The sequence below is a fragment of the Streptomyces sp. SLBN-31 genome, assembly GCF_006715395.1.
Lineage (GTDB): Bacteria > Actinomycetota > Actinomycetes > Streptomycetales > Streptomycetaceae > Streptomyces.
Window position 1 is genome coordinate 1,016,403 of sequence record NZ_VFNC01000001.1, and the last position, 461,373, is coordinate 1,477,775.

373 protein-coding genes, 6 tRNA genes, 3 rRNA genes, 11 pseudogenes and 2 riboswitches (2 of these 395 running past the window's edge) are annotated in these 461,373 nt (G+C 70.7%); of the genes and pseudogenes, 262 read left to right on the forward strand and 131 right to left on the reverse strand.

Annotated features, from left to right (window positions below):
• Positions 1-695 carry the end of a phosphoglycerate dehydrogenase gene (gene serA, locus FBY22_RS04850; protein ID WP_142142652.1) on the forward strand. The gene continues 895 nt to the left of window position 1, outside the view, so 695 of the gene's 1,590 nt are visible here — the last part of the coding sequence; its start codon lies beyond the left edge, outside the window; it ends in the stop codon at positions 693-695.
• 115 nt (positions 696-810) lie between these two features.
• Here the strand turns inward: serA and FBY22_RS04855 are convergent, their stop codons facing one another.
• Entirely contained in the window at positions 811-2,319 is a 1,509-nt protein-coding gene (locus FBY22_RS04855; protein WP_142142653.1) for an MFS transporter, read from the reverse strand.
• A gap of 98 nt (positions 2,320-2,417) precedes the next feature.
• On the opposite strand from FBY22_RS04855, the gene FBY22_RS04860 reads away from it, so the two are divergent.
• Positions 2,418-2,990, forward strand: a complete 573-nt coding sequence (locus tag FBY22_RS04860; RefSeq protein ID WP_142142654.1) for a TetR/AcrR family transcriptional regulator — start codon at positions 2,418-2,420, stop codon at positions 2,988-2,990.
• Here the strand turns inward: FBY22_RS04860 and FBY22_RS04865 are convergent.
• Positions 2,977-4,182, reverse strand: coding sequence for an MFS transporter (locus FBY22_RS04865; RefSeq protein ID WP_142142655.1), 1,206 nt, complete (start codon positions 4,180-4,182; stop codon positions 2,977-2,979). The genes FBY22_RS04860 and FBY22_RS04865 overlap by 14 nt on opposite strands.
• A 47-nt stretch (positions 4,183-4,229) precedes the next feature.
• Here FBY22_RS04865 and FBY22_RS04870 point away from each other — a divergent pair, with 47 nt between their 5' ends.
• Entirely contained in the window at positions 4,230-5,639 is a 1,410-nt protein-coding gene (locus FBY22_RS04870; RefSeq protein WP_142142656.1) for a PLP-dependent aminotransferase family protein, read from the forward strand.
• Between the two features lie 10 nt (positions 5,640-5,649).
• Here the strand turns inward: FBY22_RS04870 and FBY22_RS04875 are convergent, their stop codons facing one another.
• The gene (locus tag FBY22_RS04875) at positions 5,650-6,870 is read right to left on the reverse strand and encodes a CdaR family transcriptional regulator (protein ID WP_142142657.1); all 1,221 of its coding nucleotides are present in this window, start codon (positions 6,868-6,870) and stop codon (positions 5,650-5,652) included.
• Positions 6,871-6,977: 107 nt separating this feature from the next.
• Here FBY22_RS04875 and FBY22_RS04880 point away from each other — a divergent pair, with 107 nt between their 5' ends.
• Positions 6,978-7,904: a proline dehydrogenase family protein gene (locus tag FBY22_RS04880; protein ID WP_142142658.1), complete on the forward strand. Its 927-nt coding sequence runs from the start codon at positions 6,978-6,980 to the stop codon at positions 7,902-7,904.
• A 62-nt stretch (positions 7,905-7,966) separates the two neighbouring features.
• A complete protein-coding gene (gene pruA, locus FBY22_RS04885) occupies positions 7,967-9,598 on the forward strand; it encodes an L-glutamate gamma-semialdehyde dehydrogenase (RefSeq protein WP_142142659.1) in 1,632 nt (543 codons plus the stop codon).
• Positions 9,599-9,652: 54 nt separating this feature from the next.
• On the opposite strand, the gene FBY22_RS04890 is transcribed toward pruA, so the two are convergent.
• Both FBY22_RS04890 and FBY22_RS04895 read right to left on the reverse strand, forming a co-directional pair.
• On the reverse strand, positions 9,653-9,859 hold the full coding sequence (locus FBY22_RS04890; RefSeq protein ID WP_142142660.1) for a DUF5988 family protein: 207 nt from the start codon (positions 9,857-9,859) through the stop codon (positions 9,653-9,655).
• 48 nt (positions 9,860-9,907) lie between these two features.
• On the reverse strand, positions 9,908-10,855 hold the full coding sequence (locus tag FBY22_RS04895; RefSeq protein WP_142142661.1) for an NADP-dependent oxidoreductase: 948 nt from the start codon (positions 10,853-10,855) through the stop codon (positions 9,908-9,910).
• Positions 10,856-11,223: 368 nt separating this feature from the next.
• Here FBY22_RS04895 and FBY22_RS44685 point away from each other — a divergent pair, with 368 nt between their 5' ends.
• On the forward strand, positions 11,224-11,355 hold the full coding sequence (locus tag FBY22_RS44685; RefSeq protein WP_142142662.1) for a hypothetical protein: 132 nt from the start codon (positions 11,224-11,226) through the stop codon (positions 11,353-11,355).
• A 52-nt stretch (positions 11,356-11,407) separates the two neighbouring features.
• On the opposite strand, the pseudogene FBY22_RS04905 reads toward FBY22_RS44685, so the two are convergent.
• Positions 11,408-11,892: pseudogene (locus FBY22_RS04905) on the reverse strand (phosphoesterase); the annotation flags it as partial.
• A gap of 104 nt (positions 11,893-11,996) precedes the next feature.
• Between FBY22_RS04905 and FBY22_RS04910 the strand changes: the two are divergent.
• A complete protein-coding gene (locus tag FBY22_RS04910) occupies positions 11,997-13,040 on the forward strand; it encodes a 3-isopropylmalate dehydrogenase (RefSeq protein ID WP_142142663.1) in 1,044 nt (347 codons plus the stop codon).
• 252 nt (positions 13,041-13,292) lie between these two features.
• Positions 13,293-14,381, forward strand: coding sequence for a branched-chain amino acid aminotransferase (locus FBY22_RS04915; protein WP_142142664.1), 1,089 nt, complete (start codon positions 13,293-13,295; stop codon positions 14,379-14,381).
• 104 nt (positions 14,382-14,485) lie between these two features.
• On the opposite strand, the gene FBY22_RS04920 is transcribed toward FBY22_RS04915, so the two are convergent.
• Positions 14,486-15,928 carry a cytosine permease gene (locus tag FBY22_RS04920; protein WP_142142665.1) on the reverse strand — a complete coding sequence of 481 codons (1,443 nt, stop codon included), beginning with the start codon at positions 15,926-15,928 and terminating at the stop codon, positions 14,486-14,488.
• A 116-nt stretch (positions 15,929-16,044) separates the two neighbouring features.
• On the opposite strand from FBY22_RS04920, the gene ureA reads away from it, so the two are divergent.
• The 6 genes from ureA to cimA all read left to right on the forward strand — a co-directional run bounded on the left by ureA (position 16,045) and on the right by cimA (position 23,100).
• Positions 16,045-16,743: an urease subunit gamma gene (gene ureA / locus FBY22_RS04925; protein WP_142142666.1), complete on the forward strand. Its 699-nt coding sequence runs from the start codon at positions 16,045-16,047 to the stop codon at positions 16,741-16,743.
• Positions 16,740-18,449, forward strand: coding sequence for an urease subunit alpha (locus FBY22_RS04930; protein WP_142142667.1), 1,710 nt, complete (start codon positions 16,740-16,742; stop codon positions 18,447-18,449). Before ureA ends, FBY22_RS04930 begins: the two co-directional genes overlap by 4 nt.
• Before the next feature lie 12 nt (positions 18,450-18,461).
• Positions 18,462-19,496: an agmatine/peptidylarginine deiminase gene (locus FBY22_RS04935; protein WP_142142668.1), complete on the forward strand. Its 1,035-nt coding sequence runs from the start codon at positions 18,462-18,464 to the stop codon at positions 19,494-19,496.
• 9 nt (positions 19,497-19,505) lie between these two features.
• On the forward strand, positions 19,506-20,117 hold the full coding sequence (locus FBY22_RS04940) for a TetR/AcrR family transcriptional regulator (protein ID WP_142142669.1): 612 nt from the start codon (positions 19,506-19,508) through the stop codon (positions 20,115-20,117).
• Positions 20,118-20,149: 32 nt separating this feature from the next.
• Positions 20,150-21,190, forward strand: coding sequence for a PD40 domain-containing protein (locus tag FBY22_RS04945; RefSeq protein WP_142142670.1), 1,041 nt, complete (start codon positions 20,150-20,152; stop codon positions 21,188-21,190).
• Positions 21,191-21,495: 305 nt separating this feature from the next.
• On the forward strand, positions 21,496-23,100 hold the full coding sequence (gene cimA, locus FBY22_RS04950) for a citramalate synthase (RefSeq protein WP_142142671.1): 1,605 nt from the start codon (positions 21,496-21,498) through the stop codon (positions 23,098-23,100).
• Between the two features lie 30 nt (positions 23,101-23,130).
• On the opposite strand, the gene FBY22_RS04955 is transcribed toward cimA, so the two are convergent.
• Both FBY22_RS04955 and FBY22_RS04960 read right to left on the reverse strand, forming a co-directional pair.
• A complete protein-coding gene (locus FBY22_RS04955; protein WP_142142672.1) occupies positions 23,131-24,498 on the reverse strand; it encodes an oxidoreductase in 1,368 nt (455 codons plus the stop codon).
• A 66-nt stretch (positions 24,499-24,564) separates the two neighbouring features.
• Entirely contained in the window at positions 24,565-26,430 is a 1,866-nt protein-coding gene (locus FBY22_RS04960) for a ricin-type beta-trefoil lectin domain protein (RefSeq protein WP_142142673.1), read from the reverse strand.
• A gap of 126 nt (positions 26,431-26,556) precedes the next feature.
• Here FBY22_RS04960 and FBY22_RS04965 point away from each other — a divergent pair, with 126 nt between their 5' ends.
• Both FBY22_RS04965 and FBY22_RS04970 read left to right on the forward strand, forming a co-directional pair.
• Positions 26,557-29,571: a carbohydrate binding domain-containing protein gene (locus tag FBY22_RS04965; RefSeq protein ID WP_142142674.1), complete on the forward strand. Its 3,015-nt coding sequence runs from the start codon at positions 26,557-26,559 to the stop codon at positions 29,569-29,571.
• A 46-nt stretch (positions 29,572-29,617) separates the two neighbouring features.
• Positions 29,618-30,970, forward strand: coding sequence for a hypothetical protein (locus FBY22_RS04970; RefSeq protein WP_142142675.1), 1,353 nt, complete (start codon positions 29,618-29,620; stop codon positions 30,968-30,970).
• A 9-nt stretch (positions 30,971-30,979) separates the two neighbouring features.
• Here FBY22_RS04970 and FBY22_RS04975 read toward each other — a convergent pair whose 3' ends face one another.
• Together FBY22_RS04975 and FBY22_RS44690 are read right to left on the reverse strand one after the other, a co-directional pair.
• The gene (locus FBY22_RS04975; protein ID WP_260844961.1) at positions 30,980-31,363 is read right to left on the reverse strand and encodes a MarR family winged helix-turn-helix transcriptional regulator; all 384 of its coding nucleotides are present in this window, start codon (positions 31,361-31,363) and stop codon (positions 30,980-30,982) included.
• A pseudogene (locus FBY22_RS44690) lies at positions 31,346-31,634 on the reverse strand (response regulator transcription factor); the annotation flags it as partial. The gene FBY22_RS04975 and the pseudogene FBY22_RS44690, both read right to left, overlap by 18 nt.
• Positions 31,635-31,947: 313 nt before the next feature.
• Here FBY22_RS44690 and FBY22_RS04985 point away from each other — a divergent pair.
• Positions 31,948-32,532, forward strand: coding sequence for a YdeI family protein (locus FBY22_RS04985; RefSeq protein WP_142142676.1), 585 nt, complete (start codon positions 31,948-31,950; stop codon positions 32,530-32,532).
• 92 nt (positions 32,533-32,624) lie between these two features.
• Here FBY22_RS04985 and FBY22_RS04990 read toward each other — a convergent pair whose 3' ends face one another.
• Entirely contained in the window at positions 32,625-33,176 is a 552-nt protein-coding gene (locus FBY22_RS04990; RefSeq protein WP_142142677.1) for a YceI family protein, read from the reverse strand.
• A gap of 155 nt (positions 33,177-33,331) precedes the next feature.
• On the opposite strand from FBY22_RS04990, the gene FBY22_RS04995 reads away from it, so the two are divergent.
• The 3 genes from FBY22_RS04995 to FBY22_RS05005 all read left to right on the forward strand — a co-directional run bounded on the left by FBY22_RS04995 (position 33,332) and on the right by FBY22_RS05005 (position 37,637).
• Entirely contained in the window at positions 33,332-35,638 is a 2,307-nt protein-coding gene (locus FBY22_RS04995) for a polysaccharide lyase 8 family protein (protein WP_142142678.1), read from the forward strand.
• A 154-nt stretch (positions 35,639-35,792) separates the two neighbouring features.
• On the forward strand, positions 35,793-37,388 hold the full coding sequence (locus FBY22_RS05000; RefSeq protein WP_142142679.1) for an acyl-CoA carboxylase subunit beta: 1,596 nt from the start codon (positions 35,793-35,795) through the stop codon (positions 37,386-37,388).
• Between the two features lie 57 nt (positions 37,389-37,445).
• Positions 37,446-37,637 carry an acyl-CoA carboxylase subunit epsilon gene (locus FBY22_RS05005; RefSeq protein WP_142142680.1) on the forward strand — a complete coding sequence of 64 codons (192 nt, stop codon included), beginning with the start codon at positions 37,446-37,448 and terminating at the stop codon, positions 37,635-37,637.
• Between the two features lie 153 nt (positions 37,638-37,790).
• Here FBY22_RS05005 and FBY22_RS05010 read toward each other — a convergent pair whose 3' ends face one another.
• The 8 genes from FBY22_RS05010 to FBY22_RS05045 all read right to left on the reverse strand — a co-directional run bounded on the left by FBY22_RS05010 (position 37,791) and on the right by FBY22_RS05045 (position 48,501).
• Positions 37,791-38,372, reverse strand: coding sequence for an ATP/GTP-binding protein (locus FBY22_RS05010; RefSeq protein ID WP_026248371.1), 582 nt, complete (start codon positions 38,370-38,372; stop codon positions 37,791-37,793).
• Positions 38,353-38,946, reverse strand: a complete 594-nt coding sequence (locus FBY22_RS05015) for a DUF742 domain-containing protein (RefSeq protein ID WP_142142681.1) — start codon at positions 38,944-38,946, stop codon at positions 38,353-38,355. The genes FBY22_RS05010 and FBY22_RS05015 overlap by 20 nt, the downstream gene beginning before the upstream one ends.
• A gap of 97 nt (positions 38,947-39,043) precedes the next feature.
• Entirely contained in the window at positions 39,044-39,457 is a 414-nt protein-coding gene (locus FBY22_RS05020; RefSeq protein ID WP_004983065.1) for a roadblock/LC7 domain-containing protein, read from the reverse strand.
• 10 nt (positions 39,458-39,467) lie between these two features.
• Positions 39,468-42,758 carry a nitrate- and nitrite sensing domain-containing protein gene (locus FBY22_RS05025; RefSeq protein WP_174267092.1) on the reverse strand — a complete coding sequence of 1,097 codons (3,291 nt, stop codon included), beginning with the start codon at positions 42,756-42,758 and terminating at the stop codon, positions 39,468-39,470.
• 387 nt (positions 42,759-43,145) lie between these two features.
• A complete protein-coding gene (locus FBY22_RS05030) occupies positions 43,146-43,721 on the reverse strand; it encodes an ATP/GTP-binding protein (RefSeq protein ID WP_058922977.1) in 576 nt (191 codons plus the stop codon).
• Positions 43,702-44,097 (reverse strand): DUF742 domain-containing protein, encoded by a 396-nt coding sequence (locus FBY22_RS05035; RefSeq protein WP_016432454.1) that lies wholly within the window; start codon positions 44,095-44,097, stop codon positions 43,702-43,704. The genes FBY22_RS05030 and FBY22_RS05035 overlap by 20 nt, the downstream gene beginning before the upstream one ends.
• Positions 44,098-44,208: 111 nt before the next feature.
• Complete coding sequence (locus tag FBY22_RS05040; RefSeq protein WP_023546525.1) at positions 44,209-44,622, reverse strand: roadblock/LC7 domain-containing protein; 414 nt, start codon at positions 44,620-44,622, stop codon at positions 44,209-44,211.
• Between the two features lie 9 nt (positions 44,623-44,631).
• Positions 44,632-48,501 (reverse strand): nitrate- and nitrite sensing domain-containing protein, encoded by a 3,870-nt coding sequence (locus FBY22_RS05045; RefSeq protein ID WP_142142683.1) that lies wholly within the window; start codon positions 48,499-48,501, stop codon positions 44,632-44,634.
• A 567-nt stretch (positions 48,502-49,068) separates the two neighbouring features.
• Between FBY22_RS05045 and FBY22_RS05050 the strand changes: the two genes are divergently transcribed.
• From FBY22_RS05050 to FBY22_RS05095, 10 genes are all read left to right on the forward strand, one after another.
• Positions 49,069-49,257 carry a hypothetical protein gene (locus tag FBY22_RS05050; protein WP_142142684.1) on the forward strand — a complete coding sequence of 63 codons (189 nt, stop codon included), beginning with the start codon at positions 49,069-49,071 and terminating at the stop codon, positions 49,255-49,257.
• Between the two features lie 175 nt (positions 49,258-49,432).
• Positions 49,433-50,218, forward strand: coding sequence for a fumarylacetoacetate hydrolase family protein (locus FBY22_RS05055; RefSeq protein WP_142142685.1), 786 nt, complete (start codon positions 49,433-49,435; stop codon positions 50,216-50,218).
• Positions 50,211-51,686 (forward strand): glutamate--tRNA ligase, encoded by a 1,476-nt coding sequence (gene gltX, locus FBY22_RS05060; protein ID WP_399210528.1) that lies wholly within the window; start codon positions 50,211-50,213, stop codon positions 51,684-51,686. The genes FBY22_RS05055 and gltX overlap by 8 nt, the downstream gene beginning before the upstream one ends.
• 111 nt (positions 51,687-51,797) lie before the next feature.
• A complete protein-coding gene (locus tag FBY22_RS05065; RefSeq protein WP_142142687.1) occupies positions 51,798-52,472 on the forward strand; it encodes a DUF4241 domain-containing protein in 675 nt (224 codons plus the stop codon).
• A gap of 50 nt (positions 52,473-52,522) precedes the next feature.
• Entirely contained in the window at positions 52,523-53,254 is a 732-nt protein-coding gene (locus FBY22_RS05070) for an HAD family hydrolase (RefSeq protein WP_142142688.1), read from the forward strand.
• Positions 53,255-53,345: 91 nt separating this feature from the next.
• A tRNA-Gln gene (locus tag FBY22_RS05075) sits at positions 53,346-53,417 on the forward strand.
• A 49-nt stretch (positions 53,418-53,466) separates the two neighbouring features.
• A tRNA-Glu gene (locus FBY22_RS05080) sits at positions 53,467-53,539 on the forward strand.
• A gap of 29 nt (positions 53,540-53,568) precedes the next feature.
• Positions 53,569-53,641 (forward strand) — tRNA-Glu (locus tag FBY22_RS05085).
• Between the two features lie 21 nt (positions 53,642-53,662).
• Positions 53,663-53,734: transfer RNA gene (locus FBY22_RS05090), tRNA-Gln, on the forward strand.
• A gap of 28 nt (positions 53,735-53,762) precedes the next feature.
• A tRNA-Glu gene (locus tag FBY22_RS05095) sits at positions 53,763-53,835 on the forward strand.
• 51 nt (positions 53,836-53,886) lie between these two features.
• Here FBY22_RS05095 and FBY22_RS05100 read toward each other — a convergent pair.
• On the reverse strand, positions 53,887-54,531 hold the full coding sequence (locus tag FBY22_RS05100) for a MerR family transcriptional regulator (protein WP_142142689.1): 645 nt from the start codon (positions 54,529-54,531) through the stop codon (positions 53,887-53,889).
• 87 nt (positions 54,532-54,618) lie between these two features.
• Here FBY22_RS05100 and FBY22_RS05105 point away from each other — a divergent pair, with 87 nt between their 5' ends.
• Complete coding sequence (locus FBY22_RS05105) at positions 54,619-55,137, forward strand: DUF4188 domain-containing protein (protein ID WP_142142690.1); 519 nt, start codon at positions 54,619-54,621, stop codon at positions 55,135-55,137.
• 90 nt (positions 55,138-55,227) lie between these two features.
• On the opposite strand, the gene ndgR is transcribed toward FBY22_RS05105, so the two are convergent.
• Entirely contained in the window at positions 55,228-55,944 is a 717-nt protein-coding gene (gene ndgR / locus FBY22_RS05110; protein WP_026278050.1) for an IclR family transcriptional regulator NdgR, read from the reverse strand.
• Between the two features lie 188 nt (positions 55,945-56,132).
• Here ndgR and leuC point away from each other — a divergent pair, with 188 nt between their 5' ends.
• From leuC to FBY22_RS05130, 4 genes are all read left to right on the forward strand, one after another.
• The gene (gene leuC / locus FBY22_RS05115; RefSeq protein WP_142142691.1) at positions 56,133-57,557 is read left to right on the forward strand and encodes a 3-isopropylmalate dehydratase large subunit; all 1,425 of its coding nucleotides are present in this window, start codon (positions 56,133-56,135) and stop codon (positions 57,555-57,557) included.
• A gap of 6 nt (positions 57,558-57,563) precedes the next feature.
• Entirely contained in the window at positions 57,564-58,157 is a 594-nt protein-coding gene (leuD, locus tag FBY22_RS05120; RefSeq protein ID WP_142142692.1) for a 3-isopropylmalate dehydratase small subunit, read from the forward strand.
• A gap of 254 nt (positions 58,158-58,411) precedes the next feature.
• Complete coding sequence (locus FBY22_RS05125) at positions 58,412-58,642, forward strand: hypothetical protein (RefSeq protein WP_058922967.1); 231 nt, start codon at positions 58,412-58,414, stop codon at positions 58,640-58,642.
• Between the two features lie 137 nt (positions 58,643-58,779).
• Positions 58,780-59,421, forward strand: coding sequence for an HU family DNA-binding protein (locus FBY22_RS05130; RefSeq protein WP_142142693.1), 642 nt, complete (start codon positions 58,780-58,782; stop codon positions 59,419-59,421).
• A gap of 62 nt (positions 59,422-59,483) precedes the next feature.
• On the opposite strand, the gene FBY22_RS05135 is transcribed toward FBY22_RS05130, so the two are convergent.
• Entirely contained in the window at positions 59,484-59,675 is a 192-nt protein-coding gene (locus FBY22_RS05135) for a hypothetical protein (protein WP_142142694.1), read from the reverse strand.
• Between the two features lie 10 nt (positions 59,676-59,685).
• Entirely contained in the window at positions 59,686-60,324 is a 639-nt protein-coding gene (cofC, locus tag FBY22_RS05140) for a 2-phospho-L-lactate guanylyltransferase (protein WP_142142695.1), read from the reverse strand.
• A 182-nt stretch (positions 60,325-60,506) separates the two neighbouring features.
• Between cofC and FBY22_RS05145 the strand changes: the two genes are divergently transcribed.
• The 3 genes from FBY22_RS05145 to FBY22_RS05155 are packed head-to-tail and all read left to right on the forward strand — an operon-like array spanning position 60,507 to position 63,504.
• Positions 60,507-61,283, forward strand: a complete 777-nt coding sequence (locus FBY22_RS05145) for a 1-acyl-sn-glycerol-3-phosphate acyltransferase (protein ID WP_142142696.1) — start codon at positions 60,507-60,509, stop codon at positions 61,281-61,283.
• A complete protein-coding gene (locus tag FBY22_RS05150; protein WP_142142697.1) occupies positions 61,280-62,290 on the forward strand; it encodes an NAD(P)H-dependent glycerol-3-phosphate dehydrogenase in 1,011 nt (336 codons plus the stop codon). Before FBY22_RS05145 ends, FBY22_RS05150 begins: the two co-directional genes overlap by 4 nt.
• Positions 62,291-62,349: 59 nt before the next feature.
• Positions 62,350-63,504, forward strand: a complete 1,155-nt coding sequence (locus tag FBY22_RS05155; protein ID WP_142142698.1) for a D-alanine--D-alanine ligase family protein — start codon at positions 62,350-62,352, stop codon at positions 63,502-63,504.
• Positions 63,505-63,517: 13 nt separating this feature from the next.
• On the opposite strand, the gene FBY22_RS05160 is transcribed toward FBY22_RS05155, so the two are convergent.
• Both FBY22_RS05160 and FBY22_RS05165 read right to left on the reverse strand, forming a co-directional pair.
• Positions 63,518-64,006 carry a DUF3515 domain-containing protein gene (locus FBY22_RS05160; RefSeq protein ID WP_142142699.1) on the reverse strand — a complete coding sequence of 163 codons (489 nt, stop codon included), beginning with the start codon at positions 64,004-64,006 and terminating at the stop codon, positions 63,518-63,520.
• Positions 64,007-64,026: 20 nt separating this feature from the next.
• On the reverse strand, positions 64,027-64,260 hold the full coding sequence (locus FBY22_RS05165) for an Lrp/AsnC family transcriptional regulator (protein WP_003997603.1): 234 nt from the start codon (positions 64,258-64,260) through the stop codon (positions 64,027-64,029).
• 206 nt (positions 64,261-64,466) lie between these two features.
• Here FBY22_RS05165 and FBY22_RS05170 point away from each other — a divergent pair, with 206 nt between their 5' ends.
• The gene (locus FBY22_RS05170; protein ID WP_058922959.1) at positions 64,467-65,432 is read left to right on the forward strand and encodes a thiamine-phosphate kinase; all 966 of its coding nucleotides are present in this window, start codon (positions 64,467-64,469) and stop codon (positions 65,430-65,432) included.
• Complete coding sequence (gene thiD / locus FBY22_RS05175; RefSeq protein WP_142142700.1) at positions 65,429-66,223, forward strand: bifunctional hydroxymethylpyrimidine kinase/phosphomethylpyrimidine kinase; 795 nt, start codon at positions 65,429-65,431, stop codon at positions 66,221-66,223. The genes FBY22_RS05170 and thiD overlap by 4 nt, the downstream gene beginning before the upstream one ends.
• Here thiD and FBY22_RS05180 read toward each other — a convergent pair.
• From FBY22_RS05180 to rpmB, 3 genes are all read right to left on the reverse strand, one after another.
• Positions 66,204-67,400 (reverse strand): FAD-dependent monooxygenase, encoded by a 1,197-nt coding sequence (locus FBY22_RS05180; protein ID WP_142142701.1) that lies wholly within the window; start codon positions 67,398-67,400, stop codon positions 66,204-66,206. The two genes, thiD and FBY22_RS05180, sit on opposite strands and share 20 nt — an antisense overlap.
• A gap of 34 nt (positions 67,401-67,434) precedes the next feature.
• Positions 67,435-70,416, reverse strand: coding sequence for a BTAD domain-containing putative transcriptional regulator (locus FBY22_RS05185; protein ID WP_142142702.1), 2,982 nt, complete (start codon positions 70,414-70,416; stop codon positions 67,435-67,437).
• 146 nt (positions 70,417-70,562) lie between these two features.
• The gene (rpmB, locus tag FBY22_RS05190; protein ID WP_003993230.1) at positions 70,563-70,748 is read right to left on the reverse strand and encodes a 50S ribosomal protein L28; all 186 of its coding nucleotides are present in this window, start codon (positions 70,746-70,748) and stop codon (positions 70,563-70,565) included.
• A gap of 258 nt (positions 70,749-71,006) precedes the next feature.
• On the opposite strand from rpmB, the gene FBY22_RS05195 reads away from it, so the two are divergent.
• The gene (locus FBY22_RS05195; protein WP_142142703.1) at positions 71,007-72,710 is read left to right on the forward strand and encodes a DAK2 domain-containing protein; all 1,704 of its coding nucleotides are present in this window, start codon (positions 71,007-71,009) and stop codon (positions 72,708-72,710) included.
• 10 nt (positions 72,711-72,720) lie between these two features.
• On the opposite strand, the gene FBY22_RS05200 is transcribed toward FBY22_RS05195, so the two are convergent.
• Entirely contained in the window at positions 72,721-75,660 is a 2,940-nt protein-coding gene (locus FBY22_RS05200) for a tetratricopeptide repeat protein (protein WP_142142704.1), read from the reverse strand.
• Positions 75,660-77,540: an HSP90 family protein gene (locus tag FBY22_RS05205; RefSeq protein ID WP_142142705.1), complete on the reverse strand. Its 1,881-nt coding sequence runs from the start codon at positions 77,538-77,540 to the stop codon at positions 75,660-75,662. The genes FBY22_RS05200 and FBY22_RS05205 overlap by 1 nt, the downstream gene beginning before the upstream one ends.
• A 164-nt stretch (positions 77,541-77,704) precedes the next feature.
• Here FBY22_RS05205 and FBY22_RS05210 point away from each other — a divergent pair, with 164 nt between their 5' ends.
• From FBY22_RS05210 to mutM, 8 genes are all read left to right on the forward strand, one after another.
• On the forward strand, positions 77,705-80,926 hold the full coding sequence (locus FBY22_RS05210) for a helicase-related protein (RefSeq protein ID WP_142142706.1): 3,222 nt from the start codon (positions 77,705-77,707) through the stop codon (positions 80,924-80,926).
• A gap of 53 nt (positions 80,927-80,979) precedes the next feature.
• Entirely contained in the window at positions 80,980-81,618 is a 639-nt protein-coding gene (rsmD, locus tag FBY22_RS05215; protein ID WP_260844712.1) for a 16S rRNA (guanine(966)-N(2))-methyltransferase RsmD, read from the forward strand.
• A 26-nt stretch (positions 81,619-81,644) separates the two neighbouring features.
• Entirely contained in the window at positions 81,645-82,124 is a 480-nt protein-coding gene (gene coaD / locus FBY22_RS05220; protein ID WP_222127789.1) for a pantetheine-phosphate adenylyltransferase, read from the forward strand.
• A 58-nt stretch (positions 82,125-82,182) separates the two neighbouring features.
• The gene (locus tag FBY22_RS05225; protein WP_142142709.1) at positions 82,183-83,226 is read left to right on the forward strand and encodes an ATP synthase F0 subunit B; all 1,044 of its coding nucleotides are present in this window, start codon (positions 82,183-82,185) and stop codon (positions 83,224-83,226) included.
• 132 nt (positions 83,227-83,358) lie between these two features.
• The gene (locus FBY22_RS05230) at positions 83,359-84,003 is read left to right on the forward strand and encodes a DUF177 domain-containing protein (RefSeq protein ID WP_142142710.1); all 645 of its coding nucleotides are present in this window, start codon (positions 83,359-83,361) and stop codon (positions 84,001-84,003) included.
• A 2-nt stretch (positions 84,004-84,005) separates the two neighbouring features.
• Positions 84,006-84,179 (forward strand): 50S ribosomal protein L32, encoded by a 174-nt coding sequence (gene rpmF / locus FBY22_RS05235; RefSeq protein ID WP_003951102.1) that lies wholly within the window; start codon positions 84,006-84,008, stop codon positions 84,177-84,179.
• A 7-nt stretch (positions 84,180-84,186) separates the two neighbouring features.
• Positions 84,187-85,038: a ribonuclease III gene (rnc, locus tag FBY22_RS05240; RefSeq protein ID WP_174267093.1), complete on the forward strand. Its 852-nt coding sequence runs from the start codon at positions 84,187-84,189 to the stop codon at positions 85,036-85,038.
• A 96-nt stretch (positions 85,039-85,134) separates the two neighbouring features.
• On the forward strand, positions 85,135-85,995 hold the full coding sequence (gene mutM / locus FBY22_RS05245; RefSeq protein ID WP_142142712.1) for a bifunctional DNA-formamidopyrimidine glycosylase/DNA-(apurinic or apyrimidinic site) lyase: 861 nt from the start codon (positions 85,135-85,137) through the stop codon (positions 85,993-85,995).
• On the opposite strand, the gene FBY22_RS05250 is transcribed toward mutM, so the two are convergent.
• Positions 85,968-86,369, reverse strand: a complete 402-nt coding sequence (locus FBY22_RS05250) for a helix-turn-helix domain-containing protein (RefSeq protein ID WP_142142713.1) — start codon at positions 86,367-86,369, stop codon at positions 85,968-85,970. The genes mutM and FBY22_RS05250 overlap by 28 nt on opposite strands.
• 107 nt (positions 86,370-86,476) lie before the next feature.
• Between FBY22_RS05250 and FBY22_RS05255 the strand changes: the two genes are divergently transcribed.
• The 3 genes and pseudogenes from FBY22_RS05255 to FBY22_RS05265 all read left to right on the forward strand — a co-directional run.
• Positions 86,477-87,058, forward strand: coding sequence for a flavodoxin family protein (locus FBY22_RS05255; RefSeq protein WP_142142714.1), 582 nt, complete (start codon positions 86,477-86,479; stop codon positions 87,056-87,058).
• A gap of 707 nt (positions 87,059-87,765) precedes the next feature.
• A pseudogene (locus FBY22_RS05260) lies at positions 87,766-87,882 on the forward strand (ATP-binding protein); the annotation flags it as partial.
• Between the two features lie 630 nt (positions 87,883-88,512).
• Positions 88,513-88,830: pseudogene (locus tag FBY22_RS05265) on the forward strand (tyrosine-type recombinase/integrase); the annotation flags it as partial.
• Positions 88,831-88,842: 12 nt separating this feature from the next.
• On the opposite strand, the gene FBY22_RS05270 reads toward FBY22_RS05265, so the two are convergent.
• Positions 88,843-90,024: a CAP domain-containing protein gene (locus tag FBY22_RS05270; protein ID WP_142142716.1), complete on the reverse strand. Its 1,182-nt coding sequence runs from the start codon at positions 90,022-90,024 to the stop codon at positions 88,843-88,845.
• A gap of 168 nt (positions 90,025-90,192) precedes the next feature.
• On the opposite strand from FBY22_RS05270, the gene FBY22_RS05275 reads away from it, so the two are divergent.
• From FBY22_RS05275 to FBY22_RS05290, 4 genes are all read left to right on the forward strand, one after another.
• Positions 90,193-90,474 (forward strand): acylphosphatase, encoded by a 282-nt coding sequence (locus tag FBY22_RS05275; protein WP_142142717.1) that lies wholly within the window; start codon positions 90,193-90,195, stop codon positions 90,472-90,474.
• Between the two features lie 386 nt (positions 90,475-90,860).
• Complete coding sequence (locus FBY22_RS05280; RefSeq protein ID WP_058922942.1) at positions 90,861-91,064, forward strand: hypothetical protein; 204 nt, start codon at positions 90,861-90,863, stop codon at positions 91,062-91,064.
• Positions 91,065-91,268: 204 nt separating this feature from the next.
• On the forward strand, positions 91,269-94,856 hold the full coding sequence (gene smc, locus FBY22_RS05285; RefSeq protein WP_142142718.1) for a chromosome segregation protein SMC: 3,588 nt from the start codon (positions 91,269-91,271) through the stop codon (positions 94,854-94,856).
• Between the two features lie 285 nt (positions 94,857-95,141).
• Positions 95,142-96,467: a sugar porter family MFS transporter gene (locus FBY22_RS05290; RefSeq protein ID WP_399211436.1), complete on the forward strand. Its 1,326-nt coding sequence runs from the start codon at positions 95,142-95,144 to the stop codon at positions 96,465-96,467.
• A 155-nt stretch (positions 96,468-96,622) separates the two neighbouring features.
• Here the strand turns inward: FBY22_RS05290 and FBY22_RS05295 are convergent, their stop codons facing one another.
• Entirely contained in the window at positions 96,623-97,594 is a 972-nt protein-coding gene (locus FBY22_RS05295; RefSeq protein WP_142142720.1) for an LLM class flavin-dependent oxidoreductase, read from the reverse strand.
• Between the two features lie 175 nt (positions 97,595-97,769).
• Here FBY22_RS05295 and ftsY point away from each other — a divergent pair, with 175 nt between their 5' ends.
• Positions 97,770-98,972 carry a signal recognition particle-docking protein FtsY gene (ftsY, locus tag FBY22_RS05300; RefSeq protein WP_142142721.1) on the forward strand — a complete coding sequence of 401 codons (1,203 nt, stop codon included), beginning with the start codon at positions 97,770-97,772 and terminating at the stop codon, positions 98,970-98,972.
• 93 nt (positions 98,973-99,065) lie between these two features.
• On the opposite strand, the gene FBY22_RS05305 is transcribed toward ftsY, so the two are convergent.
• Positions 99,066-99,725 carry a bifunctional DNA primase/polymerase gene (locus FBY22_RS05305; RefSeq protein WP_142142722.1) on the reverse strand — a complete coding sequence of 220 codons (660 nt, stop codon included), beginning with the start codon at positions 99,723-99,725 and terminating at the stop codon, positions 99,066-99,068.
• Positions 99,726-100,172: 447 nt separating this feature from the next.
• On the opposite strand from FBY22_RS05305, the gene FBY22_RS05310 reads away from it, so the two are divergent.
• From FBY22_RS05310 to ffh, 5 genes are all read left to right on the forward strand, one after another.
• Positions 100,173-101,657 carry a hypothetical protein gene (locus FBY22_RS05310; RefSeq protein ID WP_142142723.1) on the forward strand — a complete coding sequence of 495 codons (1,485 nt, stop codon included), beginning with the start codon at positions 100,173-100,175 and terminating at the stop codon, positions 101,655-101,657.
• A 322-nt stretch (positions 101,658-101,979) separates the two neighbouring features.
• Positions 101,980-103,320 carry an ammonium transporter gene (locus FBY22_RS05315; protein ID WP_142142724.1) on the forward strand — a complete coding sequence of 447 codons (1,341 nt, stop codon included), beginning with the start codon at positions 101,980-101,982 and terminating at the stop codon, positions 103,318-103,320.
• On the forward strand, positions 103,317-103,655 hold the full coding sequence (locus FBY22_RS05320) for a P-II family nitrogen regulator (protein WP_054235369.1): 339 nt from the start codon (positions 103,317-103,319) through the stop codon (positions 103,653-103,655). The genes FBY22_RS05315 and FBY22_RS05320 overlap by 4 nt, the downstream gene beginning before the upstream one ends.
• A gap of 24 nt (positions 103,656-103,679) precedes the next feature.
• On the forward strand, positions 103,680-106,127 hold the full coding sequence (locus FBY22_RS05325) for a [protein-PII] uridylyltransferase (protein WP_142142725.1): 2,448 nt from the start codon (positions 103,680-103,682) through the stop codon (positions 106,125-106,127).
• A gap of 93 nt (positions 106,128-106,220) precedes the next feature.
• Entirely contained in the window at positions 106,221-107,774 is a 1,554-nt protein-coding gene (ffh, locus tag FBY22_RS05330; RefSeq protein WP_142142726.1) for a signal recognition particle protein, read from the forward strand.
• Positions 107,775-107,859: 85 nt separating this feature from the next.
• Here the strand turns inward: ffh and FBY22_RS05335 are convergent, their stop codons facing one another.
• Complete coding sequence (locus FBY22_RS05335; RefSeq protein ID WP_142142727.1) at positions 107,860-108,723, reverse strand: class I SAM-dependent methyltransferase; 864 nt, start codon at positions 108,721-108,723, stop codon at positions 107,860-107,862.
• A gap of 533 nt (positions 108,724-109,256) precedes the next feature.
• On the opposite strand from FBY22_RS05335, the gene FBY22_RS05340 reads away from it, so the two are divergent.
• The 17 genes from FBY22_RS05340 to FBY22_RS05420 all read left to right on the forward strand — a co-directional run bounded on the left by FBY22_RS05340 (position 109,257) and on the right by FBY22_RS05420 (position 122,398).
• A complete protein-coding gene (locus FBY22_RS05340) occupies positions 109,257-109,853 on the forward strand; it encodes a hypothetical protein (RefSeq protein ID WP_058922931.1) in 597 nt (198 codons plus the stop codon).
• 375 nt (positions 109,854-110,228) lie between these two features.
• A complete protein-coding gene (rpsP, locus tag FBY22_RS05345) occupies positions 110,229-110,648 on the forward strand; it encodes a 30S ribosomal protein S16 (RefSeq protein ID WP_142142728.1) in 420 nt (139 codons plus the stop codon).
• Positions 110,649-110,650: 2 nt separating this feature from the next.
• Positions 110,651-110,890: an RNA-binding protein gene (locus tag FBY22_RS05350; RefSeq protein ID WP_003973401.1), complete on the forward strand. Its 240-nt coding sequence runs from the start codon at positions 110,651-110,653 to the stop codon at positions 110,888-110,890.
• An 83-nt stretch (positions 110,891-110,973) separates the two neighbouring features.
• The gene (gene rimM / locus FBY22_RS05355) at positions 110,974-111,516 is read left to right on the forward strand and encodes a ribosome maturation factor RimM (protein WP_142142730.1); all 543 of its coding nucleotides are present in this window, start codon (positions 110,974-110,976) and stop codon (positions 111,514-111,516) included.
• A gap of 3 nt (positions 111,517-111,519) precedes the next feature.
• Entirely contained in the window at positions 111,520-112,353 is an 834-nt protein-coding gene (gene trmD, locus FBY22_RS05360) for a tRNA (guanosine(37)-N1)-methyltransferase TrmD (RefSeq protein WP_142142732.1), read from the forward strand.
• Positions 112,354-112,487: 134 nt separating this feature from the next.
• Positions 112,488-112,838: a 50S ribosomal protein L19 gene (rplS, locus tag FBY22_RS05365; protein ID WP_058922928.1), complete on the forward strand. Its 351-nt coding sequence runs from the start codon at positions 112,488-112,490 to the stop codon at positions 112,836-112,838.
• A gap of 45 nt (positions 112,839-112,883) precedes the next feature.
• Positions 112,884-113,594 carry a signal peptidase I gene (gene lepB, locus FBY22_RS05370; protein WP_142142733.1) on the forward strand — a complete coding sequence of 237 codons (711 nt, stop codon included), beginning with the start codon at positions 112,884-112,886 and terminating at the stop codon, positions 113,592-113,594.
• Positions 113,587-114,717 carry a signal peptidase I gene (gene lepB / locus FBY22_RS05375; protein ID WP_142142736.1) on the forward strand — a complete coding sequence of 377 codons (1,131 nt, stop codon included), beginning with the start codon at positions 113,587-113,589 and terminating at the stop codon, positions 114,715-114,717. Before lepB (FBY22_RS05370) ends, lepB (FBY22_RS05375) begins: the two co-directional genes overlap by 8 nt.
• Entirely contained in the window at positions 114,608-115,588 is a 981-nt protein-coding gene (gene lepB / locus FBY22_RS05380; RefSeq protein WP_142142738.1) for a signal peptidase I, read from the forward strand. Before lepB (FBY22_RS05375) ends, lepB (FBY22_RS05380) begins: the two co-directional genes overlap by 110 nt.
• A gap of 114 nt (positions 115,589-115,702) precedes the next feature.
• Positions 115,703-116,479 (forward strand): signal peptidase I, encoded by a 777-nt coding sequence (gene lepB, locus FBY22_RS05385; RefSeq protein WP_142142740.1) that lies wholly within the window; start codon positions 115,703-115,705, stop codon positions 116,477-116,479.
• Positions 116,469-116,996 (forward strand): NUDIX hydrolase, encoded by a 528-nt coding sequence (locus FBY22_RS05390; RefSeq protein ID WP_142142742.1) that lies wholly within the window; start codon positions 116,469-116,471, stop codon positions 116,994-116,996. The genes lepB (FBY22_RS05385) and FBY22_RS05390 overlap by 11 nt, the downstream gene beginning before the upstream one ends.
• A 72-nt stretch (positions 116,997-117,068) precedes the next feature.
• A complete protein-coding gene (locus tag FBY22_RS05395) occupies positions 117,069-117,377 on the forward strand; it encodes a DUF2469 domain-containing protein (RefSeq protein ID WP_142142743.1) in 309 nt (102 codons plus the stop codon).
• A gap of 150 nt (positions 117,378-117,527) precedes the next feature.
• Positions 117,528-117,890, forward strand: a complete 363-nt coding sequence (locus FBY22_RS05400; protein WP_142142745.1) for a YraN family protein — start codon at positions 117,528-117,530, stop codon at positions 117,888-117,890.
• A 1-nt stretch (position 117,891) separates the two neighbouring features.
• Entirely contained in the window at positions 117,892-119,517 is a 1,626-nt protein-coding gene (locus tag FBY22_RS05405) for a YifB family Mg chelatase-like AAA ATPase (RefSeq protein WP_142142747.1), read from the forward strand.
• On the forward strand, positions 119,514-120,707 hold the full coding sequence (gene dprA / locus FBY22_RS05410; RefSeq protein WP_142142749.1) for a DNA-processing protein DprA: 1,194 nt from the start codon (positions 119,514-119,516) through the stop codon (positions 120,705-120,707). The genes FBY22_RS05405 and dprA overlap by 4 nt, the downstream gene beginning before the upstream one ends.
• Positions 120,708-120,916: 209 nt before the next feature.
• The gene (whiG, locus tag FBY22_RS05415; protein WP_142142751.1) at positions 120,917-121,759 is read left to right on the forward strand and encodes an RNA polymerase sigma factor WhiG; all 843 of its coding nucleotides are present in this window, start codon (positions 120,917-120,919) and stop codon (positions 121,757-121,759) included.
• 84 nt (positions 121,760-121,843) lie between these two features.
• Positions 121,844-122,398 carry a TetR/AcrR family transcriptional regulator gene (locus tag FBY22_RS05420; protein ID WP_142147374.1) on the forward strand — a complete coding sequence of 185 codons (555 nt, stop codon included), beginning with the start codon at positions 121,844-121,846 and terminating at the stop codon, positions 122,396-122,398.
• Here the strand turns inward: FBY22_RS05420 and FBY22_RS05425 are convergent.
• A complete protein-coding gene (locus tag FBY22_RS05425; RefSeq protein WP_142142753.1) occupies positions 122,378-122,974 on the reverse strand; it encodes a murein hydrolase activator EnvC in 597 nt (198 codons plus the stop codon). The genes FBY22_RS05420 and FBY22_RS05425 overlap by 21 nt on opposite strands.
• A 270-nt stretch (positions 122,975-123,244) precedes the next feature.
• Here FBY22_RS05425 and rpsB point away from each other — a divergent pair, with 270 nt between their 5' ends.
• From rpsB to FBY22_RS05480, 11 genes are all read left to right on the forward strand, one after another.
• Complete coding sequence (gene rpsB / locus FBY22_RS05430) at positions 123,245-124,183, forward strand: 30S ribosomal protein S2 (RefSeq protein WP_142142755.1); 939 nt, start codon at positions 123,245-123,247, stop codon at positions 124,181-124,183.
• A 158-nt stretch (positions 124,184-124,341) separates the two neighbouring features.
• The gene (tsf, locus tag FBY22_RS05435) at positions 124,342-125,178 is read left to right on the forward strand and encodes a translation elongation factor Ts (RefSeq protein ID WP_142142757.1); all 837 of its coding nucleotides are present in this window, start codon (positions 124,342-124,344) and stop codon (positions 125,176-125,178) included.
• 171 nt (positions 125,179-125,349) lie between these two features.
• Positions 125,350-126,108, forward strand: a complete 759-nt coding sequence (gene pyrH / locus FBY22_RS05440) for a UMP kinase (protein WP_142142759.1) — start codon at positions 125,350-125,352, stop codon at positions 126,106-126,108.
• A gap of 142 nt (positions 126,109-126,250) precedes the next feature.
• A complete protein-coding gene (frr, locus tag FBY22_RS05445) occupies positions 126,251-126,808 on the forward strand; it encodes a ribosome recycling factor (protein ID WP_142142761.1) in 558 nt (185 codons plus the stop codon).
• Positions 126,808-127,974 (forward strand): phosphatidate cytidylyltransferase, encoded by a 1,167-nt coding sequence (locus FBY22_RS05450; protein WP_142142763.1) that lies wholly within the window; start codon positions 126,808-126,810, stop codon positions 127,972-127,974. Before frr ends, FBY22_RS05450 begins: the two co-directional genes overlap by 1 nt.
• 111 nt (positions 127,975-128,085) lie before the next feature.
• Complete coding sequence (locus FBY22_RS05455) at positions 128,086-128,535, forward strand: SRPBCC family protein (protein ID WP_142142765.1); 450 nt, start codon at positions 128,086-128,088, stop codon at positions 128,533-128,535.
• An 85-nt stretch (positions 128,536-128,620) separates the two neighbouring features.
• Positions 128,621-129,727, forward strand: coding sequence for a 23S rRNA (adenine(2503)-C(2))-methyltransferase RlmN (gene rlmN, locus FBY22_RS05460; RefSeq protein ID WP_142142767.1), 1,107 nt, complete (start codon positions 128,621-128,623; stop codon positions 129,725-129,727).
• A 23-nt stretch (positions 129,728-129,750) separates the two neighbouring features.
• Positions 129,751-129,858, forward strand: a riboswitch (TPP riboswitch).
• Positions 129,859-129,926: 68 nt separating this feature from the next.
• Positions 129,927-131,006 (forward strand): thiamine ABC transporter substrate binding subunit, encoded by a 1,080-nt coding sequence (locus tag FBY22_RS05465; RefSeq protein WP_142142769.1) that lies wholly within the window; start codon positions 129,927-129,929, stop codon positions 131,004-131,006.
• A 44-nt stretch (positions 131,007-131,050) separates the two neighbouring features.
• Positions 131,051-132,649: an iron ABC transporter permease gene (locus FBY22_RS05470; protein ID WP_142147376.1), complete on the forward strand. Its 1,599-nt coding sequence runs from the start codon at positions 131,051-131,053 to the stop codon at positions 132,647-132,649.
• Positions 132,650-133,669 carry an ABC transporter ATP-binding protein gene (locus tag FBY22_RS05475; RefSeq protein ID WP_142142771.1) on the forward strand — a complete coding sequence of 340 codons (1,020 nt, stop codon included), beginning with the start codon at positions 132,650-132,652 and terminating at the stop codon, positions 133,667-133,669.
• A 24-nt stretch (positions 133,670-133,693) separates the two neighbouring features.
• The gene (locus FBY22_RS05480; protein WP_142142773.1) at positions 133,694-134,482 is read left to right on the forward strand and encodes a maleylpyruvate isomerase family mycothiol-dependent enzyme; all 789 of its coding nucleotides are present in this window, start codon (positions 133,694-133,696) and stop codon (positions 134,480-134,482) included.
• Between the two features lie 64 nt (positions 134,483-134,546).
• Here FBY22_RS05480 and FBY22_RS05485 read toward each other — a convergent pair whose 3' ends face one another.
• The 7 genes and pseudogenes from FBY22_RS05485 to FBY22_RS05515 form a co-directional block, all read right to left on the reverse strand.
• Positions 134,547-135,245 (reverse strand): LAETG motif-containing sortase-dependent surface protein, encoded by a 699-nt coding sequence (locus FBY22_RS05485; RefSeq protein ID WP_142142775.1) that lies wholly within the window; start codon positions 135,243-135,245, stop codon positions 134,547-134,549.
• Between the two features lie 160 nt (positions 135,246-135,405).
• Positions 135,406-136,527: an LOG family protein gene (locus tag FBY22_RS05490; protein WP_142142777.1), complete on the reverse strand. Its 1,122-nt coding sequence runs from the start codon at positions 136,525-136,527 to the stop codon at positions 135,406-135,408.
• Positions 136,528-136,554: 27 nt separating this feature from the next.
• A complete protein-coding gene (locus FBY22_RS05495; RefSeq protein ID WP_142147378.1) occupies positions 136,555-136,962 on the reverse strand; it encodes a VOC family protein in 408 nt (135 codons plus the stop codon).
• A gap of 97 nt (positions 136,963-137,059) precedes the next feature.
• A complete protein-coding gene (locus FBY22_RS05500; RefSeq protein WP_142142779.1) occupies positions 137,060-138,442 on the reverse strand; it encodes a hypothetical protein in 1,383 nt (460 codons plus the stop codon).
• 365 nt (positions 138,443-138,807) lie between these two features.
• A pseudogene (locus FBY22_RS44695) lies at positions 138,808-139,524 on the reverse strand (ABC transporter ATP-binding protein); the annotation flags it as partial.
• 189 nt (positions 139,525-139,713) lie between these two features.
• Positions 139,714-141,078: an aspartate aminotransferase family protein gene (locus FBY22_RS05510; RefSeq protein ID WP_142142783.1), complete on the reverse strand. Its 1,365-nt coding sequence runs from the start codon at positions 141,076-141,078 to the stop codon at positions 139,714-139,716.
• Between the two features lie 2 nt (positions 141,079-141,080).
• The gene (locus tag FBY22_RS05515) at positions 141,081-141,599 is read right to left on the reverse strand and encodes an Lrp/AsnC family transcriptional regulator (RefSeq protein WP_142142785.1); all 519 of its coding nucleotides are present in this window, start codon (positions 141,597-141,599) and stop codon (positions 141,081-141,083) included.
• A gap of 176 nt (positions 141,600-141,775) precedes the next feature.
• Here FBY22_RS05515 and FBY22_RS05520 point away from each other — a divergent pair, with 176 nt between their 5' ends.
• Positions 141,776-143,215: a gamma-aminobutyraldehyde dehydrogenase gene (locus FBY22_RS05520; protein ID WP_142142787.1), complete on the forward strand. Its 1,440-nt coding sequence runs from the start codon at positions 141,776-141,778 to the stop codon at positions 143,213-143,215.
• 265 nt (positions 143,216-143,480) lie between these two features.
• Positions 143,481-143,687: pseudogene (locus tag FBY22_RS05525) on the forward strand (spermidine/putrescine ABC transporter substrate-binding protein); the annotation flags it as partial.
• A gap of 10 nt (positions 143,688-143,697) precedes the next feature.
• Here FBY22_RS05525 and FBY22_RS05530 read toward each other — a convergent pair.
• Complete coding sequence (locus FBY22_RS05530) at positions 143,698-144,378, reverse strand: YceI family protein (protein ID WP_142142789.1); 681 nt, start codon at positions 144,376-144,378, stop codon at positions 143,698-143,700.
• A gap of 282 nt (positions 144,379-144,660) precedes the next feature.
• Between FBY22_RS05530 and FBY22_RS05535 the strand changes: the two genes are divergently transcribed.
• The 5 genes and pseudogenes from FBY22_RS05535 to FBY22_RS05555 all read left to right on the forward strand — a co-directional run.
• Positions 144,661-145,035, forward strand: a complete 375-nt coding sequence (locus FBY22_RS05535) for a Tat pathway signal sequence domain protein (protein ID WP_142142791.1) — start codon at positions 144,661-144,663, stop codon at positions 145,033-145,035.
• A complete protein-coding gene (locus FBY22_RS05540; RefSeq protein WP_142142793.1) occupies positions 145,032-145,640 on the forward strand; it encodes a class F sortase in 609 nt (202 codons plus the stop codon). The genes FBY22_RS05535 and FBY22_RS05540 overlap by 4 nt, the downstream gene beginning before the upstream one ends.
• Positions 145,641-145,733: 93 nt before the next feature.
• Positions 145,734-146,225, forward strand: coding sequence for an RNA polymerase sigma factor (locus tag FBY22_RS05545; RefSeq protein WP_142142795.1), 492 nt, complete (start codon positions 145,734-145,736; stop codon positions 146,223-146,225).
• On the forward strand, positions 146,209-146,709 hold the full coding sequence (locus tag FBY22_RS05550; RefSeq protein ID WP_142142797.1) for a hypothetical protein: 501 nt from the start codon (positions 146,209-146,211) through the stop codon (positions 146,707-146,709). The genes FBY22_RS05545 and FBY22_RS05550 overlap by 17 nt, the downstream gene beginning before the upstream one ends.
• Positions 146,710-146,780: 71 nt before the next feature.
• Positions 146,781-147,278, forward strand: a pseudogene (locus FBY22_RS05555) (hypothetical protein); the annotation flags it as partial.
• Positions 147,279-147,281: 3 nt separating this feature from the next.
• On the opposite strand, the gene FBY22_RS05560 reads toward FBY22_RS05555, so the two are convergent.
• Positions 147,282-148,427, reverse strand: a complete 1,146-nt coding sequence (locus FBY22_RS05560; protein ID WP_142142799.1) for a serine hydrolase — start codon at positions 148,425-148,427, stop codon at positions 147,282-147,284.
• A 279-nt stretch (positions 148,428-148,706) separates the two neighbouring features.
• Between FBY22_RS05560 and FBY22_RS05565 the strand changes: the two genes are divergently transcribed.
• Positions 148,707-150,386: an RNA polymerase sigma factor gene (locus FBY22_RS05565; protein ID WP_142142801.1), complete on the forward strand. Its 1,680-nt coding sequence runs from the start codon at positions 148,707-148,709 to the stop codon at positions 150,384-150,386.
• On the opposite strand, the gene FBY22_RS05570 is transcribed toward FBY22_RS05565, so the two are convergent.
• Both FBY22_RS05570 and FBY22_RS05575 read right to left on the reverse strand, forming a co-directional pair.
• On the reverse strand, positions 150,368-151,069 hold the full coding sequence (locus FBY22_RS05570) for a glycerophosphodiester phosphodiesterase (protein ID WP_142142803.1): 702 nt from the start codon (positions 151,067-151,069) through the stop codon (positions 150,368-150,370). The genes FBY22_RS05565 and FBY22_RS05570 overlap by 19 nt on opposite strands.
• Positions 151,070-151,104: 35 nt before the next feature.
• Positions 151,105-152,198, reverse strand: a pseudogene (locus FBY22_RS05575) (adenosine deaminase).
• Between the two features lie 178 nt (positions 152,199-152,376).
• Here FBY22_RS05575 and FBY22_RS05580 point away from each other — a divergent pair.
• A complete protein-coding gene (locus tag FBY22_RS05580; RefSeq protein ID WP_260844714.1) occupies positions 152,377-153,219 on the forward strand; it encodes a DUF4190 domain-containing protein in 843 nt (280 codons plus the stop codon).
• Between the two features lie 303 nt (positions 153,220-153,522).
• Here the strand turns inward: FBY22_RS05580 and FBY22_RS05585 are convergent, their stop codons facing one another.
• A complete protein-coding gene (locus tag FBY22_RS05585) occupies positions 153,523-154,092 on the reverse strand; it encodes an NADAR family protein (protein ID WP_142142809.1) in 570 nt (189 codons plus the stop codon).
• Positions 154,093-154,303: 211 nt separating this feature from the next.
• Here FBY22_RS05585 and FBY22_RS05590 point away from each other — a divergent pair, with 211 nt between their 5' ends.
• The 8 genes from FBY22_RS05590 to FBY22_RS05625 all read left to right on the forward strand — a co-directional run bounded on the left by FBY22_RS05590 (position 154,304) and on the right by FBY22_RS05625 (position 163,954).
• Positions 154,304-155,839 carry a gamma-aminobutyraldehyde dehydrogenase gene (locus FBY22_RS05590; RefSeq protein WP_142142811.1) on the forward strand — a complete coding sequence of 512 codons (1,536 nt, stop codon included), beginning with the start codon at positions 154,304-154,306 and terminating at the stop codon, positions 155,837-155,839.
• A 55-nt stretch (positions 155,840-155,894) separates the two neighbouring features.
• Positions 155,895-157,142, forward strand: coding sequence for a PotD/PotF family extracellular solute-binding protein (locus tag FBY22_RS05595; protein WP_142142813.1), 1,248 nt, complete (start codon positions 155,895-155,897; stop codon positions 157,140-157,142).
• On the forward strand, positions 157,139-158,305 hold the full coding sequence (locus FBY22_RS05600; protein WP_142142815.1) for an ABC transporter ATP-binding protein: 1,167 nt from the start codon (positions 157,139-157,141) through the stop codon (positions 158,303-158,305). The genes FBY22_RS05595 and FBY22_RS05600 overlap by 4 nt, the downstream gene beginning before the upstream one ends.
• Positions 158,305-159,234 (forward strand): ABC transporter permease, encoded by a 930-nt coding sequence (locus FBY22_RS05605; protein ID WP_142142817.1) that lies wholly within the window; start codon positions 158,305-158,307, stop codon positions 159,232-159,234. The genes FBY22_RS05600 and FBY22_RS05605 overlap by 1 nt, the downstream gene beginning before the upstream one ends.
• The gene (locus tag FBY22_RS05610; protein WP_142142819.1) at positions 159,235-160,035 is read left to right on the forward strand and encodes an ABC transporter permease; all 801 of its coding nucleotides are present in this window, start codon (positions 159,235-159,237) and stop codon (positions 160,033-160,035) included. It abuts the gene before it with no gap.
• Positions 160,036-160,072: 37 nt separating this feature from the next.
• Positions 160,073-161,491: an FAD-binding oxidoreductase gene (locus FBY22_RS05615; protein WP_142142821.1), complete on the forward strand. Its 1,419-nt coding sequence runs from the start codon at positions 160,073-160,075 to the stop codon at positions 161,489-161,491.
• Between the two features lie 123 nt (positions 161,492-161,614).
• Positions 161,615-162,064: a hypothetical protein gene (locus tag FBY22_RS05620; protein WP_142142823.1), complete on the forward strand. Its 450-nt coding sequence runs from the start codon at positions 161,615-161,617 to the stop codon at positions 162,062-162,064.
• 84 nt (positions 162,065-162,148) lie between these two features.
• Positions 162,149-163,954, forward strand: coding sequence for a chitinase (locus FBY22_RS05625; RefSeq protein ID WP_142142825.1), 1,806 nt, complete (start codon positions 162,149-162,151; stop codon positions 163,952-163,954).
• Here FBY22_RS05625 and FBY22_RS45880 read toward each other — a convergent pair.
• A complete protein-coding gene (locus FBY22_RS45880) occupies positions 163,942-164,478 on the reverse strand; it encodes a phosphatase PAP2 family protein (protein ID WP_399210560.1) in 537 nt (178 codons plus the stop codon). The two genes, FBY22_RS05625 and FBY22_RS45880, sit on opposite strands and share 13 nt — an antisense overlap.
• Before the next feature lie 449 nt (positions 164,479-164,927).
• Positions 164,928-166,262 (reverse strand): 4-aminobutyrate--2-oxoglutarate transaminase, encoded by a 1,335-nt coding sequence (gene gabT, locus FBY22_RS05635; RefSeq protein WP_142142829.1) that lies wholly within the window; start codon positions 166,260-166,262, stop codon positions 164,928-164,930.
• Between the two features lie 299 nt (positions 166,263-166,561).
• Between gabT and FBY22_RS05640 the strand changes: the two genes are divergently transcribed.
• The 3 genes from FBY22_RS05640 (at position 166,562) to FBY22_RS05650 (ending at position 172,061) form a co-directional block, all read left to right on the forward strand.
• Positions 166,562-168,676, forward strand: coding sequence for an ATP-binding protein (locus FBY22_RS05640; RefSeq protein WP_142142831.1), 2,115 nt, complete (start codon positions 166,562-166,564; stop codon positions 168,674-168,676).
• Between the two features lie 147 nt (positions 168,677-168,823).
• Complete coding sequence (locus tag FBY22_RS05645) at positions 168,824-170,485, forward strand: PucR family transcriptional regulator (RefSeq protein WP_142142832.1); 1,662 nt, start codon at positions 168,824-168,826, stop codon at positions 170,483-170,485.
• Between the two features lie 130 nt (positions 170,486-170,615).
• Positions 170,616-172,061 (forward strand): aldehyde dehydrogenase family protein, encoded by a 1,446-nt coding sequence (locus FBY22_RS05650; RefSeq protein ID WP_142142834.1) that lies wholly within the window; start codon positions 170,616-170,618, stop codon positions 172,059-172,061.
• 108 nt (positions 172,062-172,169) lie between these two features.
• Here FBY22_RS05650 and FBY22_RS05655 read toward each other — a convergent pair whose 3' ends face one another.
• Complete coding sequence (locus FBY22_RS05655) at positions 172,170-175,028, reverse strand: glycoside hydrolase family 3 C-terminal domain-containing protein (RefSeq protein ID WP_142142836.1); 2,859 nt, start codon at positions 175,026-175,028, stop codon at positions 172,170-172,172.
• 328 nt (positions 175,029-175,356) lie between these two features.
• On the opposite strand from FBY22_RS05655, the gene FBY22_RS05665 reads away from it, so the two are divergent.
• The 6 genes from FBY22_RS05665 to FBY22_RS05690 all read left to right on the forward strand — a co-directional run bounded on the left by FBY22_RS05665 (position 175,357) and on the right by FBY22_RS05690 (position 184,093).
• Positions 175,357-177,060: an extracellular solute-binding protein gene (locus tag FBY22_RS05665; RefSeq protein ID WP_142142838.1), complete on the forward strand. Its 1,704-nt coding sequence runs from the start codon at positions 175,357-175,359 to the stop codon at positions 177,058-177,060.
• Between the two features lie 27 nt (positions 177,061-177,087).
• Complete coding sequence (locus FBY22_RS05670) at positions 177,088-178,119, forward strand: sugar ABC transporter permease (protein WP_142142840.1); 1,032 nt, start codon at positions 177,088-177,090, stop codon at positions 178,117-178,119.
• A complete protein-coding gene (locus FBY22_RS05675; RefSeq protein ID WP_142142841.1) occupies positions 178,116-179,051 on the forward strand; it encodes a carbohydrate ABC transporter permease in 936 nt (311 codons plus the stop codon). The genes FBY22_RS05670 and FBY22_RS05675 overlap by 4 nt, the downstream gene beginning before the upstream one ends.
• A gap of 97 nt (positions 179,052-179,148) precedes the next feature.
• Positions 179,149-181,143, forward strand: a complete 1,995-nt coding sequence (locus FBY22_RS05680; RefSeq protein ID WP_142142842.1) for a beta-galactosidase — start codon at positions 179,149-179,151, stop codon at positions 181,141-181,143.
• Positions 181,140-183,338 (forward strand): glycosyl hydrolase family 95 catalytic domain-containing protein, encoded by a 2,199-nt coding sequence (locus tag FBY22_RS05685; RefSeq protein WP_142142850.1) that lies wholly within the window; start codon positions 181,140-181,142, stop codon positions 183,336-183,338. Before FBY22_RS05680 ends, FBY22_RS05685 begins: the two co-directional genes overlap by 4 nt.
• A 38-nt stretch (positions 183,339-183,376) precedes the next feature.
• Positions 183,377-184,093, forward strand: a complete 717-nt coding sequence (locus tag FBY22_RS05690; RefSeq protein ID WP_142142852.1) for a GH12 family glycosyl hydrolase domain-containing protein — start codon at positions 183,377-183,379, stop codon at positions 184,091-184,093.
• Positions 184,094-184,149: 56 nt separating this feature from the next.
• Here FBY22_RS05690 and FBY22_RS05695 read toward each other — a convergent pair whose 3' ends face one another.
• Together FBY22_RS05695 and FBY22_RS05700 are read right to left on the reverse strand one after the other, a co-directional pair.
• Positions 184,150-186,189 carry a TIM-barrel domain-containing protein gene (locus FBY22_RS05695; protein ID WP_142142854.1) on the reverse strand — a complete coding sequence of 680 codons (2,040 nt, stop codon included), beginning with the start codon at positions 186,187-186,189 and terminating at the stop codon, positions 184,150-184,152.
• A gap of 72 nt (positions 186,190-186,261) precedes the next feature.
• Positions 186,262-187,278, reverse strand: coding sequence for a LacI family DNA-binding transcriptional regulator (locus FBY22_RS05700; protein ID WP_142142856.1), 1,017 nt, complete (start codon positions 187,276-187,278; stop codon positions 186,262-186,264).
• 349 nt (positions 187,279-187,627) lie between these two features.
• Here FBY22_RS05700 and FBY22_RS05705 point away from each other — a divergent pair, with 349 nt between their 5' ends.
• The 7 genes from FBY22_RS05705 (at position 187,628) to FBY22_RS05735 (ending at position 197,260) form a co-directional block, all read left to right on the forward strand.
• On the forward strand, positions 187,628-189,571 hold the full coding sequence (locus tag FBY22_RS05705) for an acyl-CoA dehydrogenase family protein (protein WP_142142858.1): 1,944 nt from the start codon (positions 187,628-187,630) through the stop codon (positions 189,569-189,571).
• 95 nt (positions 189,572-189,666) lie between these two features.
• Positions 189,667-190,980, forward strand: a complete 1,314-nt coding sequence (dxr, locus tag FBY22_RS05710) for a 1-deoxy-D-xylulose-5-phosphate reductoisomerase (RefSeq protein ID WP_260844716.1) — start codon at positions 189,667-189,669, stop codon at positions 190,978-190,980.
• 8 nt (positions 190,981-190,988) lie between these two features.
• Complete coding sequence (locus tag FBY22_RS05715) at positions 190,989-192,281, forward strand: RIP metalloprotease (RefSeq protein ID WP_142147382.1); 1,293 nt, start codon at positions 190,989-190,991, stop codon at positions 192,279-192,281.
• Positions 192,282-192,448: 167 nt separating this feature from the next.
• Positions 192,449-193,606, forward strand: coding sequence for a flavodoxin-dependent (E)-4-hydroxy-3-methylbut-2-enyl-diphosphate synthase (gene ispG, locus FBY22_RS05720; protein WP_142142860.1), 1,158 nt, complete (start codon positions 192,449-192,451; stop codon positions 193,604-193,606).
• A 223-nt stretch (positions 193,607-193,829) separates the two neighbouring features.
• On the forward strand, positions 193,830-194,678 hold the full coding sequence (locus tag FBY22_RS05725; RefSeq protein ID WP_142142862.1) for a GNAT family N-acetyltransferase: 849 nt from the start codon (positions 193,830-193,832) through the stop codon (positions 194,676-194,678).
• 54 nt (positions 194,679-194,732) lie between these two features.
• Entirely contained in the window at positions 194,733-195,305 is a 573-nt protein-coding gene (locus FBY22_RS05730; RefSeq protein WP_142142864.1) for a GNAT family N-acetyltransferase, read from the forward strand.
• A 251-nt stretch (positions 195,306-195,556) separates the two neighbouring features.
• Positions 195,557-197,260, forward strand: a complete 1,704-nt coding sequence (locus tag FBY22_RS05735) for a proline--tRNA ligase (RefSeq protein ID WP_142142866.1) — start codon at positions 195,557-195,559, stop codon at positions 197,258-197,260.
• A 131-nt stretch (positions 197,261-197,391) separates the two neighbouring features.
• Here FBY22_RS05735 and FBY22_RS05740 read toward each other — a convergent pair whose 3' ends face one another.
• From FBY22_RS05740 to FBY22_RS05750, 3 genes are read right to left on the reverse strand one after another with little or no spacing between them, the layout of a single operon-like run.
• Positions 197,392-198,285: an aminoglycoside phosphotransferase family protein gene (locus tag FBY22_RS05740; RefSeq protein ID WP_142142868.1), complete on the reverse strand. Its 894-nt coding sequence runs from the start codon at positions 198,283-198,285 to the stop codon at positions 197,392-197,394.
• A 26-nt stretch (positions 198,286-198,311) separates the two neighbouring features.
• Complete coding sequence (locus tag FBY22_RS05745; RefSeq protein ID WP_142142870.1) at positions 198,312-198,770, reverse strand: ferritin-like domain-containing protein; 459 nt, start codon at positions 198,768-198,770, stop codon at positions 198,312-198,314.
• Positions 198,767-199,297 carry a hypothetical protein gene (locus tag FBY22_RS05750; RefSeq protein ID WP_142142873.1) on the reverse strand — a complete coding sequence of 177 codons (531 nt, stop codon included), beginning with the start codon at positions 199,295-199,297 and terminating at the stop codon, positions 198,767-198,769. The genes FBY22_RS05745 and FBY22_RS05750 overlap by 4 nt, the downstream gene beginning before the upstream one ends.
• A 201-nt stretch (positions 199,298-199,498) precedes the next feature.
• Here FBY22_RS05750 and rimP point away from each other — a divergent pair, with 201 nt between their 5' ends.
• From rimP to FBY22_RS05800, 9 genes are all read left to right on the forward strand, one after another.
• Positions 199,499-200,011: a ribosome maturation factor RimP gene (rimP, locus tag FBY22_RS05760; RefSeq protein WP_142142875.1), complete on the forward strand. Its 513-nt coding sequence runs from the start codon at positions 199,499-199,501 to the stop codon at positions 200,009-200,011.
• Positions 200,012-200,013: 2 nt separating this feature from the next.
• Entirely contained in the window at positions 200,014-201,000 is a 987-nt protein-coding gene (gene nusA, locus FBY22_RS05765) for a transcription termination factor NusA (RefSeq protein ID WP_142142876.1), read from the forward strand.
• A gap of 90 nt (positions 201,001-201,090) precedes the next feature.
• A complete protein-coding gene (locus FBY22_RS05770; RefSeq protein ID WP_142142878.1) occupies positions 201,091-201,372 on the forward strand; it encodes a YlxR family protein in 282 nt (93 codons plus the stop codon).
• A gap of 162 nt (positions 201,373-201,534) precedes the next feature.
• Complete coding sequence (infB, locus tag FBY22_RS05775) at positions 201,535-204,642, forward strand: translation initiation factor IF-2 (RefSeq protein WP_142142880.1); 3,108 nt, start codon at positions 201,535-201,537, stop codon at positions 204,640-204,642.
• Positions 204,643-204,786: 144 nt separating this feature from the next.
• Positions 204,787-205,080: a DUF503 domain-containing protein gene (locus tag FBY22_RS05780; RefSeq protein WP_142142882.1), complete on the forward strand. Its 294-nt coding sequence runs from the start codon at positions 204,787-204,789 to the stop codon at positions 205,078-205,080.
• 35 nt (positions 205,081-205,115) lie between these two features.
• On the forward strand, positions 205,116-205,562 hold the full coding sequence (gene rbfA, locus FBY22_RS05785; RefSeq protein ID WP_142142884.1) for a 30S ribosome-binding factor RbfA: 447 nt from the start codon (positions 205,116-205,118) through the stop codon (positions 205,560-205,562).
• Entirely contained in the window at positions 205,559-206,464 is a 906-nt protein-coding gene (gene truB, locus FBY22_RS05790) for a tRNA pseudouridine(55) synthase TruB (RefSeq protein ID WP_142142886.1), read from the forward strand. Before rbfA ends, truB begins: the two co-directional genes overlap by 4 nt.
• 291 nt (positions 206,465-206,755) lie before the next feature.
• Positions 206,756-210,406, forward strand: a complete 3,651-nt coding sequence (locus FBY22_RS05795; protein ID WP_260844717.1) for a serine protease — start codon at positions 206,756-206,758, stop codon at positions 210,404-210,406.
• A 127-nt stretch (positions 210,407-210,533) separates the two neighbouring features.
• Complete coding sequence (locus FBY22_RS05800) at positions 210,534-211,487, forward strand: bifunctional riboflavin kinase/FAD synthetase (protein WP_142142888.1); 954 nt, start codon at positions 210,534-210,536, stop codon at positions 211,485-211,487.
• A 103-nt stretch (positions 211,488-211,590) separates the two neighbouring features.
• Here the strand turns inward: FBY22_RS05800 and FBY22_RS05805 are convergent, their stop codons facing one another.
• The 3 genes from FBY22_RS05805 to eccE all read right to left on the reverse strand — a co-directional run bounded on the left by FBY22_RS05805 (position 211,591) and on the right by eccE (position 217,184).
• Complete coding sequence (locus FBY22_RS05805; RefSeq protein WP_142142890.1) at positions 211,591-214,650, reverse strand: SCO5717 family growth-regulating ATPase; 3,060 nt, start codon at positions 214,648-214,650, stop codon at positions 211,591-211,593.
• A gap of 375 nt (positions 214,651-215,025) precedes the next feature.
• A complete protein-coding gene (locus FBY22_RS05810) occupies positions 215,026-215,868 on the reverse strand; it encodes a hypothetical protein (RefSeq protein WP_142142892.1) in 843 nt (280 codons plus the stop codon).
• On the reverse strand, positions 215,868-217,184 hold the full coding sequence (gene eccE, locus FBY22_RS05815) for a type VII secretion protein EccE (RefSeq protein WP_174267094.1): 1,317 nt from the start codon (positions 217,182-217,184) through the stop codon (positions 215,868-215,870). Before eccE ends, FBY22_RS05810 begins: the two co-directional genes overlap by 1 nt.
• 480 nt (positions 217,185-217,664) lie before the next feature.
• Here eccE and eccB point away from each other — a divergent pair, with 480 nt between their 5' ends.
• From eccB to FBY22_RS05855, 8 genes are all read left to right on the forward strand, one after another.
• A complete protein-coding gene (gene eccB, locus FBY22_RS05820; protein WP_142142894.1) occupies positions 217,665-219,239 on the forward strand; it encodes a type VII secretion protein EccB in 1,575 nt (524 codons plus the stop codon).
• 268 nt (positions 219,240-219,507) lie between these two features.
• Positions 219,508-219,819 (forward strand): WXG100 family type VII secretion target, encoded by a 312-nt coding sequence (locus FBY22_RS05825; protein WP_142142896.1) that lies wholly within the window; start codon positions 219,508-219,510, stop codon positions 219,817-219,819.
• Between the two features lie 93 nt (positions 219,820-219,912).
• On the forward strand, positions 219,913-220,197 hold the full coding sequence (locus FBY22_RS05830; protein ID WP_374192155.1) for a WXG100 family type VII secretion target: 285 nt from the start codon (positions 219,913-219,915) through the stop codon (positions 220,195-220,197).
• A 213-nt stretch (positions 220,198-220,410) separates the two neighbouring features.
• The gene (gene mycP / locus FBY22_RS05835) at positions 220,411-221,712 is read left to right on the forward strand and encodes a type VII secretion-associated serine protease mycosin (RefSeq protein WP_260844718.1); all 1,302 of its coding nucleotides are present in this window, start codon (positions 220,411-220,413) and stop codon (positions 221,710-221,712) included.
• Between the two features lie 55 nt (positions 221,713-221,767).
• A complete protein-coding gene (locus FBY22_RS05840) occupies positions 221,768-222,106 on the forward strand; it encodes a hypothetical protein (RefSeq protein ID WP_142142900.1) in 339 nt (112 codons plus the stop codon).
• Positions 222,107-222,147: 41 nt separating this feature from the next.
• Positions 222,148-223,683, forward strand: coding sequence for a WXG100 family type VII secretion target (locus tag FBY22_RS05845; protein ID WP_142142902.1), 1,536 nt, complete (start codon positions 222,148-222,150; stop codon positions 223,681-223,683).
• A gap of 121 nt (positions 223,684-223,804) precedes the next feature.
• Positions 223,805-225,118: a type VII secretion-associated serine protease mycosin gene (mycP, locus tag FBY22_RS05850; protein WP_260844962.1), complete on the forward strand. Its 1,314-nt coding sequence runs from the start codon at positions 223,805-223,807 to the stop codon at positions 225,116-225,118.
• A gap of 716 nt (positions 225,119-225,834) precedes the next feature.
• Positions 225,835-226,404 carry a hypothetical protein gene (locus tag FBY22_RS05855; RefSeq protein ID WP_142142904.1) on the forward strand — a complete coding sequence of 190 codons (570 nt, stop codon included), beginning with the start codon at positions 225,835-225,837 and terminating at the stop codon, positions 226,402-226,404.
• Positions 226,405-226,415: 11 nt separating this feature from the next.
• On the opposite strand, the gene FBY22_RS05860 is transcribed toward FBY22_RS05855, so the two are convergent.
• Together FBY22_RS05860 and FBY22_RS05865 are read right to left on the reverse strand one after the other, a co-directional pair.
• On the reverse strand, positions 226,416-227,156 hold the full coding sequence (locus FBY22_RS05860; protein WP_142142906.1) for a hypothetical protein: 741 nt from the start codon (positions 227,154-227,156) through the stop codon (positions 226,416-226,418).
• A gap of 23 nt (positions 227,157-227,179) precedes the next feature.
• The gene (locus tag FBY22_RS05865) at positions 227,180-227,449 is read right to left on the reverse strand and encodes a hypothetical protein (RefSeq protein WP_142142908.1); all 270 of its coding nucleotides are present in this window, start codon (positions 227,447-227,449) and stop codon (positions 227,180-227,182) included.
• A gap of 133 nt (positions 227,450-227,582) precedes the next feature.
• Here FBY22_RS05865 and FBY22_RS05870 point away from each other — a divergent pair, with 133 nt between their 5' ends.
• Complete coding sequence (locus FBY22_RS05870) at positions 227,583-227,981, forward strand: hypothetical protein (protein WP_142142910.1); 399 nt, start codon at positions 227,583-227,585, stop codon at positions 227,979-227,981.
• Positions 227,982-228,559: 578 nt separating this feature from the next.
• Positions 228,560-228,823 carry a hypothetical protein gene (locus FBY22_RS05880; protein WP_142142912.1) on the forward strand — a complete coding sequence of 88 codons (264 nt, stop codon included), beginning with the start codon at positions 228,560-228,562 and terminating at the stop codon, positions 228,821-228,823.
• A 50-nt stretch (positions 228,824-228,873) separates the two neighbouring features.
• On the opposite strand, the gene FBY22_RS05885 is transcribed toward FBY22_RS05880, so the two are convergent.
• Together FBY22_RS05885 and FBY22_RS05890 are read right to left on the reverse strand one after the other, a co-directional pair.
• A complete protein-coding gene (locus tag FBY22_RS05885) occupies positions 228,874-229,455 on the reverse strand; it encodes a hypothetical protein (RefSeq protein ID WP_142142914.1) in 582 nt (193 codons plus the stop codon).
• A gap of 121 nt (positions 229,456-229,576) precedes the next feature.
• Complete coding sequence (locus tag FBY22_RS05890; RefSeq protein ID WP_142142916.1) at positions 229,577-230,155, reverse strand: hypothetical protein; 579 nt, start codon at positions 230,153-230,155, stop codon at positions 229,577-229,579.
• 130 nt (positions 230,156-230,285) lie between these two features.
• On the opposite strand from FBY22_RS05890, the gene FBY22_RS05895 reads away from it, so the two are divergent.
• The 7 genes from FBY22_RS05895 (at position 230,286) to FBY22_RS05925 (ending at position 235,864) form a co-directional block, all read left to right on the forward strand.
• Positions 230,286-230,621: a hypothetical protein gene (locus FBY22_RS05895; RefSeq protein ID WP_260844719.1), complete on the forward strand. Its 336-nt coding sequence runs from the start codon at positions 230,286-230,288 to the stop codon at positions 230,619-230,621.
• 29 nt (positions 230,622-230,650) lie between these two features.
• Complete coding sequence (locus FBY22_RS05900; protein WP_186363008.1) at positions 230,651-231,826, forward strand: PE-PGRS family protein; 1,176 nt, start codon at positions 230,651-230,653, stop codon at positions 231,824-231,826.
• A 67-nt stretch (positions 231,827-231,893) separates the two neighbouring features.
• Entirely contained in the window at positions 231,894-232,289 is a 396-nt protein-coding gene (locus FBY22_RS05905; protein WP_142142920.1) for a hypothetical protein, read from the forward strand.
• A 245-nt stretch (positions 232,290-232,534) separates the two neighbouring features.
• The gene (locus tag FBY22_RS05910; RefSeq protein WP_142142922.1) at positions 232,535-234,196 is read left to right on the forward strand and encodes an alpha/beta hydrolase; all 1,662 of its coding nucleotides are present in this window, start codon (positions 232,535-232,537) and stop codon (positions 234,194-234,196) included.
• Between the two features lie 47 nt (positions 234,197-234,243).
• Positions 234,244-234,726 (forward strand): hypothetical protein, encoded by a 483-nt coding sequence (locus FBY22_RS05915; RefSeq protein ID WP_142142924.1) that lies wholly within the window; start codon positions 234,244-234,246, stop codon positions 234,724-234,726.
• Between the two features lie 46 nt (positions 234,727-234,772).
• Positions 234,773-235,339, forward strand: coding sequence for a hypothetical protein (locus FBY22_RS05920; protein WP_142142926.1), 567 nt, complete (start codon positions 234,773-234,775; stop codon positions 235,337-235,339).
• 39 nt (positions 235,340-235,378) lie between these two features.
• Positions 235,379-235,864 carry a type VII secretion target gene (locus FBY22_RS05925; RefSeq protein WP_142142928.1) on the forward strand — a complete coding sequence of 162 codons (486 nt, stop codon included), beginning with the start codon at positions 235,379-235,381 and terminating at the stop codon, positions 235,862-235,864.
• Between the two features lie 15 nt (positions 235,865-235,879).
• On the opposite strand, the gene FBY22_RS05930 is transcribed toward FBY22_RS05925, so the two are convergent.
• The 7 genes from FBY22_RS05930 to FBY22_RS05960 form a co-directional block, all read right to left on the reverse strand.
• Positions 235,880-236,482 carry a hypothetical protein gene (locus tag FBY22_RS05930; RefSeq protein WP_142142930.1) on the reverse strand — a complete coding sequence of 201 codons (603 nt, stop codon included), beginning with the start codon at positions 236,480-236,482 and terminating at the stop codon, positions 235,880-235,882.
• Between the two features lie 70 nt (positions 236,483-236,552).
• Positions 236,553-237,074 (reverse strand): hypothetical protein, encoded by a 522-nt coding sequence (locus FBY22_RS05935; RefSeq protein ID WP_260844720.1) that lies wholly within the window; start codon positions 237,072-237,074, stop codon positions 236,553-236,555.
• Positions 237,075-237,427: 353 nt separating this feature from the next.
• The gene (locus FBY22_RS05940) at positions 237,428-238,435 is read right to left on the reverse strand and encodes a hypothetical protein (RefSeq protein ID WP_174267095.1); all 1,008 of its coding nucleotides are present in this window, start codon (positions 238,433-238,435) and stop codon (positions 237,428-237,430) included.
• 160 nt (positions 238,436-238,595) lie between these two features.
• Positions 238,596-240,050, reverse strand: coding sequence for an NAD(P)/FAD-dependent oxidoreductase (locus tag FBY22_RS05945; RefSeq protein ID WP_260844721.1), 1,455 nt, complete (start codon positions 240,048-240,050; stop codon positions 238,596-238,598).
• A 354-nt stretch (positions 240,051-240,404) separates the two neighbouring features.
• Positions 240,405-242,483 (reverse strand): ATP-binding protein, encoded by a 2,079-nt coding sequence (locus tag FBY22_RS05950; protein WP_142142936.1) that lies wholly within the window; start codon positions 242,481-242,483, stop codon positions 240,405-240,407.
• A gap of 70 nt (positions 242,484-242,553) precedes the next feature.
• On the reverse strand, positions 242,554-248,049 hold the full coding sequence (locus FBY22_RS05955; protein WP_260844963.1) for a toxin glutamine deamidase domain-containing protein: 5,496 nt from the start codon (positions 248,047-248,049) through the stop codon (positions 242,554-242,556).
• A gap of 204 nt (positions 248,050-248,253) precedes the next feature.
• On the reverse strand, positions 248,254-248,814 hold the full coding sequence (locus tag FBY22_RS05960; protein WP_142142940.1) for a hypothetical protein: 561 nt from the start codon (positions 248,812-248,814) through the stop codon (positions 248,254-248,256).
• A gap of 198 nt (positions 248,815-249,012) precedes the next feature.
• Between FBY22_RS05960 and FBY22_RS05965 the strand changes: the two genes are divergently transcribed.
• A complete protein-coding gene (locus FBY22_RS05965; RefSeq protein ID WP_142142942.1) occupies positions 249,013-249,447 on the forward strand; it encodes a hypothetical protein in 435 nt (144 codons plus the stop codon).
• 21 nt (positions 249,448-249,468) lie between these two features.
• Here the strand turns inward: FBY22_RS05965 and FBY22_RS05970 are convergent, their stop codons facing one another.
• The 6 genes from FBY22_RS05970 to eccCa form a co-directional block, all read right to left on the reverse strand.
• Positions 249,469-249,771 carry a hypothetical protein gene (locus tag FBY22_RS05970; protein ID WP_142142944.1) on the reverse strand — a complete coding sequence of 101 codons (303 nt, stop codon included), beginning with the start codon at positions 249,769-249,771 and terminating at the stop codon, positions 249,469-249,471.
• Between the two features lie 48 nt (positions 249,772-249,819).
• Positions 249,820-250,884: an SUKH-4 family immunity protein gene (locus FBY22_RS05975; protein ID WP_142142946.1), complete on the reverse strand. Its 1,065-nt coding sequence runs from the start codon at positions 250,882-250,884 to the stop codon at positions 249,820-249,822.
• Positions 250,885-250,932: 48 nt separating this feature from the next.
• Positions 250,933-252,861, reverse strand: a complete 1,929-nt coding sequence (locus FBY22_RS05980; RefSeq protein ID WP_142142947.1) for an ATP-binding protein — start codon at positions 252,859-252,861, stop codon at positions 250,933-250,935.
• 103 nt (positions 252,862-252,964) lie between these two features.
• A complete protein-coding gene (locus FBY22_RS05985) occupies positions 252,965-253,255 on the reverse strand; it encodes a DUF397 domain-containing protein (RefSeq protein WP_142142949.1) in 291 nt (96 codons plus the stop codon).
• Between the two features lie 79 nt (positions 253,256-253,334).
• A complete protein-coding gene (locus FBY22_RS05990) occupies positions 253,335-253,721 on the reverse strand; it encodes a hypothetical protein (protein ID WP_142142951.1) in 387 nt (128 codons plus the stop codon).
• A 128-nt stretch (positions 253,722-253,849) separates the two neighbouring features.
• Positions 253,850-257,794 carry a type VII secretion protein EccCa gene (gene eccCa, locus FBY22_RS05995; protein WP_142142953.1) on the reverse strand — a complete coding sequence of 1,315 codons (3,945 nt, stop codon included), beginning with the start codon at positions 257,792-257,794 and terminating at the stop codon, positions 253,850-253,852.
• Positions 257,795-257,900: 106 nt separating this feature from the next.
• Here eccCa and FBY22_RS43835 point away from each other — a divergent pair, with 106 nt between their 5' ends.
• The 8 genes from FBY22_RS43835 (at position 257,901) to FBY22_RS06030 (ending at position 266,844) form a co-directional block, all read left to right on the forward strand.
• Positions 257,901-258,068 (forward strand): hypothetical protein, encoded by a 168-nt coding sequence (locus FBY22_RS43835; RefSeq protein WP_160159859.1) that lies wholly within the window; start codon positions 257,901-257,903, stop codon positions 258,066-258,068.
• 26 nt (positions 258,069-258,094) lie between these two features.
• Positions 258,095-259,552 carry a type VII secretion integral membrane protein EccD gene (eccD, locus tag FBY22_RS06000; RefSeq protein ID WP_142142955.1) on the forward strand — a complete coding sequence of 486 codons (1,458 nt, stop codon included), beginning with the start codon at positions 258,095-258,097 and terminating at the stop codon, positions 259,550-259,552.
• A 131-nt stretch (positions 259,553-259,683) separates the two neighbouring features.
• Entirely contained in the window at positions 259,684-261,204 is a 1,521-nt protein-coding gene (locus tag FBY22_RS06005) for a PQQ-like beta-propeller repeat protein (protein ID WP_260844722.1), read from the forward strand.
• Positions 261,205-261,382: 178 nt separating this feature from the next.
• Positions 261,383-261,670, forward strand: coding sequence for a 30S ribosomal protein S15 (rpsO, locus tag FBY22_RS06010; protein ID WP_067301615.1), 288 nt, complete (start codon positions 261,383-261,385; stop codon positions 261,668-261,670).
• A gap of 326 nt (positions 261,671-261,996) precedes the next feature.
• Positions 261,997-264,213, forward strand: coding sequence for a polyribonucleotide nucleotidyltransferase (locus FBY22_RS06015; RefSeq protein WP_142142957.1), 2,217 nt, complete (start codon positions 261,997-261,999; stop codon positions 264,211-264,213).
• Positions 264,210-265,589: a pitrilysin family protein gene (locus tag FBY22_RS06020; RefSeq protein ID WP_142142959.1), complete on the forward strand. Its 1,380-nt coding sequence runs from the start codon at positions 264,210-264,212 to the stop codon at positions 265,587-265,589. Before FBY22_RS06015 ends, FBY22_RS06020 begins: the two co-directional genes overlap by 4 nt.
• Before the next feature lie 37 nt (positions 265,590-265,626).
• Positions 265,627-266,379 carry a 4-hydroxy-tetrahydrodipicolinate reductase gene (gene dapB, locus FBY22_RS06025; protein WP_142142961.1) on the forward strand — a complete coding sequence of 251 codons (753 nt, stop codon included), beginning with the start codon at positions 265,627-265,629 and terminating at the stop codon, positions 266,377-266,379.
• Between the two features lie 12 nt (positions 266,380-266,391).
• Positions 266,392-266,844: a hypothetical protein gene (locus FBY22_RS06030; RefSeq protein ID WP_142142963.1), complete on the forward strand. Its 453-nt coding sequence runs from the start codon at positions 266,392-266,394 to the stop codon at positions 266,842-266,844.
• Between the two features lie 172 nt (positions 266,845-267,016).
• Here FBY22_RS06030 and FBY22_RS06035 read toward each other — a convergent pair whose 3' ends face one another.
• The 3 genes from FBY22_RS06035 to thyX all read right to left on the reverse strand — a co-directional run bounded on the left by FBY22_RS06035 (position 267,017) and on the right by thyX (position 268,894).
• Positions 267,017-267,568, reverse strand: a complete 552-nt coding sequence (locus FBY22_RS06035) for a PH domain-containing protein (protein ID WP_142142965.1) — start codon at positions 267,566-267,568, stop codon at positions 267,017-267,019.
• A gap of 91 nt (positions 267,569-267,659) precedes the next feature.
• Positions 267,660-267,896, reverse strand: a complete 237-nt coding sequence (locus FBY22_RS06040; RefSeq protein WP_142142967.1) for a hypothetical protein — start codon at positions 267,894-267,896, stop codon at positions 267,660-267,662.
• A gap of 212 nt (positions 267,897-268,108) precedes the next feature.
• A complete protein-coding gene (thyX, locus tag FBY22_RS06045) occupies positions 268,109-268,894 on the reverse strand; it encodes an FAD-dependent thymidylate synthase (protein WP_142142969.1) in 786 nt (261 codons plus the stop codon).
• Positions 268,895-269,228: 334 nt separating this feature from the next.
• Between thyX and dapA the strand changes: the two genes are divergently transcribed.
• From dapA to FBY22_RS06085, 7 genes are all read left to right on the forward strand, one after another.
• Positions 269,229-270,128, forward strand: coding sequence for a 4-hydroxy-tetrahydrodipicolinate synthase (gene dapA, locus FBY22_RS06050; protein ID WP_142142971.1), 900 nt, complete (start codon positions 269,229-269,231; stop codon positions 270,126-270,128).
• Between the two features lie 145 nt (positions 270,129-270,273).
• Positions 270,274-271,959 (forward strand): ribonuclease J, encoded by a 1,686-nt coding sequence (locus tag FBY22_RS06055; RefSeq protein ID WP_142142973.1) that lies wholly within the window; start codon positions 270,274-270,276, stop codon positions 271,957-271,959.
• 496 nt (positions 271,960-272,455) lie between these two features.
• Positions 272,456-273,981: ribosomal RNA gene (locus tag FBY22_RS06065) — 16S ribosomal RNA — on the forward strand.
• Positions 273,982-274,283: 302 nt separating this feature from the next.
• Positions 274,284-277,408: ribosomal RNA gene (locus FBY22_RS06070) — 23S ribosomal RNA — on the forward strand.
• 69 nt (positions 277,409-277,477) lie between these two features.
• Positions 277,478-277,594, forward strand: a 5S ribosomal RNA gene (rrf, locus tag FBY22_RS06075).
• The 16S, 23S and 5S rRNA genes sit together here, the layout of an rRNA operon.
• Before the next feature lie 112 nt (positions 277,595-277,706).
• On the forward strand, positions 277,707-278,369 hold the full coding sequence (locus FBY22_RS06080; RefSeq protein WP_142147391.1) for a DegT/DnrJ/EryC1/StrS family aminotransferase: 663 nt from the start codon (positions 277,707-277,709) through the stop codon (positions 278,367-278,369).
• Positions 278,370-278,445: 76 nt separating this feature from the next.
• Positions 278,446-278,518, forward strand: a tRNA-Thr gene (locus FBY22_RS06085).
• A 45-nt stretch (positions 278,519-278,563) separates the two neighbouring features.
• Here the strand turns inward: FBY22_RS06085 and FBY22_RS06090 are convergent.
• Positions 278,564-281,317: a SpoIIE family protein phosphatase gene (locus FBY22_RS06090; protein ID WP_142142975.1), complete on the reverse strand. Its 2,754-nt coding sequence runs from the start codon at positions 281,315-281,317 to the stop codon at positions 278,564-278,566.
• 377 nt (positions 281,318-281,694) lie between these two features.
• Here FBY22_RS06090 and FBY22_RS06100 point away from each other — a divergent pair, with 377 nt between their 5' ends.
• From FBY22_RS06100 to FBY22_RS44700, 10 genes are all read left to right on the forward strand, one after another.
• Positions 281,695-287,175 carry a HAMP domain-containing protein gene (locus FBY22_RS06100; protein WP_142142979.1) on the forward strand — a complete coding sequence of 1,827 codons (5,481 nt, stop codon included), beginning with the start codon at positions 281,695-281,697 and terminating at the stop codon, positions 287,173-287,175.
• A 244-nt stretch (positions 287,176-287,419) separates the two neighbouring features.
• The gene (locus tag FBY22_RS06105; RefSeq protein ID WP_142142981.1) at positions 287,420-288,103 is read left to right on the forward strand and encodes a two-component system response regulator; all 684 of its coding nucleotides are present in this window, start codon (positions 287,420-287,422) and stop codon (positions 288,101-288,103) included.
• 124 nt (positions 288,104-288,227) lie between these two features.
• A complete protein-coding gene (locus FBY22_RS06110; protein ID WP_142142983.1) occupies positions 288,228-290,939 on the forward strand; it encodes a DNA translocase FtsK in 2,712 nt (903 codons plus the stop codon).
• A gap of 244 nt (positions 290,940-291,183) precedes the next feature.
• A complete protein-coding gene (locus FBY22_RS06115; protein ID WP_142142985.1) occupies positions 291,184-292,023 on the forward strand; it encodes a RodZ domain-containing protein in 840 nt (279 codons plus the stop codon).
• 85 nt (positions 292,024-292,108) lie between these two features.
• Entirely contained in the window at positions 292,109-293,578 is a 1,470-nt protein-coding gene (gene rimO / locus FBY22_RS06120; protein ID WP_142142987.1) for a 30S ribosomal protein S12 methylthiotransferase RimO, read from the forward strand.
• Entirely contained in the window at positions 293,575-294,297 is a 723-nt protein-coding gene (gene pgsA, locus FBY22_RS06125; RefSeq protein ID WP_142142989.1) for a CDP-diacylglycerol--glycerol-3-phosphate 3-phosphatidyltransferase, read from the forward strand. Before rimO ends, pgsA begins: the two co-directional genes overlap by 4 nt.
• Positions 294,294-294,839, forward strand: coding sequence for a CinA family protein (locus tag FBY22_RS06130; protein WP_142142991.1), 546 nt, complete (start codon positions 294,294-294,296; stop codon positions 294,837-294,839). The genes pgsA and FBY22_RS06130 overlap by 4 nt, the downstream gene beginning before the upstream one ends.
• A 109-nt stretch (positions 294,840-294,948) precedes the next feature.
• Entirely contained in the window at positions 294,949-295,317 is a 369-nt protein-coding gene (locus FBY22_RS06135) for a helix-turn-helix domain-containing protein (protein WP_058922588.1), read from the forward strand.
• 164 nt (positions 295,318-295,481) lie between these two features.
• Positions 295,482-295,952 carry a Dps family protein gene (locus FBY22_RS06140; RefSeq protein ID WP_142142994.1) on the forward strand — a complete coding sequence of 157 codons (471 nt, stop codon included), beginning with the start codon at positions 295,482-295,484 and terminating at the stop codon, positions 295,950-295,952.
• A gap of 88 nt (positions 295,953-296,040) precedes the next feature.
• Positions 296,041-296,319 carry a hypothetical protein gene (locus FBY22_RS44700; RefSeq protein ID WP_142142996.1) on the forward strand — a complete coding sequence of 93 codons (279 nt, stop codon included), beginning with the start codon at positions 296,041-296,043 and terminating at the stop codon, positions 296,317-296,319.
• On the opposite strand, the gene FBY22_RS06150 is transcribed toward FBY22_RS44700, so the two are convergent.
• Genes FBY22_RS06150 through FBY22_RS06160 form a run of 3 tightly spaced genes read right to left on the reverse strand, consistent with a single transcriptional unit; the run spans position 296,267 to position 302,825 of the window.
• Positions 296,267-297,031, reverse strand: a complete 765-nt coding sequence (locus FBY22_RS06150) for an SDR family NAD(P)-dependent oxidoreductase (RefSeq protein ID WP_142142998.1) — start codon at positions 297,029-297,031, stop codon at positions 296,267-296,269. The two genes, FBY22_RS44700 and FBY22_RS06150, sit on opposite strands and share 53 nt — an antisense overlap.
• A 32-nt stretch (positions 297,032-297,063) precedes the next feature.
• The gene (locus FBY22_RS06155) at positions 297,064-297,900 is read right to left on the reverse strand and encodes an Fpg/Nei family DNA glycosylase (protein WP_142143000.1); all 837 of its coding nucleotides are present in this window, start codon (positions 297,898-297,900) and stop codon (positions 297,064-297,066) included.
• A gap of 53 nt (positions 297,901-297,953) precedes the next feature.
• Positions 297,954-302,825, reverse strand: a complete 4,872-nt coding sequence (locus FBY22_RS06160) for an ATP-dependent helicase (RefSeq protein WP_142143002.1) — start codon at positions 302,823-302,825, stop codon at positions 297,954-297,956.
• Positions 302,826-303,027: 202 nt separating this feature from the next.
• Here FBY22_RS06160 and FBY22_RS06165 point away from each other — a divergent pair.
• The 3 genes and pseudogenes from FBY22_RS06165 to FBY22_RS06175 all read left to right on the forward strand — a co-directional run.
• Positions 303,028-303,989, forward strand: a pseudogene (locus FBY22_RS06165) (AraC family transcriptional regulator); the annotation flags it as partial.
• Entirely contained in the window at positions 303,893-304,639 is a 747-nt protein-coding gene (locus tag FBY22_RS06170; RefSeq protein ID WP_142143007.1) for an AzlC family ABC transporter permease, read from the forward strand. The pseudogene FBY22_RS06165 and the gene FBY22_RS06170, both read left to right, overlap by 97 nt.
• Complete coding sequence (locus FBY22_RS06175; RefSeq protein ID WP_142143009.1) at positions 304,636-304,944, forward strand: AzlD domain-containing protein; 309 nt, start codon at positions 304,636-304,638, stop codon at positions 304,942-304,944. Before FBY22_RS06170 ends, FBY22_RS06175 begins: the two co-directional genes overlap by 4 nt.
• A gap of 10 nt (positions 304,945-304,954) precedes the next feature.
• Here FBY22_RS06175 and FBY22_RS06180 read toward each other — a convergent pair whose 3' ends face one another.
• Entirely contained in the window at positions 304,955-305,899 is a 945-nt protein-coding gene (locus FBY22_RS06180; protein WP_142143011.1) for a hypothetical protein, read from the reverse strand.
• A 79-nt stretch (positions 305,900-305,978) separates the two neighbouring features.
• Between FBY22_RS06180 and FBY22_RS06185 the strand changes: the two genes are divergently transcribed.
• The 4 genes from FBY22_RS06185 to recX all read left to right on the forward strand — a co-directional run bounded on the left by FBY22_RS06185 (position 305,979) and on the right by recX (position 309,891).
• Positions 305,979-306,173 (forward strand): DUF3046 domain-containing protein, encoded by a 195-nt coding sequence (locus tag FBY22_RS06185; protein WP_142143012.1) that lies wholly within the window; start codon positions 305,979-305,981, stop codon positions 306,171-306,173.
• A 126-nt stretch (positions 306,174-306,299) separates the two neighbouring features.
• Positions 306,300-307,583 carry an AI-2E family transporter gene (locus FBY22_RS06190; protein ID WP_174267096.1) on the forward strand — a complete coding sequence of 428 codons (1,284 nt, stop codon included), beginning with the start codon at positions 306,300-306,302 and terminating at the stop codon, positions 307,581-307,583.
• Positions 307,584-307,890: 307 nt separating this feature from the next.
• Positions 307,891-309,015: a recombinase RecA gene (gene recA / locus FBY22_RS06195; protein WP_142143014.1), complete on the forward strand. Its 1,125-nt coding sequence runs from the start codon at positions 307,891-307,893 to the stop codon at positions 309,013-309,015.
• A 3-nt stretch (positions 309,016-309,018) separates the two neighbouring features.
• A complete protein-coding gene (recX, locus tag FBY22_RS06200; RefSeq protein WP_142143016.1) occupies positions 309,019-309,891 on the forward strand; it encodes a recombination regulator RecX in 873 nt (290 codons plus the stop codon).
• Positions 309,892-309,960: 69 nt separating this feature from the next.
• Here the strand turns inward: recX and FBY22_RS06205 are convergent, their stop codons facing one another.
• The 8 genes from FBY22_RS06205 to FBY22_RS06235 form a co-directional block, all read right to left on the reverse strand.
• On the reverse strand, positions 309,961-310,362 hold the full coding sequence (locus FBY22_RS06205) for a rhodanese-like domain-containing protein (protein ID WP_174267097.1): 402 nt from the start codon (positions 310,360-310,362) through the stop codon (positions 309,961-309,963).
• On the reverse strand, positions 310,359-310,919 hold the full coding sequence (locus FBY22_RS06210; RefSeq protein WP_142143020.1) for a cysteine dioxygenase: 561 nt from the start codon (positions 310,917-310,919) through the stop codon (positions 310,359-310,361). Before FBY22_RS06210 ends, FBY22_RS06205 begins: the two co-directional genes overlap by 4 nt.
• Positions 310,920-311,006: 87 nt before the next feature.
• Positions 311,007-311,093 (reverse strand): putative leader peptide, encoded by an 87-nt coding sequence (locus tag FBY22_RS45885; protein ID WP_313960178.1) that lies wholly within the window; start codon positions 311,091-311,093, stop codon positions 311,007-311,009.
• A gap of 357 nt (positions 311,094-311,450) precedes the next feature.
• Positions 311,451-313,061, reverse strand: coding sequence for an FAD-dependent monooxygenase (locus tag FBY22_RS06215; RefSeq protein WP_142143021.1), 1,611 nt, complete (start codon positions 313,059-313,061; stop codon positions 311,451-311,453).
• 180 nt (positions 313,062-313,241) lie between these two features.
• Entirely contained in the window at positions 313,242-314,141 is a 900-nt protein-coding gene (locus tag FBY22_RS06220) for an amino acid ABC transporter permease (protein WP_142143023.1), read from the reverse strand.
• The gene (locus tag FBY22_RS06225) at positions 314,138-314,803 is read right to left on the reverse strand and encodes an amino acid ABC transporter permease (RefSeq protein WP_142143025.1); all 666 of its coding nucleotides are present in this window, start codon (positions 314,801-314,803) and stop codon (positions 314,138-314,140) included. The genes FBY22_RS06220 and FBY22_RS06225 overlap by 4 nt, the downstream gene beginning before the upstream one ends.
• A 132-nt stretch (positions 314,804-314,935) precedes the next feature.
• Positions 314,936-315,775 carry a glutamate ABC transporter substrate-binding protein gene (locus FBY22_RS06230; RefSeq protein WP_142143027.1) on the reverse strand — a complete coding sequence of 280 codons (840 nt, stop codon included), beginning with the start codon at positions 315,773-315,775 and terminating at the stop codon, positions 314,936-314,938.
• Positions 315,776-315,835: 60 nt separating this feature from the next.
• Positions 315,836-316,612: an amino acid ABC transporter ATP-binding protein gene (locus FBY22_RS06235; protein WP_142143029.1), complete on the reverse strand. Its 777-nt coding sequence runs from the start codon at positions 316,610-316,612 to the stop codon at positions 315,836-315,838.
• A 286-nt stretch (positions 316,613-316,898) separates the two neighbouring features.
• On the opposite strand from FBY22_RS06235, the gene FBY22_RS06240 reads away from it, so the two are divergent.
• Positions 316,899-317,585 carry a response regulator transcription factor gene (locus tag FBY22_RS06240; RefSeq protein WP_142143031.1) on the forward strand — a complete coding sequence of 229 codons (687 nt, stop codon included), beginning with the start codon at positions 316,899-316,901 and terminating at the stop codon, positions 317,583-317,585.
• A gap of 9 nt (positions 317,586-317,594) precedes the next feature.
• Entirely contained in the window at positions 317,595-318,998 is a 1,404-nt protein-coding gene (locus tag FBY22_RS06245) for a HAMP domain-containing sensor histidine kinase (RefSeq protein WP_142143033.1), read from the forward strand.
• Here FBY22_RS06245 and FBY22_RS06250 read toward each other — a convergent pair.
• Entirely contained in the window at positions 318,988-319,986 is a 999-nt protein-coding gene (locus FBY22_RS06250; protein ID WP_142143035.1) for a TAXI family TRAP transporter solute-binding subunit, read from the reverse strand. The two genes, FBY22_RS06245 and FBY22_RS06250, sit on opposite strands and share 11 nt — an antisense overlap.
• A gap of 95 nt (positions 319,987-320,081) precedes the next feature.
• Between FBY22_RS06250 and FBY22_RS06255 the strand changes: the two genes are divergently transcribed.
• Positions 320,082-320,486, forward strand: coding sequence for a MazG nucleotide pyrophosphohydrolase domain-containing protein (locus tag FBY22_RS06255; RefSeq protein WP_142143037.1), 405 nt, complete (start codon positions 320,082-320,084; stop codon positions 320,484-320,486).
• Positions 320,487-320,498: 12 nt separating this feature from the next.
• Here the strand turns inward: FBY22_RS06255 and FBY22_RS06260 are convergent, their stop codons facing one another.
• On the reverse strand, positions 320,499-323,408 hold the full coding sequence (locus tag FBY22_RS06260) for a SpoIIE family protein phosphatase (RefSeq protein WP_142143039.1): 2,910 nt from the start codon (positions 323,406-323,408) through the stop codon (positions 320,499-320,501).
• A gap of 181 nt (positions 323,409-323,589) precedes the next feature.
• On the opposite strand from FBY22_RS06260, the gene FBY22_RS06265 reads away from it, so the two are divergent.
• The 3 genes from FBY22_RS06265 to FBY22_RS06275 all read left to right on the forward strand — a co-directional run bounded on the left by FBY22_RS06265 (position 323,590) and on the right by FBY22_RS06275 (position 326,403).
• Positions 323,590-324,024 carry a plastocyanin/azurin family copper-binding protein gene (locus tag FBY22_RS06265; RefSeq protein ID WP_142143041.1) on the forward strand — a complete coding sequence of 145 codons (435 nt, stop codon included), beginning with the start codon at positions 323,590-323,592 and terminating at the stop codon, positions 324,022-324,024.
• A gap of 68 nt (positions 324,025-324,092) precedes the next feature.
• Positions 324,093-325,622, forward strand: coding sequence for a tRNA (N6-isopentenyl adenosine(37)-C2)-methylthiotransferase MiaB (gene miaB / locus FBY22_RS06270; RefSeq protein WP_142143043.1), 1,530 nt, complete (start codon positions 324,093-324,095; stop codon positions 325,620-325,622).
• 67 nt (positions 325,623-325,689) lie between these two features.
• Positions 325,690-326,403, forward strand: coding sequence for a class III extradiol dioxygenase subunit B-like domain-containing protein (locus tag FBY22_RS06275; protein WP_142143045.1), 714 nt, complete (start codon positions 325,690-325,692; stop codon positions 326,401-326,403).
• A gap of 119 nt (positions 326,404-326,522) precedes the next feature.
• Here FBY22_RS06275 and FBY22_RS06280 read toward each other — a convergent pair whose 3' ends face one another.
• Complete coding sequence (locus tag FBY22_RS06280) at positions 326,523-326,795, reverse strand: antitoxin (protein ID WP_142143047.1); 273 nt, start codon at positions 326,793-326,795, stop codon at positions 326,523-326,525.
• A 62-nt stretch (positions 326,796-326,857) separates the two neighbouring features.
• Complete coding sequence (locus FBY22_RS06285; protein WP_142143049.1) at positions 326,858-327,127, reverse strand: hypothetical protein; 270 nt, start codon at positions 327,125-327,127, stop codon at positions 326,858-326,860.
• 183 nt (positions 327,128-327,310) lie between these two features.
• Between FBY22_RS06285 and miaA the strand changes: the two genes are divergently transcribed.
• From miaA to hflX, 6 genes are all read left to right on the forward strand, one after another.
• Entirely contained in the window at positions 327,311-328,249 is a 939-nt protein-coding gene (miaA, locus tag FBY22_RS06290; RefSeq protein WP_142143051.1) for a tRNA (adenosine(37)-N6)-dimethylallyltransferase MiaA, read from the forward strand.
• Between the two features lie 108 nt (positions 328,250-328,357).
• Positions 328,358-328,861 carry a hypothetical protein gene (locus FBY22_RS06295; protein WP_142147393.1) on the forward strand — a complete coding sequence of 168 codons (504 nt, stop codon included), beginning with the start codon at positions 328,358-328,360 and terminating at the stop codon, positions 328,859-328,861.
• A gap of 150 nt (positions 328,862-329,011) precedes the next feature.
• On the forward strand, positions 329,012-329,887 hold the full coding sequence (gene dapF / locus FBY22_RS06300) for a diaminopimelate epimerase (protein WP_142143053.1): 876 nt from the start codon (positions 329,012-329,014) through the stop codon (positions 329,885-329,887).
• 296 nt (positions 329,888-330,183) lie between these two features.
• Complete coding sequence (locus FBY22_RS06305) at positions 330,184-332,289, forward strand: bifunctional (p)ppGpp synthetase/guanosine-3',5'-bis(diphosphate) 3'-pyrophosphohydrolase (protein ID WP_142143055.1); 2,106 nt, start codon at positions 330,184-330,186, stop codon at positions 332,287-332,289.
• Positions 332,290-332,376: 87 nt separating this feature from the next.
• Positions 332,377-333,852, forward strand: a complete 1,476-nt coding sequence (locus FBY22_RS06310; RefSeq protein ID WP_142143057.1) for a M1 family metallopeptidase — start codon at positions 332,377-332,379, stop codon at positions 333,850-333,852.
• 135 nt (positions 333,853-333,987) lie between these two features.
• Positions 333,988-335,481 carry a GTPase HflX gene (gene hflX, locus FBY22_RS06315; protein WP_142143059.1) on the forward strand — a complete coding sequence of 498 codons (1,494 nt, stop codon included), beginning with the start codon at positions 333,988-333,990 and terminating at the stop codon, positions 335,479-335,481.
• Positions 335,482-335,545: 64 nt separating this feature from the next.
• On the opposite strand, the gene FBY22_RS06320 is transcribed toward hflX, so the two are convergent.
• Positions 335,546-336,769, reverse strand: a complete 1,224-nt coding sequence (locus tag FBY22_RS06320; protein WP_142143061.1) for a serine protease — start codon at positions 336,767-336,769, stop codon at positions 335,546-335,548.
• A gap of 289 nt (positions 336,770-337,058) precedes the next feature.
• Here FBY22_RS06320 and FBY22_RS06325 point away from each other — a divergent pair, with 289 nt between their 5' ends.
• The 4 genes and pseudogenes from FBY22_RS06325 (at position 337,059) to FBY22_RS06340 (ending at position 343,486) form a co-directional block, all read left to right on the forward strand.
• Positions 337,059-338,309, forward strand: a complete 1,251-nt coding sequence (locus FBY22_RS06325) for an aminotransferase class III-fold pyridoxal phosphate-dependent enzyme (RefSeq protein WP_399210603.1) — start codon at positions 337,059-337,061, stop codon at positions 338,307-338,309.
• Between the two features lie 33 nt (positions 338,310-338,342).
• A complete protein-coding gene (locus FBY22_RS06330) occupies positions 338,343-340,355 on the forward strand; it encodes an IucA/IucC family protein (protein ID WP_399210605.1) in 2,013 nt (670 codons plus the stop codon).
• 13 nt (positions 340,356-340,368) lie between these two features.
• A complete protein-coding gene (locus FBY22_RS06335; protein ID WP_142143065.1) occupies positions 340,369-341,247 on the forward strand; it encodes a GNAT family N-acetyltransferase in 879 nt (292 codons plus the stop codon).
• Positions 341,248-341,525: 278 nt separating this feature from the next.
• Positions 341,526-343,486: pseudogene (locus FBY22_RS06340) on the forward strand (ATP-dependent DNA helicase).
• A 127-nt stretch (positions 343,487-343,613) separates the two neighbouring features.
• Here the strand turns inward: FBY22_RS06340 and lexA are convergent.
• The gene (gene lexA / locus FBY22_RS06345) at positions 343,614-344,393 is read right to left on the reverse strand and encodes a transcriptional repressor LexA (RefSeq protein ID WP_142143067.1); all 780 of its coding nucleotides are present in this window, start codon (positions 344,391-344,393) and stop codon (positions 343,614-343,616) included.
• A 602-nt stretch (positions 344,394-344,995) separates the two neighbouring features.
• Here lexA and nrdR point away from each other — a divergent pair.
• From nrdR to FBY22_RS06360, 3 genes are all read left to right on the forward strand, one after another.
• Positions 344,996-345,556 carry a transcriptional regulator NrdR gene (gene nrdR, locus FBY22_RS06350; RefSeq protein ID WP_142143068.1) on the forward strand — a complete coding sequence of 187 codons (561 nt, stop codon included), beginning with the start codon at positions 344,996-344,998 and terminating at the stop codon, positions 345,554-345,556.
• A 165-nt stretch (positions 345,557-345,721) separates the two neighbouring features.
• On the forward strand, positions 345,722-348,628 hold the full coding sequence (locus FBY22_RS06355) for a vitamin B12-dependent ribonucleotide reductase (RefSeq protein WP_142143070.1): 2,907 nt from the start codon (positions 345,722-345,724) through the stop codon (positions 348,626-348,628).
• A gap of 172 nt (positions 348,629-348,800) precedes the next feature.
• Complete coding sequence (locus FBY22_RS06360; RefSeq protein WP_260844966.1) at positions 348,801-349,511, forward strand: DUF6215 domain-containing protein; 711 nt, start codon at positions 348,801-348,803, stop codon at positions 349,509-349,511.
• Positions 349,512-349,517: 6 nt separating this feature from the next.
• Here the strand turns inward: FBY22_RS06360 and FBY22_RS06365 are convergent, their stop codons facing one another.
• Entirely contained in the window at positions 349,518-350,051 is a 534-nt protein-coding gene (locus FBY22_RS06365) for a TerD family protein (RefSeq protein ID WP_142143072.1), read from the reverse strand.
• 159 nt (positions 350,052-350,210) lie between these two features.
• On the opposite strand from FBY22_RS06365, the gene FBY22_RS06370 reads away from it, so the two are divergent.
• The 3 genes from FBY22_RS06370 to FBY22_RS06380 all read left to right on the forward strand — a co-directional run bounded on the left by FBY22_RS06370 (position 350,211) and on the right by FBY22_RS06380 (position 352,514).
• Complete coding sequence (locus tag FBY22_RS06370) at positions 350,211-350,816, forward strand: YdbC family protein (protein ID WP_142143073.1); 606 nt, start codon at positions 350,211-350,213, stop codon at positions 350,814-350,816.
• Between the two features lie 108 nt (positions 350,817-350,924).
• On the forward strand, positions 350,925-351,584 hold the full coding sequence (locus FBY22_RS06375) for a histidine phosphatase family protein (protein WP_142143074.1): 660 nt from the start codon (positions 350,925-350,927) through the stop codon (positions 351,582-351,584).
• A gap of 12 nt (positions 351,585-351,596) precedes the next feature.
• On the forward strand, positions 351,597-352,514 hold the full coding sequence (locus FBY22_RS06380; protein ID WP_142143075.1) for an ADP-ribosylglycohydrolase family protein: 918 nt from the start codon (positions 351,597-351,599) through the stop codon (positions 352,512-352,514).
• A gap of 377 nt (positions 352,515-352,891) precedes the next feature.
• Here the strand turns inward: FBY22_RS06380 and FBY22_RS06385 are convergent, their stop codons facing one another.
• Positions 352,892-354,439, reverse strand: coding sequence for an MFS transporter (locus FBY22_RS06385; protein WP_142143077.1), 1,548 nt, complete (start codon positions 354,437-354,439; stop codon positions 352,892-352,894).
• A 190-nt stretch (positions 354,440-354,629) separates the two neighbouring features.
• On the opposite strand from FBY22_RS06385, the gene FBY22_RS06390 reads away from it, so the two are divergent.
• The 3 genes from FBY22_RS06390 (at position 354,630) to FBY22_RS06400 (ending at position 356,880) form a co-directional block, all read left to right on the forward strand.
• Positions 354,630-355,253: a TetR/AcrR family transcriptional regulator gene (locus tag FBY22_RS06390; RefSeq protein ID WP_142143079.1), complete on the forward strand. Its 624-nt coding sequence runs from the start codon at positions 354,630-354,632 to the stop codon at positions 355,251-355,253.
• Positions 355,254-355,477: 224 nt separating this feature from the next.
• A complete protein-coding gene (locus FBY22_RS06395) occupies positions 355,478-356,179 on the forward strand; it encodes a ribonuclease HII (protein WP_142147399.1) in 702 nt (233 codons plus the stop codon).
• A gap of 68 nt (positions 356,180-356,247) precedes the next feature.
• The gene (locus FBY22_RS06400; protein ID WP_142143081.1) at positions 356,248-356,880 is read left to right on the forward strand and encodes a hypothetical protein; all 633 of its coding nucleotides are present in this window, start codon (positions 356,248-356,250) and stop codon (positions 356,878-356,880) included.
• Positions 356,881-357,532: 652 nt separating this feature from the next.
• Here FBY22_RS06400 and FBY22_RS06405 read toward each other — a convergent pair.
• Entirely contained in the window at positions 357,533-358,168 is a 636-nt protein-coding gene (locus tag FBY22_RS06405) for a hypothetical protein (RefSeq protein WP_142143083.1), read from the reverse strand.
• 311 nt (positions 358,169-358,479) lie between these two features.
• Complete coding sequence (locus FBY22_RS06410) at positions 358,480-360,645, reverse strand: ATP-dependent DNA helicase RecQ (RefSeq protein ID WP_142143086.1); 2,166 nt, start codon at positions 360,643-360,645, stop codon at positions 358,480-358,482.
• A gap of 207 nt (positions 360,646-360,852) precedes the next feature.
• On the opposite strand from FBY22_RS06410, the gene FBY22_RS06415 reads away from it, so the two are divergent.
• The 7 genes and pseudogenes from FBY22_RS06415 (at position 360,853) to FBY22_RS06445 (ending at position 369,907) form a co-directional block, all read left to right on the forward strand.
• A complete protein-coding gene (locus FBY22_RS06415; RefSeq protein ID WP_142143088.1) occupies positions 360,853-362,532 on the forward strand; it encodes a DUF4192 domain-containing protein in 1,680 nt (559 codons plus the stop codon).
• 66 nt (positions 362,533-362,598) lie between these two features.
• Positions 362,599-362,917, forward strand: a pseudogene (locus tag FBY22_RS06420) (glycogen debranching protein); the annotation flags it as partial.
• Between the two features lie 131 nt (positions 362,918-363,048).
• Positions 363,049-363,807, forward strand: a complete 759-nt coding sequence (locus FBY22_RS06425; protein WP_142143090.1) for an NUDIX domain-containing protein — start codon at positions 363,049-363,051, stop codon at positions 363,805-363,807.
• A 159-nt stretch (positions 363,808-363,966) separates the two neighbouring features.
• A complete protein-coding gene (locus FBY22_RS06430) occupies positions 363,967-365,895 on the forward strand; it encodes an ABC transporter ATP-binding protein (RefSeq protein ID WP_142143092.1) in 1,929 nt (642 codons plus the stop codon).
• 162 nt (positions 365,896-366,057) lie between these two features.
• The gene (locus FBY22_RS06435) at positions 366,058-366,945 is read left to right on the forward strand and encodes a FadR/GntR family transcriptional regulator (RefSeq protein WP_142143093.1); all 888 of its coding nucleotides are present in this window, start codon (positions 366,058-366,060) and stop codon (positions 366,943-366,945) included.
• Between the two features lie 430 nt (positions 366,946-367,375).
• Entirely contained in the window at positions 367,376-368,911 is a 1,536-nt protein-coding gene (locus FBY22_RS06440) for an RNA polymerase sigma factor (RefSeq protein ID WP_260844724.1), read from the forward strand.
• Positions 368,912-369,046: 135 nt separating this feature from the next.
• The gene (locus tag FBY22_RS06445; RefSeq protein ID WP_142143097.1) at positions 369,047-369,907 is read left to right on the forward strand and encodes a serine protease; all 861 of its coding nucleotides are present in this window, start codon (positions 369,047-369,049) and stop codon (positions 369,905-369,907) included.
• Between the two features lie 114 nt (positions 369,908-370,021).
• On the opposite strand, the gene FBY22_RS06450 is transcribed toward FBY22_RS06445, so the two are convergent.
• Positions 370,022-370,252 carry a hypothetical protein gene (locus tag FBY22_RS06450; protein WP_142143099.1) on the reverse strand — a complete coding sequence of 77 codons (231 nt, stop codon included), beginning with the start codon at positions 370,250-370,252 and terminating at the stop codon, positions 370,022-370,024.
• Between the two features lie 442 nt (positions 370,253-370,694).
• Between FBY22_RS06450 and FBY22_RS06455 the strand changes: the two genes are divergently transcribed.
• The 6 genes from FBY22_RS06455 to FBY22_RS06480 all read left to right on the forward strand — a co-directional run bounded on the left by FBY22_RS06455 (position 370,695) and on the right by FBY22_RS06480 (position 377,970).
• The gene (locus FBY22_RS06455) at positions 370,695-372,818 is read left to right on the forward strand and encodes a type IIA DNA topoisomerase subunit B (RefSeq protein ID WP_142143101.1); all 2,124 of its coding nucleotides are present in this window, start codon (positions 370,695-370,697) and stop codon (positions 372,816-372,818) included.
• Positions 372,819-373,404: 586 nt separating this feature from the next.
• Entirely contained in the window at positions 373,405-373,929 is a 525-nt protein-coding gene (locus FBY22_RS06460) for a DUF1453 family protein (protein WP_142143103.1), read from the forward strand.
• Positions 373,926-375,077 (forward strand): sensor histidine kinase, encoded by a 1,152-nt coding sequence (locus FBY22_RS06465; RefSeq protein ID WP_142143105.1) that lies wholly within the window; start codon positions 373,926-373,928, stop codon positions 375,075-375,077. The genes FBY22_RS06460 and FBY22_RS06465 overlap by 4 nt, the downstream gene beginning before the upstream one ends.
• Positions 375,074-375,757: a response regulator transcription factor gene (locus FBY22_RS06470; protein ID WP_142143106.1), complete on the forward strand. Its 684-nt coding sequence runs from the start codon at positions 375,074-375,076 to the stop codon at positions 375,755-375,757. Before FBY22_RS06465 ends, FBY22_RS06470 begins: the two co-directional genes overlap by 4 nt.
• A 69-nt stretch (positions 375,758-375,826) precedes the next feature.
• Positions 375,827-376,381 carry a DUF485 domain-containing protein gene (locus FBY22_RS06475; RefSeq protein WP_142143108.1) on the forward strand — a complete coding sequence of 185 codons (555 nt, stop codon included), beginning with the start codon at positions 375,827-375,829 and terminating at the stop codon, positions 376,379-376,381.
• A complete protein-coding gene (locus FBY22_RS06480; protein WP_142143110.1) occupies positions 376,378-377,970 on the forward strand; it encodes a cation acetate symporter in 1,593 nt (530 codons plus the stop codon). The genes FBY22_RS06475 and FBY22_RS06480 overlap by 4 nt, the downstream gene beginning before the upstream one ends.
• Positions 377,971-378,107: 137 nt before the next feature.
• On the opposite strand, the gene FBY22_RS06485 is transcribed toward FBY22_RS06480, so the two are convergent.
• Together FBY22_RS06485 and FBY22_RS06490 are read right to left on the reverse strand one after the other, a co-directional pair.
• Positions 378,108-378,752, reverse strand: a complete 645-nt coding sequence (locus FBY22_RS06485; RefSeq protein ID WP_142147401.1) for a dihydrofolate reductase family protein — start codon at positions 378,750-378,752, stop codon at positions 378,108-378,110.
• 216 nt (positions 378,753-378,968) lie between these two features.
• A complete protein-coding gene (locus tag FBY22_RS06490; RefSeq protein ID WP_142143111.1) occupies positions 378,969-379,661 on the reverse strand; it encodes a response regulator in 693 nt (230 codons plus the stop codon).
• A gap of 161 nt (positions 379,662-379,822) precedes the next feature.
• On the opposite strand from FBY22_RS06490, the gene FBY22_RS06495 reads away from it, so the two are divergent.
• The 3 genes from FBY22_RS06495 to FBY22_RS06505 all read left to right on the forward strand — a co-directional run bounded on the left by FBY22_RS06495 (position 379,823) and on the right by FBY22_RS06505 (position 382,645).
• On the forward strand, positions 379,823-380,638 hold the full coding sequence (locus tag FBY22_RS06495) for an ABC transporter ATP-binding protein (protein WP_142143113.1): 816 nt from the start codon (positions 379,823-379,825) through the stop codon (positions 380,636-380,638).
• A complete protein-coding gene (locus FBY22_RS06500; RefSeq protein ID WP_142143115.1) occupies positions 380,628-381,485 on the forward strand; it encodes an ABC transporter permease in 858 nt (285 codons plus the stop codon). Before FBY22_RS06495 ends, FBY22_RS06500 begins: the two co-directional genes overlap by 11 nt.
• A 98-nt stretch (positions 381,486-381,583) precedes the next feature.
• A complete protein-coding gene (locus FBY22_RS06505) occupies positions 381,584-382,645 on the forward strand; it encodes an ABC transporter substrate-binding protein (protein ID WP_142143117.1) in 1,062 nt (353 codons plus the stop codon).
• 55 nt (positions 382,646-382,700) lie between these two features.
• Here FBY22_RS06505 and FBY22_RS06510 read toward each other — a convergent pair whose 3' ends face one another.
• The 4 genes from FBY22_RS06510 to FBY22_RS06525 all read right to left on the reverse strand — a co-directional run bounded on the left by FBY22_RS06510 (position 382,701) and on the right by FBY22_RS06525 (position 387,423).
• Positions 382,701-383,381 (reverse strand): response regulator, encoded by a 681-nt coding sequence (locus FBY22_RS06510; RefSeq protein ID WP_142147403.1) that lies wholly within the window; start codon positions 383,379-383,381, stop codon positions 382,701-382,703.
• Positions 383,381-385,057: a sensor histidine kinase gene (locus tag FBY22_RS06515; RefSeq protein ID WP_142143118.1), complete on the reverse strand. Its 1,677-nt coding sequence runs from the start codon at positions 385,055-385,057 to the stop codon at positions 383,381-383,383. The genes FBY22_RS06510 and FBY22_RS06515 overlap by 1 nt, the downstream gene beginning before the upstream one ends.
• 116 nt (positions 385,058-385,173) lie before the next feature.
• On the reverse strand, positions 385,174-386,115 hold the full coding sequence (locus tag FBY22_RS06520) for a sucrase ferredoxin (protein WP_142143120.1): 942 nt from the start codon (positions 386,113-386,115) through the stop codon (positions 385,174-385,176).
• 63 nt (positions 386,116-386,178) lie between these two features.
• Positions 386,179-387,423 (reverse strand): multidrug effflux MFS transporter, encoded by a 1,245-nt coding sequence (locus tag FBY22_RS06525; protein ID WP_222127747.1) that lies wholly within the window; start codon positions 387,421-387,423, stop codon positions 386,179-386,181.
• Between the two features lie 35 nt (positions 387,424-387,458).
• Between FBY22_RS06525 and FBY22_RS06530 the strand changes: the two genes are divergently transcribed.
• Complete coding sequence (locus tag FBY22_RS06530; protein WP_142143122.1) at positions 387,459-387,929, forward strand: MarR family winged helix-turn-helix transcriptional regulator; 471 nt, start codon at positions 387,459-387,461, stop codon at positions 387,927-387,929.
• 86 nt (positions 387,930-388,015) lie between these two features.
• Here the strand turns inward: FBY22_RS06530 and FBY22_RS06535 are convergent, their stop codons facing one another.
• Entirely contained in the window at positions 388,016-389,272 is a 1,257-nt protein-coding gene (locus FBY22_RS06535) for a citrate synthase (protein ID WP_142143124.1), read from the reverse strand.
• A 140-nt stretch (positions 389,273-389,412) separates the two neighbouring features.
• On the opposite strand from FBY22_RS06535, the gene FBY22_RS06540 reads away from it, so the two are divergent.
• Positions 389,413-390,579 carry a citrate synthase/methylcitrate synthase gene (locus FBY22_RS06540; RefSeq protein WP_142147407.1) on the forward strand — a complete coding sequence of 389 codons (1,167 nt, stop codon included), beginning with the start codon at positions 389,413-389,415 and terminating at the stop codon, positions 390,577-390,579.
• A 167-nt stretch (positions 390,580-390,746) separates the two neighbouring features.
• On the opposite strand, the gene FBY22_RS06545 is transcribed toward FBY22_RS06540, so the two are convergent.
• Both FBY22_RS06545 and FBY22_RS06550 read right to left on the reverse strand, forming a co-directional pair.
• Entirely contained in the window at positions 390,747-390,986 is a 240-nt protein-coding gene (locus FBY22_RS06545) for a hypothetical protein (protein WP_142143126.1), read from the reverse strand.
• Positions 390,987-391,252: 266 nt separating this feature from the next.
• Entirely contained in the window at positions 391,253-391,810 is a 558-nt protein-coding gene (locus FBY22_RS06550) for a DUF6082 family protein (RefSeq protein ID WP_142143128.1), read from the reverse strand.
• Positions 391,811-392,133: 323 nt separating this feature from the next.
• On the opposite strand from FBY22_RS06550, the gene FBY22_RS06555 reads away from it, so the two are divergent.
• Positions 392,134-393,210: a GTP-binding protein gene (locus tag FBY22_RS06555; protein ID WP_142143130.1), complete on the forward strand. Its 1,077-nt coding sequence runs from the start codon at positions 392,134-392,136 to the stop codon at positions 393,208-393,210.
• Here the strand turns inward: FBY22_RS06555 and FBY22_RS06560 are convergent.
• Positions 393,207-395,660 (reverse strand): DNA topoisomerase (ATP-hydrolyzing) subunit A, encoded by a 2,454-nt coding sequence (locus FBY22_RS06560; RefSeq protein WP_142143132.1) that lies wholly within the window; start codon positions 395,658-395,660, stop codon positions 393,207-393,209. The two genes, FBY22_RS06555 and FBY22_RS06560, sit on opposite strands and share 4 nt — an antisense overlap.
• Before the next feature lie 319 nt (positions 395,661-395,979).
• Between FBY22_RS06560 and FBY22_RS06565 the strand changes: the two genes are divergently transcribed.
• The 4 genes from FBY22_RS06565 (at position 395,980) to FBY22_RS06580 (ending at position 400,784) form a co-directional block, all read left to right on the forward strand.
• On the forward strand, positions 395,980-397,374 hold the full coding sequence (locus FBY22_RS06565) for a pitrilysin family protein (protein WP_142143134.1): 1,395 nt from the start codon (positions 395,980-395,982) through the stop codon (positions 397,372-397,374).
• Positions 397,371-398,759, forward strand: a complete 1,389-nt coding sequence (locus FBY22_RS06570; protein ID WP_142143136.1) for a pitrilysin family protein — start codon at positions 397,371-397,373, stop codon at positions 398,757-398,759. The genes FBY22_RS06565 and FBY22_RS06570 overlap by 4 nt, the downstream gene beginning before the upstream one ends.
• A 202-nt stretch (positions 398,760-398,961) precedes the next feature.
• Positions 398,962-399,126: riboswitch (cyclic di-AMP (ydaO/yuaA leader) on the forward strand.
• Between the two features lie 12 nt (positions 399,127-399,138).
• On the forward strand, positions 399,139-399,912 hold the full coding sequence (locus tag FBY22_RS06575; protein WP_142143138.1) for a M23 family metallopeptidase: 774 nt from the start codon (positions 399,139-399,141) through the stop codon (positions 399,910-399,912).
• 188 nt (positions 399,913-400,100) lie between these two features.
• Entirely contained in the window at positions 400,101-400,784 is a 684-nt protein-coding gene (locus FBY22_RS06580; RefSeq protein WP_142143139.1) for a GntR family transcriptional regulator, read from the forward strand.
• Between the two features lie 138 nt (positions 400,785-400,922).
• Here the strand turns inward: FBY22_RS06580 and FBY22_RS06585 are convergent, their stop codons facing one another.
• Complete coding sequence (locus FBY22_RS06585) at positions 400,923-401,204, reverse strand: HPr family phosphocarrier protein (RefSeq protein ID WP_067441040.1); 282 nt, start codon at positions 401,202-401,204, stop codon at positions 400,923-400,925.
• A 189-nt stretch (positions 401,205-401,393) separates the two neighbouring features.
• Between FBY22_RS06585 and FBY22_RS06595 the strand changes: the two genes are divergently transcribed.
• From FBY22_RS06595 to FBY22_RS06610, 4 genes are read left to right on the forward strand one after another with little or no spacing between them, the layout of a single operon-like run.
• Positions 401,394-404,222 carry a bifunctional GNAT family N-acetyltransferase/acetate--CoA ligase family protein gene (locus FBY22_RS06595; RefSeq protein WP_142143141.1) on the forward strand — a complete coding sequence of 943 codons (2,829 nt, stop codon included), beginning with the start codon at positions 401,394-401,396 and terminating at the stop codon, positions 404,220-404,222.
• A gap of 54 nt (positions 404,223-404,276) precedes the next feature.
• Positions 404,277-404,873, forward strand: a complete 597-nt coding sequence (locus tag FBY22_RS06600) for a DUF5998 family protein (protein WP_142143143.1) — start codon at positions 404,277-404,279, stop codon at positions 404,871-404,873.
• On the forward strand, positions 404,873-406,117 hold the full coding sequence (locus FBY22_RS06605; RefSeq protein ID WP_142143145.1) for an alkaline phosphatase family protein: 1,245 nt from the start codon (positions 404,873-404,875) through the stop codon (positions 406,115-406,117). Before FBY22_RS06600 ends, FBY22_RS06605 begins: the two co-directional genes overlap by 1 nt.
• A gap of 52 nt (positions 406,118-406,169) precedes the next feature.
• On the forward strand, positions 406,170-406,817 hold the full coding sequence (locus FBY22_RS06610) for a thymidine kinase (protein WP_142143146.1): 648 nt from the start codon (positions 406,170-406,172) through the stop codon (positions 406,815-406,817).
• Between the two features lie 18 nt (positions 406,818-406,835).
• Here the strand turns inward: FBY22_RS06610 and FBY22_RS06615 are convergent, their stop codons facing one another.
• Entirely contained in the window at positions 406,836-407,639 is an 804-nt protein-coding gene (locus FBY22_RS06615; protein ID WP_142143148.1) for a VOC family protein, read from the reverse strand.
• A gap of 297 nt (positions 407,640-407,936) precedes the next feature.
• Between FBY22_RS06615 and FBY22_RS06625 the strand changes: the two genes are divergently transcribed.
• Positions 407,937-408,776 (forward strand): sulfurtransferase, encoded by an 840-nt coding sequence (locus FBY22_RS06625; protein ID WP_174267098.1) that lies wholly within the window; start codon positions 407,937-407,939, stop codon positions 408,774-408,776.
• A gap of 256 nt (positions 408,777-409,032) precedes the next feature.
• Here FBY22_RS06625 and sepH read toward each other — a convergent pair whose 3' ends face one another.
• The 3 genes from sepH to FBY22_RS06640 form a co-directional block, all read right to left on the reverse strand.
• Positions 409,033-410,073 carry a septation protein SepH gene (gene sepH, locus FBY22_RS06630; RefSeq protein ID WP_142143153.1) on the reverse strand — a complete coding sequence of 347 codons (1,041 nt, stop codon included), beginning with the start codon at positions 410,071-410,073 and terminating at the stop codon, positions 409,033-409,035.
• A 412-nt stretch (positions 410,074-410,485) separates the two neighbouring features.
• The gene (locus FBY22_RS06635; RefSeq protein ID WP_142143155.1) at positions 410,486-411,805 is read right to left on the reverse strand and encodes a D-arabinono-1,4-lactone oxidase; all 1,320 of its coding nucleotides are present in this window, start codon (positions 411,803-411,805) and stop codon (positions 410,486-410,488) included.
• A complete protein-coding gene (locus tag FBY22_RS06640) occupies positions 411,765-413,003 on the reverse strand; it encodes an MFS transporter (protein ID WP_142143157.1) in 1,239 nt (412 codons plus the stop codon). The genes FBY22_RS06635 and FBY22_RS06640 overlap by 41 nt, the downstream gene beginning before the upstream one ends.
• A gap of 161 nt (positions 413,004-413,164) precedes the next feature.
• On the opposite strand from FBY22_RS06640, the gene FBY22_RS06645 reads away from it, so the two are divergent.
• Positions 413,165-414,292, forward strand: a complete 1,128-nt coding sequence (locus FBY22_RS06645) for a ferrochelatase (protein ID WP_142143159.1) — start codon at positions 413,165-413,167, stop codon at positions 414,290-414,292.
• Between the two features lie 8 nt (positions 414,293-414,300).
• The gene (locus FBY22_RS06650; RefSeq protein ID WP_142143160.1) at positions 414,301-415,116 is read left to right on the forward strand and encodes an inositol monophosphatase family protein; all 816 of its coding nucleotides are present in this window, start codon (positions 414,301-414,303) and stop codon (positions 415,114-415,116) included.
• Positions 415,117-415,255: 139 nt separating this feature from the next.
• Here the strand turns inward: FBY22_RS06650 and FBY22_RS44105 are convergent, their stop codons facing one another.
• On the reverse strand, positions 415,256-415,420 hold the full coding sequence (locus FBY22_RS44105) for a hypothetical protein (RefSeq protein WP_174267099.1): 165 nt from the start codon (positions 415,418-415,420) through the stop codon (positions 415,256-415,258).
• 447 nt (positions 415,421-415,867) lie between these two features.
• On the opposite strand from FBY22_RS44105, the gene FBY22_RS06655 reads away from it, so the two are divergent.
• The 4 genes from FBY22_RS06655 (at position 415,868) to FBY22_RS06670 (ending at position 419,435) form a co-directional block, all read left to right on the forward strand.
• Positions 415,868-416,521, forward strand: coding sequence for a response regulator transcription factor (locus FBY22_RS06655; RefSeq protein WP_003993508.1), 654 nt, complete (start codon positions 415,868-415,870; stop codon positions 416,519-416,521).
• Between the two features lie 6 nt (positions 416,522-416,527).
• Positions 416,528-417,760, forward strand: a complete 1,233-nt coding sequence (locus tag FBY22_RS06660) for a HAMP domain-containing sensor histidine kinase (protein ID WP_142143162.1) — start codon at positions 416,528-416,530, stop codon at positions 417,758-417,760.
• Between the two features lie 405 nt (positions 417,761-418,165).
• A complete protein-coding gene (locus FBY22_RS06665) occupies positions 418,166-418,462 on the forward strand; it encodes a DUF4193 domain-containing protein (protein WP_005481602.1) in 297 nt (98 codons plus the stop codon).
• Positions 418,463-418,475: 13 nt separating this feature from the next.
• Complete coding sequence (locus FBY22_RS06670) at positions 418,476-419,435, forward strand: hypothetical protein (RefSeq protein WP_142143164.1); 960 nt, start codon at positions 418,476-418,478, stop codon at positions 419,433-419,435.
• Between the two features lie 16 nt (positions 419,436-419,451).
• Here FBY22_RS06670 and FBY22_RS06675 read toward each other — a convergent pair whose 3' ends face one another.
• Entirely contained in the window at positions 419,452-419,925 is a 474-nt protein-coding gene (locus FBY22_RS06675) for a DUF3093 domain-containing protein (protein ID WP_142143166.1), read from the reverse strand.
• A 58-nt stretch (positions 419,926-419,983) separates the two neighbouring features.
• Between FBY22_RS06675 and FBY22_RS06680 the strand changes: the two genes are divergently transcribed.
• The 9 genes from FBY22_RS06680 (at position 419,984) to FBY22_RS06720 (ending at position 428,575) form a co-directional block, all read left to right on the forward strand.
• Positions 419,984-420,568 (forward strand): PaaI family thioesterase, encoded by a 585-nt coding sequence (locus FBY22_RS06680; protein WP_142143168.1) that lies wholly within the window; start codon positions 419,984-419,986, stop codon positions 420,566-420,568.
• The gene (gene dut / locus FBY22_RS06685) at positions 420,565-421,116 is read left to right on the forward strand and encodes a dUTP diphosphatase (protein ID WP_142143170.1); all 552 of its coding nucleotides are present in this window, start codon (positions 420,565-420,567) and stop codon (positions 421,114-421,116) included. Before FBY22_RS06680 ends, dut begins: the two co-directional genes overlap by 4 nt.
• Position 421,117: 1 nt before the next feature.
• Complete coding sequence (locus FBY22_RS06690; RefSeq protein WP_142143172.1) at positions 421,118-421,885, forward strand: DUF3710 domain-containing protein; 768 nt, start codon at positions 421,118-421,120, stop codon at positions 421,883-421,885.
• Between the two features lie 154 nt (positions 421,886-422,039).
• Entirely contained in the window at positions 422,040-423,218 is a 1,179-nt protein-coding gene (locus tag FBY22_RS06695) for an alginate lyase family protein (protein ID WP_142143174.1), read from the forward strand.
• 61 nt (positions 423,219-423,279) lie between these two features.
• Positions 423,280-423,975, forward strand: a complete 696-nt coding sequence (locus tag FBY22_RS06700; RefSeq protein ID WP_142143176.1) for an ABC transporter ATP-binding protein — start codon at positions 423,280-423,282, stop codon at positions 423,973-423,975.
• Positions 423,976-424,097: 122 nt separating this feature from the next.
• A complete protein-coding gene (locus FBY22_RS06705; RefSeq protein ID WP_142143178.1) occupies positions 424,098-426,659 on the forward strand; it encodes a sensor histidine kinase KdpD in 2,562 nt (853 codons plus the stop codon).
• Positions 426,656-427,342: a response regulator gene (locus FBY22_RS06710; protein WP_142143180.1), complete on the forward strand. Its 687-nt coding sequence runs from the start codon at positions 426,656-426,658 to the stop codon at positions 427,340-427,342. Before FBY22_RS06705 ends, FBY22_RS06710 begins: the two co-directional genes overlap by 4 nt.
• 90 nt (positions 427,343-427,432) lie before the next feature.
• Positions 427,433-427,831, forward strand: a complete 399-nt coding sequence (locus FBY22_RS06715; RefSeq protein ID WP_142143182.1) for an OB-fold nucleic acid binding domain-containing protein — start codon at positions 427,433-427,435, stop codon at positions 427,829-427,831.
• A 3-nt stretch (positions 427,832-427,834) separates the two neighbouring features.
• The gene (locus FBY22_RS06720; protein ID WP_142143184.1) at positions 427,835-428,575 is read left to right on the forward strand and encodes a DUF3159 domain-containing protein; all 741 of its coding nucleotides are present in this window, start codon (positions 427,835-427,837) and stop codon (positions 428,573-428,575) included.
• A gap of 169 nt (positions 428,576-428,744) precedes the next feature.
• On the opposite strand, the gene FBY22_RS06725 is transcribed toward FBY22_RS06720, so the two are convergent.
• Both FBY22_RS06725 and FBY22_RS06730 read right to left on the reverse strand, forming a co-directional pair.
• A complete protein-coding gene (locus FBY22_RS06725; protein WP_058922491.1) occupies positions 428,745-429,422 on the reverse strand; it encodes a TrkA family potassium uptake protein in 678 nt (225 codons plus the stop codon).
• Positions 429,422-430,093: a TrkA family potassium uptake protein gene (locus FBY22_RS06730; protein ID WP_142143186.1), complete on the reverse strand. Its 672-nt coding sequence runs from the start codon at positions 430,091-430,093 to the stop codon at positions 429,422-429,424. Before FBY22_RS06730 ends, FBY22_RS06725 begins: the two co-directional genes overlap by 1 nt.
• 392 nt (positions 430,094-430,485) lie before the next feature.
• Between FBY22_RS06730 and FBY22_RS06735 the strand changes: the two genes are divergently transcribed.
• On the forward strand, positions 430,486-432,549 hold the full coding sequence (locus FBY22_RS06735; protein WP_142143187.1) for an APC family permease: 2,064 nt from the start codon (positions 430,486-430,488) through the stop codon (positions 432,547-432,549).
• Between the two features lie 93 nt (positions 432,550-432,642).
• Complete coding sequence (locus FBY22_RS06740) at positions 432,643-433,971, forward strand: class I SAM-dependent RNA methyltransferase (RefSeq protein WP_142143189.1); 1,329 nt, start codon at positions 432,643-432,645, stop codon at positions 433,969-433,971.
• A gap of 81 nt (positions 433,972-434,052) precedes the next feature.
• Here FBY22_RS06740 and FBY22_RS06745 read toward each other — a convergent pair whose 3' ends face one another.
• Positions 434,053-435,489 carry an endo-1,4-beta-xylanase gene (locus FBY22_RS06745; protein WP_142143191.1) on the reverse strand — a complete coding sequence of 479 codons (1,437 nt, stop codon included), beginning with the start codon at positions 435,487-435,489 and terminating at the stop codon, positions 434,053-434,055.
• A 594-nt stretch (positions 435,490-436,083) separates the two neighbouring features.
• On the opposite strand from FBY22_RS06745, the gene FBY22_RS06750 reads away from it, so the two are divergent.
• Both FBY22_RS06750 and FBY22_RS06755 read left to right on the forward strand, forming a co-directional pair.
• Positions 436,084-437,508, forward strand: a complete 1,425-nt coding sequence (locus FBY22_RS06750; protein WP_142143193.1) for a non-reducing end alpha-L-arabinofuranosidase family hydrolase — start codon at positions 436,084-436,086, stop codon at positions 437,506-437,508.
• A 251-nt stretch (positions 437,509-437,759) separates the two neighbouring features.
• On the forward strand, positions 437,760-440,729 hold the full coding sequence (locus tag FBY22_RS06755; protein ID WP_142143195.1) for a glycosyl hydrolase: 2,970 nt from the start codon (positions 437,760-437,762) through the stop codon (positions 440,727-440,729).
• Positions 440,730-440,818: 89 nt separating this feature from the next.
• Here the strand turns inward: FBY22_RS06755 and katG are convergent, their stop codons facing one another.
• Both katG and FBY22_RS06765 read right to left on the reverse strand, forming a co-directional pair.
• A complete protein-coding gene (gene katG / locus FBY22_RS06760) occupies positions 440,819-443,008 on the reverse strand; it encodes a catalase/peroxidase HPI (RefSeq protein WP_142143197.1) in 2,190 nt (729 codons plus the stop codon).
• A gap of 23 nt (positions 443,009-443,031) precedes the next feature.
• On the reverse strand, positions 443,032-443,469 hold the full coding sequence (locus FBY22_RS06765) for a Fur family transcriptional regulator (RefSeq protein WP_142143199.1): 438 nt from the start codon (positions 443,467-443,469) through the stop codon (positions 443,032-443,034).
• Positions 443,470-443,714: 245 nt separating this feature from the next.
• Between FBY22_RS06765 and FBY22_RS06770 the strand changes: the two genes are divergently transcribed.
• Both FBY22_RS06770 and FBY22_RS06775 read left to right on the forward strand, forming a co-directional pair.
• Positions 443,715-447,857: a bifunctional nitrate reductase/sulfite reductase flavoprotein subunit alpha gene (locus FBY22_RS06770; protein WP_142143201.1), complete on the forward strand. Its 4,143-nt coding sequence runs from the start codon at positions 443,715-443,717 to the stop codon at positions 447,855-447,857.
• Positions 447,858-447,870: 13 nt separating this feature from the next.
• Positions 447,871-448,824 carry an XdhC family protein gene (locus FBY22_RS06775; RefSeq protein ID WP_142143203.1) on the forward strand — a complete coding sequence of 318 codons (954 nt, stop codon included), beginning with the start codon at positions 447,871-447,873 and terminating at the stop codon, positions 448,822-448,824.
• A 58-nt stretch (positions 448,825-448,882) separates the two neighbouring features.
• Here the strand turns inward: FBY22_RS06775 and FBY22_RS06780 are convergent, their stop codons facing one another.
• Positions 448,883-449,509, reverse strand: a complete 627-nt coding sequence (locus FBY22_RS06780; RefSeq protein WP_142143205.1) for a DUF305 domain-containing protein — start codon at positions 449,507-449,509, stop codon at positions 448,883-448,885.
• 85 nt (positions 449,510-449,594) lie between these two features.
• Positions 449,595-449,987, reverse strand: a complete 393-nt coding sequence (locus FBY22_RS06785; protein WP_260844725.1) for a DUF6153 family protein — start codon at positions 449,985-449,987, stop codon at positions 449,595-449,597.
• A gap of 903 nt (positions 449,988-450,890) precedes the next feature.
• Between FBY22_RS06785 and FBY22_RS06795 the strand changes: the two genes are divergently transcribed.
• The 3 genes from FBY22_RS06795 (at position 450,891) to FBY22_RS06805 (ending at position 453,059) form a co-directional block, all read left to right on the forward strand.
• Positions 450,891-451,634: a YcnI family protein gene (locus FBY22_RS06795; protein WP_142143207.1), complete on the forward strand. Its 744-nt coding sequence runs from the start codon at positions 450,891-450,893 to the stop codon at positions 451,632-451,634.
• Positions 451,635-451,749: 115 nt separating this feature from the next.
• The gene (locus tag FBY22_RS06800; protein WP_142143209.1) at positions 451,750-452,412 is read left to right on the forward strand and encodes a hypothetical protein; all 663 of its coding nucleotides are present in this window, start codon (positions 451,750-451,752) and stop codon (positions 452,410-452,412) included.
• A 44-nt stretch (positions 452,413-452,456) separates the two neighbouring features.
• Positions 452,457-453,059, forward strand: a complete 603-nt coding sequence (locus FBY22_RS06805) for a sigma-70 family RNA polymerase sigma factor (RefSeq protein ID WP_142143211.1) — start codon at positions 452,457-452,459, stop codon at positions 453,057-453,059.
• Positions 453,060-453,354: 295 nt separating this feature from the next.
• On the opposite strand, the gene FBY22_RS06810 is transcribed toward FBY22_RS06805, so the two are convergent.
• Together FBY22_RS06810 and FBY22_RS06815 are read right to left on the reverse strand one after the other, a co-directional pair.
• Complete coding sequence (locus FBY22_RS06810) at positions 453,355-456,477, reverse strand: FAD-binding and (Fe-S)-binding domain-containing protein (RefSeq protein WP_142143213.1); 3,123 nt, start codon at positions 456,475-456,477, stop codon at positions 453,355-453,357.
• Between the two features lie 73 nt (positions 456,478-456,550).
• Entirely contained in the window at positions 456,551-457,054 is a 504-nt protein-coding gene (locus tag FBY22_RS06815; RefSeq protein WP_142143215.1) for a MarR family winged helix-turn-helix transcriptional regulator, read from the reverse strand.
• A gap of 125 nt (positions 457,055-457,179) precedes the next feature.
• Between FBY22_RS06815 and FBY22_RS06820 the strand changes: the two genes are divergently transcribed.
• A complete protein-coding gene (locus FBY22_RS06820; RefSeq protein WP_142143217.1) occupies positions 457,180-457,695 on the forward strand; it encodes a YceI family protein in 516 nt (171 codons plus the stop codon).
• Positions 457,696-457,701: 6 nt separating this feature from the next.
• Here FBY22_RS06820 and FBY22_RS06825 read toward each other — a convergent pair whose 3' ends face one another.
• The gene (locus FBY22_RS06825) at positions 457,702-459,459 is read right to left on the reverse strand and encodes a hypothetical protein (protein WP_142143219.1); all 1,758 of its coding nucleotides are present in this window, start codon (positions 459,457-459,459) and stop codon (positions 457,702-457,704) included.
• 218 nt (positions 459,460-459,677) lie between these two features.
• Here FBY22_RS06825 and FBY22_RS06830 point away from each other — a divergent pair, with 218 nt between their 5' ends.
• Together FBY22_RS06830 and FBY22_RS06835 are read left to right on the forward strand one after the other, a co-directional pair.
• Entirely contained in the window at positions 459,678-460,067 is a 390-nt protein-coding gene (locus tag FBY22_RS06830) for a cell division protein SepF (protein WP_174267101.1), read from the forward strand.
• A gap of 505 nt (positions 460,068-460,572) precedes the next feature.
• Positions 460,573-461,373 carry the 5' portion of an ATP-binding protein gene (locus tag FBY22_RS06835; RefSeq protein ID WP_142143223.1) on the forward strand. The gene runs 378 nt beyond the window's last position, so 801 of the gene's 1,179 nt are visible here — the first part of the coding sequence; the start codon lies at positions 460,573-460,575; the stop codon falls past the right edge of the window.

The window sequence follows — 461,373 nt, forward strand, 5'->3', positions numbered from 1 at the left end:
CGGTGCGCCTCGCCCTCGCCGGTGAGCTCGTGCCCGACGCGGTGAACGTCCAGGGCGGTGTCATCGCCGAGGACGTCAAGCCGGGTCTGCCGCTCGCGGAGCGCCTCGGCCGCATCTTCACCGCGCTCGCCGGCGAGGTCGCCGTCCGCCTGGACGTCGAGGTCTACGGCGAGATCACCCAGCACGACGTGAAGGTGCTGGAGCTGTCCGCCCTCAAGGGTGTCTTCGAGGACGTCGTCGACGAGACCGTCTCCTACGTCAACGCCCCGCTGTTCGCCCAGGAGCGCGGCGTCGAGGTGCGGCTGACGACCAGCTCGGAGTCGGCCGACCACCGCAACGTCGTCACCGTCCGCGGCACCCTCGGCAACGGCGAGGAGGTGTCGGTCTCCGGCACCCTGGCCGGCCCCAAGCACCTGCAGAAGATCGTCGCCGTCGGTGAGTACGACGTCGACCTCGCGCTCGCCGACCACATGGTGGTGCTGCGATACGAGGACCGTCCCGGTGTCGTCGGCACGGTGGGCCGCATCTTCGGCGAGGCGGGCATCAACATCGCGGGCATGCAGGTCTCCCGCTCGGTCGCCGGCGGCGAGGCGCTGGCCGTGCTGACCGTCGACGACACGGTGCCCTCCGGGGTGCTGGGTGAGGTGGAGACGGAGATCGGAGCGACGTTCGCTCGATCCGTGAACCTCGTCTGAGGTTGCGGTAGTTCTGGGGGCTGCCGCCCCCAGGCCCCCGCTTTCGGCCCTGAAGGGGCCTCGTCCTCAAACGCCGGACGGGCTGAGAGTGCCCGTCCGGCGTTCGTGCGTTCCGTCATTCGTCGTCGACGCGGATTCCGCGCAGCGCCCGCGCCGCCAGCACCGCCGCGCCCGCCAGCAGCAGCGCCCCCGCGATCGCCGCGCCCTGCATTCCGCTGGTGAAGGCCTCCCGTGCCGTGGTCGCCAGTCCCGGGATCCGGTCGGCGACCGCGAGCGCGCCGCCCAGGGTCTCGCGGGCCGCGTCCGGTGCCGAGGCCGGCATGTCGTGGCGGTAGATCGCCGTGCCGATCGAGCCGAGGATCGCCATGCCCAGCGCCCCGCCGAACTCGCCGCCGGTCTCCATCAGGGAGGACGCCGAGCCCGCGCGTTCCACCGGGGCGCTGCTCAGCGCCAGGTCCGTGATCTGGGAGATGACCATGACGATGCCGGAGGCGAGGACGCCGCAGGCGACCAGGACCAGCCAGAGGGAGTCCGTGTCCGCGAGGGAGAGCAGGGCGTAGCCGCAGGCCCCGATGGCGAAGCCGGCGGTGACGACATGGGCGCGGTCGACTCCCTTGTGGACCAGGGAGGTCGCCATCGGGGCCGCCATGCCGATCGGCACCGAGGGAAGCAGTGCCCACAGGGCCGCCTCCATCGCGCTCTTGCCGAGCACCGACTGCAGGTACTGCGTGGTGAAGTACGCCGAGCCCATCATGGCGAACGAGCCGATGAGGTTGAGGACCACGGAGGGGGCGAAGCCGCGGCCGCGGAAGAGGGCCGGGTCGATCATCGGTGAGGCCGTGGTGCGCTGGCGGTGGACGAACGCGGCCGCGAAGAGCAGGCCGACGGCGACCGAGACGACGTACTGCGCGTGCCAGCCCTCGGACGGGATCTCCTTCAGGCCGTAGATCACCGGGAGCACGCCCGCCATCGACAGCGGGACGCTCGGCCAGTCGAAGCGGCCGGGGTTCGGGTCCTTCGACTCCGGCAGCAGGAACGGGCCCAGGATCAGCAGCAGGGCCATCGCCGGCAGGTTGACCAGGAAGACCGAGCCCCACCAGAAGTACTGGACGAGGACCCCGCTCATCACCGAGCCGAGCGCGATGCCCGCGGTCATCACGCCGGACCACAGGCCGATCGCCTTCGCACGCTGGGCGGGGTCGGTGAACATGGTGCGGATCAGCGCCATCGTTGAGGGCATCAGGGTGGCGCCGCCGATGCCGAGGACCGCGCGGGCCGCGATCAGGGTCTCGGCGCTGTCGGCGTAGGCGGCGATCACGGAGGCCGTGCCGAAGGCGGCGGCGCCCAGTAGCAGGAGCCGGCGGCGGCCCATGCGGTCGCCCAGCGAGCCCATCGTCATCAGCAGGCCCGCCAGGACGAAGGCGTAGATGTCGAAGATCCACAGCTGCTGCGTGCCGCTCGGCTCCAGGTGCGCGCCGATCGCCGGGATCGCGAAGTAGAGGACCGACACGTCCATCGAGACCAGCAGCAGCGGGAGCATCAGCACGCCCAGGGCGGTCCATTCGCGGCGGCCGGCGCGGGCGGTGCCGGTCGCGGTCGCGGTGGTGCTCGTCGTGTTCGTCATGCCGAGGAATGTACGCACGTATTAAACGTCTGTCTAGAACGTTTGTATAGATCAATCGTCTAGGACGGTTGTATGGATCGGGCGGTAGGGTGGTCGGCATGGGACACCGTGAGGATCTGCTCGAGGGCGCCAAGCGCTGCCTGCTTCAGAAGGGGTTCCTGCGTACGACCGCGCGGGACATCGTCAAGGAGTCGGGGACCAACCTCGCCTCCATCGGCTACCACTACGGCTCGAAGGACGCGCTGCTGGCCCAGGCGTACATCGCGCTGGTGGAGGACATGTCCTTCGAGGGGGACGCCGGCATCGAGGGTGCGCCCGGGTCGCTGGAGCGCTTCCGGGAGGTCTGGTCCAACATCGTCGACTCCATGCGGGAACCCGGGTCGATGTGGCGGCTCAGCATGGAGATCATGGGCATGGGCGACCGGCTCCCCGAGGTGCGCGAGCAGCTGTCCCGCGCGCAGCGCGAGGGCGGCCGGGGGCTGGTCTCGCTGCTGCAGGGCGTGCCGGAGGAGGAGGTGTCGGACGAGACCGCCGACAGCCTCGGCCGGTTCTACATGACCCTGATGTCGGGGCTCATCTCGCAGTGGACGTTCGACCCGAAGACCGCGCCCGACGCCGACTCGCTCACCGACGGACTGCGCCAGGTGATCGAGGGAGTCAGGAACGGCTGAGCCGCGCCGGGCGAAGGTCCCGCAGGGCCGGGGCCAGCGCGACCGACATCAGGAACGCCGTCATCGTGAACGCCCACGGGTAGCCGGTCGCCCCGGCGAGTACGCCGAAGCCCGCGGCGCCGACGCCCATCCCGCCGTCGTACGCCAGGTTCCACAGCGCGCTGACCGTGCCGTACGAGGACGGCGAGACCCGGGCGTACATGAGCGCGAGGGTGGAGTTCTGGGCAATGCCGAACCCGGCGCCGAACAGGGCGGTTCCGGCGACCACGGCGGCCGGGGTGCCGGTCGTCGCGGTCACGGCGACGCCCGCCGCCGACAGGAGCAGGCCGGGCACCACGAGCCGGGCGCTGCCGTGCCGGTCGCCGTGACGGCCCGCCAGCCAGCGGGTCGCCGTCGCGGCCGCGGGCTGCACGAACAGGGCCAGCGTGACGACACCGGAGTGCGCCTTCGGAACGGCCAGCGGCAGGAAGGTGACCATGATCCCGGCGGCCGTCGCGGTGGTCGCGAAGACGAGGACCGGGCGGAGCAGGGCGCCGGTGCGCAGGCCGCGCAGGACGCCGACGGGCCGGTCCTCGCGGGGCGCTCCCGTCTTCCGCGCGTCCGCGGCCGGCAGTCCCAGCACCGAGACCGTCGCGGCGAGCGCGGCCGTCCCCCCGGTCACGGCGACCGTCCCGTATCCCGCGTGCGTCACCAGCCACAGGCCCAGCGGCAGCGCGACCAGGGACGGCACCCCGGAAACCACGCCCACCAGGGCCAGCCCCTCGCCCCGGCGCTCGGCGGGAATGAGGGTCGCGGTCAGCGCACCGCCCGCGACGATCGTCAGCGCGAAGCCCAGACCGCGCAGCAGGCACACGGCGACGACCCACGCGATGTCCGACGAGAGAGTCAGCACCAGGGCCGGGGCGCCGAGCAGGACCAGGCCGGCCATCAGGGTCGGACGGTAGCCGTGGCGGGCGACCAGACGCGGGGTGACCAGTTCGCCGAGGACGGTGGCCAGCATCAGGGAGCCGGTGGCCAGACCCGCCGCGTTCCCGCCGCCCGACCCGGCCGCGTAGGCGGGGACGACCGACAGCAGCAGGAAGAAGCTGACGCTCGCGCCGACCAGACTCACGAAGCGCAGCAGCAGGGGCCGGGTCAGCAGCGACGGCCGTGCAGGGGCCGTCCGGGGAGGGCAGTTCGCCGAAGTCGTCATACCGTCGACGGTAGAGACGTACCGGCCCTCCGCTAAGCTCCAATTCCATGCCAGTGCAGTGGGCCGGTTTGTCACCCGAGCTGCTTTTGAACCTCGACCGGGAGAGCGGGCAGCGGCTGTCCGCGCAGCTGGAGGGCCGGCTGCGGGACGCCATCCGGTCGGGGCGGCTGCGGGCGGGCGAGCGCCTGCCGTCCTCGCGGGAACTCGCGCGGATGCTGAGCGTGTCCCGGGGACTCGTCCAGGACTGCTACGCCCAGCTCCAGGCCGAGGGCTACCTCGTCACCCGGGTCGGCTCGGCCACCCGCGTGGCGGCCTGCGCGCAGGTGCCGCAGGCACCCGTGCCGTCGCCGTCCGACGCCGGTCCCCGCATGATCGCCGACTTCCGCCACGGCGTACCGGACCTGACCTCCTTCCCCGTCTCCGACTGGCTCTGGGCGACCAGGGAGGCGGCGCGGCGCATGCCGACCGCCGAGCTCGACTACGGCGATCCACAGGGAAGTCGGGCGCTGCGCGAGGTCGTGGCCGGGTATCTGGGCCGGGTCCGGGGCGCCGCGGCCGACCCCGCAGGTACCGTCGTCTGCTCCGGCTACGCCCAAGGGCTGAGCCTCGCCCTGCGCGCCCTGGCCCGTGCCGGAGTGCGGGTCGTGGCCTACGAGGATCCGGGCGGTCCTGCCACGGCGACGGCGGCCGCGGAGGCGGCGGGGCTGACGGCGGTACCGGTCCCGGTGGACGAAGAGGGCCTCGACGTGACGGAGTTGGACGCCACCGGCGCTCGGGCGGTGATCGTCACCCCGGCCCACCAGTGGCCGACGGGCGTGGTGCTGGCACCCTCCCGCCGCCATGCGCTGATCGAGTGGGCGGCGCGCCGGGACGCCTACGTCGTCGAGGACGACTACGACGCCGAGTTCCGCTACGACCGCGGACCCGTGGGCGCGCTCCAGGGGTTGGCCGCGGACCGGGTGATCTCCATCGGCACCGTGAGCAAGTCCCTCGCGCCCGCGCTCCGTCTGGGCTGGCTGCTGTGCCCGTCCGCCCTCCTGGAGGCGGTCGTCGAGCACAAGCGCGTCGCCGACCGCGGCTCACCCACCCTCGATCAGCTGGCCCTCGCCCGCCTGATCGAGTCCGGCCGCTACGACCGCCACCTGCGCCGCATGCGCACGGTGTACGCCGTCCGCCGCACCACCCTCGTCGCCGCCCTCGCCCGACACGCCCCCGCGGTACGGCTGTCGGGCCTGGCGGCCGGGTTCCACGCGGTGGCCCATCTGCCCGAGGGCGCACAGGAGTCGAGGGTCGTGGCGCAGGCCCGCGGCCGGGGGGTCGGTCTGTACGGCATGAGCGCCTGCCGGACCTCCGGCGCCGCGGTTCCGCCGCAACTCGTCCTGGGCTTCGGCCATGTGACGCAGAGCGCGATCACCGAGGGCGTGGCGGCCGTGGCGGACCTTCTCCGCGAGACGTGAGGGAGAGGGGCTACAGCCGCGCCCCTTTGAGCGCCATGTGCAGCAGCAGCCGGTCCTCGCCGTCGTCCAGGTCGAGGCCGGTGAGCTTCTCGACGCGGGAGAGACGGTAGTAGAGGGTCTGGCGGTGGATGCCCAGTTCCGCCGCCGTGCGGCCCGCCTGGCCGGCGCGGTCGAGGTACACCTCGGCGGTGCGGGCCAGTTCGCGGTGGGCTGGGGAGAGCAGGGCCTGTACGGCGGGATCGTGCGCCGTCTCCGGGGGCAGTGCGGTCAGCAGCCGGAACGGGCCGATGTGCGCCCACTCGGCGACCGGGCCGAGCCGGGGCTCGGCCAGGGTCGCCCGCGCCGCGGCCGACGCCTCCCGCCAGGACGTGCCCAGTTCCGCCAGGCCGGCGCGCGCGGTGGCGATCCCCGCGGCCGCCCGGGCCGGGCCCAGCCGCCCCGCCCGCTCCAGCAGCCGCCCCGCCGCCGACGTCGCCGGCGTCGGCACGTCCGCCGAACGCAGCCGCACCAGCAGGGCCAGGCACTGGTCGGCGGCCGCCCACGGCAGTGTGCACAGCGCCGTCGCGCCCGGCACCGTACGCACCGAGGGCGCGTCGTCCGGGTCGGCGGAGGGCCAGGGGGCCACGCAGACCATCGTGTGGGGGCCGTCGGCGCGGGAGCCGAGAGCGGTGCGCAGCTCGGCCACCGCCATCTCCCGCCGCCAGTCCCGCTCGGCGGTCAGCACCGCGCGCAACTCCCGGGTCAGGTCCGCGCCGTGCTGGGCCTCGTCGGCGAGCAGGGCGCCGATGCGGACCGTGACCTCCATGGCGGCCGTCAGCTGCCGGTCGGTCGGGCCGGGGTCGGAGTCCAGCAGCCAGACATAGCCGAGGACGATGCCACGGTGGCGTACGGGCAGACAGATCCGCCCCCGGTACACGCCCGCCTCGGGCGTCGGCGGGATACGGACCGGGCCCGTCGCCCGGGTGATGCCGAAGCCCTCGAACCAGGTGCGGACGGCCGCGGTGGAGCGCCGGGTGAGGATCGAGCGGGTGCGCACGGGGTCCAGCGCCGACGCGTCCAGCTCGTCCTCGCTGTCGTACGCCCCGAAGGCGATCAGCTCGAAGTCGCGGTTCTCCAGCGTCGCGGGGGCGCCGAGGAGCTCCGAGATCTCGTCGACCAGTTCCTGGTAGTCACCTGTGTTGTCGGCCGTCACACCGGCATTCTCCCGCACGACCGCAGCCTCTTCATACATCTGTCTGAGATCTGCGGCACGGATGCGTGACAGCTGTCGATGGCTGACGATCGGAGGGATCCTTAGGTTTCACGGTGGTTCTATCTGCTGGTTTGTGGAGGTGCCCCGTGCTGGGTCCCGTGATTCTTGCCGCGTCGCGCAGCGACCGGATGCGACGCCTGATCTCGGCGGCCCCGGTGACCAAGCAGGTCGTCGAGCGCTTCATCCCGGGCGAGACGGTCGACCAGATCGTGCCGATCGTCCGCGAGCTCACGGGCAGGGGCCTGGAGCTGACCATGGACGTCGTGGGCGAGGACATCACCCGGCCGGAGCAGGCCGCCGCCGCCCGCGACGCCTACCTGGAGCTCGTCGAGCGGCTGGGCGAGCTGGAGCTGGGCGACCGCGCCGAGATGTCGGTGAAGCTGTCGATGTTCGGCCAGGCGCTGCCGGGCGGCCACGAACTCGCCCTCGCCAACGTCCGTCCGGTCGTCGAGGCGGCCGCCGCCATCGGCACGACCGTCACCCTCGACGCCGAGGACCACACCACCCTCGACTCGATGTTCGCCATCCACGAGGAGCTGCGGAAGGACTTCCCGCAGACCGGCTGCGTCATCCAGGCCTACCTCTTCCGCACCGAGGCCGACGCCCGCCGCCTCGCCGCGGCCGGCAGCCGGGTGCGGCTGGTCAAGGGCGCCTACAAGGAGCCCGCCGAGGTCGCTTACCAGCAGAAGCACGAGATCGACAAGGCGTACGTGCGGATCCTGCGGATTCTCATGGAGGGCGAGGGGTATCCGATGATCGGCTCCCACGACCCGCGTCTGATCTCCATCGGGCAGGAACTGGCCCGCCGGGCCGGCCGCAAGCCCGACGAGTACGAGTTCCAGATGCTCTACGGCATCCGCGGCGACGAGCACCTCCGGCTCGCCGCCGAGGGCCACCGCATGCGCGTGTACACCGCGTACGGCACCGACTGGTACGGCTACTTCATGCGCCGACTCGCCGAGAAGCCCGCCAACCTGCGGTTCTTCCTGCGCAGCATGATCACCAAGGGCTGAGGCAGCCCCCTCCCGCCCCCCTCCCCGCGACACCCGCTCACGTACAAGGAGTTACGGAACCCATGGACGCTGTGACCCAGGTCCCCGCCCCCGTCAACGAGCCGGTGCACGGCTACGCCCCCGGTTCGCCCGAGCGTGCCCGGCTGGAGGCCAAGCTCAAGGAGCTCGCCGAGAACCCGATGGACCTGCCGATGACCATCGGCGGCGAGAAGCGGATGGGCGGCGGCGAGCCGTTCCAGGTCGTCCAGCCGCACAACCACAAGGCCGTCCTCGGCACCCTGCGCCACGCCACCCACCAGGACGCGCGCGACGCCATCGACGCGGCCCTGGCCGCCGCCCCGGCCTGGCGTGCGATGACCTTCGACGACCGCGCCGCGATCATCCTGCGCGCCGCCGAACTGCTCGCCGGCCCGTGGCGCGAGACCATCGCCGCGTCCACCATGCTCGGCCAGTCGAAGACCGCCCAGCAGGCGGAGATCGACAGCCCCTGCGAGCTCGTCGACTTCTGGCGCTTCAACGTCCACTACGCCCGCCAGATCCTGGCCGAGCAGCCCCCGGCCAACTCCCCGGGCGTGTGGAACCGCCTCGACCACCGGCCGCTGGAGGGCTTCGTCTACGCGATCACGCCCTTCAACTTCTCGGCGATCGCGGCCAACCTGCCCACCGCCCCCGCCCTCATGGGCAACGTCGTGGTGTGGAAGCCCTCCCCGACCCAGACCCACGCCGCCGTGCTGCTGATGGAGCTGCTGGAGGAGGCGGGTCTGCCCAAGGGCGTCATCAACCTCGTCACCGGCGACGGCATCGCGGTCTCCGAGGTCGCCCTGGAGCACCGCGATCTCGCCGGCATCCACTTCACCGGCTCCACCAAGACCTTCCAGTACCTGTGGAAGACGGTCGGCAACAACATCGAGAAGTACCGCTCCTACCCGCGGCTGGTCGGCGAGACCGGCGGCAAGGACTTCCTGGTCGCCCACCCGAGCGCCGACCGCGCGGTGCTGAAGACCGCCCTCACCCGCGGCGCCTTCGAGTACCAGGGCCAGAAGTGCTCGGCCACCTCCCGCGCCTACATCCCGGCGTCCATCTGGAACTCCGGCTTCAAGGAGGAGTTCGCGGCCGAGGTCGACTACCTGACCATGGGTGACGTCACCGACCTGGCCAACTTCATCGGCGCCGTCATCGACGACCGCTCCTTCGCCAAGAACAAGGCCGCCATCGACCGCGCCAAGTCCGACCCGACCTGCACGATCGTCGCGGGCGGCACCTACGACGACTCGGTCGGCTACTTCGTCCGCCCCACCGTCGTCGAGTGCACCGACCCGGAGAACGAGGTCTTCCGCACCGAGTACTTCGGCCCGTTCCTCGCCGTGTACGTCTACGAGGACGACAAGTACGACGAGATGCTGACGCAGATGGAGTCCGTCTCCGACTACGCGCTCACCGGCTCGGTCATCTCCAACGACCGCGCGGCGGCGGCGTACACGATGGAGAAGCTGCGCTACGCGGCAGGCAACTTCTACATCAACGACAAGTCGACCGGCGCCGTCGTCGGTCAGCAGCCCTTCGGCGGCGGCCGCGCCTCCGGCACCAACGACAAGGCCGGCGCCCCGCAGAACCTGCTGCGCTGGACGCTGACCCGCGCCATCAAGGAGACCCTGGTCCCGCCGACCGACTACACCTACCCGCACATGGGCTGACACCCGCGGACACACGGACGGGCCGGGTCGCGGCGACCCGGCCCGTCCGCGTGCTCAGCCGGGCATCTCCGTCCGCTCCCACCACTCGTACACCGGCAGGGTGCCCTCCGCGGTGTCGGCCTGCCGCGGAGTGGGGCGGAAGTGCTCGTAGCCGTTGCGGAGTTCGATCTTCAGGTCGGCGCCGGGTGTGGTGACCGCGACGATGCGCGCGGGCAGGTCCCGCGGACCGCCTTCGAGAAGTGCCTTGACCTTGTCGTTCATGACCTCACCGTTCCCTGTGTCGGATCGGATGCTCCTGCCGGCCGGGAGTCAGTCCGGCAGGACGAGTACGAGGCCGCCCTTGGCGTGCTGGGCCTCGCCCAGTTCGTGTGCCTTGGCCGCCTCGGCGAACGGCACGGCCGCCTCGACGTGGACGCGGACGCGGCCGCTCGCGAGGAGGGCCGCGACCTTGGCGAGGCGTTCCCCCGAGGGCTCCGCCTGGACGATCGCGAAGCGCATCCCGCGGGCCTCCACGTCCTCCGGGGACAGGCCGAGGTCGCCCGGGACCGCCGAGAGCAGCAGGCCGTTCGGGCGGAGGGTGTTCAGGGTGCGCGGCCCGAAGTCGCCGCCGACCAGGTCGAGGGCCGCGTCGATGTCGTGGACGGTGTCGGAGAAGTCCACGCTCGTGTGGTCGACGAGTTCGTCGGCGCCCAGGTCGTACAGGAAGCCGTGGCAGTCGGCGCGTTCCGTCGCGACGACGTACGCGCCCTCCGCCTTGGCGAGCTGGACTGCGGTGTGACCGGTGCCGCCGGCCGCCGCGTGGATCAGCACCCGGCTGCCGGGACCGATCCGGGCGATGTCGATCAGGGCCTGCCAGGCGGTCAGGGCCGCCGTCGGCGCGGCGGCCGCGTGGACGTGGTCGACGCCGGCGGGCTTCGCGGCGAAACGGTCGGCGGCAGCGGTGACGTGGCCGGCGTATCCGCCGCCGTCGATCATGCCGAAGACCTCGTCGCCGGGGCGGAAACGGGTGACGGACCCGCCGACGGCCTCCACGGTGCCGGAGACGTCCCGGCCGAGGACGAACGGGGGCTCCCCGAGGAGCGGGGCGGTGCCGGAGCGCACCAGCAGGTCGACGGGAGCGATCCCCGCGGCCCGTACCCGCACCAGCACCTCGTCCGGGGCCGGCGCGGGGCGGGGGCGGTCCTCGACGGTCAGGACCTCCGGTCCGCCGAAGCGGTGCTGCGTGATCACAGTTGTGCGGGGTTGTTCCGTGGCCATCGGGTCTCCCTCCCGAGTACGGACCGAGTACGGACCTGCGGCCGACCCGCACGGTCCGTCCATCGTGGCCCCCGGGCTCCGACCCGTACATCGTCCCAGACTTCCCCGGCGTCCGCCGCCTCGAAAGCGCAGCTCAGAGCCGTGTGACCCAATCCACCGTCTCAGATAGTAGGAAGTCCGAGTAATTGTGGAGACAGACACGGTCGGCTCCCTTAGCTTTGTAGGAGCCGAACGTCTCGCTCGACAAGCGAATGGCGGTCCGGAGCCGGGCCCCGAGCAGGTCACCCCTGCGGCACCGCTCCCCGCCCCTTCCGGCGTCTCGTAACCCCCTTTATGGCACTCCCCGATGTCGAAGGAGTCGATTTCCCATGGCCGAGACGACCGCCCGCCGCCGAGTCCGTCACACCTCCCGTACGAGCGAGTCCGACCGCAAGGCCGCCGCAGCCGCCCTCCAGCGCGCCCTTGACCGCAGGGACAACGGCGGTTCGACCGGCCACTGAGCCGGGCATCATCCACCAGCCGGGAGCCGCCCGTACGGGGTGCGGCGCGGACTCACACTCCGCGCCGCACCTCGAAGTGGTCGATGCGCTCGCCGTTCTGCGCCAGCGCCGACACCCTCAGGACCGGCCGGAGGCCGTTCACCGCCTCCACCGACAGCAGCGAGAAGCCGCGGTAGCGCACCCTCGACCACTCCACCGTCTCCTTGGCGGCCGACCGTGATCCGGTCCACGGAAGGTGCCGACGGGCTCGTGGCGCGTCACGAGCGGCTCGTAGCTCTCCCGCACCCCGGACGGGAAGCCGTACAGGTCCCGGCCCCCGCCGCCCGCGGTGACGTAGACCGTCCCGTCGCGCGTGGGGTCCGTCGAGGCGCCGATGGGGACCGCGCGTCCCACCGCGCCGCCCCGGACGGCGTCCGTCCGCTCGTAGACGTGGTTGTGCCCGTTGATCACCAGATCCACCTGGTGCCGGGCGAACAGCGGCAGCCACTCGGCGCGCACCCCGCCGTCGGAGGCGTGCGTGGACGTCGAGTAGGCGCAGACACAGAGGTGAACGAGGGATGACGCGTTGACGTGGGCGTCCTCCGATGTCCGTATCGCGGACAAGCCATGTCATCCCATGGGACGAGGAGTAGGGTGCCGACATGTCTCGCAGCATCGATCTCGCAGTGATCCCCGGTGACGGCATCGGGCAGGAAGTCGTGGCCGAAGGCCTCAAGGTCCTCTCCGCCGTCCTCCCGCAGGATGTGAAGCTGGAGACCAAGGAGTACGACTTCGGCGCCAAGCGCTACCACGCCACCGGTGAGACCCTCACCGACGCCGACCTCGACTCCCTCAAGGGGCACGACGCCATCCTGCTCGGCGCGATCGGTGACCCGTCCGTGCCGTCCGGCGTCCTGGAGCGCGGCTTCCTGCTCAAGCTCCGCTTCGCCTTCGACCACCACGTCAACCTGCGGCCGAGCAAGCTGCTCCCGGGTGTGGCGACCCCCCTCGCCGGTGAGCCGAGCATCGACTTCGTCGTCGTCCGCGAGGGCACCGAGGGCCCGTACACCGGCAACGGCGGCACCATCCGCAAGGGCACCGAGCACGAGGTCGCCACCGAGGTCTCCGTCAACACCGCCTTCGGTGTGGAGCGCGTGGTCCGTGACGCCTTCGCCCGCGCCCAGGCCCGCCCGCGCAAGAAGCTCGCGCTGATCCACAAGAACAACGTGCTGACCTTCGCGGGTCACCTGTGGACGAACGTCTTCAACAAGGTGGCCGCGGAGTTCCCCGACGTCACCACCGAGTACATGCACGTGGACGCGGCGACCATCTACCTGGTCACCCAGCCCGAGCGCTTCGACGTGATCGTCACCGACAACCTCTTCGGCGACATCATCACCGACCTCGCCGCGGCCGTCTCCGGCGGCATCGGCGTCGCCGCGAGCGGCAACATCAACCCCTCCGGCGAGTTCCCCTCGATGTTCGAGCCGGTCCACGGTTCCGCGCCCGACATCGCCGGCCAGGGCAAGGCCGACCCCACCGCCACGGTCCTGTCCGTCGCCCTGCTCCTGCGCCACCTCGGCTACGAGGCCGAGGCCGCCCGCATCGACGAGGCGGTCTCCGCCGACCTGGCCGAGCGCACCGGCAAGCCCGCTCGCAGCACGTCGGAGATCGGCGACGCGCTGGCCGTACGAGTAGCCGGCTGACCGGGCGGATCACTCGAAAAGATTCGAAGCCGCCGGGTCACTCGCACCCGGCGGCTTTCGCATGTCCCCCGCCGGGTGCCACCATCATCCCCTGGGTCGCATTCACGCCGTTTTCTTCCCCGGCTCCCCGCTTGCGATAATCGACCGCGGAGCCGCGGATTGAGGGAATGCTCGGACGTCCTAGCACTGGCCACTGGCAGTGAGGGGCGTGGCGCGGCCCGTCACTACACAACCGGTGAAGGACAACCACTCATGACGACGCCCACGATCGAGCTCAAGCCCTCCGCCAGCCCGCTCTCCGACGCCGAGCGCGCGGCGATCCTGGCGAACCCCGGGTTCGGCCGCCACTTCACCGACCACATGGTGACGATCAAGTGGACCGAGGGCCGCGGCTGGCACGACGGCCAGCTCGTCCCGTACGCCCCGCTCTCCCTCGACCCCGCCACCATGGTCCTGCACTACGCGCAGGAGATCTTCGAGGGCCTGAAGGCCTACCGTCAGCCCGACGGCTCCGTCGCCACCTTCCGCCCCGAGAAGAACGCCGAGCGCTTCCAGCGCTCCGCGCACCGGCTCGGCATGCCCGAGCTGCCGGTCGAGACGTTCATCGAGGCCTGTGACGCCCTGGTCCAGCAGGACAAGGCGTGGGTGCCCGCGCACGGCGGCGAGGAGTCGCTCTACCTCCGCCCGTTCATGATCGCGACCGAGGTCGGCCTGGGCGTCAAGCCCGCCAACGAGTACCTCTTCCTGGTCATCGCCTCCCCGGCCGGCGCCTACTTCCCCGGCGGCGTCAAGCCGGTCACCATCTGGCTCTCAGAGAACCGCGTCCGCGCCGTCCCCGGCGGCACCGGCGACGCCAAGACCGGCGGCAACTACGCCGCCTCCCTGCTCGCCCAGGCCGAGGCCGCCGCCAAGGGCTGCGACCAGGTCTGCTACCTCGACGCGGTCGAGCACAAGTGGGTCGAGGAACTCGGCGGCATGAACCTGTACTTCGTGTACGGCAACAAGATCGTCACGCCCACCCTGACCGGCTCCATCCTGGAGGGCGTCACCCGCGACAGCCTCCTCGCCGTCGCCCGCGACCTCGGCTACGAGTCCGAGGAGGGCCGCGTCTCCATCGACCAGTGGCAGGCCGACGCCGAGAACGGCACCCTGACCGAGGTCTTCGCCTGCGGCACGGCGGCCGTCATCACCCCCGTCGGCACGGTCAAGCGCGAGAGCGCCGAGTGGCAGCAGGCGGGCGGCGAGCCCGGCGAGGTCACCATGAAGCTGCGCGAGGCCCTGCTGAACATCCAGCGCGGCACGTCCGAGGACAAGCACGGCTGGATGCACCGCCTCGGCTAGTCCGCGAACCCACCGGCCGGCGGTGCGCGTCGGGCACCGCCGGCCCTGTGCGAGGTGGTTCAGGTGGCCGCTGGGGGCTGCCGTCCCCAGGCCCCCGCTTCGGCCTATACGGCCTCGTCCTCAAACGCCGGACGGGCTGGAACATCTGACGTCTGCTCAGAGCGAGCCCTCGGTTGCAACAGCAGGTACACCGCGCCGCCCACCAGGCCCGACAGGACGAAGCTGCAGTCCACCCCGCCCGTCAGTGACAGCAGTGGCCCCTCGTACGACGGGAGGGACACCGCCAGCAGGCCGACCGCGGCGCCCACCGCCCAGGAGACCGTCGCGGGGATGTTCCAGCCGGAGCGGTACCAGTAGATCCCGCCCCGCGAACGGCGGTTGAAGACCTGGAGCGCGTCCGCGTCGTACACCCCGTGGCAGCGCGCGAAGCCGATCAGGGTGATGACCGCCCACGGGGTGCCGATCGCGGTCAGCAGCAGGACGAAGGACGTCATGGCGTCCTGGGCGGACGAGTAGAAGTGGCCCACGAAGACACAGGCCGTCGCGACGACGGCGACCGTGCAGGTGGCGCGGGCCCGGGACGCGCGCGGCAGGATCGCGTCCAGGTCGAGGCCCATGGAGTACAGCATCAGACCCGCGTTGCCCACCGAGCCCGCCGAGGCCGCGAGCAGCAGCGGGGGCAGGTACCAGGCGGGGGACGCCGCCACCAGCGGGCCCGCGTAGTCCGTCGCCGCCCGTGCCGCGTACGCGGTGAAGGTGCCGAAGAGCTGGGGGACCAGCAGGCCGAGGATCAGCCCGAGCCAGGTCGCATGCAGCACCCGGCGGGAGGAGTGGCGGGCCGGTGAGATGTAGCGGGTGTAGTCGCCGAGCAGCGTGATGAAGGCGATCGGACCGGACAGACCTGCCGCCACCGTCGCCAGGAACCACGTCGGCCAGAAACCGCCCAGCAGATAGCCGCCGGTCTGCGGGAGCGCGGCGGTGGTGAAGTGCGGGGCGTAGGCGACGACACCGAGCGCCAGCAGAGCGGTCATTCCGATCGCGAGGACCCGGGACATCGCGAGCAGCACCCGGTAGCCGTACACCGCGCCCGCGACGGTGGCCCCGGCGAGCAGCGCGTAGACGAGGGCGTACGCCACCGAGTCCACCGGCAGCCCGAACATCCGCCGCAGGACGCCCACCATCACGTCGCCGCCGATCCACACGGTCAGCGCGGTGTAGCCGAGGGCGAGGAGCAGGCCCACCACCGAGCCGACCAGGCGCCCCCGCACGCCGAACTGGGTGCCGGAGGAGGTGGACAGGTTGGTGGCGGTGCGCAGGGAGATCAGGGCGAGCGGCGCGGTCAGGGCCGTGCCGGCCAGGGTGCCCACGACGATCGAGCTCAGCGAGGCCCACCAGTCCAGGCCGAAGGACGGCGGCAGCCAGCCGAAGATGATCACCCCCAGGCAGAGGTTGGAGCCGAGCAGGATCGAGACGAGGTCACGCGGCCCGCTGGTGCGTTCCTCTTCGGGGACGGTGTCGACTCCGCGCTGTTCCATCGCGATCGGCATGGTGGGTCTCCCTCGGTTTGAGTGCCGCTCAATGTGAACCGGACCCAGACGCCGCGTCAAGCGTTTCATCTCGGGGATTCATTGTTTAGAGTGTCGCTCTAAAGGAGGGATGCGAGATGAGACTCACCCCCACGGAACGCGACCGCCTGCTGCTGTTCGGGGCCGCCGAGCTGGCCCGCGCCAGGCGCGCCCGCGGCCTCAGGCTCAACGTGCCGGAGGCGACCGCGCTCATCGCGGACACCGTCTGCGAGGCCGCCCGGGACGGCGCCCGTCTCGCCGAGGCCGTCGAGCGCGCCCGGTCGGTCCTCGGGCCGGCCGACGTGCTGCCCGGCGTCGCGGACGTCGTCACCGAGGTGCACGTGGAGGCGGTCTTCGACGACGGCTCCCGGCTGGCGGTCGTCAGCGACCCGATCGGTGGCGGCGCGCTGGGGGAGGATGCGCCGGGCGCCCTGCTGCCCGGGCCCGAGCACAGCGAGCCCCCGGCGCGGCTGCGGCTGACGGTCACCAACACCGCGACCGTGCCCGTCTCCGTCACCTCCCATTTCCATTTCTTCGAGGCCAACCCGCGCCTGGACTTCGTACGGGAGAAGGCCTACGGGATGCGGCTCGCCGTGCCCGCCGGGTCGTCGGTGCGGTTCGGGCCGGGGGAGTCGCTCGAGGTCGGCCTCGTGCCGATCGGGGGCGCCCGGATCGCCATCGGCTTCGCCGGGCTCGTCGACGGGCCGCTGGACGCCCCCGGCGCCCGCGAGGAGGCGCTGCGCCGCGCCGCGGCCTGCGGCTACCTGGGCGTCGGTGCCGAGGGGGCCGCGCGATGAGCCGCCCCGGAGGACACCCCGCCGAGGCCCGCCGCCTCACCCCCCACGAGTACGCCGCCACCCACGGACCCCGCGCCGGGGACCGCATCCGCCTCGGCGACTCGGGGCTCGTCGTCCGCGTCGAGTCCGACTCGCAGCGCCCGGGGGAGGAGTTCCTGGCCGGGTTCGGGAAGACCGCCCGCGACGGACTGCACCTGAAGGCCGCCGCCGTGCGCGAGACCTGCGACGTGGTCGTGTCCAACGTCGTCGTCATCGACGCCGTGCAGGGGATCCGCAAGGTGTCGATCGGTATCCGCGAGGGCCGGATCTGCGCCATCGGCCGGGCCGGGAACCCGGACACGCTCGACGGGGTCGACGTCGTCGTGGGGACCGGGACGTCCATCGTGTCCGGCGAGGGGCTGATCGCCACCGCCGGTGCCGTGGACACGCACGTCCATCTGCTGTCACCGCGGATCATGGAGGCCTCGCTGGCCTCCGGAGTGACCACGATCATCGGCCAGGAGTTCGGGCCGGTGTGGGGCGTCGGCGTCAACTCGCCGTGGGCGCTGGGGCACGCGTTCAGCGCCTTCGACGCCTGGCCGGTCAACATCGGCTTCCTGGGCCGGGGTTCGTCCTCGCACGAGGCGCCGCTGGTCGAGGCGCTGGCGGAAGGTGGTGCCTCGGGGTTCAAGGTGCACGAGGACATGGGCGCCCACACGCGGGCGCTGGACACGGCGCTGCGGGTCGCCGAGGAGCACGACGTCCAGGTCGCCCTGCACAGCGACGGGCTGAACGAGTGCCTCTCGGTCGAGGACACCCTGCGGGTACTTGAGGGGCGCACCATCCACGCCTTCCACATCGAGGGCTGCGGCGGCGGACACGTCCCCAACGTCCTGAAGATGGCCGGAGTGCCGAACGTCATCGGCTCCTCCACCAACCCCACCCTGCCCTTCGGCCGGGACGCGGTCGCCGAGCACTACGGCATGATCGTCTCCGTCCACGACCTGAAGACCGACCTGCCCGGCGACGCCGCCATGGCCCGCGACCGCATCCGCGCCGGGACCATGGGCGCCGAGGACGTCCTGCACGACCTGGGCGCGATCGGCATCACCTCGTCCGACGCGCAGGGCATGGGGCGGGCCGGCGAGACCGTGCGCCGTACCCTCGCCATGGCCGGGAAGATGAAGGCCCAGTTCGGCGCCCCGGACGAGCACGACAACGAGCGCGTCCTGCGCTACATCGCCAAGCTGACGATCAACCCGGCCATCGCGCACGGTCTTTCGCACGAGGTCGGCTCGATCGAGGTCGGCAAGCTCGCCGACATCGTGCTGTGGCGGCCGGAGTACTTCGGGGCCAAGCCGCAGCTGGTGCTGAAGGCCGGATTCCCGGCGTACGGCGTGGTCGGCGACCCGAACGCGGCCACCGACACCTGCGAACCCCTCGTCCTGGGACCGCAGTTCGGGGCGTACGGCGCGACCCCGGCGGACATCTCCGTCGCGTTCGTCGCACGGGCGGCCCTGGAACAGGGCGACGACCGCATGCCGACCCGGCGCCGGCGGGTGGCCGTGCGCGGCACCCGCGGCATCGGGCCCGCCGACCTCCGGCTCAACTCCCGTACCGGCGCCGTGGACGTCGACCGGCGCACCGGCCTGGTCACCCTCGACGGCGAGCCGATCGGGTCGGAACCCGCCGACTCCGTCTCCCTCAACCGCCTCTACTTCCTCTGACAAGGACCCACCATGTCCGCTGCCGCCGACGGTTTCCGCATGCCCGCCGAATGGGCCCCGCACGAGCGCACCTGGATGGCCTGGCCCGGCCCCAACCCCACCTTCGACGACCCGGACGACCTCGCCGCCGCCCGGATCGCCTGGGCGTCCGTCGCCCGTGCCGTCCGCCGCTTCGAGCCGGTGACGGTGGTGTGCGGCCCGGGGCAGTCGGCGGACGCCCGCGCCCTGCTCGGCCCGGGCGTCGACACCGTCGAGCGCGACCTCGACGACGCCTGGATGCGCGACATCGGCCCGACCTTCATGACCGACGGGCGTGAACTGGCCGCCGTGGACTGGACGTTCAACGGCTGGGGCGCCCAGCACTGGGCCCGCTGGGAGCACGACGCGAAGATCGCCGCGCATGTGTCGGACCTCGCGGGCGCGCGGAGTTACGCCTCGAAGCTCGTCAACGAGGGCGGCGCGATCCATGTCGACGGCGAGGGGACGGTGCTGCTGACGGAGACGGTCCAGCTCGGTCCGGAGCGCAACCCCGGCTGGACCCGGGAGCAGGTCGAGGCGGAGATCCACGGGATGCTCGGCACCCGCAAGGCGATCTGGCTGCCGCGCGGACTCACCGGCGACTACCCACCGCACGGCTTCGGCACCCTCGGCCACGTCGACATCGTCGCCGCCTTCGCCGGCCCCGGGGTCGTGGTCGCGCACTCCCAGCCGGACCCCGCCCACCCCGACCACGAGGTGACCGAGGAGGTCATCGGTCTGCTGCGGTCCCAGACCGACGCCCGGGGCCGCCGGCTGGAGGTGGTCGAGGTGCCGGCCCCGACCGTCCTGGAGGCCGACGGCCACTGGGCCGACTACTCCTACATCAACCACTACCTCTGCAACGGCGGCGTCGTCCTGTGCGGCTTCGACGACCCGCGCGACGAGATCGCCGCCGGGATCTTCCGCCGGCTGTTCCCCCGTCGGACGGTGACGCTCGTCGACGCCCGTACGATCTTCTCCGGTGGCGGTGGCATCCATTGCATCACCCAGCAGCAGCCGAGGATCTAGGAGCAACTCATGGCCGGTGGGCGCAGACAGGCCCCGCCCCGGGAGGACGTCCTCGCCGCCGCCATGGCCATGATCGCCGAGGGCGGTCTGGAGCAGCTGACCATGGCGGCGCTCGGCCGCGAGGTCGGGATGAGCAGCGGACACCTGCTCTACTACTTCCACTCCAAGGACGAACTGCTGCTGCGGACCCTGGAGTGGAGCGAGGGCCGGCTGGGCGCCGAGCGCAGCCGGCTGCTGGCCCGCCGGGGCACGGTCCGCGAGCGGCTCGACGCCTATGTCGACCTGTACGTCCCCGACGGCCACCGCGACCCGCACTGGACCCTCTGGCTGGAGGTCTGGAACCGGTCGCGGGGCGCCGACGAGGACGCCCGCGACCGCCAGGCCGCCATCGAGGGCGCCTGGCACCGCGACCTCGTGGCGCTGGTCGCGGAAGGCGTCTCGCGGGGCGAGTTCCGCCGGGTCGACCCCGACCGCTTCGCCTCCCGGCTGCGGGCGCTGCTGGACGGCTTCTCCATCCATGTGGCGATCGGCCTGCGGGGCACCGACCGGGACCAAGTTCTCGGCCATGTAAGGGAGTTCCTGGACGACTCGCTACCATCGCCGGGACTCGCGGACGACTGATTAGCCGCCCGGGTTGTACGTAATGGGGCGGATTGACCCGAGGTGCGATCTGCGCACCGGCCGCACGGAGCGGGTCGCAGAGGGCCCGGCGAGTCGTCCGGCGCTCAGCGGCGACGGCCGGTCTTCGCGACCTCGGCGGCGCTCGCCCGGGGGGACGACAACGACGCCGACGACATCTACGTCCTGGACCGCCGCACCCACCGCACCGAACGGGTCAGCTTCGGCCACCCCGCCGGCTGGGGCGCCAACGCGATGCCGACCATCAGCGCGACGGCCGCGTCGTCGCCTACGTCACCTCCGCCCCGGACGTCGTCCCCGGCGACGACAACGGACGCAACGACGTCGTCGTCCACGACCGCAGGACGGGCAGGGACGAACTCGTCCAGTACGCGACCTCCGGGGCCCTCGGCTCCGCCGACGCCTTCTTCCCCTCCCTCAGCGCGGACGGCCGCTACGTCTCCTTCGACACCCCGGCCCCGCTCGTCCCGGATATCGTCGTGTCCAAGACCAGGCCGGTCTACCTGCGCGACCGGCGCACTCGGACCACGGACCTGATCAGCCGGCCGACGAAGTACGACTACAAGTCCTACGCCGACGCCTCCCCCCTCATCGGCGACGGCGGCAGGATCGCCTTCGAGTCCAGCCTGTACTCCCTCGTCCCCGACGACACCAACAAGGCCCCCGACGTCTTCGTGTACGACCGGGCGGCGCGGACCACCGTCCGCGCCAGCACGGCGGCCGACGGCACCCAGGCCGACGGGCCGAGCGTCGGCGCGAGCCTGAGCGCCGACGGGCGCCAGGTGGCGTTCACCTCGACCGCCGACAACCTCGTCCCCGGCGACACCGACGGCGTCGCCGACGTCTTCGTCAAGGACCTGGCCACCGGCGCGGTCACCCGCGTCAGCCTCGGAGCCGACGGCGCCCAGGCCGACGGCGCCCAGGCCGACGGCGCCTCCACCGCCGCGTCCCTCGACGCCCACGGTCGCCGCGCCGCCTTCCCCTCCACGGCCACGAACCTCGTCCCGGACGACACCGACGGGGTCGCCGACGTCTTCGTGAGCCGCCCGCGTTGACCACGCGGAGTTCGCATACTGAGACGACCGGTGAGCGCGGGGGCGGTCTGTGCCAGACTTCCCCCGTGCTCTCGTTCGCCACGATTATTGGCAGCAGGCGCGCCGGTCCGCAGTGACCGCCACGTACGACCAGGTACGGGCGGACACCGTCGTCCTCGACCCGCGCGCAGACCTCTCGCACCCGCGAGAGGTTTTTCGCATTTCTGGCCCACCTGCAGCCGGAGGCCCAGCGCGAGGGATCATTGGAGGACGGTGGAGCCGGTCATTCCGGTACGACCGAGATCCAACACAGGAGCCTTGACACCATGACCGAAACCAGCGAGCTCGACGATTCGTTCCACGTCTTCGACACGACCCTGCGCGACGGCGCGCAGCGTGAGGGCATCAACCTCACCGTCGCCGACAAGCTCGCGATCGCACGGCACCTGGACGAGTTCGGCGTGGGCTTCATCGAGGGCGGCTGGCCCGGCGCCAACCCGCGGGACACCGAGTTCTTCGCCCGCGCCCGGCAGGAGATCGACTTCCGTCACGCCCGGCTCGTCGCCTTCGGCGCCACCCGCCGGGCCGGAGCCAAGGCGAGCGAGGACCCGCAGGTCAGGGCGCTCCTGGAGTCGGGCGCCGAGGTGATCACTCTGGTCGCCAAGTCCCATGACCGCCATGTCGAGCTGGCGCTGAGGACGACGCTGGAGGAGAACCTGGAGATGGTCCGCGACACCGTCTCCCACCTGGTCTCCGAGGGCCGCCGTGTCTTCGTCGACTGCGAGCACTTCTTCGACGGCTACCGCGCCAACCCCGAGTACGCCAAGTCGGTGGTACGGGCGGCCTCCGAGGCCGGCGCCTCCGTCGTGATCCTGTGCGACACCAACGGCGGCATGCTGCCGGCTCAGGTCCAGGCCGTGGTCTCCACCGTGCTGGCCGACACCGGCGCCCGGCTCGGCATCCACGCCCAGGACGACACCGGCTGCGCGGTCGCCAACACCCTCGCCGCCGTGGACGCGGGCGCCACCCACGTGCAGTGCACCGCGAACGGCTACGGCGAACGCGTCGGCAACGCCAACCTCTTCCCGGTCGTGGCCGCCCTGGAGCTGAAGTACGGCAAGAAGGTCCTGCCCGAGGGCAAGCTGCGCGAGATGACCCGCATCTCGCACGCCATCGCCGAGGTCGTCAACCTCACCCCCTCCACCCACCAGCCCTACGTCGGCGTCTCCGCGTTCGCCCACAAGGCCGGCCTGCACGCCTCGGCCATCAAGGTCGACCCGGACCTGTACCAGCACATCGACCCCGAACTGGTCGGCAACACCATGCGGATGCTGGTATCCGACATGGCCGGCCGCGCCTCCGTCGAGCTCAAGGGCAAGGAGCTCGGCGTCGACCTCGGCGGTGACCGCGAGCTGGTCGGCCGGGTCGTGGAGCGGGTCAAGGAGCGCGAGCTCAAGGGCTACACGTACGAGGCCGCCGACGCCTCCTTCGAACTGCTGCTGCGCGGCGAGGTCGAGGGCAGGCCGCTGAAGTACTTCGAGGTCGAGTCCTGGCGCGCCATCGTCGAGGACCGCCCCGACGGCACCCACGCCAACGAGGCCACGGTCAAGCTCTACGCCAAGGGCGAGCGCATCGTCGCCACCGCGGAGGGCAACGGCCCGGTCAACGCCCTCGACCGCGCCCTGCGCGTGGCCCTGGAGAAGATCTACCCGCAGCTGGCCAAGCTCGACCTCGTCGACTACAAGGTCCGCATCCTGGAGGGTGTCCACGGCACCCAGTCCACCACGCGCGTGCTGATCGCCACGTCCGACGGAAGCGGCGAGTGGTCCACGGTGGGCGTGGCCGAGAACGTCATCGCGGCATCCTGGCAGGCGCTGGAGGACGCGTACACCTACGGTCTGCTGCGGGCCGGGGTCGAACCCGCCGAGTGACTGTCCCGGTGGCGGGCGCGGCGCCGGACGTCAGCCGCGGCTGAGCGTGCGCGTCACACCCGCCACCACCGCAGTCGTCAGGATCCAGCCGATGCCCACCAGCCCGTACGCGAGCGCCTGCACGCCCGCCTGGTTCCAGTGCCAGTCGCCGCGCATCCCCAGTCCGCCGACCGGCACCAGCAGATCGAGGGCGTACACGACCGGGTTGAACGGCCCTCCCTCGCCGGGCTTGTTCCGTACGGGCCGGTGCGCGTTGAAGACAAGCGAGCCGATCAGGGTGAGCAGCGCCAGCCACAGCCCCGCGAGCCACGGCCGGTAGCCGTACCCGACCACGCCGTCCAGCAGCCAGCCCCACAGCCGCCCCGCCGGTCCCAGCGTCGCCCGCCGGCACCGCTCCCGTACGAGCAGCACGCGCCGCGCCTCGTCCTCGTGCCCGGACCGGCGGTAGTGCGAGGCGAGCTGCTCATAGGGCTGGGGCGCGTAGACCGGCTGGCGGCGCAGCCAGGCGAGGCGGTTGGTGACGTCCTCGCGCCGGGTGGCGGCGGTCTCGCCGAGCCAGTCGTACGTCAGCCCGTCCAGCCCCAGCGACAGCGGCCAGGTCGCCGGGTCGTCCTGGAGGCGGGCCGCGTGCGCGGTACGCAGGTTCACGCTCCCCGCCGGTCTGCGCGCGAACCGCAGGTCGAGCGCCCCCACCTGCATGCCCACGCACATCAACGACGAGCCGGAGCCGAGGAGTTCGGCGTCGTTGAACGACACCAGGTCCTCCGCCCGCACCCCGCGCAACCGCACCCTGCCGTCGGCCCGGAACCCGTGCGACAGCCGTACAGTGGACGCCTTAAGGGCGTCGCCGTGGAACGCGAACCGCTCCGGATCCCCGACCGTGATCCGCGCCCCGCGCATCCACACCCCGCCCGCCAACTCGGCCCCGGGAAAACTCACTTCGCCCTCGGCGACGAAACCGTCCTCGCAGAACACCCCGCCCCGCGTCACCAGACCGCCGCCTTCGAGCGCCGTCCGCCCCGGTGCGATCAGGTGCGCACCGTCGAGTCGCGCTCCGCCGGCGATGTCCGCGTGCACCAGGTCGACGGCACTGCCGAGGCCGTCGGTCTCGCCGACGGTCGACCGGCGCAGGTCGAGCCGGCCGCCGACATGGGCGGTCGAGGCCCGCAGCCCCGGCAGTACGCAGTCCACCAGCTCGAAGGCGAGCGTGCTCGCCCCCTCCAGCGTCACCGGCCCGTCGAACCGGCACCCCTCGAACCGCACGGCCCGCCGTATCCCGGCCCCGTCGAGCCGTAGCTCCCCGGTGACGCGGGCGTCGCTCAGCAGGTACGGCCGCCCGTCCGCGCCCTCGTCGAGGATCTCCCGCCTGACGCGGTCGGCGTCGACTGCGCTGCTCACGGCTCTCCTCGCGGCGGTCCGATGGGCCTCAAGACTATGCCGGGGACGTGGACGCGGGCCGGGTCCCTACTGAAGTCTCCACTTCTGGTTGGCGGCGCCCGTGCAGCTCCAGATCTGCGTACGGGTGCCGTTCGCCGATGAGTTGTCGGTCACGTCCAGGCACTTGTTCGCCGCGGTGTTCACGACGTCCCCCGTGGAGGAGTTGTACGACCACTGCTGGGCGCCGGTGCCGTTGCAGTCGTACAACTGCACCTTGGCGCCGTCCGCGGTCGAGGCGGAGGTGACGTCGAGGCACTTGCCCAGGGCGCGGATCGACCCGTCGCCCTGCACGGTCCACTGCTGGGCGGTGGAGCCGTTGCAGTCGTAGAGCTGGACGGCCGTGCCGTTCGCGCTCGAACCGCCCGCCACGTCCAGGCACTTGCCGGCCAGGCCCACGAACGCGCCGCTCGCGCTGCCTCCGCCGGACTGGGTGCCGTTCCAGGTGAAGGTGGCCGAGGTCTTGCCGGGCAGCGAGTAAGTGGCGTGCTGCGAGCCCCAGTTGATGGTCACCGTCCTGGCGCTGAAGGCGTCGTTGTAGGCGATCAGCGCCTTGGAGCCGTCGGGGTTGCGCCAGGCCACGTTCGGCACGTTCGTGGACGCGGTGGAGGCGATGCGCTGGGCGCCGGGCCGGACGAACTTCGTCAGCTGGCCCATCGTGTAGTACTCGACGGTGTAGTCCACGGTCCCGCTCGCGCCGTCGCCGTTGTGCACGGTGATCAGGCCGGTGCAGGTGCCGCAGCCGCCGTTGTGCGGGCCCATGTTCTGGTCCACAGCGAGGGACCACTTGGTCACCGACTTCGCCCAGTTGCGGGTGTAGTCGATGATGTTGTTCATGTCCTCGCGCTGCTGGTTGGCGATCCAGGTGCCGCCGGAGTGCTCGGTGCCGAACGCGTCCAGGTTCGGGTACTGGTTGTGGACCGAGGTCTGCTTGGAGACGTCACCGCCGTAGCCGTGCCAGGCGATGCCGCCGAAGTTGGGGTGGTTGCGGATCGCCGTGTCGTCGACGGACGCCGCCGCGTAGGAGTCGTAGACGTCCCAGTTCCAGTCGTGCGCCAGGACCTTGGTGGACAGGCCGGCGGACTGCAGCTTCGGCAGCAGCTCGCTCTTGAGGAAGTACTGGATGCCGGAGGCGTTCCAGCTCATCGAGGGATAGCCGGAGCAGCAGGTCGGCTCGTTCTGCGGGGTGACGTAGGAGACGTTCACGCCCTGGCTCCTGTACGCCTGGAGGTACTTGACGAAGTAGTTCGCGTAGGCGCCGTAGTCCTCCGCCTTCAGCCAGCCGCCGTTGAGCGAACCGCTGTCCTTCATCCAGGCCGGAGCCGTCCACGGCGAGGCCATGACCGTCACAGAGGGGTTCAGCTGGAGCGCCTGCTTGGTCAGCGGGACGACGTCGGCGAGGTCGTGCGCGATGGAGAAGCTCGTCAGGTTCGGGTCGGTCTGCCCGGCCGGCACGTCGTCGTAGGTGTAGCCGTAGCGCGCGAGGTCCGAGGCCCCCATCGGATTGCGCAGGAACGACAGGCCGATGCCGTCCGTCGGCGAGAACAGCTTCCGCATGGTGGCGTCGCGTGTGGCCTGCGACAGCGCGCCGCTGGAGTTCATCAGCCAGGCCGCGGTGTCCGTGAAGGACGCGCCGCCGCCGGTGAAGGTCTGGTACCGGGTGTTCTCGTCGACGGTGATGTTCTCGCCGCCGCCACCCGTCCCGGACTGGAAGGCGAACGGCGTCTGCGGCTGGAGCCCGCGCGTGACATGGCGTCCGGCGGAGTCGTCGGTGGTGGTGAGCCAGGCGGTGACCTGTTCACCGGCCGCGTGTGCGGGGGGAACGGCCGCGGTGAAGCCGGCCGCCGAGAGCACTCCGGCCAGCAGCAGCCGGAGTGTGTGGGGGGTTTTTCTCATGGGGGTGCATCCCTTCCTGACGAGACGTCTTGACGGGTCTGCGGGGCCTTAGTTAACTCACGGCGTGATCTAAGTCATGAGTGAACAGCTCGAGCCAGAGTGAACCAGAGAGTCGAGGGAAGGTCCATGCCAAGAACCGCCCTGCTCGTCTCCGCGGCAGTGCTCGCCGCACTGCTCTCGCCGACCGTGTCCCAGGCGGCCGACGACCCCGCACCCGTCCCCGTCGACCGCTTCGAGGGCGAGGTCCCCTTCGCCTCCCAGCCGGCCGAGGGCATCTTCACCTGGGGCGGCGACAGCGACGATCCGCCCGCTCTGCAGCTGACCGGCAGACCCGACGCCCCCGAGGGCGCCAAGGTCCTCACCGGCACCTACGACATCAGCGGCTACGGCGGCTTCACGCACGACTTCGCCGCCACCGAGCCGGGCCACGACTGGTCCGCGCACAAGGGCATCCGCTTCTGGTGGGACGGCCAGGGCAACGGCAAGAAGATCGCCTTCGAGATCAAGGACGGCGGCGCGAACGGTGAGGCCTCCGAACTGTGGACGACGTCCTTCACCGACGACTTCACCGGCTGGAAGCAGATCGAGATCCCGTTCACCGACTTCCAGTACCGCACGGACTACCAGCCCGTCGGCGGCATCGACCACGTCCTCGGGCTGACCTCGATGTGGGGCTACGCCCTCACCCTCCCGGTCGGCGTCCAGGGCCGGTTCGCCATGGACGACGTGGAGCTGTACGGCAAGGCCGACCAGTCGCTGCGCGCCTCGGTCACCGCCGACTCCGCCGTCCACCCGGTGCGCGAAGGCGGCACGGCCACCGTCCGGTTCACCGTCGCCACCACGGGCTCCGCCCCGCTGGACGAGCCCGTCACCGTCACCTACGAGACGGCCGCGACGGGCACCGCCGAGCCCGGCAAGGACTACACCCCGGTCTCCGGCACCCTCACCTTCCCCGCGGGCACCGCCTCCGGCGCGACGCGGACCGTCAAGGTGGCCACCCTGCGCGACAAGTCCGCCGGGACCGCCGAGACGATCCCGCTCAAGCTCACGGTCACCGGCGCCAAGGCCCCGGCGGAGAACCCGCAGATCGTCATCGACGCGCACGGACTGCCGTATCTCGACGCCAAGTTGCCCGTGAAGAAGCGCGTCGCCGACCTCCTCTCCCGCATGTCCTTGGCGGAGAAGGCCGGGCAGATGACCCAGGCCGAGCGCGGCGCGGTGGGTGAGGGCGCCGACGTCACCGGCTACGACCTCGGCTCACTGCTCTCCGGCGGCGGATCGACCCCCACGCCCAACACCCCCGCGGCCTGGGCGAAGATGATCGACGCCTTCCAGCTCCGGACGCAGGCCACCCGCCTGCAGATCCCCCTGGTCTACGGCGTCGACGCCGTGCACGGCCACAACAACCTGGCCGGCGCCACGATCATGCCGCACAACATCGGCATCGGCGCCACCCGAGATCCCCAACTCACCCAGCGGACCGGCGAGGTGACGGCCAGTGAGGTCCGTGCCACCGGCGTCCCCTGGGACTTCGCCCCCTGCCTGTGCGTCTCCCGCGACGAACGCTGGGGCCGCGCCTACGAGTCCTTCGGCGAGGACCCCGCCCTCGTGGAGTCCATGGAGACGATCATCCAGGGCCTCCAGGGGCGCGCGGACGGCAGGGACCTGAGCCGCGACGACAAGGTTCTCGCCACGGCGAAGCACTTCGTCGGCGACGGCGGCACCGAGTACGGCTCCTCGACCACCGGCACGTACACCATCGACCAGGGCGTCACCAAGGTCACCCGGCAGCAGCTGGAGGCCGTCCACCTGGCGCCGTACCGGACGGCCGTCGACCGCGGTGTCGGCACGGTCATGCCGTCCTACTCCTCGCTGGACGTCCTCGGCGACGGACAGGGCCCGGTGAAGATGCACGCCCGCGCCGACATGATCAACGGCGTGCTCAAGGGCCGTATGGGCTTCGACGGGTTCGTCATCAGCGACTGGAACGCCATCGACCAGCTCCCCGGCGACTACCCGGCGCACGTCCGCACCGCGGTGAACGCGGGCGTCGACATGATGATGGTGCCGTACTCCTACAAGGACTTCACCGCCACCCTCGTCGACGAGGTGAAGGCCGGCCGGGTGAGCGGGAAGCGGATCGACGACGCCGTGTCGCGCATCCTCACCCAGAAGTTCCGGCTCGGACTCTTCGAGCACCCCTACGCCGACACCGCCAACGCCTCCCGGATCGGCTCCGCCGCACACCGGGCCGTGGCCCGGCAGGCGGCCGCCGAGTCGCAGGTGCTGCTGAAGAACGCGCACGGCGTGCTGCCGCTGAGGAAGAACCAGAAGGTCTACGTCGCCGGGTCCAACGCCGACGACCTAGGCAACCAGACCGGCGGCTGGACCATCACCTGGCAGGGCGCGTCCGGCACCCACACCAAGGGCACCACCATCCTCGACGCGATGCGCAAGGACGGGGACGTCACCTACTCCAAGGACGCCTCCGCGCCCACCTCCGGCTACGACGTCGGCGTGGTCGTCGTCGGTGAGACGCCCTATGCCGAGGGTGTCGGAGACGTCGGCAACGGCCACGACCTCCAGCTCTCCGCCGCCGACAAGGCCGCCGTCGACAAGGTGTGCGCCGCCATGAGGTGCGCGGTGCTGATCGTCTCCGGGCGCCCCCAGCTGATCGGCGACCGGCTCGGCGCCATCGACGCCCTGGTGGCGTCCTGGCTGCCCGGCACCGAGGGCGACGGCGTCGCCGACGTGCTCTACGGCAAGCGGCCCTTCACCGGCCAACTGCCCGTCACCTGGCCGAAGTCGGAGGCCCAGCTGCCGATCAACGTCGGTGACGCCTCCTACGATCCGCAGTTTCCCTACGGCTGGGGCCTGACCACCCTGACCAAGGTGCCGCAGGGCGGCGCGGGCACCCTCAGGGCCCTCGCGGCGGCAGCGGCCCTCGCCGAGCGGGCCGGCGCGGACAAGGCCGGCCGGGCACTGGTGGCCAAGGCCCGGCTGATCGTCCAGCAGAAGGCGGGCCAGAACATCACGCAGGCGCTCGCGAAACCCTTCGCCGACGCCGACCACCTCTCGCTCACCGGGCGCTATGGGGCGGCCGTCCAGCGCCTGGCGGCGGCCTGGAAGGCGGTGGACTGACCCGCGCCGATAACCTGATTTGGGAGGCTTCGGGTAGCTTCGAACCATGAAGGCCGTCGTACGGACCCGAAGCCTCCCCGGGCTGCTGCTGGCCCTGGTGATCGTCCTGCTGACCGTGACAGCCCCTCGGGCACAGGCCACGACCGGCATCTCGACGATCGCCGACGCCCTGCGCAGGAGTCCGGTCTACGTCGACCCGGCGGCCTCCGCCCAGCTGTCCGCCGGTGACGCCGACGCCCTGGCCAAGAAGATCAGAGACGCGGACAAGCCCCTGTTCATCACCGTCCTGCCCGCCGACTACCCGACCCGGAACCTCTTCACGAACCTGCGCACCGCCACCGGCATCACCGGCCTCTACGGCATCCGCCTCGGCGACCGCTTCGACGCCCGCGCCGACTCCTCGGTCCTGCCGCGCAGCGCCGTTCAGAACCTGGTCGGCAGCGTGCAGAGCGAGGACGCGGCGGCCCAGCTGAACGACTTCGCCGACCGTGCCCTGGCCAACATGGGCGGTTCGGCTCCGAGCAGCTGGGGCTCCTCCGGCGGCGGAGGCGGACTGTCGTCCACCGCGCTGATCACCGTCGGCGTGGTCCTGGTCGCCGGGGGCGGTGGCGCCTACGCGCTCGTACGCCGAAACAGGCGCCGCCGGGCCGAGGAGCAGCGGGCCGCGCTGGAGCGGCTGAGGGTCGTCGTCGACGAGGACATCACGGCCTTCGGCGAGGAGCTGGACCGGCTCGACTTCCACCCGGCGGAGGCCGGCGCGGACGACGCCATGCGCGCCGACTACGAACGCGCGCTGGACTCCTACGAGCAGGCGAAGTCGTACATGGCAGCCGCGACGAAACCCGAGGACGTCCGGTCCGTCACCCAGGCGCTGGAGGACGGCCGCTTCAGCCTCGCCCAGCTCGCCGCCCGCCGCGAGGGCCGCCCGCTGCCCGAGCGCCGGCCGCCCTGCTTCTTCGACCCGCGCCACGGCCCGTCCGTCGCGGACGCCACCTGGACGCCGCCCGGCGGCGCCGCGCGCGAGGTGCCCGTCTGCGCCGCCGACGCCACCCGCCTCGCCGACGGCCGCGACCCCGTCGTCCGCGAGGTCGACACGGACTACGGCCGCCGCCCGTACTGGGATGCCGGCCCGGCCTACGGCCCCTGGGCGGGCGGCTACTTCGGCGGCGGACTGCTCCCCGGCCTCCTCGTCGGCACCCTCCTCGGCAGCATGATGGCCACCCCGTCCTACGCGGCCGACTACGGCTCCGGCTACGGCGACTTCGGCACCGGCGGCTACGACGGCGGCGACGTCTCCGGCGCGGACTTCGACCCCGGCGACTTCGGCGGCGGCTTCGGCGACGGAGGCGGAGGCGGAGGCGACTTCGGGGGAGGCGGGGACTTCGGCGGGGGGTTCTGAGGTCTCGCCTCAGCCGTCTTCCGGCAGCGGGACCTCGGCGTTCGCCAGCCGTTCCATCACCCCCGCCGCCAGCGCCAGCACCCCCCGCTCGGTCTCGCTCAGCGTCTCCAGCGCCACTGCCAGCCACGCGTCACGCTCGGCCATGTCGTGTTCCAGGGCCCGGCGCCCGTCCTCGGTCAGCGAGAGCACGGACCGCCGCCGGTCCGTCGCACCGGGCTCGCGGACGATCAGGCCCTCCGCCTCCAGCTCCGCGAAGACCCGGGTCAGCGACTGCGGCCGCTGCCGCTCGGCCGCCGCGACCTCACCGGGCGTGGACGGCCCGTGCCGGTACAGAAGCCCGAGAACCGACAGCTGGTTGGGACTGAGGCTTCCGTCGCCCAGCTTGGACAGAATGCGGCTGACGTGCTTCTTCACGGTCTCCTCGCCCACCCGCAGGCGCTCGGCGAGCTCCGGGTTGGACAGGCCCTCCGCGAGCAGCCGCAGCACGTCCGTCTCGCGCGGGGTGAGGACGTCGAGGGCGCCCCCGGGCCGGTGCCCGGGGGCGCAGCCGTGCGAACTCGGCGATCAGCCGCCGGGTGATCGCGGGCGCGAGCAGGGCCTCGTCGGCGGCCTCGACCCGCACCGCGTCGAACGGCCGCTCGGCAGTCACGTCCTTGAGCCGGAAAGGGGCAAGGCGGGAACATCACCGCGGGCCTGGGCCTGCTCTACGTCGTCCCGCTCCTGGCGGACCTCCTGCACTCCCACACCTGGCAGCACCGCCTCCAGCGCTGCCCCCCATGCCTGCCGCCCTCTTCGTCCAGGCGACCCGCGACCTGGCCTCCTCCCGATCGGCCCATGGGCGGGACTGGGCGTCCTGGCGGCCTACGCGGTGGGGCTGCCGGCGGCGGGGGCGCGCTGTTCGGACTGCGGGACGCCCAGGGGCGGGCCCGGGCCGATGGAGGACAGAAACCGACCTACTTCGCTCCTACGGTGTCGCCATGACCCCGAGCGACGACGCCGAATCCCGTGCCTTCGCCTCCGCCGCCGCCCTCGACGCCTGGCTGGCCGCCCGCCCCGCCCCGCATCCCGGCCTGTGGGTGAAGGTCGCCAAGAAGGGCTCGGGGATCGTCTCCGTGAACTGGGCGGAGGTGAACGACGTCGCCCTGTGCCACGGCTGGATCACCGGGCAGCGCAAGGCGCTCGACGCCTCGTACTTCCTGCAGAGGATCACCCCGCGCAGGCCGGGGAGCCTGTGGTCGATGGTCAACGTGCGGCGCGTGGCGGAGCTGACCGAGGCCGGCCGGATGCGGCCGGCGGGGCTCGCCGAGGTGGCGGCCGCGCGGGCGGACGGACGGTGGGCCGCAGCGTACGCCTCCCAGCGGGAGGCCGAGGTGCCGGACGACCTCGAGGCGGCGCTGGCAGGCGACCCGCGGGCCAGGGCCGCCTTCGACGGCCTCGGGCGGACCGACCGCTACCAGGTGATCCTCGCGCTGCTCACGGCCCGTACCCCGAAGGGACGGGCGGCCCGGCTGGCGGCCGCCGTCGCCCGGCTCGGCCGGGAGGCTCCGCCCCTGCGCACCTGACCGGAACGGACCGAGCGCCCGCCTCCCTGGCCAGGGTCGGCGGGCGCTCTCGGGTGCGCGTGCGGGGAGACCCCGCACGGTACGGCGACGCGTCAGGCGTTGCGGATCGCCGAGATGTCGAAGTTCAGCTTGATCTTGTCGGAGACCAGCACGCCACCCGTCTCCAGCGCGGCGTTCCAGGTCAGGCCCCACTCGGAGCGCTTGATCTCCGCCTTGCCCTCGAAGCCGACGCGCTCGTTGCCGAAGGGGTCCCTAGCGGCGCCGTTGAACTCCAGGTCGATGGTGACCGGCCGGGTCGTGCCCAGGATCTCGAGGTCACCGGTGATGCGGTAGTCGTCGCCGCCCAGGGATTCCGCCTTGGTGGAGCGGAAGGTCATGGTCGGGAACTCCTCGGTCTTGAAGAAGTCCGCGCTCCGCAGGTGCCCGTCACGGTCGGCCGACCCGGTGTCGATGCTCTCCATCTTGACGTCGATGGAGGCGGTGGAGGCCGACGGGTTGCTGCCGTCCAGGTGCAGCGAGCCGCTGAAGTCGCCGAACTTGCCCTTGACGTTGGTGACCATGGCGTGCCGGACGGTGAAGCCGATCGTGGAGTGCGCCGCGTCGATCGTGTAGTCGCCGGTCAGGGTGGTGAGGTCGGTGCTCATGAGGTGCTCCTTCGAGGGGATGTTGAATGTTGAACTACTCAACGCGCACGACGGTAGTCCTATTCCGTTCAACTTTCAACATCATCCGTGAAGTGTTGGCGGGCCGACCGGAAGGTGGTAGATGCCCAGGGCATGACCTCCGTCGTAGAGACCTCATGAGACCCACCCGTCGCGCCGTCCTGCTGGCCGCCGCCTTATGCGCCACGACCGCGCCCCCCGCCCGCGCCACCGCCCCGGACGCCTACGAGAACCTCCGCCTGCGCTGGCTCGACATCGCCCTCGGCACCGGCTACGACCCCACCGCCGAGCCGTACGCTTCCCGCCTCGCCCGGACCGGCGAACTGGCCCGCGCCTTCCGGGCCGCCATGACCCCCACCCCCACCTCCCTGTGGCCCGGCTACCCCTACGACCCGCCCGCCGGCATCACCCAGAGCTACAGCCGCCTGTGGACCATGACCCAGGCCTACGTCCAGCAGGGCACCGGCTCCACCGGCGACCCGGCCCTCCTCGCGGACGTCCTGCGCGGCCTCGACCACCTCTCCGCCACCGTCTACAACCCCTCCACCACCCGCTACGGCAACTGGTGGGAGTGGCAGATCGGCAGCCCGCGGCTGCTGATGGACATCACCGCCACCCTCTACGACCTGCTCGGCGACGCCCGGCGGCAGGCGGCCTGCGCGGCCGTGGACCACTTCGTCCCCGACGCGATGCTGACCGACTACTCCGGCACCTCCACCGGCGCCAACCGCGTCGACCTGTGCCGCTCGGTCACCCTGCGCGGCATCCTCGGCCGAGCGGACACGAAGATCGCCCTCGCCCGGGACGCCCTCTCCCCGGTCTTCCCCTACGTCACCCACGGCGACGGGCTCTACGCCGACGGGTCCTTCGTCCAGCACACCTGGGTCGCCTACTCGGGGACGTACGGCCAGGTCGTGCTCGACGGCCTGGGCCGCCTGTTCAGCCTGCTGGCCGGATCCCCCTGGGAGGTCACCGACCCGAACCGGCAGATCGTCCTCGGCGGCGTCGAGCACGCCTACGCGCCGCTCATCCACGACGGGTTGGTGATGGACAGCGTCAACGGCCGTGCCATCAGCCGTGGTTACCTCAAGAACGACGACCTGCACGTGATGCGCGGCGACCACTTCCACGGCCAGAACCTCATCGCCGCCATCGCCCTGCTGACGGGCGGCGCGAGCGCGGCGGAGAGCGCCCGCTGGTCGTCGTACGTCAAGGGGTGGATCGAACGGGACACGGTGGCACCGATCCTGACGGCGCCTCAGTTCGACGTGGCCGACCTGGCCCGGCTGCACGCCGTCGCCGACTCACCGGTCCCGGCCGCCCCCGAACCCGTGGGGCACCGCCTCTTCCCGGCCATGGACCGCGCTGTCCACCGCCGACCCGCGTTCACCGCGAACATCTCCATGTGCAGCGACCGCATCACGTACTACGAGTGCGGCAACGGCGAGAACCCGCGCGGCTGGCACACCGGCGCCGGCATGCTCTCCTGGTGGGCCGCCGGACGGCCCGCCGACCAGTACACCGACTGGTACTGGCCCACCGTCGACCCCTACCGGCTCCCCGGCACCACCGTCTCCACGCTCCGCCTGCCCGACCGCGCCGGCGGCGAGTGGGGCGCTCCCAAGCCGGACGTCCGCTGGGTGGGCGGCACCACCGACGGCGAGTACGCGGCCGTCGGCCAGCACCTCAAGGGCCTCGGCTCCACGCTGCGGGCCCGCAAGTCGTGGTTCTGTCTGGCGGACGCGGTGATCTGCCTGGGCGCCGGCATCGGCTGCGCCGACGGCGTCCCCGTGGAGACCGTCGTCGACAACCGGAACCTGGGGGAGGGTGGCACGCAGGAGTTCGTACGGGGACCAGGCTGGGCCCACCTGGAGGGGCACGGCGGCTGGGTGGTCCCACGCGGCGACCTGCGCACGCTGCGCGAGGACCGCACCGGCGCCTGGTCCGACATCAACGCCACCAGTACCGGCGAGCGGGCCACCCGCCGCTGGCAGACCCTCTGGCTCGACCACGGCACCGACCCGGAGGACGCCTCCTACCTCTACGTCCTCATGCCCGGCGCCTCCCGGCACGCGGTCGCGGCCCGCGCCGCCGACCGGCACTGGCTGACCCTCCTCGCCAACGACGCCGGCCGCCAGGCCGTCCACGTCCCCTCCCTCGGCGTGACGGCCGCCAACTTCTGGCAGCCCGGCACGGCGGGGCCCCTGACCGCCTCCGCGTCCGCGAGCGTCCTCCTGCGCCGGCGCGGCCGCACCGCTACCCTCTGCGTGAGCGAGCCCACCCGAACGGGCGAACCGCTGGAGATCACCTGGGATCATCCGGTGCGCGGGGTGATCGGGGCCGACGATTCCGTCCGGGTGCTGGTGACGGGCCGCCGTGCGACCCTCCGCATTACCCCGGGCGTGTCATGTGCGACGCACCGATGTGAGCTGACTCTCGGTTGACGACTTTGTAAGCCCCCTACAAGCCGGACGCCCTCTGAGCAGTCGGAACGGCTGCATGTGGCTCAGGTTCTGTTCAGTGCTACCAGGAAAACGGGCCGGAGACTGTACGGAGTCGACGGCTCGCTTTCCCCGGTGTCCTTCGTAAGGTCACTACATGACCGTTTTGGATGAGGCGCCGGGTGAGTCGACGGGTGAGCCGACGGACGCGCGTGGACGGGTGGCCGAGCTGCACGAGATCCGTGCGCAGGCACTGGCCGGACCGAGCGAGAAGGCGACCCAGGCGCAGCACGCCAAGGGAAAGCTGACCGCCCGGGAGCGCATCGAGCTGCTGCTGGACGCCGGTTCCTTCCAGGAGGTCGAGCAGCTGCGCCGGCACCGCGCCACCGGCTTCGGCCTGGAGGCGAAGAAGCCGCACACCGACGGTGTCATCACCGGCTGGGGCACGGTCGAGGGCCGCACCGTCTTCGTCTACGCCCACGACTTCCGCATCTTCGGCGGCGCTTTGGGCGAGGCCCACGCCACGAAGATCCACAAGATCATGGACATGGCCATCGCGGCCGGTGCCCCGCTGGTCTCCCTCAACGACGGCGCCGGCGCCCGCATCCAGGAGGGCGTCTCGGCGCTGGCCGGCTACGGCGGCATCTTCCAGCGCAACACCAAGGCGAGCGGGGTCATCCCGCAGATCTCCGTGATGCTCGGCCCGTGCGCGGGCGGCGCGGCCTACAGCCCCGCCCTGACCGACTTCGTGTTCATGGTCCGCGAGACCTCGCAGATGTTCATCACCGGCCCCGACGTCGTCAAGGCCGTCACGGGTGAGGAGATCACCCAGAACGGCCTGGGCGGCGCCGACGTGCACGCGGAGACCTCCGGCGTCTGTCACTTCGCCTACGACGACGAGGAGACCTGCATCGCGGAGGTCCGCTACCTCCTGTCGCTCCTCCCGCAGAACAACCGGGAGAACCCCCCGCGGGCGGAGAGCGCGGACGCGGTCGACCGCCGCAGCGACGTCCTGCTCGACCTGGTCCCGGCGGACGGCAACCGCCCGTACGACATGGCCAAGGTCATCGAGGAGATCGTCGACGACGGTGAGTACCTGGAGGTCCACGAGCGCTGGGCGCGCAACATCATCTGCGCCCTGGGCCGCCTCGACGGCCAGGTCGTCGGCATCGTCGCCAACCAGCCGCAGGTCCTCGCCGGTGTACTGGACATCGAGGCGTCGGAAAAAGCTGCGCGCTTTGTCCAGATGTGTGACGCTTTCAATATCCCGATCGTCACGTTCCTGGACGTCCCCGGGTTCCTTCCCGGCGTCGACCAGGAGCACGGCGGAATCATCCGCCACGGCGCCAAGCTGCTCTACGCCTACTGCAACGCCACCGTCCCGCGGATCTCCCTGATCCTGCGCAAGGCCTACGGCGGTGCCTACATCGTCATGGACAGCCAGTCCATCGGCGCCGACCTCACCTACGCCTGGCCGACGAACGAGATCGCCGTCATGGGAGCGGAAGGCGCCGCGAACGTCATCTTCCGCCGTCAGATCGCCGGTGCCGAGGACCCCGAGGCCATGCGGGCCCGCATGGTCAAGGAGTACAAGTCCGAGCTGATGCACCCCTACTACGCGGCCGAGCGCGGCCTGGTCGACGACGTCATCGACCCGACCGAGACCCGCGAGATCCTCATCCGCTCCCTCGCCATGCTGCAGACCAAGCACGCCGACCTGCCCTCCCGCAAGCACGGCAACCCCCCGCAGTAACCCAGCGGACCCTCCGCGACACCCTCGCGGAAACCTCTCTCACGGAGACTGAGACCTATGAGCACCCCTGACATCCGCGTCGAGAAGGGCCACGCCGACCCCGAGGAAGTGGCCGCCATCACTGCCGTCCTCCTCGCCCGCGCGGCCGCCCAGCCCGCCGCCGAGCCGGCCCACCGCGGTCGCCCGAAGGCCGGCTGGCGCCGCCTGGAGCGCGAGAACGGCTTCCGCGCCCCGCACAGCTGGCGCTGAGCGCAGTTCGGTACGCATGACTGAGGGCCCCTCCATCCGGAGGGGCCCTCAGTCATGCGCGGGGGCGCGGGGAACTGCACAACAAGCCACTGGGCCACCCGCAGACGGCATCGAACCGTCCGAGGCAGCCCAGTGGCCGCACGAACCGTCCACCTACCGCAGGCGAGCCATCAGCGCGTGCTCGACCAGAGTGATCAGCGCCGACTTCGCGTCCGCCCGATGCCGCGCGTCCGTCGTGATGATCGGGGTGTCGGGACCGATCTGCAGGGCCTCGCGGACCTCGTCGGGGTTGTACGGCTGGTTGCCGTCGAAGCCGTTGAGGGCGATCACGAACGGCAGACCCGAGTTCTCGAAGTAGTCGACCGCCGGGAAGCAGTCGGCCAGGCGCCGGGTGTCGACCAGCACGATGGCGCCGATCGCGCCGCGCACCAGGTCGTCCCACATGAACCAGAAGCGGTCCTGGCCCGGCGTACCGAAGAGGTACAGGATCAGGTCCTGGTCCAGGGTGATGCGGCCGAAGTCCATGGCGACCGTGGTGGTCGTCTTGTCTCCGGTGTGGGTGAGGTCGTCGATGCCTGCCGAAGCGGACGTCATGACGGCCTCTGTGCGCAGCGGGTTGATCTCCGAAACGGCCCCGACGAACGTGGTCTTGCCCACGCCGAAGCCACCCGCCACCACGATCTTCGCCGAGGTGGTGGAGCGGGAAGGACCGCCGCTAGAGCTTGCGAAGTCCACTGAGCACCCTTTCGAGCAGTGTCACGTCTGGCTGGCCGCCGGCGTTCTCGTCGCCGCCGGGCTGATGAATGGCGACCAGTCCTGCCTCCGCCAAGTCGGCGACGAGGATCCTGGCCACGCCGAGAGGGATCGTGAGCAGGGCCGAGATCTCGGCCACCGACTTGATTTCCCGGCAGAGGTTGCAGATCCGCTGATGCTCGGGCAGCTGGCCCTGCATCTGGTGCGGCTGCGCGGTGGTGTGCACCAGCGCCTCGATGGCGAGCTGGTAGCGCGGGCGCGTCCGGCCGCCGGTCATGGCGTACGGACGCACCAACGGGTTGTTCGACGCCCCCGCGGGCGCCGGCTCGGGGGAGCGTCGCTGCGGCTGCACGGGCTGGATGCGGGGAGCGGGCGGCTGGTCGTACGGCGACGGCCCGGGACCCTGGGGGCCCTGGGGCGCGTACGGCTGGTGACGCCGCTGGTTCGGTGCGGAGGGGAAGTTGTAACGGTTCGGGTTCTGGGAACCGTCGCCCTGGCCCTGGGCAGGGCCGTACGACCAGTTGCCCGTATTCGAACCGCCTGGTGGTGTTGCCACTCTCTTCTCCTCCTCCGACCGTGCCGGGCACCCATCCCTGTGGAGCCGCGTCCCGAAACCTTACGGCCCCGGGACGCCAAAACGCACCGTCCGTCTGTCAGTTGAGCAGGCTGCCCTGGAGCTCGGCCCGCAGATCGGGTGTCAGGACCGTACCGGCACGGTCCACCAGAAGCGCCATCTCGTACCCGATGAGGCCGATGTCCGCCTCCGGATGTGCGAGGACGGCGAGCGAGGAACCGTCGGAGATGGACATGATGAACAGGAATCCCCGCTCCATCTCCACAACCGTCTGGTTCACGCTGCCACCCTCGAAGATCCGCGAGGCTCCGGCGGTCAACGACGTCAGACCGGAGGCGACGGCCGCCAGCTGGTCGGCGCGGTCGCGCGGAAACCCTTCGGACATCGCCAGAAGGAGTCCGTCGGCGGAGACCACCACCGTGTGGGACACCCCCGGGGTGTTGTCCACGAAGTTGGTGATCAACCAGTTCAGGTTCTGTGCCGCCTGGCTCATCGGGCTCACACTAACGCTCCTGGTTGTAGGTGCTGTCAGGACCGAAGCCCTGGCCGTTCGTTTCTCCGCCTGCGGTGCGGGCCCGCTGGACGCCGCGCCGCAGGTTGCTCAGTCGTCCCCGGACGTCCTCCGGGGCTCGGGAGACCTGTGGGCCTCCCTGGGGGGTGGGCTCGGCGGCCCCGTCGACCAGGTTGGCCTTCGGTATCCGCCGCGGCAGGCCGGAGGAGGTGACCCCGCCTGCCTTGGGCTTCTTCAGCTGCGAAGCCTGCTGCCAGCGCTGGTCGTTCGCCGAGCGCCAGTCGCCGGAGCCGTTGCCGTCCGAAGCCGGAGCCGATGCCGGAGCCGACGTCTCCTGGTGCGCGTGCCGCGTGCCGTTCGAGCCGTTCGTACCGCTCGCGAAGGATCCGCGGCGGGGCAGCCCGGCGTCGGTCAGCTGGTGGGCGGCGGAAGGAGCCGGTCCCGGACGCTCGAAGCCTACGCGGTCGCGCTCACTCACGTCAGCGGCCTGTGCAGGTTCCGCTTCCGGAGCGTACTGGTCCGGGTAGCCGTTCTGGTAGCCGTCCTGCTGCGGCCAGTCGTCCTGGTAGCGGCGCTGCTCGAAGGCCGAGTAGGTCTCCGGGGCGGCGGCGTGGGCGACCGAGGGCTCCTCCTGCGCCGGCTCCGCATAGCCGGGCTCGGGGTAGCCGCCGTTCGACGAGAAGGTGTCGTTCTGCGGCAGGGAGCCGTTCTGCGCGAAGTACGGGTCCTGGTACGACGGCTGCTGGGCGGTCTCCTCGTATGCCGGAGCGGCCTGCTCCTCGTACGGGTTCTGCTGCTGCTCCTCGTACGCCGGGCGGGGGTCGAAGGAACCCGTCTGCTGCTCGGGGAAGCCGTTGTCGTAGGCCGGCTGCGCGTCGAAGGCGTCCGCGTACGACGAGGTCTCGGCGGCCGCCTCCTGCCCCTGCTGGTCCGGCGACTGCTGGGCCTCCATGGCCGCGCGGCGCTCCTCGCGCATCAGCGAGCGGCCGACCGGGTCGAGCTCGCGGATGTCGTCCGGGACCTCGGAGTAGCGGGTGTCGTCGAAGCCGAGCTCCGCCGCCGTGCGCATCGGCTGGCTGAAGTCCTCACCCTGGAAGCTCTGCTCCGGGATGATCTGCGAGACGGTGAACTCGTCGCGCTGCATCTGCTGCTCGCCACCACCACCGTGGGTGATCGCGTCCGGCAGCATGACCAGCGAGGTGGTGCCCGCCTGCTCGCCGGAGGGACGCAGCTGGACGCGGATGCCGTGCCGGTCGGACAGGCGGCCGACCACGAACAGGCCCATGCGCTGCGAGATCGCGGCGTCCACGGTCGGCGGGTTGGCCAGCTTGTGGTTGATGTCCGCGAAGTCCTCGGCGGTCAGGCCGATGCCCTTGTCGTGGATCTCGATCATGATGCGGCCGTCGGGGAGACGGGTCGCGGTGACGCGGACCTTGGTCTGCGGGGAGGAGAACGTGGTGGCGTTCTCCAGCAGCTCGGCGAGCAGGTGGACGAGGTCGGTCACGGCACGGCCATGGATCTCGGCCTCCGGGACGCCCGACAACTCGATGCGCTCGTACTGCTCCACCTCGGAGGAGGCGGCGCGCAGCACGTCGACCAGCGGGACCGGCTGGTCCCAGCGGCGGCCGGGCTCCTCGCCGGCGAGGACCAGGAGGTTCTCGCCGTTGCGGCGCATACGGGTCGCGAGGTGGTCCAGGCGGAAGAGGTTCTCCAGCTGGTCCGGGTCGGCCTCGTTGTTCTCCAGGTCGGTGATCAGGGTCAGCTGGCCCTCGATCAGCGACTGGTTGCGCCGGGAGAGGTTGGTGAAGATCGCGTTGATGTTGCCCCGCAGCAGGGCCTGCTCGGAGGCGAGCCGGACGGCCTCGCGGTGGACCTGGTCGAAGGCGCGGGCGACCTCACCGATCTCGTCCTTGGTGTGGATCGGGATCGGGGCGACCCGGGTGTCGACCCGGCCGGGGTCGGTGCGGGAGAGCTGGTCGACCAGCATCGGCAGGCGCTGCTCGGCGATGCCGAAGGCGGCGTTGCGCAGCTGGCGCATCGAGCGGGACATCTGCCGGGCGACGGCACCGGCCAGGATGAACGCGAGCAGCAGGGCGACGATGACGATGGCGCCGGTGATCAGCGCGTCCCGCTTGGCGTTGTCGGCGATGGTCGACGCCTCGCTCACCGCGGTGTCGGCCTTGTCCTTCTCCAGCTTGCGGTACGCGTCGAACTTGAGGGTCGTCAGACCCCACCAGTTCTGCGCGCTGATGCCCTCCGCGGCCAGCGCCTCACGGGCGGCCGGAGCCGTCGTCTGCAGCTGGGACATCCCGGCGATCATGTCGGTGGGCTTGGCCGGCGGCGGCACGTACTTCTGGTTCTGGGCGGCCGCCTGCGCGGCGGCCTGCTTGACCATCGTCGCGCCGTCGACCTTGATCTGGTTCTCGGCCGTCTTGAGCTTGGCGAGGTCCTCGTCGGTGCCGCCGGCCTGGTACTCCTGCAGGGCGATGCCCTCCAGGTAGGCGTACGAGGTCAGGGCGGTGCGCTGGCGCGCCAGGTCGGTGTCCTTGGGACCGGGGTTGACCAGCAGGTGCATGCCGATGGCGCGGTCGAGGGAGAGCGCGCCCTTGGCGAGGGCGATGGCGTAGACCGAGCGGCCGTAACTGGTGATGTTGCCGGTGCCGAGGCCGAGCTCGTTGGAGAACTCCAGCAGCGGGTGCTCGATGTCGACGTAGGTCTCTTCGGTCTGCACCCCCTTGAACTTGGAGGTGTAGGCCTTCGCCCGGATCGTCGCCAGCTCCGGCTCGACCTTGCGGAAGCGCTCCAGGCGGCGGACCAGGTTGGGCCGGTCCGGCATGTTGCGGGCTGCGGCGTCGAATTCGTCGGCGGCCTGGTCGGTCTGCTTGCGGAGCTTGGCGACCAGGGCCTTGTCGGCCGCGGTCTGGCTCTTGCCCTTCAGCAGCGGCGCGGCGGTGGTGTCACGCTCGACGAGGATCGCGTTGCTGTAGGTGAGGGCGGCCGCCACCAGACGGGCGGTGTTCTCCGCGTCCTGCGCGTCCTGCCAGGTGTCGATCGAGTTCTTCACCTGGAAGCCGCCCATGACCAGGCCGACGGCCACGGGTATGAGCAGGATCGCGTTCAGCCGGGTGGGCACCCGCCAGTTGCGAGGGGAGAAACGGCCGCCGCTCGGAGCGGGCGCGGCCGTGGGCTCGGATACGGGCACAGGGGCGGACGCCGCTCCGCGCGGCGGCGGGGTGAAGTTGCCCCGGGCCGACGGCTCGGGACCGTTCTTGCTTCGCCTCACTCGACCAACAACCTCTCGGCGGCGGGCACCAACGTCGTGCCGCAGTGTCTCAGAGCCCAGTACGTCATTGAGTACGCAGTACTACGGAGTACGTCTTTGACTAATAGGCAGTTCAGGCATTCCAGCACGACGGCCTGCGCTCTTCCAAACAGTGGAAAGCGCTGATTGCGTGTGATGTAAGCCCCAGATAAAACGGTCATAAAGAGCGAGCCCCGTCAAAAGACGGGGCTTTCGTGTGCGCAGCGACATCAGTTGGCAACGACCCGTGGCCGTACCACCCGATTCCTCTGCCGAAACGTTATGAACACCGGGGCCGACCGTGTCAAAGGCCACAGCCGGCTCCGATGCGTCTACGACAACTGCCGTACGACATGGCTGATTTGAGTGCTATCGCAGCCGTGCCATGAGCGCGTGCTCGACCAGCGTGATCAGCGCACTCTTGGCATCCGCGCGGTGGCGGGCGTCCGTCGTGATGATCGGCGTGTCCGGGCCGATCTGCAGCGCTTCCCGAACCTCCTCGGGGGCGTACGGCTGGTGCCCGTCGAAGCCGTTGAGGGCGACCACGAAGGGCAGACCGCTGTTCTCGAAGTAGTCGACCGCCGGGAAGCAGTCGGCCAGGCGCCGGGTGTCCACGAGCACCACCGCGCCGATCGCGCCACGGACCAGGTCGTCCCACATGAACCAGAAGCGGTCCTGGCCGGGCGTGCCGAACAGATACAGGATCAGGTCCTGGTCGAGCGTGATACGTCCGAAGTCCATGGCCACCGTGGTGGTGGTCTTGTCCCCGGTGTGCGTGAGGTCGTCGATGCCCGCGGACGCGGACGTCATGACGGCCTCGGTGCGCAGCGGGTTGATCTCGGAGACGGCACCCACGAACGTGGTCTTGCCGACGCCGAACCCTCCCGCCACGACGATCTTCGCGGAGGTGGTCGCCCTACCTCCGTCAGAGCTTGCGAAGTCCACTGAGCACCCTTTCGAGCAGGGTCACGTCCGGTGCACCGGTCGTCTCGTCGCCACCCGGCTGGTGGATGGCGACGAGCCCGGCCTCGGCCAGGTCCGCGACGAGAATCCGGGCCACACCCAGCGGCATGGCGAGGAGTGCCGACACCTCGGCCACCGACTTGACCTCACGGCACAGGTGGCAGATGCGCTGGTGCTCCGGGAGCAGCCCCATGAGTGCTGCCGGGTCGGCCGTGGTGCTGATCAGTGCCTCTATGGCGAGCTGATAGCGCGGCCGGGTCCGGCCACCGGTCATCGCGTAAGGACGTACCAGCGGCTGGTCGCCCTCATCCTCGTACGGCTCCGCGTACGGATCATGAGAGGCGGTGGGCGGGGTCATGAATCCTCCGGGCGGGACAGCAAGTCGGTCGGGCAAGCCGTCTGACGGGGCCGGTGGGGGGATTGTGGCGGCCGGACGGTGGTTTGGTGAGACAGGTGGTGCCGGTGAGGGTCAGTGGAGCAGACTGCCTTGGAGTTCGGCGCGCAGGTCGGGCGTGAGGACCGCGCCCGCGCGGTCGACCAGCAGCGCCATCTCGTAGCCGACCAGGCCGATGTCGCACTCCGGGTGCGCGAGCACGGCGAGGGACGAGCCGTCCGAGACGGACATCAGGAACAGGAAACCCCGCTCCATCTCGACGACCGTCTGCGCCACGGTGCCGCCCTCGAAGATCCGGGAGGCCCCGGCCGTCAGCGAGGTGAGTCCGGACGCGACGGCCGCGAGCTGGTCGGCGCGGTCACGCGGGAAGCCTTCGGACATCGCCAGAAGGAGTCCGTCGGCGGATACGACGACGGTGTGGGACACCCCTGGGGTGTTGTCCACGAAGTTGGTGATCAACCAGTTGAGGTTCTGTGCCGCCTGGCTCATCTGGCTCAACTATCGCTCCTGCTGGTGAGTGGGGCTGGGGAAACTGCCGGTCTGGCCGGTACCCGTACCGGCCTGTCGACCCTGTGCGATGCCCCGACGGAGATTGGTCAGCCGGCCGCGTACGTCGTCAGGCGCACGCGAGACCTGCGGACCCGCTTGGTGCTGTTGCTGCTGAGCCGTGCCCGGGACGAGGTTCGCCCGGGGCACCCGGCGCGGCAGGCCGGAGGTGGTGACGCCGCCCGCGGCCGGCTGCCGTACGCGCTCCGCCTGCCGGACGAGGTCGTCGTTCGGAGAGGTGCGCCAGGAAGAGGTCGCGGGACGCTGAGGTGCAGCCGCCTGCGGCTGCTGCTGGGTGGGAGCGGAACCGTTGCCGTCGTCCGGCCGGCCCTCGCCGCCCGGACCGCCGTGGAACCAGTTGGTCTCCAGCGTGTCGTACAGCGGAGTACGGCCGTCGCCCGGACCGGTCGCCGGCGGCAGGGCCTCGGGCTCCTGCCGGACGGGCCGCTGCGGACGCGGCGGGACGGGCTGACGCGGGGCGCCGAAGTCGGCGCCGCCGTTCTGCGGACGCTCGAACTGCCCGTTGCCGGACGGGTTCTGACGCCCCGGCAGGGAGTGCTGCCCGGTCGAGGAACCGTCGTAGCCCGGCACCGCGAACTGACCGGTGGAGCCGGCGTCGAACGACGACGGGCTCGCGTACTGGCCGGTGTTCTGCGGGTTGCCGACCTGGCCGTTCGAGCTGCCGAAGACGTCGGGCCGGACGAACGAGCCCTGGCCCTGCGCGGCGCCGTTCTGCGGAACGCCGTAGTCCTGACGCGGGTACTCGCCGGAGTTCTGCGAACCGTTCGCACCGGGACGGGCGTACTGGCCGGTGTTCTGCGGCGAGTCCATGCCCGGGCGGCCGAAGTCACCGGTGTTGTACGGCGAGTCCATGCCGGGACGGGCGAACTGGCCCGTGTTCTGCGGGTCGTTGCCGAAGGCGGGCCGCTCGAAGTCGGCGGCCGGACCGAGGCCCTGACGGTCGTCGCCGCGCCCGATGGCCGGCATCTCCGTCGTGGCGCCCGGACCCTGGTGGTCGTCGAAGCGCGGCATCCGCGAGGTCTCGTCGTGGCCGCGCGGGGTGTCCAGCGAAGCACGCGGCACCGGCGGCTGGGCGTTCTCGTCGCTCCAGCTCGGCGTGCGCGGCTGCGCGTCGCCACCGGGCAGCTCGGCGCGCGGACCGCCACGGCCCGGCAGCTGCGGCCGACGGCCACGGCGGCCGCGACCCTCGTTCTCGGCGGGAGCCTGGGGCTGGGACTGCGGCGGTACGGCGCCACGAGCGCCGCCGAAGCTGTCCTGGCCCGTGGCCTGCATGCCCTGCGGCGCACTCGGCACCTGACCGAACGCGGCACCGGCGCCCGCGGGGGCCGGCCGGCCCTGCTGCGGAGCGTTCGGAGCCTGCGGTCCGCGCGCGCCACCCGGCCCACCGGGGCGGCCGTTGCCGCCCTGGCCGGTGCCCGGCAGCGCGGCCCGCGGCCCCTGACCGGCCCCGAGCCGACCGCCACCCGTCGCGCCGGCACCCAGCGCACCGGCACCCGGAGCGCCACCGAGGGCGGGACCGCCCTGGGCGCCCGCACCGGTCGCCTGACGGCGGGCCGCAGCCGCACCGGCGGCGGCCTGCGCGGCGGCCGGACCGCCGGCGGCACCGGCACCCTGACCGGGCTTGCCCTGTGGCTTCTTGCCGCCCTGCGCGACATCGACGGGCAGCATGACCAGCGCGGTCGTACCACCGGAGTCGGACGGGCGCAGCTGGATGCGGATGCCGTGCCGCTGGGACAGCCGGCCGACCACGAACAGACCCATGCGGCGGGAGACGGAGACGTCCACGGTGGGCGGCGAGGCGAGCCGCTCGTTGATCGCCGCGAGGTCCTCGGGGGAGAGGCCGATACCGGTGTCGTGGATCTCGATCAGGACGCGGCCGTCGGGCAGCGCGTGACCGGTGACCTTGACCTTGGTCTGCGGCGAGGAGAAGGAGGTCGCGTTCTCGAGCAGCTCGGCGAGCAGGTGCACGAGGTCGTTGACCACGCGGCCGGCGACCTCGGTCGTCGGCACGGCGGCCAGCTCGATGCGCTCGTACTGCTCCACCTCGGACGCGGCGGCGCGGAGCACGTCGACCAGCGGGACCGGGCGGGTCCAGCGGCGGCCGGGCTCCTCACCCGCGAGGACGAGGAGGTTCTCACCGTTACGGCGCATACGCGTCGCGAGGTGGTCGAGCTTGAACAGCGAGGACAGCTGGTCCGGGTCGGCCTCGCGGGACTCCAGTTCGGAGATGAGCGAGAGCTGACGCTGGATGAGGCCCTGGGAGCGGCGCGAGAGGTTGGTGAACATCGCGTTGACGTTGCCCCGCAGCAGGGCCTGCTCGGCGGCGAGGCGGACCGCCTCGCGGTGCACGTCGTCGAAGGCCGCGGCCACCTGGCCGATCTCGTCCCGGGAGTGCACACCGACGGACTCGACGGAGGTGTCGACGTCCTGCGGGTCCGACTCCGACAGCTGGGCGACCAGCTCGGGCAGGCGGTCCTGGGCGACCTTGTTTGCGGTCTCCTGCAGGCGGCGCAGCGAGCGGATCATGGAGCGGGCGATGACGAAGGCGCCGACGAGCGAGACACCGAGCACGAGCAGGATCAGCGCACCGGAGATGATCGCTTCCTGCTCGGAGGAGTTGCGCAGCTCGCGGGCCTTCTGCTCCATGTCCTCGAGCAGCGAGTGCTCGATCTTCTTCATCTGCTCGATCTTGGTCGAGCTGTCGTCCACCCAGTCCTGGTACGACCGCTTCTGCAGGTCGTCCAAACCGTTCTGGGCGGCGAGCGCACGGCTGGCGTAGGTGTCGGACGCCTTGATGGTGGCGTTGTTCTCCTCGACGGGCTTGAGGAGAGAGGTCGCCTTGTCCGTGCCGTAGATGCTCCGGAAGCTGCGCAGCTCGGACTTCTGGCTCTCCAGAGCGGACTGGGCGTAGAGCCGGTCGTTCTCGGAGAGCTGGCCGACCGTGGTGTTGTTCGCGGGCAGGGCCGCCGCGAGGACGGCGCGCTGCATGGACGCGTACTCCTTGGCCGAGGAGAAGGCGGCCAGGGAGCGCGTGCGCTGGATCATCTCGGGGTTGCTGGTGGCCTCCGCCATGTCCTGGGAGAGGTCCAGCAGGTGCGTGATCAGGCGGTGGTAGGCCTCGACCGTCTGCGAGGAGTTGAGCTTGGCCTCGTACGCGGTGGAGCGGACCTTCGACAGCGTCTCGAGGTCGCCGACGACGCCGACGAGGCTCTCGCGCACACCGAGGAGCGAGCCGTCCTTGTTGGAGGTGTCGATCTCCTCGGCGGCGTCGATGAAGTTCTGCTTGGCCCGGTCCGTCTTGTCCCGGTAGCCCTTGACCGTGTAGTCGCTGACCTTCGAGCCGTGCGCCAGCGGACCGGCGGACTGGTCGCGCTCGTCCTGCAGCGCGGCGGCGAGCTCGGTGGCCTGCTTGGTCATCTCCGTCAGCAGCCGCATGTTGTCGAGCTGCTGGATGTCGTCCATGTTGTCGCTGATGCGCAGGGCGCCCAGCGAGGTGGCCGCGACCACGGGGAGGGCGAGCAGCGAGACAAGGCGCGTGGAGATACGCCAGTTGCGCAGCGCTATTCGCGACCCCGGGCCGCTCGGGCCCTGGACCGGCTTGATGGGCGGAGCCGCGGGGCTCGGCGACCCGGCGGGTGCCGACGCGCCGGGGCGCCCGGAGCGCTCACCGCCGTCGCCGGACGCTGCCGGGCCCGGGTTCTGGGCGTGCTGGGGGGAGGGACTGCCGGCATTGGGGCCAGTCCCGCCGTGCGGCTCCGGCTCCGCCGAAGCACTGCCATCCCTCTTGAAACGTCCCTGCACTAGCGTCGCAACCTCTGGACCAGGCGCCCCTCCGCGTGAACGGAAAGACACGGTGTCGGCGTTTTCGAGGGCGCCCTGAACGCGCCCCCTGGTGGTCGTGAGTGACCGGCGCTGGCTCCCCCTTCTCGCCGCCACCCGGCGCTCGTAGCGCCCCCTGTGCGCCGGCTCGATCCTGCGGCGGTCCGTGGCATTCCAGCACAGTGCAGGATCTCCAACAAGGCTCGTACGCCATGCCGTGACCTACGTGACAGCAAGTGAGTGCCGAGTCACCTGCCGTAGAAAGATAACTCCCGCATAAGGGGCGTATGCCCATGAGTTCCACGGGATCGGACGCTGCCCCAGTCGCCATGATCAGGAGCGGAATGGTGGCTTCAGGGGGCCAATGTCCGTTTCGCTAGGATGGGTTGGGGGCCGGAATTGGCCGGTTTGTCCATCAGGCCGTGAGCAAACTCACACGGTGATCATGGGGTCTTCACGACTTCGCCGGGGAATCCGATGTTTAGCCTGGCGCTTTACAAGACGTAGGCAACTGCCAACCTCCGACGGACGACAGGGTCGAGTACAACCGTGAAGACGACGATGATGTTCCGCAACATAGCCAACCCGCGGCGCACGACGCTGGCCCACCTCGAGGACGCCGGCGAACTGCAGACCCCGGAGCAGCCGGAGCACTCCCTCGATCTTCCCACCCAGACCGCCAATCCCAGGCGCACCGTCCTCGTGGAGGTCCCCGTCGCGGCCTCCGTCGCCGAGTAGTACGCACGCCGACGGCTGATCATTCAGCCCGTCCGGCAGAAGATCCTTCGAGGCGCCCCGCGCGGTAATGCGCAAGTCGGCGCCCTTGGGGGTGCCCCGAGGCTCTGGGCACCCCCTGCCGCGTTAGCCTGGAGCGTCAGACTCCAGCCGGCCAAGTGAGGGGCGCAAGGATCCCGTGCGCATCGCCAGATTCTCCATCGACGGGAACGTCGCCTTCGGCGCGGTCGAGGGCGACAAGCCGGACGAGCTCGTCCTCGACATCATCAAGGGCATCCCGTTCGCGGACTTCGAGCTCTCCGGTACGAAGGTCCCGCTGAGCAAGGTCAGGCTGCTGCCGCCGGTGCTCCCCAACAAGGTCGTGGCCTTCGGCCGCAACTACGCGGAGCACGCCCGCGAGCTGGGCAACGAGGTGCCCGACGCCCCCTTCGCCTTCTTCAAGCCGTCCACCTCCGTGATCGGCCCCGGCGACGAGATCCGCTACCCGTCCTTCACCGAGGACCTGCACCACGAGGCCGAACTCGCCGTGGTCATCGGCCGCATGTGCCGAGAGGTCCCGCGCGAACGGGTCGCCGACGTGATCTTCGGCTACACCTGCGCGAACGACGTCACCGCCCGTGACGTGCAGAAGCGCGAGAAGCAGTGGGCCCGGGCCAAGGGCTTCGACACCTCCTGCCCGCTCGGCCCCTGGGTGGAGACCGGCCTGGACCTTCAAACGGCCTCGGACCTGACCGTCCAGCTCACGGTCAACGGCGAACAACGCCAGCTCGGCCGCACCAGCGAGATGATCCACTCGATCGAGGACCTGATCGTCAACATCACCGAGGCCATGACGCTGCTCCCCGGCGACGTGATCCTCACGGGCACCCCGGCAGGCGTCGGACCGCTCACCGTCGGCGACGAGGTCGCCGTCACCATCGAAGGCATCGGCACTCTCACCAACAAGGTTGTCAAGCGTGGCTAGCGCACCCGTCCGCGTACGTTTCTGTCCCTCGCCCACCGGTAACCCCCATGTGGGCCTGGTCCGCACCGCCCTGTTCAACTGGGCCTTCGCCCGGCATCACCAGGGCACCCTGGTCTTCCGCATCGAGGACACCGACGCGGCCCGCGACTCCGAGGAGTCGTACAACCAGCTCCTCGACGCGATGCGCTGGCTGGGCTTCGACTGGGACGAGGGCCCCGAGATCGGCGGCCCGCACGCGCCGTACCGCCAGTCGCAGCGCATGGACATCTACGCGGACGTCGCGCGGAAGCTGCTGGACGGCGGTTACGCCTACCACTGCTACTGCTCCCAGGAGGAGCTGGACACCCGCCGCGAGGCCGCCCGCGCCGCCGGCAAGCCGTCCGGCTACGACGGCCACTGCCGCGACCTCACCGACGCGCAGGTCGAGGAGTACAAGGCCCAGGGCCGCGCCCCGATCGTCCGCTTCCGCATGCCAGACGAGACGATCACCTTCACGGACCTGGTCCGCGGCGAGCTGACGTTCACCCCGGAGAACGTCCCGGACTACGGGATCGTACGAGCCAACGGCGCCCCGCTGTACACGCTCGTCAACCCGGTCGACGACGCCCTGATGGAGATCACCCACGTCCTGCGCGGCGAGGACCTGCTCTCCTCCACCCCCCGCCAGGTCGCCCTGTACAAGGCGCTGACCGAGCTGGGCATCGCCAAGCAGACCCCGCACTTCGGCCACCTGCCCTACGTCATGGGCGAGGGCAACAAGAAGCTGTCGAAGCGCGACCCGCAGTCGTCGCTGAACCTCTACCGCGAGCGCGGCTTCCTCCCCGAGGGCCTGCTCAACTACCTCTCGCTGCTCGGCTGGTCGCTCTCGGCGGACCAGGACATCTTCTCCACCGAGGAGATGGTCGCCGCCTTCGACATCGCCGACGTCAACCCCAACCCGGCGCGCTTCGACCTGAAGAAGTGCGAGGCGATCAACGCCGACCACATCCGGCTGCTCGACGTGAAGGACTTCACCGAGCGCTGCGCCCCCTGGCTGAAGGCCCCCTTCGCCCCCTGGGCGCCGGAGGACTTCGACGAGGCGAAGTGGCAGGCGATCGCCCCGCACGCGCAGACCCGTCTGAAGGTCCTGTCGGAGATCACGGACAACGTCGACTTCCTGTTCCTGCCGGAGCCGGTCTTCGACGAGGCGTCCTGGGCCAAGGCGATGAAGGAGGGCAGCGACGCCCTGCTCCGCACGGCCCGCGAGAAGCTGGAGGCGGCCGACTGGACCTCCGCGGAGTCGCTGAAGGAGGCCGTCCTGGCCGCCGGCGAGGCCCACGGCCTCAAGCTCGGCAAGGCCCAGGCCCCGGTCCGTGTCGCCGTCACCGGCCGCACGGTCGGCCTGCCCCTCTTCGAGTCCCTGGAGATCCTGGGCAAGGAGCGCACGCTGGCCCGGATCGACGCGGCACTGACGAAGCTGACGGCGTAGCGCACACGCGCGTGAAGGGGCGGCGGCCGTTGCGGCCGCCGCCCCTCGGCGTTGTCAGTGGGGCGCACTAGGGTTCCGGCATCACAATCAAGATCCGGAAGGGCACCCGTCATGCCGATGTCCCCTCGTGACTACGCCTGGCTGTTCACGCCGGGCAGCACGTTCACCTACGAGTCCGGGCAGACCGGTGTGATCCACGTGGCCGACGGCGGGGCGCTCGACCTGCCCACCGGGCGGGTCGTGGCCTGCGACCCGTTCGTCTACCTCGGGTCCGGCGACATGGAGCCGTTCACCGTCACCGTCGCCCCCGGCCGCTACCGCGTCGAGGCGGCCGTCGCGACCCTCACCCGCCCCGGCGAGCCCCCGGCCGAGCACCCCCACCGTCGGGTGGCGGCGGCCCGCCTCGTCATCCGTGACGAACCCACGGCGACCTGGGAGTTGGCCCTCGGCCCGGAACAGGACCCGGCCGGACTCGGGGACGACGAGTTCTTCGGCTACGGCGTCGACGCCGGCACCGGCTGCTTCTACGACGCCTCTGCCGAGGAGGCCTTCCCCGGTACCGAGGACGAAGAGGGCCCCCTGTGGGAGGCCTTCGAGAACAGCGACTGGTCGGAGGGGCCCCACCTGGTCACATCCGCCGGCACCGGCCACACGCTGGCCGCGTTCACCTCCGGCTGGGGCGACGGTTTCTACCCCACCTGGATCGGCCGTACCGCCTCCGGCGAGGTCACCTGCTACCTCACCGACTTCTTCGTCGCCCCGGCCCCTGCCGACGCCCCGGTGTGACAATCGCCGATCCGCGGACGCGCCCCCGACCTCCGGGTTACCGTCGGATCATGAGCATTCGCGCCGTGGTCTGGGACGTCGACGACACCCTCTTCGACTACACCACCGCGGACCGCGAGGGCATGCGGTCCCATCTCTCGGCCGAGGGCCTGCTCGCCGGGGGCGAGACCCCGGAGGAGGCCCTCGCGCGCTGGCGGGAGATCACCGACCGGCAGTGGGCGCGGTTCTCGGCGGGTGAGCTGTCCTTCGAGGAGCAGCGCCGCGAGCGCATACGGGTGTTCCTGGGCACACCTCTGGAGGCCGCCGAGGCCGACGCCTGGTTCCGGCGGTACATGACGCACTACGAGGCCGCGTGGGCCCTCTTCCCGGACGTCGTGCCCGTCCTGGACGCGCTCGCCACGAGTCACCGGCACGCCGTGCTGTCCAACTCCAGCCTCACCGTCCAGGACCACAAGCTGCGCACCCTCGGGGTGCACGACCGCTTCGAGACCATCCTGTGCGCCGCGGAACTCGGCATCTCCAAGCCCCAGGCCGGCGCCTTCCTGGCCGCCTGCGCGGCCCTGGACCTCGCGCCGCACGAGGTGGCGTACGTCGGCGATCACCCGGAGATCGACGGGCGGGGGGCCGCCGACGCCGGACTGCTGTCGGTGTGGATCGACCGCAACGGCGTGTACACCGACGGCACCGCCCCCTTCGGGCCCCACCGGATCGCCTCCCTCGCCGAACTCCCCGCGATCCTCGGCGCGGATACCCGTTTTGGAGCCCCGTCCACCTTCGGGTAATGTTCTTCCTGCGCCGCCGGGAAGCGGGCCGAAAGGCCGGGAACCGGGGGAGCGAACTAGAACGAGATCCCCGCAGGGGCTTGCGTTCCAGTGGCCTATGGTGTAATTGGCAGCACGACTGATTCTGGTTCAGTTAGTCTTGGTTCGAGTCCAGGTAGGCCAGCTCGCGGATGTTTCACCACAGCATCCGCACCGCGGATCCCATCCGCAAAGCCCCCGTTGTGTAGCGGCCTAGCACGCTGCCCTCTCAAGGCAGTAGCGCCGGTTCGAATCCGGTCGGGGGTACTGGTTCCGATCAACTCGGAATCGCTAGGGCCCCCGTTGTGTAGCGGCCTAGCACGCCGCCCTCTCAAGGCGGTAGCGCCGGTTCGAATCCGGTCGGGGGTACTGACTGGTCTAAACCATCATTGGTCTATGGTGTAATTGGCAGCACGACTGATTCTGGTTCAGTTAGTCTTGGTTCGAGTCCAGGTAGACCAGCTCGGACCTGCGGAAACGCAGAGTCCAGGCCCCCGTTGTGTAGCGGCCTAGCACGCCGCCCTCTCAAGGCGGTAGCGCCGGTTCGAATCCGGTCGGGGGTACAAACCGGGAAGGCCCTCCACTTCGGTGGGGGGCCTTCCTGGCGTCCGGGCTCACTCGAAGCCGTACCGCCGTGCCGACTCCTCCTCCTGGGCCAGCCGGTGCAGCGCCCGTAGCACCGGCTCGTTGAGGATCGCCCCCAGGACGGCGAACTCCACCCGCTCGGGCTCCGACGGGTACGCCTCCATGTTGTCCAGGTCGAGGACGGCCGTCCGGTGCATCAACTCCGCGTACGGGGCGAGCTGTTCGGCACCCCAGCCGTAGCCGAGCCGGCGGAACGCGGCCACCGCCACGACCAGTGAGCGGTACGCGGGGGAGATGGTCGAAAGCCGCTCGGCGTTCCGCCAGCCCAGTCGGTCCAGGAGTGCGCCGATCTCCCGGTGCGCGGCCTGGACGAACTCGTCCTCCTCGTCCGGCTCCGGCACCTGCGGCAGCGCCCACAGGGCCGCGCCCAGGCGGATCGTGCGGCCCAGGGAGTCGTCGTCGACGTGTCCGAGCACCTCGCGGACCGTCGTCACCGGGATGCGGCCGACCTGGATCATCGCCCGCACCAGCCGCAGCCGGCGCAGGTGCTCCTCGTCGTACTCGGCGGTCGTCGCGTTGAGCTGGCGGCCGGGCGGCAACAGGCCCTCGCGCAGGTAGTACTTGATCGTCGCGGTGGACACCCCACTGCGTTCGCTGAGCTCCGCCAGCCGCATCTCTTGCGCCTCTCCTTGGGAAGTGCCACTATCCAAGCATCGACCAGAAGGATAGTGCCGCTATCCGACGGAGCGCAGGGGGCTGCCATGTTCACGAAACCGGTGCCGGGTCGCACGACCGCGGATGCCGAGGGGGACGTGGTGGTCCTGCTCATCGGGATGCGGGTCAACCGCTTCTGGGCGGTGCACCAGTGGCTGCCGGTCATGCTGGCGATGTTCCGCATGCTGGGGGAGCTTGCGCGGGACCGTGACCGGGGGCTGCTGGGGCACGTGATGCTGACGGCCTCACCGCGGACGTACTACGTGGTCCAGTACTGGGAGTCCAAGGAGAAGCTGTACGCCTACGCGCACTCGCCCGAGATGTTCCACCACCGGGCGTGGGCGATCGTCAACCGCAAGGAGCGCGCGGGCGGGATGCGCGGGCACGTGGGGCTGTGGCACGAGGCGTACGTGGTGCCCGAGGGGTCCTACGAGGCGATCTACCTCGACATGCCGGCGTTCGGACTGGCCCGGGCCCACGGGCAGGTGCCGGTGGAGCGGCGCGGCCGCCGTGCCGAGGACCGGTTCGCGCACCGGTCGGGGCGGAAGGCGGCCGGACGGGCCTAATGAACGGGGGGATCGGGGATCGGGGAGGGCCTGCCGCGGCGTTGGGGCGGGCCCTCCCCGATGACGTTCCCGTGGGGAGCTGCCGGGGGGTCAGCCCGAGCGGCGCAGGGCCTCCGAGAGGCGGGCGGCGGCGTCGATGACCGCCTGGGCGTGCATACGGCCGGGGTGGCGCGTCAGGCGCTCGATGGGGCCGGAGACCGAGACGGCGGCCACCACGCGGTTGGACGGGCCGCGCACGGGCGCCGAGACGGACGCGACGCCCGGCTCGCGCTCGCCGATGGACTGGGCCCAGCCGCGGCGCCGTACGCCCGACAGGGCCGTCGCCGTGAAGCGGGCGCCCTGCAGGCCGCGGTGGAGGCGCTCGGGCTCCTCCCAGGCCATCAGGATCTGCGCGGAGGAACCGGCCTTCATGGTGAGCGTCGAGCCGACCGGGACCGTGTCCCGAAGGCCGGACAGGCGCTCCGCCGCGGCCACGCAGATGCGCATGTCGCCCTGGCGGCGGTAGAGCTGGGCGCTCTCGCCGGTGACGTCCCGCAGGTGCGTGAGCACCGGGCCGGCCGTCGCGAGCAACCGGTCCTCGCCGGCCGCCGCCGCGAGTTCGGCAAGCCGCGGGCCGAGAATGAAACGGCCCTGCATGTCGCGTGCCACCATGCGGTGGTGCTCCAGGGCCACGGCCAGTCGGTGGGCCGTTGGTCGTGCCAGTCCGGTGGCCGCCACCAGTCCCGCGAGGGTGGCCGGGCCGGACTCCAGGGCGCTCAGGACAAGGGCTGCCTTGTCCAGAACGCCGACGCCGCTACTGTTGTCCATGAAACGATACTCACGTCTCACTCTGTGAAACGCAAGTTCCTTTTTCCGTGAGACGCGCAACCCTTGTATGCACAGCGGCCCGCTGACCGAACGGGCCTGGTGGCGGGTGCCCGTGAACACGGGCCGGGCACCGTCTCCTCAAGATCTCTAGTTGGGCCGGTGGACGTTCGCCGGCCGAAGGGAAAGCGATGGGTAGGACACTCGCGGAGAAGGTCTGGGACGACCATGTCGTCCGGCGCGCCGAGGGCGAGCCCGACCTCCTCTTCATCGATCTGCACCTGCTGCACGAGGTGACCAGCCCGCAGGCCTTCGACGGCCTGCGCCTCAGCGGTCGCAAGGTGCGCCGCCTCGACCTCACCATCGCCACCGAGGACCACAACACCCCCACCCTCGACATCGACAAGCCGATCGCGGACCCGATCTCCCGGGCCCAGCTGGAGACGCTGCGCAAGAACTGCGCCGAGTTCGGCGTCCGGCTGCACCCGCTGGGCGACGTCGAGCAGGGCGTCGTGCACGTCGTCGGCCCGCAGCTGGGGCTGACCCAGCCGGGCACCACCGTCGTCTGCGGCGACTCCCACACCTCCACCCACGGCGCCTTCGGCGCGCTGGCGTTCGGCATCGGCACCTCGCAGGTCGAGCACGTGCTGGCCACCCAGACGCTGCCGCTGGCCCGCCCGAAGACCATGGCCATCACGGTCGACGGCGAACTGCCCGACGGCGTCACCGCCAAGGACCTGATCCTGGCGATCATCGCCAAGATCGGTACGGGCGGTGGCCAGGGCTACATCCTGGAGTACCGCGGCTCCGCCATCGAGAAGCTCTCGATGGAGGCCCGGATGACCATCTGCAACATGTCGATCGAGGCCGGCGCCCGCGCGGGCATGATCGCCCCCGACGAGACCACCTTCGAGTACCTCAAGGGCCGCCCGCACGCCCCCGAGGGCGAGGACTGGGACGCCGCGGTCGCGTACTGGAAGACGCTCAGGACGGACGAGGACGCCGAGTTCGACGCCGAGGTCGTCATCGACGCCGCGTCGCTGTCTCCGTTCGTCACCTGGGGCACCAACCCCGGCCAGGGCGCGCCGCTTTCGGCGTCCGTCCCCGATCCCGCTTCGTACGAAGACGCTTCGGAGCGCCTCGCCGCCGAAAAGGCCCTGGAATACATGGGGTTGGAGGCCGGGCAGCCGCTGCGCTCGATCAAGGTGGACACCGTCTTCGTAGGCTCGTGCACCAACGGCCGCATCGAGGACCTGCGCGCCGCCGCCGAGCTCGTGAAGGGCCGCAAAGTCGCCGACGGCGTACGGATGCTGGTCGTCCCCGGCTCCGCCCGCGTCGGTCTGCAGGCCGTCTCCGAGGGCCTGGACGTCGTCTTCAAGGAGGCCGGCGCCGAGTGGCGGCACGCCGGCTGCTCGATGTGCCTGGGCATGAACCCCGACCAGCTGGCCCCGGGTGAGCGCTCCGCGTCCACCTCCAACCGCAACTTCGAGGGCAGGCAGGGCAAGGGCGGCCGTACGCACCTGGTCTCGCCGCAGGTCGCCGCCGCGACCGCCGTGCTGGGTCACCTGGCCTCGCCCGCCGACCTGTCCGAAGCCCCCGCGCCCGCTGGAGTCTGATCAGTCATGGAAGCATTCACCAAGCACACCGGCCGGGCCGTCCCGCTGCGTCGCTCCAACGTCGACACCGACCAGATCATCCCTGCTCACTGGCTCAAGAAGGTGACCCGGGACGGCTTCGAGGACGGTCTGTTCGAGGCCTGGCGCAAGGACGCGGACTTCATCCTCAACCGCCCCGAGCGGCAGGGCGCCACGGTCCTGGTCGCCGGCCCCGACTTCGGCACCGGCTCCTCCCGCGAGCACGCGGTCTGGGCGCTGCAGAACTACGGCTTCAAAACCGTGATCTCCTCCCGCTTCGCGGACATCTTCCGCGGCAACTCGCTCAAGAACGGCCTGCTCACGGTGGTTCTGGAGCAGAAGATCGTGGACGCGCTGTGGGACCTCACCGAGAACGACCCCACTGCTGAGGTCACTGTGGACCTTGAGGCGCGTGAGGTGCGTGCCGAGGGCATCACCGCCGCCTTCGAGCTCGACGAGAACTCCCGCTGGCGGCTGCTGAACGGGCTGGACGACATCTCCATCACCCTCCAGAACGAGGCCGACATCGCCGCGTACGAGGCGAAGCGGCCGTCGTACAAGCCGCAGACGCTCCGGGTCTGATCCCCGGCAGCCGGGCAAGACCAGTTTCAGCCACTCAGTACCCCCGATCGGCTCCGATCGGGGGTACTGCCGTGTCTGCACCCGAACGGTCCCGCACGAAGGCTGGCCTTCGTTCAACTTCCCACGTTAAAACGGTTGTTGCCGGGGTACGCGAGGTCCGTAGCCGTGACTTCCGCAGACGCCCGGACGGCCGTTTGAGGTGGCAGTTGCACCCTGGGCAGGCGACAACTCGCCCCAGATGGCACAATCTGTGCATGGAACACGACGGCCAACTCGAGCTCTATGCGGCAGTCGCGGACCGACTCAAAGAAGCGCACTCAAGGGTGCGTGCACTGCAAGTCCCGGAGGGCGTACGGATGGCGCTGACCCGGAAGCTGCTGGTCATTACGGCCGCGGCCAAGCACGATCTCGCCGACGCGGCAAGGCGACTGGAGGCGTTCACCGCGGACCTCGACGAGGGGCGAATCCCCGAAGAGGACCGTTGATCGCAGCCGGGACAGCCGAGTTCGTTGCGGCGCATGGGTGATAAGCCCGTTTCGTGTTTGATTTGCGGTATATATCTGCCTAACGTGCGAAAAAGCTTGAACACTTTCGTTCTGGCGATGTCTCCGAAGGGGAAGACGTGAACAAGGCGCAGCTCGTAGAAGCGATTGCCGACAAGCTGGGCGGCCGCCAGCAGGCCGCCGAGGCTGTCGACGCGGTCCTGGACGCCATCGTCCGCGCGACCGTCGCCGGAGACCGGGTCTCGGTCACCGGCTTCGGTTCGTTCGAGAAGGTCGACCGTCCGGCCCGCTACGCCCGCAACCCGCAGACGGGCGAGCGGGTTCGGGTCAAGAAGACCTCCGTTCCGCGCTTCCGCGCGGGCCAGGGCTTCAAGGACCTGGTCAGCGGCTCGAAGAAGCTCCCGCGCGGCGGCGAGGTCGCCGTCAAGAAGGCCCCCAAGGGCAGCCTGAGCGGCGGCGCGACCGCGACCGTGAAGAAGGCCGCGGCGAAGAAGACCACGGGCGCCGCGAAGAAGACCACCGCGAAGAAGACGACGGCCAAGAAGACCACGGCCGCCGCCGCGAAGAAGACCACCGCCAAGAAGGCGACGGCGAAGAAGACCACGGGCGCCGCCAAGACCACCGCGGCGAAGAAGACCACCGCCAAGAAGGCCGCGGCCAAGAACGCCCCGGCGAAGAAGGCGACGGCCAAGAAGGCCCCCGCCAAGAAGTCGACGGCTCGCACCACCACCGCCAAGAAGGCCACGGCCCGCAAGAGGTAACGGGCACAGGGGCACTCACGCGCCGGGCCGGACTCCGTGACGGAGTCCGGCCCGCGGCGTGTTCAGAACGTCTGGAGCGTGATCAGGGTGATGCGCCGGCCGCTGGTCTCGACACGGACCCGCTGCCCGGGGCGCAGCAGCCGCAGACCGCCCGCGTCGAACGCCTCCCTGTCGAAGGCCATCGGGGTGCCGTCGTCCAGGAGGACCTGTCCGCTGCGGGTCTCGGGGTCGTACGTGTATGCGGTGGCCTGCATGATGGGCAGCCTACTGCCCGGGGATCAGCACCTGCGCGGCCACCGCGGCCGTCCGGCGGCCCACCCCGAGCGCCAGCGCCGCGCGCAGGTCGTCGCCGGTGTCCACGTCCTGGCGTACGGAATCCACCTCTGTGAGCGCCAGTTCCGCGGCGCCGGACGCGCGGTGCCGGGCCCGGGAATCCGGACCGAAAGCGGGGCGCAATTCCCGGCCCGGTGACGCGGCCAGCAAGGTGGTGCCGATTGCGGCCGCATCGGCCAGGAAAGCGCGGGGGAATTCCGCGGCCGCGTCCAGGACCCGGCACAATTCCAGCGGACGCAGCGCCGGCAGATCGGCGTTCAGGGCGGCCAAGGCGCTGTCGGGGCGGTCGGCGCGGACGGCGGCCGCGCCGTGCGCCAGGGCCGCGTTGAGGCCGCCGTGCGGCTCGTCGGTGACGATGCGGGCGCCGAGCGAGGCCAGCTCGCGGCCCGCCAGGGCGTCGTCCGTGACGACCGCCACATCCTTCACCGCCGGGCAGGCCAGCGCGGCTGCCACGGTGTCCTGCGCGAACGCCAGGGCGAGACTCGGGCGGACTCCGGCATGAGCGGTGTCCGAGAGCCTGCTCTTGGCCCGCGCCAAGGGTTTCAGGGGTATGACCAACGTCCACTGCACGAGCGTTCCGCCCCTCTCCTGTCGCGGTCATTGTCACTCAGCCGTCACCCGGGCCATCTGGCGGTCGTGCCGTCGGGGCGTACGGTGTTCTCGACAGACCGGCGGCCTGGGGCGACACTTGTGCGGCCCCCAGGTCCGATGTACCGGGCCGACGTCCTTGGCCCCTAGAGGAAGGTGCGCGCGTGCCCCGCCGCAGAATCGGCTTCTGGTACCGCTTCGCCGCGGTGATCTGCAAACCGCCGCTGGTGGCTCTGATCAAGCGGGACTGGCGCGGAATGGAGCACATTCCGGCCGAGGGCGGATTCATCACCGCGGTGAACCACAATTCCCACGCGGATCCCTTCGCGTACGCGCACTATCAGTACAACACCGGACGGGTTCCGCGATTCCTCGCGAAGAGCGGCCTTTTCAAGAAGGGATTCGTCGGAGCCGCGATGCGCGGCACCGGACAGATCCCCGTCTACCGCGAGTCCACGGACGCGCTCAGCGCGTTCCGCGCCGCCGTCGACGCCGTGGAGCGCGGTGAGTGCGTCGTGTTCTACCCCGAGGGAACGATCACCCGGGACCCGAACGGCTGGCCCATGACGGCCAAGACGGGCGCCGCCCGGGTCGCCCTGCAGACCAAGTGCCCGGTCATCCCCGTCGCCCAGTGGGGAGCCAACGAACTGCTGCCGCCGTACAGCAAGAAGGCTTACGTCCTGCCGCGCAAGACCCACCATGTGCTCGCGGGCCCGCCCGTGGACCTCTCGCGCTTCTACGACAAGGAGATGACCGCGGAGGTCCTCAGGGAGGCCACCGAGGTCATCATGGCCGCCATCACCCGCCAGCTGGAGGAGATCCGCGGCGAGAAGGCGCCCGAGACCCCCTACGACCCGCGCCGCGAGCGGATCGAGCAGCGGCGCAGGACGCAGGCGCAGACGCAGACCAAGGCAGAGCAGGAAGAGGGGCAGGGCACGTGAGCAAGCCCGTCAAGGCGGCCGTCTTCAGCGCCGGTTCGTGGGGCACCGCGTTCGGGATCGTGCTGGCCGACGCGGGGTGCGAGGTCACCCTGTGGGCCCGGCGTCCGGAGGTGGCCGAGGCCATCAACTCCCGCCGTACGAACCCCGACTACTTCCCCGGCGTGGAGCTTCCGGAGAACGTGCGGGCCACCACCGACCCCGCCGAGGCCGCCGCGGGCGCCGACTTCACGGTCCTGTCCGTGCCCTCCCAGACCCTGCGCGCCAACCTCGCCGAGTGGGTGCCGCTGCTCGCGCCCGACACGGTCCTGGTGTCGCTGATGAAGGGCGTCGAACTCGGCTCCACCATGCGGATGAGCGAGGTCATCGAGGACGTCGCCAAGGTCGGCGCCGACCGTATCGCCGTCGTCACCGGGCCCAACCTGGCGCGGGAGATCGCCGCCCGGATGCCGGCCGCCGCCGTGGTCGCCTGCACCGACGAAACGGTCGCCCGGCGACTGCAGGCCGTCTGCCACACCCCGTACTTCCGGCCGTACACCAACACCGACGTCGTGGGCTGCGAACTCGGCGGCGCCGTGAAGAACGTCATCGGTCTCGCCGTCGGCATCGCCGACGGCATGGGCCTCGGTGACAACGCCAAGGGCTCGCTCATCACGCGCGGGCTCGCGGAGACCACGCGGCTCGGTGTCGCGCTGGGCGCCGACCCGCTGACGTTCGCCGGACTCGCGGGCCTCGGCGACCTGGTCGCGACCTGCTCCTCGCCGCTGTCGCGCAACCACACCTTCGGCACCAACCTCGGCAAGGGCATGACCCTGCAGGAGACCATCGCGGTCACCAAGCAGACCGCCGAGGGCGTCAAGTCGTGCGAGTCCGTGCTGGGTCTGGCCCGCCGGCACGGCGTCGACATGCCGATCACCGAGACGGTCGTCGCCATCGTGCACGAGGGCAAGCCGCCGGTCGTCGCCGTCAAGGAGCTGATGTCGCGCAGCGCGAAGCCCGAACGACGCTGAGCGACGCCGCCGGTGGCACGCTGTCTCAGGGCACTACCACCGGGTACTCTCAACGCGATATGAGCACCGAGAACCTTCCCCAGAGCCCTGAGCAGCCGCCTCGCAAGCCGCGCGTGGCCGTCGTGTTCGGCGGGCGCAGCTCCGAACACGGGATCTCCGTGGTCACCGCGGGCGCCGTCCTCAAGGCCATCGACCGGACCAAGTACGACGTCCTGCCGATCGGCATCACGCGGGAAGGACGCTGGGCCCTCACCGCCGACGAACCGGAACGCATGGCGATCACCGACCGCCGTACGCCCGAGGTCGAGGACGTGGCCGAGTCCGGCGAGGGCGGCGTGGTGCTCCCGCTGGACCCCGGCAACCGCGAAGTCGTCGTCAGCGAGCCCGGATCGGTGCCCAAGGCGCTCGGTGAGGTCGACGTCGTCTTCCCCGTCCTGCACGGCCCCTACGGCGAGGACGGCACCCTTCAGGGCCTGCTGGAGCTCTCCGGTGTGCCGTACGTGGGCGCGGGTGTGCTCGCCTCGGCCGTCGGCCAGGACAAGGAGTACATGAAGCGGGTGTTCACCTCCTTCGGGCTCAAGGTGGGCCCGTACGTGGTGATCCGGCCGCGCGAGTGGGAGCGGGACGAGGCCGCGGCCCGCAAGAAGGTCGTCGACTTCGCCGGGGAGCACGGCTGGCCGCTGTTCGTGAAGCCCGCCCGCGCCGGCTCGTCGATCGGCATCACCAAGGTCGACGACATCGCCGGGCTCGGCGACGCGATCGCCGAGGCCCAGCGGCACGACCCGAAGATCCTCGTCGAGGCCGCCCTGCGGGGCCGTGAGATCGAGTGCGGGGTGCTGGAGTTCGAGGACGGCCCGCGGGCCAGCGTCCCGGCCGAGATCCCGCCGCCGCAGGAGCACGCGTACTACGACTTCGAGGCTAAGTACATCGACTCCACCCCCGGGATCGTGCCCGCGCCCCTGACCCCCGAGGAGACGGCCGAGGTCCAGCGCCTCGCGGTGGAGGCCTTCGAGGCGGCCTCGTGCGAGGGACTGGTCCGCGCGGACTTCTTCCTGACCGACGAGGGCTTCGTGATCAACGAGATCAACACGATGCCCGGCTTCACGCCCATCTCGATGTACCCGCAGATGTGGCAGGCGACCGGAGTCGGCTACCCGGAACTCGTCGACCGCCTCATCCAGGCGGCCCTCCGCAGGCCGACGGGCCTGCGCTGACCATCGCGGTGCACTAGTCGGCGATCCCCTCGGGGATCGCCTTCTTCACGGCCGGCGCCAGGTCGACGAGCGGGGACATGCCGTCCGCGGTGCGGGCCTTGGGGATCGTGACCTCGACGTACGCCCTGCGCAGTGTCGTCGTGAAGCGGAACGAGCCGTCGCCCCGCTTCTCCAGCAGCCACCCCACACCGTTCACCTCGACCCCGTCGGCCTCCGGATCACCCATCTTCGCGGGCCGGTCGACGCCGCAGCGCAGTATGATCGCCGGGTTCCCCCAGCCCGCGGTCAGCGCGGACGCGGGCGTGGGATCCCGGCGATCCTGTCCGTCGACCTCGGACGGCAGGGCCTTGTCCAGCTTCATGCACAACCCGGTGACCTTCGCGCCCGGCGAGGGAACCGTCGCCGACGCCCCGTCGTCTGCTGATGAGCAGCCCACGGCAGTGAGCAGGGCGAGTGCGGGCAGCCCGGCAAGGGTGCGGCGCCGGTGACGAAAGAAGTTCACCGGCCAAGGGTAGACGGGGGCTACAGATGGACGACCGGGCAGGTCAGGGTGCGGGTGATGCCGTCCACCTGCTGGACCTTCGCGACCACCATGCGGCCGAGGTCGTCCACGGTGTCGGCCTGCGCCCGCACGATCACGTCATAGGGTCCTGTCACGTCCTCGGCCTGGATCACCCCAGGGATCTTGCTGATCGTCTCGGCGACGGTCGACGCCTTGCCGACCTCCGTCTGGATCAGGATGTACGCCTGTACCACGGAACCTCCAGGGCGGCCACGAGGATCATGTGGGGAAAAGGAACGCCACGGTATCGCGTCGCCGCTCGCCACGGGGAGACCCGCGGCGACGGTGGTCCCCGCGCCGGGGTGCGGGCAGGACACAGGTTGACGGACAACTCGACCGTATCGAGGACACTGATGACGCGCGACCGGGAACGGCAAGGGACAGAAGGGGAGCAGAGGCAATGAAGGGCACTGTTGGTGAGCTCGGGGAGTTCGGGCTCATCAGGGAGCTCACCTCCCGTCTCACCACCACCCCGGCGGTCCGGGTCGGCCCCGGCGACGACGCCGCGGTGGTCGCCGCGCCCGACCGGCGGGTCGTGGCCTCGACCGACATCCTGCTGGAGGGCCGGCACTTCCGCCGCGACTGGTCCACGGCGTACGACGTGGGCCGCAAGGCCGCCGCGCAGAACCTCGCGGACATCGCCGCCATGGGCGCCGTCCCGACCGCGCTGCTGCTCGGCCTGGTCGTGCCCGCCGAACTCCCGGTGACCTGGCCCAGCGAGCTGATGGACGGCCTGCGCGACGAGTGCCAGGTCGCGGGCGCCTCGGTGGTGGGCGGGGACGTCGTACGGGGCGACACGATCGTGGTGTCGATCACCGCGCTCGGCGATCTGCGCAACCAGGAACCCGTCACCCGGGCCGGAGCCCAGCCCGGCGACCTCGTCGCGGTCACCGGCTGGCTGGGCTGGTCGGCCGCCGGGTACGCCGTGCTGTCCCGGGGGTTCCGATCGCCGCGCGCCTTCGTGGAGGCGCACCGGCGCCCGGAGCCGCCGTACCACGCGGGACCGGCCGCGGCCGGGCTCGGCGCGACCGCGATGTGCGACGTCAGCGACGGGCTGATCGCCGACCTCGGGCACATCGCGGAGGCCAGCAAGGTCCGCATCGACATCCGCTCCGGCGCGATCGACATCCCGTCCCAGATGAACGACATCGGGCAGGCCGTCGGCGTCGACCCGATGCAGTGGGTGCTCAGCGGGGGAGAGGACCACGCGATCGTGGCGACCTTCCCGCCCGACGTGAAGCTGCCCGCCCGCTGGAAGGTGATCGGCGAGGTCCTCAACCCCTCGGCGCTGCCCCAGGTGACGGTCGACGGGGCGCCGTGGACCAGCAAGGGCGGCTGGGACCACTTCGGGGACATCGAGTCGTGAGGCCGCGGGTGCTGACGGTCGCGGGCTCCGACTCCGGCGGAGGCGCCGGGATCCAGGCCGACCTGAAGACGATGCTCGCGCTCGGTGTGCACGGCATGAGCGTCGTCACGGCCGTCACCGCCCAGAACTCCCTTGGCGTACAGGGGGCTTGGGAGCTGCCCGCGGAGGCGGTGCGCGCGCAGTACCGGAGCGTCGTCGACGACATCGGCGTCCAGGCGGTGAAGACCGGGATGCTGGCCTCGGCCGAACTGGTCGCCCTGGTGGCCGAGTTGGTCGCCGGGACGGACGCACCGGCGGTGGTGGACCCGGTGGGCGTCTCCAAGCACGGGGACCCGCTGCTCGCCCACTCCGCCCTGGACTCGATGCGCGAGCGGCTGCTCCCGGTCGCCACCGTCGCCACCCCGAACCTCGACGAGGTCGCCCAACTCACCGGTGTGCGCGTGCAGTCGGAGGACGAGCTGCCGCAGGCGGCGGCGGCCGTCCTGGCGTACGGGCCGAAGTGGGTGCTGATCAAGGGCGGCCATCTGCCCGGCGACGCCGTGGACCTGCTCACCGACGGCTCCCAGGAGCACTGGCTGCGCGCCCCCCGGTACGACAACCGGCACACGCACGGCACGGGCTGCACCCTCGCGTCCGCGATCGCGTCGCAGCTCGCGAAGGGGCAGTCCGTGCCGGAGGCGGTGCGGGCCGCCAAGGAGTACGTCACCGGGGCGATCGCGGCCGGCTTCGCGCTCGGTGGCGGGATCGGGCCCGTCGACCACGGCTGGGCCCTCAGTACGGGTAGTCCCTGAGCGTGATGCCCGTCGCCGCCTTCTCGGTCATCCGCTTGAAGAAGCGGGCCAGCGGGCGGGAGGCGAGGATCCGGTACATGCGGTCCCGGCTGCGGATGCGCCGCTCGGTAGGCGGCGCGAAGAACGGGCCCGCGTTGCCGGAGATCTTCTGGCAGCCCTTCGCGAAGTCCCGCACCCGGGTCTCGTACTCGGCGAAGGCGGTACGGAAGTCGCCTTCCGCGAGGGCGAGTTCACCGGCGAGGACGTACGCCCCGACGATCGCCACCCCCGTCCCCATGCCGCCCATGGTCGCCCCGTAGCCCGCGTCCCCGAGGAGCGCCACGCGTCCCTTGGTGAGGCGGTCGACGTGGATCTGGGCGATGGCGTCGAAGTACAGGTCGTCGGCCTGTTCGAGGGCCTTGAGGGCGGTCGGGGCATCCCAGCCCATCCCGGCGAAGCGTTCCATGAGGATCCGCTTGACCGCCGTGACGTCCCGGCGGTCGTACGACAGTTCCGCGGACCGGAAGACCAGCAGCGCGTGGCAGCGGTCCGGGTCGCCGTCGTAGTTGGCCATGACGATCGCGCGGCCCGGCTCGCTGTAGACGCGGCCGGTGCGGTCCAGGCCGAGATGGTTGGGGACGTCGAAGCCGGCGACGTAGTGGTCGAAGAAGCGCAGGTGGCGGGACTCGTCGCCGAAGACCAGCCGACGGGTGTGGGAGTGCAGTCCGTCCGCGCCGACGACCAGGTCGAAGCGGCGGGGCGCGCCCATGCCGAAGGTGACGTCGACGCCGTCCGCGTCCTCGGCCAGGGAGGCGACCGAGTCGCCGAAGACGTACTCGACGTCGTCCTTCGTCCGCTCGTACATGATCTGCGCGAGGTCGCCGCGGAAGATCTCCACGTCGCCGCTCATCAATTCGGCGGGCAGGTCCACGCGCGGGTTGCCGTCCGCGTCGACCACGATCTGACGGCCCATGTGGGTCTGGCGGGCGTGGATCTCGTCCCAGATGCCCATGGAGGTGAGGACCCGGCGGTGGACATGGCCGCGGAAGTCGACCGCGAAGCCGCCGCCGCGCAGTTCCGGGGCCTTCTCCACGACGGTCACCCGGGCGCCGAGGCGGGCCAGGTTCAGGGCGAGGGCGGGACCGGCGACGCTCGCGCCGGAGATCAGGACACGGAGGCCGCTGAGGTTCTTCGTCATGCGACGAGCCTCGGCTCGGGCGCTGACCGCTCTCCTACCGTTCGCTGACCGCCGCCGCCCGCAGGGCGCACCCCTGCTCGAAGGCCTTGTCGTACGCCGTCGCGGACAGTTCCGCGCGCGCCTGCTGTTCGGTGCGTACGACGTCGGGGTCGACGGTGTTGCCCGCGCCCCGCAGGGCCGCCGCGGCGCCGAGCAGTTCGGCGGCCCGCTCCGGGGCGGCGACGGACGCCAGGGCCTCGGCGGCGTCGGCGAGTTCCAGGTCGCCCGGCCCCTCGCCGGCGAGTCCGGCGGCCTGCCCGAACCAGTCGGCGGCCTCCTCGGTGTGCCCCTCGGCGGCGGCCGTGCGGCCGAGCCCGATGAGGGCACGGACGGTCTCGCCGACGCTGAACCAGTTGGCGGCGCACTCCCGCAGGGCGCTCTCGTAGTGCACGCGCGCGCGTGCCGTGTCCCCGGACAGCCGGGCCGCGTCGCCGAGGCCGCGCCGGGCGGCCGCCACCTTGTCGGGCAGCCCGGCGCCGCGCGCGAGCGCCAGCGCCTCCTCGAAGTGGCCCACGGCACAGGCCGTGTCGCCCCTGTGCAGCAGCACGGTGGCCCGGCTGCGCAGCAGGTCGGCGGTCTCCTCCGGCGCGGCCAGCTCCCGCACGTACGCCAGTCCCTCGTCGAGCAGCCGCAGGGCGCGCTCGGTCTCACCGCGCGCGTGGGCGAACATGCCGAGCGGGTCGAGGCAGTTGGCCAGACCCCAGCGGTCCCCGGTGGTGCGGTAGCCCCGCAGCGCCCGGGTGAAGAACTCCTCGGCCTGACGCGGCCGCCCCGCGAACTGCGCCCGGAAGCCCAAGCCCACGTCGAGCAGGGCATGCGCCCAGGAGGAGCCGCCGGCCAGGGCGAGGGCCCGGTCGTCGGTGGCGGGCCGCGGACCGGCCGCGACCGCCCACAGCACGAGGACGTACGGCAGCCGCAACGGCCCCCTGTACGTCCCGAGGACCTCGTCCACGCGCGCGATGAGCTCCGGTTCCTCACCCGCCCCGGAGAGCGCGTTGATCTCGCACAGCACGTACTCCTCCTCCAGCCCGGGCGGCGGCTCCTCCCCGACGGCTGCCAGCAACTCCCGTGCCGTCGCGACCCGTTCGCCGTGCACCCCGCGCAGCCGCCAGAACCAGGACAGGGGCCCCATCAGGCGCAGGGCACCGGCGGGGTCGTGGCGTACGAGGTGGCTCAGTGCCGTGTCGAGATCGGCGCGCTCGGCGGCCAGCCGGGCCAGCCAGGGCAGCTGCTCGGCGCCGCGCAGGTGCGGTTCCGCCCGCTGGGCCAGCCGCAGGAAGTAGGCGGCGTGGGCGTCCCCGAGGTCCGGCGCCTCCTCCGCCGCGAACGCCCGGATCGTCTCCAGCATCCGGTAGCGCCCCTCGGACACCTCCACCAAAGACTTCTCGACCAGCGAGGCCAGCACGTCCTCCGGATACGGCAGCCCGCACACCGCCTCGACGGCCTCCAGGCTCGCGCCCCCGGCGAACACCGTCAGCCGCCGCGCCAGCTCCCGCTCCTCCTCGTACAGCAGGCCCCAGCTCCATTCGACGACCGCGCGCAGGGTGCGGTGCCGGGGCGCCTTGGAGCGGTCGCCGCGCGAGAGCAGCCGGAACCGGTCGTCGAGGCGGTCGGCCAGCTCGTCCGGGGTCAGGGTGCGCAGCCGGGCCGCCGCGAGCTCGATGGCGAGGGGCAGCCCGTCGAGGGCGGCGCAGACATCGGCCACGCGCGCGTGCCCGTCGAAGTCCGGGCGCACCGCCCGGGCCCGGTCGAGGAAGAGCCGGACGGCCGGCTCCGCAGGCAGCGGCGGCACGGGGACCAGCACCTCACCGGTGATCCCCAGGGACTCACGGCTGGTGGCGAGGATCCGTACGCCGGGGCAGGTGGACAGCAACAGCGAGGCCAGCCGGGCGGCGTCCTCGACGAGGTGCTCGCAGTTGTCGAGGACGAGCAGCAGCTCACGGTCCTCCAGGGCGGTCAGCAGACGGTCGGTGACGTCGGTGGCGGGCGACCGGAACCCGTCCCGCATGCCGAGGGCGGCCAGCACGGCGTAGACGATCCGCCCGCCCTCGGTGACGGGGGCGAGCTCGACGAAGCAGGCGGCGGGGTCTGACGCCAGTGCGGCGGCCGCCTCGATCGCCAGCCGGGTTTTTCCCGCTCCGCCCGGGCCGGTGAGGGTGAGCAGGCGGGAGTCGGGGAGGAGGGCGGCGATGCGGGCGAGTTCGGGCTCGCGGCCGACGAACCGGGTGAGCTGGGCCGGGAGGCGCGGGCGCTCCGGCTCCGCGCCCCGGAGCAGCTCCAGGTGCAGCGCAGCCAGCTCGGGCGAGGGGTCGGCGCCCAGCTCGTCGGCGAGTGTCCGCCGGGCCTGCTCGTACACCGCCAGTGCCTCGGCGGGCCGTCCGTCGGCCCGCAGGGCCCGCATGAGCTGCCCGTACAGCCGCTCGCTCAGCGGATGGGCGGCGAGCAGCGTCCGCAGCTCCGGTACGAGCCCGGGGCCGCCCCCGAGCGCCAGCTCGGCCTCGATCCGGTCCTGCGATACGGAGAGCCTCAGCTCCTCCAGCCGCGCGGCCTCGGCCCGCGCGTCCGGGAGGTCGGGCAGCGCGGGCCCCCGCCACAGGGCCAGGGCGTCCGCGAGTCGCGCCGCGGCCTGCCGGGGATCCGCGGCGGCGGCACGCCCCTGCGCGGCCAGTTGTTCGAACAGGTGGGCGTCGACCGTGTCCGGAGCCGTGACGATGCGGTACCCGGCGGGGGTCGCCTCGATCTCGGTGTGCGGGGCGAGCCGGCGGCGCAGGCGGGAGATCTGCGACTGGAGCGCGTTCGCCGCCCCGGCGGGCGGCCGGGCCCCGTACAGGCCGTCGACCAGGCGCTCGGCGGAGACCGTACGGCCCGCGTCGAGGAGCAGGAGCGTGAGCAGGGCGCGGGGACGGGGGCCGCCGGGGTCGACGGGGGTGCCGTCGTCGGTGCGAACCTCCAGCGGGCCCAGGATCCCGAAACGCATGCGCCCAGCTTGTCAGGTCCATCGCCGGGCAAGGCTCCATCGCCGGGCAAGGCTCCATCGCCGGGCACGGCAAAAAGCCGGCCCACCTCTCGGTGGACCGGCTCAGTGCAGCGAACCAGCAGTGGCCGCGCGCTCAGCTGTGGGCGTCAGCGCGAGACCTTGCCGGCCTTGATGCACGAGGTGCAAGCGTTCACGCGCTTCGGCGTCCCGCCGACCACAGTACGGACGCGCTGGATGTTCGGGTTCCAGCGACGGGACGTACGGCGGTGCGAGTGCGAGATGTTGTTGCCGAAGCCCGGCCCCTTGCCGCAGACGTCGCAGTTGGCAGCCACGGGTCACTCCAAAGACTTCAGATGCACTTACGGTTGGGCCCCGGCATGCCGGGATCGAGATCGCAGGATCAGTGATCTGGGTGGCGTTGCCAGGGTGGGAAAGCCCGATCTGCATCGGGCAACCGGAGCAGCATACAACGACTGCGCCAGTACAACGAAACTACCATGGCTGCTCAGGGGCCCGCCCCCGGCCCTCTTCCGGCGGACACCGGTCCGCGGTCTACGCTGCGTCCAGTCCAGCAGCTACAGGAGGCGCAGGTGGCGCAGGTGCCGCAGACATTCCTCGATGCTCTCGCGGTGCGCACCTGGTGCGGCCTCGCGCTGGAGGCGCTCGGCAGCGCGCGCGAGGAGATCGACGCGATCAACGTGTACCCCGTGGCCGACGGGGACACCGGCACCAACCTGTACCTGACCGTGGAGTCCGCCGTCGCAGCGGTCGAGGCCGTCTTCGCCGCCCACGAGGTGGACTCCCGGGCCCCGGGGAAGCCGGCGCTGGCCGACGCCGTGCGCGCGATGGCGCACGGGGCCCTGATAGGCGCCCAGGGCAACTCCGGGACGATCCTCGCCCAGTTGCTGCGCGGCATGACCCAGATCCTCGCCGCCGACGGTGAGAGGCCTCACACCGACGGCGACGGCCTGCGGCTCGCCCTGCGGCACGCCGCCGACGCCGCCCGCCAGGCCGTAGCGCATCCCGTCGAGGGCACGGTCCTGTCCGTCGCCGCGGCCGCCGCGGACGCGGCCCACGCCGTCGAGGGCGACTGCGGGACGGTGGCGCGGGCCGCATACGAAGGCGCGCGCGCCGCCCTCGCCGCGACCCCGGGGCAGCTGGCCGTGCTCAGGCGCGCCGGAGTGGTGGACGCCGGCGGCCGGGGGCTGGTGGCGGTGCTCGGGGCGCTGGTGGAGACGTTCACGGGGGAGACGCCCAGGCCGGCCGCGGGTGCCGCGGGACTCACGGACACGGTGTGCGAGCCCGGGCGCATGGAGGGCGGCGCCGACGACGTCGGTGCGTGCGCGGTAGCCACCTCCGTCGTGGAGGAGGACGGCCCCGCCTTCGAGGTGATCTATCTCCTGGAGGCCGAGGACACGGCCGTCGCGCGGCTGCGGGAGCGGCTGGACGCGCTCGGGGACTCCCTGGTCGTCGTCGGCGGCGACGGGCTGTGGAACGTGCACGTGCACGTGGACGACGCGGGCGCCGCCGTGGAGGCGGGCGTCGAGGCCGGGCGGCCGTACCGCATCCGGATCACCCACTTCGGCGTCGGGGACGTCCACACGGCCCGCGGCGAGCGGCCGCCGCGGCCCAGGGTCCAGCGCGCGGTGGTGGCCGTCGTGCCCGGGGAGGGCCTGGCCGGGCTGTACGGCGAGGCCGGAGCCACCACGGTCCTGGCCCGCCCCGGGGAGCCGCCCGCGAGCGGGGAGCTCGTGGAGGCCGTACGACGGGCCCACGCGCGCGAGGTCGTGCTGCTGCCCAACGACGCGGAGCTGCGGCACACCGCGGCCGCGGCCGCCGAGCAGGCCCGCACCGAGGGCATCCGGGTGGCCCTGATCCCGACCCGCTCCGCGGTCCAGGGCATCGCCGCGCTCGCCGTGCACGAGCCGGAGCGCCGCTTCGACGAGGACGTCGTGTCGATGACCTCGGCGGCCGGCGCCACCCGCTATGCCGAGGTCTGCGTCGCCGAGCGCCAGTCCTGGACGATGGCCGGCATCTGCCAGGCCGGTGACGTGCTCGGCCTCATCGAGGGGGACGTGGCCGTGATCGGCGCGGACGTCACCGCGGCCGCCGAGACCGTCCTGGACCGCATGCTCCAGGCCGGCGGCGAGCTGGTCACCCTGGTCCTCGGCGACGACGCGCCCGAGTCCATCGCCGACCACCTGGAGGCACGCGTGCGCGAGACGCACCTCGCCGTGGACACCGTCGTGTACCGGGGCGGGCAGGGGGCCCTGCTGCTGATCGGCGTGGAGTGACGGCCGCTCCCTACCGAGCCCCCTGCTCCTCCGCCACCTGCAGCATCTGCTCCGCCTCCACCCGCCGCGCCTGCGCCGTCTCGTCGGCGCCGTCCGCGCCGTCGTAGGCGGCGAGCACCCCACGCGCGCGTGCCGCCGCCCGCGCGGAGCGGCCGAGGTCGCTCTCCAGCCAGCCCGCGGCGAGTTCGGCGCCGGTACGGCTGTCCAGCGCGCCGTCCCCGAGGGAGGCGAACACGGCGGCCGCCTCGACGACCTGGGACAGCGCCTCCTCCAGGGTGGCCCGGATCGCGTCGTCGTCGGCGTCCTCCGCGGCCGAGCGGGCCAGCAGGTCGCCGAACTGGCGGCGGGTGTGGCCGAGTTCGGCGACCAGCCGCTCCCGCGCCTCCTCGTCGGCCGTGGCGCCGGCCGCCGCCTCGCACTCGTGGACCGCGCCCGCCATGAGCTCCCGCGCCGCGTCCGTCCCGCCGTCCGCCCGCAGCGCAAGCCACGCCCGGGCACGCAGAGACCGCACCAGCCCGTGCACATTGCCGACCTCGCGCCACAGTTCGCCCGCGCGCGCGTACGCCCGTTCCGCCTCCGCCGGCAGCCCCGCCGCTCCCAGTGACTCGGCGGCGAGGTGGGCGAGCGTGGCGTGGTCGTGCTGCTCGGGCCAGTGCCGGGCGATCTCCGCGGCCCGCAACCGCCGGTCGGCCGCCTCCCGGTGCTCGCCCAGCTCGCTCAGACAGTCGCCCAGCCACCACTGAGCCTGTACGACCGCCCCGTCGCCGTGCGTCTCCACGCTCAGGTCGGGCAGCGCCGACTCCAGCACCTCCGCGGCCTCGGCCCACCTGCCCTGCCGCAGCAGCAACCCGCCCAGCTGATGCCGCGCCCACGCGCCCAGCGTCGGGCCCTCACCGGCCTCGTCGGCCCAGTGCGCGGCCTCCAGGGCGTGCTCGGCGGCCTCCACGGCCTGTCCCCGGCCGCCCAGCACCTCGGCCAGCTGAAGATGCAACTGGGCCCGTCCGACCGCCTCCAGATACGGCCCGCCGTGCGCGAGAGCCGCCCGCAGCGCCCGCTCCGCCTCGGCGATGTCACCCAGGTGGTGCGCCAGCCCGGCCAGCCGCGCCTCGTACTCCACCGCGAACCACGGCAGCCCCGCGCCCACGAACCCGGCCGAGGCCCGCCCGAACAACGCGACGGCTTCCTCGAGATCCCCGCGCCGCACCGCCAGCTCCGCGAGCATGGCCCGCGCCTCCGCGTCCCGGGACACGATCCGCACGTCGTCGCCGTCGTACCCACCGACGAACGCGAGCACCTCACGGACAGCGGCCTCGGCATCGCCCAGAACCGTCTCCCCGTCGCCCTGCGGGACCTCGTCCGCCGCCACCACCCGGCGCATCAGAATCCGTGCCCGCCCCATCAGGACCGACGCCGTCTGGTGCACGCCGGTGGCGCCGTCGGCGTACAGCGCGAGGATCTCGTCGTACGGCTCGGCGACCGCCGCAAGAGCCTCGTCCACCCGACCGGTCAGGGCGCGTACGTACGCCGCACGCGTGCGTGCCGCCAACGCCTCACCGGGGTCGCCCGCCAGCGCGTAGAGCTCGGCGGCCCGCTCGAAGAGTTCGGCGCCCTCGGGGCCCCGGTCCATCGCCTCGTGGTCGACGATCTCCGCGCGCTCACGCGCGTCCAGCTCGACGCCCTCGGCGGCCCGGGCGACCGCCGCCCACGCCTCGACGGCGTTCGGCTGCAGGGTGTCCGACAGGCGCCGCGCCTCGGCCAGCAGCGCGGACAGGTCCGGCACGTCTTCCGGCGCCGCCACCGGCACCGGGGCCTGCGGCACGGGCACGGAGACCGGGCGCACCGCGCGCACGCCGAGCGGCAGCCGGTCCGCCAGCGGGCGCTGCCCCATACGCGCGCGTGCCCGCTCGCTCACGTACGCCGTGCCGTTGCGCTCGTCGAAGCGGGCCGCCAGCGCGAGGGCCTCCGCACGCGCGTGCGTGGCCAGTTCGCCCGCGCGCCACGCCCGGCCGGCGGGCCCGGGGACCTCCCTGTCGCCGAGCCCCAGCTCGGTCAGCCGGTCCATGAGCAGCGCCACCACGGCCAGGAAGTCCAGCCGGCTGCGCGGATGCCCGGTGTCGGTGAAGTACGCCGGCCGCTCCGCGAGCAGCTCCAGGCCGCGCGCCTCGTTGCCGGTCAGCGCGCAGAACTCCACGTGGTCCGCGTACGCGGCCCGCATGCTCTCCATCGGCCGCACGAGCCGGAAGCCCCGCAGGTGGTTGGCGCGCGCCTCGTCCATGCGGCCCAGCCGCAGCAAGGGCACCAGCGACGACGCGAGCACCGTGTGCGGCTCGTGCGCACAGGTGAACTCGCCCTCCAGGACCGGCCGCCACAGCAGCAGCGCCTCCGCGTCCCGCCCCCGCTCCGCCTGCCACCAGCCCTGCCCGTGCAGCTCGCACGCGTGGCAGTCCGCCATGCTGTCCCGGTCCGCCGCCAGCCAGGCGGCATACGCCCGCTCCGCGCGCGGAATGTCACCGACGTGCGCGGCGACACTGAACTCGGCGCCGCGCACGGCCCGCTCCGAGTGCCCCGCCAGCCGGTAGCGGTGCTCCATCTCGCCGAGCCACTTCTCGATCGAGGCGAGCGGAACGTGCGGCTGGTCGAGCATGCCGGACGACATCCACTTGAACACCCAGTGCAGCGAGTGCGTCTCGTACTCGTCGAAGTCCTCCGGCCGTTCGTCCCACATGCGCAGCAGGCGCGCGAAGGGGACGAACATCTTGTCCTTCTCGGAGCTGTAGTTGTAGACCTTCAGCTGGTGCCCGAGCGCCTCGATCACGGCGAGCGGGATGCCCAGCCCCTCGGCCTCGGCGAGCAGCTGCTCCGCGCGCGCGTTTCGGGCGGGACCCTCCGGCCGTTCGGAGTTGGCCGCCATCTCCCGGCGCAGGGAGTCGAAATCCGTGATCTCAGCCATCAGCGGCCGTCCTCCCCGTGTGCGGACTCTCCGGGCCTGGACTGTCCGTGCGCGGACTCCCCGAGGGTGGCCCATTCCAGAAGGCCGATGAACGCCCGGTTCAGCAGGGCGGTGTCCGCCGGCCTCAGCGGCCGCTGCGCCATCAGCAGCGCCTGCCCGTACAGGGACTCGACGGCGGTGCCGATCAACTCGGCGTCGCCCAGCGAACCGATCCTGCGGACCAGCGGGTTGAGGTGGTTGAGCACCAGACGCGCGCGCGGGGCGCTGCCGCGCAGCGAGCCGAGGATGCCCGCCCACAGGTCGTCGGCCTGCTCCTCCGCCTCGGCGCGGGCCTGTTCATGGCGGGCGGAACGGTCGTCGAGGTGGAGGGCGGGGACGGAGATGGGATGGAAGGCGCGCAGTACAATGTCACATTGCACCGAATCCAGCTTCGCCCGTGCCGCCGCCAGGAACCCCGACAGCGCCAGCTCCTCCACCGGGTCCACCGCGTCCAGATGAGCCGTCACGGTGTCCGCGTCCAGCTCCGCGACCACCGTCCCCGGCCGCACCGAGGGCAGCGCCTCGACCAGCTCGCTGTCGTACGTGTAACCGCCGTTGATCACCCCGACGCCCTGCGCGGACGCGATCGGCGCCACCTGCCGGTACTCCTCGACCGTCCGCGTGAAGTGCACCACCGCGTGCCGCTGCGCGAACTCCTCCAGCGACAGCCGCCCGTCGCTCGTCTCGAACGGCAGCCACGGCAGCATCGTCCGCAGCATGTCCTTGTCGTGCCGCGCCAGCGACTTCACGCCCAGGTGGTGCACCGACAGGAAGGCCGCCAGCCGCTCCGGATCACCGGCCGCGAGGCCGGTCAGCCACGAACGTATCCGCTCCCCGAGCGCCTCCCGCACGGCGGCCAGCGTCTCGTCCTCGTACAGCGACTCGCGTGAGGCCGTCGGCCGCAGGCTGTCCGTGTCCAGCACGCACCGCACGAAGAACGCCCAGTCCGGCAGCAGCTGTTCGGCCCGCTCCGTCAGCAGCATGCCCTTGAGATGCACGCGGTGCGTCGCCCGCTGGGCGGGGCTGACCGCCGAGGGCAGCACGTACGCCACCCCGCGGATGCCGGCGAGCGGCACGTCCAGCTCGATCGAGTCCAAGGGGGTGAAGCCGAACAGCTCGTGGCAGTGCCGGGCGAGCGCCACCCGCCGGCCCGCGGGGGAGACGTACGAGCGGTCCCAGGGCGCCGGCAGGTCGGTGACCGCCTCCTCGCCGACCCGCACGTCGTACGGCAGCAGCGACCCGAAGTCCCGCGCCAGCGCCAGCACCCGCTCCGGCGCCAGCCACTCCCCGGCACCGGCCCGCGCCACCAGGTGCACGGTGGTGCCCGGCTCCGGCCGCGCCTCGGGACCCAGCGTCCGCACGGTGTACGAACCGTCGTCGCTCGCCGTCCACTCCACGGGCGCCGCGTCCGGCGTACGGGCGCTGCGGCTGACCACGCGGATCCGCTCGGCCACCACGAAACAGGCCAGCAGACCGATGCCGAACTGCCCGAGGAAGTCCGAACGGGCCGCTTCGAGACCCTCGGCGCGCTTGGAACTGCGGCCGATGGTCGCCAACAGGCTGTGCACGTCCGCCTCGGTGAGCCCCACCCCGGTGTCCTCGACCCGCAGCGCCCCGCCCTCCGCGTACAGCCGCACCCGCGCCGGGGCGCCGGGCTGCTCGGCGCGCCGGGCGGTGATGGCGTCCACGGCGTTCTGCAGCAACTCGCGCAGGTAGACCCTGGGACTGGAGTACAGATGGTGCGAGAGCAGGTCCACCAGGCCGCGCAGGTCGACCTGGAAGGTGTGGGACGGCTGGGGTGACTGGGACGGCTGGGATGACTTCGAGGTCTGGGAGTCCATCGTCGCAGCGCCGGTGGGGGACTTCGGACGGCGCGGGGTCGGGCGGTCCCTGGTGGGGAGGTGACCGCGGGGATGGCCGGAGCGCGCCATCCTAGAGCCCCAACAGCCCGGCTGACCAGGGGTTTCCCCAGACGTTTACGGCAATGTCAGTGGGGTGGTGTGCAATGGATCTCGTGCCCGCACTGGAAGAACCACTGAAAAAGGTGCTCGGCCCCGCCACCGCGAAGGTGATGGCCGAGCACCTCGGCCTGCACACCGTCGGCGACCTCCTGCACCACTACCCGCGCAGATACGAGGAGCGGGGCCAGCTCACCCACCTCGCCGACCTCCCCATGGACGAGCACGTCACGGTGGTCGCCATGGTCGCCGACGCCCGCCTGCACACCTTCGCCTCCGCCAAGGCCCCCCGGGGCAAGGGCCAGCGGCTGGAGGTCACGATCACCGACGGCAGCGGCCGCCTCCAACTGGTCTTCTTCGGCAACGGCGTGCACAAGCCCCACAAGGAACTCCTGCCGGGCACCCGCGCGATGTTCTCCGGCAAGGTCTCCGTCTTCAACCGACGCCTCCAACTCGCCCACCCCGCCTACGAACTGCTGCGCGGCGACAGCGAGGAGGCGGTCGAGAGCTGGGCCGGCGCGCTGATCCCCATCTACCCCGCCACCGCCAAGCTGGAGTCCTGGAAGATCGGCAAGGCGATCCAGACGGTCCTGCCCGGCGCCCAGGAAGCCGTGGACCCCCTCCCGCCCGCCCTGCGCGAGGGCCGCGGCCTGGTCACCCTTCCCGAGGCCCTGCTCAAGATCCACCGGCCGCACACCAAGGCCGACATCGAGGACGCCCGCGCCCGCCTGAAGTGGGACGAGGCATTCGTCCTTCAGGTCGCCCTCGCCCGCCGCCGCCACGCCGACGCCCAACTCCCGGCGGTGGCCCGCCGCCCCAGCCCCGACGGCCTGCTCACCGCCTTCGACGACCGCCTCCCCTTCACCCTCACCGAGGGCCAGCGAAAGGTGTCGAAGGAAATCTTCGACGACCTCGCCACCGAGCACCCGATGCACCGGCTGCTGCAGGGAGAGGTCGGTTCGGGCAAGGCCCAGCCCTTGGACTCGCTCGTGCTCACGCCCGCCGGATTCCGCCGGATGGGGGACATGCGGGTGGGAGACGAGGTCGTCGTGCCGGACGGGGAGATCGCCCTGGTCGACGGTGTCTTCCCGCAGGGAGAACGCGATGTCTGGCGGCTGGTGCTCTCCGACGGAAGTTCCGTGGAGTGCGACGACGAACACCTCTGGATCGTCGGCACGAGTTGTGGGTGGCATCGAGGCCAGGCACCCAAGGTCATGACGACCCGGGAGATCCGGCTCGACACGTTCAAGGCCAACGGATCCTCGAAGTGGTACATCCCCGCAGCGGCTCCTGTCGATCTCGGGGGCGACGCGGGGCTGCCGCTCGATCCATACCTCTTCGGCCTCCTGCTGGGCGACGGTTCCTTCCGCCACAATCTGCGTCTGTCCACGATCGACGACGAGATCCGAGAGGCCGTCGCCGCAGCCGTGGCGCCCGACTGCCACCTCGCTCCGGTGAAGGGTTCGCGGTGCGACTTCACCATCCAGCTGACACAGCGTGCCGGGGGCCTGCGCAACCCCGTGATCCAGACTCTGCGGGACATGAACCTGTGGGGCGCGACGTCGCACGGCAAATTCATCCCCGACCGGTTCAGGAACACCTCGGTCAAGAACCGTCTGGCCCTGCTGCAAGGCCTTCTGGACACCGACGGCACCATCCACGCGGACGGCATGAGCGTCTCGTTCTGCTCGGCCTCACAGAGGCTCGCGGACGACGTCGCCTGGCTCGTGCGGTCACTCGGTGGCCGGGCGCGGGTCCTGCCGAAGAAGGCCGCTTTCAACGTCTCGGTGGCTCTGCCTGACGAGTACGCCCCGTTCCGGCTGACACGCAAGGCAGCACGGGTCCGTCCCCGGCCGAAGTACAACACCTTCCGGCGTGGAGTCAGGGCCGTCGAGTACGTGGGGCGGAAGCCGGTCCAGTGCATCAGCGTGGCTCACCGCAGCCACGCCTACGTCACGGACAACTTCACGGTCACCCACAACACCATGGTGGCCCTGCGGGCCATGCTCGCCACCGTCGACGCCGGGGGGCAGGCGGCCATGCTCGCTCCCACCGAGGTGCTCGCCCAGCAGCACCACCGTTCCGTCGTGGAGATGATGGGCGAGCTGGCCGAGGGCGGCATGCTCGGGGGCGCGGAGCATGCCACCAAGGTCGTGCTGCTCACCGGGTCCATGGGCATGGCCGCCCGGCGGCAGGCGATGCTGGACCTGGCCACCGGCGAGGCAGGCATCGTGATCGGCACGCACGCGCTGATCGAGGACAAGGTCCAGTTCCACGACCTCGGCCTGGTCGTCGTCGACGAACAGCACCGCTTCGGCGTCGAGCAGCGCGACGCCCTGCGCGGCAAGGGCAAGCAGCCCCCGCACCTGCTGGTGATGACGGCCACCCCCATCCCCCGCACGGTCGCGATGACGGTCTTCGGCGACCTGGAGACCTCCGTCCTCGACCAGCTCCCCGCCGGCCGCTCACCCATCGCCTCCCACGTCGTCCCGGCCGCCGACAAACCCCACTTCCTGGCCCGCGCCTGGGAGCGCGTCCGCGAGGAGGTGGAGAAGGGCCATCAGGCCTACGTCGTCTGCCCCCGCATCGGCGACGAGGAGGACGACCCGAAGAAGTCCGGCAAGAAGAAGTCCCCGGAGGACGAGGCGGAGAAGCGCCCGCCGCTCGCCGTCCTCGACGTCGCGGGCCAGCTCGCCCAGGGCCCCCTCCAGGGCCTGCGGGTGGAGGTCCTGCACGGCCGTATGCACCCCGACGACAAGGACGGGGTGATGCGCCGCTTCGCCGCCGGCGACACCGACGTCCTGGTCGCCACGACCGTCATCGAGGTCGGCGTCAACGTCCCCAACGCCACGGCCATGGTGATCATGGACGCCGACCGCTTCGGCGTCTCCCAGCTCCACCAGCTGCGCGGCCGCGTGGGCCGCGGCTCGGCCCCCGGCCTGTGTCTCCTGGTCACCGAGATGCCGGAGGCCAGCGCGGCCCGCCAGCGCCTGAACGCGGTGGCGTCGACCCTGGACGGCTTCGAACTCTCCCGCATCGACCTGGAGCAGCGCCGCGAGGGCGACGTCCTGGGCCAGGCCCAGTCGGGCGCCCGCACCAGCCTGCGGGTCCTCGCGGTGATCGAGGACGAGGAGGTCATCGCGGAGGCGAGGGACGAGGCCGCGGCGGTCGTGGCGGCGGACCCGGAGCTGACCGGCCTCCCGGGCCTGCGGACGGCCCTGGACGCCCTCTTGGACGAGGAGAGGGAGCAGTACCTGGAGAAGGGCTGAGGGAGACTTCCCCCAGGGGCGCGGGGCAGCATGGAACATGCGGCTGTCGCCGCGTGCGCGCGACCAGCCACACTGAACGTAAAGCCGCTCACCATCAAGGACCGAAGATGACCCGCGTGATCGCCGGCACGGCCGGCGGACGCCGCCTGGCCGTGCCGCCTGGCAATGGCACCCGCCCCACCTCCGACCGCGCGCGCGAGGGCCTCCTCTCCACCTGGCAGTCCCTCCTCGGCGGCCCCCTCGACGGCGAACGCGTCCTGGACCTCTACGCCGGCTCGGGAGCCGTGGGCCTGGAAGCCCTCTCCCGAGGCGCGAGCCACACCCTCCTGGTCGAGGCCGACGCGCGGGCCGCCCGCGTCATCCGGGAGAACGTCAGGAGCCTCGGGCTTCCCGGCGCCGAGGTCAGGTCCGGCAAGGCCGAGCAGATCATCCAGTCGGCGCCGACGGCCCCGTACGACCTCGTCTTCCTGGACCCGCCGTACCGTGTGACAGATCACGATCTTCGCGAGATCCTGCTCACACTCCGCACTGAACACTGGCTCGCGCCGGAGGCGATCGTCACCGTGGAGCGCAGCACCAGAGGCGGAGAATTCAGGTGGCCCGAGGGTTTCGACGCGGTCAAGGCCCGTCGCTACGGCGAGGGAACGTTTTGGTACGGTCGCGCCGCCTCTACGTGCGAAGACGCACGATGACCGGACCGGAGAGCGAGGGATCTCAAGTGCGCCGCGCCGTCTGTCCCGGGTCGTTCGACCCCATCACCAACGGACACCTCGACATCATCTCCCGCGCCTCCCGCCTCTACGACGAGGTCTATGTCGCGGTGATGATCAACAAGTCCAAGAGGGGCTTGTTCGAGATCGACGAGCGGATCGACCTGATCCGCCAGGTCACCGCCGAGTACGGCAACGTGATCGTCGAGGCCTTCCACGGCCTGCTCGTGGACTACTGCAAGGAGCGCGACATCCCGGCCATCGTCAAGGGCCTGCGCGCGGTCAGCGACTTCGACTACGAGCTGCAGATGGCCCAGATGAACAACGGCCTGTCCGGCGTGGAGACCCTCTTCGTGCCGACGAACCCCACCTACAGCTTCCTGTCCTCCTCGCTCGTCAAGGAGGTCGCCACCTGGGGAGGCGACGTCTCCCACCTCGTACCGCCGACCGTCCTCGAAGCCCTCAACGAGCGCCTCCGCCAGGACTGATGGGACTACAGTCGTCCCGTCCGTCTCCAACACATCGGTAGAGAGTGGCGAGCACACGGTGGACGTGCAGAAGAAGCTCGACGAGATCGTGGCCGCGGTCTCCGGCGCCCGGTCGATGCCCATGTCGGCCTCGTGCGTGGTCAACCGCGCCGAACTGCTCTCGATGCTGGAAGAGGTGCGCGCGGCGCTGCCCGACTCCCTCGCCCAGGCCCAGGAGCTGATCGGCGACCGTGCGCAGCTGGTCGAGCAGGCCCGCCAGGAGGCCGACCGGATCATCCAGGGCGCGCACGCCGAGCGCGGCTCGCTGATCTCCGACACCGAGATCGCCCGCCGTTCCCAGGCGGAGGCCGACCGGATCCTCGCCGAGGCACGCCAGGAGGCGGAGGAGGTCCGCGCCGAGGCCGACGACTACGTCGACTCCAAGCTGGCCAACTTCGAGGTCGTCCTCACCAAGACCCTCGGCTCCGTCGGCCGCGGCCGCGAGAAGCTGCTCGGCACCGGCCCGGGCCTCGACGAGCAGGGCTACGAGGACGAGGACGCCCCCGAGCGCAGCCACGACCCGGAGACCCTGCGCAAGGACGCCGACGCCTACGTCGACGCCAAGCTGGGCGCCTTCGAGGCGGTGCTGGCCAAGACGCTGGAGGCGGTCGGCAAGGGCCGGTCCAAGCTGCACGGCCGTATCGCCACCGACGACCTGGGCGCCCTCGCCGACGACACCACGTCCTTCCAGCACTCCAGCGACGCCGACTACCTCGCCGACCTCGCCGCGCTCACGCAGCAGGACGCCGCGGCCGAGCAGCAGGCCGCCCGGCAGCAGGACTACGCCGAGCCGCAGCCGGCGTACGGCTACCAGCAGCAGACGGACCCGTACGCGGGCCAGTACCAGCAGCAACAGGGCTACGGTCAGCAGGACGCCTACGGCTACCAGCAGGCCGACCCCTATGCCTACCAGGGCTACGACACCCAGCAGTACGACCAGAACCAGGTCCAGCAGGCCCAGCAGCCGCAGCAGTCGTACGCCCTCGACGAGACCAGCCTCTTCGACACCGGCATGATCACGCCGGAGCAGCTGAGGGCGTACGAACAGGGCCGGGGCCAGTAAGGGACCACCGGATTGGGCCGTGAGCGAAAGGTCCAGTATCCTGGCTCTTCGGTCGCGCGTACGTCCGCGATCAACGCTGCCCGGGGACACCGAAGGGCAGTGTCCCTCTGAGTTCGAAGATCGAAAGCAGGAATGGCTCCCAACGCTCGCCTCGACCATCGGAACCCTCTCGTGTTCGACACACACGAGCTGGGTCGGCGTCCTGGTGCGCTGCAGCGGCTGACCCGTTCGATCGACGCTCCCAAGGACCTCGGAATCCAGGGAGTCGTCGGAGTGCCGGAAGGCGCCCCGGTGGAGCTCGAACTCCGGCTCGAGTCGGTCATGGAAGGGGTGCTTGTCACAGGCACCGCCCGTGCACAGGCCGAGGGGGAGTGCGTAAGGTGTCTGGAGCCGCTTCAGCTGGACGTGGAAGCGGACTTCCAGGAGCTGTTCACGTACCCTGACGCCGACGACCGGGGCCGTGTGATCGCGGAACCGGGCGACGACGCCGAGGACGACGAGGACAGGTTCTTCCTCGAGGACGGACTTTTCGACCTCGAACCTCTGCTGCGCGATGCGGTGGTGCTCGCACTGCCGATGCAGCCGGTGTGCCAGGAAGACTGCCCGGGACTGTGCGCCGAGTGCGGAGCACGTCTCGCGGACGACCCGGACCACCACCACGACGCCGTCGACATCCGTTGGGCGGCTTTGCAGGGACTCGCCGGCACCATGCAGGACGGCGAGAAGGACGAGATGAGCGGCGCCGAACCGGGCGTCGACGAGAAGCAGGAGAAGTAGCCGTGGCTGTTCCGAAGCGGAAGATGTCGCGCAGCAACACGCGCCACCGCCGGTCGCAGTGGAAGGCTGCGGTCCCCACCCTGGTTGCGTGCGAGCGCTGCCACGAGCCCAAGCAGCAGCACATCGCGTGCCCGTCTTGCGGCACCTACAACAAGCGCCAGGTCCTCGAGGTCTGAGCGGCTGGTGAGAGGCACCGTGTCCACTGCCAAGAAGGCGGATGACGCCAAGGCGGACCCACCCGCCAAGAAGAAAGCGGACAACACGGCCTCGTCCCACACGCTTCTGGAAGGGCGGCTCGGGTACAAGCTCGAGTCCGCCCTTCTGGTGCGAGCGCTGACCCACCGTTCCTACGCGTACGAGAACGGCGGTCTGCCGACCAACGAGCGGCTGGAGTTCCTCGGGGACTCCGTGCTCGGCCTGGTCGTCACTGACACGCTGTACCGCACCCACCCCGACCTGCCCGAGGGCCAACTGGCCAAGCTGCGGGCCGCGGTGGTCAACTCGCGTGCGCTGGCGGAGGTCGGTCGTGGCCTGGAACTGGGCTCCTTCATCCGGCTCGGCCGTGGTGAAGAGGGCACGGGCGGCCGGGACAAGGCGTCCATCCTCGCCGACACCCTGGAAGCGGTGATCGGCGCGGTCTATCTCGACCAGGGTCTCGATGCGGCGAGCGAGCTCGTCCACCGGCTCTTCGACCCGTTGATCGAGAAGTCCTCCAACCTCGGAGCCGGCCTGGACTGGAAGACCAGTCTCCAGGAGCTCACCGCGACCGAGAGCCTCGGCGTGCCCGAGTACCTGGTCACGGAGACCGGCCCCGACCACGAGAAGACCTTCACTGCTGCCGCCCGCGTCGGAGGCGTCTCGTACGGCACCGGCACCGGCCGCAGCAAGAAGGAGGCGGAGCAGCAGGCAGCCGAGTCCGCATGGCGGTCCATCCGGGCCGCGGCGGACGAGCGCGCCGAGAAGGCGGCCGTTGAGAAGGCGGTCGCCGAGAAGGCCGCCCACGACGGCGAAGGCCCCACCTCCGTCTCTGCCTGACAGAAGAGTCTTGTCCGACGTACAGCGCGTCCCGAGCGCCCGTCCCCGCCGTGGGGCGGGCGCTCGGACCGTTCACCGGTAGTCACGGGGGAGCGCATGCCCGAGTTGCCCGAGGTCGAGGTCGTCCGGCGCGGACTGGAGCGGTGGGTCGCCCACCGCGTCGTCGCCGACACCGAGGTCCTGCACCCGCGCGCCGTGCGCCGGCACATCGCCGGGGCGGAGGACTTCGCGCACCGGCTCAAGGGTCATCGCGTCGGCGTCCCCAGCCGCCGCGGCAAGTACCTGTGGCTGCCCCTGGAGGACACCCACCAGTCGGTCCTGGCCCACCTCGGCATGAGCGGCCAGCTGCTGGTCCAGCCGGACACGGCCGCCGACGAGAAGCACCTGCGCATCCGCGTCCGCTTCGCCGACGAACTGCACACCGAACTCCGGTTCGTCGACCAACGCACCTTCGGCGGACTGTCGTTGCACGACAACACCCCCGAGGGCCTGCCCGACGTCATCGCGCACATCGCCCGTGATCCCCTCGACCCGCTGTTCGACGAGGACGCCTTCCACCGGGCGCTGCGTCGCAAGCGCACGACGATCAAACGGGCCCTGCTGGACCAGTCGTTGATCAGCGGGGTCGGCAACATCTACGCGGACGAGGCCCTTTGGCGCTCCCGCGTCCACCACGAACGCCCGACGGCCGGCTTCACACGCCCGCGCACGGCCGAACTCGTGGGCCACATCAGGGACGTGATGAACGCGGCCCTGGCCGTCGGCGGCACCAGCTTCGACAGCCTGTACGTCAACGTCAACGGGCAGTCGGGATACTTCGACCGGTCCCTCGACGCGTACGGCCGTGAGGGCCTGCCGTGCAAGAGGTGCGGTACGCCGATGCGCCGACGGCCGTGGATGAACCGGTCCAGCTACTTCTGCCCGAAGTGTCAGAGGGCGCCGCGCGTCTCGTCGTAACGGGCCCGGGCGGCCAGGACGTCGTCCATGCGCCCCTCCACCAGGTGGATGAGGCCGAGCAGCCGCTCGGCGACGTCCCGGCCGAGGGGGGTGAGCTCGTAGTCCACACGCGGCGGGTTGGTTGGCTGCGCCTCACGGTGCACCAGGCCGTCGCGCTCCAGCGCGTGCAGCGTCTGGGACAGCATCTTCTCGCTCACGCCGTCGACACGGCGGCGCAACTCGTTGAAGCGCAGCGAGCCCTCGTGCAGGGCGCCCAGCGTGAGCGCGCCCCAGCGGCCCGTGACGTGCTCCAGCGTGCCGCGCGAGGGGCAGGCCTTGGCGAACACGTTGAAGGGGAGGTCCCGCGCCTCCGCGCGCTCCTGCGTGATGTCCATACCGCAAGCGTACTCGAAAGCAGCGCTAACCGGCAGGTTGCACTAACTCGAAGTTAGTGCTTTCCTTTCGTCATCGTTACTGACCTGCTGATCCAGGAGTTCGCATCGTGACCACCCCTGTTGTCTCCATCGCCTACCACTCCGGCTACGGCCACACCGCCGTGCTCGCGGAAGCCGTCCGAGCCGGTGCCGCCGAGGCGGGCGCCGAGGTGCACCTGATCAACGTGGACGAGATCACCGACGAGCAGTGGGCGACGCTGGACCGCTCCGACGCGATCGTCTTCGGCTCGCCCACCTACATGGGCACCGCGTCCGGCGCCTTCCACGTCTTCGCCGAGGCGTCCTCGAAGCGCTGGTTCGGCCAGGACTGGAAGGACAAGCTGGCCGCCGGCTTCACCAACTCCGGCTCCAAGAGCGGCGACAAGCTGCACACCCTGCAGTTCTTCCAGATCCTCGCCGGGCAGCACGGCATGCACTGGGTCAACCTCGGTCTGCACCCCGGCTGGAACAACAGCGAGGGCAGCGAGCACGACCTCAACCGCCTCGGCGTCTTCGCGGGCGCGGCAGCCCAGAGCAACGTCGACGAGGGGCCGGACGCCGTCCACAAGGCCGACATCCAGACCGCCGAGCACCTCGGCCGCCGTGTGACGGACACGGCGCGGGTGTTCCTCCAGGGCCGCGCCGCCTGACCGCCGTGGCGGACGAGTAGCCGAAGACGTGAAGGGCCGGGTCTCCGACCTGCGGCCCCGCAAGCGATCAACGCTGCGGCCTGCGACTTAGCCGTCGGTGGTTGTCAGCGTTGGTCGTCGTTGAGCACCCTCCGACGGCCCCGGGACGGCCCCAGCCGATGTTCTTGGAACACCCTGTCGTGCTCAGGATCGCCGGGCACCACACCGTGTATGGCGGCTTCCCGCGCTCGGCGGACGGCGCGAAAGTAATCAAGCGCTGGCTGGACAACAGCGTTCGGTGCTGGACGATCACGGGCCTGCCCTGCGGACTTCATGTCTTGGGCACACTCCGAGGGAACTCACCGCTGCTGCCCCCGGTTTCCCGTGAGTCCCCGTCCGTTCTGGCGCGGGAGTGGCACGGCCGGCGGGCAGCGCCACCCCCCTCGATGTGAATTACGGGCGGGGAGGTCACGGAGGTCTCCCGCCCTGGTCACGGGGACGTCATCGGTTCGGGGCGGTGGCCTGCGGTCACCACGGCTGCTGCACTTCGCTGCTGTACCGCACTCGAAGCCCGGATTGGCTTTCTCGACTCTGCCGTTCTCGCAGCGCCTTTAGCTCCTCCGGGGTGAAGACTCGGGAGCAGTCAGGGCAGTAACGGTCACCGCTGGGCTTCCCCATCACGACCTCGCGGACCGTGCGCTCATGCCGACAGGTGATGTGCAGCCCACCTGGCCACCGGTACGTTCGTCGCGAAGGCGGAGAACCTGATCCTCCTCGGCCCGCCCGGGATCGGCAGGAGACACCTGGCCATCGGCATCGGCGTCAAAGCCACCCAGGCCGCCCACTCCGCGACTGAACAAACGCCAGGGGGTCAATTTTCCGGGAGCGGCAGGGGGTCAATTTTCGCGGAGCGTTGACGCGGGCATGGCAGTCTCACGAAACACCGAAGCTCCGTTAGGGGTAAGCGACCCCACAGGTCACTCGCCCCAACGGAGCTACGGTCTTTCTGGTCACGCACACCCTGACCTGGCCCTCGCAAGATCACCTCGACCTTGCAACAGCCCTGGTCAGGACACCCCTTCGGGGGCCCCCGTATTGCTCAGAAGAGGGCGCCGATGACGAGTTCCAGAAAATTGCCAACAGAACCGAGGACATTGGTCAGCATTTCAAGCTCCCTGTAGAGAAGAGAACGGGTAGGTATGAGTAGAACTACCTGTTCTCTCCCGGGTGCGCATGTTAAGGCCGATTTCAGGGTGAATCCGGTCCGCCCGCAAGCGTTTCGGTCGAAACGCTTGGCGCTGATGTTCGAGTCTCGCCTCGTCGTCCCACGAAGGCGGTTCGACCGAACCACCTTGGACGCGCATTCGACCGGCGGCTGAGCGTTCACCGGAACGGCAGCACCACTCTCCGCCCGCCCGTGCCTTCCCGAAACTCCCACTCCGACCGACGGCCTTCCCCCTCGGTAGCGCGCTTCGGCGCTGTACCGGAACCGCTTCAACGATCGCGTCTGGGGTCCTGCGCTTCGGGCCGTGGGTGTCGAGGCAGGCCGCGACAACGGGATGCATGCACTGAGGCACTTCTACGCCTCGGTGCTCCTGGACGCGGGGGAGAGCATAAAGGCGCTGAGCGAGTACCTGGGTCACCATGACCCCGGATTCACGCTGCGCACCTATACGCATCTGATGCCGTCGAGTGAGACCCGGACCCGGGCCGCCGTGGACCGCGTCTTCGAGGACGACGAACCTGCGGATGACGGCCCCGAGACGGCCCAGGGGAGTTCTTTAGGTGTCTGACCTGCGGTTGGCTCAGTAGCCGAAGTCCTGCGTCCACCAGGGACCGCCGGTCCCGAAGTGGACGCCGACCCCCAGGGTCTTGAAGTCGCAGTTCAGGATGTTCGCCCGGTGGCCCGGGCTGTTCATCCAGGCGTCCATCACGGCCGCCGCGTCCGCCTGGCCCCGGGCTATGTTCTCCCCGCCCAGGCTGGATATGCCGGCCTTCGCCGCCCGGTCCCACGGGGTGGCGCCGCTGGGGTCGGTGTGGTCGAAGAAGTCCTGCGCGGCCATGGCGTCGCTGAAGTTCTCGGCGAGGTCCGAGAGCGCGCTGTTGGCAGCCACGGGGCTGCAGCCGACCTTGGCCCGCTCCACGTTGACCAGGCGCAGCACCTCCGCCTCGGCGGCGGCCTGCGTGGACACCGTCACCGCGGCGGAGGCCGCCGGCGCGGAGGTCCTCTCCTTCTTCGGGGGCGCGGTCGCCTTCGGCTTCTTGCTCGGCGTGGTCTTCGGCTTCTTCGTCGGGGTGTGGGTCGGCGCGGCCGTGGAGTCGGACACGCTCGGCGCGGGCGAGGCCGCGCGGCCGGCGCCGCGGCTCGTGGAGGAGCCCTCGTCACGGCTGTCGGCACTGTCCGAGGTGCCGCCCTGCTCACTGGCCGAGTTGGTCGGCGAGCTCGCGGCCTGCACCTTGTCGCCGCCCGAGCCGCCGCCGAGCTTGTAGTTGTCGAGCCCGGGCATCGCGCCCGTGGCCATCGCGACGGTGCCGATGGCGACGGCGGCAGAGACACCGAGCAGCCCGGTCTTCACCGGAGTCGCGGCGCGCTTCTTGCGCCGGCGCGAGCCGCCCCGCCGTGCGTCCTTGCCGGCGCCCGGCCCGTGCTCGGGGAAGACCGTGCGGTAGTCGTCCTCCGTGGCGAACAGGTACGCGGCGCTGCGCGCGGAGGCCTCGGCGTACTCCTCGGTGTTCAGATACGGGGCGCTCCCCATGGCGGCCGTGGAGCCTCCCGTGAAGGACTCCTGCACGTCGTGAGCCAACGGCTCCCGCACGTCGTGAGCGAACGGCTCCCGCGCGTCGTGGGTGAACGACTCCGGCGGGTCGTAGCTGTACGAGTACTGCTGAGGGTCGTAGCCGCCCGCGTACGAGCCGTCCGTTCCCGTGACTGTCGTGGCGCGGCCCGTGGCGGCGCGGCCGGCGGCGGAGCGTCGGTGGCGTCCCATGTCCTGGCCTTCCTCGTCCTGGCGGTCGACACGTCCCCCCGGTCAACCATGATCACAAAACTCACACCTTCGAGTGAGTTTCGTGTGAGATTGCTTGGCAGGGGACGGTACCGCATGGCGCCAGGGGAGGAAGCGTCCGGAGGGACATTGGCCGGTTAGGTTGCACCCATGAGCGAGGATGTACGGATGGTCGCCTGGGTGCGAGGGCGGGTCCAAGGTGTGGGTTTCCGCTGGTTCACGCGGGCCAAGGCCCTGGAGCTCGGCGGCCTGAGTGGCTTTGCTCTCAATTTGGGCGACGGACGGGTCCAGGTGGTTGCAGAGGGGGCCCGGGAGCGGTGCGAAGGGCTACTCGAGTGGCTCCAGGGGGACGACACGCCCGGTCACGTGGACGGCGTCACCGAGATCTGGGACACACCTCGCGGGGGCTACGACGGCTTCGCCATCCGCTGAGCCGTTTCCATGCAGCGAGCCGGGCGCAACCGGAGGCGGAGGCCTCCGACGGCCCGCCCCGAGCAGAAAATTGCCTGGTGGTTGCCAAGAACAGGCTTGCTCTGGCAGGCTCCGCACGCAAGGATGATCGTCTCGCCCCGAGAGGCCCGCGGGAGTCGCAACGCCGCCAGTTGAAGGCCGCGTTCCCCCCGGATGCCCGCCAATACGGGGCGTGATCGTGTTGACCGTCAAACTTTTTGGTGAGACGCTGAAAGCACCCCGCGCACCTTCGCTGTTTGGCATGGATGAACAGCAGCACGAACTCAACAGTGTCAAGCACCGCGGGTGCGAATCCCTCACGACCCACACCGCTTAGGTCGGTCACTCAGTGTGGAGGACCATCCATCATGGCAAAGGCGCTTCTCGGTTACGTCGGCGGCTCCGACCCTCGACTCCTCGCCGAGATGCGACGGCTCCAGCAGCGCGTCCAGGACCTGGAATCCGAGCTCGTACGCATCCAGGCCGAGAACGACGCCCTGACGGCTGCCGCTTCTCACGACAGGATCATGGAGAGCATCGACGCACACCAGGCGGAGCCTGCGCTCACCTGATCACTGCATCACACCATGACAGCAGGGGTTGGGCTGCCCGTATCAACCGCTGAGTTGTCAGATTTGCAAGGGACGCTTCGGCGTCCCTTCTTTCTTTCCCCCGCACCCTTTCACTCTCTTTAACGTTTGGTGTGCCCTGCACGTTCAAGGGCGAAACCGCGGGTTCATGGAGTGAGACACCGGCGGGAGGTAGAGTCCGGCGGCGTGCACCTCAAGGCCCTGACCCTCCGGGGGTTCAAGTCGTTCGCCTCGGCGACCACGCTCCGGTTCGAGCCCGGCATCACGTGTGTCGTGGGGCCCAACGGCTCGGGCAAGTCCAACGTCGTCGACGCCCTCAGCTGGGTGATGGGCGAACAGGGTGCCAAATCGCTGCGCGGCGGCAAGATGGAGGACGTCATCTTCGCCGGCACCACCGGCCGCCCGCCACTGGGCCGCGCCGAGGTGTCCCTGACCGTCGACAACTCCGACGGCGCCCTGCCCATCGAGTACGCCGAGGTCACGATCACGCGGATCATGTTCCGCAACGGCGGCAGCGAGTACCAGATCAACGGCGACACCTGCCGCCTGCTGGACATCCAGGAACTCCTCTCCGACTCCGGCATCGGCCGCGAGATGCACGTCATCGTCGGCCAGGGCCAGCTCGACTCCGTCCTGCACGCCGACCCCATGGGCCGCCGCGCCTTCATCGAGGAGGCGGCAGGCGTCCTGAAGCACCGCAAGCGCAAGGAGAAGGCCCTGCGCAAGCTGGACGCGATGCAGGCCAACCTCGCGCGCGTGCAGGACCTGACCGACGAACTCCGCCGCCAGCTCAAGCCCCTGGGCCGCCAGGCCGCCGTGGCCCGCCGGGCCGCCGTCATCCAGGCCGACCTCCGCGACGCCCGGCTGCGCCTGCTGGCCGACGATCTCGTACGACTGCGCCAGGCGCTGCAGACCGAGGTCGCGGACGAGGCCGCGCTGAAGGAGCGCAAGGAGGCCGCGGAGCAGGAGCTGAGGAAGGCCCTGCAGCGCGAGGGCCTGCTGGAGGACGAGGTCCGCCGGCTCGCCCCGCGCCTGCAGAGGGCCCAGCAGACCTGGTACGAGCTCTCCCAGCTCGCCGAACGCGTCCGCGGCACGATCTCGCTGGCCGACGCCCGCGTCAAGAGCGCCACCTCCGCGCCCCCTGAGGAGCGGCGCGGACGCGACCCCGAGGACATGGAACGCGAGGCGGCCCGCATCCGGGAGCAGGAGGCCGAACTCGAAGCGGCCCTGGAGGCGGCCGAGCGCGCCCTGGAGGACACCGTCGCGCACCGCGCCGAGCTGGAACGCGAACTCGCGCAGGAGGAGCGGCGCCTGAAGGACGTCGCCCGAGCCATCGCCGACCGCCGCGAGGGCCTCGCCCGGCTGGGCGGACAGGTCAACGCGGCCCGCTCGCGCGCCGCCTCGGCCCAGGCCGAGATCGACCGCCTGGCCGCGGCGCGGGACGAGGCCCAGGAGCGTGCCGTCGCCGCGCAGGAGGAGTACGAGGCCCTGAAGGCCGAGGTCGACGAACTCGACGCCGGCGACACGGAGCTGGCCGAGCGGCACGAGGCGGCGAAGGCCGCGCTGGCCGAGGCGGAGACACAGCTGGGCGCGGCCCGCGAGGCGGCCACGACGGCGGAACGCAGGCGCGCGGCGACCCGGGCCCGCCACGAGGCGCTCGCACTCGGCCTGCGCCGCAAGGACGGCACGGGCGCGCTGCTGGAAGCGAAGGATCGTCTCTCCGGCCTGCTGGGCCCGGCCGCCGAACTGCTGACGGTGACACCGGGGTACGAGGTGGCCCTGGCGGCGGCGTTCGGTGCGGCGGCGGACGCACTGGCGGTCACCTCCCCGTCCGCGGCGGCGGAGGCGATCCGCCTGCTGCGCAAGCACGACGGCGGACGGGCGTCATTCCTCTTGGCAGGGGCTGGCGAAGACGCGCCGCAAAGGGGCGCGGGGAACTGCGCGACCAGCCACGACGGACCCGAAGACGCCACACACTCGCACGCCGCAGACCTGGTTCGCGCCCCCTCCCACCTCCTGCCCGCCGTCCGCCGCCTCCTCCACGGCATCGTGATCGTCGCCACTCTCGAAGACGCCCAAGACCTCGTTTACGCCAACCCCCACCTCACCGCCGTCACCGCCGAAGGCGACCTCCTCGGAGCACACTTCGCCCACGGCGGCTCCGCGGGCGCTCCGAGCCTGCTGGAAGTACAGGCCTCCGTGGACGAGGCAGCCGCGGAACTGGAAGAGCTGGAAGTCCGCTGCGAGACCCTCACCGAGGCCCAGCACGCGGCGCAGCAACGCCGCAGGGAGTGCGCCGCCCTCGTGGAGGAACTCGGTGAGCGCCGCCGGGCCGCCGACCGGGAGAAGTCGGCCGTGGCCCAGCAGCTGGGCCGCCTCGCCGGCCAGGCCAGAGGCGCGGCCGGCGAGGCGGAGCGCTCCGCCGCGGCGGCGGCCCGTGCCCAGGAAGCCCTCGACAGGGCCCTGGAGGAGGTCGAGGAACTCGCCGAGCGCCTCGCCGTCGCGGAGGAGATGCCGGTCGAGGAGGAGCCCGACACCTCGGTCCGCGACCGCCTCGCCGCCGACGGCGCCAACGCCCGCCAGACCGAGATGGAGGCCCGCCTCCAGGTCCGTACGCACGAGGAGCGGGTGAAGGGGCTGGCCGGCCGTGCCGACTCCCTCGACCGGGCCGCCCGAGCGGAGCGCGACGCACGCGCGCGTGCCGAGCAGCGGCGGGCGCGGCTGCGGCACGAGGCGGCCGTCGCCGAGGCCGTCGCCGCCGGTGCGCGCCAGCTGCTCGCGCACGTCGAGGTGTCCCTGCGCCGCGCCGAGGAGGAGCGCACGGCAGCCGAGGCCGCCAAGGCCCGCCGGGAGCAGGAGCTCACAGCGGCCCGCACCGCCGGCCGCGACCTCAAGGCCGAGCTCGACAAGCTCACCGACTCCGTCCACCGGGGTGAGGTCCTCGGCGCCGAGAAGCGGATGCGGATCGAGCAGCTGGAGACCAAGGCGCTGGAGGAGCTGGGCGTGGAGCCGGCGGGGCTCGTCTCCGAGTACGGCCCCCACCAGCTCGTACCGCCCTCCCCGCCCGCCGAGGGCGAGGAGCTGCCCGAGGATCCCGAGCACCCGCGCAACCGGCCGAAGCCGTTCCACCGGGCCGAGCAGGAGCGGCGGCTCAAGGCGGCCGAGCGGGCCTACCAGCAGCTCGGCAAGGTCAACCCGCTGGCGCTGGAGGAGTTCGCCGCGCTGGAGGAGCGCCACAAGTTCCTCAGCGAGCAGTTGGAGGACCTGAAGAAGACCCGCGCCGACCTGCTGCAGGTCGTCAAGGAGGTCGACGAGCGCGTCGAGCAGGTCTTCACCGAGGCCTACCGGGACACCGCCCAGGAGTTCGAGGGCGTCTTCAGCAGGCTCTTCCCCGGGGGTGAGGGCCGGCTCGTCCTGACCGACCCGGACAACATGCTCACCACGGGCGTGGACGTGGAGGCGCGTCCGCCGGGCAAGAAGGTCAAGCGGCTGAGCCTGCTCTCCGGTGGCGAGCGCTCGCTCACCGCCGTGGCGTTGCTGGTGTCGATCTTCAAGGCCCGGCCGAGCCCGTTCTACGTCATGGACGAGGTCGAGGCGGCGCTCGACGACACCAACCTGCAGCGGCTGATCCGGATCATGCAGGAGCTGCAGGAGGCCTCCCAGCTGATCGTGATCACCCACCAGAAGCGCACGATGGAGGTCGCCGACGCGCTCTACGGCGTCTCCATGCAGGGCGACGGCGTGTCGAAGGTCATCAGCCAGCGGCTGCGCTGAGCGCCGCCCGCCACCGCATCTCTTCAAGACTTGAACACTTGACCATTACGCCTGCGCAAAAAACTCACACCTGGGCCCTTTGACTTCGAAACTTGAAGGCATAGTCTCGGCAACGTTGCTTTTACCTTCAGGTGGCACCTACCTGGAAGGGTCCCCCACCCGGCAGCGTTGCCGGTGGCCCGAGGAGTTGAACGCGTGACCACAGCGCAGACACAGAAGTCCGGAGCCGCAACGGCTCATCCCGATCATCTCGGGCATGTCATCTTCATCGCGGCCGCGGCCGCGATGGGCGGTTTCCTCTTCGGCTACGACAGTTCCGTGATCAACGGCGCCGTCGAAGCCATCCGTGACCGCTACGACATCGGCTCCGCGGCGCTCGCGCAGGTCATCGCCATCGCCCTGATCGGCTGCGCCATCGGCGCCGCGACCGCCGGCCGCATAGCCGACCGGATCGGCCGCATCCGGGTCATGCAGATCGCCGCCGTGCTGTTCACGGTCAGCGCCGTCGGCTCGGCGCTGCCCTTCGCGCTGTGGGACTTCGCCTTCTGGCGGGTCGTCGGCGGCTTCGCCATCGGCATGGCCTCGGTCATCGGCCCCGCCTACATCGCCGAGGTCGCCCCGCCGGCCTACCGCGGCCGGCTCGGCTCCTTCCAGCAGGCGGCGATCGTCATCGGCATCGCCATCTCCCAGCTGGTCAACTGGGGCCTGCTCAACGCTGCCGACGGCGACCAGCGCGGCAAGCTGATGGGCCTGGAGGCCTGGCAGGTCATGCTCGGCGTCATGGTGGTCCCGGCCGTCCTGTACGGCCTGCTCTCCCTCGCCATCCCCGAGTCCCCCCGCTTCCTGATCTCCGTCGGCAAGCGCGAGAAGGCCCGGGAGATCCTCGCCGAGGTCGAGGGTGAGAACACCGACCTGCACGCCCGGGTCGCCGAGATCGAGCACGCCATGAAGAGCGAGCACCAGTCCACGTTCAAGGACCTGCTCGGCGGCGGCTTCTTCTTCAAGCCGATCGTCTGGGTCGGCATCGGCCTGTCGGTCTTCCAGCAGTTCGTCGGCATCAACGTCGCGTTCTACTACTCCTCGACGCTGTGGCAGTCGGTCGGCGTCGACCCGACGGACTCGTTCTTCTACTCCTTCACCACGTCGATCATCAACATCATCGGCACCGTCATCGCGATGATCTTCGTGGACCGCGTCGGCCGCCGTCCGCTCGCCATCATCGGCTCCGTCGGCATGGTGATCGGCCTCGCGCTGGAGGCCTGGGCCTTCTCCTTCGACCTCGTCGACGGCAAGCTGCCGGCCGCGCAGGGCTGGACCGCCCTGATCGCCGCCCACGTCTTCGTCCTCTTCTTCGCCCTGTCCTGGGGTGTGGTCGTCTGGGTCATGCTCGGCGAGATGTTCCCGAACAAGATCCGTGCCGCCGCGCTGGGCGTGGCCGCCTCCGCGCAGTGGATCGCCAACTGGGCCATCACCGCGAGCTTCCCGTCGCTGTCCGACTGGAATCTCTCCGCGACCTACGTGATCTACACGGTCTTCGCCGCGCTCTCCGTGCCGTTCGTCCTCAAGTTCGTCAAGGAGACGAAGGGCAAGACGCTGGAGGAGATGGGCTGAACGCCCTCACCGACTCGGGGAGAAGGGCCAAGTCCCCGCTGCCCCTCTCCCCGTATCGTCGCCGCCCCCGCCCGGACCCACCGTCCGGACGGGGGCGGCGGTGCGTGGCGCACGGGACGCCGCCCCGGCCCGGGGATGGCGGGATGTCGCCCGGCTCAGTCCTCCAGCCCCGGCAACACCCGCTCCGCGAACAGGCGCAGGCTGCGCCACCCCTCCTCCAGCGGCATCCCGCCCACCAGCGGATGCAGGACGAGGTTGTCCAACCCCTGCTCCACGCACTGGTCCGGCGTCAGAATCCGGTACACGCCCTCCGCGCGCAGTTCGTCCACGGTCGTCGCCGCCGACTTCACCGCCGAGCGGATGTCGCCGGACTGCCAGGAGGCGTAGGTCCGCGCCTCGTGCAGGAAGTGCTCGCCGTAGGTCCCCCATGCCCGGTCGGGGTCGTCGGCGATGTGCAGGAGCGGGGTCTCGGAGGTCGGCATCATGGTCCAGCCCTCGGTGCCGTACTCGACGAGCCGTTCCTTGTAGTACGTCTCCAGCTCGGGGAGGTGGGCGCTGGGGAAGAAGGGCAGGCCGAGACGGGCGGCGCGGCGGGCGGCGGCCTTGGAGGAGCCCCCGACCAGCAGCAGGGGGTGCGGCTCGGTGAAGGGGCGCGGGGTGACCCGTACCGTACGGCCCCGGTACTCGAACTCCTCGCCGCTCCAGGCCTTCAGCAGCGTCTCCAGCAGCTCGTCCTGGAGCTTTCCGCGGCGCTTCCAGTCGACGTCGAAGAGCGCGTACTCCTCGGGGCGGTAACCGATCCCGGCGACCGTGACCAGCCGTCCGCCGCTCAGCAGGTCCAGTACGGCGATCTCCTCCGCCATCCTGAGCGGGTCGTGCAGCGGGCCGATCACCGCCGAGACCGTCACCGCGATCCGGCTGGTCGCCCCGAACACGGCGGCCGCGAAGGCGAACGGCGACGGCAGCCAGTTGTTCGCGACGCCGTGGTGCTCCTCCGTCTGCACGGTGGTGATCCCCTGCCGGTCCGCGTAGGCGGCCATCTCCAGGGCGGCCCGGTAGCGGGCGCCCAGGTCGGCGGGGGTGGCACCGGGCGCGACGAGGTTGAAGCGTACGACCGTGACGGGCATGGGGGTCCCCTTCGCCGGGCGGATGTGCGGGGGACGTTAGCTGACACAGCGTCAGATCGCCATGGGTGCGCAAGCCGCCTCCGCCCCGGACGGGCGGCTCTTTGGAGGAACCCACGAGACCGGCACGCAATCCGCTCTGGGCCCGGCCTGGGCCATGGCCGATACTGGACGGGTTATGGAAACCGTCATCCTTGCTGTAGTCATCGCCGTGGTCGTGCTCGGCGCGCTCGGCGGGCTCGTCGTCGGCAGCCGGCGCAAGAAGTCGCTGCCCCCGCCACCGCCCGCCGCGCCCGACATCACCGCCCCGCCGGCCGAGCCGCACGTCGGCGACGAGGCCGAGACGCCGCGCGACGAACCGCGCCGGACGATAGAGGAGGTGGATCTTCCGGACGGCTCGGCGCCGGTCGTCGTCGAGGAACCGCCGGCTCTGGAAGTCCCCGAGATCGAGGTGCCCGAGCCGACCGCCGGCCGGCTCGTGCGCCTCCGCACCCGACTCTCCCGCTCCCAGAACGCGCTCGGCAAGGGTCTGCTCACGCTCCTGTCGCGCGAGCACCTCGACGAGGACACCTGGGAGGAGATCGAGGACATCCTGCTCGCCGCCGACGTCGGTGTGCAGCCCACCCAGGAGCTGGTCGAGGGCCTGCGCGAGCGCGTGAGGGTGCTCGGCACCCGTACCCCCGAGGAGCTGCGCGGCCTGCTGCGCGGTGAGCTGCTGAAGCTGGTCGGCCCCGACATGGACCGTACGGTGAAGACCGAGCCGGCGACCAGCAAGCCCGGCATCGTCATGGTCGTCGGCGTCAACGGCACCGGCAAGACCACCACCACCGGCAAGCTCGCGCGCGTCCTGGTGGCGGACGGCCGCTCCGTCGTGCTCGGCGCCGCCGACACCTTCCGTGCCGCCGCCGCCGACCAGTTGCAGACCTGGGGCGAGCGGGTCGGCGCCTACACCGTGCGCGGGCCGGAGGGCGGCGACCCCGCCTCCGTGGCCTTCGACGCGGTGAAGGAGGGCAAGGAGATGGGCTCGGACGTCGTGCTCATCGACACCGCCGGCCGCCTGCACACCAAGACCGGCCTCATGGACGAGCTCGGCAAGGTCAAGCGGGTCGTGGAGAAGCACGCGCCGCTCGACGAGGTGCTGCTCGTCCTCGACGCCACCACCGGGCAGAACGGTCTCGTCCAGGCCCGCGTGTTCGCCGAGGTCGTCGACATCACCGGCATCGTCCTGACCAAGCTGGACGGCACGGCCAAGGGCGGCATCGTGGTCGCCGTGCAGCGCGAGCTGGGCGTGCCGGTCAAGCTGATCGGGCTGGGGGAGGGCGCCGACGACCTGGCGCCGTTCGAGCCGGAGGCGTTCGTTGACGCCCTTATCGGGGAGTGACCCCACCACCTGCCGAGTCCGGTACGTGGTCCGAGAAGCGCCCGTCTCCCGAGGTACGTTCCGGGAGGCGGGCGCTTCGCCGTGCGCGGGGGGCTACGCCCGTGACCGGTGTGCCACGTAGGCCAGTGTTCCCAGCAGCAGGCGGGCCGCCGGTGGCCGGGTCGCCGAGTCCAGGGCCGGGGGTCGCAGCCAGCGCACCGGACCCAGCCCGCCCCGGTCCGACGGCGGGGCCGTGATGTACGTGCCGGGGCCGAGGCCGCGCAGGTCGAGGGCGGCGGGGTCGTCCCAGCCCATGCGGTACAGCAGGTCGGGGAGTTCGGCCGCGGCGCCCGGGGCGACGAAGAAGTGCGCGCGGCCGTCCGGCGTGGCGGCGACCGGGCCGAGGGGGAGGCCCATGCGCTCAAGGCGGACCAGGGCGTTGCGGCCGGCGGTCTCGGCGAGCTCGATGACGTCGAAGGCCCGGCCGACGGGGAGCATCACCGCCGCCCCGGGGAACTCGCCCCAGGTCTTGGTGACCTCGTCGAGGGTGGCGCCGGCCGGGACATGGGGCGCGAACTCGAGCGGGTGCGCCCCCGGCGCCCCACAGTCCGCCCGGCCGCAGGAGCAGGCGCCCGCGGCGGCCCGTGCCCCCGCCACGACGTCCCAGCCCCACAGGCCGGTGAACTCGGCGACCGCGGTGGTGCACTCCGAGGAACGACCGCGCCTGCGTGTGCCGGAGCGGATTTCCCGGATGCCGCCGATCGTGAAGCCCATACCTCCTCCAACGTGTCCGACGCGTCGGTGGTTACGACGCGGATGCGGAACGTGACTCTGCGTGTTTCCGAGTCACCGGATCCGCTCGGTCCAGGCGGCGCTCCGAAGTGCCCCGGGTGGTGAACTCGGCGGCGTGCGCCCCTGAGTGCATCGCTCCGCCTACTCCCGGCCGTCCTATGTCAAGTGAATCGCGTGAAGGCCACCGTTAGTTCATTCGATGGGGTGGCGAATGGTGGCGTTTCCGGGATCGCCATGGCTGAACGCGTGATCGTGGGATTACTTTGAGTGTGCGAGGCCTGGGGGCACATGCACTCGTGGGTATGCCGGAGGCAAGTCGGCTTTCCGTTCGAAGGGTGACAACCGGCGGACGCGAGGCCCTATTTACCGGCATTCTGATAGGGCTTGGCGCACTCAGCGACAAGTGGTCTCAGGGATGGGGGCGTTCCAGTGAGCGGCAACGGCGGAAGCGGGACAACCGCGACCAGCACGGACAAGCGCCCGAACGAGCTGCTCACATCCTGGTTCGTGCGCAGCGGCTGGTCGAAGGGTGAACTCGCCCGCCAAGTCAACCGCAGGGCACGCCAGTTGGGTGCCAACCACATCTCCACCGACACCTCCCGGGTCCGCCGCTGGCTGGACGGCGAGAACCCGCGCGAGCCCATCCCCAGGATCCTGTCCGACCTGTTCTCCGAGCGCTTCGGCTGCGTGGTCTCTGTCGAGGACCTCGGCCTGCGCGCCGCACGCCAGTCGCCCTCCGCGACCGGCGTCGACCTGCCCTGGACGGGTCCCCAGACGGTGGCGTTGCTCAGCGAGTTCTCGCGCAGCGACCTGATGCTGGCGCGGCGCGGCTTCCTCGGGACCTCGCTGGTGCTGTCCGCGGGCCCGTCCCTCATCGAGCCGATGCAGCGCTGGCTGGTGCCCGGCCCCCAGGCCCCGCAGCCGGAGGCCGAGCAGTCCGCCGCGAGCCGCCGCCCCGGCCGGCTGTCCAAGCCCGAGCTGGACCTCCTGGAGTCCACCACGGTGATGTTCCGCCAGTGGGACGCCCAGTGCGGCGGCGGCCTGCGCCGCAAGGCGGTCGTCGGTCAGCTGCACGAGGTCACCGACCTCCTCCAGGAACCCCAGCCCGAGACCACCACCCGCCGGCTGTTCAAGGTCGCCGCCGAACTGGCGGAGCTCGCGGGCTGGATGTCGTACGACGTCGGCCTGCAGCCCACCGCGCAGAAGTATTTCGTCCTCGCCCTGCACGCCGCCAAGGAGGCCGGCGACCGGCCGCTCGGCTCGTACATCCTCTCCAGCATGAGCCGCCAGATGATCCACCTCGGCCGGCCCGACGACGCCCTGGAGCTGATCCACCTCGCGCAGTACGGCAGCCGCGACTGCGCGAGTCCGCGCACCCAGTCGATGCTGTATGCGATGGAGGCCCGCGCCTACGCCAACATGGGGCAGCCCGGCAAGTGCAAACGGGCGGTGCGGATGGCCGAGGACACCTACGGCGAGGTCGACGAGTGGGACGAGCCGGACCCCGACTGGATCCGCTTCTTCTCCGAGGCCGAGCTGTACGGCGAGAACAGCCACTCCTACCGCGACCTCGCCTACGTCGCCGGCCGCAGCCCCACCTACGCGTCCCTGTCCGAGCCCCTCATGCAGCGGGCCGTCGAGCTGTTCGCCCAGGACTCCGAGCACCAGCGGTCGTACGCGCTCAACCTGATCGGCATGGCCACCGTGCACCTGCTGCGACGCGAGCCCGAGCAGAGCGCGGTGCTGGCCGGGCAGGCCATGCACATCGCCAAGAAGGTCCGCTCGGAGCGAGTCAACACTCGTATCCGAAAGACCGTCGACACGGCTGTACGCGACTTCGGCGACCTCGCCGAGGTCGTCGATCTCACGGAGAAGCTCGCGATCGAGCTCCCCGAGACCGCCGAAGCGGTCTGATCTCCCTGAACCCCGGCCGCGGCCGGCCCTCCCGAACTGCCCGACTCGGCTCCCCCGTGCCAGGTCATCGGAAGGCCTGCCGCGGCCGGTTTTCGCCTTCCTCGAAGGTTGCGCCACGATAACGATCGCCCGGCCGGGCATCCGGCAATTCATCGATCCGTAACACGCAGGGCGTCTTCGTCACTCCGGTGAAACAACCAGGGGCTTCCACCGAAACCGCGCTGCGCCAATCTCATGGCGCATAACCGGCCCACCCCTCACGACCGGACCGCTCACACGCTCCGACCCGCACGGGGCCGTACCAACCGACGAGGAGACGCCGATGGCATCAGCCGCCATCACGCTTGCCGCGGAGGCACCCAAGCTGTCATCCGCGAACACGGGCTTCATGCTCATCGCATCCGCGCTCGTGCTGATCATGACCCCCGGTCTTGCCTTCTTCTACGGAGGCATGGTCCGCGTCAAGAGCACCCTGAACATGCTGATGATGAGCTTCATCAGCATGGGTGTCGTGACCATCCTGTGGGTGCTCTACGGCTTCTCCATGAGCTTCGGCACCGACAAGGGCTCACTGATCGGCTGGACCGGCGACTACGTCGGCTGGTCCGGCATCGACAAGATGGACCTCTGGCCGGGCTACACCATCCCGGTGTTCGTCTTCGCCGTCTTCCAGATGATGTTCGCGATCATCACGCCCGCCCTGATAAGCGGCGCGCTCGCGGACCGGGTGAAGTTCAGCGCCTGGACCCTCTTCCTCGTCCTGTGGGCCACGATCGTCTACTTCCCGGTCGCGCACTGGGTCTGGGGCACCGGCGGCTGGGCCTTCGAGCTCGGTGTGATCGACTTCGCCGGTGGTACCGCGGTCCACATCAACGCCGGCGCAGCGGCGCTCGGCGTCATCCTGGTCATCGGCAAGCGCGTCGGCTTCAAGAAGGACCCGATGCGCCCGCACAGCCTCCCGCTGGTCATGCTCGGCGCCGGTCTGCTGTGGTTCGGCTGGTTCGGCTTCAACGCCGGCTCCTGGCTCGGCAACGACGACGGCGTCGGCCCGCTGATGTTCGTCAACACCCAGATCGCCACCGGCGCCGCCATGCTCGCCTGGCTCGCCTACGAGAAGATCCGCCACGGCGCGTTCACCACGCTGGGCGCCGCCTCCGGTGCCGTCGCGGGCCTCGTCGCCATCACCCCGTCGGGTGGTGCCGTCTCCCCGCTCGGCGCGATCGCCGTCGGCGCCATCGCCGGTGTCCTGTGCGCCGCGGCCGTGGGCCTGAAGTTCAAGTTCGGCTACGACGACTCGCTCGACGTCGTCGGTGTCCACATGGTCGGCGGTATCGCGGGCTCCCTGCTGATCGGTCTGTTCGCCAGCGGCAAGGGCCAGTCCGACGTCAAGGGCCTGTTCTACGGCGGCGGCATGCACCAGTTCTGGATCCAGTGCGCCGGTGTCTTCGGTGTCCTCGCCTACTCGCTGATCGCCTCCGCGATCCTCGCCTTCATCCTCGACAAGACCATCGGCATGCGGGTCAGCGAGGACGAGGAGGTCTCCGGCATCGACCAGGCCGAGCACGCCGAGACCGCATACGACTTCAGCGGCGCCGGTGGCGGCGCGGTCAAGAGCACGGTTCCGGCCGGTGTCGGTGCCGCGAGCAAGAAGGTGGACGCATGAAGCTCATCACCGCCGTCGTCAAGCCCCACCGGCTCGACGAGATCAAGGAGGCCCTCCAGGCCTTCGGAGTCCACGGCCTGACGGTCACCGAGGCGAGCGGCTACGGTCGTCAGCGCGGCCACACCGAGGTCTACCGCGGTGCCGAGTACACCGTCGACCTGGTACCCAAGATCCGCATCGAGGTACTGGCCGAGGACGACGACGCCGAACAGCTGATCGACGTCGTCGTGAAGGCGGCCCGAACGGGCAAGATCGGTGACGGCAAGGTCTGGTCGATCCCGGTCGAGACGGCCGTCCGGGTCCGGACCGGCGAGCGCGGCCCCGACGCGCTCTGACAGAAGAAGAACAGGAGCTGCCGGGTGTCGAGTACGGACGTGCACAACGAAGCAGAGGACTCGGGACCCAGCGGCTACGCGGCGGCCCGGCTGCGTCTCCTCACGGAGGAGGCGCGGTCCGGGCCGCCGCGCCGTACGGGCCTGTCGGAGCTGACGGACGAATGGCTGACCGGCCTGTTCGCCGCCGGCGCCGAGGGACTGCGCGGCGCCTCGCTGGTCGCCGTCGGCGGCTACGGCCGCGGCGAACTGTCCCCGCGCAGCGACCTCGACCTGCTCCTCCTCCACGACGGCGGCGACCCCAAGGCGGTCGCCGCCCTGGCCGACCGCATCTGGTACCCCGTCTGGGACCTCGGCCTCTCCCTGGACCATTCCGTGCGCACCCCGGCGGAGGCGCGCAAGACGGCCGGAGAGGATCTGAAAGTCCAACTCGGCCTCCTGGACGCCCGCCACATCGCCGGCGACCTGGGCCTGACGGCCGGCCTGCGCACGGCCGTCCTCGCCGACTGGCGCAACCAGGCGCCCAAACGCCTGCCCGAACTCCAGGAGCTCTGTTCCGAGCGCGCCGAACGCCAGGGCGAGCTGCAGTACCTCCTCGAACCCGACCTGAAGGAGGCCCGCGGGGGCCTGCGCGACGCCACCGCCCTGCGCGCCGTCGCCGCATCCTGGCTCGCCGACGCCCCCCGCGAGGGCCTCGACGACGCCCGGCGCCGGCTCCTCGACGTCCGCGACGCGCTCCACCTCGCCACCGGACGCGCCACCGACCGGCTCGCCCTCCAGGAACAGGACCAGGTCGCCGCCGAGCTGGGCCTGCTGGACGCCGACACCCTCCTGCGCCAGGTCTACGAGGCCGCACGCGTCATCAGCTACGCCAGTGACGTCACCTGGCGCGAGGTGGGGCGTGTGCTGCGATCGCGCGCCGTGCGGCCGCGGCTGCGCGCCATGCTGGGCGGCGGAAAGCCGGTCGCCGAGCGCTCGCCCCTGGCGGAGGGCGTTGTGGAGCAGGACGGCGAGGTGGTGCTCGCTCGCGCTGCACGCCCCGAGCGCGATCCGGTCCTGCCGCTGCGCGCCGCCGCGGCCGCCGCGCAGGCCGGACTCCCGCTCTCCCTGCACGCCGTACGGCGCATGGCGTCCGTCGCGCGCCCCCTGCCCGCGCCCTGGCCCGCCGAGGCGCGCGAACAGCTGGTCACCCTGCTCGGCTCGGGCCGCCCGACCGTCGAGGTGTGGGAGGCGCTGGAGGCGGAGGGCCTGATCACCCGGCTGCTGCCCGACTGGGAGCGGGTGCGCTGCCGCCCGCAGCGCAACGCCGTGCACATCTGGACCGTCGACCGGCACCTGATCGAAACGGCCGTGCGCGCCTCCGAGTTCACCCGCCGCGTCCACCGCCCCGACCTCCTCCTGGTCGCCGCGCTCCTGCACGACATCGGCAAGGGCTGGCCCGGCGACCACTCCGTGGCCGGCGAGATCATCGCCCGCGACGTCGCCGCCCGCATCGGCTTCGACCGCGACGACGTCGCCGTACTCGCGGCCCTGGTACGCCACCACCTGCTGCTCGTCGACACGGCCACCCGGCGGGACCTGGAGGACCCGGCCACCGTGCGATCGGTCGCCGACGCGGTCGGCTCGCAGGGCACGCTGGAGCTGCTGCACGCGCTCACGGAGGCGGACGCGCTGGCCACCGGGCCGGCGGCCTGGTCGTCCTGGCGCGGTTCGCTCGTCGCCGACCTCGTCAAGCGCGTCTCCGCGGTGCTCGCCGGGGACGCGCCGGAGGAGCCCGAGGCCGCCGCGCCCACGGCCGAGCAGGAACGGCTCGCCATCGAGGCCGTCGCCACCGGCAGCCCCGTGCTGTCCCTGCGCGCGCAGACCGAGCCGCCGGCCGACGACCAGCCGTCCGGCGACCCCGAACCGCTGGGCGTGGAGCTGCTGATCGCCGTACCGGACCAGCCGGGTGTGCTGCCGGCGGTCGCCGGGGTCCTCGCCATGCACCGGCTGACCGTCCGCACGGCCGAGCTGCGCGCCCTGGACCTGCCCGACGGCGTCGAGGGCTCGGTCCTGCTGCTGGACTGGCGGGTCGCCGCCGAATACGGCTCGCTGCCCCAGGCCGCCCGTCTGCGGGCGGATCTCGTACGGGCCCTGGACGGCTCCCTGGACATCGCCGGACGCCTGGCCGAGCGGGACGCCGCGTACCCGCGCCGCCGGGGCGTGGTCGCGCCGCCGGCGCGGGTCACGGTCGCCTCGGCGGCCTCCCGGCACGCCACGGTCATCGAGGTACGGGCACAGGACGCACCCGGCCTGCTGCACCGCATCGGGCGGGCGCTGGACGACGCGAAGGTGCGGGTGCGCAGCATGCACGTCTCCACACTCGGCGCGAACGCCGTGGACGCCTTCTACGTCACCGGCCCCGAAGGAGCGCCGCTGCCCGGCGAGGAGGCGGCCACTGTGGCCCGGAAGCTGGAGGAGACCCTGCGGGGGTGACCTGGAAGATGCCGGGTGGGGACGATTGTCTTGCGCGTCCGGATACCCTGGAAGACGCTCACACTGCCCCCGACTCCGAGGACCGACGCCGCCGTGTTCGACACTCTCTCCGATCGCCTCTCAGCGACCTTCAAGAATCTGCGCGGCAAGGGGCGTCTGAGCGAGGCGGACATCGACGCCACCGCGCGCGAGATCCGCATCGCGCTGCTCGAGGCGGACGTGGCCCTGCCCGTCGTGCGCACCTTCATCAAGAACGTCAAGGAGCGCGCTCTCGGCGCCGAGGTCTCCCGCGCGCTGAACCCGGCGCAGCAGGTCCTGAAGATCGTCAACGACGAACTCGTCACGATCCTCGGCGGCGAGACCCGGCGACTGCGCTTCGCCAAGCAGCCGCCGACCGTGATCATGCTGGCGGGTCTGCAGGGTGCCGGTAAGACCACCCTCGCGGGCAAGCTGGGCCACTGGCTGAAGGAGCAGGGCCACTCGCCGCTGCTGGTCGCCGCCGACCTCCAGCGCCCGAACGCCGTGAATCAGCTGAGCGTCGTCGCCGAGCGCGCGGGCGTCGCCGTGTACGCGCCCGAGCCGGGCAACGGCGTCGGCGACCCGGTGAAGGTCGCCAAGGACTCCATCGACTTCGCGAAGTCCAAGGTCCACGACATCGTGATCGTGGACACCGCCGGCCGCCTCGGCATCGACCAGGAGATGATGCAGCAGGCCGCGGACATCCGCGACGCCGTCTCCCCGGACGAGATCCTCTTCGTCGTCGACGCGATGATCGGCCAGGACGCGGTCAACACCGCCGAGGCCTTCCGCGACGGCGTCGGCTTCGACGGCGTGGTGCTGTCCAAGCTCGACGGCGACGCCCGAGGCGGTGCCGCCCTCTCGATCCGCCAGGTCACCGGCAAGCCGATCATGTTCGCGTCGAACGGCGAGAAGCTCGAGGACTTCGACGCCTTCCACCCGGACCGGATGGCCTCCCGCATCCTTGACATGGGTGACCTGCTCACCCTGATCGAGCAGGCGGAGAAGACGTTCAGCCAGGAAGAGGCCCAGAAGATGGCCTCCAAGCTGGCGTCGAAGAAGGGCCAGGACTTCACCCTGGACGACTTCCTGGCCCAGATGGAGCAGGTCAGGAAGATGGGCTCCATCTCGAAGCTGCTCGGGATGCTGCCCGGCATGGGCCAGATCAAGGACCAGATCAACAACCTCGACGAGCGGGACGTCGACCGGACGGCCGCCATCATCAAGTCGATGACGCCGGGCGAGCGCCAGGACCCGACGATCATCAACGGCTCCCGCCGCGCGCGTATCGCCAAGGGCTCCGGCGTCGAGGTCAGCGCGGTGAAGAACCTCGTCGAGCGGTTCTTCGAGGCCCGCAAGATGATGTCCCGCATGGCCCAGGGCGGCGGCATGCCCGGGATGCCGGGCATCCCGGGCATGGGCGGCGGCCCCGGCCGCGCGAAGAAGCAGCCGAAGAAGGCCAAGGGCAAGCAGCGCTCCGGCAACCCGATGAAGCGCAAGCAGCAGGAGCAGGAGGAGGCCGCCCGGCGGGCCGCCGCGGCTCAGGGCGGCAACGCCTTCGGCGTGCCCGGCCAGCAGGCCCCGCAGGACTTCGAGCTGCCGGACGAGTTCAAGAAGTTCATGGGCTGACCGTGCGTCGTACCGGGGTCGGCCGGCGTCGCGACATTCCGTCGCGACGCCGGCCGACCCCGCTGCTTTCGGCCAATCGCGTCGCCTAGGGGACGCGCGCGATCAGGTACCGGAAGACGTTGTGCATCCACACCGTGCCGTCGCCGCGCACATACGGGTGCAGCGCTTCCGTCAACTCCTTGTTGACCTGCGTGCGGTCGGTGGCCGTGATCGCCGCGTCGAACAGACCCGTCGACAGCAGCCCCCTGAGCGCGCTGTCCGTGTCGGCGTACCCGAAGGGACAGGCGACCCGCCCCGAGCCGTCCGGCCGCAGACCGGACCGCTGGGCGACCTCCTCCAGGCCGTCGCGCAGGGCCGGACGCGTGCCGCCCGCGCCGCGCAGCGGATCCGCCAGCTTGCCGGCCACCCGCAGCACGGACGCCGTGGCACAGCGCTCCGGCGGGCCCCAGCCGGTGAGCACCACGGGCGCCCCGCGCTCGGCGAGCGGTATCGCCGCCCGCAGCAGCCCCCCGACGCCCTCCGAGTCGCCCGCCCACCCGATGGGCTCGAAGGCGGTCACCAGGGTGTACGGGGGCGTCTCCGCGCCGCCCGCGGCACCCAGGTCACCGGGCGGACCGTCGACGATCCGGACGTCCGCACGCGCGCGTGCGCCCCAGGTGTCCGGCAGCAGCCGCTCCCGCGCCAGGGCGAGCCGTTCGGGGGAGGAGTGCTCGACACCGGTGACGGCCGCGCCTCTGGAAGCGGCCATCAAAAGGGAGAGCCCGCTGCCACAGCCGAGGGCCAGAAGGCGCGTGCCGGTCCCGACCTCGAGTCGCTCGTAGACGGCCTCGTAGAGCGGCACCAGCATCCGCTCCTGGATCTCGGACCAGTCACGCGCGCGTGCACACAGGTCCACACGGGGTTTCGCGCCCGCGTGAGTCCGGTGCTGCCGCACGAGCGTAGGTGTCATGTAAAGCGCCCCAATCCGCCGACAGTTGCAGCTGTGCCCGATTCCTTGGCCCCCGTGACGTGCGCTCGCACTCCCCCCGTATGCCAGGTAACTCCGCACTCGACCGCTCGTCCAGTGCTCGTGGGCCCCTGCTTGAGGGTTCGGCGTCCGAGTGGCGAGATTTCACATCCCGGCAACCTGGGCCCGTAGGGTGTCTGCTCTGCGCCGACCGGCCGGTGACGGGGGGTGCTCACGCGCCCGGTAACGTCGCGGCCCTCGCGGGCGCTTACTGAGGCAGGGCCGTTCCGGCGCGAGAGCGACCGAAACGCCTCTTGCGCATCTGCCGAGTACTGCCGCACCCGCGCGTGGACACGATCTACGTGCCGGGGCGTACGTCAGGCTACGTACCGGCTTGTTACGAGCTGTGAGGCTTCTCCGCAGATCAGCGCACCCGCCCTCGTCTCCACGCATCAGCGGCAACTGACGGGTACGTGCAAATTATTTGGGATGCCCCGGAATAGGAACACAGCGGCACCCCCGCTCGTTGTCATTACGTGAGCACGACACAGACACCACCTGTTCTCGCCGCGGAGCTGGCACAGGCGTGGGCCGACATTCAGCGGTACCACCCCGAGCTGCCCGATCTCGCCGCGCCAGAGTCCCTGATCGGAGAGTCGTCGTCCGCGTGCGGGCACGAACTCTCCTTCGAGCGACTGCTCCATGAGGCAGTCCACGGCATCGCCGCCGCGCGCGGCGTGCGCGACACCTCCCGCGCCGGCCGGTACCACAACCGCCGATTCCTCGCCATCGCCGAGGAGCTGGGCCTGGACCACCCCGAGGAGCCGCATCCCAGCAGCGGCTTCTCGCTGGTCACGCTCAACCCCGAGGCCAAGCGCCGTTACCGCCCGACCATCGACCGCCTCCAGCGCGCGCTGAAGGCCCACACGGTGGCGACGGCGGCCGACACCCCGAAGAGCTTCCGCGGTCCCGCCGCCCGCCACGGCTCCTCCGGGGGCGGGGTGCGGGTGAAGGCCGTCTGCGACTGCGGCCGCAACGTCCGGGTCGTCCCCTCCGTCCTGGCCCAGGCCCCGATCGTCTGCGGCGGCTGCGGCAAGCCGTTCCGGATCCCGGAGGTCGTCGGGGCGGCCTGACCGCGCGCCCCGGAGCGCCGGCAACTCGTGGCTGCCGGGATCCGGGCATCGTGGGCAGGGGAGCCGACCGCCGCCCGCGGGATCCGTGCCGCCGTCCGCGGCACGGGTCGACCGCGGGCGGCACCCGGCAGCGCCGGGCCGCGCGGGCGCCGTGACGGCGCGTGCGACGCCGGGCGCCGCTTCGGCATGCCCCGTGCCGGGAACCGCCGGTCCGAAGCGACCCACAGGGTGTGGCACAATGGCTAGCTGTACTCGACAGCCGCAAAGGACCCCTCTCTCCTCCGGCTGACGCGTCCATCGGGCACTCGGGTACCGCAACCCCACGCGGCTCTCTCGCCGTGCCCAACCACGTCAAATCCAGGAGAACCCACTCCCGTGGCAGTCAAGATCAAGCTGAAGCGTCTGGGCAAGATCCGTTCGCCTCACTACCGCATCGTCATTGCCGACTCCCGCACCCGTCGTGACGGCCGTGCGATCGAGGAGATCGGCAAGTACCACCCGACCTACAACCCGTCGGTCATCGAGGTGGACGCCGAGCGCGTGGCGTACTGGCTGGGTGTCGGCGCGCAGCCGACCGAGCCGGTTCTCGCCATCCTGAAGAAGACCGGCGACTGGCAGAAGTTCAAGGGCGAGCCCGCCCCGGCTCCGCTGCTCGTGGCCGAGCCCAAGAAGGCGCGCCCGTCGTTCGAGGCCCTGGGTGGGGACGACGAGGGCAAGGGTGAGGCCATCACCCAGAAGAAGAAGGCGGAGAAGAAGGACGAGGCCGCTGCCGAGTCCGCGTCGGCCGAGGCCTGAGCATGCTCGAGGAGGCTCTCGAGCACCTCGTGAAGGGCATCGTCGACAACCCTGACGATGTGCAGGTCGCTTCGCGCAACCTGCGCCGCGGACGCGTCCTCGAGGTCCGGGTCCACCCCGACGACCTCGGCAAGGTGATCGGCCGCAACGGCCGCACCGCGCGCGCTCTGCGCACCGTCGTGGGCGCCATCGGCGGCCGTGGTGTCCGCGTCGACCTCGTCGACGTCGACCACGTCCGCTGACGTCAAACGCAGCACCGGCTCGGGCCGGGGAGGGCCGCTGGGCCGTCCCCGGCCCGTAGTCGTATGACAGGAGATCCTGAGAAGTGCAGCTCGTAGTCGCGCGGATCGGCCGCGCCCACGGCATCAAGGGCGAGGTCACCGTCGAGGTCCGTACCGACGAGCCCGAACTGCGGCTCGCCCCCGGCGCCGTCCTGGCCACCGACCCGGCCTCCACCGGTCCCCTCACCATCGAGACCGGCCGCGTCCACAGCGGCCGGCTCCTGCTGCGGTTCGAGGGAGTGAACGACCGCAACGGCGCCGAGGCCCTGCGCAACACCCTCCTCATCGCGGAGATCGACCCGGACGAACTGCCCGAGGAGGAGGACGAGTACTACGACCACCAGCTCATCGACCTCGACGTGGTCACGGCCGACGGGGTCGAGGTCGGCCGGATCACCGAGATCTCGCACCTGCCGTCCCAGGACCTCTTCATCGTGGAGCGCCCGGACGGCAGCGAGGTGATGATCCCCTTCGTGGAGGAGATCGTCACCGAGATCGACCTCGCCGAGCAGAAGGCCGTCATCACGCCGCCGCCCGGTCTGATCGACGACAAGGCCGAGGTCGTCTCCTCGCGGGAAGAGTCGTAAGCGATGCGCCTCGACGTCGTCACGATCTTCCCCGAGTACCTCGAACCCCTGAACGTCTCCCTCGTCGGCAAGGCACGCGCGCGTGGACAGCTCGACGTCCACGTGCACGACCTGCGTGAGTGGACCTACGACCGCCACAACACCGTCGACGACACCCCCTACGGCGGCGGTCCCGGCATGGTCATGAAGACCGACCCCTGGGGCGACGCCCTGGACTCCGTCCTCGCCGACGGCTACGAGACCGGCTCCCGTGCTCCCGCGCTGATCGTCCCCACCCCCAGCGGCCGCCCGTTCACGCAGGAACTCGCCGTCGAACTCTCCGAGCGGCCCTGGCTGGTCTTCACGCCGGCCCGCTACGAGGGCATCGACCGGCGGGTCATCGACGAGTACGCGACCCGGATGCCCGTGTACGAGGTGTCCATCGGCGACTACGTCCTCGCCGGCGGCGAGGCGGCCGTCCTGGTGATCACGGAGGCCGTGGCCCGGCTACTGCCCGGCGTCCTCGGCAACGCCGAGTCGCACCGCGACGACTCCTTCGCGCCCGGCGCCATGGCCAACCTCCTGGAGGGCCCCGTCTACACCAAGCCGCCCCAGTGGCGCGGTCACGGCATCCCGGACGTGCTGCTCAGCGGGCACCACGGGAAGATCGCCCGCTGGCGCCGCGACGAGGCCCTGCGGCGTACGACGGCCAACCGGCCCGACCTGATCGAGCGCTGCGACCCCAAGGCCTTCGACAAGAAGGACCGCGAGATGCTCTCCATCCTGGGCTGGACGCCCGACCCGGAGGGGGAGCCGTACGGGCGATTTTGGCGCAGGACCGAGGGCGTGGAAGAATAGGCCGCTGTTGTGCGTCGTCCGGCGCGCGCCCCTGCCACAGGGGGACACGACGCCCGCCCCGACACGGACAGCATCCTCCTGAAGCACCTAGCTCCCGTTGATGACCTGTGGCATCAGCGAAGAAAGCAGACGAAATGTCTCACCTGCTCGACACCGTCGACTCCGCGTCGCTGCGCAGCGACATCCCGGCCTTCCGCCCGGGTGACACCGTCAACGTCCACGTTCGCGTCATCGAGGGCAACCGCTCCCGTGTGCAGCAGTTCAAGGGCGTTGTGATCCGCCGCCAGGGCGCCGGTGTCCGCGAGACCTTCACGGTCCGCAAGGTCTCCTTCTCCGTCGGCGTCGAGCGCACCTTCCCGGTGCACACCCCGATCGTGGAGAAGATCGAACTCGTCACCCGCGGTGACGTGCGTCGCGCCAAGCTGTACTACCTGCGCGAGCTGCGCGGCAAGGCCGCGAAGATCAAGGAGAAGCGCGACAGCTGAGCTCGCGCGGGTGTTCACATCGGGGCCGGATAACATTCCGCCCCGATGGACACCGAAGCACAGCACACGGAGCGCGACCGCTCCTCCCGCCCTGAACAAGAGGCTGTGGAGGGACGGTCGCGTTTCGCGTTGGTGGCGCGGATCACCGAGTGGCTGCCCGGCGGGCGGATCTCCCTGACGCTGTTGGTCTGCCTGGTGTTCTTGCTGATCCTCAACGCCTTCGTGGTCCAGCCCTTCCAGATTCCCAGCGGATCCATGGAAGACGGATTGAGGATCGGGGACCGCGTTCTCGTAAATAAGTTGGCGTACCGTTTCGGTGCCGAGCCGCGGCGCGGCGATGTTGTGGTGTTCGACGGAAGTGGGTATTTCGGGAACGCCGACTACATCAAGCGCGTCGTGGGAGTGGGGGGAGACCGGGTGGTCTGCTGTGACAAGGAGGGGAGGATCGAGGTGAACGGCCGGTCGGTCGACGAGTCGGCGTTCCTGTACCCCGGGGACAGCCCCTCGACGGTTCCCTTCCGTGTCGTCGTACCCGACGGCACCCTCTTCGTCCTCGGCGACCACCGCAGCGACTCCAGCGACTCCCGCGATCACCTGGGCTCACCCGGTGGCGGCATGATCCCGGTCGTCGACGTCATCGGACGGGCCGACTGGATCGTCTGGCCCACCGCCCACTGGACCCGCCTGAACCGGCCCGGTGCCTACGCGCGCGTGCCCGCGTCCGCTTCCGCGACGGCCGGCGGTGGCCATGGGTAACCGCGGCAAGCCGCGCCGCCCCGAGCCGAGCGGCGGCGGCCACGGCACCTACGGCACCGAGAACCTGCTGCCCACCGGTTCCCGCCGCGCCTCCGGACCGGCCTCGGGCTCCGCGCCCAGTGGCGGCCGCACCCGCGCCGAGCGGCGCAAGCTGCAGCGCAAGGTCAAGCGGAAGCGCCGGCGCAGCGCGGTCAAGGAGATACCCCTCCTCGTCGGCGTGGCCGTCCTCATAGCCCTCGTCCTCAAGACCTTCCTGGTGCAGGCGTTCGTCATCCCGTCCGGGTCCATGGAGCAGACGATCCGGATCGGCGACCGCGTCCTGGTCGACAAGTTCACGCCATGGTTCGGCTCCAAGCCCGAGCGCGGCGACGTCGTCGTCTTCAAGGACCCCGGTGGCTGGCTCGCGGGCGAGCAGACCACCACGACGAAGGACGACCCCGTCGTCGTCAAGCAGATCAAGGAAGGGCTCACCTTCATCGGCCTGCTGCCGTCGGCCGACGACAAGGACCTCATCAAGCGGGTCATCGGTGTCGGCGGTGACCACGTCAAGTGCTGTGACGCGCAGGGGCGGGTGACCGTCAACGGGGTGCCCCTGACCGAGGGCGACTACCTGTATCCCGGCAACGCACCGTCCACTCAGCAGTTCGACATCACGGTCCCCCAGGGGCGGTTGTGGGTGATGGGCGACCACCGTGGCAACTCCGCGGACTCCCGCGCCCACATGAACACCGCGTACGGCGGCACCGTCTCCGTCGACTCCGTGGTGGGGCGGGCGAAGGTCATCGCCTGGCCCCTCGGGCACTGGACCTCGCTCGACGAACCTAAAACTTTCGCTTCCGTTTCCAACTCCGTGTCGGGGACGACCGCGACGCCCGAGCTGTCGCATAGGGTTGCCCCAGACGATCTGAAGACAGCGATCCAGCTCCCGAGCCCTGCGGAACTCCCGCTCGTTATGGGAGTGGTGGGCCTGCGCCGCGCATGGGGCAGGCGGCGGCACGGAGTAAGGAGTTGGCGTGGGGGATGTGGCGGTTGGCGCACGGTCCGGACACGACGGCGAGGAGCATCGCGGGCGCCCCGCGGAAGCCATCCCGGCCGCGGACAGCGCCGTGACCTCCGGGAGTGACTCCGGTACCGGCGAGGACGGCACCGTGCCCGGCGAGCAGACCAGGACGGACGGCGACGGGCCGGGCGACTCGACGCCCAGGGCGAAGAAGCAGCGCTCCTTCTGGAAGGAGCTGCCCATCCTGATCGGCATCGCGCTGGTCCTGGCGCTGCTGATCAAGACCTTCCTCGTGCAGGCGTTCTCGATCCCCTCGGACTCGATGCAGAACACCCTCCAGCAGGGCGACCGGGTCCTGGTCGACAAGCTCACCCCCTGGTTCGGCTCCGAGCCCGAGCGCGGCGAGGTCGTCGTCTTCCACGACCCCGACAACTGGCTGGCCGGTGAGCCCACGCCCAACCCGAACCCGGTGCAGAAGGTCCTCAGCTGGATCGGCCTGATGCCGTCCGCGGAGGAGAAGGACCTCATCAAGCGCGTCATCGGCGTCGGCGGCGACACGGTCTCCTGCAAGGGCACCGGCCCGCTGAAGGTCAACGGCAAGGCGCTGGACGACAAGTCGTTCGTCTACGCCGGCAACACCCCGTGCAGCGTCGACGACCAGGGCGGGCAGTTCTCCGTGAAGGTCCCCAAGGGCTACATCTGGGTCATGGGCGACCACCGCCAGAACTCGCGCGACTCCCGTTACAACCAGAACGACAAGCACCACGGCATGGTCCCGGTGAAGGACGTCGTGGGCCGCGCCATCGTCATCGCCTGGCCGCTCAACCGCTGGGACACCCTGCCGATCCCGGACACCTTCGACCAGACCGGCATCAACGACAAGTCCTCGGCCTCCGCCGCCCTCACGGTCGCGCCGAACGCCGTCGCCCTCGTCGGCGTCGTGCCGGTCGCGCTGTGGCGTCGTAGGAAGGCCTCGGCGGCCGAGACCCGCTGAGCGCGTCCACGGATTCGCCGCGCGGCGGCTTGGTGAAGCCCTGGTGCAGTTGTGACCGGGGTGCGGCCCGGAGGGGCTGACCGGGTCAGGTACCGCCGGGTAGGGTGCGGGTCCATGGGTGGCGAGAGCACGACACGTACGGCACCGCGCAGCGGTGGCAAGAGCACGGGCCCGGTGGGCAGCAAGGCCGGACAGCGACTGTCCGGACTGGCCGTCGCACTGGGCATCGTGCTGTTCCTCGGCGGCTTCGGCTGGGGAGCGGTGGTGTACCGGCCGTACACGGTGCCCACCACCTCGATGACACCGACCATCGACGCCGGTGACCGGGTGCTGGCCGAGCGCGTCGACGGCGGCGAGGTACGCCGGGGCGACGTCGTCGTCTTCAACGACAAGAGCTGGGTGACCAACGCCTCCGTGGTCAAGCGCGTGGTGGCCGTCGGCGGTGACACCGTCTCCTGCTGCACCGACGGCAAGCTGACCGTCAACGGCAAGCAGATCGACGAGGGGTACCTCAAGGGCGGCGCCGTCGAGGACAAGAAGATCCCGGCCGTGAAGGTCCCCCAGGGCCGCCTGTTCCTGCTCGGCGACGAGCGCTCGGGCTCCCTGGACTCCTCCGCCCACCTCAGCGACGCCGCCCAGGGCACCGTCGCGCGCTCCGCCGTGACCGCCCGCGTGGACGCCGTCGCCTGGCCCATGAAGGGCATGCTGGAGCGCCCGACCGGCTTCGAGACGCTCGGCGCGCTGTCCACGCCGGGACCGCTGCGGGTGATCGCCACCCTCATCGTCGTCGGGGGCGTCCTGGTCCTCGGTGGCGGGGCCTACGGCCCGATCGCCAAGCGGCTGGGCAACCGCCGCGCCCGCACACGGACGGAGCCCGTGGGTGCCCGCTGAGGCGACCGACGCGCACGAGGACTCCTCCCCGGGCGGACTGCGCAGGGTCGCCCGGGTCGTCCTGCTGGACCCCGAGGACCGCATCCTGCTGCTGCACGGCCACGAGCCGGACGATCCGGCCGACGACTGGTGGTTCACGCCGGGCGGCGGACTGGAGGGCGAGGAGAGTCGTGAAGAGGCCGCCTTGCGGGAACTCGCCGAGGAGACCGGAATCACCGAGGTCGAGCTCGGACCGGTGCTGTGGCGGCGGATGTGCTCGTTCCCGTTCGCCGGACGACGCTGGGACCAGGACGAGTGGTACTTCCTGGCCCGTACGGACCGGACGGAGACGCGGGCCACGGCCCTGACGGAGCTGGAGCGGCGCAGCGTGGCCGGTGCGCGGTGGTGGACGTGTGCGGAACTGAGCCGGGCACATGAGACGGTGTATCCGACCAGACTCGCCGAGCTGCTGAGCCGGCTGCTCGACGAAGGTCCCCCGGCCAGGCCCGTGACCCTCGATCCGGAAGTCGTTCAGTGACCCGGAAATCGACTGGGGGCACACGGGACTGGCGCACAATGGGGGGATCGCACGGCTGAAGGGGAACATGCCATGAGCGCCGAGGACCTCGAGAAGTACGAGACCGAGATGGAGCTGAAGCTCTACCGGGAGTACCGCGATGTCGTCGGTCTGTTCAAATACGTGATCGAGACCGAGCGGCGCTTCTATCTGACCAACGACTACGAGATGCAGGTGCACTCGGTTCAGGGCGAGGTGTTCTTCGAGGTGTCGATGGCGGATGCCTGGGTGTGGGACATGTACCGGCCGGCGCGCTTCGTGAAGCAGGTCCGCGTGCTCACCTTCAAGGACGTGAACATCGAGGAGCTCAACAAGAGCGACCTCGAGCTGCCGAGCAACTGAGCCGTTCCCCCGTTCACCCGTGTTCAGTGGTCACAAGTGTTCCGTGTCCACCCGTGTGGGTGGCGGAGTTTTCCACAACCGGTGAGTAGTCCACCAAGATCCACTTGACCCGGGTGGATGCGTGACGGTTGGCGCCGGAGGTGGTGCGACATGAACGCACGGAGCGCACTCGGCAAGTACGGAGAAGACCTCGCCGCCCGCCGGCTGACCGAGGCCGGGATGACGGTGCTGGAGCGCAACTGGCGCTGCGGCAGGTCCGGAGAGATCGACATCGTGGCGCGGGACGGCGAGGTGCTGGTCGTCTGCGAGGTGAAGACGCGGCGGGCCGGTTCCTTCCAGCACCCCATGGCCGCGGTCCCGCCCGCGAAGGCCCGGCGACTGCTCAGTCTCGCCGAGCGCTGGATCCACGCACACGGAGGTGCGCCGCCGGGAGGGGTCCGCATCGACCTGGTCGGCGTCGTCCTGCCGAGGCGCGGGGCCGCCCGCGTCGAGCATGCGCGGGGGGTGGCCTGACATGGGCTTCGCGCGTACGTGTTCGGTGGCGCTGGTGGGCGTGGAGGGAGTGGTCGTCGAGGTCCAGGCCGACCTGGAACCGGGAGTGGCCGCGTTCACGCTGGTGGGACTGCCGGACAAGAGCCTCACGGAGAGCAGGGACCGGGTCCGGGCCGCGGTCGTCAACTCCGGCGGCGAGTGGCCGCAGAAGAAGCTCACGGTCGGGCTCAGCCCCGCCTCGGTGCCGAAGGCGGGAAGCGGCTTCGACCTCGCCGTGGCCTGCGCGGTGCTCGGCGCCTCCGAGCGGATCGATCCTCGGGTGCTCGCCGACATCGTCATGATCGGGGAGCTCGGGCTGGACGGCCGGGTGCGCCCGGTACGGGGCATCCTGCCGGCGGTGCTCGCCGCGGCGGACGCCGGATACGAGCAGGTGGTCGTGCCCGAGTGCGCGGCCGCCGAGGCCTCGCTGGTGCCCGGCGTCTCCGTGCTCGGGGTGCGCAGCCTGCGGCAGCTGATCGCCGTCCTGGCGGACGAGCCGGTGCCCGAGGAGGAACCGGACGACCTGGGCCGCCCGGATCCCCTCCTCGCCGGTCTGCGGGTACCCGGCACGGGCGCGGCCACGGGGATGCACAGCCTCGGTGCCGCCCAGCACGAGCAGGGCCACGACCTCGCCGACGTCGTCGGCCAGATCTCGGCGCGGACGGCGGTGGAGGTCGCCGCGGCGGGCGGACACCACCTGTTCCTGGAAGGGCCGCCGGGGGCCGGCAAGACGATGCTCGCGGAACGGCTGCCGGCCATCCTGCCCCGGCTCACCCGCGAGGAATCGCTGGAAGTCACCGCCGTCCACTCGGTGGCGGGCCTGCTGCCGCCGGGCAAGCCGCTGATCGACATCGCCCCGTACTGCGCCCCGCACCACTCGGCGACCATGCAGGCGCTCGTGGGCGGCGGTCAGGGAGTCGCGCGACCGGGGGCCGTGTCCCTGTCGCACCGCGGTGTTCTCTTTCTGGACGAGACCCCCGAATTCAGCAGCCGGGCTCTCGACGCGTTGCGGCAGCCGCTGGAGGCCGGCCATGTCGTGATCGCCCGCAGCGCCGGGGTCGTGCGGTTCCCGGCGAAGTTCCTGATGGTGCTCGCCGCCAACCCCTGCCCCTGCGGCCGCTTCTCGCAGACCGACGACTTCTGCGAGTGTCCGCCCTCGGCCGTCCGCCGCTACCAGGCACGGCTGTCCGGGCCCCTGCTCGACCGCGTCGACCTCCGGGTCGAGGTGGACCGGGTCACGCGCGCCGAACTGACGCGGCGCGGCGCACGCGGCGAGTCGACGGCGACGGTCGCCGACCGGGTGCGGGCGGCCAGGCAGCGGGCGGCGGCCCGGCTCGCCGGCACACCGTGGCTCACCAACAGCGAGGTCCCCGGCCGGGAGCTGCGCAGCCGCTGGCACGCGGCGAGCGGCGCGATGGACGAGGCCGAGCGCAACCTGGAGCGGGGCGTGCTGACCGCTCGCGGACTCGACCGCGTCCTGCGGGTCGCCTGGACGGTCGCCGATCTCGTCGGTCACGACAGGCCCGACGGCACGGACGTCGCCCTCGCGCTGCAGCTGCGCACCGGAGTGCCGAGGGGCGTGCCCATGGCCATCGGGGCGCTGACATGAGCGCGGAGGAGGACCTGGACGACGAACTGCTCGCGCGGGTGCTGCTCTGTCGGGTCTTCGAACCCGGGGATCCCGTCGCGGGGCGGTGGGTTCGGGAGTGGGGGGCCGTAGAGGTGGCGCGGGTTCTGCGGAACGAGGGGCCGCAGCCGGCCGGTGTCAGCGACAGACGGTGGGCGGGGATGCTGGGGCGGGCCCGGGAGGCCGACGTCGGACGGGACCTGAAGGCCGCGCGGGAAGTCGGTGTGCGGTTCGTGGTGCCCGGCGGCCCGGAGTGGCCCGGCCAGCTCGACGACCTCGGGGACGCCCGCCCCCTGGGGCTGTGGGTGCGGGGCCGGCCCAGCCTGCGGATGTGGGCGCTGAGATCCGTCGCCGTCGTCGGCGCCCGTGCCTGCACCGAGTACGGCGCCCACATGGCGGCCACGCTCGGCGCGGGTCTCGCCGAGTACGGCTGGGTGGTCGTCTCCGGCGGCGCCTACGGGGTCGACGGCGCCGTGCACCGGGGCGCGCTCGGCGCGGGCGGCGCCACCGTCGCCGTACTGGCCTGCGGGGTCGACCGGCCCTACCCCCGCGGGCACACCGAGCTGATCAACCGGATCGCGGAGCAGGGACTCGTGGTCGGGGAGCTGCCACCCGGCGAGCACCCGACGGCGGGCCGGTTCGTCGTCCGCAACCGGGTCATCGCAGCCCTGACGAGGGGCACCGTCGTCGTCGAGGCCGCCCACCGCAGTGGCTCGCTGGTCACGGCCCGGGCGGCGCAGCGGCTCGGCCGGCACACGATGGGGGTGCCCGGCCCCGCCACCAGCGCCCTGTCGGCCGGGGTGCACGAACTCCTGCGGGGCGACGCCGTACTCGTCACCGACCCGGCGGAAGTCGTCGAAGTGGTCGGCGACATGGGCCAGCTGGCACCCGAACGGCGCGGACCGGTGCTGCCCAGGGACCTGCTGGAGGCCGCCGCCCGGCGTGTGCTCGCCGCGCTGCCCGGGCGTGGCACGGCCTCGGCCGCAGCCATTGCGCGGGGCGCGCAGACCTCGCCGGAGGACGCGGTCGCGCGACTGTACGAACTCCGAGCACTTGGTTACGTCGAACGACACGGCGACGGCTGGAAGTTGACGCGCCAGGCCGTGACCTCCGGACGGGAGGGGGTGGTGGATGTCGACGGAGCGTGTTCGGCCGTCCGGGGGAACGCCTGACACCTGGGCAAACGCCCCGAGGAATGGTTCCTTTCGGTCACGCACGGCGATCGCCGGGAGGGGGCGAGGTACCCCTCGGAACGTACCCGCGTACCCGTTCCCCGGCGTCCCTCGCTCAACGCGACGCTCCAGTCACGCTACGCTCACGGGGATTCCGACGCACTTCACGTAGAACGCGTACTTCACGGCAGAACGGCACAAGGCGACGAATGCCCCAGCACACCTCCGGGTCCGACCGGGCGGCGATCCCCCCAGCCGCCCGTGACGGTGGCAGAGTGCGGCCGCCCGCCCCCTCGACGCTCGACGAGCTGTGGCGGTCGTACAAGGCGACGGGCGACGAGCGGCTGCGGGAGCAGCTGATCCTGCACTACTCGCCGCTCGTCAAATACGTGGCGGGACGGGTGAGCGTCGGTCTGCCGCCCAACGTCGAGCAGGCCGACTTCGTCTCGTCCGGCGTCTTCGGGCTGATCGACGCGATCGAGAAGTTCGACGTCGACCGGGAGATCAAATTCGAGACGTACGCGATCACCCGGATCCGCGGCGCGATGATCGACGAGCTCCGGGCGCTGGACTGGATCCCGCGTTCGGTGCGGCAGAAGGCGCGCAACGTCGAGCGGGCGTACGCGACGCTGGAGGCGCGGCTCAGACGGACGCCGTCGGAGGGGGAGGTGGCCGCCGAGATGGGCATCGCCGTGGACGACCTCCACGCCGTGTTCAGCCAGTTGTCGCTGGCCAACGTGGTGGCGCTGGAGGAGCTGCTGCACGTGGGGGGTGAGGGCGGCGACCGGCTGAGCCTGATGGACACCCTTGAGGACACCGCCGCGGACAACCCCGTGGAAGTCGCCGAGGACCGGGAGCTGCGACGGTTCCTGGCGCGGGCCATCAACACCCTTCCCGAGCGGGAGAAGACCGTCGTCACGCTGTACTACTACGAGGGACTGACGCTCGCCGAGATCGGCAATGTGCTCGGGGTGACCGAGAGCCGGGTGAGCCAGATCCACACCAAGTCGGTGCTGCAGCTGCGGGCGAAGCTGGCCGGCTTCGGGCGGTGACGGCCCGCCGGAGGGCGTGACTCGCCCCGTCAGGGGTGGCGCGTCCGTAAAGTGGTTGACGTGCCAAGGATTCGAGCGGCCTCCGTGGCCGAACACCGGTCGATGCAGCGAGCCGCCCTGCTGGACGCGGCTCGGTCCCTGTTGTCCGACGGCGGGACGGAGGCGCTGACGTTCCCGGCCCTCGCCGAGCGGACGGGGCTGGCGCGGTCGTCCGTGTACGAGTACTTCCGGTCGCGGGCCGCGGTGGTCGAGGAACTGTGCGAGGTCGACTTCCCCGTGTGGGCGGCCGAGGTCGGGGCGGCCATGGAGCGGGAGACCGCGGCCGAGGACCGGATCGCGGCCTATGTGCGGCGGCAGCTGGAGCTGGTCGGGGACCGGCGGCACCGGGCCGTGGTCGCGATCTCGGCGAGCGAGCTGGACGCGGGGGCGCGGGAGCGGATCCGGGCCGCCCACGGCGGGCTCGTCGCGATGATCGTCGAGGCGCTGGCGGAGATGGGGCACGCCGAGCCCCGGCTGGCCGCGATGCTGGTGCAGGGCGTCGTGGACGCGGCCGTGCGGCGGATCGAGCTGGGCGCCGAGGACCCGGCGGTGGTCGCGGACGCGGCGGTGGGCATGGCGCTACGGGGCGTTCGCGGCTGAGGCAGGCCGGGGCAGCGGCACCCCGAGCACGGGCAGCAGTCTCGACGGCCCGCCGCGCAGCAGCCACGGCGGGAGCAGCGACAGGGGATCCAGATAGGTCCGCCCGCTGAGCAGGCCCCAGTGCACGCACGTGACGGCGCAGTGCGCACCCGTCGGCTCCACCGCCCCCACCACCTCGCCCGCCGTCACCTCGTCGCCCTTGCGCACGGACGCGCGCACCGGTTCGTACGTCGTGCGCAGATCCGTTCCGCTCAGCTCCACCGAGACCACGCCCCGGCCCGCCACCCGGCCCGCGAAGGAGACCCGGCCCGCCGCCACGGCGCGCACCGGTGCCCCGGCCGGCGCCGCCAGGTCCACGCCGCGGTGACCGGGTCCGTAGACCGTCGCCGGGGGCTCCCAGCCCCGTAGCACCACGGGGTGGTCGCCCACCGGCCAGGCGCGGCCGATCGCGGGGGCGCCGGGGGAGGGGACGGACGGGACGGGTGGGGGCTGCGCCCAGGCCCACGGGGTCAGCACGGCCCACGCCACAACCGGCAGCGCCGCCACCGTCAGGCGTCCGTATCGCTTCGCTCGCATGGGGAAACCGTCCCGCACCCCCGCCGATCATGGCCGGGATCTGTGGACAACTCCCGGGTTGTGGACAGCGGCGTCACCCGGTGCCCCGCCGGTCCCGTACACTTCTTCTGGCGATCCGGGTCACCGGGTCGACTTCGCACGCCCCGACATCAGGTGGTCACAAGCCGGTGTCAGCGCCTCTCGGTCCTTCGCGGCAAGGCGCACGCGGGCGTCAGGCGCGGGTGCCCTCCGGTACCCGCGGTACAACCGAGAAAACCAAGGAGAACGGCCATGGCCGTCGTCACGATGCGGGAGCTGCTGGAGAGCGGCGTCCACTTCGGTCACCAGACCCGTCGCTGGAACCCGAAGATGAAGCGCTTCATCTTCACCGAGCGCAACGGCATCTACATCATCGACCTGCTCCAGTCGCTGTCGTACATCGACCGCGCCTACGAGTTCGTCAAGGAGACCGTCGCCCACGGCGGCACGGTCATGTTCGTCGGCACGAAGAAGCAGGCGCAGGAGGCCATCGCCGAGCAGGCCACCCGCGTCGGCATGCCCTACGTCAACCAGCGCTGGCTGGGCGGCATGCTCACCAACTTCTCCACCGTCTACAAGCGTCTGCAGCGCCTCAAGGAGCTCGAGCAGATCGACTTCGAGGACGTCGCCGCTTCGGGTCTGACCAAGAAGGAGCTTCTCGTGCTCTCGCGCGAGAAGGCCAAGCTGGAGAAGACCCTCGGTGGTATCCGCGAGATGTCCAAGGTTCCCAGCGCCGTCTGGATCGTGGACACCAAGAAGGAGCACATCGCGGTCGGCGAGGCCCGGAAGCTCAACATCCCGGTCGTCGCCATCCTCGACACGAACTGCGACCCCGACGAGGTCGACTACAAGATCCCGGGCAACGACGACGCGATCCGCTCCGTCACCCTGCTCACCCGTGTGATCGCCGACGCCGTCGCCGAGGGCCTCATCTCCCGCTCCGGCGTCGCCACCGGTGACAAGGGTGAGAAGGCCGCGGGCGAGCCCCTCGCCGAGTGGGAGCGCGACCTGCTCGAGGGCGAGAAGAAGGCCGACGAGGCTCCGGCCGCCGAGGCCGAGAAGCCGGCCGAGGCCGCTGCTGAGGCCCCCGCTGCCGAGGTCCCGGCTGCCGAGGCTCCGGCTGCCGAGGCCCCCGCGGCTGAGGCTCCGGCCGCCGAGGCCGCTCCGGCCGCGGACGCCGAGCAGGCCTGACCCGTCAGCGTCAGAAGTTGACGGCGGGAGCGGGGCATCGAACCCGCTCCCGCCGTTCACCCGTAGGTCGGCGGTGAGTCAGCGGCCCCCGACCACAGGGGGGCCACAGACCCCGTAGATCTTCGATCTTCCAGACTTCGAGAAAGATTCACAGACTCATGGCGAACTACACCGCCGCCGACGTCAAGAAGCTTCGTGAGCTCACCGGCGCCGGCATGATGGACTGCAAGAAGGCACTGGACGAGGCCGAGGGCAACGTCGAGAAGGCCGTCGAGGCGCTGCGCATCAAGGGCCAGAAGGGCGTCGCCAAGCGCGAGGGCCGCTCCGCCGAGAACGGCGCCGTGGTCTCCATCATCGCCGACGACAACTCCTCCGGCGTCCTGGTCGAGCTGAAGTGCGAGACGGACTTCGTCGCCAAGGGCGAGAAGTTCCAGGCCGTCGCCACCGCGATCGCCGAGCACGTCGCGAAGACCTCCCCGGCCGACCTCGACGCCCTGCTCGCCTCCGAGATCGAGGCCGGCAAGACCGTCCAGGCGTTCGTGGACGAGGCCAACGCCAACCTGGGCGAGAAGATCGTCCTGGACCGCTTCGCGCAGTACGCCGACGGTTACGTCCTGGCGTACATGCACCGCACGATGCCCGACCTGCCCCCGCAGATCGGTGTTCTCGTCGAGCTCGACAAGCCGAACGCCGAGGTCGCCAAGGGCGTCGCCCAGCACATCGCCGCCTTCGCGCCGAAGTACCTCTCCAAGGAGGACGTGCCGGCCGAGGTCGTCGAGTCCGAGCGTCGCATCGCCGAGGAGACCACCCGCGCCGAGGGCAAGCCCGAGGCCGCCCTGCCGAAGATCGTCGAGGGTCGCCTCAACGGCTTCTTCAAGGACGCCACGCTGCTCGGTCAGCCGTACGCGCTCGACAACAAGAAGTCCGTCCAGAAGGTCCTGGACGAGGCCGGTGTCACCCTGAAGCGCTTCGCGCGCATCAAGGTCGGCATCTGAGTCCGTACCGCGATCGGCGCACGACCCCGATAGGGTCGTACGCAGTTGTCAGCGGGTGACGGACGACAGCGGATCTGACGAGGAGGCCATTGCCGAGCATGGGAGCGAAATGCCACCCCAGCGGCAATGGCCTTCTTCGTATGTGCAACACGTGAAAGAGGCGGGATCTCCATGACCACCAAGCCCCAGAAGAGCGACGACGGCAAAGTACACGGCCGGTTTCTGCTGAAGCTGTCCGGTGAGGCCTTCTCCGGTGGTGGGGGCCTGGGGGTCGACCCCGACGTGGTGCACAAGATCGCCCGTGAGATCGCGGCCGTCGTCCGCGACGGCGCCCAGGTCGCGGTCGTCATCGGCGGCGGCAACTTCTTCCGCGGCGCCGAGCTCCAGCAGCGCGGCATGGACCGGGCCCGCTCCGACTACATGGGCATGCTCGGAACCGTGATGAACTGCCTCGCCCTGCAGGACTTCCTGGAGAAGGAAGGCATCCAGTCCCGGGTGCAGACCGCCATCACCATGGGGCAGGTCGCCGAGCCCTACATCCCGCTGCGTGCCATCCGGCACCTGGAGAAGGGCCGTGTGGTCATCTTCGGCGCCGGTATGGGCATGCCGTACTTCTCCACCGACACCACCGCCGCCCAGCGGGCCCTGGAGATCGACGCCGAGGCGCTGCTGATGGGCAAGAACGGCGTCGACGGGGTCTACGACTCCGACCCCAAGCGCAACCCGGACGCCGTCAAGTTCGACTCCCTCGGCTACGGCGAGGTCATCACCCGCGACCTCAAGGTCGCCGACGCCACCGCCGTCACGCTGTGCCGCGACAACAAGCTCCCGATCCTCGTCTTCGAGCTTCTGGCCGAGGGCAATATCGCCCGCGCCGTCAAGGGTGAGAAGATCGGCACGCTTGTGGGTGACCAGGACAGCCGGGACTGACAGGCAACACCTACGGACCCTGACCGGGGGATGGACAATGTCCCGCAGGTCGGGAACCGTGCAGGAAGAAGACGCGACGCAGCCGGCCGCCGCCCCACAGGAACCGCAGCCGGGCCTCACTCAAGACACGCAGGAGCAAGTGGTGATCGAAGAGACCCTCCTCGAGGCCGAGGAGAAGATGGAGAAGGCCGTCGTGGTCGCCAAGGAGGACTTCGCCGCGATCCGTACCGGTCGTGCGCACCCGGCGATGTTCAACAAGATCGTGGCCGACTACTACGGCGCGCCGACGCCGATCAACCAGCTGGCTTCGTTCTCCGTGCCGGAGCCGCGCATGGCGGTGGTGACCCCGTTCGACAAGACGGCCCTGCGCAACATCGAGCAGGCCATCCGCGACTCCGACCTGGGTGTCAACCCGAGCAACGACGGCAACATCATCCGGGTGGTGTTCCCCGAGCTCACCGAGGAGCGCCGCCGCGACTACATCAAGGTCGCCAAGCACAAGGCGGAGGACGCGCGCGTGTCCATCCGTTCCGTGCGCCGCAAGGCCAAGGACGCCATCGACAAGCTGATCAAGGACGGCGAGGTCGGTGAGGACGAGGGCCGCCGTGCTGAGAAGGAACTCGACGACTCCACCCACAAGTACGTGGCACAGGTGGACGAGCTCCTGAAGCACAAGGAAGCGGAGCTGCTCGAGGTCTGATGAACGACTCTTCCTGGGGAGCGCCGCCACACACCGGGTCGCGGGGCGGCTACTGGGGGCCCACCGACCAGGGGCCTGTCCAGGGGGCTGCCCCGGCGGGTCCCGCGTACGATGCGCCCAAGGCGCAGCACACTCGCCCCATGCCCATCGTGCCCGACGGACCCGTACCTCCACACGGCGAAGACCAGGATGACGACCGGGGGGCCGCTCGGCTGAGCGGCCCCTTGTTCCGCGACGAATCGCCGCGGGCGCAGACCTACGACATGCCGCAGGCACCGCCCCACCCGGCGGCGCAGCAGAATCCGGAGCCCATGCCCGACGCCCCCCAGCCGGCGCCGCAGCCGCAGAAGAAAAGCGCGGGGCGCGACCTGGGCGCGGCCATAGGCGTCGGCGTCGGGCTCGGCGTGGTGATCATCGCGTCGCTGTTCGTCGTCAAGGCCGTCTTCGTCGGCGTCGTCGCGGTCGCGGTGGTCGTCGGCCTGTGGGAACTGACCAGCCGGCTGCAGGAGCGCAAGGGCATCAAGGCGCCCCTCGTTCCGCTGGCGCTCGGCGGCGCCGCGATGGTCGTCGCCGGGTACGTGCGCGGCGCCGAGGGCGCGTGGGTGGCGATGGCGCTGACGGCGCTCGCGGTCCTCGTCTGGCGCATGACGGAGCCGCCGGAGGGTTACCTCAAGGACGTCACGGCGGGTGTCTTCGCGGCCTTCTACGTCCCGTTCCTGGCGACCTTCGTCGCCATGATGCTGACGGCCGACGACGGCCCCTGGCGGGTGCTGACCTTCCTTCTCCTGACGGTGGTCAGCGACACGGGCGCGTACGCCGTCGGCTGGCGCTTCGGCCGGCACAAGCTGGCGCCGCGCATCAGCCCGGGCAAGACCCGTGAGGGCCTGTTCGGCGCGGTGTCGTTCGCGATGGTGGCGGGCGCGCTGTGCCTGCAGTTCCTGATCGACGACGGCGCCTGGTGGCAGGGTCTCGTCCTCGGTTTCGCGGTCGCGGCCAGCGCCACACTGGGCGACCTCGGCGAGTCGATGATCAAGCGGGACCTGGGCATCAAGGACATGGGCACGCTCCTGCCGGGCCACGGCGGCATCATGGACCGCCTGGACTCGCTGCTGCCGACGGCTCCCGTGGTGTGGCTGCTGCTGGTGCTGTTCGTGGGATCCGGCTGACGGTCCGGCCGACAGTCCTCGCAGTCCCGCTCGCTCGATGGCGCGGTCGTCGGGCGAGTGGGACGATCCCGGTGTAAGCCCTCAAAGGGAATGTCCCGAAGAGGAGGCGCCATGTCCGCCATCCATGAAGAGTTCGACGTGGACCGCCGTCCCGAGGATGTCTGGGCGTATGTCACCGACCCCTCCCACCTGCCGGAATGGCAGCTGAGCGCGGTCTCCGCCGAACAGCTCGACGACCGCCCCTTCGGCCTTGGGTCCAAGGTCCGCGTCACCCGCCACATGGGCCGGCGCGAGATGCCGATGACCATGGAGTGCACCGAGTACACACCGCAGCACTCCTGGTCCGTCCGAGGAATCGACGGCCCGGTCAGGGGCCGGTTCCACGCCGAGCTCACCCCCATCGACGACGGCCGTCGCACCCACGTGACGATGGACCTCGACTTCGAGGGCCACGGCATCGGCAAACTCCTGCTGCCCCTCGTCGTCCGCCCCCAGGCCCGCAAGGAGATGCCGCGCAACGAACGCCTGCTGAAGGACAAGCTGGAACACGCGGCCGCTTGACGCGAACTCCACGGCGGGGCCCCGGGCCGCCCCACCGGGCCGGGCAGCCCGGGGCACCGAATTGATCTGCGACACTGGTTGAGCCATGCCTAAGCCCGGAGAACTCACTTTCGTCGCCCCCCGCGGAGCCAAGAAGCCGCCGCGGCATCTCGCCGATCTCTCGCCCGCCGAGCGCAAGGACGCGGTGGCCGAGATCGGGGAGAAGCCGTTTCGCGCCAAGCAGCTCTCGCAGCACTACTTCGCGCGGTACGCGCACGACCCGGCGGAGTGGACGGACATCCCGGCCGGCTCGCGCGGGAAGCTGCAGGAGGCGCTGCTGCCCGAGCTGATGACCGTCGTACGGCATCTGTCGACCGACCAGGGCACGACCCGCAAGACGCTGTGGCGGCTGTTCGACGGCACGCTCGTCGAGTCCGTGCTGATGCGGTACCCGGACCGGGTGACCATGTGCATCAGCTCGCAGGCCGGCTGCGGGATGAACTGCCCGTTCTGCGCCACCGGGCAGGCGGGACTGGACCGGAATCTGTCCACCGCCGAGATCGTCCACCAGATCGTGGACGGGATGCGGGCGCTGCGGGACGGGGAGGTCCCGGGTGGACCGGCGCGCCTGTCCAACATCGTCTTCATGGGGATGGGCGAGCCGCTCGCCAACTACAAGCGCGTGGTCGGGGCCGTGCGGGCGCTGACCGACCCCGCCCCGGACGGGCTCGGGCTCTCCCAGCGCGGGATCACCGTCTCCACCGTCGGGCTCGTGCCCGCCATCCACCGGTTCGCCGACGAGGGCTTCAAGTGCCGGCTGGCGATCTCCCTGCACGCCCCCGACGACGAGCTGCGCGACACACTCGTCCCCGTGAACACGCGGTGGAAGGTGCGCGAGGTGCTCGACGCCGGGTTCGAGTACGTGGAGAAGAGCGGGCGGCGGCTGAGCATCGAGTACGCCCTCATCCGCGACATCAACGACCAGGCCTGGCGCGGCGACCGGCTCGGGCGGCTGCTGCGGGGCAAGCCCGTGCACGTCAACCTGATCCCGCTCAACCCGACGCCCGGTTCGAAGTGGACCGCCTCCCGGCCCGAGGACGAGAAGGCGTTCGTCGAGGCCATCGCCGCGCACGGGGTGCCGGTGACCGTCCGGGACACCCGCGGACAGGAGATCGACGGTGCCTGTGGTCAGCTCGCGGCCACCGAGCGGTAACCTGAGCCCGTCCATACATATTCATATTCCGACAGGGGAGCGCCACAGCGCTGAGAGTGCGGCAACCGGGCCGCAGACCCTCTGAACCTTGCCCAGGTCATTCTGGGTAGGAAGTTCGGTCATCACTCAAGCTGTTGCGCCCCGCCCAGATCTTCTGGGCGGGGCCGCGTCTCTTCCTGGTCACCCAGGAGGAACTTCAGTGCACACCAAGACGTTCGTCGCCGCGGCCGTAGGCCTCGGCCTGATCACCTTGTCCGCCTGCGGATCGTCGTCGTCCGGCGGCCAGTCGTCCGGCGATTCCAAGACCGTCACGCTCGTCAGCCACGACTCGTGGGCCGTCTCCAAGAGCGTCCTCGCCGACTTCGAGAAGCAGTCCGGCTACAAGGTCAGGGTCCTCAAGAGCGGCGACGCCGGCCAGGCCGTCAACAAGGCCCTGCTCACCAAGGACAACCCGCAAGGCGACGTCTTCTTCGGCGCCGACAACACCCTGCTGTCGCGGGCCCTCGACAACGGACTGTTCCAGGCCTACGAGGCCAAGGGCGCCGACACCGTGCAGCCGCAGTTCCGCGTCGACCCGGGCAAGCACCGGGTCACCCCCATCGACTACGGCGACATCTGCGTCAACTACGACAAGGCGTACTTCAGCAAGCACAAGCTGACCCCGCCGCAGTCCTTCGACGACCTGGTCAAGCCCGCCTACAAGAACCTCCTCGTCACCGAGAACGCCTCCACCTCCTCGCCCGGCCTCGGCTTCCTGCTCGGCAGCGCCGCGAAGTACGGGGACGGTGGCTGGCAGGGGTACTGGAAGAAGCTCAAGGCCAACGGCGTGAAGGTCGTCGACGGCTGGGAGCAGGCCTACAACCAGGAGTTCTCCGGCTCGGCCGGCGGCAAGAAGGCCAAGGCCGACCGGCCGCTCGTCGTCTCCTACGCCTCCTCGCCGCCCGCCGAGGTCGTCTTCGCCGACCCGCGTCCCTCGACCGCGCCGACCGGGGTGTCGTACGGCACCTGCTTCCGGCAGATCGAGTACGCCGGTCTGCTCAGCAACGCGAAGAACACCAAGGGCGGCAAGGCGTTCATCGACTTCCTGCTCGGCAAGGAGTTCCAGCAGGACATGCCGCTGAACATGTTCGTCTACCCGGTGGTCGAGGGCGCGAAGGTGCCCAAGGAGTTCACCGAGTACGGCCCCGCCGCCAAGGACCCGGAGGCCATGGCCCCGACGAAGATCGCCGCCAACCGTGACCAGTGGGTCAAGTCGTGGACGTCACTCGTACTGAAGTAGCCGCGCGCCCGGAGCGGCGGGGGAGCGCGGCGCGGCTCGGCCTCATGGGCCTGCCCGTCGCGTTCTTCGCCTTGTTCTTCGCCTGGCCCGTCGCCGCGATCGTGGCGCGCGGGCTGCGGGCGGACGGGACGTGGCACCTCGGCCGGATCGCGGACGTGGTCGCGCGGTCCGACATTCGGCACGTCCTGTGGTTCACCACCTGGCAGGCGCTCGCCTCCACCGCGCTCACGCTGCTGATCGCACTCCCCGGCGCGTACGTCTTCGCCCGCTTCGACTTCCCCGGCAGACAGGTCCTGCGGGCCGTCGTCACCGTCCCCTTCGTACTGCCGACCGTCGTCGTCGGTACGGCGTTCCTGGCGCTCGTCGGACGAGGCGGACTGCTGGACGAACTGTGGGGCGTACGGCTGGACACGACCGTGTGGGCCATCCTGCTGGCGCACGTCTTCTTCAACTACGCCGTCGTCGTGCGCACCGTCGGCGGGCTGTGGGGGCAACTGGACCCGCGGCAGGAGGAGGCGGCGCGGATGCTCGGCGCGTCCCGCCTCCGGGCCTGGCGCACGGTCACCCTGCCGGCGCTCGGGCCCGCCGTGGCCGCCGCCGCGCTGATGGTCTTCCTCTTCACCTTCACCTCCTTCGGCGTGGTGCAGATCCTGGGCGGGCCCACCTTCTCCACCCTGGAGGTCGAGATCTACCGGCAGACGTCCGAGATCTTCGACCTGTCCACCGCCGCCGTCCTGACGATCGTGCAGTTCGTCGCGGTGGGCGCGATCCTCGCCGTGCACGCGTGGACGGTACGGCGCCGGGAGAGCGCCCTGCGGCTGGTGGACGCGGGCGGCACCGCCCGGCGGCCGCGCGGGGCGGGGCAGTGGGCCCTGCTGGCCGGTGTCCTCGCCACCGTCGCCGTACTCCTGCTCCTCCCGCTCGCCGTACTGGTCCAACGCTCGCTCGGTGGCTCGGACTTCGGCTACTACCGGGCGCTGACGAAGGACGACGACACCTTCCTCGTCCCGCCGATCGAGGCGATCGGCAACTCCCTGCAGTACGCCCTCGCCGCCACCGCCATCGCCGTGGTGATCGGCGCTCTGGCCGCGGCGGCCCTCGCCCGCAGGGACGCCGGCCGGCTGGTCCGCGGCTTCGACGCGCTGCTCATGCTGCCGCTGGGCGTCTCCGCGGTGACCGTCGGCTTCGGCTTTCTGATCGCCCTGGACCGGCCGCCGCTGGACCTCAGGTCGTCGTGGATCCTGGTACCGCTCGCCCAGGCGCTCGTGGGCGCCCCCTTCGTCGTACGGACCATGCTGCCCGTGCTGCGGGCAGTGGACGCGCGGCTGCGGGAGGCGGCGGCCGTGCTGGGGGCCTCGCCGTGGCGGGTGTGGCGCGAGGTCGATCTGCCCCTGGTACGGCGGGCGCTGCTGGTCGCGGCCGGATTCGCGTTCGCCGTGTCGCTCGGGGAGTTCGGGGCGACCGTGTTCATCGCGCGGCCCAACAACCCGACGCTGCCGGTCGCCGTGGCGCGGCTGCTCGGCCGCCCCGGTGATCTCAACTACGGGCAGGCGATGGCCCTTTCGACGATTCTGATGGTGGTGTGCGCGGTGGCGCTGCTGGTGCTCGAGCGGCTCCGCACCGACCGGAACGGGGAGTTCTGAATGCTGCTGAGCCTGCAAGACGCCACCGTCCGCTTCGGTGGGCGGGCCGTGCTCGACGCTGTCGGCCTCGACGTCGCCGAACACGAGGTCGTGTGCGTACTCGGGCCGAGCGGCAGCGGCAAGTCGACGCTGCTGCGGGTGGTGGCGGGGCTGCAGGAGCTGGACTCCGGACGGGTCTCGCTCGACGGGCGGGATCAGACGGGCGTGCCCGCGCACCGGCGGGAGGTGGGGCTGATGTTCCAGGACCACCAGCTCTTCCCGCAGCGGGACGTGGGCGGCAACGTCGCCTTCGGGCTGCGCATGCACGGGGCATCGAAGGCCGAACAGGCCGAGCGGGTAAGGGAGTTGCTGGAGCTCGTCGGCCTGCCGGGGGCCGCTCGCCGGGCCGTCGCCTCGCTGTCCGGCGGCGAGCAGCAGCGGGTGGCGCTGGCGCGTGCCCTGGCGCCCCGGCCGCGGCTGCTGATGCTGGACGAGCCGCTCGGCCAGCTCGACCGCTCGCTGCGGGAGCGGCTGGTCGTCGAACTCCGGGAGCTGTTCGGCCGGTTGGGCACGACCGTGCTGGCCGTCACGCACGACCAGGGAGAGGCCTTCGCGCTGGCCGACCGGGTCGTGGTGATGCGGGACGGGCGGATCGCCCAGTCCGGTACGCCACTTCAGGTGTGGCAGCGGCCCGCGGACGAGTTCGTGGCCCGCTTCCTCGGCTTCGACAACGTGGTGGAGGGCACGGTCGCGGGGGAGGCGGCGGACACCCCCTGGGGCAAGGTGCCGGTGCCCGAGGACGCCCCCCAGGGCACGCGCACCCTGCTCGTCCGTCCCGCCGGCGTCCGGCTCGTCCCGGCCGACGAGGGGCTGCGCTGCACGGTCGCCGCCCGAACCTTCAAGGGCACCCACGTCGCCGTACACCTGCAGCCGCGGGAGGCGCCCCGGCTGGAGGCGGCGTGCGCGCTGCGGGAGGCGCCGGAGGTCGGGGACACGGTCGGGGTGGCGTTCGACGCGGCGGAAATCGTGGTGCTGAACTGATCATTCCCTCCGTATGGTGCGGGCATGACACTCCTCCCGCATGACCGCTACTGTGCCGAGATCGCCCACCAGGTCGAACAGCTGAGAGCGGTGGTGACCTCCGGGGCCGACCTGGCCGCGACCGTCCCCACCTGCCCCGACTGGACCCTGGAGCAGCTCGTGCTGCACATGGGAGGCGTCCTGCGCTGGTCGGGGACGCTGGTGCGGACGCGGGCGCAGGAGAACATCGACGACGAACTGGTGCCGCGCGGCGACGGCCCCGAGACCCCGGGCGACGCGGCCGCCCTCGACGCCTGGCTGGCGGAGGCCGGCGAACTGGTCGTGGACGCGCTGCGCGAGGCCGGGCCGGACGCGAAGGTGTGGAGCTGGGCCGAGTCCCCGAACGCCGGCTTCTGGGCCCGCCGCATGGCCCACGAGATCACCGTCCACCGCGCCGACGCCACGCTCGCCGCGGGACTGCCGTACGAAGTGGCACCCGACATCGCCGCCGACTCGATCGACGAGTGGCTGGAGCTGGTGGAGCTGATGGGCCGGCGCAAGGAGACGGAGCAGCCGCTGCGGGCCGGCGGCAGCATTCACCTGCACGCCACCGACGCCGCGCCGGAGTTGAACGCCGAGTGGTTCGTCCAGGGCACCGAGGAGGGCTTCGTCCGGCGCCGCGGCCACGAGAAGGCGACCGTCGCCCTGCGTGGCCCGCTCACCTCGGTGCTGCTCGCCTTCTACCGCCGACTGCCCCTGGATGCGCGGGAGTTGGAGGTCGTCGGCGAGCGGGAGCTGCTGGAGTCCTGGCTGGAGCGGGCGACGTTCGGCTGAACGCGACCGTGGCCCGTCCCCCGGGGATACGGGGACGGGCCACGGTGCGTTGCGAAGTGAGGCGTCAGCGCGAGCTGTTCGCCCCGCGACGGCGCATGCCGAAGTAGACGGCGCCGCCGCCCACGACGACCAGGCCGCCCGCGATACCGGCGATCAGACCGGTGTTGGAGTTCGCACCGGTCTCGGCGAGGTTGGAGTCACCGGCCGCCGGGGACGGCTCGTTGTCGGTGCTGCCGGCCGGAGCGGTGCTGCTCTCCGAGGCCGACGGGGCCGGGCTCTGGGAATCCGAGGCCGGGGTGGAGGCGGACTCCGACGGCGAGGGGGTGGCCGGCGGGGTCGACTCGTCCTTGGCGCAGCCCTTGGCGGGCGTGCTCAGGTTCGGCTTGATGTCCTTGTCGACGATCGGGTGGTCCTTGTCCTTCCCGGCCGTGACGTGGACGCGGTACTCGGCCTTCGGCTGCCAGTCCTCGTTGAACGTGACGGTGACACCCTCGCGCGAACCGGTGACGTCCTGCTCACCGATCTGCTTCGCGTCGGCGCCGTTGCTCTCGAGGAACACGGTGATCGTGGCCGGGGTGCCGGAGGCGTCCTTGTCGGTGACGACGATGACACCCTTGCCGCCGTCGCACTTGGCTTCGGCGGAGAACTCACTGATGTTGCAGGCGAGCGCGGAGCCCGCGGCGCTCACGGCGAGCGCGGTGGAGGCGGCGGCGACGCCCAGGATCTGCGCTGAACGACGCGCGGTGCGGCGAGTTATGGACACGTTTGCCCTTCACGGGATGGCACAACTGCGGGGGGTTGCAGGGGAGGTGACGCGACGGTGAGGTGAGGCTTCACCATCCCCATGAGGCTCACAGGTCTATAAGCGTTCCATAAGAGTGTCAATCCAAAGGCCTGTACCGCGGGTTGGCTTTACTCTCTTATTAACCACCGAGACGTTTCAATGCCGCCGGGGCTTGCTCGATCCGGTCAACGAGGGCGATACGGGACTCCATCGAGCGTTCCCGCGCGAGTGCCTGCAAGAGGGGCCAGGTCGGCAGCCGCTCGGTCCAGTGCTCCCGGTCGACCAGCACCATGGGCGTCGGCTCGCCCCTCGACTCGTAGTAGTTGGGCGTCGCGTTGTCGAATATCTCCTGCACGGTCCCTGCCGCGCCCGGCAGGAAGACCACGCCCGCGTTGCAACGGGCCAGCAGGCCGTCCTCGCGGGTGGCGTTGGCGAAGTACTTGGCGATGTACGCGGCGAAGGGGTTCGGCGGCTCGTGGCCGTAGAACCAGGTGGGGATGCCGACCGAGTGGTTGCCCTTCGGCCAGCGGTCGCGCACCTCGAAGGCCGCCTGCGCCCATTCGGTGACCGACGGTGTGAACGAGGGTGCCCGGGCGAGGAGTTCGCACGCTTCCTCCAGCATCTCGTCCTCGTACGGCGCCGCGTACGCGCCCAGGTTCGCCGCCTCCATCGCGCCCGGGCCGCCACCCGTCGCCACGGTCAGCCCGGCGCGGCTCAGTTCGCGGCCCAGGCGCGCGGCGCCCGCGTATGCCTCGGTGCCGCGTGCCATCGCGTGGCCGCCCATGACGCCCACCACCCGCGCGCCGCGCAGGAGTTCGTCCAGGGCGTCGGAGATGGAGTCGTCGTGCACGGCCCGCAGCATCGACGCGTAGATGTCGCCGTCCGCCTTGGTGCGCTGGAACCAGGCGTAGGCCAGGGCGTCCGGCGTCTGCTCGTACCCCTTCTCCAGCGAGGCGAACAGCTGGTCGGCCGTGTAGAGGTGTCCGCGGTAGGGATCGAAGGGGAGGTCCGGAACCGGCGGGAAGACCAGGGCGCCGTCGGTCCGGATCTTCTGCGCCGCGTCCTCCCGCATCGGGCAGCCGAGGAAGACCGCGCCCGCGGTGTCGGTGGTGAGCAACTCCCGTGTGCGGTCCGTCAGATCGACGGCCTGCACCCGGTAGCCGGCGAGGGTGCCGCGGGCCGAGACGGTCGCGTCGAAGTCCTCGAGCGTCTCGATCTCGCGTTCGTCATGGTGGGCCGCATGGGCCGGGCTGGTCTGCACCCGGCCATGCTAAGGAAGGAGAACGGTTCAGCTCTGGACGGCCGCCGGGTCCATCCACATGACCTCCCAGGTGTGGCCGTCGAGGTCGTCGAAGGCGCGGCCGTACATGAAGCCGTGGTCCTGGGTCTCGCCGGTCGCGGTGCCGCCCGCGGCGATGGCCTTGTCGACCAGTTCGTCGACCTTCTCGCGGCTCTCGGCGCTCAGACAGATCAGCGTCTCGCTGGTCTTCGTCGAGTCCGCGATCTCCTTCTTGGTGAAGTCCGCGTACCGCTGCTTGCTCAGCAGCATGGCGACGATGGTGTCGCTGATCACGACGCAGGCGCAGTCGTCGGTGCTGAACTGCGGGTTGATCGCGTAGCCGAGCTCCGTGAAGAACTTCTTCGACGCGTCGACGTCGTTGGTCGCGAGGTTCACGAAGATCATCTGCTGGTACATGCGGGTCTCTCCCATCGGGCGTCCGTGCCATTCGGTGGGTAGACGGCGGTGCGGCGCGCGACTCATCGGCGGTCGGCGAATTTCTTCCTGCGGGTTTTCAGCGGGCGAGGGGCAGGGCCGCCAGTTCGGCCACGAGGAGGGTGAGCGGGCCGAAGAGGGCCAGCAGGGCGGCGGCGCGGAGGGCGGCCGCGCTGCGCAGCATGGTGGCCGGGGCGCCCAGGCGCAGCAGGGCGGCCGTGGTGTCGGCCCTGGCCTGCCTGGCCTCCACGGCGGCGGTGAGGAGCGTGGCGATCGTGCAGCCGGTGACGAGGAGGGTGCCGAGGCTGGTGAGCGGGCCGAAGGCGGGCTCGTCCGGTTCCGGCGTGTACAGGGTGGTCATGGCGTAGGCGGCGGAGGCCACCGCGCAGACGATGCCGAGGGGGCGGCCGATGCGGTTGGCCTCCTCCATGAGCACACGGCCCGCGAGGAGACGCAGGGCGCCGGGCCGGGCGGACTGCAGGAGGCGGCCGGTGAGGTGGGTCAGGCCGGGGGCGGCGAGGGCGAGGCCCACGGCCGTGAGGAGGAGGCCGGCGAGGACGGCCGGGGTGGTGGACGCCAGGTTGCCGGGCAGGGCGAGGGAGCGGGTGGTCGCGGCAGCGGCGGCGTACGCCTCCATCGCGAGGCCCGCGGTGAGGGTGGCGATGCCCCAGGGCAGGTCGGTGGGGGGCTTGCGGGGCGCGGGGGGATGCTCCTGGACGTCGGGGCCGAGCTCCGGCTGCGCGGTGTCGCCGGGGGGTGCCGGGGGCGGTGTCCCACCCGCCTGTGCCGACCGGGCCTCCTCTCCGCCGCCCGCGGACGTGCCCGCCGACAGGGGTCGCGGGCGGGCGCCGAAACGGCCGTACGCGCCGAAGGTGTCCCGCGTCGTCGACCTGCCGTACGCGCCGTTGCGGCCGAAGGAGCGGCCTGCGCCCGGTGCCTGCTTCGAGCGGACTTCCTTCGGCCTCAGTACCAGCATCACCGCCACCGACGCGATCACCGGTACCAGCGCCAGCAGCGTCAGGGCGGCCGGCAGCGGCAGCGGCCGGTCCGCCGCCAGCAGCCGCGACGCCGCACCGCCGAACGGCACGCCCGTGAGGTCGCCCCGCAGGTGCAGGAAGAACAGGAGGGCGGTCATCGAGCCCAGCGTGCAGGACAGGGCCGTGGTCGTGGCCGAGATGGTCATCAGGCGGCCCGGTCCGAGACCGATGGCCGACAGGCCCGGGCGGGGTCTGGTGGCGGGGTCCGTACGGGCCACCGCCACCGCGAAGTGGACCGTGGCGGCCAGCGGGGTCAGGCACCAGGTCAGACGGAACACGGAGGCGGGGGGGTTGTCGGGGTGGCCCAGGGCGTAGCCGAGGGTGCACAGCAGGAGGAAGCCCGTGCCCGCCGAGGCCATGGCCACCAGGAGGCGGCGCAGGTGTACGGCCGGGTGGGCGCCGCGGGTCAGACGGAGAGCGAGCACGCGGCCCCCTGACCTTCCGCCTCGACCCCTCGCCCTTCCGGCCCTGCTCCTTGCTCTCGAGCACCCGCCCCTTGGCTCTCCGGCCGGCTCCCCGTGCTCTCGGACTCCGCCCCTCGTCCCGGTGCCCGGCTCTCCCGCACCCCGGCGTCCACCCCTCGGCCCCCGGCCTCTCCCCCTCGGCTCCCGGCGTCCGCCGCTCGGCTCCCGGCGTCCGCCGCTCGGCTCCCGGCGTCCGCCGCTCGGCCCCCGGCCTCCGTGCCCTGGCCTTGCGGCTGGTTCTCTCCGCCTGCGGGCCCCGGCCCTCGTCCCTGGGGACGGCTCCCCCGGCCCTTCGAGGCAGCCGTTCGGTGGTGCGGTTCGGTGGCCCTGGCTTCCGGGGTCGGGAACGCCGGGAGGTGGAGCGTGTTCACTCGGCGGCCGTCCAGGAGGGACACCGTGCGGTCCGCGAGAGCCGCCGTCTCCGGGTCGTGGGTGGCCAGGACGACCGTGATGCCGTGCGATCGGGCCGCGGTCGTCAGCGTCCGCAGCACGTGCGCGCGGTCCGCGCGGTGCAGCGGGGCGGTCGGCTCGTCGGCGAACAGGACCGTCGGCGCGGGCGCCAGGGCCCGGGCGATCGAGACGCGCTGGCGTTCCGCCTGGGTGAGTTCGTGCGGACGGTCGCGCGAGCGGTCGCCGACGTCCAGGCGCTCCAGCCACTCCAGGGCGGACGTCTTGGCCCGGCGGCGGCCGGTGCCGCGCAGCATGAGGGGGAGGGCGGCGTTCTCCCACACGTTCAGCTCGGGTACGAGCACCGGCGCGGGATCGATCCAGCCGAACCGGTCCCGGCGCAGGCGCTCACGGGTGAGCGAGCCCATCGTGTGCACCGGCACGCTGTTGAACCAGACCTCGCCGCGCTGGGCCGGCACGAGTCCGGACAGGCAGCGCAGCAGGGTCGTCTTGCCGCTGCCGCGCGGGCCGCTGACGGCGAGGATCTCGCCCTCCTGGACGCCGAGCGAGACGCCGCTGAGCGCGGGCGAGCCGTCGCTGTGCTGGAAGTGCAGGGCACGTGCCCAGAGCACGTCGTTGTCCGGCGGGGCCACCATGGGCGTACACCTCGAGTCAGATCCGTTTTTGCCGTGCCATCCCCCGTGCGGGGGAACGAAGACAGGGCTGATCGGTCACTCGCACGCTAGGCAGGCATCGCCCGGAGGCCGGACATCACACGGCCCCGGACGCCCGTTCTCACTCGAACGGGCGGCACCGGGGCCGTTGTTGATCACAGGGTCAGCTCATCAGAGCTTCGTCCACGCCTCCGTCAGCGTCGCGCGCAGGATCTGCTCGATCTCGTCGAAGGTCTCCTGGTTGGAGATCAGCGGCGGGGCGAGCTGCACGACCGGGTCGCCACGGTCGTCGGCACGGCAGTACAGGCCGTTGTCGAAGAGGGCCTTCGACAGGAAGCCGTACAGGACGCGCTCGGTCTCCTCGTCGTTGAAGGACTCCTTGGTGGCCTTGTCCTTCACCAGCTCGATGCCGTAGAAGAAGCCGTTGCCGCGGACGTCGCCGACGATCGGCAGGTCGTGCAGCTTCTCCAGCGTGGCACGGAAGGCGCCCTCGTTGTCCAGGACGTGCTGGTTGAGGTTCTCGCGCTCGAAGAGGTCGAGGTTGGCGATGCCGACCGCGGCCGACACCGGGTGGCCGCCGAAGGTGTAGCCGTGCAGGAAGGTGTTGTCGCCCTTGTAGAACGGCTCGGCCAGGCGGTCGGAGATGATGCAGGCGCCGATCGGGGAGTAGCCCGAGGTCATGCCCTTGGCGCAGGTGATCATGTCCGGGACGTAGTCGAACTTGTCACAGGCGAACATCGTGCCCAGGCGGCCGAAGGCGCAGATGACCTCGTCGGAGACGAGCAGCACGTCGTACTTGTCGCAGATCTCGCGGACCCGCTGGAAGTAGCCGGGCGGGGGCGGGAAGCAGCCGCCGGCGTTCTGCACGGGCTCCAGGAAGACGGCGGCGACCGTGTCCGCGCCCTCGAAGAGGATCTGCTGCTCGATCTGGTCGGCGGCCCAGCGGCCGAAGGCCTCCGGGTCGTCGCCGAATATCGGGGCGCGGTAGATGTTGGTGTTCGGGACCTTGTGCGCGCCCGGCACCAGCGGCTCGAAGGGGGCCTTCAGGCCCGGCAGGCCGGTGATGGACAGGGCGCCCTGCGGGGTGCCGTGGTAGGCGACGGCGCGGGAGATGACCTTGTACTTGGTGGGCTTGCCGGTGAGCTTGAAGTACTGCTTGGCCAGCTTCCAGGCGGTCTCCACCGCCTCGCCGCCGCCGGTGGTGAAGAAGACCTTGTTCAGGTCGCCCGGCGCGTGGTCCGCGAGGCGCTCCGCGAGCTCCACGGCCTTCGGGTGAGCGTAGGACCAGACCGGGAAGAACGCCAGCTCCTGGGCCTGCTTGAAGGCGGTCTCGGCGAGCTCGGTGCGGCCGTGACCGGCCTGGACCACGAACAGACCGGCGAGACCGTCCAGGTAGCGCCTGCCCTTGTCGTCGTAGATGTAGGTGCCTTCGCCCCGCACGATCGTGGGGACGGGGGAGTTCTCGTACGAGGACATGCGGGTGAAGTGCATCCACAGGTGGTCGTACGCGGTCTTGCTGAGGTCCTTCTGGCTCACGGTTATCGGGTTCCCCACATGTAGGTCTGCTTCTTCAGCTTCAGGTAGACGAAGCTCTCGGTGGAGCGCACGCCGGGCAGCGCCCGAATGCGTTTGTTGATGACGTCCAGCAGGTGGTCGTCGTCCTCGCAGACGATCTCGGCGAGGATGTCGAACGAGCCCGCGGTCATCACCACGTACTCGACTTCCGACATGTCCGTCAGCGCGTCCGCGATGGACTCGACATCGCCCTCGACGTTGACCCCGACCATCGCCTGGCGCCGGAAGCCCACGGTGAGCGGGTCCGTGACGGCGACGATCTGCATCACGCCCTGGTCGAGCAGCTTCTGCACGCGCTGGCGCACGGCCGCCTCGGACAGGCCCACGGCCTTGCCGATCGCGGCGTAAGGGCGCCTGCCGTCCTCCTGGAGCTGTTCGATGATGGCGAGGGAGACGGCATCCAGATGGGGAGTGCCGTTCCTGGACTCGCGGGTCGAGTCCCTGTGCTCTGCGCTTCGACTGGCCACGCCCTCACTGTGCACGACGTCTCGACAGTTCCGCAAGGGTGGACCGATGAAATTCGTTGTTTACGAGACTGAGACCTGCGGATTTCGCAGCCTTGGCGCGATCGGGGGTGTTGAAAACGTGGGCTTGCGGATTAGGGTGGGTGTCTCAGCCAATGGACACGTTGGATCCACTCGAACTTGGAGGGCCGGCAGTGAGCACCGAGCTGCGTCGTCTGCGCAACTACATCGACGGTGAGTTCCGGGACGCCGCCGACGGACGGACCACCGAGGTGGTCAATCCCGCGACCGGCGAGGCGTACGCGACCGCGCCGCTGTCCGGGCCGGCGGACGTGGACGCCGCCATGGCGGCCGCCGCCGCGGCCTTCCCGGGCTGGCGCGACACGACCCCGGCCGAGCGCCAGAAGGCCCTGCTGAAGATCGCGGACGCCTTCGAGGAGCGCGCCGAGGAACTGATCGCGGCGGAGGTCGAGAACACGGGCAAGCCGATCGGGCTCACCCGGTCCGAGGAGATCCCGCCGATGGTCGACCAGATCCGCTTCTTCGCGGGCGCGGCGCGGATGCTGGAGGGCCGGTCGGCCGGCGAGTACATGGAGGGACTGACCTCCATCGTCCGCCGCGAGCCGGTCGGCGTCTGCGCGCAGGTCGCGCCGTGGAACTACCCGATGATGATGGCCGTGTGGAAGTTCGCGCCGGCGATCGCGGCCGGCAACACGGTCGTGCTGAAGCCGTCGGACACCACGCCGGCGTCGACCGTGCTGATCGCCGACATCATCGGCGGCATCCTGCCCAAGGGCGTCTTCAACGTCATCACCGGTGACCGGGAGACCGGCCGGCTGATGGTCGAGCACCCGACGCCCGCGATGGCCTCCATCACCGGTTCGGTGCGGGCCGGCATGCAGGTCGCGGAGTCGGCGTCGAAGGACCTCAAGCGGGTCCACCTGGAACTGGGCGGCAAGGCCCCGGTCGTCGTCTTCGAGGACACCGACATCCCCAAGGCCGTGGAGGACATCTCCGTGGCGGGCTTCTTCAACGCCGGGCAGGACTGCACGGCGGCCACGCGCGTGCTCGTGCAGGAGGCGATCCACGACGAGTTCGTCGCGGCGCTGGCGAAGGCGGCCACCGAGACCAAGACCGGCCAGCCGGACGACGAGGACGTGCTGTTCGGCCCGCTCAACAATCCGAACCAGCTCAAGCAGGTCTCCGGGTTCATCGAGCGGCTGCCCGCGCACGCCAAGGTCGAGGCCGGCGGTCACCAGGTCGGCGAGAAGGGTTACTTCTACGCCCCGACCGTCGTCTCCGGGCTGAAGCAGGACGACGAGATCATCCAGAGGGAGGTCTTCGGGCCCGTCATCACCGTGCAGTCCTTCTCGGACGAGGACCAGGCGGTGGAGTGGGCCAACGGCGTGGAGTACGCGCTGGCCTCGTCGGTGTGGACCAAGGACCACGGGCGCGCCATGCGGATGTCGAAGAAGCTGGACTTCGGCTGCGTGTGGATCAACACGCACATCCCGCTGGTGGCGGAGATGCCGCACGGCGGGTTCAAGAAGTCCGGTTACGGCAAGGACCTCTCGGCCTACGGCTTCGACGACTACACGCGCATCAAGCACGTGATGACGTCGCTGGACGCCTGAGCGACATCAGGTATCAGGGGACCGGCCATCGACAAGGTGTCCGGTCCCGCCGCCTCCCTCCTCGACGCAGCGTCGATTGTCGGTGCACAGTCGGGGGCGGGATGCTGCGGCCATGCCCCTCACACCGAAGTACCTTGCGCCTCCCCGCCGTTCGCTGCTGCTCGCGATCCTCGGCGGAGTGGCCGGCTGCGGGGTGCCCGCCGCCTATGTGCGGCCCGGTGAGCGCGCCGTCGACGACCTGTCGGCCCGGCAGAAGAGACTGACCGCCGCCTGGGTCAACTACGTCTGCCCCGTGCCCGCCGCCCGGGACGTGCTGGCCTCCGCCAGGGACAAGGAGACCGCCGCCCTCGCCGAGAACGCGCTGATCTTCCCGGACGCCGAGATGCGCAAGCGGCTCGTGATCGCCCGGGACATCACGTCGAAGGAGCGGGTGGGGTTCGCGAAGCGGTGGAACGCGATAGTGGGGCTGTGAGCGGCCGACGTCAGCCGCGGGACATGCGGATCGCCGCGATGTCGAACTGCAGGCGCACCTTCTCGCTCACCATGGCGCCGCCCTCCGCCAGCCTCTGGTTGTAGGTCAGGCCCCATTCGGAACGGTTGATGGTGGTCGTGCCGTCGAAGCCGACCCGTTCGTCCCCGAACGCGTCGGTGACATGGCCGATGTAGGTGAGCTCCAGGTCGACCGGGCGGGTGACCTTCTTGATGGTGAGGTCGCCCGTCATACGGTAGACATCGTTTCCCACCAGGCGTACGGCCGTGCTGACGAAGCGCATCTGCGGGTAGGAGCGGGCGTCCAGGAAGTCGCGGCCGACGAGGTGGGCGTCCCGCTGCTCCACGCCGGTGTCGACGGACGCGGTGTTCAGGACGATCTCGGCCCGCGAGCGTGAGGGGTCGTGGCCGTCGAAGTACAGACGGCTGTCGAACTCCGCGAACGACCCGCGCACGGTGGTCACCAGGGCGTGCCGGACGGAGAAGCCGATACGGCTGTGTGCCGGGTCGACGACCCACTCCCCGGTCAGTGACGCGAGGGACGGGTCGGGCACCCCGTTCGGTGCCGACTGCTGCTGACCGGGCCTGCGTTGGGGGAGGGCCGGGGCCGTGGGGGCGGGGGCGGTGGGGGGAGCCGGGCGGCGCTGGGACGACGCACGGGTGAACAGGTTCATGATTCACGTACTTACGTCATGCCAACCGCGCCCGCAAGCCGTCTTGGCAACCCGCACACACGGTCGTCACGAATTGCCCCCGGACGTGCAGAAGTTCACCGGCCGCTCGGCAAGCGGCTTTTCCCGCACGGTGGTTGGGCCGCGAAGCGCCGACCGCGCCCTCGGCGACTTTGCCGTCTCTTTACAACCCGTTCCGCCTCCGCCTCGTCTCTCCGCTCGATCCACCACACAGCCCGCCGGCCGACCACCGGCCGGGCGGACCGACGAAAGAGAGACCCACTCATGCGCCGAACCGGCCTCAGTGCCCTGGCACTTGCCTGCACCGCCGTACTGGCGGGCGCGGTACCCGCGTTCGCCGACGGGGCGTCCCAGGCCCCCTCTCCCGTGCCGAGCGCCGCCAAGCCGACCGAGCGGCCCAGGGACACCGCGCCCTCCACGGTTCCGAGCACCGGGGACCGCCGCGCGAGCGCCGAGCCGACCCGGGCGCCGTCCCGCGGCCAGGTCTCCGTCGTGCCCAGCGGAGCGCCGAACACCGGTGTGGCCGACACCTCCTCGGGGTCAGGGGGCGCTCTGATCGGCGGGGGTGCCGCTGCGGCCGTCGTCGTGGGTGGCGGCGCCGTCCTCCTCGTGCGCCGCCGGCGGGCGAACGGGGCATGAGGCCGTTCGCCGGGCGCGCTCTGGCCGCCACGGCGCTGGCCGCCCTGCTCGTCGGCTGCGGCGGCGGTGGGGGGAACACCGCCGGGCACCTCGCGAGCACACCGTCGCCCTCAGCCCCGCCACCGGCGAAGTCGGTGTCCGCGGTGGGGCGATCGGTCCCGGTCGGGCTCCGGATACCGGCCGTCGGGGTCGACACCCCGGTGCTGCGGCTGGGCCTGGCCGCGGACGGCAGCGTGCAGGTCCCGCCGGTCCAGGCGCACGACCGGGCGGGCTGGTACCGCCACTCGCCGACACCGGGCCAGAGGGGTCCGTCCGTGATCCTCGGCCATGTCACGGTCGGCGCCTACGGGGACGGCGTCTTCCGGCACCTGAGGGAACTGCGCCGGGGCGGACGGATCGAGGTGCGCCTGGAGAACGGCACCGATGCGGTGTTCGCCGTCACTGACGTCCGCACGGTCGCCAAGGCCGACTTCCCCACGAAGGAGGTGTACGGCGACGTGAACCGGCCCGAGCTGCGGCTGATCACCTGCGGGGGAGCCCGTACCGGAGCCGGCTACCGCGACAACGTGATCGTCTTCGCGGTGCTGACCTCCGCGACCCGCTGAACCGCGTAACAGAACCCGGGCCGGGGCAACGATCCGCGTCGGCCCGGGCTCTTCCTCCCAGAGCCGCCCCAACCCCCATGACCATGGAGAACGTTGAAACGCTCCCGCGAGAAGGCCGCGTCCGAGCTGTTCGCCGCCCTCTATCCGCGCCTCGCCGGCTGGGTCCGCCGGCTGGTCGACGACGACGAGACCGCGCACGAGATCGCCTCGGAGGCCTTCACCCGCCTCTGGGCCCGCTGGACCAGCGTGGCGGAGCCGAGCGGCTTCCTCTACGTCACCGCGGCCAACATCGTCCGGGACCACTGGCGCAAGCTGGAGCGCGAACGCCGCGCCGTACGCCGTGCGAGGACCGAGGCGGCGGTGGCTCCGCACACCGAGCAGACGGACCCCTCGGTGCGCCTGCTCGTGCAGTCCCTCCCCGAACGCCTGCGCGTGCCGATCCTGCTCCACTACTACGCTGACATGCCGATCCGGGAGGTGGCCGCGCTCACCGGACGCCGGGAGGGGACCGTCAAGGCGGACCTCCACGCGGCCCGCGAACTGCTCCGCGCCCACCTGAGGAGAAGCGTTGATCACACACTCTGACGAGGGCCCGGACATCGACCCCGAGGACCCGCTCACGGTCCTGCTCCAGCCGCCCGCCCGGCACCTCGGGCCGCCCCCCGGCCGCTACCGGGCCATCCGCCGCGGCGCGGCCCGCCGCCGCATCCTCAAGGCCGCCGCCGGTGCCGCCCTGACCTGCGGTGTGGCCGCCCTGGCGATCCTTCCCCTGCGCCTGTCCGCCTCGGACACCCGGCCTTCGCCGGTGGCCCCCCTGGCGCCGCCGCCGGCGAGCAGCCCCTCGACCCTGCCGTCCGACCCGCCCACCCCGCGCCCGTCGAGCCCCCACCCCACCACGGACCCCCGGACCGGCAGGCCGAGCACCAGCCCCCGGGACACGGCCCGCTCCGTCCCCACCGCCGCCTCCCCGTCCCGGTCCCCCCGTACGGCGACCGACGTCCCCTCGGTCGAACCGTCGGCGGTCCGGAGCGCTCCCGGAGCGTCACCCGGGCAGACCGCGAGGCGATAGCCGGGCAGAGCGCGAACCGACAAGCGGGACCCGCTTTTTGAACGTGTTCAACAGCGGCGTACGCTGCCCTCATGAGCGACAGAGCCGCCCTGCTGAAGGGCATCCGCGCCTGGTTGGTCCTCTTCGTCGTCTGCCTGGTGCTCAGCGGAGCCACGGCCTTCCCGCTGGTGCACGAACTGCACTGGACCGAGGACGTGTTGCGGTCGCTGTCCGTGCCGCAGCACCTCCCCGCGCTCATGGACTGGATCGAGCGGGTCCGGCGCGGCCTCGACACCGCCGACGCCGACTACCCCTTCCTCCTCTACGGCACCGACTGGCTGGCCTTCGCCCACCTCGTCATCGCGGTCGCCTTCTACGGGCCCTACCGGGACACGGTCCGCAACATCTGGGTCGTGGAGTTCGCGATGATCGCCTGCGCCGGGATCATCCCGCTCGCGCTGGTCTGCGGGCCGATCCGCGGCATCCCCTTCTGGTGGTCGGTGATCGACATGTCCTTCGGGGTGTTCGGCGTGATCCCGCTCTACGTCGTCCGGAAGAAGATCAAGCGGCTGGAGCGACTCGGCCCGTCCGCCTCAGCGGTTGAAGGCGGGGTAGGCGAAACGCTCGGCGATGGCCAGGCCGTCGCCCTTGGCGTCGGTGGAGTCGACCGAGTAGACGAGGGTGCGGGAGAGGTCGCGGGTGGCGGCGATCACCGTGGCGTAACCGGGCCGTGAGCCGGTCTTGCCCCAGATCACCCTGCCGTTGAGCTCGAACCGCTCCAGCCCCGCCGCGTACCGCGCGCCGGGCACGTCGGGAAGCGTGAACATCTCCTTCAGCTGCGGCTCGGGCACCACCCGGCCGCGGAACAGCCCCACCAGCAGCCTCTCCAGGTCGGCGGTCGTGGAGATCAGGTCTCCGGCCGCCCAGCGGTCGGACATGTTCCAGTCGGTCACGTCCGTCAACTCGCCGTCGATCCAGTCGTATCCGCGGTTGTGCGGCCCGTGGACGCGCGGGTCGGCGCCGACGGGGAACGAGCTGTCGCGCATGCCGAGCGGCCGGAAGATCCGTACCGCGGCCTGATGCGCGTACGAGTCGCCGGTCACCTTCTCGATGAGCATGCCGAGGACGGTGTAGTGGATGTTGTCGTAGTCCTGGCGCGTGCCGGGATCGTACGCCGGGCCCTTGGCGACCGAGGCGGCCACGACCTGCCGCGGGGTCAGCGTCTCGAAGCGGTGCGGGTAGCCCTCCTCGACCGTGTCCCCGAGGGACGTGCCCGGCCGCAGCCCGCTGGTGTAGTTCAGCAACTCCCTCACGGTGACGGGCTTGAAGTCCGCGGTGAGCAGACCGGGCAGATACCGCTGCACGGTGCCGTCGAGGTCGACGCGGCCCTCCGCGGCCAGTTGCAGCACGATCGCCGCGGTGACCACCTTCGTCACCGAACCCGCCCTGAAGCGCCCGTTCGCCAGCGCCGACGCCCCGGTGCGCACGTCCCGGACGCCCGCAGTCCCCCTCCATGTCCCGTCGCCGCCGACCCGGATGAGCGCGGCGGTCGCGTCCGCGTCGGGAAGGCCCGCGATCGCGGCGCGCAGGGCGTCGGCGTCGGGTCCGGACGTGTCGTGCCCGGAGGCGTCGTGCGCGGACGCCGTTGCGGTGGCGGCGAACGCGGGGCCGGCCAGGGGGCCGGCGGCCAGGGCGAGGACGAGTGAGGCGGCGAGAACGGTCGGGACACGGGCACGCATGGGCTGCTCCGGAGGTTTCGGCAGTGGGTGTCGAGATCATCCTCGGCCGGTGCGGGCGGACGGGGATCGTCGGTGAGGAGGGGGTGGGTCCCTGAGGGTTCCCGGAGCAAGTCCCTTACTTCACAGGTGAGTTGTGGGGGATCGCCCTTACGGGAAGCGGCCTGCGCCCCGGCGGCTCCGAAAAAGTGTTATCGCCGCCGTCTCCTTCGCGTCCCCCACTGTGACCTCCGACATGGACAACATCACCGGTCGAGCTGAGAAGGTGCGGTCGCGAAGCGTATGAGCCGGGAGAGTACGGACGTGGACGAAAGAGCCGGACGCCAGTGGCGTGCCACCATCGCCGCCGCGCAGGCCGGTGACCGGCGGGCGCTGGACGACCTGGTCGCGGGCTGGCTGCCGCTCGTCTACAACGTCGTCGGCCGCGCCCTCAACGGCCACGCCGACGTCGACGACGTCGTCCAGGAGACGATGCTGCGGGCCGTCGACAACCTCGGCTCACTGCGCGACCCGGACAGCTTCCGGTCCTGGCTGATGGCGATCGCGATGCGCCAGATCCGGGACCGGGCCCGCCGCAGGACCTCCCGGCAACTCGACGAGCGCGCGGCCCCGGAGACCACCGACTTCGCCGAAGTCACCGTGTTGCGGCTGCAGTTGGCGGGGCAGCGGCGGGAGGTCGCGGAGGCGGTGCGCTGGCTCGACGACGAGGACCGGCAACTGCTGTCGCTGTGGTGGCTGGAGGTCGCGGGGGAACTGAGCCGGCGCGAGCTGGCCGCGGCCGTCGGCATCAGCAGACAGCACGCCGCCGTGCGCGTCCAGCGTGTGAAGGAACGTCTGGAGACCTCGCGCGGCATCGTGCGCGCCCTGGACGGCGCCTGCCCGGACCTGCGCGAGCTGACCGCACGCTGGGACGGCCGGCCCGACTCGGTGTGGCGCAAGCGGCTGGCCCGGCACATCAGGGGCTGCGGCTACTGCGGCGATCCCCGCGAGGCGGTCGTACCGGCCGAACGCCTGCTCGTCGGCCTCGCGCTCGTTCCGCTCCCGGCCGGCTTCACCCTCTCCCTGGCCCTCGGCGGCAAGACGGCGGCCGCCGCCTCGTCCGTCGGCTGGTCGGCCAAGGTCCTCGGCCTGCTCACCAAGCCCGCGGTCGCGGTGACGGCGGGCGCGACGATCGCGGCCGGCGGCGCGTACGTCGTCACACGGACCCCCGACACCCCGCCGCCGCGCGTGGCAGCAGCCCCCACGGCCGCGAGCACTTACCGGCCGCCCGCCCCCACCCCGTCCGCCTCCCCGTCGCACAGCCCGTCCCCGTCGGTGACGAAGAGGACGACCGCGCTCTACGGCAGCGTGGTCGACGCCGTGGACCGGGCACCGGGCCCCGGCACCCCGCCCGCCGCCCTGCCGCACCGCGCCGAGTCCGGTGTCACCAGCACCGGCGGCGCGCACGCCGTCCTGAACCACCGGGGCGACGCCGTGACCCTCAACGGCAAGGGATACGTCCTGGTCCGCTGGCAGATCTCGCCGCAGTACCGCTCGGGCGGTCTGGTCCCGCCCTCCTGGACCGGTCTGAAGGGCAGGCTCTTCCACGTCGCCTCGGGCGGCGGCCGCCGCATGGACGACCCCGTCGGCGGGACCGACCCCACCGCCACCGGCATGGGCAGCAGGGCCACCGGCTACGACGTACTGCCCGCCGGCACCCAGCAGATGTGGCAGAACGAGTACTTCTACCTCGACGGCGACGTCACCCTCACCGTCAACGAAAGCGGCGCCGACTACGGCCTGAGCGTCTTCCCCAGCACCTGGGACGCCGCCGAGAAGGACGTCACCACCGGCCCCGCCCAGGGCGTGATCCGTTACGGCCTGGTCCGGGACACCGGCAAGGACGACACCCCGGTACCGCAGTACGTCACCCGGAAGACCCCCGCCGATCCCGCGACGGTGCCTCAGCGCTCGCGCGTGTAGGGCGCCTCCCGCAGCGCGCACAGGACGTCGACGCGGTTCGTGGTGATCGAGTCGACGCCCAGGTCGATCAGGCGGCGCATCGAGCGGCGGGTGTCCGGGGTCCACACCGAGAGCAGCAGGCCCTCGCGGTGCACGCGGGCCGCCAGCGCGCGGTCGACCAGCGAGAAGCGGTAGTTGAGCCAGCGCGGGCGCACCGCCTCCAGCAGCACGGGGCGCGCGGGCGCCAGCGTGGTGCGGGTCAGCGCGATCTCCGCGGACGGATCGGCCGCCCGCACGGCGAGCATCTCCTCGGCGCCCGCGCAGTAGTACACCCGCTCCCGTGCCCCGGCCTCCCGCACGGCGTCCACCACCCGGCGGGCCTCCCGCACGTCCCGGGTGCCGGGCAGGTCGATCATCACCCGGCTGCCCTCGGTGGCGGCCAGGGCCTCGGCGAGCGTCGGGATCCGGCCGCCGGTCAGTCCGCGGACCTCGTCCGCGGACAGCGACCGAAGCGGCCGGTCGTGCTCCCACAGCCGCTTGAGCGTCGCGTCGTGCAGCAGCACGGGGACGCCGTCCCTCGTCAGGCGTACGTCGATCTCGACGGCGTCCGCGCCCAGGTCGAGCGCGGCACGCAGCGAGTCGATCGTGTTCTCGCGGACGCGGTACGGGTCGCCCCGGTGGGCCACGGCGGTCAGGTTCTGCATGCGCCCATTGTGGTGGCCGGCGAAGACGGTACGGCTCAGGGGGCCAGCCATGCCGAGGTGTAGGCGTCGATCTCCTCGCGGACGCGGGCCTTGCCGGGCTCGTCCAGGAAGGAGACGTCGACCGCGTTCTTCGCGAGCGAGGCGACGCCCCGCTCGTCGAGGTCCAGGAGGCGGGCGGCGACCGCGTACTCGTTGTTCAGGTCGGTGCCGAACATCGGCGGGTCGTCGGAGTTGATCGTCACCACGATCCCGGCCTTCACGAACTCCGTGACCGGGTGCTCGTCGAGGGTGCGCACCGCGCGGGTGGCGATGTTGGAGGTCGGGCAGACCTCCAGCGGGATGCGGTGCTCGGCGAGGTGGGCGAGGAGCTTCGGGTCCTGGAAGGAGTGGGTGCCGTGCCCGATGCGCTCGGCGCGCAGATGGGTGAGCGCGTCCCACACGGTCTCCGGGCCGGTGGTCTCGCCGGCGTGCGGCACGGAGTGCAGTCCGGCGGCGATGGCCCGGTCGAAGTACGGCTTGAACTGCGGCCTGGGCACGCCGATCTCGGGCCCGCCGAGCCCGAAGGAGACCAGCCCCTCGGGGCGCAGCCGCTCGTCGGTGGCGAGCCGTACCGTCTCCTCGGCCGACTCCAGGCCCGCCTCGCCGGGGATGTCGAAGCACCAGCGCAGCACCGTGCCGAACTCCGCCTCGGCCGCCTTGCGGGCGTCCTCGATCGCGTCCATGAAGGCCCGCTCGTCGATGCCCCGGCGGGTGGAGGAGAACGGCGTGATGGTCAGCTCGGCGTAGCGCACCTGCTGCCGGGCCAGGTCCCGGGCCACCTCGTACGTCAGCAGGCGTACGTCCTCGGGGGTGCGGATGAGATCCACGACGGACAGGTACACGTCGATGAAGTGGGCGAAGTCGGTGAAGGTGAAGTAGTCGACCAGGGCCTCGGGGTCGGTGGGCACCTTGGAGTCGGGGTGGCGGGCGGCCAGTTCCGAGACGATCCGGGGGGAGGCGGAGCCGACGTGGTGGACGTGGAGTTCGGCCTTCGGCAGTCCGGCGATGAAGGCGTGCAGGTCGCGGTGGTCGGTCAAGGTTCCTCCCCGGAACGGCGTCCGGTGCCCTGCGGGGGCGGGACGCGGGTGATCGGCTGATCGATGAATCGTGGTCATCGTAGACAGACCGCCCGCGGGCCGGGCTCGGCGGTGGTCCGCGGCCGCCGGTGGCAAGCGGCGGCGGGGGCGGCGCGGGTCGGCTACCGGCCGGTCGTACCGGCAGGTCGAGGCTTTACCATGGCCGGACGATCGAGCGAGGGGGACGGGGACGTGGCGGATCAGACACAGCCGGGTGGGGGCGCGGCGCCGGAGCATGATCCGTGGGCGCCGCCCGAGCGCAAGACGTCGCTGGACAAGGGGCCGCGGGATCAGCCGCCCGGCTCGCCGCAGCCGCCGTCCGTGCACGACCAGGCGACCGTGACGTCCGTACCGTCCGACGGCTTCGCCCCGCCCGCAGCAGGCACGCAAGCCCCCGGAACACCCGTCCCCGGAACGCCCGCGGCCGGAACGCCCGTCCCCGGAGCCCCCGGCTACGGCTACCCCGGTCCCGGTGCTCCCGCGTACGGAGCCCCCGGCTACGGCACCACGGGGTACGGAGCCCCCGGCTACGCGCCGCCCGGCGCGGGCGCCGCCCCCGGTGGCTGGTCCGAGTCCGCCGTGCCGCCGCCGCCCATCGCGCCCACGGGCCCGGGACCGCAGAACCCCGGGGCGCCGGGAGGCTACGGCTATCCCGCCTACCCGCAGGGCTACGGCTGGCCCGGTATGCAGGCGCCCCCGCAGAACGGCCTGGGCACCTCGGCGATGATCCTGGGCATCCTGTCGTGCTGCCTGTTCTGCATCTACGGATTCGTCTCCCTCATCCTCGGCGTCCTCGCCGTGATCCTCGGCATCAAGGGCAAGCGCCGGGCCGACCGCGGCGAGGCCACCAACCGCGGTCAGGCGCAGGCCGGCTTCGTCACCGGCATCGTCGGCATCGTGCTCGGCATCGCCACGATCGCCCTGATCGTCTTCGCGATCGTGGCCGCCATCAACGACGACCGGGACAACGTCGACGACGGCCCCTCCTACAACTCGGCCCCCAGCATCTCGGCCCCACTGCTTGCCCAAGGCTGACGCGACGACCGTACCGAGCCCACTGATCTCCCCGCGGACCGCCCGGCTCGGGACGTGATGGCGCGTGGCGTACCGACGCGCCGTGTCCGGACTGCGGCCGCACCGTGCGCCCGGCCCTTCCCACCCGCAGGCCCCGGGTTCGACGCCCCGCCCGCAGGTCCAGGGGCTCGGCGCTCCCCGCCCGCAGGTCCCGAAGCTTGGCGAACCCGGAGCTCCCCGCGACCGGACATCAGGCTCGGCGCACGCCGCCACCGGACATCAGACCCGTCGCGCCTGGCCCCCGACCCCGAAGTCCGGCTTGGCTCACTCCCGTCGCAGGCGCTCCCGGGCCTGCATCAGGGCGAAGCCCAGCAGGTTCGGGCCCCGCCAGCGCTCCGGATCCATCGCCGCCTCGTCGTCGGCCGTGAGGCCGATGCCCCACACCCGGTCCACGGGGCTCGCCTCCACCAGCACCCGGTCCCCGGTGTTCAGCAGAAACTCCCGCAGGGCCGGGTGCGCTGCGAACTTGTGGACGCTGCCCTCGACGACGATGGCGAACCGCTCGCGCCGCCACGTCTCCTCGTCGAAGCCGCGCACCAGCCGCCCCGCCTTCTTGGCCTGCGAGGGGTGCCCCGCGGCGAGGATGTGGCGCTCGGCCTCCGCGTCGGCGAACAGCCGTGCCTTGCCCGCCATCATCCAGTGCTCAGCGGTCCCGTACGTCACTCCGTCCACGGTGAACGGCGCCGGCCACCACTGACTCAGACAGCTCGCGCCGATCCGCCCGTCCGGCAGCGGACGGTGTCCCCAGAAATGCAGGTACTTCACCCTCGACCCCGCGCGAACCTCCCTGACCAGGGCTTCCAGCGAGTCGATATTCCCCGTGATCCTTTCCATGCACGCGAGTCTCGCAGCCACCACTGACACTCCGTCCCCCCTTTTCCGCGCTCACTCGACACCTGGTCGACAGATTCCGTCGCGTAACCGAAAGGCAACAACGGAATCACTTGTAGGACCGCTATTGCTCTGTCAGGATCGGCACTCAAATCGAGCTGGAGCTACGCCACCCGCCCCCTTTGGTCGCGGGGCGACGGCGGAGGAGAGCGACATGCAGAACCCGGGCACGCCCACCCCGGACCGATTCCCCGCGCAGGACCGCTTCGCGGACGGCGCGCAGTTCATCGCGGGCCGCCTGACCAAGGGCACGTCCGGCCGCACGCACGCCGTCGTCGACCCGGCGACCGGCGAGGAGGTCCTCACGTACGAGCTGGCCGGCACCGACGACGTCGACGACGCCGTCGCCGCCGCCCGCGAGGCGTTCCCCGGCTGGGCCGGTCTCACCCCCGGCGAGCGCTCGGACGCCCTGCACCGCTTCGCCGCCGTGCTCGCCGACCGTGCCGAGGACTTCGCCCGCGCGGAGTCCCTGCAGTGCGGCAAGCCGCTGAAGCTGACCCGCGAGTTCGACGTGCCGGGGACCATCGACAACACGGCGTTCTTCGCGGGCGCCGCCCGGCACCTGCAGGGGCAGTCGGCCGGCGAGTACTCCGGCGACCACACCTCGTACGTCCGCCGCGAGCCCATCGGCGTGGTCGGCTCGATCGCGCCCTGGAACTACCCCCTCCAGATGGCCGCCTGGAAGATCCTCCCGGCGATCGCCGCGGGCAACACCATCGTGCTCAAGCCCGCCGAGCTCACCCCGCTCACCTCGCTGATGTTCGCGCAGGCCGCCACGGACGCCGGCATCCCGGACGGGGTCGTCAACATCGTCACCGGGACCGGCCGGGAGGCGGGCGAGCACCTCGTCGGACACCCCGACGTCGCCATGACCTCCTTCACCGGCTCCACCGCCGTCGGCAAGCGCGTCGCCGAGATCGCCACCGCGACCGTCAAGCGCCTCCACCTGGAGCTCGGCGGCAAGGCCCCCTTCGTCGTCTTCGACGACGCCGACCTGGAGGCGGCCGTGCACGGCGCGGTCGCGGGCGCCCTCATCAACACCGGGCAGGACTGCACGGCCGCCACGCGCGCGTACGTGCAGCGGCCCCTGTACGACGCCTTCGTGGAGCGGACGGCCGCCCTGATGGAGACCGTCCGGCTGGGCGACCCGTTCGCCCACGGCACCGACCTCGGCCCGCTCATCTCCCATGTGCAGCGCGACCGGGTCGCCGGCTTCGTCGAGCGGGCGCGTTCCTACGCGCGCGTGGTGACCGGCGGCGAGGTGCCCGACGGCGAACTCGCCAAGGGTGCCTACTACCGGCCTACCCTGGTCGCGGACGCCGCCCAGGACAGCGAGATCGTCCAGTCCGAACTGTTCGGCCCGGTGCTGGTGGTCCTGCCGTTCGACGGCGACGACGAGGGGATCGCCCTCGCCAACGACACCCCGTACGGCCTCGCCGCCTCCGCCTGGAGCCGGGACGTCTACCGGGCGAACCGCGCCACCCGCGAGATCAAGGCGGGCTGTGTGTGGGTCAACGATCACATTCCGATCATCAGCGAGATGCCCCACGGCGGGTACAAGGCGTCCGGCTTCGGCAAGGACATGTCCGCGTACTCGTTCGAGGAGTACACGCAGATCAAGCACGTCATGTTCGACAACACGGCGGTGGCCCGCAAGGACTGGCACCGCACGATCTTCGGGGACCGATAGCAGCAGCACAGGCCGCCCGACCCGCGGCCGCCACTCCCGAAAGGGCACCACGCGCATGGAGCAGTACGAGCCCGACCGCCTGTCACCGGTCGTGGCGGCCGCGATGCGGCGCAGCCTTCGCAACGGCCGGGCGGCGATGACCCGCCGGTCCCTGATGCGTGCCTCCGCCGGCGGCGCGCTCGCCCTCGGCGGTCTCGCGACGCTGAGCGGCTGCGGCATCCCCGCCGCGGGCAAGACGAGCGGCGGAGTGTCCGCCGACGACCACTCGGCCAAGGAGAAGGTGGTGAACTTCTCCAACTGGCCCGAGTACATCGACGTGGACGACAGCGAGAAACACCACCCGACGCTGGACGCGTTCCGCAAACGGACCGGCATCTCGGTCAAGTACACCGAGGACATCAACGACAACGACGAGTTCTTCGGCAAGATCCAGCCGCAGCTCGCCGCCGGCCAGGACACCGGCCGGGACCTGATCGTCCTCACCGACTGGCTGGCCGCCCGCATGATCAGGCTCGGCTACGTCCAGAAGCTGGACGCCTCGAACCTGCCGCACGCCTACGCCAACCTCTCGGAGCAGTTCCGCAGCCCCGACTGGGACCCCGGCCGCGCCTACTCGTACGTCTGGCAGGGCATCTCGACCGTCATCGCGTACAACAAGAAGGCCCTCGACGGCGTCGAGGTGAAGTCGATCTCCGACCTGCTCGACAACCCCAAGCTCAAGGGCCGGGTCGGCTTCCTGACCGAGATGCGCGACTCCGTCGGGATGACCATGCTGGACATGGGCAAGGACCCGGGGAAGTTCACCGCGGACGACTACGACGCGGTCATCGCCCGCCTCCAGAAGGCCGTCGACAAGGGCCAGATCCGCCGCTTCACCGGCAACGACTACACGTCCGACCTCACCAAGGGCGACTTCGCCGCGTGCGTCGCCTGGGGCGGCGACATCGTCCAGTTGCAGGCGGACAACCCGGACGTCGGCTATGTCATACCCGACAGCGGCTACATGACGTCGACCGACAACATGCTGATCCCCAACAAGGCCCGGCACAAGACGAACGCCGAACGGCTCATCGACTACTACTACGAGCTGGAACCGGCCGCCGAACTCGCCGCCTACATCAACTACGTGAGCCCGGTCACGGGAGTCGTGCCCTACCTCTCCAAGATCGACAAGACGGCGGCGAAGAACCCGCTGATCGTTCCCGACAAGGCCATGCAGGCCAAGTCCCACGCCTTCCGCTCGCTGAGCGCGAAGGAAGAGACGGCCTTCCAGCAGAAGTTCGCGAAGCTCACAGGGGCGTGACGACAATGACGACGACAGACAACAGCGGCGACGTCCGCCTCTCCGGTATCAGCAAGACGTACGACAACGGCTTCACCGCCGTGCGACCGCTGGACCTGACCGTCCCGCAGGGCTCCTTCTTCGCCCTGCTCGGCGCCTCCGGCTGCGGCAAGACCACCACCCTGCGCATGATCGCCGGCCTGGAGGAGCCCACCACGGGCGCCGTCCACCTCGGCGACCAGGAGGTCACGCACCTGCCGCCGTACAAGCGCCCGGTGAACACCGTCTTCCAGTCCTACGCCCTCTTCCCGCACCTCGACATCTTCGAGAACGTCGCCTTCGGTCTGCGCCGGCGCGGCATCAAGAGCGTGAAGAAGCAGGTCGAGGAGATGCTGGAGCTGGTCCAGCTGGGTGAGCAGGCGCGCAAGAAACCGCACCAGCTCTCCGGCGGCCAGCAGCAGCGCGTGGCCGTGGCCCGCGCCCTGATCAACCACCCCAAGGTGCTCCTGCTCGACGAGCCCCTCGGCGCCCTCGACCTGAAGCTGCGCCGGCAGATGCAGCTGGAGCTCAAGCGCATCCAGACCGAGGTCGGCATCACCTTCATCCACGTCACGCACGACCAGGAGGAGGCCATGACCATGGCCGACACGGTCGCCGTGATGAACGCGGGCAGCGTGGAGCAGCTCGGCTCACCCGCCGACCTGTACGAGAATCCGCAGACGACGTTCGTCGCCAACTTCCTCGGCACCTCCAACCTGATCGAGGCCGAGGTCGACACCAAGAGCGGCGACGACATCGTGCTGCGGGCGGGCGGCGGCAAGCTGGTGCTGCCCGAGGCGCGATGTTCCGCGCCCACCACGGCCGGCGGCAAGGTGCTGGTCGGGGTGCGCCCGGAGAAGATCTCCCTCACCCACGCCGACGACGCCGGCGAGATCCCCGTGGGCCGCAACCGCATCACCGGCCGGATCGCCGACTCCTCCTTCATCGGCGTCTCCACGCAGTACGTCATCGACAGCCCGGTCTGCCCGGAGTTCGAGGTCTACGCCCAGAACATCGACCGCGACGCCCGGCTCGTGCCCGGCGCCGAGGTGGTCCTGCACTGGAACCCGGCGCACACCTTCGGCCTGGACGCGGCACAGGACATCGACGCCGGTGTCGCCGAGGTCGAGGAGGACGCCGCCTGATGACCGCCGTCACCGAGGCCCCGCCGCCTCTCGCCCCCACCGCGCCGGAGAAGAAGCCGCCGCGCAAACGCGGCCGCCTGGTGCCGTACTGGCTCCTGCTGCCCGGCATCCTCTGGCTGATCGTCTTCTTCGCGCTGCCGATGATCTACCAGGCCTCCACGTCCGTGCAGACGGGCTCCCTGGAGACGGGCTACAAGGTCACCTGGCACTTCGCCACCTACTGGGACGCGCTGTCCGAGTACTGGCCGCAGTTCCTGCGCTCGGTGCTCTACGCGGCCGCCGCGACCGTGCTGTGCCTGCTGCTGGGCTATCCGCTGGCCTACCTGATCGCCTTCCGCGCGGGACGCTGGCGCAACCTGATCATGATCCTGGTGATCGCGCCGTTCTTCACCAGCTTCCTGATCCGCACCCTGGCCTGGAAGACGATCCTCGCCGACAACGGCCCGGTCGTGCACACCCTCAACTCGCTGCACATCCTGGACCTGACCAACTGGATCGGCTGGACGGCCGGCGACCGCGTCCTCGCGACACCGCTCGCCGTCGTCTGCGGTCTGACGTACAACTTCCTGCCGTTCATGATCCTGCCGCTGTACACCTCGCTGGAGCGCATCGACGGCAGGCTGCACGAGGCGGCGGGCGACCTGTACGCCAAGCCGTTCACCACCTTCCGCAAGGTCACCTTCCCGCTGTCGATGCCGGGCGTGGTCTCCGGCACGCTGCTGACCTTCATCCCGGCGGCCGGTGACTACGTCAACGCGGACCTGCTCGGTTCCACGGACACGCGCATGGTCGGAAACGTCATCCAGACGCAGTTCCTGAGAATTCTCGACTACCCGACGGCCGCGGCGCTGTCGTTCATCCTCATGGCCGCGATCCTCATCATGGTCACCTTCTACATCCGCAGGTCGGGGACGGAGGATCTGGTTTAAATGGCCTTCGTCAAATGGCTCAAGCGCAATCTCGTCGTCATCGCGGGACTGCTGACGCTCGGATATCTCCTTCTCCCGAACGTCATCGTCACGGTGTTCTCCTTCAACAAACCGAAGGGCCGCTTCAACTACGAGTGGCAGCAGTTCTCGCTGGACGCCTGGAAACAGCCGTGCGGGGTCGCCGGCATGTGCGGCTCGCTGTCGATCAGCCTGCAGATCGCCATCTGGGCGACGATCGGCGCCACCCTGCTCGGCACGATGATCGCCTTCGCGCTCGTCCGCTACCGCTTCCGGGCCCGCGGCGCCGTGAACTCGCTGATCTTCCTGCCGATGGCGATGCCCGAGGTCGTCATGGCCGCCTCGCTGCTCACCCTGTTCCTCAACATGGGCGCCCAGCTGGGCTTCTACACGATCCTCATCGCCCACGTCATGTTCTGCCTGAGCTTCGTCGTCACCGCGGTCAAGGCCCGCGTGATGTCGATGGACCCGCGCCTGGAGCAGGCCGCGCAGGACCTCTACGCGGGCCCCGCGCAGACCTTCCTGCGGGTCACCCTGCCCATCGCCGCCCCCGGCATCGCGGCCGGCGCGCTGCTCGCCTTCGCGCTGTCCTTCGACGACTTCATCATCACCAACTTCAACGCGGGCTCGACCGTCACCTTCCCCATGTTCGTCTGGGGTTCGGCACAGCGCGGCACACCCGTCCAGATCAACGTCATCGGTACGACCATGTTCCTGGTCGCCGTCCTGCTGGTCCTGACCTCCATGGTCGTCGGCAACCGCCGTAACAGGCAAAAGGCGTAGGCCTTTTCCGAAAAACCCTCTGTAGGGAGTTGAAATCATGGCCCCGAGCGCCATGAGCCGTTGGACGAAGGCACTCTCCGAAGCCCAGCCGGTCCCGTACTGGCTGGAAGACCCCGGCAAGCCCCACCCCGAGCCCGCGCTCACCGGCGCCGAGACCTGCGACCTGCTGGTCGTCGGCGGCGGCTACAGCGGACTGTGGACCGCGCTCATCGCCAAGGAGCGCGACCCCGGACGGGATGTCGTCCTGCTGGAAGGCCGGGAGGCGGGCTGGGCCGCCTCCGGCCGCAACGGCGGCTTCTGCGCCGCCTCCCTCACCCACGGGCTGCCCAACGGCCTCGCCCGCTGGCCGGAGGAGATCCACAGGCTCGAGGAGCTGGGCGCCCGCAATCTCGACGAGATCGAGAAGACGGTCGCCCGGCACGACCTGGACTGCGAGTTCGAGCGCACCGGCGAGATCGACGTGGCCACCGAGACGTACCAGGCGTGGGAACTGCGCGACTGGTACGAGCAGATGGAACGCGAGGGGCTCGCCGACGGCGTCGACTTCCTGGACGCCGACGCGGTGCGCGAACAGGTCGACTCACCGACGTTCCAGGCGGGCCTGTGGGACCGCAGGGGCGTCGCCATGCTCAACCCCGCCAAGCTCGCCTGGGGCCTGAAGCGGGCGTGCCTGCGACTGGGCGTCCGCGTCTACGAGCACACCCCCGCCCTGGACCTGAAGCCGTACGGCGCGGGCATGGCCGTACGCACCCCCTACGGCTCGGTCCGTGCCCGCAGGGTCGCGCTCGGCACCAACATCTTCCCGAACCTGATCAAGCGCGTACGGGCCTACACGGTCCCGGTCTACGACTACGCGCTGATGACCGAGCCGCTCAGCCAGGAGCAGCTGGCGTCGGTCGGCTGGAAGAACCGCCAGGGCCTCGGGGACAGCGCCAACCAGTTCCACTATTTCCGGCTGTCCGCGGACAACCGCATCCTGTGGGGCGGCTACGACGCGATCCACCACTACGGCGGCCGGGTCCGCCGCGAGTACGACGACCGGCCGGAGACCTATGCCAAGCTTGCCGGGCACTTCTTCACCTGCTTCCCGCAGCTGGAGGGCGTCCGCTTCACGCACGCCTGGGGCGGCGCGATCGACACCTGCTCGCGCTTCTCGGCGTTCTTCGGCACCGCCCACCAGGGCAGGGTGTCGTACGCGGCCGGCTACACGGGCCTCGGCGTGGGCGCCACCCGCTTCGGCGCCGAGGTGATGCTGGACCTGCTGGCGGGCGAGGTCACCGAGCGCACGTCCCTGGAGATGGTCCGCAGGAAGCCGCTGCCCTTCCCGCCGGAGCCCTTCGCCTGGACGGGCATCGCCCTCACCAAGTGGTCCCTGGCGCGCGCCGACTCCCACGGCGGCCGCCGCAACCTCTGGCTGCGGACGATGGACAGACTGGGGCTCGGCTTCGACAGCTGACCCGCTCCGGCGCGTGTGATCCGGTCAATTGAAGGAAGTTCCGGAAGCCGCGTAATGCCGGCCGAAGACCTCCCTCTCCCTCGTGACGCGAGAAGCGTCCACGACGGACAGGGAGGTCTTCTCATGAGCGGGGCGAAGACGGCGGTCGAATGGCTGGCATCGGTGGCGCCCGATCCCCGGGCCTGCCGCTGGGCGTGGGAGCGCAATCCCCTCGGGGTCACGCTGCTGCCCGCGGGCAAGGCGTGGGACGTGCTGATCCTGCCGGGCGAGCTCGGTTATCCCACGCTCGACGTACTGACCCGGGTACTGGACCGGCCCGGCCCGGTCCTCGTCGACTTCGGCGACAACCGGATGGGGTTCTTCGTGCCGGCCGGCACGGCCGCCCGCTGGCTGGGCACCGGCATCCGCACGGCCGGGGCCGGCACCTGGATCGTGGTGCCGTACCCGGGCCGCGCCACCGGGGGCGTGCGCTGGCTGGTGCCGCCGGACGGTTCGGCGACCCTCACCGACCCGGCCCTGCTCGAACTGGCGATGCACGAGGCGGCGGCGGGCCTGGCCCAGGACGACGGCTGACGACGGGAGGTCTTGACAACCGGATTGGTCTGGACCAAGTTGGGCGCGCTCCACCCTCCAATTCCCCCCTGCCCGGAGGCCCTTGTGGATCGCCCCAGACGCACCAGGCCCGTCCTCGCCGCGCTCACGGCCGCCCTGCTGGCCGTACCCGGCATCACCGCGCTCTCGTCGGCCGCCCGTGCGGCCGACGCGGACCTCGCACGGAACGGAGGCTTCGAGTCCGGACTGGACGGCTGGAGCTGCACGGCGGGCACCACGGTCGGCTCACCCGTGCACAGCGGCGGCTCGGCACTGCAGGCGACCCCGGCCGGCAGTGACAACGCGCAGTGCGCGCAGACGGTGACCGTGCAGCCGGACGCGCAGTACACGCTGTCCGGTTACTTCCGCGGCTCCTACGTCTACCTCGGCGCGTCCGGCACCGGCACCACCGACGTCTCCACCTGGACCCAGTCCGCACCCGACTGGCAGCGGCTGACGACGAGCTTCCGGACCGGCCCGGCCACCACCAAGGTCACGATCCACACCCACGGCTGGTACGGCACCGGCGCCTACTACGCCGACGACATCTCCCTCGTCGGCCCGGGCGCGAGCACCGGACAGCCGCCGGCCGCCCCCACCGGTCTCACGGTCGGCGCCGTCACCTCCTCCTCCGCCACCCTGTCCTGGTCGGCGGTCACGGGTGCGACGAGTTACGCCGTCTACCGCGACGGCACCAAGGTCCGGACGGCGAGCGGCACTTCGGCGACCGTGACCGGCCTGTCCCCGTCCACCGCGTACGGCTTCCAGGTCGCCGCCGTGAACGCCGCGGGGGAGTCCGCGAGGTCGGCCACCGTCACCGCCACCACCACGGCCGGGCCCTCGGGCGGCACCTCGGACCTGCCCGCCCACGCCCTGGTCGGCTACCTGCACGCGAGCTTCGCCAACGGCTCCGGCTACACGCGCCTGGCCGACGTCCCCGACAGCTGGGACGTCATCGACCTGGCCTTCGGCGAGCCGACCTCCGCCACCTCCGGCGACATCCGCTTCACCCGCTGCCCGGTCACCGATTGCCCGAACGCCGAGTCCGACGCCGACTTCAAGGCGGCGATCAAGGCCAAGCAGGCAACGGGCAAGAAGGTGCTGATCTCGATCGGCGGCCAGAACGGCCAGGTCCAGCTCACCACGACCGCGGCCCGCGACGCCTTCGTCTCCTCCGTCTCGAACATCATCGACACCTACGGCCTCGACGGCCTGGACATCGACTTCGAGGGCCACTCCCTGTCCCTGAACGCCGACGACACCGACTTCAGGAACCCCAAGACCCCGGTGATCGTGAATCTGATCTCGGCGCTGAAGACGCTCAAGGCCAGGTACGGCTCGAAGTTCGTCCTGACCATGGCCCCGGAGACCTTCTTCGTGCAGATGGGCTACCAGTACTACGGCACCGGCAAGTGGGGCGGCCAGGACCCCAGGTGCGGGGCCTACCTCCCGGTCATCCACGCCCTGCGCGACGACCTGACCCTGCTGCACGTCCAGGACTACAACTCCGGTCCGATCATGGGCCTGGACAACCAGTACCACTCCATGGGCGGCGCCGACTTCCACATCGCCATGACCGACATGCTGCTCACCGGCTTCCCCGTCGCCGGCGACGCGAACAACGTCTTCCCGCCCCTGCGCCCCGACCAGGTGGCCATCGGCATGCCGGCGTCCACGAACGCGGGCAACGGCTACGTGGCGCCGGCCGAGGTCGTGAAGACCCTCGACTGTCTGACGAAGAGGTCCGGCTGCGGTTCGTACCCCACCCACGGCAGCTGGCCCGCCCTGCGCGGCCTGATGACCTGGTCGGTCAACTGGGACCGGTACTCGAACTGGGAGTTCCAGAAGACGTTCGACGGCTACTTCGGCTGACGGCCGCCGCGGCCGCTCCGGCCGAGGAACACCCACAGGCCCGTCAGCAGCACCGCGCACAGGCACCAGCTGGCCACGACGTCCAGTGGCCAGTGGTAGCCGCGCAGGACCAGGCCGAAACCGACGGCCAGATTGAGGACGGCGCAGGCGGCGACGGCTGCGCGGCGGACGTGGACGCCGCGCAGCCAGGGGAGGAGGAGCAGGGTCGCCGCGCCGTAGGCGACGGAGGCGGTGGCCGTGTGGCCGGAGGGGTAGTAGCCGGTGCCGGGGCCCGTGACCGGCGGGCCCGGCCGGTCCACCAGCACCTTGAGCGGCACCACCAGCGCCGGGACCAGGGTCATCAGCACCGCCGCCGCGAGGGGCGGCAGCCACCACCGGTACACACCGGCGGTACGGCCCTGCCGGGCGACGTACGCGATGACGACGGCGAGCGCGGGGACCGCGACGGTGACGTTGCCCAGGTCGGCGAGGGCGCCGTAGAAGCGCCGCGGATCGACGAGTGCGTGGCTGACCCGCTCGTCCACGCGCAAAAGCAGGCCGCCGGAGACGACCTGCCAGGTGATGAGCGCGAAGCACAGGGCCGGAAGCCCGAGAAGGAGGAAGAGGAGGGTCGGCCGCCCCGGAACAGGGGGGGTGGTTCCGAGGCGGCCGTCCAGACCGGATCGACGCCCACCCCGGGGGGTTTGGGGCGGGCGACTGTCCGATCGGTGAGGAGATCCGGAGCCGGAAGCTCCGGGAGTGTGCGCGAGGGCACGACCAGGTCGTAGCTGGGGAGGCCACGGCCTGAGTTCGCCCACAGTCCCCTGTGGGCGGGGTGTATCTCTCATCTGGGTAGAACCTACGGCAGCTCGGTGGCCGAAGACAGGCGGAAACCCGTCCCGCCATCCACCCCGCACACGTTCTTCACACGGCCTGCCGCTCACCGGAAGCCGGAGGGCGCGCACGCGGTGCATGAGCTGCGGATTCCGTTTGCTCAGATGCGCGCGAACGCCTGCTCGATGATGTCGAGGCCCTCGCTGAGGAGGTCCTCGCCGATGACCAGCGGGGGCAGGAAGCGGAGCACGTTGCCGTAGGTGCCACAGGTCAGGACCAGCAGGCCCTCCTGGTGGCAGGCCTTCGCCAGCGCGGCGGTCGCCTCCGGGTTCGGCTCCTTGGTCGCGCGGTCCTTGACCAGCTCGATGGCGATCATCGCGCCACGGCCGCGCACGTCGCCGATGACGTCGAACTTCTCGGCCATGGCGGTCAGGCGCGCCTTCATGACCGCCTCGATGTCCTTCGCCCGGGCGTTGAGGTCGAGCTCCTTCATCGTCTCGATGGCGCCGAGCGCACCGGCGCAGGCGACCGGGTTGCCGCCGTAGGTGCCGCCCAGGCCGCCCGCGTGCGCGGCGTCCATGATCTCGGCGCGGCCCGTGACGGCGGCGAGCGGCAGACCGCCCGCGATGCCCTTGGCGGTGGTGATCAGGTCCGGGACGATGCCCTCGTCCTCGCAGGCGAACCACTGACCGGTCCGGCAGAAGCCGCTCTGGATCTCGTCCGCGACGAAGACGATGCCGTTGTCCGAGGCGAACTTGCTGATCGCGGGCAGGAAGCCCTTGGCGGGCTCGATGAAGCCGCCCTCGCCGAGCACCGGCTCGATGATGATCGCGGCCACGTTCTCCGGGCCGACCTGCTTGGTGATCTGGTCGATGGCCTGCGCGGCGGCCTCCGGGCCGGCGTTCTCCGGGCCGGTCGGCCAGCGGTAGCCGTACGCCACGGGGACGCGGTACACCTCGGGCGCGAACGGACCGAAGCCGTGCTTGTACGGCATGTTCTTCGCCGTCAGCGCCATCGTGAGGTTGGTGCGGCCGTGGTAGCCGTGATCGAACACGACGACGGCCTGGCGCTTGGTGTACGCACGGGCGATCTTGACGGCGTTCTCGACGGCCTCGGCGCCGGAGTTGAACAGCGCCGACTTCTTCGCGTGGTCACCCGGGGTGAGCTCGGCGAGCGCCTCGGCGACCGCCACGTAGCCCTCGTACGGGGTGACCATGAAACAGGTGTGGGTGAAGTCCGCGAGCTGCGCGGACGCCCGGCGTACGACGGCCTCGGCGGAGGCGCCGACGCTCGTCACCGCGATGCCGGAACCGAAGTCGATCAGCCGGTTGCCGTCGACGTCCTCGATGATCCCGCCGCCCGCGCGCGCGGTGAACACGGGCAGCACGGAGCCCACGCCCTGCGCGACCGCGGCGGTGCGGCGGGCCTGCAGCTCCTGCGACTTCGGGCCGGGGATGGCGGTGACGACGCGGCGCTCCTGCGGAAGTGCGCTCATGAGGGGCTCCTGGGGGGAATTGCGGTTTCTTGCCTTCTTTTCTTCTCGCAGGCTAGGGCGGGGGGAGGGGAGTGGGCATGCTCCATGTGGGCGGTGTCGGCGATTCGCGTTGTCCGCGGTGGACATAGCGCGCCGACGGGGAGGCCTCCACCGGGCCGGGGCGGCGGCGCGGCACCGGCGCCGGACCCCGTCCGGACCGTCCCGCGCCGCCCGGCCCCGTAATCGGTGAACTCCCTTGCCGGGGGCGTTAGATTGACCGCTGAAGGTCGACGGAAGCGGCTGGTCAGGGAGCGAGGGCGATGGACAGCGACGGGACGCAGGACGCGCGGGGTACGCATGCGAATCCTGTGCCACGGGCACGCTCCGCCGTACCACCGAGGCCTACGGAGGCGCCGGGCGTGCCGCCGCGGCCCGACAGCTCGGCGTTCCTGGCCTGGCTGCGCACGCCGCGGCCCGAGGCACTGCCCGGTGTGTGGCGGTTCGGGCACCGGCCCCGGGCGGCGGAGGAACCGGAGCTCATCCCCGCCCGCCAGCTGATCGGCGGTGCGCTGATCGCCTTCCTCGTCGGCTGGCTGATCTGGTCGCTGCTGTGGAACGGCTACCTCGGCGGCTGGTGGCTGCTCCCGCTCTACGCGATGATCCCCGACTCCTGGGCCTCGCCGCACAGCTTCGCCTCCGTCGTGGTCGTCTACGCCTACTACGTGCTCATCGCCCTGGTCATCATGATCGGCGTGGGCCGGCTCGGCCGCTGGTCGGAGATCTGGCGCCGCTACGGCCCGCCGGCCTGGAGCGGCAAGTCGTCCGAGTCGGGTGCCGAACGGCCGCCCACCCCCGAACAGGATCCCGCCGAGTGGCCGCAGCTGCGCGCCGTCGGTGCCGTCGACGCGGCCGAGCGGCTCGCCGCCGAGGCCCGCGCCGGTCTGATGCGGGACGTCGACCACGCCCGCATCTCCCGCGCCTGGCAGGGCGTGCGCAACGGCCGTCACGACCTCGCCGCCTTCACCGGCGCCGTGCTCGAGAACGGCTCCGCCGCCTGTCTGCACCCCTCCGGCGAACGCGACCTGCCCGCCCGCATCGCCCGCCACGACCTCCTCACCGGTCAGGTGCGGCTCGGCATCGCCGCCGACGACCCCCGCAACCCCTACGCCTACCGCGGGGCCGGGCTCGCCCTCGGTCCCGATCTGCTCGGCACCTCCCTGCTGGCGGTCGGCCCGGCCGGCTCCGGCAAGACCGGCACGGTGATCCGGCCGCTCGCCGAGTCGCTGTGCCTGCACGCCCTCGCCGGACGGGCCGCGGTCGTCGTGGTCGGCGCGGCGGGCGCCGGGCTCGGCCCGGCCGACGCCTACGACGTGGTCGTACGCGTCGGGAACCCGGATTCGGTGTACGACCTGGACCTGTACGGCGGGACGAGCGACCCCGACGAGGCCGCCGCCGTGCTCGCCGAGGCGCTCGTCGGGGATCTCGCCGATCCGCACCCCGGCAGCGACAGCCGGCGTTCCACGACCGTGCTCGCCCAGCTCCTCGGGCCGTTCCGGGCGGTCCACGGCCGCTTCCCCTCCGTACCGGAGCTGCGGCAGCTGCTGGACGGGGCGCCCGGTCCGCTGGCCGAGCTGCGGACGGCGCTCGAGGGCTCCGGGCAGGAGTCGCTGGTGCGCGAACTGGACGCCCGACAGCGGCAGTCGGCGCACCCCGGCGATGTCGCGGCGGTCCTCGCGGACCGGGTGGCGCTGCTCGACCGGCCCGCCTTCGCCGGGTTCTTCGACACCTCGGGGCAGACGAAGCCGTTCTCGCTCAAGGCGCTCGACCACCCGGTGCGGGTCCGTGTCGACCTGCCCGAGCGCGGGCACGCGGACGCCTCGCGGATGCTGGCCCGGCTGGTGCTCGCGCAGTTCACGGCGAGCGTGGCCGTGCGCGAGGACCGCTCGCTGTTCGCCTGTCTGGTGCTGGACGACGCGACCGGGGTCGTCACCCCGGAGGCGGTTCGCGGCATCCAGCGGCTGCGGTCGGCGAACGCGGGCGCCGTGCTCACGCTGCGCACGCTGGACGACGTACCGAGGCCCTTGCGCGGTCCGCTGCTCGGCGCCGCCGGGTGCCGCATGGCGCTGTCCGGGCTGACCCCGTGGGACGGGCAGGACTTCGCCGAGGTGTGGGGCAAGGAGTGGATCGAGGCACGGGACGTCACCGACCGGCAGATCATCGCCGAGACGCCCGCCGGGAAGGCCCTGCACATGCTGCGCCGCGTGATCACCGGCAAGGCGCCGACCCAGCGCGCCGTCACCGTCCGCCAGGTCGAACGCGAGCGTTGGTCGGCGTCCGAACTGGCGCACGGGGTGCCACCGGGCCACGCCGTACTGTCCCTGACCGACGTCAAGGGCGAGCACGCGCCTCCGCTGCTGGTGGATCTGCGGGGCTAGGGCGGCTCCGGGTCCGGGCTTTCGGGTGACCGGGTGACCGTACGGTGAGGCAGAATCGCCATAGGGTGTTCATACGTGACGGCCAAATGATCACCACGTTCGCCCGATCCCCACAGCCCGCCCGAGCCTCGCAGACCTGAAGGCCTCATGCCCCTGACCCTCGCCGCGCTCGTCCACCACTCCGCGCTCAAGCTGACCGTGCGGGCGGGTGAGGACCGGCTGGACGTGCCCGTCCGCTGGGCCCACGTCAGCGAGCTCGCCGACCCGGTGCCCTACATGGAGGGCGGGGAGCTGCTGCTGATCACCGCGCTCAAGCTGGACGCGGAGGACCCGGAGGCGATGCGCCGGTATGTGAAGCGGCTGGTGGGGGCCGGGGTCGTCGGGCTCGGCTTCGCCGTCGGCGTCAACTACGACGAGACACCCAAGGCGCTCGTCGACGCGGCCGAGGAGGAGGGGCTGCCGCTCCTCGAAGTGCCGCGCCGCACCCCCTTCCTGGCCATCAGCAAGGCGGTGTCCGCGGCCAACGCGGCGGACCAGTACCGGGCGGTGACGGCAGGCTTCGCCGCCCAGCGCGAGCTGACCAAACAGGCCATCGCCGAGGGCCCGGAGGGCCTGCTGTCCGCGCTCGCCTCACAGGTCGACGGCTGGGCGGCGCTCTACGACGCCTCGGGCACCGTCGTCGCCACCGCGCCGGAGTGGGCGGGCCGGCGGGCCGCCCGGCTGACGGCGGACGTGGAGCGGCTGCGCGAGCGGCCGGCGCCGGCGTCGTCGGTGGTGGGCGGCCCGGAGAACGAGGACCGCGTCGAACTGCACTCGCTGGGCACCGGCCGGCGGCCGCGCGCCGCGCTGGCCGTCGGAACGGCCGCGGCACCCGGCACCGCCGAGCGCTACGCCGTCCACTCGGCGATCGCGCTGCTCACCCTCACGACGGAGCGCTCGCGCTCCCTGCAGGCGGCCGAGCAGCGGCTCGGGGCGGCGGTGCTCAGGATGCTGCTCGCCGGGGAACCGGACCACGCGCGAGCGGTGGCCGGCGGTCTGTACGGCGGGCTGCTCGACGCGCCCTTCCGGATGATCGTCGCCGAGGCGGCCCCGTCGGCGCCGCGCATGTCCGTCGACTCGCACGCCCCCGCGGGGGTGGCCGCCCACGCCGCGCACGGCGATCCGCTCGCCGCGCTCGCCGAGGCCGTGGAGTCGGCCGCCGCGCGGGCCGGGGAGGCGGTGCTGGTGGTGCCCGAGGGGGAGGGCGAAGGGCTGCGGCTCGTCGTGCTCGCGGCGGACGGGGGCGCGGCGGTCGCCGCCTGCGCGGAGTACGCGGCGGGCCTGGAGGCCGCGCGGACCGGAACGGTGGTGCGCGAGCAGACGGGCGGCGCGGACGAGGGCGAGCTGGTCGTGGGGGTGTCCGCGCCCGTGGGGCCGGTCGCCGCTGCCGCCGCCTACAAGCAGGCCGAGCAGGCACTGTCGGTGGCCCGCCGACGCGGCCGGGCGTACGTGGAGCACGAGCAGCTGGCGGCGGGGTCGGTGGTGCCGCTGCTGGCCGACGACGCGGTCAAGGCGTTCGCCGACGGGCTGCTGCGGCCGCTGTACGAACACGACGCGACCGGACGGGGCGACCTGGTGGCCTCGCTGCGGGCCTGGCTGTCGCGGCACGGGCAGTGGGACGCGGCCGCCGCGGACCTGGGGGTTCACCGGCACACGCTGCGCTACCGGATGCGGCGGGTGGAGGAGATCCTGGGGCGCTCGCTGGACGATCCGGACGTGCGGATGGAGCTGTGGCTGGCCCTGAAGGCGGTGGCGGCGGAACACGGCTGAGGCGCCAAACCGTAGCGTCGGCGGCGGTCACTGCTCCACCCTGGACAAACACCTCCCCGGACGGCCCGCCCTACCGTGGACCCGAACGCCACGAACAGCACCCCCAACGGGAAGGGCCGGGACTCGCACAATGACTTCCACCACCGCCTTCTGGCTCGCCGGCCGCCAGGTCACCGGCGAGGACACCTTCGACGTCACCTCCCCCTGGGACGGCCACCTGGTCGGACAGGTGAGCGTGCCGACGGACGCGCAGGTCGAGGAGGCCGTCGCCGCCGCGTACGCCGTACGCGACGAGTTCGCCGCCACCCCCGCGCATGTGCGCGCCGCCGCCCTGGACCACGTGAGCCGGCGTCTGGCCGAGCGCACCGAGGAGATCGCCCGGCTGATCTCCGCCGAGAACGGCAAGCCGATCAAGTGGGCGCGCGGCGAGGTCGGCCGTGCCGTGTCCGTCTTCCGGTTCGCGGCCGAGGAGGCCCGGCGCTTCAACGGCGGTGAGGCCCAGCGACTCGACACCGACCTCGGCGGCCAGGGGCGGCTCGCGCTGACCCGCCGCTTCCCGAAGGGCGTCGTCCTCGGTATCGCGCCCTTCAACTTCCCGCTCAACCTGTGCGCCCACAAGGTCGCACCCGCGATCGCCGCCGGCGCGCCCATCATCCTCAAGCCGGCGCCCGCCACCCCGCTCTCCGGCCTGATCATCGGCGACCTGCTCGCCGAGACCGAGCTGCCGGCCGGCTCCTGGAGCATCCTGCCGGTCGCCAACGACAAGATGGCCGCCCTCGTCCAGGACGAGCGCCTGCCGGTCATCTCCTTCACCGGTTCCGAGAAGGTCGGCTACGCGATCATGGACTCGGTGCCGCGCAAGCACTGCACGCTGGAGCTGGGCGGCAACGGCGCCGCGGTCGTCCTCGGCGACTACGCCTCCGACGCCGACCTGGACTGGGCCGCCGGCCGCATCGCGACCTTCTCCAACTACCAGGGCGGCCAGTCCTGCATCTCCGTGCAGCGCGTCATCGCCGACGCCTCGGTGTACGACCGGCTGCTGCCGCGGATCGTCGCCGCCGTCGAGGCACAGGTCACCGGCGACCCGTCCGACGACAAGACCGACGTCGGCCCGCTGGTCAGCGAGGACGCGGCCAAGCGCGTCGAGGCGTGGGTGAAGGAGGCCGTGGAGGCGGGCGCGACCCTGCTCACCGGCGGCGACCGCGACGGCGCCTCCTACGCGCCCACCGTCCTCACCGACGTGCCGGCCGATGTGACGATCTCCTGCGAGGAGGTCTTCGGGCCCGTGCTGACCGTGCAGAAGGTCGACGGCGAGGACGCGGCCTTCGCCGCCGTCAACTCCTCCAAGTACGGCCTCCAGGCAGGGGTGTTCACGCATGACCTGCAGGCCGCCTTCCGTGCCCACCGGGCGCTGGAGGTCGGCGGTGTCGTCATCGGCGACGTGCCCTCCTACCGCGCCGACCAGATGCCGTACGGCGGCGCCAAGCAGTCCGGCGTCGGCCGCGAGGGTGTGAGGTTCGCGATGGACGACTACACCTACGAGCGGGTGCTGGTGCTGACCGGGCTCGCGCTCTGACCCACCCCTGGTTGATGGGAACCGTTTCCATATAGGCTCCCCGAAGAGGCCCGGCACCGCTGCCTTCCGGTGCCGGGCCCCCTCATGTCGTCGGCCTGCTCCGGACCCTCAACCGGAGAAGCCGACATGCGCGAGCCGCAGCGGGCCGCGCAGCCTCAGGTGCACGTCGTGCACGCCCTGGACGGCGACATCGGCGCCGAGCGAGGTGTAGTCGTACGGCGTCGTGGTGGCGGTGTCGAGGGTGAGTACGGCGAGCGGCGCGCCCCCGTTCAGGGACAGCTCCACGACGCCCGCGCCGGCCACCGTCGCGACGACCCGCGTGACACCGTCCCCGAAGTCGCAGTCCCGGTACACCAGTTGGGCCGTCCGGCCCTCCTCGGGCATCACCGCGTCACCGGCCGTTCTCGTGCGGTCGACGATCGCGACCCCGCTCTGCTCGTCGAAGTCGGCTCCCTCCAGGCCCGGTTGCGACACCGGGCGCGGGGTGCCGGGCTCGCCGTCGAGCCGCAGGGTCGTCCGCAGGCGGACGTCCTCGCTGGAGGCGCCGACCAGGAGGCCGTAGGGGCCCGGCTCAAGACGTGGGCCGCCCCGTGCCACGTCCCAGAACTCCAGTGCGGACAGCGGGACTTCGAAGGCTAGCTCCCTCTTCTCGCCCGGGTCGAGGGTGACGCGCTCGTGGGCGAGCAGCTCGCGGCGCGGCCGGGGCACGGAGGGTTCCACGGCACGGGTGTACAGCTGGGGCACCTCGTCCGCGGTCACGTCCCCGGTGTTGGTGACGGTGAAGCCCACGTGCAGCGAGCCGCCGTCCACCCGGGCCGTCAGGTCGCCGTAGGAGAACGAGGCGTACGACAGGCCGTGTCCGAACGGGAACAGCGGCGTGCCCTCGAAGTACAGGTACGTCTGGCGGCCGCCGATCACGTCGTAGTCGAGCAGCCCGGGCAGGTCGGCGTCGTCCGCGTACCAGGTCTGCGGCAGGCGGCCGGCGGGGGAGACGTCGCCGGACAGGACGCGGGCGAGCGCGGTCCCCGCCGCCTGGCCGCCGTGCGCCGTCCAGAGCACCGCGGGCACGGCGGTCGTGTCCACCGCGTACGGATACGCCGAGACCAGTGCCAGGGCCGTGCGCGGGTTCACCGAGCGGGCCGCGCGCAGCAGCCGCTCCTGCTGGGCCGGCAGGCGCAACGTCGTACGGTCCTCGGTCTCCCGGCCGTTGATGTGCGGATCGTTCCCGGCGAAGACCAGGACCGCGTCCGCCCGCTCGGCCACCCTGCGCACCGCCTCCTCACCGCGCTCGGCGACCACCAGCTCCCACACCTCCGGCTGCGGCCCGGCGGGTCCCGCAGCCGCGTCGGCAACCTTCACACCGTCGGCGGCGACGCAGACGTGACGACCCGTGCCCACATGCCTGAGGAGGTGACCGTGTTCGTGGGGTTCCAGCCGGAACGTCTCCTGGACGACCCAGCCGCCGGGCTGGTCGGCGGAGGCCCGCAGGTACCCGTCGTCGGCCACCGAGAGGTAGCGGCCGTCGGGTGCGCGAAGGGTCAGTACGCCCTCGCCCCAGTCGGCCAGGGCGAGTTCGGTGCCGGTGACGTCCGTGGTCAGCGGCGGCAGGTCGGTGCGGCCGGCCAGCAGCGCCGGGTCCAGGGCGCCCTCGGCGCCGCGCACCCCGTCCGCCGCCTCGGGCGCCTCGGGCACGTGCAGGAAGGTCCCGGCGGAGGTCTTCAGACGGATGCGGTCCACGCCCTCCGCGAACTGAACCCGCTCGGCGCCGAACCGCTCGTACAGGCCCTCCAACGGGGTGGAGCGGTGCATCAACGTGCCGCTGTACCAGTCGAGTTTGCACTCGTCGGCGAGCAGGCCGACGACCGCGATCCGGGTGTCCGGGGCGAGCGGCAGCAGGCCGTCGTTGCGCAGCAGCACGATCGCCTGTTCCGCGGCCTCCCGGGCCAGGGCGCGGTGGGCCGGGGTGTCGAACTCCCCGGTGCCGGCGTGCGGGTCGTCGTGCGGGTCGAACTCGCCGAGCCGGAAGCGCACGGAGAGCTGGCGGCGGACGGCCGTGTCGACGTCGGCCTCCGTCAACAGGCCCCGCTCGTACGCCTTCCTGGCCCTATCCACGATCCGGGAGCTGTCCGTGCCGTGGTCGGTGAAGCTGTCCACGCCGGCGATCAGCGCGGCCGCAGTCGCCTCCTCGTGCGTGTCGAAGTAGTGCTCCTGGTCGACCAGGTTGGAGGGCGCGCCCGCGTCCGAGCAGACCAGCAGTTCCTCGTCCGTCCAGGTGCGCAGGTGCTCGCGCAGGTACGGGGAGACGTGGTTGGGGCGGCCGTTGACCAGGTTGTACGCCGGCATCACCCCGGCGACCGCGCCCGCCTCGACCGTCTCGCGGAAGGCCCGCAGGTCGTACTCGTGCAGCACGCGCGGGCGCACCGAGCTGGACGAGGTCGCCCGGTCCGTCTCGTTGTTGTGGGCCAGCCAGTGCTTGAGGACCGGGGCCGTGCGCCAGTACGTCGGGTGGTCGCCGCGCAGGCCACGGGTGTAGGCCGTGGCGATGGCGGAGGTCAGTCTCGGGTCCTCCGAGTAGCCCTCCTCGTTGCGGCCCCACAGGGGGTGGCGCAACAGGTTCACCGTCGGGGACCAGACGTTGAGGCCGACGCGGTCGTCGTGGGCGCGCATCGCGCGGACCTCCTTGGAGACCGCCTCGCCGACCCGGCGCACCAGGTCCGGGTTCCAGGTGGCGCCGAGGCCGACCGCCTGCGGGAAGACCGTCGCCGGCCCCATCCAGGCGACACCGTGCAGGGCCTCCTGTCCGGTGCGCCAGGCGGCGACGCCGAGGCGCTCCACGGCGGGCGTGAACTGGTGCAGGAAAGAGATCTTCTCATCGAGCGTCAGCCGTTGCAGCAGGTCGTCGATGCGCTTCGCGAACGGCAGGTGCGGATCGCGGAACGGCGGCGTGGACGGCGTCTGTTCGGTCACGTGGGGATCCCCTTGCGATGGAGCGGCCGGGCGCTTTCGAAGCGCTTCGATGCTCATTCGACGGACCGCCGGGTGTCAAGGGTCGCTCACCGACACTTCAAGCGTTGCATGAAGAAAAGGTCGACTGTGACAGCTCCGAGGAATGTTGGGAGCGACCCTTGTGCACCCATGGGTGTTCACTTAACCTCACACCAACATCGAAGCGCTTCGACTGACATCGCGAGCCGCAGTCGTCGGAGGATCGCTTCGGCTCAGGCCAGTTCCACTCGAGACACCGCTGCCGACGGCCACCGCCGGGTGTCCTGGTGCGCCATGAAGGGTTGACGCAATGACGCCGAACGCCGCTTCCGGTTCTTCCGGCTCCTCCGGGACCAGCCGGAGAAGCTTCCTCGCCTCCACCGCGGTCGCCACCGCAGCGGTGGCGGGCGGGATGCCACTGCTCGCCGCCTGCGGCAGTTCGGACGGCGGGTCGCGCGGAGGGACCACCTCGGGCAAGAACGCCAAGAAGATCCTGCCGGCCTACGTGGCCAGCAACGTGGTGAGCCCGGACATCCCGTCCAAGAACGGCTCGTCCATGGGCTTCACCGGCAAGCTCGACGTCGACACCCTCAAGACGTCGGTGCCCAAGAAGCTCGGCAAGGGCGGCAAGGTCACCATCATGTCGCCGTTCTGGGGCTCGCCGCCGAAGGGGAACTGCGCCTACTACACGGCCGCGAACTCCATGATCGGCGTCGACGTCCAGTGGCAGAACCAGGACGGCAACACCTACGACCAGAAGCTGGGCGCGGTCCTCGCCTCCAGCGACATCCCGGACGTGGTGGTCATACCGGGCTGGAACATGACCGCCAAGATACCCAGCGCCATCATCGGCAAGTTCGCCGACCTCGGCCCGTACCTCTCCGGGGACAAGGTCAAGGAGTACCCCAACCTCGCGGCGATCCCGTCCGACGCCTGGCAGCGCTCCATCTTCGGCGGCAAGCTGATGGGCCTGCCGATGCCGGCGTCGTACGTGCAGAACATCGTGCCGCTCTACCGGCAGGACGTCTTCGAGAAGCAGGGCTACCAAGTACCCAAGTCCGCCGACGAGTTCATGTCCCTGGCCAAGGAGATCACCAGTCCGAGGACCAAGCGGTGGGCCTGCGGTGACATGAAGTGGACCGCGTTCAACACCTTCGGTGTGATCAGTGGCGGCGAGAAGTCGCTCAGCTGGACCATGGTCGACGGCAAGATGACCCACCGCATGGAGACCCCGGAGTACCTCGAGGCGCTGGAGTGGACGCGCAAGCTGTTCGCCGCCGGGTACGTCCACCCCGACTTCAAGCTGGGCAAGAGCCAGGCCACCGACCCCAGCGCCAAGTTCGCCGCCGGTGAGTTCCTGATCTGGAACAACGACATCTCCAACTGGTACGCGCAGCAGGCCGTCCAGGCCGCGCAGAACCCCGGCTTCAAGATCTGGGGCATGGACCTGTGGGGCCACGACGGCGGCAACCCCGTCCTGTGGGCCGCGAACCCGGCGAGCATCTTCGCCTTCGTCAACAAGAAGGCCTCCGAGTCCGTCGTCCGCGACGTGCTGGCCGTCGCCAACGTCACCGCGGCGCCGTACGGCACCAAGGAGTGGATGATGACCAACTACGGCGTCGAGGGCACCCACTACACCCTCAAGAACGGCGTGCCCGTCAAGACCGACAAGGGCAACAACGAGGTCATCAACGCGTTCGTCATGGTCGCGAGCCCCGCCTCGACCATCGCCCACCCCGACCTCCCGGAGTACACGAAGGGCATGGTCGGCTGGCAGCAGCGGATGGGCGCCTTCACCAAGAAGTCGTCCTTCTGGGGCATGCAGGTCGTCGAGCCCAACCGCTACACCAACCTCACCAACGACATGGAGCAGTTGGAGGACGACATCGTCCGGGGCCACAAGAAGATGAGCGACATGCAGCAGTTCATCTCCGACTGGAAGAGCAAGGGCGGCGACAGGCTGCGCGACTGGTACAAGAAGCTGCTCGACGAGAACGGCTCGGCGGCGAACTGACCCGGTACCGAGGCAAGGAGATCCGCCGTGTCCCACAGCACGGTGCCTCGGAGGGCCGAGGCCAGCACACCGGTCCAGACCCCGGTGGCGTCCGGCGGCGCCACCGGTTCCCGGGAGAAGACCCAGCCGGGCAGGCTGAGCCCACGGCTCAGGTTCCGGCGCGACCGCACTCTGCTCCTGATGACGGTGCCGGCGATCGTGCTGGTCCTGGTCTTCAACTACCTGCCGATCCTGGGCAACGTGGTCGCCTTCCAGGACTACGACCCCTATGTCAGCGACAACGGCATCGTCTCGATCCTGCACAGCCCCTGGGTGGGCCTGGAGAACTTCCAGCAGATCTTCCAGGACTCGGCCTTCTGGAACGCGGTGAAGAACACACTGGTGCTGTTCTTCGTCCAGCTCGTGCTCTTCTTCCCGATCCCGATCGTGCTCGCGCTGCTCATCAACAGCGTCGTCAGGCCCCGAGTCCGGGCGATCTCCCAGGCCATCCTCTATCTGCCGCACTTCTTCTCCTGGGTCCTGGTCATCGCCGTCTTCCAGCAACTCTTCGGCGGCGCGGGCCTGTTGTCACAGTTGCTGCGGCAACACGGCTTCGACGAGCTGGACATCATGACCGACCCCTCGACCTTCAAGTTCCTCGTCACCGCGCAGAGCGTGTGGAAGGACGCCGGCTGGGGGATCATCGTCTTCCTCGCCGCCCTGGCCTCCGTCCCACCGGACCTCTACGAGGCCGCCGCGATGGACGGTGCCGGACGGTGGCGGCGGATGTGGCACGTCACCCTGCCCGCGCTGCGGCCGGTGATCGCCCTGCTGCTGGTGCTGCGCGTCGGTGACGCGCTGACCGTCGGCTTCGAGCAGATCCTGCTGCAGCGCGACGCCGTCGGCCCCGGGGCGGGCGAGGTCCTCGACACCTTCGTGTGGTGGAACGGCGTCCGCAACCAGGACTTCGGCTACGCGGCCGCCGCCGGCCTGGTCAAGGGCGTCGTCAGCATCGGACTGGTCCTCGCCGCGAACAAGGTGGCCCATCTCATGGGCGAGCAGGGGGTGTACGAGAAGTGACCGCCGTGATGACGAAACCGGCACACGAGGAGTCCCGTTGGGCCGCTCCGCCCCGGCCCGCCTGGGAGGAGGAGCCGAGCAGGGCGGGAGTGGCGGGCAAGGGGCTCGTCCTCGGCCTGGCCTGCCTGGGAATCCTCTTCCCGCTGTGGATCGTCGTGGTCACCAGCCTGTCGTCGCGCAGGACCATCAACGAGGCCGGGGGGCTGGTGATGGTGCCCAAGGGGATCACCTTCATCGCCTACAAGGAGCTCCTCAGCGGAGGACAGGTCACCCGGGCCGCGATCATCAGCGTCCTCATCACGCTCGTCGGCACGCTGTTCTCCATGGCCGTGTCCGTGCTGTGCGCGTACGGACTGTCGCGGACCGGCTCGCTGGGGCACCGCTGGATCCTGATGATCCTGCTGGCGACCATGTTCTTCAGCGCCGGTCTGATCCCGACGTACCTGCTCGTGCAGTCCATCGGGCTGACGGACAGCTATCTGGCGCTCATCCTGCCCAGCGCGATCAGCGTGTTCAACATCCTCGTGCTGCGCGGGTTCTTCATGGGCATCTCGCAGGAGCTCATCGACAGCGCGCGGATCGACGGGGCCGGCGACTTCCGGATCCTGTGGCAGATCGTGATGCCGCTGTCCCGCGCGGTGCTGGCGGTGATCACGCTGTTCTACGCCGTCGGCTACTGGAGTGCCTGGTTCAACGCGTCGCTGTACCTGAACGACCAGGACATGATGCCGTTGCAGAACGTGATGATCCAGCTGGTGCAGAAGCAGCAGGCGCCGGTGGGGCTGGGGCAGGCCATCAGGACCGGGCAGTTGTCGGGACTGGCCGTGCAGATGGCCGTGATGGTGATGGCGCTGCTACCGGTGGCCGTGCTGTCGCCCTTCGTGCAACGGCACTTCAAGAAGGGCATGTTGACCGGCGCGATCAAGGGCTGAAGCCTTCGGGCGCCGCAGCCCCCAGGGCTCGTCGGACCGGTTCGAAAGCTGCCCTCGGGGCGTCGCAGTCCCCTCTTTTCACAGATCGAGGTATGTCATGCTCGCGTCCCGTCCCGGCCGTGGGGCCGTCCTGGCCGACGCCACCCGAGGCCGCATCCTCTTCGGCGGCGACTACAACCCGGAGCAGTGGCCCGAGGAGACCTGGCACGAGGACGTCCGGCTGATGAGGGACGCCGGCGTCAACTCCGTCACCCTGGGCGTCTTCTCCTGGGCGAAGCTCGAACCCAGGCCGGGGGAGCGGGACTTCGGGTGGCTGGACACGCTGATGGACCTGATGCACGACAACGGCATCGGCGTCGTCCTCGCCACCCCCACCTCCTCGCCCCCGCCCTGGCTCGGCCGCCTGCACCCCGAGACCCTGCCCCGCGACGAGGACGGCCGGACCGAGTGGTGGGGAGGCCGCCAGCACTTCTCGCACTCCAGCGCCGTCTACCGCCGGCACGCCGCCGCCATCACCGAGGACCTCGCCGCCCGCTACGGCCGGCACCCCGCCCTCACGATGTGGCACATCAACAACGAGTACTGCACCTACGACTACGGCGACGAGGCCGCCGCCCGCTTCCGCAGCTGGCTACGGGACCGCCACGGCAGCCTCGACGCCCTCAACTCGGCCTGGGGAACGGCCTTCTGGAGCCAGGGCTACGGCGACTGGGAGGAGATACTGCCACCCCGGCACGCCCACTACCTGAAGAACCCCGGCCAGGTGCTGGACTTCAAGCGGTTCACCTCCGACATGCTCCTGGAGTGCTACGTCGCCGAACGCGAGATCGTCCGCCGGCACACCCAGCCCCACATCCCGGTCACCACCAACTTCATGCCGCTGTGGTCCGGGCAGGACGCCTGGCGGTGGTCCGAGGAGGAGGACGTCGTCTCCGTCGACCTCTACCCCGACCCACGCGATCCGTTCGGCGCCCAGCACGGGGCCCTCGTGCAGGACCTGACCCGCTCCCAGGCCCGCGGCCCCTGGATGCTGATGGAGCAGGCGGCCGGACCGGTCAACTGGCGCGGTGTGAACCACCCCAAGCCCCGCGGCCTCAACCGCCTGTGGTCCCTGCAGGCCGTCGCCCGCGGCGCCGACGCCGTCTGCTACTTCCAGTGGCGCCAGTCCCGGCAGGGCGCCGAGAAGTTCCACTCCGGCATGGTCAATCACGCGGGGGAGCAGGGGCGCACGTACCAGGAGATCAAGCGGCTGGGCGCCGAACTCGCGCTGATCAGCGCTGAGGTGACGGGCACTCACACCCGTAACGACATCGCGATCCTGCACGACTGGGACTCCTGGTGGGCCGGCGCCCACGAGGGCCGCCTGTCCACGCACGTCGACCACACCCGGATCCTCACCGCCTGGCACCGCGCGCTCTGGCAGGCCCACCTCGCCACCGACTTCGCCCGTCCGGAGGACGACCTGAGCGCCTACAGGCTCGTCGTCGTCCCACAGGCGTACGCCCTCACGGACACGTCGATCGACAACCTCCTCGCCTACGTCCGTGACGGCGGCACCCTCGTCAGCGGCTTCCTGACCGGCATCGCCGACGAGCACGACCGGGTACGGACCGGCGGCATGGACGTCCGGCTGCGCGAACTGTTCGGCATCCGCACACTGCACGAATGGTGGCCCCTGGACGAGGACGAGAGCGTCGAGACCGACGTGTTCCCCGGCACCCTGTGGTCGGAGGAGATCGAGAAGGGCGAGGACGCCTCGGCGGAGGTCACGTACCAGGGCGGCGAGCTCGACGGGATGCCCGCCGTGCTGCGCAAGGGGCGGGCGCGCTACATGTCCACGCTGCCCGAGCCCCACGCCCTGCGCGAGCTGCTCGCCGGGATCGCGGCCGAGGCCGGCGTCCACCCGGTCCTGCCCGGGCTGCCCGACCAGGTCGAGGCGGTACGCCGGGGTGACCTGCTGTTCCTGCTGAACCACGGCCGTGACGCGGTGACCGTCGACCTGCCCGGCAGCCATCGTGACCTGCTCACCGGGGCGACTTTCGAGGGCCCGTGCACGCTGGACCGCTACGGCGTGGTGGTGTTGCGCCCATGAACATCATGCACGGCACCTGGGAAGCACGACCCGCCGCGCGCTGGGAGGACGGCTTCCTCAGCGGCAACGGCCGACACGGCGCACTCGTGTTCGGTGACCCGAACGACGAGCGTGTGGTCGTCACCCAGCACACCCTGGTCCGCCCCAACGGCGGCGAGAGCGCCCGCCCGCCCCGGCTCGCCGACCGGCTCCCGGCGCTGCGGGACCGCTTGCTCGCGGGTGAGGCGCACGTCGCCGAGACCTTCACCGACGGACGCGACCTGCAGTGGGTGCAGCCCTTCCATCCCGCCTTCCAGGTACGGCTGCGCAGGACGCCCGGCGACCCGCCGCACCGCTACCGCCGCGCCGTCGACTTCCCCACCGGCGTCGTGGAGGAGACCTGCGACGACTGGCGCAGCCGCGTCTTCGTCTCCCGCGCCGACGACGTCGTCGTCCAACAGGTAACCGCCGACGACGACCTGCACATCGCCCTGGACCACCGCCTGCCGAACGCCCCCACGCGGCTCGCCGTCGGCGACGGCGCCGTCCTCACCGCGGACGGCGCCCTGCTCACCCTGCGCGTCCGCTACCCCGGCAGCGACACGGCGTACACCGGGCTGACGCTCGTCGTGGTCACCGCGGGAGACACGACGCTCACGCCGCCCGGCGTCCGGGTCACCGGCGCGGCATCCGTCCTGCTGCTCACCCGGGTGCTGCGCCACACCGGCGAGCTGGACACCACGCCGCATGCCCACGCCCTGCGGGACCTGCTGCCGGCCGGCGAGGACCCCTACACCAACCTGCTGTCCCGCCACACCGCCCTGCACCGCACCGCCTACGAGCGCGTCACCCTCGACCTGGGCGCCGACCCCGCCGAACGCGCGCTGCCCGGCTCGGAGCTGCTGACCCGCCCGGAGAGCCCCGCCCTGCTGGAACGCCTCTTCGCCGCCGGGCGCTACCACCTGCTCTCCGCGAGCGGTCTGAACCCGCCGCGCCTCACGGGCCTGTGGACCGGCGACTGGGACACCGCCTGGTCCGGTGCCTTCACCAACGACGCCAACCTCAACCTCCAGACCGCCTCGGCCGCGTCCACCGCGCTCCCGGAAGTCACCGCCGCCCTCGCCGATCTGATCGGCCGTCAGCAGGAGGACTGGGCCGAGAACGCCCGTACCGTCCTCGGCTGCCGGGGGGTCGTCGCCCCCGCCCACACCGACGGCGAGTCCGGGCTGTCGTACCACTTCAGCCGCGAGTACCCGCTGCACCTGTGGACCGCCGGCGCCGACTGGCTGCTCAAGCCGCTCGTCGACCACGACGAGACCCGCGGTGAACGCGATCCCCGCACAGCCGCCGTCCTCGCCGAGATCGCCGTGTTCTACGAGGACTTCCTCAGCCGGGTGGACCAGGACGGCCGGCTGGTCGTCGTCCCCTCCTACTCGCCCGAGAACCGTCCGGCCAACGCCGGCTGGGGCACGATCAACGCGGCCATGGACCTCTCGGCCGCCCGGCACGCCCTCACCACCGCCGCCGCGTACCACCCCGGAACCCCCGAGGCAGACCGCTGGCGCGCGCTCGCCGAACGGCTGCCCCCGCACCGGGTCAACGCCGACGGTGCCCTCGCCGAATGGGCCTGGCCCGGCCTCGACGACAGCTACGACCACCGTCACCTCAGCCACCTCTACGGCGTCTGGCCCCTCGACGAGATCAACCCCTACGACACCCCGGACCTCGCGGCCGCCGCCCACCGCGCCCTCGAACTGCGCGGCGCCGAGAACGACTCCGCCCACGGGCACCTCCACCACGCCCTCGTGGCCGCCCGCCTGCGCGACGGCGAACGGGTCGCGCACGCCCTCGGCCAGCTGCTCGAGGGGGACTTCTTCCACGCCTCCCTGATGAGCGCGCACTACCCGCACCGCGACGTCTACAACGCGGACGCCGCCCACACCCTGCCCGCCCTGCTCGTCGAGACGCTCGTGCAGTCCACGCCCGACCGGCTGGTCCTGCTGCCCGCGCTCCCGGCGGCCTGCCCGACCGGCCGGCTCACCGGCATCCGCACCAGGTTCGGGGCCGAACTCGACCTCACCTGGAACCCGCGGAAAGCGACCGCGGTGATCCGCCCCACCCGGACCCACCGCGTCGAACTCCGGACTTCCTCCGGCGCGACCCCGCTCGACCTCGTCGCCGGAGAAGACCACGTCCTCACCCTGAAGGCGTGGTGACCACCCCCGCAACTCCCCCCACCCATGGAAGGGACACCATGGCAGCAAACACCCTCCGCCGCCGGATCACGATGGCCGTGATCGCCCCCGCGCTGGCGTTCGGAGCCACCGTCGGCCTCGCCTCCGCCCCCGCCTCGGCCGCCGTCTGGAGCTCCTGCGACCAGTGGGCCAGCACGACCCTGAACGGCTACACGCTCTACAACGACATCTGGGGTTCCGGCGCCGGCACTCAGTGCATCTGGGCCAACTCCGGCACCAACTGGGGCGTCAACGCCAACCACCCCAACACCGGCGGCATCAAGTCCTACCCCAACGGCACGAAGGCGATCAACAAGTCGATCACCTCGCTCGGTTCGCTCTCCAGCGGCTACAACGTCACGGTCCCGTCGTCCGGCGCCTACGAGACCGCCTACGACATCTGGGACACCAACCACAAGTACGAGATCATGCTCTGGATGAACAAGACCGGAGCCGTCGGTCCGCTCGGCACCTCGCAGGGCACCGTCACGCTGGGCGGTCACACCTGGACCGTCTACAAGGGCAACAACGGCTCCAACGACGTGTTCTCGTTCGTCCGCACCTCCAACTCCAGCTCCGGCACCGTCAACATCCTGCCGATCCTGAAGTGGATCAAGGACACCAAGGGCTGGTTCGGCAACGTCACCATCGGTGACCTCCAGTTCGGCTTCGAGATCACGTCCTCGTCCGGTGGCCTGAACTTCACCGTCAACAGCGAGAGCGTCAGCAGCAGCTGAGCAAGAAGATGCGGCCGGCCCCTCCCTTCCGAGGGGCCGGCCGCACCGCCGTACACCTACTCCGCCACCGGCAACCGCGCCCCGTCCCGCAGGAACAGCGGAATACGGTCCAGCGGGGCGTCGACGGTGACGCGGGCACCGCCCTCGTACGTCTGCCCGGTCCACGCGTCCGTCCAGGTAGCGCCCGCGGGAAGGTAGGCCGTACGGGCCGTCGCGCCCGCCGTCAGCACGGGGGCGACCAGCAGGTCCCGGCCCAAGAGATACGCGTCGTCGACCGACCAGGCCGCCTGGTCCTGCGGGAACTCCAGGAACAGCGGCCGCATCACCGGCAGCCCCTCCTCGTGCGCCTCCCGCATGACCCGGAGCACGTACGGCTTCAGCCGCTCGCGCAGGCGCAGGTACCGCTCCAGGACGGCGCCCGCCTCATCGCCGTAGGACCACACCTCGTTCGGACCGCCGGTCATCTCCGGGCCGAGCGGCATGCCCGGGTCGCGGAAGCCGTGCAGCCGCATCAGCGGGGACAGCGCCCCGAACTGGAACCAGCGGATCATCAACTCGCGGTACGCCGGGTCGTCCGGGTCGCCGCCGTGGAAGCCGCCGATGTCCGTGTTCCACCAGGGGATGCCGGACAGCGCGGTGTTGAGGCCCGCCGCGATCTGGCGGCGCAGCGTCGGGAAGTCGGTGCCGATGTCGCCGGACCACAGGGCGGCGCCGTAGCGCTGACTGCCCGCCCACGCCGAACGGTTGAGGGTGACGACCTCCTCGCCCGCCGCCCGCAGACCCTCGTGGAAGGTCCGGGAGTTCTCCGCCGGGTAGATGTTGCCGACCTCCAGCCCGGGACCCGCCCAGTACCGCAGGTTCTCCTGGAAGCCCGGCTTCAGCTCGGGCTCGCACGCGTCCAGCCAGAACGCCGTGATCCCGTACGGGATCAGATAGTTGTCCCGCACCCTCGACCACACGAACTCACGGGCTTCCGGGTTCGTCGCGTCGTAGAAGGCCACCTGGACCGTCGAGGCGACCCCCTTGTCCGGCCAGTCGGCGTGCGCCGTCGGACCGTACTGGGTGCCGATGAAGTAGCCGCGCTGTTCCATCACCGGGTGGTTCTCGGAGAGCGGCGACACCGACGGCCACACGCTCACCACCAACTTGATCCCCAGCTCCTCCAGTTCGCGGACCATCGCCGCCGGGTCCGGCCACTCGGCCGGGTCGAACTTCCACTCGCCCAGGTGCGTCCAGTGGAAGAAGTCGCAGACGATCGCCGAGATCGGCAGGCCCCGGCGCTTGTACTCCCGTGCCACGGCGAGGAGTTCGTCCTGGGTGCGGTAGCGCAGCTTGCACTGCCAGAAGCCCGCCGCCCACTCCGGCAACATCGGCGTACGGCCGGTCACCGCGCTGTAGCGGCGCTGGCCGTCGGCCGGGGAGCCGGCCGTGATCCAGTAGTCGATCTGCCGGGCGGAGTCGGCCACCCACCGGGTGCCGTTGCCCGCCAGCTCCACCCGGCCGATCGCCGGGTTGTTCCACAGAAGGGTGTAGCCGCGGCTGGAGGTCAGCACCGGGATGCCGACCTCGGCGTTGCGCTGGACCAGGTCCAGGACCAGGCCCTTCTGGTCCAGACGGCCGTGCTGGTGCTGGCCGAGGCCGAACAGTTTCTCGTCGTCGTAGGCGGCGAACCGCTGTTCCAGGCGGTGGTGGCCGTTGCCGACGGCCGTGTACAGCCGCGAGCCCGGCCACCAGAAGTGGGCGCGCTCCTCGGCCAGCAGTTCCCCGAGGTCGTCCGTGCGCAGGAAGCGGACCAGGCCTTCGGCGTCGACGTGCACGGTCAGCGCGCCGACCGTCAACTGCCCTTCCCCGTCACCGATCTTGACGCTGCTCTCGGTGGCCGGCGGCTCGTCGAGGAGGGCGCCCGGCAGACCGTGCAGGATCGGGCCGCCGAGTCGCGCCCGGACCCGGACCGCGTCCGGGCCCCAAGGCTCGATACGGAGGGTCTCCTGGCGGCCGCTCCACTCCAGCGCGCCGTCCCGCTCACGGAAGGTGCCGACGGTGGGGGACGACTGCGCGAGCGAGACCTGGGTCTGGTTTTCGGCAGGCTGATTCACGAAGGGTGCTCCCGAAAGGACATGTCCCGGCCGGGACACGGTGGTGCCCCGCAGGGCGATGGAAGGCGGGTCTCAGGAAGAGCCGGAGGGCGCCGGACCCGTGCTCGCCCGTACCGTCAGCTCCGGTGCGATCAGCACGACGTCGTCCGTGCCGCGGCCGTCCAGCTTGGCGACCAGGTACTCCACGGCGTACCGGCCCATCTCCTGCGCCGGGATGGCCACGGACGTCAGCCGCACCGAGGCCTGCACGGCCACCTGCTCCGGGCAGATCGCCACCACGGACACGTCCTCGGGGACGGCCCGGCCCTGCTGCCGCAGCAGGGCGAGCATCGGCTCGACCGCCGACTCGTTCTGCACGACGAACCCGGTCGTGCCCGGGCGCTCGTCCAGGATGCGGGCGAGAGTGACGGCCGTCGCGTCGTACCCGCCCTCGCACGGCCGGTGCAGCAGTCGTACGCCCAACTCCTGGGCGCGCGACCGCAGTCCGTCGAGGGTGCGCTCGGCGAAACCGGTGTGCCGCTCGTAGACCGCGGGTGCCTCGCCGATGACAGCGATGTCGCGGTGCCCGAGCATCGCGAGATGCTCCACGCACAGGGCGCCCGTCGCCCTGAAGTCCAGGTCGACGCACGTGAGACCGGACGTGTCGGCGGGCAGTCCGATCAGGACCGACGGCTGGTCGGTGCCGCGCAGCAACGGCAGCCGCTCGTCGTCGAGTTCGACGTCCATCACGATCATCGCGTCCGCCAGCCCGCTGCCGGTCACCCGGCGCACGGCGTCCGGACCCTCCTCACCGGTCAGCAGCAGGACGTCGTAACCGTGCGTGCGGGCCGTGGTGGCCACCGCGATGGCGATCTCCATCATCACCGGCACGTACATGTCGGTGCGCAGCGGGACCATCAGCGCGATGATGTTCGACCTGCTGCTGGCCAGCGCCCGCGCGCCCGCGTTCGGGTGGTAGCCCAGCTCCCGGATACTCTGCTCGACCCGCTGCCGGGTGGTCGTGGAGATGGACCGCTTGCCACTGAGGACATAGCTCACCGTGCTCGCCGAGACTCCGGCGTGCTGGGCGACCTCGGCGAGGGTGACCATCCAGCTCTCCAAGCGGTGTGAAGCGCTTCGACAGTGCGCATGACGTACAAGGGCGGGTGTGAGGGTGGTTCGACACTAGCTCTAGCGAGAGTGGGTGTCCATAGTCTGTCGAAGCGCTTCGACAGCTTTTCTCGCGCAGACAGTGCCGGTGCCGTGGGGGTCAACACGAACGGTCTCCCGGTAAGGGCTTGTGACGCAACACCGCGGAGAGCGCCCGTTCACGCGTCTCTTCGGCCGAACAGCTGCGCGCGGGGTGGTGGGGCCGCCCGGGATCGGGTACATACGATCGGGTAGCACCCGTCGGTAACCATAACGGCCCAAGATCCCGATTCGCGGCGAGGTGAGCCTCATGTCCGCCAGTCCCTCCGAGTCCGCTGGACGCCCCACCGTCTCCGAACGTGAGGCCCGTCAGGTGGCCGAGGCCGCCCGGGAACAGGAATGGCGCAAGCCCAGCTTCGCCAAGGAACTGTTCCTCGGCCGCTTCCGGCTCGACCTGGTCCACCCCCACCCCACCCCCTCCACCGAGGCAGCCCAGCGCGGCGAGGAGTTCCTCGCCAAACTCCGCGACTTCTGCGAGACGAAGGTCGACGGCGCGCTGATCGAACGCGAGGGCCGCATCCCCGACGAGGTCATCAACGGCCTCAAGGAACTCGGCGCCCTCGGCATGAAGATCGACACCAAGTACGGCGGCCTCGGCCTGACCCAGGTCTACTACAACAAGGCCCTGGCACTGGCCGGTTCCGCCAGCCCGGCGATCGGCGTCCTGCTGTCGGCCCACCAGTCGATCGGCGTACCCCAGCCGCTCAAGCTGTTCGGCACCGACGAGCAGCGGGAGCGGTTCCTGCCGCGGTGCGCCCGCACCGACATCAGCGCCTTCCTGCTCACCGAGCCCGACGTCGGCTCCGACCCGGCCCGGCTCGCCACCTCCGCCGTGCCCGATGGGGACGACTACGTCCTCGACGGGGTGAAACTGTGGACCACCAACGGCGTCGTCGCCGACCTGCTCGTCGTCATGGCCCGGGTGCCGAAGAGCGAGGGCCACAAGGGCGGCATCACCGCCTTCGTCGTCGAGACCAACTCGCCCGGCGTCACCGTCGAGAACCGCAACGCCTTCATGGGCCTGCGCGGCATCGAGAACGGCGTCACCCGCTTCCACCAGGTCCGCGTGCCCGCCGCCAACCGCATCGGTCCCGAGGGCGCCGGCCTCAAGATCGCGCTGACCACCCTCAACACCGGCCGCCTCTCGCTGCCCGCCTCCTGCGTGGCCGCCGGCAAATGGTGCCTGAAGATCGCCCGCGAGTGGTCGGCGGCCCGCGAGCAGTGGGGCAAGCCGATCGCCCACCACGAGGCCGTCGGCGCGAAGATCTCCTTCATCGCGGCGACGACCTTCGCCCTGGAGGCCGTACTCGACCTCTCCTCGCAGATGGCCGACGAGAACCGCAACGACATCCGTATCGAGGGCGCCCTGGCCAAGCTGTACGCCTCCGAGATGGGCTGGCTGATCGCCGACGAACTGGTCCAGATCCGCGGCGGCCGCGGCTTCGAGACCGCCGAGTCCCTCGCCGCCCGCGGCGAACGGGCGGTCCCCGCCGAACAGGTCCTGCGCGACCTGCGCATCAACCGCATCTTCGAGGGCTCGACGGAGATCATGCACCTCCTCATCGCCCGCGAGGCGGTCGACGCCCACCTCACCGTGGCAGGCGACCTGATCGACCCCGAGAAGTCCCTCCAGGACAAGGCGAAGGCGGGCGCCAACGCCGGCGTCTTCTACGCCAAGTGGCTCCCCAAACTCGTCGCCGGCCCCGGACAACTCCCCGTTTCCTACGGTGAGTTCAAGCACGAGGTCGACCTCTCGCCGCACCTGCGCCACGTCGAACGGCACGCCCGCAAGCTCGCCCGCTCCACCTTCTACGCCATGTCCCGCTGGCAGGGGAAGATGGAGACCAAGCAGGGCTTCCTCGGCCGGATCGTCGACATCGGCGCCGAACTGTTCGCGATGAGCGCCGCCTGCGTCCGCGCCGAGATGCTGCGCAGCCAGGGCGACCACGGCCGCGAGGCCTACCAGCTCGCCGACGTCTTCTGCCGCCAGGCCCGCATCCGCGTCGAGGAACTCTTCAACCGCCTGTGGACCAACACCGACGACCTGGACCGCACGCTGGTCAAGGGCGTCATGTCCGGCACCTACGCATGGCTGGAGGAGGGCATCGTCGACCCGTCCGGCGAGGGCCCGTGGATCGCCGAGACGGCCCCCGGAGCGTCGAAGAAGGACAACCTGCACCGGCCGATCCGCTGACCGGTCACGGACAGCGCGTCCCTCCCGACCCCCCGTGCGGGGGACGAGGGGGGCGCGCTGTCCGCACACACCGTCCTTACGGCCACAATGGAGGGATGAGCGACAGTCCAGCACTCCGAGGGCGCGGCCCGGAAACCCCGTCCGCCCCGCGACGCCCAGCACGCGCCCTCGCCGACCCGCACCTCGTCTACGACCCCGTGACCGGCAGCGGTCCCAAGGACGTGGTGATCCTCGGCTCCACCGGATCGATCGGCACCCAGGCCATCGACCTCGTGCTGCGCAACCCCGACCGCTTCCGGGTCACCGGCCTCTCCGCGAACGGCGGCCGCGTCACCCTCCTCGCCGAGCAGGCGCACCGGCTCCGCGCACGGACCGTCGCGGTGGCCCGCGAGGACGTCGTACCGCAGTTGCGCGAGGCACTGACGAGCCGCTACGGCGCCGGGGAGCCGCTCCCCGAGATCCTCGCCGGCCCGGACGCGGCCACCCAGCTCGCGGGCTCCGACTGCCATACCGTGCTGAACGGCATCACCGGCTCCATCGGTCTCGCGCCGACCCTCGCCGCCCTGAAGGCGGGCCGCACCCTCGCGCTCGCGAACAAGGAGTCGCTCATCGTCGGCGGCCCGCTGGTCAAGGCGCTCGCCGAGCCCGGTCAGATCATCCCGGTCGACTCCGAGCACGCGGCCCTGTTCCAGGCGCTCGCGGCCGGCACCCGGGCCGACGTGCGCAAGCTCGTGGTGACCGCCTCCGGCGGCCCGTTCCGCGGCCGTACGAAGGCCCAGCTGGCGGACGTCACGGTCGAGGACGCCCTCGCGCACCCCACCTGGGCCATGGGCCCGGTGATCACGATCAACTCCGCGACCCTCGTCAACAAGGGACTGGAAGTCATCGAGGCCCACCTCCTCTACGACATTCCCTTCAGTCGCATTGAGGTGGTCGTGCACCCTCAGTCGTATGTCCACTCGATGATTGAGTTCACGGACGGATCTACGATCGCCCAGGCGACGCCCCCTGACATGCGCGGGCCCATCGCCATCGGGCTCGGCTGGCCCGAGCGCGTCCCGGACGCGGCGCCGGCCTTCGACTGGAGCAAGGCCTCGACGTGGGAGTTCTTCCCGCTCGACAACGACGCGTTCCCCTCGGTGAACCTCGCCCGGCACGTGGGTGAGCTCGCGGGCACCGCCCCGGCGGTGTTCAATGCGGCCAACGAGGAGTGCGTGGAGGCGTTCCGCACCGGCGAGCTGCCCTTCAACGGGATCATGGAGACCGTGACACGGGTCGTGGAGGAGCACGGCACACCGGTCACGGGAACCTCGCTCACCGTGTCGGACGTCCTCGAAGCGGAGACCTGGGCCCGGGCCCGGGCCCGGGAACTGACAGCGCAGACGGCGACCGCGGAGGCGCGTGCATGACGAGCTTGATGATGATCCTCGGCATAGTCGTCTTCGCGTTCGGCCTGCTGGTCTCGATCGCGTGGCACGAGCTGGGGCACCTGTCCACGGCCAAGCTCTTCGGCATCCGCGTGCCCCAGTACATGGTCGGCTTCGGCCCGACCATCTGGTCGCGCAAGAAGGGCGAGACCGAGTACGGGGTCAAGGCCGTCCCGTTCGGCGGCTACATCCGCATGATCGGCATGTTCCCGCCCGGCCCGGACGGACAGCTGACCGCCCGCTCCACCTCGCCCTGGCGCGGCATGATCGAGGACGCCCGCTCCGCCGCCTTCGAGGAGCTCAAGCCCGGCGACGAGACCCGCCTCTTCTACACCCGCGCCCCCTGGAAACGCGTCATCGTGATGTTCGCGGGCCCGTTCATGAACCTCATCCTGGCGGTCGCGCTGTTCCTGACCGTCCTGATGGGCTTCGGCATCTCGCAGCAGACCACCACGGTCAGCTCGGTGTCCCAGTGCGTGATCGCGCAGAGCGAGAACCGCGACACCTGCAAGAAGGGCGACGCGGCCTCCCCGGCCGCCGCCGCGGGCCTCAAGCCCGGCGACAAGATCGTCTCCTTCGCCGGGGTGCGCACCACCGACTGGAACAGGCTCTCCGACCTCATCCGGCAGAGCCCCGGCAAGAACGTGCCGATCGTCGTCGACCGCAAGGGCCAGGAGGTCACCCTCCACGCCACCATCGCCACCAACCAGGTCGCCAAGAAGGACTCCAGCGGCCAGATCGTCCAGGGCAAGTACGTCAGCGCCGGCTTCCTCGGCTTCAGCGCCGCCACCGGCATCGTCAAGCAGGACTTCGGCGAGTCGCTGACCTGGATGGGCGACCGCGTCGGCGAGGCCGTCGACTCCATCGCGGCCCTGCCCGCCAAGATCCCCGGCCTGTGGGACGCCGCCTTCGGCGACGGCAAGCGCGCCCCCGACTCCCCGATGGGCGTGGTCGGCGCGGCCCGCGTCGGCGGCGAGATCTTCACCCTGGACATCCCGGCCACCCAGCAGCTGGCGATGTTCGTCATGCTGGTGGCGGGCTTCAACCTCTCGCTGTTCCTGTTCAACATGCTGCCGCTGCTGCCCCTGGACGGCGGCCACATCGCGGGTGCCCTGTGGGAGTCGTTGCGGCGGAACGTGGCCCGCGTCCTCAAGCGCCCGGACCCGGGCCCCTTCGACGTGGCGAAGCTGATGCCGGTGGCCTACGTGGTCGCGGGGATCTTCGTCTGCTTCACCCTTCTGGTCCTGGTCGCGGACGTCGTCAACCCGGTGAAGATCACCTAGTCACGCGTCGTTCACGGCGGCCCGGGACCCTCGGTTCCGGGCCGCCCCCCGTTGGGCGGGTCGAGGTGGGGGAGTGCTCGGGGCCCGCGCCGGTGCCGTAATCTCGAAGCCTGGAGCCCGTTGTTCCGGGACCGGATCCTGATCCACGACTTGGGGTTGCACAGCAGATGACTGCGATTTCTCTCGGCATGCCGTCCGTTCCGACCAGGGTTGCCGAGCGGCGGAAGAGCCGGCAGATCCAGGTCGGCTCCGTGGCGGTCGGCGGGGACGCGCCGGTTTCGGTGCAGTCGATGACCACGACGCGTACGTCCGACATCGGCGCGACCCTGCAGCAGATCGCCGAACTGACCGCGTCCGGCTGCCAGATCGTGCGCGTGGCGTGCCCCACGCAGGACGACGCGGACGCCCTCGCCACCATCGCCAAGAAGTCGCAGATCCCCGTCATCGCCGACATCCACTTCCAGCCGAAGTACGTCTTCGCGGCCATCGAGGCCGGCTGCGCCGCGGTCCGGGTGAACCCCGGCAACATCAAGCAGTTCGACGACAAGGTCAAGGAGATCGCCAAGGCCGCCAAGGACCACGGCACCCCGATCCGCATCGGCGTCAACGCCGGCTCCCTCGACCGGCGACTGCTGCAGAAGTACGGCAAGGCGACGCCGGAGGCGCTGGTCGAGTCCGCGCTGTGGGAGGCGTCCCTCTTCGAGGAGCACGATTTCCGGGACATCAAGATCTCGGTCAAGCACAACGACCCGGTCGTGATGATCGAGGCGTACAAGCAGCTCGCCGCCCAGTGCGACTACCCGCTGCACCTCGGCGTCACCGAGGCGGGCCCGGCCTTCCAGGGCACCATCAAGTCCGCGGTGGCCTTCGGCGCCCTCCTCAGCCAGGGCATCGGCGACACGATCCGCGTCTCGCTGTCCGCGCCGCCGGTCGAGGAGGTCAAGGTCGGCAACCAGATCCTGGAGTCGCTGAACCTCAAGCAGCGCGGCCTGGAGATCGTCTCCTGCCCGTCCTGCGGCCGCGCCCAGGTCGACGTCTACAAGCTGGCCGAAGAGGTCACCGCCGGCCTCACCGGCATGGAGGTCCCGCTGCGCGTCGCCGTCATGGGCTGCGTCGTCAACGGCCCCGGAGAGGCCCGCGAGGCCGACCTCGGCGTCGCCTCCGGCAACGGCAAGGGCCAGATCTTCGTCAAGGGCGAGGTCATCAAGACCGTCCCCGAGTCGAAGATCGTGGAGACCCTCATCGAGGAGGCCATGAAGCTCGCGGAGCAGATGGAGGCGGACGGCACGGCCTCGGGCGAGCCGTCTGTGTCGGTGGCGGGCTGACGCGCGCGGCCTTCTCGGCGCCGCCCCGCACCACCCAGCCCGTCCGGCGTTCGAGGACGAGGCCGTTCAGGCCGAAGCGGGGGCGCGGGGGCGGCGGCCCCCGCACCCGGCGCCCCCAACACCGCACGCCCCAAGGCCAACGGCCACCACCGCAGGGCGGCACCGCCAAGCTTCCGCAGGTACAGTGCGGAAATCAGCAGAACCTCAGGGTGAGGGCCCGCACGTGTTGACGCAGACCACCTCACGGGTGCTCGAACCGAGCGACCTGGACGCCGCGCTCGCCGTCCTCGACCGCGAGCCGGTCACGAACGCCTTCGTGACCTCCCGCGTCCAGGTGGCGGGCCTCGACCCGTGGCGGCTCGGCGGCGAGATGTGGGGCTTCTACGAGGAGGGCATGCTGACGTCCCTCTGCTACGCCGGAGCCAACCTGGTCCCCATCTGCGCGACCCCGCGGGCCGTACGCGCCTTCGCCGACCGGGCCCGGCGCGCGGGCCGCCGCTGCTCCTCCATCGTCGGCCCCGCCGACGCCACCACCCAGCTCTGGCGCCTGCTGGAACCCAGTTGGGGCCCGGCCCGCGAGGTCCGCTCCCACCAGCCGCTCATGGTCACCGACCGCATGCCCGACGACATCGCCCCGGACCCGTACGTGCGTCGCATCCGCAAGGACGAGATGGAGACGATCATGCCGGCGTGCGTGGCGATGTTCACCGAGGAGGTCGGCGTCTCCCCGCTGGCCGGCGACGGCGGCCTGCTCTACCAGGCCCGGGTCGCCGAACTCGTCGGCTCCGGCCGCTCCTTCGCCCGCCTCGACGAACACGGCAAGGTCGTCTTCAAGGCGGAGATCGGGGCGGCGACGCCCCAGGCCTGCCAGATCCAGGGCGTGTGGGTGGCCCCCGAGTACCGGGGGAGGGGCATCGCCGCACCGGGCATGGCGGCGGTCCTGCGCTACGCGCTGGCGGACGTGGCACCGGTGGTCAGCCTGTACGTGAACGACTTCAACACACCGGCCAGGAGGACCTACCGGAGGGTGGGCTTCCAGGAGGTCGGCGCCTTCATGAGCATTCTCTTCTGATGGCTGTTCACAGCGCTGGTCCGACCCCCGTACGAGACCTGTAGTCTCCCCGGCATGCTGCACTTTCCCGGTCACGGTCATCGCCACCGGCCCGACGACGTCGTGATCGGCCCCGTCGATCTGTCCGCCCGGGTCGACGAGGCGCTCGCCGTGCAGGCCGTGGCCTTCGGACTGGGCGCCGACGAGGTCGCCGTGCGCCGGCAGATCGTGCTGCGGCACATGACCTACCCGGGCGCCCGCGCGCTCGGCGCCACCCTGCCCGACGGCACGCTGGTCGGCTTCGTCTACGGCATGCCCAACGACCGCGCCCACTGGTGGTCGACGGTCGTCGAGCCGTACCTGCGCGCGCACGGTCACGAGGGGTGGCTCGACGACTCCTTCGTGATCACCGAGCTGCACGTCCACCCCCGCCACCAGAACCGCGGCGTCGGCCGCTCGCTCATCACGACCATCACCGACGGCGCCGCCGAACCCCGCTCGATCCTCTCCGCGATCGACACCGACAGCCCGGCCCGCGGCCTCTACCACTCCCTCGGCTACCAGGACCTGGCCCGCCAGGTCCTCTTCCCGAGCGCCCCCAAGCCGTACGCCGTGATGGGAGCCCCCCTTCCCCTGCGCCACCGATAACGGATTTCCACCGGCACAGCAAGCCCGGCTAACCTCCTAGGGGGTGCCCGACGCATTCCAGCCTGCCGCGCGGCGTCTGGCACGCACGCTCGCGGCGTTGCCGAACCGTCCACGTGGCTCCGCCACGCGGGCGCTCCGGCGCCTTGCGATCGCACGCACCGGACGCCGCGCGGCCCGCCCTCCGGGCGGACGACGGGAATGTGTCGGGCACCCCCAGCCATCACCCTTTCCCCGGCAGGAGTACGAGAACCATGGCCAACGCACCGGTCCAGCGCATGTCCCAGTTGATGGCGAAGACGCTGCGCGACGACCCGGCGGACGCCGAGGTCCTCAGCCACAAGCTGCTCGTCCGCGCCGGCTACGTCCGCCGGACGGCGGCCGGCATCTGGTCGTGGCTGCCCCTCGGCAAGAAGGTCCTCGCCAACGTCGAGCGGATCGTCCGTGAGGAGATGGACGCGATCGGTGCCCAGGAGGTGCTGCTGCCCGCCCTCCTGCCGCGGGAGCCGTACGACGCCACGGGCCGCTGGGACGAGTACGGCCAGGAGCTGTTCCGGCTCAAGGACCGCAAGGGCGGCGACTACCTGCTCGGCCCGACCCACGAGGAGATCTTCACCCTGCTGGTGAAGGACCAGGCGTCCTCCTACAAGGACCTGCCGGTCATCCTCTACCAGATCCAGCACAAGTACCGTGACGAGGCCCGTCCGCGGGCCGGCATCCTGCGCGGCCGCGAGTTCCTGATGAAGGACTCCTACTCCTTCGACCTGGACGACGAGGGCCTCGGCCGGTCCTACGCCCTGCACCGCGAGGCCTACCGGCGGGTCTTCGAGCGCCTCGGCCTCGACTACCGCATCGTCGCCGCCACCGCCGGCGCGATGGGCGGCTCGAAGTCGGAGGAGTTCCTCGCCCCGGCCGGCGCCGGCGAGGACACCTTCGCCGACTGCCCCAACTGCGACTTCGCGGCCAACACCGAGGCGATCACGTACGAGCTCAAGCCGGTGGACGCCGCCGGTGTGCCCGCGCTCGAGGAGATCCCGACCCCGGACACCCCGACCATCGAGACCCTCGCCGCGCACCTCGGCGTCGAGGCCTCCGCCACCCTCAAGAACCTGCTGGTGAAGGTCGACGGCGAGATCGTGGCCGTGGGCGTGCCGGGCGACCGCGAGGTCGACATGGGCAAGGTCGAGGCGCACTTCGCCCCGGCCGTCGTCGAGATGGTCACCGAGGCGGACTTCGCGGGCCGCCCCGACCTGGTGCGCGGCTACGTCGGGCCGCAGGGGCTGGGCGAGAAGGTCAAGTACGTCGCCGACCCGCGCGTCGCCCCCGGCACCGCCTGGATCACCGGCGCCAACAAGGAGCACACGCACGCGAAGAACGTCGTCGCGGGCCGTGACTTCGAGGTCGACGAGTACGTCGACGTCGTGGTCGTGCAGGAGGGCGACCCGTGCCCGAAGTGCGGCACCGGCCTCAAGCTGGACCGTGCCATCGAGATCGGCCACATCTTCCAGCTCGGCCGCAAGTACGCCGACGCCCTCAAGCTCGACGTCCTCGGCCAGCACGGCAAGCCGGTCCGCGTCACCATGGGCTCCTACGGCATCGGCGTCTCCCGCGCCGTCGCCGCGCTCGCCGAGCAGACCGCCGACGAGCAGGGCCTGTGCTGGCCGGCCGAGGTCGCCCCGGCCGACGTGCACGTGGTCGCGGCCGGCAAGGCGCTGCAGACCGAGCTGGCGCTGGAGGTCTCCGAGAAGCTGCGGGCCGCGGGCCTGCGCGTCCTGGTCGACGACCGGGCCGGGGTCTCGCCGGGCGTGAAGTTCACCGACTCCGAGCTGATCGGCGTACCGAAGATCCTGGTCGCCGGCCGTCGCGCCGCCGACGGTGTGCTGGAGCTGAAGGACCGCAGGACCGGTGAGCGCGAGGAGCTGACGGTGGACGAGGCGATCGCCCGCCTCACCGCGTAAAGGAGCTGCTCAGGAACGCTTCGGGGCGCCTGGATGCAGGCGCCGACAGCGACGGCCGTCACACTGACGGCCGTCGCCGGAGCGTTCGCGCCGATCGGCAGCGGACAAGCGGCCCTGCGAGCCGGTCCGCGCTACAGCCACCCGGCGAACTCGAGCAACAGCTCCGCGTCCTTCGGGCGTCCCACCCGAAGGGCCCGCACCCCCGACTCCACGGCCCGGAACAACGTCCACCCCCGCAACCGCTCCTGGTCCACGTCCAGCGACTCCGCGAGCCGCTTCACCCGCCGCCGGGTCGTCGCCGCCCCCGACGGCGAGGCGATCAGGTCCTCCACCCGGTCCCGCACGAGCCGCGCCAGATCGAACGCGCACTCGCCGACCACCGGATCGGGTCCCACGGCCAGCCAGGGCATCCGCTCACCCGCGAGGACCTTGCTCTGCCGGAACGTGCCGTGCAGCAGCCGCCGCTCGGGCGAGGAGTCCAGCAGCTCCGCACGCGCCGTGAGCGCCGCGTCCACGAGCGGTACGACCTCCGCGCCCGCACTCGCCCGCATGGCCGCCGCCTGCCGCTCGGTCCGCTCGGCGACGCTTTCGAAGGCGTGGCCGTCCGGCGGCTCCACCCACAGCCGTCGCAAGGTGCCCGCCGCCTCCAGCAGCGCCTTCGCCTCGGGCAGCGACCGCACCGACACATCGGGGTGCAGCCGTTCCAGCAGCAGCACACCCTCCTGCGGGGACTCCTCGACGAGCTGCACGGCACCCGCCCCGCCCCAGCGCGCCAACGCCGCCCGCTCCGCCTCCGGCCGGAACCGCGGCGGAGCCAGCTTGAGCACGGCCGGGCTGCCGTCGGAGTGCCGGACCAGCACCACCAGGCTGCTGCGCCCGCCGGGCACCTGCACCCGCTCCACGGTCAACTCGCGTAGCGCGACGGCCCGCTGTGCCGCCTCGGGCAGCCTCTCCAGCCAGTCGTCACCGTCCGGTGCCGTCTCGCCGAGCGCCCTCACCAGACGCTGCGGCGGTTCGAATGCCATGCGCGAGTCGTTCCCTTCGCTGCCGGTCAAGCCGAGGGCGTCGGTGAGGCGGACGTGGTGGCCGCCCGCTCCGCGAGCCCAGGGAAGGCTACGCTCTCCCCGCTCCAGCGCACGGCCCGCACCGCCGCCTCCCGCAGGGCCCGCGCGGCCGCGTCGCGCCGCGTGCCGCCGGTGGCCCGCACCACGTCGGAGTACACGTCGGCCACCCGGTCCTCCAGCTCGGCGGCCAGCCGCACGGCCGCGGCCGAGTCCGGCACCGGGAACGGCAGCGCGTACCCGGCCGCCGCGGCCACCGGCGTGCCGCCGAGGGCCCGGATGTCGCGGACCAGCGCGTCGCGCCGGGCACGGTGGGCGTCGTACGCCGCCCTGGCCTCCGTACGACGGCTCTCGCCGATCCGGCCGCCGACCACGCCGTAGCCGTACACGGCGGCGTGCTCGGCGGACAGCGCCGCCTGCAGGGCCTTCAGGGTCTGCTGCTCGCTCACCGGGCACCCTCCGCCAGCAGATAGGCGTGCACCGCGCCGGCCGCCGCGACCGAGGCCATCAGCCGCGCCAGCTCACCGGGTACCTCCAGCAGGGCGGCCGTCCGCCTGTCGGCGAGGGCCCGTTCGGCGGCGGCGAGGCCGGTGAGGGCGTCCTTCTCGTCCGCCGGCGGGGAAGCCGAGGCGGAGACGGAAGCCGAAGGGGGCGCCGTGGGGGAAGCCTTTTCCCCGGCCTTGCGCACCCCGCCGAACGCCTCCGTGTGCCGGACCACCTCCGCCCGCAACGGCGCCAGGTGCTCCGCCAGCCCCGGGAACGCGGCGATCGCGGCGTCGTAGCGCTCCACCAGCCCGGCGCTGTCCCGCGCCGCACGCGCGCGTGCCTTCTCGGCGACCGACGGGCTGCCGCCGGTGCTCCCGGAGTCCCCGGGGCCGCTCGAGCAGCCCGCCAGCAGGGCGGCACCGGCGGCCGAGGCGAGCAGGGATCTTCTGCGTGTCCCCGAGGGGATGCGCGACGGTGGGGGGTACGGCACGGCTGACGTCCTCGGGGGGCTCGTACGAACACACGGGCGGGAGACCGGCCCGCCGTGATCACCGTACCCGCGTCCCCGTCCGGTGCCGCTCATCGGCACCGCCCGTGCGCACTGGACGGCAACACCCCTTGCGACCGGATACCCTTTGACCAGACACGCGACCCATCCCACAACAGCACACGCGGCCGAGGAGTCACCCGGATGAGCACCACCCAGAGCGAGAGGCTGCGAGAGCTCCTGGAACCGCTCGTCACCTCCCAGGGCCTGGATCTCGAAGAGATCGCGGTGGACTCCGTCGGACGCAAGCGGGTGCTGCGCGTCGTCGTCGACTCCGACACCGGGGCGGACCTGGACCAGATCGCCGATGTGAGCCGCGCGCTCTCGGCGAAGCTCGACGAGACCGACGCGATGGGCGAGGGAGAGTACACCCTCGAGGTCGGCACCCCCGGCGCGGAGCGCCTGCTCAGGGAGCACCGCCACTACGTGCGTGCCGTGGGCCGCCTGGTGAAGTTCCAGCCCGCCGAGGGCGGGGAACTGGTCGCCAGGATCCTGAAGGTGGACGACGAGGGCCTCGACCTCGAAGTGCCCGGCGTCAAGGGCCGCAAGGCCACCAGCCGCAGACTCGCCTTCTCCGAAATCGACCGGGCGCGCGTGCAGGTCGAGTTCAACCGCAAGGAAGACGACAAGAACACCGAGAAGGAAGAGGAGGCGTAGCCGTGGACATCGACATGAGTGCCCTGCGGGGCTTGGTACGGGAGAAGGAGATCTCCTTCGACCTGTTGGTCGAGGCGATCGAGTCGGCCCTCCTCATCGCCTACCACCGCACGGAGGGAAGCCACCGCCACGCGCGCGTGAAGCTCGACCGTGAGTCCGGTCACGTGGTCGTGTGGGCGAAGGAAGACCCCGAGGACCTCGAGGAGGGCCAGGAGCCCCGCGAGTTCGACGACACCCCGTCCGACTTCGGCCGTATCGCCGCCACCACCGCCAAGCAGGTCATCCTGCAGCGGCTGCGCGACGCCGAGGACGACGCGACGCTCGGCGAGTACGCCGGCCGCGAGGGCGACATCGTCACCGGCGTGGTCCAGCAGGGCCGCGACCCGAAGAACGTGCTCGTGGACATCGGCAAGCTCGAGGCCATCCTGCCGGTGCAGGAGCAGGTGCCGGGCGAGACCTACCCGCACGGCATGCGGCTGCGCTCGTACGTCGTACGGGTGGCCAAGGGCGTCCGCGGTCCGTCCGTGACCCTTTCGCGCACGCACCCCAACCTGGTGAAGAAGCTCTTCGCCCTGGAGGTGCCGGAGATCGCCGACGGGTCGGTCGAGATCGCCGCGATCGCCCGTGAGGCGGGTCACCGCACCAAGATCGCCGTACGGTCCACCCGTTCGGGCCTGAACGCCAAGGGCGCCTGCATCGGTCCCATGGGCGGACGTGTGCGCAATGTCATGGGCGAGCTGAACGGTGAGAAGATCGATATCGTCGACTGGTCGGACGACCCGGCCGAGATGGTCGCGAACGCGCTCTCGCCGGCCCGGGTCTCCAAGGTGGAGGTCGTCGACCTCGCCGCCCGCTCCGCGCGCGTGACGGTGCCGGACTACCAGCTGTCGCTGGCGATCGGCAAGGAGGGCCAGAACGCCCGCCTCGCCGCCCGTCTGACCGGCTGGCGGATCGACATCCGCCCCGACACGGAGCAGACCGGGGAATAGATCCAAGCCGCACGTCGCTTGGATCACGACAACAACCGTTCGATTCCTCACCCAGAGGGGTGAGGTCGGTACGGGGAGGTAGACTTAGCAGTGTCTGGCCGGACGCACGCCCGAGTATGCCCTGAACGCACCTGTGTGGGCTGCCGGGAACGAGCGGCCAAGCCGGACCTGTTGCGGATCGTGGCGATCAAGGACGAGTGTGTCCCTGATCCTCGCGGTACGCTGCCCGGCCGGGGTGCGTATGTACACCCCGCGCTGGTCTGTCTCGACCAGGCGGTACGCCGCCGGGCGTTCACGCGGGCGTTGCGCGCCCCGGGAGCGCTCGACACAAAGGCGTTGCGCCACTACGTCGAACAGTCAGAGAGTTGCTGAGCAGGCAACACCGCAAGGAGAGTCGTACGGAACCCCCGTGCGGCCCTGGTACCCCGCGAGTTGGAAGTAGGTCGAGATTGCGATGAGCACTCGATGAGCACGCGATGAGTACGCCCATGAAGTAGCGACGGTCCGGACGCACCCGGACCTAAAAGGAGCGAAGTGGCTAAGGTCCGGGTATACGAACTCGCCAAGGAGTTCGGGGTTGAGAGCAAGGTCGTCATGGCCAAGCTCCAGGAACTCGGTGAATTCGTCCGTTCGGCGTCTTCGACCATCGAAGCGCCCGTCGTCCGTAAACTGACGGACGCCCTCCAGCAGGGCAACGGAGGCGGCAAGTCCGCCCCCGCACGCAAGGCCGCCCCGGCTCGTCCGGCGGCCCCCTCTCCCGCGCAGGCAGCCCGTCCGGCCGCCCCGCGTCCGCCGGCCCCCAAGCCGGCCGCCGCCGAGAGGCCCGCGGCTCCCGCCGCGCCGGCCGCTCCCGGCCCCCGTCCCACCCCGGGCCCGAAGCCCGCGCCGCGGCCCGCCCCGGCGTCCCCGGCTCCGACGACGCCCGAGTTCACGGCCCCGCCGGCGGCTCCGGCCGCTCCGGCCCAGGGTTCCGGTTCCGGCCCGCGTCCCGGCGCTCCGCGTCCGGGTGCCCAGGCTCCCCGTCCGGGCGCCCCGCGTCCGGGTGGTCCCGGTCAGGGCGGCCAGGGCCGCGGTGACCGCGGCGACCGTCCCGGCGCCCCGCGTCCGGGTGGCCAGGCGCCGCGTCCCGGCGCCCGTCCGGCCGGTCCCCGTCCGGGCAACAACCCCTTCACCTCCGGCGGCTCCACCGGCATGGCGCGCCCGCAGGCGCCCCGTCCGGGCGGTGCCCCGCGTCCCGGCGGCCCGGGTGGCCCCGGTGCTCCCGGCGGCGCCCCGCGGCCGCAGGGTCAGGGCGGTCCGCGTCCCCAGGGCGCCGCGGGCGGTCCCCGTCCGCAGTCTCCGGGCGGTCCGCGTCCCACCCCGGGCGGCATGCCCCGTCCGCAGGGCGGTCCCCGTCCCGGCGGCGGCCCCGGCGGCCCGCGTCCCAACCCCGGCATGATGCCGCAGCGTCCCGCTGCCGGCCCCCGCCCCGGTGGCGGCGGTCCCGGCGGTCGTGGTCCCGGCGGCGGCGGTCGCCCCGGTGGCGGCGGCGGTCGTCCGGGCGGCGGCGGCTTCGCCGGTCGTCCCGGCGGCGGTGGCGGCGGCTTCGCCGGTCGTCCCGGCGGTCCCGGTGGCGGTGGCGGCGGTTTCGCCGGGCGTCCCGGTGGTCCCGGTGCGGGCGGCGGCGGTCGTCCCGGCTTCGGCGGTCGTCCCGGTGGTCCGGGCGGTCGTGGTGGCACGCAGGGCGCCTTCGGTCGTCCCGGCGGTCCCGCGCGCCGTGGCCGCAAGTCGAAGCGGCAGCGGCGCCAGGAGTACGAGGCCATGCAGGCCCCGTCGGTCGGCGGCGTGATGCTGCCTCGCGGCAACGGCGAGTCCATTCGCCTGTCGCGCGGTGCCTCCCTCACCGACTTCGCGGAGAAGATCAACGCCAACCCGGCGTCGCTCGTCGCGGTGATGATGAACCTCGGCGAGATGGTCACGGCCACGCAGTCCGTCTCCGACGAGACGCTGCAGCTCCTCGCCGACGAGATGAACTACACGGTTCAGATCGTCAGCCCCGAGGAGGAGGACCGCGAGCTGCTCGAGTCCTTCGACATCGAGTTCGGCGAGGACGAGGGCGACGAGGAGGACCTGGTGGTCCGTCCGCCGGTCGTCACCGTCATGGGTCACGTCGACCACGGTAAGACCCGACTGCTCGACGCCATCCGCAAGACGAACGTCATCGCGGGCGAGGCCGGCGGCATCACCCAGCACATCGGTGCCTACCAGGTCGCCACCCAGGTCAACGACGAAGAGCGCAAGATCACCTTCATCGACACCCCGGGTCACGAGGCGTTCACCGCCATGCGTGCCCGTGGTGCGAAGTCGACCGACATCGCGATCCTGGTCGTCGCGGCCAACGACGGCGTCATGCCGCAGACGGTCGAGGCGCTCAACCACGCCAAGGCGGCCGACGTCCCGATCGTCGTCGCGGTCAACAAGATCGACGTCGAGGGCGCCGACCCGACCAAGGTGCGCGGTCAGCTCACCGAGTACGGGCTGGTGGCCGAGGAGTACGGCGGCGACACGATGTTCGTCGACATCTCCGCCAAGCAGGGTCTGCACATCGACTCCCTGCTGGAGGCCGTGATCCTCACGGCCGACGCCTCGCTCGACCTGCGGGCCAACCCGAACCAGGACGCGCAGGGCATCAGCATCGAGTCCCGTCTCGACCGCGGCCGCGGTGCCGTGGCGACGGTCCTCGTCCAGCGAGGCACCCTGCGGGTCGGCGACACGATGGTCGTGGGCGACGCCTACGGCCGCGTGCGGGCCATGCTCGACGACAACGGCAACAACGTCGCCGAGGCCGGACCCGCGACGCCGGTCCAGGTCCTGGGCCTGACCAACGTCCCGGGCGCGGGCGACAACTTCCTGGTGGTCGACGAGGACCGTACGGCCCGTCAGATCGCCGAGAAGCGCGCCGCCCGTGAGCGCAACGCCGCGTTCGCCAAGCGCACGCGCCGTGTCTCCCTCGAGGACCTGGACAAGGTGCTCAAGGCCGGCGAGGTCCAGCAGCTCAACCTCATCATCAAGGGTGACGCTTCCGGTTCCGTCGAGGCGCTCGAGTCGTCCCTGCTCCAGCTGGACGTCGGCGAAGAGGTCGACATCCGCGTCCTGCACCGCGGCGTCGGTGCGGTCACGGAGTCGGACATCGACCTGGCGATGGGCTCGGACGCCATCGTGATCGGCTTCAACGTCCGCGCGGCCGGCCGCGCGGCGCAGATGGCCGAGCGCGAGGGCGTGGACGTCCGGTACTACTCGGTCATCTACCAGGCGATCGAGGAGATCGAGGCGGCCCTCAAGGGCATGCTCAAGCCGGAGTACGAGGAGGTCGAGCTCGGCACGGCGGAGATCCGCGAGGTCTTCCGTTCCTCCAAGCTGGGCAACATCGCGGGTGTGCTCATCCGCTCCGGCGAGGTCCGCCGCAACACCAAGGCGCGCCTCATCCGCGACGGCAAGGTCATCGCGGAGAACCTCAACATCGAGGGTCTGCGTCGCTTCAAGGACGACGTCACCGAGATCCGCGAAGGGTTCGAGGGCGGTATCAACCTCGGCAACTTCAACGACATCAAGGTCGACGACGTCATCGCGACGTACGAGATGCGCGAGAAGCCGCGCGGCTGATCCAGCACGCGGTCGGGGCCGGTCGGCGGGGAAGTTCCCTCAAGGAATTTCCGTCGATCGGCCCCGGCCGTTGCGTGTACGGTTCCCGTATCGGCGTCGAAGCGTGGCGCCCGTACCCCGAACCGGCGGGACATCCGGACACACATGTATGTGGGGACTCTGTCCTTCGACCTGCTCCTCGGTGACGTCCGCTCGCTGAAGGAGAAACGCTCTCTCGTCCGTCCGATCGTGGCCGAGCTCCAGCGCAAGTACGCGGTGAGCGCGGCGGAGACGGGCAACCAGAACCTCCACCGCAGGGCCGAGATCGGGCTGGCGGTGGTCTCCGGGGACACGGGACACCTCAGCGACGTACTCGACCGCTGCGAGCGGCTGGTCGCGGCGCGGCCCGAGGTGGAACTGCTCTCGGTTCGACGCAGGCTCCACAGCGACGAAGACTGAAGCAAGCAGCAAGAAGTTACTAAGGAGACGGACCAGTGGCCGACAACGCGCGTGCCAAGAGGCTGGCGGACCTCATCCGAGAGGTGGTGGCCCAGAAGCTGCAGCGCGGGATCAAGGACCCGCGGCTCGGCTCCCACGTCACCATCACGGACACCCGTGTCACCGGGGACCTGCGGGAGGCGACCGTCTTCTACACCGTCTACGGCGACGACGAGGAGCGGGCCGCCGCGGCCGCCGGTCTGGAGAGCGCCAAGGGCGTGCTCCGCTCCGCGGTCGGCGCGGCGGCCGGCGTGAAGTTCACGCCGACGCTGGCCTTCGTGGCCGACGCCCTGCCGGACAACGCCCGCACCATCGAGGACCTCCTCGACAAGGCGCGCCAGTCCGACGCGAAGGTGCGCGAGGTCTCGGCGGGTGCCGCCTACGCCGGTGAGGCGGACCCGTACAAGAAGCCGGGTGAGGACGAGGACGACACCGCCGAATGACGCAGAAGACCATCACGCCCGACGGGCTTGTCATCGTCGACAAGCCGTCGGGCTTCACTTCGCACGACGTCGTCGCCAAGATGCGCGGCATCGCGAAGACGCGCCGCGTCGGACACGCGGGCACCCTCGACCCCATGGCGACGGGCGTGCTCGTGCTGGGCGTGGAGAAGGCGACCAAGCTGCTGGGCCATCTGGCGCTCACCGAGAAGGAGTACCTGGGCACGATCCGCCTCGGGCAGACGACGGTCACCGACGACGCGGAGGGCGGGATCACGGGGTCGCAAGACGCCTCGAAGGTCGCCCGGGACGCGATCGACGCCGGGATCGCCAAGCTCACCGGCGAGATCATGCAGGTGCCGTCCAAGGTCAGCGCCATCAAGATCGACGGCGTGCGGTCGTACAAGCGGGCCCGTGAGGGCGAGGAGTTCGAGATTCCCGCCCGCCCGGTCACCGTCTCCTCCTTCGCGGTGTACGACGTCCGGGACGCGGTCGCCGAGGACGGCACCCCCGTCGTCGACCTGGTCGTCTCGGTCGTCTGCTCCTCCGGCACCTACATCCGGGCGCTCGCCCGCGACCTGGGTGCCGACCTCGGCGTCGGCGGCCACCTGACCGCCCTGCGCCGCACCCGTGTCGGCCCGTACAAGCTGGACGCGGCGAGGACGCTGGAGCAGCTCCAGCAGGAGCTCACCGTCATGCCCATCGCCGAGGCGGCCGCGGCCGCCTTCCCCCGCTGGGACGTCGACGCCAAGCGGGCCCGCCTGCTGACGAACGGCGTACGCCTCGACATGCCCGACGAGTACGCGTCGGCGGGAACGGTCGCCGTCTTCGACCCCGAGGGCCGCTTCCTCGCGCTCGTGGAGGCGCACAGGGGCAAGGCCAAGAGCCTGGCCGTCTTCGGCTGACCGGGGAGACCGGGAGACCGGGAGACCGGGAGACCGGGAGACCGGGAGTCTGCCCGTGGAGCGGCGATCACGGGGTTGTGCCGCCGCTCCACGGTCCCCCCTCGGTTCCCCCACCCCTAGGGTGTATCCACCGACCCGCCACTGTTCACCCGTGCGGGCGGGCGCTCGGAGTGAAGCGGGGGAGCGGAAGGGGGCGCGTTCACCACGCCATCTGTCCCGCCGATCACCGCACGCCTACCGTCGAAGTCAGGGCACGGATGTACGGCGCAGGTGTACGGCGGGAGGTTCGCCATGGCGGCAGGGGGCCCGCGGGGCGGAGGCGTAGGCCGGGCGACGGCGAACGGGCCGACGGCTCCCGGAACACCGCGGGACGAGCCCGCCGAGGACGTTCTCGTCCGCATCCACGACCTCGCCGGGCGCCCCCGCGGCATCGGCTTCGTGGCCGACCACCACGGCACGGTGATCACAAGCCACGAGGCGGTCGACGGACTGCCCAGGCTGGTGCTGCGCGCCGACGGCGACCGCAGCTGCCTGGTCACCGCGGAGGCCGTGACGGCGCTGCCGGACCTGGACCTGGCCCTCGTACGCACCGAGGGTCTCGGCGTGGAGCCGCTGCCGGTCACCACCCGCGACCGCGTCGAGACCGGCACCTACGTGCGGCTGGCGGCCGGCTGCTGGCGCGAGGCGCGCGTCCTGGCCGCGACCTCCGTCACCTACGCGGCGACAGACCGCTTCCGCGCCCTCGGCGACGCCCTGGAACTCGCCATCGGCACGGCAGGGCAGGACGCGCTGCGGCTCGGCGGCGGCGCGGCCGGCGGCCCGGTGCTCGACGCCGGCACCGGCGCGGTCGTCGGCGTCCTCGGCACGGCCCTGCAGAACGGCCACCGCGCCACCGGCTTCGCCGTCCCCCTGCGCCCGGCACCGCCCGGGCCCCTGGCCGACCTCCTCGCCGCGAACACGGCCACGGTCCCCGCCTACGGAGCCGACCTCAACCTCGCCGGGGTCCTGGAACTGACGGCCACCTCGGTGGCGCAGGACGGGCCGCCGGGGACGCTCGGCCACGTCCGGGAGACGGCGGTGGTGTCGCCGGTCGAACGCGTCGAGACGGTACGGCAGTTCACCCGCTTCACCCGGGCGGACGCCCCGACCGCCGTACTGGGCCTGGTCGGCGCACCGGGCAGCGGCCGTACGACGGAACTCGCCGCCCTCGCCGCCCGGCGCAACCGCGGCACCGAACCGGCCCCCACGCTGTGGCTGCGCGGCGCCGACCTGCGGGACGACGACACATCGGTCGCGGACGCCGCACGCCGGGCGCTGACCCGCGCCGCACGCATCGTCGCCGCATCCCGGTCCGCCGCCGTGCCGGACCTCGGCGACCTCGGCCCGGAACGCCTGGCCCGCATCGCCGACGCCGCCGGCCGCCCCCTGCTGCTCCTCCTCGACGGCCCCGAGGAAATGCCCCCGATCCTGGCCCACCGCCTGCCGCAGTGGACGGAGGGCACGGCAGCCTGGCTGCGGACCACGGGCGCACGCCTGGTGGTGGCATGCCGACAGGAGTACTGGGAACGGGCCGGCGCGGACTTCCCACGGGAGCTGCTGTACGACCCGAGTGGGTGGGCGGACCCGGCTGCGGGCGGCGCAGGGTCCCGGGGAGCGACGGGTCCGGCCGGGTCTTCGGGAGTGGCCGGTTCGGCTGTTGGGGGCGGCGCTTCGGGAGTGGCCGGTTCGGCTGTTGGGGGCGGCGGGCGTTCGGACGTGGGCGGTGCGGGGCGTGGTGGCGTCGAGTCCTGGGACGCGGGGGAGCCGCCCTGTGTGCGGCTCGGGGATCTTCGGGAGGGCGAGGCCCGTACGGCCCGCGGACTCTATCGCGTGCCCGAGGGCACCCTCGTGGGGGCGGACGCCCGGCATCCCCTCGCCCTCCGGCTGCTCTCCGAGGTTCTCGCCGCCCTGCCCGACGGCCCCGGCGCCCGCGTGGACCGCGACGACGTCTTCTCCGCCCACCTCGACCTCATGTGCCTGCGCATCGCCGTCCGGCTGGCCGCCGGAAACGGCCTGCGCGGCACGGCCGTACGCCGTCTCGCGGCCAAGGTCTGCGGACAGGTCCACGAGGCCGCCCGGCGCAGCCTGGGCCCCGGCCAGGGCGAGCTGGACCGGGCGGCGTTCGAGGAGACCTTCCCCTGGGGCCAGGCCCCGGCACGGCTCGGCGGCGGCACCGGCTGGGCCTCCGCCGTCCTCACCGAAGGCCTCCTCGTCCCCGCCGGCACCGGCTACCGCTTCGCCCACGAGGAGTTCGCCGACTGGATCCAGGGCATGCACCTCGACCTGGACGAGGCCCTGCGCGCGCTGGTCCACCGCCCGGCCACCCCCGCCCACCCCGTCCCCGTGCCGCACCACCGCATCGGCCCCGTCGTACAGGCCCTGCTCATGCTGGCCCGGGACCACGGCACCCGCCGACTCGCCCTCCGCCTCGAGGAGTTGGCCCGCGCCCTGCGCGACGATCCGGACTCCTGGTGGGCCGCCCGTCTGCTCACCGAGACCCTGCTGCGGGTACCGGACGCGACGCCGTATCTCGGCGTACTGCGACAACTGGCCGACAATCCCATGGCATCGACGAGCACCGGGCGGGGTGCCCTCGGCCCCGCCTTCTGGACCGACCTGCCCCTCCCCGCGCCCGAACGCCTCGACCTCCTGCGCCGGCTCCTGCCCGCCGACGGCCCCCCGCAGGACCCGGCGGCGGCCCCCGCACCCCGCTTCCTCGACGCCGCCTCCCGTCTCCTCGCCGCCGGCCCCACCGTCGTACAACCGCTCCTCACCCGCTGGTTCGACGACGACCGGCCGCTCCCGGCGACCCCGCACGCGACCGTCGCGAAGGCCGCGCAGGCGCTGCTGCACACCCATCGGCACCTCGCCCTGGACGACCTGACCGAGGTGCTCGTCGACTGCGCGCACCGGCGGGCCGACGAACTGCTCGCGGTGCTCGCCGAGGACGAGCCGTCGGCCGTCTGCCGGGCCGTCGGCCGTTGGACACACGACGAGCGGCCGGCCCGGCGGGTGGCGGCGGTCGCGTACGGGCTGCGGGCCGCGCCCCACGTCCGTACGGAGGCCGATCGCGAACTGCTGCGCCACGCGGCCCTCGCCCTGCTCGCCCGCCCCACCGACGCCACCCTGCACGGCGGCGCGCTCGCCCTTCTCGTACGCGACCCCCGCACGCGCGCCCGCCATCTCCCGCAGGCGCTGGGGCACTTCGCGGCCGGTGACCCGCACTTCCCGCCGAGCGCCCTGGTCGCCGCCCTGACCACGCATCCGGAACAGGTCCTGGACGCCTTCCGCCGGCGGCTGCGCGGGCGTGGTGACGCCGCAGACGCGCTGCGCACGCTCGCCGACGTCACCACGCCCCCGCTGGCCCGCCGCGTCGCCGTCCTGGTCCGCGAGGCCGTCGAGCGGCGTCCGGAGACCGCGGACGACGTCGCCGCGTACGTCGACCGGCGCCTGGACCAGGGGCCCGAGGCGCGCGCCGTACTGCTGCCGCTGGTCACCGGCCTCCTCGACGGCGGCCCGGAGGAGGTACGGGCCGCGCTCGCCGCCGTACTCGTCGCGCCGGGCACCCCCGCCTCCCGCCCGCTGCGCCGCGAGCTCCTCGACTTCCTCCTCGCCCACGAACACGCCCCGGCCGTCCTGGACGCCCTGCTGCGCGCCACCGCCCGCTCCGACGGCGAAGAGGTCCGCGAGCTCGTCCACCGCACCGGCCTGCTGCTCGTCCGCACCCCGGACGGCGCGGCCCGCTTCGACCGCGGCCTGGTGGACCTGGGCCGCCAGGTGCCCGGCTTCGCGGCCCGGATGGCCGGGTGGCTCAACGACACCCCGCAGGCCTGGGCGGCGGTGGTGGGCCCCAGCACCCGCCGGATGATCGAGAACCTGGCGGGCGTCCGCGTCCCCGCCTGAACCGCTCCCACCACGTGCGTCGGGTCACAGCCCCCATGCCGATGCAGGCGAGGTCGGCCCGGCATGGCACCCTTAGACCTGCGTAAGAGGTCGGTACACACGGACACGGGTTCGAGGAGCGGTCACAGTGCAGCGCTGGCGTGGCTTGGAGGACATCCCCGAGGACTGGGGGCGCAGCGTCGTCACCATCGGTTCCTACGACGGGGTGCACCGCGGGCACCAGCTGATCATCCGGCATGCCGTGGACCGCGCCCGCGAGCTGGGCGTCCCCTCCGTCGTCGTCACCTTCGACCCGCACCCCAGCGAGGTCGTCCGACCCGGCAGCCACCCGCCCCTGCTCGCAGCCCACCACCGCCGCGCGGAGCTGATGGCGGACCTGGGCGTGGACGCGGTCCTGATCCTGCCCTTCACCAAGGAGTTCTCGAAGCTGTCGCCGGCCGACTTCGTCGTCAAGGTCCTGGTCGACAAGCTGCACGCCAAGGCGGTCGTCGAGGGCCCCAACTTCCGCTTCGGCCACAAGGCCGCCGGAAACGTCGAGTTCCTCGTCGAGCAGGGCCGGGTGTACGACTTCGAGGTCGAGGTCGTCGACCTGTACGTCACCGGCGAGGCGGGCGGCGGCGAGCCGTTCTCCTCCACCCTCACCCGGCGGCTGATCGCCGAGGGCGACGTCCAGGGCGCCGCCGAGATCCTCGGCCGGCCGCACCGCGTGGAGGGCGTCGTCGTCCGCGGCGCGCAGCGGGGCCGGGAACTCGGCTTCCCGACCGCCAACGTCGAGACGCTGCCCCACACCGCCGTACCCGCCGACGGCGTCTACGCCGGCTGGCTGCACGTGAACGGCGAGGCGATGCCGGCCGCGATCTCCGTCGGCACGAACCCGCAGTTCGACGGCACGGAGCGCACGGTGGAGGCGTACGCGATCGACCGCGTCGGGCTCGACCTGTACGGGCTGCACGTGGCGGTGGACTTCCTGGCCTTCGTGCGCGGGCAGGCGAAGTTCGAGTCCCTCGAGGGTCTGCTGGAGCAGATGGCCGAGGACGTGAAGCGCTGCCGCGAGCTGGTGGCCGCCGCCGAGCAGCCGTAGCCGCGGCCCTTGTTACGACGGCCCTTGTCAAGACGGCCCCTGTTACGACGACGAAGGGCGGCCGGTGCCTCAAGGCACCGGCCGCCCTTCGTCGTCGTAGGGACTACTGCTGCGTCCAGCCCGGCGGTACGGCACCGGGCTGACCCTGCTGCGGGTCCTGCGGCGGCGGCGCCGGCTGCTGCTGCTGCCAGCCCTGGCCCGGTGCGGGTTGCTGCGGGGGCTGACCCCAGCCCTGACCCGGCTGGGGCTGCCCGGGCTGTCCGTAGAGCTCCTGCTGGGGGTGCTGGGGGTGCTGCTGCGGGGCCGGGTAGCCCTGCTGCGGCTGCTGGTACTGCATGTTGGGGTTGCCGAAGCCCTGCTGCGTACGGGCGATGTCCTCGGCGATCAGCGCCGCGAGGTCGAAGTAGGCCTCGCGGGTCTTGGGCCGCATCATGTCGAGGTCGACCTCGGCGCCCGCCGCGAGGTGCTCGTCGAAGGGGATCACGACGACACCGCGGCAGCGTGTCTCGAAGTGCGCGACGATGTCCTCCACCTTGATCATCTTGCCGGTCTCGCGGACACCGGAGATGACGGTGACCGACCGCTGGACGAGGTCGGCGAAGCCGTTCGCCGACAGCCAGTCGAGCGTGGTCGAGGCGCTGCTCGCGCCGTCCACCGACGGGGTGGAGATGATGATCAGCTGGTCGGCCAGGTCGAGGACCCCGCGCATCGCGCTGTAGAGCAGACCGGTACCCGAGTCGGTGAGGATGATCGGGTACTGCTTGCCCAGCACGTCCAGCGCGGACCGGTAGTCCTGGTCGTTGAACGTCGTGGAGACCGCGGGGTCCACGTCGTTGGCGATGATCTCCAGACCCGAGGGCGCCTGCGAGGTGAAGCGGCGGATGTCCATGTAGCTGTTGAGCTGCGGGATCGCCTGCACCAGGTCACGGATGGTGGCTCCCGTCTCGCGCCGCACCCGGCGGCCGAGGGTGCCGGCGTCCGGGTTGGCGTCGATCGCCAGGATCTTGTCCTGCCGCTCGGTGGCGAGCGTCGCGCCCAACGACATGGTCGTCGTGGTCTTGCCGACACCGCCCTTGAGGCTGATGACCGCGATCCGGTAGCAGGACATCACCGGCGTACGGATCAGCCCGAGCTTCCGCTCCCGCTCGGCCTGCTCCTTCTTGGCACCGAGCTTGAAGCGCGACGGGCCCTGATTGTTCTTGCGGGCCTTCGGCTGGTTGCGCAGCAGCCGGTCCGAGGAGAGCTCGACGGCGGCGTTGTAGCCGAGCGGCGTGCCGGGCGCGGCCTGCTGCTGCGGGGGCGCACCGGGACCGGCCTGCGGACCCGGAGGAGCGGTCCAGCCGCCCTGGGCGGCCGGGGCGCCCTGGTTGCCGTAGGGGGTGGGGGGCTGCTGCTGGGCCTGCGGCTGGGGTTGGGGTTGGGCGGGGGGCTGCGGCGCGGGCGGCTGCGGGTGCTGGGCCTGGTCGGGCTGGGGGTATCCGTAGCCGGCGGGGGGCTGGGGCTGTGTGGGGGGTTGCGGCTGAGGCTGAGGCTGCGGCTGCTGGTGGGGCGGGTAGCCGTAGCCGGGCTGCGGAGGCTGGACGGGCTGGCCCGGCTGGCCGGGGGTTTGGGGGTAGCCGTATCCGGCGGCCGGGGGCGGCCCGGGGTGGGGCTGCGGCTGGGCCGGGTGGGGCTGGGGGGACTGGGGCGCCTGCGGTGCGTGGGGTGCCTGGGGTGTCTGGGGATAGCCGTAGCCGGCCTGCTGCGGGTGCGGGGGCTGCGGGGGCTGGGGCGCCTGCCGGGGGTCGACCGGTGCGGGCTGGCCGGGGTGCGCGGCCACCGGGCCGAAACCGCCCTGCGCGGGCGGCTGTTGGGCGGGCTGGCCGAACTGGCCGGGCTGGCCGGGGGCCTGGGGGTAGCCGTATCCGGCCGGGGGCTGGGGCCGGCCCGGCGGCTGGCCCTGCTGGGGCTGGGCGTGCTGGACGGGCGGCTGTCCCGGATGCGGCTGTCCCGGCTGGGGTGCCTGCTGCGGATAGCCGTAGGGGCCCGCCTGCGGGTCCGGGTGGCCGGGCTGCTGCGCGGCGGCGGCCTGGGCCGGGTCCGCGGGGACGAAGCCCTGTGGCAGCGGCGGCAGTCCGGGGGCACCCTGCGGCGGTACGGGGGGCTGCCCGGCCGGGTGGGTGGCCTGCGGCGGCTCGGCCGGCACCTGGGCGGAGGGCGCGGGGGGCGCGGACGCCGGCTCCGGCTCGGCGTCCGGCTGCGCGGGGGAGCCGGCGCCGGAAGTGTCCTGGGCGGACTCGTCGTCCTGGGCGGTGGTCGGGGAGTGCGGCTCGCTCTCGTCTACGGAGGTCTCCTCCGGCTCCTCGTCGTCGCCCCCGCCGAAGAGGCGGGCCGCCTCTTCGGCGGCGGCGACGTGGTTGAGCTCCGGCTCCTCGGGCTCCTCGGGCTGCTCGGGGTGCTCGGGGGTGGCCGTCGGGACGCCGGCCGCCGGGGTGGCCGTGGTGGGCGCGCTCGACGGGGTCTCCTCGTCGACCGGGCGCAGCACGGGGAAGCCGGGCGCGGCGGAGGGCTGGGCGGGCGCCTGCTGCGGGGTCGCGGGCGGGGCGGCGGCCGCCTGCTGCTGGGGTGCGGCGGGCTGCTGGGCCGGGGCCTGCTGCTGGGGAGCGGGTGTCGGCGCGGGCGCGGGCGCGGGGGCGGGCGGCGTGGCTGCCGGTGCGACGGGCTGGGCGGGCGGCTGCGCGGGGGGCTGCGCCTGGGGTGCGCCGAAGCCGCCGGACGTGTCCTGGCCCGGCTGCGGTGCGGCGGCCGTCGGCTGCTGCGGGTAGCCGTACCCGCCGGGCGCCGCGGGTGCGGTGCCCGGAGCTGCCTGCTGCGGGTAGCCGTAGCCCTCCGGAGCCGCGCCCTGCGCCGGTGCGGGCGGCGCCGGGGCCGGAGCCTGGGGCGCGGCGGGCGTCTGCGGCGCGGTGCCCGGAGGCCCGGTGGGCGATCCGATGGGCGGACCGGTCGGCGGTGGTGGTGAGTTCTGGCCGGAGTCCTGCTGTCCATCGCCCGTGCCACCGGTGCTCTGTGCGTACCAGGCGGGAGGCGTGTAGACGATTTCGAACTCGCCGGTGAGATCCACCTCGTGATCGTCCCCGTCCGAGGAAGGGCTCCCGCCGTTGTACTCGGACCGATCCCTGTTCACTGCTTGCCTCCTGGTCAGCCACTGCTGCTGAGCTGGTCGTCGTCGCGGCCGGGCGGACCGAGTGGCGAGTCCCACGCGACTGCGATCGTCACCGCACCACCAGAAGCCTAATCACTCGCTTGGCGGGACGGAAAAGCCCCCATGGGCCCGGACGCCCAAGCACAGCAGGACCGGACGGCCGAGCCCCGCGGGCCCCGGACGGCCGAGCCCCGCGGGCTCGGACGGCCCCGGACGGCGAAGTTCCGCGTGCAGGGGCGGACGAGCCTCGCGGGCGCGGACGGAGGGTCCTGACGAACCGCTCCCGGGGACCGTACGAAATGCCCCGTGGGCGCGGCTCGTTCGAGCACCGCCCCCGCGCCCACGGACGACGACACGTCAGTCCATACGGCGGGCCACGCCGAGCAGCCCCGTCTCCGCGTCGGTGGGTTCGGTCATGACGAACTTCTGATGCTTGCGAGTGCACCACATGGCGACGCCGTCGTGAAGGGTCGGCAGGTGCTGGAGTTGCTCCTCGGGAATGCCCAACGTGTCGCGCACGACCTCCGTCTCGAACGGCGAGATGCGCTGAACACCGACGAGATGGGCCTGGGCCAGCCAGCGCGGCGCGTGCTCGCTGACGAAGGGCAGCACCGTCACAACGGCCTGCCACGGCACGGACGTCACCCGTCCGCGCGGCGGACGAATGCCGCAGTCCCGGATCAACACCACAGGACTGGACACCGACGGTCCCTGCGCGGGCACCCGGCCCACCGGATACACCGTCACGCACTGCTGGCCGCCGCCCGCCGCCTGCGCCAACTGCTGCCAGGCCTGCGGGCGTCCGGTCTCGACACCCACGCGCGCGCCCGTCGCGGCGGCGCGCAGCGCCAGCACCTGGGCGAGCCACAGACCGCCCACGAGGACGACGTCGAACGGGGTCGGCCGGGACAGGCCGAGCACGGCCGGCTGCCCCTCCGCGTCGGCGCCGATGAGCACACCGTCGTCACCGATCGGCATGCTGATCGCCGCGAGCTCCTCGGCGGCGACGACATGACGGTTGCGGCGCGGCCCGCGCAGCCCAAACCCCGGGCTGGCGATGCGCCGTTGCTGCTGCGGGGGCTCGGGCTGCCGGATGATCGGGATCATGCCGGTGTCGGTGGGCGAGGCCACGTGGGCGGGCGTACGGCCGGCGGCGCGGCCCTGCTGTCCCTGAGTCATCGCCGGAGTGGGCTGGGACATCAGTAGGTACCTCCGAGCGGCAGAGTCGCGAGGGCCCCGGGCACCTGCTCCCGGTCGAGACGGACGAGACCGACCTTGGCGGTGCTCGCGGCCCGCTCCAACTCCCGTCCCACCTGGCCGAGTTCGTCGTCGCCGCGGGCGGTCACCCGAATGTGTCCGGCGAGCGAGACACCGCGGTTGCCGGCCTTGCTCAGGGTCATGCTGAACGTCGTGGCGAGCACCGGCAGCGAGGTGAGCCGCGTGACCAGCTCGGGCAGCGACACCCCGCCGTTGCCCAACTGCGGCCAGCGGGACACCCAGTAGGTGGTGTGCCAGCGGTCGTCGACCCGCCAGGTCTTCACCGCCTCGACCGTACGGCGCTGGCTCCGCCCGTCCTGGGCGGCGTGCTGCTGGCTGGCGCGCGGGTTGAGGCAGCTGGACGTCGCCAACGCCTGCACCAGCTCGGTCTCGTCGAGGATGGTCGCCTTGAAGCCGGCGCCGGCCAGCCGGCTCGACAGCTGGTCGGCCACCCGCAGCAGCGCCCTCTGCGCCCCGGGAACACCGTCCCCGCGCGCCTGCACCGCCTCCGGGCACAGCTCGGGATCGAGCTTGAGGGCGACCCAGGTCAGGCGCAGTGCGGGCGAACCGACTTGGGCCTGCAGGGGGCCGTACGACCGTGCGGCGAGCGACTGTTGGGGCAGGTGCGGGGCGGGCGCCGGCTGGGTGTGCTGCACGACCTGCGCGGAGGCGAGCCGGATGCCGTCGACCTCCAGGGCGTCCTGGACGAGTTTCAGCGGCAGTTGACGGTGGGCCGCCGCGGGGCGCAGCGGTTCGTCGGCGGGCTGCACGAACAGGACGGCCGTCAGGAAGGTCCCGTCGCCGATCATGCCGATCTGGCGGTTGTCACGGGAGACGAAGGCGTACGTCCGCAGGGCGGGGTCGCACTCCACGACCGGGGCCAGCATCGCCTCCGTGCCGGGCGGCACGGGCAGCTTGGCGTCGCGGCGGCGCTGCCGGAGGGCGCGCGTGGTCTCGTACCACTCGGGCAGGGGCCGTCGGGCCCGGCGCAGGACCGCCAGGAGCAGCAGCAGGACGGCCACCACGCCGGCCGGCACCAGCAGCCAGGACACGTCGGCGGCCCATGCGGCGAGCAGGACGGCCGCCGCGAGTTCCACCAGGATGAGCTGTTGCAGTCGTACCGGCCCCAGGCCGCCCGGCCGGGGCAGCGTGCGCGGCGACGCGGCGGCGGGCGGGGCAGCCGTCGTACGTCTGTCGCCCGGGCCCCCTTGTGGCTGCTGTGCGCGGCGTCCGCGCCGAGTGCTCGTAGCGCTGCTCATCCCCCGGGACATCCCTTTCGCGAATTCAGTGGCCGCTCGCTGGGCCCACGACAACCATGTGGGCGGCTCACGGTACCCGTTGCGCGACGGCGGGCGACACACGGGACACCGAAACCCCAGGTGGCCACCCTGTCACGGACCCGCCCCGCGTGGTGGAGCGCTGTGGTGAAGCTCTGTGAAGATGCGGGGTCGGCCGAACACCTGGTGAACCGTCCTCGCGCGGCGCAGGGCATAGTAGGTGCCTGCGCGGCCGAAGGTGCCCCAGCCGCTTCGCGTCGGCGATCGGACGTCACAGACGCGATCGAGCGGTCCGGGCACTGCGTACGCGGCTCGGGCACTGTGGTCACTGCGTGCAGTGCGGGTGCTGTGGGCACTGCGAACAGTGCTTGCGGCCCGGACACTGTTGGCACTGCGGACAGTGGGTGCAGTGCGGGCACTTCGGACGGGATCGAGCAGTACGAAACGGGAGAAACGGGGACCATGGCAAAGCGTCAGGACGAGCTCGCCGCCTACAACTTCGCTCGCAAGCGCACCGTCGCGGCCTTCCTCGCGCCGTCGCCGGGCGGCTCGGAGGAAGGCGCCCCGCGTCCGGTCCGCACGGTGACGCCCAGCCTGGCGCTCGGGATCGTCCTGGTGGTGGGGTTCATCGCCTGGGGCGTGATCAAGCCGACGGCACCGCAGGGCTGGGACACTCCCGGGCAGTACATCATCGTCGACAGCGACTCCACGACGCGCTACGTCGTCCTCAACGACGAGACGTCGAGCGGCAAGAAGGTCCCGACGCTGCACCCCGTCCTCAACTACGCTTCCGCCAAACTCCTGTTGGACAAGGGCAAGGGCAGCGTCCTGGAGGTCTCCGGCAAGGAGATCGACAAGAGCGACATCGCGCACGGTGCCACCCTCGGCATCCCGTACGCCCCCGACCGGCTGCCCTCCGCGAGCGACGCGGAGAAGACGAAGACGTGGGCGGTGTGCGAGCGCCCCGCGCAGGGCTCGGGCAGTACCGAGGACGGCAACATCGACCGCGCCGTGTTCGTCATGGACGCCGCGGACGCCAAGTCCCTGAACGGCACGGGCAAGGTGGGCCCCGGCCAGGCCCTGTACGTCAAGGACCCCAGGACCGACCGGGAGTACCTGGTCGACGGCAAGGGCAACCTCTTCTGGCTCGGCGGCCCCGCGGTCGCCGACGCCGCCACCATGCAGCAGTTGCGCTCCGCCGTCATCGGCAGCACGGCCAAGGCGCAGCCGGTGAGCCAGGAATGGCTGCGCACCCTCAACCCGCGCGGCGTCATCTCCTTCCCGAAGGTCCCCGGCGCCGGCGCCACGACCTCCGTCAAGGGACTGCCCAGCGGGACGAGCACGGTGGGCCAGGTCCTGGAGGCGCCGGACGCGCAGGGCATGCAGTACTACGTCGTCCTCAAGGACAAGGTCGCCGTCGTCACGCCCTTCGTGGCGCAGTTGTTGATGCAGTCGCCGCAGGCCCAGAACACCAGCCCCACCAAGGTCTCCTCCGGCATGATCATCCAGGCCAACGGCGGCCCCGCGGACCCCTTCTACGGCGACCAGGGCTGGCCCCAGTCCGTCCCGCGGCAGGCCAACCCCGCGACCACGGCGACGGGCGAGACCCGCACCACCTCGTGCAGCGTCTACGACGGCACCATCGGCGCGGACAAGAAGCCGCGGCTGGCGGCATGGGCCGGGACGACGTACCCGAAGAAGGTCATCGCCGACTCGCTGAGCGCCTACGTCTCCTCGGGCTCCGGCCTGCTGTTCCAGGAGGTCACCGGCGCGGCGGGCGGAGGCGGCGCCTGGTACCTGCTGACCGACACGGGTCTGCGCTACTCGCTGCCGTCGAACAACGACAGTACGGCGAAGGGGACTTCGGCCTCCTCCACGTCCACGTCCGGACAGCCGAGCGAGACGGACAAGGCGCGTACCCGTCTCGGCTACGAGGACGTCTCCAGGCCGGCGATCGTGCCGCAGACCTGGGCGAAGTTCATCCCGAAGGGACCCACGCTGGACACGGGCGGCGCGAAGCAGGAACAGAGCCAGTGACCTGCGGGCCGCGGTCGGCGAGGCCCGAGCACGTTCCTCTCGGCGGCCAACGGACGTATCAGGAAGCGCACTTGAGGGTAAGACGGCACATGGGTCACGAGTGCGTCGCTCAAGTGTGTGAGCCGTGTAACTGATTGGTCCTGTCAGTGGATGAGTGACAGGCTGACGATAGAGTGTTTGCAGCGCTCAACGGTGCGAAGCTTCTCCGGGCACCTGGCAGGTTTCCCGGAGCCGACAACATGAACGACGACATGGGGGAAGGTTCATCATGGCCGGCCAGTTCCGGGTAACAGAGGACGAACTCACCAAGCTCTCCGGTGACATCAACACCGTCAACGGCCAGCTGCAGGGCGAGATCCGCCGTCTCAACGGCGTCATCGAGCAGATCGCCGGCGGCTGGAAAGGCCAGGCGGCCACGTCCTACCACCAGCTGCAGGAGCGCTGGAACGCGGACGCGAAGAAGATGAGCGACATTCTCAACGACATCAAGGAAGCCGTGGACTCCACGCGGAGCAACTACTCCGCGTCCGAGGACCAGCAGAACTCCGAGATCAGCAAGATCATGTCGGACTTCGGCTGATCCAGCGGCCTTCGGAGGCCTGGGCCTCCGATCGGAATCTCCCCGGATCAGAACTCCACGTCTTCCACCACTCTTCCTGAAAGGGAACTGACGATGTCGATCCTCGTCAATTACGCAACGATCACCAACGCGTCCACCGACGTCCGCACCACGGCCGGCCGCATCAAGCAGCAGCTCGAGGACCTCGAGGCCTCGGTCAAGCGCGTCGCCGCCACCTGGGAGGGCGAGGCGCAGGAGGGCTACCAGCGCAAGCAGCGCGAGTGGGACCAGACCGCCCAGGACCTGCACTCCACCCTGCTGAAGATCTCCACCGCCCTGCAGAACGCGGCCGACAACTACCAGGCCACCGAGAAGAGCAACGCCGCGACCTGGGGCTGAGCCCGTCGGCGACCCGAGGGACCTGAGGGACCTGAGATGAAGAGAATCGGCCCAGCCGACGCCACGGCGTCCGCTGGGCCGAGCTCTGCTCCGGGTCCGTGCCCGACATGTGCGGGGCGATACACAGCAAATCCCGCACATCTTCACACTCGTCAGCAGTACGTCTCGGACGTCGAGGAAGCCCTGGGGGCCTGGACAATGAGGGGCCTGAACGTGAAGGGCCGCAGAGCCCGTTCGCGTAGCCACACCGGCCGTGACGGCCGCGGCACCGGAACCCGCGCGGCGCAGCGGGTCCTCGGCGTGCTCGCGGCCGCGGGGGTCTGCCTGGCGTCGACGCCGCCGGCGCTGGCTTCCGACGGTTCGCCGGGAGGCCGCCCCGCCCCCGCCCCCGGCCACGCGGACTTCGGACTGGCGGCGAGCGGGGAGTGCGTCTTCGGGGGCGGCGTCATCAAGTCCACGCCGTGGTCGCTGCAGCGGGTGCTGCTGGACCAGCTGTGGGGCCAGGCGAAGGGCAAGGGCGTGACGGTCGCCGTGATCGACACCGGCGTCGACAGCTCCAACCGCCAGCTGACCGACGCGATGGCCTCCGGCAGCAAGTCCTTCGTCGGCGGCTCCGGCACCCAGGACCTGGAGGGTCACGGCACACGCGTGGCGGGCATCATCGCGGCCCGCCCGATGCAGGGCACCGGGTTCGAGGGGATCGCGCCCGAGGCCAAGATCCTGTCCCTCCGCTACACCGGCGGAGAGAACAAGCAGGGCGACTCGGGAACCATGGCCGACGCGATCCGCGCAGCGGTCGCCAAGGGCGTGGACATCATCAACATCTCGTCGGACACCGCGAACAAGAAGGACGACCCGACGCTGCGCAGCGCCGTGACGGCCGCCGTGAACGCGGGCGCCCTCATCATCGCGGCCGCCGGCAACGACGGAGCCGACGGCAAGTCCGCGGACACGTACCCGGCTTCGTACGACGGCGTCCTGGCCGTCGCGGCCTCCGACCGCAACGACGAGCGCGCCTACTTCTCCCAGTCCGGCGACTTCGTGGACGTGGCGGCCCCCGGCGTCGACATGGTCTCGACGGTCCCGAAGGGCGGCCAGTGCACGGCCGACGGCACGAGCTTCGCGGCGCCGTACGTGGCGGGCGTGGCGGCCCTGCTGAAGGAGAAGCACCCGACCTGGAAGGCGGCCCAGATCGCCACCCGGATCGAGCAGACGGCCCAACGGCCGGGCCGGGGACCCAACCAGTTCACCGGTTGGGGCGTCGTCGACCCGGTGGCCGCCCTGTCGGACACCTCCACCCCGGCCACGTCCCCGACCCCCGACCCGCCCGTGAAGGCCGGCACCGGCGGAGTCGTCCCCATGGCGGTGACCATGGGCGAGAGCGAGGCCGAAAAGGAACGGCGAACGGCCATCTACGTACTGGGAACGGGGTTCGCCCTGGTACTGGTGGTGGCGGGGAGCGGGGTGGCTGTGCGGGACTGGCGGAGCCGACGGACCGGACGGGCCGGCCGATGAGGTCGGCACCGAACGGTGCTGAGAACTTGAATAACAGGGGAGAGGACAACGGGGTATGAGTAACGGAATGCGAGTCGATCTGAGCGCACTGGATGAGGTCATCCGGAAGCTCAACGGCCTCCTCTCGGACATGGACAAGGCCAACACCAAGGCCAAGTACGAGACGGACATCCCGAGCAGTGCGTTCGGCAGTGAGAAGTTCCTTGAGTCCAACGAACTTCACTCGGCCCACCAGAAGCAGAAGACCAGGATCGAGAACATGATCAGGGACCTGCACAAGCTGATCGATGACTTCGGCACCAGCACCTCGAAGGTCAGGGACAAGTACAGCAACCAGGAGCACGCGAACGCACAGGGCGTCAGCGCGACTCCCAAGGGTGGGTCCGCCTACTAGGCGGTTCGGCGACCGGTCACTGACGGAGGGGATGGACGAAAATGTACGGCTACGGCTACACGCCTACCGAAGAGCAGATCAAGGCTCAGCAGGAAGCACAGAAGCAGCGGATCAAGGACAAGCACGACGAGAAGCTCGAGAAACTGCCCGACGGGGGTATGGGAGGGCCGGACCGCAGCAAGCTCGACACCCACTTCATGAAAATGGGTATCCCCGAGCTGCGCTCCCTGATCCTGGACGCGGACCCCAACCGCATCTACGAGGTCAGCCAGCACTGGAAGTCCGTCCACAACATCCTGTCCGGCGGCGACGGTGACGGCAAGACCGGCGGTGTGGACTCGGTCTCCTCCAAGGACAGCGTCGCGGGCATGATGCAGAGCGCCGTGGAGAACGTCCTCGAGCACTGGGAGGGCGACGCGGCCGAGGCCTTCCGCAAGAAGGCCAACGAAATCATGGGGAACGTCCGCAACGCGGCCGCGTGGGCCAACCACTACGGCGAAACCATGCACGCCGTCCAGAACGACCTGCGCAACTCCATGAGCAAGATGCGGGACGTCAACGAGCCCTCCGGCTGGGACCGGGCCTGGGACAAACTCACGGACGACAACCGCAGCGACGAGCAGCTCCTCGCCGACATCAACAAGGGCGTAAGCACGGACGCCGCCCGCCAGGCCAACGCTGATTCCTTGTCCAAGGGGAAGGAGGAGCAGTTGAAGGGGGTGGCGATTATGGAGCAGTTGGGGGTTAATTACAAGGCGTACTCGGGAATCGGAATTCGGGACGATAATCCGAAGGATCCCTTCCAGCCCCCGAACCCTCAAACGCCGATGCCGACACCCATTTCTGTGCCCTCTGCTGGTGGGTCGGCGCCAAGCAGCGGACGAACCACAACGAAACCGTGGAGTGCGGGCCCGACGACGAGTATCAAGCCGACACCGACGGTTCCGCGTGACCAGGGCATCGCTGGCGGTTCGCAGCTTCCGACGGTGCCGACGGCCAAGACGAATGTGGACAGCATCTCGCCGGGCTTGAGTGGCCCTGGCCCCAGTACGGGCGTTGGTGGACCCAGCGTCGGAGGCACGGGCCTCGGCAATCTCGGCACCGGTGGATCAGTGAGCCCCGGCATCCTGGCTGCTGGCGAAGCCAGCGGCCTCGCGGGCGGTGCTGCCCGCGGTGGCATCGGAGCCATGGGCGGTCGCGGTGGCCTTTCCGGCGGCGGCGCCGCAGCAGGCCGCGGTGTCGGTGGCCGAGCGGGTATGGGCGGCATGGGCGGTGGCGCCGGAGCCGGGGCGGCCGGTCGAGGCGGCGCTGGCGCCGGCGGCCGCGGAGCACTCGCGAGGGCCCGTGGCGGTGTCGTCGGCGGTGCAAAGGGCGTCGGTAAAGGTGCCGGCGGCGGTGCAGGCTTGCACGGAAGTCGAGGTGGAACGCAGGCAGGTGCCGGCGGAGCCGGTGGCAAGGGCCGCAAGTCCAAGAAGGAGAACAGCCAGGGCGACCGTCCCGACTACCTGGTCGAGGACGAAGAGACCTGGATCTCAGAAGAGGACCGCAACCGCAACGTTCCGCGGACCATCGAGTAAGCAGGAAGCGGGCCTGACGTAAGGTCGTCGTCGGCCCATTTGTCGGGCTGGTGACTCCAGCCGCAGCTGAGTGAGGAGCAGGGAGTTGGGTTTCAAGGGAGTCTGGTCCACGACTGGTGTCGTGGCATTGACGGGAGCCTTGCTCCTCACTGCGGCCCCAATTGCGTCTGCGGATCAAGTCCGGGACGCTCAGTGGCCGTTGACCGTATACGGCGCAGAAAAGGTTTGGGAAACTTCCCAAGGTGCGGGTGTCACGGTTGCTGTAGTCGACACGGGAGTTGATTCCCGCCAGCCGGATCTGACGGGACAAGTGCTGGCGGGTAAGGACTTCACTGGATCAGGAGATCCTCACAAGGACAGTGTCGGACACGGAACTGCCATGGCTAGCCTCATCGCTGGTCACGGACACGGAGCAAATGCCTCTGCAGGCGTGATGGGTCTCGCTCCAAAAGCGAAAATTCTTCCAGTTCGCGTAGATATTGCCAAGAACACGGGTAATACGGCTAGTTGGGTCGCTGGAGTTCGCTATGCAGTGGACCAGGGCGCATCGGTCATCAATCTGTCGCTTGACGATTCTTCCGCCTACCCTGGCTCGAAGGCTGCCGAGGCGATCAAATATGCGCAATCACACAATGCAGTAGTTGTCGCGGCCGCAGGAAACGACGGAGGGACGGTTAACTACCCGGCCGCTCTCCCAGGTGTGGTGGCAGTTTCCGCAGTGGATCAGAACCTCGCCGCCTGGTCCAAATCGAACACAGGTAACGTCACCGTTGCCGCGCCCGGAGTGGAAGTCGCCCAGGCTGACCCAACTACGAAAAGCGGTTACGCGGTGGCTAACGGAACCTCTGGTTCCACGGCCTACGTCTCCGCCATCGTCGCCCTCCTCCGCTCGAAGTACCCCGACCTCACCGCAGGCCAGATCATCAACCGTCTGGTGAAGTCGGCGTCGTTCCTGAACAACACCGGCAAGAAGGCCCCGGACAAGGAACTCGGCTACGGCATCGCTCGCCCCGGTTCGGCGCTGACGATGGACATCCCGAAGGGCCCCAAGGAGGGCCCCCTCGCCCAGGCCTCGCCGTCCACCTCCACGCAGTCCGGCTCGGCTTCCGGCAATGAAAGCCCGAACCAGGCGGCCAAGAAGGACAAGTCGTCCTCCAGCGGCATCCTCCTGATCGCCGGCATCGCAGCAGCCGTAATCATCCTCGGCGTCGTCTTCGCGGTGATCCGCAGCCGCCGAAACCGCGGCAGCGGCGGTCCCGGCTCCGGCCCAGGCGGCGGTATGCCCCCGCATGGCACCGGCTACCCGCCCCAGCCCCCCACGGGCTACCAGCAGTACCCCAACACGCCTCCCAACCAGGGCTACCCCGCCCCTCCGGGACAGTCCCCGCAATACCCCAACCCGTACGCCCAGCAGCCTCCGCACCAGGGGCAGTAGCGCCCTCGGCACCGGTTCGATGGGTACCCCTGGACCAACTCGGCTTGTTAAGGGAAGTGGCGTATCCATTGAAGCGCTCGCACCTGCTTCAGAGGGCGCCACTCCTCCGACATGTCGGCATGAAGCCAGGACGGTACGAGGTCTACGGCATCGAAAGTGCAGGGACTGAGAACACGAAGGAAGCTCTATCAATGGGCGCAGTAGCTCTTCTCGTCGGCGTCATCGGCCTGCTAGCTGTGATCGCCGTCGTGACTGTCTTGGTTTTCACCCGCAGCCGTCGGAATACGCACCACGGTGCCCCCGTCAACGATGCCTATCCCAACAGTGCCTATCCGGCGCAACAACTCATGCCTCCCACCGCCAACCAGGCATACGGGTACCCCGCTGCTCCGGTACCGGCTCCGCAGAACCCAAATCCCTATGCCCAGCAGCCCCAGTATCGGGATCAATAGTTTCGTACAGGGCGACTCTCCCTTATACCCTCGCAACGCTTCAGAAGGTTGTGACCGTGCGCCGTGCCGCCGTCACCGGCGGCACGGACGCATCCCCCTAGAACTCGTTGCCGAATATGGCGGCGTCGGTGCAGCGAGGGATACCGGAATGGCGAGCGGCCGCCGTGCAGCAGCGCACCTCAAGGTGTGGATCCTGCTTGACTCGCACGGCGTGATGATCCGGTACGGCATGAAAGAGAGCGTGTGGTGAGGCAACCCGAACTGATGCCGCTCGCGCCGCCCGCTCCATCCCTTCCCCGTCCCGGAATTCTGGGACGAGCATTCGGCGTCCTGTTCTTCCTCATCGCCGTCGTGATCTTCGGCATCGGCATCTTCAACGCAGCCAACGCCGCCGGCGTCATCGGTACTCACGGCACGCTGACCGTGAAGAACTGCTGGGTCGAGCGGGGCACGCGTCACTCGCGCGGGCACACGGTGTGTGGAGGGACCTTCCGGTCCGACGACGGCAATGTCGTCGATGAGGACGCCAGTATCAGCGCCGCGGTGCCGCCGGGCAGCAAGGTCTCCGTGCAGCGGGCCGCCGACTGGTACGTGCGGACCGGCTTCGGCGAGGCGGCCCGGTGGATCGCGATGTTCTTTCTCGGCTGGCTGGTGCTGGCGTTCGGTATGGCGTTCGCCGTCACGGGCATGTTCCCGCGCGACGCCGCGCAGGTCGGCATGATCACTCGGGAGATCTCGGACGCCCGGGTGGGGACAGTGCGCAAGTGGATCGTCCGCGGAAGTCTCGCCGGGACGGCCATCTGCCTTCTCCTGACGCCATTCACCGGCTCATGAGCTGAGAGAGGCTAGACGGCAGGGTTGTCATAAGCTCTTCCGGGCTCGGGAAACTCCTTCAGCACGAGACTGAGGCCGCCAACAGCGAGACCACCGGCGACAGTCGCCTCGTCGATCGCATCCTGTGCGGCGCTGTACGCCTCCGTCGCGCGCCCCCACGTCCTCACCATCTCGGCCATTTCGAGAATGGCGGCGCCATAGCCGGCGAAGAGGCCCACGCCCGTCTCCACCAGCGCCGTGCCCGCCGTCAACTCGATCTCCAGGAGGAGCGCCTGGTCCGCCAGTTGCTCCAGTACACCCTTGATCAGCTCTGCGCCTCTCGCGATCGCGCGGCCGATGTCCATGTACGCGGTCTGGAGGTCCCGCAAGTGCCCGTCCAGGCAGTCGATCTTCTTCGCCAACTCGTCGAAGTAGACATAGGCGGAGTCGGCCGCGTTGCCGTTCCAGCCGGCGTCCAGCTCCCTGTTGCCGCAGCGCAGGTTCGTGGCGAGGTCCTTGGCGAAGCGGCCCGTGTTGCGCCACATCTCGGCGCATTTCACGTACGACTCCCAGTCACCGGTGAACCACGAGATCGCCTGCTCCAAGGGGTTCGAACCGAAGGTGAACTCGATGACCCCCAGCACCCACTCGCTGGGGCTGAGGAAGTCGCTCACCGTCTCGACGCTGTCGCCGATGACCCCCTGGGAGAACTCCTCGGGCTTGCCGGGTCCTTTGAGGTGGTCGACGGGTTGAACGGTGTCCGTGAAACTCATGGGAGGTCGGTTCTCCGTGCGGGCTAGCGCTTGCTCGGCGGGTAGGTGGCGTCCAACCGGGATGCCTGGGCGCGGTCGGTCGTCCGGTAGTACGCCGCGGACTTCGACAACTCCTCGGCGCTGGCGGACAGAAGGGTGTGCAGGCGGGAGAGTACGTTCTTGACCCCGTCCATCGCCTGTGAGTGCAGTCCGATGGCGTAGAGGAACAGGCCCTGGCCGTGGAGCGCGTCCATGCCGCCGTATTTCGCGATGTACTCCCGCGCATGGTGCACATCGTCGACTGCGCGCCCCACCTGACGGCTGTACCCGTCAAGGTCGTCGGGCCTGACCTGGAAGGACACGTCCCACCTCACATCCTGTGCACTGTCCGTAATCGGTCGGCTACTCTAGCGCGTCTCGGAACCCCTTCGACGAGGAGCAATGCGCATGGAACGGCCCGAGGTTGGAGACGAAGAGTTCCTCGACATCGCGAAAGACCCCGCTCGGGCACGGGCGTTGCGCAAGTCGTTGCAGCGGCTCGCCGGCAGCGGGGACGAAACGGTGCGGGAAATGGCCCGCGAAGTGCTCGCCGGCCGGATCGGGTTGCGTCAGGCGGCGCGGAACGTGGCGTACAGGGAGGCGCTGAGTGAGAGGGCCAGGGCGGGCATGCACGCCTGCGACCGGATGAGTGCCGCGGAGCGGCACGCCGCCGAGGTCGAGGGGCGGCGGCAACTGGACGAGTGCCAGTCGGAGATCGACCGCGAGCTGGCCGAATGGCAGGCCGAGCGCAGGAGGGGCCGTAAGGCTGGGGAGGCGCCACATCAGTCGCGGGGCTGGCGACTGTAGGGACGAGCGCGTGTGGCATCGCCCGTACGAGTGAAGCCCAGCGCGCCAACAACTGTGAGCCCCAAGCACGTTTTGGCCAGAGGTCCGCAAATTGCGCGTCAGCGCCTGGCTCCGAGTGCACAGACCCGTTCCGACCGAGGAGCGGGATGAGCGGGCAGTTCGGGGTGAACCCCGCCACGCTGAGGGAGTCAGCGGGCAAGTCCCACAGGGAAGCGACGGGGCTCGCTAAGCCGATCGAGGGGTTCGCGGCGATTGGCCGAGATCGGTAAGGCGTTCGGCCTGCTCGGTGTCTGCGACGGCGCTGCGGAGAGGTACGGGCAGCAGCTGAGCCACACGGTCTAAGGAGCTGGGTGGGACACGCTCACCAACGCCGACGCGGGTGCCGTCGGCAGCGCCCAAAACCACGGCGTCAACCTGGAACAGCATGGCAGCCTCGGCGGCGAGAATCTGAGCGAGCGCGGGAGACTCGCGGACGGCGCCTTCAAGAACACCGTGGGCACCAACCTCAGCAAGCGTATACGTCGCCTGTTCAGGTATCGGGTCCGATCTGCGGGACTGTTGAAGGACGAGAACGACGAGTGACAGTACCGAACGCCGTCGACCTTGCCGCCGTGTGGACGCCAAACCCGGACCACCCCTACTCCTGGGCCAAGTTCTTCGGCCTGCTGGCCGTGGTGCTTGAGTCCGTGATCGCGCTCGTCGGAGTGAACGCGGTACGCAGCACATGGCGCGGCCTCGATCCGGGGCGTCGCTGTGAGCAACTGCGACCGCTCGCCTTGACGGCCGGCGTCTTCGTCGCCTTCGGTGCGGTGTTGGTGGGCTTCGGGGTGTGGCTGTTCTAGGCCCCAACTCTCTCCAGGCCCCGCTCTTTCTAGGTCTCCCGGATCTGCCGCTACACGAAGAACGCGACCAGCAAGCTGATGGCGAGTCCCAGCACGCCCACCCCGACCAACGTCAGGCAGGTTCGGAACAGCCCCTGGCTCTCACCCTCCCCGTACGGGAACCCTGTGACAGCGATGAAGACTCCGGTCGCGAGTGCGATCAGCGCGCCGAAGCCCCACGCGCATCCCAGTGCGATGGCGTAGACCCAGCCCCGGTCCAGCTGATAGTTGGTGTCGCCGCTGCGGCGGGCGCCGAGGACGTGGCCCTTCTGGTAGAGCGCGTCGCTCTTCAGCTCGGCGTTGAGGTCCCTCGCCGAGCCGTTGTCGGCCGTGAAGGTGCCGTAGCACCACCTGGTCTTCGTCCTCTTCCGCGAACTGCTCGACGAGCCGCGGTACTTGTAGTCCACCGTGCACGTCTCGACCGTGAGTTTGCCCGGCGTGGACGTCGCGTAGCGGACGGGGCCGAGGTAGGCACCCAGGCCCAGGAGGACGACGCCCACGAGGATCAGGCCGGCGCCGATGAGGCGGGCGAGGCCGGTTCGGTCTTCCCGGGCGGCGGTGTCCGGCGTGGCGTTCCCATGTACTTGGGTCATTGAGAGGCCCTCAAAACTCAGAACTCGAGGATCAGAACTTGAGTATCAGAACTTGAGTATCAGAACTCACAGATCATCACTCAGAGTTCAGATACTCGGAATTGCAACTCGGAATCAGGAATCAGACTGCCAGTGCACATGCGAGCGCCGTCACCGCTCCGACGATGAATACGCCGCCCAGCGCGTAACCCGTCACATTGCCGCCCGGGAGTCGCTGCCAGGAAGCCGCCAGGCTCGGGCCGTTGCGGGTGCCGAAGCCGGTGAGGAGGCATAGGGCGCCGAATGTCAGCAAGGAGAGGCAGAAGGCGAGAATCGCGATGTCTTTGCCAGGCGCCCGGTCCTCCGGAAGTGTGAACGTGCCGTCCGCCTGTACGACGTCGATTTTCGACCCGTTTTCCAGGCGGGACGAGGTTTCCACGGTCACGTCTTCGTACGCGGCGCCACCCTTGTGTGCCGTCCAGGTCCCCGTGCAGCCGAACTTGAGTTCCGTTGTCCGTCGACGGGTCCCGTAATGGGGTTTCGTGTGCACTTCGCATGAAGAAACGGTGAGGGTTCCGTCCGTACCCTCACCGGCGAGTTCGCTGCGAAGTTCTGGAACGGTCACCGCCGCGATGACCGCGGCCAGCAGGATCAGTCCCAGGCCGAGGAGTCTTCCTGTCCACAGGGCCCGTGTGCTGGCGTAACTCTGCTGTGTGGTCACCACTGTTGACGTTCCCCCGGGAAACTTGACGATCTCTTGACCAGCGGGTTCGCTGGGCCGTGCGGGAGGAGTCTAAGGTATCGGTCTGTCGTCCAATATGAACTGCAGCAAAGGGAGTCCGGGGGAGAACGTGGGATTCGACACCTTTGACGTCGACACGACGGTACTCAAGAAGCAAGGTCAGAATTTCACAGAGCTCGGGAGCGATTTCTCCAAAGCCTCCAAGAAGCTTCAGGACGATCTCGACGGTCTGGGTGAGCCGTGGGACGACGCCGACTTCGGAGAGCTCTTCGGTCAGGTCTACACGCCGATTCGCGACGGCCTCTTCACCTCGATGGACAGTCTCGCGAAGCGGCTCGCGCAGATCGGCCACAACCTTGAAGACATGGCCGTCAATTATGATGCCTCGGACGCGTCGAACAGTGGTCAGCTGAGCGCGATCATCGGCGAAGTCGGCAATCTATAAGAATTCAAATAAATAACGGGGCTATCAGTATGGCGCTCACACTCCCCAGCGAGCTCGTCTGGGTGCTCGACCTCCTCGGCTACTCCTGGCCCGAGGCCGACGAAGACGCACTGCACCAAGTCGCCGAGACCTGGCGGGATTTCGGCAAGACACTCGAAGAGATCCAGGCGGCCGGCGAGGGTTACGCCCGTACCGTCGTCGCCGGCAACGCCGGAACGGCTGTCGACGGCTTCAGCAAGGCCTGGGGCGCGTACACCGGCTCGGGCGGCGATGACAGGTATCTCCCCGACGCGCAGCTCGCGTGCGAAGTGATCGCCCTCGCCTTCGACGCGGCGGCGATCGCGGTGCTCACCGCGAAACTGGCCGTGATCGCCCAACTCATCGCGCTCGCAGTGGAGATCATCGCGGCGCAGGCGTCCGCCCCCTTCACCCTCGGTCTCTCCGAGGTCGGCGCGCTCGGCGCCACCCAGGCCACCCGCGTGATCGTCCGCGAGCTGCTGAACAAGCTCAAGCAGGAGGTCATGCAGGCGATCACCAAAGCCATGGAGCACGCCACCATGGACGCCCTGAAGAAGATCGCCAAGGAGCAGTTGGAGAAGGTCACCAAGGAGAAGGTCAAGCAGTTCGCCAAGGACAAGATCAAGGAAGAGGCCAAGAAGTTCGTCCAGGAGAAGGTCGTCGACGCTGCGAAGGAGAAGGCCAAGGACGCCGCCATCGGCATGGCGCAGAACATCGGCCAGCAGAGCATCGAGACCTACTTCGACGAGCGCTCGGGTATCGACTTCGGTGAGACGGCGGGCGTCGCCAAGGACGCGGCCGGCGAGTACGTCGACGGCCTCAAGAACGAGGTCACGGGCGGCGAAGGCTCCACCGTCGCCGGCTACACGGACGTACAGGGGCACGTGGACGGTGCCGTCGACGCCGCCACCGAGAAGGTCACCGGGGCGGCCGGCAACCGAGTGCAGCACGGCGTCGACGCACTGAGCGGCCACAGCGGCCACAGCGGTCACGGCGGCGACAGCGGCGACAGTGGCCAGGGTGGCGGGACGACCGACAGGGCCGAGTCAGCCTCCTCCTCCGGCACCGCCGCCACGCCGGCCTCCGACGCCGAACGGCCGGTCGCGGCGACCGCCTCCGCCTCGCGCTCCGGCTCCGCGCCCAGCGGTGGCGGCGCCCAGGACTGGGCGCGCAGCGAGTTCGGGTGACCTCCCGCGTGCATCGCCGCCCCCGATCGTCACCATCAGCACGCAGCAGAGAGGACGTGGCCCGCCCATGACCGCGGACCGGGAGATCCAGGACGAGGAACTGATGGGCGTCGCCCAGGACCCCGAACAGGCCCTGCGGCTGCGCCGTTCCCTGCGCACCATCGCCGGCGCGACCTCGCTCGACCCGGCCCTGCGCGACATGGCGCAGTCGGTGCTGACCGGGAACGTCGACGTCAAGGGCGCCTTCCAGGACCCTCGTTACACCGAGGCCGTCTACCAGCGCCTGCACGAGATGCGCAGGGCCGCCGAGAACCAGACGTACGCGGAACAGCAGCAGTCCAAGGCGCAGTTCGGGGCGTGGGACGCACGGCAGCAGGCCGAACTGGACCGCGAGCGCGCGGAGCGGGACGCCCCCGTGCATGGCTCGGGTGGGGGCCGGGGCGGGCGGACGGCTCGGCACTGAGGCCGGAAGACTCCGCGGTGCCCTTCGCAAGTCGGGCGGGCCAGGCCTCTGACCCAAGGTACTCCGGCTCGTCCGGCCAAGCCCCGGTCCCAGGCCCTGGCTTGCCCCGCCGAGCCCCTCGTCGGCTAATCTGTGCGCCTGGAACTCATGAGTGAGCAGGTGCAACGGGGGTTGTGTGATGGCTTTTGGGGTTGTTTTGCCGTGCCCTGAAGGAGACTTGAGCGCCGGGCCGGGACGAGGCCGCCGTGGCTTCTGACTTCTCCCGCCTGATGAAGCAGGACTTCTCCGACCTGGAAGCGGCGGCCAAGGCCTGGCGCGGCCTGTCGACGACCATGGACACCCTCACCGACCGCCACCGCCGGCAGGTCACCGGCCCCCTGCACGCTTCCTGGAAGGGCGACGACGCCGACGCGGCCCTGTTCTACCTGGAGGACGTCGAGTCGCGGATCGGTGTCGTCGAGACCGAGGCGATGGCCGTCGCCGAGGTACTGGACACCACCAAGTCCTGGATGGAAGCGGCCCAGACCGATCTGCGCAACACGGTGCGGCGAGCGGAGGCCGACCACTTCGAGGTCGACGCGTACGGGACGATCACCGACCCGACGACCGCCGGCCTGCCCCATCAGGACCCCGACGCACGGCAGATCATCGCCGACCGTGGAACCCTGATGGGCCAGTACCGCGCCGACATCGACGCCGCCCTGGCCGACGCCCGCAAGGCCAGCGACGACGGGGCCAGGGCCCTCGCCGAGCTCGACGGCGACATCCTCACCGACCCGACCAGCCATGACGCGTCGGCGGAGTCCGCGCAGGACGTCAAGAACGCCATGAAGGCCATCGGCGTACAGGGCCCGCAGATCCCCGAGGACGACCCGAAGGCCGCCGCCGAGTGGTGGAAGGCCCTCAGCCCCGAGGAACGCCAGACCTATACCACGCTCTATCCGAAGGAGGTCGGCGCGACCGACGGTCTGCCCTCGGACGTACGCGACGACGCCAACCGCACCGCCCTCACACAGGAGTTGAACCTCATCCAGGAGGGCAACTGGGACGAGGGCTTCCCCGGCGACACCGACGAGACGGTCAACCGGCGCCTGAACAACCTCGAAGTGCTCAACGACCAGTTGGAGAAGGCCGACGGCGCGCCCAAGGGCAAGGAGTTGTACCTGCTCGGCTACGACTCCAAGGACGACGGGCGGGCCATTGTCGCCATGGGCAACCCCGACACCGCCGCCCACACCGGAATCCTGGTACCGGGCACCAACACCAACATGGACGCCGTACCCGGCCAGATCACCCGCATCGGCAAACTCCAGTCGTCGGCGGAGCAGCAGTCCGACGGCGAGAGCGTCGCGATGATCACCTGGCTCGGCTACGACGCCCCCGAGGCGTCCATGACCGACTTCGACAGCGTCGGCGGAACCGGGCGGGCCGAGGACGGCGCCCCCGACCTGCGGCAGTTCGTGGCGGGCACGCACGCCGCGCACGACGGTTCGCCCAGTCACACCACCGTCATCGGGCACAGTTACGGCTCCACCGTCGTCGGCGCGGCCGCCTCCGGAGGCCCCGGCCTGGGTGCGGACGACGTGATGGTGGTCGGCAGCCCGGGCATGACCGTGGACCACGCGAGCGACCTGCAGATGGACCCCGAACACGTGTGGATCGGCGGTGCGAAGGACGACGCCGTCATCAACCACGCCTCGGACCTCACCCTCGGCCGGGACCCGATGCTCGCGGACTTCGGAGGCAACAACTTCGAGGTCGACACCCACGGCCACAGCGGCTACTGGGACGACGGCAGCGACTCCCTCGCCAACCAGGGGGCCGTCATCGCCGGCAAGCAGCCCACCGAGGTGCCGAAGGAAGGCAGCGACGTGCCACCGGAGGCCCAGATCGTCCCCGGTCTGTGACGCCGTAAGCCTGCCGCAGTCCCTGCCCGTTCCCGACTGGAGGCCGAATGCCCCCGACCACGGACCCCCGCACCGACCCGAACGCCCCACTGCCCCGCGTGGACCGGAAAGCCGCAGCGAAGTGGGCCGAGGAGTACACCACTTACCTGGCCCGGCTCACCGGCGTCGCGCTCGACCCGTCGACGGCCAGAGCCAACTTCGAGCCCTGCCTGGGCAGAAACGACGAGATCGCCACCGACGGCCGCTACAGCCTCTTCTACTACGTCAACTCGCCCGCGCCCGTCACGGAACACACCCGCGTCGTGCGCACGCTCCGGCACGAACTGCCCCAGCAGGGCTACGAGGTCACCGCGTACCGGGAGTTCGAGAACGCCTACGCCTCCGCGGTGTTCCGGGCCCGCGACACCAGGAGCTCCTACCTGGTCACCGCGGACACGGTCGGTTCCGGCAGGACCAGGCCCCAGCGCCTCTCCTTCGCCGTACGCACGCCCTGCCTGCTCCCGCCCGGCGTCGAGCAACAGCGGTTCTGAGTCCGCAGTGTTCAACCCCCCGACAGGAACGCCGAGGTCCAGGCTGATGTACCCAGTGGCTCGTGGCACGAGGGCGGTCGGCCGCGCGACGGTCGCGGTCTCCTTCGCCCTGCTCCTGGTGGCCGGTTGTACGGCCTCCGACGACACGTCCCCGAAGGCCGTGAACAGTCCGCTGCCCCGGAAGGCGCGGGAGGACGCCCTGCGGTGGGCGAAGGACACCACCGCCCGCATGGCCCGACTCACCGGCGCCGAACTGCTCCCCGACACAGCCAAGGCGGTCTACGAGGGCTGCGTCGGCGAGAACGACGAGGTCGCGGACGACGGCCGCTACACCCTCTTCTACTACGTCTACTCGCCCGCCTCCGCGACGGAGCACACCAGCATGGTCCGCAAGCTCCGCAGCCAACTCCCCGGTCAGGGCTACGAGGTGACCTCGTACCGGGAGTTCAAGAGTGCCTATGCGTCCGCGGTGTTCCGGGCCCGGAACAAGAAGAACGACTACCGGGTGGAGGCGGAGACGGTCGGCTCCGGCAAGACGAAGCCGCAGCGCTTCTCCTTCGCCGTACGGACCCCGTGCCTGCTGCCGCCGGGCGCCGAACAACAGCGGTTCTGAACTCCCGCCCGTCCCCCGAGATCCCGAGAGGAAGCCGACGTGTCCCAGGGCACCAACGTCGACCCCGCCGAGCTCCGCGCCTCCGCCGGGGCGTGTGACGGCATAGCGCGCACCATGAAGCCCCCCGCCGACAAGGCCGTCAAGGAGGCCGACACGGCCGGCGGCTCCCTCACCGGCTGGTCGATGGGCCCGGCCCTGACGCAACTCGCCACGAGTTGGAAGCCAGCCCTCGACGGCCTGCACGCCCGTATCCAGGCCGGCGGCGACAACCTCAGGTCCTCCGCCGACGGCCACGAGTGGAACGACGAGCGGGTCTCCCAGGACTTCGAGCACACCGGCACGGACACCGCGGCACAGGCCACGCCCGGTGTCATGCCCGCCGTACTGCGCCCGAGCGAGAGTCATCCCGTCACTCACGACAGTTCCACCCCGCCCGACCCGCGGACCTCTTACGGCACCAACATGCCGACGTACGACGAGCCCATCACGACCGGCCCGGCGCCCGCCACGAACGACTTCGGCTGACGATCGGACGGCGGCTCAGGGAGCCCCGCCACTTGGCACGGAGAACCACAGCTGCGGAACCTGGTGTTGGACGGACGTGACCACCGTGTCCCGTGAACTCTCCGGAAGAAACAGGCGGTACCGCAGTCGGGGAAGTTCGGGACGGAGCGGTTCCTCGTCCCGGACCAGCGGTCCGAGGACCGGATCGGCCTGCTGGACAGGTGACTTGGGGTAGAGCTCGAGGGAGCAGATCTGGATGTTGCGTCGCCGCCCCGTCCTGGACCAGTACAGTCCGACGCCGGCAAGATCCTGCCAAGGGATGACGCCCTCTGCGTCGCCGTTGTTGACCCACAGACCGGACGCATCGACGGTCACGGTGGAACGCCGGGCCGACCAGCCGGCGAGGAAGCTGCTGATGCCGACGAAACCCATCAGCAGCCCGATGAGGATTCCTCCGAACCCTGCGGGATCCGGTGTTCTCTCGCCAAGGCCGGCGACCGCCCCGGTGCCGCCGGACAGTGTGACGGCGCCGAGCGCGGTGAGCACGATGCCGCGGGGCAGCACCCGGCGCGCGGCTTGTCGGCCCGTGTGGATGACGGTGGCGGTGGGGGAGGGGGAGAGGTGACCGGGGTGTGACATGTGGGGGAGCGTAGTGACCGGGGGAGAGCGCCGCTTCCGTCAGCGGCCCGGTCCGGGGCCCGACGAGACGCTATGCCGGACCGCGCTTGTTGCCGATGAGGTGGGCGATGCCCCATGCGGCCGCCGCGGCGGCCAAGAGGCCGAGGAGGTGCAGCCAGTCCACCCCGCCGCTCCCGCTGCTGCCGTGCCACCAGGCCTTGGCCGGGAAGAAGGGATCGTTCTCCAGCAGGTCCCGGAGTGTCTGTACCGAGCTGCTGTTGACGACGATGAACGGAATAGCGTTGGCATAGCCGAAGAAGGCCCCCAGCGCGGCGACGACGGCACCGCCGACCTTGGCCCCGCTGCTGCGGTGCCCCACCTTGCCGACCAGAGCGCCGACGAGCGCTCCGTTGAGGAGGGCGTGGGCGAAGTACAGAACCCGTACGGTGCTGTCCGACTGGTCCTTGTACGTGGCCATGATGAGGCCGCTGTAGAGCAGCGAGACGATGAGGGAGAGCAGCAGCCCGAGCAGGACCGCGCCCACGGGGTTGCCACTCGCCGTCGACCGTTGCTGCCCGAAGGGCGTGGGCTGGAACGGCGGGGCGGGCTGCATCGGATACCCCGGCTGCCCCGGGAAGGCCTGCGGTCCGCCGTACACAGGAGGCTGGCCGGGAACGGGCGCGGGCCCCGCATGCATTGGCGGTTGTTGCGGGGCGGTCGGCGGTCCGAACCCCTGGGATGGCTGCTGCGGCGCCGGCGGGGCGGGCTGGGCGTACGGGTTCGCGGGGTACTGCGGAGCCTGCGGCGGCTGCGGGGGTTGTTGCGGCGGCTGGAACGGCGGCTGGCTCATGATTCCCCGTGAAGTCAGATCGAGTTGGCTGGTAGAAGCAGCAAATTATCAGCGAGATCAGGAGGGGGCCGTCGGAGGCGGAGCGGGCTGCGTGAAGGGTGGGGAACTGACGGGCTTCAGAGGGGGAGGGCACCCTTGAAGCGAGTGTTGGTCACGCCCGGGTGGGTGGTGGCGAGCCAGCCGTGGCCGTGGGTGTGCCTCGCGAGTTGTGGCCCCGGGGCCACCGAAAGGTTGTCCGCTGCCGTCTCGGCGTCGGGAACACCCTCGGCGTACATCTCGGCCTCGTCCTCGTCCGCGTTCTCCTTGTACCAGGCTTCGAAGGGCAGGGGGGTGCCTTCGAACTCGGGTTCGGCGTACGTCCCGTACCTCCTCACCACATCACCGTCGCGGGCCACGTACCAGCAATGAGAGGAGTGATACGGGTCGAGGACGTAGAAGTGCGCTTCCCCGCAGTGTTCACTCAGTTCCCTGGCCAGCAGAAAACCGTCGAGTTCGTCCAGGAAAGAATTCCCCCAGAGCATGCGCCAGCTCTTGACCGGGCCTTCTGAGCGCCAGTTCTCGAACTCCGGGGTGATGAAGACGCGGTAGGCCCGGTGCTTCTCGCCGTTGGTGTCCTGGAACTCCAGGGAGTCGGCGGCCTGAGTGGCGGCGGCCACCCCCATGACGCTGGTGGCCGGCCGGACGTCGTGCAGGCCGAGCGCGGCTACGGCGTCGTCGAGCCGGTCGGCCGGGAAGGCCAGCCAACGGCCCCCCTCCGAGGGGGTTTCCACGGGACGTTCGTCGAGGATCTTGATCCGTACGAGGCGTTCCACGGCACGCCGGTCGATCTCGTCGAGGGCGTCCGCGCCGCCCAGTTCGACCAGCATCTCCAGGGCGCTGCCACGTAGCGGACCGGGACCCTCACGGCGAATCTCACGAAGGCGCGGGAGCACCTCGTCGCCCATGCGCCCGATGACGAACTGGACGCTTCGCCTCGGGCTTCTCGAGCTCCTGTCCAGCGTGTGCGGCAGGAGCTGGTCGACGGCGGCAGGCCCGAGTGCGACCAGGGCGTCCTGGGCGGCACTGCACACTGCATGATCTCTGGCCGAGAGATCCCCGACGAGGGTCTGAATCGTGTCCCGCATGACGTGTCGGCCTGTTCCTCTGTCCGGAAGAGTTCGTAGAGCCCCTCAGCGCCTGGGAGCCTGCTCGAACCTGCGCGGACGCCGACGGACAGAAGCTGATCGTTCCAGCACTCTGTCGTCGAACGCGAGCGGACGCCTGAGCAGGCTCGACCGAGCCTGCTCAGGCGTCGGTTGCCGCGGCATCAGGCGGTTCTTCCATGGCCCAAGGGGGGAGTTCCCCGAGGCTCGCCAGCATCTGGCGCTCACACAGGGTGAGTTGGGGGCGATCAAGCGGGCGGCGGAGAGGTCCCGCGACCGCTGCAAGCAAGGCACCGGGGGTGACGAGCGATGTCGGCGAGGCTTGGAGCGCCAGGACGTCGGTCAGAGCGGTCGCTGCGTTGAAGGAGCCGGTTGCCGTGCGGGACAGCCGGCTGACGTAGCGGTGGAGCAGACGGTCGGCGAGGTTGGGGCGCTGGCCCCTGGTGGTGGAGAAGTGGATGTCCGTTCCCACCGCGAGGGCCCAGGCAGTGTCTGTACGTCGGCCGATGGCGCGCTGGGCCCGCCGGGCGAAGCCGACGCCCAGCCCGGTCGAAAGGGCGCCGCGCAGGGCGAGGGCGCCTTGTGCCGCTACGGACATGCCGTGCCCGTAGATCGGGTTGAAGGCAGCTGCCGAGTCGCCGAGGACGACAAGACCGTCGGGCCAGGTCGAGAGCCGTTCGAAGTACAAGCGGCGGTTGGCGGTGCTGTGGGTGACCTTGACATCGGTGAGCGGCTCGGCTGCTTTGAGCAGGTCGGCCACGATGGGGTGCCGCAGCGTGCGGGCGAAGGGCTCGAAGGCTTCGGCGTCGCTGGTCGGGTGTCTGCCTGGAGCGCCCATCACGCTGACGTGCCAGCGGTCGTCTTCGATCGGCAGGATGGCGCCGGAGTTGGCGGGCCGGGGCAGCCTCGGGTCGGCTTGCACGGCGACGACGGGCCAGTCGCGGGTGGGCACGGGGGCGCGGTAGAAGCGGCTGGCGTAGACGAGACCTGAGTCGATGCGGTCCTCCCGCAGGCCGCTGATGCCCAATTCCGTCAGCCACTGAGGGGTCCGAGAGGCGCGGCCGGAAGTATCGATGATCAGCTCGGCGCGCAGTTCCGATTCAGTGCCGTCGGAGTTGCGTACGCGCACCCCGGTGATGCGGTTGCGGCTCCCGAGCAGGCCGACGGCCTTGGTGTGTGACCGGGCGCTGACGCGCGCGTGCTTGAGGACTTGCGCGCGGACGACGGAGTCGGTCAGGTCACGGCTGGCGGTGATCAGGGAGTGCGTGGCGCGGGTCCAGCGCCGGTACCACCCCTCCGGGGCGTACACGAGCATGTTCGTGGTCACGGGTATGCGATGGGCGCCCGCGGCGAGAAGCAGATCGATGCTGCCGGGCAGAAGGTCTTCGATGGCCTCGATGCCGCCGGTCTGCAGGAGGTGGATGTGGACGGCCTGCGGAACGCCGGTACGCGGCTCGGGGCCGTCCGGTAATTCGTGGGCGTCGATGATCTCGACGGAGCCGACGAGGTCCGCGACGGCGGCCGCGGCGAGCATCCCGGCCATGCTGCCGCCGATGACGACGACATGGGGGGCCGGGCGGTGCGGTAAGTCACTCAAGGTGGGCTGCTTTCTGCGGTGATGTGTAGGGCTTATGTGGGTTTCGTACGTGAACCAGGAAAGAGCATCAGCACCGCGTTCCCGATCGCTGCGGCAAGGGCGCCGGTGACCGACCGCCTCACGCGCATCCGCCATGTGCGCCAACTCATGCCGCTTGAGCGGGCCCTCCGGGCGCGAGGCAGGTGATGACCATTGGGCGTCATGGGCAGTGCGTTCAAGGTCACGTCGCCCCGGTCCGTGTCAGGGGTGCGCGTTCGTGACCTGTGGCTCGGCTGTCAGCCGTCTAAGCCGAAGGAGCGTGACAAACGGTTCAGATACTCGACACGGATGTTTCGTCCGGATCTGCAGAGTCGGCTACCTGGTTTCCCATGAATCCAGATCCCCGTCGAAGACCTGCTCCCAATGATCGGCGTCTTCGGTCACCGGATCGATATGCTCCGCCCATTCACGAAGGCTGTGGCGAGCATCCCTTCGTTCTTCCGGTGTGTTGAAGTCGCTTATCAGGAATTCATGGTAGAGACGGAGGATGGTGCAGAACTGCTGGAGGCTTGTAGCGAGCGTAACGGAAGAGTAACCGGTGCTGTAATCCTGGACGACAGCACCTGAGTCACCATCGAGAAGAATGTTGCCCCCGGTCCATTCTCCCAGGTGATAGAAGGGGCCTATGCCTTCCGCTGGGCCCGATTCCACCGGCCATGGCACAGCGGTCAACCCCGTCTCGTCGAGATCGATCGTGCGAACGAAGGGAATTTGTTTCGTCAACTTGGGGAAACCCACGGTGGTCAGGAAAAGTCGACTTCCCGTATGGCCCAGGTCGTTTGGGAGCCTGCTTTCAGGCAGTCGACGGCAGGTTCCCTTACCGAATGTCGCCTCGAGCCATGACTGCGCGGGAGCGTCTCCCTCCAGCGCTTCCGAGGGGCAGTTCCACACACCCGTCTTGGTGAGGGGGCTCACGAACGGAGCCGGGAGGCCCGGGAGGTGCGGCTGTCGTCCGGGTTCGGTAGACACCTCTATGACGAATGGACCAGACGGGCCGGTGACGAGCCACTGTGAATCCGACAGCTCCTTGGACCTGAAAGGACGGAATGCATTTTGGCGACCGTCAAAAATGTGCCGGATGGGTGGGCCGGTCTTCTCGATGTGCCACGTATGGCTTTCCCTCAGAAGTGGAAGCAGTCTCTCGGACGTGAAGGCCATTGCCGTCGGGTCTTCTGACCAGCCGCCCATTGGTGCCTGGAACTTCCCGAAGACCCCGAAGGGCCGGCATTCGGTCCACATCGTCAGCCAAGGAAGTTCATTTCCTGCCCTGACGGCCATAGCCCGGGCCAGGTCCACCTCGCCTCGGCTGAGGGCGCAGTGATGCAACCAGGCCACCCACTCCTCATGGGGCGCGGCGGCGAGACCCAGTCCCTCCAAGTAATGAATGTCAACTGCGATTCTGTGCTGAGGGACACCCTGAGGCCAGGCGGCGGCCATTCCTCGCAACAGTCCCGTGGTGTCGAGACACGGCAGTACGTTGCCGTCGTTGAGTACTTCTTCCATACGGCCGGCGTGAAAGGCGTGGAGAGCGACTGTTTGCGCAGCGTACCGACCGAAGGAATCGGTCGAGATGCTGGACCATGACTCGTGTGTCCTGAGCACTCCCAGGAGAGATTCGAGCAGTGCCCCGTGGTCGACTTCGTTGAATCGCCTTATGCGATGACGATCGGACTCTGCGGTGAACCCGGCGGCTCTTTCGTTCTCCTCGCCGTCGAGGACATCGACGGTGATCAAGACGTCGGCAAGGATTTCCAGAAGCTCTTCCAGTTCGTCGACTGCCACCTGAATTCCGAGGCAACGACACAGACCTGCCCAGACGGGCAGCGAGATGGTGCGGAGCTCCGCTGCGGCCAGCGCGCGCAGCGCCGGATGCAGCTCGGTCAGCCTCGCCAACTCCGAGACTCGACCGCCGTCATCTTCCTCACTCCCGGACGGGGACACAAGCACAAGATCGTTTTTTGCGGGAGCGAGGACCCATGGCCTGTCCGCTGATCGTTCCACAACGAACTGCACCGAAGGGCGCGCGAGGCGTTTGAGCGTTCGGGTCACCTGCTGCGTGATCCTGCTAGCCTCGTCCGACGTCACGAACTGGTCGGCCCATTGGACATTTGCGAGAAGGGCGACGCCCCCACCGCGAATATGCTGGGCACCAGAGACAAGTGATGACGCGTCGGGTACACCCCAGGTTGACAGCAGATGGCGTGCGACATCGTCTGCGGTCATGCCTCGACAGTCGACATAGACAGCCTGAGGAATTCGGGCCGACAGTTCAAGCAGCAGCCGCGTCTTACCGACTCCTGACTGCCCGCGAACGGCCAGGGTTTCGTACAAGCGATTCGGCTCCGCCAGCCAGGCCTCGACACGTTCAATCGCCTGTTCGGGTGTCAGCTCCACTTGATCCTCAATCGTCGCTTCAGCGCCTTGCGTGGTGGCAACTACTCAACGTAGCCGCAGAGTTTCCGACTCATCCTCCTGCCGCCGTCGGTGCCACGGTATTCATCCAAACGCGCAACCACTCGCCACGGTACTTGACCATCTGCTCGTCGGTGATCGCCTTTACGCGTTCCCGCTCGGCATTGTCAAGAGCCCTTCCTTCCTTGATCGCTTCGCGCCTTTCGGTGGCACTTGCGTACTCGCCCGCCTCCGCAGCGGCCTGATAGCCCATCGCGCCCTTGCGGTAACCGATGCCGTACGAGATGCGTAGATCGCTTTTCGGTGGATTCTTCTGCACTTCCTCAGGACGGTTCTCACGCGCCGTCTTCGTCCGCGCGCGGGGCGCATCCGGGTCGCGCTCCATATCGTGACTGAGGTAGTCCGAGCAGTTCGCTCCACCCGTTCCCGTTCTGTCGCCACACGGCTCGAACTCGGTAAACAGAGCTACCGCTTTGAATCGGCCAGGAGCCTGAGCTTCCACATTCCGCATCCATTCACCTAGATGCGGTTCTGAATGATCGTGGTGGTAGCGGTCGCTGCCGGGGATCGAAGAATCGATGACGTACCTGACTACCACCTTGCCGTCTACGTTTTCGTGCACCTCCAAGACGGCATAATTCTTGCCGGACATGTCCGGCCGCATGTCGCCGTCCTTCCGCTGCTTCCAAAGTGCTTCAAACTCATTGTCCTTCTTGGCCTTGTCGGCCGGATCCGAGCTCTCAGCCTCATGGGTGACAGCGTAATCGCGGGCAAGTGCATCCGGGGGAGATTTGTCGGCATCTTCCTTCATGCGTCGAACCTCGTGGTTCTCATGCATGGATACACCCGGAAGGGGGTTGATGTCGTTGGTGACGCCCTTGGGCCGTCGCCGTCCAGGGTCGCCTTGTACGGGACTGTTACCCGCCGCGTGCGCTTCGTGGAAGGTGTTGCTTATTCGTGCGATCCCCGCCACGACAGCCATTTTCTGTTCGCTGCTGAGTTCCTCGAATCCCTTGCCGAGGATCTCGTTGAGTCGCGACTGGGTTATGTTTCCGTTTCTGGCTTCTTCGACAGCGCGGGCCAGTGAACCGTCCGAGGCCCATCGATGGGCGTTGTCAAGGACGGGGCCGAGGTCTATTTGAGATACCTCGTGAGTCTGCCGCAGAACCCTTTGTGAGTTCTCCAGCGGCATTTCGACATGGGTGTGGTCAGCTTGTTGTACTTGATCAAACGGGGCAGATCCGCGGACTTCTTCCGGGTCGAACCGTGACGGGCTGACACCAGCGGGTTCTGCCGGTGTTGGGCGTGCGGAATCCGTGAGTGGCGTTGCCTGGCGGTCCGTGCGGTGGCCGGCGGTCGGTTCGGTCGACGCCGCGACCCCTCGGTGCTGATCCGTTGCGTGGGGGGCCGACGTGCGTGCTGTCGACGCGGGAGGGTCATGCGGGGCCTGTTGCCGAGGAACAGAGGCCTGCGTAGGTGCATCCGGGTTCCCAGGGCCGTTCGTCACGGTTTCGGCAGGGGGCGTGCCTCTCGCTGGTGCGCTGTTGTCGGCAACGTCGGGTGTCGTGTGGGTCAGCCGTTCCGGGCCCTCGGAGGAGTCGGACCGTGTCTGGCTCTCCGTCGTCGAGGCGGGTCGGCGGGACTCCTCCGCGGAGTGGGTCGACCCGTCACTCCCTGAGCGATGGTCGGCGGTGCTTGACGACTCGGCCGGGGATGGGTGGCCGTCCTCCGACAGGGCTTCATGGGGCCGGCGCTGATCACTGCTGCCAGTGTCGAGGGGCGAGTGAGGGCCTTGCGAGCTTCCCTCGGAGGGCCTTTCCCGCCCATCAGGCGTGTGGTCCGGTACAGACGGGTCGTTGTTGTCGCTCTGAGACGGCGCGTTGTCGTGGTCGGGCTCGTCGTGCGTCCGGTCCCCGCCGGTGTGCTCCGGAGACGCCGTCCTGTCCGAGCTCGTCGGTGATGTCCTTGCATCGGTCGGCGATGACTGCGCGGAAGCTTCCCCGTCCGACCTGTCGGAGGCCACGGAAGCCTTCGGCTCGTGGTGGTCGCCTCCCGAGTCGGCGGTGTCGCCCGCCTTCTGGGCGTCGCCAGATGCCCCGTCCTGTGGCGTCTGGTTGTTCTCCGACTGGCCATCGTCGCCGGAGTTCTCCGGCTGGGACGTTTCGCCGTTCGGGTTCTGCGAACTGCTCTGGTTCTGGGAGTTGGTCTGGCCCTGGGACGCGTTCGTGGGGGGCTGGCTGGTGTCGATCGGGTTGCGGTTGGCGTCCAGGGGGATGTGCCAGACGTGGGTGGCCTGGTCGATGTGGAGGGGCTGGGTGCTGACCTGGCCGCTCTGGGTGTCGATCCAGACGATCTTGCCGTTGTGGTTGACGACGTTGAAGGCGTGGCCGCCGCCGCCCGGCCAGTCGACCTGGACGATGGCCGCCGAGCCGGGGCCCGCCTGCTGGAGCGTGTTGGCGATGTTGTTCGCCGTGTTGGGGTCACCGCCGGGGCCCGCGTAGGTGTGCGCCGCGCCGGTCCAGCGGATCTGGTTGTCGTTGGCGTTGTCCTCGGGGGACCAGAGGTCCGGCTTGCCGTTCGCGTCGGTGTCGAGCGTTCGCGGCGCCGAAACCTGGGGGTTGCCGTACCAGGTCTCGAGGAACGAACGGGAGCAGTCGGCGCAGTTGTTGCTTCGGCCGGGGACGTTGACGCCGCCGTCGTTCTGGAGCTGCGACCAGTTGCCGTCGAAGGGGTCCGGGTAGCGCTGCGGGGTGCCGTCCTCGTTGCGCGGTACGGCGTCCGACAGGGCCTGCTGGTCGGCCGGGTCCGGGTCGGTCAGGCCGCCCGGGTAATGGTCCAGGTCGGAGCGGATGTCCTGCAGGCTGTCCTGGTTGGGGTGGTTCGGTGACGTGGTGTCGCCCGGCGTGGCTTGCGGCGAGCCCGGTGCGTGCGGGGCGGCGGGGCCGGCCGCGTGGTTCTGCGCAGCCGACGTGCCCGGGGTGCGGATCGGCGTGTGCACCGGGACCGGCGTCACTTGGTTCTGGTGCTGTTGATGCTGGGGGTTGTTCGACTGGGACGCCGGTTGCTGTGGGGAGGCGGGGGTATTGGGGGTGTTGCCCGCCGGCTGCTGGGGGCGGTTGGGGGTGGTGCCCGTACCGGTGTCGGAACCCTGTTGGTTCTGGCGGCCCGGCGTGGAGGTCGGGCCGCCCTGCGCCGTGGGGCTGTCGGTACGGCCACCCGGTGTCGACGAGTTCGACGGGTTCGAGGCGTTCGGCGAACTCTGGGACGCCGAGGAGTTCGGAGTGCCGTTGCTCGACGGTGACGTCCGGTCCGATCCGGATCCGGTCGAGGAGGACGGCGTCGACGTGGAGTTGCCGGTGGACGGCGACGTGGCCCGGGGGGAAGACGACGAGCCCTGGTTCGACGTGTTCGTGTTCGTAGAGGTGGAGCTCGGCGTGGTGGTACGCGTGCTGCCCGTCGGGTCTGCGCCGGTGCGAGGGGTGGTGCGGTCTCCCGGTGCCGAGTTCGCAGGGTTAGTACGAGAAGTCGTCCCGTCGCCGGGGGTGTTACGGGACGTCGTCCCATCGCTCGGCGTCGACGTACGGGGCGTCGTCCCGTCGCCCGGCCTGGTCCCCGGCGTGGTGCTCCGCGGTGCCGTGCCGTCGCCCGGCGTCGTGCTCCCCGGCGTGCGCTGGCTCGGTATTCGCCCGTCCGGCGTGCTGCCCGGCGTACGGCCGTCCGGCGTGCTGCCGGGCGTACGTCCGTCCCCCGCACTGGAAACCCGAAGTCCGGCCCCTCCGCCGGAAGCCCGCCCGTCAGCTGTCGCCGATGCGGACGCCGTCGGCGTCGGAGTGCTCCGCGGTGCCGTCGTCGACGTAGGACTCGGTGTCGAAGCCGGCCCCGACCCGGTCGCGGTGGGCGTACCCGACGCGCTTGCCGAAGTCGTCCTCGCCGCACCCGAGTTGGGCGTCGGGCTGCTCGGGCTTGAACCCGACGACGCCGTGCTGCCGGACGAACTGCCGGTGTGCGGCGAGCCGCCACCACCCACGCTGCCGCCCGTCGACGGCGCCACGGGAGACGTGGGCATCGACGAGCCGCCATCGGGCCGGCCGCCGCCGGCCGACGGGTCGCTCGACGTCGGCGTGGACGTGGGTGCCGCGTTGGTGTGCGTCGGAGCGCTGGCGGCCAGGCTGTCGACGTTGGTGCTGATGCCGCCGCCGTGTCCGCCGGTCGACGGCGTCGCGGACGTCCCCCCGGACGACGCGGAGGCGGCCACGGTGTGCGGCGTCGGCGACGACAGACCGGACACGGACGAGCCGCCGCCGGCGTGGGAGGAGCCGGAGACGCTCGGGCCGTCGGACGAGCCCCCGGAGTCCGAACCGCCGGACGAAGAGCTGCTCGGCGAGGGATCGTCGAAGTCGGACAGCGTCGGCCCCGCGTGGGACACCGTCGGCCGCGCGGCCCCGGAGTCCGCCCCGGACCCCGCATCCGCACCGGACCCGGAGTCCGACCCCGATCCCGAGTCGGAGCCCGGCCCCGAACCTACGTCCGGCGCACCTATGTTGTTGCCGCCGGTGTCGGCGGATATCCCGCCGCCGATGTTCGCACCGGAGTCGTGGCCCGCACGCGTCGACGCCGAAGAGTCCGAGCCGTCCGAATGGGACCCGGAACCGGACGAGGAGTCCGAGCCGCCGTCGCTGCCCGAACCACCGGAGCTGTCAGAGCCGTTGGACCCTTCAGATCCCTCAGATCCCTCAGACCCGCTGGACCCCTCGGAACCCTCCGGCGAGTGCGAACCACCCTCCCCGTCCCCGGAACTCCCGTGCCCGTCGATACGGCTGTCGATCGCGTGGTGCGCCCGGTGTCCGGCCTTCTCGCCGAGGCTGTCGCGCACGCCCTCGGCGAGGGTCTGCGGGGTCTGCTTGATGGCGTCCCAGCCGGCGTTGGCGCCCTGCTTGGCGGTCGTGGCGAGGTCGTAGCCCTCCTGGGCGCCGAAGCCGACGTTCACCGTCTGGCGGACCAGGTCGGTGATGATCGCCTCGATCGCCGAGATCGCGGGCTCCTTCATCGCCTCGACGATCGCCTCGATCAACGCCTCCTTCAGCTCCTTGAGGAGCCGGCGCACGATCAGCCGCGCGGCCTGGGTCGCACCCAGCGCGCCGACCTCGGACAGGCCGAAGGTGAACGGCGCGGCGGCCTGCGCCGCGGCGATCTCGATGGCGAGGGCGATGAGCTGGGCGATGACCGCCCACTTCGCGAACTCGACGATGTAGGCGCAGGCCTCCAGCACGGTCGCGATGATGTACGCGGCCTGCGCGGCGTTCGCGAGGTAACCGTCGCCCCCGCTGTCGAACTTCGCGTACGTCTTGGTGAACGCGTCGATCGACTCACCGGCGTTGTGGGCCACGACCTGGCGGGCGCTGGTGTTCGCCGCGGTGTGAAGTTCGGTGACGTCGTCACCGAACTTCCGCCAGATGTTGGCGCACTCCTTGAGCTTGTCCTCGTTCGCCGTCGGCCAGTCGTAGCCGAGCATCTCGAGAACCCATTCGAGCTCGCTCGGCAGCATCATCGCCACAGCAGAAAGCACCCCCGTCAGCCGATACGGCCGTACAACTCCCTCATCGGTCAAGGGGAATCACACAGAAGTACAGCCGTTCGCAAAGCTTACGGAATCACCCGCGAGCAACTTCAGAGGGTTGCCGTCACAAATCCGTTGCAGGTCCTGTGCAGGTCTGGTGCAGACAGCGCCCTCGGTGCCCGCACGGTGGACAGGTCAGACCTTCGTGAAGCACAGGGTGTAGTCCAGCTGGTGACTCTGGTGGACCTGGATGCCGTAGGCGTACTTGGAGTCGCACTTCTGGTCGGGGCCGAGCAGCTTGTCGGCCGTCTTGTACTCGGCCTCGGAGGAGCCGCAGTCGACGATCGTCGGCAGCGGTTCGCCCTGCGGGTCCTTGACCTTGACGCAGTCGCCGATGTTCGGGTCGTGTGTCGCGTCCTTGGAGGCCTGCGCGGACGCCGCGGCCTCAGCCTTGGCCTTTCCGCCGTCGGGGTCGGTGTTGTAGTCGTAGACGTACCAGGCCAGTGCGCCGAAGACCGCGATCACGACGGCCGCCGACTTCACGACCCGCAACGGCCCGCCCGGCCGGGGGCGTTGCGGCCCTTGCGGTGCCTGAGGGCCCTGCGGCTGTCCGTAGGGCCCCTGCTGCTGTTGCGGATAGCCGTACGGCGCCTGCGGCTGCTGCGGGTACCCGTACGGCTGTTGAGGCTGGCCATATGGCTGCTGCGGCTGCCCGTAGGGCGGTTGGTTCTGGTACTGCGGCGGAGGCGTCGACATGCCGGAAGATCCCCGTGGTTGACAAGAAAGGTGACCGGCGCAGGCTATACACCCAGGTCAGCCGAGTCCCAATTGACCCCGCACACACACCTGCACGGTCAGGGGAGCCGTGGGCGAGCCAGGGCCCAGCATGACACCCGGCCGTGACGGGAGATACTTCTGGAGTCCGAGAGACGAGGGCCAGCGAGGAGAAGCGGCATGACCAGGCGACCCGAGAACTCACCCACCCCGGAGGGCACTTCGCCGGAGCGGGGTGTGCTGGACGAGGCGCTCGAACCGGAGCAGATACGTTCGCTGAACTCCGCCCTGCGTCAACTGTCCAAGAACGACGGCGTCGACAAGGATCTGCAGGACGCGGCGAAGAAGCTGCTCTCGGGCCGTCTCGCGCTGCGCGACGCGATGGACGACCCCGGTATCGCCCGCGCCCTGGGCAGCGGCATGTCGTCCCTGCGCGGTCAGTGGGAGTCACTGTCGGAGGAGGAGCGCGACCAGGTCAGGCACGGCGAGCCGCTGGACGGCGAGCACCCGTCCGGCGATCCGTCCGAGCCCGGGAAGCCGGAGACCGAGGGGCGTCCCTCGCGCTTCGCGAAGAAGAACCAGGGCCGGCACAGCGGCGGATTCTCGCTGTACTGAGCACCCGCCACGCGGATCGGGTCAGCCGTGCTGCCGGCGGTACAGGTCGATGGCCGCCTGGGTCGGGTAGTTGGGCACAGTGACGGTCTCGCCGGTCTCCTTGGAGACCACGATCTTGCTGCCGCCGGGCGGAGCCGGCTGAGGCCGTCCGGCGGCGTCCGTGACCGGCGGGAACACCGCGTAGACCAGGTAGCCGATGTCGAACTCCTCGACGCGCAGCTCGGCGCGAGAGCCGTCGGGCAGCCTGGGCTCGGCGAAGCGGCTGCGGACGATGTCGAGGGCCTGTTCGGGGGTGGTCGGCGGGGCCGGGTTGTCCGAAGTCACAGAAGGTCTCCCTGAGTCTGACTCGTTGAGTGCGAATTTCGCGGCCGGTCAGAACAGCCCGTGCCACATCTGCTCGACGATCAGCGACCACCACGTCTCGGCGTTCGCCAGCGCGGACGCGTCCAAGGCGACCAACTGCTCCTGTAGGCCCGCCACTTCAGCGCCCGCCGCGATCGGGTCCAGGCCCCGCATCCGCTGCCGTACCGTCGCGAGCAGCGCGAGGGAGCGGGCGAAGGCGGCGGCCGAGACGTTGACGTAGCGGCACTCCGCCGTGACCGGGTCCACGGCCCACAGCGCGCCGAGGCCGTCCGGCTCCGTCGTACCGGGCAGGCATTGCACGGCGATGACCGCGAGCCCGTCGAAGCCGATCCGGGACAGGTGCGCCAGGGCGCCGATCTTCTCCTCGCCTGCCGCGCTCTGCCGCTCGCGCAGGTTCGTCGCGACGTCGGTGAAGAGGCCGCCGAGCGGCGGGTTGTCGGCCCGGTCCGCAGTGAAGAAGAGCGGGACGTCCGCCGGGAGCCCCGCCCAGGTGAGCGTGGACTTGGTGGTCTCCGGCAGCGGGCTGTCCGCGATGTCATCGGCGGCGTAGCGCCGTACGCCGGTCTCGCCGAAGACCTCGACGAGATGGTGGCCGAGGGCCACGTCGCGCATCGGTTCCGCGGGCGTCACCTGGTTCGGAACGGGGAGACGGTGCGGGCGGGGCGGCGGCGTCTGGCCCGCCACCTGGTGCAGCATCTCGACCTGCTGGATCAGCGCCTGGACGCCCTCGGCGCGCTCCTCGGGACGCGATCCGTAGGTCTGCGCGCAGGAGAGCTCTGCGTTCGGGAAGCGGTTCAGCAGCTCGGACGTGTAACCGCCGGGGAGCAGGCTGGGCCGCAGATCCGTGTGGACGGCGAGGACGCTGTCGGCGGGCACGTTCATCCGGCGCAGCTCCGCGTAGGCCTGGTATTCGGCCGGGGGCAGGCCGGGTCCGGAGTTGCGGAAGAGGGTGGTCTCCTCGCCGTTCGCCGGGTCGACGTAGGTGAAGACGGCGGTGTTGCCGGGGCCGGTGACCGGACGGGCTCCCTGGGCCGCGGCCGTGCCCTGTGCCGTCGCCTGCTCCTGGCTGTTCAAGGGGAGGCTCCTTCGGGTGACTGGTCGAATGTCGGGAACGGTGTGCCGTTACGAGGCTATCGCCGGGTCGGCCGAGCGAATCCGCAGGGCCTTCGCCCCGCGCTCCGTCGCGACGAGCAGGATGCCGTCGGGGGAGAGGTCGGCGGCGGTGAAGGGAGTGTCGGAGATCAGCGCGGCCACCACCTCCTCGCTCCCCCGGTCCCAGACGCGCAGGTAGTCGGCGCCCCGGCTCAGGCCCAGCGGTGCGCCGGCCCGCTCCTCCTCGGAGGGACGCAGGACATGTGCGGGATCGACGTCACCGAGATCCTCCCCGCTCACGAGGCCCCGCACCAGCACCGCCGAACCGGCCCCGCCCGCGTCCTCGCCGACCGGTCGTGCCCCCGGCGTCCCCGCGGGCACGACCAGGACGGCCACCGGGACGGCCGGTCCCTCGGGCCGGGGCGCGCTGCCGACCGTGACGGCGTCGACGCCGCCGACCGGCAGGCTCCACAGCGTCCGCCAGGGCAGGTCGAGGCCCAGTCGGCCGTGGACGGCGTCGGCGTACTCGGGCAGGCCGTCCTCCACGAACGCCGTCTCCAGCAGGGCGGCGCGCAGCACGACCTCCGCCTGCGTACGGGTGAGCAGAGGTGCCGTGCGCAAGTACGTACGGGCCGGTGCGCCGAGTTCTCCGGGCGGGACCGCTTCGACGGCGGCTCGCAGCGACACCGGGTCGGCATGGACGAACAACCCGGGGTCGGTGAGGAGTTGGGGCAGCAGGCCCGCTTCCAGGGTGTGCCCCGCGATGTGGTCGCGGACGTACGGGTCGGCCTTGCTCCAGTCCTGCTCGGGCACGGCCTCCAGCAGCGCCATGGCGACCTGGGTCTGGGCGGCTCGGACGTTGGGCAGACCGGCGCGGACCTCGTCGCCGACGGCGGGGTGGAACAGCCGCAGCAGTGTGCGCCCGCCGTCCTCCGCCCGCTCCTCCGGCTGCACGAACGGCCCAACGAGCAGCATCCCGTCGGCGAAGGCCTGGCTCATGTCCTGCCCGGCGATCGCGCTCGCCAGCCGCGGCCACAGCTGGACCGGGATGCCGTCGGCCTCGGCCAGGGCGAGCGGCGCCAGCAGCATCCGCAGCGTCCGCGGGTCGGCACCGAGCCGGCGGGCGTGCAGGTCCAGGGCCTCGCCCACCGAGGTCGGCAGGTGACGCTCGTCGGCCGGGTCGTAGCCCTCGGGTGCCATCAGGGCGCAGTTGACCGCGAGTTGGACGACCAGCGGGCTGGTTCCGGCCCGACTGCCGATAGCCGCTCCCAGGGCGAGCCGGACGGCGGGATCGACGGTGAAGGGCAGCTCGGGGGCCCCGAACTCCGGGTCGAGCGCAGCCTGGGCGTGCAGCACGAGGCCCTCGGGGTCGGCCCACTCCGGCTCGTCGAGATCGACGACCTGCACCGAGCCGGCCGGCAGACTCCCGGCCAGTTCGGCGGCCAGCGGCCTGGGCACCTCGGCCAGCAGACGGACCGTCTCGGTGGCGGCCAGGGGCGCGAGCACCTCCCGTACGAGCCGTGCGGGCTCGTCCGCGGCCCGCACCGGACCCGCCCGGTCGACGTCCGGGACGACGACGGTCACCGGCTCGGCGCGCGCGGCCAGCTCGGCGTAGACGCCCTCGGTGCTGGTGGCGTTCAGTTCGTAATGCTCGGCGAGCAGCCAGAGGACCTGGGCCGCGGTGAGCCCGTCGGGGGCCGGTACCGCGGGGGCCGGCAGTTCCGGCGGCACCGTCGAGGGGTCCATGTCCTCCAGCGGGAGCCGCTTTCGGTAGTCCGGGTCGCACAGCATCAGGAACCCGGTGATCAGCCGGGAACGCCCGCTGCCGGAGTCGCCGGTCAGCACGACCACACGGGGAGCGCCGGGCGCGGCCGCACGCCATGCGGTGAGCGCACGCAGCGCGGCGACCCGACCGCCTATGTGAGGGTGCGGTGCGTAGTCCTCGGTCACCCCGGTCATGCTTCCCCGTCCTCCGCTGTCACGGATGCCTCTTCACCAGACATGCCGTGTCCGTACGGCATGCGAGTCGATCTTAGGCACCGAGCGCGGGGACGGTCGCGGCCTACTCGGCCGCCACACCACCATCGCCCGCCGAGTCCAGATCGAACTCCCCGTCCCGCGCCCCCAGCACGAACGCCCGCCACTCCGCCTCGGTGTACCGCAGGACCGTGTCGTGGTCGAGGGACGACCGCATCGCCACCGCGCCTCCGGGGAGGTAGGCGATCTCGACCCGCTCCTCGTGCTCCTCGGTGCCGGGCGCGCTGTGCCACTCGGCGTCCGAGATGTCGAGTGCGTACAGCTCGTCCCGCTCCCGTTCCTTGCGCGCCTTGATCTGCTCTTCCGTCTCGGCCATGCTGCGGGGCCCTCTTCCTCACGCGCGAACGAAGTACGCGGCTCACCCTACTGGCGGGTGCCGCGCGTCCGCCCGCGGATCAGGCGTTTTCCACCTTCGTGAAGGTGCCCTGCGCGGCTCCGGGCGGAAGCTTCACCTGGCCGTCGTACTCGGATGTCGTCTTCTGCCAGATGTCGACCTGGTCGGCCTCGTTCTGTTCGTGGGCCACGCCCATCTTGGTGAAGGCGAGGCCCATGCCCGCGAGACGCTCCGCGAGGCTGCCCATCGACTGGTACATGCCGTCGCGCAGGCCCTCGTAGACGACGCCGAACTTCTCGCCGATGTCGTCGTCGCCCCACGGCGGCTTCTGACCCTGCTCCTGCGCGCTCAGCCCGTTCTGCAGGGCGGTCACGGCCTTCGAGAAGTTCTGGCCGACCGTGAACATGTTGAAGCCCTCGGTCTTGAGGACCTGGGGATCGGAATCCATGTAGTCCGACGACACAACTGCCCCCCCGTGGCTCGTCTTTTCTCTTGCAACGTCACCATAGCGGCCCTCACTGACACAAGGGGGCGGCACCCGTGCGGGTACCGCCCCCTGTGCCAGTGAGCCGAGGCTCAGAACCGCGCCGGCAGCCAGCCCGTCTGGATGAGCTGCCCACCGCGTCGCCGGGTGTGGAAGTACCCTCGCCCGGGCGGCAGTTGCGAGGCGGTGATGCTGCCGAGCAGCTGGCCCTCCGAGCGGTCGCCGGAGAGCACGACGCCCTGGGCGCCGAGCTCGCGCATCCGCTGCATCACCGGCTCGTACAGCGACCGGCTCGCACCGCCCGAGGACCGCGCGATGATGACGCGCAGTCCGATGTCACGGGCGAACGGCAGGTACTCCAGGAGCGGTGCCAGCGGGTTCACACCGGTCGCGACCAGGTCGTAGTCGTCGACGATGACGAAAGCGTCCGGGCTGCTGTACCAGCTGCGGTTGCGCAGCTGCTCGGGCGTGACGTCCGGGCCCGGCATACGGCGGTGCATCGAGCCGGCGAGACCCTCCAGCGTCTCCGTCAGTGCGGGCGCCGAGGCGCAGTACCGCGACAGGTGCGAGTCGGGCACGCCCTCCAGGTGGGCGCGCCGGTAGTCACCCATGACGATCTTCGCCCGGTCCGGCGTGTAGCGCTCGGTGATCTGCTTGACGAGCATCCGCAGCAGCGCCGACTTACCGGACTCGCTCTCACCGAACACGATGAACAGCGGGTCGGTCTCGAAGTCGACGAACACCGGCGACAGCGAGGACTCGTCGATGCCGATGGCGACACCGCGGTCCGGGTGCTCGAAGCCCTTGGGCAGCCGGTCCGCGGCCAGCATGGTCGGCAGCAGCCGGACGGCCGGGGCGTGGTTGCCCTGCCAGTTGTCGTTGACGCCGCGGATGAGGATCTGCGTCGCCTCGGACAGGTCCTCGGTCGAGGAGGAGCCGTCGACGCGGGGGAGCGCCGTCATGAAGTGCAGCTTGTCCTGCGTCAGACCGCGGCCCGGAATGCCGGCGGGCACGTTCTGCGCGACCTTGCGGTCGATCTCCGACTCGGTCGGGTCGCCGAGCCGCAGCTCGATGCGGTTCTGCAGCATGTCCTTGAGCGCGGGCCGCACCTCGGTGTAGCGGGACGCGGTCAGCACGACGTGCACACCGAAGCCGAGGCCGCGCGTGGCGATCTCGGTGACCGTGGACTCCAGCAGCTCGTAGTCCGTCTTGAAGGTCGCCCAGCCGTCGATGACGAGGAAGACGTCACCCCAGGGCTGGTCCGGCAGCTGACCGGCGGCCCGCCGCTGACGGTAGGTCTGGACGGAGTCGACGTTGTTGGTGCGGAAGTACTCCTCGCGCGCGTTGAGGATGCCCTCGACCTCGCTGACCGTACGGCGCACCTTCTCGGCGTCCAGCCGGTTCGCGACGCCGCCGACGTGCGCCAGCTCCTCCATCGCGATCAGACCGCCACCACCGAAGTCCAGGCAGTAGAACTGCACTTCGGCCGGCGTGTGGGTGAGGGAGAACGACGCGATGAGCGAGCGCAGCAGCGTCGACTTGCCGGACTGCGGGCCGCCGACGAACAGACCGTGGCCGGCGCCGCCGGAGAAGTCCCGGTACAGCACGTCGCGGCGCTGCTCGAACGGCTTGTCCACCAGGCCGACCGGCACGTTCAGCCGGCCGAGCGCCGTGTAGTCGGGCGCGGTCAGGCCGCGGTCCTGGGTGACGGCCAGCTGCGGCAGCAGCTGCTCCAGCGAGGGCGCCTCGTCCAGCGGGGGCAGCCACACCTGGTGGGCGGGCGGCCCCTGGTTGACCATCTTGCCGACGATGACGTCCAGGACGGTGTCGGCGAGCGCGTCGTCGACGCGGTCGTCGGCCTCCGGCTCCTCGACCACCGGCTGCGGCGGCAGCGCCACGTGCTCGGCCGTGAACAGGGCGGGCCGCAGCTGCGTCGAGCGGTGCACCCGGGAGGGGCCCTCGCCGTGGTACGCGCCCGAGACGTACGCCGCCTTGAAGCGGACCATGGTGTCGGTGTCGTAGCGCAGGTAACCGGAACCGGGGATCGACGGCAGGTGGTAGGCGTCCGGGACGCCGATCGCCGTGCGGGACTCGGCGGCGGAGAAGGTGCGCAGACCGATCCGGTACGACAGATAGGTGTCCAGGCCGCGCAGCTTGCCCTCCTCCAGACGCTGCGAGGCCAGCAGCAGGTGCACACCCAGCGAACGGCCGATACGGCCGATCTGGATGAACATGTCGATGAAGTCCGGCTTGGCGGTGAGGAGTTCGGAGAACTCGTCGAGCACGATCACCAGCGACGCCATCGGTTCGAGGGCGGCGCCGGCGGCCCGGGCCTTCTCGTAGTCGTGCAGGTTGGCGTAGTTGCCCGCGGTACGCAGCAGTTCCTGGCGGCGCTGCATCTCACCGGTGATCGCGTCCCGCATGCGGTCGACGAGGGTCAGGTCGTCGGCGAGGTTGGTGATGACGGCCGCGGTGTGCGGCATGTCCGCCATACCGGCGAAGGTCGCACCGCCCTTGAAGTCCGCGAGGATGAAGTTCAGCGTCTCCGAGGAGTGCGTCACCGCGAGGCCGAGCACCAGCGTGCGCAGCAGCTCCGACTTGCCGGAACCGGTGGCGCCGACGCACAGGCCGTGCGGGCCCATGCCCTCCTGGGAGGCCTCCTTGAGGTCCAGCATGACCGGCTCGCCGTTCTCGCCGACACCGATCGGCACGCGCAGCCGCTCATGCAGCGTGCGCGGCCGCCAGGTGCGCGAGACGTCGACGGAACCGGCGTCGCCGATGCCCATCAGGTCGGTGAAGTCCAGGTTGGACAGCAGCGGTTCGCCCTCCTCGGCCGAACCGACCCGGAAGGGCGCGAGCTGCCGGGCCAGGGACTCGGCCTGCTCGGGGCTGAGGATGTCCGGTCTGCCGGTGTACGCCGACTCGTGGCCGACGAACAGGCGCATCCGCTCCGGCTTCACGAAGATCGTGAGGCCGGCCCGCAGCTCCTCCTCCAGCTCGCCCGGCGCGATCTCCAGGAAGGTGACGCCCTGCAGCCCCTCGGCGCTGGCGAGTTCGGAGTCCGGGGGCACCGTGCCGCCGTCGAGGATCACGATCAGGTGCGGCTGGTCGTAGACCGGGTTGGCGTCCCGGTTCCAACGGGGACGGTCGTCCAACTGGTCTGCCAGCGCCTCCTCCAGCTCACCGAGGTCGTCGAAGAGCAGCCGGGCCGAGCCCGCGCCGTCCTTGGCCTTCGGGTGCTGGCTGTGCGGCAGCCACTTGATCCAGTCCCAGTCGGCCGCCGAGGAGGGATGCGCCACCACCGCGACCATCAGGTCCTCGGGCGAGTGGAGCGTCGCCAACTGGGCCAGCGTGGCACGGGCGTTGGCGTACACCGTGTCCGTCTCGCCGCACACCGTCACGTGGTAGAAGGCGCGCAACGACACCGAGACGGGCAGGTCGTTGAGCGAGCCGTGCGCGTCGAGGAACGCCTTCATGGCCGCCGCCGTCAGCGGCTCCAGCTCCTCCTTGGGTGCCGTGTCCGGCGCGACGAGCGGGGTGTTGAGCTGCTGCACGCCGCGGCCGATCCGTACGGACGCGAAGTCCGCGTCGGTCGGCCGCCGTTCCCACAGCCGCTTGCCGTCGGCGGCGACCGCCCACAGCTGGTCCGGCTCGGGGTGCTGGAACAACTGGCTGCGCCGCTGCAGTTCGGCGGTCTTGTGCACGTCCTTGCGGACCTGCTCCAGATAGCGGAAGTAGTCACGCCGGTCCTGCGCCATCCCCGCGCCGCCGCCCTGACGGGACTTGGCGTACTGGGCGATGGCCATGGCCAGCGTGGAGGCCAGCATCAGGCCGCCGACCACCCTCATGTACGAGGGCAGGTTGGGCATGAAGAAGAAGCCGACGGAACCCAGCATGCCCATCATGGGCAGCAGGTTCATCAGCATGCTCTCGTCGCCCTCGCGGGGCAGCTCGGGTGGCGTCTCGAGCCTCACCTCGCCCTCGGGCACGGCCGGGGGCACTGTCCGCGGTGGTCGTTTGATGATGACGACGCTCACCGATGCACTCATCCTTCGCGATTGATACGTCCTGGCACCGACGCCCCCGTGTACCGCGACGTTCTTGTTCGCGCAGGCGTCGTTCGCGTAGGCGACGATCCTACTGATGGCGGAGATGGCCGAGGGAGCCAGGCGCATGGAGATGCGGCGCAGGTCCTGGGAGGAATGGGGGAGGCAGGGCCTGTCGTGGGTGCGACAACGGATATGGTGGCGCTCCGCGTCGTACGAGCGACGCGAGGACGCGTTCTTCCACACGCGCCGAGCAGTCGTCTAGCAGTTGTCTAGCAGGGGGATCACCAGGTGAGCACGGGGACTTCGACAGGTTTCTGCCGAATCACCATCGCAGCGCCGGACAGTCGGGTCGATGTGGCGCTGCCCGAGGACCTTCCGATCCAGGACCTCTTCCCTGAGATCGTCCGGCTCTCCGGCCTGGTCCAGTCGGACACGAGTCTCGCCGGCTACCACCTTGTGACGCGCGAGGGCCAGGTTCTCGACGCGAGCCGGTCGTTGCTGGAGCACCGCGTCCGCGACGGCGAGGTGCTGTTGCTGCGCACGTTCGCCGACTCGCTGCCGCCGGCCGTGCACGACGACGTGGTCGACGCGATCGCCACCGCGGTCAAGCAGGACACCCGCAGCTGGAACGACAACCTGATGCGGGTCGCCGGACTGGTCGCCGGGTCGCTGCTGCTGGTCATGCTCGGCTTCGTCTTCTGGTTCGCCGACCCGGTCCGGCACGACATGCACGGCCTGCAGGGCATCCTCGCCGGCGTCACCGCCCTCGCCCTGACGGCCATGGCCGGCGTCCGCGCGCGGGTGTACGACGACCGTGGTTCGGCCGTCGCGCTCGGCATCTCGGCGCTGCCGCACGCGCTCATCGCGGGCTCCGGCGTCATCTCGCAGGACGCGCAAGAGGGACCGGGCCGGATCCAGTTCCTCGTCGGCTGTGTCGCCGTACTGCTCTTCTCCGTCGTACTGATCATGCTGCTGCCGCAGGGCGACGCCCCGTTCGTGGCCGCCGCGCTGGCCTCCGCGATCGGCACGCTCGCCGTGTTCGCCGGCGTGCTCACCGACGCCGCGCCGCGCGAGATCGCCGCCGGCACCGCCGTGGTCGCCCTGGCCGTCGTCGGGTTCCTGCCCGGCTGGTCGGCCCGGTTCGCCAAGCTGCCGATCGGCTTCCGCAACCCCGAGGACCTGGCCCGCGCCCGGCGCGAGGGCCGCGAGGGTGACCTCGAGGCCGTCGACGTCCAGCGCATCGTCGCGCAGACCAGCCGCGGGCACGAGCTGCTGCTCGGCCTGGTGGGCGGCTGCGCTGCGGTCGTCGTCGGCGCCGGCGGCGCGGTGCTCGGCTTCAGCGACAGCGGCTGGGCCCAGCTGCTCGCCCTGTGCACCGGCCTCGCCGCGATGCTGCGGGCCCGCCTGTTCCGCTACACCGCCCAGGTCACCTGCCTTTTCGTGGCCGGTGTCGTCACGCTGGCCCTGCTGGTCCTCGGCCTCGCGATCTCGCCGCCGGCCGGCGTCATCATGGATCTGCTCCAGGGCAACTCCGGCCCGGTCAACGTACGGACCCTGTGGCTCGGCGCCTCGGTCGCGGTGGGTGTGCTGCTGCTGATCGCGATCGCGCTGATCGTCCCGCAGAAGGGGCTGTCCCCGTTCTGGGGCCGCATGCTCGACCTCGCGGACTCGCTGGTGCTGCTGTCGCTGGTGCCGGTCTGCCTGGCCGTCCTCGACGTCTACGGCAAGGTCCGCGGCGGCGTCTAGCCGACAGCCGTACCGCCCCACGCTCCGCTCCCGGAGCGTGGGGCGTTTCCATGTCCGCCGGACCGGAATCCGAACCGCCGTCGAAGAAACGCTCCGCCACCCCAAGGCCGTCATACGAAAGGGATCCCCGCGTGAGCTTCGGCCCGCCGCCATCGATGTACACGCCCCCCGCCCCGCCCGCACAGCCCCCCGCTCCGAAGCGCCGCGCCAAGTGGCCCGTGGCCCTGCTCGCGCTCGTCCTGGTCGCGGCCCTCGGCACGGGCGGCTGGCTCCTTTGGGGCACCGGCACGGGCGGTACGAAGACCTCGGGCGCGACGACCGCCGCACAGGGCCCCCTCGACGTGCGGGAGACGGTCGAGAAGAAGCCCGCGAATCCAACCGGAAAGATGGCCTTCCGCTTCTCCGTGGACGACATGAGCCCCGGCGAGCACTACGAACTGCCCGGCATGTGGGCCACCGACAGGATCCTCGCCAAGGGCATCAACAAGACGGTCGTCGGCCTGCGCATCGGCGACGACGCCTCTCCCGGCGACGAGAAGTGGAAGCTCCCCCTCGACGGTCCGATCTGCGGCTACACCCGCCACGTCACCGGCGACCACCGCACGGCCGTCCTCTTCCGGGCGAACGACCGCGGCAACGCCTTCTGCAACCACGTGGCCTTCTTCGACCTCGACGACGGCCGTGAGATCTGGGACGCCGACTTCCCCGTCTCCCAGCTCGGCGACGGCCACGGCATGGCGACCGGCGGCGACGAGCAGGACACCCCGAGCGTGACCCTGGTCCACGGCACGGTCGTGGTGACCTGGGGCGGCGGCACGGACGCGTACAGCATGAAGGACGGCACGCGCGCGTGGGAGACGACGGCGACCGGCCCCTGCCAGGACATGGGCGCCGCCGGCGGAGGCGCGCTGCTGGTGCGCGAGCAGTGCTGGAACGACAAGGCACCCGCCGACTCGACGGACGCCACCACCTACAAGGCGCGCAAGGTGGACCCGAAGACCGGCCGGACGCTGTGGACGTACTCCGCCGCAAAGGGCGTCCGCGACCTGAACATCCCCTCCGCCGAACCGCCCGTCCTCGCCGTCCAGGCCGGCGAGATCGGCATCTCCGAGATGCTCTCCCTCGACGGCGAGGGCAGGACCCGGGCCGTGATCCGCCTGCAGAACGGCACCTACGTGGGCGAGTGCTCGTACGACGACTACCTGTCCACCGAGGACTGCCCGACCATCGCCGTCGGCGCGGGCCAGGTCTTCCTGCGCAGCAGGGACTCGGGCGAGCTGACCAACTCCAACTGGATCATCGGCTTCGACCTGGCGAACGGGAAGACCACCAGAAAGTTCGAGTCCGGCCCCGGCTCGCTGCTCTACCCCGTACGGTTGAGCGGCGACCGACTCCTCGCCGTCCGCGTGACCGACCAGCACGTCATGCCCACGGGACTGGTCGCCCTCGACCCGAGGACCGGTACGGAGACCCCCTACCTCTACTTCGACCTCCCCCAGGAGGCCGACTTCATGACGACGACCGAGTACAACGACATCGTCGTCCAGGACGGCCGTATCTTCTTCGGCGTCAAGAAGGTCGACGGACCGGCCAAGGGGCAGCCACGATGGGTCTACCTCGTCCTCGGAGTCGAGAGCATGGCGGTGCGATAGGACCGCGGTGAGAGCCGCCCCGGCCGCCTGGTACGCTGTGTGACGGCCGTTTGTGTACGCGTCCCCGGTTCGTCCGGAGACTGCGCCCAGCGGATCCCCGCCTCCCGAGTCACGGAAGCTCCCCTGAGAAGCAGACCAGGGGCACTCGGCGGCAACCACAGACCAATGAGGAGTACGCGTGTCGCTCGACGCCGCTACGAAGAAGCAGATCATCACCGAGTTCGGCCAGAAGGAGGGCGACACCGGCTCCCCCGAGGTCCAGGTCGCCATGCTCTCGCGCCGCATCTCGGACCTGACCGAGCACCTCAAGACCCACAAGCACGACCACCACTCCCGTCGTGGCCTGCTGATCCTGGTCGGTCAGCGCCGTCGCCTGCTGCAGTACCTGGCGAAGAAGGACATCCAGCGCTTCCGTACGCTGGTCGACCGCCTCGGCATCCGCCGCGGTGCGGCGGGCGCCAAGTAGTACGCCATGAAGGGAGCGGTTCCCGAAACGATCGGGGATCGCTCCCTTTGCCGTAGGTACGGAAACCTTTGCCGTACATGCGGAAACGTGCGCAGTGTCACACCCACTTTGTAGGGTGGTAGCACATCGCAGTACCGCACACGCGGTACGCACGAGGAGAAGTGCACCTCGCCGCCGCCGGTCCTCGGTAGTGGCCCCCGGGCGATGCGAACCCCGGGTGCTTCGATCGAAGACCGGCCCGCACCAGAAGGAGCGCTTCTCCGCTCACGTCCCACCGCCACACGGGCAGACGGGACAAAAGACGAAAAGTAACGGAGAAAACGCTAGTGGAGAACGAGACCCACTACGCCGAAGCCGTCATCGACAACGGCTCCTTCGGCACCCGCACCATCCGCTTCGAGACGGGCCGCCTGGCCAAGCAGGCCGCCGGCTCCGCCGTGGCCTACCTGGACGACGACACCATGGTGCTGTCGGCCACCACCGCCTCCAAGAACCCCAAGGACCAGCTCGACTTCTTCCCGCTGACGGTGGACGTCGAGGAGCGGATGTACGCCGCCGGCAAGATCCCCGGCAGCTTCTTCCGCCGTGAGGGCCGTCCCTCCGAGGACGCCATCCTCACCTGCCGTCTGATCGACCGCCCGCTGCGCCCGTCCTTCAAGAAGGGCCTGCGCAACGAGATCCAGGTCGTCTGCACGATCATGGCCCTCAACCCCGACCACCTGTACGACGTCGTGGCGATCAACGCCGCCTCCGCGTCCACGCAGCTGGCCGGTCTGCCCTTCTCCGGCCCGATCGGCGGTGTCCGCGTCGCGCTGATCAACGGCCAGTGGGTGGCCTTCCCGACGCACACCGAGCTCGAGGACGCCGTCTTCGACATGGTCGTCGCGGGCCGCACGCTGGAGGACGGCGACGTCGCGATCATGATGGTCGAGGCCGAGGCCACCGAGAAGACCATCCAGCTGGTCAAGGGCGGCGCCGAGGCCCCCACCGAGGAGGTCGTCGCCGCCGGTCTCGAGGCCGCGAAGCCCTTCATCAAGGTGCTGTGCAAGGCGCAGTCCGACCTCGCCGCCAAGGCCGCCAAGCCGGTCGGCGAGTTCCCGATCTTCCTGGACTACCAGGACGACGTCCTCGAGGCCCTCACCGCCGCCGTCAAGCCGGAGCTCGCCTCCGCGCTGACCATCGCCGGCAAGCAGGAGCGCGAGGCCGAGCTGGACCGCGTCAAGGCGCTCGCCGCCGAGAAGCTCCTGCCGGAGTTCGAGGGCCGCGAGAAGGAGATCTCCGCCGCGTACCGCTCGCTGACCAAGACCCTGGTCCGTGAGCGCGTCATCAAGGAGAAGAAGCGCATCGACGGCCGCGGTGTCACCGACATCCGCACCCTGGCCGCCGAGGTCGAGGCCATCCCGCGCGTGCACGGCTCCGCGGTGTTCGAGCGTGGCGAGACCCAGATCCTGGGCGTCACCACCCTGAACATGCTCCGCATGGAGCAGCAGCTGGACACCCTCTCCCCGGTGACCCGCAAGCGCTACATGCACAACTACAACTTCCCGCCGTACTCCACCGGCGAGACCGGCCGCGTCGGCTCCCCGAAGCGCCGCGAGATCGGCCACGGCGCCCTCGCCGAGCGCGCCCTCGTCCCGGTCCTGCCGACGCGCGAGGAGTTCCCCTACGCGATCCGCCAGGTCTCCGAGGCGCTGAGCTCCAACGGCTCGACGTCCATGGGCTCGGTCTGCGCCTCCACCATGTCGCTGCTGAACGCCGGTGTGCCGCTGAAGGCCCCCGTCGCCGGTATCGCCATGGGCCTGATCTCCCAGGAGATCGAGGGCGAGACGCACTACGTCACCCTCACCGACATCCTCGGTGCGGAGGACGCCTTCGGCGACATGGACTTCAAGGTCGCCGGTACGAAGGAGTTCGTCACCGCGCTCCAGCTGGACACCAAGCTGGACGGCATCCCGGCCTCGGTCCTGGCCGCCGCCCTGAAGCAGGCCCGTGACGCCCGCCTCCACATCCTCGACGTGATGATGGAAGCGATCGACACGCCGGACGAGATGTCCCCCAACGCCCCGCGGATCATCACCGTGAAGATCCCAGTGGACAAGATCGGCGAGGTCATCGGCCCCAAGGGCAAGATGATCAACCAGATCCAGGAGGACACCGGCGCGGACATCACCATCGAGGACGACGGCACCATCTACATCGGTGCGGTCGACGGCCCGTCCGCCGAAGCCGCCCGTACGACGATCAACAGCATCGCCAACCCGACGATGCCCGAGGTCGGCGAGCGCTACCTGGGTACGGTCGTGAAGACGACCACCTTCGGCGCGTTCGTGTCGCTGCTCCCGGGCAAGGACGGTCTGCTGCACATCTCGCAGATCCGCAAGCTCGCCGGCGGCAAGCGCGTGGAGAACGTCGAGGACGTACTCGGAGTGGGCGCCAAGGTCCAGGTCGAGATCGCCGAGATCGACTCCCGCGGCAAGCTCTCCCTCGTCCCCGTGATCGAGGGCGAAGAGGACGCGGAGACGAAGGACGACACCGACAAGTGACGTCGAGCAGCGCCACGGCGACGGCCCGCACCTCTTCGGAGGCGCGGGCCGTCGCCCGTACCCAAACCCTGATCAAGGGCGAGAACGGCATCGGCACGGTCCGCAAGACCACCCTCCCGGGCGGCCTGCGCATCGTCACCGAGACCCTGCCCTCGGTCCGCTCCGCGACCTTCGGCATCTGGGCGCACGTGGGCTCCCGCGACGAGACGCCGTCCCTGAACGGCGCCACGCACTACCTTGAGCACCTCCTGTTCAAGGGGACGCAGCGCCGGTCGGCCCTGGACATCTCCGCCGCCCTCGACGCGGTCGGCGGCGAGATGAACGCGTTCACGGCGAAGGAGTACACGTGCTACTACGCGCGCGTGCTCGACGCCGACCTGCCGCTGGCCATAGACGTCGTCTGCGACATGCTGACCGGCTCCCTGATCCGCGAGGAGGACGTCAACGTCGAGCGCGGCGCGATCCTCGAAGAGATCGCCATGACCGAGGACGACCCGGGCGACTGCGTGCACGACCTGTTCGCGCACACGATGTTCGGAGACAACCCCCTCGGCCGCCCGGTCCTCGGCACGGTCGACACGGTCAATGCCCTCACCGCCGACCGCATCCGCCGCTTCTACAAGAAGCACTACGACCCGACCCACCTCGTGGTGGCTGCCGCCGGCAACATCGACCACAACAGGGTCGTACGACAGGTCCGGGCCGCCTTCGAGAAGGCCGGCGCCTTCAGGAACGCGGACGCCACCCCCATCGCCCCGCGCGACGGACGGCGCGCCCTGCGCACCGCGGGCCGCGTCGAACTGCTCGGCCGCAAGACGGAGCAGGCCCACGTGGTCCTGGGCATGCCGGGTCTGGCCCGCACCGACGACCGCCGCTGGGCGCTGGGTGTGCTGAACACGGCGCTGGGCGGCGGCATGTCCTCCCGGCTGTTCCAGGAGGTCCGCGAGAAGCGCGGCCTGGCCTACAGCGTGTACTCGTACACCTCGGGCTTCGCCGACTGCGGCCTGTTCGGCGTCTACGCCGGCTGCCGGCCCTCGCAGGTCCACGACGTGCTGAAGATCTGCCGCGACGAGCTCGACCACGTCGCCGAGCACGGTCTGTCCGACGAGGAGATCGGCCGGGCCATCGGCCAGCTGCGCGGTTCGACCGTCCTGGGCCTGGAGGACACGGGCGCGCTGATGAACCGCATCGGCAAGAGCGAGCTGTGCTGGGGGGAGCAGATGTCGGTCGACGACATGCTGGCCCGGATAGCGTCGGTGACCCCGGACGACGTGCGCTCGGTCGCCCGCGACATCCTGGGACAGCGGCCGTCGCTGTCGGTCATCGGCCCGCTCAAGGACAAGCAGGCGTCCCGGCTGCAAGAGGCCGTGGCCTGACATCCGTCTTCGGTAACTGCGTGAGGAAGCAAAAGAGATGAGCAAGCTGCGCGTGGCGGTCCTCGGTGCCAAGGGCCGGATCGGTTCGGAGGCGGTACGGGCCGTCGAGGCGGCCGAGGACCTGGAGCTGGTCGCCGCCCTCGGCCGGGGCGACAAGCTGGAGACCCTCGCCGAGACCGGCGCCCAGGTCGCCGTGGAACTGACCACCCCGGACTCGGTCATGGCCAACCTCGAGTACTGCGTGGGCCACGGCATCCACGCGGTGGTCGGCACCACGGGCTGGACCGACGAGCGCCTCGCGCAGCTGAAGAGCTGGCTCACCGCCTCCCCGGAGACGGGCGTCCTCATCGCGCCCAACTTCTCCATCGGGGCCGTACTGAACATGAAGTTCGCGCAGATCGCGGCGCCGTACTTCGAGTCCGTCGAGGTCGTCGAGCTGCACCACCCCAAGAAGGTCGACGCGCCCTCGGGCACCGCCACCCGCACCGCCCAGCTCATTGCCGAGGCCCGCGCGCAGGCCGGCACGGCCCCCGCGCCGGACGCCACCGAGACCGCGCTGGAGGGCGCGCGCGGTGCCGACGTCGACGGGATTCCGGTCCACTCGGTCCGCCTGCGCGGACTGCTCGCCCACCAGGAGGTCCTGCTGGGCGGCGAGGGCGAGACCCTGACGATCCGTCACGACTCCCTGCACCACAGCAGCTTCATGCCCGGCATCCTGCTCGGCGTCCGCCGCGTGGTGACCACTCCCGGCCTGACCTTCGGCCTGGAACACTTCCTCGATCTGAACTGAGCCCCTGACGTCATGCGCGCGAAGATCTCCTACCTCATAACGGCCGCCGTCCTGGTCTTCTACTTCGTCCTGGTCGGCAGCCGCGGCGTCATGCTCATCCAGGCCGGCACGGCCGTGACCGTCACCTTCGGCGTCGCGGTGCTGATCCTGCCGGTGATCGGTCTGTGGTTTCTGTGGAAGAACACCCGCTTCGTCCGCAGGGCCAACGCCCTCGCCGCCGAGCTCGACGCCGAAGGCGGCCTGCCCGTCGACGAGTTGAGGCGCACGCCGGGCGGCCGGATCGACCGTGACTCGGCCGACGAGGTCTTCGCCAAGCGCAAGGCGGAGACGGAGGCGGCCCCGGACGACTGGCGCAGCTGGTTCCGCCTCGCCGTCGCCTACCACGACGCCCGCGACACCCCGCGGGCCCGCAAGGCGATGCAACGGGCGATCGCCCTGCACGACGGCAGGACGATCGAGGCATAGGGCCTGTCGTTTGGATCAGGTCGGCTGCAGGGGGCGGTGCGTTGCGGCAGATGTGCGTGCCAGGGCCCGCGACGCCGAGCTGATCCAAACGACAGGCCCTGGACCCGTTCATGCCGAAGGGGCCGGTCCGCAGCGCGTGCGGACCGGCCCCTTCGGCGTACGTGTGCCGGGGTCAGCCCCGCCGGTGCTCCGCCGCCCAGGCCTCAATGGTGTCCGCGGCCCGGTCGAAGGAGCCCGCCCGGGCCAGGAAGTCCGCGTTGTGCGAGGTCATCAGCGGATGGTCCTGAGCGTTGCCCTCCGCGCGTACGAGGATCAGCGCCTGCCCCTGCACCGTGCGCGGCAGCCCCAGCCAGCGCACCGGCTGCTGCACCGTCCGCACGGCGGCGACCTGCCCCCAGGGCGTCGTACGCGTGCCGAAGTAGCGGACGAGGCGCAGGCCGCGCGGGCTCACCCACACACCCATGCGCAGCAGCCGCAGCGCGCCGACGATGACGAGCACCGCGACGCCGAGGATCACTCCGGCCTCGGACACCGAGCCCGTGAGGCCGATGAGGACCGCCGCGAACAGCACGAAGGAGGCGAGCAGGAGACAGAGCGCCGCCGTGCCGACGCGCAACGGCCCGGGGCGGTACGGGCGCCGCCAGCGGTCACGGTCCTCGAAGGGCAGCGCGACGTCGTCGGCGGTCTCGAAAGCACGGTCGGCCGTCAGGAAGGGCAGGGGCACGGCTGGTCCTCACTCGCTCCATGCGTGGGCTGTGCCCGGTGAGGCTATCCGCCTGTGTCTCCGCTCACCACCTTCGGGGGTCCGGATGGAGTCAGCGCCCCTGGGACGCCTGTGACTGCTGAGTCGACGTGGAGCTGTTCACGGACAGGGCCGGCATCCCGAGGACCAGCGAGCCCACCAGTCCGGCGACGATGGTCAGCCCGAGCAGCCAGCGTCCGGCCATCTGACCGGCGGACGCCCGTTGCCGGGGCGGGGGAGTGACGTTGCTGCGGAACCTGTCGGCCTCGGCGACGAAGGCGAACGGAACGGGTTCGCGCCGACGGAACATGAGGGTGCGCCTCCTTCTGGACACGGCTGCGGGTGTCGAACGGGTGACTGTCGTCTACACAGACGGTCGAGTGCCCCAAAGGGTGCCCGCTTTCGCCGAATTCACAGAAATTCGCCGACGTATGTCGCGAAAAGGTGGCCGGGGCGCTCCCCGCACGGTCGCGGGGAGCGCCCCGGCCACCTCGGATGCGCTCGAAGGGAAGGGGAGAAGGGTCAGACCTTCCGCCAGCCCGGGACCCAGGCTCCGTCCTCGACGGTGTAGTCACCGAAGAGCGCCGGGGCTTCCTTCATCATCAGCTCGCCCACCTTGCCGAAGATGAGACGGATCTCCTCCTCCGCCCCGGCCGCAGTACGGTTCTCGATCACATGGCGCAGGGTGCGCACGTTCGCGCTCCAGACCAGACCGGTGCCCAGCCCCTCGGGCGCGAAGCGCCGCATGAAGGAGGTCTTCGCCTTCTTCTCGGAGAAGGGCACCCCCTCCTCGTCCAGCCCGAAGTGGTCCGCCATCCAGCGCTGGAAGGCCTCCATCTCCTTCAGGAGCCCGGTGGCGCGGGACATCAGCTCCGCGTCCTGCTGCGCCCACTCGGGGAACCAGAACGGCAGGTCGTCCAGCCGCACGAAGCGCAGCGACTCCTGGGACACCGCCACACCCGCCCGGTGGCGCACCAGTTCATGGGTGGCCACCCGGCTGACGTTGTGCAGGATGAAGTTGAACGTGACGTGCTCCAGGACCGAACCGTGGGCGCTGGCCAGGATGTTCTGCAGGTACTTCTCCTGGTCCGCGCGGATGCGCGTCACGTTGGGGTTGAGGCCGGGCTCCCAGGAGCGGTAGCAGATGCGGCCGGCGAACTCCGCGAGGTTCTGTGCGTCGTCCAGCTCACCGCGGTCGATGCGCTCCAGCCACTTCTCCCCACCGACATCCTTGAGGTACGCCGCGATCTCGTCGTAGTCGAGGGCGGGGCGACCAATGAGATGCACCTGTGGTTCGACCGCGTGCATGTGATCACTCCAGTTCAAAAACGGGGCAGAGAGGGGGAATCCTCCCACGCTGGCACCCCCGCTTCTGGCGGCGGGCCGGGCAGCGGTCGGGCCGCTAGGGGATGGGGTCTCATCGTAGGCACACGCACAGGTCGCCCCCCGTGGTGGGACATCTGTACGGATCGCGGTCAGAGGTGTCCGTATTGCGGCTTTTGGAGAAGTTCATCTAGCCTGATCAAACGGACCCGGTACTGCTTGAACCCCCGAGCGGGCAGTACCGGGCTCCGCATTTGTCCTGACTTATCCCGCACCCCAAGGGCAGACCTCACATTGAGCACCGAGTAGCGTGTTCCCCATGGCTCCGACCTCGACTCCGCAGACCCCCTTCGGGCGGGTCCTCACCGCCATGGTCACGCCCTTCACGGCGGACGGCGCACTCGACCTCGACGGCGCGCAGCGGCTCGCCGCTCACCTGGTGGACGCAGGCAACGACGGCCTGATCATCAACGGCACCACCGGCGAGTCCCCCACCACCAGCGACGCGGAGAAATCGGACCTCGTACGGGCGGTCCTCGAGGCCGTCGGCGACCGGGCCCACGTGGTCGCGGGCGTCGGCACCAACGACACCCACCACAGCATCGAGCTGGCCCGCGAGGCCCAGCGCGTCGGAGCCCACGGCCTCCTGGTCGTCACCCCGTACTACAACAAGCCCCCGCAGGAGGGCCTCTACCGGCACTTCACGGCCGTCGCCGACGCCGCCGAGCTGCCGGTCATGCTCTACGACATCCCGGGCCGCAGCGGGGTCCCGATCAACACCGAGACGCTCGTCCGTCTCGCCGAGCACCCGCGCGTCGTAGCCAACAAGGACGCCAAGGGCGACCTCGGCCGCGCCAGCTGGGCCATCGCGCGCTCCGGCCTCGCCTGGTACTCCGGCGACGACATGCTGAACCTCCCGCTGCTCTCCGTGGGCGCGGTCGGCTTCGTCTCGGTCGTCGGCCACGTCGTCACCCCCGACCTGCGCGCCCTCGTGGACGCCTTCGTCTCGGGCGACGTACAGAAGGCCACCGAGATCCACCAGAAGCTGCTCCCCGTCTACACGGGCATGTTCCGCACCCAGGGCGTCATGACGACGAAGGCCGCGCTCACCCTCCAGGGCCTCCCGGCCGGCCCCCTGCGCGCACCGATGGTCGAGTGCACGCCGGAAGAGATCGAGCAGCTCAAGATCGATCTTGCCGCGGGCGGGGTACAGCTCTAACACCAGACTTGGCACCACCGGGCTTCACAACTGAACAGGCAGGGCCGCCGCGCGCCTGCACCCCACAACGACAACTGCTACACGCACGAACGTCATGCGCGCCACGTGCCTACCGGTACGTGGCGCGCATGGTGAGGAGAGTCTTTTGAGTCATCCGCATCCTGAACTCGGCCTGCCCCCGTCGCTCCCCGAGGGTGGCCTACGGGTCACCCCGCTCGGCGGCCTCGGCGAGATCGGCCGGAACATGACGGTCTTCGAGTACGGCGGCCGCCTGCTGATCGTCGACTGCGGAGTGCTCTTCCCCGAGGAGGAGCAGCCCGGAATCGACCTGATCCTGCCGGACTTCTCGTCCGTCCGGGACCGCCTCGACGACATCGAGGGCATCGTCCTCACCCACGGCCACGAGGACCACATCGGCGGTGTCCCCTTCCTCCTCCGGGAGAAGCCGGACATCCCGCTGATCGGCTCCAAGCTGACCCTCGCGCTCATCGAGGCCAAGCTCCAGGAGCACCGCATCCGCCCCTACACCCTGGAGGTGGCGGAGGGGAACCGCGAACGCGTCGGCCCCTTCGACTGCGAGTTCATCGCGGTCAACCACTCCATCCCGGACGCCCTCGCGGTCGCCATCCGCACCCCGGCCGGCATGGTCGTGCACACCGGCGACTTCAAGATGGACCAGCTCCCGTTGGACAACCGCCTCACGGACCTGCACGCGTTCGCGCGCCTGAGCGAGGAGGGCATCGACCTCCTCCTCTCGGACTCCACGAACGCCGAGGTCCCGGGCTTCACCCCGCACGAGCGGGACATCTCCAACGTCCTGCGCCAGGTCTTCGCGAGCGCCCGCAAGCGGATCATCGTGGCGAGCTTCGCCAGCCACGTCCACCGCATCCAGCAGATCCTGGACGCGGCCCATGAGTACGGCCGCAGGGTCGCCTTCGTCGGCCGCTCCATGGTCCGCAACATGGGCATCGCGCGGGACCTCGGCTATCTGAAGGTCCCGCCGGGCCTGGTGGTCGACGTCAAGACGCTCGACGACCTCCCGGACAGCGAAGTGGTCCTGGTCTGCACGGGCTCGCAGGGCGAACCGATGGCGGCCCTGTCCCGGATGGCCAACCGCGACCACCAGATCCGGATCGTCGACGGCGACACGGTGATCCTCGCCTCCTCGCTGATCCCGGGCAACGAGAACGCGGTCTACCGCGTGATCAACGGCCTGACCCGCTGGGGCGCCAACGTCGTCCACAAGGGCAACGCCAAGGTGCACGTCTCGGGCCACGCGTCCGCCGGCGAGCTCCTGTACTTCTACAACATCTGCCGCCCGAAGAACCTGATGCCGGTGCACGGCGAATGGCGCCACCTGAGGGCCAACGCCGAGCTGGGCGCGCTGACCGGCGTCCCCCACGACCGGATCGTCATCGCCGAGGACGGCGTCGTCGTCGACCTCGTCGAGGGCAAGGCCAAGATCTCGGGCAAGGTCCAGGCGGGTTACGTCTACGTCGACGGCCTGTCCGTCGGTGACGTGGGCGAGCCGGCCCTGAAGGACCGGAAGATCCTGGGCGACGAGGGCATCATCTCGGTCTTCGTCGTCGTGGACTCCTCCACCGGCAAGATCACGGGCGGTCCGCACATCCAGGCCCGGGGCTCGGGAATCGAGGACTCCGCCTTCGGCGCGGTGATCCCCAAGATCGCCGAAGTCCTCGAACGCTCGGCCCAGGACGGCGTCGTGGAGCCGCACCAGCTGCAGCAACTCATCCGCCGGACCCTCGGCAAGTGGGTCTCCGACACGTATCGCCGCAGGCCGATGATCCTGCCGGTCGTGGTGGAGGTCTGACACCTCGTCCGTGTGAACTGGGAGCGGGGCACCTCGATTTGCATCCGGGCGCCTCGCTCCAGTACGTTTACGGCTCCGCCAGCAAGGGAACCCGGACGCTTCGTGTGCCGGAGCAGACCCGGAGGGGCGGGAAAACCGACTCAGAACTTCTGATAAAGTCGGATCCGCCGGAAAGGAAACCGCGAAACAAAAGCGGGAACCTGGAAAGCACCGAGGAAATCGGATCGGAAAAAGATCTGATAGAGTCGGAAACGCAAGACCGAAGGGAAGCGCCCGGAGGAAAGCCCGAGAGGGTGAGTACAAAGGAAGCGACCGTTCCTTGAGAACTCAACAGCGTGCCAAAAGTCAACGCCAGATATGTTGATACCCCGACACCGGGATTTCCTGGTGGCGAGGTTCCTTTGAAGAAAACACAGCGAGGACGCTGTGAACGGTCGGGCTCATTCCGCCTGACTGTTCCGCTCTCGTGGTGTTCATCCCGACTTACGGGAAAACATTCACGGAGAGTTTGATCCTGGCTCAGGACGAACGCTGGCGGCGTGCTTAACACATGCAAGTCGAACGATGAACCACTTCGGTGGGGATTAGTGGCGAACGGGTGAGTAACACGTGGGCAATCTGCCCTTCACTCTGGGACAAGCCCTGGAAACGGGGTCTAATACCGGATAACACTCTCGCAGGCATCTGTGAGGGTTAAAAGCTCCGGCGGTGAAGGATGAGCCCGCGGCCTATCAGCTTGTTGGTGAGGTAATGGCTCACCAAGGCGACGACGGGTAGCCGGCCTGAGAGGGCGACCGGCCACACTGGGACTGAGACACGGCCCAGACTCCTACGGGAGGCAGCAGTGGGGAATATTGCACAATGGGCGAAAGCCTGATGCAGCGACGCCGCGTGAGGGATGACGGCCTTCGGGTTGTAAACCTCTTTCAGCAGGGAAGAAGCGAAAGTGACGGTACCTGCAGAAGAAGCGCCGGCTAACTACGTGCCAGCAGCCGCGGTAATACGTAGGGCGCAAGCGTTGTCCGGAATTATTGGGCGTAAAGAGCTCGTAGGCGGCTTGTCACGTCGATTGTGAAAGCCCGAGGCTTAACCTCGGGTCTGCAGTCGATACGGGCTAGCTAGAGTGTGGTAGGGGAGATCGGAATTCCTGGTGTAGCGGTGAAATGCGCAGATATCAGGAGGAACACCGGTGGCGAAGGCGGATCTCTGGGCCATTACTGACGCTGAGGAGCGAAAGCGTGGGGAGCGAACAGGATTAGATACCCTGGTAGTCCACGCCGTAAACGGTGGGAACTAGGTGTTGGCGACATTCCACGTCGTCGGTGCCGCAGCTAACGCATTAAGTTCCCCGCCTGGGGAGTACGGCCGCAAGGCTAAAACTCAAAGGAATTGACGGGGGCCCGCACAAGCGGCGGAGCATGTGGCTTAATTCGACGCAACGCGAAGAACCTTACCAAGGCTTGACATACACCGGAAAGCATTAGAGATAGTGCCCCCCTTGTGGTCGGTGTACAGGTGGTGCATGGCTGTCGTCAGCTCGTGTCGTGAGATGTTGGGTTAAGTCCCGCAACGAGCGCAACCCTTGTTCTGTGTTGCCAGCATGCCCTTCGGGGTGATGGGGACTCACAGGAGACCGCCGGGGTCAACTCGGAGGAAGGTGGGGACGACGTCAAGTCATCATGCCCCTTATGTCTTGGGCTGCACACGTGCTACAATGGCCGGTACAATGAGCTGCGATACCGTGAGGTGGAGCGAATCTCAAAAAGCCGGTCTCAGTTCGGATTGGGGTCTGCAACTCGACCCCATGAAGTCGGAGTCGCTAGTAATCGCAGATCAGCATTGCTGCGGTGAATACGTTCCCGGGCCTTGTACACACCGCCCGTCACGTCACGAAAGTCGGTAACACCCGAAGCCGGTGGCCCAACCCCTTGTGGGAGGGAGCTGTCGAAGGTGGGACTGGCGATTGGGACGAAGTCGTAACAAGGTAGCCGTACCGGAAGGTGCGGCTGGATCACCTCCTTTCTAAGGAGCACTTCTTACCGAGCTCGCTCGGTCAGAGGCCAGAACATCAGCGAACGCCTGATGCTGGTTGCTCATGGGTGGAACGTTGACTACTCGGCCGGGTTTCTGGGTCGGAGGCTGCTAGTACTGCTCGCAAGAGCGTGAAACGCATGATCTCCGGACGGTTGCCGGCCGGGCACGCTGTTGGGTGTCTGAGGGAATGGTTTTCCTCAGTCGCCGGCCCCAGTGAACTTGTTCTTCGGAGCAGGGTGATGGGTGGCTGGTCGTTGTTTGAGAACTGCACAGTGGACGCGAGCATCTGTGGCCAAGTTTTTAAGGGCGCACGGTGGATGCCTTGGCACCAGGAACCGATGAAGGACGTGGGAGGCCACGATAGGCCCCGGGGAGTCGTCAACCAGGCTTTGATCCGGGGGTGTCCGAATGGGGAAACCCGGCAGTCGTCATGGGCTGTCACCCTTGCCTGAACACATAGGGCAAGTGGAGGGAACGCGGGGAAGTGAAACATCTCAGTACCCGCAGGAAGAGAAAACAACCGTGATTCCGGGAGTAGTGGCGAGCGAAACCGGATGAGGCCAAACCGTATGCGTGTGAGACCCGGCAGGGGTTGCGCATGCGGGGTTGTGGGATCTCTCTTCTGTTGTCTGCCGGCAACAGGACGAGTCAGAAACCGTTGATGTAGGCGAAGGACATGCGAAAGGTCCGGCGTAGAGGGTAAGACCCCCGTAGTCGAAACGTCAGCGGCTCGTTTGAGAGACACCCAAGTAGCACGGGGCCCGAGAAATCCCGTGTGAATCTGGCGGGACCACCCGCTAAGCCTAAATATTCCCTGGTGACCGATAGCGGATAGTACCGTGAGGGAATGGTGAAAAGTACCGCGGGAGCGGAGTGAAATAGTACCTGAAACCGTGTGCCTACAAGCCGTGGGAGCGTCGGAATGAAGACTTGTCTTCATTCTCGTGACTGCGTGCCTTTTGAAGAATGAGCCTGCGAGTTTGCGGTGTGTTGCGAGGTTAACCCGGGTGGGGAAGCCGTAGCGAAAGCGAGTCCGAACAGGGCGATTTTAGTAGCACGCTCAAGACCCGAAGCGGAGTGATCTAGCCATGGGCAGGTTGAAGCGGAGGTAAGACTTCGTGGAGGACCGAACCCACCAGGGTTGAAAACCTGGGGGATGACCTGTGGTTAGGGGTGAAAGGCCAATCAAACTCCGTGATAGCTGGTTCTCCCCGAAATGCATTTAGGTGCAGCGTCGTGTGTTTCTTGCCGGAGGTAGAGCACTGGATAGGCGATGGGCCCTACCGGGTTACTGACCTTAGCCAAACTCCGAATGCCGGTAAGTGAGAGCGCGGCAGTGAGACTGTGGGGGATAAGCTCCATGGTCGAGAGGGAAACAGCCCAGAGCATCGACTAAGGCCCCTAAGCGTACGCTAAGTGGGAAAGGATGTGGAGTCGCAGAGACAACCAGGAGGTTGGCTTAGAAGCAGCCACCCTTGAAAGAGTGCGTAATAGCTCACTGGTCTAGTGATTCCGCGCCGACAATGTAGCGGGGCTCAAGCGTACCGCCGAAGTCGTGTCATTGCAGCCATACTCCCAACGGAGGCTGTGATGGGTAGGGGAGCGTCGTCTGCCGGGTGAAGCAGCCGCGTAAGCGAGTTGTGGACGGTTGACGAGTGAGAATGCAGGCATGAGTAGCGATTCACACGTGGGAAACGTGTGCGCCGATTGACTAAGGGTTCCTGGGTCAAGCTGATCTGCCCAGGGTAAGTCGGGACCTAAGGCGAGGCCGACAGGCGTAGTCGATGGATAACCGGTTGATATTCCGGTACCCGCTGTGAAGCGTCAAACATTGAATCCAGTGATGCTAAGCCCGTGAAGCCGCCGGCTGAGTCTTCGGACGAGGTCGGAGTGGTGGAGCCGGTGACCCGAGCTGGTAGTAGGTGAGTGATGGGGTGACGCAGGAAGGTAGTCCATCCCGGGCGGTGGTTGTCCCGGGGTAAGGGTGTAGGACGAGTGGTAGGTAAATCCGCCGCTCATGTGTCTGAGACCTGATGCCGAGCCGATTGTGGTGAAGTGGATGATCCTATGCTGTCGAGAAAAGCCTCTAGCGAGTTTCATGGCGGCCCGTACCCTAAACCGACTCAGGTGGTCAGGTAGAGAATACCGAGGCGTTCGGGTGAACTATGGTTAAGGAACTCGGCAAAATGCCCCCGTAACTTCGGGAGAAGGGGGGCCACGCTTGGTGAGAGGACTTGCTCCTCGAGCTGGGGGTGGCCGCAGAGACCAGCGAGAAGCGACTGTTTACTAAAAACACAGGTCCGTGCGAAGCCGTAAGGCGATGTATACGGACTGACGCCTGCCCGGTGCTGGAACGTTAAGGGGACCGGTTAGTCACATTTCGGTGTGGCGAAGCTGAGAACTTAAGCGCCAGTAAACGGCGGTGGTAACTATAACCATCCTAAGGTAGCGAAATTCCTTGTCGGGTAAGTTCCGACCTGCACGAATGGCGTAACGACTTCTCGACTGTCTCAACCATAGGCCCGGTGAAATTGCACTACGAGTAAAGATGCTCGTTTCGCGCAGCAGGACGGAAAGACCCCGGGACCTTTACTACAGTTTGATATTGGTGTTCGGTTCGGCTTGTGTAGGATAGCTGGGAGACTGTGAACTCTGGACGCCAGTTCAGGGGGAGTCGTCGTTGAAATACCAGTCTGGTCGTGCTGGATGTCTAACCTGGGTCCGTGATCCGGATCAGGGACAGTGTCTGATGGGTAGTTTAACTGGGGCGGTTGCCTCCTAAAGAGTAACGGAGGCGCCCAAAGGTTCCCTCAGCCTGGTTGGCAATCAGGTGTTGAGTGTAAGTGCACAAGGGAGCTTGACTGTGAGACCGACGGGTCGAGCAGGGACGAAAGTCGGGACTAGTGATCCGGCGGTGGCTTGTGGAAGCGCCGTCGCTCAACGGATAAAAGGTACCCCGGGGATAACAGGCTGATCTTCCCCAAGAGTCCATATCGACGGGATGGTTTGGCACCTCGATGTCGGCTCGTCGCATCCTGGGGCTGGAGTCGGTCCCAAGGGTTGGGCTGTTCGCCCATTAAAGCGGTACGCGAGCTGGGTTTAGAACGTCGTGAGACAGTTCGGTCCCTATCCGCTGTGCGCGTAGGAGTCTTGAGAAGGGCTGTCCCTAGTACGAGAGGACCGGGACGGACGAACCTCTGGTGTGCCAGTTGTTCTGCCAAGGGCATGGCTGGTTGGCTACGTTCGGGAGGGATAACCGCTGAAAGCATCTAAGCGGGAAGCCTGCTTCGAGATGAGGACTCCCACCCACTTGATGGGGTAAGGCTCCCAGTAGACGACTGGGTTGATAGGCCGGATCTGGAAGCACGGTAACGTGTGGAGGTGACCGGTACTAATAGGCCGAGGGCTTGTCCTCAGTTGCTCGCGTCCACTGTGTTAGTTCTGAGGCAACGACCGTGTTTTTTCCGGTCTAACTTCATAGTGTTTCGGTGGTTATAGCGTGAGGGAAACGCCCGGTTACATTCCGAACCCGGAAGCTAAGCCTTACAGCGCCGATGGTACTGCAGGGGGGACCCTGTGGGAGAGTAGGACGCCGCCGAACAACCATTCAGGGTTGGTCCCGGAACTTAGGTTCCGGGACCAACCCTTTTTTGTTTTACGTCACTTGGAGTTCACGTTGCGCAACGAGCATCCACAGCATGGGTACTGCTGCAATGCTCAGGGCGGCCGGTGTCGGACTCGGTGACGAGGTCGTCGTGCCGGCCTTCGGGAACGTCGAGGCCGCCGAGGCCGTTGCCATGGCCGGAGCGCTGCCGGTGTTCGCCGACATAGATCCCGTCACCTACTGTCTTGACGCATCCGCCGTGGAGGCGGCGACAACTCCGCGTACCGCGGCCGTCGTTGTCGTACATCGCTTCGGACGACCCGCTGACATCACGCGGTTTCACGCCATCGGTCAGCGGCACGGCCTTCTGGTGCTGGAGCAGGGCGAGTCCGAGGCGCCGTACGACGAGATCGCGCAGCGCCGGGAGCGGGCCGCCTACCTCGACGTCAAGTTGCGGGGTCTTCGCACGCCCGACGGCGGTGACGGACACACCTACGAGCAGTACGTCGTGCGGGTGCCGGGAAACGGGCGACCGGACCGGGACGCCTTCGCGCGGGCCTTGCGGGCGCGCGGAGTTGAGTGCCGGGTGCCGGTGAAGACGCCGGTGCACCGGCTGCCGGAATTCCGGCGGTGCGTGCCCTTGCCGGAGACCGAGCGGGCCGCGGACGAGACCCTCGCGCTGCCCGTGGACGCCGCGCTGACGAAGCGGGACATGCAGCGCGTCGCGGGTGCGTGCAACGCCCTGGGCGGGCTGCTCCAGCCGGCCTTCTGAGCGAGGTTGGGAGCACGCGAGTGTTCGGGGTATGATCTATTTCGTTGCCGCGGGGGAAGCTCCGAGAAGGCGACAGGCCCCCTTAGCTCAGTCGGCAGAGCGTCTCCATGGTAAGGAGAAGGTCAACGGTTCGATTCCGTTAGGGGGCTCCGACAAAAGAACCCCCGCCCTTTCGGGCGGGGGTTCTTTTGCGTTCAGTCCTTGTGGAGGCCCGGGACCCGCATCGCCAGGATCGCCATGTCGTCGGACGGGGCGTCCGACGCGAAGCGCTCGACGGCGCGCATGATGCGCGCGGCGACCGCGCCCGCCGTCAGTCCCGTGCAGGTCGTGAGGACGTCGGTGAGCCCGTCGTCGCCCAGCATGCGCGTGCCCTCGCGGCGCTCCGTGACGCCGTCCGTGACGCAGAGCAGGACGTCACCGGGGTCGAGGGTGACCGTCTCCTCGTACAGATCGAGGTCCTCCATGACACCCAGCAGCGGCTGCGGCTCGGCGGCCGGTTCGACAGTGCCGTCCTGGCGCAGGCGGAGCGGCAGGGGGTGGCCGGCGCAGACCACCTTCAGCTCCGCGCTGCCGTCCTCCTGGGGGCGCAGCTCGCCGTAGAGCAGGGTCAGGAAGCGGCTGCGGGCTCCCTCGTCGAGGATCGCCGAGTTCAGGCGCTCCAGGACTGCCGGGCCGCTCAGGCCCTCTCTGGCGAGCAGCCGCAGGGCGTGGCGGGCCAGGCCTGTGACGGCCGCCGCGTTGGGGCCCGTACCGCAGACGTCGCCGATGGCGAAGCCGTAGGCGCCGTCGCTGATCGGGAACAGGTCGTAGAAGTCGCCGCCGACCTCGTTGCCCTCGCCGGCCGCGCGGTAGATGACCTCGACCTCGACGCCGTCGATCTCTGGGAGCTCGGGCGGCAGGAGGCTGCGCTGGAGGGACTGGCTGATGGCCGTGCGCTCCGAGTACAGGCGGGCGTTGTCCAGGGCCAGGGCGGCCCGTCGGCTCAAGTCCTCGGCCAGTTCCAGGATTTCCTGGCGGAAGTGTTCGTCGGTGGGCTTGCCGAGCGTCAGCATGCCGATGACGCGGTTGCGGGCCACCAGCGGCAGGACGACCGTCTCGCCGCCCACGGCGGACGCCGTGGCGAGCGTGGGGCCGATCCCGGAGGCGACCTGGCGGGTCGGGCCGCCGGACAGGCCGAGGCTGCGCATGGAGCTGCGCAGGGCCGCCTGGTGGGCGACCTCGCCGGGGGCGGACCAGACGCGTGCGCCGGGGGTCGGGACCGGGTCCGGCGGGGGGATCTTCGAGAGCAACGACTTGATGCCGTCGATGAGTTCCTCGTCCTCGTGCAGGACGTACGACAGGTACGGCTCGGACGCCTGGTCCGCGATCGTGTACACGGCGCACCAGGTGGCCAGCGTGGGAACCGTCATCTGGGCCATCAGCGCCAGGGTCTGGTCGCGGTCCAGGGTGCCGGCCAGCAGGTCGGAGGCCTCCACCAGGAAGCTGAGCGAGCCCCTGCGCAGCCGCTCCAGCTCGCCCAGGCGCGCCGACTCGACGGCCAGTGCGATGCGGTCGGCCGCGAACTGCAGGCGCAGGGCCTCCTCGTTCGAGTATCTGCCGGGGGACTCGGCGGCGACGCCCAGAGAGCCGGTCAGGCGGCCCTCGACCTTCAGGGGGACCGTGACGACCGAGCGCATGCCCGTGCCGCTCAGCAGCGGTACGGCGCCCGGGACGGCCGCCAGGTCGTCGTGGACGGCCGGCATGCGGGCCGAGCCGTAGCGGCCGGGGCCGGCTTCGACGGGCACGCGCGCGAAGCGCTGCCGGGCCGAGGGCAGGCCGGTCGACGCGCGGACCTCGAGCTCCGTCTCGTCGTCGGTCGCGAGGAGCAGGAAGGCCGAGTCGGCGTCGAGCATGTCGCGGGCGCGCTCGACCGTGCGCTGCAGGAGGCCGTCGAGGTCGTCCGGGGCGGGGGAGCCGATGAACACCTCGAAGGGGTCGGTGCTCTGGCCCTCGGCGTTGGTGACGGAGTCGGAGGCGGGGCCGCGCAGTGGCGTCTGCAGGACGGCCCGTTCGTGGTCGCGGACGAGGAGGCAGACCGTGGAGGGTTCGCCGCCCGTGTCGCGTACGCGGAGGTGGGAAGCGTAGACCGGGGTGACCCGGCCGTTGGCGCCCCTTATGCCGTAGCTGCCCTCCCAGCGGGAGAGCTGGAGTGCTTCCGCGATGCCCGTGCTGGTGCCAGGGGTGTGCGGCCAGGCCGCGAGATCGGTGAGGGGCTTTCCGATCACCTGTTCGGCCGGGTAGCCGAAGAGCTCCTCCGCGTCCTCGTTCCACGACGTGATGGAGCCGGTGCGGTCGATCTGGACGACCGCCACCCGGACTCTGCCGTCGGCGAGCGGGAGCAGATCGGCGGGGAGCGAGGGGCCCGCCGCGCGCGTGCCCACGGCGCGCTCGGGGAGGGCGAGCTGGAACCAGACCTGCTTGTGGGTGGGCGTGTAATCCACACCCCAGCGGCCGGCCAGCGCCGCGCAGAGCTGGAGTCCGCGGCCGCCCTCGCGGTCGGGGCTGCCCATGTTGACCGGGGAGCCCTGGAGGGGGATCTCGCGTTCCGGGTAGCGGTCGGCGACCTCGATCCGTACGCCTTCGTCGGTGCGCAGGCACAGGACGTCGGCGGAGGTGCCGGCGTGCACCACCGCGTTGGTCACCAGCTCGCTGGTGAGGACGACGGCGTCGTCGACGATGTCGGCGAAGCCCCAGCCCTGCAAGGTGTCGCGGACGAAGGAGCGGGCGGTCGCTACGGATCGCCCGACGGGCTCGAAGCTGGCGGCCGCGCGCGCGGTGATCACAGAACTCCTCGGCCTGTTGTCGACGTGCAGGGCTCCGTGGCCGACCGGCTCGCCCCGCTGATGCGGCATGCGCGTGCCCGTCGGCCGGTCCGGGGGCTGTCCCCCGGGGATCAGTCCGGTGGTCATGTGTCCGGCCGTCCCTCCGATGCCCGCTCGTTCCTCGTACCACCGCCCAGGCCGGACGGACCGGCGCGGCTGGACAGCCGCATGCAAGGTTACTTACCTTCGACGGCCGTGCGGATGCCGGTCTGCAGTCTTTCCGCCCAGAGGGTGTGCGGACGATGTGCGAAGCTGCCGAACTGTTATGGCCGGGTTCGGCCGGGGTGAAACACTGGGCAAGCTTCTTGTGAAGGTCCGGGCAGGCCGAGTGACTTCTGTATGCAGCGGGCAGCAGCCCGAGGTGCGGCCTGGTATATCCGGCAGGAATACGCAGCAGTAACGGGTACCGCGAGCAGTAGTGGCGGAGCACAGCAGTAACGGTCGACCCCTGCGGGAGGGACACAGTGGAGTCTGGCGCAGCGACGCGGGGCACTAAGACGCGCGCGAAAGGCGGACAGTCCGGACAGTCCCTGGACAACCAGCGCACACCACGCGGTGGCACCACCGCGGTGGACACGGCGGCCATGAACCGACTGCTGGCGGCCCTCGTGGCGATGCGCGACGGAAACTTCCGGAAACGGCTGACCGTCTCCGGCGACGGTGTGATGTCGGAGATCGCCGCCGTCTTCAACGAGGTGGCCGACCGCAATCTGCATCTGACGGGCGAGCTGTCCCGGGTACGGCGCATGGTGGGCCGCGAGGGCAAGCTCACCGAGCGTCTGGAGACGGGTGCGTACGAGGGCTCCTGGGCGGCCGCCATCGAGGCCTCGAACGCCCTCGTGGACGATCTCGTACGGCCCGTCTCCGAGGTCGGCCGGGTGCTGTCCGCGGTCGCCGAGGGCGATCTGTCGCCCCGGATGGAGCTGCGGACGCAGGCGCCGGACGGGACGGGGCATCCGCTGCGCGGAGAGTTCCTGAAGGTCGGACGGACGGTGAACAACCTCGTCGACCAGCTGTCGACGTTCACCGACGAGGTCACGCGCGTGGCCAGCGAGGTGGGCACCGAGGGCAAGCTGGGCGGCCAGGCACGCGTGCGTGGCATGTCGGGTTCGTGGAAGGACCTCACGGACTCCGTCAACACGATGGCGTACCGGCTGACGGCCCAGGTACGGGACATCGCCCTGGTGACGACGGCGGTGGCCAAGGGCGATCTGTCACGCAAGGTGACCGTTCACGTCGCCGGCGAGATGCTGGAGCTGAAGAACACCGTCAACACGATGGTGGACCAGCTGTCGTCGTTCTCCTCCGAGGTGACCCGCGTCGCGCGCGAGGTGGGCACGGAGGGCGAGCTCGGCGGCCAGGCGCAGGTGCCCGGTGTGGCCGGCGTGTGGAAGGACCTCACCGATTCGGTGAACCTCATGGCCGGCAACCTCACGGCCCAGGTGCGCGGTATCTCCCAGGTCACCACCGCGGTCGCCAACGGCGACCTGTCGCAGAAGGTGACCGTCTCGGCGCGCGGCGAGGTCGCGCAGCTCGCGGACACGATCAACCAGATGACCGAGACGCTGCGGATCTTCGCGGACGAGGTCACGCGCGTGGCCAACGAGGTCGGTGCCGCGGGACAGCTGGGCGGGCAGGCGAACGTTCCCGGCGCGGCCGGCACCTGGAAGGACCTCACCGACTCCGTCAACACGGTCTTCCGCAACCTCACCATCCAGGTGCGGGACATCGCCGCGGTGACGACGGCCGTGGCCAACGGTGACCTGTCGCAGAAGGTCACCGTCAACGTCGCCGGCGAGATGCTGGAGCTGAAGAACACCGTCAACGGGATGGTGGACCAGCTGCAGTCCTTCGGTTCCGAGGTCACGCGCGTGGCCCGCGAGGTCGGTGTCGAGGGTGAGCTGGGCGGCCAGGCGCAGGTGCCGGGCGCGGCCGGCACCTGGAAGGACCTGACCGACTCGGTCAACACCGCGTTCCGCAACCTCACCGGCCAGGTGCGCAACATCGCCCAGGTCACGACGGCCGTGGCCAACGGCGACCTCTCCCAGAAGGTCACCGTGGACGTCTCCGGCGAGATGCTCCAGCTGAAGAACACCGTGAACACGATGGTGGACCAGCTGTCGTCCTTCGCCGACCAGGTGACGCGGATGGCCCGGGACGTGGGCACGGAGGGCCGCCTGGGCGGTCAGGCGGTCGTACCGGGCGTGTCCGGTACATGGAAGGAACTCACCGACTCCGTCAACTTCATGGCGGGCAACCTGACCTCGCAGGTGCGGCAGATCGCCTACGTGACCACGGCGGTGGCCCAGGGCGACCTCTCGCAGAAGATCGACGTCGACGCGCGCGGGGAGATCCTGGAGCTGAAGAACACCATCAACACGATGGTCGACCAGCTCTCCGGGTTCGCCGAGCAGGTGACCCGGGTGGCCCGTGAGGTGGGCACCGAGGGCCGTCTCGGGGGGCAGGCGCAGGTGCCCGGCGTGGCCGGCGTGTGGCGGGACCTGACCGACTCCGTGAACGGCATGGCGGGCAACCTGACCGCCCAGGTGCGCAACATCGCCCAGGTCGCCACCGCGGTGGCCCGCGGTGACCTCTCCCAGAAGATCACCGTGGACGCGCGCGGGGAGATCCTGGAGCTGAAGAACACCCTGAACACGATGGTCGACCAGCTGTCGTCGTTCGCGGAGGAGGTCACCAGGGTCGCCCGCGAGGTGGGTACGGAGGGCCAGCTCGGCGGTCAGGCCGAGGTGCAGGGCGTCTCCGGCACCTGGAAGGACCTCACCCAGTCGGTGAACTTCATGGCGAACAACCTGACCATCCAGGTGCGCCAGATCGCCGAGGTCACGACCGCGGTCGCCAAGGGCGACCTGTCCAAGAAGATCACCGTCGACGCCAAGGGCGAGATCCTCGAACTCGTCACGACCGTCAACACGATGGTCGACCAGCTGTCCTCCTTCGCCGAGCAGGTGACCCGGGTGGCCCGTGAGGTGGGCACCGAGGGCATCCTGGGCGGCCAGGCGCACGTGCCGGGGGTCACGGGCATCTGGAAGGACCTCAGCGGCAACGTGAACCTCATGGCCAAGAACCTGACCATGCAGGTGCGCAACATCTCCCAGGTGGCCAACGCGGTCGCCAACGGCGACCTGACCCGGACCGTGACGATCGAGGCGCGCGGCGAGGTGGCGCAGCTCGCCGACACCTTCAACACCATGGTGAAGACGCTGAGCTCGTTCGCCGACCAGGTCACCAAGGTGGCCCGCGAGGTGGGCACGGACGGCATCCTCGGCGGCCAGGCGCACGTACCGGGCGTGGCCGGCACGTGGAAGGACCTGACCGAGTCCGTGAACCAGATGGCGTCCAACCTGACCGGTCAGGTGCGCAACATCGCCATGGTCACCACGGCCATCGCCAAGGGCGACCTGACCAAGAAGATCGACATCGACGCCCGGGGCGAGATCCTGGAGCTGAAGACGACGATCAACACGATGGTCGACCAGCTGTCGTCGTTCGCGGAGGAGGTCACCCGGGTCGCCCGTGAGGTGGGCACCGAGGGCCAGCTGGGCGGTCAGGCACGCGTGCGTGACGTCGACGGCACCTGGCGCGACCTCACCGAGTCGGTGAACGAGATGGCCGGGAACCTCACCCGGCAGGTGCGTGCCATCGCGCGCGTGGCCACCGCGGTGACCCGGGGCGACCTGAACCTGAAGATCGACGTCGACGCGTCCGGCGAGATCCAGGAACTGCAGGACTACATCAACAAGATGATCGCCAACCTGCGCGACACCACGATCGCCAACAAGGAGCAGGACTGGCTCAAGGGCAACCTGGCCCGTATCTCCGCGCTGATGCAGGGCCGCCGCGACCTGCAGGACGTCGCCTCGCTGATCATGAGCGAGCTGACGCCGGTGGTCTCCGCCCAGCACGGCGCGTTCTTCCTGACGATGCCGCTCATGGACGGCAAGGACCTGAGCGCCGACGCCGAGGACCAGTACGAGCTGCGGATGCTCGGCTCGTACGGCTACTCGATGGGCTCCATGCCGACGTCGTTCCGGCCCGGCGAGGCGCTGATCGGGACGGCCGCCCAGGAGAAGCGCACGATCCTGGTGGAGAACGCGCCCAGCGGCTACCTGAAGATCTCCTCCGGCCTCGGCGAGGCACCGCCGGCGCAGGTGATCGTCCTGCCGGTGCTGTTCGAGGGGAAGGTGCTCGGCGTCATCGAGCTGGCCTCCTTCACGCCGTTCACGCAGATCCAGAAGGACTTCCTCAACCAGATCGCCGAGATGATCGCGACCAGCGTCAACACCATCTCGGTCAACACCAAGACCGAGCAGCTGCTGAAGCAGTCCCAGGAGCTGACCGAGCAACTGCGGGAGCGGTCGGCGGAGTTGGAGAACCGGCAGAAGGCGCTGCAGGCGTCCAACGCCGAACTGGAGGAGAAGGCCGAGCTGCTGGCCCAGCAGAACCGCGACATCGAGGTGAAGAACACCGAGATCGAGGAGGCTCGGCAGGTCCTGGAGGAGCGCGCCGAGCAGCTCGCGGTCTCGATGCGCTACAAGAGCGAGTTCCTGGCCAACATGTCGCACGAGCTGCGGACGCCGCTGAACTCGCTGCTGATCCTGGCCAAGTTGCTCGCCGACAACGCGGACGCCAACCTCACGCCGAAGCAGGTCGAGTTCGCCGAGACCATCCACGGGGCCGGCTCGGACCTGCTGCAGCTGATCAACGACATCCTGGACCTGTCGAAGGTCGAGGCGGGCAAGATGGACGTCTCCCCGACGCGCATCGCGCTCGTCCAGCTCGTCGACTACGTGGAGGCCACCTTCCGGCCGCTGACCGCGGAGAAGGGCCTGGACCTGTCCGTACGGGTCTCGCCGGAGCTGCCGGCCACCCTGCACACCGACGAGCAGCGGTTGCTCCAGGTGCTGCGGAACCTGCTGTCGAACGCCGTGAAGTTCACCGATTCCGGCTCCGTGGAGCTGGTGATCCGGCCGGCCGGATCGGACGTGCCCATGGCGATCCGGGAGCAGCTGCTGGAGACCGGCTCGCTCAGCGACCCGGACGCCGGCCTGATCGCCTTCTCGGTGACCGACACCGGTATCGGCATCGCGGCCAGCAAGATGCGGGTGATCTTCGAGGCGTTCAAGCAGGCCGACGGCACCACCAGCCGCAAGTACGGCGGTACGGGCCTGGGACTGTCGATCTCGCGGGAGATCGCCCAGCTGCTCGGTGGGGAGATCCACGCGCAGAGCGAACCGGGGCGCGGTTCGACCTTCACGCTGTATTTGCCCCTGCACCCCAGCGAACTGCCGCCGCAGGGCTACCAGCAGCCCGTGGCGGCCCTCGGGGCGAGCGATCTGGTCGCCGCGTCGGACCTCTCCCAGCTCTCCGACGCGGAGATCGAGACGCCGGCCGAGGTGAAGTCGTACCAGCATGCCCAGAACGGTGCCGCGGCGCTGTTCAGGCGCCGCCGCAGGCACGCGCTCGACGCCGGCCAGAGTTCGCTGTCGCCGGAGCAGTGGCCGGCCGACGAGCAGTCCGCGCAGCCGCAGGTGCACCGGGGCATCCGCTTCGGCGGGCAGAAGGTGCTGATCGTCGACGACGACATCCGTAACGTGTTCGCGCTGACCAGTGTCCTGGAGCAGCACGGTCTGTCGGTGCTGTACGCGGAGAACGGCCGCGAGGGCATCGAGGTCCTGGAGCAGCACGACGACGTCGCTGTCGTCCTGATGGACATCATGATGCCCGAGATGGACGGGTACGCGACGACCACCGCGATTCGTCGGATGCCCCAGTTCGCGGGACTGCCGATCATCGCGCTGACGGCGAAGGCGATGAAGGGCGACCGGGAGAAGGCCATCGAGTCGGGCGCCTCCGACTACGTGACCAAGCCGGTCGACCCCGATCACCTGCTGACGGTGATGGAGCAGTGGATGCGGGGGGAGTGACGGGAATCATCGATGTTCACACGGAGTTGCTGACTCAGTGTGGCCGACGCCGTGTAGAAGTACGGGATTCGGGGAACCTTCTGGTCCCCCGGTCCGTTTCTGCTACGTGCACAGTGACATCACGGTGACAGGGTGTGGCGACAGGCGGGGTGCGGCTACGATGACCGGCACAAGGACGGGCGGCGAAACGGAGTCGTCCCCAGGGGCGGCGCCCGGTGCACATCCGGGGCGAGGAGGGCGGGCCATGGTGCAGAAGGCCAAGATCCTCCTGGTCGATGACCGGCCGGAGAATCTGCTGGCGCTGGAGGCCATCCTCTCCGCGCTCGATCAGACACTGGTGCGGGCATCGTCCGGGGAAGAAGCGCTCAAGGCACTGCTCACGGACGATTTCGCGGTCATTCTGCTTGACGTCCAGATGCCGGGCATGGACGGTTTCGAGACCGCTGCGCACATCAAGCGGCGGGAGCGGACCCGGGACATCCCGATCATCTTCCTCACCGCGATCAACCACGGCCCGCACCACACGTTCCGCGGTTACGCGGCGGGTGCGGTGGACTACATCTCCAAGCCGTTCGACCCGTGGGTGCTGCGCGCGAAGGTCTCGGTCTTCGTCGAGCTGTACATGAAGAACTGCCAGCTGCGGGAGCAGGCGGCGCTGCTGCGCCTGCAGTTGGAGGGCGGCGGAGGCAAGTCCGCGGTCGGTGACGCCAAGGAGCCGGCCGGCCTGCTCGCCGAGCTGTCGGCGCGGCTCGCGGCCGTCGAGGAGCAGGCCGAGGCGCTGTCCAAGCAGCTGGACGACGATTCGGCGGACGCGGCGGCGGTGGCCACCGCGGCTCATCTCGAACGCAAACTCACCGGTTTGCGGCGGGCGCTGGACGCGCTGGAGCCGGGTGCCGGGAACACCTCCTCGGTGTCCTCGCAGAACTGACGCTCCCACGAGGCGCAGTTGCGCATGAGGACGCGTCAGTTCCGCGCACCGTCAAGGGCGACACGAACGGGTGAAGCAGTGGGCACACGTGTCCGTCGTCGACTCCACCGGTAATCTCACACCTATGGCCTCACGTCCCTCCGCTGCCAAGAAGCAGCCCGCGAAGAAGGCGGCGGCTCCGGCGAAGAAGGCCGCCGCGAAGAGGGCCCCCGCGAAGAAGGCGCCCGCCAGGAAGGCCGCGGCGAAGAAGGCCGCGCCGCCGCCCAGGCCGGCGCCGAGCCCGACCGGGGGTATCTACCGGCTGGTGCGCGCGCTGTGGCTGGGCGTCGCGCACGCCGTCGGCGCCGTTTTTCGGGGTATAGGGAACGGAGCGAAGAACCTCGACCCCGCACACCGCAAGGACGGCGTGGCTCTCCTCCTCCTCGGCATCGCCCTGATCGTCGCCGCCGGCACCTGGGCCGACCTGCGCGGTCCCGTCGGCGACCTCGTCGAGATCCTGGTGACCGGCTCCTTCGGCCGCCTCGACCTGCTGGTGCCGATACTGCTGGCAGTCATCGCCGCGCGCTTCATCCGCCACCCCGAGAAGCCCGAGGCCAACGGCCGCATCGTCATCGGCCTGTCCGCGCTCGCCATCGGCGTGCTCGGCCAGGTCCACATCGCCTGCGGCTCGCCCGCCCGCAGCGACGGCATGCAGGCCATAAGGGACGCGGGCGGCCTGATCGGCTGGGCGGCGGCCACCCCGCTGACGTACACCATGGGCGAGGTGCTCGCCGTACCGCTGCTCGTGCTGATCACGGTCTTCGGTCTGCTCGTCGTCACCGCCACCCCGGTCAACGCCATCCCGCAGCGGCTGCGAATGCTCGGGGTGCGGCTCGGGATCGTCCACGACCCGTACGTGGGCGAACCCACCGAGGAGGACCAGCGCTACGACGAGCAGTGGCGCGAGGCGATTCCCGCCCGTACGCGCCGGCGTGGATCCGCCGCCGAGCCGTACGACCCCGACAGCGCGGAGCAGGAGGCCCTCTCCCGGCGTCGCGGCCGCCCCAGGCGCTCCGCGGTGCCCCAGCCCGACATGGGCCGCCAGATGGACGCCGTGGACGTCGCAGCGGCCGCCGCGGCCGCGCTCGACGGTGCCGTCATGCACGGGATGCCGCCGTCGCCGGTCGTCGCCGACCTCACCCAGGGGGTGAGCGTGGGCGACCGCGAGGAGACGCTGCCCACGCCGACGCCGGTCCCGGCCGCGCGCCCCAAGCAGGAGAAGCTCAAGCAGGAGAAGCTGAAGGTCGAGGTCGCCGACCTCACCAAGCCCGCTCCGGAAGCGCCCGCCGAACTGCCCGCGCGCGCGGAGCAGCTCCAACTGTCCGGCGACATCACCTACGCGCTGCCCTCCCTCGACCTCCTCACGCGCGGCGGCCCCGGCAAGGCGCGCAGCGCCGCCAACGACGCCGTCGTCGCCTCCCTGACGAACGTCTTCACGGAGTTCAAGGTCGACGCCGCCGTCACCGGCTTCACGCGCGGTCCGACGGTGACCCGCTACGAGGTCGAGCTCGGCCCGGCCGTGAAGGTCGAGCGGATCACCGCGCTGACGAAGAACATCGCGTACGCCGTGGCCAGTCCGGACGTGCGGATCATCAGTCCGATCCCCGGCAAGTCCGCCGTCGGCATCGAGATCCCCAACACGGACCGCGAGATGGTCAACCTCGGCGACGTGCTGCGGCTCGCGGCGGCCGCCGAGGACGACCACCCGATGCTGGTCGCGCTCGGCAAGGACGTCGAGGGCGGCTATGTGATGGCCAACCTCGCGAAGATGCCGCACGTCCTGGTCGCCGGCGCCACCGGCTCCGGCAAGTCGTCGTGCATCAACTGCCTCATCACGTCGATCATGGTCCGCGCGACCCCCGAGGACGTGCGCATGGTCCTCGTCGACCCCAAGCGCGTGGAGCTGACCGCCTACGAGGGCATCCCGCACCTGATCACGCCGATCATCACCAACCCCAAGCGGGCCGCCGAGGCGCTCCAGTGGGTCGTACGCGAGATGGACCTGCGCTACGACGACCTGGCGGCGTACGGCTACCGGCACATCGACGACTTCAACGAGGCCGTCCGCAACGGCAAGGTCAAGCCCCCGGAGGGCAGCGAGCGCGAGCTCCAGCCGTACCCGTACCTGCTGGTGATCGTCGACGAGCTCGCCGACCTGATGATGGTCGCACCGCGCGACGTCGAGGACGCGATCGTGCGCATCACGCAGCTCGCGCGCGCGGCCGGTATCCACCTGGTCCTCGCCACGCAGCGGCCGTCGGTCGATGTCGTCACCGGTCTGATCAAGGCGAACGTGCCCTCGCGGCTCGCCTTCGCCACCTCCTCGCTCGCCGACTCCCGCGTCATCCTCGACCAGCCCGGCGCCGAGAAGCTCATCGGCAAGGGCGACGGCCTCTTCCTGCCGATGGGCGCCAGCAAGCCGACCCGTATGCAGGGCGCGTTCGTGACCGAGGAGGAGGTCGCGGCGATCGTCCAGCACTGCAAGGACCAGATGGCGCCCGTCTTCCGGGACGACGTCACCGTGGGGACGAAGCAGAAGAAGGAGATCGACGAGGAGATCGGCGACGACCTCGACCTGCTGTGCCAGGCGGCCGAGCTGGTGGTGTCCACCCAGTTCGGGTCGACGTCCATGCTCCAGCGCAAGCTGCGCGTCGGCTTCGCCAAGGCCGGGCGCCTGATGGACCTCATGGAGTCCAGGGGCATCGTCGGGCCGAGCGAGGGGTCGAAGGCTCGTGACGTTCTTGTGAAGGCTGACGACTTGGACGGAGTGCTCGCGGTGATCCGCGGGGAGGCTTGAGAAAGACCCCGAGCCGGTGCGCCACCGATGTCCGATCGTGACTCACCCGTAAGGGATCATTGAGCAACCCTTTCCCTTCGACGTACGTCAAGTTGAGGGAAGCGACAAACGCGTGCCCGACCATCGGCGTGTCCGGCCATACCGATGGGCTAACAAGCTCGACCGTCCGGTTGCCCCACCCTTTCGCACCCCCCATAGACTGAACCCCCAGCACAGGTGGCTAAAACGCTCGAAAGGCGCCCCCGTGTCCATCGGCAACTCCCCTGAAGACGAGCGTCCGTTCGAAGACGATCGCGAGCAAGCCCGCCTCTCCGTCGGCCGCGCCCTCAAACAGGCGCGCATCGACGCCGGGCTGACCGTCGACGACGTCAGCAACGCCACCCGGGTCCGCATCGCCATCGTGCACTCCATCGAGGCGGACGACTTCGCCCCCTGCGGCGGAGACGTCTACGCGCGCGGGCACATCCGGACCCTGGCCAAGGCCGTCCACCTCGATCCGGCGCCGCTGCTCGCGCAGTACGACGCCGATCACGGTGGCCGCCCCGCCCCGACCCCTGCGGCCCCGCTGTTCGAGGCGGAACGCATCCGCCCCGAGCGGCGCGGCCCGAACTGGACCGCGGCGATGGTCGCCGCGATCGTCGCCGTGGTCGGCTTCGTCGGGTTCACCGCGTTCAAGGGCGGCGACGACGGCGGCGCCAAGGCCCAGGTCGCCGAGGGATCGACGCCCACGCAGAGCAAGTCCCCCTCGGCGACACCGCACGACAAGAAGTCCGCCACCCCGAAGTCCGACCCCTCGGACAGCGCCATCGCCGCCGCGCCCCAGGACAAGGTGACCGTCCGCGTCACGGCCCCCGACGGAAAGAGCTGGATCTCCGCCAAGGACCACAACGGCCGGCTCCTGTTCGACGGGCTCCTCGCGCAGGGCGACTCCAAGACCTTCCAGGACAGCGAGAAGATCAACCTCGTCCTCGGCGACGCCGGAGCCATCCAGCTCTACGTCAACGGCAAGAAGATCGAGGACGACTTCCAGCCGGGCGCGGTGGAGCGCCTGACCTACACCAAGGGCGACCCCCAGGTCGGCTGACCGCAGACGAGCACCGAAGGGCCCGGCCGGGATCGGCCGGGCCCTTCGACGTGGACTGTCGGCGGGACAAAGTAGTCTTGAGCCCATGCCTGAACGCCGTACCGTCGCACTCGTCACCCTTGGCTGCGCCCGTAACGAGGTGGACTCGGAGGAGCTCGCAGGCCGCTTGGAGGCGGACGGCTGGGACCTCGTGGAGGACGCCGCGGACGCGGACGTCGCGGTCGTGAACACCTGTGGCTTCGTCGAGGCCGCCAAGAAGGACTCCGTCGACGCCCTCCTGGAGGCCAACGACCTCAAGGGCCACGGCAGAACCCAGGCCGTCGTGGCGGTGGGCTGCATGGCCGAGCGGTACGGCAAGGACCTCGCCGAGGCCCTCCCCGAGGCCGACGGCGTGCTCGGCTTCGACGACTACGCGGACATCTCCGACCGACTGCAGACCATCCTCAGCGGCGGCATCCACGCCGCCCACACCCCGCGCGACCGGCGCAAGCTGCTGCCGATCAGCCCCGCCGAGCGCCAGGACTCCGCGGCCGAGGTCGCGCTGCCCGGGCACGCGCCCGTGGACCTCCCGGAGGGCGTCGCGCCCGCCTCGGGCCCCCGGGCACCCCTGCGCCGCCGGCTGGACGGCTCCCCGGTCGCCTCCGTGAAGCTCGCCTCCGGCTGCGACCGGCGCTGCACCTTCTGCGCCATCCCGTCCTTCCGCGGCTCCTTCATCTCCCGCCGTCCGAGCGACGTGCTGAACGAGACGCGCTGGCTTGCCGAGCAGGGCGTCAAGGAGATCATGCTGGTCTCCGAGAACAACACCTCCTACGGCAAGGACCTGGGCGACATCCGCCTGCTGGAGTCCCTGCTGACCGAGCTGGCCGAGGTCGACGGCATCGAGCGCGTGCGCGTCAGCTACCTCCAGCCGGCCGAGATGCGCCCCGGGCTGATCGACGTCCTGACCTCCACCCCGAAGGTCGCCCCCTACTTCGACCTGTCCTTCCAGCACTCCGCGCCCGACGTGCTGCGCGCCATGCGCCGCTTCGGCGACACCGACCGCTTCCTGGAGTTGCTCGACACCATCCGGACCAAGGCCCCCCAGGCGGGCGTGCGCTCCAACTTCATCGTCGGCTTCCCGGGCGAGAGCGAGGCCGACCTGGCGGAGCTGGAGCGGTTCCTCAACGGCGCGCGCCTGGACGCCATCGGCGTCTTCGGCTACTCCGACGAGGAGGGCACCGAGGCGGCGACGTACGAGAACAAGCTGGACGAGGACGTCGTCGCCGAGCGGCTGGCCCACATCTCCCGGCTGGCCGAGGAACTGGTCTCGCAGCGGGCCGAGGAGCGTGTGGGTGAGACCGCGCACGTCCTCGTGGAGTCCGTGGACGAGGAGGGCGTGTACGGTCGCGGCGCGCACCAGGCGCCCGAGACGGACGGCCAGGTGCTGCTCACGAGCGGCGCGGGTCTGAGCGTCGGCCGTATCGTCGAGGCCAAGGTGGTCGGTACGGAAGGTGTCGACCTGGTGGCCGAGCCGCTCACGGGCTCGTTCGGGTGCAGTGAGGAGGAGGGCAGATGACCGGAGTCCCGGCATCGGCGGCGAACGGCTCCTCCAAGACGGGTCCCTCGCAGGCCGAGGCCAGCTCTTCCGAAGCGGAAGGCGGCACGAAGCCGCCGCGGGGCGCGAAGATCGCGGCCGCGGCCGTCAACCAGGCGAGCGTCTGGAACATCGCCAACCTGCTCACCATGCTCCGGCTGCTGCTGGTCCCCGCCTTCGTCGCGCTGATGCTCGCCGACGGCGGCTACGACCCGGCCTGGCGCTCGGTCGCCTGGGCCGCGTTCGCCGTCGCCATGATCACCGACCTGTTCGACGGCCACCTCGCCCGCACCTACAACCTCGTCACCGACTTCGGGAAGATCGCCGACCCCATCGCCGACAAGGCGATCATGGGGGCGGCGCTGATCTGCCTGTCCGGGCTGGGCGACCTGCCGTGGTGGGTGACGATCGTCATCCTCGGCCGGGAACTCGGGATCACGCTGCTGCGTTTCCTGGTCATCCGGTACGGCGTCATCCCGGCGAGCCGCGGCGGCAAGCTCAAGACGCTCACGCAGGGCGTGGCGGTCGGGATGTACATCCTGGCGCTGACGGGATGGCTGGCCACCCTGAGGTTCTGGGTGATGGGTGCGGCGGTCGTCCTGACGGTGGTGACCGGACTCGACTATGTGAGACAAGCCATTGTGCTGCGCAGGCAGGGAATCGCCGAGCGCAAGGCCGCGTTGGAGGGGACGGAAGGGTGAGTTCCCGGGCCGCTGACGTGGTGAGACTACTGACAGTGAGGGGCCAGACCCTCGCCGTCGCGGAGTCCCTCACCGGTGGGTTGGTCGCGGCGGAGATCACCGGCGTTCCCGGGGCCTCCAAGGCGTTCCGGGGTTCGGTGACGGCGTACGCCACCGAACTCAAGCACGAGCTGCTGGGTGTCGACGCCGGACTGCTGGACCGGCACGGAGCGGTGGATCCGCAGGTCGCGGCCCAGATGGCGGCCGGCGTGCGCAAGGCGCTCGGCGCCGACTGGGGCGTCGCGACGACCGGAGTCGCGGGCCCGGACCCGCAGGACGGCCAGCCCGTCGGAACGGTTTTCGTGGCCGTCGACGGGCCCTTCGGCCCTGGTTCCGGTTCTGCCTCTGGCGGAAAAGTAGAGGCCCTGCGGTTGAACGGCGACCGTGCGGAAATTCGTAGAGAGAGTGTACGGAGCGTACTCGCACTGCTCCTGACGGAGCTTGCGGGCGAACACAGTGGGAATGAGCGGACACAGGATACGGAACAGAACGGGGGGTTTTGATGTTTGCAGCCCTGAGTGAACACGACATCGCTCCCCGCACGGCCGCGGCGCAAGGCGGTACGGTGGGGCGTGAAGGATGCGGCTACGCGGTCCGAGGAGGGAGCCACCGATGATTCTGCTCCGTCGCCTACTGGGTGACGTGCTGCGTCGGCAGCGCCAACGCCAGGGCCGTACTCTGCGCGAAGTCTCCTCGTCCGCCCGAGTCTCACTCGGCTATCTCTCCGAGGTGGAGCGGGGGCAGAAGGAGGCTTCCTCCGAGCTGCTCGCCGCCATCTGCGACGCGCTGGACGTACGGATGTCCGAACTCATGCGGGAAGTGAGCGACGAACTCGCGCTCGCCGAGCTGGCCCAGTCCGCTGCGGCCGCCTCGCCGGCACCGGTTCGCCCGATGCTGGGTTCCGTTTCGGTGACCGGTGTGCCTCCGGAAAGGGTGACCATCAAGGCGCCCGCCGAGGCGGTGGACGTGGTCGCCGCGTGACGTTCACGCGGATGCGCGCTTGACCTGACGACGCACCACGAAGTGTGCGAGGCCCCGACCGGGGCTTCTCCGGATCATTCGGAGAGGCGCGGTGCGGGGCTTTCGTGCATGGTGGGGAGGCGGGGGACGGGACTCGGGGCCGCACACAGAATCGGAGTACACGGATGTACGTCGTGAAGAGCCCGTTGTCCGACACGGACCTGAAGAAGGTCTCCGAGGCCTTGCAGGGGGCGCTCGTCGATCTCCTCGACCTCTCCCTCGTCGCGAAACAGGTCCACTGGAACGTGGTCGGGCCGCGCTTCCGCTCCGTGCATCTGCAGCTCGACGAGGTCGTGGACAGCGCGCGGACCCACTCCGACACGGTGGCGGAACGCGCCTCCGCCCTGGGCGTGCCGCCCGACGGCCGGGCCGCGACGGTGGCCGCCGGCAGCGGTATCGGGGCGGTGTCCGACGGCTGGATCAAGGACACGGACGCGGTACGGACCCTCGTGGACGCGCTGGGTGCGGTGATCGTGAGGATGCGGGAGCGGGTGGCGGCCACCGGGGAGGCGGATCCCGTCAGCCAGGACATCCTGATCGGGATCACGGCGGATCTGGAGAAGCATCACTGGATGTTCCAGGCGGAGAACGGCTGAGCAGCCGACTTCCGCTCGGTGGGCTCTCGAGGGTGCGCCCTTTCTGGTGGTGAGCGGGTCGGATCAGCGTCGGGCTGGAGGTGGATCCATGGCACTGCCGACGGTGCGCCGGGGGGTGGCGCTCGGGCTCGGGGTGCTGTGGTGGTGTGCCGTGCTGCGGCTGGCACTGGCGCCTGGTGCCGGCGTGCTGGAGGGGGCGGTCGTGGCCGGAGGGTGGGGGGTGAGCCTGCTGCCGGTGCACTGCGTGCCCAAGGGGCGGGCCGCCGGCGCCTTGCGGGCGGGCCGGTGGCGAGCGGCCTGGCGGACCGCCCACGTCACCACGGCATCGCCACTCCGCCGTTCGGACGCAGGATTTGGCCCGTCATGAAGGCCGAGGCGTCCGAGGCGAGGTAGAGCACGGTGTGGGCGACGTCTCCTGGCTCACCGACCCGGCCCAGCGGCGACAGCCGTGCCATCAGCGTCTCCGTCCGCGCCTGTTCCGCGGCCTCGTGGCGCTCGGTCATGGGCGTGCGAGTCCAGCCAGGTGCGACCGCGTTGACGCGGATGCCCTGCCGTCCCACCTCGCTCGCCAGCGTCTTCGTCAGCTGGACGACGGCCGCCTTGGCGGCGCCGTAGCAGAGGAGGCCCGGGCGTCCGGTGTCGATGGCGCTGGAGGCCATGGTGATGATGCTGCCGGAGTTCTGCCCGGCCAGCATCGCGCGGGCCGCCTCCTGGCAGGCGTGGAGAACACCCTTGAAGTTGACGTTCAGGACGCGGTCGAGGTCCTCGTCCCGGGTCTCCAGCACGGGGCTGCTGTGCATGATCCCGGCGATCGCCGCCATCACGTGCAGCCGCTCGCAGGATGCGACGGCCTGGTGGAGCTGTTCGCGGTCGGTGACGTCGAGGTGGTGCGTGTGGGCCGTGCCGCCGGCGTCCTTGATCAGGGTCGCCGTCTCGTGCAGGCCCTGTGCGTCGAGGTCGGCACAGTGGACGGTGGCGCCGGCCTCGGCCAGCAGGACGGCCGAGGCGCGGCCGATGCCGCCGGCGGCGCCGGTGACGAATGCGGTGCGTCCGGTGAGGTCGTACGCCTTGACGGGCATGCAGGGACGGTACGAGCGTTTCTGACGGTCCGTCAACTAGATGTGCGGGGTGGGGTTCCGCGGTGGGTGCGGTGGCTCGGGATCGGGCCCGGCTGGCAGTTGGGGCACCAGTAGGTGGGGCGGTCACGGGAGCCGTCGCCCTGGTCGGCCACGCGGATGGACGTGCCGCAGCGCAGACAGGGACGGGGTGCGCGGCCGTACACGAACAGGGCCTGTCCGCCGCGGCCCGTGGTGGTGCGGACCGGGCGGTCGCGGTTGACCTCCAGGAGCCGCTTGGCCAGCTCCGGCAGCTTCGCCGCGCGCTCCGGGGGCAGGGCACCGACCGGGAGCCAGGGGGTGACACCGAGCAGGAAGCAGAGCTCGCACTTGTAGACATTGCCGATGCCGGCGAGGTTGCGCTGGTCCAGCAGGGCCTCGCCCAGGGCGCGGTCGGGATCGGCGAGGACGTTCGCGAGCGCCTGGTCGGGGTTCCAGTCCGGGCCCAGGAGGTCGGGGCCGAGGTGGCCCACGGCGCGGTCCTCTTCGGTGGTGCGCAGGAGTTCCAGTACGGGCAGGCGGTAGCCGACGGCCGTCTGGTCCGCGGTGCCCAGGATCACTCGGATCTGGTGGGAGGGGCCGCCGGTCCAGCGCCGGCCGTTCGCGTACACCTTCCAGGCGCCGTCCATCCGCAGGTGCGAGTGGAGTGTGAGGCCGCCCTCGATGCGGGTCAGGAGGTGCTTGCCGCGCGCGGTCACGTCCAGGACGGTCCGGCCCGTCAGGTCGGCCGTGGCGTACTTGGGCACGCGCAGGTCGCTGCGGGTCAGCGGCTTGCCCGCCAGGGCGGTGTGCAGGCGCTTGGCGGCCTGCCAGACGGTGTCTCCTTCGGGCATGGGTCCAGGGTTGCACGGGCTCGTGTCGTCGGCGGGGTCTGGCCGGGTGCGCCCTAGGCGCGGAGGCGCAGGCCCCGCGGGGTCGCGATGAAGCCCGCTCCTTCCAGGAGAGTGCCGATGGGGGACGTGAGGGCCTGGGCGTTGTTGATGCGCTCCACGGTGACTGTTCCCAGGGAGCCTGCCCGGGCCGCTGCGGCCAGGGCTTCGGCCGCCTCCTGCAGGCGGGGGTCGTCCGTGGCCTTGGCGTCCGGGTCGGCCGGCCAGGCGAGGAGGGACTTGCCGCCGCGCTCCATGTAGAGCGTCAGTTCGCCGTCGACGAGGACCACCAGGGAGCCCGCCTTGCGGCCGGGTTTGTGGCCCGCGCCGGTCGGGGGCTCCGGCCAGGGGAGGGCTGCGCCGTAGGCGTTCGCGGGGTCGGCGGCGGCCAGGACCACGGCCCGTGAGTCACGGCGCGGACGGCGGTTGGGGGCGGGGGAGCCGTACGAGGCGTAGGGCACGTACGAGGAGCCGCCGCCGCGCGGGCCGCCCGCACCGGGATCGGCGAAGTCCCGGGGGGAGACGTACTCGTCCCGGGAGGGGGTGAAGCCGTCGAGGTCGTCGGTGAAACCCTTGATCTCCGGGGCGGCGTCGTTCGGGGGCGGCCAGGTCATGTCGTCCATGGGCGGGTGGGGGAGGGCCTCGCCCCGGTCCCGTGCGTTGGAGACCGCGCGGAGGCGGTCCACCGCGCCGTCCATCGCGAACTGTGCCGCGCCGAGGCCTTCCACGACATAGCCGCGCCGGGCCTGGCCGCTCTCCTCGAACACGGACAGGATGCGGTACGTCGCCGAAAAGCCGCCTTCGACGCCCTCCGCGGCGACGGCGCCCCGGGTGACCACGCCGTGCCGGTCGAGGAGGGTGCGGGCGAGGGCGTGGGCGCGGACCGTGGGGTCGGGCTCCTGGGTGGGGAGCAGGGACCAGCGGCCGGCGACCGTGGGCGGACCCGTCCGGGACGCGGTGCGGGCGGCGGCGGTCAGGGAGCCGTAGCGGCCGCGCGGGACGGTGCGCTTGGCCCGGTGGGCCGTGGAACCCGCGGTGCGGCCCGAACCCAGCAGGGAGCGCATGGGGGTCAGCGTGTCGTTCGTCAGGCGCCCGGACCAGGCCAGGTCCCAGACGGCGTCGGCGAGTTGGGGATCGGTGGCCTCGGGGTGGGTCGTGGCGCGGACCTGGTCGGCGATCTGCCGGAAGAACAGGCCGTAGCCGCCGGAGAGGGCGTCCAGCACCGACTGGTGCAGCGCGGTCAGTTCCAGGGGGTGCGGCGGGGGCAGGAGGAGCGGGGCCGCGTCCGTCGTGTAGAGGGAGACCCAGCCGTCCTTGCCGGGAAGCGCGCCCGCGCCGGCCCAGACGATCTCTCCGGCGGCGGTGAGCTCGTCGAGCATCGCCGGGGTGTAGCCGGCGACGCGGGAGGGCAGCACCAGCTTCTCCAGGGCGGACGCGGGGACGGACGCGCCCTGCAGTTGCTCGATCGCCCGGACCAGTCCGTCGATGCCGCGCAGTGCGTGGCCCTTGCCGATGTGCTGCCACTGGGGGAGGAACTGGGCGAGCGCGGGGGGCGGCACCGGCTCCAGTTCGTGCCGCAGCGCCGCCAGGGAACGGCGGCGCAGGCGGCGCAGCACGGACGCGTCGCACCACTCCTGGCCGATGCCCGCGGGATGGAACTCCCCCTGTACGACACGGCCGTTCGCGGCCAGGCGCTGCAGCGCGCCTTCCGTGACCGCCACGCCCAGGCCGAAACGGGCCGCCGCCGTCGCCGACGTGAACGGGCCGTGGCTGCGGGCGTAGCGGGCGAGCAGGTCACCCAGCGGGTCCTTGACCGGCTCCATGAAGGCCTCGGGAACGCCGACGGGCAGCGCCGTGCCGAGTGCGTCGCGCAGCCGGCCGGCGTCCTCGATGGCCGCCCAGTGCTCGGTGCCGCCGATCCGGACCCGGATCGCGCGCCGGGCGGAGGCCAGCTCCTGGACCCAGTGCGGCTCCGCACCCCGCTCGGCCAGCTCCGCGTCGGTCAGCGGGCCGAGGATCCGCAGGACGTCGGCGATGCCTTCGGCGTCCTTGACGCGCCGGTCCTCGGTGAGCCACTGGAGCTCGCGCTCCAGCTCGGTCAGGACCTCGGCGTCGAGGAGTTCGCGCAGCTCCGCCTGGCCCAGCAGTTCGGCCAGCAGACGCGAGTCCAGGGAGAGGGCGGCGGCCCGGCGCTCGGCGAGGGGTGAGTCCCCCTCGTACAGGAACTGGGCGACGTACCCGAAGAGCAGGGAACGGGCGAAGGGGGAGGGCTCCGGGGTGGTGACCTCCACCAGACGCACCTTGCGGGCCTCGAGGTCGCCCATCAGCTCGACGAGTCCGGGCACGTCGAAGACGTCCTGAAGGCACTCGCGGACGGCTTCGAGGACGATCGGGAACGAGCCGAACTCGCTGGCCACTTCCAGCAGTTGCGCGGCTCGCTGGCGCTGCTGCCACAGCGGGGTGCGCTTGCCGGGGTTGCGGCGCGGGAGCAGCAGCGCGCGGGCGGCGCACTCGCGGAAACGGGACGCGAACAGGGCCGAGCCGCCGACCTGGTCGGTGACGATCTGGTCGACCTCGCCCTTGTCGAAGACGACGTCCGCCGCGCCCACGGGGGCCTGGTCGGCGTCGTACTCCGTGCCCGCCTTCATCGGCTCCCGGTCGAGCAGGTCCAGGCCCATGAGATCGGCGTCGGGCAGGCGCAGGACGATGCCGTCGTCGGCGTGCATGACCTGCGCGTCCATGCCGTAGCGCTCGGAGAGCTTGGCGCCGAGGGCGAGCGCCCACGGGGCGTGCACCTGGGCACCGAAGGGGGAGTGGACGACCACGCGCCAGTCGCCCAGCTCGTCCCGGAAACGTTCGACCACGATCGTGCGGTCGTCGGGGATGTGGCCGCAGGCCTCGCGCTGCTCGTCCAGGTAGGACAGGACGTTGTCCGCCGCCCAGGCGTCGAGTCCCGCCGTGAGGAGGCGCAGCCGGGCGTCGTCCTTGGGCAGGGAGCCGACCTCGCGCAGGAACTGGCCCAGCGCGCGGCCCAGTTCGAGCGGGCGGCCGAGCTGGTCGCCCTTCCAGAAGGGCAGGCGGCCGGGGACGCCCGGTGCGGGGGAGACCAGGACGCGGTCGCGGGTGATGTCCTCGATCCGCCACGAGCTGGTGCCGAGCGTGAACACGTCCCCGACCCGGGACTCGTAGACCATCTCCTCGTCGAGCTCGCCGACCCGGCCGCCGCCCTTCTTGGGGTCGGATCCGGCCAGGAAGACCCCGAAGAGGCCGCGGTCGGGGATGGTGCCGCCCGAGGTCACGGCGAGGCGCTGGGCGCCCGGGCGGCCGGTGATCGTGCCGGCCACGCGGTCCCACACCACGCGCGGGCGCAGCTCGGCGAACGCGTCGGACGGGTAGCGGCCCGCGAGCATGTCCAGGACCGCCGTGAACGCCGACTCGGGCAGGGACGCGAAGGGGGCCGCGCGGCGGACCGTGGCCAGGAGGTCGTCGACCTGCCAGGTGTCCAGGGCCGTCATGGCGACCAGCTGCTGGGCGAGGACGTCCAACGGGTTGGCGGGGACCCTCAGGGACTCGATGGAGCCGGTGCGCATCCGTTCGGTGACCACCGCCGCCTGGACCAGGTCACCGCGATACTTGGGGAAGACCACGCCGGTGCTGACCGCGCCGACCTGGTGGCCCGCGCGCCCGACGCGCTGCAGGCCGGAGGCGACCGAAGGCGGTGACTCGACCTGGACGACCAGGTCGACGGCGCCCATGTCGATGCCGAGTTCCAGACTGGACGTCGCCACCACCGCGGGGAGCCGGCCCGCCTTGAGGTCCTCCTCGACCAGGGCTCGCTGCTCCTTGGAGACCGAGCCGTGGTGGGCGCGCGCGATGACGGGCGGGGCGCCCTGGGCGGCCCCCGAGCCGCCCATGAGCTCGGCCGGGGCGTGGTGCTCGTCCAGGGGTTCGCCGGTGGCGCGCTCGTACGCGATCTCGTTGAGCCTGTTGCACAGGCGCTCCGCGAGGCGGCGGGAGTTGGCGAACACGATCGTGGAGCGGTGGGCCTGCACGAGGTCGGTGATCCGCTCCTCGACATGGGGCCAGATGGAGGGGCGCTCCGCGCCTTCCGAGCCGTCGGCGACCGGCGAGCCGCCCAGCTCGCCCAGGTCCTCCACCGGGACGACGACCGAGAGGTCGAACTCCTTGCCCGACTTCGGCTGGACGATCTCGACCTTGCGGCGCGGTGAGAGGTAGCGGGCCACCTCGTCCACCGGGCGGACAGTCGCCGACAGGCCGATGCGGCGGGCCGGTTTGGGCAGGAGCTCGTCCAGGCGCTCCAGGGAGAGCGCGAGGTGGGCGCCGCGCTTGGTGCCGGCCACCGCGTGCACCTCGTCGAGGATCACCGTCTCCACGCCGGTCAGCGCGTCGCGGGTCGACGACGTCAGCATCAGGAAGAGGGACTCCGGAGTGGTGATCAGGATGTCCGGGGGGCGGGTGGCCAGGGCGCGGCGCTCGGCGGCGGGGGTGTCGCCGGAGCGGATGCCCACCTTCACCTCGGGCTCGGGCAGGCCGAGGCGGACGGACTCGTGGCGGATGCCGGTGAGGGGGCTGCGGAGGTTGCGCTCCACGTCCACCGCGAGGGCTTTCAGCGGCGACACGTAAAGGACCCGGCAGCGCTTCCGCGGGTCGGCGGGCGGGGGTGTGGAGGCGAGCTGGTCCAGGGCGGCGAGGAAGGCGGCCAGGGTCTTGCCGGAGCCGGTGGGGGCCACCACCAGCACGTCCGAGCCCTCTGTGATGGCGTTCCACGCGCCCGCCTGGGCCGAGGTGGGCGCGGAGAAGGCCCCCGTGAACCAGCCGCGGGTCGCGGGGGAGAAGCCGTCGAGGGCCCGTTGTGCGTCGCTGACCATGCGTCCATCCTGCACCCGGCCACTGACAATACGGTTGACCTGCAGGTTTGGGGCGCGCGAGCGGGGGCTCCGGTGCGGCGGGACGGGCGGCGCGGGTGCGGCTCGGCGGGGGCGGACGGCAGTGCGGTGCCGCTCAGCGGGAGCGGACGGCAGTGCGGGTGCGGCTCGGCGGGGGCGGAGTGCGTGACGGAGAATCGGCGGTATGGCGGATTTCGGTGAGGAGGCGGCGCGGCACTGGCGGTACGCCGACCTGCCCGGCGTCGACCTGCTGCGGGCCAGGTACGTCCGCAAGACGTTCGTGCGCCACACCCACGAGCACTTCGTCATCGCGGCCATCGCCGACGGGGTCGAGGTCTTCCACCACCGCGGTGCCGACCAGTACGCGGGCGCGGGGGCCCTCGCGCTGGTGAATCCCGACACCTCGCACACGGGGCGGGCCGGGGTGCCCGAGGGATGGCGCTACGGGGCCGTGTACCCGTCGCCGGACGTCGTCTCCGAGATCGCGGCCGAGACCACCCTCATCCGCGGGACACCGGGGTTCGTCAGCCCCGTACTGGACGATCCGTACGCCGTACGGCTCGTCCACCAGGTCCTGCGGGCCGCCGACGAAGGCAACGCGCTGGCCGCCGACACCCTGCTGCGGGTCGCCGTGACCCGGCTGCTGCGGCTCAACGGCGGTCCACTGCCGCAGCGGGCCGTGCGGACGGCGGGGGCCCGGGTCGCCGCACGCGCGCGTGCCGTGCTGGAGGAGCGGATGGTGGAGCCTCCGACGCTGGAGACGCTGGCGGGTGATCTCGGGACCAGTCCGTTCGCCCTGCTGCGGTCCTTCCGGGACGCCTACGGGATGCCGCCCCACGCCTGGCTGACGGACGCCCGGGTACGGCGGGCGCGGCGGCTGCTCGACGGCGGGACGGCGCCCGCGGAGGCGGCCGTCGCCGTGGGGTTCACCGATCAGCCGCATCTCAACCGGCACTTTGCACGGATCGTCGGCGTGCCTCCGGGCGCCTACCAGCGGGAGCGCAAGAACGTACAAGACCCCCGGCCGCCGTCCCCGTAGCGTCCGGCACGTGGCAGAACAGACAGCTCTCGTGGACACAGGTGCCGACGGAGGAGGCAAGACGGACGCCGCCGTGGTCCGGGACGCCCTCGGAGTCGGCGTCGCCGTCGGACTGTCCGGGTTCGCCTTCGGGGTGACCTCGGCCGGCAGCGGGCTCACGCTCCTGCAGACCTGCGTGCTCAGCCTCCTGGTGTTCACCGGCGCGTCCCAGTTCGCGCTCGTCGGGGCGCTCGCGGCCGGAGGCAACCCGTTGACGGCGGCCGCCGGCGCGTTCTTCCTCGGTGTGCGCAACGCCTTCTACGGGCTGCGCCTGTCACAGGTGCTGGTGCTTCCGCGCCTGCTGCGGCCGTTCGCGGCGCAGTGGGTCATCGACGAGACCACCGCGGTCGCGCTCGCGCAGCCCACGCGGCGTGGCGCCCGCATCGGGTTCACCGTGACCGGGCTCAGCCTGTACCTGCTGTGGAACCTCACCACCCTGCTCGGCGCCCTGGGAGCCAAGGCCATCGGGGACACGGACGCGTGGGGGCTCGACGCCGCCGGGCCCGCCGTCTTCCTGGCCCTGCTCGCGCCGATGCTGAGGACCGCCACCGAGCGCGTCGTCGCCGGGCTCGCCGTCGTGCTGGGGCTCGGGCTGCTGCCCGTGCTGCCCGCCGGCGTGCCCGTCCTGGTGGCCGCGCTGGCCGCCCCGGGCGTCCTGCTCCTGCGGGGACGCCGCGAGGCCCGGTCGTCCGGTGACACCACGGGGGAGGACCGTTGAACACCTGGATCGCCATCGGCGTGACGGCTCTCGGCTGCTACGCCGTCAAGGTCGCCGGCCTGTTCGTCCCCGAGGGCGCCCTGCAGCGGCCGTTCGTCAGGCGGCTGGCCGCCCTGCTGCCGGTGGCTCTGCTGGCGGCGCTCACCGCCCAGCAGACCTTCGCCGACGGGCGCGCCCTGGTGCTGGACGCGCGCGTGGCCGGTGTTCTCGCTGCCGCCGTCGTGCTGGTCCTGCGCGCCCCCTTCCTGCTCGTGGTGGCCGCGGGTGTGGTGGTGACCGCCGGGGTGCGGGCCATGGGCTGGTGAAGGGACGCCGTCAGCCGATGGAGCGGCCGTACGCCCTGAGGGTGCGCAGGGCCTCGATCGTCACCTGGGGGCGCGCCTCCAGGGCGATACCCGGCGCCCACTGACGCCACCGGATCGGCCAGCCGCCGTCCTCCTGCTGACCGTCCGCGAGGAAGTCCAGGGAGCGCTCGATCTCGTCGTCGGTGAACCACGCGCGCGCGAGTGAGCTCGGCGTCTTCGCGTAGTCGTGCGGGAAGTGGTGTTCACCGGGGGCGTAGCCGGGCGCCACCGGATACGTGGCGAGGTCGTCCGGGTCCAGTGCGGCCAGCCGGTGTTCGCGCACCAGACGGCCCAGCCGGTCCGCGGCCGCCTCCGCGCGCGGGCGGTCGGGAGCCGAGTCCAGGAAGGCCACGGCGGCCTCGATCTCGTAGGGATGGGACTTCTCCAGCGAATCGATCGCGTGCCAGCAGAAGTCCGTGGCCCGGAACAGCCAGGCGTGCCACACCTCGTTGCGGTGCAGCAGGCCCACCACGGGTCCGGTGGCGAGCAGCTCGCTCGGCGGGTCGTCAACGATCGGCATGAAGGGGGCGCAGGGGTAACCGCGCTGGCTGGGATGGATGGCCGGCAGGGCGCCGTCCGCCGTCGAGACGGAGGTCAGGTAGCGGCACACCCGTTCCACGCGCTGGCCGCCGCAGCGCCCGATGGAGTCCAGGACGCGCAGCGCGTGCCCGGCGTGCAGCGGCTGGCTGACGGGGCCGCGCAGATCGGGCTCCAGGGCGTGGCCGTACCCGCCGTCCTCGTTGCGGTAGGCGTCCAGGGCGGTCTCGACCGGGTCGGCCCGGCCGTTCAGGAAGTGGTGCGCGAAGAGGCGCTGTTCCAGCACGCGCGCGGTGAGCCAGACGAAGTGCTCGGCGCGGAAGAGCGGGGAGCGCGCCGGGGGTGTGGCAGGGAGTCGGGAAGCTCCGGTTTCGGACATGCGACAGACCGTAGGGCGGAAAGCGGTCTCGGCAAGCGGTCACGTCTCAGGCCACCCCCAGGGGCGGGATACTGGAGGCATGCGGTTGACGGTCTTCTGGCAGCGGATGGCGGATCACTTCGGCCCGGGGTACGCCGACACCTTCGCGCGCGACCACGTGATGACGGAGCTGGGCGGGCGCACGGTGCACGAGGCACTGGACGCCGGCTGGGCCGCCAAGGACGTGTGGCGCGTGGTCTGCACGGTCATGGACGTTCCACGTGAGAGGCACTGATCGGGGCGGGCAGGTATGCGCGAGAAGCACTCATCGGGCGGGCTCGTTCCGCGCGAGATGTGCTGATCGGTCACGAAGATCGCAGGGCGGGGGATGATTGTCGTACCCGTGCGCGAGACTTGGTCCGTGGCACCCACTGACGAGACCGAGCCGCAGGCCTGGCATGCCTCCCCGTTCGGTACGACGCCGCCCGACCGCCTCCCGGCTGACGGCGCCGCCTCGGGCGCGCGCATGCCGCGCTGGCTGCCGCGCGCCGTGGTGCTGGTGCTGGCCCTCTATGCCGCCTTCCAACTGGGCACTTGGGCGTTCCACCAGCTCACCGGCCTGCTGATCAACATCCTCATCGCGTTCTTCCTGGCCCTCGCCATCGAACCCGCGGTGAGCTGGATGGCCGCGCGCGGCATGCGCAGGGGGCTGGCCACGGCACTCGTGTTCCTGGCCGTGATGATCGCGGCCGCGGGCTTCGTCACCCTGCTCGGCTCCATGCTGGCGGGCCAGATCATCAAGATCGTCGAGGATTTCCCGAACTACCTCGACTCGGTCATCAACTGGGTCAACGCGCACTTCCACACCCACCTGAAACGGGTGGACGTCCAGAAGGGCCTGCTCCGCTCCGACTGGCTGCGCAACTACGTGCAGCACAGTGCCACGGGCGTCCTCGACGTGTCCGCCCAGGTCCTCGGCGGACTCTTCCAGCTGCTCACGATCACGCTGTTCTCGTTCTACTTCGCCGCCGACGGGCCCCGCCTGCGCCGCACGATCTGCTCGGTGCTGCCGCCCGCCCGGCAGGCCGAGGTGCTGCGCGCCTGGGAGATCGCCGTCGACAAGACCGGCGGGTACCTGTACTCGCGCGGACTGATGGCGCTCATCTCCGGTATCGCGCACTACATACTGCTGCAGATCCTGGGCGTGCCGTACGCACCCGTGCTCGGCGTGTGGGTGGGCCTGGTCTCGCAGTTCATCCCGACCATCGGCACCTACCTCGCGGGCGCCCTGCCGATGCTGGTCGCGTTCACCGTCGATCCCTGGTACGCGCTGTGGGTGCTGGTCTTCGTCGTGGTCTACCAGCAGTTCGAGAACTACGTGCTGCAGCCCAAGCTGACCGCGAAGACCGTCGACATCCATCCCGCCGTCGCCTTCGGCTCGGTCATCGCCGGCACCGCGCTCCTCGGCGCCGTCGGCGCGCTGATCGCCATCCCGGCGGTCGCCACGCTGCAGGCGTTCCTCGGGGCGTACGTGAAGCGGTACGCGGTCACGGACGACCCCCGGGTGCACGGGCACCGGCGCGGAGGACCGGGGACGGGGCTCCTCACGCGCGCCAGACGGCTCTGGGAGCGACGGCCGGAAGACCCGCCGCTCGAGGACGAGCCTGAGGGCGAGCCCGAGGGCGGCTCTTCCCGACGGGGCTGAGTCAGCTCTCTCTGACGGGGCCGAGCGGGGTGTCGGCGGCGCTTGCGGCCCGCCCACGGCCGTCTCCGGCCCGCTGTACGACCGCGGACGTAGTCTCGGAGGTGCCGCGTGGTGCGCTTGACACCAAAATCGAACATCTATTCTTATGGAGGTTCCGGCGAGGCTCTCGACGGGTGATTCGATCTGTTTTCGACGGAGAAGTACCCGAGTTATCCACAGGCCGGACGGGCGTCGGGGCGCATTGTCAGTGGCAGGCGTTAGCGTCTTTGACGTGAAGCGATCGACTCAAGCAAATCGGGTGGAACCCATGGCAGGAACCGACCGCGAGAAGGCCCTGGACGCCGCGCTCGCACAGATTGAACGGCAGTTCGGCAAGGGCGCCGTGATGCGCCTCGGCGAGCGGCCGAACGAGCCCATCGAGGTCATCCCCACCGGGTCGACCGCGCTCGACGTCGCCCTCGGCGTCGGCGGCCTGCCGCGTGGCCGTGTGGTGGAGGTGTACGGACCGGAGTCCTCCGGTAAGACCACACTGACCCTGCACGCGGTGGCCAACGCGCAGAAGGCCGGCGGTCAGGTCGCCTTCGTCGACGCGGAGCACGCCCTCGACCCGGAGTACGCGAAGAAGCTCGGCGTCGACATCGACAACCTGATCCTCTCCCAGCCGGACAACGGCGAGCAGGCCCTGGAGATCGTGGACATGCTGGTCCGCTCCGGCGCCCTCGACCTCATCGTCATCGACTCCGTCGCCGCGCTCGTCCCGCGCGCGGAGATCGAGGGCGAGATGGGTGACAGCCACGTCGGTCTGCAGGCCCGTCTGATGAGCCAGGCCCTGCGGAAGATCACCAGCGCGCTCAACCAGTCCAAGACCACGGCCATCTTCATCAACCAGCTCCGCGAGAAGATCGGCGTGATGTTCGGCTCCCCGGAGACCACGACCGGTGGCCGGGCGCTGAAGTTCTACGCCTCGGTACGCATCGACATCCGTCGCATCGAGACCCTGAAGGACGGCACGGAGGCGGTCGGCAACCGCACCCGCTGCAAGGTCGTCAAGAACAAGGTGGCGCCGCCCTTCAAGCAGGCAGAGTTCGACATCCTCTACGGCCAGGGCATCAGCCGCGAGGGCGGCCTGATCGACATGGGCGTGGAGCACGGCTTCGTCCGCAAGGCCGGCGCCTGGTACACGTACGAGGGCGACCAGCTCGGCCAGGGCAAGGAGAACGCGCGCAACTTCCTGAAGGACAACCCCGACCTGGCCAACGAGATCGAGAAGAAGATCAAGGAGAAGCTCGGCGTGGGCGTGCGCCCGGAGGAGCCGACGGCCGAACCGGGTGCCGATGCCGCGGTCGGCGCTGCCCCGGACGATGCCGCGAAGACCGTGCCCGCACCGGCGGCCAAGGCGACCAAGGCCAAGGCTCCGGCCGCCAAGAGCTGATCCGTGACACGGCGAACCGACTGGGCGGAGTACACCTACCCCGACGCACCACGCGGTCGGGGTGGGAGGGACGACGGGGGTTTTGCCGGTCCGGGCGGCGAAGCGGACGGGGGAGAGACGCGGCAGGACGCGGACGGGGGACACGGCCGCGCCGGTGCGTACGGCACGGGGGCGTCGTACGACGAGGATCCGTTCGGCTCGGCCTCGGTCGACCAGGGTGGGTCCGGTTCGGGCGACGGAGGTTCGCGCCGTCGTGGCGGGCGGACCAGTGGTGCGGGCGGCTCCCGCGGGCGTCGCAGGCGGCGCGGCGGAGAGCCGTTCGGTGAGGACGGGGGCTCTTCCTCCTCGTCGAGGGCCGAGCGGGAGGAGCCGCCGGCGGACCCGGTGGAGCGGGCACGGGCGATCTGCCTGCGCCTGCTCACCGGGACCCCGCGCACGCGGAAACAGCTCGCGGACGCCCTGCGCAAGCGGGAGATCCCGGACGAGGCGGCCGAGGAGGTGCTGTCGCGGTTCGAGGAGGTCGGGCTGATCAACGACGGCGCGTTCGCGGACGCCTGGGTGGAGTCCCGGCACCACGGCCGCGGGCTTGCCCGGCGGGCCCTCGTTCAGGAGCTGCGCACCAAGGGCGTGGAGTCCGAGGTGATCGACGCGGCCGTCGCACAGCTCGACTCCGAACAGGAGGAGGAGACCGCGCGCCAACTCGTCGCCCGCAAGCTGCGCTCCACCCGCGGGCTCGACCGCGACAAGCGCCTCCGCCGCCTCGCGGGCATGCTCGCCCGCAAGGGATACCCCGAGGGCATGGCCCTGCGTGTGGTCCGGCAGGCGCTGGAGGAGGAGGGGGAGGACACGGAGTTGCTGGGAGACGAGGGGTACTGACAAGGGGGAGCGCCGGGAAAGGCCGATCACGTGGACGAATCGGCCGAGTGTCCTCCGCCCGACCGTCCGCTACGACGTCACCGGCAGCCCCGCCGCCCGCCATGCCTGGAAGCCTCCGATCAGATCGGTGGCCCGGAACAGGCCCAGCGAGTGCAAGGACGCGGCCGCGAGGCTCGACGCGTAACCCTCGTTGCAGATCACGATGACCCGCAGCTCGTGGCTTGTGGCCTCGGGGAGGCGGTGACTGCCCTGAGGGTCGAGCCGCCACTCCAGCTCGTTGCGCTCGACGACGAGCGCGCCGGGGATCAGGCCGTCCCGCTCCCGCAGGGCCGCGTACCGGATGTCGACCAGTACGGCCTCGCCCGCCCGCGCGGCGTCGTACGCCTCCTCGGGGCCGACCCGGTCGTAGCCCTCGCGTAGCCGCTCCAGCAACTCGTCGATGCCCACGGGGCGTTCGCCGGGGCCGCTCACTGCCAGTCCTCCGGGCGCTCGACCTGCTCCAGCCGCAGGACCTGGCCCACCCGGCTGTAGCGGCGGATCTGTGGCAGCGGCGGATAGTAGGCGTGCACGGAGATCGCGTGCAGATCGGTGGACTCGTTGAGGACCTCGTGCACGTGGTGCCGGCCGAAGGAGCGTCCCTTGCCCGCCGGCAGCCGGCGTTCGCGGTCCACGTCGTCGGCGAGTTCCAGGGTCCGCCAGCCGTCGGCGGGCAGGCGGACGGCGAGCGCGTTCTCCTTGAGCTCACCGGACGCGGTGACGAAGGCGCCGACGGACTCGGCGTGGTCGTGCCAGCCGGTGCCCGTGCCGGGCGGCCAGCCGATCAGCCAGGCCTCGCTGCCGCCGGGCCCCGCCAGGCGCACCCAGGTGCGGCCCTCGGGGTCGAGCGGGAGCGTGGCGATCAGCTCGGTGTCGGCGGCCGTACGCCGCACGAAGTCGAGGAGGTCGGCCTGCGTCGGCGCGGAGGACGCGGGCGCCGCGGAGGACGCGGAAGCCGTCGTAGGCACGGGGACAGAGGGGGAGACAGACACGAGGCACCGTCCTGAAGGGCGTTCGCGGGAAGCGCGCGGCGGCTCGAGAGCTCGAAAGCGGCGCGCGGAGAAGAAGAGGGACGCGATTCAGCAGGACGGACGACACACGCAGCCCGCGTAGCGGACGAGGTCCATATGGACCCTCCGCCACAGGCGCACACAGGTGTCGGTCATGGTCGGGAGTAGACCATGGAGGTGCGGACCGGTCAACTCACCGTCGCTATGTGGACCGCACAGTGACGGCGAACACGACCGTGCGCCCCCGAGGCCTCAACGCACGCCCGCGCTCGCGTCGACCTCCGGATGGCCAACTGGCCGCCGATCTGCCCCCACGCCCCCGCACCGACTCCAACCCACCCCCGCGCCGATCTCAGTACGCCCCCCCGCACCGTCGACCCCAACGCACCCCCGCGCCGACGCCAACACGCCCCCGCACCGACCCCAACGCACCCCTGCGCCGATCTCTCACCCCCGCGCCGACCTCAGTACGCCCCCCCGCGCCGCCGACGCCGACCCACCCCCGCGCCGACCTCAACGCGCCCCCGCCCCCGCCTCGGCTTCCGCCCCCGCCTTCGCGGGTCCTCCCAGCGTCGCCTCCGCCGCGGCGTACAGGTCGGCCGGGCGTACTCCGCCGAAGGCCGTGACCAAGTGGCCGTCGGGCCGGACGAGCAGGACGGTGTGCGCGGCGGCGCCCGGGTAGCTCTCGGCGACCAGCAACTCGGCCTGGTGCGGCAGGGCGGCCACGGCGGCCGCCAGCCGGGGCATGACGCCCGCGGTCACCCAGTGCTTGCGGTCCCACACACCCGTGCCCGGCGCGACGAGGACGACCAGCAGTGCCCCGCGTCCGAGCCGGTCCCGCAGCTGGACGAAGGTGCCGTCCTCCGCGGTGACCCGTACGTCGGTGACCGGCGCGCCGAACTCCGTCTCGACCGGCACCTCGCCCTCCAGGAGCCGGGGCGCCAGCGGCGAGCCGGTGTACGCCCCCGGCGCACCGAGCGCCCCGCGTCCCAGGTGGCCGTCGGTGAGCAGCGCGTCGGCACCCCGGGCCGAGCCGGGGACGTACACGCGCAGTCCGCCGCCGCCACGCAGCAGCGGCAGCACCTGGTCGGCGGCGCGCAGCCGGGCGGCGACGGCGCCGCGCCGCTCCGCCTGGTAGCTGTCGAGCAGGGTCTCGTGCGGCCCGTGGTGCCAGGCCAGGGCCAGCTTCCAGGCGAGGTTGTCGGCGTCCCTGAGCCCCTCGTCGAGCCCCTGTGTGCCGAGCGCGCCGAGCAGGTGCGCGGCGTCCCCGGCGAGGAAGACCCGGCCCGCCCGCCACCTGCGCGCCACCCGGTGGTGGACGGTGTGGACACCGGTGTCGAGGAGTTCGTACGGCGGTGTCGAGCCGTCCGTCCAGCCGGCCAGGGTCTCGCGGATGCGGGCCAGCAGCAGCTCGGGCGTCACCAGGTCCTTGCCCGGCGGCAGCAGCCAGTCCAGGCGCCACACCCCGTCCGGCAGCGGGCGCCCGGTGACCTCCCCGCCCGAGGGCCCGGACGTCCGCCACGGCGGCATCCGATGGAGCAACGCCCGACCGTCGAAGGGAAGTTCCGCGCGCAGCGCCGCCACGGCGTGTCGCTCCACCGCGGTGCGCCCCGGGAAGCGGATGTCCTGGAGCTTGCGCACGGTGGAGCGGACGCCGTCACAGCCGACGAGGTAACCGCCGCGCCACCACGTGCCCTTCGGGCCGCGAGTGTGGGCCGTCACGCCCGAGGGCTCCTGTTCGATGGTGTCGACACGGCTGTCGGTGACGATCTCGACGAGCCGCTCGCCCGCCAGGGACTCGCGCAGGGCGCCGGTCAGGACGTGCTGGGCGATGTGCAGGGGGGCGGGTTCGGTGTCGTCATCGAAAGTGATCTCGCGCATCACCTGCTTGCGCCGCAGTGACCGCCATCCGGTCCAGCGCGCGCCGGCCTCGTCGACCGGCAGTCCGGTCAGCCGCTGCATCAGGGCGGCGGTGTCCTCGCGCAGTACGACGGTGCGCGCCGGTCGCGGTTCGTCCTTGCCGGGGCCCTCGTCCAGTACGACGGAGGGCACCTCCTGACGGGCCAGCGCCAGGGCGAGCGTGAGCCCGACGGGCCCCGCTCCGACGATGATCACCGGGTCCACGGCGCGGCGCCCCCTGCCCGCGGTGATGTCCTGAGGGACGTATGTGAACAGAAAGTTGGAGCAGGGTGCACGATCACAGAACGTATGCAACCCATTGTCGTTGTTTGCGTCAAGTGACGGAGGCAGTGGCGATCATGCCACTGCCTCCATGTGGGTCAAGCCAATTGAGTGATCATCAGGTCATACCGAAGCGCCGGTCCCGAAGCCACCGCCGACCGCGGCGGGATTGACCTCCACCTGGTCCTCGGCGAGCACCGCCCCCGTGCTCCGCTTGCTGCGCCGCAGCCTGCCCTCGAGCCAGCTCGCGAAGCTGGTGAGGATGAAGTTCACGACGATGAAGATGATCGCCACGCCGACGAAGCTCTGGATGACGTTGGCGTAGTTGGCCGCGAACGTGCTGCGCGCGTTCAGCAGTTCGGTGTAGCCGATCATCACGCCGCCCAGCGCGGTGTCCTTCACGATGACGACGAGCTGGCTGACGATGGCCGGCAGCATGGCCGTGACCGCCTGCGGGAGCAGGATGCTGGTCATCGTCTGGCCCTTGCGCAGACCGATGGCGTACGCGGCCTCGGTCTGGCCCCTGGGCAGGGCGAGGATGCCCGCGCGGACCACCTCGGCGAGGACGGAGGCGTTGTAGAGCACCAGGCCGGTGACGACCGCGTACAGCGGCCGGGCCTCGGTGGTCACGTTCGTGGAGCGGGCGAAGAACTCGTTCGCGAAGAGCATCAGCAGCAGGACCGGGATCGAGCGGAAGAACTCGACCACGACGCCGGCCGGTCCGCGCACCCACCGGTGGTCGGACAGGCGTGCGATGCCGAAGAACGCGCCCAGCGGAAGGGCGATGACCATCGACAGCGCGGCGGCCTTCAAGGTGTTGCCGAGGCCCGGCAGCAGGTACGTCGTCCACGCCTCCGACGTGGTGAACGGCTGCCACAGGCTCCACTTCAGCTGGCCCTTGTCGTCCATCTTCTGCCAGATCCACCACAGCAGCAGGCCGAGCAGGACGAGGAAGACCACCGAGAGGACGACGTTGCGCCGCTTGGCCCGGGGGCCGGGGGCGTCGTAGAGAACGGACGTCATCGCTTCACCGCCAGTCGCTTGCCCAGCCAGCCCAGGATCAGGCCGGTGGGAAGGGTCAGTACGACGAAGCCGAGGGCGAAGACCGCGCCGATGAGCAGCGTCTGGGCCTCGTTCTCGATCATCGTCTTCATCAGGGCCGCGGCCTCGGCGACACCGATCGCGGCCGCCACCGTGGTGTTCTTGGTCAGCGCGATCAGGACGTTGGCCAGCGGGCCGATGACCGAACGGAACGCCTGCGGCAGCACGACGAGCCGGAGGGTCTGGCTGAAGCTCAGCCCGATGGCGCGGGCCGCTTCGGCCTGCCCCACGGGCACGGTGTTGATGCCCGACCGCACCGCCTCACAGACGAAGGCCGCGGTGTAGGCGACGAAACCGAGCACCGCCAGCCGGAAGCCCTGGATCTTGAAGTCGGTGGCGCCCATGGTCACACCGAAGATGTCGGCGAGACCGAGCGAGTTGAAGACGATGATGACCGTCAGGGGGATGTTCCGGACGATGTTGACGTAGGCGGTGCCGAACCCGCGCATCAGGGGGACCGGACTGACCCGCATCGCCGCCAGCACAGTGCCCCAGATCAGGGAGCCCAGGGCGGAGATGACGGTCAGTTTCACCGTCATCCAGAACGCCCCCAGGACGTCATAACCATGAAGAAAGTCGAACACGATCTCCCGCGCTTCCGGGTGTGTGGCGTACGAGGAGGGCGAGGCCCATTGCCGGGCGCGCCGCCGCCGTGATCGCGACGGGCGGCGGCGCGCCCAGGGTCCCTGCGGTGGCCGGGGGTCCGGGCCCGTGCCTTACTTGACGATCTGGCCGATCTTCGGCGCCGGCTCGTACTGGTACTGGGCCGGGCCGAAGTTCTTCTTGACGTCCTTCTCCCAGGTGCCGTCGCTGACCATGCTCTTGAGGGCGTCGTTGATCTTGTTGAGGGTGGCGGTGTCACCCTTCTTCACGCCGATGCCGTAGTTCTCGTTGCTGAGCTTGAGCCCGGCGAGCTTGAACTGGCCCTTGTACTTGTCCTGCGCCGCGTAGCCCGCGAGGATCGAGTCGTCCGTGGTCAGCGCGTCCACGGCACCGCTCTGGAGGCTGGCGACGCACTCCGAGTAGCCGCTGTTCTCCTTCAGGTTGGCCTTCGGAGCGATCGTCTTCTGGACGTTCTGCGCCGAGGTGGAGCCCGTCACGGAGCACAGCTTCTTGCCGTTGAGGTCCGTGCCCTTGGTGATGGTGGAGTCCTTCTTGACCAGCAGGTCCTGGTGGGCCAGGAAGTACGGGCCGGCGAAGTCCACCTTCTGCTTGCGCTCGTCGGTGATCGAGTACGTGGCCGCGATGAACTTGACGTCGCCGCGCTGCAGCGCGTTCTCACGGTCGGCGCTCTTGGTCTCGACCCACTGGATCTGGCTGGGCTTGTAGCCGAGCTTGCCCGCCACGTACGTCGCCACGTCCACGTCGAAGCCCGAGTAGGTGCCGTTGGGCTCCTTCAGGCCGAGGCCGGGCTGGTCGAACTTGATACCGATCTTGATCTTCTTGCCGCCGCCCCCGGAGGAACCGCCGTCGTCGTCGCTGGACCCACAAGCCGTGGCGGCCAGGGCGAGGGCGAGGACGGCGGCCGAGGCGGCGGTGACCTTGCGGAGCTTCATGATGAACATCCTTTGGCTGGTGAAGAGAGAAGGTGCCGTCGTGGGCGACAGGGGCGGCCGTCAGTGGTGCAGGATCTTCGACAGGAAGTCCTTGGCACGGTCGCTGCGCGGGTTGCTGAAGAACTGGTCGGGCGTGGCCTCCTCGACGATCCGGCCGTCGGCCATGAAGACCACGCGGTTCGCGGCCGATCGCGCGAAGCCCATCTCGTGCGTCACGACGATCATGGTCATGCCGTCGCGGGCGAGCTGCTGCATGACCTCGAGGACCTCGTTGATCATCTCGGGGTCGAGGGCCGAGGTCGGCTCGTCGAAGAGCATGACCTTCGGGTCCATGGCCAGGGCCCGCGCGATGGCGACGCGCTGCTGCTGGCCGCCGGAGAGCTGCGCGGGGTACTTGTCGGCCTGGGCGGCGACGCCGACCCGGTCGAGAAGGGTGCGGGCCCGTTCCTCGGCCTTCTTCTTGTCGGCCTTGCGGACCTTGATCTGGCCCAGCATCACGTTCTCGAGCACGGTCTTGTGCGCGAAGAGGTTGAAGGACTGGAACACCATGCCGACGTCCGCCCGCAGCCGGGCGAGCTCCTTGCCCTCCTGGGGCAGCGGCTTGCCGTCGATGGCGATCGTGCCGGAGTCGATGGTCTCCAGACGGTTGATGGTGCGGCACAGGGTGGACTTACCGGACCCCGAGGGCCCGATGACCACGACGACCTCGCCGCGGGCGATCGTCAGATCGATGTCCTGGAGTACGTGCAACGCGCCGAAATGCTTGTTGACGCTCTTCAGGACGACCAGTTCGCCGGTCGCGGCCACGTCCTGCTTGGCCACCGATACTTCGGTCATCGCTATCGGGCTCCGTCCTCCTCGGTTTCGGAGACAGTAATAACCCCGTTCCACCAGCGTCATTACATCTGAGGGGAATCTGAGCATCACGATCCGATAGCAATCGGACACGTGTCGTAGCACTTGCGAGCAGGGCGCATATCGGCCGGGTAACTAAAACCCGCCGCAACCGGAACCCACTTGACTGCGTCCTCGTCCATCAGCGTGACTGCCTTGATGCACACGCGCGTGGGCGCGCGTTCCTACCCATCCTGTTCGTACGGCCGATGAACCGAAGGGGGCCTGGATGAGGCTGCTCCTCGTCGAGGACGACAACCATGTCGCCGCCGCTCTCTCGGCGGTTCTGGCACGGCACGGCTTCGACGTCACGCACGCGCGCAGCGGCGAGGAGGCCCTCCAGGCACTGGTCCCGGAGGGCGCCGGCTTCGGTGTCGTCCTGCTCGACCTCGGCCTGCCCGACCAGGACGGCTACGAGGTGTGCGGCAAGATCCGCAAGCGCACCAGCACCCCGGTGATCATGGTCACCGCCCGCTCCGACGTCCGCTCCCGCATCCACGGCCTCAACCTCGGCGCCGACGACTACGTGGTCAAGCCGTACGACACCGGGGAACTGCTCGCCCGGATCCACGCCGTCAGCCGGCGCACCGTCCACGAGGACGCCGCCCACGGCGAGGACAGCACGCTGCGCCTCGGTGCCGTGCTCATCGAGCTGCCCACGCGCCAGGTCACCGTCGACGGTTCGGTCGTGCAGCTGACGCGCAAGGAGTTCGACCTGCTCGCCCTGCTCGCGCAGCGCCCCGGGGTCGTCTTCCGCCGTGAGCAGATCATCAGCGAGGTGTGGCGAACCAGTTGGGAGGGGACCGGACGCACCCTGGAGGTGCACGTCGCCTCCCTGCGCGCCAAGCTGCGCATGCCGGCCCTGATCGAGACCGTACGCGGCGTCGGCTACCGGCTCGTCGCCCCCTCCCCGTAGCGTGCACGGGTGCGTACCCGACTCCTCCCGCTGCTCATCGTCCTGATGGCGGCCGTGCTGCTCGCGCTCGGCATCCCGCTCGCCGTGAGCGTGGCCGCGGCACAGCAGCAGAAGGTGGTCGTCGACCGGATCGACGACACCGCGCGTTTCGCGGCCCTCGCCCAGTTCGTCACCGACGCCTGCAGCTCCACGCGGACGTCCACGGACGAACGCCTGGAGACCCTCGGCAGCGAACTCACCAGCTACTACGGCGTCTACGGCATCCGCGCCGGGGTGTTCTGCCGCACCGACATCCCCATGGCTAAGGCGCCGTCGGACTTCTTCCTGCCCAGCTCGGGCGAGGTGCGCGAGGCGTTCGACGAGGCGAAGCTCAGCCGCCGCAGCCACGACCCGAAACAGGTGTGGCCCTGGCAGCGCCACCGGCTCGTCGTCGCCTCACCGGTCATCCGGGACGGCGACGTCGTCGCGGTCGTCGTCACCGACTCGCCCACGGGACCGCTGCGTTCGCGCATCCTGCACGGCTGGCTGATCATCGGCGCCGGGGAGATCGCCGCGATGCTGCTGGCCGTCGGCGCCGCGCTGCGGCTGACCGGCTGGGTGCTCAGGCCCGTGCGGGTGCTCGACGCCACGACCCACGAGATCGCCAGCGGGCGGCTGAAGTCCCGTGTCGCGGCCGCCGGCGGGCCGCCGGAACTCAGGCGCTTGGCCCGGGCGTTCAACGAGATGGCGGACAACGTCGAGGACGTGCTGGAGCAGCAGCGCGCCTTTGTCGCCGACGCCTCGCACCAGCTGCGCAACCCGCTCTCGGCGCTGCTGCTGCGCATCGAACTGCTCGCGCTCGAACTGCCGGAGGACAACGAGGAGATCGCATCGGTCCGCACCGAGGGCAAGCGCCTGGCCGAGGTCCTCGACGACCTGCTCGACCTGGCCCTGGCCGAGCACACCGAGGCCGACCTGAGGGTCACCGACATCGGTGCGCTGACCGCCGAGCGCGTCGCCGCCTGGACACCGACCGCCGAGGCCAAGGGCGTACGACTGGTGGGCGACTGCCCGCCGACCACCGCCTGGGCCGACCCGGTCACCCTCTCCAGCGCCCTGGACGCGGTGATCGACAACGCGCTCAAGTTCACGCCGGAGGACGAGTGCGTCGAGGTGACGGTCGCCTCGAACGGCAGCACCTCGACCGTCGTCGTCAGCGACAACGGCCCCGGCCTGACCGACGAGGAACTCGCTCGGGTCGGCGACCGCTTCTGGCGCAGCGGCCGTCACCAGAACATCAAGGGTTCCGGCCTCGGCCTGTCCATCTCGCGCGCCCTGCTCGCGGCGGGCGGCGGCTCGATCTCGTACGGCCACCACGAGCCGCACGGGCTGACGGTGACGGTGTCGGTGCCGAGGAACGGCCCTACGGCTTGACCGAGCGGTAGTAGCGCTTGGCGCCCTCCTGCAACGGCAGCGGATCCGTGTAGATCGCGGTGCGCAGGTCGACGAGCTGCGCCGAGTGGACCCGCTTGCCGATGATGTCCCGGCTCCTGATCACGGTGCGGGTCACCCACTCGGTGAGCCGGGTGTCCACGTCCGTGCGTGTCACCAGGAGGTTGGCGACCGCGATGGTCGGCACGGCGATCCCGTTCTGGATGCTGGGGTAGGCCGACTCGGGCATGTTGGTGGCGCGGTAGTAGCGGGCCGCGCCGCCCTGGGCGTGCAGCTTGGCGACGAGATCGGCCTTGATCGGCACGAACCGGAAGGTGAGGCCGTCGGCCAGCTTCTCCAGGCCCCTGGTGGGGACTCCGCCCGACCAGAAGAAGGCGTCGATGTCGCCCTTCTTCAGCTTCCCGGGTCCGTCGTCGATGCCGTCGGCGAAGGGTGTGATGTCCTTGCGCGCGTCGATGCCGGCCGCCTTGAGCACCCGGTCGGCGATCAGTCGCACACCCGACCTCGTCGGCCCTACGGCCACTCGTTTGCCCCGCAGATCCGCGACGGACCGGATGTCCGAGTCACGCGGGACGACGAGCTGCACGTAGTCGTCGTACAGCCGTGCGACACCGCGCAGGTGACCGGCACCGGGGGCGTGGCCGAGTTCGTACGTCGCCACCGCGTCGGCCGCGGCGATCGTGAAGTCGGCACCGCCGTTCGCCACCCGCCTGACGTTCTCCTGCGATCCGTCGCTGGTCCGCAGCGTGACCGTCAGGTCGGGCATGTCCCGGCGGAACGCCCTGCGCAGGCGCTCGCCGTAGTCCTGGTAGACGCCCGCCTTCGTCCCGGTGCTGAACTTGATCGTCCCGCTCGGTGGATCCTCGCCCAGCGGCAGCAGCCACCACAGCAGCAGCCCGAGGACGACGAGGCCGGCGGCCGCGCCCTGCACGGCCCGACGCCTGCCGATCCGGTGGAACACGTTGGACATGCGGGCGATCCTGCCAGCCGGGACGCGATGCTGACCAGGGCGGAGTGCCACAGGGGACGGACGTGGCTGTCAGTGGCGATCGCTAAAGTCGCCGTATGAGCTCATCGCCCGCCGATCTGGTCCGCCAGTTCCACCTCGCCTTCGGCCTGGACGCCCGCACCACGCCCACCGAGGTGTCGCCCGCGCTGGCCGCCCACCGCGGCGAGCTGCTGGCCGAGGAGGCCGCGGAGGTCGCCGAGGTCTCGGTCGCCGGACCGCTCGACCGGCTCGCCCACGAACTGGCCGACGTGGTCTACGTGGCGTACGGCACGGCCCTGGTGCACGGCATCGACCTCGACGCGGTCATCGCCGAGATCCACCGGTCCAACATGACCAAGCTGGGCCCCGACGGCAGCGTGGCCCGCCGCGCCGACGGCAAGGTACTCAAGGGGGAGCACTACGAGGCGCCGGACGTGTCCGGGGTGCTGCGGCGGCAGGGGTGGATACCGGGCGGCGAGTGAGCCGTCCGGCATTCAGGACAGGGCGTCCCAGTCCCCGTCGAAACCTGCTGCGTCCAGGAACAGCAGCTCCGCCGCGTCGAGTGACGCCTCGCCCTGGCCGCCGGCTGCGGCCAGCGGCTGCTCGGCCCAGATGCACTTCCCGGTCGGCGTGTAGCGGGCGCCCCACCGCCCGGTCAGCGCCGCGATGAGCTGCAGCCCCCGGCCTCCCTCGTCGGTCTCCGTCGCGCGGCGGATGCGCGGCATCGTCTGGCTGCCGTCGTAGACCTCGCAGATCAGCTCGGCCCCGTACAGCAGACGCAGCCGGACCGGGCCCCTGGCGTGCCGGACGACGTTGCCCACGAGCTCGCTGACCAGGAGCTCCGTGGTGGGGACCAGGTCGTCCAGGTCCCAGGCGGCGAGCTGCTCGCGGACGTGCCGGCGGGCCAGGCCGGCCGCCCGCGGGTCCTGGGGCAGCGGCCAGGAGGCCATCCGGTCCGCCGGCAGGGCGTGCAGCCGGGCCACCAGGAACGCCGCGTCGTCGGCCGCCTGCTGTTCGGTGGGCAGCAGACCGGCCGTCAGCGTGTCGCACAGGCGCTCCAGGTCCACGGCCGTCCCGTCCCGGTGGGCCGTACCCAGCAGCCGGGCCAGTTCCGCCATGCCCTCGTCGATCTCCCGCTTGGCCGACTCGACCAGGCCGTCGGTGTACAGCACCAGGAGGCTACCCTCGGGCACGTCCAACTCGACCGTCTCGAAGGGCGGTTCGGCGGCCCCCAGCGGCGGATCGGCGTCCGGCTCGGGGAAGTGCACGGTGCCGTCGGGACGGACCAGGGCGGGCGGTGGATGCCCGGCGCGGGCCAGCGAGCAGCGCCCGGTGGTGGAGTCGTAGAGCGCGTACAGGCAGGTGGCGTACGACGCCTCGCCCATCCCGGCGACGATGTCGTTCAGGTGACCCAGGATCTCGCCCGGCGGCAGTTCCAGGTCCGCCAGGGTGTGTACGGCGGTGCGCAGCCGGCCCATGGTGGCCGCCTCCGGCAGCCCGTGCCCCATGACGTCGCCGACCACCAGCGCCACCTGCCCGCCGGACAGCGGGATGATGTCGTACCAGTCGCCGCCCACGTCGGCGCCCTGTCCGGCCGGGAGATAGCGGGCGGCGGCCGTGCACGCGGGCAGGTCGGGCAGCCCCTGGGGGAGCAGGCTGCGCTGGAGTTCGCGGGACCGGGTGTGCTCGGCGTCGTACAGCCGGGCCCGCTCCAGGGACTGCGCCACCAGGGCGCTGATCGTGGTCAGCAGCGCGCGTTCCTCGTCGGTGAGCCGCCGCGGCCGGTCGAAGGACAGGATGCACACGCCGAAGGTGTTCCCGGAGGCCGTCAGCGGCAGGAACGCCCAGGACTGCTTGCCGGCCCGGCCCGGCAGGTCGGCCATCGCCGGGTAGCGCGCGGCGAACTCCTCGGCGGAGGACATGAACAGCGGGGTGTCCGACTCGGCCGGGTCCCAGCCGGGGTCCATGGGTGACCGGAGGCGGCCGTCGACGGAATCGAGGAAGTCGTCGGGGTAGCCGACGGCACCCACGTGGTGGAGCCGGTCGCCCTCGATGACCTGCACCATGAGCCCCGTCGCGGCGAACGGCGGGAGCACGCGTCTGGCCACCGCGTCCACCACGTCCTGGGAGGTCGTCGCCTTGGCGAGTTCCGCGGTCAACTCGGCTATGCGAAGGGCACGTTCGGCCGCGGACCGCTCGGCGGACTGACGCTCCTCCGCCAGCCGGCGCTTCTCGGTGACGTCCTGGAAGTACAGGGTGCGCCCGTCCGGCCCGGGCACCACCCGCAGATGGAACCGCTGCCCGGTCTCGGGCAGGTGCACATCGAAGCCGGCCGGCTTCTCCTCGGCCGCGGCGCGCAGACAGCGGGCCTTGAGGCCGGGTATGCGCCGGACGGAGGGCAGGGCCCACAGCAGACGGCCGAACATCTGCTCCTCGGAGAAGCCCAGCAGCCGCTCTGCCTCCAGGTTGGCGAAGGTGATCCGCCACTGGTCGTCCACCGCGAGGAAGCCGTCGCTCATGTGCCGCAGGGCCCTGCTGAGCGCGTCCCGGGTCCGGCGCGACTCGTTGCTCTCCCAGCCCACGCCGATCATCCGCAGGGGCTCGCCGCGTTCGTCGTACGTCGCCCGGCCGCGCGCCTGGGTCCAGCCGTACGTGCCGTCCAGGCGCCGTATCCGGTACTCGGCCTCGTAGACCGTGCCGTCGGCGATCGCCCGTTGGGCGGCCGCCAGGGTGGGGGCCAGGTCGTCGGGGTGGACGACGCGCATCCAGCTCTCGATCCGGCCCGTGAAGTCGGCGGGCCGGGTGCCGTACAGCTCCAGGGCCGCCTCGTCCCAGACCAGGTCACCGGTGCGGATGTCCCAGTCCCACGAGCCGACCCGCACCTCCTTCAGGGCGTCCCGCAGGCGCTCTCCGGTCAGCCCGGACCGGTCGGGCCCGCTCGTCGGCGGAGCCTTGGCCATGCGGTCCTCGGCCCAGGCGACCACGGCCCGCAGGAACTCCCACTGCTCCGGCGTGGGCTCGCCCCGCTCACCGGTCAGGACGGTCAGGGCGCCGATCCCGCGCTGCCCGCTGAACAGGGGCAGGGCGGCGAGTCCCGTGCCCGGCCAAGCCCGCAGCGGCTCGAACTCCTCGGACTCCAGCGGCACCCACACACCGCTTCCCCGCCGCAGCGCGCGGGCCGGGGCCTGCGGACCCTCCTGGTCGACGATCTCCCACGGGCGGGTCAGGGCGGCAGGAAGGCCGACGGACGACACCAGACGCAGCGCGGACATCGGGCCGCGCAGATGGAAGACCCCGCCGAGCGCGCCCAGCTCACCCACCGTGTGCTGCAGCGCCAGCCGGAAGACCTCGCTCTCCGTGACTCCGGGAGCCACCGTGCCGAGGAGAGCGAGCCGCGCGTTCATGAGGGGAACTTATCGTTCCTGTTTTCGTCCGAAACCTCTTTCGGGGATTCCGGACGTATGACGGAATCGCCGGCGACGGCAACCGCCTGAACAACGCGACCGATGTGTCCGTATCTCCCATCAAGGGCCTCTCGCAACAGATTGGGACAAGCCCGGCGGATCGCGAGCGGCCCCGAAGGGGATGAGCCAAGTGGTGATCGCGAACAAGACCGCACGAACGGCATACCGCGCGACGGCGCTGGCGTTCTCCGCCGCCCTCCTGGTGGCCGCATGTTCCAGCGGCGGCGGAGGCGGCGGGAAGGCCTCGCAGAGCACCGGCGCGGCCAAGCCCGGCTCGGGGACGAAGGTGACGGTGACGGAGACCGAGTACGCCCTGAAGCTCTCCCGCAGCTCCTTCAGCCCGGGCACCTACACCTTCACCGCCGACAACGCGGGCGCGACCACGCACGCCCTGGAGGTGGACGGCCCCGGTGTCTCCGACGTGCGGACCAAGAACATCTCCAGCGGCCAGAACACGTCCGTGACGGTCACCCTGAAGAAGGGAACGTACGAGCTCTACTGCCCCGTGGACGGGCACCGGCAGCTCGGCATGAAGACGGACCTCAAGGTCGGCTGAGCGCGCCCCGGCCGGTGTGCTCCACAAGGGGCGGACGGGCGCCTCCGGGGACCGCCTACCCTTGACGCATGACCAGCAGCAGCGACCGGAGCCCGGCAGTGGACGTTCAGTCACCCAAGACCTACGAAGTGCGCACCTACGGGTGCCAGATGAACGTCCATGACTCCGAGCGGTTGTCCGGACTGCTGGAGGACGCCGGCTACGTGCGCGCCCCCGAGGGCTCCGACGGCGACGCCGACGTCGTGGTCTTCAACACCTGCGCGGTCCGGGAGAACGCCGACAACCGCCTGTACGGCAACCTCGGCCGCCTCGCGCCCAGGAAGGCGTCCCGTCCCGGCATGCAGATCGCGGTCGGCGGGTGTCTGGCGCAGAAGGACCGCGACACCATCGTGAAGAAGGCGCCCTGGGTGGACGTCGTCTTCGGCACGCACAACATCGGCAAGCTCCCGGTGCTGCTGGAACGCGCGCGCGTGCAGGAGGAGGCGCAGGTCGAGATCGCCGAGTCCCTGGAGGCGTTCCCCTCCACCCTGCCGACGCGGCGCGAGAGCGCGTACGCGGCGTGGGTGTCGATCTCCGTCGGCTGCAACAACACCTGCACCTTCTGCATCGTCCCGGCCCTGCGCGGCAAGGAGAAGGACCGCCGCCCCGGCGACATCCTCGCCGAGGTCGAGGCACTGGTCGCGGAAGGCGTCAGCGAGATCACCCTGCTCGGCCAGAACGTCAACGCCTACGGCTCCGACATCGGCGACCGCGAGGCCTTCAGCAAGCTGCTGCGGGCCTGCGGGAAGATCGACGGCCTGGAGCGGGTCCGCTTCACCTCCCCGCACCCGCGCGACTTCACGGACGACGTCATCGCCGCCATGGCCGAGACGCCGAACGTGATGCCGCAGCTGCACATGCCCCTGCAGTCCGGCTCGGACACCGTCCTGAAGGCGATGCGCCGCTCCTACCGCCAGGACCGCTACCTGGGGATCATCGAGAAGGTCCGCGCGGCCATCCCGCACGCGGCGATCACCACCGACATCATCGTGGGCTTCCCCGGCGAGACCGAGGAGGACTTCGAGCAGACCCTCCACGTGGTCCGCGAGGCCCGCTTCGCGCAGGCGTTCACCTTCCAGTACTCCAAGCGCCCCGGCACCCCCGCCGCGACCATGGAGAACCAGATCCCCAAGGAGGTCGTCCAGGCGCGCTACGAGCGTCTCGTCGCCCTCCAGGAGGACATCTCCTGGGAGGAGAACAAGAAGCAGGTCGGCCGCACCCTGGAGCTGATGGTCGCCGAGGGCGAGGGCCGCAAGGACGGCGCCACCCACCGCCTCTCCGGCCGCGCCCCCGACAACCGCCTGGTCCACTTCACCAAGCCCGACCAGGACGTCCGCCCCGGCGACGTCGTCACCGTCGAGATCACCTACGCCGCCCCGCACCACCTCCTCGCCGAGGGCGCCGTCCTCGACGTGCGCCGCACGCGCGCGGGTGACGCGTGGGAGAAGCGCAACGCCGCCGAGGCGGCCGAGCCGGCCGGTGTGATGCTGGGCCTGCCGAAGATCGGGGCGCCCGAGCCGCTGCCGGTGGCGTCGGGCAGCGGCTGCGGCTGCGACTGACATCGGCTCGGCCGACGCGGTCCGCCGGGACGACGAACGTCGCCGCCCCGGCGCTACCCTGCCGATCATGCTTGTCGCCGCCGCCATCTGCCCCTGCCCGCCCCTCCTCGTGCCGGAGGTGGCCGCGGGCGCCGCTCCGGAACTGGACCGCGCGCGTGCCGCGTGTGCGGACGCGCTCGGCGTGCTCGCCGCCGCCCGTCCCGATCTGCTGGTGGTGATCGGACCCGCCGAGCGCAGCGGGCGCGGTCCGCACCCCGAGGGCACGCCGGGTTCGTTCCGCGGCTTCGGCGTCGAGGTCGACGTACGGCTGGGCGAGCCGAAGGACGTGGAGCCCGGGCGCGAGCTTCCGCCCTCCCTCGCCGTCGCCGCGTGGCTGCTGGAGCGGACCGGCTGGTCCGACGCCCCGATCGAGGGGCTCGGCGTGGGGGAACCGCTCGCGGCCGACCGGTGCGTCGAAGCCGGACGGGAGATCGCTGCCCAGGCCGAGCGGGTGGCCCTGCTGGTGATGGGCGACGGCAGCGCCTGCCGCACGCTCAAGGCGCCCGGCTACCTCGACGAGCGCGCCGCGCCCTTCGACGCGGAGGTCGCGCGCGCGCTGGGCACGGCCGACGTGCCGGCGCTGGAGGCGCTCGACGCCGAACTGGCGTACGAGCTGAAGGCCTCGGGCCGGGCCCCCTGGCAGGTCCTCGCGGGCGCGGCCGAGGGCGCGGACCTCGCCGGAGCCCTGCTGTACGAGGACGCGCCGTACGGGGTGGGGTACGTGGTGGCGACCTGGTCATGACGGGGGCGACCCGGTCATGACGGTGGGGCGTGGCGCCGTGAGCCCGCCGGGTCGCCGGAAACGGCGGACGGCCGGGGAACCCGCCGGGCCCGCGGCCGTCCGTGGGTGCGCCGTGCCGCTCAGGAGGACGGCGGAGTGCGGGTGTCCGGCGGCACGGTGCCGCCACCGCCCGTGCCCGTGCCGCCTTTGTGCGCGAGTCGGTCCATGGCGTTCTTGGCCTTGCCGGTCCCGGTCCGGATCCGGTCGCTGTACTTGCCCTTGGTCTTCTCGTCGACCACCTTGGCGGCCTTGTCGAGACCGTGCGAGATCTTGCCCCCGTGCTGCTGCGCGAGGCCCGAGACCTTGTCTTTTGCCGGGGAGAGCCTGACCTTCAGGTTGTGCAGGAGACCCATGGTCCGCCTTTCTCGTCAGCCCGGGCCCGGTGCGCCTCTCGGCCCACTCGCGCGCGGCCCGGTCACGTGCGGGCGCCCTCGCCGGCCTCGCTGTCGGCCGCATCCTCGGCGGACTGCTGCTTGGGGATCTCGACGCCCTCGTCCGAGCCGGCCTCGCGGGCCTCCGTCGCCGTGGACTCCGTCCCGGCCCGCTCCTCGGTGCCGGCCGACCCCTTCGCCTCTGCCGCCTCCTCCGCCTCGGCCCCGGCCGTCCGTGCGGCCGCCGGCACCTCGGCGGGCGACGCCTCCTCCGTGGTATTCGACCTCCGGAGAAGTCGCGCGAAAACGCCCATATCCACTCCATACGCTACTCGGGCGGGGGAAAACCCGCGTTGCCCGGTGCGTCCGATTGCGCCACCGGGAGCGCCGCCTCCCGGAAACCGGCGGCGAGAACCACGCAACGGGCAACGACCCCGGCCCCCCGCCGTCACGCAACTCGTTCGAGGAGACGCTTCGGGGTTTGCGAGACTGGTGCGGTGAGCACCGCACCCCCCGCCCCCCGCGTCATCGCCGTCGTCGGACCGACCGCGGCCGGAAAGTCCGATCTGGGCGTCTTCCTCGCCCAGCGCCTGGGAGGCGAGGTCGTCAACGCCGACTCCATGCAGCTCTACCGGGGGATGGACATCGGCACCGCCAAGCTGACGACCGAGGAGCGCGGCGGCATCCCGCACCACCTGCTGGACCTCTGGGACGTGACGGTCACGGCGTCGGTCGCCGAGTACCAGAGGCTCGCCCGCGCGCGCATAGACGCCCTGCTCGCCGCCGGCCGCTGGCCGGTCCTCGTCGGCGGCTCGGGCCTCTACGTCCGCGGCGCCGTCGACAACCTGGAGTTCCCCGGCACCGACCCCGAGGTCAGGGCCCGGCTGGAGGACGAGCTCACCCTGCGCGGCTCCGGCGCGCTGCACGCCCGCCTGGCCGCCGCCGACCCCGAGGCCGCGCAGGCGATCCTGCCGAGCAACGGCCGTCGTATCGTCCGGGCCCTGGAGGTGATCGAGATCACCGGCAAGCCCTTCACCGCCAACCTGCCGGGCCACGACTCGGTCTACGACACCGTTCAGATCGGCGTGAACGTCGCCCGCCCCGAGCTCGACGAGCGCATCGCCCGCCGCGTGGACCGCATGTGGGACCAGGGGCTCGTGGACGAGGTGCGCGCGCTGGAGGCGCAAGGCCTGCGCGAGGGGCGCACGGCTTCCCGCGCGCTGGGCTACCAGCAGGTCCTCGCGGCGCTCGCGGGGGAGTGCACGCTCGAGGAGGCGCGGGCCGAGACGGTACGTGCCACCAAGCGCTTCGCGCGCCGCCAGGATTCGTGGTTCAGGCGCGATCCGCGGGTGCACTGGTTGAGTGGGGGTGCGGCGGATCTCACAGAACTTCCGGACCTCGCGCTGGCGTTGGTCGAACGACCGGTCACAGCCTGATCACGTCATGGCATCGGGACGCTCCGGCTGCCGTTCGGGCCTCCGGCGCCGTGCCATCATCGAGCTTCGATCGACCAAGTGGAGTCCTAGTTGGGAGGGCGCGTGGCGATGGAGGCCGGCCCTCGCGACACCGCACAAGGCACCGAGCCCCGCACCGCCTTCGGCGGTGCACCGGAGCAGGACGCGGACCGTCTGAGCCCCGACGGGCCCGACGACACCGAGGGCGGTGTGACCGCCGACGGTCCTGAGCCCGAGGAGATGTTCGCGGGCGGCCCGGAGGTCGAGGTCGAGCTGCGCCCGCAGCGGCGGCTGCGCATCTGGCAGCTCGCCCCCATCGTGGCCCTGGCCGCGGTCGGCTCCCTGATGTTCGCCTTCCCGCTCGCCTTCGACTTCGGCGACAGCGGGGCGGTGATCGCCATGCTGGGGCTCCTGATCTGCTCCTGCGCCGCGGGCTGGGGCATGATGGCCGCGCGCCGCGTGGGTTACACGTGGCCCGGGCTCCCGCAGCGCGGCTCCGGCCGCAGACCGGACTGGCGGGTCGTCCTGGCCTTCGTGGTCCTGGTCGCGGCGGTCGTCGTGCTGGCGGTCTGGCGCGTGGCCCGACTGCGCTGAGCGCCCCTTCAGGGGCGCGGGGAACCGCGCGACCGGCCCCCACAGGCCCGCGGGGACCTGCGCGACCGGCCCCCACAGGCCCGCGGAGATCCGCCTGGCCACCCCCCACCGGCCCGCGGCGCGAATGCGGCCCTCCCGTACGATCGGGGCATGAGCACGCGCACGCGGATCGCCTTCCTCAAGGGTCACGGCACGGAGAACGACTTCGTGATCGTCCCGGACCCCGAGAACACCCTCGACCTGCCCCCGGCCGCCGTCGCCGCCCTGTGCGACCGCCGCGCGGGCATCGGCGGTGACGGCCTGCTGCACGTGGTGCGCTCCGCCGCGCACCCCGAGGCGAGGGACATGGCGGCCGAGGCGGAGTGGTTCATGGACTACCGCAACGGCGACGGCTCGATCGCGGAGATGTGCGGCAACGGCGTGCGCGTGTTCGCGCGCTACCTGCAGCGCGCCGGCCACGCCGCCGAGGGCGACCTGACGGTGGCCACGCGGGGCGGCGTGAAGACCGTGCACATCGCCAAGGACGGTGCCGTCACGGTCGGCATGGGCAGGGCGCGGTTCCCCGAAGGGGACGTCACCGTCGTTGTGGGCGAGCGCAGTTGGCCCGCGCGGAACGTGAACATGGGCAACCCGCACGCGGTCGCGTTCGTCGAGGACCTCGCGCACGCGGGCAGCCTGTACTCGCCGCCGCCGTTCAGCCCGGCCTCCGCCTACCCGGACGGGGTGAACGTCGAGTTCGTGGTCGACCGCGGCCCCGGCCACGTCGCCCTGCGCGTGCACGAGCGCGGCGCCGGCGAGACCCGCTCGTGCGGTACGGGCGCGTGCGCCGTCGCCGTGGCGGCCGCCCGCCGGGACGGCGTCGACCCGGCGGTCACCGGGACGCCGGTGACGTACACCGTCGACGTGCCCGGCGGGACGCTCGTGATCACCGAACGGCCCGACGGTGAGATCGAGATGACCGGCCCGGCGGTGATCGTGGCGGAAGGCGAGATCGAATCCGACTGGCTGGAAACGTTCACCTCTTGACGGGGCGAGGCTTGAGATCACAGGCGTCCGTGCCCAGTGGTGCGGATGTGAACTACCGGTGCGACGGTTCGAGGTTCAAATGCACGGACGTCCGCCCGTCGCATGGCGCGAAACCGTAAACCTCGAAACCGTCGCTCGAATGGGTGATCCGTTTCACGCTCGGCGAGAGGCGGTCGGACGCACGTGATGGGCTCGGTAGCATCAAGCACCGGCCCGGACGGGGGACCGTTGCCGCCCCCTGAGCCGTGTCCGCCCTGGGGCACCCCGTCCGCCGGTCCACGCAGCCGGAGGTGCCCATGAGTGCGGAGGCCACGAATCCTGCGACGCCAGGTTCGGTAGCAGGCCCGGCGGCCCGCTGGCGCGCGCGGATCGATCTGCGCCGCCTCGGCCGTGCCGCCCTGCTCGGCCCCGCCGCCCGGGACCGCCTGCCGGACGCCATCGGCCACGTCGTCGACGCGCACCGCGCCCACCACCCGAGCGCCGACATCGAACCCCTGCGCCGCGCCTACGTCCTGGCCGAGTCCTCGCACCGCGGCCAGATGCGCAAGAGCGGCGAGCCCTACATCACGCACCCCCTCGCGGTGACCCTGATCCTCGCCGAACTCGGCGCGGAGACGACCACCCTGACGGCGTCTCTGCTCCACGACACCGTCGAGGACACCGATGTGACGCTCGTTCAGGTGGGCGAGCAGTTCGGCGAGGAGGTGCGCTATCTCGTCGACGGCGTCACGAAACTGGAGAAGGTCGACTACGGCGCCGCCGCCGAGCCCGAGACCTTCCGCAAGATGCTCGTGGCCACCGGCAGCGACGTCCGCGTGATGTCGATCAAACTCGCCGACCGCCTGCACAACATGCGCACCCTGGGCGTCATGCGCCCCGAGAAACAGGCCCGCATCGCCAAGGTCACCCGGGACGTCCTGATCCCGCTCGCCGAACGGCTCGGGGTCCAGGCGCTCAAGACCGAGCTGGAGGACCTGGTCTTCGCGATCCTCCACCCCGAGGAGTACGAGCACACGCGCGAGTTGATCGTCGACAACGCCGCCCGCGCCGACGACCCCCTCGCCGAGATCGCCGACGAGGTCCGCGGCCATCTGCGCGAGGCCGACATCCCGGCCGAAGTCCTCATCCGTCCACGGCACTTCGTCTCCGTCCACCGCGTAGCCCGCAAACGGGGCGAGCTGCGCGGCGCCGACTTCGGCCGGCTGTTGGTGCTGGTCAACGAGGACGCGGACTGCTACGGGGTCCTCGGCGAGCTGCACACCTGCATGACCCCCGTCGTCTCGGAGTTCAAGGACTTCATCGCCGTACCGAAGTTCAACCTCTACCAGTCGCTGCACACCGCGGTCGCCCGCGCGGACGGGCAGGTCGCCGAAGTCCTCATCCGCACCCACCAGATGCACAAGGTCGCCGAGGCCGGCGTCATCGCGCTCGGCAATCCCTACGCGCCCGCCGCCGACGACCCGGCCGACGGCGAGCGCGTCGACCCCACCAAGCCCGGCTGGCTCTCCCGCCTCCTCGACTGGCAGGAGGCCGCGCCCGACCCCGACACCTTCTGGTCCACGCTCCGCGAGGACCTCGCCCAGGACCGCGAGATCACCGTCTTCCGCCCCGACGGCGGCACCCTGGGCCTGCCCGAGGGCGCGACCTGCGTCGACGCCGCCTACGCGCAGTACGGCGAGGACGCGCACGCCTGCATCGGCGCCCGCGTCAACGGCCGCCTGGCGACCCTCAGCACGGTCCTGAAGGACGGCGACGCCGTCCAGCTCCTAATGGGCCAGGACCCGGCCTCGGAGCCCTCCAGGGAGTGGCTGGAGCACGCCCACACGCCCGCCGCCCGGATCGCCATCCAACGATGGCTGGCGACCCATCCGGAGGCGGACGCGCCCGAGGAGAGAGACCGGCGCTCGTCGGCTCCCCGGCCCGCTCCCGAAGGGACGTTCGCCCCTCCCACCGCGGACGTCGTCGTCGACCAGCCTGACGCCACCGCGCGCCTCGCCGGCTGTTGCACCCCCGTGCCCCCCGACGAGGTGACCGGCTTCGCCGTGCGCGGCGGCGTGGTCACCGTCCACCGCGTGGAGTGCGCCGCGGTGGCGCGCATGAAGAGCGGGGGGCGAGCGGAAGTCGGCGTGCGCTGGGGGAACACCAGTGAATGCAGAGTCACGCTGCTCGCCGAATCGTTCGGCCGCCCGCATCTCCTCGCCGACCTCACCGAGGCCATGGCCCTGGAGGGCGCCGAGATCGTGTCCGCGACCATCGAGCCGCCGGACCGGCAGCGGGTGAAGCACTCGTACACCGTGACGCTCCCGGACGCGGCGCTCCTGCCGGGCCTGATGCGGGCGATGCGCAACGTACCCGGCGTGTACGACGTGAGCCGGGCGCAGCCGCAGACACCGGGCGCCTGAAACCCGCAGTACGCCCGGACCACCCCTTCGGGTGGGCCGGTCGCGCGCCGTCGCCGCCACGCGTGCGTGCGCTGATAGCCGTGATGCATGCTCCTCACCCCCCGCGGGCGTCGCCTGAAGGTGACCGCGCTCCTCGCCTCCGCCGTCTCGGTCTGCCTCCTCGCCGCGAGCGCCCCGCCGGCCCCCCTGGGCGTCGGCGACCGCCTCTTCCCGTACCTGGGCAACCCCGGGTACGACGTGGCGTCGTACGACCTCTCCTTCACGTATCCCGGCTCCAACGACAAGCCGCTGCGGGCCGTCACGACGATCGACGCCTGGACGACCCGGGACCTGGACCGGCTCAACCTCGACTTCGCGCACGGCAAGGTCGAGTCGGTCGAGGTCGACGGGGACCCCGCCGACTTCGCCACCGCAGGCGAGGACCTCGTCGTCACGCCCGAGGACCCGCTGCAGGAGGGCAGCTGGACCCGCATCACCGTCCGGCACACCAGCGACCCCACGGCCCCCGGCGGCGAGGACGGCGGCTGGGTGCGCACCGCGGACGGCCTCGCCATGGCCAACCAGGCCGACGCGGCGCACCTGGTCTTCCCGTGCAACGACCACCCCTCCGACAAGGCGATGTTCACCATCCGGATCACCGCCCCCGACGGCTACACCGCCGTCGCCAACGGAGTGCCGGCCGGCGTGGACCGCGTCGGCAGGAAGACCACCTGGACCTACCGCACCCAGCACCCCATGGCCACCGAACTCGCCCAGGTCTCCATCGGCCGTTCCACCGTGCTGCGCCGCCAGGCCCCGCACGGCCTGCCGGTGCGCGACGTCGTGCCCACCAAGGACGTCAAGGCCCTCGAACCCTGGCTCGCGAAGACCCCCGACCAGATCGCCTGGATGGAGAGCAAGGTCGGCCCGTACCCCTTCGAGACGTACGGCCTGCTCATGGCCGAGGCCTCCACCGGCTTCGAACTCGAGACCCAGACGCTCTCCCTCTTCGAGAAGGAGCTGTTCACCGAGCCCGCCTACCCCAAGTGGTACATCGAGTCGATCATGGTGCACGAGCTGTCCCACCAGTGGTTCGGCGACAGCGTCAGCCCCCGCACCTGGTCCGACCTGTGGCTCAACGAGGGACACGCCACCTGGTACGAGGAGCTGTACGCGCAGGAGACCGCGCAGCGGCCCATGGAGACGCGCATGAAGGCCGCGTACGGAGCATCCGACCGCTGGCGCGCCGCCGGAGGGCCCCCGGGCGCCCCCAAGGCGCCCGCGCCCGGCCAGAAGATCAGCATCTTCCGTCCCAACGTCTACGACGGCGCCGCGCTCGTCCTGTACGCCCTGCGCCAGGAGATCGGCAAACCCGCCTTCGAGCGCCTGGAGCGGGACTGGGTGCGCCTGCACCGCGACGGCACGGCCGGCACCGCCGACTTCGAGCACCTCGCCTCCCGGGTCTCCGGCCGCGACCTCGGCGCCTTCTTCCAGGCCTGGCTGTACGGCGACAAGACCCCGCCGATGCCGGGCCACCCGGACTGGAAGTCCACCCCGCCCGCCAAGGCCGCGCCCCGGAAATAAGGCGGTGACGAGACGTCCCGTACCGTGCGACCATCTTCCGGACGGCGCGGCACGGGTCGCGGGAATCTCCCGGGGTACTCAAGCGTTGTCCACTGTGAACGCCGGTATCGGCATCCCCATCGACGTAAGGATCCAATGACCTCCTCTTCATCCCCTTCCCAGGACACGCAGCGATTCGCGCACTCGTACGCCGAAGGTCTTCGGGCCGATGCCCTGATGGAAGAGGACGTCGCCTGGAGCCACGAGATCGACGGAGAACGGGACGGCGACCAGTTCGACCGCTCCGAGCGCGCGGCCCTGCGCCGCGTGGCCGGCCTCTCCACCGAGCTCGAGGACGTCACCGAGGTCGAGTACCGCCAGCTCCGCCTGGAGCGGGTCGTCCTCGTCGGCGTCTGGACCTCGGGGACCGCACAGGACGCGGACAACTCCCTCGCGGAGCTCGCCGCCCTCGCGGAGACCGCCGGCGCGCTCGTGCTCGACGGCGTGATCCAGCGCCGCAATGAGCCCGACGCGGCGACCTACATCGGTTCCGGCAAGGCCGTCGAGCTGCGGGACATCGTCCTGGAGACCGGCGCCGACACCGTCATCTGCGACGGTGAGCTCAGCCCGGGCCAGCTCATCCACCTGGAAGACGTCGTCAAGGTCAAGGTCATCGACCGTACGGCCCTGATCCTCGACATCTTCGCCCAGCACGCCAAGTCCCGCGAGGGCAAGGCGCAGGTCGCGCTCGCGCAGATGCAGTACATGCTGCCCAGGCTGCGCGGCTGGGGTCAGTCGCTGTCCCGTCAGATGGGCGGCGGCAAGGGCGGCGGTCTCGCCACCCGTGGTCCCGGTGAGACCAAGATCGAGACCGACCGGCGGCGGATCCGCGAGAAGATGGCGAAGATGCGCCGGGAGATCGCGGACATGAAGACCGGCCGCGAGATCAAGCGCCAGGAGCGCAAGCGCAACAAGGTGCCCTCGGTCGCCATCGCGGGCTACACGAACGCGGGCAAGTCCTCGCTGCTCAACCGCCTGACCGGCGCCGGTGTCCTGGTCGAGAACGCCCTGTTCGCGACCCTGGACCCGACCGTCCGCCGGGCGGAGACCCCGAGCGGCCGCCTGTACACGCTGGCGGACACCGTCGGATTCGTCCGGCACCTGCCGCACCACCTGGTCGAGGCGTTCCGCTCCACCATGGAGGAGGTCGGCGAGTCCGACCTGATCCTGCACGTGGTGGACGGCTCGCACCCGAACCCGGAGGAGCAGCTGGCCGCCGTGCGCGAGGTGATCAGGGACGTCGGCGCCATCGACGTACCCGAGATCGTCGTGATCAACAAGGCGGACGCGGCCGACCCGCTGACCCTGCAGCGGCTCATGCGGATCGAGAAGCGTTCGATCGCCGTCTCGGCCCGCACCGGCCAGGGCATCCAGGAACTGCTGGCGCTCATCGACAACGAGCTGCCCCGGCCGTCCGTGGAGATCGAGGCCCTGGTGCCGTACACCCACGGCAAGCTGGTCGCCCGTGCCCACGACGAGGGTGAGGTGATCTCCGCGGAGCACACCCCGGAGGGCACCCTGCTCAAGGCGCGGGTGCACGAGGAGCTGGCCGCGGACCTGCAGCCGTACGTGCCGGTTCCCACGGTCTGACGTCCGAAGCGAAACCCGAAGGCCCGCCCCCTGCGCAGGTGGCGGGCCTTCGGGTTTCCCGGTGTCACCGACCGGCGAACTTCCTGCTCACCGAGTCGTAGACGCCCTTGGCCACATCGCCCAGTCGCGGACCGGCCAGCCAGCCCGAACTCACCGGGCCGATCGAGGTGTTGGAAACCAGTGCCGGCCTGCCGTCCGAGCCCGTCTCCACCCAGCCGCCGCCGGAGGAACCGCCGGTCATGGTGCAGCCGATGCGGTACATCGTCGGGTCCGAGGCGTTGAGCGACAGCCGCCCGGGCCTGTCCGTGCACTGGTACAGCAGCTGCCCGTCGAAGGGCGCGGCGGCCGGGTAACCGGTCGCGGTGATGCTGGAGACCTTCGGCACCGCCGGGGCGTCGAAGTTGACCGGCAGCGCCGAACCGACCGTCTCCTCCAGCGACTTGCCGGTGCCGCCCTTCTCCGGCGTCACATGGAGGACGGCGTAGTCGTACGAGGCGCCGTCACCGCCCGTCTCGCCGCCCTGGTCGATCCACTGCTGGGAGGTCTTGACCCAGTCGGCCCACCACACGCCGTAGGGGGCCGCCTGGTCCCGGGTGGCGTTGCGCAGCTGGGCGGCCGTCCTGCCCGCGTCGTTGTACGACGGCACGAAGGCGATGTTGCGGTACCAGCCGCCCTTCTTGCCGGCGTGCACGCAGTGACCGGCCGTCCAGATCATGTTGGACTTGCCCGGGTGGGCCGGGTCCTCTACGACCGTCGCCGAGCAGACCATCGTGCCCTCGGGGGAGTCGAAGAACACCTTCCCGGCCGTCGCCGCGTTCGAGTGGTACCTGGGCGCCACGGCCTTCGCGTTCACCGGCGCGGGCGTCGGGTCGGTCACGCCCTGGTCACCCGAGAGGTCGTTGCTGTCGACGCTCTTCTCCGGGTCGTTGGCGCGGCGCATCCGGTCCGCGTCCCACAGCCCCTTGATGATCGGGTTGATGAACTCGTCGGCCTCGCGCAGCCAGTCGTCCTTGTTCCAGTTCTTCCAGTCGCCGTTCTTCCACTTGTCGATGTCTATCCCGTGCTCTTTGAGCTTGTTCCTGATGTCGTCCGGGATCTTGATCTTGCCGTCGCCGCTCCCGGTGTCGGTCGCGGAGGCCTGGCCGTCCGCCTTGTCGTCACCGGAGTCGCAGGCGGTGGCGGTGAGCGCCAGCGCCGAGGCGAGAGCGACGGCGGTGAGAACGCGGGTAGTTCCGCGACGCGCACCCCCGTCTCGCCGGGTGCGGAACGACGGCCGAATGGATCGCATGGTCGGAGACTCCCCCTGAGAAGAACGAACCGGGTGCCGAACCGCCGTGGTGGACAGGTGCCTTGGACCGGTTCGGCGTGCCCCTTGGCCGGTTCGGCGTGTGCCTTGGAACGGCACCACACACTATGCGCTCGCTGTGGGGGACTTCCGACGGTACGGCAACGGTTCCGTCACGGTAAGGATCTTGAAGCAACCCGTAACCCGTGCGGCGAGGGGAGGTTGTAGCGGTGGGGATTCTGCTGTTCATGGGCGGTCCCTCTGTGCCTGTGCGGCGGGAGGACGGTAAGGCGTGGCCGAGTCTGCGTGCGGGACGAGTGCGTCGGAGGGTACGGCCGGGGGCCGGACGGGCGCCGGGAAGCCGCCGGTGCCGGTGCGGGCGGCGCACCCGGTGCGGCCGGGCGTCCTGCGGCGCCCGCCGACGCGCGAGCCGGCTGCGCGCACCTATGCGCGGTCCCTGCCGATCGTGCCCGTCCGCGCCCGGGGGCTGACCATCGAGGGCGCGGACGGCCGCCGTTACCTGGACTGTCTCTCCGGCGCGGGAGCGCTCGCCCTGGGGCACAACCACCCCGTCGTGCTGGAGGCGATCCGTAGGGTCCTGGACTCGGGCGCGCCCCTGCACGCACCCGACCTCGAGACACCGGTGCGGGACGCCTTCGTCGCCGAACTGCTGCGCACCCTGCCGCCGGACTTCGCCGGCCACGCGCGCGTGCGCTTCTGCGGGCCGGGGGAGACGGACGCGATGGAGACCGCACTGCGTCTGGTGCGGGCCGCTACGGGACGTACGGCGGTGCTGTCCCTGAACGGCTCGGACGAGGGCTTCTGCGGGGAGGACATGGCCGGGGTGATCTTCCAAGCCGTCGAGGGGGAGGGCGGTGTCGTCCCGGTCCCCGACGCCTGGACGCGGCGCGTGCGCCGGCTCACCGCCGCCCGTTCCGTCCCGCTGATCGCGGACGAGACCCAGACCGGCGTGGGGCGCACAGGGGCCTTCTGGGCGGTGGAGCACAGCGGCATCACGCCCGACGTGATGGTCCTCTCCAAGGCCGTCGGCGGCAGCCTCCCGCTGTCCGTGGTGGTCCACCGCGCCGACCTCGGCACCGGGGAGCCCGGAACCTTCCACGGCAACCAACTCGCCCTGGCCGCGGGGACGGCCACCCTTTCCCACGTCCGTGAGAACGCCCTCGCCCTGCGCGCGGCCACCCTCGGATCCAGCATGCTCGGACGGCTTCGCGACCTCGCTCGCGACTTCGCCTGCGTCGCGGACGTGCGGGGGCGGGGACTGATGATCGGCGTGGAGTTCGTGGACCCGGAAGCGGAGGGTGCGGGTCAGCAACTGGCGGCCGCCGTACGGCGTGAGTGCCTGCGGCGTGGCCTGATCGTCGACCTGGGCGGCCGTCGGCAAAGCGTCGTACGACTGCTGCCGCCGCTGACGATCAGCGATGAACAGGCGGCCGCCGTACTCGACCGGCTCCGCGACGCGGTGGAGGCAGTGACCCGCGCCCGTCGACGCGCGTTCGTACAGGCAGGTCGAGAACGCAGGTAGTGCGTGCGTACAGGCAGGTCGAGAACGCAGGTAGTGCGTGCGTACAGACAGGTCGAGCACGCAAGTAGCGCGGCAGCACCCGGCTCGTCACCGCGCGGGCCGGAACCACCGAAGAGGACCACTGTGAACACCACCCGCACCCAGGGCCCAGCCCCCTCCGACGACCGGACGACGGAAAGAGTCCCCGAGCAGCGGGCCCGGGCCGCGACCGACGCCGTCGATCCGCTGGAGCACACCGACCCCCGCATCGCCGCCGATGCCGCGGCCCTCGAGAATCTGCTGCGGTGCTGGGTGCGCGAGACCGGCGTGGCGGCGGTCCCCGACGACGGCGTTCTCCGCATCCCGCTGCCCGCCTGCGGCACGGAACTGCACGTTCCGGTCCGGTACTGGTCCCCGACGGGATGGCACGGCTTCGGCCGCCCGCGCTTCGCCGGAACCCCCGACCGGCTCCCGCCCGCCGACGCCGTCACGGTCGCCGCCCTCCTCGCCCGCGAGACCGCCCCCGGCGCCGGGTCCGCGTCGGCGAATGCCTCGGCGGGCGCCGGTCCCGACCTGGTCGCGCGGGTCGCCGACTCCGTCCGCCGTACCGCCGTCTTCGTCCGCGAGCGCAGGGACGACCGCGCCGACGGCACCGACCTCTTCCTCACGGCCGAGCAGGCACTCGTCCTCGGACACCCCTTCCACCCCACCCCGAAGAGCCGTGAAGGTCTCTCCGAGGCCGAGGCGCGCCGGTACTCACCGGAGTCGCGCGGCCGCTTCCCCCTGCACTGGCTGGCCCTCGCACCCGCCGTGCTCGCCACGGACTCCGCCTGGACCGAGCGCGGCCGTCCCGTCCCCGCGCCACTGCTCACCGCCCGCCTCGCCGGAGCCGAACTGCCGCTGCCCGACGGCTTCGCAGCCCTTCCGCTGCACCCCTGGCAGCTCCGCGAAGTCCGGCAGCGGACGGAGACCGCGGCCCTCTTCGACGCCGGGCTGCTCCGCGACCTCGGCGCCCACGGCGCCGCCTGGTGTCCCACCTCCTCCGTGCGCACGGTCCACCGGACCGGCGCGCCCGCGATGCTCAAGCTCTCCCTGGGACTGCAGATCACCAACTCCCGCCGCGAGAACCTCCGCAAGGAACTGCACCGGGGCGTCGAGGTCCACCGCCTGCTGCGCACCGGCCTCGCCCAGCGCTGGCGGGCCGCGCACCCGGGCTTCGACATCGTCCGTGACCCGGCCTGGCTCGCCGTCGACGGGCCGGACGGCAACCCCGTGCCGGGCCTCGACGTGGTGATCCGGCACAACCCGTTCACCCCCTCTGACGACGTCTGCTGCGTCGCCGGACTGGTCTCGCCCCGCCCGCAGGGCCGGCCGGGTGTCCCGGCTCAATTTCCGCCGGCGGACGGGCCGGTCATGCGGTCCCGGCTGGACGCGTTGATCACCCGCCTCGCGGGCCGGACGGGCCGCCCGCGCCGTGCCGTCGCCGCCGAGTGGTTCCTGCGCTACCTGGACCGGGTCGTCCGCCCCGTGCTGTGGCTGGACGCGGAGGCCGGTATCGCCCTGGAGGCCCATCAGCAGAACACGCTGCTCCTGCTGGACGCGGACGGGTGGCCCGTGGGCGGCCGTTACCGCGACAACCAGGGCTACTACTTCCGCGCATCCCGCCGCGCCGAACTCGACGCGCGGCTGCCCGGAATCGGGGAGCACAGCGAGACCTTCGTCTCCGACGAGGTCACCGACGAGCGCTTCGCCTACTACCTCGCGATCAACAACGTCTTCGGTCTCATCGGTGCCCTCGGCTCCCAGCGGCTGGCGGACGAGCGGCTGCTGCTCGCGGCCTTCCGCCGCTTTCTCGGTGTCATCGCCTGCGGTCCCGACCGGCTGCGCACCCCGCTTCCGGCCCTCCTGCTGGACTCACCCGTCCTGCGCTGCAAGGCCAACCTGCTGACCCGGCTCCACGGCCTCGACGAGCTCGTCGGCCCGGTCGACACCCAGTCCGTCTACGTCACCGTCGCCAATCCCCTCCACCCGTCGTACCCGAGGAACATGCCCCACCCCGCCTTCTGAGAGGAGCGTCGCGGTGCCTCCCACCGACGCCAGCGCCCACGCAGCCCCCGCCACCGGCACCGACAGCGGTGATCCGACCGGCACGTGCCCGGCCGAGAGCAGTACCGACGTGGCCTCAACGCCCGTGGCCGCGGACCGCGAGGCCGCGGACACCGCCGCCGCGGACTGCGAGGACACGCTGGACCTGCGTCTGCCCGACGAACTGCTCGCCCTCCTCGAGGAGCAGGGCGGCGCGGACGACGGGCCGGGGCCGGACGGCGGTACGGCTCCACACCTCTTCTCCGCCACGGCTCCGCACCGCTTCCCCGCCACGATCGATCACGATCTTCTCGATCGTGTCGCCGAATGGGGTCCCGTCGCTACCCCCGTCGGCACCTTCCACCTCGTCCCCGTGGCCATCGAGCGGGACCTGCCGCTGATCACCCGCTGGATGAACGACCCGGCCGTCGCCGAATTCTGGGAGCTCGCCGGTGCCGAGAGCGTGACCGGGGAGCATCTGCGGGCCCAGCTCGACGGTGACGGCCGCAGCGTTCCGTGCGTCGGCGTGCTGGAGGGCACTCCGATGAGCTACTGGGAGATCTACCGGGCGGACCTCGACCCGCTGGCCCGCCACTATCCCGCGCGACCCCATGACACCGGCGTCCATCTCCTCATCGGTGAGGTCGCCGACCGGGGGCGAGGTCTCGGCAGCGCGCTCCTTCGAGCGGTGGCCGACCTCGCCCTGGACAGGAGGCCGGCATGCGCACGCGTCGTCGCGGAACCAGCGCTCCGCAACACGCCCTCCGTCGCCGCCTTCCTCACCGCCGGTTTCCGGTTCTCCGCCGAGGTCGACCTGCCCGACAAACGGGCCGCCCTCATGGTCCGGGACCGGACCCTGCGCGATCTGCTGTGACGCCGTGCCGCGACCGGTCCGGAGCGATCTGCTGTGACGCCGTGCCGCAACCGGTCCGGAGCGATCCAGAGCGGTCCAGAGCGGTCCGGACGGATTCACAGCGGTCCGAACCGGGCCGCAAACCTATCCAGACCGCTCCGAGTCGATCCGCAACGCTCCGGACCGATCCGGGTCGATCCGAGTCGAAACCCCGCGGAGGAGTTCCCGGTCTTGATCCCGTCCCTCGTCCTCGCCTTGATCACCCGATTGTCAGTGCCGGGCCGTAGGGTGGTCGCGCTATGACGAAGCCCTCACTCCCCGAACTCCTGCATGCTGCCGTCACCGCCGTCGGCGGTACGGAGCGCCCCGGCCAGGTGACCATGGCCGAATCGACGACGGTTCCCATCTGCTGGTCCAGGCCGGCACCGGCACGGGAAAGTCGCTGGGCTATCTCGTGCCCGCGCTCGCGCACGGGGAACGCGTCGTCGTGGCGACGGCCACGCTCGCCCTGCAGCGCCAGCTCGTGGAGCGGGACCTGCCGCGCACGGTGGAGGCGTTGCACCCGCTGCTGCGCCGCCGCCCGGAGTTCGCCATGCTCAAGGGCCGGTCGAACTACCTGTGCCTGCACCGCCTGCACGAGGGCGTCCCGCAGGACGAGGAGGAAGGGCTCTTCGACCAGTTCGAGGCCGCCGCGCCCACCAGCAAGCTGGGCCAGGACCTGCTGCGGATGCGCGACTGGGCCGACGAGACCGAGTCGGGTGACCGCGACGACCTCACCCCGGGTGTCTCGGACCGCGCCTGGTCCCAGGTGTCCGTCTCCTCCCGCGAGTGCCTGGGCGCCACGAAGTGCGCCTACGGCGCCGAATGCTTCGCCGAGATGGCCCGCGAGCGCGCCAAGCTCGCCGAGGTCGTCGTCACCAACCACGCGCTGCTCGCGATCGACGCGATCGAGGGCGCGCCCGTGCTGCCGCAGCACGAGGTGCTGATCGTCGACGAGGCGCACGAACTGGTCTCCCGGGTCACCGGCGTCGCCACCGGCGAGCTCACCCCCGGGCAGGTCAACCGCGCGGTGCGCCGCGCCGCCAAGCTGGTCAACGAGAAGGCCGCGGACCAACTCCAGACCGCCTCGGAGGGCTTCGAGCGGCTGATGGAGCTGGCCCTGCCGGGCCGCCTGGAGGAGATCCCGGAGGACCTCGGTTACGCCCTCATGGCGCTGCGCGACGCCTGCCGTACGGTGATCTCGGCGATCGGTGCGACGCGCGACAAGTCCGTCCAGGACGAGGACGCGGTGCGCAAGCAGGCCCTGGCCTCGGTGGAGTCGGTGCACGACGTGGCGGAGCGGATCACGAACGGCTCCGAGTGGGACGTCGTCTGGTACGAGCGCCACGACCGCTTCGGTGCCTCCCTGCGCGTGGCTCCCATGTCCGTCTCGGGCCTGCTGCGCGAGAAGCTGTTCGCGGACCGCTCGGTCGTGCTGACCTCCGCGACGCTGAAGCTGGGCGGCGGCTTCAACGGGGTGGGTGCCTCGCTCGGGCTCGCCCCGGAGGGCACGGAGGGCGACGACCTGCCGAAGTGGAAGGGCGTCGACGTCGGCTCCCCCTTCGACTACCCCAAGCAGGGCATCCTCTACGTCGCCAAGCACCTCTCGCGCCCGGCGCGCGACGGCGACCGCGCGGACATGCTGGACGAGCTGACGGAGCTGATCCAGGCGGCCGGCGGCCGCACCCTGGGCCTGTTCTCGTCGATGCGGGCCGCGCAGCTCGCGGCCGAGGAACTGCGGTCCCGGATCCCGGAGTTCCCGATCCTCCTCCAAGGGGAGGAGACACTGGGCGAACTGATCAAGAACTTCGCGGCCGACCCGCAGACCTGTCTCTTCGGCACGCTGTCGCTCTGGCAGGGCGTCGACGTCCCGGGCCCCAGCTGTCAGCTGGTGGTCATGGACAAGATCCCGTTCCCCCGCCCCGACGACCCGTTGATGAGCGCCCGGCAGAAGGCGGTGGAGGACGCGGGAGGCAACGGCTTCATGGCGGTCGCCGCGACCCACGCCGCGCTGCTCATGGCCCAGGGCGCCGGCCGCCTCGTACGGGCGTCGGGCGACCGCGGCGTGGTCGCCGTACTGGATCAGCGGCTGGCCACCGCGCGGTACGGCAGCTATCTGAAGGCGTCGCTGCCGGACTTCTGGTTCACCACGGACCGCAACCAGGTCCGCAGGTCGCTGGCGGCGATCGACGCGGTCGCGAAGCGGGCGGAAGCCGAATGACCGAGGGCCGGTCCGTCGTGATGACCTGACGGACCGACCCCGGACAGTGCAGGGCCCCGGAACCGGCGCAGGGGTTCCGGGGCCCGGTCAGAAGGCGGTACCCACGAGGAACCGCCCGCCGCAGCGGTCAGACACGCCGCAGCACGGCCACCACCTTGCCGAGGATGGTCGCGTCGTCGCCGGGAATCGGCTCGTAGGCGGAGTTGTGCGGCAGGAGCCAGACGTGGCCGTCCTCGCGCTTGAAGCGCTTCACGGTGGCCTCTCCGTCGAGCATCGCGGCGACGATGTCGCCGTTCTCCGCGACGGGCTGACGGCGGACGGTGACCCAGTCGCCGTCGCAGATCGCGGCCTCGATCATCGAGTCACCGACGACCTTCAGGACGAACAGCTCGCCGTCGCCGACCAGCTGGCGGGGGAGAGGGAAGACGTCCTCGACCGACTCCTCGGCGAGGATGGGGCCACCGGCGGCGATACGGCCGACCAGCGGGACGTACGACGCGGCCGGCTTGCCGGCGGTGTCGGTGGGCTGCACGGCGGCGCCCTGGTCGGAGCCGCGGACCTCGTAGGCCCGCGGGCGGTGCGGGTCGCGGCGCAGGAAGCCCTTGCGCTCCAGTGCCATCAGCTGGTGTGCGACGGAGGAGGTGCTGGAGAGGCCGACCGCCTGGCCGATCTCCCGCATCGACGGCGGGTAGCCGCGTCGCTGCACCGAGTCCCGGATGACCTCGATCACCCGGCGCTGCCGGTCGGTGAGCCCCGAACTGTCGGCCCGGATACCTGGAGGTCGGCCCGGCAGGGACCGCTTGTGCGCCTCTGGGTTCACGGCTTCGTTCATCGCATGCACCGGCTCGAGTCGGCCCTGGGAGCGGTCCTGGGCAGTGATGGTGGCACTGTCTGCGGTGGTGGTCACGTCGGCCCCTCTCGATGGTCTCCCTGCTGGACAACGGTAGTTGCTTTCGAAAGGTTGCGCCAAACACACGTTCGAGTGAAAAAGTGTGGATCGCCTGACTTGATCATGTGTCTGGGTGTATGGCTAACGCGTTTCCTGGCGGACAAAGGGGCGCATTGTTGTACTCTTCACCGCCGGGGTGACGGCCTCGTGGGTCGCTGGCCCAGTCTGCCATCCGGCATCCCGTCAACCGGGAACGGCCCCCCATCTGTGCGGGAGTCCCACGCCCTCTCCTTGCGGCGCCCACGGTATCTCCGCATGTGCCGGAACGGTACGCCCGTGCACTCCCGGGTTCCGTGTCCGAGGGTTCGCGGGTTATCCGGAGCGGCTCTGGGTACACGGTGTCGACCTCTCTGTGCGCGACACGCGGGATGGCCAGGGTTTATGAACCAGGCCCTACATCTAGTGGTTGGATGGCTACGCCAGCCCACAAGTTGTGTTTCTTTGCGATCCCCGGTGGCTTCCGCACCTCCGAGATCGCCTATGCTTGGGGCTGCTTCGAGGGGCCCGTGAGGCCCGGCGAGGCTATTGAGTCTGCTGTGCCGTGAGGAGGGTTGGAGTTCATGCACTGCCCCTTCTGCAGGCACCCCGACAGCCGGGTGGTCGACAGTCGTACGACCGACGACGGCACGTCGATCCGCAGGCGCCGCCAGTGCCCTGACTGCTCCCGTCGTTTCACGACCGTGGAGACGTGCTCGCTCATGGTGGTCAAGCGGTCCGGAGTCACCGAGCCCTTCAGCCGTACGAAGGTCATCAACGGCGTGCGCAAGGCATGCCAGGGACGGCCTGTCACCGAGGACGCGCTCGCCCAGCTCGGCCAACGGGTCGAGGAGGCGGTGCGGGCCACCGGGAGCGCCGAACTGACCACCCACGACGTGGGGCTGGCCATACTCGGCCCGTTGCAGGAACTCGATCTCGTCGCTTACCTGCGGTTCGCCTCCGTCTACCGGGCGTTCGACTCGCTCGAGGACTTCGAGGCGGCCATCGCGGAACTGAGGGACGGGACGCGCAGCGCAGCCGCGGACGACGAAGACCGCCGGGACGCTGTCGCGGGGAGCCAGGAAGACGACGGCGGGCCAGGAGGGACCGTGCAGGTCCCCGAGCCCGCCCACGCCGCCGACTGACCGGCGAGCCGGAACCGGGCCCAGGATCCCGGATCCGGCCGGTTCGGCGGCGATGAAGACCTGTTGCGGGCGGTAGCGAGTGGGTGCCCGCAACACCAGACAGAACACCGTGCCTCGGGAACATCGTGGCACTTCAGGGCGTTTTCGCCCGTACAGGGAGGCGGCATGACAGAGACGGCGAGCGGTCCGGCACGGAGTTCCCGCGCCAAGGGCACCAAGGCGGCAGCGAACAAGGGCCTGCGTATCGAGCGCATCCACACCACCCCCGGCGTGCACCCGTACGACGAGGTGACCTGGGAGCGCCGTGACGTCGTCATGACCAACTGGCGCGACGGCTCGGTCAACTTCGAGCAGCGCGGCGTCGAGTTCCCCGACTTCTGGTCGGTGAACGCGGTCAACATCGTCACCAGCAAGTACTTCCGCGGCGCGGTCGGCACCCCGCAGCGCGAGGTGAGCCTCAAGCAGCTCATCGACCGCATCGTGAAGACGTACCGGAAGGCCGGCGAGGACTACAAGTACTTCGCCTCTCCCGCGGACGCCGAGATCTTCGAGCACGAGCTGGCGTACGCCCTCCTGCACCAGATCTTCAGCTTCAACAGCCCCGTCTGGTTCAACGTGGGCACGCCCCAGCCGCAGCAGGTCTCCGCCTGCTTCATCCTGTCCGTCGACGACTCCATGGAGTCGATCCTCGACTGGTACAAGGAAGAGGGCATGATCTTCAAGGGCGGCTCCGGTGCCGGCCTGAACCTCTCCCGCATCCGCTCCTCCAAGGAGCTGCTCTCCTCCGGTGGCAACGCCTCCGGTCCGGTCTCCTTCATGCGCGGCGCCGACGCCTCCGCCGGCACCATCAAGTCCGGTGGTGCCACCCGCCGTGCCGCCAAGATGGTCATCCTGGATGTCGACCACCCCGACATTGAGGACTTCATCGAGACCAAGGTGAAGGAGGAGGAGAAGATCCGCGCCCTGCGCGACGCGGGGTTCGACATGGACCTGGGCGGCGACGACATCACGTCCGTCCAGTACCAGAACGCCAACAACTCGGTCCGTGTCAACGACGAGTTCATGAAGGCCGTCGAGCAGGGCGGCAAGTTCGGCCTGCGCGCGCGGATGACCGGCGAGGTCATCGAAGAGGTCGAGGCCAAGGCCCTGTTCCGCAAGATGGCCGAGGCCGCCTGGGCCTGTGCCGACCCGGGCATCCAGTACGACGACACGATCAACCGCTGGCACACCTGCCCGGAGTCCGGCCGCATCAACGGCTCGAACCCCTGCAGCGAGTACATGCACCTGGACAACACGTCCTGCAACCTCGCCTCGCTGAACCTGATGAAGTTCCTCAAGGACGACGGCAAGGGCACCCAGTCCTTCGACGTCGAGCGCTTCGCCAAGGTCGTCGAGCTCGTCATCACCGCGATGGACATCTCCATCTGCTTCGCGGACTTCCCGACCCAGAAGATCGGCGAGAACACGCGCGCGTTCCGCCAGCTCGGCATCGGCTACGCCAACCTCGGCGCCCTGCTGATGGCGACCGGCCACGCCTACGACTCCGACGGCGGCCGCGCCCTCGCCGGGGCCATCACCTCCCTGATGACCGGCACGTCGTACAAGCGCTCCGCCGAACTCGCCGCGGTCGTCGGCGCGTACGACGGCTACGTCCGCAACGCGACCGCCCACAACCGCGTGATGAAGCAGCACGCCGACGCCAACACCAAGGCCGTCCGCATGGACGACCTCGACACGCCGATCTGGGCCGCCGCCACGGAGGCCTGGCAGGACGTGCTGCGCCTCGGCGAGAAGAACGGTTTCCGTAACTCCCAGGCGTCCGTCATCGCCCCGACCGGCACCATCGGTCTGGCGATGTCCTGCGACACCACCGGCCTGGAGCCCGACCTCGCCCTGGTCAAGTTCAAGAAGCTGGTCGGCGGCGGCTCGATGCAGATCGTCAACGGCACCGTCCCGCAGGCCCTGCGTCGCCTGGGCTACCAGGAGGAGCAGATCGAGGCGATCGTCGCCCACATCGCCGAGCACGGCAATGTGATCGACGCCCCCGGCCTCAAGCACGAGCACTACGAGGTGTTCGACTGCGCCATGGGCGAGCGTTCCATCTCCGCGATGGGTCACGTCCGCATGATGGCCGCGATCCAGCCGTGGATCTCCGGCGCCCTGTCCAAGACGGTCAACCTGCCGGAGTCGGCGACCGTCGAGGACGTCGAGGAGGTCTACTTCGAGGCCTGGAAGATGGGCGTCAAGGCGCTCGCCATCTACCGCGACAACTGCAAGGTCGGCCAGCCGCTCTCCGCCAAGACCAAGGAGAAGGAGAAGGCCGAGGTCACGGAGAAGGCCGAGGCGACCATCCGCGAGACGGTCGAGAAGGTCATCGAGTACCGCCCGGTCCGCAAGCGCCTCCCGAAGGGTCGTCCCGGCATCACGACGTCGTTCACGGTCGGCGGCGCCGAGGGCTACATGACCGCCAACTCCTACCCGGACGACGGTCTCGGCGAGGTCTTCCTGAAGATGTCCAAGCAGGGCTCCACCCTCGCGGGCATGATGGACGCCTTCTCCATCGCCGTGTCCGTCGGCCTCCAGTACGGCGTGCCCCTGGAGACGTACGTCTCGAAGTTCACCAACATGCGCTTCGAGCCGGCCGGTATGACGGACGACCCGGACGTGCGGATGGCGCAGTCGATCGTCGACTACATCTTCCGCCGCCTGGCGCTGGACTTCCTGCCCTTCGAGACGCGGTCCGCGCTCGGCATCCACTCCGCCGAGGAGCGCCAGCGTCACCTGGAGACCGGCTCGTACGAGCAGTCCATGGACGAGGACGAGGTCGACGTCGAGGGCCTGGCCCAGTCGGCGCCGCGCGCCCAGGAGCTGAAGGCCGTCGCCACGCCGCGTGCCGAGGTCGAGGCGGCCAAGCCCGCCCCGAAGCAGGCCCACACCAGCGCCGAACTGGTGGAGATGCAGATGGGCATCCAGGCCGACGCCCCGCTCTGCTTCTCCTGCGGTACGAAGATGCAGCGCGCCGGTTCCTGCTACATCTGCGAGGGCTGCGGCTCGACCAGCGGCTGCAGCTGATGCCGCGCCAGCGCGGCTGAATGGGCTGTGAGAGGAGGGCGGTGGAGCCGGGTTCCGGCTCCACCGCCCCCTTTCGTCGAGAAGCGAAAACTTGTTCCCCCAAAGGGTGTTCACAGGTTAGGCTCCCCCGGCGCACGACCGGCGCGAACGTCAGGGTGGGAACGTGGGGGACATGGTCGACGGTTTCGCCGACTCCGGAAGAGCAGCGACTGAGCCCGAGAAGGGCATGAGCGCGGGGGCCCAGGCGATCGCCGCGGTGGTGGCGGTCGGAGGCCTGGCGCTGGCCCTGTGGGCGCTCGGAGGGACCCTGCGACAGGGGCCCGCCGAAAGCGGGCCGGCCAAGTGCGGGGCCGCGCACCGTACAAAGCCGTCGAAGGGCGTGACCGGGGCCCAGCTGTGCACGGCCCTGAACCGACCGGACCTGCCCGCGCTGCTCGGCATCCCGGACGAGTACGCGCAGACCGCCGACGGCAACGAGAGCACCATCACCTCCGCCGACGGCAGCAAGACCAGCACCCCGGAGGCGAACGTCGATCTGAAGACGTACTCCCTCAAGCTCTCGGTGTCCGACGACGACGTCCCGGTGGCCGACATGGCCGCCTTCCTCGGCGCCACCGCGCAGCGCAGGACGGTCCTCGGACATCCCGCGGTCCTCTACTCGGACCGCACCATCGCCCTGAGCTTCAACCTGGGCGGCGGCAAGGCCAGTACCGGCCCGGGCGGCATCGCCAGGAGCCTGCTGGTCGCCAGGGACGCCGAGGACGGCGGCGGGTTCTACGAGGTCTCCCTCTGGCGCCAGGACTTCGCGACGCCCGACGACACGGCGCTGTTCCGCGTCGCCGAGAAGGTACTGCCGACGGTTCCGGGCTGGCGCACGGGCTGAGGGGGATCAGGGCTGGTGTGCGCGGCCCATGGTCCTGGTGAACGTCTCCGGGTCGTCCTCGTGGCCGTGGATCCCTGGGTGGAAGTCCCACGCTCCGGACCCGTCGCGGACGAACTCCGCGACGGTCGCCGCCGTCGCGCCGAGTACGTCACCGAAGTCGTCCTCGGCCAGGACGGTGTAGCCCTCGCGGATGCGCAGACCCGGGTTGATGACGCTGACGAAGGTCCGCGGCTCCGGACGCGGCTGGATGAGGACGCCGACCACCACGCGCGCGTAGCGCTCGCTGAGCCGGTCGAGCTCCAGCGTCATGATCTCGTCCCAGCCGAAGCCCTTGCCGTCCCTGCTGTCCCGGTTGAGATAGATGGTGCCGTCGGGAGACCGGCTGTCGAAGTGCACCACGTAGGCGGGATCGCCGTACGGGTCGCCCGACGGGTAGGTGGCGGCGACGATGTCCAGATCGGTCGGTGGCTGCCCCGCCGGACTCGGATCCCACTTGACCGCGACCTCGACCTTGCGGATCCCCTTGTTGACGGCGTTCACCAGGTTTCCCCTTCCCCGTTTCCGCATGTACCCAGTCCGGCCCGAACTCCCTTGCGCACTAGGCCGATTGTCCATCCTGCCACGCGCGTGGGCGCGCGTGCCCCGGAGCTGTCCGCCGGAGCGTGACCGGCGCCACGCTCCTGGCCTTACCATGGCGCGGTGCTGGTCAAGTGGATTCGCTGCACCGTGGTGGACCGCCGCGGGTTCGAGCGGGGGCAGCGAAAGTGGGCGGGGCTTCTGGGGGAGCCGGGGTTTCGGGGACAGGGCGGTGGCTGGAGCCGGGGGCGACCCGGTGTGGCGCACATCTTCTCCTTCTGGGAGAGCCGTTCCTTCTACGACTCCTTCATGGCGCGTTCCCACGACCGGCTCGCCGCGTCGCAGTCCGGCACGTTCAAGGACACCCAGGTCAAGCTGTTCGACTACCGCTTCGACGTGAAGACCGGCTTCGAGCCGCGCTTCACGGACGCGGACCTGGTGCGCGTGGCCCTGTGCCGCGTACACGAGGAGCGCGCCGAGCACTTCACCCTGATGCAGGAGAAGGTCTGGAACCCCGCCATGGCCGGCTCGCCGGGCATGATCCGCGGGCTGTTCGGGGAGGCCCCCGGTCACGAGTTCCTGGTGCTCTCCATGTGGCGGTCGGCCGCGGAACACGGCAAGTACCGCGCCGAGCGGGTCGAGCGGCTCGCCCTGCGCGCCCAGATCGAGGCGGACGTCGCGGCCCTCACCGGGGACATCGTGGCGCTCGAACCGACCTGGACGGTGTGAGAACCGGACCCGTCCGGACGCGGCTCGCGGCGCGGGAACTGTGTGACCTACGCCGTATGGAGCCCGTACGAGTGAACGATCGGCCGTCACTCGATCTAGGGTTTCCGCATGGCACGACCACGGCGCATCGTCCTTGTCCGGCACGGGGAGTCAAGGGGCAATGTTGATGACACCGTCTACGAGCGCGAACCCGACCACGCGCTCGCACTGACCGAGCGTGGCCGGGAGCAGGCGGAGGAGACAGGCAAACGGCTGCGGGAGGTCTTCGGCCGCGAGCGCGTCAGCGTGTACGTCTCCCCGTACCGCCGCACCCACGAGACCCTGCGCTCCTTCCACCTCGACCCCGACCTCATCCGGGTGCGCGAGGAGCCCCGGCTGCGCGAGCAGGACTGGGGAAACTGGCAGGACCGCGACGACGTACGCCTCCAGAAGGCCTACCGGGACGCGTACGGGCACTTCTTCTACCGCTTCGCCCAGGGCGAGTCCGGCGCCGACGTGTACGACCGGGTCGGGGGCTTCCTGGAGAGCCTCTTCCGCAGCTTCGAGGACCCCGACCACCCGCCGAACGTGCTGCTCGTGACCCATGGCCTGGCCATGCGGCTGTTCTGCATGCGCTGGTTCCACTGGACTGTCGCGGAGTTCGAGTCCCTGTCGAACCCCGGGAACGCGGAGATGCGGATGCTCGTTCTCGGGGACGACGGCAAGTACCAGCTCGACCGGCCCTTCGAACGCTGGCGGGACCCGGAGCCGTACGGGATCACCGGATAGAGTGGCGCGCATATGACCCCTGACTCCTCCTCCGCCGGGCGCCTGGACCGCGCCCTGGCCAGCCTCCGTGGACTGGCCGTCGGGGACGCCCTGGGCTCGCAGTTCTTCGTGCCGGCGAACTATCCGCTGCTCAAGCGCCGCGAGCTGCCGCCCGGTTTCTGGCAGTGGACCGACGACACGGAGATGGCCTGCTCCGTGGTCGCCGTACTCGCCGCCCACGACCGCATCGACCAGGACGCCCTCGCCCAGTCCTTCGCCCACCACCACGACTTCGACCGGGGTTACGGCCCCGCCGTCAACCGCCTGCTGCGGCTGGTCCGCGAGGGCGGCGACTGGCGCGAACTGGCCGCCGCGCTCTTCAACGGCCAGGGCTCCTGGGGCAACGGCGCGGCCATGCGGATCGCACCCCTGGGCGCCTGGTACGCGGACGACCCGGAGCAGGCGACGCACCAGGCGGAGATCTCCGCCTACCCCACGCACCAGCACCGCGAGGCCGTCGTCGGCGCCATGGCCGTGGCGGCCGCCGCCGCGCTGGTGGCCGCGCCCGCCGGACCGCCGAGCCCCGAGGCGCTCCTCGACGGCGTCGTCGCGCTCGTCCCGAAGAGCGCCGTCGGCGCGGGCCTGCGGCGCGCCCGGGACATGCTCGACTACGGCGACCCGGGCACCGTCGCGGCCGTACTGGGCTGCGGACGGCGTACGACGGCCCACGACACGGTGCCCTTCGCCCTCTGGTCGGCCGCGCGGGCCCTCGGCGACTACGAGCGGGCCTTCTGGACGACCGCCCAGGTCGGCGGAGACGTGGACACCACCTGCGCGATCGTCGGTGGCGTGGTCGCCTCGACGAGGGCGGGGGAGCCGCCGGCCGACTGGACCGCGCGGACGGAAACACTGCCGGACTGGGCACCGAGGGCGCGAGCGGCTTCGGCCTGACGGTCGGTGCGGTGCAGCGGTGCGGTGCAGTGCGGTGCGGTGCAGCGGTGCAGTGCCGTGTGGGCGGGTGGCTCTACGTCCTCTGCCCAGTCGGCCGGTGTCGCTGCGTGGCGGCTGGCTGAAACTCTCCGTGTTCGCCGGGAACTCTGCGTGACCGGTCGTGCGTTGTGCATGTGTCGGCCCCGCTGGTGGCGGGGCGAGATGACGCGGGTGGCACACGTAGGTCCTGGGGGGTGGGGGTCATGCGGTTCCTGGCAGCAGCGCCACCGGTGGCGTCGGCGTCGCGCGGCGCCGCGGGTGTGCGGACGGCCGGACCGGCGTCCTCGCCGTCGGTCCCCTGGACCCGGTCCGGCCGTCCCTCTGCGGGCGGGATCGGGTCAGCCGATGCCCGGGCCCGCCGTTCCGGCGAGAGCCTCCAGGTCGCTTTTCCGCACCCGGATCACCAGCCAGGCGGTCGCGAGTGCCAGTACGGCCATTGCCGCGGCGGCGACGAAGCCCACCGAGATGCCGTGGGCGAGCACCTCGTGCCCCCATGTGCCGGGCAGCTGATGCGTCTTGGCGAACTCCGCCTTCTGTTCCGGCGAACCGTCGGCGAGGAACTTCGGAAGCTGCTTCGACGCCTCGTCCTTGCTGGCCGAGCCGAACACCGTCGTCAGGATGGACAGCCCGAGCGAACCGCCCACCTGCTGCATGGCGTTGAGGAGACCCGAGGCCGCACCCGCCTCGTGCTGGGCGACACCGGAGACCGCGGTCACCGTCAGCGTCACGAAGTTCAGGCCCATGCCGAAGCCGAAGACCAGCATCGGACCGAGCACCCCGCCGACGTAGGAGCTGTCCGAGCTGATCATGGTCTGCCAGGTCAGTCCGACCACCGCGAGCGCGGAGCCGGTGAGCATGAACGGCTTGGGGCCGAACCGGGGCAGGAACCGCTGCGACAGACCCGCGCCGAGCGCGATCACGACCGTCACCGGCAGGAAGGCGAGGCCGGCCTGGATCGGGCTGTACCCCAGCACGTTCTGCACGAAGAGCACGATGTAGAAGAACATGCCGAACATCGCCGCGGCCAGGCTCAGCATGATCACGTACGTGCCCGAGCGGTTGCGGTCGGCGAACATCCGCAGCGGCGTGATGGGCTCCTTGGCCCGGGACTCGATCAGTGCGAAGGCCGCCAGCAGGACCACGGCGGCGCCGAAGGACCCGACGGTCAGACTGTCCCGCCAGCCCTCGTCCGCAGCGCGGATGAAGCCGTAGACGAGCGAGGCCATGCCCGCGGTCGAGGTCACGGCGCCCGCGATGTCGAAGCGCCCCGAATGGCGCTCGGACTCGTTGATGTAGACCGGCGCGAGAAGGATGATCACCAGGCCGATCGGCACGTTGACGAAGAACACCCAGCGCCAGTCCAGCCACTCGGTGAGCATGCCGCCGGAGAGCAGTCCGATGGCACCGCCGCCCGCGGAGACCGCCGCGAAGACGCCGAACGCCCGGTTGCGCTCGGGTCCCTCGGGAAACGTGGTGGTGATGAGCGCCAGCGCGGTGGGCGACGCGATCGCGCCTCCCATGCCCTGCAGGACCCGCGCGGCCAGCAGCTGCCAGGGCTCCTGGGCGAGGCCGCCGAGCAGCGAGGCGAGGGTGAACAACAGGATGCCGGTCATGAAGACCCGGCGACGACCGAGGATGTCGCCGGCCCGGCCGCCCAGGAGCAGCAGGCCGCCGAAGGTGAGTGTGTAGGCGCTGACGACCCAGGTGAGGTCGGTCGTGCTGAACTGGAGCGCGTCTTGAATGTGCGGCAGCGCGATGTTCACAATCGTCGCGTCGAGGACCACCATGAGTTGGCAGGCCGCGATGACCGCGAGCGCGACGCCGGGGCGGCCGCCCCGGCGAGCCGCACCCGGCTTCTGATCTTTGATCAACTGAGAGGTTGTCACTATGGGTCCCCCACGGAAGCGTTAGTGAACGCCCGCGTTCACTGTCGCGTCAAAGGTAGTGAGTCCCCGATAGTGAACGCAAGCGTTCACTTAAATCGGTGTCGTGCGGCACGTCCCCCGTTGCCGTCGCGCGACGCCCCCACCCTCGTCCCTCAAGTCCCCGCTCACCCGCTCGCTGGAGACAGATCAGATGGTTACCTCGCGCTGGACGGCCGCCCCCGCTCAGGCGGCCTCCCCCCGTCGGCGCGGCGCCGTACTCGAACGCGCCATCCTCGATGCCGCCCTGGACCAGCTCGGCACGGTCGGCTGGAACGGTCTGACCATGGAGGGCGTCGCTGCCGGCGCCCAGACCGGCAAGGCCGCGGTCTACCGCCGGTGGCCGTCCAAGGAGGACCTCGTCGCGGACGCCCTGCAGGCTGCCCTGCCGCGCATCGAGGAGGTGCCCGATCTGGGCAGCGTGCGTGAGGACCTGCTCCAGCTGTGCCGCCAGGCGCGGGACGCGATGTTCTCCCGCCCCGGATACGCCGTCCGCTCCGTGGTTCACGAGTGCAACCCGGTGCAGGCGGAGCGGTTCCACACCGTGATCTTCGACGGGATCGTCGAGCCCACGCTCAAGCTGCTCCGCGAAGTCATCACGCGGGGAATCGCTCGGAACGAGGTGCGGTCCGACGCGGCGAACGGTTACGTCTTCGACGCAGTCCCCGCCATGATGATGTACCGATCCAAGATGTGCGGGAGTGAATGGAGCGACCGCGATCTCGAGGAAATGGTCGACCAGTTGATGGTTCCGCTGCTTCGGCCGAGCGGGGGCTGAGTGGGGAGGGGCTGCGGCCGAGCGGCGGGCCCACGCAGGGGTCGGCTGACGGTTGAGCGGCGGCCCGTGCAGGGGTCGGCTGGCGGTCGAGAGGCGGCCGGCTGGCGGTCGAGTGACGGTCGGGCGACGGCTCAACGGCGGCTGAGCGGGGGCGCGACGGTCGGGACGCGGCTTGAGGAGCCGGGGTGTCGCCGGTGATCCGCGAGGCGTACTCTAAGGGCGCCATGCCGTACGAACCCCCTACTCACACCGTCGAGCGCTCCCTTCGCGCAACGACCGGAGCGAAGATCATTGCCGGTGTCGACGAGGTGGGGCGCGGCGCGTGGGCCGGCCCCGTCACCGTCTGCGCGGCGGTCACCGGACTGCGCCGACCTCCCGAAGGCCTCACCGACTCCAAGCTGCTCACCGTGAAGCGCCGCACCGTGCTCGCCGAGGAGCTGCGGAAGTGGGTGACGTCCTACGCGCTCGGCCACGCCTCGCACGAGGAGATCGACGCTCTCGGGATGACCGCGGCCCTGCGACTGGCGGCGGGGCGCGCCCTTGAGGCTCTGCCGGTCCGCCCGGACGCGGTGATCCTCGACGGCAAGCACGACTACCTGGGGATGCCCTGGAAGGTCCGTACGGTCATCAAGGGCGACCAGTCGTGCGTGGCGGTGGCCGCGGCCTCGGTGATCGCCAAGGTTCAGCGCGACAAAATGATGGCCGAACTGGGCGTCGACCATGCAGACTTCGGGTTTGCGGACAACGCCGGGTATCCGTCGCCCGTGCACAAGGCCGCACTGGAGGTACGGGGGCCCACCCCGTATCACCGGTTGTCGTGGGCGTATCTTGATGCGCTGCCCCAGTGGCGGCATCTCAAGAAGGTCCGCAGCTGGGCGGACGGAAGCGTTCCGGAAATCGAGGGTCAGCTCGGCTTCGATTTCTGACGATTCCGCTCGCACGCATGTGCCACCCGCTGACGCGAGCCGCACCAACGTTTGATAAACATCAGCTCATGCCTCTCATTCCCGAGGAGCCTCAGATTCACGAGAGTGCCCAGGGTCCCCGCGCCACTCCGGCCAGTGGCCGTACCGCGCCGACCCCTCGTCCTGTACCCGGCCCCCGTCCCGCGGCTCCGTCGCGGCCCGGTCGTCCTGGTCCGCTCCGGCCCACCGCGCCGGCGCAACGTACGTCGCGTGACGTGACCGCGGTCAAGCCCGGGCCCTCGGCCCCGGCCGCCCCCGCCGCGGCTCCGGCGTCCCCGCAGATCCAGCTGATCCCGGCTTCGCCCGAAGGCGCCCTCGACGCCGCCGAAGAGGCCGTGGACCTGCTGCTGGACTCGGGGCGGACACCCGGCGACGTACTCGTCATCACCACCGGCGAACAGCACCCGTGGGCCACCCACGAACTGTCCTTCGGTGAAGCCTCCTACTGGGCCCAGCACGACGCGGGCGACGACGTCTTCTACGCGGACGCCGCCGTCGCTTCCCGTGCCGCCGCCCGCCCGGTCGTCGTGGTCGCCGTCAACGGCGGACCCGCCTCGGCCGCCGCGACGGCGCTGCAGCTGGCCCATGGCCGGGCCGGTGCCCTGCTGATCGTCTGCGGCGACCCGCAGCAGATCAACTCGGTGCTCGGCGCGGGCGTCTGAGCCCGCTGCGACACGTCCGAGGCGCACCGGCAACGCCGCCCGAGTGACGGTGGTGCCGCTACGGCGGCACCGTGCACGGCGGGGGCTATGGCGTGCGCGGGGCGCCTTCGGGACTGGGCGGTCTGGGGTGCCTGCGGGAGTTGGTTGCGCGAGGTGCCTGCGGGAGTTGGTGGTCAGGACGCGGGGAGAAGCCGCGCCGCGCTGTGTGACAGGGCGTCGTCAACACGTGCGGGAGAACTCGGCGTTGTCGAGGCGCGCGGGAGGAGTTCGGCGTTGTCGAGGCTCCGGAGAACTCCGTGCCCAGGCACGGGGAACTCAGGGGTGCCGAGGCATGTTGATGCCCCCGAGTTGCCGAGGCGGGTGCTGGCCCCAAGGTTGCCGAGACGTGGGTCAGCCCCCGGGCTGCCGAGACGTGGGTCAGCCCCCGGGCTGCCGAGACGTGGGGCCGCCTCCCGGGTTGCCGAAGACGTCGTGCAGGACTCCGTGTCGCCAAGGCGCGCGGAGAGCCTGGGCGTCGTCGGACGCGCGGACAATCCGGGCGCCATCAGGACGCGCAGGGAACATGGGTGCCGTCGGGACGCGCGGAGACAGTGGGCCGGCCGACCGGGAGGGCCGGCCGTGCGGCCGGCCGATGGCGCGGCCGGCCGGTGCTTCAGCGGGCCGCCGCGCGGCGCAATACCTCCGAGGCGGCGCCGCCGGTGCGCGGCAGCGGAGGCGGTGCCTCGGACAACCCGAAGGGCTCCGGTGCCGAGTCCGTGTTCGGCCGGCGCCCGCCGCGGCCCTCCCCGAGCACCTGCCAGCCGTCCCGGGTCAGCGTGATGTACGCCCCGCACCGCAGCCCGTGCAGCGTGCACGCGTCACGCAGGCCCCACATCCACGCGCCGTCCTCCTCGGTCCAACGTGCGTCGCCCTCACGGCAGTACAGCAGCACGGCGGTGCGCACCGGCGTGCGGCGGCGCAGGTCGTGCGGGATCACCCTGCGTAGTTGGGCGAGCAGCGCGTTGCGGAACATCCAGCCGTCGGCCGGGGCCGGGCGGCGGGTGAACGAGGCGCTGGCGCACAGCCGTTCCTCCGGATCGAGGACGGCCACGATCGCCGTCGCCGGCCCGGGGCGATGCCGGGAGTGCAGTCCGCTGACGACCTCTCGGGGATTGCGCAGCAGTGGGATGCCCGCGGCGGCCCACTCGGCCGGTTCGAGCATACGGACGAGAGGGTTGGCGGATGCGGCGGACAGGTCGGCAGACGTCGACGTGGACGCCGCTGAGGACGGAGCGAATCCGAAGGTCACGGTCCTCCCTTCGGCTACGCGCCCACACTGAGGGCGAGGTCGGATTCGGGGGAGCGCGCACCGCAGCAGAGCCCTACCGGACCACGGACGAGCCGTGCGGGGAGCGGAGTTCAATTCTTCCTGTCGAACTTGGATGCGGCAACGAGCAATTGGGGCCACTGACCGGAAGATGACGGTACGTGGTTTATATCCCTACCCCGTGGCCACGGCCGCGACGCATGAGGCGACCGTTCACCTCGCGTTCGTACACCGTTGGGACACAGGTGGTCCAGAGGAAGGGTGTACGTCACGATGCGCGGTGCCCGTCGAGATCATCCCTGGACCGCCAACACCAGGGGCAGCACCCCCTGCGCACCGGCCCGGCGAAGCGCGCGGGCCGCGACCGCGAGCGTCCAGCCCGTCTCGGTGTAGTCGTCGACGAGGAGGACCGGACCGGCGGCCTCCGCGAGGGCGGCGGTCAGGGCGGGCGGCACGGTCAGCGCGCCGGCCAGGGCCTTGAGGCGCTGGGCACTGTTGCTGCGGGAGAGCCGGGGCGCGTCGTCCGTGTACTCGACCGAGCCAAGCAGCGGCAGCCGGCCGACCTCCGCGATGCGCGCGGCCACGGAGCCGATCAGCCGGGGCCGGGTGCGTGAGGCGATGCTGACCACGCCCACGGGGCGGGGCTGGGCGTCCGTCACGCCGGGGGCCCAGCCGCCGGGCCCCTTGGCCCAGTCGGCCAGAACGCCCACGACGGCCTTGGCCACGTCGTCCGGCACCGGTTCGTCCGGGGCCTGCGGCGCGAACATGGGGCGCAGCCGGTTGCCCCAGCCGATGTCCGACAGTCGGCCCAACGCCCGCCCCGAGGCGGCCTGTTCGCCGGCCGGGATGCGCCCCTTGAGTTCGACGCCGATCGCCGGCAGGCCCGTCGGCCACATGCGGCGCGGCTCCACCTCCACGCCGGCCCTGCCGAGATCGGCGCGCGCCGCGTCCACCGCCGTCGTGGACGTGTCCGCGGTGAATCGCGCGCCCGCGCAGTTGTCGCAGCGACCGCAGGGCTTGGCGCCCTCGTCGTCCAGCTGACGCTGCAGGAACTCCATCCGGCAGTCCGTCGTCGACGCGTACTCGCGCATCGCCTGCTGCTCGGCCTTGCGCTGCCGCGCGACCCAGGCGTACCGCTCCGCCTCGTACGTCCACGGCTGTCCGGTCGCGGTCCAGCCGCCCTTGACCCGCCTGACCGCCCCGTCGACGTCGAGCACCTTGAGCATGCTCTCCAGCCGGGAACGGCGCAGTTCCACCAAGGGCTCCAGCGCGGGCAGCGACAGTGGGCGGTCGGCGTGCGCGAGGACGTCCAGCGTGCGGCGTACCAGATCCTCCGGCGGGAAGGCGAGCGAGGCGAAGTACTCCCAGATCGCCTCGTCCTCCTGCCCTGGGAGTAGCAGCACCTCGGCGTGCTCGACGCCGCGTCCGGCGCGTCCCACCTGCTGGTAGTAGCCGATGGGGGAGGAAGGCGAGCCGAGATGGACCACGAAGCCGAGGTCCGGTTTGTCGAAGCCCATGCCGAGCGCCGACGTGGCCACGAGGGCCTTCACCCTGTTCGCCAGAAGGTCGTCCTCGGCCTGCTGCCGGTCCGCGTTCTCCGTCTTGCCGGTGTACGAGGCCACCGTGTGCCCGCGATGCCGCAGGAACGCGGTGACCTCCTCGGCGGCGGCCACGGTGAGCGTATAGATGATCCCGGAACCCGGCAGCTCGCCGAGGTGGTCGGCGAGCCAGGCCATCCGGTGCGCGGCGTCCGGCAGCCGCAGCACGCTCAGGCTCAGGCTCTCCCGGTCGAGCGGACCACGCAGCACCAGGGCGTCCGATGTGCCGCCCGTCCCGAGCTGTTCCGCCACGTCGGCGGTCACCCGAGCGTTGGCCGTGGCGGTGGTCGCGAGTACGGGTACGCCCGGCGGAAGATCGCTGAGCATGGTGCGCAGCCGGCGGTAGTCGGGGCGGAAGTCGTGCCCCCAGTCGGAGATGCAGTGGGCCTCGTCCACCACGAGCAGTCCGGTGGCGGCGGCCAGCTTGGGCAGTACCTGGTCCCGGAAGTCCGGATTGTTCAGTCGCTCCGGGCTCACGAGCAGCACGTCGACCTCGCCCGCGGCGATCTCGTCCTCGACGGTGCCCCACTCCTCCGTGTTGGAGGAGTTGATCGTCCGGGCGTGGATGCCCGCCCGGGCCGCGGCCTCGACCTGGTTGCGCATCAGTGCGAGCAGCGGGGAGACGATCACCGTGGGGCCGCTGCCCTGGGCCCGCAGCAGCGACGTGGCCACGAAGTAGACGGCAGACTTGCCCCACCCCGTGCGCTGCACGACGAGCGCCCGGCGCTTCTCGGCGACCAGCGCCTCGATCGCCCGCCACTGATCCTCGCGCAGCCGGGCCGTGCCGCCGGCGTCCCCCACCAGGCGGGCGAGGACCGCGTCGGCGGCGGTCCGAAGTTCCGCGTTGCTCGTGTGCTCCATGCGTCCCATCAAACAGGACGGGACTGACAACCCGGGCCAAGCGGGGGGCGGGGCGGTGTGGAGGGGAGCCGGTAATACTGCCGGTGGGCAGGTAACTTGCCTTGCTGTTAAGCGAGTTGTGGTGGATCGACGTCAGGTTGATGTGCCCATGGTCGGACTTGTCCACAGGGCAAAGCGGAGTCTCGTGATCCGCGAGATCGTCTGCGCATGACGAACCACGGCGAAACCACCGGATCACCCGAAAACGACAAGGCGGCCGGGCACGAGGACCGCGCGCCGCACGACACCCACGGCCGTTCCCTGCCGCCGGACACGCACATCGGACCGACGGCTTACGACAGCCACGGCGCCGAGCACCAGGTCACCCTGCGCACCCCCGCGGAACTCGCCGACGCGTTGCCGTACCTCCTCGGCTACCGCCCCGAGGACAGCATCGTCCTGGTCGCCCTGCACGACCGGGAGAGCCGGGGCCGGTTCGGCGGTCGCGCCCGGCTCGGCATTCCCACCAGCGCGGACGACTGGGCGTCCGTCGCACGGCAACTGGCACACGGACTGGTCACGGGAAGCGAGCGCCGAGGAGCCCGTCCCGAGCAGATGGTCGCCTATCTCTGTCAGGAACCGGCGAAGGGCGAGTCGGGCCGCCAGGTCATGGAGCGGCTGCGCCCACTGGCCCAGAAACTGCGCGTCGAGTGCGGGCAGCTCGACGTGCCGGTGATCGAGGCCCTGTGCATCTCCGACGGCCGCTTCTGGTCGTACTGCTGTGTCAACGAGAGCTGCTGTCCGCCCGAAGGCCTCCCGATGGGCCTGCCCGGTACCTCCGTGCTCGCCGCTGCCGCCACCTACGCCGGCCTGCAGGTACGGGGCACGCTGCGCGAACTGCGCGCGAGGCTGCAGCCCTGGGAGACGGGGGCGGCTCTGACACAGGAGATCGCCCTCGACACGGCGAGCACGAGTCTGGTGCCCAGGATCCTGGACGCCGCCCACCGTGTGGCGGTGGCCGAGGAGACGCTCGGGCTGGCCGAGCGGATCATGCGGCGCCTGGCCGCGGCGCCGCCGGTCACCGGCACGATCACCGCGGACCTCCGTGACGACGATCTGCTCGGACACGACGAGGCCGCGGCGCTGATCCTCGGCCTGCAGGACCGTGTGACCCGCGACCGTGCCGCCGAGTGGATGGAGGGGGAGGAGGCCGCACCCGCCCTGCGACTCTGGCGGGCCCTCGCCCGCCGCTGCGTCGGCCCCTACGGCGAACACGCCGCCGCGCCGCTGACCCTCGCCGGCTGGGTCGCATGGTCCACCGGCGACGATCTGGAGGCCCGCGAAGCCCTCGCCATGGCTTTGGGCGCGGACCCCGGCTATCTCTTCGCCCGCCTCCTGCACCAGGCCTGCAACGAAGGCCTGGACCCCGAGTCGGTCCGCCGCTGCCTGCGAGCGGAACGCCGGGACCGAGGAGCTGCTCCGCTTGGCCACGGCGACGACCAGAGGGAGGCCGCACCCAAGGACACCGGACTGGCCCCGGTCCAGGAGGACACTCCCCGTCCGCGACGCCGCTCCCGCTCGGGCGGTACGGCGGTGAACCGGCCGCGCTCGGCGAGGGTGGCCGCCCGGGGCGGCGGGGTGACCGTTCCCCGCCCCAGGAAACCTGCCGCGGCCGACACCACGCCGACTGGCGCTGCTCACTCGGGCACGACGGGTGCGGGCGGTCCCGGCACCGGACGGACCGACGGCACCCGCCCCGGCCCCGCGCCAACCGGCGGCACCCGGCCCGGCAGGGCGCGGACGGGCGACCCCCGCCCGCGTACATCCGGAAGGGGGACCGCACGCAGGGGTGACAACCGCCTCGGAAGCGCGCGCCCCGGAACCGACGGGAGCGAGACAGAGGCATGAGCAACAGCCGCTCGGATCCGGCGGTGTGCCGACGCGAGGGAAGCCACGCGGCCAGGCATGCCGGGCCTCGCGGCGGCCGAGGCCTTCGGTCACCGGCTTCCCGAGATGTACGCGGGGTGCGGCACCGAGGACAGCGTTCCTCTGCCGCACCCGGCGGCCTGCCGCCCGGCGGCCACCGCGGCCGGGGTGTACCTGCTGTCCACGCTGGCGGGCATCCGCCCCGACGGCCCGTCCGCACCGTCACGCTGCGTCCGGTGCACAGCGCGCCCCTCGGCGAGATCGTCCTGACAGGACTGCGGATCAGCGACGCCCCCTTCTCCGTGCGGGTCAGCCGGCTCGGCCTCGCGATGGTCGGGCTGCCGACGGGCTGCAGCTGGGGGTGTGACCTCGCACGACATCGCACCGCCCCATGGTCGGCAGCGCACGCCGAGACGCATACCGGAAAGAAGTGGATCAGTCACCGAAGCGGCCGACGAAGGGAGTGTTTATCGTCAGGCAGACGACTATGATCGCCGCATGTCCTACGACCCGTCAGCCTTTCCGCCCTTCGCTGTCACCGTGGACCTGGTCGTACTGACCGTGCGCCGCCATGCCCTGTGTGCGCTGGCGGTGCGCAGGGGCGAACCACCCTTTCAGGGGCGCTGGGCACTGCCCGGTGGTTTCGTGAGGGCCGACGAGGACCTGGCGCAGGCGGCAGCACGCGAGTTGGCCGAGGAGACCGGGTTGCGCGCCCACGATCCCTCGGTCCCCGCTCAGGACAACGGCGCCCATCTCGAACAGCTCGCGACCTACGGCGACCCCAAGCGCGATCCCCGGATGCGGGTGGTCAGCGTCGCCCACCTCGCCCTCGCTCCCGACTTGCCCGCACCTCGCGCGGGCGGTGACGCCAGCAACGCCCGCTGGGCGCCGGTGGAGGAGTTGCTGCAGCAGGGCGGTTACGGCCGCGACGGCGAACCGGTGGCGCCGCTCGCCTTCGACCACGCCCAGATCCTGTCCGACGGGGTGGAACGCGCCCGCTCCAAGATCGAGTACTCGTCCCTCGCCACGGCGTTCTGCCCCACCGAGTTCACCGTCGGCGAGCTGCGCAGGGTCTACGAGGCGGTGTGGGGCGTGGCCCTCGACCCGCGCAACTTCCATCGCAAGGTGACGGGAACCCCGGGCTTCCTCGTCCCCACCGGCGGTACCACCACGCGACAGGGCGGCCGCCCGGCGCAGCTGTTCCGGGCGGGCGGTGCCACGTTGCTCAACCCGCCCATGCTGCGCCCCGAAGTGTGAGGCCGAACCCGCGCACCGCGTCTCCGCCCGGCACGGCGACCACCGCGGTACCGGGCTGAGGAGCGAGCGGCGAACACGGTTCCGAGCGGACCGGTCGCGGCTGGTGGGGCGGCCACGCGATGCCCGAAAAAACGGACATAGCGCGCTATCTTGCTGCGGGTGATCCAGGCCTTCGGACTGACCAGCAACCCCCGCAAGGACCTTCCGCCCGCTGTCGACGACGTCTCCTTCGAGGCGCGCGCGGGCCACGTCACCGCACTCCTCGGCACGCCGGGATCGGGCCGGACGACGGTGCTCAGACTCATGCTAGAACTCCAACAGGGCCGCGGCTTCACCTACTTCAGGGGCCGCCCGCTGCACCGCATCGCCCACCCGACGCGCGAGGTCGGCGTACTCCTCGGCGACGTACCGGGCCACCCGGCCCGAACCGTCCGCGGCCACCTGCGCATGCTGTGCGCCGCCGCGGGCGTACCGGTCCGCCGCGCCGACGAAGTCCTCGAGACGGTCGGCCTCGTCAGCCTGCGCGACGAGCGCCTCGGCACCCTCTCCCGAGGCATGGACCGCCGCCTCGGCCTGGCCTGCGCCCTGCTCGCCGACCCGCACACGCTCGTGCTCGACGACCCGGCCGACGACCTCTCCACCCGCGAGGCCCGCTGGCTGCACGGCACGCTGCGCGCCCACGCGGCGCAGGGCGGCACGGTCCTGCTCACCATGTCCGACCCCAAGGAGGCCGCCCGCAATGCCGACCGGGTCGTCACCCTGGAGCGCGGCAGAATCGTCGCCGACCAGGACGTGACCGAGTTCGCCCGCACGCGGCTGCGCCCCCGGGTCGCCGTCCGCAGCCCGCACGCCCCACGCCTCGCCGCCCTCCTGGCCAAGGAGGCGCGCACCGCCCGGCGCTCCGTCGAGATCGTCCGCGAGGGCGGCAACCGCCTCTGCGTGTACGGCAGTACCTGCGCCGACATCGGCGAGACGGCGTTCCGCCACGGCATCCTCGTACACCAACTCGCGGACGAGATCGGAGACATGGGACCCGGAGCGGGGGCGCCTCCCGCCGTGGAGCACGATGACGCGGACGTGTCGGGGCGGCGGGTCGCGCAACTCGGCGACGACACGACCGGAAAGCCCGGGACCGCTCCGCGGCCCCTCACCGGTCAGCCTGAAACCCCACCAGACGACACGGTCGCGGCCGCCACAGCGGGTCTCTCCGCGCAGGCCGGCCCGGCTTCCGGCGCCGACCCCGCGCCCGGGCCGCGTACCGCCGACACCCGCGATCTCGCCCTCACCCCCCTCCCACCCCCCATTTCCGTACGGTCAGCCCCCAGCCCCCTCCGCCCCCTGCGCTACGAGATCCGTCGCGCGACCGGCATCGGCACCGGGTTCCTCACCGCGGCCGCCGTGCTCGTCGTGTCCGCCGTCACCGCCGTACTGCTCGCACGGATCGGACACACTCCACAGGCACGCCTGCTGGCCGCCTGGCCCCGGGAGCTGCCTCTGCCGCCCGCCGCGCTCGGCGCGGGTCTGCTGGGCGCGCTGGCCTTCGGCGACGAGTTCCGCCACCCCGCGCTGGCGGCGGACCGCGGCACCGTGCCCCGCCGACTGGGGCTGCTCACCGCGAAACTCCTGGTCGCCGCCGCCACCGCGCTGACGCTGGCCTTCCTCACGGTCGGCTGCGACGCCGAAGTGCTCTACCTCGTATACGGACGGGAGCTCGCGCAGGTTCCCGCGGACTGGCCGTCACTGGGTGCGAGTTGGCTGGGCCTCCTGGTGGGCTGCGCCTGGGCCGGCGTGCTGGCGGCGGGCGTCTTCCGGTCCACCACGGCGGGGCTGGCGGCCGTGCTCGCGGTACCGGTGGTCGTCGTACCCCTCGTACAAAAGGCCTTGGCGGGATCGTCAGTGCGGAGCGCGGCCGGATTCCCGCTGCGGCTGCGAGAGACGCTCTGGCTGCAGTGGCCCTTCGGGGGAGAGCACTATCTGTCCCTGGTGGCGCGGGTGCTCGTCCAACCCGTCGGCGGCGCCATGACGTTGTCGCTGGCCGCTCTGCTCTGCGCATATGTGCTCACGACCCTGCGCAGCAGGGTCCGATGACGACCGTCTCGCGCGCTTTCGCCTCACCCTGCGCACAACTCCCCAGGGAAAGCCCATTTCTTTCCGATAAGGCGTCAATTGCGACGGGGTGAGCGATCACCCTTTCGTGTGCTTTTCACCAAAGACCTCAAGGCAGTTGAGGACGAGGCCGACAAAGGATCCGTGAGTACCCTTGCGCACACCATGATGACCGCCGCCCGCTCCGCAGACTCCGGTCTCGCCGGCCCGGGCGAACTCGACCGCTACCCCTACGCCGAGGCCTCCCTGGCCGACCGCGTCGGAGCCCCCGTATGGGAGAGCGCGGACCCGGAGCTGGGCCGCGTGGGCCGGCGTGCCGCGGGCAGCCGCGGACGCGGGCTGCACGGCCAACTCGTCCAGCAGCTCGGTCAGATGATCGTCTCCGGCGACCTGGGCGCCGACCGCCCGCTGGTGCCCGAGGAGATCGGCCAGCGGTTCGAGGTCTCGCGCACCGTCGTCCGCGAGTCGCTCCGCGTCCTGGAGGCCAAGGGTCTGGTCAGTGCCCGCCCGAACGTCGGCACGCGCGTGCGCCCCGTCAGCGACTGGAACCTCCTCGACCCGGACATCATCGAGTGGCGGGCCTTCGGGCCCCAGCGCGACGACCAGCGGCGCGAGCTGAGCGAGCTGCGCTGGACCATCGAACCGCTGGCGGCGCGCCTGGCCGCGGGGCACGGACGCGAGGACGTCCAGCAGCGGCTCGCGGACATGGTCGAGATCATGGGGCACGCCATGGGGCATGGCGACGCCCTGACGTTCTCCCGCGCCGACGCCGAGTTCCACTCCCTGCTCATCCAGCTCGCGGGCAACCGCATGCTGGAGCACCTCTCCGGGATCGTGTCGGCGGCGCTCCAGGTCTCCGGCGGTCCGGTGACGGGCTGTGACCGGCCGAACGACGTCTCCCTGGCGCACCACGGCAGGATCGCCGACGCGCTCGCCGCCGGCGACGGCGCGGCGGCCGAGGCGGCCATGCGTCAACTGCTCACCGTCCACCCCGAGGTGGAGCGGGTGGTGCCCGCACCGCGCGAACACTGAGCGCGGACCCGCGGGTGGCGCGGCCGGGGAAGCCTCTCCCTCCTGGGGCGTCGCCCGGTCGGCGAACCGTCTCTCGTCGGACTCCGCAGGATCTCTCGGTTCCTGCGGAGTCCGACGGTGCGACGGGGCGTGTGTTTCAGGGCGCGACCCCGGGTAGTAGGCATGAGTGGCCGTCTCTGCCCTTGTCTGACCGTTTTTGAGCGGTTACGGGGTGTGACTCGGGCCACGCAGATTGGGCGTAACGCTCGCGGGAACAGCGCGATGACCTAAGAGGTGACAGCCGAGGAGGGAATACGGACGCCGTACACGGCGCTGTGCATCTTCCCGGCCCCCGCCCGCGCCGTCGGCCCAATCCCCAAAGCCGGCGGTCGGCTCCTGTCCGTCCTGGACGGGGCCGGAAGCCGTTTTCCAACGTTCCGAGAGGTTGTTCGTGTCGGCCAGCACATCCCGTACGCTCCCGCCGGAGATCGCCGAGTCCGTCTCTGTCATGGCTCTCATCGAGCGGGGAAAGGCCGAGGGGCAGATCGCCGGCGACGATGTGCGTCGGGCCTTCGAAGCTGACCAGATTCCGGCCACTCAGTGGAAGAACGTACTGCGCAGCCTCAACCAGATCCTCGAGGAAGAGGGTGTGACGCTGATGGTCAGTGCCGCGGAGCCCAAGCGCACCCGAAAGAGCGTCGCAGCTAAGAGTCCGGCCAAGCGCACCGCCACCAAGACGGTCGCGGCGAAGACGGTGACCACCAAGAAGGCCACCGCCACCGCTCCCGCGGCGGCGCCCGCCGCCGACGCGCCGGCCGAGGAAGACGCCCCCACGGCCGTTGCCGCCAAGAAGGCCCCCGCCAAGAAGGCCACGGCGGCCGCGAAGAAGACGGTCGCCAAGAAGACGGCGGCCAAGAAGACCAGCGCCAAGAAGGACGACGCCGAGGTCTCCGAGGAAGAGGTTCTCGAGGAGGCCCCGAAGGCCGGCGACGAGCCCGAGGGCGCCGAGAGCGCCGGCTTCGTGCTGTCCGACGAGGACGAGGACGACGCGCCGGCCCAGCAGGTCGCCGCCGCCGGTGCCACCGCCGACCCGGTCAAGGACTACCTCAAGCAGATCGGCAAGGTCCCCCTGCTCAACGCCGAGCAGGAGGTCGAGCTCGCCAAGCGCATCGAGGCGGGCCTGTTCGCCGAGGACAAGCTGTCCAACGCCGACAAGCTGGCCCCGAAGCTCAAGCGCGAGCTGGAGATCATCGCCGAGGATGGCCGCCGCGCCAAGAACCACCTCCTGGAGGCCAACCTCCGTCTGGTGGTCTCCCTGGCCAAGCGTTACACCGGCCGCGGCATGCTCTTCCTGGACCTCATCCAGGAGGGCAACCTCGGTCTGATCCGCGCGGTGGAGAAGTTCGACTACACCAAGGGCTACAAGTTCTCCACGTACGCCACCTGGTGGATCCGTCAGGCGATCACCCGCGCCATGGCCGACCAGGCCCGCACCATCCGTATCCCGGTGCACATGGTCGAGGTCATCAACAAGCTCGCACGCGTGCAGCGCCAGATGCTCCAGGACCTGGGCCGCGAGCCCACCCCGGAGGAGCTGGCCAAGGAACTCGACATGACCCCGGAGAAGGTCATCGAGGTCCAGAAGTACGGCCGCGAGCCCATCTCCCTGCACACCCCGCTGGGCGAGGACGGCGACAGCGAGTTCGGTGACCTCATCGAGGACTCCGAGGCCGTCGTCCCGGCCGACGCGGTGAGCTTCACGCTTCTCCAGGAGCAGCTGCACTCCGTCCTGGACACCCTGTCCGAGCGCGAGGCGGGCGTCGTCTCCATGCGGTTCGGTCTCACCGACGGTCAGCCGAAGACCCTCGACGAGATCGGCAAGGTCTACGGCGTCACGCGCGAGCGCATCCGCCAGATCGAGTCCAAGACCATGTCGAAGCTGCGCCACCCGTCGCGTTCCCAGGTGCTGCGCGACTACCTCGACTAGGTCGCGCGCCCGTACGACACCCGAGGCCCGGTTCCGCACGCGGAACCGGGCCTTGTCGCGTCGTCGCGCGGGTGCGCCGCGCCCCCCGCTGGATCACTCTGGGTCTCCAAAGACAACCGAGAGTGAGGAACGTGCATGCGTCGTCCGTCTGTCCGGGCACTGACCCGGCCGCTGGTCCTGGCGGCTGCCGCGACCGCGATACCGCTGCTGTCCGCCGCTCCCGCGCCCGCCGACGTCGTCGTGGGCGGTTTCCCGGTCGACATCTCCCAGAGTCCGTGGACGGTGGCGGTGTCCAGCCGTGACCGGTTCGGGGGTACGCGCGCGGGGCAGTTCTGCGGGGGCGTGGCGGTCGGCCCCACGGCCGTGCTCACCGCCGCGCACTGCATGGGTGAGGAGGTCCTGGGGGCGCCGCCGAACCGCGTGCGAGACCTGAAGGTCATCACGGGCCGCACGGACCTGCTCTCGGACCGGGGCCGGGAAATCGCGGTGCGCGAGGTACGGGTCAACCCGGCGTACGACAGCGGAACCAACGCGGGGGACTTCGCCCTGCTCACGCTTGCGGAGCCGCTCCCGGGGAGCCCGGTCATCGCCATGGCGGCGGCCGGTGATCCGGCGTACGAGCCGAACACGAGAGCCTGGGTCTACGGATGGGGCGACGTCACGGGAGGCGGTGACTACGCGCGCACGCTGCACGCCGCACGCGTGCGCGTACTGCCCGACGCGCAGTGCGAGAAGGCCTACCCGGGCCGCGACGACGGCACGTACGTCGCCGAGAGCATGCTGTGCGCCGGAGAGTCACAGGGAGGGCGGGACGCCTGCCAGGGAGACAGCGGCGGCCCTCTCGTTGCCGAAGGGAAGCTGATCGGGCTCGTGTCCTGGGGCAGCGGCTGCGGTCGGGCGGGCAGCCCGGGCGTCTACACGCGCGTGTCCGAGGTCGTACGGGCGCTGGGGGCTCCGGGAGCGAGCGGCCTCACGGACGCCCTGGAGAGCCGCTGAGGGGACCTGTGAGGGTTTCCGTACGAGCGCGGGCGGCGCGGTCCCTGATGGCAGGGGCCGCGCCGCCCGTATGCCGGCCTGTGCCGGACGTCGGCTCGTCGTCAACGCGAAGTGTCAGCGCTCTTCGGCCGTTGCGGATGCCGGAACGGTCGTCAGCCGCTCCGTCTCGTCCTGTATCTCGGCGGCGATCTTCTTGAGTTCCGGCTCGAACTTGCGACCGTGGTGGGCGCAGAAGAGCAGTTCTCCGCCGCTGAGCAGGACAACGCGTACGTAGGCCTGCGCGCCGCAACGGTCGCAGCGATCGGCGGCCGTCAGCGGGCTCGCGGGGGTCAGAACAGTAGTCACGTCGCCTCTTCTCTAGCTCGACGAGCTGTCGTACCAGGGTCAACATCCAACCAGCCCCAAACTGTTCCCGCCCGGGGCTTTTCCTCGAAAGAAATCTTTCGAGGCCGGCTGTCTGTTGCCGGTTGGCGGCGAATGTGCCGTATTGCGTGTCTGTGTGTCTTACGGGTTCGCTCTGGCTGTCAACATCAGTCCTCCCGGCTGGCTTGCCGGTTGTTCATGAGGACGTGCCCGGAGCCTAAATGGTTCATGCCTCCAATGGAACGTGATGTGTACTTCACCCCATCGAGGGATCGAACATGTATGCGACCCTGGACTAGGGTGTGTCTCGCCCGAGGGTGGCGTTACAACGGCTCTACCAGGCCTCTGTACCCTCTTCACGGCAAGCAAGGCCGCGCCCTTACCCATAAGGGCCTCACCTGAAATTCAGCGAGGAGCGAACCGCGTGACCGCCGAAACGTCCGTGTCGTCCACAGCGCTGCTGGCAGGAGCAGAGCGGGACGGTTCCAACTACACCGCGCGGCACCTGCTCGTCCTCGAGGGGCTCGAGGCCGTGCGCAAGCGTCCGGGCATGTACATCGGATCGACCGACAGCCGCGGTCTGATGCACTGCCTGTGGGAGATCATCGACAACTCCGTCGACGAGGCCCTCGGGGGCTACTGCGACCACATCGAGGTGATCCTCCACGACGACGGCTCGGTGGAGGTCCGGGACAACGGCCGGGGCATCCCGGTCGACGTCGAGCCCAAGACGGGCCTGTCCGGCGTCGAGGTCGTCATGACCAAGCTGCACGCCGGTGGCAAGTTCGGAGGCGGCTCGTACGCCGCCTCCGGCGGTCTGCACGGCGTGGGCGCCTCCGTGGTCAACGCGCTGTCGGCCCGCCTCGACGTCGAGGTCGACCGCGGCGGCCACACGCACGCGATCAGCTTCCGCCGCGGTGTGCCCGGCGCCTTCGCGGGCAACGGCCCGGACGCCAAGTTCGAGGCCGCCAGTGGCCTGCGCAAGGCCAAGAAGATCCCCAAGACCCGCAGCGGCACGCGCGTGCGTTACTGGGCCGACCGCCAGATCTTCCTCAAGGACGCCAAGCTCTCCCTGGACAACCTGCACCAGCGGGCCCGGCAGACGGCGTTCCTGGTGCCCGGTCTGACCATCGTCGTCCGTGACGAGTTCGGCCTCGGCGAGGGCGGCAGCAAGGGCGAGGAGTCCTTCCGCTTCGACGGCGGCATCAGCGAGTTCTGCGAGTATCTGGCGAGCGAGAAGCCGGTCTGCGACGTCCTCCGCTTCTCCGGCCAGGGCACGTTCCGGGAGACGGTCCCGGTCCTGGACGAGCACGGCCAGATGACCCCCACCCAGGTCACCCGCGAGCTCGACGTCGACGTCGCCATGCGCTGGGGGACGGGCTATGACACGACCCTGAAGTCGTTCGTGAACATCATCGCCACCCCCAAGGGCGGCACCCACGTCGCGGGCTTCGAGACGGCCGTCACCAGCACCCTCAACGAGGTCCTGCGTGCCAAGAAGCTGCTGCGCGTGGCCGAGGACGACATCGTCAAGGACGACGCCCTGGAGGGGCTGACCGCCGTCGTCACCGTGCGTCTCGCCGAGCCGCAGTTCGAGGGCCAGACCAAGGAGGTCCTCGGTACCTCGGCGGCCCGCCGGATCGTGAACACCGTGATCACCAAGGAACTCAAGGCGTTCCTGACCTCCACGAAGCGCGACGCCGCGGCCCAGGCCCGCGTCGTCATGGAGAAGGCCGTCGCCGCCGCCCGTACGCGCATCGCCGCCCGCCAGCACAAGGACGCCCAGCGTCGTAAGACGGCCCTGGAGTCCTCCTCGCTGCCGGCGAAGCTCGCCGACTGCCGCAGCGACGACGTGGACCGCAGCGAGCTGTTCATCGTCGAGGGCGACTCCGCGCTCGGCACCGCCAAGCTCGCCCGCAACTCCGAGTTCCAGGCGCTGCTGCCGATCCGGGGCAAGATCCTCAACGTCCAGAAGTCGTCCGTGACCGACATGCTCAAGAACGCCGAGTGCGGCGCGATCATCCAGGTCATAGGGGCCGGCTCCGGCCGTACCTTCGACATCGACGCGGCCCGCTACGGCAAGATCATCATGATGACCGACGCCGACGTCGACGGCTCGCACATCCGCACCCTGCTGCTGACCCTCTTCCACCGCTACATGCGGCCCATGGTCGAGGCCGGCCGGGTGTTCGCCGCGGTACCGCCACTGCACCGCATCGAGCTGGTCCAGCCGAAGAAGGGTCAGGACAAGTACGTCTATACGTACTCGGACCGGGAGCTTCGCGACAAGCTGCTCGAATTCGAGAGCAAGGGCGTCCGGTACAAGGACTCCATCCAGCGGTACAAGGGTCTCGGTGAGATGGACGCCGACCAGCTGGCCGAGACGACCATGGACCCCCGACACCGCACCCTGCGCCGGATCAACCTCTCCGACCTGGACGCGGCCGAGACGGTCTTCGACCTGCTGATGGGCAACGACGTGGCACCGCGCAAGGAGTTCATCTCCAGCTCCGCGGCGACGCTGGACCGCTCGCGCATCGACGCGTAGGCGCGGCGTCAGGCTGCTGCCCGGTCTGGGCCTTGGCCCGGCCGCCCTGGCCCAGACCGGGCAGCTGGGCCTTGGCCCTGCCGCCGTGGCCCTCGCCGACCTCGGGCTCCTGCCCGGCCCGGTGCAGCGGGGTCTGGTGCCGGGCCGGGGCAGAGGGGCCCGGACCGGGCTGGCCTGGGCTCGCCGCGGGTGGGGTGCGGGCGGGCGGGGCTTGGCGCGGGCCGGGTTTGGCAGCCGGGGCTTGCCGCGTGCCGAAATCCGCCGGCCGGGCTCGGCGCGGGTGGGGTTCGGCGGGCGGGGCTCGGCGTTGGCCGGGCTCGGTGGGCGGGGCTTGGCGCGGCGGAGGCGTTGTCCGGGCAGGGCCGGGTGCGGCGGGTGGGGCTTGGCGCGGTGGAGAGCCGCAGCGCGGGCGGGGCTTGGCGCGGGCAGAGCCGGGTTCTCCACCCGTGGGTGGAGCTCGGGAGCCTGCGCGGATCCACCCACGGTCCACCCCCGCTCCGATCTGCAGGCCCGTGGATTTCCGTAGCGTCGAAGGCGTCGACAGCACTCGCTGTCGCATTCCCCTTCCTCGTTCACGGAGGCACCGATGTCCGGGCTTGTCAACGCGCTGGCGATCGCGGTCGTGGTGGTTCTGGTGGTCGTCCGCCAGTTCCGCGCCCAGCGGATAGGCGCCGGACGGCGTTGGTGGCTGGTGCCCGTGGTCCTCGCCTTCGTCGCGCTGCGCGAGCCCGGCGTCGTCGACGTCCATCACCGCACCGCGTCGGTCGTCCTGCTCGGCGCGGAGTTGCTGATCGGACTCGCCACCGGAGCCGGCTGGGCCTGGACCACCCGCATATGGGCGGAGCCGGACGGCGCCGTGTGGAGCAAGAGCACCGAGGCGAGCGTGACCGTATGGATCGTCGGCATCGCCCTGCGCGTCGGTCTGTTCGCCCTCGGTACGGCAGTCGGCGTGCACCAGGACAGCTCCGCCCTGCTCCTCGCCCTCGCCGCCACGCTCCTGGTCCGCTCCGGGATCCTCCTGTGGCGGTCCCAGTCCGTCGCTCCGGACCCCGCCGTGACCACGGCGTACGGTGATTCCACGGTCCGGTCGGCCCCGAAGGAGCGTGTGTGACGGAGAACGCCTGGACACACTGGCCCTCCAGGGAGGCGCTGGGCCGTGCGGGAATCTCCCGGCCCCGGCGGCTGCTCGCCTGGCTCGTACGACTGCTGGTGCTCGGCATGCTGCTGTGGGGCACCTACGACAGCACCCACGTCCACGGATGGGGCGTTGTAGGAGCCGTCGCGGGAGTCCTCTTGGCCGGCGCAGTCGCCTGGGGATTCTGGCGCACCACCCTCGCCCACCGACTCCTTCCCTCGCTCGCGCTCATGGCCGCTCTCCTGGGACTCGCCGTCCTGGGACAGGCAGCCGGCTTCAGGACCGCGGCCCTCGTCCTGTCGTGCGGCTGCGCCATCAGCGCCCTGGAGCGGCTGCCCCTGGCCGCCGCCGTACCCGTGACGTCGGTCTCCCTCGCCGCCTACGCCGCCGTGAACAACGACGTGTGGCTGACCACCGCGGTGACGACGGCCGGACTGGCGCTCGCCGGGTACACCCTGCGTCTTGACGCCGAGGCCCGGGGCAACGCCCAGCGGCTGCTCGCCCAGGAGCGCGCCGCGCGGGTCGCCGAGGCCGAGTCGGCTGCGCTCGCGGAACGGGCCAGGATCGCGCGCGAGATCCACGACGTGCTCGCCCACAGCCTCTCGGCGCAGCTCGTGCACTTGGAGGCGGCCCGGCTGCTCATCGAGCGGGGAGCCGACCGGGACAAGATCCTCGAACGGGTGGTGGCGGCGCGCGGCATGGCCCGCGACGGGCTCGACGAGACCCGGCAGGCGCTGTCCGCGCTGCGCGGCGAGCTGACTCCGCTGGAGGACTTCCTGACGCAGCTCGTCGGTACGTCGGCCGGTGCCGAGGTCACCGTTGCGGGTGAGCGCAGGCCGCTGCCGGCGGAGGCCTCGCAGGCAGTCCGCAGGGTCGCCCAGGAAGCCCTGACGAACGTGCGCAAACACGCGGCGGGGGCCAAGGTCCGCATACGGCTGGAGTACGACGCCCATCAAGTGACGCTGGACGTACGGGATTCGGGCGGCTCACCGGGCGACCTGACCGGGTCGGGCGCCGGGTACGGTCTGCTGGGCATGCGCGAGCGTGCCGAGCTGTTGGGCGGCTCGTTGGAGGCCGGGCCGGACGATGAGGGGTTCGTGGTGACGCTGAAGGTGCCGGTATGACGGAAGAGGCGCAGACCAGGACCGCACGGGTGGTGGTCGCGGACGACCAGACCGTGGTCCGTGAGGGCATCGTGATGCTGCTGGGCCTGCTGCCGGGGATCGAGGTCGTCGGTTCGGCGGGAGACGGTGAGGAGGCGGTCAAGCTCGTCGCCGAACTCGCCCCCGACGTGGTGCTGATGGATCTGCGCATGCCGCGGTGCGACGGCGTGGAGGCGACCCGGCGCATTCGCGACGAGCATCCCGGCACGCAGGTCGTGGTGCTCACGACGTTCGCCGACGACGAGTCGTTGTTCCCGGCCCTGCGCGCGGGGGCGCGGGGTTACCTCACCAAGGACGCGGGAGGGGACGAGATCGTACGGGCCGTGCACAGCGTGCTGTCCGGGGACGCGGGGCTCTCCCCGAGCATCCAGCGCCGCTTGCTGGAGCGGCTGTCGGAGCCAGAGCCGCGTCCGGCGCCCCCGGCCGAGCCGCCGGACGGGCTGACCGCGCGGGAGATCGAGGTACTGGTGCTGATCTCGGAGGGGCTCAACAACACCCAGATCGGGCGCCGGCTGCATGTGTCCACGGCGACCGTGAAGACCCACATCAACAACATCTTCACCAAGACGGGCCTCAAGGACCGCGCTCAGGCGGTGCGTTACGCCTACGCGAAGGGAATCGCCCGCCCACCAGCGGATTGAGTCACCTGATGGGGTGAAGAGGACAGGGAAGAGAAGTCATGGATCTTCCCGTTCTGTCCATCCTTGGGCATGCAGTCAAGCAATGACCGTCCCCGCGGCAGTGGGGCCGGCGCCGAGAGTTCTGCCGAACACCGCGCGGGCCGTGGCCAGGCGCGTGCCGTGGTGTCCGGGGACATGAGGTACGACGATCCGTGGTACGACGCGCTCGCCCCGGGCTGGGGCGAGTCGACGGGAGCCCCGGTACCCGCGTCCGAGCCCGCACGCCGGGCGAGGGAGGTGCGAGCGGCAGCGGCGGCGGACGTCTATCTGGAGGTGCAGCGCAGTGCGGCGTTCCAGGAAGTGCGCCGCCGCTACCGGAGGTTCGTGGTGCCGGCGGTCTTCGTCTTCCTCGCCTGGTACGTGACCTACGTCGTGACCGCCACGGCCGCGCCGGGGCTGATGGCGCGGCCGGTGGTGGGCGCCGTGAACGTCGGGATGCTCGCGGGAATCGGTCAGTTCCTCACCACGTTCCTGCTGGCCTGGGCCTACGCACGGCATGCGCGGCTGCGCAGGGACCGGGCCGCGCTCGATCTGCGCTGGGACACCCAGGAACTGACGCGCTCGGTCGAGGGCGGTGCCTCATGACGGGCCATCACCAGACGCTGGCAATACTGCTGTTCAGTGCGTTCGTCGCCGTCACACTGGCGATCACGACCTGGGTGAGCCGCAACCGCCGTGGCTCGGCGGAGGAGTTCTACGTCGGGGGACGACTTTTCTCACCCCTGGAGAATGGTTTTGCCATCGCCGGCGACTACATGTCGGCAGCATCCTTCCTCGGCGTCGCCGGGCTCATCGCGCTGTTCGGCTACGACGGGCTGCTGTATGTGGTGGGCTTCCTCGTGGCCTGGCTGCTGGTGCTGTTCCTGGTCGCCGAACTGGTGCGCAACTGCGGGCGGTTCACGCTCGCGGACGTGATCGTGGCACGGATGAGCGAGCGGCCGGTGCGGGTCGCGGCGGGAACCTCGTCGGTCACGGTGTCCGTTCTCTACCTGGTGGCGCAGATGGTGGGCGCGGGGAGCCTGGTGGCGTTGCTGCTCGGGGGGACGAGCCAGGCGGCGCGGGCGTGGACCATCGTCGGCGTCGGCGCGCTCATGGTCGTCTATGTGTCGATGGGCGGAATGCGGGCCACCACCTGGATCCAGATCGTGAAGGCGATGCTGCTGCTCGGCGGTACGGTCGCGTTGACCGTCCTCGTCCTGCTGCGGTTCCACGGAGATGTGGACAGGCTGCTGCAGACGGCGGCCGAGCGCAGCGGTCACGGTGACGCGTTCCTGGCCCCTGGGCTGAAGTACGGGGCGGACTGGACCGCCCGCCTCGACTTCATCAGCCTCGGACTCGCCCTGGTGCTCGGCACCGCGGGGCTGCCGCACATCCTGTCGCGCTTCTACACCGTGCCCACGGCGCGGGCGGCCCGGCGTTCGGTGCTCTGGTCGATCGGGCTCATCGGCGGCTTCTACCTCATGACGATCGTCCTCGGCTTCGGTGCGGCGGCGATCGTGGGCCCGAACTCGATCCGTGGGTCCAACGCGGCAGGGAACACGGCCGTCCCGCTCCTCGCCCTCGACCTGGGCGGCGGTGCCGACTCGACGGGCGGAGCGGTTCTGTTCGCGGTCGTGGCGGCCATCGCCTTCGCCACGATTCTCGCGGTGGTCGCCGGTATCACCCTCGCGTCCTCCGCGTCCGTGGCCCACGACCTCTACACCTCGCTGCGGCGCGGCCGGGGCGAGCCGCGCAGCGAGGTGGCGGTGGCGCGCGTCGCCTCGGTCGGTATCGGCGTGGTCGCGATCGCCCTCGGCCTGCTCGCGCGCGACATGAACGTCGCCTTCCTGGTGGGCCTCGCCTTCGCCGTTGCCGCGTCCGCGAACCTGCCGGTGCTGCTGTACTCGCTGTTCTGGCGGGGCTTCACCACCCGGGGCGCGGTGTGGGCCGTCTACGGCGGCCTGATCCCCGCGCTCGGGCTCGTGGCACTGTCGCCGGTGCTCTCGGGCAGCCCGGACTCACTGTTCCCGGGTGTCGACTTCCAGTACTTCCCCCTCCAGAACCCCGGCATCGTGTCGATCCCGCTGGGCTTCCTGGCCGGGTGGCTCGGCACGGTCAGCTCGGCCGAGCTGCCGGACGAGGCCAAGCACGCGGAGATCGAGGTGCGGTCACTGACGGGGGCGGGGGCCGCCTAGTGCTGTGACCACGTAGGTTCGCGGTCGGGGCGGTTGGAGCTGCCGCCCGCCCCAAGCGCCCGCATCCGCAGCGGGAAGGGTTTCCGCTGCGGCGGACGCCCCTCGCCACCGTGGCCTGAACGCGAGTGGCCCTCGCGTCACCTTCGCCAGAACAGGTGGTGTGTCACGCCGCTCGGGCTGGGCACGACCTCCAGGTGGAACCGATCGCGCAGTTCGTCGGGGGACTCCCACAGGCGCAGTCCGGACCCGAGCTTTACCGGCGAGACGGCCACATGCATGGTGTCGACAAGGTCGGCATCGAGGAACTGTCGGATGGTGGTGACCCCACCGCCGAGCCGGACGTCCTTGCCCCGCGCCGCTTCCCGCGCCCGTTCGAGGACCGCGGCCGGGGTGCCGTCGACGAAGTGGAACGTGGTGTCGGAGAGCATGAACGACGGACGTTTGTGGTGGGTCATGACGAACACCGGCGTGCGGAACGGGGGTTCCTCACCCCACCAGCCGCGCCACTCATGATCGTGCCAGGGCCCGCGCTGGGGCCCGAATTTGTTGCGGCCCATGATCTCGGCACCGATGTTGCGTGCGAAGTCCCGAGTGAAGTAGTCGTCCAGGCCCCGGCTCCCCCCGGGATCCGTGCGCATGGGCCAGCTTGCCGTGGCGCCGGCCCAGGCGAACAGCCTCTCGGGATGATCGTGGCCGAACGGCCGCTCGAGACTCTGGTGCTCACCGGCGCCGATTCCGTCACCCGAGACGTTGAAGTTCATGACTCTCAGCAGTTGATCCACGTGCGTCCTCGTCAGTCCTGTCGTGTCAATGTGCGGCGAGGCGCCGCACACCATGACGTCGAACGGGACGTGGCCGGATCGACAGCGGCCCACAACCCTTTTTTGCGAGGCGCGGCAGGAAGCGGTCCAGCCGGCGGAACCGGGAGAACCTTCCCGGTCAGAGCACTGACCGAGGGCGCCCTCACCGTCGTACTGCACAGTGTGCGGTCCGGACCGTCATGGCGCGACCCACGAGTACAGGTGTTCCGGGCGGCCCGTGTCGCCGTATTTGAGGGTCAGGCGCAGGCGGCCGGCCTGTTCGAGGTGGCGGAGGTAGCGCTGGGCGGTGGAGCGGCTCAGGCCTGTCTCGGCGGCGACCTCGTGGGCGGAGAGCGGGTGGTCGGCGTCGTGCAGGACGTGGCAGATCAGGTCGGTCGTCGGCTCCGAGTGGCCGCTGGGCAGGCCCGGTGAGGAGGGCGCCGGTGCGGTGCGCAGGGCGCCGAAGATGCGGTCGACCTGCTCCTGGCCGGCGATGCCGCGTCCGCCGACCCGGTCGACCGTGCGGCGCAGGGCGGCGTAGGAGTCCAGGCGGGTCCGCAGGGCGGCGAAGGTGAACGGTTTCACCAGGTAGTGCAGGGCGCCCAGGCGCATCGCGGTCTGCACCGTCGTCACGTCGCCGGCCGCGGTGATCATGATGACGTCGGTGCCGTGGCCCTGTTCCCGCATGCGGTGGACGAGTTCGAGGCCGGTCTGATCGGGCAGGTAGTGGTCGAGCAGCACCAGGTCGACACCGCCGCGCTGCACGGTGGCCAGCGCCTGCGCGGCGCTGTGCGCGCGGGCGGCCACCCGGAAACCGGGAACCTTCCCCACGTACTTGGCGTTGATCTCAGCGACGCGGAAGTCGTCGTCCACGACCAGGACGTCAATCATCGGGCCTCTTCCTGTCAAGGCCTGGCGGGCGTTGCGCCCGTGTTTCGGCTCCGCTGTTCTAGCGCGAGCAAAATGAGCACAACAGGCTGTTGCAGGCAAAAGAACGGCATGCGCTCAGAAGGCTGCTGCTGTGTCCCGGACCACATCTACCGTCCCCGGCCATGAGCGCAGACACCAGCCCCGCCATCCGGCTGCGGGGCGCGAGCAAGATCTTCAGGACCCCGTCGGGGGGTCTGCACACGGCGGTGAGGGAACTCGACCTCACCGTCGGGCGCGGCGAGTTCGTGGCCGTCGTAGGACCGACCGGATGCGGCAAGTCGACCACGCTGACCCTGGTCAGCGGGTTGGAGGAGCCCACCGAGGGCGAGGTTCTGGTCGCCGGGGAACCGGTGCGCGGCGTCGGCGACAAGGTCGGTTTCGTCTTCCAGCAGGACGCCACCTTCCCCTGGCGTACCGTCCTGTCCAACGTCATGGCCGGCCCCCGCTTCCGCGGTGTGCCCAAGGCGGAGGCCAAGCAGAAGGCGCGCGAGTGGCTGGCCAGGGTCGGACTCGCCGCGTTCGAGGACCGTTATCCGCACCAGCTCTCCGGCGGTCAGCGCAAGCGCGTCGCGCTCGCCGCCACCTTCGTCAACGACCCCGAGATCCTGCTGATGGACGAGCCCTTCTCGGCGCTCGACGTGCAGACCAGGGCGCTGATGTCGGACGAGCTGCTGGAGCTGTGGGAGGGAACGGGCGCCTCGGTCGTGTTCGTCACCCACGACCTGGAGGAGTCCATCGCGCTGGCCGACAAGGTCGTCGTCATGACGGCCGGTCCCGCCACCGTCAAGCACGTCTTCGACATCGACCTGCCGCGGCCGCGCAAGGTCGAGTCGGTGCGCCTGGAACCGCGGTTCATCGAGATCTACCGCGAGATCTGGGAGTCGCTCGGCGAAGAGGTCCGCATCACCCGCGAGAGGGGTGCCGCCGATGTCGCCTGAGGTTCTCAGCACGCCGGTCGTCGACACCGTCAAGGCCCCGGACCGCGCCCACTCACGCGCGCGTGCCGCCCGCAGACGTCGGATCGTCGTCCAGGCCACCCGCGTCCTGCTCCTGGTCGCCGTCCTCGGCCTGTGGGAGGTGTTCTCCCGCGCGAAGGTCATCGATCCGTTCAACTTCTCGATGCCGTCGAAGATCTGGGACCAGATCTGGACCTGGGTCACCCACGGGACCGCGCTCGGCCCCCTGGGCGAGCAGATCTGGTACACGCTCTACGAGGCGCTGCTCGGCTGGGTGCTCGGCGTGGTCGCCGGTGTCGTGCTCGGCATCGCCCTTGGGCGGATCCGCTTCCTCGCCGATGTCCTTGGTCCATACATCAAGGTGCTGAACTCGATGCCGAGGATCATCCTGGCCCCGATCTTCCTCATCTGGTTCGGTCTCGGCCCGGCGTCCAAGGTCGCCTCGGCCGTCGTCCTGGTCTTCTTCCCGGTGTTCTTCAACGCCTTCCAGGGCGCCCGCGAGGTCGACCGCAACCTGGTCGCCAACGCCCGCATCCTGGGCGCCAGCGACCGCCGGGTGACCCTTCAGGTCGTCATCCCGTCGGCCACCTCCTGGATCTTCACCAGCCTCCACGTCAGCTTCGGCTTCGCGCTCATCGGCGCCATCGTCGGCGAGTACATCGGTGCCACCAAGGGCATCGGCCTGCTCGTCTCGCAGTCCCAGAACACCTTCAACGCCGCCGGTGTGTACGCGGCCATGGTGATCCTCGCCGTCGTCGCGCTGGCGGCCGAAGGACTGCTCACCTTCGTCGAGCGCCGCGTCTTCCGCTGGAAACCGACGAACTCCTAGCCGTAAACGCCCGCTCGGGCGCCCCGGCCCCTTCGCCCCCCGCAGGCCCCCCTGACCCCTTCGCTCCCGCACCGCCATCCACAAGGACGTGAACCACCATGCGCAAGTCCGCCAGAATCTCCGCCCTCGCCGCCGTCGGCGTCCTCGCCCTGTCCTCCCTCACCGCCTGCGCCAACGACGCGGCGAGCAGCACCTCCGCCGACGCCGGCAGCAAGGGCGACGGCAAGGGTACGAAGGTCAAGATCATGGTGGGCGGCCTGGACAAGGTCATCTACCTGCCCGCGATGCTGACCCAGCGGCTCGGCTACTTCGACGCCGAGGGACTCGACGTGGAACTGCTGAGCGAGCCGGCCGGCGTGCAGGCCGAGACCGCGCTCGTCTCGGGGCAGGTCCAGGGGGCCGTCGGCTTCTACGACCACACGCTCGACCTGCAGACGAAGCAGAAGTACGTCGAGTCCGTCGTGCAGTTCTCGCAGGCGCCCGGCGAGGTGGAGATCGTCTCGAACAAGGCCGCGGGCGACATCACCTCGCCCAAGGACTTCAAGGGGAAGAAGCTCGGCGTCACCGGGCTCGGCTCCTCCACCGACTTCCTCACCAAGTACCTGGCGGTCAAGAACGGAGTGAAGGTCAGCGACTTCGCGCCGGTCGCCGTCGGTGCCGGGCCGACCTTCATCGCGGCGCTGCAGAAGGGCGCCATCGACGGCGGTATGACGACCGACCCGACCGTCGCCACGATCCTGGACAAGAAGGCGGGCAAGGTCCTCCTGGACATGCGGACCCCCGAGGGCTCCCAGAAGGCGCTCGGCGGACCGTACCCGTCGTCAAGCCTGTACATGCAGACGGACTGGGTCAACAGTCACAAGGACACTGTCCAGAAGTTGGCCAATGCATTCGTAAAGACGCTCAACTGGATGTCCACGCACAGCGCCTCCGAGATAGCCGCCAAGATGCCCGCGGACTACTCGCAGGGGAACAAGGCGCTCTACGCGCAGGCCGTCAAGAGCACCCTGCCCATGTTCACCAAGGACGGCGTGATGCCGGCGAACGGCCCCGAGACCGTCGAGAAGGTGCTCAAGGCGTTCAACCCGAACATCAAGAACGCCAAGGTCGATCTGAGCAAGACCTTCACCACCGAGTTCGTGGAGAAGGCCAAGGGCTGAATCCGTACGGGGGAGGGGCACGGTCCCTTCCCCCGCTCCCGACCGGGCCGTGCCCTCAGGCGCGGGTCGCCCACACGTAACGGTGTTCAGGGCGGCCCGCGTCGCCGTACTTCAGGGTCAGCCGGGCGCGGCCCGTGCGCTCCAGGAGCTTCAGATAGCGCTGGGCGGTCTGGCGGCTCACCCCGGTCCGGTCGGCCAGCTCCTGGGCCGACAGCGGCCCTTCCGCGTTCATCAGGGCCTGACGCACCAGCCCGGCGGTGGTGGGGGAGTGCCCCTTGGGCAGCCCCGGATCCGAGGGCGCCGACAGGACGCCGAAGATGCGGTCGACCTCGGCCTGTTCGGCCTCGCCACCGCCGTCGAGCCGGCGGCGCAGCTCCGCGTACGCCTCCAGCTTGGCGCGGAGCCCCGCGAAGGCGAACGGCTTGACCAGGTACTGCAGCGCGCCGTGCCGCATCGCGGCCTGCACCGTCGCCACGTCCCGGGCCGCCGTCACCATGATCACGTCGGTCTGGTGGCCGCGCCGACGCATCTCCTGGACGACCGCCAGGCCGGTCTCGTCGGGCAGGTAGTGATCCATGAGGACCAGGTCCAGCCGGGGCAGCGCCTCCAACTGCCGCAACGCCTCGGCCGCGTTGTGCGCCTCGCCGGCGACGTGGAAGCCGGGCACCTTCTCGACGTAGGCGGCGTTGACCTGGGCCACCCTGGTGTCGTCGTCCACGACCAGGACCTCGATCATCACGACTCCTCCTTGACGGCGACCGTGTCCTTGGCGGCGACAGTGGTGGCGGTCGGCACCGGCTCGGGTTCGGCGAGGGCCTCCGGGAGGACGACGGTGAACTCCGCGCCGCCGCCGTGTGCCTCGCCCACCGTCGCGCTGCCGCCCTGCCTCTCGGCGAGCCGGCGCACCATGGAGAGCCCGATGCCGCGCTCGCGGTGCGCGGGCGCCTCCTTCGTGGACCAGCCGTCGGTGAAGACCAGCTCGCGTTGTTCCGCCGGGATCCCGGGCCCCGTGTCGCGCACTCTGAGGACGACGGTACGGCCCTCCGTGCGCAACTCGACCTCCACGCGTGCGTGGAGGGTTCCCGCGACGGCGTCCAGCGCGTTGTCGACCAGGTTGCCGACGACCGTGACGAGCCCCCTGGGGTCGACCAACCGGTCCGGCAGCCGCGTCCGGTCCGAGATCCACAGGGCGACGCCCCGCTCGGCCGCCACGGTCGCCTTGCCGACGAGCAGAGCCGCGAGCAACGGATCCCGGATCTTCTCCGTCACCTGCTCCGCGGTGGCCCGGTGGTCGCCGACCACCTCGCCGACGAACTCCACGGCGTCGTCGTACATCTCCAGTTCGAGCAGGCCCAGGAGTGTGTGCATGCGGTTGGCGTGCTCGTGGTCCTGGGCACGCAGCGCGTCGATCAGGCCGCGCGTCGAGTCGAGTTCCCGGCCGAGCTGCTCCAGCTCGGTGCGGTCGCGCAGGGTGGCCACGGCGCCGCCGTCGTCCGTGGGCATGCGGTTGGCGACCAGGACCCGCTGGCCGCGGACGGTGAGCAGGTCGGTGCCGGTGACCCGGCCGGCCAGAATGTCGGCCGTCCGCCCTTGGCCGAGGGCCTCGTCGGGGGAGCGGCCGACGGCCTCTTCGTCGATGCTGAGCAGACGGTGGGCCTCGTCGTTGAGGAGGCGAATTCGGCCGGTGCGGTCCAGGGCGACGACGCCCTCCCGGATGCCGTGCAACATCGCCTCGCGCTCCGCGAGCAACGCCGAGATGTCGGAGAAGGCCAGGTCGCGGGTCTGCCGCTGGACCCGGCGGGAGACGAGCCAGGCGGCCAGCGCTCCTACGGCCAGGGCGCCGCCCGCGTAGGCGAGCAGCCCCGGAATGGCGCTCAGCAGCCGGGCCCGCACGCTGTCGTAGGCGATGCCGACGGAGACCGCGCCGATGATGCGGTGGTGGGCGTCGTAGAGCGGCACCTTGCCGCGGGCCGAGCGGCCCAGCGTGCCCCGGTCTATCTCCATGACCTTCTTGCCAGCCAGGGCTTCCTTGGGGCTCGTCGAGACCTTCCGGCCGATCTCCGAGGCCGTCGGATGCGACCAGCGCACCCAGTGCGTGTTCAGCACGACGATGTACTCGGCGTTCGTGGCCACCCGGATCCGCTCGGCCTCCCTCTGCACCGGACCGTTTCTGCTCGGCGGAGTGGTGAGCACGCCCTCGGCGATCTGCGGGTCCTGCGCCGTCGTCTCGGCGATGGCCAAGGCCCTGCGCATCGCCTCCTGGTCCAGCTGCTTGCTGAGCGGCGCGAGGAACAGACCGGTCGCGAGCACCGCGACCCCCGCGGCGATCGCCACCTGCATCAGCAGGACCTGCGAGAACACCCGCTTCGGCATGCCGAGGCGCAGGCGGCGGGCGGGCGGAGTGGGACTCATACCCACGACGGTACGTGGGAGGGCCGGAGCCGCCGTAGGGGGTGTGGCGTGCATCTCTCGATCAGTACCGATTGATCAATGTTGAGTCCCTCTGGTGGACGCCTTGACGGGCACGATCAACTCGCGAGCGCCGTCGCCACCAGTTCGCGCACCTCGACGACGTCCATGCGCGCGGGGGACCCCAGGATCGACGTGCCGCAGCTCTCCGGGCGGGGCGGCGCCGCGGCGCCCTGGGCCACGACGACGCGCCAGCGGCGTCCGTCGGCGTGAGCGACGGTCACCTCCCAGCGCGGAGCCGCACCGAGCGTCCCGACCACGGCCAGGGCGTCCGCCGCGTACTCGCGCACAGCGGTGCGCACGGCCAGCTCGGCCGCCTGACCGGGCCGCTCCCAGGCGGAGTTCCCACGGCATCCCTCTACGACGACGCGCCCTTCCCGGACGCTGTGCAGGACCTGCTTGATGGCGTGGGCCTCGGCGCGGCCGTACGCGTATCCGTAGGGCAGGACGAGCAGGGTCGGCGAGAAGCGATGACCACCCAGATGAGTGACCTCCCAGACGCCCTCGACGCCCGAGGCGGCGAGTTCGGCGGCGAGCGGACGGCCGAGCAGCGCGCAGCAGCGGTCGCGCTTGCCGTTGGTGCAGACGAGGGCGAGCGGGTCGCCCGTGTGCGGCCGCGCTCCGAGTACCGAGTCGAAGGTCCGGTGCTCGCCCCTGCCGAGCGCCGCGAAGTCGAGGTCGAGCAGGTCCTGCGGCTCGCGGATCGTGGCGGAGTGCAGCCACCCCCGGCCGGGCACGGTGTGGGCCGCGTAGACCTGACGCGCTGAGGGCGTCCCGAGGTCGGCGTGGCGCCCGGGACGGCGGATCAGTGCGATGCGTACGCCCGTGCCCTTGACGGCCGCTTCCAGGGCGCGGCCCAGGGCCGGATCGAGGTGGCTCGATGTGAGCGCCTTGGCGCCCCAGGGGCCCGGCTGCTCCAGCAGCAGCCAGGTCCGAGCGGTGGCCGCGGTTCCCGCGAGGGGCTCGTCGAGCTCCTGGGAAGCGGTTGAGCACGTACTCACAGAGGTGAGCCTAACCTGACTTCCCCAGGGACGGCTTCCCGGAGGCGGGGCGAGCGGGTTGATTCATGCACGGCGGACGTTGAGGACGGCCAGCGCGGCCGCGCTACAGATCACCATGGTGGTGCCCATGCTCACCGCGGTGACCTGGCCGGGCAGGCTCATGGCGGAGGCGGCGAGCCCGCCGACGAGGAACTGCAGCAGCCCTTGCAGGGAGGAGGCGGCTCCAGCGGCCGAACCGTGGCCGCCCAGCGCCAGGGACGTGGCGTTGGCCAGCACGATGCCGAGCATGGACATCACCAGGAAGAGGCACGTCAGCAGCAGCGGGAGCGGGAGGTGGAACGCGGCGCAGCTCAGGACGCCGGCGGAGCCGAGGGTCGCCACGGTCAGGCTGACGCGCAGCAGCGTGTGCTCGTCGGCGACGCGACCGACGAGCATGCCGCCGACCTGCCCGAGCAGCACGATGCCCAGACCGTTGAGGCCGAAGACGAGACCGAACTGCTGGGCCGTGAGGCCGTACGCGTCCTGCAGGACGAACGACGATCCGGAGATGTAGGCGAACGCGGCGGCGAACATCAGTGCCGCGGCGAGCACGTACCGCATGTACCGGACGTCGGTGGCCAGCGCCCGGAAGGTCCGCAGCGTGGCGCCCAGGTGGGCCGGCGCCCGGTTGGCGTCCGGCAGCGATTCGGGCAGCGCGAAGACCACCGCGAGCAGGAGGACGGCGCCGACGACGGCGAGCACCAGGAACACCGCGCGCCAGGTGGTGAGCGTCAGCAGTTGGCCGCCGATGACGGGTGCCACGACCGGGGCGACGCCGTTGACGACCATCAGGGTGGAGAAGAACCGGGTCATGGCGGTGCCGGAGAACAGGTCCCGCACGATGGCCCGCGCCAGGACGGTGCCGGCCGCCGCACCCAGCGACTGCAGGATCCGGCCGGTGATCAGCCAGCCGACCGAGGGCGCCAGCGCACACCACAGCGACCCCGCCAGGTACAACGCCATGCCGGCCAGGAGCGGGCGGCGCCGGCCCCAGGCGTCCGACAGCGGGCCGACGATCACCTGGAAGACGGCCAGGCCGACGACGAACGCCGTGAGGGTCATCTGGACCAGCGGTGCGCTGGTGTGCAGTTGGTGCGCCATGTCTGGCATGGCGGGCAGGTACATGTCGATCGTGAGCGCACCGAAGGCACTCAACGAACCGAGGATCAGGGCCAGCCGCGCACGGCCTGCTGGGGTCGCCGGCTTCGCGTCGTCGGCGCCCTCCGCCGCGGCGAACGCCGACCGGTCTCCTTCATTGATTATGGACACATAATTATGATGGCATAATTCAGTAGGGTGGCGCCATGCCTCGCGACAAAGAAAACGCCGTCGGTACGGACGATGGTGGGCCGCTCGCCGATCTCGCCGACCTGATCCTCAACGTCGGCCGACTGGTGCGGGCCCGCACTCCGGAAGGCCCGCAGGTGGTGACGCTGACCGAGACGGAGCGGCACGTGATGCGCGTCGTCGACCTGTATCCCGGAGCGGCGCCCAGCGAGATCGCCCGCCGCACCCGGCTGCAGCGCACCAATGTCAGCACGGCGCTGCGCAGCCTCGAGAGCAAGGGGATGGTCTCCCGCGCCGCCACCGAGGGCCGTGGCGTCGCCGTGCGCCCGACCGAGCGCGCGGCGGCCAACCTCCACATCCTGCGCGCCGCCTGGGCGCGGGAACTCGCCGCCATCCTGGGCGACGACCTCGACACGGTCCGGCAGTGCACCCAGCTGCTCAGCCACCTGGAACAGCGGCTCACCGCCGACGATCAGGGCGGATCATGACCGCCGAAGGCCCGACACCGACCGGAGCCGGGATGCGGCGGATCATCCGTCTGTGGCGACTCCGAATCCCATGTTGAGGTGATCAGTCACTCAGGAAGGGGCCGGGGCGGCTTCGGGCCCACGTAGTGCCCGCTCGGGCGCATGCGCAGCGGTCGCTCCCCGTACTCCTCCAGCGCGTGGGCGATCCAGCCCGCCGTACGGGCCACGGCGAAGATCGTCTCACCCGCGGTGGCGGGCATCCCGCAGGAGGCCGTGAGCGCGGCGAGGGCCAGGTCGACATTGGCGTGCAGCGGGCTGTGACGGGCGGTGGTGGCGACGATGTCGCGGGCCGCGGCGAGCGCGGGGCCGGCGTTCGGCATCTCCTCAAGGAGGCCGAACAGGACACGCGCGCGTGGATCCTCGCCCGTGTAGAGACGGTGGCCGAGTCCGGGGATGCGACGCCCGGCCCGCAGCTCCTCGGCGATGACGGGGCCCGCGTCGCCCTCGTCGAGTACGTCCATCAGCAGCCGGTGCGCGAGCCCGCTGGACGCCCCGTGCAGGGGACCCTCCAGCACGCCGAGGCCGGCGGAGACGGCCGCGTAGGCGTGCGCGCGGGCCGAGGCGGCGACGCGCACGGCGAGGGTCGAGGCGGCGAGATCGTGGTCGACGAGGAGGGCGAGCGCGGTGTCGAGGGCGCGCAGCGAGGCTTCGTCGGCGTCCCTGCCGCTGAGCCGTGACCACAGGCGCTGGGCCAGCGGGCCTTCGTCGCGGCGGTAGGTCCCCCGTTGCGGCAGGGCGGCGACCAGGGTGGGGATCAGCGTGCGCGCGGTGCCGAGCACGGCTTCCTCGGACAGGTCGAAGCGCAGCGGGTCCGCGGTCCCGGCGCCGATCGCGGCGACCCTCAACCGGTCCGTGGGGCTGGTGTGTTCGGGCAGGCCGTCGACGGCGCGGCGGGCGATGAGGACGGCGGCTTCGGGCGCGGTGAAGGTCGTTCCCGGTCGCATGCGGCCGGTCCACAGCCACTCGGCGACCTCTTCGTAGGAGTGGCGGGTGGCGAGTTCGGTGGCGTCCACGCCCCGGAAGTAGTAGCGGTCCTCCTCGATGAGCGTGATGCGGGTCCGGACGGACAGCTCGCCGCCCGACCCCGGACTCCCGCTGCTCTCCCGTCTGTTGCGCCGGGCGAGGGCCTCCACTTCCCGGCCGTCGAAGGTGCTGCCCCGGCCGCCCGGCACGCGCCGGCTGCTGAGCTGGCCGCGGCTCACGTACGCGTACACGGTCTCGGGCTTCACGCCCAGGAGTTCGGCGGCTTCCTTGGTCGTCAGCCGCCGTTCCGCGGAATCGGGGGAGGGGTCTTGATCGCGCATGGGGTCACCGTATCCGCCTAGCGACGCATGGATGGGATGACTTGATTCAATCAATATTGACAGGAATTAAGTCAAGCATGGACAGTCAAATCAAGTCCAGGCATGAGCAGGCAAGTCCAGGCAAGACCAGGGAGGAAATCATGTCCGTCAACAGGTCTGTGGCCACGACCGTCAAGGTGCCGCGAGGACTCGCCGGTGTGGTCGTCACCGATACCTCGATCGGTGACGTGCGGGGGCTCGAGGGCTTCTATCACTACCGCCAGTACTCGGCCGTGGAGCTCGCTCGAACTCGCGGCTTCGAGGATGTCTGGCACCTCATGGTCCATGGCGAACTGCCGGACGCGGCGCGACGGGACGCCTTCGTCGCGCAGACGGTGGCGCTGCGGCGGCCGCCGGAGGAGGTGCGCGCGGTGCTGCCCGCGATCGCGGCGGCGAGCGGTGGCTCGGGGCCGCTGGCCGGCATGCGCACCGCGCTCTCGCTGCTCGGCGCGGCGAAGGGCTTCAGGCCGGTGTACGACATCGAAGCGGACGAACGCCGTCGGGACACCCTCGCCGCGGTCGCCGCCGTACCCACCCTCCTCGCCGCTCTGCATCGACTGGAGCGGGGTCTCGAACCGGTGGAACCGCGCGAAGACCTTCCGTACGCCGCCAACTACCTCTACATGCTCACGGGTTCGGAACCGGAACCGCGTCAGGCCCGGGCGATCGAGCAATACTTGATCTCAACCATTGATCACGGATTCAACGCATCAACCTTTACCGCCCGCGTCATCGCGTCGACCGGAGCGGACGTGGCGGCATGTCTGGTGGGCGCGGTGGGAGCCCTGTCGGGACCTCTGCACGGCGGAGCGCCGAGCCGGGCCCTGGACACCCTGGACGCCATCGGCACACCCGACCGCATAGACCCCTGGATCCGAGAGCGCGTCCTCGCAGGCGACCGCATCATGGGCTTCGGCCACGCGATCTACCGCACGGAGGACCCCCGCTCCCGGATGCTCCGGGAGATCGCCCAGAGTTTCGGCGGCTCGCGGGTCGAATTCGCGGTCGAGGTCGAGCGGCAGGTGGAGGCGATCCTGGCGGAGCTGAAGCCGGGCCGCGAGCTCCACACGAACGTCGAGTTCTACGCGGGCGTGGTCATGGAACTGTGCGGCCTGCCCCGCGAGATGTTCACCCCGACCTTCGCGGCGGCCCGCATGGTCGGCTGGAGCGCCAACATCCTGGAACAGGCGGAGGACCGGAAGATCATCAGGCCGGTGGCGCGGTATGTGGGGCCGGGGGCGCCGGTGGCGGTGCCGAAGGCGGCGTGAGGAACGCGTGCGGCCTGGTGCCGTTCTGGCGCCAGGCCTCATCGGTGGGCCGAGCAGTGACGGGGTGCCGGCTGCTCGTCAGTTGTGCGTCCGGCTCGGTCCGTGGTTGCGTGCAGCCGGGAAGTCAGAGGGGGACGGCCCAGGGTGAGGCTCGCCCATACAGAAGATCAGGCGTCGGGGATGTCAGCCTTGGCGCGAATCAGGGTTTCGCGGGTGATCACCACAATGCGCTCGTAGTCGGCACGTGAGGCGTCAGACGGCAGGTCGGTGTCGAGTGAGTCGGTGACATCTGTGCCGATGATGGCGAAGCGGCCGTCGGACAGCTCGAAGATGTCCGGGCAGTTTCCTCCGCCCGCGCTGCCCCGGTCGCGAGGAGGGACACCGAGGCGGCGGATGATCTGACTCACAGTTGTTTTCCTCTTGTCTTTGGTTCAGTGCATGCGCCGGCACTCCGGCTGCAGTCAGGAGAACATGCTGGCAAGAGGGGGGTTTCCTGCGGGTCAACCTGGTGACGGCCACAACGATGCCGGTATCGGAGCATCCTCTTGGGTGGCGCCTGGGAAGAGGGGTCTTTTTATGGGTTCGTTATCACTCGATCAAGCGAGCCCATGTGGGTGGTGGAAGGGTGCGCTGAGCGTTGACGTTCCGCTACGGGCGGCCGGCCCTCACATCCCTACTCCGTAGGCGGCTCGCCTACCACCCACCACTCGTCCACGTCCGCTTCATCCAGCTGACGTAGGAGATCGTCGACCATGCGACCGAGCTCTGCCTCGTCGGAGTCGTCGGCGATGGTCGCCCTCTGATGCTGAGTCGCATACCAGTACTCCCTGACGATCGGGTTCTGGAGCAGACCGCGGACAAAACCGAAGAACTCCTCGCGACTGATGTTGCCCACGCGGTACGCGAAGAGTTGGTTCGTGTAGAGGGCGTTGGCGAAGAGATACTGCGCCCGCCTTGTCGGCGACGACGGAACCTCGAAGATGTCAAGAACCTCTGCCAGTTCAGGGTTGTCGATTGCCTTGCTCAGCAGCTCCCAATGCAGCCTCTGCTGGCTGGCAAGATTGGCCTCGCGCTGTGCGTACGGGGTCTGTTCCAGGCGCTCCAGCCGGGTCTTCAGCTGCTCATGAACCTGGCGCTGGGAGGCGCGGGTGGCCAGCGCGCCGAAGGCTACCCCCAGGCCGGCCGCAGCCGCATAACGGAGTCCCCGTGTCCCGAAATTCTGTGTGGCCATGTCAACTACCCCCGAATCGGGCGGCCGTTCCGCCGGTCGTCGGGGTGCGGGTCGACTGATGGGGACCGGCGAGCGGTGGGCGGCGCTTGCCGTCTCCCAGGGTGCCGAGCGGCTCTGATCGGCGGGGAGGCGGAGAGGAGGCGCACGGAGGGAAGCGAGGGTCGCACACTCCGGCGCCTTGCCAGACGTCTGCCCCGCCAAAGCTGCTAACAATCGTTCACTTCGCGGTGATTATTCCGGCTCGTATCCTGGTCCGGCAGTCACAGCTCGTACGTGCGTCGGCATCACGCTCCGGCGCACAGCAGCGCGAAAGAGGTCGCACGTTGAGTCAGCCGAGTTCTGGCATCCGGCAGATCCCGGTCGTCGTACTCGCCGGATTCCTGGGTTCCGGCAAGACCACCCTCCTCAACCACCTCCTGCACCGCAGCGGCGGCAGCCGTATCGGCGCCATCGTCAACGACTTCGGCGCCATCGAGATCGACGCGATGGCCGTCGCCGGCGCGCTCGGCGATTCCACCCTCTCCCTCGGCAACGGATGCCTGTGCTGCGCCGTCGACGTCGGCGAACTCGACGGCTATCTCGCGAAACTCGCCGCCCCCTCCACCGGCATCGACGTCATCGTCATCGAGGCCAGCGGGCTCGCCGAGCCACAGGAACTCGTGCGCATGGTGCTCGCCAGCGAGCATCCGGGGATCGTCTACGGCGGCCTCGTCGAGATCGTCGACGCCGCCGAGTTCGACGACACCCGCGCCAGGCACCCCGAGATCGACCGGCATCTCGCACTCGCCGACCTCGTCGTCGTCAACAAGCTCGACCGTGCCGCGGACGGTGACAGGGTCCTCGGGCTCGTGCGCTCCCTCGTCGACCGCGCCGCCGTCGTACCCGCCTCCTACGGCCGTGTCGACCCCGAGTTCCTCTTCGACTGCAGGCCCAGCGAGGAGCGCGTCGGGCAGCTCTCCTTCGACGACCTGCACGACGACGAGCACCACGACCACGACCACGACGGCGCCGGGCACCTGCACGCCGCCTACGACAGCCTCGCCTTCAGTTCCGAAGTGCCCATGGACCCCCGGCGGTTGATGCGGTTCCTCGACAGCAGGCCCGAGGGGCTGTACCGCATCAAGGGCTACGTCGACTTCGGCGCGCACGACGTCCGCAACCGGTACGCCGTACACGCCGTCGGACGCTTCCTGCGCTTCTACCCGGAGGCCTGGCCGGACCGGGACCTCCGCCTCACCCAGCTCGTCCTCATCGGCTCGGGCATCGACGCGGCCGCCCTCGGCAAGGAGCTGAAGGCGTGCGAGAGCGACGCCCCGCACACCGTCGACGAGCACGGCATGTGGGGCGTCCTGCGCTACGTACAGGATCCCGAGCAGGAGTTCGTGGAGCCGCCGGTCTAGACGGGGCCCGCCACCACCGCCACCGTCTTCGGCAGGGACACGCCCGAACCGTCGCGGCGCGGGTCGATGTCCGGGAGGTCGGCCGGGGTGCCGTTCTTCTGGGCCGCCTTGGCCGGGACGGCGCCCGCCCAGGCCAGGGACAGGCAGTCCTCGCCCTTCAGGAACCGCTGGCAGCGCACACCGCCGGTGGCGCGGCCCTTGCGCGGGTACTGGTCGAACGGGGTCAGCTTGGCCGTCGTCTGGACCGAGTCGTCGAGGGTGCCGCGCGAGCCCGCGACCGTGAAGACCATGGCGTCCGCCGCCGGGTCCACGGCCGTGAAGGAGATGACCTTCGCGCCCTCGGCCAGCTTGATGCCCGCCATGCCGCCCGCCGGACGGCCCTGCGGGCGGACCTGGGAGGCCTGGTAGCGCAGCAGCTGGGCGTCGTCCGTGATGAAGACCAGGTCCTCCTCGCCGGTGCGCAGCTCCACCGCGCCCACGATCCGGTCGCCGTCCTTGAGCGTGATGACCTCCAACTCCTCCTTGTTGGTCGGGTAGTCGGGCACCACACGCTTGACCACGCCCTGCTCGGTGCCGAGCGCGAGGCCGGGGGAGGACTCGTCGAGCGTGGTCAGGCAGACCACCGTCTCGTCGCCCTCCAGGGACACGAACTCGGTCAGGGGAGCACCGCCGGAGAGGTTCGGCGCCGACGCCGTCTCCGGCAGCTGCGGCAGGTCGACGACGTTGATCCGCAGCAGCCGGCCGGCCGAGGTGACCGCGCCGATCTCGCCGCGCGCCGTGGCCGGCACCGCGGAGACGATCACGTCGTGCTTCACCCGCCTGCCCTCGGCGTCCGCCGGGAACGGCTCGCCGTTCGCCGTACGGGCCAGCAGGCCCGTCGAGGAGAGCAGCACCCGGCAGGGGTCGTCCGCGACCTGCAGCGGTACGGCCGCCGGGGCGCCCGACGACTCCAGCAGGACCGTGCGCCGCTCGGTGCCGAACTTCTTGGCCACCGCGGCCAGTTCGGAGGAGACCAGCTTGCGCAGCTCGCTGTCCGACTCCAGGATCCGGGTCAGCTCCGCGATCTCCGCGTTGAGCCGCTCCTTCTCCGCCTCCAGCTCGATGCGGTCGTACTTGGTCAGGCGGCGCAGCGGGGTGTCGAGGATGTACTGGGTCTGGGTCTCCGACAGCGAGAAACGCCCCATCAGGCGTTCCTTGGCCTGCGCGCTGTTCTCGCTGGAGCGGATCAGCCGGATGACCTCGTCGATGTCGACCAGGGCGGTGAGCAGGCCCTCCACCAGGTGCAGGCGGTCGCGGCGCTTGGTGCGGCGGAACTCGCTGCGGCGGCGCACGACCTCGAAGCGGTGGTCGAGGTAGACCTCGAGGAGTTCCTTAAGGCCGAGCGTGAGCGGCTGCCCGTCCACCAGGGCGACGTTGTTGATGCCGAAGGACTCCTCCATCGGCGTCAGCTTGTACAGCTGCTCCAGGACGGCCTCCGGGACGAAGCCGTTCTTGATCTCGATGACCAGGCGCAGGCCGTGCTCGCGGTCGGTGAGGTCCTTGACGTCGGCGATGCCCTGGATCTTCTTCGAGCCGACGAGATCCTTGATCTTGGCGATGACCTTCTCGGGGCCGACCGTGAAGGGCAGTTCGGTGACGACCAGGCCCTTGCGGCGGGCGGTGACCGTGTCGATTTCGACCGTGGCGCGGATCTTGAAGGTGCCGCGGCCGGTCTCGTACGCGTCCCGGATGCCGGCGAGGCCGACGATCCGGCCGCCGGTGGGCAGGTCGGGCCCCGGCACGTGCCTCATCAGGGTCTCCAGATCCGCGTTCGGGTAGCGGATCAGGTGGCGGGCGGCGGCGATGACCTCGGAGAGGTTGTGCGGCGGCATGTTCGTCGCCATGCCGACCGCGATGCCCGACGAGCCGTTGACCAGCAGGTTAGGGAAGGCGGCCGGCAGGGCGACCGGCTCCTGCTCCTGGCCGTCGTAGTTGGGCGCGAAGTCGACGGTGTCCTCGTCGATCGACTCGGTCATCAGGCTCGTCGCGGCGGCCTGGCGGCACTCCGTGTACCGCATGGCGGCCGGCGGGTCGTCGTTGCCCAGCGAGCCGAAGTTGCCGTGGCCGTCGACCAGGGGCACGCGCATGGAGAACGGCTGCGCCATGCGCACCAGGGCGTCGTAGATCGACGCGTCGCCGTGCGGGTGCAACTTACCCATGACCTCGCCGACCACGCGCGCGCACTTCACATAGCCGCGGTCGGGGCGCAGGCCCATCTCGTTCATCTGGTAGACGATGCGGCGGTGCACCGGCTTCAGGCCGTCACGGGCGTCGGGCAGGGCGCGGGAGTAGATGACCGAGTACGCGTACTCGAGGAAGGAGCCCTGCATCTCGTCGACGACGTCGATGTCGAGGATGCGCTCCTCGAACGAGTCGTCGGGCGGCGGGGTCTTCGTGCTGCGGCGGGCCATCGCTGCCGGCTCCTCTTTTCTGGTCGCTCGCCTACGGGTCGCTCACGGCCCCTTCGGCTCACGCTTGCTGAAGCATGAACGGGATCTGACGCGACCATTGTGGACCGCGGCACTGACAACCCGGGCCAGGACCCGGTGTGGGCGGTCCGGCCCGGCGGGCGGGGGTCGCCCTCGCCGCGGCTGCCCGCAGGCTACGCGATCCGCTGTGGGCGTACGTCGTCCGGGAACTTCGCCGCCGGTCCGCCCGCTTGCATACAGTGGCAGGACCGGCAGGAAAACAGCGGTTTCCAGCACCGCATCCGCGATCGAAGGGACGTACATGCCCATGGGTCACACGGCCACAGACCAGGCAGGCACCGGGGGCCTGACAGCGACCGAGCACCGCCTGGCCAACGGCCTGCGCGTGGTGCTCTCCGAGGACCACCTGACCCCGGTCGCGGCGGTGTGCCTCTGGTACGACGTCGGCTCGCGCCACGAAGTCAAGGGCCGGACCGGCCTGGCTCACCTCTTCGAGCATCTGATGTTCCAGGGTTCGGGGCAGGTCAAGGGCAACGGCCACTTCGAGCTGGTGCAGGGCGCCGGCGGCTCGCTCAACGGCACCACCAGCTTCGAGCGGACCAACTACTTCGAGACCATGCCCGCCCACCAGCTGGAGCTCGCCCTCTGGCTGGAGGCCGACCGCATGGGCTCCCTGCTGGCCGCCCTGGACGACGAGTCCATGGAGAACCAGCGGGACGTCGTCAAGAACGAACGCCGGCAGCGCTACGACAACGTCCCGTACGGCACCGCCTTCGAGAAGCTGACCGCCCTCGCCTACCCGGAGGGCCACCCCTACCACCACACGCCGATCGGTTCGATGGCCGACCTTGACGCGGCGACCCTGGAGGACGCGCGCGCGTTCTTCCGCACCTACTACGCGCCCAACAACGCCGTTCTGTCGGTCGTCGGCGACATCGACCCCGAGCAGACGCTCGCCTGGATCGAGAAGTACTTCGGCTCCATCCCCGGGCACGACGGCAAGCCCGCGCCCCGCGACGGCATGCTCCCCGACGTCATCGGCGAGCAGCTGCGGGAGGTCGTCGAGGAGGAGGTGCCGGCGCGCGCCCTGATGGCCGCCTACCGGCTGCCGCACGACGGCACGCGCGAGTGCGACGCCGCCGACCTGGCGCTCACGGTCCTCGGCAGCGGCGAGTCCTCCCGCCTGTACAACCGGCTCGTGCGGCGCGACCGTACGGCCGTTGCGGCCGGCTTCGGACTGCTGCGCCTGGCCGGGGCGCCCTCGCTGGGCTGGCTGGACGTGAAGACCTCCGGCGACGTCGAGGTGCCGGTCATCGAGGCCGCCATCGACGAGGAGCTCGCCCGGTTCGCCGCCGAGGGCCCCACGAGCGAGGAGATGGAGCGCGCCCAGGCCCAGTTGGAGCGCGAGTGGCTGGACCGGCTCGGCACGGTCGCGGGCCGCGCCGACGAACTGTGCCGCTTCGCCGTCCTGTTCGGCGACCCGCAGCTCGCCCTGACCGCCGTCCAGCGCGTCCTGGAGATCACCCCCCAGGAGGTCCAGGAGATCGCCAAGGCCCGCCTGCGGCCGGACAACCGGGCGGTGCTCGTCTACGAACCCGTCTCCGGACAGGTCGCCGAGGACGTCGATCCCCCCGAAGACCCCGAGGCCGAGGCCACGGTCGAAGCCGGCGACAAGAACGAGGAGGCGGCCAAGTGAGCGAGCTCGCCACGATGGAGTTCCACCCGCAGCCCCAGGCCGGCGAGGCCAGGCCCTGGGCGTTCCCCGCGCCCACGCGCGGGGCGCTCGACAACGGCCTGACCGTGCTGCGCTGCCACCGCCCCGGACAGCAGGTCGTCGCCGTCGAGGTGCTCCTGGACGCACCTCTGGAGGCCGAGCCGGCCGGCTTCGACGGCGTCGCCACGATCATGGCGCGTGCCTTCTCCGAGGGCACCGACAAGCACTCCGCCGAGGAGTTCGCCGCCGAGCTGGAGCGCTGCGGCGCCACCCTCGACGCGCACGCCGACCACCCCGGCGTCCGCCTCAGCCTCGAAGTGCCGGCCTCCCGTCTGGCCAAGGCGCTCGGCCTGCTCGCCGACGCCCTCAGGGCGCCCGCGTTCGCCGACGGCGAGGTGGAGCGGCTGGTCCGCAACCGCCTGGACGAGATCCCGCACGAGCTGGCCAACCCCTCCCGCCGGGCGGCGAAGGAGCTCTCGAAGGAGCTGTTCCCGGCGACCTCGCGCATGTCCCGCCCGCGGCAGGGCACCGAGGAGACCGTCGAGAAGATCGACGCGGCCGCCGTACGCGCCTTCTACGACCGTCACGTCCGGCCCGCGACGGCCGCCGCGGTCGTCGTCGGCGACCTCACCGGCATCGACCTGGACGCCCTGCTCGGCGAGACCCTGGGCGCCTGGACGGGCTCCAGGGCCGAGCCCCGTCCCGTGCCGCCGGTGACCGCCGACGACACCGGGCGCGTGATCATCGTGGACCGTCCCGGGGCCGTCCAGACGCAGCTGCTCATCGGCCGCGTCGGCGCCGACCGCCACGACCGCGTGTGGCCGGCGCAGGTGCTCGGCACGTACTGCCTGGGCGGCACGCTCACCTCCCGCCTGGACCGCGTCCTGCGCGAGGAGAAGGGCTACACCTACGGTGTGCGCGCGTTCGGGCAGGTCCTCAGGTCCGCCGCGGACGGCACGGGCGCGTCGATGCTCGCCATCAGCGGCTCCGTCGACACCCCGAACACCGGCCCGGCGCTCGACGACCTCTGGAGGGTGCTGCGCACGCTCGCCGAGGGCGGCCTCACCGACGCCGAGGTCGACGTCGCCGTGCAGAACCTGGTGGGCGTGGCACCGCTGAAGTACGAGACCGCGGCGGCTGTCGCGAGCACCCTGGCCGACCAGGTCGAGCAGCACCTGCCCGACGACTACCAGGCGACGCTGTATCAGCAGCTGGCCGCGACCGGCACGGTGGAGGCCACCGCGGCGGTCGTGAACGCGTTCCCGGTGGACCGTCTGGTGACCGTCCTCGTCGGTGACGCGGCGCAGATCAAGGAGCCGGTGGAGGCGCTCGGCATCGGTGAAGTGACCGTGGTTTCCGCCGAGTAGCGGCACGCGCGCGTGGAGGGCCCTGGTGACTGACCTGTCACCAGGGCCCTCCTATGTCCGAATTGGCGCGGAATTGAAGGAGAGATGCCCGTCTGCCCTGTGGGATGCGCTACAAAAGCCGCGATCCGTTTGGGGATTGAAAGGCGGCCCGCTTAGCGTCATCCGGGCTGTTCGTCAGGCAGTGCGCCGCACCCGCGGCACCGGACAGTCATCGCCGAATCCCCGTACGGCGCGAGCCAGGGGAGCCGGGGACCCACCGCAGTCCCTGGGGTGAATCGGACGCCCGCGCGAGTCGCGAGGGGGTCCGTAGGAGACCTTCCTGCTCCGAACCCGTCAGCTAACCCGGTAGGCGAGAGGGAAGGAAAGGACCAGCCTGTACATGGCGTTCATGTGCGCCACCGGGAAGCACCGTCGTCCCAGCCGGATCAAGCGTTCCACCGCCCAGGTCGCCGGAGTCGCGGCCCTCGCCACCACCGGTGTGATCGGTGCTCTCGCGGCCCCCGCGCTCGCCGCCGACAACTCCGTCGACGCCGTCGAGCAGACCGGCTTCACCCCCGTCATCATGATCGGCGACTCGATCGCCGAGAAGATCGACGCGCAGGCCGAGGCCCAGAAGCAGGCCGCCGAGGAGGCCGCTCGCAAGCAGGCCGCCGAGGAGGCCGCGCGCAAGAAGGCCGAGGCGCTCGCCAAGAAGGAGCGCGAGGCCAAGGAGCGCGCCGCCCGTGAGGCCGAGCGCAAGCGCCTGAACTCCTTCGTCGCGCCCATCTCCAACTCGTACGTCTCCACCGGCTACAAGGCCAGCAGCTCCCTGTGGTCCTCCGGCAGCCACACCGGCATCGACTTCCACGCCGCGAGCGGCACGTCCGTCCACGCGGTCGGCTACGGCACGGTCGTCCAGACCGGCTGGGGCGGGGCGTACGGCAACCAGATCGTGATCAGGATGAACGACGGGACGTACACCCAGTACGGCCACCTGTCGTCCATCGGCGTCTCGGTCGGCCAGAAGGTCGTCACCGGCCAGCAGATCGGTCTCTCCGGTTCCACCGGCAACACCACCGGACCGCACCTGCACTTCGAGGCCCGTACGACCCCCGAGTACGGCTCGGACATCGACCCCGTCGCGTACCTGCGCTCGCACGGCGTGAACGTCTAGCGACGCGTCACCGGACTCCGAGGACCCCGGCTCTCCGAGCCGGGGTTTTCGTCGTTTCTGTCGCCCCCGTGTCCAAAAAATATCCATGGATTCCGGCCCGCCGTCGGAAATTCCGGCTCATTGCAATAGAGTCGCTGGACACAACGTCAATCATCGACGTTTCACGGGGATTAAGACGGAGGTCGGTCATGCGTATTCCGGCGCACTCGGTGTGCACGGCCATCCGGGACGACATCGTGGCGGGTGTCTACGAGCGTGGTGGCCGTCTCACCGAGGAACTCCTCGCCCGCCGTTACGGCGTCTCGCGCGTCCCCGTCCGCGAGGCCCTGCGCACCCTGGAGGCCGAGGGCTTCGTGGTGACCCGCCGGCACGCGGGCGCGTGCGTGGCGGAACCGACCGAGCAGGAGGCCGCCGACCTGCTGGAGATGCGCATGCTGCTGGAGCCGCTGGGTGCCTCCCGGGCCGCCCAGCGACGCACCGAGGCCCACCTCAAGGTCCTGCGCGGCCTGGTCAGGCTGGGCCAGGAGCGGGCCAGGAGGGGCGGCAGCGAGGATCTGCGCTCCCTGGGCGGCTGGTTCCACGAGACGCTCGCCCAGGCCTCCGGCAGCCCCGCCCTGACCTCGATGCTGACCCAGCTGCGCCACAAGATCGCCTGGATGTACGCGGTGGACGCGCCGGCCAACCCCGTGGAGTCCTGGGCGGAGCACGGCGCGATCGTCGACGCCGTGGCCCGGGGCGACGCCGAACGCGCGCGGGCGATCACAAGCCTGCACACCGAGCGCTCGACCGCCGCGCACCGGCTGCGGTTCGGCGGCGGGAACGGTGTGAGGAACTCGCAACATCCCGTAAACATGTCGAGCCTGCGGCATTAACACGAGCGCCGTATACAAAGAGCAGGGAATTCGAGGGGGCTATTTCATGCTGTCCGCCGTCGTGAATTCCCGACCCCGGCACGGGAAATGCGAAGGGCCCGCCCAATAATTCGGACGAGCCCTTCTGCGGTGCCGCGATCAGACGGTCTCGGGAAGCTCCTCGAGCCCCTCGGAGACCAGCTTGGCCAGACGGTCGAGGGCGACGTCCGCGCCCTCGGCGTCGGAGGCGAGGACGATCTCCTCGCCACCCTGGGCGCCCAGACCCAGGACGGCCAGCATGGAGGCCGCGTTGACGGGGTTGCCGTCGGCCTTGGCGATCGTCACCGGGATACCTGCGGCCGTGGCGGCCCGGACGAAGATGGAAGCGGGGCGGGCGTGGAGGCCCTCGGCCCAGCCGACGTTGACGCGGCGCTCAGCCATGTGATGCTGCCCTTCGGTGTTCAGGTTGTCTAGACCAGTTTCCCACAACGTGAAGAGTCTCCGGAGCGGTTCTCACGTTCCGTCCGGGGTGGATGGTCGGGCCGCGGCCTCGGCCCGATCGACGTCCTCTTCGGTTCTGTCACAGACTGCCTCGCGCCGCTGTCGGACGCGAGCCGTACTCTGGGGCCCATGCAGACCACGCCGGACCGGCACGAGTACCCCGCCCATTGGGAGGCCGACGTGGTGCTGCGCGACGGCGGCACCGCGCGCATCCGCCCCATCACCGTCGATGACGCAGATCGCCTGGTCAGCTTCTACGAGCAGGTCTCGGACGAGTCGAAGTACTACCGCTTCTTCGCGCCCTACCCTCGCCTGTCCGCCAAGGACGTCCACCGCTTCACGCACCACGACTTTGTGGACCGGGTGGGACTCGCGGCCACGGTCGGCGGCGAGTTCATCGCCACCGTACGCTATGACCGCATCGGCGCCGACGGAACGCCCGCGTCCGCGCCCGCCGACGAGGCCGAGGTGGCCTTCCTCGTCCAGGACGCCCACCAGGGCCGCGGCGTCGCCTCCGCCCTCCTCGAACACATCGCCGCCGTCGCCCGTGAGCGGGACATCCGCCGCTTCGCCGCCGAGGTGCTGCCCGCCAACACCAAGATGATCAAGGTGTTCACGGACGCCGGGTACACCCAGAAGCGCCACTTCGAGGACGGCGTCGTCCGCCTGGAGTTCGACCTCGAACCCACCGACCGCTCCCTCGCCGTGCAACGCGCGCGTGAGCAGCGCGCCGAGGGGCGTTCCGTACGGCGGCTGCTGGCACCCGGCTCCGTCGCCGTCGTCGGCGCCGGCCGCGCCCCCGGGGGAGTGGGCCGCAGCGTTCTCGACAACATCCGGGACGCCGGCTACGCGGGGCGCCTGTACGCCGTCAACGGCGCCTTCCCCGAGGACCTCAAGGAACTCGACGGTGTCCCCGCCCACCGCTCCGTGCGGGACATCGACGGCCCCGTCGACCTCGCCGTCGTCGCCGTTCCCGCCGACCACGTCCCCCAGGTCGTCACCGAGTGCGGCGAGCACGGCGTCCAGGGACTCGTCGTGATCTCCGCCGGGTACGCCGAGAGCGGCCCCGAGGGACGCGAGCGCCAGCGCGAACTCGTCCGGCAAGCGCGCACGTACGGCATGCGGCTCATCGGCCCGAACGCCTTCGGCGTCATCAACACCTCCGAGCAGGTACGGCTCAACGCCTCCCTCGCCCCCCAGATGCCCCGCCCCGGCCGCATCGGCCTGTTCGCCCAGTCCGGCGCCATCGGCATCGCCCTGCTCTCCCGGCTGCACCGACGCGGCGGCGGCGTCACCGGCGTCACCGGCGTGTCCACCTTCGTCTCCTCCGGCAACCGCGCCGACGTCTCCGGCAACGACCTCATCCAGTACTGGTACGACGACCCGGACACCGACGTCGTCCTGATGTACCTGGAGTCCATCGGCAACCCCCGCAAGTTCACCCGCCTCGCCCGGCGCACGGCGGCCGCCAAGCCGCTGGTCGTCGTGCAGGGTGCCGGTTCGGCACCGCAGGGCCACGCCGTACGCGCCACCCGGCTGCCGCACGCCACGGTCTCCGCGCTGCTCAGGCAGGCCGGCGTCATCCGCGTCGACACGATCACCGAACTGGTCGACGCCGGACTGCTGCTCGCCCGCCAGCCGCTGCCGGCCGGACCCCGGGTGGCGATCCTGGGCAACTCCGAGTCGCTCGGGCTGCTCACCTACGACGCCTGCCTCGCCGAGGACCTGAGGCCGCAGCGGCCGTTGGACCTGACCACCGAGGCCTCCGCCGCGGACTTCCACACGGCACTGCTGCACGCGCTGGAGGACGACTCCTGCGACGCGGTCGTGGTGACGGCGATCCCGGCCATCGGGGAGGTCTCGCCCGGCGACGCGGAACTGGCCGAGGCGCTGCGGTCGGCCGCCCAGGCCGTCCCCGGCAAGCCCGTGCTGGTGGTCCACGTGGAGCTCGGCGGGCTCGCGCAAGCCCTGTCCGCCGCGGCGAGCACCGCACCCCAGACCGGTTCGAGCACCCCCTCCGGCGCCCGGCTGCGCCCCTCGCAGATGCTGCCCCCCACGACCCAGGCGGCCCCCGCCGCGAGCGCCCCCGCGGAATCCCGCCTCATCCCCGCCTATCCCGCCGCCGAGCGCGCCGTACGGGCCCTCGCCGAAGCCGTGAACTACGCCCGGTGGCGGCGCGAGGCCGTCGAGCCCGGCAGGGTGCCCGAGTACGAGGACATCGACGAGAAGGGAGCCGCCGAGCAGATCGACGGCCTGCTCGCGCGCGGGCAGGGCCTCACCCTCGGCACCGAGGAGACCCACCAGCTCCTCGGGCGGTACGGCATCGACGTACGCAGGGCCGTCCCCGCCTTCACCCCGGACGACGCGGTCCGGGCCGCCGACGGCATCGGCTACCCCGTCGCCCTCAAGGCCACCGCCCCGCACCTGCGCCACCGCGCCGACCTCGGCGGCGTACGCCTCGATCTCGCGGACGAGGAACAACTGCGCCGCGCGTACGCCGAGTTGACGGAGCTGTTCGGCGAGCCGGAGGAGCTCCGGCCGGTGGTGCAGGCCATGGCGCCACGCGGCGTGGACACCATCGTGCGGGCCGTCATCGACCCGGCGGCCGGGGCCGTGGTCTCCTTCGGCCTGGCCGGACCGGCCTCCCAGCTGCTCGGCGACATGGCTCACCGGCTGGTCCCGGTCACCGACCGGGAGGCGGCCTCCCTGGTCCGGTCGATCCGGACGGCACCCCTGCTGTTCGGCTGGCGCGGCTCGACCCCCGTCGACACGCCTGCGCTGGAGGAACTGCTGCTGCGGGTGTCACGGCTGGTCGACGACCACCCCGAGGTCGTCGCGGTCAGTCTGGAGCCGGTCGTCGTCGCCCCCCGTGGCCTGAGCGTTCTCGGCGCCTCCGTCCGGCTGGCGCCCCCGCCCGCCCGGGACGACCTCGGCCCGCGCACGCTCCCCGTCTACTGAGACGTGCATCCGGACGGCCTGAGCGGTGCCTCGCAGCCGACGCGCCACCGTAGGATGGACGTCATGGCCAAGACCAGTACGACGACCCAGGGGCTGCGTGCGGCGATCGAGCGCAGCGGCTACTACCCGGCCCTCGTGGCCGACGCGGTGGAGGCCGCCGTGGGCGGCGAGCCCATCCGGTCGTACCTGGTCCACCAGGAGACGACGTTCGACCAGAACGAGGTCCGGCGGCACGTCACCGTGCTGGTCCTCACCGGCAACCGCTTCATCGTCAGCCACACCGACGAGCAGGCCGCCGACAGCACCTCCCCGACCCCGTACGCGACGACGTCCACCGAGTCCGTGAAGCTCGGCCGGATCTCCTCGGTCGTGGTCAGCCGCGTGGTCGCCAACCCGGAGCAGTACACGCCGGGCACCCTGCCCCGCGAGGTCGTCCTCACCATCGGCTGGGGCGCCGTCTCCCGCATCGACCTCGAACCCGCTGCCTGCGGCGACCCCAACTGCGAGGCCGATCACGGCTACACGGGCAACTCCACCGCCGACGACCTCAGCCTGCGCGTCAGCGAGGCCGGCGACGGCCCGGAGACGGTGCGCCAGGCGCTCGCCTTTGCCCAGTCCCTCTCCGAGGCGACTGCGGACACCACCCGCTGATGGCCCACCCGCCGCGCCCCGCCGCCCATGACCGGGGGCGCTCCGCGCCCACACCTCCTGATTCTCCCTGGGACGCCCACCCCGAACCCCTCTCCGTCGCCTCCGCGCCCCTGCCCGAGTACGGCAGCGGCTCCCTCGCCGACCTGCTGCCCACCCTGGCCGCAGGAATGGGCGTACCGGACACGACGGCCGCGATCACCGAACTGGTCCCCGCCGACCGCAACTGCGTGTTCCTGGTCGACGGCCTGGGCTGGGAACAGCTCAAGCGCCACGCGGAGGAGGCGCCCTTCATGACCTCGCTGCTCGGCAGCTCGCGCGGTGGCACCGGCCGCCCCCTGACCACCGGCTACCCGGCGACCACCGCGACCTCCCTCGCCTCCGTCGGCACCGGCCTGCCCCCGGGCGCGCACGGCCTGCCCGGCTACACCGCGCGCAACCCGGAGACCGGCGAGCTGATGAACCAGCTGCGCTGGCAGCCGTGGACACCGCCGCAGGCCTGGCAGCCGTACCCGACGATCTTCCAGCTCGCCCACCGGGCCGGCGTGCACGCGGCCCAGGTGTCCTCCCCGACCTTCGAGAACACCCCGCTGACCAAGGTCGCGCTCAGCGGCGGAACGTTCCACGGGCGGCTGTCCGGCGAGGACCGCATGGACCTCGCCGCCGAGCAGCTCGCCGCCGGCGACCGCTCCCTGGTCTACACGTACTACGCCGAACTCGACGGCGCCGGACACCGCTACGGCGTCGACTCCGACACCTGGCGCGGCCAGCTCATGCACGTCGACCGGCTCGTCCAGCGGCTGGCCGAGCAACTCCCGCCGCGCACCGCGCTGTACGTCACCGCCGACCACGGCATGATCGACGTGCCCTTCGACGAGGAGCACCGCATCGACTTCGACGAGGACTGGGAACTGCGCGCCGGGGTCGCCCTGTTGGGCGGCGAGGGCCGGGCCCGTCACGTCTACGCCGTCCCCGGCGCCGAGAACGATGTGCTGACGTGCTGGCGCGAGGTGCTCGGCGAGCAGTTCTGGGTGGCCTCGCGGGAGGAGGCGATCGCGGCGGGCTGGTTCGGCCCGCACATCGACGACCGCGTCCGCGCCCGCATCGGCGACGTCGTGGCGGCCGCCCGCGACGACGTCCTCATCATCGCCTCCGAGCGGGAGCCGAAGGAGTCGGCGATGGTCGGCAACCACGGCTCGATGACCCCTGCCGAACAGTTGGTCCCGCTGCTCGAAGTACGCTCCTGAAGCGCTGCCCGTCCTCCTGCCGATCCGTCCGCCGAAAGGTGCTCGACCTTCCATGCCCGAGCTGGTGTTCTTCTCCGGAACGATGGACTGCGGGAAGTCCACGCTGGCTCTGCAGATAGAGCACAACCGTTCGGCGCGTGGCCTGGCGGGCATGATCTTCACGCGTGACGACCGCGCCGGCGAGGGCAAGCTCTCCTCGCGGCTCGGCCTGGTCACCGACGCGGTGGAGGTCGAGGACGGCCAGGACCTCTACGCCCATCTCGTCGACCACCTCTCGCAGGGCGGCCGCGCGGACTACGTCATCGCCGACGAGGCACAGTTCCTCGCCCCGGAGCAGATCGACCAGCTCGCCCGCGTCGTCGACGACCTGGGCCTGGACGTCTACGCCTTCGGCATCACGACCGACTTCCGCTCCAAGCTGTTCCCCGGCTCCCAGCGCCTGGTCGAACTGGCCGACCGCGTCGAGGTGTTGCAGGTCGAGGCGCTGTGCTGGTGCGGCGCCCGCGCCACCCACAACGCCCGCACCATAGGCGGCGAGATGGTCGTCGAGGGCGCCCAGGTGGTCGTCGGCGACGTCAACCAGGCCGAGGCCGTCGGCTACGAGGTCCTGTGCCGCCGTCACCACCGCCGCCGCATGACGGCGGCCACGGCCCGGGCGGCGGCGCTGTCCCCGGACGTGCTGCCGGTCTCCCCGGCCTGACCCGGCCGCCTCCGCGGCTCAGCGGGGGCTCTGGATCAGGGAGAACAGCGCTCCCTCCGGGTCCGCCACCGTCGCCACCCGCCCGTGGGCGCTGTCCTTCGGCGGCTTGAGGACGTGCCCGCCGAGCTCGACCAGCCGCGTGGCCGCCTCGTCCGCGTCCGCCACCTCGAAGTACGTCATCCAGTGCGGACCCCGGTCCCGGGGGAGTGCGTTGCCGACGCCGTGCAGGCCGGCGACCGGGCGGCCGTCGATGTACAGGGTGACGTAGTCGAAGTCGGCGGAGACGACTTTCCTCTCCTCGTAGCCGAAGACCATCTCGTAGAACTTGGCCACACCGGCCGTCTCATAGGTGACCAGTTCGTTCCACGTGGGGGTGCCGGGCACGTCGGTGAGGGCCGTGCCGCCGTGGGCGGCGCCCTGCCAGATCCCGAAGACCGCGCCGGAGGGGTCCGAGCCGATCGCCAGCCGGCCCGCGTCGGCCGCGTCGAGCGGGCCCACCCCGACCGTGCCGCCGCACAGCCGTACCGTCTCCGCGGTCAGGTCCACGTCGTCCGAGGCGAGATACGGCGTCCAGGCGATGGGGAGTTGGCGGTCCGGGGGCAGCTGGCCGATGCCGGCGACCTCGTAGCCGTCCAGCAGGGCCCGCACGTGGGGGCCGAGCTGGTGCGGGCTCGGTTCGAACTCCCAGCCGAACAGCGCCCCGTAGAACTCCTCGGTCGCCGTCAGCCCGTGCACCATCAGACTCACCCCGCAGGGCGTACCCGGTCTGTGTCCGGCCCGCTCTTCGCCGTTCGGGCCGGCCGACTCCCGTGCCTCCGTCATCGTCACTCTCTCCTCGACCCCTCGCGGTGGCCGTGTCGCGTCCGCTTACCGGATCCCCGTGCCGATGCTCGCACCACCCGCGGTGCCGCGCGCCGCGGGCGCGCTCGCCACGCCGAGCCCCGTGTCCGGAGCATGCCGGGTGTGCGGTTTCCCGTCCGTTTCCGCGCGGTGCCGACGGATGTCGATCCGTTGCACAGCATGTGCCCGAACCCGTACGCCTCGTGATCGGGCCTGCCCGGCGGAGCAGAGTAGCCGGACATGGACGATGCGGCCACCCCGTGCGCGAGGATGGTGGCCATGAACGCCATCATCTCCGCTTCCGAACTCGCGAGCGACCTCGCGGGCGGCACCCCGCCCGTCCTGCTCGACGTCCGCTGGCAGCTGAGCCTCGCCAAGGCGCCCTTCGACGGGCGTGCCGAGTACGCGGCCGGGCACATCCCCGGCGCCGTGTACGTCGACCTGGACTCGGAGCTGGCCGCCGCGCCCGACGAGCGCGGCCGGCACCCGCTGCCCGACCTCGACGTCTTCGGCGCCGCCATGCGCCGGGCAGGTGTCTCCACGGGGACGCCGGTGGTCGTGTACGACGGCGGGCTGGGCTGGGCGGCGGCTCGCGCCTGGTGGTTGCTGCGCTGGACGGGTCACCCGGACGTGCGGGTCCTCGACGGCGGGTTGCCGACGTGGGAGGGCGACCTGGAGACGGCCGTGCCGACACCCGCGGCGGGTGACTTCGTGCCGGTGCCGGGTGCCATGGGGCTGCTGGACGCCGACGGCGCTGCGGCGCTGGCGCGTTCGGGGGTGCTTTTCGACGCACGGGCGGGGGAGCGGTACCGGGGCGAGGTGGAGCCGATCGACCGGATCGGCGGGCACATCCCGGGGGCGGTGTCGGCGCCGACGAACGAGAACGTCGGTACGGACGGGCGATTCCTGCCCGCAGAGCAGCTGGCCGAACGGTTCAAGTCCCTCGGCGCGGGCGGCGGTTCGGACGTCGGCGTGTACTGCGGCTCGGGCGTCTCGGCGGCGCACGAGGTGCTGGCGCTGGCGGTGGCGGGCATTCCGGCGGCGCTGTACGTCGGGTCGTGGTCGGAGTGGTCGTCCGACCCGAACCGACCGGTCGCCGTGGGGCCCGACCCGCAGTAGTACGCGCGAAGAGGCCCGCACCGTCGCCGGTGCGGGCATCGGCCGGCCGGCAGCCCGTGGCGGCTGTCGCCGGCGTCACGCCGTCACGGCCCTGAGCACCGGCACGGCCTGTCATCGGGCCCGATTGTTCAGTGGCCCGTGGCAGCCCTTCGGCGGTGGGTGCGAATCGCTTGCCCATGCGATACGCCGAGGCCCGCACCGTCGCCGGTGCGGGCCTCTTGTCATGCCGAGCCGGCGTCAACCGCCGTACGCCCGGTTACTCCTGCTTCTTGCGCCGTGTGCCGAAGACGATCTCGTCCCAGCTCGGGACCGCGGCCCGGCGGCCGGGGCGGACGCCGTCGGCCTCCGCCTGGCGGTCCGTGGCGCCGATCAGGCGGTCGCGGTGGCTGCCGACGGAGCGGGGCATGAGCACGTCCGCGTAGGCGGAACCGGCCGAGGCCGCGGGGGCCGGGGGCTCCTCCGCCTCGGGCTCGACGACGGGCGGCTCCTCCTCCTCGGGCACGGTGTCCGACGGCCGCTCCGGGACGACCAGGTCGCCACGGAAGCTCGGTACCGCCTCCAACAGGCTGGTCAGCGAGTCCCGTTCGCCCGCGATGCTCTCCTCCACCGCCTCGGACGCCGGGGCCGGCAGGCTCGGCCGGTCCAGGGAACGGTCCAGCGGACGGTCGCGCGGCAGCCGTGCGATGCGCGGTACGAAGGGAAAGCTGGGCTCCGGCGCGGCGAGGTCGTCGGACTCGCCGATGAGCGAGCGCGCCTCCTCGTCGACGGCCTGGACGAGCCGCCGGGGCGGGTCGTACGTCCAGCTCGCCGAGTGCGGTTCGCCCGCGACCCGGTAGACCAGCAGGACCTCCCAGGTGCCGTCGTCGCGGCGCCAGGAGTCCCACTGCACCGTGTCCTTCTCGGCGCCGCGCAGCAGCAGCCGCTCCTGGACGGCCTCGCCGAGCTGGGGTCCGGCGTTCTCACCGGGACGGCGGACGGGTGTCTTGCGGGCCCGCTCGGCCATGAACGCGCGCTCGGCGAGGACAGGGCCCTCGAAGCGCCGTACCCGGTCGACGGGAATGCCTGCGAGCTGGGCGACCTCTTCCGCGGTGGCACCGGCGCGTATACGCGCCTGGATGTCGCGGGGGCGGAGATGGCTTTCGACCTCGATCTCGATCTGCCCGAGGCGGGGTCGGTCACCGCGGACGGCGGCGCGCAGCCGCTCGTCGATCGGCAGCGTGTACTCCGTTGAGTCGGCAGCCTTCAGCACCAGCCGTGTGCCGTCATTGGAGACGGCCACGACACGCAGTTCGGGCATGGGGACCTCCCGGGTGGTGCCTGCCGACGTCACGTGCGTCGCTGCTTCCGCTAGTCGAGTGTGGCCTGCCCGGGTGCAGCCTGCCACAACCTTGCCGAGTTGCCCGGCGTGTCGGGCACGGGCCCTGGATCGCCGTTATGGCACGGTTACCTATTCGCAACGCTAAGTGACCAACTCCGTCACCCTGTGCAACTAGCCCCCTCCCGGCGGTCCTTCAAAGCCCCGGACGCCCTGGCGGGAGACCGGACCCAGGGCTCGCAACAGTACTCCATTTGGACCACGTGCGTGGATTGGCACGCCACCCAACTTCTGGCAACGGACCGGAGTTGACCGCCCGTTGCCCGTTTTCCGGATCTTGAACGTGGCGTACTTCACGCAATCGCCAGAAATGGAACCAATGGCTTCGGCCGTCCTACGAGCCCAACACCCTTCGCAGGTAGTCGTTCTGGAACCGCCGGTCGGGGTCGAGCCGGTCCCGCAGCGCGGTGAACTCGCCGAAGCGGGGATAGACGCCCGCGAAGTACTCGGCGTCGCGCGTGTGCACCTTGCCCCAGTGCGGACGTCCCTCGTGCGCGGTGAAGATGCGCTCGGCGGCCGTGAAGTACGCCTGATAGGGCGTGCCCTTGAACATGTGTACGGCGACGTAGGCGCTGTCGCGGCCCGACGCGGTGGACAGGGTGATGTCGTCGGCGGGCGCCGTGCGCACCTCGACCGGGAAGCTGACCCTGAGGTCGGAGCGGTCGACCATCGCCTTCAGTTCGAGCAGCGTCTCGGCCAGGGCCTCGCGCGGAACGGCGTACTCCATCTCCACGAACCGCACCCGGCGCGGCGATGTGTAGACCTTGTAGGGAATGTCGGTGTACGTCCGCGCGGACAGGGCCCTGCTGGAGACCCGGGCGATCGTCGGGACGGTGGCAGGCACCGCCCGGCCGACCCACTGGGCCACCTGGAAGACGCCGTTGGAGAGGAACTCGTCCTCGAACCAGCCCGCGACCGGGCCGACCGGCTTCTCCGGGCCCGCGCTGCGGTTGTTGCGCTTGGTGTTGGTGCTGCCGGTGTGCGGGAACCAGTAGAACTCGAAGTGCTCGTTCTCGGCCCACAGGGCGTCGAATTCGGCGAGCACCCGGTCGAAGGGCATCGGCTCCTCGCGTGCCGTGAGCAGGAAGACCGGCTCCACGGCGAAGGTGATCGCGGTGACGATGCCGAGGGCACCCAGGCCGATCCGCGCGGCCGCGAACACCTCCGGGTTCTCCTTCTCGGAGCAGGTGAGCACCGTTCCGTCGGCGGTGACCAGCTCCAGCCCCTTGATCTGCGCGGCGATGGAGGCCGAGTCGCGTCCCGTGCCGTGGGTGCCGGTGCTGGTGGCACCGGAGACGGTCTGCTCCATGATGTCGCCCATGTTCGTGAGCGAGAGCCCCTCACGCGCGAGCGCCACATTGAGCCTCTTGAGCGGGGTGCCGGCCTCCACCGTGACGGTCATGGCGTCGCGGTCGATCTTGCGGATGCCGGTCAACAGTTGAGGGCGGATCAACACACCGTCGGTGGCCGCGATGGACGTGAAGGAATGGCCGGTGCCGACCGGCTTCACGGTCAGCCCGTCCTCCGCGGCCTGCCGGAGGGCCGCCGCCAGCTCCTCCACGGAAGCGGGCGTGACCTCCCGCGCGGGGCGGGAGACGACATTGCCGCCCCAGTTACGCCACGTGCCGTTCTTCCCGCTCGCTGTGCTGCTCAACGGTGCCTCCCCGACGCGGAGCCGGCCTGCTGAGCCGGCGGTACCCCAGGAAACCGACCGCGACCGCGACGGCCCCGGACACTGCCGGAACCCCGTACCCGACCCGCGCGCCGGCCGCGTCGATGACCCAGCCTGCCATGGAGGAGCCGAGCGCGACGCCGACCGCGAGCCCGGTGCTGATCCAGGTCATGCCCTCGGTCGACTGCGCGCGTGGTACGTGCTCTTCGATCAGGGACATCGTCGTGATCATCGTGGGAGCGATGGACAGACCCGCGACGAAGAGCGCCACGGCCAGAAACGGCAAGTTTCCGACCAGTAGGAGGGGGATCATACTCACGGCCATCGCGCATATGCCCAGCAGCCAGCGACGCTGTGGGGCTCCTGAGAAGCGCAGCAGCCCGAACACGATCCCGGCCACGCAGGATCCGGCCGCGTACAGGGCGAGCACGACGCTCGCGGCCCCCTTGTGGCCCCGCTCGTCGGCGAAGGCCACCGTCACCACGTCCACCGCTCCGAAGATCGCCCCGGTGGCCACGAACGTGGCGACGAGAACCTGCAGCCCGCGCGAGCGCAGCGCCGACCCGCCGCTCTGCCTGGTCCGGGGATGCGGCTCCGGTTCGGTGCTCCGCTGGGCGGTCAGCCAGAAGACGCCGACCGCCAGGAAACAGGCCGCCAGGAGGGGCCCGGCCTCCGGGAACCAGGCGGTCGACAGCCCGATGGAGATGATCGGCCCGAGGATGAAGCACATCTCATCGACCACCGACTCCAACGAGTACGCGGTGTGCAGCATCGGGGTGCCGCGGTACAGGTTCGCCCACCGGGCCCGGACCATCGCCCCGAGACTGGGCACGGCCCCGATCCCGGCGGCGCACACGAAGAGCACCCAGTCCGGTCCGCCGAAGGAGGTGGCGAACAGCAGCCCGGCCGCCGACGCGAGTGCGACCAGCGTGGCCGGCCGCAGCACCCGGCGCTGCCCGAACTGGTCCACCAGGCGCGATATCTGCGGCCCGATGGCCGCGGCGGCCAGCGCGATGGTGGCCGACAGGGCGCCTGCGAGGCCGTACCGCCCACTGATCTGCGAGATCATCGTGACGACACCGATGCCCATCATGGACAGCGGCATCCGGCCGAGGAAGCCCGCGGCGGAGAAGCGTCCGGAGCCGGGTGCGGCGAACAGGGCGCGGTAGGGACTCGGCACGGCGGGCTCCGGTCGGGCGGGAGGGAGGGTACGGGAGGAGAGGTACGGAGGAGAGGCAGACGTAAGGCGCGTACAGCGCCGATACAGCTTACAAACCGGGAACCCGGACCGTCACCCCCGCCGTTTCCCGGCTGTCAGTACCGGATGACAGGATTCGACCCATGCGAGACGTGCTCGACGCCACCCCCTACGACGCCCTGCTCCTGCTGTCCTTCGGCGGTCCCGAAGGCCCTGACGACGTGATCCCGTTCCTGGAGAACGTCACCCGCGGCCGGGGCATCCCCAGGGAACGCCTGAAGGAAGTCGGCGAACACTACTTCCTCTTCGGCGGGGTCAGCCCCATCAACGACCAGAACCGCGCGCTGCTGGACGCCCTGCGCAAGGACTTCGCGGACCACGGTCTGGACCTGCCGATCTACTGGGGCAACCGCAACTGGGCCCCGTACCTGACCGACACCCTGCGCGAGATGACCGCCGACGGCCACCGCCGCATCCTGGTCCTGGCCACCAGCGCCTACGCGTCGTACTCGGGCTGCCGCCAGTACCGCGAGAACCTGGCGGACTCGCTCGCCGCCCTCGAAGCCGAGGGACTCGACCTGCCCAAGGTCGACAAGCTGCGCCACTACTTCAACCACGAGGGCTTCCTGGAGCCCATGATCGAGGGCGTCCTGCGCTCGCTGGCCGACCTGCCGGACGACGTCCGCGAGGGCGCCCACATCTCGTTCTCGACCCACTCGATCCCCACGGCCTCCGCGGACACCTCCGGCCCGGTCGAGGGCCACGGCGAGGGCGGCGCCTACGTCAGGCAGCACCTGGAGGTGGCCGGGCTGATCGCCGACGCCGTCCGCGAGCGCACCGGCGTCGACCACCCCTGGCAGCTGGTCTACCAGTCCCGCTCCGGCGCCCCGCACATCCCGTGGCTCGAGCCGGACATCTGCGACCACCTGCAGACCCTGCACGAGTCGGGCGCTCCGGCCGTCGTCATCGCCCCCATCGGCTTCGTCTCGGACCACATGGAGGTCCTCTACGACCTCGACACCGAGGCCAAGGCCAAGGCCGAGGAACTCGGCCTTCCCATGCGCCGCTCGGCCACGGTGGGCGCCGACCCGCGCTTCGCGGCGGCCGTCCGCGACCTGATCCTGGAGCGCGCGGCCACCGAGCGCGGCGAACAGCCCCCCCTCTGCGCGCTGGGCGCGCTCGGCGCCAGTCACAACCTGTGCCCCGTCGGCTGCTGCCCCGCCCGCGGCCCCAAGCCGGCCGCCGCCGGCGTCGACAGCCCCTACGCGTGAGGAGCCCCGTGAGCGACGCCCTGCACCAGGAACTCCTCGACCTGGCCCGGGAGGCGGCCCGCCGGGCGGGCGACCTCCTGCGGGACGGCCGTCCGGCCGACCTGGCGGTCGCACGGACCAAGTCGAGCCCGATCGACGTCGTCACCGAGATGGACATCGCGGCGGAGAAGCTGATCACCGACCTGATCTCCGCCCGCCGCCCCGACGACGGCTTCTTCGGCGAGGAGGGCGCCGACACCCCGGGCACCAGCGGAGTGCGCTGGGTGATCGACCCCCTGGACGGCACGGTCAACTACCTCTACGGGCTGCCCACCTGGTCGGTGTCCATCGCGGCAGAACAGGACGGAGAGACGGTCGTCGGGGTCGTGGCGGTCCCGATGCGCGGCGAGACCTTCCACGCGGTACGCGGCGGCGGCGCCTTTGCCACGGGCGCGTGGGAGGGCGAACGCGCCCTGTCCTGCCGCCCGGCCCCGCCCCTGGATCAGGCCCTGGTCTCCACCGGCTTCAACTACGTCTCCGAGGTCCGCACCCACCAGGCCGAGGTGGCCGCACGGCTGATCCCGCTGCTCCGCGACATCCGCCGCGGCGGCTCGGCCGCGGTCGACCTCTGCGACCTGGCGGCGGGCCGCCTCGACGGCTACTACGAGCGCGGTCTGAACGCCTGGGACTACGGCGCCGGCGACCTGATAGCCCGGGAAGCGGGCGCCCTGACCGGTGGACGCCCCGGAGGACGCCCCTCCACCGCCCTGACGGTCGCGGGCACCCCCGGCGTCTTCGAGCCCCTCCAGCGCCTCCTGGAGGACTTCGGCGCCTGGCACGACTGAGGGCCGCCCAGCGGGTAGGCACGCATACGGCGGCCCAGCGCGTAAGCACGCGTACGGCCGCCGAGCGCATACGCACGCGAAGGGACCCCGGCGCTGGATTCGCCGGGGTCCCTTCGCTCGCTCACGGGCCGATCAGACGCTAGGCGCCAACTTCCACACCGTGCTCGGCGGCGAGGCGGCGCAGGTCGTCGAGTTCGCCCTGCTCGACCTCGACGAGGAAGTCGTCGCCCTCGTCACGAGCCCGCGTCAGGTCGGACTCGGTCGCCTTTATGCGCTGCAGAAGTCCCGTGGTGAATGCATCCATGCTGCGCCCCCTCGTCCTGGGTCGTGGGTCGGTGGCACGGGGGTGTGCCGTTCGGAAGGGGCGATCACGTCTCCATCAGGTGCCCGGCACAGTCCCGCGCCGGGCGGCGACGGTGCCGAACACCCACGCCCACTCTGCGGAAAGCGGATTGCGCCGTGCCGCATGGTGTTGCGGCACAAGCAGAGCGTGATCGCGGGGTATGAACCGTCCTCCCCCCGGTCCCTTCCACGGAAACCTCAACCGGACGAAAAACTCCCGCATTCCCGCGCCCCACACCTGTCCTTCATCTTGAGACAACCCCCGTTCCACCGCCGCCCCGCACACCCCGCCCCCGTCTTACAGCCGACTTACGGGCGAAAAAGGCAGGATGGAGACACACATCCCGGAAGACCCCCTGCCCGCGTGCCCGCAAGGTGCTGCGTGGGTGGACACAGGAAGGAAAACGACGTGCGCGTACTCGTCGTCGAGGACGAGCAGCTGCTCGCCGATGCGGTGGCCACCGGACTGCGCCGGGAGGCCATGGCCGTCGACGTCGTGTACGACGGTGCGGCCGCCCTGGAGCGCATCGGCGTCAACGACTACGACGTGGTCGTCCTCGACCGCGACCTCCCGCTGGTGCACGGCGACGACGTCTGCCGCAAGATCGTCGAACTCGGCATGCCCACGCGCGTGCTGATGCTCACGGCGTCCGGTGACGTCAGCGACCGGGTCGAGGGTCTGGAGATCGGCGCCGACGACTACCTCCCCAAGCCCTTCGCCTTCAGCGAGCTGATCGCACGCGTGCGTGCCCTCGGCCGGCGCACCAGTGTCCCGCTGCCGCCCGTCCTGGAGCGCGCGGGGATCAAGCTCGACCCCAACCGCCGCGAGGTCTTCCGGGACGGCAAGGAGGTCCAGCTGGCGCCGAAGGAGTTCGCCGTACTGGAAGTGCTCATGCGCAGTGAGGGCGCCGTCGTCTCGGCCGAGCAGCTGCTGGAGAAGGCCTGGGACGAGAACACGGACCCGTTCACGAACGTCGTGCGCGTCACCGTGATGACCCTGCGCCGCAAGCTGGGCGAGCCGCCGGTCATCGTCACCGTGCCCGGCTCGGGCTACCGGATCTGATCCCCCATGGCCACAACACCCGCGCCGCCCCAGGCGCCCCCGAAGCCCACCTGGGACCCGAGGACGCCACAGCTGCCCTTCCCGTGGCTGCGCCCGACCATCCGCATACGGCTCACGTTGCTGTACGGCGGCATGTTCCTGATCGCGGGCATACTGCTGCTGTCGATCATCTACCTGCTGGCCGCACACGCGCTGAGAGTGGGCAGCGAGCTGCCCTTCAAGATCCTCTCCGGGTCTGTGGGCAGCAGCACCTGCAACTTCCCGGCCCAGCCGTCGGCGGCAGAGCTCAACACCGCGATGAACCAGTGCGTCAACCAGCAGCGCCAGCACGCCCTCGACGACCTCCTCAGCCGCTCCCTCCTCGCCCTCCTCGGCCTCGCCGTGATCGCCTTCGCCTTCGGGTACGCGATGGCCGGCCGGGTGCTGTCGCCGCTCGGCCGGATCACCCGTACCGCCCGCGCGGTGGCCGGCTCGGACCTGTCGCGGCGGATCGAGCTGGACGGCCCGGACGACGAGCTCAAGGAGCTGGCCGACACCTTCGACGACATGCTGGAGCGTCTGCAGCGTGCCTTCACCGCACAGCAGCGGTTCGTCGGCAACGCCTCGCACGAGCTGCGCACGCCGCTGGCCATCAACCGCACGCTGCTGGAGGTCCACCTCTCAGACCCGAACGCGCCGGTGGAGCTGCAGCAGCTCGGCAAGACACTGCTGGCCACGAACGAGCGCAGCGAGCAGCTCGTGGAGGGCCTGCTGCTGCTCGCCCGCAGCGACAACCAGATCGTCGAGCGCAAGCCCGTCGACCTCGCCGAGGTGGCCGCCCAGGCGGTCGACCAGGTGCACGCCGAGGCGGAGGCCAAGGGCGTGGTGATCCGCGGCGACCAGAAGCCGGCCGTCGTCCAGGGCAACGGCGTACTGCTGGAGCGGATCGCACTCAACCTGGTGCAGAACGCCGTGCGGTACAACGTCCCCGAGGACGGCTGGGTGGAGGTCACCACCGAGGTCCAGCACGGCCAGGCGGTCCTGGTGGTGTCGAACACCGGTCCGGTGGTACCCGCGTACGAGATCGACAATCTCTTCGAACCGTTCCGGCGACTGCGCACCGAGCGCACCGGCAGCGACAAGGGTGTCGGCCTCGGCCTTTCCATCGCCCGGTCGGTTGCCCGGGCGCACGGCGGGCACATCTCGGCTCAGCCTCGTGAGGGGGGTGGACTGGTGATGCGGGTCGCACTCCCTGTCTGAGATCATGTCGCCGACATACGGGCCTGTTCGCTTTGCGCGGAATTTTCCGACCTGGAAAAAGCCGCGGAAGAGGTGGGTCCGTGTGTGATCGATCACAAGGGCGATTTTCCGGCCATCTACTCTCCGTGATCATGAACAGCGCCGTAAAGCCGGGAAAATCCGGGTTTTCGGGTGTCTTGATCACGGGAAGTACAGGTGGAGATGCCTTTGAAGTGCGGCACAAGGACCGTGTACGGTCCGGTTCGCCATCCAAGCCGATCACTCTTGAGGGGTCCGGTTGGGTGTCGATTGAGTAACAGACCTTGATGTGAGGCAAAATCTCCGCCTCGAGGCGGGCACAAGTCCGGCCTCTCACGCGTTACGTGCGCTGGAGACACCCGCAGACACCCAGAGGGGGAGAGCGAAATGGCAACGGATTACGACACCCCACGCAAGACCGACGACGACGTGGACTCCGACAGCCTTGAAGAGCTGAAGGCCAGGAGGAACGACAAGTCGACCTCGGCGGTCGACGTCGACGAGTTCGAGGCCGCAGAGGGCCTCGAACTGCCCGGAGCCGACCTCTCCAACGAGGAGCTGGCCGTCCGGGTACTGCCCAAGCAGCAGGACGAGTTCACGTGCATGAGCTGCTTCCTGGTGCACCACCGCAGCCAGCTGGCCCGGGAGAAGAACGGTCAGCCGATCTGCCGCGACTGCGACTGAGGCCGGGTCGGCCGTGACTGGCTCGACCCCACCTCGGAAGCGCCGCTTCCTCCTGCCGGGAGCGGACAAGGGACCGATGGAGGGTCCCCACGCGCGTGACGACGAGCGAGGCTCATCCGGTACGACACCCGGTGACATGGGAAGCACCGGATCTGCCTCGCTCGCATCGGCCGACCGGGCTGACCTCCCGGAGCCGTACCAGAACGAGCCCGCGCCCGTCGCACGGACGGGGGTCCCCCCGGCCCTGCGCAGCCGAGGCCGGGGGAAGGCCGCGGCCATCCGCGACAAGGCACGCGAAGGCGTGCGCAAGAGCGGCAGCCGGGCCAGAGCGGGCCTGGCGTACCTCGCCGACCGGATCATCGACAACGCCCCGCGGATCCCCGTACGCGACCTCGCGACGCTCCGCAGGCAGTTCCCGGGCCTAGGGCCCGAACAGCTCGCCGACAAGCTCGTGGCGGGTGCGGCGAGCGCCACCGCGACGGTGGGAGCGGGCGTCGGAGCCGCCGCCATGCTTCCGGTACCGCCCGCCATGCCGACCGAACTGGCCGCCGAGATCACCGGCGTGGCCGCGATCGAACTGAAGCTGATCGCCGAACTCCACGAGGTCTACGGAGTACGCCCGCCCGGCAACCTCAAGGAGCGCAGCACCGCCTACCTGAACTCGTGGTCGGGGGAGCGCGGTGTCGACGTGACAAAGCCGTCGAGCTTCGGCGGCGCGGTCAACACCCGCATGAAGCAGCAGCTGCGCCAGCAGATCATGAAGCGCGTGGTGCGCGACCTGCCCAACCTGATGCCGTTCATGGTGGGCGCCGCCGTGGGCGCGGTCATGAACCGCAGGGACACCAGAAGGCTCGCCGAGCGCATCCGCAAGGACCTGCGCAAGATCCAGGTGCCCTGGGACGCGCTGCCGCAGCTGCCGCCCCTGGAGGCGCCGAGGCACCCCCTGGAGCTGGAGGACGGCTCGCTGGGCTAGCGGCCCGTCGCCTCCCTCACATGCCCTGTGCGGCCGCTTCCCGGGCGGCCTTGATGGCCTCGGCGAGCCGCTCGGGCTCCCGCGTCGACAGATACAGGTAGGGCGTCGGGTCCTCGGGGTCCGTGACCTCCACCTTCAACGCCCTCGGGATGTAGGCGCGCAGCAGCAGGAAGGCGCGTGTGTCGGCCTTGTAGGTGCGCCAGGCCCGCGCCTCCTCCGGCTCCAGGACCTCCGCCTCGCCCAGCACCGTCACCGGGACCTTCGCCTCGCCCGCGATCAGCGAGCCGCCCACCACGCGGATGCGGACCGACCCGTACGAGCTCGCCACGACCGCCGCGGCCGCCGTACCGCCGACCAGGCCGCCGAGCAGGGGCAGTGTGCCGAAGGGCAGCAGGATCAGGGCGAAGGAGACACCGATCAGGAACGAGACGACCCACCAGGAGCGGGGGGCGGTGAGGCGTTCCTCATAAGGGGCGGTGGAGAGCTGCATGGAGCCAAGCTTGGCACGGTGTCCGGATATGGCCGACGCGCGGGTAAGGTCTGCGGCTGTGAGTGGTACTTCCGCAGCTCTCAAGCCCCCGGCCGACGCGGTGAATCCCGTACGGCACCCCGATGCTCCCGCGCCCGGTGAGCTGCTCGGCGCGCACTACGGACAGTGTTTCGGGTGCGGCGGCGAGCAGCCCCATGGGTTGCACCTGGAGGCCCGGGCCGGCGAAGGCGTCACGATCACCGCCGAGTTCACCGTGCAGCCCGCCCACCAGGGCGCCCCCGGGCTCGCCCACGGCGGGGTGCTCGCGACCGCGCTGGACGAGACCCTCGGCTCCCTGAACTGGCTGCTGCGCACGATCGCCGTGACGGGCCGGCTGGAGACCGACTTCGTGCGGCCGGTGCCGGTCGGCACCACCCTGCATCTGACGGCCGAGGTCACGGCGGTGGCGGGCCGCAAGATCTACTCGACCGCCGTCGGGCGACTGGACGGCCCCGAGGGCCCGGTCGCGGTCCGCGCGGACGCCCTCTTCATCGAGGTCAAGGTCGATCACTTCATCGACAACGGCCGTCCGGAGGAGATCCGGGCCGCGATGAGCGACCCCGACCAGCAAAGGCGCGCCCGCGCCTTCGAGGTGAACCCGTGAGCCGTGAGCCCCTGAACGTGCTGATCCGGCGCGTCGACGCGGACGTACCGCTTCCGTCGTACGCGCACCCCGGCGACGCGGGAGCCGATCTGCGCACCACCGAGGCGTGCGAACTGGCGCCCGGCGAGCGGACCGTGCTGCCCACCGGGGTGTCGATCGCCCTCCCCGAGGGGTACGCGGCCTTCGTGCACCCCCGATCCGGTCTCGCCGCCCGCTGCGGTGTCGCTCTGGTGAATGCCCCGGGGACGGTTGATGCCGGGTACCGTGGGGAGATCAAGGTGATCGTGGTGAATCTCGACCCGCGCGAGAGCGTGCGGTTCGAGCGCTTCGACCGGATCGCCCAACTGGTCGTCCAGCAGGTCGAGAAGGTCCGCTTCCAGGAGGTCGCGGAACTGCCCGACTCGGCTCGGGCCGAAGGGGGCTTCGGGTCCACCGGAGGACATGCGGTGGTGACCGGTACGAACAGCACAAGCGGTCAGGCCGCCGTGGGCGGCACTACGGGTGGGAATCGATACGCTTCGGTCGTATCCGACCGGGAAGGACAGTGACGTGTTCGGACGTCGCAAGAAGAAGGGTGCCGCCGACGACGCGGCCGGCGAGGCCGAGCAGGTCGTCGACAGTGTCGACACTGAGGCGGACGACGTAGCGGAGGAGGCCGAGCGCGAGCGCGTACGGCTCGAGCCCGAGCCGCGGCCCGACGGGCCCTGGGACAGCACCGAGGTGCGCGACCCCGCCGAGGGCCGCGTGGACCTCGGTGGACTCTTCGTCCCCGGGGTCGACGGCATGGAGCTGCGGGTCGAGGTCGCCGGTGACGCGATCGTCGCGGCGACCGTGGTGCTGCGCGACAGCGCGATCCAGCTGCAGGCCTTCGCCGCGCCCAAGCGCGAGGGCATCTGGGGCGAGGTGCGCGAGGAGATCGGCGCCGGCATCACCCAGCAGGGTGGCATCGTCGACGAGGTCGAGGGCCCCCTCGGGTGGGAACTGCGCGCCCAGGTGCCGGTGCAGCTGCCGGACGGCACGGGCGGCTTCCAGGTCGTCAGGTTCGTCGGTGTGGACGGCCCCCGCTGGTTCCTGCGGGGCGTGATCTCGGGCCAGGGCGCGGTGCAGCCGCAGGCGGCCGGGCTGCTCGAGCAGATCTTCCGGGACACCGTCGTCGTCCGCGGCGAGGGCCCGATGGCGCCGCGCGACCCGATCGTACTGAAGCTGCCGAACGACGCGCAGATGGTCCCCGAGGGCTTCCAGCAGGAGGAGTCCTCGCGCTTCTCCGGCGGTATGGGCCAGCTCCAGCGCGGTCCGGAGATCACCGAGGTCCGCTGACCGGGAGCAGTACGGGAGCCGCACCCTTCGGGGTGCGGCTCTTTCATGTGCGTGACCCCTTGACGACCCATTGGTCTGTACCTACCGTCTCGCCAACGCGTCTGTTCATAAAGGCGCTTCGCGTTCATATACGAGAACGGAAGGCCCCCCACGTATGCGCAGAACCGCTCTCCTCGCATCCGTCTCCGCCCTTGTCGTGGGCATGATTGCCTGGCCGGCCGCGCGCCACGCCGACGCCGCCCCCGCCACCTTCGTCCACCCCGGCGTCACCGTCTCAGCCGCCCAACTGGACTTCGCCCGCGGCAAGGTCGACTCCGGCGCCCAGCCCTGGAAGGGCGCCTTCGACCAGATGATGGCGAGCAAGTACGCCGACCTGAACCGCACGCCGAAACCACGGGCCACGGTCGAGTGCGGCTCCTACTCCAACCCCGACTACGGCTGCACGGACGAGCGCCAGGACGCGATCGCGGCCTACACCGACGCCCTCGCCTGGTACATCACCCGCGACGACCGGTACGCCAGGAAGTCGATCCAGCTGATGGACGCCTGGTCCGCCGTGCTCAAGGAGCACACCAACAGCAACGCCCCCCTGCAGACCGGCTGGGCCGGCTCCTCCTGGCCCAAGGCGGCCGAGATCATCAAGTACACCTACCCCGGGGGCTGGGCGAACTCCGGGCGCTTCGCGACCATGCTCCGCGACGTCTACCTCCCCGAGGTGATCAACGGCTCCCACTCCAACGGCAACTGGGAGCTGTCGATGATGGAGGCCGCCGTCGGCATCTCCGTCTTCCTGGAGGACAGAACCTCCTACGACAGGGCCATGGCGAAGTTCCGCACCCGCACCGCCGCCTACGTCTACCTCTCCTCCGACGGCGACCTGCCCAAGACCGTCCCCAGCCAGAACCTCGACACCAAGGCGAAGATCGTCAACTACTGGCAGGGGCAGTCCACCTTCGTCACCGGCCTCACCCAGGAGACCTGCCGCGACCTCACCCACACCGGGTACGGCATCTCCGCGATCTCCCACATCGCCGAGACCAGCCGCATCCAGGGCCAGGACCTGTACGGCACCGACGTCGGCGAACGGCTGCGCCAGGCCCTCGGCTTCCAGTCCAAGTACCAGCTCGGCGCGGCCGTCCCTAGCTGGCTGTGCGGCGGATCGCTGAACCTCGGCCTCGGTCCCGTCACCGAGGTCGGCTACAACGCCCTGCACAACCGGCTGGGCATCGCCATGACCAACACCCAGACGCTGACCCAGCAGCAGCGCCCGGCCGGCAGCAACAACCTCTTCGTCGCCTGGGAGACCCTCACCCACGGCGACAACCCCGCCTGAACCCGTTGATCGGCCGGGCGCCGGCGGCGATACTGGCGCCCGGTCCGACGGGGGAGAAGACATGGGCAGCCAGGTGGTCACCGAGACCATGGTGCGCGTCGAGAACGTCCACAAGACCTACGGGCGCGGAGCCGCCGCCGTGCACGCGCTGCGCGGCGTCTCCCTCGACATCCCGCGTGGCGAACTCGTCGCCCTCAAGGGCCGCTCGGGCTCGGGCAAGACCACGCTCCTCAACATCGTCGGCGGCCTCGACGCACCCGACGAGGGCAGGATCGTCGTCGACGGCCTCGACCTGGCGGAGCTCGGCGAGGACGGGCTGCTGGCCCTGCGCCGGGACCGCATCGGCTTCGTCTTCCAGTCCTTCGGGCTCATCCCCATCCTCACCGCCGCCGAGAACGTCGGCGTCCCCATGCGGCTGCGCCGGACCGAGGTGCGCGAGCGCGAGGAACGCGTCGAACTGCTGCTCGCCCTGGTGGGCCTCGCCGACCACGCCGGGCAGCGGCCCGGCGAGCTCTCCGGCGGCCAGCAGCAGCGGGTCGCCATCGCCCGCGCCCTCGCCAACAGTCCCGCGCTGCTCATCGCCGACGAGCCCACTGGCCAGCTCGACGCCGAGACCGGGCACGCCGTCATGGAGCTCCTGCGCGCCGTCGTCCACAGCGAGAACGTCACCGCGCTGGTCGCCACGCATGACGCCACCCTGCTCGACCTCGCCGACCGGGTGCTGGAGCTGAGCGACGGCGAGATCGTCGAGCACTGAGGCACCGCGCGTCAGAGTCGCGTCAAAGACGGCCTCCTGGCCGGTCACGGAACGATATGCCGCGATTGTTGGCCGTAAGGTCGACGCTGCGTGGGCGACAGTGACCGGAAGACAATGAGGCCATGGGACGCGGCAAGCTTCGGATCTACCTCGGTGCGGCACCCGGCGTCGGCAAGACCTACGCCATGCTCTCCGAGGCGCACCGGCGCGTCGAACGCGGCACCGACTGCGTGGTGGCCTTCGTGGAGCACCACGGCCGGCCGAGCACCGAGGTGCTGCTGCACGGCCTGGAGCAGGTGGAGCGCCGCGAGCTGGAGCACCGCCGGGCCGTCTTCACCGAGATGGACGTCGACGCCGTGCTGCGCCGCGCACCCGCCGTCGCCCTCGTGGACGAGCTCGCCCACACCAACGTTCCCGGCTCCCGCAACCGCAAGCGCTGGCAGGACGTGGAGGAATTCCTCGCGGCCGGCATCGACGTCGTCTCCACCGTCAACATCCAGCACCTGGAGTCACTCGGCGACGTCGTCGAGTCCATCACCGGCGTACGGCAGCGGGAGACCGTGCCGGACGAGGTGGTGCGCAGGGCCGACCAGATCGAGTTGGTCGACATGTCCCCCGAGGCCCTGCGCCGCCGTATGGCGCACGGCAACATCTACACCTCGGACAAGGTCGACGCGGCCCTGTCCAACTACTTCCGGCCCGGCAACCTCACCGCCCTGCGCGAGCTGGCGCTGCTCTGGGTCGCCGACCGGGTCGACGAGTACCTCCAGCGCTACCGCAGCGAGCACCGGGTGTCGAGGATCTGGGGTTCGCGGGAGCGGATCGTGGTCGGGCTGACCGGCGGCCCGGAAGGACGCACGCTGATCCGCAGGGCCGCGCGGCTGGCCGAGAAGGGCGCGGGCGGCGAGGTACTGGCGGTCTACATAGCCAGCAGCGACGGCCTGACGTCCGCCTCGCCCGACGAACTGGCCGTCCAGCGCACCCTCGTCGAGGACCTGGGCGGCACCTTCCACCACGTCGTCGGCGACGACATACCGGCCGCCCTGCTCGCCTTCGCCCGCGGGGTCAACGCCACCCAGATCGTGCTCGGCGTCTCGCGCCGCAAGAGCTGGCAGTACGTCTTCGGGCCCGGCGTCGGCGCCACCGTCGCCCGGGACTCCGGTACCGACATCGACGTCCACCTCATCACGCACGACGAGGCCGGCAAGGGGCGCGGGCTGCCCGTGGCGCGCGGCGCGCGGCTGGGACGGTCCCGGATCATCGGGGGCTGGGCGGTCGGAGTGGCCGGCCCCGCGATCATGGCCGTGCTGCTCTACACCGTCCACCTCGGCCTCGCCAACGACATGCTGCTGTTCCTGTCGGTGACGGTCGCGGCGGCGCTGCTCGGCGGCCTGCTGCCCGCGCTGGCCTCCGCGGCGGTGGGCTCGCTGCTCCTGAACTACTTCTACACACCGCCCCTGCACCGCTGGACCATCGCCGACCCCAAGAACATCGTCGCCATCGTCATCTTCGTGGCCGTCGGGGCCTCCGTCGCCTCGGTCGTCGACCTCGCCGCCCGCCGCACCCACCAGGCGGCCCGGCTGCGCGCCGAGTCGGAGATCCTGTCCTTCCTCGCGGGCAACGTGCTGCGCGGCGAGACCGGCCTGGAGGAGCTGCTGGAGCGGGTCCGCGAGACCTTCGGGATGGAGTCCGCGGCCCTGCTGGAGCGGTCCGGCGACCACGACCCCTGGACCTGCGCGGGCCGGGCCGGCGTCGGACCGCCGGTGGGACGGCCGGAGGAGGCCGACGTGGACGTGGCGGTCGGCGACCACATCGCCCTCGCGCTGACCGGGCGCGTGCTGCCCGCCGAGGACCGCCGGGTGCTGGCCGCGTTCGCCGCGCAGGCCGCCGTCGTACTGGACCGCAGGCGCCTGCTGGAGGAGGCCGACCGGGCCCGCGCGCTGGCCGAGGGCAACCGGATCCGCACGGCCCTCCTCGCCGCCGTCAGCCACGACCTGCGCACCCCGCTCGCCGGGATCAAGGCCGCCGTGTCGTCCCTGCGCTCGGACGACGTGGCCTGGTCCGAGGAGGACCGGGCGGAGCTGCTGGAGGGCATCGAGGAGGGCGCCGACCGCCTCGACCACCTCGTCGGCAACCTCCTCGACATGTCCCGCCTGCAGACCGGCACGGTCACCCCGCTGATCCGCGAGGTCGACCTCGACGAGGTGGTGCCGATGGCGCTGGTCGGCGTGGACCAGGACGGTGTCCGGCTGGACGTCCCGGAGACCCTGCCCATGGTCGCCGTCGACGCCGGTCTCCTCGAACGGTCGATGGCCAACCTGGTGGAGAACGCCGTCAAGTACAGCCCGCCGGGCAAGCCGGTGCTGGTCGCCGCCAGCGCCCTCGCCGACCGGGTCGAGGTCCGGGTCGTCGACCGCGGCCCCGGCGTCCCCGACGAGGCCAAGGAACGCATCTTCGCGCCCTTCCAACGCCACGGCGACGCCCCGCGCGGCACCGGCGTGGGCCTCGGCCTCGCGGTCGCCCGCGGCTTCGCCGAGGCCATGGGCGGCACCCTCGAGGCCGAGGACACCCCCGGCGGCGGGCTCACCATGGTCCTCACCCTGCGTGCGCAGGCACCGCAGGCACCGCAGGCACCGCAGCCCGTACCGCCGCCGCAGGAACAGCCGGAAAGGCAGGCCACATGACCCGGGTGCTCGTGATCGACGACGAGCCGCAGATCGTGCGCGCCCTAGTGATCAACCTCAGGGCGCGCGAGTACGAGGTCGACGCGGCGCACGACGGCGCCACCGCCCTCCGGCTCGCCGCCGCCCGCCACCCCGACGTGGTCGTCCTGGACCTCGGCCTGCCCGACATGGACGGCGTCGACGTCATCCGCGGCCTGCGCGGCTGGACCCGGGTGCCGATCCTGGTGCTCTCCGCCCGGCACACCTCCGACGAGAAGGTCGAGGCCCTCGACGCGGGCGCCGACGACTACGTCACCAAGCCCTTCGGCATGGACGAGCTCCTCGCCCGCCTGCGCGCCGCCGTCCGCCGCGCCGAGCCCGTCGGGGCCGGCGAGGACGAGGTCACGACCGTGGAGACCGAGGCTTTCACCGTCGACCTGGCCGCCAAGAAGGTCAACCGCGGCGGCAGGGACGTCCGGCTGACCCCCACGGAATGGCATCTGCTGGAGGTGCTGGTCCGCAACACGGGACGGCTGGTCGGCCAGCGACAGCTGTTGCAGGAGGTGTGGGGGCCGTCGTACGGGACGGAGACCAACTACCTGCGGGTGTACATGGCGCAGCTGCGCCGGAAGCTCGAGTCTGATCCGTCACATCCCCGGCATTTCATCACCGAACCGGGCATGGGTTACCGGTTCGAGAAGTAGCAGCTGCGGACCCGGGGCGGGAACCGGCCCGGGTTCGGGGCGTCGCCCCGCGGGTACGAAGGTGTCAGTGCACCCCGGTACGCTTCAGATATGAGTGCTGTTCCTCGTTCCGAAAAGCCGGTGGGCCGGTTCCGGCGCATGCTCGACCGGCTCTCCTCCTCGCAGGAGGACCTGGAGTCCGAGGAGCTGCGGGAGGATGCCGAGACGGCGGGATGCACGCGGATCGGTGACTGCCACGACCGACAGATCGTCACGGTTACTGGTACCTTGCGCACGGTCACCCTGCGGCCGCGTGCGGGCGTCCCGGCCCTGGAGGCCGAGCTCTTCGACGGCTCCGCCGCGCTGGACGTGGTGTGGCTCGGGCGGCGTTCCATCGTCGGGATAGAGCCCGGGCGCAGACTGATCGCATCGGGCCGGATCTCAATGAGCCGGGGCCGCCGGGTGCTGTTCAATCCGAAATACGAACTGAGACCCCTCGGACGGGAGTAGCCGGTGACGTCGCTCGACAAGCCGACCGAAGACACTCAAGCCGACGACGCGCGGGCGGTCACCGAGGCCGCCCTGTTCGAGGCGTTCGGCGGAGTGCGGGGCATGGTCGAGACGGTGCTGCCCGGCCTGCTCTTCGTCACCATCTTCACGATCAACAAGGACCTGCACTGGTCGGCCATCGCCGCCCTCGCCGTGTCCCTGCTGCTCGTGGTGGTCCGACTGATCATGCGGGACACCGTCAAGCACGCGTTCAGCGGCGTCTTCGGCGTCGCGTTCGGTGTCGTGTTCGCGATGATGACCGGCAACGCCAAGGACTTCTACCTCCCCGGCATGCTCTACACCCTGGGCCTGGCGCTGGCGTACATCGTCACGACCCTGTGCGGTGTCCCCCTGATCGGTCTGATCCTCGGCCCGGTCTTCAAGGAGAACCTCTCCTGGCGCACCCGCAACCCCGGCCGCAAGAAGGCGTACGCCAAGGCCAGTTGGGCCTGGGGCCTGATCCTGCTGGCCAAGTGCGCGATCCTCTTCCCGCTGTACTGGTGGGCCAACACCGCGCAACTGGGCTGGGTGCTCGTCGCGTTGAAGATTCCGCCGTTCCTGCTGGCGGTCTGGCTGACGTGGGTCTTCCTGGCGAAGGCGCCCGCGCCGATCGACGTGTTCGCGGAGATGGAGGCGGAGGAGGCGGCCGCTGCGGAGGCGGAGAAGGCTGAGGCGGCGGGGGGTCGGCACCGTCGGGAGGTCTGAGCTCGGCGTCTCGGTGGGCGTTGCTGGGGGCTGCCGCCCCCAGGCCCCCGCTGTCGGCCCTGTGGGCCTCGTCCTCAAACTCCCCCAGAGGGGGTACCCCCGGACGGGCTGAGTGGGAAAGGGCGCCCCCTGATCAGGGGGCGCCCTTTCCTGTCGTAGTGCACAGCCGCTAGTCCGTGACGTCCTCGCGGCGGACCGACAGCAGGTCCTCCAGTTGTTCCTCGCGGGCCTGGGCGGCGACGAACAGCAGCTCGTCGCCCGGTTCCAGGGAGTCGTCGCGGGACGGGGTGAGGACCCGGGTGCCTCGGATGATCGTGACCAGGGAGGTGTCCTCCGGCCACTCCACGTCGCCGACCTGGGTGCCGGCCAGGGCCGACTCCTCCGGGAGGGTCAGTTCCACGAGGTTGGCGTCGCCGTGGCTGAAGCGCAGGAGGCGGACCAGGTCGCCGACGCTCACCGCCTCCTCGACCAGGGCCGACATCAGGCGAGGGGTGGAGACGGCGACGTCCACGCCCCAGGACTCGTTGAAGAGCCACTCGTTCTTGGGGTTGTTCACCCGGGCCACGACGCGCGGGACGCCGTACTCCGTCTTCGCCAGTAGGGACACGACCAGGTTGACCTTGTCGTCGCCCGTCGCCGCGATGACGACGTTGCAGCGCTGGAGCGCCGCCTCGTCCAGGGACGTGATCTCGCAGGCGTCGGCCAGCAGCCACTCCGCCTGGGGGACGCGCTCGACCGAGATGGCGGTCGGCGCCTTGTCGACGAGCAGGACCTCGTGACCGTTCTCCAGCAGTTCGCCCGCGATCGAGCGACCCACCGCGCCAGCACCGGCAATGGCGACCCTCATCAGTGACCGCCCTCCTCTTCGGGACCCTTGGCGAAGGACGCCTCGACCTTGTCGACCTCGTCGGTGCGCATCATCACGTGCACCAGGTCGCCCTCCTGCAGCACCGTCTGCGAGGTGGGCAGGATCGCCTCGCCGAGGCGGGTCAGGAACGCCACGCGGATGCCCGTCTCCTCCTGCAGCTTGCTGATCTTGTGACCGACCCAGGCGGCGGAGGCGTGCACCTCGGCGAGCTGTACTCCGCCGGTCGGGTCGCGCCACAGCGGCTCGGCGCCCGAGGGGAGCAGCCGGCGCAGCATCTGGTCGGCCGTCCAGCGGACGGTCGCCACGGTCGGGATGCCCAGGCGCTGGTAGACCTCCGCACGGCGGGGGTCGTAGATCCGGGCCGCGACGTTCTCCACGCCGAACATCTCGCGGGCGACGCGCGCCGCGATGATGTTGGAGTTGTCGCCGCTGGAGACGGCGGCGAAGGCGCCGGCCTCCTCGATGCCGGCCTCGCGCAGGGTGTCCTGGTCGAAGCCGACGCCGGTGACCCGGCGGCCGCCGAAGCCCGGGCCGAGGCGGCGGAAGGCGGTGGGGTCCTGGTCGATCACGGCGACCGTGTGCCCCTGTTGCTCCAATGTCTGGGCCAGAGCGGAACCCACTCTTCCGCAGCCCATGATGACGATGTGCACGACCGTCCTTCCGAATGTCCAAAAACTACTGCTCGGCATCAGGGTCTCAGACCGACGCCCAAGCTACACACGCGCGGTACGACGCCGGGAGCCCCGTGCACGGTTGCTGTCATGTCCGTGATCTCAGCGACGGCCGATGCTGCGGACGCTCGCAAGTGTCAGGAATCCGAGGCCCACGAGGGTCGCGACGGCGCCGATCAGTTCTGCGGGGGCGTGCATGAAACCTCCAGAGGTCGGCGACGGCCGGGAAAGTGGGCGGTGTTTGTCATATAGGCATGCGGACCCGCTGAGCTGCGGAATCCGCAGCCGGAGCCGTCCTCGATTTCACCCAGTGGGCAGATCGGGGGTGGCGGGTGGTTGCGCACCCGTTCGAACGCCTACGATGCTCAGTTGTGTCCAAACTGACCGACGTGCCCAAACGGATCTTGATCGGGCGCGCACTGCGCAGTGACCGGCTGGGTGAAACGCTCCTGCCGAAGCGCATCGCCCTCCCCGTCTTCGCCTCCGACCCGCTGTCCTCCGTGGCCTACGCCCCTGGAGAGGTGCTGCTGGTCCTGTCCATCGCGGGCGTGTCGGCGTACCACTTCAGCCCCTGGATCGCCCTCGCGGTCGTCGTGCTGATGTTCACCGTGGTCGCCTCCTACCGGCAGAACGTGCACGCCTACCCCAGCGGCGGCGGCGACTACGAGGTGGCGAACACCAACCTCGGCCCCAAGGCGGGGCTGACCGTGGCCAGCGCCCTGCTCGTCGACTACGTCCTCACCGTGGCCGTCTCGATCGCCTCCGGCATCGAGAACCTGGGCTCCGCGGTGCCGTTCGTGGTCCAGCACAAGGTGCTGTGCGCGGTCGGGGTGATCGTGCTGCTCACCCTGATGAACCTGCGCGGCGTGAAGGAGTCCGGCAAGCTCTTCGCGATCCCGACGTACGTCTTCGTCGGCGGCGTCTTCATCATGATCGCGTGGGGCGCCTTCCGCGGGCTGGTGCTGAACGACACCCTGCGCGCGCCGACCGCCCAGTACACGATCAAGGCCGAGCACCAGGGGCTGGCCGGCTTCGCCCTGATCTTCCTGATGCTGCGCGCCTTCTCCTCCGGCTGTGCCGCGCTCACCGGTGTCGAGGCGATCTCCAACGGCGTCCCGGCGTTCCGCAAGCCGAAGTCGAAGAACGCGGCGACCACGCTCGCCGCGATGGGCCTGCTCGCCGTCACCATGTTCTGCGGGATCATCGTCCTCGCCCTGACCACCAAGGTCCGCATGGCCGAGAACCCGGCCACCGACCTGCTCAAGCACGGCGTGGGGGTCGGCGCCGACTACGTCCAGAACCCGGTGATCACCCAGGTCGCCGAGGCCGTCTTCGGCAAGGGCAGCTTCTTCTTCGTGGTGCTCGCCGCGGCCACCGCGCTCGTGCTGTTCCTGGCCGCCAACACGGCCTACAACGGCTTCCCCGTGCTCGGCTCGATCCTCGCCCAGGACCGCTACCTGCCCCGCCAGCTGCACACCCGCGGCGACCGCCTCGCCTTCTCCAACGGCATCGTGCTGCTGGCCGGCGCGGCGACCCTGCTCGTGGTGATCTACGGCGCCGACTCCACCCGGCTCATCCAGCTGTACATCGTCGGCGTGTTCGTGTCCTTCACACTCAGCCAGACCGGCATGGTCCGCCACTGGAACCGCCACCTCGCCACCGAGAAGGACCAGGCCAAGCGCCGTCACATGATGCGCTCGCGCGCCATCAACACCTTCGGTGCCTTCTTCACCGGCCTGGTGCTGGTCGTCGTCCTCGTCACCAAGTTCACCCACGGTGCATGGGTCGCGCTGCTGGGCATGTGCATCTTCTACGCGACGATGACGGCCATCCGTAAGCACTACGACGGCGTGGCCGCGGAGCTCGCCGCCCCCGAGGGCCCGAGCGACGACAGCCTGCGCCCCTCCCGCGTCCACTCGGTCGTACTGATCTCCAAGATCCACCGCCCCGCGCTGCGCGCCCTCGCCTACGCCAAGCTGATGCGCTCCGACACCCTGGAGGCGCTCACCGTCAACGTCGACCCGGCGGAGACGAAGCTGCTCAAGGAGGAGTGGGAGCGGCGCGGCATCGAGGTACCGCTGAAGGTGCTGGACTCGCCGTACCGCGAGATCACGCGGCCGATCATCGAGTACGTCAAGGGGCTGCGCAGGGAGTCGCCGCGCGACGCGGTCTCGGTGATCATCCCCGAGTACGTGGTGGGCCACTGGTACGAGCACCTGCTGCACAACCAGAGCGCGCTCCGGCTCAAGGGCCGCCTGCTGTTCACACCGGGCATCATGGTCACCTCGGTGCCCTACCAGCTGCAGTCCTCCGAGGCGGCGAAGAAGCGGGCCCGCAGGCGCCAGGAGTGGAACGCTCCCGGTTCGGTGCGGCGCGGTCCCGCCGAGCAGGGCCGGCCGAAGGAGCACTCCGGCACCTCGGGCGGCAAGGGCTGACCCCCTCGCCGGTCAACGGCCGGGCGACACCCACGTAGACTGGTGGGCTGTTGTCCGGCCGTCGTTCTCTCTCATTTCTGGAGTCACCCCACCATGCAGGCACAAGAGAAGAAGTCGCTGGTGGGGGAGGAGTACGAGGTCGAGATCGGCCCCGTCGCCCACGGCGGGCACTGCGTCGCGCGCACCGACGACGGCCAGGTGCTGTTCGTCCGGCACGCGCTGCCCGGCGAGCGGGTCGTGGCCCGGGTGACCGAGGGCGAGGAGGGCGCGCGCTTCCTGCGCGCGGACGCCGTCGAGGTGCTGGAGGCGTCCAAGGACCGCATCGAGGCACCCTGCCCCTACGCCGGTCCCGGTCGCTGCGGCGGCTGCGACTGGCAGCACGCCAAGCCCGGGGCCCAGCGCCGGCTCAAGGGCGAGGTCATCGCCGAACAGCTGCGGCGGCTCGCGGGGCTGACGCCCGAGGAGGCCGGCTGGGACGGCACGGTGATGCCGGCCGAGGGCGACAAGCTGCCGGCCGGCGAGGTGCCGCAGTGGCGCACGCGGGTCCAGTACGCGGTGGACGCCTCCGGGCACGCCGGTCTGCGCCGGCACCGCTCGCACGAGGTCGAGCCGATCGAGCACTGCATGATCGCGGCGCCGGGCGTGAGCGAGCTGGGCATCGAGGACCGTGACTGGTCCGGGATGGCGTCCGTCGAGGCGATCGCGGCCACCGGCTCCCAGGACCGCATGGTGATCCTGGAGCCCCGGCCGGGTGCCCGGCTGCCCCTCGTCGAGCTGGACAAGCCCGTCTCCGTGATGCGCGTCGAGGAGAAGGACGGCGGCATCCACCGCGTCCACGGCCGCGCCTTCGTCCGTGAGCGGGCCGACGGCCGGACCCACCGGGTGGGCAGTGGCGGCTTCTGGCAGGTCCACCCGATGGCCGCCGACACCCTCGTCAAGGCGGTCATGCAGGGCCTGTTGCCGCGCAAGGGCGACATGGCGCTGGACCTGTACTGCGGTGTGGGCCTGTTCGCCGGCGCCCTCGCCGACCGCCTCGGCGACAAGGGCGCGGTCCTCGGCATCGAGTCCGGCAAGCGGGCCGTCGAGGACGCCCGGCACAACCTCGCCGACTTCGACCGGGTTCGCATCGAGCAGGGCAAGGTGGAGACCGTACTGCCCCGCACGGGCATCAGCGAGGTCGACCTGATCGTCCTGGACCCGCCGAGGGCGGGCGCCGGCCGCGCCACGGTGGAGCACCTCTCCTCACTGGGCGCCCGCAGGATCGCCTACGTCGCCTGCGACCCGGCGGCCCTGGCCCGCGACCTGGGCTACTTCCGGGAGGGCGGCTACCGGGTACGGACGCTGCGGGCGTTCGACCTGTTCCCGATGACGCATCACGTGGAGTGCGTGGCGATCCTGGAACCGGTCGCGAAGGGCGCCTGACCCGCTGGTCCCCTTCGGCTCCGCGTGCCGATGGCCGGGGTCGCCGCCATCACGGCGGCGACCCCGGCGGGGCAGGCTCGCTCAGGAGCGGGTCCAGTGCTGGTTGCTGCCGTTCGAGCAGGAGTAGAGCTGGATCAGGGTGCCGTTGGCGGTGCCGGCTCCGACGGCGTCGAGGCAGAGACCGGACTGGACGCCGACGATGGATCCGTCGGAGTTGAGGCGCCACTTCTGGTTGTCGCCGCCCCAGCAGCTGTAGATCTGCACCTTGGTGCCGTTGCCGGTGCCGGCCGCGTCCAGGCACTTGTTGCCGTAGACCCTGAGCTCGCCGGCGTCGGTGAGCGTCCACTGCTGGTTGGTGGCGCTGTTGCAGTCCCACAGCTGGACCTGCGTGCCGTCGGTGGTGGCGGCGTTGGGCACGTCCAGGCAGCGGCCCGAGCCGACGCCCTTGATCTGCCCGCCTCCCGTGGGGGGAGGTGTGGTGGTGGAGCCGCCGTTGAGGGCGTTGAGGACGCCGGTGTAGGCGGGCTTCTTGCTGCCGTCGTTGTTGAACAGCAGCGGCGTGTCACCGGAGCGCCAGGAGTCGCTGTCGCGCACACCCCAGACGGTGATGCCGAGGCAGCGCGAGACGGCCAGGCAGTCGTTGGTCACGGCGGCGTAGGTCGAGGACGAGGCGCCCTGGATGTCGAGTTCGGTGATGGCCACGTCGACGCCGAGAGCGGCGAAATTCTGCAGTGTGGTGCGGAAGTTGCTGTTGTAGGGGCTGCCGCTGTTGAAATGCGACTGGAACCCGACGCAGTCGATCGGCACGCCGCGCTGCTTGAAGTCCCGGACCATGTTGTACACGCCCTGGGTCTTGGCCCAGGTCCAGTTCTCGATGTTGTAGTCGTTGTAGCAGAGCTTGGCGGCCGGGTCGGCGGCGCGCGCGGTGCGGAAGGCGACCTCGATCCAGTCGTTGCCCGTGCGTTGCAGGTTGGAGTCCCGTCGGCCTCCCGAACTGCCGTCGGCGAACGCCTCGTTCACGACGTCCCACTGGGCGATCTTGCCCTTGTAGTGGCCCATCACGCCGTTGATGTGGTCGATCATCGCCTGGCGCAGTGAGCTGCCGCTGAGGCTCTGCATCCAGCCGGGCTGCTGGGAGTGCCAGGCCAGTGTGTGGCCGCGCACCCGCTTGCCGTTCTGGACCGCCCAGTTGTAGACACGGTCGCCGGCGCTGAAGTTGAACTGGCCCCGCTGCGGTTCGGTGGCGTCGATCTTCATCTCGTTCTCGGCCGTCACCATGTTGAACTCGCGGGCCGCGATCGACGTGTACGCCGAGTCGCCCAACCTGCCCGAGGCGATGGCGGTGCCGAAGTAGCGGCCGCTCTGTGCCGCCGCGGCACCGAGCGTGGTCTCGGCGGCGTGCGCGTTCGGCGGCACGGCCAGTGCGGTGACCACACCGAGGACGCCGGCGACCAGTGCCAGGCGCAGGGCGCGGGTCTTTCGGTGGATGACGGATCTGGGAAGGGCGTACGAGCCCATGACTGTTCCTCCGGGGTTGACATCACGGATGGACTGAAGTGCGGGGGAAGCGCAGGGGGACTGTGTCGTCCGCCCATGTGGTGCGCACCTCACCGGAACGAAACGAGGTGACGCAGGTGACGTGGGGTGCGGCTCTGTCATGCGGCCGGTCGTGCGTCTGCCGTGCAGCATGGATGGCCCAGACAGGGATGATTGGCGGCTGACCGTGGATCGTCAATACACCTCGCAGAAGAAATTTCCGATTGACTTCCGAAACATTCGGGATCGGGTTGATCATCCGGACACCTCGACAGCCTCAGCGATTGCCGCAACGGTGGAAGTCGAGATGTCCGGTGCCCTGCGGAAAGGGCGGCGCGGGGTGTGCTGACCAGCGCATAAAGCCTCGAAAGATTTCGATGTTCGCGGCGATACGTGCGAGAGGTATTGACGCGGTTCAACGGCTCTCTATCATTCGGGTTGCTCGATGCTTCGACCCTTGTTCGACCCGACGAACAGTGCACGTCGCTCAGTCGCAAATGTCATGACCCCGCCAAACATGGCCCATCCGTGGTGGTGCTCAACGGCAACCGCCCACTCGAGGTTGAGGAAGTGTCCATGCGCAGAACGAGGTTCAGTCGCAGGCATCGGTCCACGGTGCTCGCCGCCGTGATAGCGGCGCTGGCCGCGCTGGCGGCGATGCTCGTCGCCGCCCCGGCTCAGGCGGCTTCCAGCGGCGCCCTGCGCGGTGTCGGTTCCGGCCGGTGTCTCGATGTGCCGGGGGCCGCCCAGACCGACGGCACGTACCTGCAGCTCTACGACTGCTGGGGCGGTACCAACCAGCAGTGGACGTTGACGGACAGCAACCAGCTCACCGTGTACGGCGGCAAGTGCCTGGACGTTCCGGGCCATGCCACCACGGCCGGTACCCGGGTGCAGATCTGGACCTGTTCCGGCGGGGCGAACCAGCAGTGGCGGCTGAACTCCGACGGCACGGTCGTCGGTGTGGAGTCCGGGCTGTGCCTGGAGGCCACGGGCTCCGGAACGGCCAACGGCACGGCGGTGCAGATCTGGACGTGCAACGGCGGCAGCAACCAGAAGTGGACCGGCCTGTCCGGGACCACGACCCCGCCGGACGGAACGTGTGCTCTGCCGTCGACGTACCGGTGGACGTCGACGGGTGCGCTGGCGCAGCCGGCGAACGGGTGGGTCTCGCTGAAGGACTTCACCAACGTGGTCTACAACGGCAAGCACCTGGTCTACGCGTCGAACGTCTCGGGATCGTCCTACGGCTCGATGGCGTTCGCTCCCTTCACGAACTGGTCGGACATGGCGTCGGCCCGCCAGACCGGGATGAGCCAGGCCACGGTGGCACCCACCCTCTTCTACTTCGCGCCCAAGAACATCTGGGTGCTGGCCTACCAGTGGGGTGCGTGGCCGTTCATCTACCGCACGTCGAGCGACCCCACCAACCCCAACGGCTGGTCCGCGCCGCAGCCGCTGTTCACCGGCAGCATCTCGGGCGCCGCGCCGATCGACCAGACCCTGATCGGTGACGGCCAGAACATGTACCTGTTCTTCGCCGGTGACAACGGCAAGATCTACCGGGCGAGCATGCCGATCGGGAACTTCCCGGGCAACTTCGGCTCCTCGTACACGACGGTCATGAGTGACACGACGAAGAACCTGTTCGAGGCGCCCCAGGTCTACAAGGTCCAGGGCCAGAACCAGTACCTCATGATCGTCGAGGCCCGGGGTGCGAACGAGCAGCGCTTCTTCCGCTCGTTCACGGCCTCCAGCCTGAACGGTTCGTGGACCCCGCAGGCCGCCACCGAGAGCAACCCCTTCGCGGGCAAGGCCAACAGCGGTGCCACCTGGACCAACGACATCAGCCACGGTGACCTGGTCCGCAACAACCCCGACCAGACCATGACCGTCGACCCCTGCAACCTGCAGCTCCTCTATCAGGGCAAGTCCCCCTCGGCGAGCGGTCCCTACGACCAACTGCCCTGGCGGCCGGGCGTCCTGACGCTGCAGCGCTGAACCAGTCCGAGTACCCGTCGGCGGCCGGCCTCATCCGGATGAGGCCGGCCGCCCGCGCGCGTCGGTGACGGGTCGTTGAACGATCACTGCTTTCTGTATTGACGACTCCTTGGGGCCCCTCTATGTTCTCCAGCTTGAGAGCGCTCTCAAGCGCGGCAATCGCGGGCTCCTCCCCGCTGTGGCCTGGGATATGAAAGTCGCGCTGCGCACACGTCGTTCGCACGCCTCGCCTCCCTGCTGAAAGGGCCCCCATGGCAAGAGACAGTGCTCAGCCACCGAGAACCGCGCCGCGGCCCGCCGTCCTGCGGCGAGCCGCGGTGTTCCTCGCCGTCGCCGCCCTGCTCGGCGCGGTCCTCGCGGCCTTCGACTCCGCGGCGGCGAGAGCCGACACGGTGGGCGCGGGCAGTTACACCACCACCGCCCCCGGTCCGTTGCCCTCGGGATGCGCGGACCTGTCCACCAACCCGCGCCACTGGGTCACCGCCGACGCCCCGTCAGGTGCCGTGCCGACCAACGACTGGTGGTCGTCCATCCTGTGGAAGCGCACCAACTGCGCCTATGGTGAGCCGCTGTTCGCGCAGCCGCTCGGCTTCAAGGCCCAGTCGGGCGGACTCGGCTTCTCCTACAGCACCACACCGGCGATCTCCGGCAGCGCCAAGGGCGTGGGCGAGTACCACTTCAACTACACCGAGGACTTCGTGGCCGGAGTCGCCGGCCTGGGTGCTCCCGAGGTGAAGGTCGACGACTGGAGCGACTGGACCGTCAGCCCCGTCCTGAGCGACGGCGCGCACAAGCTGCGGGCGACCATCGGCTCCGGCCTGCCGTTCGCGTACTTCCGGGCGACCGGCGGCGACGCCCAGATCAAGGTGGCCTCCGGCGCGACGGCCACCGTGTGGTCCCGCTCCGGTTCGATGCTCGGCTACACCATCGCCGGGCACGACTACGTGGCTTTCGCCCCGAGCGGCGCCACCTGGTCGGTCGACGGCTCCGGCACCACCTTCACCTCATCGCTCGGGGGCAAGGACTACTTCTCGATCGCCGTGCTGCCCACCACGCCGTCCACCTCGGCCGCCGACCGGGCCGCGCTGGCGGACGAGTACGCCGAGTACGCCCACGACCACGTCACCGGGACCACGGTGTCGTACGCGTACGACGAGGCGAGCAGCACCGTCACCACCAAGTACGGCTTCACCACCACCGCCATGGAGGGCACCGGCAAGGCCACGGTCGCGGCGCTGATGCCGCACCAGTGGCGCAACCTCGCCGGCGGCAGCCCGTTGTCGCAGAAGTACATCTCCTCGCGCGGCCCGCTGAAGGTGCTCACCGGCATCACGTCCTTCACGACGTCGATGGTCTTTCACGGCGTGCTCCCCGAGGTGCCGGCCGTCGCAGACGATGCCGGGGCCGACGCCACCACCCTGCAGAACTACCTGAACGCGGAGAAGGCCGACCCGACCCGGCAGCAGAGCGACGACACCTACTGGACCGGCAAGGGCCTCGGCCGCGCCGCGCGCCTGGCGGAGATCGCCGACCAGACCGGCAACACGGACGTACGCGACGCCGCCCTCGCGGCGATCAAGTCCAAGCTGACGGACTGGTTCACCGCCTCGCAGAACGAGACGGGCCACCTGTTCTACTACGACGACAAGTGGGGGACCCTGATCGGCTACCCGGCCTCCTACGGGTCCGACCAGGAGCTGAACGACCACCACTTCCACTACGGCTACTACATCGCGGCCGCCGCCACCCTCGCCCGGTTCGACCCCACCTGGGCCGACGCCGACCACTACGGCGGGATGGTCGACCGGCTCATCCGGGACGCCGACAACTACGACCGTGCGGACAAACGTTTCCCCTACCTCCGGGACTTCGACATCTACGCCGGCCACGACTGGGCCTCGGGCCACGGCTCGTTTGCCGCTGGCAACAACCAGGAGTCCTCGTCCGAAGGCATGAACTTCGACAACGCGCTCATCCAGTGGGGCGCCGCCACCGGGAACAAGACGGTCCGGGACGCGGGCATCTACATGTACACCACGCAGGCCGCCGCCATTCAGGACTACTGGTTCGACACCAAGGACGAGATCTACCCGAGCGACTTCCCGCACAAGGAGGTCGGCATGGTCTGGAGCAACGGCGGCGCCTACTCCACCTGGTTCTCCAGCGCCCCCGAGCAGATCCAGGGCATCAACCTGCTCCCGGTGACCGGCGGGCACCTCTACCTCGGCGACAACCCGGCCTACGTCAAAGCGAATTACCAGGAGATGCTCGACCAGTCCGGCAAGACCAGGCCCGGCATCTGGCCCGACATCTGGTACGAGTACCTCGCCCTCGGCGACGGCGACGCGGCCCTGGCCGACTTCCGCGCCGACAGCTCCTTCACCTCGGAGGAGGGCGAGAGCAAGGCCCACACCTTCCACTGGATCCGCAACCTCGCCGCCCTCGGCACCGTCGACACCACCGTCACCGCCGACGATCCGCTGACCGCGGTCTTCACCAAGAACGGCGAACGCACCTACGTCGCAGCCAACCCGACCGCCGCCGACCACACCGTGCACTTCTCCGACGGAACCAGCGTGCGGGTGCCCGCGGGCCGGACGGTCACCGCCGGTGCCCACACCTGGAGCGGCGGCAGCGCACCCGGCGGCACGGGATCCACCCCGACCCCGACGCCCACGCCGACCCCGACGCCCACGCCGACCCCGACGCCCACCCCGACTCCGACCCCCACGCCGTCCGGCGGCACGGGTTCCTCGCCCACGCTGTACCTGATGGACGACGGGACGCTGTCCGGGACCGCCGGTTCCGCGGGCAGCGTGACGGTGGCCTCGGCCGACGGCGTCAACCACGACGGCAGCCCGTACAAGCCGCTGACCTTCACCACCTCCGGGGTCGACCTGAAGTACGCCGGAGGCGCCCCCCGGTTCGACCTCGCCGTCGACGCCGGGCGGACCGTCGGCAACGCGGTGCAGATGGAGCTGTCCTACGACTGCACCGGCTCGGGCTCATGGGACCGCGTCGAGACCTACCGCTACTTCGCCACCGACCCGCTCCCCGGCTGGGAGCACTACACCGACAGTGCCGGACTGGCCGCCGCGACCGGCACCCCCTGCGACCTGAAGAACGGAAAGGTGAGGGTCAGGGTCTGGAGCGCCCTGGGCAACACCCCCAGCACGCTGGACACCGGAGACATCTCGACCGTCCGGCTGCCCTACGCCTGACGCGGGGCGCTGCCGGAAAACGGCGACGTCCGGGCCGCCCCGTGAGGGACGGCCCGGACGTCAGTGGCCAGGCTCGGTGACCGTGAGGATCAGGCGATGTCGAAGCGGTCCGCGTTCGACACCTTCACCCACGCCGCGACGAAGTCCTTGACGAACTTCTCCTTCGCGTCGTCGGCCGCGTAGACCTCGGCGAGGGCGCGCAGTTCGGAGTGCGAGCCGAAGACGAGGTCGGCACGGGTGCCGGTCCACTTCACCTCGCCGGTCGCGTCGTCACGGCCCTCGAAGGTCGTCTGGTCCTCCGAGGTCGACGTCCAGGTCGTGCCCAGGTCGAGCAGGTTGACGAAGAAGTCGTTGGTGAGCTTGCCCGGGGTCTTGGTGAAGACGCCGTGGGCGGTGTTCTGGTAGTTGGCGCCCAGCACCCGCATGCCGCCGACCAGGACGGTCATCTCCGGGGCGCTCAGGCCCAGCAGGTTCGCCTTGTCCAGCAGCAGGAACTCGGCCGGCAGGCGGTTGGCCTTGCCCAGGTAGTTGCGGAAGCCGTCGGCCGGGGGCTCCAGCGCGGCGAAGGACTCCGCGTCGGTGTGCTCGTCCGTGGCGTCCACGCGGCCCGGCGTGAAGGGCACCTCGATGTCGAAGCCGGCGTCCTTGGCGGCCTTCTCCACGGCGGCGGCACCGCCGAGGATGATCAGGTCGGCCAGGGAGACCTTCTTGGCACCGGTGTTGAACCCGGCCTGGATGCCCTCGAGGACGCGCAGGACCTGAGCCAGCTTGTCGGGCTCGTTGACCTCCCAGCCGGCCTGCGGCTGCAGGCGGATGCGGGCGCCGTTGGCACCGCCGCGCTTGTCGCTGTTGCGGTAGGTGGAGGCGGACGCCCAGGCGGTGGTCACCAGCTGGGAGACCGAGAGGCCCGAGTCGAGCAGCTTGGCCTTGAGCGACGCGATGTCGGCGGCGTCGATGGGCTCGCCCTCGGCCTGCGGCAGCGGGTCCTGCCACAGCAGGGTCTCCTCCGGGACCTCCGGGCCGAGATACAGCGCCTTCGGGCCCATGTCGCGGTGGGTCAGCTTGAACCAGGCGCGGGCGAAGGCCTTCGCGAACTCGTCCGGGTTCTCGTAGAAGCGGCGCGAGATCTGCTCGTAGACCGGGTCGAAGCGCAGCGACAGGTCGGTGGTGAGCATCGTCGGGAGGTGCTTCTTCGTCGCGTCGTGCGCGTCGGGGACGATCGCCTCGGCGTCCTTGGCGACCCACTGCTTCGCGCCGGCCGGGCTCTCGGTGAGCTCGTACTCGTACTCGAAGAGGTTCTTGAAGAACCCGTTGCTCCACCGGGTCGGCGTGGCGGTCCAGGTGACCTCCAGGCCGGAGGTGATCGCGTCGCCGGCCTTGCCGGTGCCGTAGGTGCTCTTCCAGCCCAGGCCCTGCTGCTCGATCGGGGCGGCCTCGGGCTCGGGGCCGACGTTGTCCGCCGGGCCGGCGCCGTGGGTCTTGCCGAAGGTGTGGCCACCGGCGATGAGGGCGACGGTCTCCTCGTCGTTCATCGCCATGCGGCGGAAGGTCTCGCGGATGTCGCGGGCCGCGGCGATCGGGTCCGGGTTGCCGTTCGGGCCCTCGGGGTTGACGTAGATCAGACCCATCTGGACCGCGCCGAGCGGGCTCTCCAGGTCACGGTCGCCCGTGTAGCGCTGGTCGTCGAGCCAGACCTTCTCGGGACCCCAGTAGACGTCCTCCTCCGACTCCCACACGTCCTCACGGCCACCGCCGAAGCCGAAGGTCTCGAAGCCCATGGTCTCCAGGGCGACGTTGCCGGCGAGGATCATCAGGTCGGCCCAGGACAGGCTCTTGCCGTACTTCTTCTTCACCGGCCACAGCAGACGGCGGGCCTTGTCCAGGTTGCCGTTGTCGGGCCAGCTGTTGAGCGGGGCGAAGCGCTGCTGGCCGGCGCCGGCGCCGCCGCGGCCGTCGCTGATGCGGTAGGTGCCCGCGCTGTGCCAGGCCATACGGATCATCAGGGGGCCGTAGTTGCCGAAGTCGGCCGGCCACCAGTCCTTGGAGTCCGTCAGCAGCTCGGCGATGTCGCGTTTGACCGCCGGGAGGTCGAGGCTCTGGAACGCCGCGGCGTAGTCGAACTCCTCACCGAGCGGATTGGCCACGGCGGGGTTCTTGGCAAGGATCTTCAGGTTGAGCCGCTCCGGCCACCACTGCTGGTTGCCGCCGCCCTGGGTCGGGTGCAGGGCGCGGTCGTGCGCCACCGGGCACTTGGCCTCTGCGGCGTTGTTCTCAGACATGGGAATCCTTCCGGGGTTGGTGCTCAGGCCGTGCGTGCGGAGGAACAGTCGGGGCACAGGCCCCAGTAGATGACCTCGGCCTCGTCGAGCGCGAAGCCGCGGTCGTCGGACGGGGTGAGACAGGGTGCGTGGCCGACCGCGCAGTCGACGTCGAAGACGGCGCCGCAGGACCGGCAGACGAGGTGGTGGTGGTTGTCACCGACCCTTCCCTCGAACCGGGCCGGGCTGCCGGGCGGCTCGATGCGCCGTACGAGGCCCGCGCCGGTCAGTGCGTGGAGTGCCTCGTACACCGCTTGAAGGGATATGTGGCCGACCCTCTCGCGCACCCCCGAGGCGATCGTCTCGACGTCGAGGTGGTCACCCTCGCGGACGGTCTCGAGCAGTGCGACGCGGGCGGCCGTCACCCGCAGGCCGGCACCGCGGAGCTCCTCGGCGGTGGTCGGAAGCTGGGGTGAAGTCATGGCGACCAACCTACAGGCTTAAACACGAATGATTCAAGAAAACGAACGGTGCAAGTTTGGTGGCGCGCCGGTGGACCGACACTTGGCCGCGGGCCCGCCGCAAGATCTCTCACAGTGCCCACCGCACTCCTGTGCGCCCGGTGTAACCCCTGATGACCGGCCCAGGAGACACCCGCGTAATGGGCATTTCGTACCGTCACGGAAGCTCCACCCGTACGGGACGATCATGAGAGGCAGGGGTGCCCGTGGCCGCGCCGGACTCGCCGAACGCCGACACGAGGAAGGTGCGGACGGTCTGCTCCTACTGCGGTGTGGGCTGCGGCCTCGTCCTCGACGTCGGCGTCGGGCCCGACGGACGCCGTACGGTTCTGAAGGCGTCCGGCGACAAGGACCATCCCGCGAACTTCGGACGGCTGTGCACCAAGGGGGCGACCACCGCCGACCTGCTCTCGGCTCCCGGGCGCCTGACCACGGCCCTGGTCCGGCCCGAGCGGGGAGCGGAGCCCGTGCCCGAGCCGGTCGCCGCGGCGATCACCGAGACCGCCCGGCGGCTGCGCGCCGTCGTCGACGAGCACGGACCCGACGCCCTCGCCTTCTACGTCTCCGGGCAGCTGGGCCTGGAGGCCCAGTACCTGGTGAACAAGCTGGCCAAGGGGTTCGTGCGGACCAACCGTATCGAGTCCAACTCCCGCCTGTGCATGGCCAGTGCGGGCACGGGCTACAAGCTCTCGCTCGGGGCCGACGGGCCGCCCGGGTCGTACCAGGACCTCGACCGCGCCGACGTCTTCCTCGTCATCGGCTCCAACATGGCCGACTGCCACCCCATCCTCTTCCTGCGCATGATGGACCGGGTGAAGTCGGCGGGCGCCAGGCTGATCGTCGTCGACCCGCGCCGCACCGCAACGGCCGAGAAGGCCGACCTGTTCCTGCAGATCGCGCCGGGCACCGATCTCGCCCTGCTCAACGGCCTGTTGCACCTGCTGCACGCGAACGGGCACACCGACCCCGACTTCATCGAGCGGCACACCGAGGGCTGGGAGGAGATGCCCGCCTTCCTCGCCGACTACCCGCCCGCCGTCGTCGCCGGCATCACCGGCATCCCGGAGGACGACATCCGCGAGGCCGCCCGGCTGATCGGCGAGGCGGGGGAGTGGACCAGCTTGTGGACGATGGGCCTCAACCAGTCCACGCACGGCACCTGGAACACCAACGCCCTGGTCAACCTGCATCTGGCGACCGGGGCCATCTGCCGTCCGGGCAGCGGCCCGTTCTCCCTCACCGGGCAGCCCAACGCCATGGGCGGCCGGGAGATGGGCTACATGGGGCCCGGCCTGCCCGGACAGCGGTCCGTGCTGGTCGACGAGGACCGGGCGTTCGCCGAGGAGGTGTGGAGGCTGGAGGCGGGCGGTGTCCGCGCCGACGGCGTCGGCAGGGGCACCGTCGAGATGTTCCGGCAGATGACCGACGGCGAGATCAAGGCCTGCTGGATCATCTGCACCAACCCCGTCGCCTCCGTCGGCAACCGCAGGACGGTCATCGAGGGCCTGGAGGCCGCCGAGTTCGTCGTCACCCAGGACGTGTTCGCCGACACCGAGACCAACGCGTACGCGGACGTCGTCCTGCCCGGCGCCCTGTGGACCGAGACCGAGGGCGTCCTCGTCAACAGCGAGCGCAACCTCACCCTCGCCCGGCCCGCCACCGACCCGCCCGGCGAGGCCCTGGCCGACTGGCGGATCATCGCGGCCGTCGCCCGGGAGATGGGCTACGAACGGGACTTCTCCTACGACAGCGCCGAGGAGGTCTTCGAGGAGATCAAGCGGTTCCGGAACCCGAAGACCGGGTGGGACCTGCGCGGCGTGACCTACGAACGGCTGCGCGAGACACCCGTGCAGTGGCCGGCGGCGAGCGAGGACGGGTCCGACCGCAACCCGATCAGGTACGTGGGCGAGGACGGCTCGCCGGTCTTCCCCACCGCGAGCGGGCGAGCCGCCTTCTTCGCCCGGCCGCACCTGCCGGCCGCCGAGATGCCGGACGACGACTACCCCTTCGTCCTCAACACCGGCCGGCTGCAGCACCAGTGGCACACGCTGACCAAGACGGCGAAGGTGGCCAAGCTGAACAAGCTGAACCCCGGCCCCTTCGTGGAACTGCATCCGCAGGACGCCGAACGCCTGCGGATCACCGACGGCGACTCGGTGGAGGTCGCCTCCAGACGCGGCCGGGCCGTGCTCCCTGCCATCGTCACCGACCGTGTGCGGCCCGGGAGTTGCTTCGCGCCCTTCCACTGGAACGACCTGTTCGGGGAGTACCTCAGCGTCAACGCCGTCACGAGCGACGCCGTCGACCCGCTCTCCTTCCAGCCGGAGTTGAAGGTGTGCGCGGTGTCCCTCACCAAGGTGCCGACGCCGGTCACGGTGCGGACACCGGCCGTGCGGACACCGGCCGTGCGAACACCGGCCGTGCGGACCCCCGTCGAACCCGCCTCCGTCGCCTCCGGCCCCGATCCCTTCGGGCTCGAACCCGCGCCGCCGCCGGTGCTCACCGCCCAGGAACGCCAGTACCTCGTGGGGTTCCTCGCCGGCATCCCGGCCGGCACCCCGGGCGTGCCGGTGCTGCCGCCCTCGGCGCCCTTCGACCCCGAGCACGCGCTGTGGGTGAACGGCGTGCTGGCCGGCATGTACTCCCGCGGCACGGCATCCGCTCCGGCGCCGTCGGCGCCCGGCCGTGAGGTGGTGATCCTCTGGGCCTCGCAGACCGGCAACGCCGAGGACTTCGCGGCCGCCACCGCCGAGCGGCTCAAGACCGGCGGTCACGCCGCCTACCTGCTCGGCATGGACGAGGCCGACCCGGCGATGCTGCCCGCCGGGGCCGACCTGCTGCTGATCACCAGCACCTTCGGCGACGGCGACGCACCGGACAACGGCACCGGCTTCTGGGAGACCCTGGCCGCGGCCGACACCCCGCGCATGGAGGGACGGCGCTATGCCGTCCTTGCCTTCGGCGACTCCTCCTACGACGACTTCTGCGGCCACGGCCGCCGTCTGGACCGGCGCCTGGACGAACTGGGGGCGCTGCGCCTCGCCCCGCGCACCGACTGCGAGCCCGACTACGAGGACACGGCCCACGCCTGGCTCGACCGGATCCTGACCGCGCTGTCCGGAACACCCGCCCCGGCGCCCGCCCCCGCGTCGGTCCCGGCGCCCACCCTCACCCCGGCGTCCACCCCGGCCCCGCCGTCCGCCGCGCCCCGAGCGCCGCGCACGCGGAAACCCGCCCCCGTCGTCGCCCGCCTCACCGGCAACCGTCTCCTCAGCCTCCCCGGCGCCGGCAAGGAGGTCCGCCGGTTCACCTTCGACACCCGTGACAGCGAGACCCCGCTGCTGTACGACGCGGGCGACGCACTCGGCGTCCAGCCGCTCAACTCCCCTGCCCTGGTGGCGGAGTGGCTGACGGTCACCGGACTGGACGCGGACGCGGCCGTCGAGGTCGGCGGCGTCGGAGAGGTCGCCCTGGGCGAAGCGCTCTCACGCCACCTCGACATCACCCGGATCACCCCCGGACTGCTCCGCTTCGCCGCCGAACGCGCCCGTGACTCAAGGGAGTTGAAGAAGCTCCTGCGCCCCGACAACAAGGGGGACCTGGCCCGGTGGTCCTGGGGCCGGCAGGCCGTCGACGTGATCGCCGAGCACGGGCTGCGGGCCGCCGCGCAGGAGTGGGCCGAGGTGCTGGGGCGCCTCCAGCCGCGCCTGTACTCCATATCGTCCAGCCCGCTGAGCGACCCCCACCTGGTCTCCCTCACCGTCTCCGTCGTCCGCTACGAGAACCTGGCCGGCCGCCCCCGCCAGGGCGTCTGCTCGCCCTTCCTGGCCGACGCCGGGACCGGCACCCCGGTCCCGGTCCACGTCCAGCGCTCCGCCCACTTCCGCCCGCCGGCCGACCCCGCCACGCCGATGGTCATGGTCGGCCCCGGCACCGGCGTCGCCCCCTTCATGGGCTTCCTGGAGCAGCGCCGCGCCCTCGGCCACCGGGGCCCCAACTGGCTGTTCTTCGGCGAGCAGCACCGGGCCACCGACTTCTACTACGAGCAGGAGCTGACGGCATTCCTCGCCGACGGCACCCTCGACCGCCTCGACACGGCCTTCTCCCGCGACCAGCGCGCCAAGGTCTACGTCCAGGACCGCATGCGCGAACACGGGCCGCTGCTGTGGTCGTGGCTGCGGGACGGCGCCCACTTCCACGTCTGCGGCGACGCGTCCCGCATGGCCAAGGACGTCGACCGGGCGCTTCGGGACATCGCCGTGGTGCACGGCGGACTGGACGAGGCGGGGGCGGCGGCGTACGTGAAGCAGCTGGCGGCCGACAAGAGGTACGTCCGGGACGTCTACTGACTACGCTGGGTGCATGCGTGACCTTGCGGAGACGGCACGGCGGTGGACGGCCGAAGGCCGGGCGGCGGTGCTCGCGCGGCCCCTCACCGAGCGCGGGTTCGGGGCGCGCCAGCCGGCCGATGCGATGCTGATCGACTCGGACGGGCAGTACACGGGGCGGCTGTACCGGGGCGCCTTCGACCAGCGGATCGTCACCGAGGCCTGCGCAGTGCCGCCCGGCCACACCGCCCGCGTGTGCGAGGTGGCCGTGCACCAGGAGGCCGTGGCGCAGGCGGGGCTGACCTGCGGGGGACAGGCCGAGATCCTGCTCCAGCCGCTGGGCGCCGTCCCACCCCGGTGGTGGCAGCTGCTCGCGGCCGGGGCCGACGTGGCGCTGGTGACCTGGCTGGACGAGAGGCGCACGCACGCGGTCAGCGCCGTCGTGACACCGGAGGAGGCGATCGACGGGCCGGACGTGCCGCCGCAGGCGGCCGTGCAGGCGCGTTCGCTGCTCGCCCGTCATCGCGCCGGACGCGAGGTGCACGCGGCCGACGCCGGGCTCGTCCTGGTCGAGACCTGCCCGGCCGTCCCGCACCTCGTCGTCGTGGGCGGTGGCGAGCTCGCCGAACTCCTCGTCGCCCAGGCCGGGTTGCTCGGCTGGCAGGCCACCGTGACGGGCGTCGGGCGCGACGCCGAGGAACTCCTCGCCGAGCATCCCGCCGCCGCCTGTCTGATCATGCTCAGTCACGATCCCGACGTGGACGTGCCCACCCTGCGCACCGCCCTGACCACGGGCATCCCGTACGTCGGCGCCCTGGGCTCCCGCCACACCCAGGCCCGCCGCGCCGCCGCGCTGCTCCGCACGGGCCTGACCGAGGCCGATCTGACCCGTGTGCACGGCCCCATCGGCCTCGACATCGGCGCCCGCACCCCGGCGGAGACCGCACTGGCGATCTGCGCCGAGGTACTGGCGGCGCTCGGCGGGTGACCGCGCACGCGAGGGGTGCGGAAGAGGGGCCGACGGGTGCCGGCCCCCCGGGGGTGCGTCAGCCCTTGCCGAGGAGCTTGTTCATCTCCGTGATCTCGGCGGTCTGGGCGTCGACGATGTCGGCGGCCATGGACTTCGCGGGGCCGTAGGAGCCCTTGGCCTTCTCCGTCCCGGCCATCGCCACGGCACCCTTGTGGTGCTCGATCATCATGGTCAGGAACATCGAGTCGAAGTCCTTGCCGGACATCTTCTTCAGCCCCGCCATGTCCTTGGCGTCCATCATCCCGGGCATCGCCGAGCCCGCCGAGTGGCCCATCCCGGGCATCGCCGAGGACATGCCCATGCCCCACGTCTTCAGCCAGCCGTTCATGGTGCGGATCTCCGGGTCCTGCGCCTTCTCGATGCGCGAGGCGAGGTCCTTGACCTGCGGCGAGGAGGCCCGGTCGGCGGCGAGGCCGGCCATCTCCACGGCCTGCCGGTGGTGGGGGATCATGCCCTGCGCGAAGGCCATGTCCTGGTCGTTGTGCGCGGCGGCACTCGACGAGGCGGAGGCGGAGCCGTGGTGGCTTCCGCTCCCGCTGTCGCCGCCGTCGTCGCTTCCGCAGCCGGCCAGGACGAGGGCCGCGGTGACGGCCGTGGCCACCAGGGCGGTACGGCGGACCAGGGACGTACGGGTGTTGCGCATGCTGGAACTCCTGCTGTGCGAAGTGAGTGCGGACGTGCCGGAGGGCACCGCGGCGCCGGTTCGTGGTCGCGGTGCGCGGCGGTGTCTAGATCCGCAGCAGTTGGAGTTCCGCCAGGGAGGGCGGGGCGCGTGCGCCGTCCGGTGCCGTCCCCGCGTACGGGTGGACGGTGTCGGCGGGTCCGGGGACGGCCGTCGGGTCCGGTGCGAGTGCCGGGAGCGTCGGTCCGCCGCTCACCGCGGCCGACGCACAGATCTGGTCGGCGTGCCGGGCATGGCCGCCTCCGCAGCCGTCGTCCGCGCAGCCGTCGTGCGAGACGGCCGTCACCGTCATGTGCCGGGAGGCCGAGTGCGCCTCGACGGCACCGCCGGGGGCCAGGCCGTGCATGCCGAACAGCCCGGCCAGCAGCGCGAGCACCACAAGCGCCCGCCACCGCACGGAGGGCGGTGGCGTGGGGCGTTGCTGTGCGCGGGCTGTCACGGCGCTCATGTTACGCAGACCGCCGCGGCCGCGCGGACGGCCGCTCGTGATCGGCCGAAACAGCCAGGCGGGATGAACGCACCGGTGCCGCCGTCCGTATCCCTACGACGGACAGCAGACCGACCCCTTCGGAACTCCCCGTGCCCATCAGGCCGTTCGACCGAACCGACCGCCGCCGCGGTCCCCGTACAGGCCGCCCGTCCGTCGATTTCGGGCCCCTGTCCGCGGGCTCGGGGATCCGCCCGTCGGGCCCGGCGGGTCGCGTGGCAGGATCGGGCGCCATGACGGCGTCTGCTCCGGTCCGCGGGCTGCGCGCGGCGGTGTTCGCCGCGCTGTGCGTGCTGCTCGCCGCCGGCGGGCACGCGCTGGCGACCGGGACGACGCCACCCGTGTGGGTGCAGGCCGCCGGTTTCGCGCCGGTCTTCGCCGCCGGGTGCCTGCTGGGCGGCAGGCAGCGGTCCCTGGGCGCCATCGGCGCCGGGACGCTCGTTGCCCAGGGCGGGCTGCACCTCGCCTTCGACACCGTGGCACCGCACTCGACGATGATCATGCACGGCATGCGGATGCCCCACGCGCACCCCGTGACACCGCACGCCGGCGCCGCGCACGTCGCCGCCGCCCTGGTGCTGACCTGGTGGCTCGCACGCGGCGAGGCCGCCGTGTGGTCGCTGCTGCGCCGGACCGCCGCGCTGGTGCCGGGCCTGCGGGCCTGGTGGCGGGTGCGCGGCGGGGCCGGTCTCGTGCCGGACCCGCGAGACGTCGTACGCCCGTACACGTGGGACGCGCGGCCGCCGCGGCGGATGCCGCTGCGGCACGCGGTGCAGCGGCGCGGGCCGCCACCTGGAACTCCGTACCCGATCCGATCCCCAACTGCCTCTTCCCAGTACGGAGATTCACCCACCCATGTCCTCAGTACGCGCCACCCTGCGCCGCGCCGGAGCCGTCACCGCCCTGGCCGCCGCCGGGCTGCTCGCCGCGGCGGGCATCGCCTCCGCGCACGTCACCGTCCACCCCGAGAGCTACGCCAAGGGCGCCACCGACGGCGTCCTGACCTTCCGCGTCCCCAACGAGGAGGACGGCGCCCGCACCACCAAGGTGCAGGTCTATCTGCCCACCGACCACCCGCTGCTCGGCGTGCTCGTCTCCCCGCAGGACGGCTGGACGGCCAAGGTCACCGAAACCAAGCTGAAGAAGCCGGTCAAGACCGACGACGGCACCATCACCGACGCCGTCTCCGAGATCACCTGGACCGGCGGCAGGATCGACCCCGGTCACTACGCGGACTTCAACGTGGCCTTCGGCCAACTGCCGGACGAGACCGACCAGTTGGTCTTCAAGACGCTGCAGACCTACTCCGACGGCAAGACCGCCCGTTGGATCGAGCAGCCCGCGCAGGGCGACGAGGAGCCGGAGAGCCCGGCACCGGTGCTGAAGCTGACCGCCAAGGGCACCGACGTGGGTGCCAGTGGCACGGCCCCGCTGCCGGCGAGCTCCAAGAGCTCCGCGAGCACCGAGTCCAAGGCGTCCGCCAGTGACTCGACCGCGCGCGGACTCGGCGTCGCCGGGCTCGTCGTCGGTGTGCTGGGGCTGGCGGCGGCGGGCTTCGCGCTCGCACGCGGCCGCAACGGCGGGGCTCGCCCCGAGTAGCCAACGCGTCGCCTCTTCCTCGTGGCCGGAGCACAGGCTGTGAGCCGAGCGCGGTGACTGTGGGTTTCCGTACCTTCCGCCGACGGCCGGATTCCCGGTGCGAGGATGAGGCGCCATGACAGCAGGGTGGTGTGCACGCACCTCACGAGCCGCGGTGTTCGCGGCCGTCTGCGTGCTGCTCGCCGCCCTGGCGCACGAGTTGATGTCCGGCGGCCGGGTGCCCGGGTGGGCCCTGGCCGCCGGCGCGGCCGCGACCGGCGCCGCCGGCTGGTGCCTGGCGGGCCGGGAACGCGGCCCCGCGCTGATCGTGCCCGTCGTGGTCGGCGCCCAGGCGGTCCTGCACACGGCGTTCTCGTACGCGCTGTCGGCGACGGCGGGGACCGGCGGCCGCGCGACGGACTCCATGACCGTAATGGACATGACCGGCGGTAACTCCGGTGCCGCCATGGACATGAGCGGCCCGGGCTCCATGGGCGGGATGCACATGGACCACGCGGCCGGCGGCTCCCCGTCCCTCGGCATGCTCGCCGCGCACCTGCTGGCCGCCCTGCTGTGCGGGCTGTGGCTGGCGCACGGCGAGCGGGCCGCCTTCCGCGTCCTGCGCGCCGTCGGCGCCCGGCTGGCCGCACCGCTGCGACTGCCGCTCGCCCCGCCGCCGACCCCGCGCCACCCCCTCCCGCGCTTCGGCCGCCCACGCTCCGACCGGGCGCCGCGCCTGCTTCTCCTCGTCCATGCGATCACCTCTCGGGGACCACCGGTGGGGACCGCTGTCGCCTGACGACAGCCGGAACCTCCCACCCACTCACCCGAGAAGGACATCGGATGATCACCCCTGCCCTGACCGCGGCACGCCCGAAATCGGACGGCGCACGTGGCGAGTCGACCGCGCTCGACGAGGCGGCGACCGCCTGGGCGCTGGCCGCGCGAGCCGGTGACCCGGACGCCGTGGAGCACTTCGTACGCGCGCTGCACCGCGACGTCCTGCGCTACGTCGCCCACCTGTGCGCCGACCCGCAGGCCGTCGACGACCTGGCCCAGGAGACCTTCCTGCGCGCCCTCGGCAGCCTGCACCGTTTCGAGGGCCGCTGTTCGGCCCGCGCCTGGCTGCTGTCCATCGCCCGCCGCGCGGTGATCGACGGCTACCGCCGCGCATCGGCCAGGCCCCGCCTGGCGGACCGCCCGGACTGGCAGCTGGCGGCCGAACACGCCCAGCCCAGGGGTCTACCGGGGTTCGACGACGGCGTCGTCCTCCTGGACCTGCTCGCCGCCCTGCCGGACGAGCGCCGCCAGGCCTTCGTCCTCACCCAGCTGCTGGGCCTGCCGTACGCGGAGGCGGCGGCGCTGAGCGGCTGCCCGGAGGGCACGGTCCGCTCCCGGGTGGCAAGAGCACGGGCCACTCTGGCGGGGGAGTTGGAGCACGCCTAGGGCCCTGTCGTTTGGATCAGGTCGGCTGCAGGGGGCGGTGCGTCTCGCCCGAGCCGAGCGGGGTCGTGGGGGTGCCCCCAAGCAAGGTTGTTCGAGCGTGCGGGAGCGTGCAGCTGCAAGGCGGAGGAGGGAGTCGACGCGATGGGGGTCCCCCCGCTGGAGCGAAGCCGAAGGTGGGGGAGTCGGCGAGTGACGACAACGCGGCTGGGGGTGCCCCCTCTGGGGGGTGCGTGCCAGGGCCCGCGACGCCGAGCTGATCCAAACGACAGGCCCTCACCGCCGCCCTCGCGTCACGTCACCGGCGCAGGCCTCGTATCAACCCCGCGGCGGCGCCCGCGGCGCCCGCCCCGACTCCGCCGAGCGCCAGGGCCTTGCCCAGGCGTCCCGGCGGGGCGGGGCGCGTCTGCGGGCCGACGCCGTACGCGCTGCCGTGCTGCCCGTCGGGCAGCGCCGAGGCGAGCAGTTCGGCCACGTGCACCGCCTCGCGGCCGCCGCTGTCGAACTCGTGCACCTGGGTGCGGCAACTGAACCCGTCCGCGAGTACCACGGTGGACGCGTCCTCCTCCCGCAACCGCGGCAGCAGCACCCGCTCGGCACACGCCTCGCTGACCTCCAAGTGCCCTCGTTCGAAGCCGAAGTTGCCCGCCAGCCCGCAGCACCCGGACTCCAGGCGCTCGACGTCCACGCCGGCCCGCCGCAGCAGCTCCTGGTCGGAGTCCCAGCCGAGCACCGCGTGCTGATGGCAGTGCACCTGGGCCACCGCGCGCGCCGACCGGTCCGGCACCTGGGGCGGCTCGTAGCCGGGGCTGTGGTCGACGAGCAGTTCCGCGAGCGTCACCGTCTGGTCGCTCAGCCTGCGCACGTCCCGGTCGCCGGGGAACAGCTCTCCCATGTCGGACCGGAAGACGGTGGTGCAGCTCGGTTCCATCCCGACCACGAGTCCGCCGGCCCGCACATGCCTCGCGAGCGCCCGCACGGTCCGCTTCAACACCCGCTCGGCGACGCCCAGTTGACCGGTCGAGATCCAGGTCAGGCCACAGCACAGCGGTTCCTGAGGCAGCACCACCCGCCATCCGGCCCGCTCCATCAGCTCCACGGCGGCCTGCCCGATGTGCGGGTGGAAGAAATTGGTGAAGGTGTCCGGCCACAGCAGTACGCTCCCGCGCGTCCCGTCGCCGTAGGTCTCCCGCCGTCCCGCGAACCACTGCTGCAGGGTCCGGCGTGCGAACAGCGGCACCTCCCGGTTCTCGACCCCGGCGAAGGCGACGGCGGCCCTCGACAGCCCCGGCGTGTGGGTGAGCGCGTTGACGGCCGGTCCGAGCCGGGTGCGGCCGACGGCCTGGGCCACGACCGGCAGCCAGCCCATCGACCAGTCGGAGCGCGGCCTGCGCCAGGGCCGCCCCTCGTAGTGGTGGGAGAGGAACTCCGCCTTGTAGGTGGCCATGTCGACGTCGGCCGGACAGTCCTTCTTGCAGCCCTTGCAGGCCAGGCAGAGGTCGAGCGCGTCCCGTACCGCCTCCGACCGCCAGCCGTCCCGGATCGCGCTGTCCCCGTGCCCGTCGAGCATCTCGAACAGCAGCCGGGCCCGGCCCCGCGTCGAGTGCTCCTCCTCCCGGGTGACCTGGTACGAGGGGCACATCACCGAGCCGCCCGAGTTGGTGAGCTGCCGGCACTTGCCCACGCCCACGCACCGGTTGGCGGCCTCCGCGAACGTCCCGCCGTCGTCGGGGAAGCGGAAGTGCAGGTCGCGCTCGACGTACGGCGCCCAGTCGCCGCCGAGGCGGAGGTTCTCGTCGAGCCGGTAGGGGGCCACCACCTTGCCGGGGTTCATCCGGTCGAGCGGGTCGAAGACGGCCTTGAGCCGCCCGAACGCCTCGACGATATCGTCCCCGAACATCCGCCCCAGCAGCTCGCCCCGGCTCTGTCCGTCGCCGTGCTCCCCGGAGAAGGACCCGCCGAACTCCACGACCAGGTCCGCCGCCCGCTCCATGAACCGCCGGTAGGTGGCCACGCCGTCGGCGCTGTACAGGTCGAAGGGGATACGGGTGTGCACGCAGCCCTGCCCGAAGTGGCCGTAGAGGCTGGGCCCGGTGTCACTGAGGTAGCCGAACTCGTCGTACAGGCGCCGCAGTCGGCGCAGGTAGTCGCCGAGCCGGTCCGGCGGCACCGCCGAGTCCTCCCAGCCCTCGAAGGTGTCCGGCTTGCCGGGGATGTGCGCGGTGGCGCCGAGTCCGGCCTCCCGGACCTGCCACAACTCGTCCTCGTGGGTGGGGTCGTCGAGGAATGCGACGTCGGCGTCGTGCTCGGACTCGTGCAGTCCCTCCAGCATCCGGTGCGCCGCCTCGTCGGCCTCCTCCGATGTGTCCCCGCCGAACTGCACCATCAAGAAGGCGTTCCCCTTGGGCAGTTCGGCGCGCGCCTTCGGGTTGAGGCCCTTGATCCGCTCGTCCTTCAGCAGCAGCGCATCGACGCCCTCCAGCGCAATCGGCTCGTACGGCAGGATCGTCGGTACGGCGTCGGCGGCCACGGAGATCTCCGGGAACCCGAGGACCACCAGGGTCCGTTCCTTCACCACCGGCACCAGTTCCAGCTCCGCCCGCAGGACGGTGACCAACGTCGACTCGCTGCCGACGAGGAGGCCGGCCACATCGAAGCCGTACTCGGGAAGCAGCGAGTCCAGGTTGTAGCCGGAGACCCGGCGCGGGATGTCCGGGTAGCGGCGGCGCACCTCGTCGCCGTACCGGTCCCGCAGGGCCCGCAACCGCCGGTAGACGGCGGCCCGCAGATCGCCCTGCCGCTCGATCTCGGCGTACTCCTCGTCGCTGGTCTCCCCGCACCAGAAGCGGGCGCCGTCGTAGAGCAGCACCTCCAGGCGGGCGATGTTGTCGACGACCTTGCCGTGCGCCTGCGCGGTGGCGCCGCAGGAGTTGTTGCCGATCATGCCGCCAAGGCAGCAGTTGGCGTGGGTTGCCGGCTCGGGGCCGAACCGCAGCCGGTGCGGGGCGAGTTGACGGTTGAGGTCGTCCAGGACGATGCCGGGCTGGACGACACAGGTGCGGGCGTCCGGGTCCACGGACTCCAGCTTGTTGCAGTACTTGGACCAGTCGATCACCACGGCCGTGTTGGTGCACTGCCCGGCCAGACTGGTCCCGCCGCCCCGCGACAGCACCGGCGCGTCGTGCTCGCGCGCCACGGCCACCGCCTCGGCGGCGGCCTCGGGCGTACGGGGCACGACCACGCCGATCGGGGTCTGCCGGAAGTTCGAGGCATCGGTGGCGTAGGCGGCCCGGCTCCCGGCGTCGAAGCGCACCTCGCCGTCGACCCGGTCGCGCAGCGCGGCCTCCAGCCTGGAGGAGTCGACGGGAGGCGCCGCGCCCTTGCGACGCACGACGGGTTCGGGCAGGTCCAGCGCGCCCATAGCGCCCTCCTTCGGACACGGCACAGCGGCACGGGACCGCCGGGTACCCCGGCCGCGGAGGGCCATCCGTCCCCTATGCCTCCTCGGCCTCCCCGGCGAGTTCCGGCATCAGTCCGCGCATGGCCTCGCGCTGACCGGGGCCCATCACATGGGTCAGGGCCCGGGTGACCGTCTCGGCGAGCGTGCCGGAGGCCTCCCGCAGCAGCCGGCGGGCCTTGTCGGTGAGGGCGACCTCGATGCCCCGCTTGTCGCCGCACACCGACTTGCGGGTGACGAGCCCGGCGTGCTGGAGGCAGGCGATCTGGTAGGTGAGCCGGGTCTTGGGGCGGCCGAGGAGTTCCGCGACGCGCGTCATGCGCAGGCCCGAGGCCGGCTGTTCGGCGAGCAGGCACAGGATCAGGAACTCGTCGTGGGAGACGTCCAGCCGGTCCTTGACGACCGACCGCAGTTCCTGCTCCACCGCGCCCATGGCCGCGAGCATCACCATCCAGGCCCGCAGTTCCTTGGGCAGTAGTCCGCCATCCCGCATGGAGGGGCATTCAGGCAGGTCGGTGAGGTGCTCGTCGGGATCGGCCATGGGTCGAGTCTACCCATTGTCCATTTTTGTACGAGGTGGTTGTCCAGATTTGGATAATGGGCTAGCCTGCCAGTCATCCAAATTTGAACCACCATTCGGCCCGCCCCCGCTCACAGGAGAAGACCATGACCGTCGCCGTCGAAACCGGTGTCTGGCAGCTCGACGCCGCCGCCTCCACCGTCGCCCTGCGCCACAAGACGATGTGGGGCCTGGTCACCGTGAAAGGCGCCTTCGGTGTCGTCGGCGGCCGGGGCGAGGTGAGCGCCGACGGGTCCGCCAGCGGAACGATCACGCTCGACGCCGCCTCCCTCGACACGCAGCACAAGAAGCGCGACGAACACCTGCGCTCGGCCGACTTCTTCGACGTGGCGAATCACCCCGAGATCACCTTCGCCGTCCGCGACGCCCAGCTGCGCTCCGGCGACACCGTCGAGGTGTCCGGTCAGCTGACCGTGCGCGGCATCAGCCGCCCGCAGTCCGTCACCGCCCGCCTGGTGGACGCCGGCGTCGGCGCGCTGACCCTGGAGACGGAGTTCACCGTGGACCGCGCCGAGTTCGGCCTCGGCTGGAACCAGATGGGCATGATGCGTGGCCCGGCGACCGTCACCGCCACGCTCCGCTTTGTGCGCTCGGCCGCCTGACGCCGCTCAGCGGGACCGGCCCGACCGCCCGGTCCCGCCTCCGTGCGGACCGTCCACGCGCAGACGCACGTCGCTGCTGGACAGCGTCTGCGGGTCGGCGGTGAACACCCGCAGCCGCAGCAGGGCGTGCGGCCCCGGCAGGGCGAACCCGCCGTGGGCCGGCCGGATCACATACTCGGCCGTGGTGTGCGCGGGCAGGCTCGCCGGTCCCCGCAGAGTCGTCCAGTACTGCCGCAGCCCCTGCCCCACGGTGAGCATGAAGTGCGGTTCGAGGGCGCTGTCGTCCGTGTTGGTGACCCGCAGGGTCAGCCGGGTGAGGACGTTCGCGTCCTTCGCGGTCCGGCGCACGGCGGCGATCTCCGTCCTGAGCGGCGGCTTGCCCGTGACGGCCACGACGGCGCTCACCAGCGCCGGGGCGACCAGCAGCAGGGCCGTCGCGACCAGCGCCGGGCGCCGGTGGCTGCCGGTCAGCAGCCGCGGGCGCGGCTGCCAGGCGCGGTAGAACTCCTCCGGGGGTGCGGTGACGGCGGCCGCCAGCCACAGCGGGGTCATCATCAGGTAGTAGCCGTCCTGGGAGCGGGTCGCCAGGTAGAACGCGCACCAGGGCAGCACGGTCGCCGCCGGACCCAGCCGGCGCACGAACAGCACCAGCAGCCCCAGCAGGGCCACGGCCAGCAGCATGCTCGCGTGCCCGTACCAGTCGAGCCGGTCGCTGCCGTGCGTGTAGTACAGGGACATCCCGACCAGGCCCTGCCCGTGCAGCGTCGCCCCCTGGATCAGCGGCAGCGCGATACCGGTGGCCCAGGTGCCCGGCTCGCTCACGATGAAGTACGTGTTGATCAGCAGCCACACGGTCGCGGCGATGCCCACGATCCGCGCCACCACCAGCGCAGCGGCCCGTCCGCCGAGCTCGCCCCGGCGCAGCGCGTAGATCCCGACCAGCAGGAACGGCGCCAGGAACCAGGGCAGCTGCTGCGCCGCGCACGCGGCGCCCAGGCACGCGGCCCGGGCCACGCCGGACGCTCCCAGCCGCCCGCCCAGTCCGATCCGCGGCCAGCGCACCACCACCGGGATCAGCAGCGCCAGCGCGGTGATCGCCGGGTAGCCCTCGCGGGCGTACGTGGGCAGGAAGCCGAAGCCGAGGCACGCCATCGTGGCCGCCGGCCGCCACGGCGCGGGCAGCATCCGCCACAGCACGACCGTGCCCACGATCAGCGCACCCGTGCTCACGGCCGTCGCCGGGGCGCCCCCGTGACCGATCCACAGCAGCGGTGCGGTGAGCAGCGGGGCGAGCGGGGGGTAGCCGTAGGTGAAGTCGTAGCCGCCGTTGAACGTCGTGGTCAGGGCGATGCCCTTGGTGAACAGCCACGGCCACGGCTGCCCGTAGACCGGATGGCCCGCGGCCAGTTCCCTGGCGGCCTGGGTGGTCAGCACGGCCTCGTCCGAGCCGCCGTGGTTCATCGCCCACGCGCACAGGGCGAGCACCACGGCGGTCACCAGTACGACGGCGTCGAGCCGTCTGAGCGAACTCGCCCGGCGCACGACGAGCGTCAGCACGCCGCTCACGAGGATCGCGGCGTAGCACACCGATATGACCGCGGCGACGGCCGGGCGGTGGCTCTCCGCCTGGGTCCAGATCGCGCGGGTGCCGACGAAGAGGCTGATGTCGGCGAGCAAGGTCAGGACGCGGTGCCACTGCGCGGGCTGTTCCGGGAGGGCGGACACCGCCGACTGCGTCCGCCGACCGGGTGTCACCTGCTTCATTTCTGCCAAGTGCACGTCATCGGACGCTAGACCCGCCCGGTGAGCGGGGTGTGGCCGGAGGTGAAGAGTCCGGTGTGAGCCCGGTAAGACCTGGAATGTGTGGCTGGTTGCGTCCCGTGGGACAGTCGCGGACCGTGTCGCTGTTGGGCCGAACGGGTGACTTGGCGTAAGAATTGGGTGGTGCAGGAAATGAAGGCGAGTCAGTTCGGGGGGAACCGGTGAACAGGTACGACGTCACCGATGAGCAGTGGGAGGGGCTCGCCCAGGTCGTGCCGTTGCGGGGCCGGGACGCCTGGCCGTCCGCGGTGGACCATCGCTCGCACCCGGAAGCGGTCACCGAACCGCGCCGCCGCTTCGTCGTCCTGCGGGTCAACGTCTTCGGCGACGCGCGCGAGGTCGCCGAGACCCTGATGGCCGGGATCCCGGTCCTTCTCGACCTCAGCGGCGCGGAGACGGAGGTCGCCAAGCGCGTCCTCGACTTCAGCACCGGAGTCGTCTTCGGCCTGGCGAGCGGTATGCACCGCGTCGACCGCAACGTGTTCCTCCTCGCCCCGGCCGGCACGGAGGTGACGGGCCTGATGGAGAGCGCGGGAGTCTCCGGCGGCTGAACCGGGGCCGTTCGGCGGGGCCGATGTCCCCGGGTGGGCGCGGGGCCTTCCGCCTCTGGGGGTCGGCGCGAGTGGACTCCCAGCCCGATGCCGGGAGGCCGTCACCGGCGGGCGCCGACGGAGGCCGGGGCTTGGGGTCCGGTGTTGCGACCGGAGGCCGGGGCTTGGGGTCCGGTGTTGCGACCGGAAGCCGGGTCTTGGGTCCGGTCTTGCGGTCGGGCGGCGGGTCTTGGGTCCGGTCTTGCGGTCGGGCGGCGGGTCTTCGTGCCCGGGTTTCCGGTCCGGCGGCGGGTCTTTGGCTTCGGTCCTGCTGCCGGGGGCCGGGGGCCGGGTCGTTCGGTTAGGTCCCGCTGCCGGGCGACGAGTCTTCCGGTTCGTGCCGGATGGCAGTTCGTGTCGGATGACCCGGCTTCGTCAGGTGCGGGCACCCGCACTGTCGCCCGTTCGTGGGAAGGGTGGCCTGGTGGAACGGTTCCGCAGGGTTGCGGGGTCGTACGGTCCGGGCATGAGCGTGTCATCTCTGTCACCGGAGCCGGGCAGCCCTCCGCCGTCGCTGTCCGACCGGCCCGCGGTGGCCCGCCCCTGCCTCACCGAGTTGCGGCTGTCCGCCTTCGCCGGTCACCGTGGCGCGCGGTTCGCGATCGGGCCCGTCACCCTCTTCGCCGGGCCCAGCGGCTGCGGAAAGACCACCGCGTTACGGGCGTACGAGGCGCTCTCCCGGCTCGGCGGAGGCGCCCCGGTCGCCGAGGTGTTCCCCGACCCGGGCGCCTGCGTGCCCGACCGGGCCCGGCCCGACGCCCAGCGCCGCCGCGGCTTCCGCATCGGCTGCACGGCCGACGGCCCCGAGGGACCGGTCCGCCTCGACGTCGCCGTACAGGCCGAGCCCGAACTGCGGATCGTGGGGGAGCGCCTGACCTCCGGCGGCCTGGTCCTGCTGGAGAGCGCCCTGCGCGACCCCGCCCGCCGTGTCGTCCAGGCCGCCTGGCACACGGCCGGCGCGACCGCGGTGACCCGCGCCCCGCTGCCCGACGACCGGCTCGGCACGGCGCTGCTGCCGCTGCGCGTGGCCGGCAAGACCGACGGACAGCGCCAGGTGCTCGCCGCCGCCGAACAGATGGTCGTCGCCCTGCGCTCGGTCTTCGCCTGCGACCCCCGCCCCGGCCGCATGCGCCTCCCGGTGCCGACGGCCTCCGGCCGGCTCCTGCCCGGCTGCGACAACCTCGCGGACGTCCTGTGGCGCACCCGCGCCGAGTGCGGGCGGCGGCACGCGCAGCTCGTCGCCGCGGTGCGCGCCGGATGCGCCGGG

Coding starts and splice junctions, on each gene's coding strand:
- FBY22_RS04855 (WP_142142653.1), bottom strand. CDS start 2,319: ATGACGAACACGACGAGCACCACCGCGACCGCGACCGGCACCGCCCGC.
- FBY22_RS04860 (WP_142142654.1), top strand. CDS start 2,418: ATGGGACACCGTGAGGATCTGCTCGAGGGCGCCAAGCGCTGCCTGCTT.
- FBY22_RS04865 (WP_142142655.1), bottom strand. CDS start 4,182: ATGACGACTTCGGCGAACTGCCCTCCCCGGACGGCCCCTGCACGGCCG.
- FBY22_RS04870 (WP_142142656.1), top strand. CDS start 4,230: ATGCCAGTGCAGTGGGCCGGTTTGTCACCCGAGCTGCTTTTGAACCTC.
- FBY22_RS04875 (WP_142142657.1), bottom strand. CDS start 6,870: ATGTATGAAGAGGCTGCGGTCGTGCGGGAGAATGCCGGTGTGACGGCC.
- pruA (WP_142142659.1), top strand. CDS start 7,967: ATGGACGCTGTGACCCAGGTCCCCGCCCCCGTCAACGAGCCGGTGCAC.
- FBY22_RS04890 (WP_142142660.1), bottom strand. CDS start 9,859: ATGAACGACAAGGTCAAGGCACTTCTCGAAGGCGGTCCGCGGGACCTG.
- FBY22_RS04895 (WP_142142661.1), bottom strand. CDS start 10,855: ATGGCCACGGAACAACCCCGCACAACTGTGATCACGCAGCACCGCTTC.
- FBY22_RS44685 (WP_142142662.1), top strand. CDS start 11,224: ATGGCCGAGACGACCGCCCGCCGCCGAGTCCGTCACACCTCCCGTACG.
- FBY22_RS04910 (WP_142142663.1), top strand. CDS start 11,997: ATGTCTCGCAGCATCGATCTCGCAGTGATCCCCGGTGACGGCATCGGG.
- FBY22_RS04915 (WP_142142664.1), top strand. CDS start 13,293: ATGACGACGCCCACGATCGAGCTCAAGCCCTCCGCCAGCCCGCTCTCC.
- FBY22_RS04920 (WP_142142665.1), bottom strand. CDS start 15,928: ATGCCGATCGCGATGGAACAGCGCGGAGTCGACACCGTCCCCGAAGAG.
- ureA (WP_142142666.1), top strand. CDS start 16,045: ATGAGACTCACCCCCACGGAACGCGACCGCCTGCTGCTGTTCGGGGCC.
- FBY22_RS04930 (WP_142142667.1), top strand. CDS start 16,740: ATGAGCCGCCCCGGAGGACACCCCGCCGAGGCCCGCCGCCTCACCCCC.
- FBY22_RS04935 (WP_142142668.1), top strand. CDS start 18,462: ATGTCCGCTGCCGCCGACGGTTTCCGCATGCCCGCCGAATGGGCCCCG.
- FBY22_RS04940 (WP_142142669.1), top strand. CDS start 19,506: ATGGCCGGTGGGCGCAGACAGGCCCCGCCCCGGGAGGACGTCCTCGCC.
- cimA (WP_142142671.1), top strand. CDS start 21,496: ATGACCGAAACCAGCGAGCTCGACGATTCGTTCCACGTCTTCGACACG.
- FBY22_RS04960 (WP_142142673.1), bottom strand. CDS start 26,430: ATGAGAAAAACCCCCCACACACTCCGGCTGCTGCTGGCCGGAGTGCTC.
- FBY22_RS04965 (WP_142142674.1), top strand. CDS start 26,557: ATGCCAAGAACCGCCCTGCTCGTCTCCGCGGCAGTGCTCGCCGCACTG.
- FBY22_RS04970 (WP_142142675.1), top strand. CDS start 29,618: ATGAAGGCCGTCGTACGGACCCGAAGCCTCCCCGGGCTGCTGCTGGCC.
- FBY22_RS04985 (WP_142142676.1), top strand. CDS start 31,948: ATGACCCCGAGCGACGACGCCGAATCCCGTGCCTTCGCCTCCGCCGCC.
- FBY22_RS04990 (WP_142142677.1), bottom strand. CDS start 33,176: ATGAGCACCGACCTCACCACCCTGACCGGCGACTACACGATCGACGCG.
- FBY22_RS04995 (WP_142142678.1), top strand. CDS start 33,332: ATGAGACCCACCCGTCGCGCCGTCCTGCTGGCCGCCGCCTTATGCGCC.
- FBY22_RS05000 (WP_142142679.1), top strand. CDS start 35,793: ATGACCGTTTTGGATGAGGCGCCGGGTGAGTCGACGGGTGAGCCGACG.
- FBY22_RS05005 (WP_142142680.1), top strand. CDS start 37,446: ATGAGCACCCCTGACATCCGCGTCGAGAAGGGCCACGCCGACCCCGAG.
- FBY22_RS05020 (WP_004983065.1), bottom strand. CDS start 39,457: ATGAGCCAGGCGGCACAGAACCTGAACTGGTTGATCACCAACTTCGTG.
- FBY22_RS05035 (WP_016432454.1), bottom strand. CDS start 44,097: ATGACCCCGCCCACCGCCTCTCATGATCCGTACGCGGAGCCGTACGAG.
- FBY22_RS05040 (WP_023546525.1), bottom strand. CDS start 44,622: ATGAGCCAGGCGGCACAGAACCTCAACTGGTTGATCACCAACTTCGTG.
- FBY22_RS05065 (WP_142142687.1), top strand. CDS start 51,798: ATGCCGATGTCCCCTCGTGACTACGCCTGGCTGTTCACGCCGGGCAGC.
- FBY22_RS05070 (WP_142142688.1), top strand. CDS start 52,523: ATGAGCATTCGCGCCGTGGTCTGGGACGTCGACGACACCCTCTTCGAC.
- FBY22_RS05100 (WP_142142689.1), bottom strand. CDS start 54,531: ATGCGGCTGGCGGAGCTCAGCGAACGCAGTGGGGTGTCCACCGCGACG.
- FBY22_RS05105 (WP_142142690.1), top strand. CDS start 54,619: ATGTTCACGAAACCGGTGCCGGGTCGCACGACCGCGGATGCCGAGGGG.
- ndgR (WP_026278050.1), bottom strand. CDS start 55,944: ATGGACAACAGTAGCGGCGTCGGCGTTCTGGACAAGGCAGCCCTTGTC.
- leuC (WP_142142691.1), top strand. CDS start 56,133: ATGGGTAGGACACTCGCGGAGAAGGTCTGGGACGACCATGTCGTCCGG.
- leuD (WP_142142692.1), top strand. CDS start 57,564: ATGGAAGCATTCACCAAGCACACCGGCCGGGCCGTCCCGCTGCGTCGC.
- FBY22_RS05125 (WP_058922967.1), top strand. CDS start 58,412: ATGGAACACGACGGCCAACTCGAGCTCTATGCGGCAGTCGCGGACCGA.
- FBY22_RS05135 (WP_142142694.1), bottom strand. CDS start 59,675: ATGCAGGCCACCGCATACACGTACGACCCCGAGACCCGCAGCGGACAG.
- FBY22_RS05155 (WP_142142698.1), top strand. CDS start 62,350: ATGAGCACCGAGAACCTTCCCCAGAGCCCTGAGCAGCCGCCTCGCAAG.
- FBY22_RS05170 (WP_058922959.1), top strand. CDS start 64,467: ATGAAGGGCACTGTTGGTGAGCTCGGGGAGTTCGGGCTCATCAGGGAG.
- FBY22_RS05180 (WP_142142701.1), bottom strand. CDS start 67,400: ATGACGAAGAACCTCAGCGGCCTCCGTGTCCTGATCTCCGGCGCGAGC.
- FBY22_RS05185 (WP_142142702.1), bottom strand. CDS start 70,416: ATGCGTTTCGGGATCCTGGGCCCGCTGGAGGTTCGCACCGACGACGGC.
- FBY22_RS05200 (WP_142142704.1), bottom strand. CDS start 75,660: ATGGCTGAGATCACGGATTTCGACTCCCTGCGCCGGGAGATGGCGGCC.
- FBY22_RS05205 (WP_142142705.1), bottom strand. CDS start 77,540: ATGGACTCCCAGACCTCGAAGTCATCCCAGCCGTCCCAGTCACCCCAG.
- FBY22_RS05210 (WP_142142706.1), top strand. CDS start 77,705: ATGGATCTCGTGCCCGCACTGGAAGAACCACTGAAAAAGGTGCTCGGC.
- FBY22_RS05230 (WP_142142710.1), top strand. CDS start 83,359: ATGGCTCCCAACGCTCGCCTCGACCATCGGAACCCTCTCGTGTTCGAC.
- mutM (WP_142142712.1), top strand. CDS start 85,135: ATGCCCGAGTTGCCCGAGGTCGAGGTCGTCCGGCGCGGACTGGAGCGG.
- FBY22_RS05250 (WP_142142713.1), bottom strand. CDS start 86,369: ATGGACATCACGCAGGAGCGCGCGGAGGCGCGGGACCTCCCCTTCAAC.
- FBY22_RS05270 (WP_142142716.1), bottom strand. CDS start 90,024: ATGGGACGCCACCGACGCTCCGCCGCCGGCCGCGCCGCCACGGGCCGC.
- FBY22_RS05275 (WP_142142717.1), top strand. CDS start 90,193: ATGAGCGAGGATGTACGGATGGTCGCCTGGGTGCGAGGGCGGGTCCAA.
- FBY22_RS05280 (WP_058922942.1), top strand. CDS start 90,861: ATGGCAAAGGCGCTTCTCGGTTACGTCGGCGGCTCCGACCCTCGACTC.
- FBY22_RS05290 (WP_399211436.1), top strand. CDS start 95,142: ATGGGCGGTTTCCTCTTCGGCTACGACAGTTCCGTGATCAACGGCGCC.
- FBY22_RS05295 (WP_142142720.1), bottom strand. CDS start 97,594: ATGCCCGTCACGGTCGTACGCTTCAACCTCGTCGCGCCCGGTGCCACC.
- ftsY (WP_142142721.1), top strand. CDS start 97,770: ATGGAAACCGTCATCCTTGCTGTAGTCATCGCCGTGGTCGTGCTCGGC.
- FBY22_RS05305 (WP_142142722.1), bottom strand. CDS start 99,725: ATGGGCTTCACGATCGGCGGCATCCGGGAAATCCGCTCCGGCACACGC.
- FBY22_RS05315 (WP_142142724.1), top strand. CDS start 101,980: ATGGCATCAGCCGCCATCACGCTTGCCGCGGAGGCACCCAAGCTGTCA.
- FBY22_RS05320 (WP_054235369.1), top strand. CDS start 103,317: ATGAAGCTCATCACCGCCGTCGTCAAGCCCCACCGGCTCGACGAGATC.
- FBY22_RS05335 (WP_142142727.1), bottom strand. CDS start 108,723: ATGACACCTACGCTCGTGCGGCAGCACCGGACTCACGCGGGCGCGAAA.
- FBY22_RS05350 (WP_003973401.1), top strand. CDS start 110,651: ATGCTCGAGGAGGCTCTCGAGCACCTCGTGAAGGGCATCGTCGACAAC.
- trmD (WP_142142732.1), top strand. CDS start 111,520: ATGCGCCTCGACGTCGTCACGATCTTCCCCGAGTACCTCGAACCCCTG.
- rplS (WP_058922928.1), top strand. CDS start 112,488: ATGTCTCACCTGCTCGACACCGTCGACTCCGCGTCGCTGCGCAGCGAC.
- lepB (WP_142142733.1), top strand. CDS start 112,884: ATGGACACCGAAGCACAGCACACGGAGCGCGACCGCTCCTCCCGCCCT.
- lepB (WP_142142736.1), top strand. CDS start 113,587: ATGGGTAACCGCGGCAAGCCGCGCCGCCCCGAGCCGAGCGGCGGCGGC.
- lepB (WP_142142740.1), top strand. CDS start 115,703: ATGGGTGGCGAGAGCACGACACGTACGGCACCGCGCAGCGGTGGCAAG.
- FBY22_RS05395 (WP_142142743.1), top strand. CDS start 117,069: ATGAGCGCCGAGGACCTCGAGAAGTACGAGACCGAGATGGAGCTGAAG.
- FBY22_RS05400 (WP_142142745.1), top strand. CDS start 117,528: ATGAACGCACGGAGCGCACTCGGCAAGTACGGAGAAGACCTCGCCGCC.
- FBY22_RS05405 (WP_142142747.1), top strand. CDS start 117,892: ATGGGCTTCGCGCGTACGTGTTCGGTGGCGCTGGTGGGCGTGGAGGGA.
- dprA (WP_142142749.1), top strand. CDS start 119,514: ATGAGCGCGGAGGAGGACCTGGACGACGAACTGCTCGCGCGGGTGCTG.
- whiG (WP_142142751.1), top strand. CDS start 120,917: ATGCCCCAGCACACCTCCGGGTCCGACCGGGCGGCGATCCCCCCAGCC.
- FBY22_RS05425 (WP_142142753.1), bottom strand. CDS start 122,974: ATGCGAGCGAAGCGATACGGACGCCTGACGGTGGCGGCGCTGCCGGTT.
- rpsB (WP_142142755.1), top strand. CDS start 123,245: ATGGCCGTCGTCACGATGCGGGAGCTGCTGGAGAGCGGCGTCCACTTC.
- tsf (WP_142142757.1), top strand. CDS start 124,342: ATGGCGAACTACACCGCCGCCGACGTCAAGAAGCTTCGTGAGCTCACC.
- pyrH (WP_142142759.1), top strand. CDS start 125,350: ATGACCACCAAGCCCCAGAAGAGCGACGACGGCAAAGTACACGGCCGG.
- FBY22_RS05450 (WP_142142763.1), top strand. CDS start 126,808: ATGAACGACTCTTCCTGGGGAGCGCCGCCACACACCGGGTCGCGGGGC.
- FBY22_RS05455 (WP_142142765.1), top strand. CDS start 128,086: ATGTCCGCCATCCATGAAGAGTTCGACGTGGACCGCCGTCCCGAGGAT.
- rlmN (WP_142142767.1), top strand. CDS start 128,621: ATGCCTAAGCCCGGAGAACTCACTTTCGTCGCCCCCCGCGGAGCCAAG.
- FBY22_RS05470 (WP_142147376.1), top strand. CDS start 131,051: ATGGGCCTGCCCGTCGCGTTCTTCGCCTTGTTCTTCGCCTGGCCCGTC.
- FBY22_RS05475 (WP_142142771.1), top strand. CDS start 132,650: ATGCTGCTGAGCCTGCAAGACGCCACCGTCCGCTTCGGTGGGCGGGCC.
- FBY22_RS05480 (WP_142142773.1), top strand. CDS start 133,694: ATGACACTCCTCCCGCATGACCGCTACTGTGCCGAGATCGCCCACCAG.
- FBY22_RS05495 (WP_142147378.1), bottom strand. CDS start 136,962: ATGTACCAGCAGATGATCTTCGTGAACCTCGCGACCAACGACGTCGAC.
- FBY22_RS05530 (WP_142142789.1), bottom strand. CDS start 144,378: ATGAACCTGTTCACCCGTGCGTCGTCCCAGCGCCGCCCGGCTCCCCCC.
- FBY22_RS05535 (WP_142142791.1), top strand. CDS start 144,661: ATGCGCCGAACCGGCCTCAGTGCCCTGGCACTTGCCTGCACCGCCGTA.
- FBY22_RS05540 (WP_142142793.1), top strand. CDS start 145,032: ATGAGGCCGTTCGCCGGGCGCGCTCTGGCCGCCACGGCGCTGGCCGCC.
- FBY22_RS05560 (WP_142142799.1), bottom strand. CDS start 148,427: ATGCGTGCCCGTGTCCCGACCGTTCTCGCCGCCTCACTCGTCCTCGCC.
- FBY22_RS05565 (WP_142142801.1), top strand. CDS start 148,707: ATGAGCCGGGAGAGTACGGACGTGGACGAAAGAGCCGGACGCCAGTGG.
- FBY22_RS05570 (WP_142142803.1), bottom strand. CDS start 151,069: ATGCAGAACCTGACCGCCGTGGCCCACCGGGGCGACCCGTACCGCGTC.
- FBY22_RS05585 (WP_142142809.1), bottom strand. CDS start 154,092: ATGGAAAGGATCACGGGGAATATCGACTCGCTGGAAGCCCTGGTCAGG.
- FBY22_RS05590 (WP_142142811.1), top strand. CDS start 154,304: ATGCAGAACCCGGGCACGCCCACCCCGGACCGATTCCCCGCGCAGGAC.
- FBY22_RS05595 (WP_142142813.1), top strand. CDS start 155,895: ATGGAGCAGTACGAGCCCGACCGCCTGTCACCGGTCGTGGCGGCCGCG.
- FBY22_RS05605 (WP_142142817.1), top strand. CDS start 158,305: ATGACCGCCGTCACCGAGGCCCCGCCGCCTCTCGCCCCCACCGCGCCG.
- FBY22_RS05610 (WP_142142819.1), top strand. CDS start 159,235: ATGGCCTTCGTCAAATGGCTCAAGCGCAATCTCGTCGTCATCGCGGGA.
- FBY22_RS05615 (WP_142142821.1), top strand. CDS start 160,073: ATGGCCCCGAGCGCCATGAGCCGTTGGACGAAGGCACTCTCCGAAGCC.
- FBY22_RS05620 (WP_142142823.1), top strand. CDS start 161,615: ATGAGCGGGGCGAAGACGGCGGTCGAATGGCTGGCATCGGTGGCGCCC.
- gabT (WP_142142829.1), bottom strand. CDS start 166,262: ATGAGCGCACTTCCGCAGGAGCGCCGCGTCGTCACCGCCATCCCCGGC.
- FBY22_RS05640 (WP_142142831.1), top strand. CDS start 166,562: ATGGACAGCGACGGGACGCAGGACGCGCGGGGTACGCATGCGAATCCT.
- FBY22_RS05645 (WP_142142832.1), top strand. CDS start 168,824: ATGCCCCTGACCCTCGCCGCGCTCGTCCACCACTCCGCGCTCAAGCTG.
- FBY22_RS05650 (WP_142142834.1), top strand. CDS start 170,616: ATGACTTCCACCACCGCCTTCTGGCTCGCCGGCCGCCAGGTCACCGGC.
- FBY22_RS05665 (WP_142142838.1), top strand. CDS start 175,357: ATGACGCCGAACGCCGCTTCCGGTTCTTCCGGCTCCTCCGGGACCAGC.
- FBY22_RS05680 (WP_142142842.1), top strand. CDS start 179,149: ATGCTCGCGTCCCGTCCCGGCCGTGGGGCCGTCCTGGCCGACGCCACC.
- FBY22_RS05685 (WP_142142850.1), top strand. CDS start 181,140: ATGAACATCATGCACGGCACCTGGGAAGCACGACCCGCCGCGCGCTGG.
- FBY22_RS05690 (WP_142142852.1), top strand. CDS start 183,377: ATGGCAGCAAACACCCTCCGCCGCCGGATCACGATGGCCGTGATCGCC.
- FBY22_RS05700 (WP_142142856.1), bottom strand. CDS start 187,278: ATGGTCACCCTCGCCGAGGTCGCCCAGCACGCCGGAGTCTCGGCGAGC.
- FBY22_RS05705 (WP_142142858.1), top strand. CDS start 187,628: ATGTCCGCCAGTCCCTCCGAGTCCGCTGGACGCCCCACCGTCTCCGAA.
- dxr (WP_260844716.1), top strand. CDS start 189,667: ATGAGCGACAGTCCAGCACTCCGAGGGCGCGGCCCGGAAACCCCGTCC.
- FBY22_RS05715 (WP_142147382.1), top strand. CDS start 190,989: ATGATGATCCTCGGCATAGTCGTCTTCGCGTTCGGCCTGCTGGTCTCG.
- ispG (WP_142142860.1), top strand. CDS start 192,449: ATGACTGCGATTTCTCTCGGCATGCCGTCCGTTCCGACCAGGGTTGCC.
- FBY22_RS05730 (WP_142142864.1), top strand. CDS start 194,733: ATGCTGCACTTTCCCGGTCACGGTCATCGCCACCGGCCCGACGACGTC.
- FBY22_RS05735 (WP_142142866.1), top strand. CDS start 195,557: ATGGCCAACGCACCGGTCCAGCGCATGTCCCAGTTGATGGCGAAGACG.
- FBY22_RS05740 (WP_142142868.1), bottom strand. CDS start 198,285: ATGGCATTCGAACCGCCGCAGCGTCTGGTGAGGGCGCTCGGCGAGACG.
- rimP (WP_142142875.1), top strand. CDS start 199,499: ATGAGCACCACCCAGAGCGAGAGGCTGCGAGAGCTCCTGGAACCGCTC.
- FBY22_RS05780 (WP_142142882.1), top strand. CDS start 204,787: ATGTATGTGGGGACTCTGTCCTTCGACCTGCTCCTCGGTGACGTCCGC.
- truB (WP_142142886.1), top strand. CDS start 205,559: ATGACGCAGAAGACCATCACGCCCGACGGGCTTGTCATCGTCGACAAG.
- FBY22_RS05795 (WP_260844717.1), top strand. CDS start 206,756: ATGGCGGCAGGGGGCCCGCGGGGCGGAGGCGTAGGCCGGGCGACGGCG.
- FBY22_RS05810 (WP_142142892.1), bottom strand. CDS start 215,868: ATGTCCCAGCCCACTCCGGCGATGACTCAGGGACAGCAGGGCCGCGCC.
- eccE (WP_174267094.1), bottom strand. CDS start 217,184: ATGAGCAGCGCTACGAGCACTCGGCGCGGACGCCGCGCACAGCAGCCA.
- eccB (WP_142142894.1), top strand. CDS start 217,665: ATGGCAAAGCGTCAGGACGAGCTCGCCGCCTACAACTTCGCTCGCAAG.
- FBY22_RS05825 (WP_142142896.1), top strand. CDS start 219,508: ATGGCCGGCCAGTTCCGGGTAACAGAGGACGAACTCACCAAGCTCTCC.
- FBY22_RS05830 (WP_374192155.1), top strand. CDS start 219,913: ATGTCGATCCTCGTCAATTACGCAACGATCACCAACGCGTCCACCGAC.
- FBY22_RS05840 (WP_142142900.1), top strand. CDS start 221,768: ATGAGTAACGGAATGCGAGTCGATCTGAGCGCACTGGATGAGGTCATC.
- FBY22_RS05845 (WP_142142902.1), top strand. CDS start 222,148: ATGTACGGCTACGGCTACACGCCTACCGAAGAGCAGATCAAGGCTCAG.
- FBY22_RS05855 (WP_142142904.1), top strand. CDS start 225,835: ATGCCGCTCGCGCCGCCCGCTCCATCCCTTCCCCGTCCCGGAATTCTG.
- FBY22_RS05860 (WP_142142906.1), bottom strand. CDS start 227,156: ATGAGTTTCACGGACACCGTTCAACCCGTCGACCACCTCAAAGGACCC.
- FBY22_RS05870 (WP_142142910.1), top strand. CDS start 227,583: ATGGAACGGCCCGAGGTTGGAGACGAAGAGTTCCTCGACATCGCGAAA.
- FBY22_RS05885 (WP_142142914.1), bottom strand. CDS start 229,455: ATGACCCAAGTACATGGGAACGCCACGCCGGACACCGCCGCCCGGGAA.
- FBY22_RS05900 (WP_186363008.1), top strand. CDS start 230,651: ATGGCGCTCACACTCCCCAGCGAGCTCGTCTGGGTGCTCGACCTCCTC.
- FBY22_RS05905 (WP_142142920.1), top strand. CDS start 231,894: ATGACCGCGGACCGGGAGATCCAGGACGAGGAACTGATGGGCGTCGCC.
- FBY22_RS05915 (WP_142142924.1), top strand. CDS start 234,244: ATGCCCCCGACCACGGACCCCCGCACCGACCCGAACGCCCCACTGCCC.
- FBY22_RS05920 (WP_142142926.1), top strand. CDS start 234,773: ATGTACCCAGTGGCTCGTGGCACGAGGGCGGTCGGCCGCGCGACGGTC.
- FBY22_RS05930 (WP_142142930.1), bottom strand. CDS start 236,482: ATGTCACACCCCGGTCACCTCTCCCCCTCCCCCACCGCCACCGTCATC.
- FBY22_RS05935 (WP_260844720.1), bottom strand. CDS start 237,074: ATGCAGCCCGCCCCGCCGTTCCAGCCCACGCCCTTCGGGCAGCAACGG.
- FBY22_RS05940 (WP_174267095.1), bottom strand. CDS start 238,435: ATGCGGGACACGATTCAGACCCTCGTCGGGGATCTCTCGGCCAGAGAT.
- FBY22_RS05955 (WP_260844963.1), bottom strand. CDS start 248,049: ATGATGCTGCCGAGCGAGCTCGAATGGGTTCTCGAGATGCTCGGCTAC.
- FBY22_RS05960 (WP_142142940.1), bottom strand. CDS start 248,814: ATGTCGACGCCTCCGCCGCAGTACCAGAACCAACCGCCCTACGGGCAG.
- FBY22_RS05965 (WP_142142942.1), top strand. CDS start 249,013: ATGACCAGGCGACCCGAGAACTCACCCACCCCGGAGGGCACTTCGCCG.
- FBY22_RS05980 (WP_142142947.1), bottom strand. CDS start 252,861: ATGACCGGGGTGACCGAGGACTACGCACCGCACCCTCACATAGGCGGT.
- FBY22_RS05985 (WP_142142949.1), bottom strand. CDS start 253,255: ATGGCCGAGACGGAAGAGCAGATCAAGGCGCGCAAGGAACGGGAGCGG.
- FBY22_RS05990 (WP_142142951.1), bottom strand. CDS start 253,721: ATGGATTCCGATCCCCAGGTCCTCAAGACCGAGGGCTTCAACATGTTC.
- FBY22_RS43835 (WP_160159859.1), top strand. CDS start 257,901: ATGGCGGAGATGGCCGAGGGAGCCAGGCGCATGGAGATGCGGCGCAGG.
- dapB (WP_142142961.1), top strand. CDS start 265,627: ATGAGCAAGCTGCGCGTGGCGGTCCTCGGTGCCAAGGGCCGGATCGGT.
- FBY22_RS06030 (WP_142142963.1), top strand. CDS start 266,392: ATGCGCGCGAAGATCTCCTACCTCATAACGGCCGCCGTCCTGGTCTTC.
- FBY22_RS06040 (WP_142142967.1), bottom strand. CDS start 267,896: ATGTTCCGTCGGCGCGAACCCGTTCCGTTCGCCTTCGTCGCCGAGGCC.
- thyX (WP_142142969.1), bottom strand. CDS start 268,894: ATGCACGCGGTCGAACCACAGGTGCATCTCATTGGTCGCCCCGCCCTC.
- dapA (WP_142142971.1), top strand. CDS start 269,229: ATGGCTCCGACCTCGACTCCGCAGACCCCCTTCGGGCGGGTCCTCACC.
- FBY22_RS06080 (WP_142147391.1), top strand. CDS start 277,707: ATGCTCAGGGCGGCCGGTGTCGGACTCGGTGACGAGGTCGTCGTGCCG.
- FBY22_RS06090 (WP_142142975.1), bottom strand. CDS start 281,317: ATGACCACCGGACTGATCCCCGGGGGACAGCCCCCGGACCGGCCGACG.
- FBY22_RS06105 (WP_142142981.1), top strand. CDS start 287,420: ATGGTGCAGAAGGCCAAGATCCTCCTGGTCGATGACCGGCCGGAGAAT.
- FBY22_RS06110 (WP_142142983.1), top strand. CDS start 288,228: ATGGCCTCACGTCCCTCCGCTGCCAAGAAGCAGCCCGCGAAGAAGGCG.
- rimO (WP_142142987.1), top strand. CDS start 292,109: ATGCCTGAACGCCGTACCGTCGCACTCGTCACCCTTGGCTGCGCCCGT.
- pgsA (WP_142142989.1), top strand. CDS start 293,575: ATGACCGGAGTCCCGGCATCGGCGGCGAACGGCTCCTCCAAGACGGGT.
- FBY22_RS06135 (WP_058922588.1), top strand. CDS start 294,949: ATGATTCTGCTCCGTCGCCTACTGGGTGACGTGCTGCGTCGGCAGCGC.
- FBY22_RS06140 (WP_142142994.1), top strand. CDS start 295,482: ATGTACGTCGTGAAGAGCCCGTTGTCCGACACGGACCTGAAGAAGGTC.
- FBY22_RS44700 (WP_142142996.1), top strand. CDS start 296,041: ATGGCACTGCCGACGGTGCGCCGGGGGGTGGCGCTCGGGCTCGGGGTG.
- FBY22_RS06150 (WP_142142998.1), bottom strand. CDS start 297,031: ATGCCCGTCAAGGCGTACGACCTCACCGGACGCACCGCATTCGTCACC.
- FBY22_RS06155 (WP_142143000.1), bottom strand. CDS start 297,900: ATGCCCGAAGGAGACACCGTCTGGCAGGCCGCCAAGCGCCTGCACACC.
- FBY22_RS06160 (WP_142143002.1), bottom strand. CDS start 302,825: ATGGTCAGCGACGCACAACGGGCCCTCGACGGCTTCTCCCCCGCGACC.
- FBY22_RS06180 (WP_142143011.1), bottom strand. CDS start 305,899: ATGTCCGAAACCGGAGCTTCCCGACTCCCTGCCACACCCCCGGCGCGC.
- FBY22_RS06185 (WP_142143012.1), top strand. CDS start 305,979: ATGCGGTTGACGGTCTTCTGGCAGCGGATGGCGGATCACTTCGGCCCG.
- recA (WP_142143014.1), top strand. CDS start 307,891: ATGGCAGGAACCGACCGCGAGAAGGCCCTGGACGCCGCGCTCGCACAG.
- FBY22_RS45885 (WP_313960178.1), bottom strand. CDS start 311,093: ATGACCGACACCTGTGTGCGCCTGTGGCGGAGGGTCCATATGGACCTC.
- FBY22_RS06220 (WP_142143023.1), bottom strand. CDS start 314,141: ATGACGTCCGTTCTCTACGACGCCCCCGGCCCCCGGGCCAAGCGGCGC.
- FBY22_RS06230 (WP_142143027.1), bottom strand. CDS start 315,775: ATGAAGCTCCGCAAGGTCACCGCCGCCTCGGCCGCCGTCCTCGCCCTC.
- FBY22_RS06235 (WP_142143029.1), bottom strand. CDS start 316,612: ATGACCGAAGTATCGGTGGCCAAGCAGGACGTGGCCGCGACCGGCGAA.
- FBY22_RS06240 (WP_142143031.1), top strand. CDS start 316,899: ATGAGGCTGCTCCTCGTCGAGGACGACAACCATGTCGCCGCCGCTCTC.
- FBY22_RS06250 (WP_142143035.1), bottom strand. CDS start 319,986: ATGTCCAACGTGTTCCACCGGATCGGCAGGCGTCGGGCCGTGCAGGGC.
- FBY22_RS06255 (WP_142143037.1), top strand. CDS start 320,082: ATGAGCTCATCGCCCGCCGATCTGGTCCGCCAGTTCCACCTCGCCTTC.
- FBY22_RS06260 (WP_142143039.1), bottom strand. CDS start 323,408: ATGAACGCGCGGCTCGCTCTCCTCGGCACGGTGGCTCCCGGAGTCACG.
- FBY22_RS06265 (WP_142143041.1), top strand. CDS start 323,590: ATGAGCCAAGTGGTGATCGCGAACAAGACCGCACGAACGGCATACCGC.
- miaB (WP_142143043.1), top strand. CDS start 324,093: ATGACCAGCAGCAGCGACCGGAGCCCGGCAGTGGACGTTCAGTCACCC.
- FBY22_RS06275 (WP_142143045.1), top strand. CDS start 325,690: ATGCTTGTCGCCGCCGCCATCTGCCCCTGCCCGCCCCTCCTCGTGCCG.
- FBY22_RS06280 (WP_142143047.1), bottom strand. CDS start 326,795: ATGGGTCTCCTGCACAACCTGAAGGTCAGGCTCTCCCCGGCAAAAGAC.
- FBY22_RS06285 (WP_142143049.1), bottom strand. CDS start 327,127: ATGGGCGTTTTCGCGCGACTTCTCCGGAGGTCGAATACCACGGAGGAG.
- FBY22_RS06295 (WP_142147393.1), top strand. CDS start 328,358: ATGGAGGCCGGCCCTCGCGACACCGCACAAGGCACCGAGCCCCGCACC.
- dapF (WP_142143053.1), top strand. CDS start 329,012: ATGAGCACGCGCACGCGGATCGCCTTCCTCAAGGGTCACGGCACGGAG.
- FBY22_RS06305 (WP_142143055.1), top strand. CDS start 330,184: ATGAGTGCGGAGGCCACGAATCCTGCGACGCCAGGTTCGGTAGCAGGC.
- FBY22_RS06310 (WP_142143057.1), top strand. CDS start 332,377: ATGCTCCTCACCCCCCGCGGGCGTCGCCTGAAGGTGACCGCGCTCCTC.
- hflX (WP_142143059.1), top strand. CDS start 333,988: ATGACCTCCTCTTCATCCCCTTCCCAGGACACGCAGCGATTCGCGCAC.
- FBY22_RS06320 (WP_142143061.1), bottom strand. CDS start 336,769: ATGCGATCCATTCGGCCGTCGTTCCGCACCCGGCGAGACGGGGGTGCG.
- nrdR (WP_142143068.1), top strand. CDS start 344,996: ATGCACTGCCCCTTCTGCAGGCACCCCGACAGCCGGGTGGTCGACAGT.
- FBY22_RS06355 (WP_142143070.1), top strand. CDS start 345,722: ATGACAGAGACGGCGAGCGGTCCGGCACGGAGTTCCCGCGCCAAGGGC.
- FBY22_RS06360 (WP_260844966.1), top strand. CDS start 348,801: ATGGTCGACGGTTTCGCCGACTCCGGAAGAGCAGCGACTGAGCCCGAG.
- FBY22_RS06375 (WP_142143074.1), top strand. CDS start 350,925: ATGGCACGACCACGGCGCATCGTCCTTGTCCGGCACGGGGAGTCAAGG.
- FBY22_RS06380 (WP_142143075.1), top strand. CDS start 351,597: ATGACCCCTGACTCCTCCTCCGCCGGGCGCCTGGACCGCGCCCTGGCC.
- FBY22_RS06390 (WP_142143079.1), top strand. CDS start 354,630: ATGGTTACCTCGCGCTGGACGGCCGCCCCCGCTCAGGCGGCCTCCCCC.
- FBY22_RS06395 (WP_142147399.1), top strand. CDS start 355,478: ATGCCGTACGAACCCCCTACTCACACCGTCGAGCGCTCCCTTCGCGCA.
- FBY22_RS06400 (WP_142143081.1), top strand. CDS start 356,248: ATGCCTCTCATTCCCGAGGAGCCTCAGATTCACGAGAGTGCCCAGGGT.
- FBY22_RS06410 (WP_142143086.1), bottom strand. CDS start 360,645: ATGGAGCACACGAGCAACGCGGAACTTCGGACCGCCGCCGACGCGGTC.
- FBY22_RS06415 (WP_142143088.1), top strand. CDS start 360,853: ATGACGAACCACGGCGAAACCACCGGATCACCCGAAAACGACAAGGCG.
- FBY22_RS06425 (WP_142143090.1), top strand. CDS start 363,049: ATGTCCTACGACCCGTCAGCCTTTCCGCCCTTCGCTGTCACCGTGGAC.
- FBY22_RS06445 (WP_142143097.1), top strand. CDS start 369,047: ATGCGTCGTCCGTCTGTCCGGGCACTGACCCGGCCGCTGGTCCTGGCG.
- FBY22_RS06460 (WP_142143103.1), top strand. CDS start 373,405: ATGTCCGGGCTTGTCAACGCGCTGGCGATCGCGGTCGTGGTGGTTCTG.
- FBY22_RS06470 (WP_142143106.1), top strand. CDS start 375,074: ATGACGGAAGAGGCGCAGACCAGGACCGCACGGGTGGTGGTCGCGGAC.
- FBY22_RS06475 (WP_142143108.1), top strand. CDS start 375,827: ATGCAGTCAAGCAATGACCGTCCCCGCGGCAGTGGGGCCGGCGCCGAG.
- FBY22_RS06480 (WP_142143110.1), top strand. CDS start 376,378: ATGACGGGCCATCACCAGACGCTGGCAATACTGCTGTTCAGTGCGTTC.
- FBY22_RS06490 (WP_142143111.1), bottom strand. CDS start 379,661: ATGATTGACGTCCTGGTCGTGGACGACGACTTCCGCGTCGCTGAGATC.
- FBY22_RS06495 (WP_142143113.1), top strand. CDS start 379,823: ATGAGCGCAGACACCAGCCCCGCCATCCGGCTGCGGGGCGCGAGCAAG.
- FBY22_RS06500 (WP_142143115.1), top strand. CDS start 380,628: ATGTCGCCTGAGGTTCTCAGCACGCCGGTCGTCGACACCGTCAAGGCC.
- FBY22_RS06505 (WP_142143117.1), top strand. CDS start 381,584: ATGCGCAAGTCCGCCAGAATCTCCGCCCTCGCCGCCGTCGGCGTCCTC.
- FBY22_RS06510 (WP_142147403.1), bottom strand. CDS start 383,381: ATGATCGAGGTCCTGGTCGTGGACGACGACACCAGGGTGGCCCAGGTC.
- FBY22_RS06515 (WP_142143118.1), bottom strand. CDS start 385,057: ATGAGTCCCACTCCGCCCGCCCGCCGCCTGCGCCTCGGCATGCCGAAG.
- FBY22_RS06530 (WP_142143122.1), top strand. CDS start 387,459: ATGCCTCGCGACAAAGAAAACGCCGTCGGTACGGACGATGGTGGGCCG.
- FBY22_RS06535 (WP_142143124.1), bottom strand. CDS start 389,272: ATGCGCGATCAAGACCCCTCCCCCGATTCCGCGGAACGGCGGCTGACG.
- FBY22_RS06540 (WP_142147407.1), top strand. CDS start 389,413: ATGTCCGTCAACAGGTCTGTGGCCACGACCGTCAAGGTGCCGCGAGGA.
- FBY22_RS06550 (WP_142143128.1), bottom strand. CDS start 391,810: ATGGCCACACAGAATTTCGGGACACGGGGACTCCGTTATGCGGCTGCG.
- FBY22_RS06560 (WP_142143132.1), bottom strand. CDS start 395,660: ATGGCCCGCCGCAGCACGAAGACCCCGCCGCCCGACGACTCGTTCGAG.
- FBY22_RS06565 (WP_142143134.1), top strand. CDS start 395,980: ATGCCCATGGGTCACACGGCCACAGACCAGGCAGGCACCGGGGGCCTG.
- FBY22_RS06575 (WP_142143138.1), top strand. CDS start 399,139: ATGGCGTTCATGTGCGCCACCGGGAAGCACCGTCGTCCCAGCCGGATC.
- FBY22_RS06580 (WP_142143139.1), top strand. CDS start 400,101: ATGCGTATTCCGGCGCACTCGGTGTGCACGGCCATCCGGGACGACATC.
- FBY22_RS06585 (WP_067441040.1), bottom strand. CDS start 401,204: ATGGCTGAGCGCCGCGTCAACGTCGGCTGGGCCGAGGGCCTCCACGCC.
- FBY22_RS06595 (WP_142143141.1), top strand. CDS start 401,394: ATGCAGACCACGCCGGACCGGCACGAGTACCCCGCCCATTGGGAGGCC.
- FBY22_RS06600 (WP_142143143.1), top strand. CDS start 404,277: ATGGACGTCATGGCCAAGACCAGTACGACGACCCAGGGGCTGCGTGCG.
- FBY22_RS06605 (WP_142143145.1), top strand. CDS start 404,873: ATGGCCCACCCGCCGCGCCCCGCCGCCCATGACCGGGGGCGCTCCGCG.
- FBY22_RS06610 (WP_142143146.1), top strand. CDS start 406,170: ATGCCCGAGCTGGTGTTCTTCTCCGGAACGATGGACTGCGGGAAGTCC.
- FBY22_RS06615 (WP_142143148.1), bottom strand. CDS start 407,639: ATGACGGAGGCACGGGAGTCGGCCGGCCCGAACGGCGAAGAGCGGGCC.
- FBY22_RS06625 (WP_174267098.1), top strand. CDS start 407,937: ATGAACGCCATCATCTCCGCTTCCGAACTCGCGAGCGACCTCGCGGGC.
- sepH (WP_142143153.1), bottom strand. CDS start 410,073: ATGCCCGAACTGCGTGTCGTGGCCGTCTCCAATGACGGCACACGGCTG.
- FBY22_RS06645 (WP_142143159.1), top strand. CDS start 413,165: ATGCGAGACGTGCTCGACGCCACCCCCTACGACGCCCTGCTCCTGCTG.
- FBY22_RS44105 (WP_174267099.1), bottom strand. CDS start 415,420: ATGGATGCATTCACCACGGGACTTCTGCAGCGCATAAAGGCGACCGAG.
- FBY22_RS06660 (WP_142143162.1), top strand. CDS start 416,528: ATGGCCACAACACCCGCGCCGCCCCAGGCGCCCCCGAAGCCCACCTGG.
- FBY22_RS06665 (WP_005481602.1), top strand. CDS start 418,166: ATGGCAACGGATTACGACACCCCACGCAAGACCGACGACGACGTGGAC.
- FBY22_RS06675 (WP_142143166.1), bottom strand. CDS start 419,925: ATGCAGCTCTCCACCGCCCCTTATGAGGAACGCCTCACCGCCCCCCGC.
- FBY22_RS06695 (WP_142143174.1), top strand. CDS start 422,040: ATGCGCAGAACCGCTCTCCTCGCATCCGTCTCCGCCCTTGTCGTGGGC.
- FBY22_RS06700 (WP_142143176.1), top strand. CDS start 423,280: ATGGGCAGCCAGGTGGTCACCGAGACCATGGTGCGCGTCGAGAACGTC.
- FBY22_RS06705 (WP_142143178.1), top strand. CDS start 424,098: ATGGGACGCGGCAAGCTTCGGATCTACCTCGGTGCGGCACCCGGCGTC.
- FBY22_RS06710 (WP_142143180.1), top strand. CDS start 426,656: ATGACCCGGGTGCTCGTGATCGACGACGAGCCGCAGATCGTGCGCGCC.
- FBY22_RS06715 (WP_142143182.1), top strand. CDS start 427,433: ATGAGTGCTGTTCCTCGTTCCGAAAAGCCGGTGGGCCGGTTCCGGCGC.
- FBY22_RS06725 (WP_058922491.1), bottom strand. CDS start 429,422: ATGAGGGTCGCCATTGCCGGTGCTGGCGCGGTGGGTCGCTCGATCGCG.
- FBY22_RS06740 (WP_142143189.1), top strand. CDS start 432,643: ATGCAGGCACAAGAGAAGAAGTCGCTGGTGGGGGAGGAGTACGAGGTC.
- FBY22_RS06745 (WP_142143191.1), bottom strand. CDS start 435,489: ATGGGCTCGTACGCCCTTCCCAGATCCGTCATCCACCGAAAGACCCGC.
- FBY22_RS06750 (WP_142143193.1), top strand. CDS start 436,084: ATGCGCAGAACGAGGTTCAGTCGCAGGCATCGGTCCACGGTGCTCGCC.
- FBY22_RS06755 (WP_142143195.1), top strand. CDS start 437,760: ATGGCAAGAGACAGTGCTCAGCCACCGAGAACCGCGCCGCGGCCCGCC.
- katG (WP_142143197.1), bottom strand. CDS start 443,008: ATGTCTGAGAACAACGCCGCAGAGGCCAAGTGCCCGGTGGCGCACGAC.
- FBY22_RS06765 (WP_142143199.1), bottom strand. CDS start 443,469: ATGACTTCACCCCAGCTTCCGACCACCGCCGAGGAGCTCCGCGGTGCC.
- FBY22_RS06775 (WP_142143203.1), top strand. CDS start 447,871: ATGCGTGACCTTGCGGAGACGGCACGGCGGTGGACGGCCGAAGGCCGG.
- FBY22_RS06780 (WP_142143205.1), bottom strand. CDS start 449,509: ATGCGCAACACCCGTACGTCCCTGGTCCGCCGTACCGCCCTGGTGGCC.
- FBY22_RS06795 (WP_142143207.1), top strand. CDS start 450,891: ATGTCCTCAGTACGCGCCACCCTGCGCCGCGCCGGAGCCGTCACCGCC.
- FBY22_RS06800 (WP_142143209.1), top strand. CDS start 451,750: ATGACAGCAGGGTGGTGTGCACGCACCTCACGAGCCGCGGTGTTCGCG.
- FBY22_RS06805 (WP_142143211.1), top strand. CDS start 452,457: ATGATCACCCCTGCCCTGACCGCGGCACGCCCGAAATCGGACGGCGCA.
- FBY22_RS06810 (WP_142143213.1), bottom strand. CDS start 456,477: ATGGGCGCGCTGGACCTGCCCGAACCCGTCGTGCGTCGCAAGGGCGCG.
- FBY22_RS06815 (WP_142143215.1), bottom strand. CDS start 457,054: ATGGCCGATCCCGACGAGCACCTCACCGACCTGCCTGAATGCCCCTCC.
- FBY22_RS06820 (WP_142143217.1), top strand. CDS start 457,180: ATGACCGTCGCCGTCGAAACCGGTGTCTGGCAGCTCGACGCCGCCGCC.
- FBY22_RS06825 (WP_142143219.1), bottom strand. CDS start 459,459: ATGAAGCAGGTGACACCCGGTCGGCGGACGCAGTCGGCGGTGTCCGCC.